At 40.3% G+C, this 461,373-nt stretch carries 388 protein-coding genes, 24 pseudogenes and 10 riboswitches (1 of these 422 running past the window's edge); of the genes and pseudogenes, 105 read left to right on the top strand and 307 right to left on the bottom strand.

What is annotated here, in order from left to right; genetic code table 11:
* Positions 1 to 21: 21 nt before the first annotated feature.
* From MUO14_RS16935 to fosM, 6 genes and pseudogenes are all read right to left on the bottom strand, one after another.
* A complete protein-coding gene (locus MUO14_RS16935; protein ID WP_244755636.1) occupies positions 22 to 405 on the bottom strand; it encodes a DUF4183 domain-containing protein in 384 nt (127 codons plus the stop codon).
* A gap of 151 nt (positions 406 to 556) precedes the next feature.
* Positions 557 to 1,704: pseudogene (locus MUO14_RS16930) on the bottom strand (IS3 family transposase).
* A 250-nt stretch (positions 1,705 to 1,954) separates the two neighbouring features.
* Positions 1,955 to 2,434: a DUF4183 domain-containing protein gene (locus tag MUO14_RS16920; protein WP_244751773.1), complete on the bottom strand. Its 480-nt coding sequence runs from the start codon at positions 2,432 to 2,434 to the stop codon at positions 1,955 to 1,957.
* A gap of 145 nt (positions 2,435 to 2,579) precedes the next feature.
* Positions 2,580 to 4,118: a BCCT family transporter gene (locus MUO14_RS16915; RefSeq protein WP_244751772.1), complete on the bottom strand. Its 1,539-nt coding sequence runs from the start codon at positions 4,116 to 4,118 to the stop codon at positions 2,580 to 2,582.
* A 177-nt stretch (positions 4,119 to 4,295) separates the two neighbouring features.
* The gene (locus MUO14_RS16910) at positions 4,296 to 4,445 is read right to left on the bottom strand and encodes an NUDIX hydrolase (RefSeq protein WP_244751771.1); all 150 of its coding nucleotides are present in this window, start codon (positions 4,443 to 4,445) and stop codon (positions 4,296 to 4,298) included.
* Between the two features lie 10 nt (positions 4,446 to 4,455).
* Positions 4,456 to 4,884, bottom strand: a complete 429-nt coding sequence (gene fosM / locus MUO14_RS16905; protein ID WP_244751770.1) for a FosM family fosfomycin resistance protein — start codon at positions 4,882 to 4,884, stop codon at positions 4,456 to 4,458.
* A gap of 373 nt (positions 4,885 to 5,257) precedes the next feature.
* Between fosM and MUO14_RS16900 the strand changes: the two genes are divergently transcribed.
* On the top strand, positions 5,258 to 6,061 hold the full coding sequence (locus MUO14_RS16900) for a C40 family peptidase (RefSeq protein ID WP_244751769.1): 804 nt from the start codon (positions 5,258 to 5,260) through the stop codon (positions 6,059 to 6,061).
* Positions 6,062 to 6,137: 76 nt separating this feature from the next.
* On the opposite strand, the gene MUO14_RS16895 is transcribed toward MUO14_RS16900, so the two are convergent.
* Positions 6,138 to 7,055 (bottom strand): aldo/keto reductase, encoded by a 918-nt coding sequence (locus MUO14_RS16895; protein WP_244751768.1) that lies wholly within the window; start codon positions 7,053 to 7,055, stop codon positions 6,138 to 6,140.
* Between the two features lie 233 nt (positions 7,056 to 7,288).
* The gene (locus MUO14_RS16890; RefSeq protein ID WP_244751767.1) at positions 7,289 to 7,969 is read right to left on the bottom strand and encodes an HAD hydrolase-like protein; all 681 of its coding nucleotides are present in this window, start codon (positions 7,967 to 7,969) and stop codon (positions 7,289 to 7,291) included.
* 321 nt (positions 7,970 to 8,290) lie between these two features.
* On the opposite strand from MUO14_RS16890, the gene MUO14_RS16885 reads away from it, so the two are divergent.
* Positions 8,291 to 9,061, top strand: a complete 771-nt coding sequence (locus tag MUO14_RS16885; RefSeq protein WP_244751766.1) for a TerC family protein — start codon at positions 8,291 to 8,293, stop codon at positions 9,059 to 9,061.
* A 194-nt stretch (positions 9,062 to 9,255) separates the two neighbouring features.
* On the opposite strand, the gene thrS is transcribed toward MUO14_RS16885, so the two are convergent.
* Both thrS and MUO14_RS16875 read right to left on the bottom strand, forming a co-directional pair.
* Complete coding sequence (gene thrS, locus MUO14_RS16880; RefSeq protein WP_244751765.1) at positions 9,256 to 11,178, bottom strand: threonine--tRNA ligase; 1,923 nt, start codon at positions 11,176 to 11,178, stop codon at positions 9,256 to 9,258.
* Positions 11,179 to 11,806: 628 nt separating this feature from the next.
* Positions 11,807 to 13,096 carry a WD40/YVTN/BNR-like repeat-containing protein gene (locus tag MUO14_RS16875; RefSeq protein ID WP_244751764.1) on the bottom strand — a complete coding sequence of 430 codons (1,290 nt, stop codon included), beginning with the start codon at positions 13,094 to 13,096 and terminating at the stop codon, positions 11,807 to 11,809.
* 343 nt (positions 13,097 to 13,439) lie between these two features.
* Here MUO14_RS16875 and MUO14_RS16870 point away from each other — a divergent pair, with 343 nt between their 5' ends.
* Positions 13,440 to 14,729 carry a glycosyltransferase family 2 protein gene (locus tag MUO14_RS16870; protein WP_244751763.1) on the top strand — a complete coding sequence of 430 codons (1,290 nt, stop codon included), beginning with the start codon at positions 13,440 to 13,442 and terminating at the stop codon, positions 14,727 to 14,729.
* A 252-nt stretch (positions 14,730 to 14,981) separates the two neighbouring features.
* Here the strand turns inward: MUO14_RS16870 and MUO14_RS16865 are convergent, their stop codons facing one another.
* From MUO14_RS16865 to MUO14_RS16815, 11 genes are all read right to left on the bottom strand, one after another.
* Positions 14,982 to 15,263, bottom strand: coding sequence for a hypothetical protein (locus MUO14_RS16865; RefSeq protein WP_244751762.1), 282 nt, complete (start codon positions 15,261 to 15,263; stop codon positions 14,982 to 14,984).
* Between the two features lie 220 nt (positions 15,264 to 15,483).
* Positions 15,484 to 16,065, bottom strand: coding sequence for a hypothetical protein (locus MUO14_RS16860; RefSeq protein WP_244751761.1), 582 nt, complete (start codon positions 16,063 to 16,065; stop codon positions 15,484 to 15,486).
* 265 nt (positions 16,066 to 16,330) lie between these two features.
* The gene (locus MUO14_RS16855; RefSeq protein WP_244751760.1) at positions 16,331 to 16,639 is read right to left on the bottom strand and encodes a hypothetical protein; all 309 of its coding nucleotides are present in this window, start codon (positions 16,637 to 16,639) and stop codon (positions 16,331 to 16,333) included.
* 259 nt (positions 16,640 to 16,898) lie between these two features.
* The gene (locus MUO14_RS16850; RefSeq protein ID WP_244751759.1) at positions 16,899 to 17,408 is read right to left on the bottom strand and encodes a YfiT family bacillithiol transferase; all 510 of its coding nucleotides are present in this window, start codon (positions 17,406 to 17,408) and stop codon (positions 16,899 to 16,901) included.
* A gap of 572 nt (positions 17,409 to 17,980) precedes the next feature.
* Positions 17,981 to 19,447, bottom strand: coding sequence for a protein adenylyltransferase SelO (locus tag MUO14_RS16845; protein WP_244755632.1), 1,467 nt, complete (start codon positions 19,445 to 19,447; stop codon positions 17,981 to 17,983).
* Positions 19,448 to 19,641: 194 nt separating this feature from the next.
* The gene (locus MUO14_RS16840; RefSeq protein WP_244751758.1) at positions 19,642 to 20,184 is read right to left on the bottom strand and encodes a hypothetical protein; all 543 of its coding nucleotides are present in this window, start codon (positions 20,182 to 20,184) and stop codon (positions 19,642 to 19,644) included.
* Between the two features lie 529 nt (positions 20,185 to 20,713).
* Positions 20,714 to 21,484 (bottom strand): DUF817 domain-containing protein, encoded by a 771-nt coding sequence (locus tag MUO14_RS16835; RefSeq protein ID WP_244755631.1) that lies wholly within the window; start codon positions 21,482 to 21,484, stop codon positions 20,714 to 20,716.
* Between the two features lie 133 nt (positions 21,485 to 21,617).
* Positions 21,618 to 21,839, bottom strand: a complete 222-nt coding sequence (locus MUO14_RS16830; RefSeq protein ID WP_244751757.1) for a helix-turn-helix domain-containing protein — start codon at positions 21,837 to 21,839, stop codon at positions 21,618 to 21,620.
* Between the two features lie 10 nt (positions 21,840 to 21,849).
* On the bottom strand, positions 21,850 to 22,332 hold the full coding sequence (locus MUO14_RS16825) for a DUF2975 domain-containing protein (protein ID WP_244751756.1): 483 nt from the start codon (positions 22,330 to 22,332) through the stop codon (positions 21,850 to 21,852).
* 315 nt (positions 22,333 to 22,647) lie between these two features.
* The gene (locus tag MUO14_RS16820; RefSeq protein WP_244751755.1) at positions 22,648 to 23,502 is read right to left on the bottom strand and encodes a phosphorothioated DNA-binding restriction endonuclease; all 855 of its coding nucleotides are present in this window, start codon (positions 23,500 to 23,502) and stop codon (positions 22,648 to 22,650) included.
* 18 nt (positions 23,503 to 23,520) lie between these two features.
* A complete protein-coding gene (locus MUO14_RS16815; RefSeq protein ID WP_244751754.1) occupies positions 23,521 to 23,844 on the bottom strand; it encodes a nucleoside triphosphate pyrophosphohydrolase in 324 nt (107 codons plus the stop codon).
* 170 nt (positions 23,845 to 24,014) lie between these two features.
* On the opposite strand from MUO14_RS16815, the gene MUO14_RS16810 reads away from it, so the two are divergent.
* Complete coding sequence (locus tag MUO14_RS16810) at positions 24,015 to 26,054, top strand: bifunctional metallophosphatase/5'-nucleotidase (protein ID WP_244751753.1); 2,040 nt, start codon at positions 24,015 to 24,017, stop codon at positions 26,052 to 26,054.
* 939 nt (positions 26,055 to 26,993) lie between these two features.
* Here MUO14_RS16810 and MUO14_RS16805 read toward each other — a convergent pair.
* The 8 genes from MUO14_RS16805 to MUO14_RS16770 all read right to left on the bottom strand — a co-directional run bounded on the left by MUO14_RS16805 (position 26,994) and on the right by MUO14_RS16770 (position 38,164).
* Entirely contained in the window at positions 26,994 to 27,755 is a 762-nt protein-coding gene (locus MUO14_RS16805) for a 3-oxoacyl-ACP reductase (RefSeq protein WP_244751752.1), read from the bottom strand.
* A complete protein-coding gene (locus MUO14_RS16800; protein WP_244751751.1) occupies positions 27,745 to 28,665 on the bottom strand; it encodes an ABC transporter substrate-binding protein in 921 nt (306 codons plus the stop codon). Before MUO14_RS16800 ends, MUO14_RS16805 begins: the two co-directional genes overlap by 11 nt.
* Before the next feature lie 129 nt (positions 28,666 to 28,794).
* Positions 28,795 to 28,900: riboswitch (TPP riboswitch) on the bottom strand.
* A gap of 490 nt (positions 28,901 to 29,390) precedes the next feature.
* The gene (locus MUO14_RS16795) at positions 29,391 to 30,845 is read right to left on the bottom strand and encodes a S8 family peptidase (RefSeq protein ID WP_244751750.1); all 1,455 of its coding nucleotides are present in this window, start codon (positions 30,843 to 30,845) and stop codon (positions 29,391 to 29,393) included.
* Between the two features lie 514 nt (positions 30,846 to 31,359).
* Entirely contained in the window at positions 31,360 to 32,493 is a 1,134-nt protein-coding gene (ald, locus tag MUO14_RS16790) for an alanine dehydrogenase (RefSeq protein WP_244751749.1), read from the bottom strand.
* Positions 32,494 to 32,516: 23 nt separating this feature from the next.
* Positions 32,517 to 33,944 (bottom strand): aldehyde dehydrogenase family protein, encoded by a 1,428-nt coding sequence (locus MUO14_RS16785; protein WP_244751748.1) that lies wholly within the window; start codon positions 33,942 to 33,944, stop codon positions 32,517 to 32,519.
* Between the two features lie 38 nt (positions 33,945 to 33,982).
* Positions 33,983 to 35,290: an aminotransferase family protein gene (locus tag MUO14_RS16780; RefSeq protein WP_244751747.1), complete on the bottom strand. Its 1,308-nt coding sequence runs from the start codon at positions 35,288 to 35,290 to the stop codon at positions 33,983 to 33,985.
* A gap of 196 nt (positions 35,291 to 35,486) precedes the next feature.
* Positions 35,487 to 36,584 (bottom strand): agmatine deiminase, encoded by a 1,098-nt coding sequence (gene aguA, locus MUO14_RS16775; RefSeq protein ID WP_244751746.1) that lies wholly within the window; start codon positions 36,582 to 36,584, stop codon positions 35,487 to 35,489.
* A gap of 191 nt (positions 36,585 to 36,775) precedes the next feature.
* Positions 36,776 to 38,164 (bottom strand): sigma-54 interaction domain-containing protein, encoded by a 1,389-nt coding sequence (locus MUO14_RS16770; protein ID WP_244751745.1) that lies wholly within the window; start codon positions 38,162 to 38,164, stop codon positions 36,776 to 36,778.
* Positions 38,165 to 38,351: 187 nt separating this feature from the next.
* Here MUO14_RS16770 and MUO14_RS24390 point away from each other — a divergent pair, with 187 nt between their 5' ends.
* The 5 genes from MUO14_RS24390 to MUO14_RS16750 all read left to right on the top strand — a co-directional run bounded on the left by MUO14_RS24390 (position 38,352) and on the right by MUO14_RS16750 (position 44,066).
* Positions 38,352 to 38,798 carry a M20/M25/M40 family metallo-hydrolase gene (locus MUO14_RS24390; RefSeq protein WP_255822129.1) on the top strand — a complete coding sequence of 149 codons (447 nt, stop codon included), beginning with the start codon at positions 38,352 to 38,354 and terminating at the stop codon, positions 38,796 to 38,798.
* 11 nt (positions 38,799 to 38,809) lie between these two features.
* Positions 38,810 to 39,589: a hydantoinase/carbamoylase family amidase gene (locus MUO14_RS16765; RefSeq protein WP_318036042.1), complete on the top strand. Its 780-nt coding sequence runs from the start codon at positions 38,810 to 38,812 to the stop codon at positions 39,587 to 39,589.
* Between the two features lie 22 nt (positions 39,590 to 39,611).
* Positions 39,612 to 41,006, top strand: coding sequence for an aminotransferase family protein (locus MUO14_RS16760; protein WP_244751744.1), 1,395 nt, complete (start codon positions 39,612 to 39,614; stop codon positions 41,004 to 41,006).
* Positions 41,007 to 41,060: 54 nt separating this feature from the next.
* Positions 41,061 to 42,542: an aldehyde dehydrogenase family protein gene (locus tag MUO14_RS16755; RefSeq protein WP_244751743.1), complete on the top strand. Its 1,482-nt coding sequence runs from the start codon at positions 41,061 to 41,063 to the stop codon at positions 42,540 to 42,542.
* Between the two features lie 195 nt (positions 42,543 to 42,737).
* Positions 42,738 to 44,066, top strand: a complete 1,329-nt coding sequence (locus tag MUO14_RS16750) for an APC family permease (RefSeq protein WP_244751742.1) — start codon at positions 42,738 to 42,740, stop codon at positions 44,064 to 44,066.
* A 136-nt stretch (positions 44,067 to 44,202) separates the two neighbouring features.
* Here MUO14_RS16750 and MUO14_RS16745 read toward each other — a convergent pair whose 3' ends face one another.
* The 6 genes from MUO14_RS16745 to MUO14_RS16720 form a co-directional block, all read right to left on the bottom strand.
* A complete protein-coding gene (locus tag MUO14_RS16745) occupies positions 44,203 to 44,754 on the bottom strand; it encodes a GNAT family N-acetyltransferase (RefSeq protein ID WP_244751741.1) in 552 nt (183 codons plus the stop codon).
* Positions 44,755 to 44,811: 57 nt separating this feature from the next.
* Positions 44,812 to 45,315, bottom strand: coding sequence for a hypothetical protein (locus MUO14_RS16740; protein ID WP_244751740.1), 504 nt, complete (start codon positions 45,313 to 45,315; stop codon positions 44,812 to 44,814).
* A 178-nt stretch (positions 45,316 to 45,493) separates the two neighbouring features.
* Complete coding sequence (locus MUO14_RS16735) at positions 45,494 to 45,958, bottom strand: helix-hairpin-helix domain-containing protein (protein ID WP_244751739.1); 465 nt, start codon at positions 45,956 to 45,958, stop codon at positions 45,494 to 45,496.
* A gap of 531 nt (positions 45,959 to 46,489) precedes the next feature.
* The gene (locus MUO14_RS16730) at positions 46,490 to 46,756 is read right to left on the bottom strand and encodes a hypothetical protein (RefSeq protein WP_244751738.1); all 267 of its coding nucleotides are present in this window, start codon (positions 46,754 to 46,756) and stop codon (positions 46,490 to 46,492) included.
* A gap of 387 nt (positions 46,757 to 47,143) precedes the next feature.
* On the bottom strand, positions 47,144 to 47,665 hold the full coding sequence (locus tag MUO14_RS16725) for a hypothetical protein (RefSeq protein WP_244751737.1): 522 nt from the start codon (positions 47,663 to 47,665) through the stop codon (positions 47,144 to 47,146).
* The gene (locus MUO14_RS16720) at positions 47,662 to 48,135 is read right to left on the bottom strand and encodes a hypothetical protein (RefSeq protein WP_244751736.1); all 474 of its coding nucleotides are present in this window, start codon (positions 48,133 to 48,135) and stop codon (positions 47,662 to 47,664) included. Before MUO14_RS16720 ends, MUO14_RS16725 begins: the two co-directional genes overlap by 4 nt.
* A gap of 185 nt (positions 48,136 to 48,320) precedes the next feature.
* Here MUO14_RS16720 and MUO14_RS16715 point away from each other — a divergent pair, with 185 nt between their 5' ends.
* On the top strand, positions 48,321 to 48,833 hold the full coding sequence (locus MUO14_RS16715) for a BsuPI-related putative proteinase inhibitor (protein WP_244751735.1): 513 nt from the start codon (positions 48,321 to 48,323) through the stop codon (positions 48,831 to 48,833).
* Between the two features lie 61 nt (positions 48,834 to 48,894).
* Here MUO14_RS16715 and MUO14_RS16710 read toward each other — a convergent pair whose 3' ends face one another.
* The 4 genes from MUO14_RS16710 to MUO14_RS16695 all read right to left on the bottom strand — a co-directional run bounded on the left by MUO14_RS16710 (position 48,895) and on the right by MUO14_RS16695 (position 52,902).
* Complete coding sequence (locus MUO14_RS16710; RefSeq protein ID WP_244751734.1) at positions 48,895 to 50,499, bottom strand: ABC transporter permease; 1,605 nt, start codon at positions 50,497 to 50,499, stop codon at positions 48,895 to 48,897.
* The gene (locus MUO14_RS16705; RefSeq protein ID WP_244751733.1) at positions 50,499 to 51,416 is read right to left on the bottom strand and encodes an ABC transporter ATP-binding protein; all 918 of its coding nucleotides are present in this window, start codon (positions 51,414 to 51,416) and stop codon (positions 50,499 to 50,501) included. Before MUO14_RS16705 ends, MUO14_RS16710 begins: the two co-directional genes overlap by 1 nt.
* A 13-nt stretch (positions 51,417 to 51,429) precedes the next feature.
* Complete coding sequence (locus tag MUO14_RS16700) at positions 51,430 to 52,053, bottom strand: TetR/AcrR family transcriptional regulator (RefSeq protein ID WP_244751732.1); 624 nt, start codon at positions 52,051 to 52,053, stop codon at positions 51,430 to 51,432.
* A 207-nt stretch (positions 52,054 to 52,260) separates the two neighbouring features.
* A complete protein-coding gene (locus MUO14_RS16695) occupies positions 52,261 to 52,902 on the bottom strand; it encodes an endonuclease III domain-containing protein (protein ID WP_244751731.1) in 642 nt (213 codons plus the stop codon).
* Between the two features lie 366 nt (positions 52,903 to 53,268).
* On the opposite strand from MUO14_RS16695, the gene MUO14_RS16690 reads away from it, so the two are divergent.
* The 7 genes and pseudogenes from MUO14_RS16690 to MUO14_RS16660 all read left to right on the top strand — a co-directional run bounded on the left by MUO14_RS16690 (position 53,269) and on the right by MUO14_RS16660 (position 59,830).
* Positions 53,269 to 53,424 carry a DUF1540 domain-containing protein gene (locus tag MUO14_RS16690; RefSeq protein WP_244751730.1) on the top strand — a complete coding sequence of 52 codons (156 nt, stop codon included), beginning with the start codon at positions 53,269 to 53,271 and terminating at the stop codon, positions 53,422 to 53,424.
* Positions 53,425 to 53,635: 211 nt separating this feature from the next.
* Positions 53,636 to 54,130, top strand: a complete 495-nt coding sequence (locus MUO14_RS16685; RefSeq protein ID WP_244751729.1) for a L,D-transpeptidase family protein — start codon at positions 53,636 to 53,638, stop codon at positions 54,128 to 54,130.
* A gap of 258 nt (positions 54,131 to 54,388) precedes the next feature.
* Positions 54,389 to 55,246 (top strand): VanW family protein, encoded by an 858-nt coding sequence (locus tag MUO14_RS16680; protein WP_244751728.1) that lies wholly within the window; start codon positions 54,389 to 54,391, stop codon positions 55,244 to 55,246.
* 616 nt (positions 55,247 to 55,862) lie between these two features.
* On the top strand, positions 55,863 to 56,207 hold the full coding sequence (locus tag MUO14_RS16675; protein WP_244751727.1) for a hypothetical protein: 345 nt from the start codon (positions 55,863 to 55,865) through the stop codon (positions 56,205 to 56,207).
* Between the two features lie 147 nt (positions 56,208 to 56,354).
* Positions 56,355 to 56,573, top strand: a complete 219-nt coding sequence (locus MUO14_RS16670) for a hypothetical protein (protein ID WP_244751726.1) — start codon at positions 56,355 to 56,357, stop codon at positions 56,571 to 56,573.
* A 1,141-nt stretch (positions 56,574 to 57,714) separates the two neighbouring features.
* Positions 57,715 to 57,816: riboswitch (purine riboswitch) on the top strand.
* Positions 57,817 to 57,954: 138 nt separating this feature from the next.
* Positions 57,955 to 58,542 (top strand): xanthine phosphoribosyltransferase, encoded by a 588-nt coding sequence (locus MUO14_RS16665; protein WP_244751725.1) that lies wholly within the window; start codon positions 57,955 to 57,957, stop codon positions 58,540 to 58,542.
* Positions 58,539 to 59,830, top strand: a pseudogene (locus tag MUO14_RS16660) (nucleobase:cation symporter-2 family protein). Before MUO14_RS16665 ends, MUO14_RS16660 begins: the two are co-directional and overlap by 4 nt.
* Before the next feature lie 76 nt (positions 59,831 to 59,906).
* Here the strand turns inward: MUO14_RS16660 and MUO14_RS16655 are convergent.
* The gene (locus tag MUO14_RS16655) at positions 59,907 to 60,788 is read right to left on the bottom strand and encodes a phosphotransferase family protein (protein WP_244751724.1); all 882 of its coding nucleotides are present in this window, start codon (positions 60,786 to 60,788) and stop codon (positions 59,907 to 59,909) included.
* A gap of 23 nt (positions 60,789 to 60,811) precedes the next feature.
* Positions 60,812 to 61,193 (bottom strand): annotated as a pseudogene (locus MUO14_RS16650) (enoyl-CoA hydratase).
* A gap of 266 nt (positions 61,194 to 61,459) precedes the next feature.
* On the opposite strand from MUO14_RS16650, the gene MUO14_RS16645 reads away from it, so the two are divergent.
* Positions 61,460 to 62,815: an FAD-dependent oxidoreductase gene (locus MUO14_RS16645; RefSeq protein ID WP_244751723.1), complete on the top strand. Its 1,356-nt coding sequence runs from the start codon at positions 61,460 to 61,462 to the stop codon at positions 62,813 to 62,815.
* 322 nt (positions 62,816 to 63,137) lie between these two features.
* Here the strand turns inward: MUO14_RS16645 and MUO14_RS16640 are convergent, their stop codons facing one another.
* Positions 63,138 to 64,115 carry a hypothetical protein gene (locus tag MUO14_RS16640; protein ID WP_244751722.1) on the bottom strand — a complete coding sequence of 326 codons (978 nt, stop codon included), beginning with the start codon at positions 64,113 to 64,115 and terminating at the stop codon, positions 63,138 to 63,140.
* A 412-nt stretch (positions 64,116 to 64,527) separates the two neighbouring features.
* On the opposite strand from MUO14_RS16640, the gene MUO14_RS16635 reads away from it, so the two are divergent.
* The 3 genes from MUO14_RS16635 to MUO14_RS16625 all read left to right on the top strand — a co-directional run bounded on the left by MUO14_RS16635 (position 64,528) and on the right by MUO14_RS16625 (position 68,128).
* Positions 64,528 to 66,273, top strand: a complete 1,746-nt coding sequence (locus MUO14_RS16635; RefSeq protein WP_244751721.1) for an alkaline phosphatase D family protein — start codon at positions 64,528 to 64,530, stop codon at positions 66,271 to 66,273.
* A 298-nt stretch (positions 66,274 to 66,571) separates the two neighbouring features.
* Positions 66,572 to 67,570: a signal peptide peptidase SppA gene (gene sppA / locus MUO14_RS16630; RefSeq protein WP_244751720.1), complete on the top strand. Its 999-nt coding sequence runs from the start codon at positions 66,572 to 66,574 to the stop codon at positions 67,568 to 67,570.
* A 15-nt stretch (positions 67,571 to 67,585) separates the two neighbouring features.
* The gene (locus tag MUO14_RS16625; protein WP_244751719.1) at positions 67,586 to 68,128 is read left to right on the top strand and encodes an RDD family protein; all 543 of its coding nucleotides are present in this window, start codon (positions 67,586 to 67,588) and stop codon (positions 68,126 to 68,128) included.
* A gap of 164 nt (positions 68,129 to 68,292) precedes the next feature.
* Here the strand turns inward: MUO14_RS16625 and MUO14_RS16620 are convergent, their stop codons facing one another.
* The 3 genes from MUO14_RS16620 to MUO14_RS16610 all read right to left on the bottom strand — a co-directional run bounded on the left by MUO14_RS16620 (position 68,293) and on the right by MUO14_RS16610 (position 72,047).
* Positions 68,293 to 68,637: an avidin-fold protein gene (locus tag MUO14_RS16620; protein ID WP_244751718.1), complete on the bottom strand. Its 345-nt coding sequence runs from the start codon at positions 68,635 to 68,637 to the stop codon at positions 68,293 to 68,295.
* A 147-nt stretch (positions 68,638 to 68,784) separates the two neighbouring features.
* Positions 68,785 to 71,097, bottom strand: coding sequence for a 5-methyltetrahydropteroyltriglutamate--homocysteine S-methyltransferase (gene metE, locus MUO14_RS16615; RefSeq protein ID WP_244751717.1), 2,313 nt, complete (start codon positions 71,095 to 71,097; stop codon positions 68,785 to 68,787).
* 142 nt (positions 71,098 to 71,239) lie between these two features.
* Positions 71,240 to 71,434: riboswitch (cobalamin riboswitch) on the bottom strand.
* A gap of 77 nt (positions 71,435 to 71,511) precedes the next feature.
* A riboswitch (SAM riboswitch) is annotated at positions 71,512 to 71,623 on the bottom strand.
* Between the two features lie 88 nt (positions 71,624 to 71,711).
* Entirely contained in the window at positions 71,712 to 72,047 is a 336-nt protein-coding gene (locus MUO14_RS16610; protein WP_244751716.1) for a hypothetical protein, read from the bottom strand.
* Positions 72,048 to 72,308: 261 nt separating this feature from the next.
* Here MUO14_RS16610 and MUO14_RS16605 point away from each other — a divergent pair, with 261 nt between their 5' ends.
* The gene (locus MUO14_RS16605) at positions 72,309 to 73,496 is read left to right on the top strand and encodes an MFS transporter (RefSeq protein ID WP_244751715.1); all 1,188 of its coding nucleotides are present in this window, start codon (positions 72,309 to 72,311) and stop codon (positions 73,494 to 73,496) included.
* A 194-nt stretch (positions 73,497 to 73,690) separates the two neighbouring features.
* Positions 73,691 to 74,266 (top strand): YdhK family protein, encoded by a 576-nt coding sequence (locus MUO14_RS16600; RefSeq protein ID WP_244751714.1) that lies wholly within the window; start codon positions 73,691 to 73,693, stop codon positions 74,264 to 74,266.
* 87 nt (positions 74,267 to 74,353) lie between these two features.
* On the opposite strand, the pseudogene MUO14_RS16595 reads toward MUO14_RS16600, so the two are convergent.
* Positions 74,354 to 74,835 (bottom strand): annotated as a pseudogene (locus MUO14_RS16595) (PaaI family thioesterase).
* A 209-nt stretch (positions 74,836 to 75,044) separates the two neighbouring features.
* On the opposite strand from MUO14_RS16595, the gene MUO14_RS16590 reads away from it, so the two are divergent.
* Both MUO14_RS16590 and MUO14_RS16585 read left to right on the top strand, forming a co-directional pair.
* A complete protein-coding gene (locus tag MUO14_RS16590) occupies positions 75,045 to 76,061 on the top strand; it encodes a DUF3231 family protein (RefSeq protein ID WP_244751713.1) in 1,017 nt (338 codons plus the stop codon).
* Positions 76,062 to 76,161: 100 nt separating this feature from the next.
* On the top strand, positions 76,162 to 76,323 hold the full coding sequence (locus tag MUO14_RS16585) for a hypothetical protein (RefSeq protein WP_244751712.1): 162 nt from the start codon (positions 76,162 to 76,164) through the stop codon (positions 76,321 to 76,323).
* A 209-nt stretch (positions 76,324 to 76,532) separates the two neighbouring features.
* Here the strand turns inward: MUO14_RS16585 and MUO14_RS16580 are convergent, their stop codons facing one another.
* From MUO14_RS16580 to MUO14_RS16565, 4 genes are all read right to left on the bottom strand, one after another.
* Complete coding sequence (locus MUO14_RS16580) at positions 76,533 to 76,958, bottom strand: DUF2935 domain-containing protein (protein ID WP_244751711.1); 426 nt, start codon at positions 76,956 to 76,958, stop codon at positions 76,533 to 76,535.
* A 295-nt stretch (positions 76,959 to 77,253) separates the two neighbouring features.
* The gene (gene ppc, locus MUO14_RS16575; RefSeq protein WP_244751710.1) at positions 77,254 to 80,013 is read right to left on the bottom strand and encodes a phosphoenolpyruvate carboxylase; all 2,760 of its coding nucleotides are present in this window, start codon (positions 80,011 to 80,013) and stop codon (positions 77,254 to 77,256) included.
* Between the two features lie 604 nt (positions 80,014 to 80,617).
* Positions 80,618 to 81,637, bottom strand: coding sequence for a serine hydrolase domain-containing protein (locus MUO14_RS16570; RefSeq protein WP_244751709.1), 1,020 nt, complete (start codon positions 81,635 to 81,637; stop codon positions 80,618 to 80,620).
* Positions 81,638 to 81,841: 204 nt separating this feature from the next.
* On the bottom strand, positions 81,842 to 83,236 hold the full coding sequence (locus MUO14_RS16565; RefSeq protein WP_244751708.1) for a hypothetical protein: 1,395 nt from the start codon (positions 83,234 to 83,236) through the stop codon (positions 81,842 to 81,844).
* A 1,180-nt stretch (positions 83,237 to 84,416) separates the two neighbouring features.
* Between MUO14_RS16565 and MUO14_RS16560 the strand changes: the two genes are divergently transcribed.
* Genes MUO14_RS16560 through MUO14_RS16550 form a run of 3 tightly spaced genes read left to right on the top strand, consistent with a single transcriptional unit; the run spans position 84,417 to position 85,322 of the window.
* Entirely contained in the window at positions 84,417 to 84,941 is a 525-nt protein-coding gene (locus MUO14_RS16560; RefSeq protein WP_244751707.1) for a sigma-70 family RNA polymerase sigma factor, read from the top strand.
* A 2-nt stretch (positions 84,942 to 84,943) separates the two neighbouring features.
* Positions 84,944 to 85,099: a YvrJ family protein gene (locus MUO14_RS16555; protein ID WP_244751706.1), complete on the top strand. Its 156-nt coding sequence runs from the start codon at positions 84,944 to 84,946 to the stop codon at positions 85,097 to 85,099.
* A complete protein-coding gene (locus tag MUO14_RS16550; protein ID WP_244751705.1) occupies positions 85,092 to 85,322 on the top strand; it encodes a helix-turn-helix domain-containing protein in 231 nt (76 codons plus the stop codon). The genes MUO14_RS16555 and MUO14_RS16550 overlap by 8 nt, the downstream gene beginning before the upstream one ends.
* 142 nt (positions 85,323 to 85,464) lie before the next feature.
* Here the strand turns inward: MUO14_RS16550 and MUO14_RS16545 are convergent, their stop codons facing one another.
* Positions 85,465 to 86,904 (bottom strand): carbon starvation CstA family protein, encoded by a 1,440-nt coding sequence (locus MUO14_RS16545; protein ID WP_244751704.1) that lies wholly within the window; start codon positions 86,902 to 86,904, stop codon positions 85,465 to 85,467.
* Between the two features lie 754 nt (positions 86,905 to 87,658).
* Between MUO14_RS16545 and MUO14_RS16540 the strand changes: the two genes are divergently transcribed.
* The gene (locus tag MUO14_RS16540) at positions 87,659 to 88,006 is read left to right on the top strand and encodes a DUF4064 domain-containing protein (RefSeq protein WP_244751703.1); all 348 of its coding nucleotides are present in this window, start codon (positions 87,659 to 87,661) and stop codon (positions 88,004 to 88,006) included.
* Between the two features lie 124 nt (positions 88,007 to 88,130).
* On the opposite strand, the gene MUO14_RS16535 is transcribed toward MUO14_RS16540, so the two are convergent.
* From MUO14_RS16535 to MUO14_RS16520, 4 genes are all read right to left on the bottom strand, one after another.
* Entirely contained in the window at positions 88,131 to 89,069 is a 939-nt protein-coding gene (locus MUO14_RS16535) for an aminoglycoside phosphotransferase family protein (RefSeq protein ID WP_244751702.1), read from the bottom strand.
* Between the two features lie 55 nt (positions 89,070 to 89,124).
* On the bottom strand, positions 89,125 to 90,186 hold the full coding sequence (locus MUO14_RS16530) for an AI-2E family transporter (protein ID WP_244751701.1): 1,062 nt from the start codon (positions 90,184 to 90,186) through the stop codon (positions 89,125 to 89,127).
* A gap of 180 nt (positions 90,187 to 90,366) precedes the next feature.
* Positions 90,367 to 91,863, bottom strand: a complete 1,497-nt coding sequence (locus tag MUO14_RS16525) for a Na+/H+ antiporter NhaC family protein (RefSeq protein WP_244751700.1) — start codon at positions 91,861 to 91,863, stop codon at positions 90,367 to 90,369.
* A 396-nt stretch (positions 91,864 to 92,259) separates the two neighbouring features.
* Complete coding sequence (locus MUO14_RS16520; RefSeq protein ID WP_244751699.1) at positions 92,260 to 92,751, bottom strand: NUDIX hydrolase; 492 nt, start codon at positions 92,749 to 92,751, stop codon at positions 92,260 to 92,262.
* A 206-nt stretch (positions 92,752 to 92,957) separates the two neighbouring features.
* Between MUO14_RS16520 and MUO14_RS16515 the strand changes: the two genes are divergently transcribed.
* Together MUO14_RS16515 and MUO14_RS16510 are read left to right on the top strand one after the other, a co-directional pair.
* Positions 92,958 to 93,338 carry a RidA family protein gene (locus MUO14_RS16515; RefSeq protein ID WP_244751698.1) on the top strand — a complete coding sequence of 127 codons (381 nt, stop codon included), beginning with the start codon at positions 92,958 to 92,960 and terminating at the stop codon, positions 93,336 to 93,338.
* 111 nt (positions 93,339 to 93,449) lie between these two features.
* Positions 93,450 to 95,054 carry an amidohydrolase gene (locus MUO14_RS16510; RefSeq protein ID WP_244751697.1) on the top strand — a complete coding sequence of 535 codons (1,605 nt, stop codon included), beginning with the start codon at positions 93,450 to 93,452 and terminating at the stop codon, positions 95,052 to 95,054.
* Positions 95,055 to 95,068: 14 nt separating this feature from the next.
* Here MUO14_RS16510 and MUO14_RS16505 read toward each other — a convergent pair whose 3' ends face one another.
* Positions 95,069 to 95,299: an excisionase family DNA-binding protein gene (locus MUO14_RS16505; protein WP_244751696.1), complete on the bottom strand. Its 231-nt coding sequence runs from the start codon at positions 95,297 to 95,299 to the stop codon at positions 95,069 to 95,071.
* Positions 95,300 to 95,439: 140 nt separating this feature from the next.
* On the opposite strand from MUO14_RS16505, the pseudogene MUO14_RS16500 reads away from it, so the two are divergent.
* The 3 genes and pseudogenes from MUO14_RS16500 to MUO14_RS16490 form a co-directional block, all read left to right on the top strand.
* A pseudogene (locus MUO14_RS16500) lies at positions 95,440 to 96,523 on the top strand (methyl-accepting chemotaxis protein); the annotation flags it as partial.
* A 79-nt stretch (positions 96,524 to 96,602) separates the two neighbouring features.
* A complete protein-coding gene (locus tag MUO14_RS16495) occupies positions 96,603 to 96,920 on the top strand; it encodes a hypothetical protein (protein WP_244751694.1) in 318 nt (105 codons plus the stop codon).
* 285 nt (positions 96,921 to 97,205) lie between these two features.
* Positions 97,206 to 97,661 (top strand): hypothetical protein, encoded by a 456-nt coding sequence (locus tag MUO14_RS16490; RefSeq protein ID WP_244751693.1) that lies wholly within the window; start codon positions 97,206 to 97,208, stop codon positions 97,659 to 97,661.
* A gap of 69 nt (positions 97,662 to 97,730) precedes the next feature.
* Here the strand turns inward: MUO14_RS16490 and MUO14_RS16485 are convergent, their stop codons facing one another.
* The 7 genes from MUO14_RS16485 to hpaE form a co-directional block, all read right to left on the bottom strand.
* Positions 97,731 to 98,810 (bottom strand): sensor histidine kinase, encoded by a 1,080-nt coding sequence (locus tag MUO14_RS16485; protein ID WP_244751692.1) that lies wholly within the window; start codon positions 98,808 to 98,810, stop codon positions 97,731 to 97,733.
* Positions 98,811 to 98,985: 175 nt separating this feature from the next.
* On the bottom strand, positions 98,986 to 99,906 hold the full coding sequence (hpaI, locus tag MUO14_RS16480; RefSeq protein WP_244751691.1) for a 2,4-dihydroxyhept-2-ene-1,7-dioic acid aldolase: 921 nt from the start codon (positions 99,904 to 99,906) through the stop codon (positions 98,986 to 98,988).
* 33 nt (positions 99,907 to 99,939) lie between these two features.
* Positions 99,940 to 100,818, bottom strand: coding sequence for an FAD synthetase family protein (locus MUO14_RS16475; RefSeq protein ID WP_244751690.1), 879 nt, complete (start codon positions 100,816 to 100,818; stop codon positions 99,940 to 99,942).
* Positions 100,819 to 100,839: 21 nt separating this feature from the next.
* Positions 100,840 to 101,298 (bottom strand): flavin reductase family protein, encoded by a 459-nt coding sequence (locus tag MUO14_RS16470; protein WP_244755629.1) that lies wholly within the window; start codon positions 101,296 to 101,298, stop codon positions 100,840 to 100,842.
* 206 nt (positions 101,299 to 101,504) lie between these two features.
* Positions 101,505 to 102,485 carry a 3,4-dihydroxyphenylacetate 2,3-dioxygenase gene (gene hpaD / locus MUO14_RS16465; RefSeq protein ID WP_244751689.1) on the bottom strand — a complete coding sequence of 327 codons (981 nt, stop codon included), beginning with the start codon at positions 102,483 to 102,485 and terminating at the stop codon, positions 101,505 to 101,507.
* A gap of 12 nt (positions 102,486 to 102,497) precedes the next feature.
* Positions 102,498 to 103,973: a 4-hydroxyphenylacetate 3-monooxygenase, oxygenase component gene (gene hpaB / locus MUO14_RS16460; RefSeq protein WP_244751688.1), complete on the bottom strand. Its 1,476-nt coding sequence runs from the start codon at positions 103,971 to 103,973 to the stop codon at positions 102,498 to 102,500.
* A gap of 30 nt (positions 103,974 to 104,003) precedes the next feature.
* A complete protein-coding gene (hpaE, locus tag MUO14_RS16455) occupies positions 104,004 to 105,524 on the bottom strand; it encodes a 5-carboxymethyl-2-hydroxymuconate semialdehyde dehydrogenase (RefSeq protein ID WP_244751687.1) in 1,521 nt (506 codons plus the stop codon).
* A gap of 211 nt (positions 105,525 to 105,735) precedes the next feature.
* On the opposite strand from hpaE, the gene MUO14_RS16450 reads away from it, so the two are divergent.
* Complete coding sequence (locus MUO14_RS16450) at positions 105,736 to 106,641, top strand: LysR family transcriptional regulator (protein WP_244751686.1); 906 nt, start codon at positions 105,736 to 105,738, stop codon at positions 106,639 to 106,641.
* A 217-nt stretch (positions 106,642 to 106,858) separates the two neighbouring features.
* On the opposite strand, the gene MUO14_RS16445 is transcribed toward MUO14_RS16450, so the two are convergent.
* From MUO14_RS16445 to MUO14_RS16425, 6 genes are all read right to left on the bottom strand, one after another.
* Positions 106,859 to 108,451, bottom strand: a complete 1,593-nt coding sequence (locus tag MUO14_RS16445) for a sodium:solute symporter family protein (RefSeq protein ID WP_244751685.1) — start codon at positions 108,449 to 108,451, stop codon at positions 106,859 to 106,861.
* The gene (locus tag MUO14_RS24815) at positions 108,448 to 108,564 is read right to left on the bottom strand and encodes a symporter small accessory protein (RefSeq protein ID WP_396265678.1); all 117 of its coding nucleotides are present in this window, start codon (positions 108,562 to 108,564) and stop codon (positions 108,448 to 108,450) included. The genes MUO14_RS16445 and MUO14_RS24815 overlap by 4 nt, the downstream gene beginning before the upstream one ends.
* A 15-nt stretch (positions 108,565 to 108,579) precedes the next feature.
* Positions 108,580 to 110,025: an aldehyde dehydrogenase family protein gene (locus MUO14_RS16440; protein WP_244751684.1), complete on the bottom strand. Its 1,446-nt coding sequence runs from the start codon at positions 110,023 to 110,025 to the stop codon at positions 108,580 to 108,582.
* A gap of 126 nt (positions 110,026 to 110,151) precedes the next feature.
* Positions 110,152 to 110,532: a 5-carboxymethyl-2-hydroxymuconate Delta-isomerase gene (locus MUO14_RS16435; RefSeq protein ID WP_244751683.1), complete on the bottom strand. Its 381-nt coding sequence runs from the start codon at positions 110,530 to 110,532 to the stop codon at positions 110,152 to 110,154.
* Between the two features lie 20 nt (positions 110,533 to 110,552).
* Entirely contained in the window at positions 110,553 to 111,299 is a 747-nt protein-coding gene (locus tag MUO14_RS16430; RefSeq protein ID WP_244751682.1) for a fumarylacetoacetate hydrolase family protein, read from the bottom strand.
* The gene (locus MUO14_RS16425; protein WP_244751681.1) at positions 111,296 to 112,084 is read right to left on the bottom strand and encodes a fumarylacetoacetate hydrolase family protein; all 789 of its coding nucleotides are present in this window, start codon (positions 112,082 to 112,084) and stop codon (positions 111,296 to 111,298) included. The genes MUO14_RS16430 and MUO14_RS16425 overlap by 4 nt, the downstream gene beginning before the upstream one ends.
* Before the next feature lie 239 nt (positions 112,085 to 112,323).
* Between MUO14_RS16425 and MUO14_RS16420 the strand changes: the two genes are divergently transcribed.
* Both MUO14_RS16420 and MUO14_RS16415 read left to right on the top strand, forming a co-directional pair.
* A complete protein-coding gene (locus MUO14_RS16420) occupies positions 112,324 to 112,593 on the top strand; it encodes a hypothetical protein (protein WP_244751680.1) in 270 nt (89 codons plus the stop codon).
* Positions 112,578 to 113,060, top strand: coding sequence for a hypothetical protein (locus MUO14_RS16415; RefSeq protein WP_244751679.1), 483 nt, complete (start codon positions 112,578 to 112,580; stop codon positions 113,058 to 113,060). The genes MUO14_RS16420 and MUO14_RS16415 overlap by 16 nt, the downstream gene beginning before the upstream one ends.
* A 46-nt stretch (positions 113,061 to 113,106) precedes the next feature.
* Here the strand turns inward: MUO14_RS16415 and MUO14_RS16410 are convergent, their stop codons facing one another.
* Complete coding sequence (locus MUO14_RS16410; RefSeq protein ID WP_244751678.1) at positions 113,107 to 114,408, bottom strand: Na+/H+ antiporter NhaC family protein; 1,302 nt, start codon at positions 114,406 to 114,408, stop codon at positions 113,107 to 113,109.
* A gap of 394 nt (positions 114,409 to 114,802) precedes the next feature.
* Between MUO14_RS16410 and MUO14_RS16405 the strand changes: the two genes are divergently transcribed.
* A complete protein-coding gene (locus tag MUO14_RS16405) occupies positions 114,803 to 115,183 on the top strand; it encodes a hypothetical protein (RefSeq protein ID WP_244751677.1) in 381 nt (126 codons plus the stop codon).
* Between the two features lie 98 nt (positions 115,184 to 115,281).
* On the opposite strand, the gene MUO14_RS16400 is transcribed toward MUO14_RS16405, so the two are convergent.
* The 7 genes from MUO14_RS16400 to MUO14_RS16370 form a co-directional block, all read right to left on the bottom strand.
* Positions 115,282 to 116,136, bottom strand: coding sequence for a CE1 family esterase (locus MUO14_RS16400; RefSeq protein ID WP_244751676.1), 855 nt, complete (start codon positions 116,134 to 116,136; stop codon positions 115,282 to 115,284).
* 87 nt (positions 116,137 to 116,223) lie between these two features.
* Entirely contained in the window at positions 116,224 to 117,657 is a 1,434-nt protein-coding gene (gene nhaC, locus MUO14_RS16395; protein ID WP_244751675.1) for a Na+/H+ antiporter NhaC, read from the bottom strand.
* Between the two features lie 178 nt (positions 117,658 to 117,835).
* Positions 117,836 to 119,095, bottom strand: a complete 1,260-nt coding sequence (locus MUO14_RS16390; RefSeq protein WP_244751674.1) for a dihydrolipoamide acetyltransferase family protein — start codon at positions 119,093 to 119,095, stop codon at positions 117,836 to 117,838.
* A gap of 27 nt (positions 119,096 to 119,122) precedes the next feature.
* On the bottom strand, positions 119,123 to 120,121 hold the full coding sequence (locus MUO14_RS16385) for an alpha-ketoacid dehydrogenase subunit beta (protein WP_304654192.1): 999 nt from the start codon (positions 120,119 to 120,121) through the stop codon (positions 119,123 to 119,125).
* Complete coding sequence (gene pdhA, locus MUO14_RS16380; protein ID WP_244755626.1) at positions 120,121 to 121,188, bottom strand: pyruvate dehydrogenase (acetyl-transferring) E1 component subunit alpha; 1,068 nt, start codon at positions 121,186 to 121,188, stop codon at positions 120,121 to 120,123. Before pdhA ends, MUO14_RS16385 begins: the two co-directional genes overlap by 1 nt.
* 25 nt (positions 121,189 to 121,213) lie before the next feature.
* Positions 121,214 to 122,326: a histidinol-phosphate transaminase gene (hisC, locus tag MUO14_RS16375; RefSeq protein WP_244751673.1), complete on the bottom strand. Its 1,113-nt coding sequence runs from the start codon at positions 122,324 to 122,326 to the stop codon at positions 121,214 to 121,216.
* A 391-nt stretch (positions 122,327 to 122,717) separates the two neighbouring features.
* Positions 122,718 to 124,322, bottom strand: a complete 1,605-nt coding sequence (locus tag MUO14_RS16370; RefSeq protein WP_244751672.1) for an FMN-binding glutamate synthase family protein — start codon at positions 124,320 to 124,322, stop codon at positions 122,718 to 122,720.
* 1,031 nt (positions 124,323 to 125,353) lie between these two features.
* Between MUO14_RS16370 and MUO14_RS16365 the strand changes: the two genes are divergently transcribed.
* The 4 genes from MUO14_RS16365 (at position 125,354) to MUO14_RS16350 (ending at position 128,586) form a co-directional block, all read left to right on the top strand.
* On the top strand, positions 125,354 to 125,698 hold the full coding sequence (locus tag MUO14_RS16365) for a YuzC family spore coat inner layer protein (RefSeq protein WP_244751671.1): 345 nt from the start codon (positions 125,354 to 125,356) through the stop codon (positions 125,696 to 125,698).
* 243 nt (positions 125,699 to 125,941) lie between these two features.
* Positions 125,942 to 126,487 (top strand): hypothetical protein, encoded by a 546-nt coding sequence (locus MUO14_RS16360; protein WP_244751670.1) that lies wholly within the window; start codon positions 125,942 to 125,944, stop codon positions 126,485 to 126,487.
* On the top strand, positions 126,481 to 126,933 hold the full coding sequence (locus tag MUO14_RS16355; protein ID WP_244751669.1) for an arginine deiminase family protein: 453 nt from the start codon (positions 126,481 to 126,483) through the stop codon (positions 126,931 to 126,933). The genes MUO14_RS16360 and MUO14_RS16355 overlap by 7 nt, the downstream gene beginning before the upstream one ends.
* Before the next feature lie 75 nt (positions 126,934 to 127,008).
* Positions 127,009 to 128,586, top strand: coding sequence for a Na+/H+ antiporter (locus MUO14_RS16350; RefSeq protein ID WP_244751668.1), 1,578 nt, complete (start codon positions 127,009 to 127,011; stop codon positions 128,584 to 128,586).
* Positions 128,587 to 128,656: 70 nt separating this feature from the next.
* On the opposite strand, the gene MUO14_RS24385 is transcribed toward MUO14_RS16350, so the two are convergent.
* The 3 genes from MUO14_RS24385 to MUO14_RS16340 all read right to left on the bottom strand — a co-directional run bounded on the left by MUO14_RS24385 (position 128,657) and on the right by MUO14_RS16340 (position 130,592).
* A complete protein-coding gene (locus tag MUO14_RS24385) occupies positions 128,657 to 128,782 on the bottom strand; it encodes a hypothetical protein (protein ID WP_255822128.1) in 126 nt (41 codons plus the stop codon).
* Positions 128,783 to 129,021: 239 nt separating this feature from the next.
* Complete coding sequence (locus tag MUO14_RS16345) at positions 129,022 to 129,972, bottom strand: copper resistance D family protein (protein ID WP_244751667.1); 951 nt, start codon at positions 129,970 to 129,972, stop codon at positions 129,022 to 129,024.
* 14 nt (positions 129,973 to 129,986) lie between these two features.
* On the bottom strand, positions 129,987 to 130,592 hold the full coding sequence (locus MUO14_RS16340) for a copper resistance CopC family protein (protein ID WP_244751666.1): 606 nt from the start codon (positions 130,590 to 130,592) through the stop codon (positions 129,987 to 129,989).
* Between the two features lie 197 nt (positions 130,593 to 130,789).
* On the opposite strand from MUO14_RS16340, the gene MUO14_RS16335 reads away from it, so the two are divergent.
* Entirely contained in the window at positions 130,790 to 131,386 is a 597-nt protein-coding gene (locus MUO14_RS16335; protein WP_244751665.1) for a DeoR family transcriptional regulator, read from the top strand.
* Between the two features lie 191 nt (positions 131,387 to 131,577).
* Here the strand turns inward: MUO14_RS16335 and MUO14_RS16330 are convergent, their stop codons facing one another.
* The gene (locus MUO14_RS16330; protein ID WP_244751664.1) at positions 131,578 to 132,981 is read right to left on the bottom strand and encodes a sigma-54 interaction domain-containing protein; all 1,404 of its coding nucleotides are present in this window, start codon (positions 132,979 to 132,981) and stop codon (positions 131,578 to 131,580) included.
* Positions 132,982 to 133,201: 220 nt separating this feature from the next.
* Between MUO14_RS16330 and MUO14_RS16325 the strand changes: the two are divergent.
* From MUO14_RS16325 to MUO14_RS16300, 6 genes and pseudogenes are all read left to right on the top strand, one after another.
* Positions 133,202 to 134,403, top strand: a pseudogene (locus MUO14_RS16325) (ornithine--oxo-acid transaminase).
* A gap of 36 nt (positions 134,404 to 134,439) precedes the next feature.
* Positions 134,440 to 135,732, top strand: a complete 1,293-nt coding sequence (locus MUO14_RS16320; RefSeq protein WP_244751663.1) for a Glu/Leu/Phe/Val family dehydrogenase — start codon at positions 134,440 to 134,442, stop codon at positions 135,730 to 135,732.
* Between the two features lie 59 nt (positions 135,733 to 135,791).
* Positions 135,792 to 136,046, top strand: a complete 255-nt coding sequence (locus MUO14_RS16315; RefSeq protein WP_244751662.1) for a biotin/lipoyl attachment domain-containing protein — start codon at positions 135,792 to 135,794, stop codon at positions 136,044 to 136,046.
* A 126-nt stretch (positions 136,047 to 136,172) separates the two neighbouring features.
* The gene (locus MUO14_RS16310; RefSeq protein ID WP_396265669.1) at positions 136,173 to 137,573 is read left to right on the top strand and encodes a YjiH family protein; all 1,401 of its coding nucleotides are present in this window, start codon (positions 136,173 to 136,175) and stop codon (positions 137,571 to 137,573) included.
* 201 nt (positions 137,574 to 137,774) lie between these two features.
* On the top strand, positions 137,775 to 138,578 hold the full coding sequence (locus tag MUO14_RS16305; protein WP_244751661.1) for an alpha/beta hydrolase family protein: 804 nt from the start codon (positions 137,775 to 137,777) through the stop codon (positions 138,576 to 138,578).
* Between the two features lie 13 nt (positions 138,579 to 138,591).
* Positions 138,592 to 138,822 carry a group-specific protein gene (locus MUO14_RS16300; protein WP_244751660.1) on the top strand — a complete coding sequence of 77 codons (231 nt, stop codon included), beginning with the start codon at positions 138,592 to 138,594 and terminating at the stop codon, positions 138,820 to 138,822.
* Between the two features lie 256 nt (positions 138,823 to 139,078).
* Here MUO14_RS16300 and MUO14_RS16295 read toward each other — a convergent pair whose 3' ends face one another.
* The 3 genes and pseudogenes from MUO14_RS16295 to MUO14_RS16285 all read right to left on the bottom strand — a co-directional run bounded on the left by MUO14_RS16295 (position 139,079) and on the right by MUO14_RS16285 (position 143,616).
* Positions 139,079 to 139,240, bottom strand: a complete 162-nt coding sequence (locus MUO14_RS16295) for a hypothetical protein (protein WP_244751659.1) — start codon at positions 139,238 to 139,240, stop codon at positions 139,079 to 139,081.
* 34 nt (positions 139,241 to 139,274) lie between these two features.
* Positions 139,275 to 140,440: pseudogene (locus MUO14_RS16290) on the bottom strand (TraB/GumN family protein).
* Positions 140,441 to 141,237: 797 nt separating this feature from the next.
* Positions 141,238 to 143,616, bottom strand: a complete 2,379-nt coding sequence (locus tag MUO14_RS16285; protein ID WP_244751658.1) for an AAA domain-containing protein — start codon at positions 143,614 to 143,616, stop codon at positions 141,238 to 141,240.
* Between the two features lie 673 nt (positions 143,617 to 144,289).
* Between MUO14_RS16285 and MUO14_RS16280 the strand changes: the two genes are divergently transcribed.
* The gene (locus MUO14_RS16280) at positions 144,290 to 145,456 is read left to right on the top strand and encodes a DUF4317 domain-containing protein (protein ID WP_244751657.1); all 1,167 of its coding nucleotides are present in this window, start codon (positions 144,290 to 144,292) and stop codon (positions 145,454 to 145,456) included.
* 234 nt (positions 145,457 to 145,690) lie between these two features.
* Here the strand turns inward: MUO14_RS16280 and MUO14_RS16275 are convergent, their stop codons facing one another.
* The 3 genes from MUO14_RS16275 to MUO14_RS16265 all read right to left on the bottom strand — a co-directional run bounded on the left by MUO14_RS16275 (position 145,691) and on the right by MUO14_RS16265 (position 146,860).
* Positions 145,691 to 145,891: a hypothetical protein gene (locus tag MUO14_RS16275; protein WP_244751656.1), complete on the bottom strand. Its 201-nt coding sequence runs from the start codon at positions 145,889 to 145,891 to the stop codon at positions 145,691 to 145,693.
* Between the two features lie 289 nt (positions 145,892 to 146,180).
* The gene (locus MUO14_RS16270) at positions 146,181 to 146,519 is read right to left on the bottom strand and encodes a DUF1048 domain-containing protein (RefSeq protein ID WP_244751655.1); all 339 of its coding nucleotides are present in this window, start codon (positions 146,517 to 146,519) and stop codon (positions 146,181 to 146,183) included.
* The gene (locus MUO14_RS16265) at positions 146,516 to 146,860 is read right to left on the bottom strand and encodes a PadR family transcriptional regulator (protein WP_244755623.1); all 345 of its coding nucleotides are present in this window, start codon (positions 146,858 to 146,860) and stop codon (positions 146,516 to 146,518) included. The genes MUO14_RS16270 and MUO14_RS16265 overlap by 4 nt, the downstream gene beginning before the upstream one ends.
* 765 nt (positions 146,861 to 147,625) lie before the next feature.
* Between MUO14_RS16265 and MUO14_RS24810 the strand changes: the two genes are divergently transcribed.
* The 9 genes from MUO14_RS24810 to MUO14_RS16225 are packed head-to-tail and all read left to right on the top strand — an operon-like array spanning position 147,626 to position 152,979.
* Positions 147,626 to 147,976: a Na+/H+ antiporter subunit E gene (locus MUO14_RS24810; protein WP_396265666.1), complete on the top strand. Its 351-nt coding sequence runs from the start codon at positions 147,626 to 147,628 to the stop codon at positions 147,974 to 147,976.
* Positions 147,977 to 148,027: 51 nt separating this feature from the next.
* The gene (locus MUO14_RS16260) at positions 148,028 to 148,270 is read left to right on the top strand and encodes a monovalent cation/H+ antiporter complex subunit F (RefSeq protein WP_244751654.1); all 243 of its coding nucleotides are present in this window, start codon (positions 148,028 to 148,030) and stop codon (positions 148,268 to 148,270) included.
* A 13-nt stretch (positions 148,271 to 148,283) separates the two neighbouring features.
* Positions 148,284 to 148,619: a monovalent cation/H(+) antiporter subunit G gene (gene mnhG, locus MUO14_RS16255; protein WP_244751653.1), complete on the top strand. Its 336-nt coding sequence runs from the start codon at positions 148,284 to 148,286 to the stop codon at positions 148,617 to 148,619.
* 14 nt (positions 148,620 to 148,633) lie between these two features.
* Entirely contained in the window at positions 148,634 to 148,867 is a 234-nt protein-coding gene (locus MUO14_RS16250; RefSeq protein ID WP_244751652.1) for a Na(+)/H(+) antiporter subunit B, read from the top strand.
* A 4-nt stretch (positions 148,868 to 148,871) separates the two neighbouring features.
* Entirely contained in the window at positions 148,872 to 149,594 is a 723-nt protein-coding gene (mbhE, locus tag MUO14_RS16245) for a hydrogen gas-evolving membrane-bound hydrogenase subunit E (protein WP_244751651.1), read from the top strand.
* 2 nt (positions 149,595 to 149,596) lie between these two features.
* Positions 149,597 to 149,932, top strand: coding sequence for a sodium:proton antiporter (locus MUO14_RS16240; RefSeq protein ID WP_244751650.1), 336 nt, complete (start codon positions 149,597 to 149,599; stop codon positions 149,930 to 149,932).
* A 22-nt stretch (positions 149,933 to 149,954) separates the two neighbouring features.
* Complete coding sequence (locus MUO14_RS16235) at positions 149,955 to 150,155, top strand: hypothetical protein (protein ID WP_244751649.1); 201 nt, start codon at positions 149,955 to 149,957, stop codon at positions 150,153 to 150,155.
* A 26-nt stretch (positions 150,156 to 150,181) separates the two neighbouring features.
* Positions 150,182 to 151,420 carry a complex I subunit 5 family protein gene (locus tag MUO14_RS16230; protein WP_244751648.1) on the top strand — a complete coding sequence of 413 codons (1,239 nt, stop codon included), beginning with the start codon at positions 150,182 to 150,184 and terminating at the stop codon, positions 151,418 to 151,420.
* A 2-nt stretch (positions 151,421 to 151,422) separates the two neighbouring features.
* Complete coding sequence (locus tag MUO14_RS16225; protein ID WP_244751647.1) at positions 151,423 to 152,979, top strand: proton-conducting transporter transmembrane domain-containing protein; 1,557 nt, start codon at positions 151,423 to 151,425, stop codon at positions 152,977 to 152,979.
* A 168-nt stretch (positions 152,980 to 153,147) separates the two neighbouring features.
* Here MUO14_RS16225 and MUO14_RS16220 read toward each other — a convergent pair whose 3' ends face one another.
* Positions 153,148 to 154,071 (bottom strand): AraC family transcriptional regulator, encoded by a 924-nt coding sequence (locus MUO14_RS16220; RefSeq protein WP_244751646.1) that lies wholly within the window; start codon positions 154,069 to 154,071, stop codon positions 153,148 to 153,150.
* Between the two features lie 107 nt (positions 154,072 to 154,178).
* Here MUO14_RS16220 and MUO14_RS16215 point away from each other — a divergent pair, with 107 nt between their 5' ends.
* Positions 154,179 to 155,093: a DMT family transporter gene (locus MUO14_RS16215; protein ID WP_244755621.1), complete on the top strand. Its 915-nt coding sequence runs from the start codon at positions 154,179 to 154,181 to the stop codon at positions 155,091 to 155,093.
* A gap of 412 nt (positions 155,094 to 155,505) precedes the next feature.
* On the opposite strand, the gene MUO14_RS16210 is transcribed toward MUO14_RS16215, so the two are convergent.
* The 4 genes from MUO14_RS16210 to rlmD all read right to left on the bottom strand — a co-directional run bounded on the left by MUO14_RS16210 (position 155,506) and on the right by rlmD (position 159,575).
* Positions 155,506 to 156,960, bottom strand: a complete 1,455-nt coding sequence (locus MUO14_RS16210; RefSeq protein WP_244751645.1) for a polysaccharide deacetylase family protein — start codon at positions 156,958 to 156,960, stop codon at positions 155,506 to 155,508.
* A gap of 341 nt (positions 156,961 to 157,301) precedes the next feature.
* Positions 157,302 to 157,655, bottom strand: coding sequence for a DUF2178 domain-containing protein (locus MUO14_RS16205; protein WP_244751644.1), 354 nt, complete (start codon positions 157,653 to 157,655; stop codon positions 157,302 to 157,304).
* Positions 157,648 to 157,884 (bottom strand): helix-turn-helix transcriptional regulator, encoded by a 237-nt coding sequence (locus tag MUO14_RS16200; RefSeq protein ID WP_244755619.1) that lies wholly within the window; start codon positions 157,882 to 157,884, stop codon positions 157,648 to 157,650. The genes MUO14_RS16205 and MUO14_RS16200 overlap by 8 nt, the downstream gene beginning before the upstream one ends.
* Before the next feature lie 311 nt (positions 157,885 to 158,195).
* Entirely contained in the window at positions 158,196 to 159,575 is a 1,380-nt protein-coding gene (rlmD, locus tag MUO14_RS16195) for a 23S rRNA (uracil(1939)-C(5))-methyltransferase RlmD (RefSeq protein WP_244751643.1), read from the bottom strand.
* Positions 159,576 to 159,899: 324 nt separating this feature from the next.
* Here rlmD and MUO14_RS16190 point away from each other — a divergent pair, with 324 nt between their 5' ends.
* Entirely contained in the window at positions 159,900 to 160,865 is a 966-nt protein-coding gene (locus MUO14_RS16190; RefSeq protein ID WP_244751642.1) for a nuclease-related domain-containing protein, read from the top strand.
* 183 nt (positions 160,866 to 161,048) lie between these two features.
* On the opposite strand, the gene MUO14_RS16185 is transcribed toward MUO14_RS16190, so the two are convergent.
* The 28 genes from MUO14_RS16185 to MUO14_RS16055 form a co-directional block, all read right to left on the bottom strand.
* Complete coding sequence (locus MUO14_RS16185; protein WP_244751641.1) at positions 161,049 to 161,984, bottom strand: diacylglycerol kinase; 936 nt, start codon at positions 161,982 to 161,984, stop codon at positions 161,049 to 161,051.
* A 247-nt stretch (positions 161,985 to 162,231) separates the two neighbouring features.
* On the bottom strand, positions 162,232 to 163,662 hold the full coding sequence (gene gatB / locus MUO14_RS16180; protein WP_244751640.1) for an Asp-tRNA(Asn)/Glu-tRNA(Gln) amidotransferase subunit GatB: 1,431 nt from the start codon (positions 163,660 to 163,662) through the stop codon (positions 162,232 to 162,234).
* Positions 163,659 to 165,131, bottom strand: a complete 1,473-nt coding sequence (gene gatA, locus MUO14_RS16175) for an Asp-tRNA(Asn)/Glu-tRNA(Gln) amidotransferase subunit GatA (protein ID WP_244751639.1) — start codon at positions 165,129 to 165,131, stop codon at positions 163,659 to 163,661. The genes gatB and gatA overlap by 4 nt, the downstream gene beginning before the upstream one ends.
* 15 nt (positions 165,132 to 165,146) lie before the next feature.
* Positions 165,147 to 165,437, bottom strand: coding sequence for an Asp-tRNA(Asn)/Glu-tRNA(Gln) amidotransferase subunit GatC (gene gatC / locus MUO14_RS16170; protein ID WP_244751638.1), 291 nt, complete (start codon positions 165,435 to 165,437; stop codon positions 165,147 to 165,149).
* Between the two features lie 227 nt (positions 165,438 to 165,664).
* A complete protein-coding gene (gene putP, locus MUO14_RS16165; protein ID WP_244751637.1) occupies positions 165,665 to 167,176 on the bottom strand; it encodes a sodium/proline symporter PutP in 1,512 nt (503 codons plus the stop codon).
* Between the two features lie 6 nt (positions 167,177 to 167,182).
* Positions 167,183 to 167,311 carry a hypothetical protein gene (locus MUO14_RS24380; RefSeq protein WP_255822127.1) on the bottom strand — a complete coding sequence of 43 codons (129 nt, stop codon included), beginning with the start codon at positions 167,309 to 167,311 and terminating at the stop codon, positions 167,183 to 167,185.
* A gap of 366 nt (positions 167,312 to 167,677) precedes the next feature.
* A complete protein-coding gene (gene pruA, locus MUO14_RS16160) occupies positions 167,678 to 169,228 on the bottom strand; it encodes an L-glutamate gamma-semialdehyde dehydrogenase (RefSeq protein ID WP_244751636.1) in 1,551 nt (516 codons plus the stop codon).
* Between the two features lie 353 nt (positions 169,229 to 169,581).
* Positions 169,582 to 170,751 (bottom strand): CamS family sex pheromone protein, encoded by a 1,170-nt coding sequence (locus MUO14_RS16155; protein WP_244751635.1) that lies wholly within the window; start codon positions 170,749 to 170,751, stop codon positions 169,582 to 169,584.
* 85 nt (positions 170,752 to 170,836) lie between these two features.
* A complete protein-coding gene (ligA, locus tag MUO14_RS16150) occupies positions 170,837 to 172,837 on the bottom strand; it encodes an NAD-dependent DNA ligase LigA (RefSeq protein WP_244751634.1) in 2,001 nt (666 codons plus the stop codon).
* A gap of 15 nt (positions 172,838 to 172,852) precedes the next feature.
* Entirely contained in the window at positions 172,853 to 175,087 is a 2,235-nt protein-coding gene (pcrA, locus tag MUO14_RS16145) for a DNA helicase PcrA (RefSeq protein WP_244751633.1), read from the bottom strand.
* A 78-nt stretch (positions 175,088 to 175,165) separates the two neighbouring features.
* Positions 175,166 to 175,852 carry a heptaprenylglyceryl phosphate synthase gene (locus MUO14_RS16140; protein ID WP_244751632.1) on the bottom strand — a complete coding sequence of 229 codons (687 nt, stop codon included), beginning with the start codon at positions 175,850 to 175,852 and terminating at the stop codon, positions 175,166 to 175,168.
* 314 nt (positions 175,853 to 176,166) lie between these two features.
* Positions 176,167 to 176,469: a YerC/YecD family TrpR-related protein gene (locus tag MUO14_RS16135; RefSeq protein WP_244751631.1), complete on the bottom strand. Its 303-nt coding sequence runs from the start codon at positions 176,467 to 176,469 to the stop codon at positions 176,167 to 176,169.
* Between the two features lie 16 nt (positions 176,470 to 176,485).
* Positions 176,486 to 177,520, bottom strand: a complete 1,035-nt coding sequence (locus MUO14_RS16130; RefSeq protein ID WP_318036041.1) for a DUF3048 domain-containing protein — start codon at positions 177,518 to 177,520, stop codon at positions 176,486 to 176,488.
* Positions 177,521 to 177,568: 48 nt separating this feature from the next.
* The gene (locus MUO14_RS16125; protein WP_244751629.1) at positions 177,569 to 179,314 is read right to left on the bottom strand and encodes an adenine deaminase C-terminal domain-containing protein; all 1,746 of its coding nucleotides are present in this window, start codon (positions 179,312 to 179,314) and stop codon (positions 177,569 to 177,571) included.
* 268 nt (positions 179,315 to 179,582) lie between these two features.
* The gene (gene purD, locus MUO14_RS16120; protein ID WP_244751628.1) at positions 179,583 to 180,839 is read right to left on the bottom strand and encodes a phosphoribosylamine--glycine ligase; all 1,257 of its coding nucleotides are present in this window, start codon (positions 180,837 to 180,839) and stop codon (positions 179,583 to 179,585) included.
* An 18-nt stretch (positions 180,840 to 180,857) separates the two neighbouring features.
* On the bottom strand, positions 180,858 to 182,393 hold the full coding sequence (gene purH, locus MUO14_RS16115) for a bifunctional phosphoribosylaminoimidazolecarboxamide formyltransferase/IMP cyclohydrolase (protein WP_244751627.1): 1,536 nt from the start codon (positions 182,391 to 182,393) through the stop codon (positions 180,858 to 180,860).
* Positions 182,390 to 182,968, bottom strand: a complete 579-nt coding sequence (gene purN / locus MUO14_RS16110; RefSeq protein WP_244755618.1) for a phosphoribosylglycinamide formyltransferase — start codon at positions 182,966 to 182,968, stop codon at positions 182,390 to 182,392. The genes purH and purN overlap by 4 nt, the downstream gene beginning before the upstream one ends.
* Positions 182,965 to 183,987 carry a phosphoribosylformylglycinamidine cyclo-ligase gene (purM, locus tag MUO14_RS16105; RefSeq protein WP_244751626.1) on the bottom strand — a complete coding sequence of 341 codons (1,023 nt, stop codon included), beginning with the start codon at positions 183,985 to 183,987 and terminating at the stop codon, positions 182,965 to 182,967. Before purM ends, purN begins: the two co-directional genes overlap by 4 nt.
* 18 nt (positions 183,988 to 184,005) lie before the next feature.
* Positions 184,006 to 185,418, bottom strand: a complete 1,413-nt coding sequence (gene purF, locus MUO14_RS16100; RefSeq protein WP_244751625.1) for an amidophosphoribosyltransferase — start codon at positions 185,416 to 185,418, stop codon at positions 184,006 to 184,008.
* On the bottom strand, positions 185,394 to 187,622 hold the full coding sequence (gene purL / locus MUO14_RS16095) for a phosphoribosylformylglycinamidine synthase subunit PurL (protein WP_244751624.1): 2,229 nt from the start codon (positions 187,620 to 187,622) through the stop codon (positions 185,394 to 185,396). The genes purF and purL overlap by 25 nt, the downstream gene beginning before the upstream one ends.
* Complete coding sequence (gene purQ, locus MUO14_RS16090) at positions 187,606 to 188,289, bottom strand: phosphoribosylformylglycinamidine synthase subunit PurQ (RefSeq protein WP_244751623.1); 684 nt, start codon at positions 188,287 to 188,289, stop codon at positions 187,606 to 187,608. The genes purL and purQ overlap by 17 nt, the downstream gene beginning before the upstream one ends.
* On the bottom strand, positions 188,290 to 188,535 hold the full coding sequence (gene purS, locus MUO14_RS16085) for a phosphoribosylformylglycinamidine synthase subunit PurS (RefSeq protein WP_244751622.1): 246 nt from the start codon (positions 188,533 to 188,535) through the stop codon (positions 188,290 to 188,292).
* Positions 188,523 to 189,245 (bottom strand): phosphoribosylaminoimidazolesuccinocarboxamide synthase, encoded by a 723-nt coding sequence (gene purC / locus MUO14_RS16080; protein ID WP_304654191.1) that lies wholly within the window; start codon positions 189,243 to 189,245, stop codon positions 188,523 to 188,525. Before purC ends, purS begins: the two co-directional genes overlap by 13 nt.
* A 56-nt stretch (positions 189,246 to 189,301) precedes the next feature.
* Positions 189,302 to 190,594 carry an adenylosuccinate lyase gene (gene purB, locus MUO14_RS16075; protein WP_244751620.1) on the bottom strand — a complete coding sequence of 431 codons (1,293 nt, stop codon included), beginning with the start codon at positions 190,592 to 190,594 and terminating at the stop codon, positions 189,302 to 189,304.
* A gap of 18 nt (positions 190,595 to 190,612) precedes the next feature.
* Positions 190,613 to 191,740, bottom strand: a complete 1,128-nt coding sequence (gene purK / locus MUO14_RS16070; protein ID WP_244751619.1) for a 5-(carboxyamino)imidazole ribonucleotide synthase — start codon at positions 191,738 to 191,740, stop codon at positions 190,613 to 190,615.
* The gene (gene purE / locus MUO14_RS16065) at positions 191,730 to 192,221 is read right to left on the bottom strand and encodes a 5-(carboxyamino)imidazole ribonucleotide mutase (protein WP_244751618.1); all 492 of its coding nucleotides are present in this window, start codon (positions 192,219 to 192,221) and stop codon (positions 191,730 to 191,732) included. Before purE ends, purK begins: the two co-directional genes overlap by 11 nt.
* Positions 192,222 to 192,367: 146 nt before the next feature.
* A riboswitch (purine riboswitch) is annotated at positions 192,368 to 192,468 on the bottom strand.
* 84 nt (positions 192,469 to 192,552) lie between these two features.
* Positions 192,553 to 192,753, bottom strand: coding sequence for an NETI motif-containing protein (locus MUO14_RS16060; RefSeq protein ID WP_244751617.1), 201 nt, complete (start codon positions 192,751 to 192,753; stop codon positions 192,553 to 192,555).
* Positions 192,722 to 193,291 carry a DUF2179 domain-containing protein gene (locus tag MUO14_RS16055; RefSeq protein ID WP_244751616.1) on the bottom strand — a complete coding sequence of 190 codons (570 nt, stop codon included), beginning with the start codon at positions 193,289 to 193,291 and terminating at the stop codon, positions 192,722 to 192,724. The genes MUO14_RS16060 and MUO14_RS16055 overlap by 32 nt, the downstream gene beginning before the upstream one ends.
* Positions 193,292 to 193,477: 186 nt before the next feature.
* On the opposite strand from MUO14_RS16055, the gene MUO14_RS16050 reads away from it, so the two are divergent.
* Positions 193,478 to 193,903 (top strand): Hsp20/alpha crystallin family protein, encoded by a 426-nt coding sequence (locus MUO14_RS16050; protein WP_244751615.1) that lies wholly within the window; start codon positions 193,478 to 193,480, stop codon positions 193,901 to 193,903.
* Positions 193,904 to 193,989: 86 nt separating this feature from the next.
* Here MUO14_RS16050 and MUO14_RS16045 read toward each other — a convergent pair whose 3' ends face one another.
* The 5 genes from MUO14_RS16045 to MUO14_RS16025 form a co-directional block, all read right to left on the bottom strand.
* On the bottom strand, positions 193,990 to 195,324 hold the full coding sequence (locus MUO14_RS16045) for an NCS2 family permease (protein ID WP_244751614.1): 1,335 nt from the start codon (positions 195,322 to 195,324) through the stop codon (positions 193,990 to 193,992).
* A gap of 209 nt (positions 195,325 to 195,533) precedes the next feature.
* Positions 195,534 to 195,635, bottom strand: a riboswitch (purine riboswitch).
* Between the two features lie 80 nt (positions 195,636 to 195,715).
* Positions 195,716 to 197,254, bottom strand: coding sequence for a glutamine-hydrolyzing GMP synthase (guaA, locus tag MUO14_RS16040; RefSeq protein WP_244751613.1), 1,539 nt, complete (start codon positions 197,252 to 197,254; stop codon positions 195,716 to 195,718).
* A 241-nt stretch (positions 197,255 to 197,495) separates the two neighbouring features.
* Positions 197,496 to 197,596: riboswitch (purine riboswitch) on the bottom strand.
* Positions 197,597 to 197,626: 30 nt separating this feature from the next.
* Positions 197,627 to 199,825, bottom strand: a complete 2,199-nt coding sequence (locus MUO14_RS16035) for a transglutaminase TgpA family protein (protein WP_244751612.1) — start codon at positions 199,823 to 199,825, stop codon at positions 197,627 to 197,629.
* Positions 199,825 to 201,090 carry a DUF58 domain-containing protein gene (locus tag MUO14_RS16030; protein WP_244751611.1) on the bottom strand — a complete coding sequence of 422 codons (1,266 nt, stop codon included), beginning with the start codon at positions 201,088 to 201,090 and terminating at the stop codon, positions 199,825 to 199,827. The genes MUO14_RS16035 and MUO14_RS16030 overlap by 1 nt, the downstream gene beginning before the upstream one ends.
* Positions 201,087 to 202,052: an AAA family ATPase gene (locus MUO14_RS16025; RefSeq protein WP_244751610.1), complete on the bottom strand. Its 966-nt coding sequence runs from the start codon at positions 202,050 to 202,052 to the stop codon at positions 201,087 to 201,089. The genes MUO14_RS16030 and MUO14_RS16025 overlap by 4 nt, the downstream gene beginning before the upstream one ends.
* A 708-nt stretch (positions 202,053 to 202,760) precedes the next feature.
* On the opposite strand from MUO14_RS16025, the gene MUO14_RS24485 reads away from it, so the two are divergent.
* Positions 202,761 to 202,955 (top strand): YjcZ family sporulation protein, encoded by a 195-nt coding sequence (locus MUO14_RS24485; protein ID WP_304654190.1) that lies wholly within the window; start codon positions 202,761 to 202,763, stop codon positions 202,953 to 202,955.
* A gap of 118 nt (positions 202,956 to 203,073) precedes the next feature.
* On the opposite strand, the gene MUO14_RS16015 is transcribed toward MUO14_RS24485, so the two are convergent.
* From MUO14_RS16015 to MUO14_RS15975, 9 genes and pseudogenes are all read right to left on the bottom strand, one after another.
* Positions 203,074 to 204,036: a hydroxymethylglutaryl-CoA lyase gene (locus MUO14_RS16015; protein WP_244751609.1), complete on the bottom strand. Its 963-nt coding sequence runs from the start codon at positions 204,034 to 204,036 to the stop codon at positions 203,074 to 203,076.
* Between the two features lie 2 nt (positions 204,037 to 204,038).
* The gene (locus MUO14_RS16010) at positions 204,039 to 205,247 is read right to left on the bottom strand and encodes a CaiB/BaiF CoA transferase family protein (protein WP_244751608.1); all 1,209 of its coding nucleotides are present in this window, start codon (positions 205,245 to 205,247) and stop codon (positions 204,039 to 204,041) included.
* Between the two features lie 58 nt (positions 205,248 to 205,305).
* Positions 205,306 to 206,007: a FadR/GntR family transcriptional regulator gene (locus tag MUO14_RS16005; RefSeq protein WP_244751607.1), complete on the bottom strand. Its 702-nt coding sequence runs from the start codon at positions 206,005 to 206,007 to the stop codon at positions 205,306 to 205,308.
* A gap of 130 nt (positions 206,008 to 206,137) precedes the next feature.
* Positions 206,138 to 206,911: a type I 3-dehydroquinate dehydratase gene (aroD, locus tag MUO14_RS16000; RefSeq protein ID WP_244751606.1), complete on the bottom strand. Its 774-nt coding sequence runs from the start codon at positions 206,909 to 206,911 to the stop codon at positions 206,138 to 206,140.
* A gap of 170 nt (positions 206,912 to 207,081) precedes the next feature.
* Complete coding sequence (locus MUO14_RS15995) at positions 207,082 to 207,327, bottom strand: hypothetical protein (protein WP_244751605.1); 246 nt, start codon at positions 207,325 to 207,327, stop codon at positions 207,082 to 207,084.
* A 29-nt stretch (positions 207,328 to 207,356) separates the two neighbouring features.
* The gene (locus tag MUO14_RS15990; protein ID WP_244751604.1) at positions 207,357 to 207,740 is read right to left on the bottom strand and encodes a cupin domain-containing protein; all 384 of its coding nucleotides are present in this window, start codon (positions 207,738 to 207,740) and stop codon (positions 207,357 to 207,359) included.
* A gap of 29 nt (positions 207,741 to 207,769) precedes the next feature.
* On the bottom strand, positions 207,770 to 209,530 hold the full coding sequence (locus MUO14_RS15985) for a thiamine pyrophosphate-binding protein (protein WP_244751603.1): 1,761 nt from the start codon (positions 209,528 to 209,530) through the stop codon (positions 207,770 to 207,772).
* A 3-nt stretch (positions 209,531 to 209,533) separates the two neighbouring features.
* On the bottom strand, positions 209,534 to 210,526 hold the full coding sequence (locus MUO14_RS15980; protein ID WP_244755616.1) for a zinc-dependent alcohol dehydrogenase: 993 nt from the start codon (positions 210,524 to 210,526) through the stop codon (positions 209,534 to 209,536).
* Between the two features lie 46 nt (positions 210,527 to 210,572).
* Positions 210,573 to 212,002: pseudogene (locus MUO14_RS15975) on the bottom strand (aldehyde dehydrogenase family protein).
* 201 nt (positions 212,003 to 212,203) lie between these two features.
* Here MUO14_RS15975 and MUO14_RS15970 point away from each other — a divergent pair.
* Both MUO14_RS15970 and MUO14_RS15965 read left to right on the top strand, forming a co-directional pair.
* Positions 212,204 to 213,562 carry a hypothetical protein gene (locus MUO14_RS15970; RefSeq protein WP_244751602.1) on the top strand — a complete coding sequence of 453 codons (1,359 nt, stop codon included), beginning with the start codon at positions 212,204 to 212,206 and terminating at the stop codon, positions 213,560 to 213,562.
* A gap of 69 nt (positions 213,563 to 213,631) precedes the next feature.
* Positions 213,632 to 214,195 (top strand): shikimate kinase, encoded by a 564-nt coding sequence (locus MUO14_RS15965; RefSeq protein WP_244751601.1) that lies wholly within the window; start codon positions 213,632 to 213,634, stop codon positions 214,193 to 214,195.
* Between the two features lie 76 nt (positions 214,196 to 214,271).
* Here the strand turns inward: MUO14_RS15965 and MUO14_RS15960 are convergent, their stop codons facing one another.
* The 5 genes and pseudogenes from MUO14_RS15960 to MUO14_RS15940 all read right to left on the bottom strand — a co-directional run bounded on the left by MUO14_RS15960 (position 214,272) and on the right by MUO14_RS15940 (position 218,506).
* The gene (locus MUO14_RS15960) at positions 214,272 to 215,285 is read right to left on the bottom strand and encodes a LacI family DNA-binding transcriptional regulator (RefSeq protein ID WP_244751600.1); all 1,014 of its coding nucleotides are present in this window, start codon (positions 215,283 to 215,285) and stop codon (positions 214,272 to 214,274) included.
* Between the two features lie 124 nt (positions 215,286 to 215,409).
* The gene (locus MUO14_RS15955) at positions 215,410 to 215,667 is read right to left on the bottom strand and encodes an HPr family phosphocarrier protein (RefSeq protein ID WP_244751599.1); all 258 of its coding nucleotides are present in this window, start codon (positions 215,665 to 215,667) and stop codon (positions 215,410 to 215,412) included.
* 31 nt (positions 215,668 to 215,698) lie between these two features.
* On the bottom strand, positions 215,699 to 216,970 hold the full coding sequence (locus MUO14_RS15950) for a TRAP transporter large permease (protein WP_244751598.1): 1,272 nt from the start codon (positions 216,968 to 216,970) through the stop codon (positions 215,699 to 215,701).
* A complete protein-coding gene (locus MUO14_RS15945) occupies positions 216,967 to 217,533 on the bottom strand; it encodes a TRAP transporter small permease (RefSeq protein WP_244751597.1) in 567 nt (188 codons plus the stop codon). Before MUO14_RS15945 ends, MUO14_RS15950 begins: the two co-directional genes overlap by 4 nt.
* A 68-nt stretch (positions 217,534 to 217,601) precedes the next feature.
* Positions 217,602 to 218,506, bottom strand: a pseudogene (locus tag MUO14_RS15940) (TRAP transporter substrate-binding protein).
* Between the two features lie 703 nt (positions 218,507 to 219,209).
* Between MUO14_RS15940 and MUO14_RS15935 the strand changes: the two are divergent.
* A complete protein-coding gene (locus MUO14_RS15935; RefSeq protein ID WP_244751596.1) occupies positions 219,210 to 220,019 on the top strand; it encodes a CAP domain-containing protein in 810 nt (269 codons plus the stop codon).
* Positions 220,020 to 220,106: 87 nt separating this feature from the next.
* Here MUO14_RS15935 and MUO14_RS15930 read toward each other — a convergent pair whose 3' ends face one another.
* Both MUO14_RS15930 and MUO14_RS15925 read right to left on the bottom strand, forming a co-directional pair.
* On the bottom strand, positions 220,107 to 220,625 hold the full coding sequence (locus MUO14_RS15930; protein ID WP_244751595.1) for a hypothetical protein: 519 nt from the start codon (positions 220,623 to 220,625) through the stop codon (positions 220,107 to 220,109).
* A 246-nt stretch (positions 220,626 to 220,871) separates the two neighbouring features.
* A pseudogene (locus tag MUO14_RS15925) lies at positions 220,872 to 222,393 on the bottom strand (BCCT family transporter).
* 459 nt (positions 222,394 to 222,852) lie between these two features.
* Between MUO14_RS15925 and MUO14_RS15920 the strand changes: the two are divergent.
* The 5 genes and pseudogenes from MUO14_RS15920 to MUO14_RS15900 all read left to right on the top strand — a co-directional run bounded on the left by MUO14_RS15920 (position 222,853) and on the right by MUO14_RS15900 (position 227,735).
* Entirely contained in the window at positions 222,853 to 223,920 is a 1,068-nt protein-coding gene (locus MUO14_RS15920; RefSeq protein ID WP_244751594.1) for an amidohydrolase family protein, read from the top strand.
* Between the two features lie 14 nt (positions 223,921 to 223,934).
* Positions 223,935 to 224,291: a Rieske (2Fe-2S) protein gene (locus MUO14_RS15915; RefSeq protein WP_244751593.1), complete on the top strand. Its 357-nt coding sequence runs from the start codon at positions 223,935 to 223,937 to the stop codon at positions 224,289 to 224,291.
* A gap of 13 nt (positions 224,292 to 224,304) precedes the next feature.
* Positions 224,305 to 225,297 (top strand): NAD(P)/FAD-dependent oxidoreductase, encoded by a 993-nt coding sequence (locus tag MUO14_RS15910; protein WP_244751592.1) that lies wholly within the window; start codon positions 224,305 to 224,307, stop codon positions 225,295 to 225,297.
* A 35-nt stretch (positions 225,298 to 225,332) separates the two neighbouring features.
* A pseudogene (gene betB, locus MUO14_RS15905) lies at positions 225,333 to 226,804 on the top strand (betaine-aldehyde dehydrogenase).
* Positions 226,805 to 226,943: 139 nt separating this feature from the next.
* Positions 226,944 to 227,735 carry a sulfite exporter TauE/SafE family protein gene (locus tag MUO14_RS15900; RefSeq protein ID WP_244751591.1) on the top strand — a complete coding sequence of 264 codons (792 nt, stop codon included), beginning with the start codon at positions 226,944 to 226,946 and terminating at the stop codon, positions 227,733 to 227,735.
* Between the two features lie 79 nt (positions 227,736 to 227,814).
* Here the strand turns inward: MUO14_RS15900 and MUO14_RS15895 are convergent, their stop codons facing one another.
* The 12 genes from MUO14_RS15895 to MUO14_RS15850 all read right to left on the bottom strand — a co-directional run bounded on the left by MUO14_RS15895 (position 227,815) and on the right by MUO14_RS15850 (position 238,534).
* A complete protein-coding gene (locus tag MUO14_RS15895; RefSeq protein WP_244751590.1) occupies positions 227,815 to 227,964 on the bottom strand; it encodes a hypothetical protein in 150 nt (49 codons plus the stop codon).
* A 110-nt stretch (positions 227,965 to 228,074) separates the two neighbouring features.
* A complete protein-coding gene (locus MUO14_RS24375; RefSeq protein WP_255822126.1) occupies positions 228,075 to 228,200 on the bottom strand; it encodes a hypothetical protein in 126 nt (41 codons plus the stop codon).
* A 214-nt stretch (positions 228,201 to 228,414) separates the two neighbouring features.
* Positions 228,415 to 230,025: a long-chain-fatty-acid--CoA ligase gene (locus MUO14_RS15890; protein WP_244751589.1), complete on the bottom strand. Its 1,611-nt coding sequence runs from the start codon at positions 230,023 to 230,025 to the stop codon at positions 228,415 to 228,417.
* Between the two features lie 693 nt (positions 230,026 to 230,718).
* On the bottom strand, positions 230,719 to 230,850 hold the full coding sequence (locus MUO14_RS24370; protein ID WP_255822125.1) for a hypothetical protein: 132 nt from the start codon (positions 230,848 to 230,850) through the stop codon (positions 230,719 to 230,721).
* Positions 230,840 to 231,082, bottom strand: a complete 243-nt coding sequence (locus MUO14_RS15885) for a hypothetical protein (RefSeq protein WP_244751588.1) — start codon at positions 231,080 to 231,082, stop codon at positions 230,840 to 230,842. The genes MUO14_RS24370 and MUO14_RS15885 overlap by 11 nt, the downstream gene beginning before the upstream one ends.
* Positions 231,083 to 231,289: 207 nt before the next feature.
* Positions 231,290 to 232,141, bottom strand: a complete 852-nt coding sequence (locus MUO14_RS15880; RefSeq protein ID WP_244751587.1) for a VOC family protein — start codon at positions 232,139 to 232,141, stop codon at positions 231,290 to 231,292.
* A 297-nt stretch (positions 232,142 to 232,438) separates the two neighbouring features.
* Positions 232,439 to 233,893 carry an SLC13 family permease gene (locus tag MUO14_RS15875; RefSeq protein WP_244751586.1) on the bottom strand — a complete coding sequence of 485 codons (1,455 nt, stop codon included), beginning with the start codon at positions 233,891 to 233,893 and terminating at the stop codon, positions 232,439 to 232,441.
* On the bottom strand, positions 233,856 to 235,025 hold the full coding sequence (locus MUO14_RS15870) for a glycerate kinase family protein (protein ID WP_318035975.1): 1,170 nt from the start codon (positions 235,023 to 235,025) through the stop codon (positions 233,856 to 233,858). The genes MUO14_RS15875 and MUO14_RS15870 overlap by 38 nt, the downstream gene beginning before the upstream one ends.
* A gap of 574 nt (positions 235,026 to 235,599) precedes the next feature.
* On the bottom strand, positions 235,600 to 235,890 hold the full coding sequence (locus MUO14_RS15865) for a hypothetical protein (RefSeq protein ID WP_244751585.1): 291 nt from the start codon (positions 235,888 to 235,890) through the stop codon (positions 235,600 to 235,602).
* 702 nt (positions 235,891 to 236,592) lie between these two features.
* Entirely contained in the window at positions 236,593 to 237,222 is a 630-nt protein-coding gene (locus MUO14_RS15860; protein ID WP_244751584.1) for a hypothetical protein, read from the bottom strand.
* Between the two features lie 45 nt (positions 237,223 to 237,267).
* Complete coding sequence (locus MUO14_RS15855) at positions 237,268 to 237,996, bottom strand: gamma-glutamyl-gamma-aminobutyrate hydrolase family protein (protein ID WP_244751583.1); 729 nt, start codon at positions 237,994 to 237,996, stop codon at positions 237,268 to 237,270.
* Between the two features lie 253 nt (positions 237,997 to 238,249).
* Positions 238,250 to 238,534, bottom strand: a complete 285-nt coding sequence (locus tag MUO14_RS15850; RefSeq protein WP_244751582.1) for a DUF1292 domain-containing protein — start codon at positions 238,532 to 238,534, stop codon at positions 238,250 to 238,252.
* 594 nt (positions 238,535 to 239,128) lie between these two features.
* Between MUO14_RS15850 and MUO14_RS15845 the strand changes: the two genes are divergently transcribed.
* A complete protein-coding gene (locus MUO14_RS15845) occupies positions 239,129 to 240,019 on the top strand; it encodes a fructose bisphosphate aldolase (RefSeq protein WP_244751581.1) in 891 nt (296 codons plus the stop codon).
* Positions 240,020 to 240,060: 41 nt separating this feature from the next.
* Here MUO14_RS15845 and blaI read toward each other — a convergent pair whose 3' ends face one another.
* Entirely contained in the window at positions 240,061 to 240,465 is a 405-nt protein-coding gene (gene blaI / locus MUO14_RS15840) for a penicillinase repressor BlaI (protein ID WP_244751580.1), read from the bottom strand.
* Between the two features lie 45 nt (positions 240,466 to 240,510).
* Positions 240,511 to 242,295: a BlaR1 family beta-lactam sensor/signal transducer gene (locus MUO14_RS15835; RefSeq protein WP_244751579.1), complete on the bottom strand. Its 1,785-nt coding sequence runs from the start codon at positions 242,293 to 242,295 to the stop codon at positions 240,511 to 240,513.
* A gap of 443 nt (positions 242,296 to 242,738) precedes the next feature.
* On the opposite strand from MUO14_RS15835, the gene bla reads away from it, so the two are divergent.
* Positions 242,739 to 243,638, top strand: a complete 900-nt coding sequence (gene bla / locus MUO14_RS15830) for a class A beta-lactamase (protein ID WP_396265847.1) — start codon at positions 242,739 to 242,741, stop codon at positions 243,636 to 243,638.
* A gap of 222 nt (positions 243,639 to 243,860) precedes the next feature.
* On the opposite strand, the gene MUO14_RS15825 is transcribed toward bla, so the two are convergent.
* From MUO14_RS15825 to MUO14_RS15765, 14 genes are all read right to left on the bottom strand, one after another.
* Positions 243,861 to 244,424, bottom strand: a complete 564-nt coding sequence (locus MUO14_RS15825) for a LysE family translocator (protein WP_244751578.1) — start codon at positions 244,422 to 244,424, stop codon at positions 243,861 to 243,863.
* Between the two features lie 95 nt (positions 244,425 to 244,519).
* Positions 244,520 to 246,100 carry a BCCT family transporter gene (locus tag MUO14_RS15820; RefSeq protein ID WP_244751577.1) on the bottom strand — a complete coding sequence of 527 codons (1,581 nt, stop codon included), beginning with the start codon at positions 246,098 to 246,100 and terminating at the stop codon, positions 244,520 to 244,522.
* Positions 246,101 to 246,990: 890 nt separating this feature from the next.
* The gene (locus tag MUO14_RS15815; protein ID WP_244751576.1) at positions 246,991 to 247,515 is read right to left on the bottom strand and encodes a YehS family protein; all 525 of its coding nucleotides are present in this window, start codon (positions 247,513 to 247,515) and stop codon (positions 246,991 to 246,993) included.
* A 246-nt stretch (positions 247,516 to 247,761) separates the two neighbouring features.
* Positions 247,762 to 248,946 (bottom strand): alanyl-tRNA editing protein, encoded by a 1,185-nt coding sequence (locus MUO14_RS15810; RefSeq protein ID WP_244751575.1) that lies wholly within the window; start codon positions 248,944 to 248,946, stop codon positions 247,762 to 247,764.
* A gap of 194 nt (positions 248,947 to 249,140) precedes the next feature.
* The gene (locus MUO14_RS15805) at positions 249,141 to 251,276 is read right to left on the bottom strand and encodes a type IA DNA topoisomerase (protein ID WP_244751574.1); all 2,136 of its coding nucleotides are present in this window, start codon (positions 251,274 to 251,276) and stop codon (positions 249,141 to 249,143) included.
* A 589-nt stretch (positions 251,277 to 251,865) separates the two neighbouring features.
* A complete protein-coding gene (locus MUO14_RS24365; protein WP_255822124.1) occupies positions 251,866 to 251,997 on the bottom strand; it encodes a hypothetical protein in 132 nt (43 codons plus the stop codon).
* 686 nt (positions 251,998 to 252,683) lie between these two features.
* The gene (locus MUO14_RS15800) at positions 252,684 to 253,382 is read right to left on the bottom strand and encodes a MurR/RpiR family transcriptional regulator (protein WP_244751573.1); all 699 of its coding nucleotides are present in this window, start codon (positions 253,380 to 253,382) and stop codon (positions 252,684 to 252,686) included.
* A 112-nt stretch (positions 253,383 to 253,494) separates the two neighbouring features.
* Positions 253,495 to 255,057, bottom strand: a complete 1,563-nt coding sequence (locus MUO14_RS15795; protein ID WP_244751572.1) for a BCCT family transporter — start codon at positions 255,055 to 255,057, stop codon at positions 253,495 to 253,497.
* Positions 255,058 to 255,081: 24 nt separating this feature from the next.
* A complete protein-coding gene (locus MUO14_RS15790; RefSeq protein ID WP_244751571.1) occupies positions 255,082 to 255,753 on the bottom strand; it encodes a CoA transferase subunit B in 672 nt (223 codons plus the stop codon).
* 21 nt (positions 255,754 to 255,774) lie between these two features.
* Positions 255,775 to 256,461, bottom strand: a complete 687-nt coding sequence (locus MUO14_RS15785) for a CoA transferase subunit A (RefSeq protein ID WP_244751570.1) — start codon at positions 256,459 to 256,461, stop codon at positions 255,775 to 255,777.
* Positions 256,462 to 256,502: 41 nt separating this feature from the next.
* A complete protein-coding gene (locus MUO14_RS15780) occupies positions 256,503 to 257,687 on the bottom strand; it encodes an acetyl-CoA C-acetyltransferase (protein WP_244751569.1) in 1,185 nt (394 codons plus the stop codon).
* A 59-nt stretch (positions 257,688 to 257,746) separates the two neighbouring features.
* Positions 257,747 to 258,715 carry an L-carnitine dehydrogenase gene (locus MUO14_RS15775; RefSeq protein ID WP_244751568.1) on the bottom strand — a complete coding sequence of 323 codons (969 nt, stop codon included), beginning with the start codon at positions 258,713 to 258,715 and terminating at the stop codon, positions 257,747 to 257,749.
* Positions 258,715 to 259,608 carry a beta-keto acid cleavage family enzyme gene (locus MUO14_RS15770; protein WP_244751567.1) on the bottom strand — a complete coding sequence of 298 codons (894 nt, stop codon included), beginning with the start codon at positions 259,606 to 259,608 and terminating at the stop codon, positions 258,715 to 258,717. Before MUO14_RS15770 ends, MUO14_RS15775 begins: the two co-directional genes overlap by 1 nt.
* A 606-nt stretch (positions 259,609 to 260,214) precedes the next feature.
* Positions 260,215 to 260,775, bottom strand: a complete 561-nt coding sequence (locus tag MUO14_RS15765) for a TetR/AcrR family transcriptional regulator (protein ID WP_244751566.1) — start codon at positions 260,773 to 260,775, stop codon at positions 260,215 to 260,217.
* A gap of 298 nt (positions 260,776 to 261,073) precedes the next feature.
* Between MUO14_RS15765 and MUO14_RS15760 the strand changes: the two genes are divergently transcribed.
* Complete coding sequence (locus MUO14_RS15760) at positions 261,074 to 261,529, top strand: Dps family protein (protein ID WP_244751565.1); 456 nt, start codon at positions 261,074 to 261,076, stop codon at positions 261,527 to 261,529.
* A 579-nt stretch (positions 261,530 to 262,108) separates the two neighbouring features.
* Here the strand turns inward: MUO14_RS15760 and MUO14_RS15755 are convergent.
* The 19 genes and pseudogenes from MUO14_RS15755 to MUO14_RS15670 form a co-directional block, all read right to left on the bottom strand.
* On the bottom strand, positions 262,109 to 263,095 hold the full coding sequence (locus MUO14_RS15755; RefSeq protein WP_244751564.1) for a tagatose 1,6-diphosphate aldolase: 987 nt from the start codon (positions 263,093 to 263,095) through the stop codon (positions 262,109 to 262,111).
* Positions 263,096 to 263,182: 87 nt separating this feature from the next.
* Positions 263,183 to 263,971, bottom strand: coding sequence for a hexose kinase (locus MUO14_RS15750; protein ID WP_396265845.1), 789 nt, complete (start codon positions 263,969 to 263,971; stop codon positions 263,183 to 263,185).
* A gap of 127 nt (positions 263,972 to 264,098) precedes the next feature.
* The gene (gene nagA, locus MUO14_RS15745; RefSeq protein WP_244751563.1) at positions 264,099 to 265,250 is read right to left on the bottom strand and encodes an N-acetylglucosamine-6-phosphate deacetylase; all 1,152 of its coding nucleotides are present in this window, start codon (positions 265,248 to 265,250) and stop codon (positions 264,099 to 264,101) included.
* A 29-nt stretch (positions 265,251 to 265,279) separates the two neighbouring features.
* A complete protein-coding gene (locus tag MUO14_RS15740; RefSeq protein WP_244751562.1) occupies positions 265,280 to 265,696 on the bottom strand; it encodes a PTS sugar transporter subunit IIA in 417 nt (138 codons plus the stop codon).
* A gap of 18 nt (positions 265,697 to 265,714) precedes the next feature.
* On the bottom strand, positions 265,715 to 266,533 hold the full coding sequence (locus MUO14_RS15735; protein ID WP_244751561.1) for a PTS system mannose/fructose/sorbose family transporter subunit IID: 819 nt from the start codon (positions 266,531 to 266,533) through the stop codon (positions 265,715 to 265,717).
* Positions 266,523 to 267,299: a PTS N-acetylgalactosamine transporter subunit IIC gene (gene agaW, locus MUO14_RS15730; protein WP_244751560.1), complete on the bottom strand. Its 777-nt coding sequence runs from the start codon at positions 267,297 to 267,299 to the stop codon at positions 266,523 to 266,525. The genes MUO14_RS15735 and agaW overlap by 11 nt, the downstream gene beginning before the upstream one ends.
* A gap of 31 nt (positions 267,300 to 267,330) precedes the next feature.
* Positions 267,331 to 267,810, bottom strand: a complete 480-nt coding sequence (gene agaV / locus MUO14_RS15725) for a PTS N-acetylgalactosamine transporter subunit IIB (RefSeq protein WP_244751559.1) — start codon at positions 267,808 to 267,810, stop codon at positions 267,331 to 267,333.
* A 199-nt stretch (positions 267,811 to 268,009) separates the two neighbouring features.
* Positions 268,010 to 269,188, bottom strand: a complete 1,179-nt coding sequence (locus MUO14_RS15720; RefSeq protein WP_244751558.1) for an SIS domain-containing protein — start codon at positions 269,186 to 269,188, stop codon at positions 268,010 to 268,012.
* Between the two features lie 212 nt (positions 269,189 to 269,400).
* Positions 269,401 to 270,660, bottom strand: a complete 1,260-nt coding sequence (locus MUO14_RS15715) for a Gfo/Idh/MocA family protein (RefSeq protein ID WP_244751557.1) — start codon at positions 270,658 to 270,660, stop codon at positions 269,401 to 269,403.
* A gap of 440 nt (positions 270,661 to 271,100) precedes the next feature.
* Positions 271,101 to 271,832 carry a GntR family transcriptional regulator gene (locus tag MUO14_RS15710; RefSeq protein ID WP_244751556.1) on the bottom strand — a complete coding sequence of 244 codons (732 nt, stop codon included), beginning with the start codon at positions 271,830 to 271,832 and terminating at the stop codon, positions 271,101 to 271,103.
* 199 nt (positions 271,833 to 272,031) lie between these two features.
* Positions 272,032 to 273,699 carry a peptide ABC transporter substrate-binding protein gene (locus MUO14_RS15705; protein WP_244751555.1) on the bottom strand — a complete coding sequence of 556 codons (1,668 nt, stop codon included), beginning with the start codon at positions 273,697 to 273,699 and terminating at the stop codon, positions 272,032 to 272,034.
* Between the two features lie 603 nt (positions 273,700 to 274,302).
* Positions 274,303 to 274,434 (bottom strand): hypothetical protein, encoded by a 132-nt coding sequence (locus MUO14_RS24805; RefSeq protein ID WP_396265844.1) that lies wholly within the window; start codon positions 274,432 to 274,434, stop codon positions 274,303 to 274,305.
* Between the two features lie 763 nt (positions 274,435 to 275,197).
* A pseudogene (locus MUO14_RS15700) lies at positions 275,198 to 276,675 on the bottom strand (UDP-glucose--hexose-1-phosphate uridylyltransferase).
* Positions 276,676 to 276,822: 147 nt separating this feature from the next.
* The gene (locus MUO14_RS15695; RefSeq protein WP_318035974.1) at positions 276,823 to 277,590 is read right to left on the bottom strand and encodes an ROK family protein; all 768 of its coding nucleotides are present in this window, start codon (positions 277,588 to 277,590) and stop codon (positions 276,823 to 276,825) included.
* A gap of 53 nt (positions 277,591 to 277,643) precedes the next feature.
* Positions 277,644 to 277,811 (bottom strand): DUF6903 family protein, encoded by a 168-nt coding sequence (locus MUO14_RS15690; RefSeq protein ID WP_244751554.1) that lies wholly within the window; start codon positions 277,809 to 277,811, stop codon positions 277,644 to 277,646.
* Positions 277,801 to 279,972: a 1,3-beta-galactosyl-N-acetylhexosamine phosphorylase gene (gene gnpA / locus MUO14_RS15685; RefSeq protein WP_244751553.1), complete on the bottom strand. Its 2,172-nt coding sequence runs from the start codon at positions 279,970 to 279,972 to the stop codon at positions 277,801 to 277,803. The genes MUO14_RS15690 and gnpA overlap by 11 nt, the downstream gene beginning before the upstream one ends.
* A 9-nt stretch (positions 279,973 to 279,981) precedes the next feature.
* Positions 279,982 to 280,863, bottom strand: a complete 882-nt coding sequence (locus MUO14_RS15680; RefSeq protein ID WP_244751552.1) for a carbohydrate ABC transporter permease — start codon at positions 280,861 to 280,863, stop codon at positions 279,982 to 279,984.
* A gap of 15 nt (positions 280,864 to 280,878) precedes the next feature.
* Positions 280,879 to 281,775: a carbohydrate ABC transporter permease gene (locus MUO14_RS15675; RefSeq protein ID WP_244751551.1), complete on the bottom strand. Its 897-nt coding sequence runs from the start codon at positions 281,773 to 281,775 to the stop codon at positions 280,879 to 280,881.
* Between the two features lie 122 nt (positions 281,776 to 281,897).
* The gene (locus MUO14_RS15670) at positions 281,898 to 283,235 is read right to left on the bottom strand and encodes a carbohydrate ABC transporter substrate-binding protein (RefSeq protein WP_244751550.1); all 1,338 of its coding nucleotides are present in this window, start codon (positions 283,233 to 283,235) and stop codon (positions 281,898 to 281,900) included.
* 155 nt (positions 283,236 to 283,390) lie between these two features.
* Between MUO14_RS15670 and MUO14_RS15665 the strand changes: the two genes are divergently transcribed.
* Complete coding sequence (locus MUO14_RS15665; protein ID WP_244751549.1) at positions 283,391 to 284,221, top strand: helix-turn-helix domain-containing protein; 831 nt, start codon at positions 283,391 to 283,393, stop codon at positions 284,219 to 284,221.
* 57 nt (positions 284,222 to 284,278) lie between these two features.
* On the opposite strand, the pseudogene galE reads toward MUO14_RS15665, so the two are convergent.
* The 3 genes and pseudogenes from galE to MUO14_RS15650 form a co-directional block, all read right to left on the bottom strand.
* A pseudogene (galE, locus tag MUO14_RS15660) lies at positions 284,279 to 285,246 on the bottom strand (UDP-glucose 4-epimerase GalE).
* Between the two features lie 233 nt (positions 285,247 to 285,479).
* Positions 285,480 to 289,144 (bottom strand): annotated as a pseudogene (locus tag MUO14_RS15655) (endo-alpha-N-acetylgalactosaminidase family protein); the annotation flags it as partial.
* Between the two features lie 851 nt (positions 289,145 to 289,995).
* Positions 289,996 to 290,445, bottom strand: coding sequence for an HIRAN domain-containing protein (locus MUO14_RS15650; RefSeq protein ID WP_244751548.1), 450 nt, complete (start codon positions 290,443 to 290,445; stop codon positions 289,996 to 289,998).
* An 851-nt stretch (positions 290,446 to 291,296) separates the two neighbouring features.
* Between MUO14_RS15650 and MUO14_RS24360 the strand changes: the two genes are divergently transcribed.
* Together MUO14_RS24360 and MUO14_RS15645 are read left to right on the top strand one after the other, a co-directional pair.
* Positions 291,297 to 291,428 carry a hypothetical protein gene (locus MUO14_RS24360; protein ID WP_255822123.1) on the top strand — a complete coding sequence of 44 codons (132 nt, stop codon included), beginning with the start codon at positions 291,297 to 291,299 and terminating at the stop codon, positions 291,426 to 291,428.
* Positions 291,429 to 291,456: 28 nt separating this feature from the next.
* Positions 291,457 to 291,675 carry a hypothetical protein gene (locus tag MUO14_RS15645; protein WP_244751547.1) on the top strand — a complete coding sequence of 73 codons (219 nt, stop codon included), beginning with the start codon at positions 291,457 to 291,459 and terminating at the stop codon, positions 291,673 to 291,675.
* Between the two features lie 176 nt (positions 291,676 to 291,851).
* Here the strand turns inward: MUO14_RS15645 and cudC are convergent, their stop codons facing one another.
* From cudC to betB (MUO14_RS15630), 3 genes are all read right to left on the bottom strand, one after another.
* Positions 291,852 to 292,412, bottom strand: coding sequence for a choline uptake/conversion transcriptional regulator CudC (cudC, locus tag MUO14_RS15640; protein WP_244751546.1), 561 nt, complete (start codon positions 292,410 to 292,412; stop codon positions 291,852 to 291,854).
* A 144-nt stretch (positions 292,413 to 292,556) separates the two neighbouring features.
* Positions 292,557 to 294,248, bottom strand: a complete 1,692-nt coding sequence (betA, locus tag MUO14_RS15635) for a choline dehydrogenase (protein WP_244751545.1) — start codon at positions 294,246 to 294,248, stop codon at positions 292,557 to 292,559.
* A gap of 35 nt (positions 294,249 to 294,283) precedes the next feature.
* A complete protein-coding gene (gene betB, locus MUO14_RS15630; protein WP_396265633.1) occupies positions 294,284 to 295,750 on the bottom strand; it encodes a betaine-aldehyde dehydrogenase in 1,467 nt (488 codons plus the stop codon).
* Between the two features lie 421 nt (positions 295,751 to 296,171).
* Here betB (MUO14_RS15630) and MUO14_RS15625 point away from each other — a divergent pair.
* A pseudogene (locus tag MUO14_RS15625) lies at positions 296,172 to 297,832 on the top strand (sodium:solute symporter family protein).
* A gap of 990 nt (positions 297,833 to 298,822) precedes the next feature.
* Here the strand turns inward: MUO14_RS15625 and nfsA are convergent.
* Together nfsA and MUO14_RS15615 are read right to left on the bottom strand one after the other, a co-directional pair.
* Complete coding sequence (gene nfsA, locus MUO14_RS15620) at positions 298,823 to 299,563, bottom strand: oxygen-insensitive NADPH nitroreductase (protein WP_244751544.1); 741 nt, start codon at positions 299,561 to 299,563, stop codon at positions 298,823 to 298,825.
* A gap of 173 nt (positions 299,564 to 299,736) precedes the next feature.
* Positions 299,737 to 300,840: a Gfo/Idh/MocA family protein gene (locus MUO14_RS15615; RefSeq protein WP_244751543.1), complete on the bottom strand. Its 1,104-nt coding sequence runs from the start codon at positions 300,838 to 300,840 to the stop codon at positions 299,737 to 299,739.
* A 258-nt stretch (positions 300,841 to 301,098) separates the two neighbouring features.
* On the opposite strand from MUO14_RS15615, the gene MUO14_RS15610 reads away from it, so the two are divergent.
* From MUO14_RS15610 to MUO14_RS15585, 6 genes and pseudogenes are all read left to right on the top strand, one after another.
* On the top strand, positions 301,099 to 301,458 hold the full coding sequence (locus MUO14_RS15610; RefSeq protein ID WP_244751542.1) for a winged helix-turn-helix transcriptional regulator: 360 nt from the start codon (positions 301,099 to 301,101) through the stop codon (positions 301,456 to 301,458).
* Positions 301,459 to 301,771: 313 nt separating this feature from the next.
* Positions 301,772 to 302,103: pseudogene (locus MUO14_RS15605) on the top strand (IS3 family transposase); the annotation flags it as partial.
* Between the two features lie 257 nt (positions 302,104 to 302,360).
* Positions 302,361 to 304,244, top strand: coding sequence for a sigma 54-interacting transcriptional regulator (locus MUO14_RS15600; protein WP_244751541.1), 1,884 nt, complete (start codon positions 302,361 to 302,363; stop codon positions 304,242 to 304,244).
* Positions 304,245 to 304,514: 270 nt separating this feature from the next.
* A complete protein-coding gene (locus tag MUO14_RS15595; RefSeq protein WP_244751540.1) occupies positions 304,515 to 305,705 on the top strand; it encodes a mandelate racemase/muconate lactonizing enzyme family protein in 1,191 nt (396 codons plus the stop codon).
* 143 nt (positions 305,706 to 305,848) lie between these two features.
* Positions 305,849 to 306,640, top strand: a complete 792-nt coding sequence (locus MUO14_RS15590; protein WP_244751539.1) for a fumarylacetoacetate hydrolase family protein — start codon at positions 305,849 to 305,851, stop codon at positions 306,638 to 306,640.
* Between the two features lie 217 nt (positions 306,641 to 306,857).
* Entirely contained in the window at positions 306,858 to 308,138 is a 1,281-nt protein-coding gene (locus MUO14_RS15585; RefSeq protein ID WP_244751538.1) for a dicarboxylate/amino acid:cation symporter, read from the top strand.
* Positions 308,139 to 308,982: 844 nt separating this feature from the next.
* On the opposite strand, the gene MUO14_RS15580 is transcribed toward MUO14_RS15585, so the two are convergent.
* The 12 genes from MUO14_RS15580 to MUO14_RS15525 all read right to left on the bottom strand — a co-directional run bounded on the left by MUO14_RS15580 (position 308,983) and on the right by MUO14_RS15525 (position 320,360).
* Complete coding sequence (locus MUO14_RS15580; RefSeq protein ID WP_244751537.1) at positions 308,983 to 309,159, bottom strand: hypothetical protein; 177 nt, start codon at positions 309,157 to 309,159, stop codon at positions 308,983 to 308,985.
* Between the two features lie 381 nt (positions 309,160 to 309,540).
* The gene (locus MUO14_RS15575; protein WP_244751536.1) at positions 309,541 to 309,870 is read right to left on the bottom strand and encodes a Zn-ribbon domain-containing OB-fold protein; all 330 of its coding nucleotides are present in this window, start codon (positions 309,868 to 309,870) and stop codon (positions 309,541 to 309,543) included.
* Positions 309,861 to 311,009 carry a thiolase C-terminal domain-containing protein gene (locus tag MUO14_RS15570; protein ID WP_318035972.1) on the bottom strand — a complete coding sequence of 383 codons (1,149 nt, stop codon included), beginning with the start codon at positions 311,007 to 311,009 and terminating at the stop codon, positions 309,861 to 309,863. The genes MUO14_RS15575 and MUO14_RS15570 overlap by 10 nt, the downstream gene beginning before the upstream one ends.
* A complete protein-coding gene (locus MUO14_RS15565) occupies positions 311,006 to 312,496 on the bottom strand; it encodes a class I adenylate-forming enzyme family protein (RefSeq protein WP_244751535.1) in 1,491 nt (496 codons plus the stop codon). The genes MUO14_RS15570 and MUO14_RS15565 overlap by 4 nt, the downstream gene beginning before the upstream one ends.
* A gap of 15 nt (positions 312,497 to 312,511) precedes the next feature.
* Positions 312,512 to 312,979 carry a PPC domain-containing DNA-binding protein gene (locus tag MUO14_RS15560; protein ID WP_244751534.1) on the bottom strand — a complete coding sequence of 156 codons (468 nt, stop codon included), beginning with the start codon at positions 312,977 to 312,979 and terminating at the stop codon, positions 312,512 to 312,514.
* Positions 312,980 to 313,001: 22 nt separating this feature from the next.
* Positions 313,002 to 313,760 (bottom strand): SDR family NAD(P)-dependent oxidoreductase, encoded by a 759-nt coding sequence (locus MUO14_RS15555; protein WP_244751533.1) that lies wholly within the window; start codon positions 313,758 to 313,760, stop codon positions 313,002 to 313,004.
* Positions 313,761 to 313,784: 24 nt separating this feature from the next.
* A complete protein-coding gene (locus MUO14_RS15550; RefSeq protein ID WP_244751532.1) occupies positions 313,785 to 315,128 on the bottom strand; it encodes a TRAP transporter large permease in 1,344 nt (447 codons plus the stop codon).
* Positions 315,125 to 315,610, bottom strand: a complete 486-nt coding sequence (locus tag MUO14_RS15545) for a TRAP transporter small permease (RefSeq protein ID WP_244751531.1) — start codon at positions 315,608 to 315,610, stop codon at positions 315,125 to 315,127. Before MUO14_RS15545 ends, MUO14_RS15550 begins: the two co-directional genes overlap by 4 nt.
* 70 nt (positions 315,611 to 315,680) lie before the next feature.
* Positions 315,681 to 316,694 (bottom strand): DctP family TRAP transporter solute-binding subunit, encoded by a 1,014-nt coding sequence (locus tag MUO14_RS15540; protein WP_244751530.1) that lies wholly within the window; start codon positions 316,692 to 316,694, stop codon positions 315,681 to 315,683.
* A 23-nt stretch (positions 316,695 to 316,717) separates the two neighbouring features.
* Positions 316,718 to 317,503, bottom strand: a complete 786-nt coding sequence (locus MUO14_RS15535; RefSeq protein ID WP_244751529.1) for an IclR family transcriptional regulator — start codon at positions 317,501 to 317,503, stop codon at positions 316,718 to 316,720.
* A gap of 132 nt (positions 317,504 to 317,635) precedes the next feature.
* The gene (locus MUO14_RS15530; RefSeq protein WP_244751528.1) at positions 317,636 to 318,562 is read right to left on the bottom strand and encodes a bile acid:sodium symporter family protein; all 927 of its coding nucleotides are present in this window, start codon (positions 318,560 to 318,562) and stop codon (positions 317,636 to 317,638) included.
* 1,264 nt (positions 318,563 to 319,826) lie between these two features.
* Positions 319,827 to 320,360, bottom strand: coding sequence for a GNAT family N-acetyltransferase (locus MUO14_RS15525; RefSeq protein WP_255822206.1), 534 nt, complete (start codon positions 320,358 to 320,360; stop codon positions 319,827 to 319,829).
* A 123-nt stretch (positions 320,361 to 320,483) separates the two neighbouring features.
* On the opposite strand from MUO14_RS15525, the gene MUO14_RS15520 reads away from it, so the two are divergent.
* Both MUO14_RS15520 and MUO14_RS15515 read left to right on the top strand, forming a co-directional pair.
* On the top strand, positions 320,484 to 321,584 hold the full coding sequence (locus MUO14_RS15520; RefSeq protein ID WP_244751526.1) for an IS4 family transposase: 1,101 nt from the start codon (positions 320,484 to 320,486) through the stop codon (positions 321,582 to 321,584).
* 524 nt (positions 321,585 to 322,108) lie between these two features.
* Positions 322,109 to 322,741, top strand: a complete 633-nt coding sequence (locus MUO14_RS15515; protein ID WP_244751525.1) for a LysE family translocator — start codon at positions 322,109 to 322,111, stop codon at positions 322,739 to 322,741.
* Positions 322,742 to 323,039: 298 nt separating this feature from the next.
* On the opposite strand, the gene MUO14_RS15510 is transcribed toward MUO14_RS15515, so the two are convergent.
* The 29 genes and pseudogenes from MUO14_RS15510 to MUO14_RS15370 form a co-directional block, all read right to left on the bottom strand.
* On the bottom strand, positions 323,040 to 324,485 hold the full coding sequence (locus tag MUO14_RS15510) for an NAD-dependent succinate-semialdehyde dehydrogenase (RefSeq protein WP_255822122.1): 1,446 nt from the start codon (positions 324,483 to 324,485) through the stop codon (positions 323,040 to 323,042).
* A gap of 37 nt (positions 324,486 to 324,522) precedes the next feature.
* Positions 324,523 to 325,686, bottom strand: coding sequence for an iron-containing alcohol dehydrogenase (locus MUO14_RS15505; RefSeq protein WP_244751524.1), 1,164 nt, complete (start codon positions 325,684 to 325,686; stop codon positions 324,523 to 324,525).
* Positions 325,687 to 325,709: 23 nt separating this feature from the next.
* Entirely contained in the window at positions 325,710 to 327,209 is a 1,500-nt protein-coding gene (locus MUO14_RS15500) for a sodium:solute symporter family protein (RefSeq protein WP_244751523.1), read from the bottom strand.
* A gap of 100 nt (positions 327,210 to 327,309) precedes the next feature.
* Positions 327,310 to 327,810 (bottom strand): hypothetical protein, encoded by a 501-nt coding sequence (locus MUO14_RS15495; RefSeq protein ID WP_244751522.1) that lies wholly within the window; start codon positions 327,808 to 327,810, stop codon positions 327,310 to 327,312.
* Between the two features lie 221 nt (positions 327,811 to 328,031).
* The gene (locus MUO14_RS15490) at positions 328,032 to 328,277 is read right to left on the bottom strand and encodes a substrate-binding domain-containing protein (RefSeq protein ID WP_244751521.1); all 246 of its coding nucleotides are present in this window, start codon (positions 328,275 to 328,277) and stop codon (positions 328,032 to 328,034) included.
* A 59-nt stretch (positions 328,278 to 328,336) separates the two neighbouring features.
* Positions 328,337 to 329,023 carry a LacI family DNA-binding transcriptional regulator gene (locus MUO14_RS15485; RefSeq protein WP_244751520.1) on the bottom strand — a complete coding sequence of 229 codons (687 nt, stop codon included), beginning with the start codon at positions 329,021 to 329,023 and terminating at the stop codon, positions 328,337 to 328,339.
* A gap of 848 nt (positions 329,024 to 329,871) precedes the next feature.
* Positions 329,872 to 330,390 carry a MurR/RpiR family transcriptional regulator gene (locus tag MUO14_RS15480; RefSeq protein WP_244751519.1) on the bottom strand — a complete coding sequence of 173 codons (519 nt, stop codon included), beginning with the start codon at positions 330,388 to 330,390 and terminating at the stop codon, positions 329,872 to 329,874.
* A 14-nt stretch (positions 330,391 to 330,404) separates the two neighbouring features.
* A complete protein-coding gene (locus MUO14_RS15475) occupies positions 330,405 to 330,722 on the bottom strand; it encodes a MurR/RpiR family transcriptional regulator (RefSeq protein WP_244751518.1) in 318 nt (105 codons plus the stop codon).
* A 108-nt stretch (positions 330,723 to 330,830) separates the two neighbouring features.
* Positions 330,831 to 331,976 carry an MFS transporter gene (locus MUO14_RS15470; protein ID WP_244751517.1) on the bottom strand — a complete coding sequence of 382 codons (1,146 nt, stop codon included), beginning with the start codon at positions 331,974 to 331,976 and terminating at the stop codon, positions 330,831 to 330,833.
* A 29-nt stretch (positions 331,977 to 332,005) separates the two neighbouring features.
* Entirely contained in the window at positions 332,006 to 332,446 is a 441-nt protein-coding gene (locus MUO14_RS15465; RefSeq protein ID WP_244751516.1) for a hypothetical protein, read from the bottom strand.
* A 91-nt stretch (positions 332,447 to 332,537) separates the two neighbouring features.
* Positions 332,538 to 334,031 carry a tripartite tricarboxylate transporter permease gene (locus MUO14_RS15460; protein WP_244751515.1) on the bottom strand — a complete coding sequence of 498 codons (1,494 nt, stop codon included), beginning with the start codon at positions 334,029 to 334,031 and terminating at the stop codon, positions 332,538 to 332,540.
* A gap of 12 nt (positions 334,032 to 334,043) precedes the next feature.
* Positions 334,044 to 334,499 (bottom strand): tripartite tricarboxylate transporter TctB family protein, encoded by a 456-nt coding sequence (locus MUO14_RS15455; protein ID WP_244751514.1) that lies wholly within the window; start codon positions 334,497 to 334,499, stop codon positions 334,044 to 334,046.
* Positions 334,500 to 334,570: 71 nt separating this feature from the next.
* Entirely contained in the window at positions 334,571 to 335,542 is a 972-nt protein-coding gene (locus MUO14_RS15450) for a tripartite tricarboxylate transporter substrate binding protein (protein WP_244751513.1), read from the bottom strand.
* Positions 335,526 to 336,455 (bottom strand): DUF1932 domain-containing protein, encoded by a 930-nt coding sequence (locus tag MUO14_RS15445; RefSeq protein WP_244751512.1) that lies wholly within the window; start codon positions 336,453 to 336,455, stop codon positions 335,526 to 335,528. Before MUO14_RS15445 ends, MUO14_RS15450 begins: the two co-directional genes overlap by 17 nt.
* An 88-nt stretch (positions 336,456 to 336,543) precedes the next feature.
* Complete coding sequence (locus tag MUO14_RS15440) at positions 336,544 to 337,212, bottom strand: RraA family protein (protein ID WP_244751511.1); 669 nt, start codon at positions 337,210 to 337,212, stop codon at positions 336,544 to 336,546.
* A gap of 1,131 nt (positions 337,213 to 338,343) precedes the next feature.
* A complete protein-coding gene (locus MUO14_RS15435) occupies positions 338,344 to 338,691 on the bottom strand; it encodes a hypothetical protein (RefSeq protein ID WP_244751510.1) in 348 nt (115 codons plus the stop codon).
* 240 nt (positions 338,692 to 338,931) lie between these two features.
* Positions 338,932 to 339,300, bottom strand: coding sequence for a hypothetical protein (locus tag MUO14_RS15430; protein ID WP_244751509.1), 369 nt, complete (start codon positions 339,298 to 339,300; stop codon positions 338,932 to 338,934).
* 478 nt (positions 339,301 to 339,778) lie between these two features.
* Positions 339,779 to 340,708: an ROK family protein gene (locus tag MUO14_RS15425; protein ID WP_244751508.1), complete on the bottom strand. Its 930-nt coding sequence runs from the start codon at positions 340,706 to 340,708 to the stop codon at positions 339,779 to 339,781.
* A gap of 304 nt (positions 340,709 to 341,012) precedes the next feature.
* Complete coding sequence (locus MUO14_RS15420) at positions 341,013 to 342,329, bottom strand: glycoside hydrolase family 125 protein (protein WP_244751507.1); 1,317 nt, start codon at positions 342,327 to 342,329, stop codon at positions 341,013 to 341,015.
* An 11-nt stretch (positions 342,330 to 342,340) separates the two neighbouring features.
* Entirely contained in the window at positions 342,341 to 345,070 is a 2,730-nt protein-coding gene (locus tag MUO14_RS15415; RefSeq protein WP_244751506.1) for an alpha-mannosidase, read from the bottom strand.
* A 23-nt stretch (positions 345,071 to 345,093) separates the two neighbouring features.
* Entirely contained in the window at positions 345,094 to 345,777 is a 684-nt protein-coding gene (locus MUO14_RS15410; protein ID WP_244751505.1) for a copper homeostasis protein CutC, read from the bottom strand.
* Positions 345,778 to 345,797: 20 nt separating this feature from the next.
* Entirely contained in the window at positions 345,798 to 347,018 is a 1,221-nt protein-coding gene (locus tag MUO14_RS15405; RefSeq protein WP_244751504.1) for a PKD domain-containing protein, read from the bottom strand.
* 122 nt (positions 347,019 to 347,140) lie between these two features.
* A complete protein-coding gene (locus MUO14_RS15400; protein WP_244751503.1) occupies positions 347,141 to 348,469 on the bottom strand; it encodes an endo-beta-N-acetylglucosaminidase in 1,329 nt (442 codons plus the stop codon).
* Between the two features lie 15 nt (positions 348,470 to 348,484).
* Positions 348,485 to 351,621: pseudogene (locus MUO14_RS15395) on the bottom strand (alpha-mannosidase).
* A 101-nt stretch (positions 351,622 to 351,722) separates the two neighbouring features.
* Positions 351,723 to 353,333 (bottom strand): extracellular solute-binding protein, encoded by a 1,611-nt coding sequence (locus MUO14_RS15390; RefSeq protein WP_244751502.1) that lies wholly within the window; start codon positions 353,331 to 353,333, stop codon positions 351,723 to 351,725.
* An 86-nt stretch (positions 353,334 to 353,419) separates the two neighbouring features.
* Positions 353,420 to 354,307: a carbohydrate ABC transporter permease gene (locus MUO14_RS15385; protein ID WP_244751501.1), complete on the bottom strand. Its 888-nt coding sequence runs from the start codon at positions 354,305 to 354,307 to the stop codon at positions 353,420 to 353,422.
* A 19-nt stretch (positions 354,308 to 354,326) separates the two neighbouring features.
* Entirely contained in the window at positions 354,327 to 355,340 is a 1,014-nt protein-coding gene (locus tag MUO14_RS15380; RefSeq protein ID WP_244751500.1) for an ABC transporter permease, read from the bottom strand.
* A 248-nt stretch (positions 355,341 to 355,588) separates the two neighbouring features.
* Entirely contained in the window at positions 355,589 to 357,853 is a 2,265-nt protein-coding gene (locus tag MUO14_RS15375) for a helix-turn-helix domain-containing protein (protein ID WP_244751499.1), read from the bottom strand.
* Positions 357,854 to 357,930: 77 nt separating this feature from the next.
* Complete coding sequence (locus MUO14_RS15370) at positions 357,931 to 358,572, bottom strand: YesL family protein (RefSeq protein ID WP_244751498.1); 642 nt, start codon at positions 358,570 to 358,572, stop codon at positions 357,931 to 357,933.
* Between the two features lie 252 nt (positions 358,573 to 358,824).
* Between MUO14_RS15370 and MUO14_RS24615 the strand changes: the two genes are divergently transcribed.
* Genes MUO14_RS24615 through MUO14_RS15360 form a run of 3 tightly spaced genes read left to right on the top strand, consistent with a single transcriptional unit; the run spans position 358,825 to position 363,021 of the window.
* Positions 358,825 to 359,925, top strand: a complete 1,101-nt coding sequence (locus MUO14_RS24615; protein ID WP_318035970.1) for a hypothetical protein — start codon at positions 358,825 to 358,827, stop codon at positions 359,923 to 359,925.
* Positions 359,907 to 361,916, top strand: a complete 2,010-nt coding sequence (locus tag MUO14_RS15365; RefSeq protein WP_318035969.1) for a beta-galactosidase — start codon at positions 359,907 to 359,909, stop codon at positions 361,914 to 361,916. The genes MUO14_RS24615 and MUO14_RS15365 overlap by 19 nt, the downstream gene beginning before the upstream one ends.
* A gap of 31 nt (positions 361,917 to 361,947) precedes the next feature.
* On the top strand, positions 361,948 to 363,021 hold the full coding sequence (locus tag MUO14_RS15360) for a LacI family DNA-binding transcriptional regulator (protein WP_244751497.1): 1,074 nt from the start codon (positions 361,948 to 361,950) through the stop codon (positions 363,019 to 363,021).
* Between the two features lie 103 nt (positions 363,022 to 363,124).
* On the opposite strand, the pseudogene MUO14_RS24800 reads toward MUO14_RS15360, so the two are convergent.
* The 12 genes and pseudogenes from MUO14_RS24800 to MUO14_RS15305 form a co-directional block, all read right to left on the bottom strand.
* Positions 363,125 to 363,436: pseudogene (locus MUO14_RS24800) on the bottom strand (Na+ dependent nucleoside transporter N-terminal domain-containing protein).
* A 98-nt stretch (positions 363,437 to 363,534) separates the two neighbouring features.
* Positions 363,535 to 364,473 (bottom strand): nucleoside hydrolase, encoded by a 939-nt coding sequence (locus MUO14_RS15355; RefSeq protein WP_244751496.1) that lies wholly within the window; start codon positions 364,471 to 364,473, stop codon positions 363,535 to 363,537.
* Between the two features lie 12 nt (positions 364,474 to 364,485).
* A complete protein-coding gene (locus MUO14_RS15350; protein ID WP_244751495.1) occupies positions 364,486 to 365,427 on the bottom strand; it encodes a nucleoside hydrolase in 942 nt (313 codons plus the stop codon).
* 169 nt (positions 365,428 to 365,596) lie between these two features.
* Positions 365,597 to 365,699, bottom strand: a riboswitch (purine riboswitch).
* A 561-nt stretch (positions 365,700 to 366,260) separates the two neighbouring features.
* Positions 366,261 to 366,458 (bottom strand): DUF3231 family protein, encoded by a 198-nt coding sequence (locus MUO14_RS15345; protein WP_244751494.1) that lies wholly within the window; start codon positions 366,456 to 366,458, stop codon positions 366,261 to 366,263.
* A 649-nt stretch (positions 366,459 to 367,107) separates the two neighbouring features.
* Complete coding sequence (locus tag MUO14_RS15340) at positions 367,108 to 367,824, bottom strand: fibronectin type III domain-containing protein (protein WP_244751493.1); 717 nt, start codon at positions 367,822 to 367,824, stop codon at positions 367,108 to 367,110.
* The gene (locus tag MUO14_RS15335; protein WP_244751492.1) at positions 367,821 to 368,687 is read right to left on the bottom strand and encodes a metallophosphoesterase family protein; all 867 of its coding nucleotides are present in this window, start codon (positions 368,685 to 368,687) and stop codon (positions 367,821 to 367,823) included. The genes MUO14_RS15340 and MUO14_RS15335 overlap by 4 nt, the downstream gene beginning before the upstream one ends.
* A 338-nt stretch (positions 368,688 to 369,025) precedes the next feature.
* Entirely contained in the window at positions 369,026 to 369,523 is a 498-nt protein-coding gene (locus MUO14_RS15330; protein WP_244751491.1) for a glycosyltransferase, read from the bottom strand.
* Positions 369,524 to 369,675: 152 nt separating this feature from the next.
* Positions 369,676 to 370,698, bottom strand: a pseudogene (gene ltrA, locus MUO14_RS15325) (group II intron reverse transcriptase/maturase); the annotation flags it as partial.
* 1,078 nt (positions 370,699 to 371,776) lie between these two features.
* The gene (locus tag MUO14_RS15320) at positions 371,777 to 372,730 is read right to left on the bottom strand and encodes a dimethylarginine dimethylaminohydrolase family protein (RefSeq protein WP_244751490.1); all 954 of its coding nucleotides are present in this window, start codon (positions 372,728 to 372,730) and stop codon (positions 371,777 to 371,779) included.
* Between the two features lie 41 nt (positions 372,731 to 372,771).
* Complete coding sequence (argH, locus tag MUO14_RS15315) at positions 372,772 to 374,091, bottom strand: argininosuccinate lyase (protein WP_244751489.1); 1,320 nt, start codon at positions 374,089 to 374,091, stop codon at positions 372,772 to 372,774.
* A 33-nt stretch (positions 374,092 to 374,124) separates the two neighbouring features.
* Entirely contained in the window at positions 374,125 to 375,660 is a 1,536-nt protein-coding gene (locus tag MUO14_RS15310; protein ID WP_244751488.1) for an SLC13 family permease, read from the bottom strand.
* A gap of 808 nt (positions 375,661 to 376,468) precedes the next feature.
* Complete coding sequence (locus MUO14_RS15305; RefSeq protein ID WP_244751487.1) at positions 376,469 to 377,764, bottom strand: helix-turn-helix domain-containing protein; 1,296 nt, start codon at positions 377,762 to 377,764, stop codon at positions 376,469 to 376,471.
* A 370-nt stretch (positions 377,765 to 378,134) separates the two neighbouring features.
* On the opposite strand from MUO14_RS15305, the pseudogene MUO14_RS15300 reads away from it, so the two are divergent.
* A pseudogene (locus MUO14_RS15300) lies at positions 378,135 to 378,236 on the top strand (recombinase family protein); the annotation flags it as partial.
* Between the two features lie 412 nt (positions 378,237 to 378,648).
* On the opposite strand, the gene MUO14_RS15295 reads toward MUO14_RS15300, so the two are convergent.
* Together MUO14_RS15295 and MUO14_RS24610 are read right to left on the bottom strand one after the other, a co-directional pair.
* Positions 378,649 to 379,719 carry a YVTN family beta-propeller repeat protein gene (locus tag MUO14_RS15295; RefSeq protein ID WP_244751486.1) on the bottom strand — a complete coding sequence of 357 codons (1,071 nt, stop codon included), beginning with the start codon at positions 379,717 to 379,719 and terminating at the stop codon, positions 378,649 to 378,651.
* Positions 379,720 to 379,797: 78 nt separating this feature from the next.
* Positions 379,798 to 380,598: a COG4315 family predicted lipoprotein gene (locus MUO14_RS24610; protein ID WP_318035967.1), complete on the bottom strand. Its 801-nt coding sequence runs from the start codon at positions 380,596 to 380,598 to the stop codon at positions 379,798 to 379,800.
* Positions 380,599 to 381,336: 738 nt separating this feature from the next.
* Between MUO14_RS24610 and MUO14_RS15285 the strand changes: the two genes are divergently transcribed.
* Entirely contained in the window at positions 381,337 to 382,824 is a 1,488-nt protein-coding gene (locus tag MUO14_RS15285) for an APC family permease (RefSeq protein WP_244751485.1), read from the top strand.
* Between the two features lie 473 nt (positions 382,825 to 383,297).
* Here the strand turns inward: MUO14_RS15285 and MUO14_RS15280 are convergent.
* The 26 genes and pseudogenes from MUO14_RS15280 to MUO14_RS15155 form a co-directional block, all read right to left on the bottom strand.
* Positions 383,298 to 383,477, bottom strand: a pseudogene (locus MUO14_RS15280) (response regulator transcription factor); the annotation flags it as partial.
* Between the two features lie 64 nt (positions 383,478 to 383,541).
* Positions 383,542 to 384,306, bottom strand: coding sequence for a thiazole synthase (locus MUO14_RS15275; RefSeq protein ID WP_244751484.1), 765 nt, complete (start codon positions 384,304 to 384,306; stop codon positions 383,542 to 383,544).
* Position 384,307: 1 nt separating this feature from the next.
* Positions 384,308 to 384,511, bottom strand: coding sequence for a sulfur carrier protein ThiS (gene thiS / locus MUO14_RS15270; protein WP_244751483.1), 204 nt, complete (start codon positions 384,509 to 384,511; stop codon positions 384,308 to 384,310).
* A complete protein-coding gene (gene thiO / locus MUO14_RS15265; protein WP_244751482.1) occupies positions 384,495 to 385,628 on the bottom strand; it encodes a glycine oxidase ThiO in 1,134 nt (377 codons plus the stop codon). Before thiO ends, thiS begins: the two co-directional genes overlap by 17 nt.
* Before the next feature lie 547 nt (positions 385,629 to 386,175).
* Positions 386,176 to 386,289: riboswitch (TPP riboswitch) on the bottom strand.
* A 179-nt stretch (positions 386,290 to 386,468) separates the two neighbouring features.
* On the bottom strand, positions 386,469 to 386,636 hold the full coding sequence (locus MUO14_RS15260) for a serine protease (RefSeq protein ID WP_244751481.1): 168 nt from the start codon (positions 386,634 to 386,636) through the stop codon (positions 386,469 to 386,471).
* A gap of 21 nt (positions 386,637 to 386,657) precedes the next feature.
* The gene (gene thiC, locus MUO14_RS15255; protein WP_244751480.1) at positions 386,658 to 388,439 is read right to left on the bottom strand and encodes a phosphomethylpyrimidine synthase ThiC; all 1,782 of its coding nucleotides are present in this window, start codon (positions 388,437 to 388,439) and stop codon (positions 386,658 to 386,660) included.
* A gap of 139 nt (positions 388,440 to 388,578) precedes the next feature.
* Positions 388,579 to 388,693: riboswitch (TPP riboswitch) on the bottom strand.
* A 333-nt stretch (positions 388,694 to 389,026) separates the two neighbouring features.
* Positions 389,027 to 390,805, bottom strand: a complete 1,779-nt coding sequence (xsc, locus tag MUO14_RS15250; RefSeq protein ID WP_244751479.1) for a sulfoacetaldehyde acetyltransferase — start codon at positions 390,803 to 390,805, stop codon at positions 389,027 to 389,029.
* A 126-nt stretch (positions 390,806 to 390,931) separates the two neighbouring features.
* Positions 390,932 to 391,309: a LysR family transcriptional regulator gene (locus MUO14_RS15245; RefSeq protein ID WP_244751478.1), complete on the bottom strand. Its 378-nt coding sequence runs from the start codon at positions 391,307 to 391,309 to the stop codon at positions 390,932 to 390,934.
* A gap of 58 nt (positions 391,310 to 391,367) precedes the next feature.
* Positions 391,368 to 392,759, bottom strand: a complete 1,392-nt coding sequence (locus tag MUO14_RS15240; RefSeq protein WP_244751477.1) for an aspartate aminotransferase family protein — start codon at positions 392,757 to 392,759, stop codon at positions 391,368 to 391,370.
* A 97-nt stretch (positions 392,760 to 392,856) separates the two neighbouring features.
* Positions 392,857 to 393,993, bottom strand: coding sequence for an alanine dehydrogenase (gene ald / locus MUO14_RS15235; protein WP_244751476.1), 1,137 nt, complete (start codon positions 393,991 to 393,993; stop codon positions 392,857 to 392,859).
* Between the two features lie 107 nt (positions 393,994 to 394,100).
* Positions 394,101 to 394,823: a GntR family transcriptional regulator gene (locus tag MUO14_RS15230; protein ID WP_244751475.1), complete on the bottom strand. Its 723-nt coding sequence runs from the start codon at positions 394,821 to 394,823 to the stop codon at positions 394,101 to 394,103.
* A 391-nt stretch (positions 394,824 to 395,214) separates the two neighbouring features.
* Positions 395,215 to 396,279 (bottom strand): YeiH family protein, encoded by a 1,065-nt coding sequence (locus MUO14_RS15225; RefSeq protein ID WP_244751474.1) that lies wholly within the window; start codon positions 396,277 to 396,279, stop codon positions 395,215 to 395,217.
* 277 nt (positions 396,280 to 396,556) lie between these two features.
* Complete coding sequence (locus tag MUO14_RS15220; RefSeq protein ID WP_244751473.1) at positions 396,557 to 398,002, bottom strand: aldehyde dehydrogenase family protein; 1,446 nt, start codon at positions 398,000 to 398,002, stop codon at positions 396,557 to 396,559.
* Between the two features lie 519 nt (positions 398,003 to 398,521).
* Positions 398,522 to 399,454 carry a glutarate dioxygenase GlaH gene (gene glaH, locus MUO14_RS15215; protein ID WP_396265631.1) on the bottom strand — a complete coding sequence of 311 codons (933 nt, stop codon included), beginning with the start codon at positions 399,452 to 399,454 and terminating at the stop codon, positions 398,522 to 398,524.
* A gap of 270 nt (positions 399,455 to 399,724) precedes the next feature.
* A pseudogene (gene lhgO, locus MUO14_RS15210) lies at positions 399,725 to 400,923 on the bottom strand (L-2-hydroxyglutarate oxidase).
* On the bottom strand, positions 400,923 to 401,264 hold the full coding sequence (locus tag MUO14_RS15205; RefSeq protein WP_244751471.1) for a DUF3870 domain-containing protein: 342 nt from the start codon (positions 401,262 to 401,264) through the stop codon (positions 400,923 to 400,925). Before MUO14_RS15205 ends, lhgO begins: the two are co-directional and overlap by 1 nt.
* Before the next feature lie 556 nt (positions 401,265 to 401,820).
* Positions 401,821 to 403,299 (bottom strand): aldehyde dehydrogenase family protein, encoded by a 1,479-nt coding sequence (locus MUO14_RS15200; protein WP_244751470.1) that lies wholly within the window; start codon positions 403,297 to 403,299, stop codon positions 401,821 to 401,823.
* A gap of 151 nt (positions 403,300 to 403,450) precedes the next feature.
* The gene (locus MUO14_RS15195) at positions 403,451 to 404,434 is read right to left on the bottom strand and encodes a thiamine pyrophosphate-dependent enzyme (protein WP_244751469.1); all 984 of its coding nucleotides are present in this window, start codon (positions 404,432 to 404,434) and stop codon (positions 403,451 to 403,453) included.
* The gene (locus tag MUO14_RS15190; protein WP_244751468.1) at positions 404,434 to 405,120 is read right to left on the bottom strand and encodes a thiamine pyrophosphate-binding protein; all 687 of its coding nucleotides are present in this window, start codon (positions 405,118 to 405,120) and stop codon (positions 404,434 to 404,436) included. Before MUO14_RS15190 ends, MUO14_RS15195 begins: the two co-directional genes overlap by 1 nt.
* A gap of 170 nt (positions 405,121 to 405,290) precedes the next feature.
* Positions 405,291 to 406,718: an amino acid permease gene (locus tag MUO14_RS15185; RefSeq protein WP_244751467.1), complete on the bottom strand. Its 1,428-nt coding sequence runs from the start codon at positions 406,716 to 406,718 to the stop codon at positions 405,291 to 405,293.
* A gap of 291 nt (positions 406,719 to 407,009) precedes the next feature.
* The gene (locus MUO14_RS15180; protein WP_244751466.1) at positions 407,010 to 407,966 is read right to left on the bottom strand and encodes a Glu/Leu/Phe/Val family dehydrogenase; all 957 of its coding nucleotides are present in this window, start codon (positions 407,964 to 407,966) and stop codon (positions 407,010 to 407,012) included.
* A gap of 168 nt (positions 407,967 to 408,134) precedes the next feature.
* Positions 408,135 to 409,633 (bottom strand): annotated as a pseudogene (locus MUO14_RS15175) (sodium:solute symporter family protein).
* A complete protein-coding gene (locus MUO14_RS15170) occupies positions 409,630 to 409,830 on the bottom strand; it encodes a DUF3311 domain-containing protein (protein WP_244751465.1) in 201 nt (66 codons plus the stop codon). Before MUO14_RS15170 ends, MUO14_RS15175 begins: the two are co-directional and overlap by 4 nt.
* Positions 409,831 to 410,075: 245 nt before the next feature.
* Complete coding sequence (locus tag MUO14_RS15165) at positions 410,076 to 411,134, bottom strand: aromatic ring-hydroxylating oxygenase subunit alpha (RefSeq protein ID WP_244751464.1); 1,059 nt, start codon at positions 411,132 to 411,134, stop codon at positions 410,076 to 410,078.
* A gap of 218 nt (positions 411,135 to 411,352) precedes the next feature.
* Complete coding sequence (locus MUO14_RS15160; RefSeq protein WP_244751463.1) at positions 411,353 to 411,607, bottom strand: ferredoxin; 255 nt, start codon at positions 411,605 to 411,607, stop codon at positions 411,353 to 411,355.
* A 336-nt stretch (positions 411,608 to 411,943) separates the two neighbouring features.
* The gene (locus MUO14_RS15155; protein WP_244751462.1) at positions 411,944 to 412,978 is read right to left on the bottom strand and encodes an NAD(P)/FAD-dependent oxidoreductase; all 1,035 of its coding nucleotides are present in this window, start codon (positions 412,976 to 412,978) and stop codon (positions 411,944 to 411,946) included.
* A 279-nt stretch (positions 412,979 to 413,257) separates the two neighbouring features.
* Here MUO14_RS15155 and MUO14_RS15150 point away from each other — a divergent pair, with 279 nt between their 5' ends.
* Entirely contained in the window at positions 413,258 to 414,616 is a 1,359-nt protein-coding gene (locus tag MUO14_RS15150; protein ID WP_244751461.1) for a sigma-54 interaction domain-containing protein, read from the top strand.
* Positions 414,617 to 415,047: 431 nt separating this feature from the next.
* Here MUO14_RS15150 and MUO14_RS24605 read toward each other — a convergent pair whose 3' ends face one another.
* The 5 genes from MUO14_RS24605 to MUO14_RS15125 all read right to left on the bottom strand — a co-directional run bounded on the left by MUO14_RS24605 (position 415,048) and on the right by MUO14_RS15125 (position 420,013).
* Entirely contained in the window at positions 415,048 to 415,590 is a 543-nt protein-coding gene (locus MUO14_RS24605; RefSeq protein WP_318035965.1) for an ArdC-like ssDNA-binding domain-containing protein, read from the bottom strand.
* Positions 415,591 to 415,791: 201 nt separating this feature from the next.
* Positions 415,792 to 416,244 (bottom strand): GNAT family N-acetyltransferase, encoded by a 453-nt coding sequence (locus MUO14_RS15140; protein WP_244751460.1) that lies wholly within the window; start codon positions 416,242 to 416,244, stop codon positions 415,792 to 415,794.
* Between the two features lie 148 nt (positions 416,245 to 416,392).
* Positions 416,393 to 416,773 carry a DUF6262 family protein gene (locus MUO14_RS15135; protein ID WP_244755610.1) on the bottom strand — a complete coding sequence of 127 codons (381 nt, stop codon included), beginning with the start codon at positions 416,771 to 416,773 and terminating at the stop codon, positions 416,393 to 416,395.
* Positions 416,770 to 418,881, bottom strand: coding sequence for a tyrosine-type recombinase/integrase (locus MUO14_RS15130; protein ID WP_244751459.1), 2,112 nt, complete (start codon positions 418,879 to 418,881; stop codon positions 416,770 to 416,772). Before MUO14_RS15130 ends, MUO14_RS15135 begins: the two co-directional genes overlap by 4 nt.
* A gap of 25 nt (positions 418,882 to 418,906) precedes the next feature.
* The gene (locus MUO14_RS15125) at positions 418,907 to 420,013 is read right to left on the bottom strand and encodes a tyrosine-type recombinase/integrase (protein ID WP_244751458.1); all 1,107 of its coding nucleotides are present in this window, start codon (positions 420,011 to 420,013) and stop codon (positions 418,907 to 418,909) included.
* A 742-nt stretch (positions 420,014 to 420,755) separates the two neighbouring features.
* On the opposite strand from MUO14_RS15125, the gene MUO14_RS15120 reads away from it, so the two are divergent.
* Positions 420,756 to 420,953: a YhjD family protein gene (locus tag MUO14_RS15120; protein ID WP_244751457.1), complete on the top strand. Its 198-nt coding sequence runs from the start codon at positions 420,756 to 420,758 to the stop codon at positions 420,951 to 420,953.
* Between the two features lie 397 nt (positions 420,954 to 421,350).
* On the opposite strand, the gene MUO14_RS15115 is transcribed toward MUO14_RS15120, so the two are convergent.
* Complete coding sequence (locus MUO14_RS15115) at positions 421,351 to 421,587, bottom strand: hypothetical protein (protein WP_244751456.1); 237 nt, start codon at positions 421,585 to 421,587, stop codon at positions 421,351 to 421,353.
* 238 nt (positions 421,588 to 421,825) lie between these two features.
* On the opposite strand from MUO14_RS15115, the gene MUO14_RS15110 reads away from it, so the two are divergent.
* Positions 421,826 to 421,987, top strand: a complete 162-nt coding sequence (locus MUO14_RS15110; protein WP_244751455.1) for a hypothetical protein — start codon at positions 421,826 to 421,828, stop codon at positions 421,985 to 421,987.
* 322 nt (positions 421,988 to 422,309) lie between these two features.
* Here MUO14_RS15110 and MUO14_RS15105 read toward each other — a convergent pair whose 3' ends face one another.
* Both MUO14_RS15105 and MUO14_RS15100 read right to left on the bottom strand, forming a co-directional pair.
* Entirely contained in the window at positions 422,310 to 422,516 is a 207-nt protein-coding gene (locus MUO14_RS15105; RefSeq protein WP_244751454.1) for a hypothetical protein, read from the bottom strand.
* A gap of 201 nt (positions 422,517 to 422,717) precedes the next feature.
* On the bottom strand, positions 422,718 to 423,218 hold the full coding sequence (locus MUO14_RS15100) for a hypothetical protein (protein WP_244751453.1): 501 nt from the start codon (positions 423,216 to 423,218) through the stop codon (positions 422,718 to 422,720).
* 262 nt (positions 423,219 to 423,480) lie between these two features.
* On the opposite strand from MUO14_RS15100, the gene MUO14_RS15095 reads away from it, so the two are divergent.
* The 3 genes from MUO14_RS15095 (at position 423,481) to MUO14_RS15085 (ending at position 425,231) form a co-directional block, all read left to right on the top strand.
* The gene (locus tag MUO14_RS15095) at positions 423,481 to 424,275 is read left to right on the top strand and encodes a hypothetical protein (protein WP_244751452.1); all 795 of its coding nucleotides are present in this window, start codon (positions 423,481 to 423,483) and stop codon (positions 424,273 to 424,275) included.
* A 296-nt stretch (positions 424,276 to 424,571) separates the two neighbouring features.
* On the top strand, positions 424,572 to 424,754 hold the full coding sequence (locus tag MUO14_RS24600) for a hypothetical protein (protein WP_318035964.1): 183 nt from the start codon (positions 424,572 to 424,574) through the stop codon (positions 424,752 to 424,754).
* 27 nt (positions 424,755 to 424,781) lie between these two features.
* Positions 424,782 to 425,231: a hypothetical protein gene (locus tag MUO14_RS15085; RefSeq protein ID WP_244751451.1), complete on the top strand. Its 450-nt coding sequence runs from the start codon at positions 424,782 to 424,784 to the stop codon at positions 425,229 to 425,231.
* 501 nt (positions 425,232 to 425,732) lie between these two features.
* On the opposite strand, the gene MUO14_RS15080 is transcribed toward MUO14_RS15085, so the two are convergent.
* The 5 genes from MUO14_RS15080 to MUO14_RS15060 form a co-directional block, all read right to left on the bottom strand.
* The gene (locus MUO14_RS15080) at positions 425,733 to 426,383 is read right to left on the bottom strand and encodes a class I SAM-dependent methyltransferase (RefSeq protein WP_244751450.1); all 651 of its coding nucleotides are present in this window, start codon (positions 426,381 to 426,383) and stop codon (positions 425,733 to 425,735) included.
* Positions 426,384 to 427,091: 708 nt separating this feature from the next.
* The gene (locus tag MUO14_RS15075) at positions 427,092 to 427,634 is read right to left on the bottom strand and encodes a TRAP transporter small permease (RefSeq protein WP_244751449.1); all 543 of its coding nucleotides are present in this window, start codon (positions 427,632 to 427,634) and stop codon (positions 427,092 to 427,094) included.
* A 30-nt stretch (positions 427,635 to 427,664) separates the two neighbouring features.
* Positions 427,665 to 428,948 carry a TRAP transporter large permease gene (locus MUO14_RS15070; protein ID WP_244751448.1) on the bottom strand — a complete coding sequence of 428 codons (1,284 nt, stop codon included), beginning with the start codon at positions 428,946 to 428,948 and terminating at the stop codon, positions 427,665 to 427,667.
* Between the two features lie 94 nt (positions 428,949 to 429,042).
* Entirely contained in the window at positions 429,043 to 430,086 is a 1,044-nt protein-coding gene (locus tag MUO14_RS15065; RefSeq protein WP_244751447.1) for a TRAP transporter substrate-binding protein, read from the bottom strand.
* A gap of 16 nt (positions 430,087 to 430,102) precedes the next feature.
* Positions 430,103 to 431,359 (bottom strand): metal-dependent hydrolase family protein, encoded by a 1,257-nt coding sequence (locus MUO14_RS15060; protein ID WP_244751446.1) that lies wholly within the window; start codon positions 431,357 to 431,359, stop codon positions 430,103 to 430,105.
* Positions 431,360 to 431,646: 287 nt separating this feature from the next.
* Here MUO14_RS15060 and MUO14_RS15055 point away from each other — a divergent pair, with 287 nt between their 5' ends.
* Both MUO14_RS15055 and MUO14_RS15050 read left to right on the top strand, forming a co-directional pair.
* Entirely contained in the window at positions 431,647 to 432,771 is a 1,125-nt protein-coding gene (locus MUO14_RS15055) for a Rossmann-fold NAD(P)-binding domain-containing protein (RefSeq protein WP_244751445.1), read from the top strand.
* Positions 432,772 to 432,990: 219 nt separating this feature from the next.
* Positions 432,991 to 433,755 (top strand): IclR family transcriptional regulator, encoded by a 765-nt coding sequence (locus MUO14_RS15050; protein WP_244751444.1) that lies wholly within the window; start codon positions 432,991 to 432,993, stop codon positions 433,753 to 433,755.
* A gap of 1,266 nt (positions 433,756 to 435,021) precedes the next feature.
* Here the strand turns inward: MUO14_RS15050 and xylB are convergent.
* The 6 genes from xylB to MUO14_RS15020 all read right to left on the bottom strand — a co-directional run bounded on the left by xylB (position 435,022) and on the right by MUO14_RS15020 (position 443,272).
* Complete coding sequence (gene xylB, locus MUO14_RS15045; RefSeq protein ID WP_244751443.1) at positions 435,022 to 436,521, bottom strand: xylulokinase; 1,500 nt, start codon at positions 436,519 to 436,521, stop codon at positions 435,022 to 435,024.
* A 1-nt stretch (position 436,522) separates the two neighbouring features.
* A complete protein-coding gene (xylA, locus tag MUO14_RS15040) occupies positions 436,523 to 437,851 on the bottom strand; it encodes a xylose isomerase (RefSeq protein ID WP_244751442.1) in 1,329 nt (442 codons plus the stop codon).
* Positions 437,852 to 437,874: 23 nt separating this feature from the next.
* Complete coding sequence (gene yicI, locus MUO14_RS15035) at positions 437,875 to 440,190, bottom strand: alpha-xylosidase (RefSeq protein WP_244751441.1); 2,316 nt, start codon at positions 440,188 to 440,190, stop codon at positions 437,875 to 437,877.
* Positions 440,191 to 440,241: 51 nt separating this feature from the next.
* Positions 440,242 to 441,060 carry a carbohydrate ABC transporter permease gene (locus MUO14_RS15030; RefSeq protein WP_244751440.1) on the bottom strand — a complete coding sequence of 273 codons (819 nt, stop codon included), beginning with the start codon at positions 441,058 to 441,060 and terminating at the stop codon, positions 440,242 to 440,244.
* A 2-nt stretch (positions 441,061 to 441,062) separates the two neighbouring features.
* On the bottom strand, positions 441,063 to 441,953 hold the full coding sequence (locus tag MUO14_RS15025; RefSeq protein WP_244751439.1) for a carbohydrate ABC transporter permease: 891 nt from the start codon (positions 441,951 to 441,953) through the stop codon (positions 441,063 to 441,065).
* A 65-nt stretch (positions 441,954 to 442,018) separates the two neighbouring features.
* Positions 442,019 to 443,272, bottom strand: a complete 1,254-nt coding sequence (locus MUO14_RS15020) for an ABC transporter substrate-binding protein (protein ID WP_244751438.1) — start codon at positions 443,270 to 443,272, stop codon at positions 442,019 to 442,021.
* Between the two features lie 246 nt (positions 443,273 to 443,518).
* On the opposite strand from MUO14_RS15020, the gene MUO14_RS15015 reads away from it, so the two are divergent.
* Positions 443,519 to 444,709 carry an ROK family protein gene (locus MUO14_RS15015; RefSeq protein ID WP_244751437.1) on the top strand — a complete coding sequence of 397 codons (1,191 nt, stop codon included), beginning with the start codon at positions 443,519 to 443,521 and terminating at the stop codon, positions 444,707 to 444,709.
* A gap of 75 nt (positions 444,710 to 444,784) precedes the next feature.
* On the opposite strand, the gene MUO14_RS15010 is transcribed toward MUO14_RS15015, so the two are convergent.
* Entirely contained in the window at positions 444,785 to 446,782 is a 1,998-nt protein-coding gene (locus MUO14_RS15010) for a glycoside hydrolase family 31 protein (RefSeq protein WP_244751436.1), read from the bottom strand.
* Between the two features lie 53 nt (positions 446,783 to 446,835).
* Positions 446,836 to 448,092 carry an ABC transporter substrate-binding protein gene (locus tag MUO14_RS15005; RefSeq protein WP_244751435.1) on the bottom strand — a complete coding sequence of 419 codons (1,257 nt, stop codon included), beginning with the start codon at positions 448,090 to 448,092 and terminating at the stop codon, positions 446,836 to 446,838.
* A 234-nt stretch (positions 448,093 to 448,326) separates the two neighbouring features.
* On the opposite strand from MUO14_RS15005, the gene MUO14_RS15000 reads away from it, so the two are divergent.
* Complete coding sequence (locus MUO14_RS15000) at positions 448,327 to 449,505, top strand: ROK family transcriptional regulator (RefSeq protein WP_244751434.1); 1,179 nt, start codon at positions 448,327 to 448,329, stop codon at positions 449,503 to 449,505.
* Between the two features lie 905 nt (positions 449,506 to 450,410).
* Here MUO14_RS15000 and groL read toward each other — a convergent pair.
* A pseudogene (gene groL / locus MUO14_RS14995) lies at positions 450,411 to 452,047 on the bottom strand (chaperonin GroEL).
* 65 nt (positions 452,048 to 452,112) lie between these two features.
* Positions 452,113 to 452,397, bottom strand: coding sequence for a co-chaperone GroES (groES, locus tag MUO14_RS14990; RefSeq protein ID WP_244751433.1), 285 nt, complete (start codon positions 452,395 to 452,397; stop codon positions 452,113 to 452,115).
* Positions 452,398 to 452,655: 258 nt separating this feature from the next.
* On the opposite strand from groES, the gene MUO14_RS14985 reads away from it, so the two are divergent.
* Positions 452,656 to 453,366, top strand: a complete 711-nt coding sequence (locus MUO14_RS14985) for a CPBP family intramembrane glutamic endopeptidase (protein WP_244751432.1) — start codon at positions 452,656 to 452,658, stop codon at positions 453,364 to 453,366.
* A 1-nt stretch (position 453,367) separates the two neighbouring features.
* Entirely contained in the window at positions 453,368 to 453,571 is a 204-nt protein-coding gene (locus MUO14_RS14980) for a DUF4305 domain-containing protein (protein ID WP_244751431.1), read from the top strand.
* 133 nt (positions 453,572 to 453,704) lie between these two features.
* Here the strand turns inward: MUO14_RS14980 and MUO14_RS14975 are convergent, their stop codons facing one another.
* The gene (locus MUO14_RS14975; protein ID WP_244751430.1) at positions 453,705 to 455,117 is read right to left on the bottom strand and encodes an MDR family MFS transporter; all 1,413 of its coding nucleotides are present in this window, start codon (positions 455,115 to 455,117) and stop codon (positions 453,705 to 453,707) included.
* Positions 455,118 to 455,285: 168 nt separating this feature from the next.
* Here MUO14_RS14975 and MUO14_RS14970 point away from each other — a divergent pair, with 168 nt between their 5' ends.
* Entirely contained in the window at positions 455,286 to 455,474 is a 189-nt protein-coding gene (locus MUO14_RS14970; RefSeq protein ID WP_244751429.1) for a hypothetical protein, read from the top strand.
* Between the two features lie 31 nt (positions 455,475 to 455,505).
* Here MUO14_RS14970 and MUO14_RS14965 read toward each other — a convergent pair whose 3' ends face one another.
* Complete coding sequence (locus MUO14_RS14965; RefSeq protein ID WP_244751428.1) at positions 455,506 to 456,150, bottom strand: redox-sensing transcriptional repressor Rex; 645 nt, start codon at positions 456,148 to 456,150, stop codon at positions 455,506 to 455,508.
* Positions 456,151 to 456,162: 12 nt separating this feature from the next.
* The gene (gene moaC, locus MUO14_RS14960) at positions 456,163 to 456,645 is read right to left on the bottom strand and encodes a cyclic pyranopterin monophosphate synthase MoaC (RefSeq protein WP_244751427.1); all 483 of its coding nucleotides are present in this window, start codon (positions 456,643 to 456,645) and stop codon (positions 456,163 to 456,165) included.
* A gap of 147 nt (positions 456,646 to 456,792) precedes the next feature.
* Here moaC and MUO14_RS14955 point away from each other — a divergent pair, with 147 nt between their 5' ends.
* A complete protein-coding gene (locus MUO14_RS14955; protein WP_304654188.1) occupies positions 456,793 to 458,727 on the top strand; it encodes an ABC-F family ATP-binding cassette domain-containing protein in 1,935 nt (644 codons plus the stop codon).
* A 336-nt stretch (positions 458,728 to 459,063) separates the two neighbouring features.
* On the opposite strand, the gene tsaD is transcribed toward MUO14_RS14955, so the two are convergent.
* The 4 genes in view from tsaD to tsaE are tightly spaced (at most 1 nt apart) and all read right to left on the bottom strand, a layout consistent with a single transcriptional unit that may run on beyond the window.
* Positions 459,064 to 460,095 carry a tRNA (adenosine(37)-N6)-threonylcarbamoyltransferase complex transferase subunit TsaD gene (gene tsaD, locus MUO14_RS14950; protein ID WP_244751426.1) on the bottom strand — a complete coding sequence of 344 codons (1,032 nt, stop codon included), beginning with the start codon at positions 460,093 to 460,095 and terminating at the stop codon, positions 459,064 to 459,066.
* Positions 460,092 to 460,538, bottom strand: coding sequence for a ribosomal protein S18-alanine N-acetyltransferase (rimI, locus tag MUO14_RS14945; RefSeq protein ID WP_244751425.1), 447 nt, complete (start codon positions 460,536 to 460,538; stop codon positions 460,092 to 460,094). Before rimI ends, tsaD begins: the two co-directional genes overlap by 4 nt.
* 1 nt (position 460,539) lies before the next feature.
* A complete protein-coding gene (gene tsaB, locus MUO14_RS14940) occupies positions 460,540 to 461,226 on the bottom strand; it encodes a tRNA (adenosine(37)-N6)-threonylcarbamoyltransferase complex dimerization subunit type 1 TsaB (protein ID WP_244751424.1) in 687 nt (228 codons plus the stop codon).
* Positions 461,223 to 461,373, bottom strand: the end of a protein-coding gene (gene tsaE, locus MUO14_RS14935; protein WP_244751423.1) for a tRNA (adenosine(37)-N6)-threonylcarbamoyltransferase complex ATPase subunit type 1 TsaE. The gene runs 305 nt beyond the window's last position; the window shows 151 of its 456 coding nt (coding positions 306-456); its start codon lies off the right edge, out of view; its stop codon occupies positions 461,223 to 461,225. Before tsaE ends, tsaB begins: the two co-directional genes overlap by 4 nt.

The following is a 461,373-nucleotide window of genomic DNA, read 5'->3' as shown; positions in this document are numbered from 1 at the left end:
CCTGAATACGATACAAAAACACTAGGTCGTAACCGTTGTAGAAGAGTCGGTAGCATAATTTAATACTTCCAGAACGACCGGGGAACCTGCTAAAATCGGTTCACCGCCTGCTGGTACTGCAATCGCCAATGATCCTATTCCAGTTGCTCCTGCCGTGTACGTAGATAGTCCTTCCATTTGTAAAACACCATTCACGTTTACATTGAAATAACTATTATTGGCAACAAGCTCAGGAAGCTCTGTCACAGCTGAACCATCATCTGCAAAAAAGTCAGCCGCATCAATAGTTAATGTAGAACCGGCAGCCGTTTCTCCTGTCGTTACATGAAAAAATCTCGTATCGGTTGGAACAACATCGGTTGTTGTACTAGCACTTATAAGTAGTTTCATTAGTTGTAGTGCCATCATTCTCCTGGATTTATGTCAAGAAAATGGACACTCAAAATGTTGATTTATCTAGACCCCTACCGCGCTCCGCTTGCTGGCCTCTCAAGTAAAGAAGGGCCCTTGCCCCTTCTTTACTTGAGAGGGTAACTAAAATGACTTATACCGGCCTTCACCTCTTGGATATACTTTTTTCGTAAGCTATAGGTGACATGTATTGAATGGCTGAATGAATACGCTTGTAGTTGTAAAAGGTCATGATATAGGCGAATAGGCTTCGTTTAGCTTCTTCACGTGTTTGATAGTTCTCATGGAATATGAGCTCCTTGTTGAGGACACTGTGAAAAGATTCGATACAAGCATTGTCATAACAGTTTCCTTTTCTACTCATACTCGTCGTTACATCATTGTTTCGTAGAATCGCTTGATACTCGTTTGCAGCGTACTGACTACCGCGATCAGAGTGATGAATAAGTCCTTCTTTTGGCGGCTGTTGATCCATAGCTCTCTGTAAAGCCCTGATCGTCAAGGCTTTGGTCATTCGATGGCTCATTTCCCAACCAATGATTCTCCTTGAAAATAAGTCCATCACCGCGGCCAAATACAACCAACCTTCCTTTGTCCACACGTATGTGATATCACTCACCCAAACGGCCCCAGGTCGATTCACTTGAAACTGTTGGTTCAATAGATTGGGATAAATAGGATAAGAGTGTTTGGAATTTGTCGTCGCTTTATACTTCTTTACGGTTTTGGAGCGCAGGCCATTCTCCCTCATGATCCGAGTCACGGTCTTTTGAGATACATTCCACCCTTGTTGTTTTAATTCTTTCGTAATTTTCGGACTCCCGTATCTTCTTTGAGACTCCACATACACCCGTTTTACTTGGGCAGTCCGTTTCTCTTTTCGCCTTTCCTGATTACTCTGGGATCGTTTACGCCACTCATAAAAACCGCCTTTAGAAACACCTAATACCTGGCACATCTTCGCTACACGGAACTCGTGTCGGTGCTTTTCGATGAAGTCGTAGATTACTTCTGATTTTTGGCGAAGATGCCCATCGCCTTTTTTAGAATGGCGACTTCTTCTTTCAGATCACGAATTTGCTTATCCTTTTCATACTCGGCAGCATCTCTCGGACTTAGGTTCCCACTCCCAACAAAGCTGTCTTCCTTATCTTCCTTGTATTTCGTTACCCATTTATTCAGCGTCTGATGGACTAAATCAAGTTCCCTTGCCACTTCCGCAATCTTTCTGCCATCTTCCACGACCATTTTTACCGCATATAATTTGAATTCTTTATCGTAACGTTTACTCATTTTGGACACTCCCATCTCTGTGTCCAATTTCTAGGCTAACATTATCCTCCTTCCTTCGATGTAGTATATGAATTTCAAGTAATAGTGCTTGGACGAAAAACAGTGATATAGCGTACAAATTTGTTATTAAAAAAACATATCGAGAAAGTGTACCCTTACAAACTCTTATTACAGAACAAACCCCCATTCTCTATTTTAGAAAAATGCGGATTTTATAGAAAAGATCTAGAAAAAGGGGGAAGAAATCTCTCTATTCTTTGATAACTACAAATAAGAGTATAATAGGAGCGCCACTTGGAGGTGAATCACTGGATTTTAACAATAGGCTGCCTTTTTTTACCTCGTAAACAATCTCTGGTTGAAGCACTCCATTTATAAAAAGATTCATGTAAGAAACGTCGTTAGGATCGGGTATTTCACTGCTCCCGTACTGTTTTAATGCTTCTTGGTTTGTATACACCTTTTTTCCCTCATCAGCAGTGGTAATGTATTGAAAAGTCTCGACTCCTATACGGGGGGATGGTGTGTTAAAGACGTTAATCATAATGGAAGGATTAAATGTTGGCTTAAACGAATTTGTATTAGAGGGACTGTCTTCAGCCTCGTCTTTAACTTTTTCTTCATGTTTTTCGTGACAATGATTACATTTACAACAACATTCACAGAAGTCTTCGTTCAATAATTTTCTAATACCTTCCCTTCCACCATAACAATTACCCCGTTTTCCCATAGTCCATCCCCCTTTTCTTGAATACCATAATTATGTATCCTACTTTAACTACACACGAATTGCTTGTGCGGGTGACAGGGTAGAGAGAATGGAGTCAAAATAAACCTCTCCTTAGCTAAAAACTAAGGAGAGGTTTTACATACAATTATTGTTTTCTTATATTATATTTCCAAGCCTTATCTTCATCGATCATTCGCTTCGCAGCATAGATGAGGATAAATTGAATGATGATAATGGGCAGACCCATTAGTCCTGAAATAACCTCTAATGGCGCTAACCCGCCAATACGCATCAGTACAAGAGACAGTGCCGTGATGACAGCGGCAATAATAATACGCAACGTTTTCGGTGGTTCAAATTTACTCATATCTCTCGTACTTGTATAGGCAGCTACGGTGTACGTTGTTGAATCAAGAGTAGTCGTTAAGAAAATAAGTGCGACTACTATAAAAATGATAATTGCAACTTCTCCAAATGGGAGCGTGGATAAGATCTCCGGAATCGCTGCCATCCTTGCTTCTTCTTGAACAAGATTCAAAACAGACAAATCCCCCATGAGGTACCTATGGACACCTAGGCCGCCCAGCACTCCTGTAGCTATCCAGGAAATCAAAGTAGGTGCTAAGAGATACGTAAGAATCATTTCTTTAATCGTTCTTCCCTTAGAAATTTTGGCAGCAAATACACTATGAAGCATAGCCCATGTTGCACTATACGCAAACCAAAAGACGGTATTACTTTGAATGTGCGACGGTTCTCCTTGATACACCGAGTCTGTATTTAATGAAATGTTGAGATAGTTAGTTAATAAAAAAGAAACACTATCTGAGAAATAATTTAATATAAACACGTCTGGTCCAGCCAACAGGATAAATACAGCAAAAAGTCCAGCTAAATACATATTAAGGGTGCTTAACCGTTTGATTCCTTTCTCAATTCCTAAGTAGGCACTGAGAGAAAATAAAAACACCCAGACAATAGTCACAATAATGGTCATTACAAATGTCACTTCTATATTTAAAAGAGCGGATAAATTATGTGTGATAATCGGCGCACCAAGTCCCAAAGTGACAGCAGCACCTGCCAGAATACTTATTAGAAATAGGACATCTAGGACTTTCCCGCCGAACCCATCTGTAAACTTGTCGCTAAAAATAACCCGACAAGCTTCAGAGATCCTCATCAACGGCCGCTTCTTGACATGGAGAATATACCCCATAGCCGGAGCAATCATGACAAAAATAGCGAAAACCTGGAAGCCCCATAAGAACATGCTGTAGGCGTTCCCCCACAATAGTGCTTCTGCTGATCCAGGCTCCACTCCCACTGGCGGATCGTTGGCTACGGAGGTCCACTGCAGCATGCCTGTCCGCATAATGGTCGAACCTATTCCCATAGCGATCAGAATGGACGAATATTCAAAGAGAGTAAAACGAGGCTTTTCTTTCGGATCACCCAGTACGACTTGTCCATACTTAGAAAAAGATAAGTATAACCCCGCTATGACAAGAATGATTCCGTACCATAAATAGCCCCAACTGAACACATCCACAATATAAGCAAAAATGGCATTGAGTAATTCCAATGATTCCGTCTCATATAAGGCAAATGGAATACTGATACCAATTATAATTAATAATGATGGCACGAAAATTTTGTAATCAATCAATTTCCTTCTACTCATAGAATCCCCCTTTTTTTTCTCTGCTTTACCAGTGCTTTTTCCTCATACCCGTAAAATGAGAAAGGATAACATAGAATGCCTAACTGATAAAAATAGCTGTCTGCCTCTGCTAAATTCAAATTCGATCAGTAACTGCTTCCGTGGATATAAAGGCGGTAGCAGAAGTCATACTTTCAGTTACAGCCGAATGGTTAGAAAATCATTGTCCACTCGATGCTGCAAAAGCACTCGATTTTTCCCATCAACGATAAGGCAGCCTGCTACACTTACTACTAAAGGGATGGTTCCTACCTTACTTCTAATTTCCTTTATATATTCATATGGCATTCACTCACCTCTATCTCTCATTATAAAATCTCATATGTGGTTTATCCTCTTTATAATAGTTTAATCTGTCCTGCAATGTACCTGTGTGAAACTCAAATTTGTGACCATCTTGATCTGTAAAGTAAATCGATTGTTGATCTTTTTGATCTCTTGGTCGACCAGATAGGATGGTCACATTCAAACCTTCAAGTTTTTCGTACATCTTCTCAAAATCTGTTTCCTCGATTGAAAAAGCAATGTGTGTGTAGGAGTAGGATATTTCGTTCCGGGGAATCCCCCTTTCTTCATTTAAGGCAAGCCAAACCCCATTTAAATCGAAATAAGCAGTGGTCCTCCCCTTAACTAATAGCTCTGCGTCGAAAACATTTTTATAAAATTCGATAGATTTCTCAAGGTTAGAAACAGAAAACAGAAAGTGGTTCACGCCTTTTACAGTCACTCTATCACCTCATGAATAAATTAGTTAATATTTCCATCATACAAGTGGTATCCGGTTAATTAAAGTGTTTCCAGATCGTAATCGACAATACCTTACGTTACAGGAGTTTTTTCAACTAGCTCCACCACCTGATCATGGTTGGGCGAAGGAGAATGTACTCCCCTATTGTAAAAAAACTATTATCGAACCTTAATCTCAATGCAATCTATTAGCTAGTTTTGTCTGTTAAACTAGATTCTAGTTTGAAATTTGACGAACCAAGTCGAATAACGCAGGAGTTTATCGCGCAATGCCGAACCCTGTCCTGTGTCATCACTTTTAACTCGTCACCTTTTTAGACTACTTAAAAGTTTTTCATGAGGAGGATTTTTTAATGTTGAAGTCAAGTCTAACTGTAAGAAAATATGTAATTTCTTCTGCATTGGTAACAACTCTGGCATTTACCCCAGTTTTAAGTGGAAGTGTTTTTGCTTATGCTAATTCAAATTCTGCCGGTCAAAATAGCTCCAGTAGTGGTGCCCAAAGCGAGCAGCAAGTATCACTTTCTGAGACATCTTTACTTAAAAAAGGAGATCGTGGGGACGAGGTAAAAACCGTACAATCAAAACTAAAAGATCAAGGTTATTACACCTATAATCTGGACGGTATTTTCGGACCCATCACAGAAGATGCGGTGCGAGATTTCCAGACTGATCACGGCCTTACAGTTGACGGGCTAGTAGGTTCGAAAACATCCGCAGCATTATCATCAACATCAGATGTCACTAAAGACAACGAATCACCGTCCAACGAGACAGCTTCTGATGCACCAGCCCAACAGTCCGATATTGTTTCAGTTGCAAAAAGCGTACTTGGAACGCCATATGTATGGGGCGGTACAACACCAAGCGGCTTTGACAGCAGCGGTTTCATCAATTATGTATTCGACCAAGTTGGCGTGGATTTATCAAGAACTGAAAGTGGCATGTGGCAAAATGATGGTGTAACCGTCGATTCTCCGAGTATTGGCGATGTTGTCTTCTTCGAGGGTACATATGATACATCTGGAGCTTCCCACAGCGGGATTTATATTGGTAACAACCAGATGATTCATGCAGGCAGTGAAGGTGTGGTCATAGCTGATCTAAGTATAGACTATTGGCAAAACCATTATCTAGGTGTCAAATCCTTTAAATAACTACGAAGATCTTAAGCCAGTGCATGATGCACTGGCTTTTAAGTTATTTTTATGGAAAATATCAATCGTTAACAACCTAAGGCAATTCGTTTCCTGCTGCAAGATAGAGTTCATACCATTCTTTTCTTGTTATCTCAATGTCAGAGGCTTTCGCAATGTCCCTTAAACGTTCCTGGTTCATCGTCCCAACAACCGGCTGGATCGTCGCAGGATGACGTAAAATCCATGCGATAGCAATCGCCGAATCTGTCACACCTTTTTTCTCAGCAAGTTCCTGCAGTTTCGCATTGACTTCAGGGAACGCCTTATTCCCAACAAATGGCCCTTCGATCATACCATGCTGAAACGGGGACCATGCTTGGACCGTTATATCATTCAAACGGCAGTACTCAAGAACATTACTATCCCTGACAAACGCCGGGTCATGCTGCATGTTCACATTGAATCCCGCATCCATCATCGGAGTATGTACGATACTCAATTGCAATTGGTTCACGATCATGTCCTCTTTCAGATACTTTTTTAACAATTCCATTTGCATCGGATTCTGGTTACTCACACCAAAATGACGTACTTTACCGCTTTCTTTTAATGTTGTAAAAGCTTCAGCAACCTCCTCCGGTTCAACTAATGCATCCGGGCGATGAAGCAGCAAACTGTCAATATAATCGGTTTTCAATCGTCGCAGACTGCCTTCAACAGACTCCAGAATATGGTCTTTGGAAAAATCAAAAAACCCCTTCCGAATCCCGCATTTTGTCTGCAGCTTCATTTTTCCCCGAACATCGTCATTCATGTCAATCGCCTTCGAAAAAACTTCCTCTGACTTCCCTTTGCCATAAATATCAGCATGGTCGAATAAATCAACCCCAACGTCCATTGCATTCTCAATCACGTAGCCTGCGTCTTTTTTTTCGAGTTCGTGCATCCGCATGCAACCCAATGAAATTTCTCCAACTTCTAATTCACTATTGCCTAAGTTGATTCTTTTCAAAAATAGCACTCCTTTTTATCAGCAGTTTATACTGCTATAAGGGATTGTTTAATGATGGTACGGAGTAGAAGATTCTGAGACTAGTAGAAATAAAGGTGGACATTTTCCTAGGAGAAGTACGTCCTGCCTATTTTAGACTCAGCCAATTCCATTATTAGCCTTTCTTAAATATACCCTAGAATATACTTTTTAATCTCCTTGAAAAGCAAACCAACGAAGAGATTCGCTTCTTATCATTTGCTGACTTTTTGAACAACCTCTCTTAACCGAGGCAATATATCTATCAATTCAGATAGGTTATCTATTGTTAAGTTAGCCTGTTGAAGCTCCTCTTCTTTCGCAAAATCAAATGTACACCCTATAGAAAGCATTCCGTTTGTTTTCGCTGCACGGAAATCGGAGAGTCGATCACCGACTACAGCAGCTTGATCAATATCATATTTCTTCACTATTTCCCCAACCAAGTCTGCTTTGTCCTGTGATGCTATGTTTTGAATACTAAAGGTTTCTACGATCCAGTTATTTAACTGATAATAATCTACTATAGTATTCAGATACTCTGTTAAGCCATTACTTGCTATGAATATAGGATAATTATTCTCCTTCAAGTAACGCAAAACTTTCTCTACATTCGGATAAAGTTCGCCACTCCCTCCTTTAATATTAGCGATTAAACACTTATGAAAGTGATCATTTGTTATTTCTCGAACTTTATTTGAGTGATCTGGCAACAATGTTTCCCATACCTCTGGAAGTGGTACCCCCATGATCTCACGGTATTGTTGAATAGGGGTTTCCTCTTTCCATAAATCCATAGACCTTAAACGGTCAAAGGCATCTTGAAGCGATAATTCTAGTATTTTATTCGTTTGAAAAAGAGTTCCATCCATATCGAAAATAAATGAAAATGACATTGTATCACCCCTACAAATAGTTGGATATAAGATTATCTCACTTTCATAGTTCAAGCAACTCTTTACAGGGTGAATAAAAGGCGATAGATTGACCTATGACTCGTAACATGGTTAACTAAACATAGAATTTCAAAGGGGAGTAGCTTTAACAGTAATTGTCGTCATTACAGAGTGAGTCTCACTCTCGGCATTAATGGCAACTTACAGCATTGTTAGCAAAACCTTTGCCATTGTTAATGGTAAAGGTTTTGCTTTTTTTATGGTCTATACCAGGAACTCTTACAAATTCTATTTTATTGGCATCATGAAGGGGGAATTTTAGTGGATTCAATCTGGCTTGAATATGGTTGGACATTATTAGTATTAATCGGTTTAGAGGGGATATTATCGGCTGATAACGCTCTTGTTCTTGCGGTAATAGCCAAGCACTTACCGGACGATCAAAAGAAACGCGCCATTGACTATGGTATCCTCATGGCATTTGTTTTTCGATTCGCTGCCATCTTTCTTATTTCATTTCTAGCAGGTGTTTGGCAGGTTCAGGCGATTGGCGCAGCCTACCTCATTTATTTGGGCGTAAAACATGTTTATGCAACGTTCTTTGTTTCGAAAAAAGAAAACGAAGAAGATGATGCAGATAAGGCTGGATCTGGTTTTTGGCCTACAGTAGCAAAAATTGGTGTAGCCGACGTTGCCTTTGCTATTGACTCAATCCTTGCGGCCGTAGCACTTGCTGTTACATTGCCATCAACACCACTACCTAAGTTCGGAGGAATGGATGGTGGGCAATATGTTGTTATCGTTACTGCAACTATAGCAGGGTTAGTATTAATTAAATTTGCAGCAAACTGGTTTGTGCAGCTTCTCGAGGAGCGTCCTGGTTTAGAAACGACTGCTTACATGATTGTTACATGGGTCGGCGTAAAGCTTGCTATTATTACACTTTCCCATCATAACGTCGGCATATTGCCCGAATCATTCTCCCACAGCACCCTCTGGACAATTACTTTCTGGACAGTTCTTCTTACAATCGCAATTGGAGGATGGTTTCTCTCAGATAAGAGGGCCTCACAGAGAGAGTACTCAAATTAGACTACAAAGAATCCTAACCTTGAAGAACTTAGGTTAGGATTCTTTTATGAATTTTTGCATAAAACCCCTATTTCGTTTTCGATACCACCTTTAGCCTAAAAAAAGGACGCCTTGTTCAATGAGTTCCTTTCAGGAATAGGCATATAGCTTATATTAGCTGGTATTCTTGAAGACCTTTACACACTATATACCTTCTATTCATTTAACCATCTATTTTCAATGGATTTTTTTAGATTAAAAATAAACTCATCTATTTGAATTTCTTTGGACCCCTCTTGCCCGTATTTTCTTACATTTACAGTATAATGATCACGTTCTTGGTCGCCTACTACAAGAATGTATGGAACTTTTTTCATTTGTGCTTCTCTCATTTTATAGCCGAGTTTCTCATCGCGTAAGTCAGGTTCAACTCGTATTCCCTCTTGTTTTAACCGTTGTGTAACTTCTTCCGCATACTCTTTATGAACCTCATTGGATACACCTATCACTTTTATTTGAACGGGGGCTAACCAAGTAGGAAATGCACCACCAAAATGCTCGATTAGGATACCTAGAAATCGATCAATGGATCCAAAGACGGCACGATGAATAACAACGGGACGGCATTTTTCACTTCTCTCGTCTACATAAGATAAATCAAATTTCTCCGGCATCTGAAAATCTAGTTGGACGGTAGCGCATTGATGACTTCTATTAAGCGCGTCTTTAATATGGATATCAATTTTCGGTCCATAAAATGCTCCATCCCCTTCGTTTACATGGTAGTTATAGTTAAGACTATTTAAGACATTCTTTAATGCGCCTTCTGCTTTATCCCATAACACTTCATCCCCCATGAAATGATCCGGCCTTGTTGAAAGTTCAATTTCATAACTAAACCCAAATGTGTTGTACACATAATTAATCAATGTTAAAGCCTCTGTAATTTCTTGTTCTATTTGGTCTGGTGTCACAAAGATATGGGCATCATCCTGGCAAAATGTACGAACTCGCAGCATCCCATTCAAGGCGCCGCTGAATTCATGACGATGAACTTGGCCAAACTCGGCCATCCTAATGGGAAGGTCTCGATAGGAGTGAAGCTGATTTTTAAAAATCAGCATATGCCCAGGACAATTCATTGGCTTTAAGGCAAACTTCTGATGATCGACCTCGGAAAAATACATATTTTCTTTGTAATGGTTCCAATGGCCTGATTGTTCCCATAGCCGTTGGTTCATCATGATCGGAGTACGTACTTCCTTATAATGATAGGAATGCTGCAGCTCCCTTAAGAAGGACTCCAATTCATTTCGAATGAGTTGGCCATTCGCTAAATAAAATGGCATTCCAGGTGCTTCTTCGGAAAACATAAATAACTCTAGTTCCTTCCCTAATTTCCGATGATTTCTTTTGTTCGCTTCTTCAACAAAAAGAAAGTATTCGCTCTGTTCTTCTTTTGAAGCAAAAGCCACACCGTATATACGTTGAAGTACTTTATTCCGGCTATCCCCTCGCCAGTATGCCCCAGAAACATGAGTTAGTTTAAACGCTTTGATAAACCTTGTAGTAGACAGATGAGGACCACGACATAAATCGACAAATTCACCCTGACTGTACACGGTAACAATATCTTCAGGCGAAATAGATTCTAACAGTTCCAGCTTCAAAGGATCATGGGCAAAGATCTCCATTGCCTCGCTACGTGAGACTTCTTTACGTTTCATCTCAAGATTTTCCGAGATGATCTTATTCATCTCTTTTTCGATGTTAACTAGCTCATCAATCGTAATACTATGCTCTATATCAAGATCATAGTAAAAACCATTTTCAATGACGGGGCCTATACCAAGATGAACATTTCCATACAGACGTTTAACAGCTTGGGCTAATACGTGCGCCGTTGTATGTCTCATCACCTCGATACCAGCCGAGGAACTTAGATCAAATAACTCTATTTCAGCGTCTTCATCGATACCTCGCTTAAGATCATACAATGTCCCGTTCACTTTACCAGCCACAGATTTCTTTCTTAAACTTTGACTAATAGACTCTGCGATTTGCTCTAAGCTAATCCCCCTAGGAAACGGCTTTTCATTTCCATCTGGAAACTTGATTACAACTTCTTCCTGTTTCATAGACCAACACTCCTTTTTTTGGATATAAAAAAACACGCCATCCCTCAAAAAAGGGACGAGCGTGTATCTAAACTCGTGGTTCCACCCAACTTCCCATCACACCCTAAACTATTATGATGGCTTCGTTTAAGCTATATCGCAGCCTCTACGGTACTGATTACTGTGATTTCACCAGTACTGCTCCAAAGGGGTAAGTTGTTCCGCAGCATTAGGAAGTTCTCAGCCCTGTCTTCCCTCTCTGTAAACCGTTAAGAATAACTCGTATCCTTGTCATTGCATCAACATTTATAAAAAATAAAAAACACACATTCATTCCCTCAACAAAAGGGACGAGTGTGTGTTGTCTCGTGGTTCCACCCAGATTTCCACCACTTCATTAAAAGATGATGGCTTCCTATTGCTGTATCGTAGCAGCTACGGTATCGATTACTATTACTGTAGTTCACCAATACTGCTCTAAGGGGGTAAGCTATTCCACAGCGTTAGGAAGTTTCCAGCCTTGCCTTCCCTCTCTGTAAACCGTTAAGAATGACTCATGTCCTTATCATCGCATTACTTTAATTTCAACTTAATATATAGGATAATCATTCACAAGTCAATAGATATTTACAAATATTTCTTTTTCAGCTTATTCCTCCAGGACATGGTCTGGATCAACGAGGTTGGCAAAGGACCATGTCGCACCCTCATCTATGGAGATAAACCTCGCCAATACGTTTCCACCTTGGTAATCCCCATTAGGTCCCTGATTCACTAGCAATGTACCTTGGGACCCATCGAAGGTAGGTACCTGTGCGACCGTGAAAATCCCTTGATATTCTGCAGGAATGGGTAACTCCACCTTATCCCAATGCTTCCCGCCATCATTCGTTCGATAAAGTGATGGATACTCCATTCCATTATTCCTCACAGAACCAAAAGACATAAATCCAAGCTTGTCATTTATAAAGCCTCCACCAGTCACCATCAGATTTGTCTCTTGAACGGAGCCGGTCTTCACCCAACTCTCCCCGCCATCATTGGTTTTATAAATAGCATGGGCTTCAAAGCTCATTGTACGATCTCCAGTCAAAATCACATAGCCGTGTTGTTCAGAGGTAAAGCCAAGCAATCGTAAACGTACCCTTGGAGGTGTACTTGGGATATGTACTTTGTCCCACGTTTCCCCTTTATCATCAGATAGAAGAACATTCACATTATCACCTTCACCAATCACAAAGCCTGTTTTCTTAGGGGAAATGAAATAACTCCCCTCAATTAAACGCTTTTTAGAGCCGCTGTAATCTCCTTGAAAAAGCTCCCCTAAAGCAACGGGTACCGCTTGCCATTGTCCACCATCATCATATGTCACCTCTAACTTGCCATTACGAATCTGGTAACGATTCGTTTCATCTGGTACGTCAATTCCAGCCTCTTTCTGATATTTGTCTTTAACAGGTGGCAATCCTGCAATTGTGGCTGTAGTTGGCTTAATTCGTTTAAGCGTATATTCATTTTCCCCAGTTCTCTTTATTCGTAATGTCCACTGTATATCTTTAACTGTCCCATCTTTCTGGACTTTACCCCAGCTATGATGAACGGACCAATTTTTCTTCTCCAATTTTGCCCAAAAGGTTACAGCAACGGCGAATTCTTCTTCATCCCCCGCTAATAGTTGAAACTCATTAAAACGAACATCAGAAAGTCGTTTCCATGAACTAACATTGTCACCTTTGTAATCTTGCATATATGTATACCAAAACTTATAAGCTATGTCTTCCGGATCTCTATCACCCTTAACAGTAACCACCATAGGCAAACGCTTATTCAAATTTTCTTCGTAAAAATGAAGATAGTAACCAGCCGATCCCCCAATCATCAATAAGATGAATGCTACAATGCCAAGCACTACCTTTGTTCTTTTATTTGATAACATCATTAAAACCCTTCTTAGTCATTTTCATTATACAACGCAAACATACCTCGAGATTGAGTCTTCCAGATTACTGCCTTTAACCTAATAAAAATGATTTCAAATTTCCTACTTGACTAGATTTGGAGAGGTACTTCCTTTTTTGCGTTTTGAATCCCTTGGGGCAGAAGGGGCTTAAATTATGAAATTGATTCATGTATATAACCGTTATTTTCAGGCGCTTTTAATGAAGATGAATTTATTAAGAATTTATTAAAAAGTTGTTAAGAAGTTATGTAAATGCTCCCTATTACTCATCATCTGTTGTAAAATACAGTATCGGTGACTTTATCACATCGGAGGTATCAATTTGGACTCAATTACAACTTTTATTTATAATTTTAACACGCTTATGTTTCTATTATTTGCCTTGATGTACGCCTACCAGATCGTGTACATGTTTGTTGCATTTAAAGCTAAAAAGGACTATAAATCCGAACCCGGTCTGCAAAATGACCATCTCAACAAATATGCAGTGATTATAGCTGCCCGAAATGAAGAACTCGTCATTGGACAACTTATAAAAAGTATAAAAAAACAGAATTACCCCGAAGAATTAATTGATATTTTCGTAGTAGCAGACAATTGTACAGATCATACGTTCCAGGCTGCAAAACAGGCAGGGGCTATTGTCAGGGAGCGCTTCAATAAGGATCAGGTTGGAAAAGGATACGCGCTCGACTATATGTTAAAAACTATTGAAAAAGAATATTCAGCCAAAAATTATGCAGGATATTTTGTGTTTGATGCCGACAATCTCATTGATGAGAATTATATAGCAGGGATGAACCAGACCTTTAATCAAGGATACAGAGTAGTCACCAGTTACAGAAACTCTAAAAACTTTGACCAGAATTGGATTTCTTCAGGCTATGCACTCTGGTTTTTGCATGAAGCTGAATATCTCAATCTTCCAAGAATGTTCCTTAACACCAGTTGCGCAATCTCTGGGACAGGATTTCTAGTACATGCAGATTTGATCAAAGCAAATGGAGGCTGGATTCATCATTTGCTCACAGAAGACATCGAATTTTCAGTTTCACAGATCATTAAAGGCGAAAAGATTGGATATTGCAGAAAAGCCATATTCTATGACGAGCAGCCAGTCACCTTTAAACAGTCCTGGAACCAGAGATTACGCTGGGCAAAAGGGTTTTATCAGGTATTTGGCAATTATGGTAAAAAATTGCTTATTGGCATTTTCAAAGGAAAGCGAAACAGTTTTTCCTGCTACGACATGGCCATGATAATCATGCCAGCTGTGCTCATTTCATTTCTTAGTATTATAGTTAACGGCTCCTTCCTTCTGGCTGGTTTTTTTGGAATATTAGAGGGAGTAGAGACTATTCAAGCATCCTCTATGGCATTATTACAGTGCGTTGGCCAGATTTACGTGATCCTGTTTATACTTGGTGTTATTACAACCTTGACGGAGTGGAGAGAAATCCATTGTACCAGGTGGAAAAAAATCGCTTATACAATCACTTTTCCGTTATTTATGCTAACCTATATACCGATCGCTATCACAGCCCTGTTTAAGGACGTTAAATGGAAGCCAATCGCTCACACAGTGGTGAAATCCGTTGATGATGTTCGATAATGGCGGCTGGCAGCTTGAAAAAGCATCTTCCCATAAAAAAGGAAGATGCTTTTTTACACTTGCTAAATAAAAGCGAAAGTGACTTGGCAGTGGCATATCCGGCAACTTGGTTTCTTTCACGCTATGTTCCTTGTAGGGCAATATCAGGATATCTACAGGATACGTAACTTTTACTTTAAACCTTAGCGGACATTAGTGCCTTTGTTATGCCTGACCTCTGGCGCGTTAACGCACCAGGGATCAGGCACTTTTTTAGTTTAGTGAAATATCTTTAAACTCCTTGAACGTTGTTAATTCCTTTGTTACAGTTTCTTTCATTTTCTTCCCACACTTTTCACTACACAAAGCAAATATACCATCAGTTCCTTGAGTCTTTGCTTCAGAGTCTCTAGCTGTCACAATCATAGGAACACTAGTATTACGAGTATTTAGCTCAATTTGAATAATTGTCCCTTCACTATCCGAGTAATCTACGCCTTCAGCAAATTTAACACTTAAACCAAATACTGGCTCATTATCTTTAATTTTTTTCATACACCATGAACATCTTAACATTTAATATTACCATCCTTGTATATCTATAAAATAGATTTTTTGTTACGCTAACAGAAAGTATATTAGAAAAAAGTCCGGGGAGTTTGTTATTCGCTAAAAATATTGCGGAAATAAAGTAAGGAGTATTATTTGCCTGAAGCATTAAATATATAGAGGGCTGTTCAAACAAACTTGACCTAATATAAAGTGTACCACTGGCCTATTCTTTTACGTAAGCCATATGAATATTTAATGCAGCATCAAAATTTCCTTGTGACATATGGTAATCAATCCATTGACGATCATCTTCACTATAAGCGACAGAGTCCCCGAAATAGTTATAAGTTAGAGGTTGTTCTTCCATTAATTCTACGCTTTCATCTAACAAATCGTTTTCTGATCTCACGGCGACATCAAACATCTTCTGCTCCTTTTCAGAAAGAGATTCTTCTTGATCACGACATATTTCTTCCCATAATTCTTCATGCAACTCTTTCATGCTTGGTAGTAAATATTGTTGACAATCTCTCAATTGATTTTGCATTTTCAGTTGAATTACTTCTAAAATCATAGGTATAGATAGGTCTTCACGTAATTGTTGTTGGTTATGTTCGAACTCTGCTATCTCAAAAACTTGTTCATTGTTAAGTGATGAGTGAATGAAAAGTTTTTTTCCAAATGTAAAGAACGTATAAGTGCTGTACAAACCTTCTGCTACAAATACATTCTTAATCTGCTTGTGATAGTTGTTCGTTTTATTTTTTTGATTTTTGCACTTACTTTTCTTACTCTTCTTTGCCATAACAGTTTTTTTCTCCTCTGAAGTTTAAATGTTTAAGAACTGACAAAGTATCAAAAATGACTAGACAGCCTTTTCCAGCCTAACTATAAACGCCCTTTATACACCCATTATATCAACTATCGTAGTAATAGTAATTCCTTAAAGAAAAAACGACTGCTTTCTTGTTCAAGAAATGCGCCTGTTTACGGAAGATCGAAAAGTTTTAAAAGGACTTCAAAAAATAACCTATAGTTATTATGCTAACGCAGCCGTTAGTTGAAGACTATTATTTTTTAAAACTGTCTAATAAGACGTACCCAAAAACAATCCCAGCTATTGTTGTAACTGTCGGACTTCCAATTAGAATTACCTCTGGTATAGAGATGGAGCCTTCACCCAAAGATGAGTATGGCAAAATTGACATTGTTATTATGTAGAGAGATGGTAATGCAATTGCTATGAACCTAACCCAGTCAAAAGTCCATTGCTTGTTCTCTTTAATTTCAATTATCAATTTAGGCAATCGTAAGAACAGTCCAATCACAACAGGGAATATGGCAGCAAATATTATAACAGGAAATAATTCAAACTCCATTTTTGCTACTTCTTCTAGCCGAGATTGATACTTCATTCCCCAGTAGATTATAAGACCAATTATAATTGTCCAAGTGAAATAGTATAAAAAACGCTTAACTGTAATCTCCCCCTTAAAATACATTATTCTTCTCGATAGCCGTATTAAAAAAAAACGGACTGTGTTTAGGCAGCCCTTTATTCAACTTTTGCGCCCTTGTATAGTTGAATAAAAAAATGGGCTTATCGAAGTTCGATAGGCCAATTCCATACATATTGTATTATTTTGATAATGCGATTTTTATATGGGCTAAGTGGTGCTCTTCGTGCCAAGCTAATTTTGCAACTTTTGTTGCAACTGTTATTTTACCGTTTTGCTGGTGAGTAAAAGCTCGATCTAATTGCTCTTCAGTTAAACTATATCCTAAAGATACGATGCGCTCATTTATACCTTCTAGCATTTTAATAGAACTTTCTATAGGAAGCTTTGTATCTGGTTGAATAGCCCATTTTTCTTGATCAAAAGCTGGTACTGTTGGGTTCTCATCTGTTAAAGCCAGCTTCAAACGTTGATACATGTTCAACTGAGAATCTGCAATGTGATGAACAAGTTGACGAACTGTCCAGCTACCATCACGATATGTTCTGCTTAATTCCTCATCACTTAATGAGTCAACAGTTTCTCTTAATCGAAGCGTGTAAGTTTCGGTTTCCTTTAGCCATTCTTGAATATTTGCTAATGTTACTTTTTTAGGAACTTGTAATTTCCCAATTGGATATCTTACATCCATTTTCAATCCCCCTTTTCCCTATTCGTTATTCTTTCACTTATTTATTATTACATAAATTATGTCTAATCCTCTTTATATTTTAACATAAAATATCTAATTCCCCTGGAACAGTCTTTTCTGCTATTAGCTGGTATAATACCTTTCTCTTATGCGTTAGTTCGCTTTACACATCATTTTAAAAACTGGATATTTTGAAAAAGTGAAATGGTCAAAATTAGTGTTGATAGGGTACCTGCAGACATTAAAATTATTATTTTTCGTCCGTTTTTCTCTTTATTATTTTCTTTTGAAGATCTTACAAGCTCTCGGGATACCGTACTCCATAAAACTATAGATACTAAAGCTACTAAATATCTGTAGACATATCAGCCATTCCCTCCAATTGCAAATTAACCTTATCCATAAAGGAATCTCACACGTTTTCTCCTGTTTCTTAAAAGAAGGAACCTCCCTAATATGGAGGCCCCTTCTATTCTACAGTAAAATATCTTTTTAATTGAAAAAGTAGAGCTTACTTTTTTAAAAGAGAATAATCACCTTTGCTTACATTCCGGAGACACGTGTGCATGAATTCAGGTTCCGCAAAAGGTTCGGTAAGGGCGGTTTGATGGTTCAGCCAATTTGGTGTATTCCTCCTGCTCAGATGAATACGCATAAGGGTTTGAAAGAACATCCATAAGCCGCTCCATCACACTGTAGTCTGCTTTTTCCACTGCAGCTTCAAGTGCCTCTTCTACCCGATGGTTGCGAGGAATAACCGCAGGGTTTGTGTTCTTCATCACTTGATAGGCAGAAGTTTTCGATTCCTCCTGTCTATCCAGTCTCGCCTGCCACTGCTCATACCAGTGAGTAAATTCTGTCGTCCCATTCATGACCGTATCCTCCGGTTCACCTAATGTTAAGGCGCGAAACGTATTGGTAAAGTCGGCACGATAGTTCTCCATGATGCCGAGAAGGTCTTCGATTAAAGGTTCGTCCTGCTCCTCTTCATTCTGAATCCCTAATTTCCTCCTCATTCCCTTAAGCCAGTAACTATGATACAGTTTCTCAAACTTGGCAAGCGCCTCCTCGGCTAGTTCGACCGCATGATCTTGGTCTTCATGAAACAGTGGCAAAAGGGCTTCCGCAAAGCGAGCGAGATTCCACTGGCCAATCGGCGGCTGATTCTGATAGGCATAGCGGCCTTGAACATCAATCGAACTGAATACCGTTGCCGGATTATATTCATCCATAAAGGCGCATGGGCCATAATCAATGGTTTCTCCGCTGATCGTCATATTATCTGTGTTCATCACACCATGAATAAATCCGACCAGTTGCCATTTAGCAATCAGTGCAGCCTGACGCTTAATCACTTCCTGAAAAAGAGAAAGGTATCGATCTTCATTATCTTCAATGTCTGGAAAATGACGCTCGATTGCATAGTCAGTAAGAGCCCGAAGATCCTCCACTGTGCCCCCATTTGCTGCGTATTCAAAAGTCCCAATACGCAAATGACTGGCAGCCACACGAGTCAGAATTGCCCCAGGAAGCTCGGTCTCACGAATCACGGACTCCCCAGTTGTCACAACAGAGAGACTACGGTTGGTAGGAATATTAAGCGCATGCATCGACTCACTGATGATATATTCGCGCAGCATCGGTCCAAGTGTCGCTCGGCCATCGCCCCTGCGGGAAAAAGGCGTTCGGCCTGAACCCTTGAGTTGAATGTCAAAACGCTCGCCTGAAGGGGTGATCTGCTCGCCTAACAGCACAGCTCGACCGTCCCCTAACATGGTAAAATTCCCGAACTGATGCCCCGCATACGCCTGGGCAATCGGCAAAGCTCCTTCGGGAATTTGGTTGCCAGTAACAACTTCTATACCTTCTTTACTTTGTAACTTTTTAACGTCCAACCCTAAAGAATTTGCCAAAGACTTATTGAGAATGACCAACTCCGCTGAACGTACAGGGGTTGGCTCAATGTTTTTAAAAAATAATTCCGGCAGACTAGCATAACTGTTATCAAAGTTCCATCCTATTTCTTTAATCTGTGCCATCATATCTCCTTTGTTGGTTTTGGCATAGTTCTATCCATGTATATTCTTCTACAAAAAGCAAAAAATCATATCAATAATTCATACTTTTATCAGGAAAAAGTGTCTGGATTGCACAATTACTAACTTCAAATAATCTTTCCATTTTCCATTATCTTAACATTTTCCAGCTACTTTTTATGTAAAAGATTACTTCATTAAACGATAATCATGATAAATACCGATAAGAGAAGGAGATTAACGGAAAGGAGCACCCACTTTTTCCACCCTCTTCCTAGGGCTGCACTGAAAAATCCGAGGATGGGGCAAACGAACATACCGCACAATATGACGGCACCGCTCCAGCCACTGATATATTGATTAAGAAAAAGCCCGCTTAAATAAAGACCTAGGAAGATAATAATACACGCGAGGGCTGTGCGATGCCTCTTTCTAGTTAAATCACTGACCCAATCTCTGGCGACTTTAACATAGAAGTTCTCTTCTTCTCGTTTATCGCGATTAGATTCAAACGCGGTTATCAACCGCCTTGAGTTTTTATTCCTCCCAGGAACCGGCCCTTCCGTTAGATCTACGGTTAACTGTTGATTAGTAATGAGATTCGTCTGGAACTTTTGCATAATGTCGTTGACTTCTTCAAAGCCGGTTTTCTTTGAATTGGAGTGTTTACGATTCAACAACAGATGCAATAAGAAGCGCGTGATTGATAATATAGAACGGTTATATATCTTTCGTAACATTCGGCACTACCTTTCTACTTATGTTGGAGCATTGATGATTTTTTCTATGTTTATTATTATTTCATAGTTAAACATCTTACTCCGATTTTAACAACGTTAAAGTTAATAAAGCTAACAATCCATTGAATAAAAAATACGTGCCAACTCAATCAGTTTAGCACGCTCATATCTTGTTCTTTCTCCACTATCCGGCTCTTTTATGCAGGACAGTCGCCCATTTTTTACTTAGGTAAAGCACCCAACTGAATTAAAATAATATGTATTACAATCTCGAAATGACCCATTATTAAAAATCCTGACAAATTTTCTAGGAATGCCAACACCAACAGATAACTCCTATTCCCTTACAAACGCGACACTTCTATAAAGTTTCGGATAATAAACAAAACTGCCCAATTACGAACGTTACTCTTTTCGATTTATCTTATTCGGAATATTCTACGCTAGGAGAACTTTAACCTAAAAAAGTCGAATTCCTTACAATACTAAGGATCCGACTTTCTTAACAGTTATAAAAACTGACTAGTACCTATCCTAGTGGAGCTTTTCCCTTAACCTGCTTTAAAGTCGCTACTATAAGAAAGCTAACAATCACTAATAAAAGCCATGAACTCACCTTTCCTAGATGAACGAGACTCCATGCATCGGTTTGGTATGGATACTCCCAAGCTCCGAAATACGTTGCGATATTCTCGGCGATCCATATAAAAATTCCGATGAGCACAAAAGAAAGAGCGAGTGGCATACGGTAGCGAGTTCCATCCACCTCGTATGTAACCCATGATTGCCAAAAGACGATAAGTACAAGTCCAGATAACCAAAAGCGGACATCAATCCAATAATGGTGGGTGAAAAAATTCAAATAAATCGCAGCCGAAAGAGGTACAACCACCAGAAACGGGGGCCACTTAACCAGTTCAACATGTAACCTCCTCCACGCCTGGCAAAGATAACTCGCTACACTTGCGTACATGAATCCGCTATACAAGGGCACTCCAAAAATTTTGAAATAGGCTTCCTCTGGATAAGACCAGGAGCCCATATGTACCTTAAAAAGTTCAAGAGCAAGTCCAATAAGGTGGAACACTGTAATAACCTTTAGTTCATCCCGTGTTTCAAGCCCAGAACGCACCATCCACCACTGCATCAGAAGACAGATGATGAGCAGCCAGTCATACCGTGGGAGGAAGGGAAGTGTCATGATTTCTGTAACAGCTAAAGAGACAAAAATAACGATAGGAAATAAACATGATAAGGCCTGCTCCCAACCAAAACGAATGAGTTGTTTTAGTGCCCTCATGATCTGTGCCTTCAATGGTTTCTTCTGAGAATCATTTTGAATGGTTAAATTCATGAGTAACTCCTCTTTTATGAATTTGAACATTTAAATAAAGAAATATCCCTTTCCTTTAAGTGTTACATGCTTCATTTTATTAACCTTGGGTGTCTTCATCACTTCGGTATTCTAAAATATCTCCAGGCTGACATTCTAAAGCTTTACAAATCGCTTCTAAAGTTGAAAATCGAATCGCTTTTGCCTTTCCATTTTTCAATATAGAAAGGTTAGCCATTGTTATTCCAACCCTCTCCGAAAGTTCTGTTACGCTCATTTTCCTTTTCGCCAACATCACATCAATATTAATTATGATCGCCATTGTTTTCACCTCAGACCGTTAAATCATTTTCTGATTTTATATCTATGGCATTTTTTAACAGATTTTGAAGAAGAGCAGCAAAGACTGCAATCACCAACGAAGCAAAAATAATGATCATTCCGAGCACTATGATACCTGGGGCGTCATCTCTCTCCGCGATGAGATAAAAGAGTGGCATGCCTATCACATACAAAATACTGATTGTGATTGCACAGTATTTTATATTCTTTAAAGTTCTAACAGATAATTCCGAGAAAGCTTTGTTCTTGTCAATATAGCTTAAAAGTTTAAAAGCTTGATACAGAGCAAAGTAAAAAGGTATCGCCGCTGCATACAAATTGACTAAAACAAGATCGTTTATATAAGCAATATCTGGATACAATTCTGCTGCGAAACTCGCTATCTCAGGCACTACAAATATGCACAAAGCAAGAATTGGGATTCCAATAAGAACAACAGCTATCTTTAAAAAGAGTGTTGATCCTCGTTTCATAAAAAAGCACCCCTCTTATTCATTGTAAATTTGATTTTAACACTCAATTTATCGCTTATCAATAAATAATTATCGATTATGATTATATTTTTGTTCTTATATAAACATCCTTTTATCTTTAGACAAAGAATAGAGCATTCCTCATTACACAGGAATGCTCTATAACTTTAAACTATTCAATTTATAACTTGTGTAACTAACCTGTACCGTTACTTTAGGTGCATTTATTCACAATCTCCATTTATCTTACTAAGCGTTATTAAACAATCTGGTCCATTTCTTTAACACCTCGTTCCATCTTGCTTATATTTGTAACTAGTATCCTTTAAAAACTTCCCTCACATGCCATTCTAAAAAATCCGAACTTGGCTCATAACAAAGCGAAAACGGCATCCTAATGTTTTGATTATGGAAATCCGTCATCATCTCTCTAAAGTTCTCTATCCCACTTGCATACTCAGACACCCACACCTTCTTACCATTAGTAACAGTAAAGATACCTTTATCAAACAGCTTATGATGCAAAGAACATAAGGCTAATCCGTTATCTTCCATATCCGGTCCTCCATACTGATGCCACTTAATATGGGCCGCTTCCACTCCAACAAGCGAGCCATGGATTTTCGCACTAAACCCACATACAGCACATCGTCCTTCGTAGGCATGGATAATTTTTCTCCTAAATGCAGCGTCCCGTTTTCGGTAGGTTCGAAAGCCAAAAATCAACACGAACTCCTGCAACAGCTCTTCATGGTAAGTTTCTGGAAAATGCTTAACTAGAATGTCGTTAGCAATTTCAAAAGGAAGGGATCGATCCTTTTCTAGCAGCTTTTGGACTTCTGGTGTGAACCCGCCTTGTATTTCCTTCACTAGTAATTCAGTTTTGGTAAATTTCTGATGATCTACTGAAGGAGTGAGTTGCCAGATACCATCATTCACGAGACGTACAAAAGGCTGCTCTGGGTGATAGGACTTCCTCGGTGGGCCATATTCCTTCAATAGATGTTCCATTTTTGTATAGGCTTGCTTAAAGGGAATCCACCTTTGTTGATGTGTTACGAGTCGACCTAACGCGTACAAGATCAATAAAGGTTTATGTGGGGCACGTTGGTCATGCTTTTTCCAAATGGTAAGATGTTCTACCTTTTCTCTCAACAGCTGTTTGTCCACTCTTATTCCCCCAACTTTTCAATCCTCCACCTCAACTAGATAAACCTGATTATGAAACGATCCACGCTGGTCACTCTTTTCACGCCGGATCTTTTCCACTTGTTCTATTGAAGAATCGTGGATTTTTGTAACAGCACGGATTAACTCCAATAAATCAGCCAATTCCTCCAAAGCTTCTTGATCATTATCTGCTGCAAGATATTCGTTTACTTCTTCTTGGAGCTTGTTTTTCAATGAATCTATGTATTCCTCTTCATTTAATATACGGGTACGAATCGACTTACCCTTTCCTTCGATTATCTCAGGAATTCGGTCACGGACGAGTTTGTTATATATGGGCATTTCTTATCTCACCTATTCTTTATGATTTCTTATATATACATAATTAGACATTTTTCCATCATAATCCTCCTACTCTCACAAAAAATAGATAGATTGCATGATTTTAAATTTTCATTCAATTTGGTACATTGTATACGGTTTCTAATACAATTCAAGGGGGAAAAAGACGGATGAAGAAAAGGCAGTTGTTGACCGTTTTAGCCGCTCCAGTAATGGCTTTCTCGTTGTTTCAGGCAGATGAGGTAAAAGCTGAGACGAACTTCGACATGGCGCAGTTAAGTGATACAGAGCTTTTGATTGATCAAGACATTATTAAGCAGAAGCAGCAGATTCAGATACATAAAAACCCTTATGTGACGCGCCTTGATGTAATGAAGATGTTGAAGCGCGCGGATGAGATGAAGGGGTTAAGTCCGAAAGATGTGTTTTTCTCTGATTCATCAAACAAGTCTAAAGGTGCTAGTCCTAAGGAACCAATTACCCGGATTGATATGGCGAAATTGTTTACGCTTGCGATGAATAATGGCGAGGTCCCTGAAGTGGATCTTGAGGTGTTGAATAATTTCACGGATGTCGAGTCTATTCCTGAGGAAGCGAAGCCGTATGTGGCCTATGCGACTCTAGCAGGTGGATTTGATATAACGTTTGAGGAAGCGTTTCAACCGAATGAGCCGATGACGCTGGAGGAAGTCGCCAAAACGTTTAAACCTCTCGTTTTTGATGTCATTGATATTCTTTCTACCAACGATATTCATGGGAACATTATCCAGAACCAGCAATACCAACAAGGCGGAATGGCGTTAATTGGCGGCATTGTTGAGGATTTCCGTTCAGTGAATGCGGATGGTACGGTCGTTGTCGATGGTGGAGACACGATGCAAGGAACTCTTATCTCTAATTCTTTTTACGGAAAATCTACCATTGAAACATTAAATGATATCAAGTACGATGCGGGCTCAATCGGTAACCATGAGTTTGACTGGGGTGTCGATGTCCTGAAACAGCGCCTGGATGATGCTGCTTATCCCATTCTTGGTGCGAACATTTTTGAAGAAGAAACTGGAGAGCGTCCTGAGTGGGCCAAGCCTTATACGATCATTGAAAAAGGCGGCTATAAAATTGGAATTATCGGATTTGCTACACCACAAACACCACAGACGACGTTATCTACTCATGTAAAGGGCTTGGAGTTCCCAACCCCTGCTCCAATTGCTGAGGAACTTGCAGCTGAACTTGAAGCAAAGGGTGCCGACATGGTAATGGTAACCTCTCACCTTCCTGGCTGGCATGAGGAAGAGACTGAAAAGATCATGGGCGAATTGGCACAGCTCGCAAACTCATCTGAAGGCGGACTGGATGCCCTCGTCGGCGGTCACTCCCACGAGCGAGTAGCTGGTCATGTGAATGGTATTCCAGTAGTTGAAGCTGATGAATATACAAAAGCCATTGGCCATATTCAGTTGTTTGTCGATCCTGAATCAGAAGAAATCTATGGTTCTGAAATCGATATGCTAGAAACCTATGATCACCTAGCAAGCGAAGATGAAAGTGTTCGCGAGATTGTAGATTACTATAAAGATCAAGTTGAAGAAATAAAAAGTGAAATTGTCTCTACAACTGAAGGGCCTTTAACTCGTGATCGCAAGTACGGCGACCTTGGTGTCAGCCAGCTTGGGAACATGATTACAGATGCAATGCGTGAGCGCGCGAATGCAGATATCGCCTTCCAAAACAGTGGGGGTATTCGTACAGATATTAATGCTGGGAAAATTACCTATGGTGAAGTATTCGAAGTGCTTCCTTTTGACAACTATAATGTGACGGCAGAAATGACTGGGCAGCAGCTTAAGGAAATCTTAGAAGGCCCGGCACAGGATGATTCCAACTTTATGAAGATTCAGTTCTCAGGCATGAATGTTGTCTATGATCCTTCACAGCCAGATGGAGAACGCGTGACTTCCATTGAGCTGACTGACGGCACACCTGTTTATACGAATGGTGAGTTTTCCGATCAGACGTTTACGGTTGTGACGAACAACTTCCTATCTACCGGCGAAGGTGATGGCTATACGACTTTTGGTGAAGTAGAATGGACGTCACATCCTGACTTTCAGCGGGAGTTGTTTGCTGATTACTTGCGTGAGAAGCAAGCGAATGGCGAGACAATTGTTCCGGCTGAAGCGTTTGACGGTCGTTTGATTCAAGAGTAATAGAGAATTGGCTACGCCAGCAGAATGTGGGGATTCTGCTGGCTTTTTCTATGTATTGGAGTAATGAGATTACAATTCCAGAAGTTTGTGTGTATGACAAAAAGTCGAAAATACACGTCCCGATTTTAATTCGGGAACAATCATGAGAGGAAGTTAACCTCTTTGTTTGAAAGTATGAGTATTACAGGGAAAGACCAGCAGATTCCATGATTCTGCTGGCTTTTTTGTGTGTGAGTAAATGGTCACCCTTGCCCATCAGAGATAACAGATACTGAGTATTTTGAGCGGCCCGATCACATTAATCTCTGGGTGACGCAGTGCATATAGCAGAGCGAACGTATCATCAACACCTGAATCAGATAAATATAAGAACGTTCATATTTTCCCCTCCGTCCTTAATAATCTCCTCATTTATTAACGGTTAAAAAGAAAACAAGGTCCTTTTAATTATAATCAGCTAATTTTTTCGTGGTGACTTGCATAAGAAGCACTGGAATACCGAAATAGAATAGTTTTTACTTATTAGCGAATACTCTAATTAAGATTTGAATCAAGGAGGTTTTCATATGAAGAATGACTACAAGTTAGCAACTCTCTCAGAGACTGAACGAGAAAAATCAGAAAATCTTGAAAAGGAATTCGGAAAAGTTCTTATCGTTTGGGAAGGGAAAAGATAAGCCTGTATGTGAGTCACCTTTCTACTGAGAGGTGCCTCTTTTCTTAAGAAAAATCAAATCATTGGAAGCTAATGACTGTAACAGATAGTTACATAATTACATGAAGATCGGGAGTTATATTTCTGAGATAGGTCGCTATATTTTTGAGACAGGACGTTATGTCACCTCGTGAGGCTGCTATTATAATAAAAACTAGCACTAGACCTGTCCACGATTCTTTATTGAGCTTGGCTGCAGACGCCATACCGTAGCTTTAAGATGATTAATCCATGACCAAGCCACCATCAACGACTAAGTTTTGCCCGGTAACGGCACGACTCCACGACGAAGCGAAAAATAATGTAGCATCAGCTAATTCTTCGGGGGTTGTCACCCGTTTTAGCGGTGTATTTTCACTAATCATATCGAACACTTCATCAGGAGTCGATGCACTTGCATCCGTTTTTTGCAATAACCCGCCCGAAACCATATTTACCGTAATACCGTGAGCTCCCATATCGCGAGCCATGTTTCTAGTAAAACCGAGTAATGCCGCCTTACTTGTATTATAATCATGATAAGGGACCACAGGGTTTTGAAATAGATTGGTACCGATGTTTATAATTCTTCCAAAGTTCAGCCCACGCATTCCTTCAGTAGCAGTTTGTGTTGTGTGTAACGCTGCTTTCACACTCCCCTCTAATTGGGTTTGATACTCTTCCCAGGTTACCGTTTCCGCGGTCTTCCTGTTCACGGCATCAAATTTAAAGTTAACAAGAGCATTATTAATCACAGTGGTAACGGCTTGGCCATAATGCCTTTCTGCTTGATCAAACATCGCTTGAACTTGATCTTTATCGAGGATATTTGCTTGAATAGCCCTAGCACGATCGCCAATACTTTCAACTACTTCCTGTGCTTTCCTTTCACTTTGATTGTAGTTAACGATAACTCTTGCTCCTTCTCGTCCGAAGGCTTTGGCTATTTCCGCTCCTAATCCTCGGCTTGCCCCAGTGACGAGTACAACTTGATCTTTAATTTCCATTGTCATTTCCTCCTTTATTATGCACGAATTCATTAGTCCAATATTCCTGAGGGTCTATTGAATAATCAGTCAGTTTTGTTTTATTCAGCCATTTTTGTAAATCGTCAAAATAAGCGACCGGCACTGAAAAATCTGTTGTGAAGTATGATAAAGTTGCGTCTAAAATAGCAGCTTCAATATGATCCTTCCGGTTTCCAGTAAATTGATAATAAACCACCTTTGCTTCCTCAGGTTTGTTTTCTATAAACTCAATGCTTCTCTTCAAAACTTCCAAGAACTTATCAATCCCTTGTCTGCGTTTGTCTAAAATTTCTCGTGAAGTAATTAAAATTAAATGCCCACCTGCAGGCAGTCCCCATTCTTTTAGTGAAAAGAATCTTGGTTCATATCCCCGTTCACTTGCTTCAATAACTTCATGATGCTGTTGTACAGAAAAAGCTATATCCGCTTCATCGTGAATTAAAGCATCTGTATGATAAAACCCCTTGTTAACTGGAGTTACGTCACTGACATTACAATGTGCTCCATCAGCCTCGATCAGTGCTTTCACAAAGGATAATCCTGTTGGTCCCGGAGCACTTGGATAGGTTAGTCTCTTCCCAAGCATATCTTTTGGTCTTGTGATTCCTTTATTTTCGAGTGACATGACTCCACTATCAGATTTTAAAAATCTTGAGAACCCAATGACGTCCTTTTGTTTTAGCCGATCCTGTACTAGGTGAAGAGGTTCTGTAACAGCCATGTCCATACGTCCTTTGTAAATTTCATCCATCGCATCAAAGTGTTCCACAGGTTCTATCATCTCCACATCCAGATCAGCTTCTTTAAACCACCCTTTTTCTACCCCAATCAAAAAGGGAAGGTGGTTCGGGTTTAGAAACCATTCCAGGCCAAATCTGAGTTTTTCCATATCATCATCCTCCCATTGAAAATATTTTCTAATGCTCCAGTCATTTCTGTTGTAAGAAACGTTTCCATAATAAAAAAACAGCACCACATGTAAGTGATCCTGTTATTCCCCATTAATCAACGATGATTAATGCTAACAACATCACTTCCCTTCGCTGGTATTAACCAGATCAGGTTCAGAGGGTCAAAGAAATATCATTTCTTTTCTCAGCCATATGGCTCCCCTAGTGAATAGCATTCTTATATTATTTTCTAGAGTTTAACACACAAAGTTAGCCTTGTCTTCTGACATTTAAAATTGGATATCCATTTGTCAGTTAGAGTTCAGAAATATACGTAAGTGGAATAATTTTTGCTTTTTAACGAATACTCTAAGTAAGAATTTAGATTGGAGGTTTTCATATGAAGAATGACTACAAGTTAGCAACTCTCTCAGAGACTGAACGACAAAAAATAGAAAACCTTGAAAAGGAATTTGGAAAAGTCCTAATCGCTTGGGAAGGAAAAAGATAAACCAACTTTCGTATCCCACAAGGCGGAACTTTGTCACCAGCTTCCTTTAGATTCAGGTCACCCTGACACCCTTGTTTTTGGCTAACGGCTACAACGACCCTCACCGCTCGGGACTTGAATCTTACACCCATGCCCGGCATACAAAATAAAACCGTCTCGGGCATATGCTCGAGACGGTTTTCATCCAAATAGACGATAAATATTTGTCGTCTATTATCTTAGAGACTTATGTTTCGGCCCCTTTTTAGTCTTACTGTCCGTCAATTCAAATGCACGATCTACGGCCGCATAAGCATTTACATAGCCGGTACCGACTTCCCATGCTTCATATCCTGGCATGTCCGTAGTAGTTTCTGTCAAGATTTCAAATACTTCGTCAGGGGACAGTGTCGGGTTGGCCTCAAGCATCAACATGACTATACCCGCAACGTGCGGGGTGGCCATGGAGGTTCCACTTAACGTAGTATAATACGGCAGAAAAGCTGTGGGTATATTTTCTGCATCGGTGGTCGTGTTAAGTACACCCACCGGTGACAGAGTTCTAGTTGACACGATATTTAAACCTGGTGCTGTTACGTCTGGCCGATTGAAATACGTATATGTTTCACCTTCGCTAGTAAACGTACCGCTTTCCCCTTTCACGCCACGAGAAGAAAAGTCAGCAAGTTCACTTTCAAAGGTGCCTGCTGCTACAGAAATCACCCATGGTGCAAGAGAATACGGGTTCATCGTATCTGCCTCAGGACCAGCATTACCGGCTGCAAACGTCACAACCATTCCCCGTTCATATGCCACTTTACTAGCAACATTGACGGGGCCATTCGGATCGAATTCACCTGATGAACCCCAAGAATTTGTAATGACGCGAATGTCAAATTCCGCCTGATGGGTTAAAGCGTAGTCAAATCCGCCAATAGCATCAAGAATAAAGAGAGCACCGCCGGAACCATAGCCGACTAAATCAGCACCTGGGGCAACACCTTCGTATTTTCCGTTAGACATTTGTCCTGTTCCACCCACAGTACCAGCAACATGAGTCCCATGACCGGAATTTGTATCCGTGTTGACAACGCCTTCTTGATACGTCACAGGGCCGATGTCGCTATAGGCGTGTAAGTTAATGGAGCTAAGTATATTTTCAACCAGATGGGAGCCATATTCTAAGTCTGCATGTGTGCCGTCGACCCCACTGTCATGTACAAGAACGGAGCCCCCTTCCCCGGTAACAGGAAGACCTTCGTTCCATTTTGTCATTTGGTCATCCATGCGAACCTGATCGACTCCTGTAAGTTCTGTAGCCTTCTCGTTGAAGTAAGTCAGCTTTCTGTTCAAGTAAAGAGAACGAACTTCTTCCGCTTGTGCTAGTTTATCAATCTGACTTTCTGTTGCTAAGACACCGGCAACCGGAAGGGCCTTCATGGTAACCCCTTCCGTCAATCCAATCTTTTCGAGGATAGCAACATCTTGAGTAGTTGGGGCTCCTTCACCTTCAAAAGTGACCACCACTTCAAACGGTCCTGCCTCCGTTTCTAATGCTTTATTTAGATGGGGGTCGATAGAAACGTTTATACCTGTTTCAGCATTCACACCTATTCCACCTGGAAAAAGCGAAACAAGTAAGGACAAGATTGCAGCCAATGATAAAACAATACTTGCTCTTTTCTTCATGTTTGTGTGTCTCCTCCTTTTTATTGATCTTCTAAAATCCTTTTCTGAACTAGAATAACACAAAATTTAAAATTTTCAGTATATAAAGTTTAAAAAACCCCTTAAGAACTAGCATTTGCTAGTTTATGGTTAAAGTAAAGGACCTAAATTTTATTTCAATTTAAAACGAACGGGTGTCGGATAGTGAACTATAAAAAACGGCTTGAGAACTCAAGCCGCTTTAAAAGAAATTCTATTGACAATTATTTGCTGCAAATCACCATTTGGCAAACCTCTAACTATCAAACATTTCCTGGACGTACAATTTCTTATCTAAAGTGAATGTGAGGTCTATACAACCTTTGGGGAAATGGAATGGACATCAGACCCTTGATTATCAGCGTGAACTGTTCGCTGAGTACTTGCGTGAGAAGCAAACGGGAACCGATTGTTCTAGGTGAAACGTTTGATGAGAAAGAAACACCCCCTTAATTCTATTGACAGAAATAAGGAAGTGCTTATCCATTTTATCATGTTAATTTAGAGCTTTAACCTTCGCCAACGCTTCCTTTGGTAGCACATATTCGTAGCCAAGATCATCAGCTACCGCTTTGTATGTAACCACCCCACTTGCTGTATTTAATCCTAATTCTAATGCTTGATTATCAGCAATGGCTCCGTTAACGCCTTTATTGGCAATTTGTAATGCGTAGGGCACTGTCACATTTGTAAGGCCACTCGTAGCTGTCCGTGGTACAGCACCTGGCATATTAGCTACGGCATAATGGACGACGTCATGCTTCGTATAAGTCGGGCTGTCATGTGTCGTTATTTGATCAGCTGTCTCAATAATACCACCCTGGTCAATGGCAACATCTACAACAACAGAACCTGGATTCATGGATGTGATCATTTCTTCCGTTACAAGCTTTGGCGCCTTGGAACCCGGTATGAGCACGGCTCCGATGACTAAATCGGATTCGGCCACGGCTTCAGCAATATTTAGTGGATTGGACATGAGTGTTTGGATCTGATCACCAAAGATATCATCAAGTTCGCGTAAACGTTCCGGACTTAAATCGATAATGGTTACTTCAGCACCTAGACCCATCGCGATCTTAGCCGCATTCGTTCCTACTACTCCACCGCCAATAACGGTTACCTTTCCACGTCTAACACCAGGTACACCCGATAGAAGAACGCCTCTTCCCCCTTTTGATTTCTCAAGGAACTGAGCTCCAATTTGTGCTGACATCCGTCCGGCTACTTCACTCATTGGTGTTAATAATGGTAGGGCTCTTCCCACTTGCACCGTTTCATAGGCAATGGCCGTTACCTCTTTTTCTACAAGTGCTTTTGTCAGTTCCGGTTCAGCAGCTAAATGTAAGTAAGTGAACAAGATCAATCCTTTTCGGAAAAAGTTATATTCACTAGGAAGCGGTTCTTTTACTTTCATAACCATCTCTGCATAAGCCCAAACTTTTGCTACATCTACCTCAATCATGACCCCTACTTCTCGATAGGAATCATCCTCAAATCCGCTTCCGAGTCCTGCTTCCGTCTCCATAATCACCTGGTGCCCTGCCTTTATAAGACTCATAGCCCCAGCCGGTGTTAGTGCCACGCGGTTTTCGTTATTTTTAATCTCTTTTGGAATTCCAATGATCATTTGAATGTCCTCCCTTATTTAAATTAATTGTTGTTAAAGATTACTAGTTTTAGTTCCGTCATTTCTTCCATTGCATATTTGATTCCTTCTCGTCCAACTCCACTTTCCTTTACGCCGCCATACGGCATATGATCAACACGGAATGTTGGAATGTCATTAACTAATACACCACCGACATGCAGCTTTTTCGTCGCACGCATGGCTGTATGAATATTTTCCGTATAGATCCCTGCCTGAAGTCCATAGCGGGAGTCATTGACTGCCTCAATCGCTTCCTCAACAGAGTCGACTTTGTTTATTAAAACGATTGGGGCAAAAACTTCCTGACAAGAAACCTTTGAGGAGGCATCTACCTCGAGAAGAACGGTTGGCTGTACTATATTCCCTTCGCTCGTTCCCCCTGTAGCTGCTTTCGCTCCGTTCCGTTTGGCCTCGTCGATCCACTCAAGTGTGCGTTCTACATCCTGTGGGCTGATTAACGCCGAAACATCTGTAGCTGGATCGAACGGATCGCCAACGTTTAGTTTATTCGTCGCTGCAACAAATTTATCTACGAAGCGATCATAGTTATCTTTATGAACATAAATCCGTTGCAGGGAAATACAGACTTGTCCTTGAAACCCAAATGCTCCCGTCACACAGCGAGGAACTATTTTTTCAACATCAACATTTTTATCCACGATTACAGCGGCATTGGATCCTAACTCAAGCGTAACGGGCTTGAGTCTTGCCTTATTACGAATACCAATGCCTACTTCCGGACTGCCGGTAAAAGAGATTTTCTTTACTCTCTCATCTGTGACAATCTTCTCTCCGACGACAGAGCCACTCCCAGTTACTACATTAAAAGCACCCGACGGCATCCCTGCTTCATGCAGGAGCTCGGCAAGAAAATAGGCAGAAAGCGGCGTTTGCCCCGCTGGCTTTAGAACGATAGCATTTCCGGAAGCGATCGCCGGGCCAACTTTATGGGCAACTAAGTTCATAGGGAAGTTAAAAGGCGTAATGGCTCCTACCACCCCAAGTGGTTCTCTTACGGTGTAAGCTACTCTCCCTTCCCCGCCAGGAGCTGCGTCCATTGGGATGGTTTCTCCGTTGAGCCTTTTGGCTTCCTCAGCGGAGAACTTATACGTCTGAATCGTTCTGGTTACTTCTCCTTCCGCCGTTTTGACCGGCTTGGCTGCTTCCTCAGCAATGATGTTGGCTGCTTCATCAAAGCGTTGTTCCAATAAGTCAGCAAGATTTTCGAGAATCTGTGCACGTTGGTGGCTTGGCATTTCAAGCATCGTTTGTCTAGTCTGATCAGCAGCCTCTATCGCCAAATCCACCTCTTCTGCTGTTGCTGAGGGGATCTCTGCAATCAACTCTCCACTATAAGGGGAAAAAAGTGATGTATAATGCTTTGCATCGTGCCATTCTCCATTAATAAACAATTGCTTTTTCGTCGTCATTTTCAAACCTCCCTATTATTCATCGTGTAACATTTTTCTTATAAATTATGTTCAATTGCATGAATTGCATCATGAAGAATCTCTATCATTTGTTCTACCTCTTGTTTGTTAATCGTTAGCGGTGGTGCAAATACGAGTGTATCTTGATTATCGAAGACGACAGACCTGCAAATAAGTCCCCGGCTTGCCGCTTCATTTACAATCGCAGGAGCTAGAGGTTCTTTTCCTTGTGATAGAATTTCAACAGCTCCCATCAAGCCTAATCCTCGAACTTCACCGACAAGGTCCCTTTCCCCTTGTATCCATTGAAAGCCTTTCAGCATTTCCTCGCCCATGTTTCGGGCATTCTCCACCAAGTTTTCATTTTCGATGATTTCAATATTACGCAAAGCCACGGCACAAGCCATTGGATGGCCGCTATAGGTATAGCCATGCAGGAGTGTCCCATTTGATCGTTCCATGAAGTCTTTATGAATAGACTCGGAAAGAACGACCCCGCCGAGCTGTGCATATCCACTTGTGATCCCCTTTGCCAAACACATCATATCTGGAGTAACACCATAATGCTCCATTCCAAATGCCTTTCCCGTTCTACCGAAACCTGTGATGACCTCATCTGTAATCAACAAAATATTGTAATGATTACATAACTCTCTTACTTCCTTAAAGTAATCCTCAGACACGATATGAACACCACCAGCCCCTTGAACCGGCTCGGCAATAAAGGCGGCAATGGTTTCCGGACCCTCAGCTTCAATCGTTTCACGTAAAGCTTGAGCAGATAAATGTTCCGTATAATAGAAATCCGGTGCTAACGAATTAGTAAAGTCTCTAAATGGTTTTAGCCCAGTGGCACTCGTCGCTCCCATCGCTACCCCATGATACGATTTTTCACACGAGATAATTTTCTTCTTTTGAGGCATGCCCTTTAATATCCAGTAATGGCGGGCAAGCTTATACGCCGTGTCATTGGACTCCGACCCTCCAGATGTGAAAAAGGTTGTGCTTAAATCCCCTGGAGTGATCTCAGCAAGCTTAGCCGCCAGCCTGATAGCTGGTTCATTGCTGAATGTCGCGAAGCAAGAGCTGAAGGCTAACTCATTCATTTGCTCCATGGCTGCTTGACCCAGTTCCTTTCTGCCATGTCCAATATTTACGTTCCACAAAGAGGACATTCCATCGATGACCCTATTGCCATTTACATCTTCAAGATATACACCATCCCCTTTTGTAAAAATAAACGCTGGACCGTGTTCTTGCTGTTGTTTAATCGGAGATGTCGGATGTAAAAAGTGTTTTTTATCTAATTCTGACAATTCCTGATTTACATTCGTTACGTTCCTCACCGTCAATCACCCCTCACATCATTGAATTCGAGTCTTCCTACGATTCCTAATGAAGCACCTTCCTTTCCAAATGGCCTGCACAAATATTAATGCAAGACCCATGCCAACTATTTACCGCCCTTCTCTAACCTTCTTTATCAAAAAATAAAAGCCCGAGTTTTATGATAAAACTCGAGCTCTTATGTTCTTATGCATATTAAGGTAAAGGCTGCTGTTGCGTGATACAGTGGATATTACCACCGCCGACTGATATTTCCCGGGTATTCACTGTAACAATTTTGCGATCTGGATACATTTTCTTAAACGTTTCAACAGCACGCTCGTCCTGTGGATCATTAAACGTTGGCAAAATCACTCCACCATTACATAAATAACAATTTATATACGTTGCTATAAACGTCTTTTCAGTGGACCGCTCAAAACTATGATTGGAAAAGTCGATTTCGAGACTTTCCGATTCACTCAATGTTACCTGTTCCGGTAAATATATTTTATGAATCTTTAATTTTCTACCCTTGGCATCAGTAGCTCCTTCAAGGACCCTAAAGGCTTCCTGAAGCACCGTATACTGTGGATGTTCGGGATCGTCTGTCCAACCAATAGCCACTTCTCCTGGTCGAACGAAAAATACCACTTCATCCACATGGCCATCTGTTTCATCCCCTACCAAACCACTTTTCAGCCAAATAACTTTCTCTATATCTAAGTACTGGGATAGCTTTTCTTCGGTTTCTTCTTTTGTCAAGAGCTGGTTTCGATTGGGGTTTAAGACACACTGCTCTGTTGTAATGAGTGTTCCTTCCCCATCTACGGTAATGGCTCCACCCTCTAATATGAAGTCCGTAGCATCATATCTATTGATCTGTTCAATTTCCAACACTTTTTGCGTGACAAGGAGATCCTTGTCCCAAGGATAATAGAGTCCTTCCTCTAACCCGCCCCAGGCATTAAATCCCCAGTCTACACCTCGAATATCACCATTCTCATTCTTAACAAAAGTTGGCCCAATATCGCGCATCCAAGCATCATTAGATGAAAGTTCAATGATCCGAATATCGTCTGGCAAAAGAGCACGAGCATTTTCGAATTGTTCTGCTGCTACACACATCGTGACCGGCTCAAACATTGAAATTGCCTTAGCCACCTCGATATAGACTCGTTGGACTGGTTTAGCCCCAGACCTCCATGTGTCGGTTCTTGTCGGCCAAAGCATCCATGTACCTTTATGTTGTTCAAACTCCCCAGGCATTCTAAACCCGTCAGGCTTCGGCGTACTGTTCAGATCTACTACCATGTTTATCCCCCTTAAAATAAGTGTCGTTTACATCTATGCAAATTTCATGCCACTTTCAATTTCCTCCTAATCAACCTGAATTTCATGGAATAAGAAACTTACTTTTTAAAGAAAAGCACCTTGTACTATGCTTAATTCACTAAAGTGAACTGATATCGATTCACCACGCCTTTAAAATTGCCCCAACTATTTTAGAGGTTGTATTTTTTCAATCTTCTCATGAAAGCAGATTGGGTTATTCCTAAGGATTGCGCTGCCTTCCTTGTAGATTGATGTTGCACTTTCGCTTCCTGTATCGCTCTTTTCTCGACATGCTCTAAATAGTTAGGAAGACTTTGTCCACTTGAACTAAAATAGGAATTTTCCTTATGCTGAATTTCCTCCAATACTTTATCTGAAAGATCGCTTTTCTCAATCGTATTCGACTTTGCGGTAACGACTAAACGTTCCACCATATTTTCCAACTCGCGAATATTTCCTGGCCAACTGTAATTTTGCAAGTAAGCAAGCAAGTCTTTGCTTAAGGTAGATGTCTTTCTGTATTTTGCTTTAAATGAATCAAAGTAATGGTAAATCAGTGGAAGGATATCATCTTTCCTTTCTCGTAATGCAGGGATTTGTATAGAGACAACGTTAAGCCGGTAATATAAGTCCTCCCGAAATTGCTTATCCTCTACCATTTGCACAAGGTTTTGATTGGTGGCCGTTATAATTCGCACATCCACCTTCTTTACATCTGTTGAACCAATGGGAATAAAGGATTTGTTTTGCAACAGTTGAAGCAGCTTTGGCTGTAGAGTCAACGGCAGTTCTGCAATTTCATCTAAAAATAGTGTGCCTCCATTTGCTTTTTCTACTAAACCAACCTTCCCCCCACTGCTTGCCCCAGTGAAGGCTCCCTTTTTATAGCCAAATAATTCAGATTCAAGCAGCGTTTCTGGTATGGCCCCACAATTGATCTGAACAAACGGCTTATCAGGCCGATTGCTTCGTTTATGAATTTCTTCAGCCACCATGCTTTTTCCCACACCCGTCTCCCCATTCAACAGTATGGTCGCATCCACTGTCGCCACCCTGCTGATTAAATCCAGCATTTCTTCATGCTTCTTGCTTTTGCCGATTACTAACCTCTTTTTACCGTCATCACTTTGTTTCTGCTTCATTTGTTGAAGTTCATCCCAATACTTTTGCAGGAGTGTTTCCGCTTTTTCTAGTTGAAAAGAAGCCCTGACCGTTTCTGTGATGTCCTTGACTTGTACCAGGATATATTCGGTATCATCTGCCTTTATGTCTACTAAATATCCCGTTGCCAGATATTGCCGGCCTTTAGAAGTTTGAACTTTTGTCACGGTCTCTTTCTTTTCTAATACAATCTTTGTTACAGACGGAGTAAACAAACCATTGTTTTCTAATTCCGTAACATTTCTTCCTATCACTTGAGATCGTGGTGCCCCCATCTGCTTTGTACTCGTATCATTAATCCACAAAGCAACCCCGTTATGATCAGCTATAAAAATCCCATCTTTTAAATGGTTGAATATGTGGTGAAAGTGACTATCCTCAAAAAACTTTTTGTTCATGTCATCGACCTCCCTCGACATCGTTCACGTTAATTGAACCGTAACCGATTCAATTCGCTTCGATATCAACTCTAAATTAAATATATATTATCAATTTTCAGATTAGAAATCTAATTTTCTCGCGATTTTTTGCAATTTTATTTTTTGGCATGGAACTTGCATTATATATTGAGTAAGGAGGGAGCATATGGAGTCACTGATGTTGACAGTTAACAGACAGCGTTTACTAGAAACGCTTAAAGTAAGCTCTTCCATTGGTTGTACTAAAAATGGAGGGCTAAACCGACTTGCCTTAACAGAAGAAGATCGAGTCATGAGAAATCAATTTATTACATGGCTGCATGACGAAGGTTTGGATGTCAGGATTGACGATTTCGGTAACATTTATGGAAGAAGAAAAGGAAAACTAAATGACAAACCCGTTATAGCTGTTGGTTCTCACTTAGATACCCAGCCCTGCGGGGGACGTTATGATGGCATTCTAGGTGTTTTAACAGCATTAGAGGTCATCAGGGTGTTAAATGAGAATCATATTGAAACCGATTACCCGATAGAAATTATAAACTTTACTAATGAAGAAGGCGCACGTTTTGAGCCTCCCATGCTTGGCTCTGGGGAGTATCTGAAAGCTTAACAAAAGAATTCATTTACAATATCAAAGACAGTGAGGGTGTATCCTTCGAGGATGCGCTGAAAGCAATCAATTGCTTAGGGAATGAAGAGAACCGATTAAGGAGCGTAAAAAATTTCATAGAGCTCCACGTTGAACAGGGACCGATCTTAGAAAGTGAAAGTAAGTCGATTGGAGTTGTTGAAGGTATTCAAGGCATGAGCTGGCTAAACGTTACAGTAACAGGTGAAACCAATCATGCCGGCCCCACACCTATGGAGAATCGAAGAGACGCGCTTGTCCCTTCCTCCAAAATGATTACAAAAATGAATGAGTTAACGAAAGAAATTGACGGTTTGAAAACAACGATTGGTAAGGTACATGTCAAGCCAAATGTTACCAATGTAATTCCAGGGGAAGTAGAATTTATGATTGATATCCGCCATGAGGATGATGAAACGAGATCCTACGCGATTGAAAGACTTAAAGAACAGCTAAGCACCATTGCCTTAATGAATCATGTCGAGGTAACGATCACGACAGATTGGAACTCGGACGCTGTTCAATTTTCCCCAACCGTGACAGATGCTATTTCTGAAGCGGCTCACAATTGGGAGTATTCCTCTTTAAGGCTATTCAGCGGTCCAGGGCATGACGCTAAATACATGAACAAACTAGCTGATACGGGTATGATTTTTCTGCCTAGTATTAACGGCATCAGCCATAACGAGCAGGAACTCACTTTAGATGATGACATCGAGAAAGGGGCAAACACGCTTCTTTATGTCATCCAAAAACTAGCTGCCAACGAGTAAAACTTAATTAGGAGTGATTATTATGAGTCAAAGCAAATTAGTTAAGAATTCATCTCAAGAATCATTAGCCAGCGAATTATCATCGTTAGACCGTAAACATCTTCTTCACCCATCTACGAATCCTAAATCACAGACCCAATTTGGTCCGAAGATTATTTTTTCAGGCGGGGAAGGAATCCATCTCCATGACATGAAAGGCAACACTTATATTGATGGGGTGTCCATGCTATGGAACGTGAACTTGGGACACGGACAAAAAGAATTGGCTGACGCTTCTTATCAGCAAATGTCCAACATTGCTTACGCTTCTACTTTTTATGGTTATGCCAATGAGCCAACCGTTCGTTTAGCTGAAAAGATAGCCTCTCTAACACCAGGCGATTTAAATACAATCTTTTTTACTTCTGGTGGTTCAGAATCAAATGATACAGCATTCAAGTTATCCAGATTTTACTGGCAACTACAGGGCTATACGGAAAAAAGAAAGATCATTTCCTTAAGGAGAGGGTACCACGGTGTAACGGTTGCCGCCCAACGAGCAACGGGAATCGATGCTTACCGCAATTTTTCAGGATCCACTGACCCTGATATAGATAATGCGAAAGCACACCTTACCGACTGTGAGCTTGGGGACAAAAGCCATCCTGAGTATGAAGGCAGTATTAGAAGCATTATTGAAAAGGAAGGAAAAGATAAGATTGCAGCTGTCATTGTAGAGCCTATTCAAGGCGCAGGCGGCGTACACATGCCGCCCGAAGGATATCTTAAAGCCGTTAGAAAACTCTGTGATGAATTCGATATTCACCTCATTGCTGATGAAGTAATCTGCGGCTTTGGCCGAACCGGAAAAATGTTTGGCGTTGATCACTGGGGCATTGTGCCTGATTTCATGTCGGTCGCAAAAGGGATCACAAGCGGATATGCTCAGCTTGGCGGCGTAATCATGAGAGAACACATTCGCGATACAATTGCGGAGTATGATGACATGTTAGCACACGGATTCACATACAGCGGACATCCAACGGCTTGTGCAGTCGGATTAAAAAATATTGAAATTGTCGAGCGAGATGGCCTTGTTGAAAATGCAAACCTAATGGGGCAAGCACTTGAGAAAGGGCTTCACCACCTGGAGGACAAGTATCCTTTCCTTACAAAGGGAAGAACCAAAGGATTACTAGCCGGGTTTGATTTAATGGAGGACCCTGAGGCCAATGCCCCTTTTGACAATTCTGTCAAAGCCGCCACTACCCTTGTAGAGGAATGTTACCAAAGAGGATTACTTATCAGGCCGTTTGATTTTGAACCGGGAATGAATATTGTGGCTATCGCTCCTCCTCTCATCATTAATAAAGATCAAATGGAAAAGATCATCCACATTTTAGACGATTCATTAGCCGCTTTTTCACAAAAGCTTTAGAAAAATACGTGTCAAACAGTGAGAACCTAATCTTTACTAACAGGAGGTCTACTTGTGATTGAACATGCATTGGAATTACACCCGAAAGTAACTGATTTTTTAAAGGAACCAAAAAGATTATTTATCAATGGCGAATGGCAGGAATCAATAGACGGCAACACGTTTAAAACAGTAAATCCAGCAACAGGAGAAGTACTAGCTGCCATTCATGCAGCTGGCAAAAAGGATGTTGATGTGGCTGTTGAAGCTGCGTCAAAGGCTTTTGAAGAGGGGACCTGGCCTACCATGAGTTCCTATGATCGATCTCGATTAATGCATAAATTAGCTGATTTAATGGAACGTGACTTTGAGGTTCTGGCACAACTAGATACCTTGGACAATGGTAAATCCATTAAAGAAATGACGACTAGCGATTTACCTAACGCCATCGAACAACTCAGGTATTATGCCGGTTGGACGACTAAGATGACGGGGCAAACGATCCCGATTTCACATTCTTATTTCAATTATACGGAGCATGAGCCAGTCGGGGTGGTCGGACAAATTATTCCATGGAACTTTCCTATTATGATGGCCTTATGGAAAATCGCCCCCGCCCTCGCAACAGGTTGTACGATTATTCTGAAGCCTGCCGAGCAAACCCCTCTGTCTGCTTTGTACTTGGCCAAGCTTATTGAAGAAGCAGGATTTCCGAAAGGCGTCATCAATATTATTAATGGTTTTGGCAAAACGGCTGGGGAAGCTCTCGTGAAACACCCTGAGGTGAACAAAATTGCTTTTACCGGTTCAACGCCTGTTGGTCAATCCATTATGAAAGAAGCGGCCAACACGATGAAACGAGTGACGTTAGAACTCGGTGGAAAATCGCCCAATATTATTTTACCTGATGCAGATTTAGACAAAGCCATTCCAGGTGTTTTCTCTGGAATCATGGTTAACCAGGGACAAGTGTGCTGTGCAGGATCTAGAGTATTTATTCCAGATCACCTTTACGAGGAGGTCGTCGCTAAACTAGTAGCGTATGCTAAAAAAGTGAAATTAGGTCATGGATTAGACGAAAGCACCACAATGGGACCACTCGTTTCTGAAAGACAGCAAGAAATTGTTACTTCCTATATAAACGAAGGCATTAAAGAAGGGGCAAACCTGTTAGTTGGAGGAGAAAAATCAGAAGAAGGCTACTTCGTTACACCAACTGTCTTCTCAGATGTAGAAGATCACATGACGATTGCTCAAGAAGAAATCTTCGGTCCTGTCGTCGTAGCCATGCCATACAGTACGATTGATGAAGCAGTCACACGGGCCAATTCCAGTCCTTATGGCTTGGCAGCTGGACTCTGGACGGAAGATTTAAAACGTGCACACAAGATATCCAGGAAGTTAAAGGCAGGAACAGTGTGGGTGAACTGCTATAACCTCACGAATGCTGCTGCTCCTTTTGGGGGGTATAAAGAATCCGGCTTCGGCCGAGAGATGGGATCCTATGCATTGGACAATTATACGGAAGTGAAGAGCGTGTGGATTAACCTAGATTAATACGCTGTGTAACTATTATCGATAGACTTAATTGTAAGTCTATCGATAATAGAAGCATAACCGATTGAAAGCGGATACATTAAATTCCATATTTCATAAGGCTGTACACTTATCATAATTATTTTTGCATATTGATCCCTTTGAAACGAATGACAAAAACCATAAATTTCCAAATAATTCAGAAAGGATGGTTTTATGAATGAGAAAAATCAACTGCAACGGAGGCTGAAGTTAATTCATGTCGTAGCGATAGGAATAGCTTACATGTCGCCCTTTGCTGTATTCGATACGTTTGGCATTGCCTCAGATGTATCTTCAGGACATGTCCCTCTAGCTTATATTGTAGTTTTTATTGCCATTCTTTTTACTGCTTTAAGTTATGGAAAATTAGTTAAAAAACACCCAACTGCCGGGTCTGTCTACACGTACACAAAAAATACTATTAATCCGTATGTCGGAATTATTGTTGGCTGGGTGACTTTTATTGCCTACTTAGCCCTCCCTATGATCAATGCTTTGCTGGCAAAAATTTACCTTTCATCAGGGTTTCCTCAAGTTCCAAGTTGGGTGTGGATTATTGGGCTCATTAGTATTATTAGTATTTTAAATATCTTTGGAGTGAAGATTGCAGCTTCAATCAATATCTTGCTTGTCGTCTTCCAATTTTTAGTTGGGACCATTTTCATATACCTTAATGTCCGTGCCATTACTGAAGGACCCAAACATTTCATTTCATTAAGTGAACTAATCCCTTCTGGTATGGAATTTTCAGGAGTATTTGCAGGAGCAGCTCTCCTTGCCTTATCCTTTATAGGGTTTGATGCGATCACCACACTTTCTGAAGAAACAATTAAACCTAAAAAGACGATTCCAAGGGCTATATTACTTGTTGCATCAATAGGTGGTATCTTTTTCTTTACCATTACCTACTTTATGCAATCCCTCTTTCCCGATGTTTCAGTATTCGAAAGTATCGAAGGCGCTTCTCCTGAAATAGCGTCAATAATAGGAGGAAATCTATTTCTCTCCTTTTTCCTAGCAGGCGCCTTATTCTCAGTATTTGCTTCAGGCCTAGCAGCACAGGTAAGTGCATCAAGATTACTATACGCAATGGGGAGAGACGAAGTCATACCAAAACGTTTCTTCGGATACCTGCATCCCAAATATAACTCACCAATACCAAATATTTTATTAGTTGGGCTGTTATCTCTATCCGCGCTCTTCCTAGATTTACGAACAGCAACATCTCTTATTAACGTTGGCGCCTTTACTGCTTTTTCTTTCGTAAATATATGTGTCATCACAAATTACTTTAGACACAAAGAATTCGGATCCACCTTAAGCAATTTGATAGGGCCTTTAATTGGGTTAGGATTTGTTCTATATCTATGGAGTAATCTTGATTTGTATTCGATCATTATCGGGCTAGTTTGGGCCTTACTTGGTGTATTGTATTTGACACTATCAACAGGCTTTTTTAAGAAAGAGCCACCAGAAATTGAATTTGATGAACTTGAGGGATAATTCAATCATTAGACTCGCCTGTATTGAATTCCACCCGGAAGTTTGGTCGATTAGTTAAGGAAGCATAGTAAAAGCCAGCAGAATGTGGGATTCTGCTGGCTTTTTATGTACTAGAAACATAAGTATAACTAAATGATCAATTGTTTAAAGTCTTCCATTCCCTAGAAAGGGCTCCGTACACCACACAATCATGGTAATGATCATATAAATATTCACCATCCCTAATAATTCCTTCTTGCTTCAAACCAAGTCTTTTAGGAATATTATTGCTTTTTTGATTATCGACACCGCATTGTATTTCAACACGATTCAGCTTATAGTTTTCAAAAGCGTAGTTTATTAGTACTCTCACAGCCCTAGTCATAATCCCATAACCCTGGTATTTTTCAGAGAGCCAGTAACCAATACTCGTTTTTTGGTTTGACCAGTCAATATTTTGAAATCCTGCCACACCTGCTAAGTTATTTTTGTAAAGAACACCGGCTTGAAAACCGTCGTGAGAGGCAAACTGCTTTAACCACATTTCGATTACGGTACCGTAGTCCTCTTCTTGTTTCATGCTATCTACCCATGGAAGCCACCTTCTTAGGGAATCTCTTGACTCATCCACTAGGGCAAACAAGTCTTTGGCATCTTCTTTTTCTAGTAATTTCAATGATAAATCTTTATCAACTTTTAATGTGAACATAACAATCCTCCCCTTAGTTTTAGCTTTGTACTTCATAAAAATGTCAGTTGCGGCAGCTCATTGATTAATAGGTATCGTATCTGCTGGAACAGTTTTTCTAAAATCGAAACCCAGGTAACGATATTTAATCACTACTTCGGTTATGGGTTCATCATTCACTATACTAAGTCCATAACTGATATCGTCTTCTGTAGCCGTTCCACTATTCACTTTTTCCATTTGTTTGATGGGTGAAGTGCCTGGTTCAAGACTGACTTCTTCAAGATCTTTTATTATATAATCCCCTGCGTATTGGTCAAAGTTATCTGTAACAACGTACCCCTCTAATGGATTACTGACCTGAATCTTTAATTCAGCAGGACGTATACCGTCATTAATCATGACTTCCTCTATATTTATTTCTTGAAAACCTTTGTTACCTGTGTCAATTACTAATATTTCACCATCTGTATCTGAAGCGGCAGTTTGAGTAACTAAAGGAGAATTCAATTTTATATAGATAAACACTACTGCTAATAAGAATAATCCAGTTGCCAGAGGAATAAATAATAACTTCTTCAAATCATTCACTCCCTCACGTTTTTGAATGACAGAATAGTTGTTCTCTAGTATTACTGGCCTTTAGCTAAAACATCGGGGAACAAGCACGGTACCCATCCACACTATTAGAAAGGCTCGAAACAGAATAAAAAGATAGACATGCCCATAGCTTTTTTAAAATCATTACATTTTTCCTAATTCACTCATACCAGGCCTTTTTCGGCCTTGATTCTGGATAACCATTTCTTTGGCGATATAGTTTTCTTTCTTCAGTAAAATCGAACCATTGCTTATTGCTTTTAGGGTGATTAGCATAATAGATGACACATCGAATCTGATCTTCTACACATGGATCAGTCCAGACACCCAGGTTGCTCTCTAACTTATCAAATAGTTCGGCACCATTTTCATCCCGAATTTCGTGTAAAGAATTGATTTCAAGATTATGTACAATTTTTTCAGCTAACTTCTCGCCAATGGAAGGAACTAGTTGAAAGCTTGCTAGGCCTTTTATTAGTCTAGCTCGGTTCATTGGCACGCAAAGAATCTTAGACAGTTCATCTACTTCCTTATTATGAATGTCGCTTATTTTCACTTTTGCCTTCCTTAATTTAGCTTTTTCATCTTTTTCAAAAGGCAGCTTAGGGTTCTTGTTCCCACTCATCGTTCGCCCTCCTAACACCTTCTATCACTTTGAAATAGCAGCCCTAAAGGTCCTGATATAGACCAATCCTGTTACCATATGGGTCTTCAAACGTACACCATGCTGCTGGCACACCTTCTCTTGTGTTAACCCCTTCAATCTTGAAATCCGATTCTTTCATTAGCCGCAGTCTCTCACTTTCAATATTTTCTACCCCTAACCGTAAAGGGCCATTCCCGACTGTCGGCTGCCCTTTTGCAACCTGAAGCCATGCATCTTGAGTGATTTCCCATTCGGCAAAGTCCTCATGAGGAATGAAATCGGGTTTTCTACTGAAAAGTTTCTCGTACCATTTTATACCCTCTTCATAATCAGATACTCTTATTTGAAATGTTACTCCTGTATTTTTCTCATGTAATAACTCCCTACGAAATAATTACCTACACTAATATCAGTTGACTTTATAACTTTCTATTTTCTTCATATAAAGTCCTTCCTCTATCCATCAATATCCATTAGAAAAAATAAGCGCAATTCTTGTTACGAATGCGCTCAATAGTTATAAGTAAGTAGACAGCCCCTAAACGGCCTTTTCCCCAAAATTATTCTCTTTTTTATACATGCCACTCCCGCAAACATAAGTACGCTGGATACGACCACCCTCGTGCTTTCTTGAAAATCCGTTAAATCCATCAGAAGTTCAGGTCCAAAGAGGAGAAGAGGCAAGATAATCGAAACCCACGTCCCGTTCCAAATCGCCGTCCCAATAGAAATCGCAATGGCTGCGGCTATTATATTACCAATTGCGTTAAACTGCATCGACGGTGTCCTTCATTATTCAAAGAAAGCGACCGGTTGAGAAAGACCAGCCATTATAACTTGTACCTAATCAATTACTCCCTACACAGTTTTTCAATATAACTTGTGGCAAAATTATAACTTTGGGGACAAACTCCGTAACCACAATCATGTTTTGCCTTAAAAACCTACCGAAGTTCAAGAGGCCACTGAAAAACTCCAACGTTTTTCAGTAGCAACAATCAATTATTCAAAAGATGAATATTCTAAAAATATATGCACGATTTAAAACCATATATGCGTATTTACAAAATTAACCTATCTATTTTTGCCCACTTTCTCGCATCAATCGGAGTCTTTTCTATTTAAATGTCCGACCGACTACATTTAGAAATATTTTTCAGTTTTTCAGTAGCCTCGAGGCTTTTTTAAACCACTTTTAAGCACTTTGAATCTTGAAAATACAAACTCATAGTATAGACCAGTTATCGTTTGCGTCATTAAAAAAATCGGAAAAGAAAAAGGGATCTTATATCCCTTCTGGAATTGAACGATCTCTACCAGGGTGAAAACCCATTGCATCCCCACACCAATCCCGGCCCAAGCCACAATGTACCATATGAAGGTTTTCTTATTAATTCTAAAAGATTCATAAAAGTAAATAAAAAGGTAACTGAAAGGCGCAAATAAAAGATAGTACAAAAAGTCAAATAATCGGTAACCGTTTGAATCGTTCAGCTTAAAAAAGTCAACGAGCCCGCCGCCGATTGTAAAGTCGAATAAAACCCCAATCGTAAATCCCCATAACAAAAATAATAACGTAATCTCGCGAGTGAACTTTTTAGGAAGCAAGAATAAGAAAGCATAACCTACGACAACGAAAAGCAATATGGATATTTCGTTTTTATCAAAACTCTCCCATAAGCTCATGAGTACTTCACCTCACTCTGGGCACTCTTTCTAAAGAATTTGAGGGAGTAATAAGCTATTACATGAAGGCTCAAATAATATATGGCATCATAACCTATGTTCCACTTAATATAATTCGCCATGTTAAAGAAAGTTGAAAGGAACGTCAATAAGAGCAATATCGCTAAAGATGTACTCAGAATTAATAAGGATTTGGTGAATTTGTTTGCTCGACAAAGCAGATTTAATTGCGTTACTAAAATCATAGGAATGATTACACTCCTAAACAGCAAAAATGCCGTGTACTCCATTGTCTCTTCTGTTGATTTAATGAGTTTTATTTCTTCATAAATAATCCATGTCCAATTAATACTAATCACTAGAATGATCAAAAACACAAACGTATTTTCGATTATTGACAACTTTTTTGGAATGACTAAAAATAGTGTTAATACTAGCCATGAAGCAAAGAAAAACACAGCAAACGCCATAAGTTAACCTCCCTTATCATTGCCGTTATTATGTGTTTTTCAAAGTGAAAGTATACGATTCAAAGAAAGGATATCTATTTGAAGGGCGGAAAGATTCTTGATCATTTTTAAATAGGGAGCTTTTCGAGTAAAATAGATATATGGTGGTTAAAGGAAGCAATTTTCCAGAAAGGAAGAAAAATCACATGAGAATGATCCTATTATCAGTATTCTTATTATTAGCCGTTGTTCTATCAGCTTGCGGGGACCCACAACAGCAAGAAGGCCAACCTGATAAAGACAATCAACAGGAGGATGTAGAAGAAAAGGAAGAGGATGGAACCCAAGAGAAGGGGAACGATGATCAAGGAGGTTCTGGTGGTATTGTAGCAGGAAAGTTAGAACCAACACTTGAAGTCAACGGTACGCAGGCATCCTTTCAAATAAAGAACCAGACAGAACGAGTCCAAGAACTAGTTCTTTCAGGAAAAGCATCCTATACATACTTCATTACCAATGAGGGAGGAAAAACGGTCTATGAGATATCAAAAAGGAAGCCTCAGTATGAGCAAAAGAAACCAATCACCCTGAAACAAGGAGAGGTAATCGAGTACAAGCTGGATATCCCAGGAGCTTTGCAGCCAGGAACGTATGATATCACTGCTGTTTTGCATACCATGCCTGAGATAAAGGCAAAAACCTCATTCACTATAGAATAAGAAAGCCCTCTTTCCAATAATACATTAGCATTTAGAGGGCTCGAACTTTTAAAGCATATGTTTAACCTTGAATATCCCGCTTATTATATCCCATAAAGGCCAAAATCGTTAGAATCACTGCAAAAATTGTTAATATAGTGGCCTTCATAAAATTCATATCTTCAATAGGAAGTCGCGGAATGTGACCAAACGGTGATAGTTTACTTACCCAGTCCGGAAATTGAAATAAGCTGCCCATGTAAACAACTATGAAGGAAAAGATTAAGTATAACCAGGTTAGGCCAGTTAATTTCGGTTCCATACCAACAAACAATCCTGCGAAGCCAATCATAATCCACATCGCGGGTAAATAAACCATTGCTGCACTATAGAAAGTACTAAAACCAATCGCATCATCCATAACGGATCCCCCGACTACCCCTAAACCAATAGCAGCAAGGGACAGCATCACAATTCCAACAAAAATAGATAGAATGAAGTAGCTCCCCATTAGACGCTTACGGGACACCGCTCGACCTAGCAAATGTTCCGTTCGATTCTTTTTCTCTTCGACTTTAAGCTTGAACATTACCATTAAGGCGGGAATGGTACTAATAATGGACAGGATTGACATTAACATCGGTATGAATTGTTCTGTTAGCGAAATTCCCTTCACAGGCGTTAAGAGGTCTTCCATCATATCTATATTTGCGAAAAAAGACTCCAGGTCACCTAATACTGAACCATAAGATGCTCCAATCATAAATATACCTATCCCCCAAGCAATTAAACCCGTGCGCTGAAGTCTTAGAGCAAGACCAAGCGGACTTCGTAAAAACGCTGTGGCATATTTCCTTCCAGGCCTTGATGGAAAAAAACCGGCTCCCAAATCACGGATAGCATTCAGGTAAAGTGCGAGTACAGCTAACGCCGCTGCCACACCTACGGTTAGTAAAATCGGCCACCAATAATTATTAACATAAACTTCCGCACCTAGCACCCAGCCAAGTGGGGAAAGCCATGAAAGGGTTTCGTTCCCCACGTCGCCAATTGCACGCATAAGATAGGCCAGCCCTAGAACAGCAAATGATAGACCAGTTGCCCCACGGGAACTTTTCGAAAGTTGGGCAGACAGTGCAGTAATGGTTGCGAAAAAGAATCCGGTCGCCCCTAAAGCTGCGCCATATAGAAGGGATCCCTCCAAACCCATGCTTTCAATTCCTAATCCATACAGCCCAAATCCAATTAATAACGCTAACAATGCATTCGTGCCAAACAAAATGAAAATTGTCGCATTTAAATTAGCTAATCGTCCAGCTGGAAGAGAGCGAATCATTTCAACACGCCCATCCTCTTCCTCTGCCCTTGTGTGACGTGTAACAAGTAAAATACTCATAATTCCAACGACTACCGCCGTCATAAGTAACATTTGATGGGCCATCATAGCTCCAAACGTATAGTTGTCTAACCCGTACCCTTGACCGACCATAGCTGTCATGGCAGGGTTAACCATTGTTTCAGCAATAGCCTCTCTATCATGCTTTGTCGCGTATAACTTAGTAAATGACAAGGCCACTGAAAATGTAAAAACAGATAACGCCACTAACCAAACAGGAATGCGCACACGATCCTGCCGTACGATGAAACGTGAGAGCGCCATCGATTTACTGTATAACCGCCTTGACATTACGACGCACCTCCAGCTTCCGATGTGTCCGTGTGATGCTCCCCCTCATAATGACGCATAAATAAATCTTCTAATTTCGGTGGTGCGCTTTCTAATTTTACTACTCCAAACTGACTTACATACTTGATCACATGCTCCATATCAGGGGTATCCACCTGAAATGAAAGTGCTTGATCTTTCTCTCTAATATCGTGCACACCTTTTAATTCATGTAAAGCAGTAATGGGTTGTTTCGTCTCGAGAAGAAAAGTTGTTCTTGTTAAGTGCCTCAGCTCATTTAAAGTACCGGTTTCGATCATTCGTCCTTGGCGAATAATCCCGACTCTGTCACATAATTTTTCAACTTCGGATAAAATGTGACTGGAAAGCAGAATACTTTTGCCCTCTCTTTTCGCTTCCAACACGCATTCTTGGAACACCCTTTCCATCAATGGATCAAGCCCCGATGTCGGCTCATCTAAAATATACAAATCTGCATCTGAGGAAAAGGCGGCGACAAGCGCGACCTTTTGCCTGTTACCTTTTGAATAAGTTCCACACTTTTTGGTCGGATCTAAATCGAATTTCTTGGTTAGCTCCTCTCGTCTGCTTTTATTTTCTGTTCCTCGTAATTTCATAAATAAATCGATAACTTCTCCACCTGTTAAATTCGGCCATAAATTCATATCTCCAGGAACATACGCAATACGCTTGTGAATTTCAACTGCTTCTTTCCAGGCATCCATATCAAAAATCTTTGCTTCCCCTGCTGTTGCCTTTATAATCCCCAGCAACAAACGAATAGTAGTAGACTTTCCAGCACCATTAGGACCAATGAAACCATAAACTTCTCCTTTATTCACTTCAATGTCAACACTATCTAAGGCAGTAAAGTTCCCAAACTTTTTCGTTAAGTTATTTGTTCTAAGTATGGCCACGTCTAATCCTCCTCTATTTATAAAAACATGATTTTAGCACTTCAATATATTCGTAAAATTCTTCCCAATACGGCTCAAAATCGATTGAGGCCATTTTTTGACCTTTAAGCCGGTTTGTTAGCTCGTTCTGATACCCTTCTATCGACCAGCGAATCAGTTGAAATGCCTTCTCTACATCGACATCATCTCGGAATAATCTCCTGTCAATATTTTCATACAACTTCGAATAACCTAGCTTTTGTAATTCCTCAATTCGAACTTTTAAAGCCGCAGGTATTTCTGATTCATCAGTTAATAGAAGGGTGCCCAGAAAATTAAAAAGAGCAGGATTCTCTGTGTATGCCTTCATTTTAATTCGGGAGGCTTGCAGAAGCCGTTCGATAAAATCGGGTTCTGCCGTATCAATAAGGTTTATATACTCATTAATCGTGAAGTCGAGACTGTAATCAATTAAATATTGATAAAGCTCCTTTTTATTTTTGAAATAGTAAAAGAGCATTCCCTTTCCTATGCCAGCACCCTTTACCATTCGATTTGTTGAAGCTTGCTCAAATCCGTTCTCACCAAATTCTTTAAGTGCTGCCGTTAAAACCCGCTTTTGTTTGTTATCATCGAGGTTCTTAAATGTCTCTGTCATATTCAAACAACCTTTTTTAAGATTATTTTTTCCTCCAACTAAATAGACCACTTCGGTCGATTTAAGTGTAGCGTTATTAGACCACATTGGTCAATGCTTTTTTTGCTACTAAAAAGTCATCTCATTTCTTTGTAAATCCTTTCTGATAATATCAATATCAGGAGCTATATGAGAGCCCTCTCGAACATTCTGCTTAACAAACTAGAGCTAGTCTAATCTTTTAGCACAACGATCCACTAACGGACATTGGTTACACATAGGTGTTGATCTACAATGCTCCTTCGCATGTTCAACTAGAAGGGCATGAAATTCATCAAACAGCCTCAATTCTTTTGGCAACTCTGCCTCCACTTGCTGTCTAAACGCATCATATGATTTTGGCATATCCAATCCGAACCGATAGAAAATCCTTCTAGCATAAGCATCCACTACAAATATTGGCTTTTCAAATGCATAAAGCAGCATAACATCAGCTGTTTCCCGACCAATACCACTTATAGCCAATAACTCTTTCCGCAGTGATCCCCTTTCCAGCTTTTTAATCTTATCGACATCATAATCATATATTTTAAACCACTCTAAGTAGGCTTTTATCCTCTTCGCCTTTATATTGAAAAAACCACTTGACCTGATAAGTTGAGCAAGTTCATCGAGAGGTAAATTCTCAATTGCTTCAGGTTCTAGATAAGTCTTAACTTTTAACAGGGCCTTTTCAACATTACGCCAGCTTGTATTCTGAACTAAGATCGATCCAATCATCATTTCAAATCTTGTCTCAGCTGGCCACCAGCCTTGAGGGCCATAATGCTCGAACAGCCTGTTATAAATGAATTGATATTCGTTCTTCATTGTTACCTCCACTTTCTTTCTGCAGCAGTTCCATTATATCAGGTTTAATTATGAAAACATTCCACTTGGATGGAAGAGCAAGAAAGCATAACAGATTGGCTTGTTATACCCTTCATTCAATACAAAAGATCTTCAAAAAATCACCGAATGATAAAACGGCGAATTTCTTCGTTGCTCGTTTTTTTTCGATCCTCACGTAGGAAAGTCATACGCTGTGGTTCCCAAAAATTTTGCGCCTCGACCTTCTGGCGACGCACAGGACGTGCTAGTGTCGACGTTCTTATTCGTCAACTTTTTGAACACACACAGCTTTTTTCATTATTTAGCTTTTTTTGCAAATGATAAAGGTGAAGGGTGGTGTTTAATATGGCTAAAGATGTGCTTTGCGAGGTAAATAATTGCACTTATTGGGGTGAGGGCAACGTTTGTAATGCCGACCGAATCTACGTGGTTACCCACAAAAAGGCAAAAGCCAAAACAACAGAGGAAACTGATTGCAAAACGTTTGAACCAAAAGGCTAAGTCTACTCCCTTTTACCGATTGAGATGATCATACGAACGAAAAGGCTCTTCTAAATTAGAAGAGCCTTTTTGCTTGAATAGACTTAACCTAATGTAAATTAAAAGAAGTTGCAAAAGTCCACCCTGCTACAAAAGATGATTAGTCGTTTGAAACACTTTCCATAATCTACATAGAATGTAGGGAGACCGAGAACCTACGGAGGTGTTTAGATTGATTCATACAGTTAAACCAGGTGAAATACTGACTCAAATATCTCAAGATTATCGTACACCAGTACCCGCGATTATTCAGGCTAACCCATCCATTAATCCAAATGCTATTTATCCTGGTCAATCTATTGTTATACCAGGCTTTCCACCCGTAAATACAATTCCTTACCATATTGATGTGTCACTCAACAATCGTCGGCTGACTTTACTGAAAAATGGGAGGCAGCAAAAACAATATCCGATCGCGGTTGGAAGAATGCTGCATGGAACGCCAGTAGGGAATTATATAGTTATTAACAAAGCGCCCAATCCTGGTGGGCCATTCGGGACAATGTGGATGAGTTTATCGAAAGAACACTATGGCATTCATGGAACAAATGATCCGAGTTCGATTGGTAAAGCTGTATCAAGAGGTTGTATCCGAATGTACAATAGTGATGTAGAGGAATTAGCAACTATGATTCCAATTGGGACCCCCGTTTCCATACATCCATAATTTTGCTTAGTGTGTAGGGAAACCTATACACTTTTTCTGCTTCTCTTATCAAAAACCCCATCGATTCAAAGAGGAACTCTAAGCCTAGAGCCTCGATCTAAACTGGATATTTTTTAAAAAGAATAAAGAGCAAACTCAGTCGCTATCCCGATCATATTGCTGTTTTTCCATCTTAAGTCTGCCTTTGCTAATATTACCCTTCCTAATAAGTGCATGAATTTATTGCATTTATTCATACTACTGTCAGAGGTGTTAGCAATGAAACTCATGGTCCTATCTTTTCTTTTATTCTTTATACTGCCACAAGAAAATATGACTGACTATTTTTCAGTTACGAAAGACGGAGAAACCGTCGCACGTGTCAACAGAACGGATTTTACTATTCCCTACCTTGATGAAAAGTTTGTCGATAAAGTTAGACTTGAGACATTTATGGATGACTTAGACAGCAAATTAGCTAAATCACCAGTAAATGCAACCATTGATGATGATGGGAACATTGTTCAAGGCAAAGCTGGAACTAAGGTAAATCATACAAAATTAGCTGAACGATATTACAATTATTTTTATTCCCATGATTCAGTGAAGACTACAGTACCTATGGTTCCCGACTATCCTCAAGTAGATGGTGAGTTACTTGCGGATATAAGAACACAGCAAATTGGAAAGTATCTAACTTTTTTCAAAAAGAGCAACAATGAACGGACGAACAATATTGACCTTGCGGCAAAAGCTATCAATAATCATGTTGTATTCCCTGGAGAGATGTTTTCCTTTAATCAAGTAGTCGGAAAACGAACAAAGGAAAAGGGGTATTTGCGCGCCCCGGTTATTGTAAAAGGGGAATTAGCTGAAGACATTGGCGGTGGAATTTGCCAAGTGTCCTCTACTTTGTTTAATGCAGCAGATGATGCTGGGCTTAAAATTATCGAGCGCTATTCCCACAGCAGGAAAGTCCCTTATGTCCCACCAGGACGGGATGCTACGGTTAGCTGGTACGGACCCGATTTCACGTTCAAAAATGAATATAATCAACCGATACTAATCCGAGCTAAATCAGTAAATGGCCAGATGATGGTCCAAATCCTTTCTTCGGACAGGCTCAGACAACATTAATTGAGTCCTCTTACCTTCACATGAAAGCAATGGGATTTCACAATTTGAAAAGGACCCCCCTCTTGTTCTTGAGACCACTGGAAAACATTGCAGTTTTTCAGTGGTCCTGATATTAAAGCAGGAAAGTAGGGGTATAGATTGGAAAATTTGTAATATGCATAAATGGTGCTAAATCGTGTATAAAACGAGTTAATACGCAAACACCTCACTAAATGGTGCATATATTTTTAGAATAATCATCTTTTGAATGATTGATTCTTGCCGCTGACAAAACATTGCAGTTTTTCAGTGCCTCCTCGTTCTTACCCATATTAACCGTCAACAGCCGCATGGAAATTTACTCCACTGCTTCCCTTGCCAGCAGCACTGAGATAGTGTTGTTGACGAGTTGATAAATCAATCCGACCTTCTTTCGAGAAAAATAAAATAAGTCTGTTATTTAGTCCATCCCTATATCAAAAATACCTCCAGATAGAAAGTTCTGCATGACGCAGCCTACCTAAACCTTTGTCACGGCTCTGACAAAACAGACTCTTTGCTCAGGACATACGCGGCTACGCTAACGGCAAACTTGAGTATATTAATAGTAAGTCAGAAGATCGAAGGAGGAAATGACATGGGAAGAAAATGGAGAGATCGAGATCAAAATGAAGACCGTTTTGATGAAAATGGAAATCAAAAATTTTCTGTTTCAAAGGCAAAAGCAAAAGTAGATTTCGATAGTGATATCGATAATGACAATGAGAGTGAAAGTGAGTCAAAGAGCAAAAACTTCAATTTTGCCAGCGTAGAAGACAGTGGAAACTCTTTTGTTGATGTAGAAGTTGACTCCGAGTCTAAAGCAAGGGTCCGTAAAGACTCCGATGAAGAGCAGGATGATGAAGTGGCAGGTGCAGAAGACGACGAAGACGATCGCCGTAGACGTAGACGTAGACGCAAGAAGAAGTACTATGGGTGTTAATAACTAGTTGAAGTGGGATAATTTATCCCACTTCCTATTAACTTAAAGTGAGGTGACGTTATGGGACGTTCAAATGATAATCTGTATTCATTCGAGACTAAGGGCGAGGTTTTACCTTATGATAAGTACTCGAACGATTCTTCTATTATGTCTAGTGGAAATTCCGATGTTGATGTAAGTGTTCTCGTTGATACAACACCGATGGCCTATGCAATGCTATGCTCACTATTAGCTTCGAATCAGATGACTGAAAAAGAATTTAAATCTGCAGTTAGAAAACTAGAGGATTTTACAAAAAGTAATTGTAAATCTAAGAACGATATTTCTAATGCTAGACTATTCAACGAAAGTAGACGAAGAAAGTAATGATTTGTTTTACTTTCTTCGTCTTTTAATACTCCAAACGTTTAAAATTTCTCCACCATCCCGAATGAAACAAAATAAAGTTACCCCCTTCTTAACCGTGTATCCATACTTTAGTTCGGGATGGTCCTATTCATCAAACCAAACGCCTGCCTACGATTCCTAACCCGTTAGTGTAATAGCATCTCCCTAATATGTAAGAAGTCTTTTATTTGAATCAATTTCATAATTGCTCTTTTTAAAACGCCAAAGACTGGAGGAATATAAGGCTCTTTTCCGAAAAGATTCAAAATGGATTCTTATCCAGAAGATTTTAGTTTCCGTTTTATAAAGAAGTTTGATCACTTTCTATCCATGTTGCTTCACATCGCCCCCTTATCCTGGAGACTCAGCTCCGAGACACTTAGGTCCGTTACGGTATGAGGGCTCAGGGTGGCTGGGAAAACGACTCGCTTTCCTGCGGGGGAACTGGCAAGCCTCCTCAGGCGAAGCCTTCCGGGCGAAGCCTTCCGGGGTCTCGCCTCGCTCCTTCTCCCGCGGGAGTCTCGCCGTTTCCCCAGCCACCCCACCTGTTTTGTGATGAACGAAGCCATTCGTAATCCGAATAAATCTCCCATGTTCAAAGGGCTTTATCCATCATGATGTGGCATAATAACCGCGTCACAGAGAGATTTTCAGCTCTCTGATAAGAAGTTCTTCTGTCGTTTTGGGTGACTTGTGAACCTGGAGTGTTTCCGTTCTTCTCACAAACACAAGGAGGTCAGGGAAATGGCGAGACTCCTGTGGGATAAACATGACAGGTGAGACCCCGGAGGACAGAGTCCGAGGAGGCTCAGCGCATGCCCACGGAAAGCGAGTGATTTCCCGGACCTCCTTCTCCATCCAAGGAAACGGAAACCTATCTCGAGATGGAGTCTTCCAGATCACTGCCCTTACCTAATAAAAATGATTTCAAATTTCCTACTTGACTAGATTTGGGGAGGTACTTCCTTTTTGCGTTTTGAATCCCCTGGGGCAGAAGGGACTTAAATTATGAAATTCATTCATTTATATAAATAATTACACATCTTCTCGGCAATAAATCTAAACCCTGTTTTATCTTTAAGGTATTGTTTTCGACAAAATTCGTGCTATACTGTTGGTAACATTTGAATATCGTATTTTTCATATAATCGCGGGGATATGGCCTGCAAGTTTCTACCGGTTTACCGTAAACAAACCGACTATGAAAAGCAGCAAAATGATGAGATGATGCCTGCTCATGCTCTCTTTTCATTTGTTTTTTTTCAAAGCTCGAAAAAACTTGCTTCCTCATAGTTTGTGTGGAAACAGGATTTTTTTCGGGCTTTTTTTATTTTCTCCTAAATACAGAAAGGTGAGAGCAATGGAACTATTAGAACAGAAGATCTTAAATGAAGGACGTGTATTATCCGAATCTGTTATCAAGGTCGACTCGTTTTTAAACCATCAGATTGACCCTGTGTTAATGCAGCAAATTGGAGAAGAATTTTCAGACCGTTTTGCCAATAAAGGGGTTACGAAAATTATAACGCTTGAGTCTTCCGGGATTGCGCCGGCACAAATGACAGGATTGAGCTTAGGTGTTCCAGCTATTTTTGCGAGAAAACGTAAATCACTCACCTTAATCGATCATTTGTATTCAGCAAGTGTCCACTCCTTTACGAAAAATGAAACCAATGAGATATCGGTTTCAAAGGATTATATTTCAAGTGATGATACGGTTCTCATCCTTGATGATTTCCTGGCAAATGGACAAGCTGTGCTAGGGCTAATGGACATTGTTGAACAGGCAGGTGCGTCTCTTGCTGGTGTTGGAATTGTGATCGAAAAAGGATTCCAAGATGGTGGAAAAATCCTAAGGGAACAAGGTATTCGTGTCGAATCACTGGCATCAATTGAATCACTAGTGGACGGTAAAGTTACATTTACTAAGGAGGAGGCATCCGTATGAAGACGGCAACATTAGGCATTCAACATCTTCTGGCCATGTACGCAGGTGCCATATTAGTCCCCTCATTGTTGGGGAAGCTTTAGGCTTAACTTCCGAACAGCTTACCTATCTGGTTGCGATCGACATTTTAATGTGTGGGGTCGCAACAATCCTACAAGTGATGAGTACTCGCTTTTTTGGAATTGGTCTCCCTGTTGTCCTTGGCTGTACGTTTACAGCCGTTGGCCCGATGATTGCCATTGGTGGACAATATGGGATTTCAGCCATTTATGGTGCCATTCTCGTTTCTGGTTTATTTGTTATTGTGATAAGTACTTTCTTTGGAAAATTAGTCCGCTTCTTCCCTCCGGTTGTGACAGGTACAGTTGTCACTATTATCGGGATCACCTTAATTCCCGTTGCAATCAACAATATGGGCGGCGGCCAAGGGGCAAGTGATTTCGGTTCGATTTCAAATATTTCCTTATCCTTTGGGACGCTATTATTTATTATCCTAATGTACCGATTCACAGAAGGGTTTATTAGATCAATTTCCATTTTACTTGGCATCATTGCAGGAACTGTGGCCGCAGCTTTTATCGGAAAAGTGAATGTCGCTTCTGTAACGGAAGCATCTGTATTCCACATGGTTGAGCCTTTTTACTTTGGGATGCCAACATTTGAATGGTCTGCGATTTTAACTATGATCCTAGTGGCAATGGTTTCCCTAGTGGAATCAACAGGTGTCTATTTCGCCCTTGGTGATATGACCGAGGAAAAATTACAAGAAGCGGATCTTTCAAAAGGTTACCGAGCAGAGGGACTTGCCATTGTACTTGGTGGGCTCTTCAATGCCTTCCCTTACACGGCGTTCTCTCAAAATGTCGGTTTGATGCACATGACAGGGGTTAAATCACGTAAAGTAATTCTAGTTACTGGTCTCATGTTAGTTACACTAGGCTTTATCCCTAAAATTGCAGCCTTAACGACGATTATTCCATCAGCCGTGTTAGGAGGAGCCATGATTGCCATGTTTGGAATGGTTATTGCACAAGGCATCAAAATGCTTAGCAGCGTCATCACAAACTCCCCCGAGAATTCAATGATTGTTGCCTGTTCGGTTGGGATGGGACTTGGCGTGACGGTTGTTCCTGAATTGTTTGCTCAATTACCACAGAGTATTCAAATTTTAACGAGTAACGGCATTGTTGCAGGCAGTGTGACAGCTATCTTCTTAAATATAATTTTCAATATGACCCCCTCTCCATCAAGAAAAACGGTCACCGTGTTACAAGAGAAAGAAGCCTAAACAAATTAAATAAAATAGAAACGTAATGAAGCCAGCAGAGTGTAAGATTTCTGCTGGCTTTTTTCATAAAAAAATCTTACCTATACGCTTTAATACCATTTTTAAAAGCCTCTACGTCATTGTTTTCAATCCCAAATAAGGCTTCCTGTAAGGCAAATGTACTTTTATAAAATTTCATTCGTTTTAAAATTTGATCTATCCCAGGATATTTATTTGTAAGCCTATGTAGAAATTCCTCTCCGTAACTTGATAAGATGCCAGCGAAATCATACGCTGGATCACCTACATATGAACCTCCAAAGTCGATAACACCCGTGATGTTGTTTTTATTAGAACTGTATAAAATATTTGAGGCTCCGAAATCTCCATGAATGAGACACGGTGTAAAGTTAAAATGTGACTCGTCACTTAAATAGGTCTCGAAATGCTCAGAAGTTTCCCATCTAGCTTCATCTCTCATATAAGGAAATAGCTCATTCCTAATTTTACCGTACAAGTTTGAAATGTCTTTATATGGGTCTACATTTGCTTTCTCTAGAGTTGGCACGGCTTCCCCCACTGGAATGCTGTGCAGCTCGTGTAAAAACTGGGCAAGCTGATTCGCTATGTTCTGCAACTGGTCAGCAGATTTACTGCTAGAGATGATAGTTCCCCACATTGGCTGACCATCAATCATTTCATATCCCATGAAAGATTGACCAGGTTCTTTACTTGTAAAGTTCTTATATATCGGTCGAGGAATTGGCAGAGAAACGTAATCATAAACACCACTTAAGATTTCCATTTCCAATTCAAGGTGATCGGTACCCTCTCTATATTTAGCAAATCGAAACACAAGCGAATCGTTAACAATAAGCACATCATTATTCTGTCCAATTTCATTCATTTTTGCTGAGTATATATGTAAGCCTGGATAACACTGTTTGATCCTGTCCAAATAGGGCGTTTCTTTGTTCATATTCCACCTCATAAAACTTGTTATTATTGATCCTTTATGACTTCCGAAAACTCACCTTTTACTACTTCTTTCTCCTCCTGATTTCGACATGAAAAAGAGGCTGTAATCAGGGTTCTCGCACCTTGATTCTCAAACTGGTCGATTTTGACATCACAAAGAATGGTAATCCATTGTGAATACTGGCCTGAGGAACTCAAAGGTCATCTTGCGTGCGAGTACATTGTAGTCGCCCCCTACCTTTGTAGGCAATGTTGCCGTAAGTAATCCCTGGGCGACCAATCTTCCCTGTTCATCAGGGGTCAGGTGATGGGAACCTTCATCACCTGAGATTCTTGTGAATAGTTCAACATCCTCTTCTGTAAAAGTGCGTTCAAATGTAATCACATCTCCAGCTTTTAAAGCCATCTTTACTCCCCCGCTTCTTAAAGTTCGCATCCCATTATCGTTTCTTTCATTACAATTTCGCTTTCTTTAATGAATATCCTGCCATTTCTTAAGATTGTACTTATTTAAGGACATGGCACGTTGTAAATTAGCGCTATTAAACAGGTTTTGTCTATATTGTGAAGTATTGAGCAAAACACTTGTATGAAACTCTAAAGCCGATTATAATAAGGTTACAATTAAATATGTGAAACATTTTACATTACAAACTTTAGGAGGATAAACTCATGAAAATCGCAGTCATCGGAAGCACACACGCTGGTACGGCAGCAGCTACCAATATCGCAAACTTGTATCCAGAGTCAACAATTACCGTATATGAGCGAAACGACAACGTATCTTTTTTATCTTGCGGTCTGGCTTTATATGTGGGTGGTGTCGTCAATGATCCTCAAGGGTTGTTCTACTCCTCCCCTGAAGAAATGAAAGCACTTGGCATCAAGATGAAGATGCAGCATGACGTTAAGGAAATAGACACGGACCACCAACTGATTCATGTTACAAATTTAGTCACAGGAATTTCGGTGACAGACCACTATGACAAGCTTGTTATGACAACAGGTTCGCAGCCGATTACTCCACCAATTAAAGGCATGGATCTCCACAACGTATTATTAGCGAAGAATTATAACCAGGCGAATACGATCATCGAACGTGCGGAACAGGCTGAACATGTGACAGTCGTCGGTGCCGGTTACATCGGTGTGGAACTCGTCGAAGCATTTGAAAAAGACGGCAAACGCGTGACGTTGATTGATGGTGCCGACCGAATTTTGAACAAATATCTGGATCCCGAGTTCACAAACGATGTGGAAGCCGATTTCCGGACACGCAATATCGAACTTGCTCTATCGCAAACGGTTGAGCGCATCGAAGGTCAGAACGGAGCGGTAAAAAAAGTCGTGACGAACAAAGACGAGTATGAAACCGACGTTGTCATCATGTGTGTCGGCTTCCGTCCGAATACAGAGTTGCTAAAAGGGAAAGTTGACAGACTGAACAACGGGGCCATCAAAGTCAATCAATATATGCAAACAAGTGATCCGACGATTTTTGCCGCTGGCGACTGTTGTGCCGTCAAGTATAACCCGACCGGTGAGTATGCTTATATTCCACTTGCCACGAATGCTGTCCGCATGGGAACACTCGTCGCTCACAATTTAATGGAGCCAACGGTGAAGCACGTTGGTACACAAGGCACCTCAGGATTACACATTTACGATTTGAATATGGCTTCTACTGGGTTAACCGAAACGTCTGCTTCTCTTATGGGCATTCATGTGAAAAGCGTCACAATTGAAGACACACACCGACCTGACTTTATGCCAACAGCGGAAAATGTAAAATTAAAAGTATCGTTCGACCCAGATACGAGACGCATTCTAGGTGCTCAGGTGTTATCGAAAGCGGATGTCACCCAATCTATCAACACGATGTCGGTTGGCATCCAGCACGGCATGACGATTGACGAGCTTGCCTTTGTCGACTTTTTCTTTCAACCACACTTCAACCAGCCATGGAACTTTTTGAATAAAGCTGGTTTGGAGGCGAGCCGTCCCGTGAAAAAACCTGAGTTGGTATGAAGAATACCTTACCTACTGAAGCAATGCTAAATTCAACAGGAATAGACTACTAGTGAAGCCAGCAGAATTTGGGATGTCTGCTGGCTTTGTCATGGATAGAAATAGAGTATTACTTGCTAGTTATCTCGTGTTAACTGGTCAGTACTACTAGAGGCTGTTCAAAAAGTCACCAAATGATAAGCGACGAATTTCTTCGTTGCTCAATTTTTCCGGTCCTCATGTATGAAAGGCATACGGCTTGCGGTCCTCAAAACTTTCGCGCCTCGAACTTCTTGTTTCTAATTTGGCAACTTTTTGAACACTAATTACTAAGTATTTAAATCTAATCTTTCGCAAATGTTCCCAACTGTTTAGATTCTTTACCTCTAACAATAATGGTATAAGGTATCTTTTCTATTGAAAGGTCCTCTCTTTTTATTTCAATAATTTGCTCCACATATTCTCCGATATCTTCCACACGTTTCTTTTCTCCCCATGAAAACCATTCCTGTGATAACGATGTTTTAATGATGATTTGCAGCGGTTCAGGGTGAAAGGAATAAGCAAATCCCTTTACATGATCAAACCTTTTATCTGTTTCCTCCATGATTGACCTGAAAATAGGAGACCATTCCATATCCCTTACTTCTGCTTCAGTTTGTCTATTGACTTTAACTGTATAATCTAAATCTTTTTTAGCTTGGATCGCGTCGTGCACAAGTTTTTCAATGTCATCCTTAACCTTTTTGTAATGTTGCTTCGTTCCCTTAATTTCAATAGTTAAAATAGGCTTTGACTCCAATGATTGAATGCCCATTCCATCCACTTGGTCATACCCCTCTTTTTCTAATACATGACTACTAATTTCGAATATCTCGTGGGTAAGATCTCTCCGTTTCTTATCTTCTTCACTTAATTCTTCCATATCCCAATGCCGTACTTTTACATGGATGGCAACATTGTCAAAATTGTACGATTCGATGAGATTATTGATTAACGATTTCATTTCCTCTTCATGTTTCTGTTTATATTGTTCGTCTTTGACTCTAACAGTAACGGATGGGGATTCATTAGAAAAAATATTATCTATTGAATTAGAGAAATTGCCTTCAAAGCCTTCTTCTCTGAATGATTCATGTAGATCCTTCCTAAAAACCTTTAGCTTCTCGTTTCTTTCTTCTGTTTCCTCCATACTTTTTCTAATATTTTCTTCTAATTCTTCCCCCTGTGCGATTTTACTTCCACCAAAATCATTAATCATAAAAGCAACCACCGCACAAGTGACAACTACCCCTATTATAATAGCTATCCCCTTCTTCATTCATTTCCCTCCATCTATAAAAAATATGGATAATGTCCCTTATGTAATAAATATATAGACAGGGCACCAAATTATGATCATAGCCGTTTATACGTCAAACCATTGCCCTATAAGTTTATCATCATGAAGAGAAAAAAATATTTTGTTTTCGTTTAGCAACTGTAAAGAAAACAAGGAAAGAAAGACCAAGATTAACGAACGAGTTTGTCGAATATATGTTTCTAATTTTAATTAATAGACACTTGAAATGGAATAATAAGTAATCTAAGTGATTCTATCATCCCTAAAGCAAAAAATTTCCTGAAATACCAATTAGGCCACTTCCTTAACAGTCCTTAACAGCTCATTAATATACGCATTTTATACTAAGAATCGACTCAAATATTAAGGATTCAGAAAGGAGCAAACTAATATGTCTAAGGAAAGATCAATGGATGAGCTGATTCAAAAACTAAATGAGGAAACTTTGCACAAAGACATCGATAGACGCGGATTCTTGCAAGGAGCAGGGAAAATTGCCGGCCTTTCTCTCGGTATGGTCATCGCTCAATCCATGGGTGGGATTCAAGTCGATGCAGAAGCTAAGTTTAACGATTATCCGTTTTCACTTGGAGTGGCTTCTGGTGACCCTCTGCCTGATGGTATCGTTCTATGGACTAGATTAGCTCCGGAACCTCTCAAAGGAGGAGGAGCCCCTTCACGAAACATCCCGGTACACTGGGAATTAGCAAAAGATGAGCACTTTCGTCATATTGTGCAGCGTGGAACAGAAGTCGCAAGGCCCGAATTAGCTCACTCGATCCATGTGGAAGTCGAGAGATTGCCGCCTGACACGGTCTATTTCTATCGTTTTAAAGCTGGAGGGGAATATAGTCAAGTTGGAAAAACGAAGACACTTCCTGCGAGAGGCTCCCATGTCTCAAGCCTTACCTTTGCTTTTGCCTCCTGCCAGCAGTACGAACACGGTTACTATACAGCCTACAAACATATGGCGAAAGAAGATCTTGATCTTGTTTTCCATCTTGGGGACTACATATATGAATATGGTCCGAATGAATACATTTCCGGTTCAGGTAATGTCAGAACCCACAGCGGTCCAGAAATTATGACGTTAGAAGACTATCGAAATCGTCACGCTCAATATCGGACGGATGAGAATCTACAATCTGCTCATGCCGCCTTTCCATGGGTAGTGACCTGGGATGATCACGAAGTGGAAAACAATTATGCTGATACCATTCCCGAAAAAGGCCAGCCCGTTGAAGAGTTTGTAAAACGCCGTGTCGCTGCTTATCAAGCGTATTACGAACATATGCCGCTCCGTAAATCATCGATGCCCCATGGTGCTGATATGCAGTTATATCGCAGCTTTTCATACGGCGACTTAGCGGATTTCTTTGTACTCGATACTCGACAATACCGCTCTGACCAGGCTAATGGAGATACAAGCTCTCCACAAACACCGGAGTCATTAGATCCATCCCGTACCCTACTAGGTGAAGAACAAGAAAAATGGTTGCTTGATAAGCTTAACAAATCCCAATCGAACTGGAATGTAATGGCACAGCAAATATTTTTTGCAGAAAGAAACTATGGACCAAGTCAGGACGAGCCTTTATTCAGTATGGATGGTTGGGACGGTTATACCCCTGCCCGTCAGCGGATCACAAACTATGTAGATAGTAAAAAATTAAATAACTTGATCGTCCTTACTGGTGATGTTCATGCAAACTGGGCGTCCAACTTGCTTGCTGACTTTAATGATTTGAATTCTCGTGTTCTAGGGGTCGAATTTGTTGGAACCTCCATTACGTCAGGTGGGAATGGAGCAGATAAGCGTGCTGATACCGACCGCATTTTAGCACAGAATGAACACATCAAATTCTTTAATAATTATCGCGGTTATGTTCGCTGCCAGGTGACCCCTACACAATGGAAAACAGACTATCGCGTCCTTCCTTTTGTGACCAATCCAGGGGCTGATATTTCTACGAGAGCATCGTTTGTATATGAGAAGGACCAAGCAGGACTGAAAGAAGTATCTGCAACCGTAGTTCCTCAAGGTAAACAATCGTCCAATGAAGTGGAGGATGATCGTCATCAAGCCCACGACCGTGCACACAAAAAACAGGTAAAGAAAGAAATACAACCGAAATAAAAAAACATTATTCAGGTGAAGGGCGAAATCATAAATAAGCTAAAAAAAGAGTAGACGGGGAAACTCGTCTACTCTTTTTTGAACAGAAGGAGAAGCTTTCCAGGGAAGACTCACAGCTTAACGGTCATTAGAAAACTTCGGCCTATTCAAGAAAGGCGGATGTTATGCCAAATTCCATTAAACTCATTTTTAACGAAACCTTTCGCTATTCCAATCGTATGAATAGAATGTTCGGGTCTAGATATCCTGATAAGGTACGACTTAGTCACTGTACACCATTGTCGAAAGGGGATTACATATGAACAAACGTATTGTTGCAAGTATCATCGCCGCGAGCATACTGCTGATAGCCATTGCCTTCCAGAGTATCGGCTTTTTCATGAATGAAAGTTTTTCCGAGAACAAGGCATCGATGCTCCCAGGCGGCCAACAGCCAGAAGAAAAAATCATCGAACGAGGATCGGCGACCAAGCGCATTGCTCAAATCAGCCTAGAAGGTACGATTATGAACAATCCGGGATCAAACCCTAATCCTTTAGGGGGCGGGGGCTATCAGCACGAGCAATTTATTGAAAAGCTTGAAACCATTAAAGAGGATAATTCCATTAAAGGTGTACTTCTCTACGTGAATTCACCTGGTGGTGGTGTCTATGAAAGCGCCGAAATCCATGATCAATTGCAGGAGATTAAAGAAGCCGGCAAAACGATTTACGTCTCAATGGGAGGAATGGCTGCTTCAGGAGGCTATTACATCTCAGCACCTGCGCATCGAATTTTCGCCTCAAATGAGACGTTCACGGGATCTCTTGGGGTGATTATGCAAAGTATCAATTACCAGGAATTAGCCAATAATTTTGGTGTGAAGTTCAATACATTCAAAAGCGGTGAATTCAAAGATATCATGAGCCCGACGAAACCAATGTCAGATCAAGAACGCCAAATCATCCAATCTCTTGTCGATGAATCCTATGAAGAATTCGTCGATGTCATTGCAGAAGGACGCAACATGCCGAAAGACAAGGTTTATGACCTTGCAGATGGTCGAATTTATTCGGGTAAGCAAGCCGTAGAGAACGGCCTCGTTGACGAAATCGGCTTCCAAGATGATGCGTTGAACGCTTTGCAGAAGGAAATCGGCGGAGACCCCCAGGTCATTGAATATAAGGATAATAGCATTGGGGCCTTTTTCGACCTGCCACTAGCGAAAAGTTTGCTGCCGAACAGTGAAATCCGCTTCATCGAACAGCTGATCAGCAATCGACAAGGTCCGACATTAATGTATATGTATAACGAGTAAAGGAGGGTGGAAAATATGGAGACTACCGAACAGCAAACAGCAGGCATGCCAGTCATGAATCTGCTTAAAAGCCAAAAAGATGATATCCAACGGGTGTTATATGCCGGATTCGGCTCTCGTTTCGCCGCCTACTTGATTGATCTGATTGTCATTTGGGGAGTCAATTCCATTCTGACAAGACCGCTCCTCCGTTTGTTCAACCTCGAGGGAGCTAAACTCTGGATCAACATGTTCAGCGCTTCGAACATCACAACATCTATCATCTTTTTCCTTTATTTTATCCTGATGACAAAGTTTTTTCAGGCGACACTCGGAAAGATGATCCTCGGCCTGTCCGTTGAATCGTTGACGAGTGAGCCGCTCACAAATGTGCAGATCATTTCCCGTGAGTGCATCGGCAGATACATTAGTATGGCTCTCCTCGGCCTGCCTTATTTGGTCGTCGCCTTTACAAAGCGCCACCAGGGGATCCACGACTTGTTCGCAGACACTTCCGTGATTAAAAATAAATTCAAGCGGCTTAACGATTCAATTGAAAAGAATCCTGAACAAAGCTAGATGACAAAGCCTGCTTCCTGATTAAGGAACAGGCTTTACCTTACCTTCCTTTAGGTATCTTACTTGGTTCTCCTATTTCATCCCCATTATTATCAGCCTAACTGTTCCTTTATTAACTTTTCATCATCCATCTATGTTAAGAACTGCGCAAAAGGTGTTTAGTTTTATAAAGCAACTTCCTCAATCGTTGAACTTCCCTCGGTTCCCTCTTCATCAAGCCATTTCCAATTCTCATACAACCTAATTCGACCGTCGGGTAAGATTTCTGAAGTTGAAACACATTTTCCGCCCCTTATCTCATTATAGATATTAACGTGATTATATCTAAACTCCAAACACCCATCTTCTCTCACCATTCCAACCAGTGTGCCTAATCTAATTTCTCCTCCATTATAGGTCGCTGAAATTATATTTCCATCTTGTTTATAATCGAAAAAAGTTTTTGAAGAAACTTCTCCATTCGCTGTATTTTCAACTGAAACAAACTTACGTCCGTTATAGTCTATCAAAAAATCGCCTCCTAAAACACTTAATTTTCAGATACTTTATCATAAGTTTATTTGTATAGCTATTCATTTGGCTTCTTCAACTACTTCTTTACAATACAATGAGGAACAGGCACCTTCCTGATTCAGAAAGATGCCCAATTGTTACCTTTACTTTTCAACAACTACTACTTCATTATTAATTTTTTCTCTAATCTGTCGGGCTGCTTCAACCATGTTTTTAAGGGCATCCGTTGTTTCGTTAATTCCTCTTGTCTTCAACCCACAGTCAGGGTTCACCCAGAATTGTCTCGGGTGAAGTACGTCTAATGCACGCAGGATGCTGCTTTCCATTTCATTCACTCCTGGCACTCTTGGACTATGGATGTCGTAAACGCCTAGGCCAATCCCTTTTTCATATGACTTTTTCTCAAAATCTGAAATTAATTCTCCGTGACTTCTGGCGGCTTCTATGGAAATGACGTCGGCATCCAATTGGTCAATGGTGTCCATGATTTCCCCGAACTCGGAATAACACATATGTGTATGGATTTGGGTCTCATCATGCACAGAAGACGTGGCAAGCCTAAAAGCGTAAACGGCTTCCTCCAAATATTCTTTTTGTTTTTCAACTTTTATCGGCAAGCCTTCTCGTAAAGCTGGTTCATCCACCTGAATCATATGGATGTTATTTTCTTCTAAAAACCTTATTTCTTTTTGTAGAGCCAAGGCAATTTGTTTAGTGACTTCAAATTTGCTGATATCTTCACGGACAAATGACCAATTTAAGATGGTTATCGGTCCAGTCAGCATACCTTTCACAGGTTTTTTTGTTAGAGATTGAGCGTAGGTAATTTCTTTTACTGTCATCGGTTTTGTGAGAGATACATCTCCATAAATGACGGGAGGTTTGACGCATCGGGAGCCGTATGATTGGACCCAACCATATCTCGTAAATGCAAACCCATCCAGTTTTTCTCCAAAGAATTCGACCATATCGTTGCGTTCAAACTCTCCATGTATGAGTACATCGAGCCCGATTTCCTCCTGGCGTTTTATCCATTCGTAAGTGTTCTCTTCAATAAACGATTGATAATATTCATCAGACCATTCCCCTCTTCGCCATTTCAGCCGTGCCTGACGAATTTCTTTTGTTTGTGGGAGACTACCAATCGTTGTTGTCGGCAATAGCGGAAGCTCGAAATAATCTTGATGTATTTTCTGGCGACTGGAATAGTGGGTTGAACGTTTTGGTTCAATATCTTTCCATAACTCTACTTCCTTTTGAACGTCTGCTTGATTTCTACTGGAAGACTTCCATAGTAATTCAATACACCGTGTACGTTCTTCTATATTTTTTTCAATCGTATGCCTACCATCATTTAGCCCTTCTGCTAACACTGTCACTTCTTCAAGCTTTTGGTCAGCGAATGACAGCGCATTTTTTATGACAGGGTCCAAGTCCTGTTCGGTGGTTACAGTTACTGGAACATGTAACAAACTGCAAGAAGGCTGTACGATAAGTCGATCTTTTTCAACTTCCGAAAGGAGATGTTCAAGTTGTGCGTATTTTGTGTCTAAATCTTCACTCCAAATGTTTCGGCCGTTAATCACCCCGGCAGCCAGATATTTATCTCTAGGGAAACCGTGCTTCTTCAATGAATCTAGATTGGCTCCCTCATCATGGACAAAATCAAGGCCTATCCCGGCAACTGGAAGGGAAACGACCTCCTTGTAATGATCAACGGATTCAAAATACGTTTGGAGAAGGATCTTTAAACTTGAAACACCATTTTGCATAGAGTCATATACTTCTCTAAATAACTGTATATCATCTTTGGTCATCGGCGTTGTTAGGATAGGTTCGTCCACCTGCACCCATTCGGCACCAGCTCTTTCTAGCTCATGAAGAACTTGTATGTATAGGGGGACAAGTTTTTTCAGCAGATTTTTAAATTCCTCTTTCTCATAACCCTTCGCCAATTTCAAAAATGAAACAGGACCCAGTATAACCGGCTTTCCTATGATTCCGAGTTTTTCTTTAGCTTCCAAAAAGTAATGTAACAGCCGATTCTCCGTTAGTGTTGGCTGGGCATCCGATTCAATCTCAGGCACAATGTAGTGATAATTTGTGTTAAACCACTTTGTCATTTCAGATGCCACCGCTTCATCATTACCTCGAGCGATATCAAAATACAATTCTATTGGCACTTCCCCACCCTTGTGTTGAAAACGGTCAGGTATAAAACCAAACATAACTGCTGTATCAAGCACATGATCATAAAGACTAAAGTCACCAACAGGAATGAGATCAATACCGATGTCCTGTTGCTTTTGTAGATCGTTTGTACGCAAATTCTCCATTTCAGACAAAAATTCACTTTTAGTTAAGTTTTCTTTCCAAAACTGTTCTAGGGTTTTTTTCCACTCTCTCTTTTCGCCTATTCTTGGATAACCAATCGTTGAACTTAATACTTTCGTCATCTTCATTCCTCCATTTTAAGTTTTGTAGACTAATAAAAAAATCTCCCTTTTTAAGAGAGATGGTCATGCAGCATTGGCAAATTCAAACTGTGGAAACAGCCTGAACACGTTACGCTCATAACACCTCCCTATACCTCGTAGGTTTAGTGCATTGTCTCAGGCAGGTCTCCTGACTCCATGATCTTCACTCCCCTGCGCCTTCCCACCCTTTTCTAACAAAAAGATAGTGACACTTCTGCAGGTAGCTACCATTTACAGTGGCGGGACCGTGCCGGATTTTCACCGAGCTTCCCTTTTAAGTTGAATAAGTTACAACACCTGAGTAATCAACGGTATTTAGTTTTCTATGCATGTATGTGTATTGAAATAAGAAAAAGCCTCTCTATATTTAGAGAGGCTTACACATACGCACCCCTCTTATTTCCCAAAGCATTTGCTTTGCTGGAATTAGCACATTATCAACGACTAAACGCTGACAGGTTGCCGGGCATCATAGGGCCAGTCCCTCCGCCTCTCTGAATAAGAGTTTTAATTTAGTTGGTTAAAGGCATACTAGCATGAGGTGAGATAACTGTCAATGTTTTCTGACAAAGATAAAATATAGTTCGCTTTCCTTAAATGATGTCATTATATAGTAAACCCTCATCAAACTGAATAATTTTCAGTCTCTCTGTATTTTTTATGAAAATACTTTTGTACATCTCTTCTCCCTGTTCATTTTCAAAAAGGGCCACGCGTTTATGCGAGTTATCCTCCATTATTTGAATCGAATGCGTTTCTAAATTAATATGTTTTTGCCAAATAGACTTTTCTTCAAATTCTTTTAGATTCTCATGATTAGCTGATCCTGTTTCTGTTTTTACTGTGTTTTCATTTGCCTTCACCCCATCGTTGCCTCCACAAGCTGCAAGGAATAGCATACTCAGCGCAATCAAGATTGTCTTTTTCATTTAAAACATTCCTCCTTCACATTTACCTTCTATGTTAAAAAATGATACTGATAGTTTCCTTAGAATAAACTAAGAATTCGATGAGAAACTTTAGGTCTAAGTGACGATTAGTGCTTTCACGGGGAGTCTCCTCTGCTTAAACAGAAAGCTATCCTGATAAAGAAAGGGACTTTTTTTCTGCTTCAACTATAGACATTTATCAGATAATGTTTTACTATATCCCCTTGTACTTTTAAAACATACAGCAAAGGGGTGTAACAAATGACCCGTTTACAAGTTTCAAGAAACATTGTTTTAGCTGTTTTTATGATTTCAACATTTGCAGTAGGAATGACAGAATATGTCGTAACCGGATTGCTCACTCAATTTGCTTCAGATCTTAATGTAAATGTTTCAACAACCGGCTTACTCTTAAGTGTCTATGCAATCAGTGTTGCTGTTTTTGGTCCTCTCCTACGAATGATTACGATTAAAGTTCCGCCTAAACCCTTGCTTATCAGTTTGATGGTTACCTTTATCATGAGTAATGCAATGGCTGCGATGGCTCCGAATTTCGAGATATTGTTGCTTTCAAGGCTATTCTCAGCAGCGATGCATGCCCCATTTTTTGGACTCTGTATGTCCATTGCCTTTACTATCTCCAAGCCAGAAAAACGCCCAAGTGCGATCGCAGCTGTCCAAGGCGGCCTTACGATTGCCATTATGCTCGGTGTTCCTTTTGGATCGTTTATTGGAGGTGTTTTGGACTGGCGTTATGTATTCTGGTTCATTGTTTTACTTGGTATAATTGCACTGATTGGTCTCGTATTGGTTACACCTAATCAGAAACCTGCAGTTGCACCAAAATTACGCGAAGAACTTCGTATTTTTAAAAATACAAATGTTTTACTTGTGCTTGCGATTATCGTCTTTGGATTCTCCGGCGTTTTTACGGCGTATACCTTTATAGAGCCAATGCTTCGTGAATTTGCTGGCTTTGGGGTTAGCGGTATCACCACGGGGTTCTTTTTCTTTGGGCTCGGTGCCGTTATTGGGAACTTTGTTTCTGGTAGAATACATCCTAACTTCTTAACAGAACGCCTAATTCTAGCTTTAGGCATTTTGGCAGCCGTTTTAGTACTATTCACATTCCTTCTTCCATTTTCAATTCTAGCCTTTGTTATGTGCTTTTTATTTGGAGCAGGAACGTTCGGCACAACGCCTATTCTTAATTCCAAGATTATCCTGGCAGGCACCGAAGCCCCTTCATTGTCAGGAACCATTGCAGCATCGATCTTTAATTTAGCCAATTCTATTGGTGCAACACTCGGCACAATCTTCCTGGACATAGGAACAGGTTTTACGTTAATCACGCTTATTGCAGCCGGGATGATCACATTTGGAATGATTCTAACTATCATTACCCATAAGGTAGAAGATAAATCCCTTTTCTCAACTGCAAAAGGCTAGGCCAATCAAGGTCTAGCTTTTTCTTAATGATCTAAAAAGTCCAATCCAACTTGTGCTTATACAGTAAAATTGAAACGAATCATACAAAACAGTTGACTAACATACTATACGGGGGTATTGTATAAGTATAAGAAAGTGCTTTACCATTTGCTAATGAAGACTCTGAATCTAAGTAATTTTAAAGGAGGATGAAGATGATGCGTAAAAAAATGATAATGGGAATGATTCTACTCATCTCTGCATCGCTGTTAGGCGCATGTACTAATGAAGAACAGGGCCAGCCGGAAAATGAGGAAAACAAAAACATGGAATCCAGTTCTGATGAACATAAAGACATGAACCATTCCAGCTCAGGTGAAGTCCCTAACGATTTAAAGGCAGCGGAGAATCCAACCTATGAAATTGGAAGTCAAGTGATGATCAAAACAGGTCACATGAAAGGAATGGAAGGTGCTGAAGCAACCATAACCGGCGCCTACGATACGATAGCCTATGTTATTTCTTACACACCGACTACTGGCGGGGAGCGAGTTGAAAACCATAAATGGGTGATTCATGAAGAAATTGAAGACGCTGGAGAAGAAAAGCTGGAACCTGGAACAGAGGTTACGTTGAATGCATCGCATATGAAAGGAATGAACGGGGCCACGGCTGAAATTGAATCTGGTCAGCAAACAACGGTATATATGATCTCCTATACTCCAACTACCGGCGGTGAGAAAGTAACGGACCATAAATGGGTAACAAAAAGTGAATTATCTGCTGAATAATGTTTAAAAAATGGAATATTTTTCACACATTAAAAGAGCTTATACCTTAACGGATAAGCTCTTTTAAATTTACAGGAGGAACTCTTTCTATTGCTGTATAAACGTTTCAGGCATGACAACAGCAACTACCGTACCTTTTGCACATAAGGAGCCATTTGCAAATATTTCTGTAGAGACCTCCCACTTTTTTGGATGAATCTCTTTTACTATACCCACGGCTTTTAAAGCAACCCCATTAGGTGTGGGCTTCATAAAGGAAATATTTAACGATGCCGTAACAAACCGCGGCGTTTCCTGTCCATCTCCTGGTTCATATCCATTTTGTCGATGTAATGCTAGTGAAGCCGACCCTGTGCCATGACAATCAATTAGTGACGCAAGCATCCCCCATATACAAAACCGGGCAGGGCCATATGTTCAGGGAGCGGTGTATATATGGTGACCGTTTGATCACCCTGCCACCCCGTTCTGAAATGATGGCCATCCTCATTCAGCCTCCCACACCCATAACACCAAGCAAAGTCTTCCGGGTATTCATCTTGTATTGCATGTACTACTTTCTCTTTCATCGATTTCCTCTCCTTTAGTGTCCAGTTAATTAAATTATTCCGTTGAATATGTAACCATTTCATCAAAAAGGGATCTTTTTTAAAGAAAAATGTTCTTTATACTTATTTCTACTCCACCGCTGGTTCTCCCTGCAAAAAGAATCCTCTCTGTATCAAATAGACAAATAATGTAAACAGTAAGTGTAATGATTTAGGATAAGGTGGTTTTTATGGGAAATTCAAAGGATGTACAATTAACAGCAACAGAAATCGGAATTATATGGTCGTTATATCAATTTAAAACGATGATGGTAAGAGTTCTTGAACACCTTTTGGAAAAGTCAGAGGACAAAGAGTCAAGAAAAATACTGACCAAACTCTATGATGGCGAAGTAAGAATCGTGAATGAATTGACAACGATATTTAACAATGAACAGGCAGCCGTTCCTGTGGGTTTTACTAAAAAAGATGTTATGAAAGGGGTGCCACGTTTATTTGATCACAATTTTGACCTCATGTATATACGCACGATGGCCAAGATCAGCATCGGCTATTACGCTCTATACAGCACCATGTCCTACCGCAAGGATATTAGGAATTTGAATAATAATCTAACTAAACATGCTCAGAAAGTATATGACGAAATAACGGAGCTCCTTTTAAATAGGGGGGTATTGGTACGGCCTCCCCATATTTCCATGCCGAAAGATTCTGAGTTTGTCAAAGATCAAAAATACATCAGCGGCTTCAATTTTTTACAGGAAAAGCGACCTTTAAATACGATTGAAATCGGACACTTATGCTATGCAATTGAAACGAATACTATGGGTATTCAGTTGATGACGGGTTACGCTCAAGCGGCTAAAAATAAAGATGTCCAAAACTATTTTGTCAAAGGGAAAGAATTAGCTCAAAAAATTGTAACAGAATTCAATGACATACTGATGCGAAGTGACATTCAGGCACCCGTTACGTGGACTGCGAAGGCGACTGATTCAACAACACCCCCTTTCTCGGACAAGCTTATGATGTATAACACCAATCTGTTGAGCACATTCGGTCTAGGCAGCAATGTGATCGGAGGGGCATTCAGCTTTCGTCCTGACTTACCTATAAAACTGGCGATGCTGGCTCAAGATATCTTCACGTTCGCGAAAGAAGGAGGCAAAATTATGATTGAAAACAATTGGATGGAAGAACCGCCCCACGCAGAGGATCGTAATAAGTTAACGAATAAAAATCAGTAATGAGATAGGAGATTCGTCTACTACTTTAGCATTAAGGCTCGATTGAAATACAGCTTTTTGGAAAAGATAAGTATGGATTGTAAAAATGGAGGTGTATCGAATGGATGAGAATTATCGTGAATATAGAACAGGTCAAGGTGTACCCAAAACAGGAGAATACTTATGTCAGTCAGGAGAAAGAGTCAAATTTAATGATAATGAAGATTTCCCCGTATGTCCTGTAAGTGGTGAAGAAACAACTTGGAAACATGACGATCAATAACAAATACATTTTTAAAAAAACGAGGGGAGCTCCCCTTGTTTTTTAAATCATATCTGCTCCACACAGGCTGAGTAAACCCCCCCCTTTATAGTAGCCCCTCCCTTAACTAGTTTATGGGATGCGGTATCGTAAATAACGTTAGAATTGTGCAAAGCTTCTATTATGAAAAAGGCACTTTATCCTCATTGAAAAGGAAAGTGCCTTTTTATTTACCGTTGATATAAAATAGTTTGAGCCACTCCAATAAAATACTCTGATTCAACAATAATATGATTCAAGACTACTTTAGCTGTCTGATTGGTGCTAATAGGCTCACTTTCTTCCATAAGCCGTTGGCAAAAGTTAATAAACTGTTGACTCTGTTGTAAGCAAAAGGTAACAAGTTGCATGAGATCCTGGTAGAGTGACACAGTAACTTGTCCATTGGAACGGTTAACTGTTTCAATATACCTTATGACCCGGTGATGCGCCTGGGCAAACTCTTTCTCCCATTCCTTTAATGACTCCACATATTCCTGTTCGAGATTTCTTACCAGCTCTCTGATAACAACCGTATGTTCCTCCTCTTGGTGTTTCCAAAACTCAGCCTCATCTAGCACTCGTAACGGCATCTGGTTCCCATAATAATACTGCATGAAGCAATCCCCCCCATTCTCTAGTTACTATATATATTCGAAAGGGGTGGAATAAGAACTGCCAATAGAGGGTTTTCTATACGGCGTTAACTGTAAATGTCTGTAACTCTACATTCCCTGTCTGGTTTCGGCTTGTTTCTACCATATCACAGCCGGGGACTGTCATTAAGCGAGAATTATTCAGCCCTAATTAAATAGGATTCTACCCATACATACGATGATTCTGACCAAAGCAGAAGGTATTCTTCCCTGATCAAAAAAACTGCCGGCCTTATGACCGACAGCTCCCTCCAGATCAACCCGTATTACGCAAACCTGCCGCAATACCACTAATCGTGAGTAACACTTCTGTGAGTGTATCTTCATTTTCATTTTCTTTTTGACGAAGATCCTTGATAAGTTCTACTTGTAAGAAGTTTAATGGATCAACGTAAGGGTTACGCAGCTTCACCGATTCTTGAATCGTCGGCTGCTGGTCGAGAAGTTCGTGATCACCTGTGATTTGTAAGAGAACCTGTTTCGTCGTATTGAACTCTTCAACGATCATTTGAAAAATGCGCTCACCAAGAACGTGATCATTCACTAGAGCCGTATATTCTTTAGCTGTTTGAATATCTGCTTTGGTTAAGGCCATTTGCAGATTGTAAATGGTGGAGCGGAAGAACGGCCAGTTCTCATACATTTGCTGCAATTGCTTTAGGTGATCATCACTTTGGGAAGCATAGTTTACCAATCCTGTCCCAGAAGCATACCACGCTGGAATTAACTGACGATTTTGGGTCCAGGCAAATACCCATGGGATCGCTCTTAAATTTTCAAACTTCATGCTGTCCTTCCGTTTCATAGGACGAGACCCAATATTCAATCCACTAATTTCTTGAAGCGGTGTCGCTTCATTGAAGTATGTTAAGAAATCTTTGTCCCCAAAGACAAGCGATTGGTATTTTTCAAGAGAGACGTTTGCGATCTCTTCCATGGCTTGTTCCCACTTTTCTTCACGGTTGTGTGCTTGTTCTGACTCTTTAGATACATGAGCTGCTCCTTCAACCAAAGTGGAAACTCCTTGCTCAAGGCTTCGATAGGCAATATCTGTCAAGAGATAACGTGACGATAACACTTCACCTTGCTCGGTAATCTTCACACCGTCACCTAGTGTTTCAGCAGGTTGTGATAGAATACTTCGATTTAACGGACCACCGCCTCTTCCAAGCGAGCCGCCGCGTCCATGGAAGAATTTCAAGCCAACATTATATTCTTTGGCCATATCATGAATTTCTTGCTGAGCTTTATAAAGTCTCCAGTTGGCTGTTAGAGTACCGCCGTCTTTACTCCCGTCAGAGTAGCCTAGCATAATTTCTTGATGGTTATTCATGTCGCTCAAGTGTTTGCTGTAAACACCCATTTCAAACAATGATTTTAAAATCTCGGGTCCTGCCACCAAATCATCTACGGTTTCAAGCAATGGCGCTACGTTCAAATTACTCTCTACTCGTCCATCAGCATGCAGACGGTAAATTCCTGCTTCTTTGGCAAGCACTAATACTTCCAGAAGATCACTAGCAGATTCTGTCATGCTGATCAAATAGACTTCAATTGAGCGTTTGCCAAACTCTTTGTGAGCCTCACGAATCAATTGGAAGACTTTCAACATTTCCTGCGTCTCTTCACTGTAGTCTTCATTCAGTAGAGTGATAGGACGGGGATCTTTCAATACACCCTCAAGCAGCTCAATCTTTTCCGATTCAGAAAGACTAGGATAATCATGATTAATATCTACTTTTTGTAAAATTTCCGTGATCGCAGCTTCATGTTCTCCGCTATGATTACGAATGTCGAGAGTAGCTAAGTGAAAGCCAAATAGTTTCACCTGGCGAACGAGTTTACCCAGCATTTTCAACTCTCGCTTCGACGGTTGATGGTTTTTCACACTGTTTTGAATAAGATCAAGATCTGCTAAAAGTTGGTCGTCTGATGCATAACCTGTTTCCGATTTACCCACCTGACGCAAACGTTCCAGAATAACAGCAAATTTACGGCGATACATTTCTTCCTTCACTCGCCACCTCTTCCCTTCTGGAATGAGAGACTCTTCTTTTTCTACAGAAGCAATCAGTTCTTCACTCACTTTTACACGAGTTGTCGAATGACTGAACCGCTTCATTAATTCAACAAGCACAGCATCATACTTTTTCAAAACAAGCTCCCTCTGCTTGCCCAATGTTTCCCACGTAATCTCTGGAGTAACATTCGGGTTACCATCACGATCTCCACCAATCCATGAACCGAAGCGAAGGAAATTGGGGACATTCCATTTCTCCTCAGGATAACTTTCCTCAAGACGATCCTCTAACTCCTGGTGGATATCAGGGAGTACATCAAATAGGGTTTGATCAAAATAATACAAGCCATTTCGCACTTCATCCATGACAGTCGGTTTCCGATGTCTCAATTCATCGGTTTGCCAAAGGACCGTAACCTCGTTAAACAAGCTTTCTTGGATACGTTCACGCTCATTATCCGTTAGCTGTGGATGATCGAGCTGCATTAATATTGTCGCAATACGCTTTTGAATTTCAAGTACCGTACGCTTCGTCGCTTCAGTAGGGTGTGCTGTAATGATCAGCTCCAATGATAATTGATCGAGCACATCCTGAATGACCTCCTTATCCATGCTATGGTCTTTCAACGATAGAATAGCACTCTCAATGGAATAAGGCTGAACACCTTGATCCTCAAAAAGCTGATATTCGCGACGCCTGCGAATACGATGGTTTTGCTCTGCAATATTTACGAGGTGGAAATAGATTGAGAATGCGCGGATGACTTGGGAACGCATTGGAGGTTGTAGGGTTTGGATTTCACTTTTAAGTTTTTCATACGTAGAGGTCTCGCGATTTCTTCTAAGTTCTTTCGTTAACTTGCGAATGGTTTCCACTTTGTTTAATAACTCTTCCCCGCCGTGATGAACGAGAATCTCACCAAGCATATTACCCAGTAGATTCACATCATGTCGTAAAGGGGTTGTATGGTCGTTTTTTTCTTTTTGAATTGTCACTCTTTCACCATCTCCTGTAATATTTTTTTCCTGAGCGATTCTGATAATAACCCGCCCATATTTTAATTATGTTATCAGAATCTTTTGGATAGTCAAATGGATAAGATCCCCTACCAATCCGTGTAAGCGCTTGATTTATAGGGTTTTTGCAAAATTTAAAGGGGGTTCGTGCATAGAGGGACAGGGGACAAGCTTTAAAAAACACACCTATTTTATAACTAGCATAAATTATTTTTGAATTTTTATCGGAGATGGGGCTAGGTTAGCTGCATTTTTTCCATCTGGTAAACAGAATTGTCTATGGGGTTGCACTAAAACTGCCACAAAATGGATGGAGATCACAAATTGAATACCATCCTTTTTACTTATAGAGGTTGTTCAAAAAGTCACCAAATGATAAGAGGCGAATCTCATCGTTGGCTTGCTGCTAATTTGGCAACTTTTTGAACACTCACTGTAATAAAATTATAAAACTACTAATTGTTTTCCACTTCCGAGCTGGTTTATTTCCATCCTCAACGATACAAGTCCTCTGAAAACGCACAATTTAATACGATTATTGTAGAATAAATCTACTAACACCTAATTATGCGTTAGCAATAAATCAAAAATAGCCTTCTATTGCTTGGATCACATCAAATGGACCGGAACTTTTATTCGAGGGTACAACAAGCTTAATACCTAAATCAGGATACACGGATGAATGAAAACTCACACCAGGATCATACCCCATGATGTGGTATTTAAAAATGTGATTGTTTCTTTTGTTAATCCATATTCCATAACCGTAAGATACGTTATCTTTAACACTTATATATGGAGTCAGCAGGGCATTCGTATATTTTTCACTTAACAGCCGATGGTTAAATAACCCTTCCCACAATTTGATCATATCCGGTGCCGTGATAAAAGCCCCGCCATCAGCCCCACCCTTAATAGGGATAGAATATACATTTGTTCTCAAGGTTTCATCATCTTCATTGCCAATATATCCATAGGCTGTATTTTTGGGGAGGCGGTCTAAAGAAAAATATCCCGAATCTCTCATCCCACACCGATGAAAGACCTCAGACTCAATGTAATCGGTAAAACTGTCCCCGGTTTGTTGTTCAATAATCAACCCCAAAACAATAAAACCAGCATTATTATAATGAAATTTTTCACCCGGATTAAACATCATCGGGTTATTTTGAAACATTGGTAAAAAGTCTGTTAAACTTCTCAAATTGTACACAGGATTTTCCTTCCAAAGCTCTTCAAAATCATCCATGACATCTTCATCAAAATAGTCGGGTATGCCGGAGCTGTGCGTCAAGAGGTGATGGATCGTAACCCTTTCATCGAAATTCGGAAACTCGATATCCAAACAGTCCTTCAGTCGTGTCTGAAAAGAGAGGGCCCCTTTTTCAACCAACTGACAAATGCCTATTGCTGTAAACAATTTGCATCCAGACGCGATGCCAAACCGTGTATTCACTGTGTTTAATAATTCCTCAGCACGATTTGCATAACTATAGGCTGATTCAATAACAACATTATTTTCGTTTTTCATGTACACGACTCCAGAGAACCCTGACTTGCCACTTGTATTTGCTACAATTTTATCAATCTCACTTTTCAGCATGTTGCCCCTCCACTCGTACCATCCTTTATTATCGAATAACAGCGCTTCTTTTTAAGAGCGGTCGTATTTACCATAGACGCTTGTCGTAGCTATTCTCCTTCACTTACCAAAAATCCTTTAATCTGATCTCTGCAATATATGAAATCAAATAAGGCAAAACACAGACATTCGACCATGTTTTGCAACTCTAAGATAACTATTTTTCTAAGCTCTTTTGACCATATCAATATAAAGCTGCTGGTAAGCCTTATATTCTTCATCCATCCCTAGCTCGTGGTAAAGCTTTGCGAGCCATTGCACTGGTTCAGGATCTTCTTCACGGAGCTCCATATCCCAGCTCATACATTCAATAGCCTGCTCAGGGTTATGGAAATAGTGGTACAGTTCGCCAAGGCGTCGTTGTTCACTTGGATCTTCGATAAGACGATTCATTTCATCGACCTTTTGTAAAATCGGGTTCGCAAGGGATATATCCCTCAGCGGTTGGGCCCATTCTTGTATGTAAGGAAGACCTCGTTCGTTCAGTAAGGAAGTGATCGCCTGATGTAGAAAATCAGCGGCTTGATCATCCTTTGATTCAAATAAAGCCACGATCAGTTTTCGTAATCCTTCAGGTGGGGTAGCATTGGCTGTAATTTCTTGCTGTTTTACAATTTTGATCAATCGTTGAGATTGGGATGGCTGCAGCGTAAGTTCATGCTTGCCTATAAAAGTCAATACTTCTTCAAGCTTTTCTTCCTCCATATACAAGTTCAATAAATCTTGTCTTAACGGCTCAACTTCAAGGCCACGTGTGTATAAATCTTCCAGTAATCTCAACCTGTTCATACTAATAAAATGTTCATCAATCAGTGAGTGGAGTATATAATAATCATTCGATGTTTGCGTATGAACCACACGCGTTATGTACATAGCAATCATATCTATCCAACGAGACTGCTCTTTATATAAAGACATTAACTTTTGAAAAGATAGCTCATGATGTTTATTGGAATACAACTTTCTCTCTACATAAATGGGGTCTTTAGCAAGGAATGTCTCATCACCGTGTTTGTAGCGCTCATCGTATTTGGTGAATTGTAAATCGCCTGAGAATGCAGACACCAAGCTATGGTTGGGTGCAAAGTCTTTGAGGATGTGGAGAATGCGATAACACGATAATAACTTTCCATCTCGCCGATCCTTATAGAAAAGAGTTTTGATAAAATCAGCTAGTTTATCTTTTTTAATAAAGGATTCAAAGTAGCTGGCGATCAGGGCCGTTTCTTGAAAAGAGTATTGTTGCTGAAGTTTTTTAAAAAGTTCGTTGAAATTCTGCTTCTTAAAATGAGGATAGGAGGAGACCACTATTTCAATTAGTGGATGGGGCGGTGGTAATGTAACACCTTTTTCAAACGCATCCTTAACATAGGAACGCTTCGTAATTTTCTTTGATGTTACGTAATTTAAATATTGATCTTCGTGAAAAAAGATATAGTAGATCTGGCCCTGTTCATCTGCTGCTTCGATGATTTTGCTTTGTTTATAGATCGTCATACGCCTAATTTCTAATTGGCGTGATTGCTGTTTATCTTTTATATTTATTGCTTGAATCGACATAATCAACCTCCTTATCGTTACCTTGACCATACCATGAAACGGTATATAAAGATACTAATAGTGTGTGTTCAAAAAGTTGATCAATGAGAAACAAGAAGTTCGAGGCCCGAAAGTGTTGAGGACTACAGCGTATGCCTTTCATACGTGAGGACCGGAAAAACCGAGCAACGAAGAAATTCGCCGTTTATCATTTGGTGACTTTTTTTGAACATCCTCTAATACTTCAAGGAGTGATTTAATTCCATCCTCCACTCTCCTAGACAAATTCCGATGATGGGTTCTTCCTTTTATTAGACCGACTGAGCTGTATTCATTCTATAAATGTAGCTTTAAAATAAAGTTTGATCAAAACGGATTCTTTTCTTATGAATTAGTACACATTTTTCATAAAAAAGTTTGATTATTTTCTACCTCTGATCTCCCATAGTCACACCCGTTTCCCGAATAAGCAAAAACCTTCTATAAACCGGGGCGAGCAAGGGTGCGCTCTTTTAGTGGGAAATTCTTAAATAACATGAGAGGATTCTTAAATAACTAGCTAGGATTCTCAAATATCAGGTCTTAGCTTTGAGAAGAACCATATTTTCGTCATTTCTCACAATGTATTACTCAAGAATCTGGCCCTATTCATGAAAAAAAGGCGCAAATCCTTTATTCCGGAAATGCGCCCATTTAAGTAAGATCAGCTGTTAGTGTCAAGAGTAGTCACGATCTTGGAATCGCTTAGAATTACTACGAGAAGGTGGAATACCAAGCAAGACACGTACAACCCCTATAAGAATAAAGGTGATCACTATTCCTAAAGCAATTCCCATAAAATTATGCCCTCCCACTTATGCCTTTTAGTGTACTATCTTGAAACTTTTGTTCACAAAATTTTCCTTTAAATTAATAACAATTATTTCAAATATCTATAACTTTCACAATAAGTTACTCCATTATATGGCCCAATTCAAAAGGACGCACTATTCGATTAGCGCGCCCTTAATAAGAAAATCCACAAATATCAAAATCCATGTATAAACGGTTCAACTTTGTTTTAAACGGTACGACTTTATTTTAAATCCACAATAAAAACGTATAAAGTTTATTTTTTTGTGCAAAATACGAACATTAGTTCGATTTAAGGTTGTGAAATGTTACCCAGAACCCTTATTCTTTAGAAAGGAGGGGTGATAGCATGATTAAAAAACCGCTCGAGTTATTTTTACAGGATAAGAACCATTATGAGGCTGTTGTAGTAGCCACAAAGAAGCCGACATCTGAAAATCGCAGCTATGTGAATCAGTTGTTCTATCATTATCAGATTGAGGCGCGTTTTGTGACCTATATCAATACAGTGTTATGGCGTTATGCGAAAGATTATCAGAAAAAACGTAAGACTTGGCGTGATTGGCATGTGCTCAAGCTTGACCAGTCGGTTGGTGAAGATTTGACTGTGTTAGATGTGATGGCAGATAAGAGTATAGATTTGAATCGTTGGGGCGAAGAACGAGATCCATTTGAATCGGTCGCCAATCGTCATTTACACAGAGCAATTGGCAGACTGCCTAGCCGCCAGCGTCGGATCTTAAAAGATCATATTGCCGAGCAAATGACATTAAGTGAGATTGCAAGCAAACTCGGAGTCTCTCAGCAGTCTGTGTCCAAATCGTTTCACAGGATGATGAGAAAGCTTCTCATTGCTTATCAGAAAGGAGAATAACGATGATGACAATCGAATCCTGGATTACACTTGCTGGAAATGTAGGCTTCCCGGTTGTTGTGAGTTTCTTTCTTTTATTTCGATTAGATCAATGTCTGCACAATCTGGACAAGTCGATTGATGAATTAACGAAGGAGGTGAGAAAGAAAGATGAGTGATTTGTACGCATTGTTATTGCGGGCTAAGGAGGAAGATCAAGTAGCGATCTCTGAGCTGATTGAAAAATTTGATCCGAAAATGAAAAAGTTGAGTTCCTCACTTCCTGCGTCTGAGCGGGAGGATTTGGAGCAAGAACTAAGGATCCAAATCCTCCGATCGATTCAAAAATTTGACATTGAGGAGCTGATGCCGTTTTGGAGTTGCTATGAGGAAGAAAAGTAAGCTGCCTATTGTGAGATAGGCAGCTTACTTTTTGTTGTTTACGTCTATTTTGTTGCTTGGCCCCAGCCTGAGGAGACGCTCGGTATTAGCACGTCCCCTCCGAGCGTTCGAAAGCTAGATCTGGACAGAGGGGGCTTCAGCATTAGCTTGCTTTTTTAGCGATGACTTGACGGCGATGCAAGGCCTTAGATTTAAATAGCCTGATGATGAACCACACAAGAACAGCAGTCCAAATAACACTTCCGATCACCATGGATGTCGTGTAGGGTAGATTAAACCCTTCAGGCGCATAGAAAATATAAGAACTTACCACAGCTGTCATGAATAAAGCCGGAACACTGCAAATCCAGTGGAATTTTTGATGTTGAAGCAAGTACATGGCACCTGTCCATAGCATAACAGTTGCAACAACCTGATTCGACCAGCCTACATAACGCCAAAGAAAGGTGTAATCCATTTGTGTTAACAGAAAAGTTGGTATCGCCACCGGTATGACTAACAGTCCATTGACCCATTTTCCATCCCTTTTAATTATTGGCTTGACTACTTCTCCTAGCATCATGCGGGAGGACCTTAATGCTGTATCCCCTGTCGTGATTGGCAAAATGATCACACCGAGCACGGCAAGAATACCACCAAATGTTCCAAGTGTTGTTGTACTAATTTCATTAACAACGCCGGCAGGGCCTCCTGCCCCAAGAGCTTCTTGCAAGCCACCTGTATTTCCGAAGAAAGCCATTCCGGCTGCTGCCCAGATTAGAGCGATAATACCTTCACTAATCATTGCCCCATAAAAAACTTTCCGCCCCTCACTTTCCTTTTTAAGCGTCCGTGAAAGGATTGGGCTTTGGGTACTATGGAAACCTGAAATAGCTCCACAAGATACAGTCACCATTAGGAGCGGCCACATTGGCAGCTCTTCGGGGTGAAGGTTGCTCAGCGTTAGGTTCGGTACTGGATTATCGAAAAAGAACAACCCCACTCCTATAGAAAGCGCCATGAAAATGAGGATGCCCCCAAAGATCGGATAAACTCGTCCAATAATTTTATTAACAGGTAATAATGTAGCTACCAAAAAGTAGGCAAAAATAATGAGTAATGATGCCATAAAGCTGAGAGAAGTGACCTCAGTCATCAGCTGAGCAGGTCCTGCAGTAAAGGCTGCTGCCACAAGGATCATCAGTCCAATAGAGAGCAGATTAATCACCGATTGCACCGGTTTGCCCAGGTATTTACCGACAATAGTCGGAAATTGAGCACCGTTGTGTCTAAGTGACAGCATCCCTGAGAAATAGTCGTGCACAGCACCAGCGAAGATGCTGCCGATAACGATCCAGATGAAGGCAACAGGACCGTAGAGCGCGCCAAGGATTGCGCCAAATATCGGGCCGAGACCTGCGATGTTAAGCAACTGGATAAGGCTCGCCCTCCACCAGCTCATCGGTGTGTAGTCAAAGCCGTCATTTTTTGTGTAAGCAGGTGTTTGGTTCTGGTCGTTGATGCCAAAAATTCGCTCAACCACCCTTGCATAGAAAAAGTATCCTAGTAGTAATAAGATGATGGATGAAATGAAAGTAACCATCGCCAAGCCTCCCTTCAATTTGAATGATAGAGAGTATTTTATACCGATCTTTGTCGAATTACAACCTTTTATCTGAAAATTATATTTCTTCTCATTTTTTTCTCAGTTATGAAACGCTTTCTTTGATTAAAAGCGTAAGTGAAGCAGTGGGACGATCTTTCCTCAGAGAGATGAATCTCTTATGTCTCAACTATCTGAGCGCTGCAGCGAGATGTTGTCAATTTTCATGTAAACACAGTCCCCTGGTTATCAAAAAACAGGACTTGCCTTTAAGACAAGTCCTGGCTCCGATATGTAACCTGCCACCCCAAGAGAATGGTTAAGTTTCCCGCAGTCGCGTTTAGCGTTCGGGATGGCATTGTTATGAATTTACCATAGTTTGGGTTGTTCAGGCAAATAAGAAGCAGGGATTTTGTTTGATTCTTTTTCTGGTTCCTGTATCAGCGCCACCATAGCCTTATCTGACTGTTGGAAATCTCGCATTAATTTCCAGGGTGATAACCTGTCTTATTTGATTTAAAAAAAGACATATCATGACAAATTATTTCCCGGGTAATATTTTTTGACTCTACATGTCGATTCCCCTTTTGAACTATTGAGCATGTTTACACTTAACTTGTACACTTCCTTTTCACAGCTTATTAAATAAATCTACTTACCAAACCGCATGAGGAGTCGTTTTATGGCTACGAATAAAGTAATGCCTCCTGAATATGAATGAAATGACAGGTTCTATATGATGAGGAGGAACATCATGAAGCGGAACGGTGAATTCATATTAGGGTTAATCGGCGGCATCATTGGTCTTTTTAGTGCTTGTTTTGCCCTACTTATCGGCGCATTCGATTTATCAATAAATGAAGTCAGGACAAGTGTAATCAGTGGACTTGGCTGGGCAGCGTTCTTATTTTCTATCTCAGGGATTGTAGGTTCCGTGCTAGTAAAAAGCAAAACGAAAGTCGGGACTATCATAATGATTTCCGCTGCGCTAGGTGGACTAGTTAGCATCGCATGGTTCTACGTAATCCCTGCTGTTCTACTCCTTATTGCTGGTATTATGGGGATCGTTCGTAAGGAGAAAGCAGTTGCTAAAGCTTCATAGTTTTAGAAAAAACCTCTAAAAAGTGACGTTTGTCGATTTTAATAATAGACAATTTAAAGAAGCTGATCACCTATATAAACAGCAGGTAATCAGCTTCTATTTCACTATGTTCAATACTCTCCTGCTAGGAAGCTTTTTCTAAGAAATCATCAATGGTTTGTTGAAATCTCTTGTGATAAAGTTCTTTAAAAATATCCGGACACTGGGAGAAAAGTTTATCATAGTTCCCTGTTTTTTCATCAACCGTCCATGCGCTTGATAATACAGAGTGGGCATATCCCCACAACAACAGGCGCTGGAGATTTAAATTTAACTCTTGAGTTAATTGCTCCACTCTATTTTCAATTACCCCAAAAGCACCATTCTCGGGAAGACAGTTCATAAAAAATTGGATCAAGTCGTATTCTACTTCACCAATTAAGCCTTTAGGATCAATCGCGACCCATGAATCAGGTCCATTTGAGAGGACATTGTAATGATGAAAGTCGCCATGAACAAGCATCGGCTCTTTCATTGTTTTATTTAAATAGGCAAAGACCTTTGCACTTCGCTTCAGGGTGGCATTCGAAAAAGGCCCCAGTTGATCAAGGCTTTGCTTACAAATATGTTTCATATCTGTTTCACGGTCTAATGTAGAGGGTAGATGGGTCTGCGGCGGGGTAGAAACAATCATTTTTTTCACTACTTTAGCCGCGATCTGACATATCTCGCTCTCATTGGTAAGCTCTGAAAGCGTATTTCCTGGTTCAATCTTTTCTAAAATAAGCACACCTTTGTCAAGATCAGCATCGATCAAAGGAACGATTCCGTTAAGATGTTTTAATGCTTCATACTCGTTAGAAATTCCCTTGCCGGGCACCCCAAGCTTGATTACAACTTCGCCCCCGCCTTTTCTTAGGGCTGGCGCCACGTAATTAAAAGACAAGCAATAAGGTTCCTTTATCTGCAGCTTCCATTTTTCCTCACAGTATTGAATAAGCTCAGGGAGTTGTTCAAGCCAAGCTCTACCCTCTTCTTTAAAGGAAGACTGGATATTGCGTGCGAAATTCTCTTGTACGCGCATGAATTTTCTCTCTCCTTTAAGTTGGATAAGTGGGAAGATACTTGTGATGCACTTCTCAGGTGAAACGCAACCTGTAGAACTGGTATAAATTCTTCAGTGTAACTTTTAATGACGAATATAATGGAATTGCGATAACCATGCCTATAAATCCATAAAGGGCCGCAGCGACAATTAAAAGCAAAATAATTGTTAACGGGTGAACCTTTAGCCGGTTGCCAAGTACGACAGGTGCAACTAGATTTCCTTCAAGCTGTTGGACAACAACAAGGATGATTAATACGTAAAGTGCCATCATTGGATCTTGTGTCATTGCGACAACAATGGCAGGGATCGCCCCAATAATAGGGCCAAAAAATGGAACCACCGCGGTGAGGGCTACAAATATTCCGAGGACTAAGGCGTAATCAAGACCAATAATAAGATACCCGATGTACATAAGAATACCATCCACAACAGCTACCGTAATTTGACCGATTATATAGGCAGCCAACGTCTCATCAATATTCCTTAATACCTTCCTCCCCTCCCCTTCATTTTCCGCTGGGATAAACCTTAGTAGGAAAGGTACAAAGCGGTCTCCATCTTTTAAAAAGTAAAAGAGTACAAATGGGACGATAACTAACACAGTTGTAGCCCCTGCGAGAGTTGTTACAATTTCAGTGATATGGTCGCTCATTAATTGAGTGATGTCCCCTAGGAAACTAGTAGCTTTCTGTCGAATTTGACCGGTTGATAGCATTCCTATATCATTCTTTTCGATCGCTTTTTGGGTTTCCTGGGCTGTACCCTTTAATTCTTGTGGCAGATTAGTAATGTTTGTTAGCTGCTTTTGAATGGTATCCGCTAAGAACCTGATTGAGACAAATAATAAACCAGCTATTACTGCAAAGACGATGAGGATCGCTCCAACATCGGGTACAAACTTAACTTTGGATACCATTCGGACGAAAGGCTTTAGTAAATAATATAGAAATCCAGCAATCAGAATGGGGTAGAATAATGTCCCCATCAAAGTTGTAACGGGAACGAAAAAGTTGAGTTTTTCTAAAAAATAAATACAAATTAAGATAAGGATTGTACCTGTTATGTATTTAAAAAAAGGATGGTTAATCCACATAGGCTCTCTCCTTATTATCTGAGTAATGAACAGTAACTCTTTTTCTAAAATACCACACATTGAGCCTTTTTAATCTTTTTTAACTTAAAAAAAGTCGACAGTTATCAATATAGCAATATTTCCCCATTTAACTAGAAGGCACCCTCCGCATAATAAGCAAAGGGTGCCTGTTTATAGAAATTATGAATTTTCATTTCCATGATAATCTTTCGGCTTCACTTCTTCACCATTTTTCCCCCTATAGCGTAGCCCCCATCCTGTCCAAGCCGCAATCAGCATGACGATGAGCAGTCCCCAGCCCTGGAAGACAAATGGAAACACCTCTGCTGGACTTACAACTGGTAAAGACTCGTAGTTTTGAGCCGCTCCTTTGATCGTTGCCCAAGCCAGCAAGACACCGGCACTCCAAGGGAAAATATACCCTAGAGAAGAGGTTACAGTATCTAAAAAATTTGCCCGACGGTAAGGGTGGATATTCATCTCTTCCCCCAACTTACGAACAAATGGTGCTGCAGCAATTTCTGCAGCTGTATTGATTGTAATAAACACATTCAAGAATGCGACGATTCCATACATAGAAAGCTCTGCGCGTTTCACAACATTATTGATAATCTTCAAGAAGAAATCCTTGATCGCTTCCATTGTACCGGCAACTTCCATTAGGTGCGCAGCTGCTAATATAAACAGGATTAAAATGGCCATATTAAAATAACCTCCGATCCCACTCATAAGAGCCCCATCTACAACAGCATTTCCCGCATCGTCTTTATAAATATGAATAATCTCCGTAAGCGGAGTCCCGGATAAAATAATAAAAACAATCGAGGCGACGATTCCCCATGTTAAAGAGGTTAATAAATGATGACCAGACAATGCCAAATACAAAACGAGTGCGAATGGGATCAGAAGGAATAACCCTTGTGGGGACACTTGCTCCTGAAGCCGAGCCAATGCCTCAGCATTACCGGCATTTCCACCTCCACCAAAGATAACAAATAAAATAAAGGCAGGGATGGCTGCTGTAATAGAATATTTAAAGCGGGAACGAACGACCCCTGGCACATCCGCATCTTGTGTAGTAGCTGAAACAATCGTTGTATCAGATACAGGTGCGAGGTTATCCCCAAATACAGCACCACTCAAAATGGCTGCTAATAGTATGACAGGATCGGCTCCTAAAATAACCCCAGCCGGATACATAAGAATACCAAACGCTGCAACTGTACCATAGCCTGTACCAACTGCAGTCGCAAACAAAGCTGCAAGCAAGAAGGTCACACCAACAAAGGCTCCACTTTCCAAGCCAGTTTGGAGCCCAAACCAAATTAATCCATCAACAAGACCGCCGGCCGATAATAACTTGGCAAACATTCCTGCCCAAAACCATGCGATCACTGCCACAACCCCGACAGGCTGAGCCATCCCTGAAATTAAACTTTGAGCATAATCCGCCCATTTCGATTTACATAAAAATAAACCAATTGCTACACCGATAACGATTCCTAAAACTAAAGCTTCCTCTGAAATAAGCTTGGTTACACTCAATGTAATCGCCCATATAATGAAAAAGATTAGTGGAACTGTAGCGGCAAAGACGCCTCCTCGGAATTCTAATTTCTTAATTGACTTTTTTCCAATTGCTTCATCAATGACTTCGTTGTTTTCTGAATCTGCCACAATTTTCACTCCTCATTAATAAAAATCCTTCAATAGTGTATCATTAAATACACTCAATTGTAATCGCTTACACCAAACTAGGCTATCTTATCCCCGATAGTAAATGAATGACAGATTTGCTGGTATTCTTCCCTATACATAGGAGCAACTTCGGCTTTGGAGATGTAATTCTAATCAAAATCAAGCGGATTCGTACCATAGTTTATTAATTGTGGCACAAATTGGATAAGGTTCTTTCCTATATAGAAAAGATTCTGACTAAATAAATCAGAAATACCTGTCAATGAAGGATGCTTCTTATTTAATGATAAAATCCACCGTTTGTAAAGTTTAAATTGTAAGAAAGTCTACAAAACTCACAACCTTCTTAACTAATGAAATTATTGCTCATTCTAGTTATTCATGCAATAAGGCCTGCTGCAAAATTGCATCATACACTTCTTGCCAGGCTTCACAATACGCTGGTACTTTTTCAGGATTAATTAATTTTCGATTCCTTGATTCAAACGCTGCTTCAAAAGGCAGCAGTTTCTCAATTTCCATACGGTAAAAAACTTGATAGCCTTGCTTCGGGTAAGGACTCTCTTCATTCCAATGAGGATTTTCTGAGTGGTCAACTAAAATATAACCTAAGAGCTCAAACTTTCCTGCCACATACCCTTCTTCCATGACTTCACGCTGAAGACATTGTTCTGGAGTCTCATCTTCCTCTATGTGCCCGCCGGGGAAATCCCACCCTCTTTCCTCTAGATCAACTAGAAGAAGGTTCCTTTCATAAAAACAAAATCCATGAACACTAGTAATTAAGTTTCTTGTGGGAAGAGTCCTGCTTGCTTTCCAAGTTAGATTCACGAGATGGCCTCCCCATTCCACTTGTGTTGTTGTCAAAATTAGACACCTCTCTCCATCATTTCCCGGGAAATGATACATTTCTCGTTTTTTTACATTTTTCGAGAACAAATAGCATTCAAAATCATCCCTTCTAGTTTACACCATCACAAGATTAATTGAGACGATGTTCAACGTTTAGTATTTCCTAACCGATCCTGACCGTGATAAGATATGTACAACTTACATAGAAGGAGTGACGTGTCATGTTTAAACCTATAGCTACAGATCAAGCACCGGCAGCGATTGGCCCATATTCACAAGCAGTTGATGTGGGGGATCTCATTTTCATTTCCGGTCAAATTCCACTTGACCCCGCCACGCAATCATTTGTTTCTGATAATGTCAAAGAACAGGCTGAACAAGTGATGAAGAATATAGGTGCGATTCTAGAAGAAGCTGGACTTACTTACAAACACCTTGCCAAGGCTAATATTTATCTTGATAATATCGACGATTTCACTGTGGTCAACGAGGTGTATGCAAGCTTTTTAAGTGAACCTTTTCCAGCTCGCGCTGCGGTTGAGGTTGGAAAACTCCCTAAAGGGGCGAAGGTTGAAATTGAAGCAATAGCTGTTAAAGGATAACTGATTGTAAGCAGAGCTGACTACATGGAACGATTTCTTTCAAAAGGTTTATATCCACTAGATATATGGGTAACGTCTAATTAGATGCAAACCTTGAGAGGAGAATCCTTCTTGATTTTAGATAATGTTCGAATCTATCAACCCTTTGACCAAAGAAATTCCGATCACATATATGCGGTTGAATGGGAGGACGGTGTATTTCAAACCATTCATTCAAGCCCCTACTACGGTGACAAGGAAACAGTGGATGGAAAAGGAAAAGTGATTGCACCCGGATTTAATGATAGTCATATGCACCTGCTTAGATATGGACTATTAAAAAAGGAACTTGATTTAACGAAAACGGAAAGCTTTAGAGAAATGAAGGAGATGATCGAGAATCATTATGAAGGCCTTGAAGAAAATCATTGGTTTTTCGGGAAAGGCTTCAATGATGCCCAATTTGATGATCTGGATCATTTGCTTACAGCCAAAGACCTGCATAAAATCCAGGCAGATGCTTACATTTTCCTCCTTCATGAAGATGGACACGAATGTGTAATCAGTGAAAAAGCATTAGAGCTGTTAAAACAGGAACAGGATTTCAAAAAAGAGACCGACGTATTTAAAGAAAAAGATGAGCAGGGACGGTGGACAGGAAGGTTCAAGGATACAGCTGTCCATTATATTAAGCGGCATTTCTGGGGGCGGTCCGTCGAAGATGCGAAACAGGCGCTCCAAGCTGCTTTTCCTCATATTAGCCAACATGGGCTGACATCTGTCCATACAGATGATCTAAATTTCATTAAAAGTTATGATAAACTATGGCAGGCTTACACGGAGCTTGAGAATGAAGAAAATCTCCCAATTGATGTACATCTACATCATTATATATTTGATATTGAGGATTTAAGAAGATATTTGAAAAATCATAAACGGAGAACGGGAGACGGAACAAAACAAGTGAAGGTCGGCGCGGTTAAGATTTTTTTAGATGGGACCCAGCGTCTTCATACAGCTGCAATGAGAAACCCTTATCCTGAAAACCCAGAATCCAGTGGCACGCTGGTTTATTCTCAAGAACAAGTGAACGAAATGGTAGCAGAAGCTGGCTCTAACGGGATGCAAGTGGCCATGCATGCGATTGGAGATCATGCGGTAGAACAAGCCATTCAAGCTTTGGAGCAGACAGAAGCATACACAAATGAGCGTCGCCATCGAATCATCCACGCCCAGACATTAGCTCCAGATCTAATTGACCGTCTTAGAAAAATAAAGCCATACATTGAAACACAGCCCTCTTTTTTGTTGGGCGAATGGGATAAAAAGGGTAAATGGACACCGAAAGAATTACTGCCATTTTGTGATGCGTTTAACAGTCTCGTCCGTGACCACATTCCTGTGACCTTAAGTTCGGATTTACCGATCGGCTCGATCAATCCACTTGTATCAATCAATACGGCTGTTAATCGAACAGATCTTGACGGAAACCCTGAAGGTGGATGGATGCCTCAGGAAAAACTTACGGTGGATGACAGTTTTGGCGGATTCACTAGTGTGCCAGCGGAGATCGAATACCAAGAAGGGAAGAAAGGGAAGATTGACCGTGGATATCAAGCAGACTTTGTGATGCTTGATCAACATCCCAACGAGGTCCGAGAAGAAGAATTGTACAAGATCAACGTAGTGCAAACATGGTATCGTGGTGAAAAAGTATATGATAAAAAGCAGAGCTAACGTGCTCTGCTTTTTTAGTCTTCATCCTTAATATCAGGGTCATCAGGCAGTGGTTCATTGAAATAATCCTGGATCATTGCACGGTATTTCTCAATTTGCTCGAAATGAGTATTAAATTGGCTTTTGTTAATAAGGTATTGTTTTCCATCATGAATCGTACGGATTCGGTTGTCACGGATAAGATTTTGGATAAATGCCTGAGGGACATCCAAGTAATCCGCTATTTGTTCAATGGTTAAATACAATTCATCTCACCTTCTTTATCACAAATCGTGATTATACTATATCACATTTCACAACCATACATTTTTTTGAAATTTATTGCTTCATTTATGGTGCTTTTTTCCGATATAAAAGATAAGTATTTCGGGGGAGGACACTTATAATGGAAGCAATTCATCAGTTACGAACATCAGATATTAGAAACAAGAACACGCTCATGCTCATCAGCTTTTCTATCGCTTTACTATCAACTGCGGTATATACTTTTTTAAATCAAGATCCTTTTCTAAAAACGACGATTTACTTAAGTCAACTCATCTTTTTCGTTTTGTTCTATTTGCTGTTTCAGATCGCTTTGAAAAAAGAGAACCTCTTTCCTTACTTCTCTATCATCATGATATTTATTCATACCTTTATTAACTTCGCAGTCTACGGCGGGTCAGGTACGCTATTATTAGTCGTATTATTTTTGTCAGTATTTTCAGCGATACACTTTGACTATGTCCTCTACCTTCTTGGCTATTCTTTAGGATTTATTGGTTTATTCTTGAATGCCTTTACTGCTTCAGAAATGGAAATCCAACTAATGGAGATGCTCCCTGCCTCCATTCTCGTCTACATATTGATTGGAGCGGTCCTTTTCGTCTTGATTCGTTTAAATGGGAAACAATTTAGTACCTTAGAAGAGTTTCTGGCACAATCTGAAACGGAGAAGCAGGAAAAAGAAACACAAAGTCAGTTTCTACATCGTGAGATTACTACAATGACCAACAGTCTTACTAAAATAAATCAACAAATTCAAGTGCATTTGATCGCTCACAATGAGATGAAAACAGCTGTATCCGAAATATCCTCAGGCAGTCAGCTACAAAGCAATCAAATCACCCATATCGCAGAAAGTACAATATCGACAAAGGAAAAAATGGATGAAATGGATTCGATGTCCATGACACTATCCAAGGAAACATTACACGCAAAGCATGCTTCAATGAACGGAAATGAAAAAATAAACACTTTGCAAACAGATATGAAAGGTTTTGCAACCTCAATAAAAGATTTAGAAAGTACGTTTTCTCAACTTTCAAATAAGATAGCGGAAACAAATGGATTTATTGCGACGATCCAAAAAATAGCTGAACAAACAAATCTACTAGCTTTGAATGCTTCTATTGAAGCAGCACGAGCAGGTGAGGCTGGAAAGGGTTTCTCCGTTGTAGCTGAAGAAATACGCAAGCTTGCTGAAATTACGAAAGATACCGCAACACAAATTACCGATAACTTAAATGATGTCACATCAACGTGTTCCGCTCCGCTGCTCATACAAAAATGAATAACAACCATAAGAGCTTTGAAGAAAGCTTAGAAAGCGTTTCACAGGTTTCAGGATTTTTTCAACATGTTCATACTACCCTCGAGAATCTACATGCACAATTTGATCGTTTTAGAGAGTCTGTGCATGAGGTTAATGACGAAACGTACCAGGTTCAAACCGCAACTAAGGAGTTGGCAGCTGTTATTGAAGAAGCGACAGCGGGATTAGAAGAAATCGATGCCACAATAGAAACAATGAATGAAGAAACATACAAAATTGCAAGCTATGTAGATGAAACCGCAGCTTCTGCTGAAAAAATTAAACAAAGGTAAACTGTCCTAGGAGGGCAAGCAGAGAGGTCCTCAAGTCCCCTGCTTTTTCAAACAAAAAAAGCCTTCCCGTGTCTCAGGGAAAGCTTTCGATATTTTGTCGCGAACGTACCGACGACCACATTCATCGTTTAGCCATGCATAAAGGCATATACGTCGTCTTACACAAATTAGCTCATCGCAAAGTCTACTATACCATGAACAACCATTTTTAACAATTCTTTTTTCCTTCATGTATGCCCCTGTGCTATAATCAACGAATGGAATGGAACGCTTGAGGAGGCGCTTATGTTAACTTTTGAAGAAAAAATAGCAATTATCGAGGAATTTAAGCAGCTTGAGAAAAAAGAAGTGTCGCTTGGACGTGTCAATTTTCACTTTGAAAATAGTTTGTATGACAAGAAAAATGTCGTCTATCACCTCCACCCAAACGGAAATGGCTTTGTTTATGCCGGCGAGCTAGAAGACTACCCGGTGGACGATAAAGGGATGGTAAACATCCGCGACTTTGAAGCGGAGGAATTGCATGCCCTTGTAGAAGCTGCAATTGAATCGCTCGCGGCCACACCGGCTGAAAAGAATCCGGTACTTGAAGAATGGCTGAACGATGATGATCAATCCCTAGTCTTAATGCGTGAGGACGACGGGTATAACGTTTATGCTGATGAGGACTTAGAAGGAACATTTAATTCGTATAAAGAGGCAGCTAATTTCCTTGAACAGGAAGGGTTTAGCCGTATATAAAAAGGGGCCATGATCAGGGTCCCTTTTTAGTTTTCCCCTGATCACAGGCGTTGAAATTTATCATCAACTTTAATCACGATAATCTGGCAAGGTGAATTTGATCGTTGTACCATGTCCTTTTCTGCTGGCAGCCGTTATTTCCCCTTCATGCTCCTCAATGATTCGCTTAGAAACTGCTAATCCAAGGCCGCTTCCCCCTTCTTGTGTCCTTGCTAAATCAGAACGATAGAACATCTCAAAAATGTGAGGAAGATCCTGGTCGAGGATGCCCGGACCGTTATCCTTTATTTCTACAGTGATTTCTCCAAGCCGTTTCTTGAGCTGGATGTCAATCTTTTTATCTGCTTTATCCATATGTTTTAAGCTGTTATTCATAATATTGACGACAACTCTTCTTAACTGGTCAAGATCAGCATGTGCTCGAAATCTCTTTCCCTCTTCAGACTGGAAAGAAAACGATACTTCTTCCCATTCAAGCTGAAACTCCTCCATCGTATCGATAAGGAGTGGACGCAGGTCGACCTCTTTGAATCGAAAGGCCAATTTTCCCATATCCAATCTCGATTGCTCGAAAAGTTCATCGATTAAGCGATCCATGACGATCGTTTTTGTATGAATCGTTTCCATATAGTCATCCTTTTTCTCTTCTGTATCTGCTACGCCCTCACGGATGCCCTCGACATGGCCTTTGATTGATGTGATCGGTGTTTTCAAGTCATGTGATAGATTCTTAATCAGCTTGTTGCGGTTTTCTTCATATTTTTGCTGAAGCTCCTGTGATTGCAGCAGTTCCTTTCTCGTCATTTCAAACGTATCGGAAAGTTTGCCAATCTCGTCCTTTCTCATCCGTTCGATAGTGAAATTCAGGTTCCCCTTACCAATTTCCTCCGCAGCATGTGACAGCCTATTAATGGGGCGTAGGATACTTTTAAAAACAAAATATGTAATGATACCGTTCGTTAAGATTAATATTAGAAATAACCCGACAAATTGTACGGAGATAAATATTTTTTGCAGTTCTTCCCTGTCTCCGATTTCAAATACATTCATTAAGAGATACCCTGCTGCTACTTCAACAATAAGTAGTAAGAGGATTGGTACAACGACCATAGCTATATTAGATAAAATTAAACGTTTGCGTATCGACAATTTCCCCGCTCCTTTCCTATATATTTTAAGCATATACTATTTGAAATCAAATCGTCTACATGGTTCTATGAATTAGACAAGGCATTTCCCCTGTAAAAATAATTAACTTTCGAAAACTTAACTCCAATTAAAAAAGGTCTACTTCAAACTTTCATTTGAAGTAGACCCTTTTTTATTAGACTAGTTGCAGAGTGATACCATATTTATTCAAGGTTTCACGAATCTCATTTTGGAGCGCTTCGGATGGGAGGTCCATTGGAAGCCTTAGATGTGGCTCAATTTTGCCCATCATGCCGAGTGCCGCTTTTACAGGGGCAGGGTTCGTATCTTTAAAGAGAACATCGTTAAGCTCCATCAGCTCATAGTGAAGTTTTTGAGCGGTCTCGACATCCCCATCAAACCAGGCATCATGCATTTGGGCCACTTTTCCTGGGAGCACATTGGCTGTTGCACTGACGGAGCCAACTCCGCCAATCGTCAGCATTGGATAGCAAAGCAGTTCAATTCCGGAAAATAGCAGGAAGTCTCTACCGCATTTCTGCAGCACTCGATTGACGTGTTCGAAGTCCTTGTTCGATTCTTTAACGCCAATAACATTCGGACAATCCCTGCTTAACTGTGCAAGTGTATCGACATGCAGATTCTGCGCTGTACGACCAGGGATATTGTAGATGATAATCGGGATATCAACAGAGTCGGCAACTGTTTTAAAATGCTTATACAAGGCTTGTTGATTCGGCTTATTATAATAAGGAACAATAACTAAGGCCGCGTCAGCGCCCATTTCTTCGGCTTTTTTTGTTAGACGCATTGTTTCGTCGTGGTTGGTTGACCCTGTGCCGGGTACGAATGGAACTCTACCATTAATGGTCGTATAAGCTGTTTTCATAACTTGTACTCTTTCTTCTTCTGTCAATGAACTTGGTTCCCCTGAAGTTCCCGTTACCGAAATCGCGTGTGTTCCATTTTCCAATTGGAACTCAATCAATTGCGACAATGTATCATAATCTACGTCTGAATTTGCTTTAAATGGTGTGATAACCGGAGTAACCGAACCTCTTAATCTTGACTTTACCTCATTATAATCTTGTACCATGTCTATTCCTCCTCTACTATTCTATAAAAAACATCAGATACTCATTTCCAACTCACGAAAGTCACTTTGAGCATGGAAAGCATCCATTTCAAAGTCAGCTATGAAGTTATTCCATTGCAGCTGCACTTTAGCATGATCATTAAACAGCTGATCATTAAACAGCGTGACCTGTAGCTGGCCTGGATGTTGGACGGATTTCACTTCACAGATTCCTTTTGATTGCAACATATTTTTCCTAATAATGGTTACTTCATAGTGTCCAGGACAAGGAAGGTAGTAGTCAGGGTCAAAATAAATCGTGCACGTTCTTCCCCGCCCCTTCATTTCAGCGGATATTTCGTAACTTCTCCCCAAGTACTCCTGGATCTGCTCCACCCTTCCAGATGAAATTAACTCCCGCAGTAACGTGGAACTCACCTTCTGCTCGTGTTTTTCAAGTTTCGCTGCCGTTGTGACTCCAAATCGTCCCGCACTATCTATCGGTAACTGTTCCATGTCACCTTTACCTTTGAAGCCATATTTATAATCAAAGCCGGCCACAACATGTTCGCAGTTCAAACCACATAGGTAATCGTCAACAAATTGATCATGAGGGATTTTAGCAACCTCTTTAGTAAAATCAATGACATATAATAGATCGACACCGAGCTGTTCAAACACTTCTGTTTTCTCCGATAGTGGAGTGATATAATTAGTGATCACTTTACCTTTTTTAATCACAGAGGAGGGGTGCTGCGAAAAGGTCATAACAGCAAGCATGAGATTCTTTTCATCTGCAAGCTTTTTAGCTGTTTTAATTATTTTCTGATGTCCCAAATGTACGCCGTCAAAAAATCCTAAAGCCATCACACATCGTTCGCTGTCCGTTTGTATGGATTTTGAAATTGGGTAATCAATCTGAATCGTCCGCATCTTGCCCCACCTCCTCAAGTATTAGGTCATTTGCTTATACTTTCCTTCATAAAAAGCGAGTGGTTCACCGTCTTTTACATTCAGGTTCAACACTTCTCCAATAAATAAAGTATGATCGCCGGCATCCTGAACTTGATATACATCACAAGCTAGACTGACAAGGGAGTTTTCAATGACTGGAAGCCCTTCAAAGGTTTCGAATTCAACATCTTTGTCTTCTTTAATCTGCCCTGCAAAAATCATCGACATTTCCTTTTGATCTCCTGACAAAATATTGACCGTGAATTTTCCTGACTGCTTGATGACCTCATTCATTCTTGCCTTTCCGTCTACTGAAATAAGGATGAGCTTTGGGTCAAGGGAGACGGACATAAACGCATTTGCCGTCATCCCGTGAACATCACCATTTACTTCTGACGCAATAACGGTCACCCCTGTTGCAAATTTTCCCATTGCTGTTCTGAACATACGATCGTCCACCATAATCACCTCATTCATTTATTATCTTTCCATCTTTTTGAGGATGTTCAAAAAGTCATCAAATGATAAACGGCGAATTTCTTCGTTGCTCGGTTTTTCCGGTCCTCACGTATGAAAGGCATACGCTGTGGTCCTCAAAACGTTCGCGCCTCGAACTTCTTGTTTCTCATTCGCCAACTTTTTGAACACACACTTTTACACATCAATTAAGTTACAAACGTTGGTTTGCGTTTTTTCAACTTAGGTTCCATGCCTTCAACTTTCTCGTTTGTATGAACATCCAGTACCTCTGATGCTTCTTCAAACCAGCTGTCAGGAGCTTCATGTCCCCAGAACGTTTGGCGCATCGGATCATCTAAGTCCCAACGGATAGGTTTAAAGTCTGGATCACTTGTTAAATAGTCCCCGTTATACAGTTCGATACGGTGGCCATCTGGATCTCTCAAATAAAGGAACAGGGCATTCGATAACCCATGGCGTCCAGGCCCCCGCTCAATGGCAGCTCCATAGCCCATCGATGCCAGCACATCACAGCCGTCAATTAAATTCATCGGATCCTTCAGCCAAAAGCCTACATGGTGCAATCGCGGACCAAAACCGTTCATATAAGCAACGTCATGGACACTTGGTTTACGGTGAAGCCAGGCTGCCCAGATTTTGTCTTCCTCGCCGGCCGTATATTCTGAACAAGCGAAGCCCAACTGATCAATGTAATAATCATAAGCTTTCTCGACATCCGGAACCATGCAGTTAAAGTGATCAATTCTTTGGACTTTTGCACCCTTATGATAGTGGTATTGTTGAATCATGCGTTCGGCTGGCTCCATTTCCGCATAATACTCAACCGGCAAGCCAGATACATCTTGAATTCTTAATGATCTTCCTATGGCCTCTTGAGTACCCTTTTCCATCCATTTCACATCAGTCCCTTGTTTTTCAAAAAAGGCAGCTAGTCGGTCCAAGTCCTCTTCTGATTTCACTTTGTAACTGATCGCTTCAACTACAGGTGTTTCTTTTTTCTTCAATAACAGACTGTGGTGGTTGTGTTCCTCAAGTCCTCTAAGGAAAATTTGTTCACTATCTGACGCTGTTTCTATAAAGCCAAGAGCCTCGTAGAAAGCTCTTGATCTCTCTAAATCAGTTACATGTAAAACGGCCCTTCCGGCACGGATAATATCAAAGTTCATCCCTCTCACTCCTTATACGTTTGTATAATTAGGCTTTGGAGCCTTTACTTTTTTCAAAAAGTCCTGGATATAATCCTTATATGGCTCTTTATTGAATTGTTCAAAATACGTCATGCCCATTTTGACAGGATCGCCGAAGAAGTAATATTCATAATGCATTTGTCTGCTGCCAAAAGCACTCATTGTTAAGTCCCAGGCTAAGCGGAATAGTTTCACACGTTCATAACCTTCTAGATTCTTAGATTGCAGCGCGCGGTTTACTAGCGGCCCGATTTCTTCATGATGGAAATCTGCTTCTGTAGGAATCCCCATTAACCCTGAAGCTCCGAGGATGCGCAAGATTTCTACTAAGCGAGGGTATATTCTTGGATACCAGTTTCTTGCTGCATTCAATGCTTCAAAATCCGGTGTCATCGTCCCCCACTTGTCGAGTTTGGCATTGTGTTCTGCTTTAAATAAGTGTGACTTCATCGTTTCTAACGTAAGCATGATTTCTGTACCTTTATCTTGAACATGCTGGAATTTATCAATCCCGATGGAATCCATTAGGCTTAGCACCACGCCCAGTAAGAATTCCGTTTTCACAATGTTTTTGGCTACAACTTGGTGGGACATATGCACGACGGCATTGGTTTCAAGGAACGTCCGGTTACAGATGGAAGAGTTTCCACAAACAAATACTTTTTCCCAAGGGACAAATACGTTGTCAAAATAAACAATGGCATCTCCTTCTTCAAAGCGGCTGCTTAGCGGATGGTCCCAATTGTTTTTGCCATAATCAAACGATTCACGGCTAATGTATTTGAGTCCAGGCGTGTTATTTGGAACGACGAAGGCTAAGGAATACGGATCATCTTGTTCTCCAGCTTTTTTCACCGTAGATGGGAAAACAAGGATTTCATCTGTAATCCCACCCTGTGTCGCAAGTAAACGTGCACCATCAACAATGATGCCATCTGATCGTTTCTCAACGAGGTGAAGGGCAACATTGGCATCATCTTGTTCATGTTGAGCCTTTTGTCTGTTGACTTGCGGGTGAATCAGCGTGTGTGTCAAGCTGATATCATTCTCACGCGCATAGTCATAATAGTTCCTGGCATTTTCTGCAAACATTGGATCATCTTCACCAAATAGATCGTTAGCCACACCCATTGCCATCACTTCAGCATTCAAATAGTCAGGCGAACGCCCCAACAATCCACCGGAAAGCCGCGCCCATTCCTGAATCGCTTCTCTTCGTTTGACGAGATCATCAATCGTCTCTGGACGAAAAAAGGTCATTCCTACTTGGTCGCCTGTCTGGGGTGAAGTGTAGAGCATCTTATCAGGCTTTTCATACTGAAGGTCGTACAAGTCTGCCATTGATTGGATGACATTTTTAAAAGCGGGATGTGTCGTAGGATCCTCAACACGCTCGCCATGAATGTAAATATTATTTTTTGCATTTTTTAACTTCTCTTTATACTGCGCTCCTGTCTTTGCAGGCATAATCGATTCCTCCTTGGTTGTTACAATGATTTATTTTCCAAATTGAGGGATGCGGTGATCTCCCAACGCCACATGAATGATCTGGACTTCTGTGTAAAATTCAAATGCGTAATGACCGCCTTCACGACCGATTCCGCTATGCTTAGACCCTCCAAATGGTGTGCGTAAATCACGGACATTTTGTGAGTTGATCCATAACATTCCTGAATCAACAGCTTGCGCTACTCGGTGCCCACGCTGAAGGTCTTTCGTCCACACATAACCGGCTAATCCATAACGGACATCATTGGCCTTTTCGATAACCTCTTCTTCATCTTTAAATGTCATTACAGCAATGACTGGGCCGAATATTTCCTCCTGAATGACTTGCATCGAGTTGGTCGCGTTTAACAATAATGTCGGTGCAATAAAATTGCCGCGGCTAAATTCGTCAGGAACTGTTCCACTAATTACCTGGCATCCTTCTTGTTCCGCTATGTCTAAGTAATTTTTCACATTTTCATAGTGATCGGTGTGAATAAGTGGGCCGACCTGCGTGTCTTCTTTCATTGGATCACCCACCACAATGTTCTGAACCCGATCTTTTAGCTTCAAAATGAAGTCCTCTGCCACATCTTCATGGATATATAACCTTGAGTTTGCTGTGCAGCGTTCCCCGTTGAATGAGAAGATCCCCCACGTACAAGCGTCTAGTGCGCGTTCCATATCAGCATCTTCAAAGACAATAATCGGTGACTTGCCGCCTAACTCCATGGAAAATTGTTTTAATGAGTCGGCACCATTTTTCATGATTTCTGACCCTGTGGTCGTTTCACCTGTGAATGAAATCAACTCAACATCTTCATGAGCAACTAAGGAAGCCCCCGCCTTTTCTCCATAGCCATGAACGACATTGAATACCCCATCAGGGAGACCAGCTTTATCAATGATTTCGGCTAAACGATTTGCTGTCAGCGGCGACCACTCTGCTGGCTTCAACACCACCGTATTTCCTGTTGCTAAAGCCGGGGCAATCTTCCATGTTTCCAGCATAAACGGCGCGTTCCACGGTGTAATTAACCCGGCAATTCCAACTGGCTTATGGATCGTGTAATTTAGAAATTGATCATCAACCTGGTAGGCATCCCCTACTAGTCGACTTGATACCATTTCAGCATAGAATCTGAAGTTCTGAGCTGCTCGTGCCACCATTTTTTTGGTTTGGCTCACCGGCAGGCCCGTGTCAAAGGATTCTAACGGGGCTATTTCTTCAATATGTTCATCAATCAAATCCGCAATCTTATAAATGTAGCTCAAGCGTTCCTTCAGCGGGAGATTTCCCCATTCGCCTTTAAAGGCTTTCCTTGCCGCTTTTACCGCTTTTTCAATATCCGCCCGGTCTCCCGAGGCCACCTGATTGATCTTTTCATTCGTAAATGGATTTACATTTTCAAATTGTTCTTTACTCTCGGCATCCACGAACGATCCATCAATATACAATTGAATATCGTGAATCTCGGATATAACTCTTTTTCCTGCCTCATTAATGTCTGCTAAACTTACATCGCTCATGATAATCCTCCTTTTTTGATAACGCTTACTTTACTAGTGAAAAAATAACCCTTCATTTCAGAAAGCGTTTGCAAATAGTTAATTAGCTCTGTATATTTAAATTATCACAGCCCTCAGTATATTAAAAATATTCAAATAATTTATTTTGTATATGTTTTTCATATACATGTAATCCTGCGTCCTTTACTACTCAACAGAATGGAGTGAAATCATGGATGTAAGACAGTTGCGTTATTTTCGAACAGTAGCTGAAGAAGGTCAAGTAACGAAGGCGGCGAAAAAGCTTCATATGGCCCAACCACCGCTCAGTCAGCAAATCAAACTTATGGAAGATGAACTGGAACTGAAGTTATTCGACCGACAAGGCCGCAAGTTAGAACTTACAAATGCTGGTGAAGTTTTATATGAGAAAGCTGGTAAGATCCTTAATGATATAGAAGAAACATTAGCAGAAGTTAAGGAAACGAACGAAGGAATCAGCGGTACGCTTCATTTAGGTTCGAATAAATCCTGCTTCTCCTTTCTAACAGAACCGTTACAGCAAATGCGCACAGACTTTCCAAATCTCTCCTATCAGCTTCGTGAAGGCGATACGTATTTCCTAGCTGAATGTATCCGAAACCGGGAAATCGAAATGGCCGTCGTCCGGCTTCCTATAGAGCTTGAGGAATTCGATATGATTCCGCTTCCTTCTGAACCTTATGTTCTTGTTACCCCTGCATCCTGGGAGCTGTTTCCCCCAGACGTCAAGGAAGTGGAAATGGAAAGCTTACAAGACATTCCGCTCATGCTTCTTCATCGGATTAGCGGTACCGGACAATTTGAATTAATCGTAGATGAGTGTCGAAATCATGGCTTTGATCCTATTGTTATTTGTGAGTGTCCAGATCCCACGATGCTGTTGTCATTGACAGCAAGCGGTGTTGGAGCCACCATTATTCCAAAATCCACTCTGTCCGCCTTTTCTTTTTCAAACATTCGAAGCTATGAATTAAAAAATGCTAGCATTGAAGCTGAGTCAGTCATCATTTGGCATAAAAACCGTTACTTGACAAAGGCATCAAGAAGACTGATCCAATCGTTCGAAACAGTTGAAGCCAATTTGGAACTCATTTAGCTATAGACATTGAAAAGGCGTCGTGTGATTGATTCACACGACGCCTTTTATTTCACCTTGGAGCGCTCTGGTCATATTCAAAATAGATTCTGCCCAAATCCGTAATTATTCTGACTTAATTCCAAAAGATTCTTTCCAAACCTTTGTAGAATTCTTCCCTAACGGTTTTTCCCATGGAGCCGCAGCGATTTCCCGAGTGCTAATCTGCCCTAATTACCTAACGAACGGCATCCACCTGATTCGTATCGATTTCATGTCGGATCTGTCCTTTTGAACCAAACAGACTTACGGAAATGAATACGATCGTTGATAAAGGTAAGGCATAAAACAGTGGATCCACATGGGTCCATGGATAGGCCAGTAAGTATCCTTTTCCGAATAATGCCTCAGACAATCCAAAAGCGACAGATTGCTTTTCATGTAAAAATAGAAAGCCGAATATACTCACAGCAAAACCAACAATGATACTTGACACGGCCCCTGCTCTTGATGCTTTTTTCCAATAAAATGCTCCAATAAGGGCAGGGAGGAACCCTGCTGCACAAATGCCAAACCAGAAAGAAGTGGCTTGGGCGATGACACCTCCTGGAAGAAGATAGGCCAAGATAACGGCGAGGAGGACCCCTACGATTACGCCGAGCCTTGCCGGGCTTATTTTATTTCCTAGGACTGTATGAATGCCTAATGTTTTTAAAATATCTTCACCGAAGGCTGCGGCTTGCACATGAATCAATGAACTTACTGTCGAGATCGTCGCTGACAACAAAGTCAAGGTAAATACATAGATAAACCAATCAGGCATGAGTGCATTAATGAACATCGGAATCACGAGGTCAGCATTTCCACCTGCCATATTTATCGAAAGCTCACCTGCTGTTTCCATAAAGTAAACATTACTGAGCGGTCCGATCATATAAGCAGCACCTGTCATGAAAAAGATGAAAATCCCGCCAACAAGGACAGACCGATATAACGCCTTATCGTCTTTCACGGTCATACAACGCATCGCTAATTGAGGTTGTGCCAATACGCCAATTCCAACCCCCATGATAATGGTACTCACGAGCGTCCACCATATCGGTGAGCCAAATACCGGCATGCTCGTCCACCCCTGATGTCCTTGAGAAGCAAGAGATTTTGGCACCATGTTTTTCAAAGAAGCTAGCATCTGATGTCCATCAACGACGCCCCCTACTGCTTGATAGCTGACAAATAGGAAGATGCACATGCCGATCAACATGATTACAGCACCAAATGCATCTGTGTACATAACCGCCTTAATCCCCCCGCCAATCACGTACAAAGCAATCACAACAGCAAGAACCAGTAAAGCAACGTTGAAGTTTATCGATAAGGTTTCCTGCAAAAAACGCCCCCCACCAATTAATACAATACTTGTGTAGGCAGGCATGAAGATAAAAATAACGGCTCCTGAAAATACAGTAATAAACTTAGAATCATAGTGCCTCCCGAGTAAAGCGGGAAACGTTGTTGCGTCCAATTTGATCGAAAGCCTTCTGATCTTTTTCCCAAAGACAGCGAACGCAACAAATACTCCAAGTACAATATTTAAGAAAGCCAGCCATAACAGACCGAACCCATAGATAGATGCGACCCCGCCAAAACCGACCATAGCAGAGGAACTGATAAAGGTCGCACCGTAGGATAAGGCCATGACAATCGGGTTTATATTTCGTCCCCCTACAAGGTAATCTGCTTGGGAGGTCGTCTTTTTATAACCGTAATAAGCAAGCCATGACATTATTGCTATATAAACAATACATAACGGGATTAAAACCGAAAAATTCATTCGCCTTCACCTCCGCGGTTCCACATCAGTGCGCCGAAGATCACACACCCGATACCAGACAGAACCGTGGCAATCCAAACAAAAGCAATCGAAGCATCCTCTAGTCCTAGCATGTTCTACCTCCTCCATCATGAATATCGGTTAAAAACGACCAATTTCATTTGCGACATTTCCTCAAAGGAATACTTTACGCCTTCTTTACCAGTGCCGCTCTCCTTCACTCCGCCATATGGCATGTTATCTACGCGAAAAGTTGGAAAATCATTGATGATCACACCGCCAACTTCAAGACGATCGGCAGCATCAAGTGCTGTAGACACCTGTTCTGTGTAAATACCTGCCTGCAGCCCAAACCTAGAATCATTCACTTTCTCGATCCCTTCCTCAACAGAAGTGATTTTATCAATCAAAACAATCGGAGCAAACACCTCTTGACAGGAGACTTTCATAGCAGGCTGAACATCAAGCAGGACGGTTGGTAAAAGTGCATTTCCTTCCGACTTACCCCCCGTGGCTATCTTAGCTCCTCCCTGTATGGCTTCCTCGATCCACTCAAGGGAACGCGTTACATCTCCTTGCGTAATCAATGCGGAAACATCAGTATCCTCATTTAACGGATCTCCAAGCTTTAACTGGTTTGTTTCTTCAATAAAACGGTCAACAAATTCCTCATACTGGTCTTCATGAACGTAAATTCTCTGCAGCGAGATACATACTTGGCCTTGAAAGCTAAAGGCACCTGTTACACATCGTGAAATAATTCCATCAATGGCAACATCCTTGTCGACAATTAGCGCAGCATTAGATCCTAATTCTAAGGTCACTTTCTTCAGGCCTGCCTTACTGCGAATCTCTTTCCCTACCTCTGGGCTGCCGGTAAATGTGATCATGCTGATCCGATCGTCTTCAACGATCTGGTTGCCAACGATTCTGCCTTTCCCTGTCACAACATTTAATGCTCCAGCAGGAAGACCGGCTTCTTCAAGCAATTCAGCCAGAAAATAGGCAGATAGAGGGGTTTGCGATGCAGGCTTCAAAACAATTGTGTTTCCTGCAGTTATGGCTGGTCCGACTTTATGTGCCACTAGATTCATTGGGAAGTTGAATGGGGTAATCGCGCCAATTACTCCGAGAGGTTCATATTTCGTGTATCCAACACGTCCCTGTCCCCCTGGTGTTGCATCAAGCGGGATCATTTCACCGTGATTTCGCTTCGCCTCTTCGGCAGCAAACTTATAGGTTTGAATCGTCCGTTCCACTTCTCCTCTTGCAGTTGCTATTGGTTTTGATGCCTCTAATGCAATGAGTTGAGCCGCTTCCTCCTTACGAGATTTTAGTAGATACGAAAGTTCTTCAAGAATGTCTGCACGTTGATAGGCTGCTAATTTCTTCATATCACCTCGAGCTTGAGTGGCAGCAACTATTGCTTGCTCTACTTCTGCTTCCGTTGCTGATGGGATCTCACATAATACCTCACCATTATAGGGTGATGTAAGTTCTATATAGTGCTCCGCCTCTTGCCACCTTCCACCAATAAACAAATTTTTTCGTTTTAATGAGCCAGCAACAGTCATAAGTAATGCTCCTTTTGTTAAATAATTTTGATTATATACAGAAAACGCTTTCAAAGATCCGTGTAAAAATCTACCTCCCAAGAATGTCTAGCCTTTATGCAACAAACCATCTTTTAACAGGGAAGGTCATTTAAAACGACTGTGGATATTGTTATATTTATACGTTTTATGTTGGAATTCTACGAGTTCTAACGATAAAGCCAAGTAACTTTCATCAGATATCGAAGCAAAGTGATTTTTCATCACTGCAAAAATCTCTTCACATGTAGATTGTTTTACCTCTTCACTTCGCCCTTTGCCAATTTTGAAAATAGCATGGACGAACGCATCATCTTCTTTCCCGTCAGCAATTCGGTAATTTTTCACCTCATATGCTCTGACGCGGACGCCGCCAACTGGATATGTCTCATTTCGCGCAATCAAAACATCGCTTATTTTTTTCAACAAGTCGGAGATGTCTGTATGGGGCGTAAGGTTATCTGTATATTCCACTATGACATGCGGCATTTTACTTTCCTCCTCCCCATTTATGCATCCTCATCTGTGATCGTATTAACGAGACGGCCCAGCCCTTCGATTTCCGTAACTACTTCATCTCCAACTTTGGTGTCCACTGTCCCTTTAGGCGTTCCTGTTAAAATTAAATCCCCTGGACTTAAGGTCATAAAACTGCTGAGGTACTCAACCAATACAGGAACATCAAAAATCATGTCTTTCGTCGAACCTTCCTGTACGATCTCGCCGTTTACATACGTGCGTAATGCAAGATTCATAGGGTTGCCAACGTCATCAGCATCAACCAACCATGGACCAATCGGTGTACAATGATCCCGGTTTTTCACCCTCAAGTTCGGTCGGTAATAATTTTCTAAGTAATCACGAATAGCATAATCATTGGCAATCGTATAACCAGAAATATAGTTGTACGCTTCTTCACGTTTTACATTTTTCGCTTGCCGGCCGATTACTACAGCTAATTCACACTCATAATGCATGTTAGTGACATCTGATGGTCGATACGTTTTTCCCCGATGACCGACAAACGTATTCGGGCCTTTCAGAAAAACCAGTGGTTCTTCCGGTGCTTTGAAGGAAAGTTCACTCGCATGGTCAAAATAGTTCAGACCGAGTGCAAAACTTGTCCGTGGCTCAACCGGCGGCAGCCATACCACGTCTTCCTCTGAAATGAGTTTTCCGTTTTCCAGTTGGATTCCCTCAGCGGATTCTGTCACATGATGAATATCGCCTTCAAAAGCAACACGTGCTGTCTTCATGATTCATTCCTCCCAAAAGCTTTATTTTTACTCACGACATTTTCAAGCACACCTACTTGATCAATCTCAATACGAATGTGATCTCCGTCTTTGGCAAGCGGCGGATCTTCCGGAACACCGACAAGTAAGGTGTCTCCTTTTTCTAATGTCATAAATTCCGTTACGTCGGCAAGCAATCGTGAAACGGAGCGGACGAGATTCTCCGTATTATTACTTTGCTTCCATTCCCCATTAATATAGACTTGTATGCCTAGTTGGTCTGGATTTGGCACAGCATTTTTTTCGATGATCCATGGACCAATGGGGCAAAATCCGTCACGAGCTTTATGTTTTACTGCAGGCCTAAATACACTTTCATGAGGGACACTAATATCATTAACTACCGTGTATCCTTCAATATAATCAAAAGCTTGCTCTGCCTTTACTCGGGCAGCTTTTTTGCCCATCACTATACCCAGACATGCGCCTACCTCAAGTTCCTCCATGTCATCAGGTAAAGGAATAGAGGCTTGATGCCCAATTACCGTGTTTTGCGGCTTAATATACATAATGGGGGCTTTTGGAGGTGCTTTATATGGATCGTTATGTAAAGCTTCCCCCATTTTTTTAAGAGCCCCTTTATAGTTCAATAATGTACCGTAAATCGTCCCCGAGACAGGGGCATTCCATGTGTTTTCTCCCCCATCCATATCCTCCTCGTTCAATTGAACAGAAGAACCTTTTAAACTTACACCCAGTTCCTCCATCTGCCATCTGTCACCAAGTTTAGCCTTGACTTTATGCATTTCACCCACTCCTTTTCTCTAAATGGATTCTATTCAATTTTCAGAACTATCTCATAATTATAAAGTAACACTCCGTTTTGCATACATAAAATATTGATAACGTTCGTTTTGCATACGAAAAAGATATAACAACGCTTAAGCCAGGTAAGGCCCGAATTCTAAGTGATGATGGACTGTGAACACTTTTTAAAATTGGGCGTATGATAGCACAGGTATATAAAACGATAATGGAGGAAAATATGTATTCTAATCCTTATTACATGAGACAGCCGCCATCCATCCTAACGTCCAAACAAGGGGATGTGAATGGTGATGGTATCCCTGATCATGTCTATTTAATTGGACAAAAGCCTGACGGTAGCACAAGTCCATTCACCACAGAGATTACACTCGTTATTCAAGACGGAAGAACGAACGCTGCCTACAGTATCCCTTTAGAATCAAATGCAGGCTATCAACCCTCAATTTTCCTAGGGATTTTAACGGAGATCGAGTGGATGATATTTTAATCAGTATTAACTCCGGGGGAAGCGGCGGATTTGGTTATTATTATGTTTACTCCTTCCTTAACAACCAGGCGAAGGAATTGTTTGATTACAAGAAGTTCGATGACTCCTTTGTGTACGATGTAATCTATAGGGATCATTACAAGGTTGATGTGGTGAATCGAACTCTCAATCTCACCTACACGATCGATATCCAGAACAAAGGAAGAGACTATTTGTCGGAGATCTACCAACCTGATGGAACATTAAAAGAACCGATTGAGGGATGGGTTTCTGGATTAAATGTGCTTTATCCTATCGATTTTCAAGGGGATGGCGTGTACGAATTGTTTGTTTTTCAAGAAATTGCTGGAAGATACCATGCAGATGGACTTGGGGTGGTTCAAACTCCTTTGAGCTGGGATGGTTCGAAGTTTTCGGTTATGAATGATATTCAGTATGTAGCTGTACTTGGGACAGATATACAGTAAGAAATCAAAAAAGGAGCCTTCAATGGGCTCCTTTTTCATGTAGGCATTAGTCTTTTTTTGTAATTGTAAAACGAGGAAATCGAAAGGCAATTGCGAGCAATCCTGAGATCCCGATCAGCATCGGGTAAAAACAATAAGGGACAACAGCGATGGGAGAAATACTGGCGACTCCTGCTACTGCTAGCATTTGGGCCCCATAAGGGATCAGACCTTGAACCGTACTGCCAAATATATCGAGCATGCTGGCCGAGCGGCGAGGTGCGATGTCAAAGCGATCAGAAATCTGCTTCGCAAGCGGACCGGCTGTTATGATCGCAATCGTGTTGTTAGCTGTTGAGAAGTTTACCGTACTGACAAGACCCGCGATTCCAAGCTCCCCACCTCTGTCATTATTTATTCTTTTACTGATGCTTTGCAGCAAAAATTCAATGCCGCCATTTTGCTTAATTAGCTCCACAAGTCCACCCAGGAGAATCGCGATCATTGCAAGATTTTGCATACTGACAAACCCATCACCGATCAAGGTGATATAGTCCATCATGGAAATTTCTCCAAGGATCAGCCCGACAATGCCGGCAAATAATATGCCGCCGAGCAATACATAAATGACGTTCACTCCGGCTATAGCAAATAGGAGCACAGCTAAATAGGGTAACACTTTTATCAGATTATAAGGATGCTCATTCTGCATCGCTGAGGAAGCATCTGCTGTCAGGATAAAAAAGATAATCGCTGTAATGATGGCCGCCGGCAGAACGATGAAGAAATTTGCTCTAAATTTCTCCTTCATTTCCGTCCCTTGAGTACGGACAGCAGCGATCGTCGTATCAGAAATGACCGATAAATTATCACCAAACATTGCTCCGCTGATAACCGCGCCCATTGTTAAAGCAACGTTAACATCGGTTTGTTCAGCAATTCCTAACCCAACCGGAGCGAGGGCTACGATTGTTCCCACTGATGTACCCATGGAAACCGAAATGAAGCAGGCTATTACAAATAAGCCGACGATCAATAGGCTCCCAGGCAAGAAAGACAGCCCTAAATTCACGGTGGAGTCAACTGCTCCAACCCCTTCAGCTACTTTAGCAAAAGCCCCGGCTAACAGGAAGATCACTACCATTAGAATGATATTGGGGTGGCCTCCTCCTTCTGTTAGCTGTGTAATCTTAGTTTGAAAATCTGTTTTCCGGTTCATCATTAGTGCGACTGCAATCGCTATAAATAAAGCCACAAGTACAGGCATCTTGTAAAAGTCACCTGTTAAGATACCTGAGCCAATAAATAATAGGATGAATATCGCGAAAGGAAGTAACGCCCAGGCATTTCCTTTTATTTGTTGTTCCATTTTCCTATCCCTCTTTTCGCTATTTATGACCAAATTAAAAAGCCTTCTTAACCGAGAAGGCTTGAATGTCCAATTCTATTCCTTCTTATCTATCAAGCAAACAACTTACTGATTGCAAAAGCTTCTTCGGACCAGTTCTTGATAAAAATATCATTATTAAAAAAAGTCCATTTTACACATTACATCAAAATAAAAAGATAAACAAGGAATCCGCCCCAATATCAAAACCCATATATCCCCACCTCAGGTCATCCATTAAATGTAAGTGATAGGGCACTGCAAATGTCACGCCCATTTTAACTTGCTATATACACATGTGCCCTGGAAATGAATATCTTGATAGGGAATGTTTTTATAAGATTAGTACACAGAATTTAGGAAGGGGTTGAACACAATGCATCATGGTATGAACGCAAATATGAATGCAGGTATGAATGCAAATATGAATCCAAATTCTATGGGGAATATGAACGTTGATCCAAAACATATGGAGCATATGTTCCATCTTTGCAAACAGCATATGAATAAAAAGGTGAACATACAAACCGTTTTTGGAGATTCTTTCAATGTTTTCATCGATCATGTGGATGGAGAAAATGTCCATTTAACGTTAGCTAACCAGCACCCGGCAAACAATTCAAGGCAATGGGGATTTGGCTATCCTGGCTATGGCTATGGATACGGCGGGTATGGCTTCCCAGGTTATGGATATGGTGGCGGCATTGGAAGGTTTATTCTACCTCTGACAGCCATCGCTGCATTATCAGTACTGTAGTGTCATTTGGTCATTTTTTTGAAAGCAGCATTCCTTCGAAAGAAGGAATGCTGCTTTTGCTATTATAAAATGATTCATCTTCCAACGCTAGGTTTCCTTCATTCTTTCCGAAAGTTTTTCAAATGGTCCCAGATCAATTGGGACGCATCCAGTTGTGTGTTCACCTCCCCAGTCAGAGAGGAAGCCTGTGTGTCAGGGCCTCCAGGCCATGTGTGTCCACCACCATTAATTGAGTAAAAGACAACTGACTCGTGCTGATGATAGGTATATTTGAATATCGAAGGCTCGTTTAATGCAGTGATTTCTTCCTTCAATTCTAATGATGATTCAGGCCAGGATTTTGCAAAAAACCTTGCTGTTTCCTGTGCCGATAAAAGCTGATCAATCATGTACTCAGAGTTGTACTCCCCGTCATAAGGAACCATGCTATCATCCGTTCCCATAATGAAGAGCATTGGCATCGATTTACGCCACTCACCATCTTCTGCCATATCGCGCACTATAGGCCCCGCAACACCGCCAACACCTGTGATGACATCTTGACATTCTAAAGCAATTCTCATGCTAAAAGCAGACCCATTAGAAAATCCCGTTGCATAAACGCGATCTTCGTCAATTGAAAACTCATGTTTCAACCAATCGATCAGCTTTACTATAAAACCTACATCATCTACATCATTTTGATATGCAGCGTTTTTCCTTCTGCCTTCATTCCATTGTTTTGACATACGGTCAGACCTGTCGAGTTGGACAGCTTCAGGAAATACTGCCATCATCTGATAATCCTCCGCTTTTTCATGAAACCTCGTAATCTTCATGTGATGACGGGCACTGCTTCCGGCCCCATGAAAACCAAATACAATGGGCAATGGTTTGTTTATTTTTTGGGGACAGGCATAATGGAATGTACGATCTCTCCCCTTAAACTCGATTGTTTTTTTATATGTATGCACTGTTATTCCTCCTCTTGAAAAATTTTATCACATAATAAAAGCATGGAAGGCACAATCACCCCCCATGCAAACAAATTTACCCGCTACTTACCCATTCTTTGCTGATCCGGAAGCGGCTTGTTTTTCATCAATGTGAACCAGTTTCTCTTTTCCCATCGGTGTTAACGTAAAACCCGAGTATCCATATATAATTGCAATAATTGGTGAGATAAAACAAATAAAAGAGAACGGAATGTAGCCGACACCTACATTTAATGTTGTCATGATGAATGCACCTGTTACTCCCCAAGGTATCAGTGGATGAATTAGGGTCCCCGCATCTTCAAGCGTACGTGACATATTTTTAGGATGGAGATTTGCCTCTTCGTAGCTTTCTTCAAGCATTTGACCGGGTAAAATAATGGACAAGTACTGTTCTCCCACAACGACATTGATCCCTAAGCAAGAAAGCACCGTTGACGAAATAACATTTCCTCGACTTCTTAAAAAACTCCTCATTCCATCAATGATGGCATGGGCCAAGCCAATTTCCCGAATGATCCCACCAAAAGAAAGCGCCATCAAAATTAACGATACACCGAATAACATACTGTCTAATCCCCCTAGGGACAACAGACTGTCTATGGCTTCGTCACCTGTTTCTGCCGTGTAACCAAAGTGGGCGGTATTCATAATCGTACCAAAGGATACGCCTGATACGGTATAAAACGATGTTAAAACAGCTGCGACTAAACCGATAATCAATGATGGAATCGGGCTCACTTTTCTAAAGGCCAAAAAGATGATTAACAGTGGTGAGATGAGAGCGATGGGTGTCAGCATGAATTCATTATTCAATGTCGTCATCATGGCATCCACTTTACCTGTATCAGCGGCACTGCGATCTGAAGTAAAACCGATAAACGCGAAAATCGCCAGGGTTATGAGTAAACTGGGGACTGTCGTCCAAAGCATGTGCTTAATATGCTGAAAAATATCCACCTTCGCCGTTGCGGCGGCTAGGTTGGTTGTATCTGAAAGAGGAGAGAGTTTGTCACCAAACATCGCCCCACACACGATCGCACCAGCGGTAATGTTCGGAGAAATAGACATACCGTAAGCAACACCCATTAACGCAATACCAATCGTACTAATGGCACTCCAAGAGCTTCCTGTCATGATAGCGACCACTGCGGTGATGATAACCGCAGTTACTAAAAAGATCGATGGAGACAACACTTGAAGTCCATAATACGTGATCGTTTGAACGGTGCCATTGAGCACCCAGACGCCGACAAGGATCCCGATTAAACTTAATATTAAAATGGCTGGGATTCCATAGGATACACCTTTAGTCATGGCTTGCTCCAATTCTTTCCACTTGTAACCAAGCTTTAAGCCATAGAGCGCCACAATGATGGCCGCGAGTACAATAGGAATATGAGGAGCTGCTCCATAAACCAAAATACTTACACCAAGAATAGCGATAATAAAAAGAATGATGAGACTTGACACGAGAAATGAAGGCTTCCTTTTTTTCATGAAATTCCCCTCTCTAGTATGATTAAAAACCAACCGTTATATCTTCTTTTTCCAATAACAAACAGTTGATGCTATCACCGTTTATGGACGCCCGTTTCTATGTCTTTTCCCGGGTTTAACTAGGCTTCAGTGAATTTTCCCCATCACTGAAATGATGGGGAAAATTCAAACGGCCCCTCTAAGTCAACTCCACTAACATCAAATGAGGTTTTTCAATGTAGTCAATAAACTTATTCGTGAACGCGATCGATTGCGATCCATCTGCGACACGATGGTCAAAGGTCAAAGTGACGTTCATCATTTCCCTTATGACAATTTCATCATTGATAACGACTGGCATCTTCTTCGTTTTATGAAATGCCATTAAGCCTGTTTCCGGATAGTTCAAAATCGGGGTGGCCCCTGTACTGCCCATTGGCCCTACGTTGCTAATGGTAAACGTTCCTCCTCTTAAATCCTGACCGGAAAGCTTGTTCTCTGTGGCCTTTTTCGTCAATGTCTTCATCTGTTCGTGGATTTCTACCAGTGATAGATTTTCTACATTTTTTAAAACCGGAACAATCAAGCCTTTATCTGTTCCTGTAGCCAGCCCAATGTTATAAGAGGATTCTAAATAAATTTCTTCCTTCTCTTCATCTAATTTCGAGTTAAATATCGGGAATTCCTCTAAAGAAAGCTGCAATGCTTTGATAAAAAAAGCTGCTACGGAGATTGAGATCCCTGGTTGACGAGTTGTCCCTTCCTTTAGCTGCTTTTTCAAATGTAACAATTCCGTCATGTCCACTTCGTCAAAGTGGGTAACATGTGGAGCTGTATAAAGAGATTGCGTCATTTTTTTGGCTATCTGCTTACGACGGCCTTTGAACGGAATCGTTTGGACAGTTTCATCCACTTCCTTAGAATTTTGAATGACTACCTCATCTTGATGGCTTTTTTCCTCAGCAACCGGAGCAGCCTGTGTCTGCGCTTCGATATAGGCAAAAATATCCTCATCCAATACGCGTCCAGCCCGACCTGTTCCTGTTACGTTTTTAATATTCACGTCATTTTCCCTGGCCACTCTCCTTGTATGAGGCGAAGCCATAACCCGATTCATAGGTAGCCATCTATCTAACGTCCTAGTGGCAGGCTGTGTCGCTACTCCCCCGCTTGCTTCCGATGGTGAAGCCTTCACCGTTGGTTCGAGATTAGGTGATGGTTCCTTTTGATCGGTTGTAATAGTTAAAATAGTCGTTCCTACTTCAACGACTTCCCCTAGTTCAAACTTGATGTCCCCTATTATTCCGTCAGATGGAGCCGTCAATTCCGCTGTCATTTTGTCTGTTTGAATTTCAACCAATGGAGCATCATTTTTGACGGGCTCTCCTTTCTTCACAAAATAATGAAGGATTTCAGCTTCGTGCATCCCCTCACCAATGTCATGTAATTTTACGTCCATATTCATGTCCTCCTTCCTGTATTTCGACTAGTACGAAAGTGTTGTGTTAAGGGCACTGATAATCTTCTCGCTGCTTGGTAAATATTCCTGCTCAAGCGAATACACAGGGACTGGTGTATCGAATCCTGTCACCTTTTGGATTGGTGCCTTCAAGTAGAAAAAGGATGTGTCATTAATGACTGAAATAATATCTCCATTCACCCCTCCAGCTGATGGTGCTTCATGGATAATGACGACCCGTCCCGTTTTTTTCACAGACTCTGCGATTGTATCTTTGTCTAATGGATACAATGTTCTCAGATCAATGACATCACATGTGGCATTATGTTCTTTCTCAAACTTTTCTACGGCTTTTACCGTATCAGGGACCATTGCACCCCATGTCATCACAGTTACGTCACTGCCTTCTTTGACATAAGACGCTTTCCCGAGTTCAATCGAATATTTCTCATCGGGCACCTCTGTGCGAGAGGAGCGGTAACATCTCATCGGCTCTAAAAAAAGTACGGGGTCCGGATCTTCAATACTTGCGATCAGCAAGCCTTTCGCATCATAAGCATTCGAAGGAATAACTACCTTCAAGCCAGGGATATGTGTAAATAATGCTTCAACACTATCTGAATGAATCTCCGGAGCTTTGACTCCTGCACCATACGGCGCTCTGATCACCATCGGTACGGTGTATCTCCCCATTGAACGCTGACGCATCCTTGTGGCATGGGTCATCAGTTGGTTAAATGCTGGATAAATGAATCCTAAGAATTGCATCTCAGCAATCGGACGGAAGCCATTGACCGCAAGCCCAATCGATGTCCCGACAATGCCGGATTCCGCAAGCGGGGTATCAATCACCCGCTCCTCACCAAATTGCTCAAACAAACCATCTGTCGCACGGAATACACCACCGTTCTGTCCTACGTCCTCCCCAAGAACCAAAACGGATTCATCTTCTTCAAGCATTGTTCTCATTGCATCCGTAACCGCCTGCACCATCGTCAGTTTTTTCACCTGAACTGCTGTCGTCATTATACCTTCCCCCTCTTGATAGACATGTGATGTTCACGTTGTTGCTCAATCGTCCATGTTGGCTTTTCGAATACATGGCTAAACACTTGGTCAATGTCCGCTTTCGGGTAATCTTTCATCTCAGATATAGCCGTGTTGATTTCATTCGTGATTTTCTGCTCCATACTAGCCAGCCATTCTTCGTCCCAGCTGTTTTCGTTCTTCATATATTTTTCGAGTCGCAGCAACGGGTCCGTTGTCGTACGTCTCCGATCACTTTCCGATTGATCACGATATTTGGACGGATCATCGGCTGTCGTGTGGGCACCGTACCGCCATGTGACCGCTTCAATTAAGGTCGGTCCTTCCCCCCGTCGAGCACGATCCACTGCTTTTTTCGTTTCTATAAAAACAGCTAGAATATCGTTACCATCAATGCGAATGCTTGGGATGTCATACCCCAACCCTTTTTGAGCAATCGTCTTTGAGTTCATCTGTTTTTCAGTAGGAACACTGATGGCGTACCCATTATTTTGATTTAAAAATACGACCGGCGCTTTGAAAACGCTTGCAAAATTAAGCCCTTCATGAAAATCTCCTTCAGAAGTTGCTCCGTCCCCAAAATACACCAGCGATACTCGGTCGGTATTCTTCTTCTTTTCCGCCCATGCTACCCCAGTCGCGTGCAGCAATTGAGAGGCAATCGGGACGGCTGGTGGAAAAATGTTTTTGCCTTCAGGGGGGATTCCGCCTTCGATCCGCCCTACCCAATATAAGAGCAGGTTGCGCAGTGAATGACCAAACGTCATCGTTGCCGCGTGGTCTCGATAGGAAGGAAACATCCAGTCCCCTTCCTCGATCGCAAGCGCACTGCCCACCTGTGCTGCCTCCTGTCCTTCATATTGAACATAGGTACCAATTTTCCCTTGTCGCTGCAGGTTGACGCATTTTTTATCCATCATGCGTGCCCGCAGCATTTTTTCATAAAACATTTTGACAAGGTCTAGGGATAACTCCTCCTGTACTTCTTGTTTAATCAGTTCACCATCTTCATTGATATATTGCGTCACTGGAAATCGCTCGAGCATATCCACACTACAACATCCTTTCCTGTTAAGACTGATTGACATTTGCGTTCTTTTTCTCTAAATAGGCTTGCAAGCATTCAATAAACCGTTGATTATCTTCTTTTTTTCCAATCGTGACACGAATCATCGTCGGATAACCCATCAAATGGCCTGGACGAATGATAATCCCCTCATCGAGAAGATATTCATACACTTCTTCAGCCGGAGCCCCTACATCGACCATGATAAAGTTGGTTTGTGTCGGGAAATAGCCTAAGTTCATGTGATCAAAACTATTATTCAAGTATTCGCGGCCTTCCCGATTGAGATTGATACTTTCATGCATGAACTCATCATCGTCAAGAGAAGCAGAGGCAGCCGCCTCGGCCAGTCTATTCACATTAAAAGGTTCCTTCACTTTACGTAAATGGCTAACCATTTCAGAAGACATAAGCCCATAACCAATCCGCAATGCGGCAAGTCCATAGACCTTAGAAAAAGTCCTTAAAATCACCATATTTTCGTATTGATTCAATAGCGGCAATGTTTCCAAGTATTGAGAGGAGTCGGCGTATTCATAGTAAGCCTCGTCCATAACCAGCATGACATGGGAGGGTACCTTTTCAATAAACCTTCTAAGCGCTTCTTTTTCCACAATCGTTCCTGTCGGGTTATTTGGATTACACACAAATACCATCTTCGTTTTCTCATTTATGGCCTGATACATGGCGTCCAAATCATGTGTTCCATTTTGCATATCGATTTCGACCGGCACCCCTCCTTCTATCACCACATTGGTTTTGTACCGTGGAAACGTGACTCCGGCCATGACGACCTCATCGCCTTCATTTATATATGTTCTTGATAACAAGCGGATCACCTCATCTGATCCACTGCCAAATATGATTTGATCAGGGGAAACCTCAAGCCTGTTTGCTAATTTTTCAGCGAGTATTGGTGACGTCACTTCGGGATAAAACGGGAGCTCCTTCATTTCACTTTGTATAGCTTCTGCAGCAAGCGGAGAGTAGCCGAATGGATTTTCATTCGAAGCCATCTTGATAATTTTCGAGAGCCCTTTCTCTCGTTTCAATTCTTCAACCGGCTTTCCCGGAGAATACATAGCAATTTGGTTAATTTGCGAACGTGGCTGAATCATGTAAGTTCCTCCTTTTTTTGGAATAATTACTACAGCATATCTATTTTAGAATTATCTAAATTTTTCCTCAAGAATGTCATTTAAAGCCTAAATACTTTCAAGCACTAAAATTCATTTAATAGATTTATGTATAAACATGGCTATATCAAGGTTTTAGTTCTACTCCTTCTCATAGAGTTCTGTCAAAATAAGTCGACAACTTTTTTGCACCAAAAAGCGCCCTTGCAAAGGAACGCTCTAATCTCTCAATAATTTTCTTTATGTTCGCTCCTATTCACATGTTAACTATTCATCCAGGTCGTGTCCGGTTCAGAACCAGCTTAGGTGCTACGGTGTTTAATAAAAATAAGGCCCTATCGATCATTCGATAAGACCTCAAGAACAGTCCGTACTACTCAACCTTCTCTTCTTGTTCAACAATGGATTGATACATATCATCCAGTGACCACACTCTACCTTTTTCATCATTATAAACAATGTGTTTACGCTTAAAATGAATAGGGGAATCTAACCCTGCCGCAGCAGCAATCCGAAATAATCCCTTTCGCATCGTAATAACATAATTCGCTGTTCGCCATTTCTTTTCGTCAATGACGAGCCCTTTTTGTAATTCAGGATCTGTTGTGGCTACCCCAACTGGACAAGCATTCGATGCGCATTGGAGGGCCTGGATACAGCCAACTGTAATCATAAATCCTCGTGCTATATTAACCAGATCAGCTCCCATGGCCAGTGCAATCGCGATTCGATCTGGTGAGACTAGCTTTCCAGAGGCAATGATTTTCACTTGATTACGTACCCCATATTTTTTTAGGGCATGATCCACTAAAGGCAGTGCAGACCTAATGGGTAAACCGACACTGTCAGCCAACTCCTGGTAGGAGGCGCCTGTCCCGCCTTCCCCGCCATCGACGGTAATAAAATCAGGGCTTTTTCCAGTATCCTTAATATGTTTTGCCAATTCTTCAGCTTCATGACTACTGCCTATAACGACTTTCATACCCACTGGCTTTCCTGAATGCTCCCGAACCTGGTCAATAAAATCAAATAATGAAGGGAAATCACTGAATTCTCGAAAACGGTTCGGACTATCGATCGATTTAAACGGTTCTACCATTCGAATTCTTGCAATTTCTTCTGTTACTTTCTCGGCATCAATGTGACCGCCGCGGGTTTTCGCACCTTGACCCAATTTAACTTCAAATGCTTTCACTTCAGGAATTTCACTTTTTTCCTTTAAGGCATCCCAGCTAAAATTACCCTCTTTGTCCCTGACCCCAAATAAACCGGGACCGATTTGCATGATAATATCAACGCCGCCCTTTAAATGATAATCAGAAAGCCCGCCTTCTCCAGTATTCATCCATGTTCCTTTAGCAATCCCGAGCCCCTCTGATAAGGTTGTAATCGCACGGTCGCCCAGGGACCCGTAACTCATTGCCGACATACCAATTTGACCTCTGACGAAAAAGGGGTTTTTCGCCTTTTCTCCAATCACTATGGCATCTTCCTCATCGAGCAAATAAACTGGGGATTCATCCTGCTCTAACTCTTCCTTTTTCTGGGTAAATAAAGGTTCCTTGATCAACAGATAGCGGTCTGTGGTTACCTTCGTTTCCCGGTCCATCTTTAATTCTTCGGTCAGCTTGGGAAACATTGAATTCCTAACATAATAGCCTTCTTTTTCAAAATCTCTCTGTGATCCATAACCAAAGACATCACGTTTATACTTTGCCTTATTCTTAATATGTTCATAATCATTTCGGGAAAAAGGTGTCCCTTCTCGGTCATTGTTAAATAGGTACGAACGCATTTCCGGGCCAATTTGCTGGAAAAAGTACCTGGCCCGTCCGATTATTGGATAATTACGAAGAATGGGATGCATTTTTTGAGTGCGATCAACTGAGTATAAATAGATTCCAATTGCAATGAGTATTAGCAAAATGAGTGCACACGTAGCAAAGCCGATGATTGTCGTGATGTTAGCTACATTCACGGTCAATTCCTCCTTATGTAATCACCATTAGGTTTTACAAAAAGGTAGGAAACATTCGTGGATATCCTCTCTTTTAACTTAAAGAGTTTTATTCCATGAATCAATTCATAATTGCTCTTTTTAAAACGCCAAAGACTGGCAGAATATATGGCTCTTTTCCGAAAAGATTCAAAGTGAATTCTTATCCAGCAGATTTTAGTTTTATAAAGAAGTTTGATCACCTTCTATCAATGTTGCTTCACATCGCCCCCTTATCCTGAAGACTCAGCTCCGAGACACTTAGGTCCGTTATGGTATGAGGGATCGGAGTGGCTGGGAAACGACTCGCTTTCCTGCGGCCCCACAGGACGTGGGGTCACGTTGGCACAGGATGTGCCGAACTTAGTCGAACATCCTCTAAACAGCAAGCCTCCTCAGGCGAAACCTTCCGGGGTCTCGCCGTTTTCCCAGCCCCCCACTTGTTTTGTGATGAACGGAGCCATTCGTATTCCGAATGAGTCTCCAATGTTCAGAGGGCTTTATCCATCATGATGTGGCATAATAACCACGTCACAGAGAGATTTACAGCTCTCTGATAAGAAGTTCTTCTGTTGTTTTGGGTAGGTACTGTGAACCTGGAGTGTTTCCGTTCTTCTCACAAACACAAGGAGGTCCGGGAAATTGTGAGACTCCTTTGGGATAAACATGACAGGTGAGACCCCGGAGGACGGAGTCCGAGGAGACTCAGCGGATGCCCACGGAAAGCGAGTGATTTCCCGGACCTCCTTCTCCATCCAAGGAAACGGAAACCTATCTCGAGATGGAGTCTTCCAGTTTACTGCCCTTAACCTAATAAAAATGATTTCAAATACTTGGCTAGATTTGTGGAGGTAGTTCCTTGTGTGTGTTTTGAATCCCTTGGGGCAGAAGGGGCTTAAATTATGAAATTGATTCCCATATATATTCCACTAAAAATCAGCACTGCTTTACGTTTAGTAACATATGTTGTAAGAAGTTTTTCAAACCTTTATTTATTGGAGGTAGAATAATCAGTGTACAGATACTATTGTCACCCTTACCTCAGGAATAATCCATATCCCGAAGTAAACACAGACACCTTCCAGCAATCTTTACAGGCTTACCAAACATTGTTCGAGCACGGTAAAATAGTGATTAATCAGCTTATGGCGTCACCAGGAATGAGACAGCGGCTTATGCAAGCTGCCCAGAGAGATGACCACGAAGAAGTCGACCGTGTCATTAAATCAACCGGGGTACCTTCAGTTGTTGAAACGTCTTACACACCAAGTTCAGTGACTTTTACCCTTCATGCAGATGCTGACAGCTTTCAAAATTGTTGTACATTAACTATGAATCTAGTTTGGGGATTTTTTTAATAAGCAGTCCGTCGAACGCGAACTGCTTTTTTACATAGATATCAGAGAGATAATTACAACGGGTAACTGCAATTAGCTTGAGTACAAGCTTAAGGGAGAGCAACAATGGCTCTCAGGCTTCGCATTCAATATTGGAACCCATTAACATTACCAATTTAGAATATTATTCATCATGAAGGTTAAAATCTTCACTTTTCGGGGAGCCTTTTACTATCAAAAGCAATAAGATAGGAGGTACTTTAAATGAGTACTGTCAACCGATACCTTTCGAGGAGTTTGGTCACAGAGTCATTTCACGACAAGACTGTACTACAAGAAATATGGGGAGAAAGCTGGGGAGCGCCAACGGATATAGGGCGCATAAAAAAAGTAATGATGCATCGCCCCGGTAAGGAAATTCTAAAGCTACATAATAATGCTCAACAAATAGAATCCGGAACTGTTTTAGACAGGAATATTAAGGGAGCGACTCCGGAGGATTATCAAAATACAAGGCTGCCCAACTTAGATTTACTTCAAACTCAGCATGATCAATTAGCACAGGTATTAAGTAATGAAGGGATAGATATTGTCTACCTGGAAGGACAATCAGAGGACTGGCCGGAGAGAATTTTTACAAGGGACTTGGGTATGGTGATTCCTGGTGGTGTAATCCTTTCCCGTCTCGCCCTATATATCCGCCACGGGGAAATACCATTTGCTTCCCAGACGTTCAGTCAAGCAGGTATACCAATGTTAGGCTGCATCCAAGGTGACGGGTTTGCAGAGGGGGCAGCTTCTCCATGTTAAATGAATCAACAGCTATTATCGGGCGATCAGAACGTGTTAACCCAAGTGGCATTGAACAGATCAGGCACATTTTATCCATTCAAAATATCGATCTCATTACCGTCGATTTACCGTCGACCATCATTCATCTTGATGAAGCTTTTCTTCTGCTGGATCGTCACAAAGCTCTTGTAAATAAGGCTCTCTTACCATTTTGGTTTCTGGATGAGCTATATAAAAGAAACATTGAGCTATTACATGTTGGCCCTGAGGATCCACCTCTATCCATCAACGTTTTGCCGGTAGCTCCTGGAAAAGTTGTATGTCCAAGTTCGGGATTACAAACAAGGAGACTGCTTGAATCTAACGGAATAATAGTCATACCTGTTGATATCTCTGAGTTTTACAAGTTAGGTGGTGGGATTCATTGTTTAACGTTGCCATTGGTACGAGAGTCATTGTTGTAAATCACCACTTATTAAGCTCCCCGTACCATTTTTTTAACTTAAAATTAGGAATCGAATCTACTAGGAGGGAAATCAGTGCATGAGTTAGATTTACACCATATTTTTTCACTTGCCCTCATCTTAGTTATGATTGCAGCTGGAATTACTGCTATTGCTAAATTATTTAAACAACCTTACCCTATTGCGCTTGTTATTATTGGTGCAATCATCGGTCTGATAGACATTCCTTTACTTGCGCCTTTAAAGGATTTTATTACAGAAGGTGAAGTATTTAACTTTGCTATCATCACATTGTTCTTGCCAGCCTTATTAGGGGAAGCCGCATTAAAGCTTCCCTTCTCCCACTTAAACGAAAATAAAAAACCGATTATTGCGCTCGCCTTTGGTGGTACCTTTTTATCCTTTATAGTGATCGGCTTTTCTTCCATGTGGCTTTTACAGTTTTCACTTCCAGCGGCCTTTGTTTTTGCGGCCATCATGAGCGCCACAGATCCAGTGAGTGTTTTATCGATTTTTAAAAATGTCGGCGTGAACAACAGGCTGGCGACTGTTATTGAAGGTGAAAGTTTATTTAACGATGGATTAGCTGTCGTCCTTTTTAATATATCGGCCTTTTCCTTACTCGCCTATACAGAACTCGGGTTCATTGGTGTTGGAAATGGTGTATGGGAATTTGTAAAAGTTGTAGCATTAGGTCTAATCATTGGTGGAGCCCTCGGGTACGTGGTGTCACGGGTAACCCAATATTTTGATGATTACCCTTTAGAGATTATTTTTAGCATCATTCTCTTCTATGGTTCCTTTTTACTCGCTGAAACCGTACATGCTTCAGGGGTCATAGCTGTTGTGGTTGCAGCGCTTATTTTAGGGAATTATGGTGCGAGAATTGGGATGACGCCTGCGACCAAGTTAAATATCAGCAACTTTTGGGATGTCGTTACATTACTAGCCAATTCACTTGTTTTCTTAATGGTAGGACTAGAGATTACCCGAATTGATGTCACGGACAAATGGGGATTTATTTTTTTAGCCATTTTGATTGTTCTCATCGCGAGAAGTGTTGCGGTGTACTCAAGTTTATTATTCATCAAGGATTTTCCTGCTTCATGGAAACATATTTTAAATTGGGGTGGATTAAAAGGATCCTTATCGATTGCCCTTGTGCTCAGTTTACCCCGAGATTTTACAGGCCGTGAAGATATTTTAATTTTGGCTTTCAGCGTAGTCTTGTTTTCCTTAGTCGGACAAGGTCTTTCCATCAAACCGCTTATCACTTGGTTGGGGGTCAATAAAAAAGAAAAGGGCTTTGTAGAGTATGAAGAACTTATAGCCCGTGTCTATCGATTTAAAAATGCCATTTCGGAGATAACCAAAGTAAGAAAGAACCTATTTATAACCGAATCAATCTCTAAAGAAATTGTAAATCAATACGAACAAGAACTTAGTCAATTACACAACGAAATTGATCAGCTTTTTGAAAAGCATCCTGACCTTAAAGAAAAACAGCAAATCACGTTACGAAAGCATGCTTTATATGCACAGCATGAGGCGATTGAAAGGTTATTAAAAGAAGATATCATATCTAATGAGGTGGCGGAAAAAGAACAAAATGAGATTACAAACAAACTGGTGGAATTAGAGAATGATGATTAATTGGGAAATGCGGATTCCGTAATTTTATACTTAAAGGAGGCTACGATCAGAGTATGGATGTTACTCACCATTAAAAAGCAATCCCCTTTCTCCATCTGGAAAAAGGGGGTACAGCATATGAATTTGGAATGGCTACGATTTTTAACTGTTGAATCTGTTGACAGGACGCATTACTTTGTCTCTCTTGACTAGACATAAAATAAGCATCCCCCACCTCAATTTCTAAATTCTCCCGAAGATATACAACCTGTTACACGCCAAATCATAGTTTTAGTCAAGTTATACTTAACATGAGCCCGAGATAGCTTGATAGCACTAAGAGCAACGCCATTAAAAATGACAGAGCCGGTGGCATTTTATTTAAGACTGAGCGAATCATAAGTATTAAAAACACACCCGATAATAAAAATAATGTCATGCTGGGTAATCCCACATCTATGTTGACAACCATTTCGGGGGTAACCTTTTTTCCGTACATAGCCTGAAACAGCCTGGAAGCACCTTCCTCTTCAAGTATGTTTGACCTCTGGTATGGGGTGTTTGTTGTCCCATGAACGCTGTGACTGCAAAAACGAGAAGAGCGAGGACAGATTCAGTTTTAATCCATGGCTGCAAACGGTGGCTGGGATCTTTTGATAAATGATACCTGTAAATGAAACCGTTCATTAGTGCATAAAGGAGCAAAGGCACTGTTAATAAGTGTTTAATCAATAAGGCTTGTCCATAGTCGGTTAACCAACTGTTTCCATATTGGGTGAAAATAGTTGTCGTTTCCTGATCATTTTTTATAACAATATCCATTGTAAAATAACCTGCAGCAATTAGAACAATAACGCATATCACGGCAATCGGAGTAAACCATTTCAGAATACTTTGCCAGTCTGCATTCTCGTTAGTAAACCATCCGAAAATAAATAGAAGTCCGATCCACACAATCACGCCGAGAAAATGTAAGGTATGTACGGTAAGTCCCCAATAACCCTGTAAGCCGAAAGCATGGCTGACTGCCCCTTGTCCAACCACCAATAACAACACAAGAACTAATCCTAGAAAGGCTTGAAGCCGGTCTTTTGCTAGATCATAAAAATAAATTATGCAAAATAGTAAACTAGACACGAGGAAGATCAACAGTCCTACCTGACCGACCTGAAATTTAAGTAAGACCAACTGTCCGGCAGACCAGATGCTCATCTCCTCGGTAAAATTGATGATGATCGCAAGAGCCGGACCAAGCGACAATAAACCGACACCGACGGTTGACAGCAACAGCCATCTTTTGGGCACATGAAAGCTTGGCATACGCTCGGCTAAAATCGAATAGCCGAGCATCGTCCCCATTAATAAAGAAAAACTTAAGTATACTAATGTTTCAGTTATGAAAACCATGTGTTAAATCCTCCCTAAGTCCGTTTTCTCCCTAGGAAAACAAACATGGCCACGGCAATCACGGCCAAAGCAATAACAATAACGATGATGGGAGTCGAAACGCCATTGTCTTCGGAAGCTGCGGCATTAGCGGTCTCTTGATCATCTGCGCTCTGACTCATCCCTCCACCGTCCGATGAGTTTTCCACACCATTGTTATCGCTTTCAACGGACGCCTCTACCTCTTCGGAATCCTTATCAGTAGCTCCCTCATCACTATCCACGTCAACGGAAAATTGAAATTCTCCGTTTACAGGATGGCCATCCCCACCGTATACTTCCCAATATACTGTGTAATCACCTGATGATAGCGATTCTCCAAAAAAGACCTCGACAGTGTTTCCATTAATACTTAGGTCATCGGGGACGATTTTCTGTCCATCTGAGTTCTTTAAATAGACTGCTTTCTCTTTTTCAATGTTTGTATTAAACGTCATCGATATTGATGAAATGTCTTTGTTTACGGTTGAATTAGCTGCCGGGTCAGACGACTCCATCACTGAATGGCCCTGAACTCCCACGCTCAAAAAAACACACATAAAGGTCAGCAAACCTACCGTGAAGGCTAAAATATGTTTCAATTCATCCACACTCCCTTAAATTTTGATCAATCATGGACCTTTCCTACGTTTGAATAGTACCATAAACAAACGGTATAATGTTGGTGTTCAACATTTTTTCACATATTCTATCATAATTGTTTTCTTTGCTTGTAAACTAATTTATTGTATTCAAAATAGCTTTAACTACTATTCACTAAATAATCAGGGGGTAAATTATGTTACCTATTGAACGTCAACAACAAATTTTAACATGGCTAGAACTAGAGGAGACCTTACGTGTTACTGAATTAAGCAAAAGATTAGGTGTATCCGAAATGACGGTCTACCGTGACTTAAGACCATTAATTGAGCAGCAACAAGTCGTAAAAACATCAAATGGCATTACTCTTATTCCTCAAACCTTTGGCACTTCCAACCTGTGCTCCTATTGCCATAAGGATTCAAACTCTAGATTGTCTGTTCAACTCATCAAATTAAATCAACAAGTGGAAAACACTTGTTGTGCTCATTGCGGACTGCTTCGATACAAGGATATAGAAGCAGAGGTCTCTCAAATCATTTCCCGGGACTTTTTAAAAGATACAACGATCAGTGCCAAGGCAGCTACTTTTCTATTAAATACCGATATTCAGCTTAATTGTTGCCAACCACAAGTGATTGTATTTGACTCTATGAAACAAGCTAAACAATTTCAAACGGGATTTGGTGGTAACATCTATAATTTTGCAGAAGCAATCAAGGCTATTAAAGAAGAGATGGACGGCAAAATTGATTGCCACTCAAAAAATAACGGGACCAGTACAAGTAAATGAGGGCTTTAAATTAGATAGATCCTGATGAAACTATGGACATGTACTGATTAACGTAGTGATCAATGTACTAGCAATTTCCATGTCTTAGATGCGATTTGATAGATCAATTGGACCAAATCAAATTTGATTTGGTCCAATTGATTTTTTCCATGCCATTTAGATAAACCTGTAACATTAAAACACTTAAGAACTCATAAGCTAAACTTCTTTAATCTGTACTGTAAGCTTTGTCTGCTGATGCCAAGAATTTTTGCAGCTCTTGAAATATTATTGTCGTTATTTGCAAGAACTTGTTGGACATAGAATTTTTCCACCTCTGTCATCTTTTCACGCAGCGTTTTTGGGCTTTCGGGTATATCTTCCTTCTCTCTCTGTGTAAATGGCTCTTCATCCACTTGATACCTATTACGGAACCTTCCTGGGAGGTTTTGGATTGTTATAACCTCTTCCCCCATGATTAAATTCATCGTGCCTTCTATCGTATGTTCCAGCTCCCTTACATTTCCCGGCCAATCATGTTTTTGAAGCAATGGTTTGACTTCCTCACTTATCCCTCTAACATCCATATTAAACAAAGCATTATATTTATCTATAAAGCTCTGAGTCAGCAGCAAAATGTCCTCCTTTCTGTCACGAAGAGGTGGAATGAACAAGGTGACTACACTAAGCCGATAATATAAGTCTTTTCTTAATCGGTTGTTGGCAACAGCGTCAACAGGGTCCTCATTAATGGTAGCGATAATACGGACATCTACCTCTTTATCTTTCATATCCCCGACTCTTCTAATCGATTTGTCCTGAATGACTCTTAATAGTTTTGCCTGAAGTGAAGGTTCCAAAGAGTTGATTTCGTCTAACAGCAGTGTGCCGCCATCAGCTTGTTCAAACAGGCCAGGCCTGTCAATGGCACCAGTAAACGCCCCCTTTTTTGTACCAAACAATAGACTTTCCATTAAGCTATCTGGAATGGCTGCACAGTTTTGCGAGATAAAAGGTGCCCCTGAGCGATTACTGCCATTATGAATACTCTGAGCAAATAATTCTTTTCCTGTACCTGTTTCCCCGACAACCAGAACAGATGAGGGTGTCCGCGTCGCTCTTTTTGATTCATCAACAACGGTCTGCATTAACTCGCTTTGTCCAATAATCTGATCAAAGGTGAATTTCGTATTCTGTTTATTTAGCACGTTTTCCTTAATTACTCTTTCCAGGTGTGTCACGTCTTTTGCGATTTCAATAGCCCCAGTAATATTCCCCGCCTCGGTAATGGGGAAGGAATGATTAATTGTGGTAATCTCTTTTCCTTTATTATTAAAATACGTTTGTTTAACATTTTTGGCCGTTTTCCCCGTCTTTAACGCTTTAACAAGTGTACTATTTTGACTTTCTCCGAACCTAAAAACGTCCAATAGATTTTTATCGAGCACATCCTCGCTCGTCATTGATTCAATTTCCATCATTTTTTCGTTGTAAATGATCGTCTTTCCCTTTTCGTTTATCACGTGAATACCGACATCCACTTCATTGAGTAGTCTTTCATATAATTGATTCATTCTAGTCAGTGATTGGATATGTTTTGTATCATGTTGCCCCATTTTTCACCACACCTTTACAGACTCGATATGTTTATATTACTAGAATACTAGCCGAACCGCAAAATAATTTAGCGGTAACTTTAACCATATTTATGCATTCGCAAAATTATTTTGCGCCGTTGTTCCACTTTCTTATAAAGAAAGGCGCCAGTATACGGTTTTATAAGTTGGCATGGATTTTGCATATTAACTATTACGAAAGCAAAAAGGAGGAATATAAATGAACACAACAGTAAAATCAAACGAAATTATAAGTCAGACGACACAATATGGAGCAAATAATTATCATCCCCTTCCTATCGTTATTTCAGAAGCGGAGGGTGTCTGGGTTAAAGACCCTGAAGGTAACACCTATATGGATATGTTAAGCGCTTATTCGGCTGTAAACCAAGGTCATAGACACCCGAAGATTATTGAGGCGTTAAAAGCACAGGCAGACCGCGTTACTTTAACTTCACGGGCCTTCCATAATGACCAGCTTGCCCCATTTTACAAAAAAGTGTCCGAATTGACCGAGAAAGACATGGTTCTTCCTATGAATACAGGTGCCGAAGCTGTCGAAACGGCTGTGAAAACAGTCCGTCGCTGGGCTTATGACAAAAAAGGTGTTTCCGAAAACACAGCTGAGATCATTGCTTGTGAAGGCAACTTCCATGGCAGAACAATGACAGCCGTATCCCTATCCTCTGAAGCCGACGGTAAAAGCAGTTACGGCCCAGTACTGCCGGGCATTAAGCTGATTCCTTATGGGGACATCGATGCCTTAAGAGAGGCCATCACACCAAATACAGCCGGCTTTTTACTCGAACCGATTCAGGGGAAGCAGGAATAGTCATGCCACCAGAAGGATTCCTGAAAGAGGCTTACGAAGTGTGCAGGAACGAGAATGTTCTATTTGTTGCAGATGAAATTCAAGCAGGTTTAGCTCGTTCTGGTAAAATGTTTGCCTGCGACTGGGAAGATGTGAAGCCTGACATGTATATCCTTGGAAAGGCGCTTGGCGGCGGTGTCATGCCAATTTCCTGCGTTGCTGCAAATGAAGATATTTTAGGTGTGTTCACCCCGGGGTCACACGGTTCTACTTTCGGCGGAAATCCTCTCGCAAGTGCTGTAGCGGTAGCCTCATTAGACGTGATTGAAGAGGAAAAGCTAGCCGATCGTTCTTTTCGACTCGGACAGTATTTCCAAGAAAAATTGAAAGAAATTGATAATCCAGCCATTAAAGAAGTACGCGGCAGAGGTTTGTTTGTAGGTGTCGAGTTGCATGAACACGCGCGTCCATACTGTGAAAAACTTAAAGAAGAAGGGTTGCTTTGTAAAGAAACTCACGAAAATGTTATCAGGTTTGCACCTCCGCTTGTGATTAAGGAAAAAGATCTTGAATGGGCTGTTGAAAAGATTACTAGGGTTCTATCAAAATAACGAGGATTAACTTTTAATCCCATGGAGGTATAAAAAATGGCAGCGATAGATCTATTAAATGACCAACAGCAAAAACACCTTCAGGAAGAGGAGTCGCTTGACCTCTTCAAATCTACACAGGTTGTCATCAAGGAGGCTCTTAGTAACTTAGGTTATCCAGGAGAAACCTTTGAGCTATTGAAAGAGCCGATGAGAATGTTGACCGTACGCATCCCTGTTCGAATGGACGATGGAAAAATAAAAATTTTCACAGGCTATCGTTCCCAACATAACGATGCCGTCGGTCCCACAAAGGGAGGTGTACGTTTTCATCCAGAGGTCAATGAGAAAGAGGTAAAGGCCCTATCCATGTGGATGAGCTTAAAATGCGGAATCGCTGACTTACCTTATGGCGGTGGAAAAGGCGGGATTATCTGTGACCCGAGAGAGATGTCTTTTCGGGAGCTTGAAGGTGTTAGCCGTGGATATGTCCGTGCGATTAGCCAGGTGGTCGGCCCGACCAAAGATATTCCGGCTCCCGATGTGTTTACCAATTCGCAAATCATGGCTTGGATGATGGACGAATACAGCCGAATCCGTGAATTTGATTCTCCGGGATTTATTACAGGGAAACCAGTAGTCCTTGGCGGTTCCCATGGCCGGGAGACCGCCACGGCAAGCGGGGTAACCATTTGTGTAGAAGAAGCCGCAAAGAAAAAGGGAATTCAGTTAGAAGGAGCCCATGTCGTCATCCAAGGATTTGGAAACGCCGGAAGCTTTTTAGCTAAATTTATGCATGATGCTGGTGCAAAGGTTGTTGGCATTTCTGATGCTCATGGTGCCATTTATAACTCAAACGGTCTCGACATTGACTATTTGCTCGACCGTCGAGATAGTTTCGGCACGGTGACCAACCTGTTTGAACGTACGATTACAAATAAAGAACTTCTCGAAAAGGATTGCGATATTCTTGTGCCTGCAGCGGTTTCCAATCAAATCACTCTGGAAAATGCCAAAAATATAAAGGCATCCATCGTTGTAGAAGCTGCGAATGGACCGACAACCCTTGAGGCAACTAAAATATTAAGTAAACGCGGAATCCTGCTCGTTCCAGACGTCCTGGCAAGTTCTGGGGGTGTGACCGTCTCTTATTTCGAATGGGTGCAGAATAATCAAGGATACTACTGGACTGAAGAAGAAGTTTCGACAAAACTGCGCCAAGTTATCGTGGATTCGTTCGAGAAGGTATATTCGGCAGCTGACAAACACCAAGTCGACATGCGCCTAGCTGCCTATATCATCGGTGTCCGAAAGATGGCGGAAGCTTCTCGTTTTCGTGGATGGGTATAAGACTGTGAACGGAAAAAATTAGATTGTGTTCGAAATCATCTTACAAAGGGGTGGAGACCATGAAGGAAGTGCTTCAAAATGTTTATAGTCCTTGTGATGGAACCATTAAAGAAGTTTTTGTGAACCGTTCATCTTATGTATATGAATGGGAACCATTGTTTTCAATTGAAACAAAGGAACAAAAAGAAGTAGAAGTATCTATAGGGATTAGTGGTAATATTACATCTTTGGAAATTTCCCAGGGTCAGAGCGTTACACCAAATACGGTTTTAACCATACTGAGAGATGATCTAGAAATCACCGGAAGCGATTAAAGTATCGATCATTATGGGGGAATTATACTAAACTCCCCCTTCACATTTTTCAAAAGTTATTGTAAGTTAGAATGTGGCTTAATCAACACAGAAATGAATGCGCTTTCAACAGAAAGGGAGTTATATATGAGCGATTCTGCCCAAAGTAATGAACAAAATCATTCACAAAGTCATGATACCGAATCAGTAGGCAGTAAAAACAGCATGGATGTTTTAAAGTTTATAATTCCTTCAATAGTTGGAATCCTCTTATTCATGGTACCTTTAAGTATCCAAGGGGAAATTACAATTCCAGTCGCTTTACTTGCGAGCTGGGTTCAAAGTACATTTGCCGAAGTGTTACCAGAATTTATTACGGTCATCATTATGTTAACGGCTGTAATAACGGTGGTTACAAAGGCGTTTGAACCGGCGTGGATTCTTGAGAGACCTTTTTTAAAAGAACTTTTTGGTGTATCGACGGTCTGGTTTTGGGCAAGAATAGCAGCCGCCGTTTTTGTCGTAATGACCTTTTTTGGAATCGGTCCCGAATTTATCTGGTCAGATGCAACGGGCGGCCTACTTTTTAACGATCTTATCCCAGCTTTATTTGCCGTGTTCCTATTTGCCGGTTTGCTCTTGCCGCTGTTGTTGGATTTTGGTCTGCTCGAATTGTGTGGAGCTTTATTGACAAAAATCATGAAACCAATTTTCACGTTACCAGGTCGGTCTTCTATCGATTGTCTGGCTTCTTGGTTAGGAGACGGTACGATCGGTATACTTCTAACCAACAAGCAGTACGAGGGTGGTTTTTATACAAAAAGGGAAGCGGCAGTTATCGGGACAACCTTTTCCGTTGTCTCTATCACATTCACAATTGTTGTGTTAACGTTAGTGGATCTACAACATATGTTTTTCCAATACTATCTAACCATTATCATAGCAGGACTTGCCGCCGCCTTGATTTGTCCGCGCATTCCACCATTATCAAGAAAGACCAATCAATACTATGAACATGCTGACAATCAATATAATGAGAAAATTCCGGGGGATATCTCTTCATTCAAGTGGGGAATCAGCCAGGCAGTGGGAAAGGCAAAGAATACAAGTTGGAGTAATGTTATAAAAGGTGGGGGGCAAAACGTTCTCGATATGTGGATGGGAGTTATTCCAATTGTTATGGCGATTGGAACGATAGCGTTAATTGTCGCCGAATATACACCAGTATTTGAGTTTATAGGCGCGCCGTTTATCCCTCTCCTTCAATTGATGCAGGTTCCTGAGGCTGCCGCTGCGGCTCCAACGATGGTCGTTGGATTCGCGGATATGTTTTTGCCAGCAGTGTTAGGGAGTGGCATTGAGAGTCCATTAACAAGGTTTGTCATCGCCTGCGTATCGGTTACTCAATTGATCTATATGTCTGAGGTAGGAGGACTTTTACTTGGTTCGAAGCTCCCCGTTAAGTTTATGGATCTAGTCATCATCTTCCTTGAGCGCACACTGATTACACTGCCAATTGTTGTTCTTATGGCACATTTATTCTTTTAACTTGAAAACTGGATAAGCTTTGAAGAGGGCGCTTTAAAGTGCCCTCTTTGACTTTTACTGAAATATTACCCCGCTAGATCATAAAACAGTGTCATTTTACAATGCAGTTAGTATAGCAGAGACGTTTGTTTGTTCCTTTTAGCTAAATGACAACCAAGTATGAGATAATCATAACTTAAGAAGTGATAATGAGGTGAACACATGGAAAAGGTTTTTTATGGTAAAAATGAAAATCATTTCGGCGAGCTGCGTCTTCCTGAAGGTAAGGGGCCTCATCCAGTTGCTATTGTTATTCACGGAGGTTTTTGGAGAGAATCGTTCGGACTTGATCTTATGACAAATGTCGCTGAAGATTTGACGTCAAATGGGTTTGCCACCTGGAACATTGAGTATCGTCGGGTTGGACAAGAGGGCGGTGCGTGGCCCGTAACGCTGACAGATGTTGCTCAAGCCTGTGATCACCTGTTATCTCTGGCTGATACATACCCCTTAGATTTAAAACGAGTAATTACCATCGGCCACTCTGCTGGAGGTCACTTGGCACTATGGCTAGCAGCTCGTCACCGCATGCCTAAGGATAGTGAACTGCATCTAATCGACCACCCTTTTTCTATTTCAGGTGCGGTTAGTTTAGCAGGCGTTAATGATTTAGAGATGATGTATGGCGTCCATCATTTCAGAGACCAAACCTTATCAACAGAGCCCAATAATCCAACGGCAGACTTGCTCCAAAGTACTCCTGAAGAGCATCCAGAACGTTATCAAGAGGCATCCCCTATAGAACTGCTTCCTTTAGGTGTACCGCAAGTGTTGGTTCATGGGGCACTCGATGTAAATGTTCCTATTGGTATTAGTGATCACTATCATCGGAAAGCACAAGAAGCTGGCGATTTTGTAAAACTAGTAGAATTACCGGAAGCCGAGCATTTTATGTTAACAGATACCTCTACACAGGCATGGGCGGAGATTCGTGAAGAAGTCAAAACACTTCTACTAAATCTATAGGAAGGTGATCGAAATGAGGAAATGTAATATCGATCATTCACAAGAAGATGTGGTGAACAAGCTTGAAAGTCAGAAAGAATTTTTACCGAATCATTTAGCTGACGGGACACGTGATTTTTTACAAAAGGAACATTCCCAAGAAACACTAAATGACTTATTCCATCTTTTAAAAAAGTATGACCTTTCGTCTGAAAGTGAACAAAAGGAAAGAAATGAAGCGATCGAGAAAATGATAGCTAGTTAACTAGGGTGAGGGGCCTTCTACCTCTGCTGTACGCAAAGGGAGAGCCCCCTCTTTTTACTGCGGCCTCCACATAAGCACCCGTCCCAAATAGTTCTCTTCCATTGAACCAATCGCGGACGTCAAAACCTCCCTCTATAAATCAGTAATTACACATAATCTTGGATAATTGCACGTAATCTCGATTAATTGCACGAAATAGCCTTTTATTGCACATTTGGCCATTTGAACCTCAATCTTACGTTATTATGACGGAGGCTTAGATACCAGACTCCTGATCATAAATGATTTGGTAACATTTGTTTATTCCTTCTCCATACTCATCATTCAAATGCTTTTCACAGAACCCACTGATAACCTCGGTAATTTCATTATATTTACTCTGCATTTTCTTTGGGACTGATAATGATTTACTTGCCAAATATAATCTCCTCTTCCTATAAATTGTGCAGGTTTCATATATTCTCAATAAACAGCCGAATAACGTCTGCTCCACCAATCACTGTACCTAATGTACTTCCTAGGTTTGCTAAAACAACCACTAGCAGAATCCGAGTTACTTTATTACTCCAAAACCCTTTAACACTATAAACATCTTCCGTGATTTTTTCAAAATCCTCTACTTTTGGTCGTACAAGATAGGCCTGGACAAAACCTGCAAACCAACCCGCAGCAGTGATCGGATCTAGGGATGTTAACGGCGCCGCTACAAAGGCCGTAAGAATCGTAAGCGGATGCCCGAGGGCGATAGCCGTGCCAATAGCTGATAGGGTCCCATTCCATAAAACCCAACTGATGGTTTGTTGAAACCCAGCAGACGGGTCTGCATTAAAGGTGTAAGCAATAATCGCTATTAACAGGATCGGTATCGTCCAAGCGATTATTTTAGGTGCCCTGGACTTAGGCGGAAGCTTAGTCAACTGCACTAAATCATGGTCTTTTTTTATTTCCTCCTTAATACCTGGAACGTGTGCAGCCCCAGCACAGCCACAACCTTTTTTCCAGGCGCCTGTTTGATTTTTTGAGCTAAATATTGATCACGCTCATCAATAAGAGGTCTCTTAAGTTTAGGAAACGACTCCGTGAATTCATTCAAAACTGAATTGATCGTATCCTGCTTCTTCATTTTTTCTAGTTCCTCTTCGGAAATACTCTCTTTGCTGAAGATGCTAGCGATCACCTGTGTTAGAAGCACGGCCTTGCCCTTTAACCCAAGCCCGCGCCAAATACGAGAAAAAGTGATTTGAATATTCCGATCAGCTAAAACAAGTTCAGCTTCCGTTTCCTTAGCCGATTCAATCCCCTGAATCATTTCTTGGCCTGGTTTAATACCAAACTGCTTGGCCATCCGATTTTGAAAGGAGGAAATGGCAAGGTTCATTAACAGTAAGGTCGATTTCTTTTCTTTAATCACCTTAAATATGTCCATATCTCTCCAGCTATTTCCATCCACGATCGATTGATATCGCTGTTCGTCGAGCTCTACGCAAACAGAATCTGGCTGTTCTGCCTCGATGACTTCCTTCACCTGCTCCGCACTGTGTTTCGAGACGTGGGCAGTACCGATAAGAATCAGTTCTTTATCATCTAGCTGTATTCTCGTAATATTACCTTCTGACATGAAATAATCTTCCTTTATAATTCTGTCGTTTATGTAAAACATATTTACGATAATCTCTACTATTATACAATATCAAATACGTATTATAAAATATGGGTGAGTTGACAACTTATATTATGGTGAGACAGTTAACCTCCCTTTTTCCGATTTTTCGTTTTGACGAACTTGTTTGTCACTAGTAAATGTGATTAATCTAATCCATCTGATTATGTATGCAACCAATTGATGATTGCTAAGCAGAAAGAACACCTTATCATATTTACCCTGGCAATTTTTCAATTAAAAAAATAAGGTCAGTCTGCCTATTTGGACGACTGACTAGAATCAAGATTTTTATTTTTGGCAGAATCCTCGAGACAATATACGACCCTAACTTGATTGTAGACCTAGGGATAATTTAACTCAATGAAAATAAGAAAGTGCCTGCACCGTGAATGAATGAAAAAACGATGCGGACATCATAGCCTAACCACAAAAACCTGGTGGAGAAGATTCTAGTGATGTTCCCCTCTAACATTAATTGGCAACTCCAACTTTTGTATTAGGACGTTATCTTACTCAGATAGGGTGCTATCGCTACCAGTTAAGGTGTTATATCTATATCTCTTCCCGTTAGGGCACTATTCCACCGAGCTAGGGCGTTATCTCTCTGTGTTAAATCGTTATCCCAGTTCTCACACGTCACTGCTTCAACATTCAATGTCTGTGGAAACAAATAGCCCGCACGAACTTCTTTCCCCTGCCTGTTACTCTAGCACATCATCAGACCCCACCTATGCTAAAGCATGAATCAAGTGTCATCCTGTACTCAACCGTAAAAGCTCTTTAAGCTTATTACGAAGAATAGTTTCTTCTTCACTTTCTGTTGTTTTCATACGTACAATCGGAATGCTGTACTTCTTTAGAATAGTATCCTTCATTTCATCTCTTCTTAACTGAGTCGGATTGTTTTCATGATAGGCATGTCCGTCCACCTCAACGACTAACACCGGCATTTTATCCATTTTATTAAAAATAACAAAATCCGCATGTGTCAATATATTCATGGCATAAGTCCGTTCGTTTTCATTGAGCTTGCCGGGATCCTTGATCAACATTCTTAATGGCTGATGGAGGACATGGTCAAGCCCAATGAACTCATTTTCACCCAAGACATCTTCAATCACTGCGTTCATCAAATTCTCGGATTGATATTTGGATACCTTCTTAATGTTGGCCATGACCTTCAGTAACTTATCTGAATAACTGCTATAGAGAAGGTCGAATACAGAACGAATTTCACTTTGTATGATTTCAAAATTATTGTATTTGATATACTTGACCAAATCACCGATGTTCGTACCATGCCAGGATTCACTTCCATCAGCCACAACGACGACTAATTTTTCTTTGGCACGCGATACAGCTACATTAATAAGATCTGGCTTATCTACGAAATCATTAACTTTCACTTTATTTGAGACAGTCGACAAGATCATCATGTCCTTTTCTCTTCCCTGATATTTATGAACGGTATCTGCCTGGATCTCAGGCATTACATTATGTTCTTGAAGTTTATTCGCTTGTGGGCGATAAGGGGTGGTGATACCGACCGACTGCTCCGCATTGTTTTGTTGTGGAAGCACCTCATTGAAGACTACATCGACCTGCCGTTGATTGACTCTCTCCCTCGCGTGATCTCCCTTCACTGTTTGGTACAACTTAATCGGACTTTCCGTTTTTTCATCTTCAGTTAGTACAATCAATTCATTGTTGTAAAATTTTTGATTACAAAAACCGATAATCTTCGGATGACAGCGATAATGCTCTTTTAATAAAGTTCGTGGAATATCAGCATATAAGTTAATCATCGAAGACAATAAGCTTTGTTCTGCAAAATGGTAGGAAGATGATAGGCGATAGGAAGCAAAGACCCTGTCCGTTACGTTTCTCACTTCGTCTGTCACTACATTGGGAAGTTGCTTCAGATCTCCAACAATGACGGCATTTTTCGCGGAAGATAAAGCCAAAGTACCTGTAACGATATCCACCTGCGACGCCTCATCCACAAGAACATAGTCGAACAAATAGTTCTTTGGTGCGCAGTTCCGTAAAGAATGAGTTGTACTTAAAATGAGGGGATAATCTTTGATAAATCGTTCAAAGTCATTACAAAGGGCCTTTTTTCCAAATTGAGTCCTCTCCCTCTTTGAGCCATACCTCTTAGCTAAAGAAGCTTTAAACAGTTTCATCGACGCTTCCCTATACTCTTCCATCGCACTGTCAAAATGATAACTCTCGAGTTCCTGCGCTATCTTATCCATTTCAGTCGTTAACTCTTGCATTTTCAACTCATAATACTTCATTTGCAAAAAGGTAACGACTTCCTCTGCCGGATAGGAGTAGATCTTGAAACTATAGATACCATGAACGATAAACTGCCAAATTTTACTGCTGCCTTTTATCTTTTCTTTCTCAGCCATCTTTTTATAGCTAACCAGGATACTCAATACTTTATCAGCACTCAAACGAAAAAGAGTCTTCAATTTTAATCCTTCTACATCTGTAGTTGATAAATAGTCCAAAAAATATTGATGCTCTAGTTTCAAGTTTGATAACTCCTGTTTCAATGAAGCAAGCCTATTCTTTCTTTCAAGCATATGCGTCAAACGTTGCTGTTCACCCCTCAACTTTGCGTCAATCGATTGATACTCCTCTTCATCCAGCTTCCAATCATTTATAGCTGGATAGGTATCATCCTGCTCATTAAAAAAATTATCCCTATTCTTTTTATTACCAAGCGATGCAGCTATAAACTCTAATCCATGTTTCTGCAATTTTTCGAACACATTAGCAGTAGCATCGTTGTTATTAGAAACTACAGCAACCGTCTTATCATTCATGATTGCATTAGCAATGATATTTAAAATCGTCTGAGTCTTCCCTGTTCCCGGAGGTCCCTCAATGATACTCACCTGATCCTTCATCGCTTTTTCAGCCGCTGACTTCTGACTGCTGTTAAACCCAAAAGGAAATAAGATCGTCGGAGGTTTTTCCTCTTTTTTCAGAGGCTTCATTTCCAAATAAGAAGAAAGAACACTACGAGGACTTACTAAAGAAAGACCTTGGAAGTGACCGGCTAATAAAGTCTGCCCGTCCTCCTTTTTTAAACCCACATGGTTAGCAAGTGCTTTCAAATAATTAAACACCTTTCTTGACTTACTGTTAGCCAAGGAAGACTGTTCGAACGTAATGGTAGAACTATCGTACTTTTCCTTTTTTCCATTCTTGAAAATGATCTTAATATAGGGACCGAAATCTAGGATGTTATGTATATCAGAAATTGGCTGGTCATTTTCGTACACGATTTTATTGCCTGGGTCCACCTTTTTTAGACAATTATATACCTCGACATTCTGATCGTTATAGGGATATAATTAATTGTTATGATTGAACTTGACTAGACACTTATCTCGTTGATATTCCCAATTATCGATCTGTTCGGTTTTATCTTTTCCTTTTAAAAGAATGAGATAGTTTTCTATATTCATGGGTTTAATCTTCCCTCTTTTCTTCCGTTGCAATAAGCACGTTAGTCACTCGCTTAAGAACTTCCTTTGCGACATATTCTACCATATTTAACCTGACTGTTGTTTCTTTATGTGAACCATTCATCTTAAACTATTCCACCAATCTCAGGTCGCGGGGGATTGTGATTCTCCTCCATCTATCAAATCACTCAATCCAAGAGACCATATACGTATATCCCCTTAACATGAACGGCTCCCGTAATGATGTGAAGCATATGTTAAAATAAAAGAATGATAGAATGAAGGGGTTATACCCAACCAGCTTAGGAGTGAACGATCGATGGACAAAAAAGACATAGCCGGCATCCGCAAACAACTAAAAGTGGACAACGACTTATTAAAGATCTCTGACATTTTTAACGTATATATCATGAAAGAAACGACGGACATTTACCATCACCAGAGCCAGCCATTCGAAATGCTTGATCGAGATCAGCAGGAGCTTTTTATGAATCATTTTAAAAAAGTACTGACGGGGCAGCTGGATGAAAAATTATTTGAGTTAAAATTTAAGCGCGACGCTGAAAATCACAGTCAGCTCATTTTACATAAAGGCTTGCTAAATAGCGAAGTCGAGGACTGGAAGGAACAAATGCTGCAGATGACAGAAAAAATGATCCAGGACCATCCGTATGAAAAGGATGTCGTCATCACCTTCATTCGCGCCGAATATATGAAACCCATGAAACGCCGTAATGAAGAAACTGAGGAAAGTGAACGGGACGCCGTTTATTCGAATCCCTTTATTCTTTGCAGCATCAACCAGACACAAGAGCCTAAAAAAGAAATAATGTTCGACTATGTTGAGAAAGAGTTCAAGTACAAGATCGAAGTCGACCCAGTCATTGATCTCAAGAACCCGATGACAGGATTTCTATTTCCCTGCATCACCGATGGTGCCTCGGATGTGAACCACATTCTCTACGCTGCCGGCAAAGCTAATGAGCCTGACTATCGCTTTATTGAAGACGTATTAAACGGAGAAGAGTTTATGACTGCGAAGGAAGACAAAGCCGTGTTTGAAGAAGTAATCAAGGATGTCGTAGGAGATCAGCTCAATCCCTCCACCCTCGCGACTGTCTATGGAGAAATCAACCGTACCATCGAAGAAAACGAAGAAGATACAGCACCAAAGCTCGACTATAAGGACGTGGAGCGTGTGTTAAATCAGAGCGGTGAACAAGTCGATAGCGAAAAAGTAAAAACGGCTTTCCAGAGAGTCGCCGACGACGAATCATACGAGCTGAAAGCCAGCAGTATCGTCCCCAAATACAAATCAAAATCGATCAAAATCAACACGAAAATAGCCAACATCGCAATCAGCCCCCAGGACCTGCAATACGTGAGACAGGTCAACTATAAGGGCAAACGCTGTATTATGATTGAAGTGGAAGAGGATGCGGAGATTGATGGGTTTAAGATGCTTCCGGAGGCTTTTGGCGAGTGAAAAAATGATTTCTAAGGGGCTAATTCGCGTTAGCCCCTCCATACAAAAAAGTGTCCACTTTTTCGTGGTTACCATAAGAGTCGGAAATTCGATATGCTTGCAAATGGGTTCTACAAAACGCTTGATCAGTTCCGTCCCCAGGCCCTATCTAATTGAGATAGGACGCTATCATGAGGAGCTAGTAATTCCTATTATTGAAAGAGCAGGAGCCCTTTTTCGAACTCCTGCTTTGTTTCATTCTTCCGCTTCCACAACTCTCGCTACTTCATTTCCACAGTTTTTGCATTTTCCTTTCAAAAGAACACCTGACGGATGGTCGACGATAATAAAGTCCGTAATGGTGACAGCATCCAAACAATTTGAACAAAAAACGTTACCAATGAGTTGGCTTCTAATATCTTTAGGCAAAGAAAGCCATTTTTTATTTGCTTCCATTTTTCATTCTCCTCCCAACTACCATTTTTCTTTTTCTCTAACCAAGTGACTAATTTAATAATTTATGACACCTGATTATCTTCCACTTTAATATAGTAGGGAGATTTTTAGCAACTGGCGCAAAAAAGCGTTAGGATTTAAGACATGATAATAACGTTTTGTGACCATTTATGGGGAAACTTACATCATGCCGACCCTTCTTTAGATGGATTTCCTGAGCTTTTTCCAAGCTTTATTTCAACTTGAAACGGAATAGTTATTTTTCTTTTTCTGTATTTCCTCACCGCCGTTAGCCACGACCAATCGTATCGTTCAACTTCGTGCGATACTTGTCATTCCAAGTGTTCGCGTCCTTCACTAGTTCGTCACAGAAAGCGGCCACGTCCTCACCCGTGAGATCAGTGACTTTCTTGCCTTCCGCTGCACCTTCCTCGAAGAGGTCGAGAATGCCGCCAAAGATACGGCTGATTTCCTTCCAGTCGGAGGGACCACCAGCGGTCCACATATATTTTTTGATAGCGTTGTAAGCGTTGCGATACTCACTTGGAAGTGCCTTCGCACGCGCCTCCATCGCCTTCCATTCCCGCTTGTCATCCAGGCTTCCAATAATTTTTTCAAAAATTCTCATATTACTTCTCCTTTTGATTTTATTTTAGTTTTGAGTTCGTTAATTTTGCTTGAGACGAATTCCCATTTTTCCCAAAAAATTTCAAGATGCTCTTGACCTGCTGCGGTGAGTGTGTAAGATTTTCTCGGCGGTCCCTTAGTGGATGGCTTTTTCTTGATGTCCACCAGATTTTTTTTCTCAAGCCGCATAGTAATCGTATAAACTGTGCCTTCAACCACATCAGTGAAGCCAAGTTCTCGCAGCTGTTGCGTGATTTCATAGCCGTAAGTTTCACCACGGCTGATGATCTCAAGCACACAACCCTCAAGCACCCCTTTCAGCATTTCCGTGGTACCTTCCAAATTTATCCCCCCCATTTTGTATTTCACTATTTTTTCAGTACTCTGTATCACAGGTATTTTATGACACATATATTTAGTATTACTGATTACCGGTATATAGTAACGCAGAATAGCATCACTTGTCAATAAAAAATATCTCCTCCAGAAAGCCCGTTATCACGGTCCCCATAGTTTTTTTATCAAATTTGGTGGCGCATAATTTAGTCTGTTTTTACAAAAAACGGTGGCTTATTTGGATAGCAAATAGGAATGGTCAAAAACACCCTTAATCCCTTCCAAATTAATTTTTTACAGCTTTTCTATTCCACAATACGACCTGGTCCTTTCATGCAAAAAAGACGCAAATCCTTTATTCCGGAAATGCGCCCTTACCATGAAGGCTCGGTTTCAAGATAATCTTTCTCAAAGCAATTACCAAACTTCTATTAGCTGGTATTATTGAAGATGAATTTTTTACTACATAGTATCCTTGTACTGTCAACAATCACTTTTTTCTTTATTGTTTCATAATAACTCATCAAAAGGTAATAATAAGAACTACTAAATTTGTTTTCCATTGATTACAACTATGGTAGCCAATTTACTAAGATTAAAAGGAGGTACATAATTTGAAGAAAAAATTATTAACATTTACTCTAACTCTGGCATTATGGTTTGTTTTTGCTGGCCGCGTTAATATCCAGATATTTTTGTTGGGTACTATTATTTGTTCGATTATATCGCTTATGTTGGCAGATAGTCTGTTTAGATTCGTACATGTGAAATTTGGAACGAAAGATTTTTTTTTTTAAAATATATTACCTATTTTTGGTCATCCTTACTTTTATATATGATGTCTTTCTATCTGCAGTCAGAGTATCCAGACAAGCATTTGAGGTGAAACCGTCATTTTCTCCCCGAATAGTTAGAATGAAAACCTCTCTTGAAAATTCAAACAGTAGTGCTATTTTAGCCAATTTTATTACGTTAACTCAGGGTACCTTGGCGATGGATTTCGATATTTCAAACAAAAATTATCTTATTCACTGGATAAATGTTCAAAGTGACGATGAAGCAGAAGGAAAGAAAGCACTAATAAGTAAACATGAGAATTTGATAGCGAAAATATTTGATTAATTCAGTTTAAACACCTGATTATTTTATGTTTTTTAGTGGAGTGTGATAGTAGTGCTCTATGTAATACTGGCAATTGTCTTATCTGCTATTTTAACTTTTTACAGGATAGTTAAAGGCCCTTGTTTACCTGATCGAATAGTTGCCATGAATTCTATAGGTGTAATGTTTTTATTAGTCTTAGTTTTATTGAGTTATTATTTTGAAAGAAAAATTTTTATTGATGTGGCTTTAGTTTATGGAGTTTTATTATTTATAAATGTTTTAGTTATGGCTAAATATTTAAGTAGAGCGTAAAAAGGAGGAGCTGGTGATTGATTTAATTCATACTTTAAGACAAATAGTTGCTTATGTATTTTTCATAACAGGTATTTATTTTTTGTTAAGTACAGCAGTGGGAATGATTCGTTTTCCTGATTTGTATACCCGGTTACATGCTGGCTCTAAATGTCTAATGGCCGGAGGTATCTCAGTTTTAATGGGATGTATAGTTCTGGAAGGAAGTGGGTTTGTTTCTTTAAAACTTATTGTCATTTTAATTTTTTTATTAATCACTAATCCAATAGCCATTCACGTCATAGCCAGTCTTTCTTATCAGTTTAATTTAATACCCAAAACAAATGCAAAAAAGAATATTGATGAGTAATTGGAGGTCAAGACGTGATAGATATAATCTTTAATCTGTTAATGATCTTTTTAATAATTACCGCATTTTTTATAGTATTTAGTAAAAATATATCTCACTCAGTCATTACTCTTCCCATATTCGGTGCCATTCTAGTAGTTATTTTTGTCATACTCCAGGCTCCGGGTGTCGCTCTGGCTGAAGCGGTAATGACTGCTGGCTTAACGACTGTGTTTTTTGTCATTACGATAAATAAAACGAAGGATTGACGAAATGAATAGAACAAATGAAATATTAAAAAATCTCTATAAAATAGGACTTGTTGTAATGTTGGCTATTTTCTTATTATCCATATTTTATGAAATGCATAATCTTGATAGCGATCGTAAAAGATATTTATCTGAACACTATATTTCTGAAGGGGTACAGGAAACGGGGGCTATAAATTTAGTTGCTTCAGTCCTATATGATTACCGAGGTTTTGATACTTTGGGTGAAGTAACTGTGATTTTAACTGCTGCTGCTATTTTATCTTTTCTGGTTCCCATAAGAAAAGCAGCCATACTCAGTAATACATTTACAATTATTGTTGATCAAACGATTAAATGGATGATCCCATTTTTAGCCGTTTTAGGAGGGTATTTAATATTATTTGGTCATTTAAGTCCTGGCGGAAGTTTTGTTGGAGGAGTGGTTCTGGCTATCATTCCCATTCTGCTGACCATAGCCTATGGAGTTGAAATCTCTGAATATAAATTCAAACCTTCCAAAAAAAAGTTAATAGAAGATATAGGAGCTGTAGGTTTTATTTTATTGGGATTCCTAGGAGTTTTGACTGGAAGCAATTTTCTCGCTAGTGGGCAAGCCAATTTTGGAATAGGAAATGCGGGAGAATTAATTAGTGCCAGGTTAATACCTTACTTAAATGTCATGATCGGGATAAAAGTAGGAGCTGGTCTGGCCATCATATTCAATAGTTTGATTAAGGAGAAATAATAGTGGAAATACCATTTGTTGTAGTCATCATTTTGTTCTGTCTAGGAATGTATACGATCATTACTAAAAAAAATTTAATGAAAATTGTTATTGGATTTACAATTGTAGAATCTTCTTTGATTTTATTATTAATACTCGTGAGTTATAAACCGGGTGGAACTGCTCCTATTTTAGACAAGGGATATGAAATAGTAGTTGATCCTATCCCTCACGCACTGGCCTTAACAACAATTGTCATTGGGGGAAGTGTTACAGCTGTAATGCTAGCGTTGGTGATGAAGATATATAAAAGATATGGAACTTTAAACATAGATGAGGTTCGAAAATTGAGAGGATAATTTTATTTTCGGGAGGTTAATAATGGAAGAGGCTGTCTGGGTTATCATTTTACCTTTATTAACCGCATTTTTTCTTGGAATTTCTAAGTTATATTTTAAGAAGACTCTTTTTCCTCTAGTAACCGGTAGTGCGATCATTTATCTTTATATATTAATTTTAGTGATTAATAATAGTTCCCCCCCAAGGTTTATAGTGTTGGTGGTTGGGGACTCTTTGGAATAAATTTAGTGGTGGATCCTTTTTCCGCGATGTTTTTGTTAATCATCGCTATATTATTCTTACCTGTTATTATTTTTTCCCTGAAATATATCAAAATTCATAAACATAAATATTTTATTCTTACCTATTTAATGACAGCCGGTATTGGAGGAATGATTCTTACTGCTGATTTATTCAATCTTTATGTATTTTTGGAAGTCAGTTCTCTGAGTTCTATCGCTTTGACGGCGCTGAAAAATACGGATAAAGGAATAGAAGGTACTTTTAAGTATTTGATCATGTCTACATTAGGGAGCTTTTTTATTTTGCTCGCTACAATCTTAACTTATTATTTAACTGGGACTCTAAATATGGCAGAAATTTCGCTAGAATTAAATGACATACCTTTTAAAATCAAAAGTACACTTATGGCCTTCTTTGTTTTTGGCTATGTAATTAAGATCGGGTTAATTCCTTTCCATGCCTGGATACCAGATGCTTATGAAGATTCCCCTATCCCTTATAATGTCTTATCTTCGGGATTGGTAATGAAATCTGCTGTATATGCATTAATCAAAGTACTATATATTATGTTTGGAATTGATTTTCTGGATGAAAGTGGAATGTTACATATCGGTGTCCTCTGGGGAGTCATGACTTTTATTATGGCTCATTTTTTAGCCTATCAGCAATCAAATTTAATCCGGCTTCTTGCGTATTCCAGTATTGCCCAGATAGCGTATATCACGATCGGATTATTTGTGGGCAGTGAAGGCGGATTAATCGGTGGGAATTTCCACATTCTAAATCATGCCATAATGAAAGGGACTTTATTTTTAGTTGTAGCCATTTTTAATTCTAGTTTAAGCGCTGTTGATATAGAAGATATTAAAGGGCTGGGTTATAAATTCCCCCTACTTTCATTTATTTTTGTGGTTGCTTCCCTTGCAATAGTGGGCCTTCCTCCCTTCAATGGATTTGTAAGTAAATGGATTATTGTTGAAGCAGCTCTAGAATCTGGTTTTGTTTATGCTGCCTTTTTTATTCTGGTGGGAACGTTTTTATCTTTAACGTATTATTTAAAAGTAATCGTTAGCTTATATACAAAAAACGAAGAAGAACAATTAATAGAAGAACCGGGTTTATCTTTACGATTACCGCCTATATTTCTGGGCATTTTATGTATTGTATTTGGTATAGTACCTTCCTTACCTTTAAGTCTCATTAATAAAATCCCAAAATTTTTGCTGGATAATGGGGAATACATAAGAATATTACTAGGAGGTTGAAGATGATTACTCCAGGTTTCTTATATATCACAGGTGCTTTACTATTATTTTTGCCCTTTAATGATAAAATCAGATACTTAATATCTTTCCTAATTACTGCAGGAGCCCTTATCGTTACTTTTTATTTAATACCTGGTGATCGTTTACAACTGGACTTTCTCGATTATACTTTAATTCTTTTTAGAGTAGATCCTATCAGTAAATTAACAGGATTAATTTTTGCTGTCGGTGGCTTTGCTGCTGTAACTTATTCAATTCATATATGTTCCTTAAGTAGTTTAAGGTTAATATTTATGTTTATTGGTAGTGCGTTGACCGTGGTTTTTTCCGGCGATCTGTTTACTCTATATGTTTTCTGGGAGTTAATGACCATCAGTTCATCTTTTCTTATTATCATGGCAAGTGATGTAACTAAAAAAACGGGGTATTATTATTTTCTCATGCACGTGGCAGGAAGTTTATGTTTATTATGGGGGATATTTTTACAGTATTCGGCTACAGGTAGTTTATCTTTGAATGCGATAGAGGCTGGAATCCCTTTTTTTATCATTGCAATAGCCGTTAAGCTGGCGTTTGTCGGTTTCCATACTTGGATGCCATTGGTTTACAGCAAAGCTCCTTTTTATGTGGCAGTCGTTTTGTCCATCTATACCACAAAAGTGGGAGTATATGTAATGAGCGTCCTGCTGTCTGGGATCAATATTTTGGCATATGCTGGTCTTATTTCGGCTTTGTTTGGAATGGTAATGGCCTTAGGGCAAAACCAGGTTCGTAAATTATTAAGCTATTCCATCATCATCCAGGTTGGTTATATGATTATGGGTATTAGTATTGGTACTGCAGAGGGAATAACAGGGGGTATTTTTCACCTTGTTAATCACATTTTATATAAAACTGTATTATTTATGGCAGTGGGAGTGGTTATTTATACAACAGGGAAGGATCATCTTGAAAATTTAGGAGTCATGGGCAGAAAACTTCCAGTCACTTCAATCGCAACATGGGTAGCTTTTATGGGGATAGCTGGAGTTCCTTTTTTTAATGGATATATGAGTAAAACCATTATTAAAGAGGCAATACATGAACCATTATTAACCTGGGGTTTGAACGTGATGAGTTTTGGGACTTCCCTGATATTTTTAAAATTTATCTATTATGGATTTTTCAAAAATAGCAACGTTCACTTAGATAAAAAACCAACCGTCAGCATGCAGGTAGGTTTGGGATTTTTAACGGTTATGATGATAGTGATTGGTATTCATCCCTTTATGTTAGAAAACGTAACGAATATTGATTTAGATATTCATTATTTCGATACAAAACATATGGTAAGTGGCGTTCAACCCTTTCTTTGGTCCATTCCTATCTTTATTTTATTTAAGAAATATTTAGTGAAGGACTTTGAGAGGTACCTATATTTTGATATTTATCGCAAAATGGCTAACCTATTTGTATATTCAGGCTATAAGTTAAGTAACTATCATGACGGAAAATTAAATAAATATTTGTTATGGGCAACTACCACTTTAATCATTCTGTTGTTATTGTTAATGTTTTAATATCCTGTCTTTTTTAACTACTCTTGGTCGGTTAGTTTACGTATTATTTTTCACAGAGCCCTCTAAAAAAGAAGAACTTTGCTGCGCAGTGAGAGTCTACTACGAAATATAAGAGTACTCCACAATATGGCCCAATTCAAAAGGACGCCTTGTTCGACACGCGCGCTCCTATTGTGAAATACCTCTTATTAAATAATTTGTTTGACGTATATCCATTTTATATTTTTTATATGCCAATGGAGTCATATTCATAGCCCTACGGAATTTATCAATGAAATAGCTTGTACTATTAAAACCTACTTGATAGGCAATTTCCGTAACATTGGCATCTACGTTTTTAAGTAGGACTAAGCTTTTTTGAATTCGATAATCAGTTACATAACGTAATGGTGTTGTTTTTAATATTCGTTTGAAATATCGACAACATTCGGAACGGCTCAATTGCCCAGCACTCGCAATATCATCTAGCATAATTTTCTCGCCATAATGGAAGTGTATCCAATTTAACATTTGCTTCATCCGATAATGCTTTAACGCCTCTGTTTGATCGTATTCTAACGGAAAACCATTAATAATGAGGTTTTGCCAAATGAGTGTGATTTGTGCGGCGATGTCGATTTCATAGTAGGGTGGTTTCTGTTGAATCCATTGCTTGATTTTCATCATAGCCTCTAAAATATTTTTCCCCCAAGTATCATTTGCATCGACGTATAAGTAAGGTAAATTAGTTGCTTGAATATAGGGGTACACATAGGCTATGTAGAGTTCTTGTGCTAAAACGAAATGAGGAGAAGAATTTAAACAAATATAGACACAGCCCGACTGATTCTTTTCTTCTGCCATATGCAGGCAGCCACTATTTATAAACACTCCGTCTCCTTCTCGAACCACTATTTTTTCTTCATTTATTTGAAAGGTTGCTTCCCCTTTTACAACCAAAACAAATTGTATTTCATCATGCCAGTGAAGGGGTATATAACCTTGTATATATTGACGAATCGTTGTTTCATAACAGGCAATCGGTAAAGCGACTGTACGATGGTTGGTGAGTTCTTTTAAGCTTTGATCCACCTCGATGTTTTTTATTTGCAAGTCATCACCTCAATATATTTATATTTTTTTATTCGAACCATATATTTTTGAAGCAAATTTTTATTTATTATAACATTATCATTATATTTTGAGGTGAAAAATCAATGATGGATAGGCCTACTAAAAACACAGGGTTATTGCTTGTTATAACAGGAGCCATCTTTTGGGGTGTCGGTGGTACGGTTTCACAAAAACTCTTTCAACAATATGCCATAGATGTCAATTGGCTCGTCACCATTCGCCTGCTCATAGCTGGTTTTTTGCTTTTAGCTGTCCAGGGTTTTAGAAAGGACCATTCTCAGATCCTTGGTGTTTGGAAAAATAAAAAGACAGCTGTACAGCTGATTATTTTCGGATTACTCGGCATGCTTGGGGTTCAATACACATATATGGCATCGATTAATCATAGTAATGCTGCTGTTGCAACGCTATTACAATATCTAGCCCCTGTAATGATTATTATTTATTTACTTGTACGCAAACAAACGGTTTTAACACGCCAAGATTTGTTGACGGTTTCGCTTGCTTTAGTTGGTTGCTTTTTCTTATTAACAAATGGATCCATATCACAACTATCTGTGCCTATACTTGCCATCGTTTGGGGTGTTTTATCTGGCGCTGCGTTAGCCTTTTACACGTTATATGCCGTTCCTCTCCTTGCGCAATACGATTCCCTTGTTATCGTTGGCTGGGCTATGGTTATTGGCGGTTTTGCATTAAGTTTTATCCATTCACCTTGGCGAATGGACTTTACAAGCTTAACTGCGGAAATCTATTTTTACCTCGTTTTTATAATCATTTTCGGTACGATGATTGCATTTTGGTTCTATATTGAAAGCTTACAAAGTCTTTCACCTAAAGAAACAAGCCTGTTAGGTAGCTTAGAGCCCCTGTCAGCTGTGTTAACAACGGTCATTTGGTTAAACGAGCCTTTTGGATTTTTTCAATGGGTTGGTACAGCTTGTATTATTGGGATGACTTTATTATTGGCATTGAATAAAGACCCTTCTTCAAAAAGATAATCACATAAACGGGGAAAGTCCTCAAAGTTTAAGGAAGTTATCCAACTCTGAGGGACTTTCTATACTGACCTATCCTATTAAGTGAAGAAGCCTTTTATTCCGGAAAGGCGCCCGATAGCTGAAGAACTTCAGTTTGAATTTTTCACTTTTTAGGTTCAGGGATGCTATTATATAACCTTATCAATTCATCTACACAGTTATCACTTGTAAAACTTCCATTTCCACTATTTACTCTATAAATATTTGTAGCTGTAAGCATTAAAAGACTTTTTGCATCCGACTCGTTAAGTGTCATCTTTTGTCAAATTCCCTAAGTTGCGGTTTGAGAAAGACAACTCCCATACAGATTATAAACATTACAGAACTAAGCATGAAACAGTACTTTGCCCCTATTACTGCTTAGCGCTCCTTCCTAACCTATTTTACCGTAATATGGACCAACGCCTTTTTTCTCCCTTAATTCAAGAAGCTGTGAAACAGTGACCATCTGATAGCCCTGCTTCTCCAGGGAGGTCAATAGTTGCGGCAATGCATCAGCGGTTGAAGGATGAATATCATGTAGTAACACAATCGATCCAGGTGCAACATTCGACATCACTTCCTCATTTACCGCTGTTGCATTACGACTTTTCCAGTCAAGCGAATCAACAGACCACATCGCCATTGGTGTTTCCATATGTTTTGCAACCTGTTTTACATTACCGTTTGATGCACCATACGGCGGACGTAATAATGTTGAAGTTTGGCCGGTTGCATTCTCAATAATACGATTGGATTTCTGGACCTCTTCCCTAATTTTACTTGGCTGCAGAAGGGTTAAGTCCTGATGATTCATCGTATGGTTTCCAATTTCATGGCCTGCCTCCTCCACCTTATTGGCAAGGGATGGGTAATATTCCACCTGACTTCCAAGCATGAAAAATGTTGCTTTGGCATCATGCTTTTTTAGTGTATCCAGAATTCGCGGCGTCACTTCCGGATGAGGACCATCATCAAAGGTCAACGCGACATATTTTCCATCCGTGTCAAGTTTCACCTTGTCCTCTGAATGCTCTTCTTCTTCCTTGCTGTTTTCTTTTTCAGGGATCTTCACATCTATTTTTTTGGCAAATTTTTCATTCAGATACGGTTTGACTTTCTTCATTGGAATTTCCACTTTTATCGCACCCGCCGCACCTGCTGCTATTTCATATTCATCAAAATAAAATGTCACGTTCTTAGGGCTGACAGACCACTTCCATTTTTCAGGGGTGTTTAAGGCTTTCTTTACCAAGTCATCAGAGATATAGCTGCTGATTTTTTGATTGCTGTGTAACTCTGCCGTAATAAGGTTTTGGATGTCCTTTATCGCCTTTTCATCCAACTGAAAAACATCATCAAGATGTAACAGTTTCTTTTGATTCAGATCAATGACAAATGACTTCATTTTTGTCATTCCGTTTGCTCCGCCTGTTATCTGATATGCCTGTAATTCGAGCGTATAGATTTTATCGGCTAGTTTTTCCGTTTCTGCTTGTATATTTAAGTGCGCACGAATACCATTCTTCTCAAGCATATTTTGCGATTTTTTTATGCCTAATGTAAATTCTTTTTTCTGTTTATCTACCCATTCATCAATAGGTTTATTAACTTTATTAAATTCTGTATATGGCTGACTGACTGATAATGTATAGAGGTCCGTTTCTTTCGTCTTCGTTTTTATGTTCAAACCGGGATAAACACTCGAACTAACAACTTTCTCTTTCGGTACATTTGATTCAGACGATTCCTCCAAAACTTTGGCAACCACTTGATTTATTCCAAAAGTAATTCCAGCAAGCAACAAAACAATAACAAACCACGCAGGCAATTTTATACGTTTGATCATGATAGCTCAATTCCTTTTAATTATTAGTTTAATAGAATCCTATTTTATCATAAAATCAAATCTGTAAAACCCGAGGAACAAGACATCACAAAAGGGCGGTATATAATTAGTCATGACTAATATATACCGCCCTTTATTTTTTATGACTTTTTACAATTTAGGTCTTGATAATCAGAAAAGGTGGAATAAGGGGACTTTCGAAGATCCTTATCAATGTAGAATATAGACCCTTTCTTATTCCACAAAATGGCCCTTTCCACAAAGAAGGAGCACAAGTCTTATTCAAGATTTGCGCCCGTTTTGCGGAACTATCAAACTTTCATGTTTAGCCAGTTCTTTAGTTAAGAAAAATCCTTTTTATATCGAACAGCTAGATATATTCCTGAAGCAATGAATGCAAAAGCATATTTAAATAAGAAGAAAATTTGCCACATATAGTCTTTCGGGAAAATAACGTCACACAAAACTATTACAACTAACATAATGAGGGTACTATTTAATTGTATTTTATTTGTTCTTTCGTCAGTTTTACCCATTTTTACGAAATATACAAAGAACAGAATCAATCCGACTATAAGCAGTACAAAACCACTAACAATAAGCATATTCCAATTACCAGTTGACGCTTCCACCCAGGTTCTCAAAGGATCAAAGAGTGTATGTGTTATTTTTCCTGAGATAGACTCATTATTCATTTTGATCACTTCCTTTCACATAAGTAAAAATATCGTTAACATCTACGTCAAAGAAATCAGCTATTCGAAAAGCTAAAACAAGAGAAGGTGAGTAATTATTCTTCTCCATAACAAATATAGTTTGCTTAGATACACCGACAGCGTCCGCTAAATCTTTTTGTGTCATTCTTTTTAAAACCCTGTGTTCATACACTTTATTTTCAATATAATCCTCAAATTTATCTTTCAAGCTCAACACCTTCCTCTTTAACTATACTTACATAGTAAACTATCGTTGTATAAAAGTAAAGTAAAGTTATACAAAATAAAGATTAAATTAGGTTAGACCCCAAATGATTGGAATCTAACCTTTATTAACTCGTTATTTGTACAACAATACGATCTGGCCCGATTGCTTAATAAGAAAAATCCTCAAATATCAATAATCCATATCTAACGGTAAAACTTTGTTTTAAACGGTACGACTTTAATTTGAATCTACAGAAAAAACACGTAAGTGGTCAAAATGTGATCACTCACGTGTTTTTCTTTTATAAAAACCTATAATTTAGGGGTTAAATAGGTAACGCACTCAACATGTTCCGTCTGAGGAAACATATCAACAGGCTGAACCTCTTTCGTCTCGTAACCCCCATCCTCAAGCACACGCAAATCACGCGCAAGCGTCGATGGATTACAGGACACATAGACAATCCGCTCCGGCTCCATATCCAGCATGGCTTTCAACAACTCCTCATCACAGCCTTTCCTTGGCGGATCAACAACAATCACGTCTGGACGTAATCCTTGGTTACGCCACCACGGCATGATTTCTTCGGCTTGTCCTACATAAAATTCAGCGTTATCCATCTTATTCAAACGGGCATTTTTCTTAGCGTCAGTGACCGCTTCAGGAACAATTTCAACCCCATAAACTTTCTTCGCCTTTTGTGCTAAGAACAGAGAGATGGTGCCGATACCACAGTAGGCGTCGATCACAGTTTCCCCGCCGCGCAAGTCAGCATACTGTAATGCTTGATCATAGAGCTTCTTCGTTTGTGTCGGGTTGACTTGGTAAAAGGATTTTGGCGAGATCATGAATTTCACGTCACCAATCGTGTCGTAAATGTATTCATCGCCCCATAGAACGGTCGTTTCTTTTCCCAAAATGATATTTGTCTTATTGGGGTTCACATTATGAACAACCGACTTCACGTTTGGAAAAGTTTCACGTAATTGATCGATCAGTTCATCTTTATGGGGCAGCTTTTTCGTACGGGTTACGAGGATGATCATGATATCCTTCGTCGTTTGTCCCGTGCGTACCATAATGTGACGCAACACACCCCGATGGGATTCTTCGTCATACGCATCAATTCCCAGGCGGCTGGCAATACGTCGTACGGATTCCACCATGCGGTCATTCATTTCATCCTGGATGACACAGGTGTCCATGTCGATAATGTTATGGCTGCGCTTTTGGTAAAAGCCTGTCATCAGTTGGCCGTCTTCCTTCTGTCCAACTGGAATTTGTATTTTATTACGATAGCGCCATGGGTCGTCCATTCCGATTGTTTCGTGAACGGGGACGTGCTCAAGATGTCCAATTTTCTTCATAGCGTTTTTCACTTGATTGCGTTTCATGTCAAGCTGCATGCTGTAGCTCATGTGCTGCAACTGACAGCCGCCGCATTGGTAGAAGACGTCACAAGGGGGCTCCACTCGATCTTCACTTGTTTTGTCGACCTCTAGCAATTTGCCGAAGCCGAAATTTTTCTTCACTTTTATCACTTTGACTTGAGCGGTTTCTCCGGGAAGGCCGTAGGGGACGAACAGGGGATAGCTGTCGACTTTTCCAACCCCACTGCCTTCGTGGGTGAGGTCCTCGAACGTAAGTTTAATGGTTTCATTTTTCTGTACGGGTGGCTTTGGTTTGGCCATGGTTTGATCCGTCCTTTTCTCATCATTGCTGTTTAAAGTTTACCATATCAAGGGATAAAATCATAAGCGACTAGTTTTCCTTTATCTAAATGTTTTGTATCGGGGATTTATATTTCTACAGAAAGGGGGAATGTTTATTCTAGCGCTACCTTCATAAGTGTCGTATTACCTTCTTGGTAAAGAACCACCATAAGAAGTTCAAACGGAATATGATTGACTATCATACTCCTGTGTCCCTTGAGGTCACAGGAGTTTTCAGGCGCTAAAATAGAGGAAATTCTTATAACATAACGAATACTATTAAGGATTGGAGCGTGATATATTTTGGAAAAAAGAATGGAGACCACACAACACAAGCAACTGGCATCATTACTTGGGCGCCTGCCCCTTGTTCACTCGAAACGCAGCGACGTCCAAGAACAGTATGCCATAAGGTCGGCCGGCCACTTTGGAGAAACTACCACCGACCATTTCCTTCAATACCTTCACTCAGAAGAATACCATGTTATCCAGGACATCCGCCTCTTCGACGGTATCCAACACTTTCAAATTGACTGCCTCGTCCTCACTCCTTTCTTCCTTCTCATTATTGAAGTAAAAAATTTTCGGGGAAAACTTATTTTCGACTTCGAACACCACCAACTTTTCCGTATTTTTGAGGGCAAAAAAGAAACATTTCCAGATCCTTTTTTACAAGTAGAACACCAAAGTTATCAACTTAAAATGTGGCTAGACCAATTCAATTTCCCTGAGATTCCGACTCACTCATTTGTGGTGGTTACCAATCCCAAGACAGTCATCAAGACATATGGACCTGACCCAGAAGGACGAAGAAAGCGTATCATCCGTCCGAAACAAATTCTCTCATCCGTGACAAGTCTAACATCTATATTTAACAGGGAGTATTGGGATTTCCCCCAAATAAAGACGGCAGCGAGTCGCTTTGAAAAAGAAAACACGCCTTATCGCGGCCGTATTCTTGAAAAGTTTAATTTAACAATAGAGGATTTAGTAAAAGGTGTTCAATGTCAAAAATGCAAAAGGTTCCCTATGGAGCGTAGGCGAGACCACCGGGTTTGCGGGTGGTGTGGGTTTAAATCGAAGAATGCTCACTTAGCGGCGTTGCGCGATTTTCAACTTCTTGTGGGAAATGAGATCTCTAATGTGGAATTCCGGGAGTTCGCGGAAATCAAAACGGAATACACAGCGAGAAGGATTTTATTAGAAAATAGTCAAAGCTTTTCCGGACGCACGAAAGACCGAAAATATAAGCTAAAACCTGATATTTGAGAATCCAAGCTATTTATTTAAGAATCCTTCACATTATTTCAGAATCACCTCAACTTATTTCGGAATCATAGAACGTTATTTCAGAATCCTCAACCCATAAAGCCAGAAAACTATCCCCTCCTCTCAGAGAGACGTTAAAAAGCCACCCCCACATTTATACAAATGCAGAAATGGCTTTTTAGATTATTCAACTGATGACCGCTTTTCATGAATAATGCGCTCATCTGAGAATTTATCTTCTGGTACAAAAAAGTCGATGTGTTTATAGAGATTGACGAATTCACCTGGGAGAAGTCCGCCAAATTCTCCATCAATGTTAAGCTGCATCTTCTCCTCTGTCTTCACTTTCACTCGGCTTGCGGTTGTGTGAATGAATTTAGGGTGGTTTAAATGTGTTCCTTGTATGGCAAGTGTAGCTAGCCTTACAAATTCAGCGATGTTCATCTTCTCAATGATCATTAAATCAAATAAACCATCGTCCATCTTCGCTTTTGGTGCAAGCTTTTCAAGGCCACCTACAGAGTTGGTGTTCGACACGAGAAACAGCATAATATCGCCTTTATACAGCTTACCATCGTATTCCATTTCAACATAAGTAGGTCTAACAGATGGCAGCATTTCGATCCCTTTTAAATAATAGGCAAGTTGTCCAAGCATAGTCTTGAGTTTACTAGGGACTTCGTAGGAAAGCTCGGTGATCTTCCCTCCGCCTGCGATGTTCATGAAATATTGATCGTTGACGCGGCCGATATCAAGTGGTGTTGAATAGTCTTGTAAAATCACATCGACTGCTTTATGAATATTGCGCGGAACGTAAAGTGCGCGCGCGAAATCGTTTGTTGTTCCGACTGGAATAATGCCAAGTTTCGGTCTGAATGGCTGTTCAGCTACGCCATTAATGACTTCGTTGATCGTTCCGTCCCCACCTGCTGCAACCACGACATCAAACTTTCTGTCAACAGCGATTTGCGCTGCTTTTGTTGCATCTCCGGCACATGTTGTTGCGTGTGTAGAGGTTTCATAGCCAGTTTGCTCGAAACGTTGCAGGATGTCAGGAAGGACTTTCCTGATCACTTCTCTTCCTGATGTCGGATTGTATATTATTCGGGCACGTTGCATAGTAAGCCCTCCTTCATCCAGGTATGCTCCAAATTACATCATAGCTTTTTTTCAAGAATTTGCAAGCACTTTTTCTTAGGAATAGCGCGAGCCCCGTAGACACGATTAGAGGAAGTTCGACTAAAATGAAAACGTCCTGTTAAAACACCGAGCAACCCTGAAGGACGCCATCCCGAGTGTCTGGGGCTGAACCTCATCATCACCATACAAAAGCACGCAGGTTAGTGCGTGCTTTTGCCAGGGGCTCCTAGCGTTTTTCCATTTCTTCAAGGATAATTTTATTAACCATCGGCGGGTTAGCCTGCCCTTTCGTTTCCTTCATCACCTGTCCGACAAGGAAACCAAGTGCTTTGTCTTTCCCATTTTTATAATCTTCGATCGATTGTTGGTTGCCATCGAGAATCTTAGTGATAATTTCTCGCAGCTGGCCTTCGTCAGAAATTTGGACGAGTCCTTTATCTTTGACGATTTTCTCTGGGTCTCCGCCCTTTTCAACAAGCTCGCTGAAGACCTTCTTAGCAATTTTAGAGGAAATCGTTCCATCTTCAATCAGTTTCGTCAGCTTAGCGAGTGATTGTGGTGTAAGAGCCAAATCACTGAATTCTTTTTGCTGCTTATTCATGTGAGCTGAAACTTCACCCATCAGCCAGTTGGACGCTTGTTTAATGTCTCCGTCACTTGCAATCGTTTCTTCGAAGAAATCCGACATTTCCTTGTTATTCGTCAGAACCATCGCATCATACGCAGGAAGCTCTAGTTCTTCAATGTAACGCTTCTTCCGTGCATCAGGCAATTCAGGAATTTGCTCAAAGATTCGCTTCTTCCAGGCTTCATCAATATGCAATGGCACAAGGTCCGGTTCAGGGAAATAGCGATAATCGTCGGACCCTTCTTTCACGCGCATGAGAATCGTTTCTTTCGTTTGTTCATCATAACGTCGTGTTTCTTGTAAAATCTCTCCGCCGGTAAGTAGAACTTTTTCCTGACGCTTCTCTTCGAACTCGAGGCCTTTTTGTACAAAGGAGAATGAATTCAAGTTCTTAAGTTCCGTCTTCGTACCAAACTCTTCTTGCCCAATCGGACGTAAGGAAAGGTTGGCGTCACAACGCAGTGAACCCTCTTCCATCTTACAGTCTGACACGCCTGTATATTGAATGATATTCTTCAACGCTTCAAGGTACGCATACGCTTCTTTCGGGGAGCGAATATCTGGCTCGGAGACGATCTCAACGAGCGGTGTTCCTTGACGGTTATAGTCAACAAGAGAATAGCCGTCCTCGCTGTGTGTCAATTTACCGGCATCTTCTTCCATGTGCAGACGTGTAATTCCAATCCGCTTCTTGACGCCATCGACTTCAATATCGATGTAGCCATTTTCACCAATTGGCTGGTCAAATTGAGAAATCTGATAAGCTTTCGGGTTATCTGGGTAAAAGTAGTTCTTACGGTCAAACTTCGTATCTGTTGCAATCTCACAATTAAGTGCCATCGCTGCTTTCATCGCAAAATTCACGGCTTCTTCATTTAACACAGGAAGAACACCAGGATAGCCTAGGTCAATCGGATTGACGTTCGAGTTTGGCTCATCTCCAAACATGTTGGAGGATGGACTGAAAATTTTGGAGTCTGTTTTTAGTTCAACATGGACCTCTAGTCCAATGATCGTTTCGAAATTCATGAGTGTGCACCTCCAAGGGACGGGCGTTGTTTATGGAAGTCTGTCGCCTGTTCGAAGGCATGTGCCGTACGATAAACTGTGCTTTCGTCAAAATGCTGGCCAATGATTTGCAGACCGATCGGCAATCCATCTGGAGATAAGCCGCATGGCACAGAAATACCAGGTACTCCAGCAAGGTTGACTGGAATCGTTAGAATATCGTTGGCATACATCGTTAATGGATCATCGATTTTTTCGCCAACTTTAAAAGCTGGTGTTGGTGTTGTCGGTCCAATAATGACGTCATATTTCTCAAGCACTTTGTCAAAATCGTTTTTAATCAGTGTACGAACTTGCTGCGCCTTCTTGTAGTAAGCATCATAATAGCCAGAGCTTAGGGCAAAGGTTCCAAGCATAATCCGGCGCTTTACTTCATTGCCAAATCCTTCTGAGCGTGAATTTTTAAACATATCCAGCATCGTCTCGGCATTGTCGCTTCTTACACCATAACGTACACCGTCAAAACGAGCTAAATTAGCAGAAGCCTCAGATGAAGAAATAAGATAGTACGTCGACACCGCATACTTCGAGTGTGGCAAGGAGACTTCTTCCCATGTCGCACCTAATTCTTCATACTTCTTAAGCGCAGCTTGTACCGCTTCTTTGACTTCGGGAGTAACCCCTTCACCAAGGTACTCTTTAGGAACAGCAATTTTCAAGCCTTTGACATCACCAGTCAGAGCTTCCGTATAGCTAGGAACCTCTACATTAGCAGAAGTAGAGTCCATCTTGTCATGTCCAGCGATGGTTTCCAGCAAAAAGGCATTGTCTTCAACTGTACGGGTAATCGGCCCGATCTGGTCGAGTGAAGAAGCAAAAGCGATTAAACCGAAACGGGATACACGGCCATACGTAGGCTTCAATCCGACAACGCCGCAGAAAGCTGCCGGCTGGCGAATTGAACCGCCTGTATCTGAACCTAATGAGAAAGGCACTTCCCCTGCTGCAACGGCTGCGGCTGATCCGCCACTCGAACCACCTGGTACGTAATCGATATTCCAAGGGTTGCGTGTTGCTGTGAAGCTTGAGTTCTCATTAGAAGAGCCCATAGCAAACTCGTCCATGTTTAACTTTCCAATTGTAACGGACTTCGCTTCATTTATCTTTTGGACAACTGTTGCATCATAGAGTGGATCCTCAAGATTACGGAGCAGTTGACTCGCTGCTGTGGTACGCAAGCCTTTAGTAACGATATTATCTTTCACACCAATTGGCAGGCCAAATAGCTTCGCCGTATCATTACCGCGTTTAGCATCAAGCTCTGCTGCCTGATGAAGTGCCTCTTCTTTATTCAAGGTAAGGAAAGCCTTCACTTGCTCATCGACTTCCTCAATTCGCTGGTAGGATTCATCTACAAGATCGGTTACGGTAATTTCTTTGTTATGTAGCTTCTCTTGAAGCTCACGTAAGGTATAGTCAAATAAAGCCATAATTATGCTTCCCTCCTATTCCAAAATCGATGGTACTTTAAATTGACCATCCTGCTGATCCGGTGCATTTTTTAGTGCGTCTTCTTTTTTGATCCATTCCAGTGGTTCGTCTTTACGCATCACGTTTTGCAGATTAAGGACGTGCGTCGTTGGTTCCACTCCTTCTGTATCGAGCTCATTTAACTGCTCAGCATATGCAATAATATCGTCGAGCTGTTTCGTAAATGTATTGGCCTCTTCCTCATTAATCGAAAGACGTGCCAAGTGTGCCACGTGCTTGACTTCTTCTTTACTAATACGGGACATCTCGTTACCTCCATTCGAACTTACATAATATATGATCATACCAAAAGACTTGATGGATAAGCAAACAGTTCAGTTTTCACCTTCCCTATCTTAACACAAAAATAGGCGGGGTGTCTTTGGAATTAGGTGGGTGTATACGTTCCTATTCACACCAATGAAAAATATCCTTTTTCAGACATAAAAAAAGGAACTCCTAACAAAGTCAGGAGTTCTATCTTAATGATTGTTTAACGTTGTTTCGCTGCTTCAAATTCTTCTACCACTTCTTTAGGTGGTGTACCCATCATACTAACAACAATCGCTACAATAAAGTTCAATAAGAAACCTGGAACCATTTCGTAAAGGTCAAAAATACCACCACTTAAGAAATCCCCCCATACAATAACTGTTACGGCACCAACGATCATACCAGCTAGGGCACCGTTTCTCGTAAAGTTTTTCCAGAATAGGGATAAAAGGATAGTCGGACCAAATGCGGCACCGAATCCAGCCCATGCATAGGAGACCAGCGTTAATACAGAACTGTCCGGATTCCCGGCAATTAAAACGGCTATAAGGGCAATTGCTGCTACGGCTACACGACCAATCCATACAAGTTCACGCTCCGAAGCATTTTTACGGAAAATCGCTTTGTAGAAGTCCTCTGCAAGTGCAGAAGATGACACAAGCAACTGTGAATCAATTGTACTCATGATAGCAGAAAGAATCGCTGCTAGTAGAATACCTGCAATAACCGGGTGGAAAAGAAGTTGAGAGAATGTAATGAAAATCTTCTCAGAGTCAGCCAGCATTTGAACGCCGCCCTCATTCATTAATTCAACACCAAAGCTCTCAAGCCCGCTTACATCTTGTGTAGCTACAAAAGCTAGTCCAAATAGACCTGTTAAGATAGCGCCATACATGCCGATAACCATCCAACCTGTACCAATCAAACGGGCCTTCGGAACATCTTTCGGAGAACGCAGGGCCATAAAACGAACAAGGATATGTGGTTGACCAAAATAACCTAATCCCCACGCTAAAGAGGAGATAATGGCCATGGCACCCACCCCTTGAACCATGTTCAAGTGAGCTGGATCAATTTGTCCAACAGCATCGATTGCAGCATTCCATCCGCCTAGTTCAGATACCGCTACGATTGGGACAGCAATCAAGGCTAAAAACATAAGAATACCTTGAACAAAGTCCGTCCAACTTACGGCAAGGAAACCGCCCAAGAAAGTATAAGAAATCGTTACGATTGCACCAATCCATAAAGCCTGCGTATAACTTAACTCAAATGCAGCCTCAAACAGCTTCGCCCCAGCGACCATTCCAGATGAGGTATAGAATGTGAAGAATACAAGGATTACAAATGCAGAAATAACACGTAAGATATGGGAGTTATCGTGGAAACGATTCTCAAGGAAATCGGGAACCGTAATGGAATCTTTCGCTACCTCCGTATAAACACGTAGAGGACGTGCCACAAACTGCCAGTTTAAGTATGCACCAATGGAAAGGCCTACACCGATCCAAGCTTCACCTAGCCCAGATGCATAAATAGCACCAGGTAAACCTAATATAAGCCAACCACTCATATCGGAAGCTCCGGCACTTAATGCGGCCACCCCAGGTCCTAAACGACGACCACCTAATACATAATCAGATAAATTGCTTGTTAGTCGATATGCGGCAAATCCAATTAGAAGCATACCAATCAAATAAACGATAAAGGTAATTAACGTTGCTATACCCATGTTTTGTTATTCGCTCCTTCCGGTAAATAGTGTAATAATGGATAGTACGATTAATAGCGGCATTGGTACAAACAACCAAAACCATGTTGCCCCTGAAAGTGAAAATTGCCCTGCTGCAGTAGCTAGTTCAAACATGAATGTCACCTCCAATTTTTATTATACACTTCTATGCAATTTTTATATAATTCAGAATGCCTGTGTTAATAGCATAGAAGTGGAAAAAGCCAAACACAGGTACCACTATATCATAGTATATTTGTTCGAACATTTCAAAAATTGTTATAAAAACTTTAAAATGTATAAATATACAACCTGAGTACATATATACAAAAAAATTTACTATATAGATGATATCTATTCATAAAATTTCATAAAAAAAAGTTATGCTCTTTGTATTTTCCAATGTACTTCAAATCGTTTGACCTACTTATTATGTCCTATTCATATTTAAAAAATCTCTTTCTGTTCATTAGACAGAAAGAGATTTTTTTGTGTACATGTTTAAAGCATCTCTGAAGTCGTTTTTCCTTGCATGTGGTGAATCAAATAGTCTGGCCCGCCAGCTTTAGAGTCTGTACCTGACATATTGAACCCGCCGAATGGATGGTAGCCAACGATCGCAGCTGTACATCCCCGGTTAAAGTACAGGTTACCAACCTGAAAATCTTCTCGTGCTTTTTCAATATGAGCGCGGTTGTTTGTAATCACTGCACCTGTTAATCCATAATCGGTGTTATTGGCAATTTCGATCGCCTCGTCAAAGGATTTTGCTTTTGTAAAACCAACAACAGGGCCGAAGATCTCCTCTTGCATGAGGCGGGCATCTGGTTCCAAGTCAGCAAATACAGTCGGCTCGATAAACCATCCTTTACTGTCATTGCCTTTTCCTCCTGCCATCAGCTTCCCTTCGTCTTTTCCAATTTTAATATAGCTTAAGATTTTATCATAGGCAGCCTGGTCGATTACCGGTCCCATATACGTGTCGTGTTGGCCTGGATCACCATATGATACGGATTCTTTTGTTTTCGTCACTACTTTATCAAGCAACTCATCATATATTTCTTCGTGAGCGACAACACGGGAACATGCCGAACATTTCTGTCCCGAGAATCCAAAGGCGGAATAGGTAATCGCATCCGCTGCCAATTCAAGATCAGAGTCTTTATCTACGACGATGGTATCTTTTCCACCCATTTCGATAATTGTGCGCTTCAGCCATTTTTGACCTGGCTGTACTTTAGCTGCTCGTTCAAAAATGCGTGTCCCAACGTCGCGTGAGCCTGTGAAGCTGACAAAACGAGTGCGCGGATGATCAACAAGATAATCCCCAACCTCTTTCCCGCTTCCAGGAATATAGTTAATAACACCAGCTGGAAGCCCTGCTTCTTCAAGCACTTCCATCATTTTATAAGCAATGACTGGGGTTGAGCTTGCTGGTTTAAGTAATACCGTGTTCCCAGAAACCATAGAAGCAACGGTTGTTCCTGCCATAATAGCGAACAGGAAGTTCCATGGGGAAATTACAACCCCGACACCGAGAGGGATATAGTGGAAACGGTTGTTCTCAATAGGACGGGAGTTCACTTCAGCCCCTTTATCAATTTCAAGCATTTGGCGTCCATAATACTCCATAAAGTCGATCGCTTCTGCTGTGTCAGCATCAGCTTCTTTCCATGGCTTTCCGCCCTCTTTTACAAGATGTGCAGTAAACTCATGCTTACGCCGACGAATTATAGCTGCTGCACGAAACAAAATATCGGCACGGAACTGTGCTTTCGTCTTGCGCCACCAATCAAACGTTTCATCGGCAACTTTATGAGCCTTTTCAGCGAGTTCTTGATTCGCCTTTGCAACATAACCAATAACCTCTTTCTTATTAGCCGGATTGACAACTTCAATCTTGTTGTCCGTCATAATCCGCTCTCCGCCAATAATTAATGGATACTCCTTACCTAGATCAGCCTCGATATTCTTAATCTCGGCTTCTAGTGCTTTACGATTAGCTTCTACGCTAAAGTCAGTAAATGGTTCATGTTTGTAAGGTACGACCATGCTAAACAACCTCCTGAATGTAATGGGGTAGACGCTGTAAAATCATGAGAAAATTACCACATTAAAGCGTTTCCACAAGTTATTCTATCGTAACTTCCCATTTACATCAAACCCTTTCACTTGGGAAACAACCATTTTTAGGTCAACACGCTTGCTCATGACTTAGGGTTTGATAAATGGAATAAAATAATTCTGCAAAAACAAGGCATAATTGCACGAAGTAAAGCTTCATTGCACATAAAACCGTTTTATTTCACATTTTAAAGAATAATTGCACGAAAGAACCACTTTATTGCATATTTCCATTTTACGAAACAAAAACCGCGATGTTTGTCATAACATCGCGGCACGGTTTAATCATAAATATAGACAAAAGGCTCTTTCTCACCTGGCTCTTTAACAATCAAACTTTCTTGCTGGTCCATACTGTTAATTCTCACTTGTATAGCGTAATGGTCCTCGAACATTTCCATCACCAGACTATATACATACTGAGTGAATCCTACAACCTCAGATTGTGATCGGAATTGGATCGGAATATCAATCTTAACCCTTTTCAGTTCTTCATCAATATAAAATCCGTTTGCAATCATCCCTACAAAATCCGGGAAATAATCCGAGACCTGCACTCGAAAATCAGAGAACAACTTCGAATCATCGAAGTGCTCCTCTTCTGCTTCTTCTGAAGGAAAGAGAACGTAATCTTCATTAATTCCTTTCCAATCACTCACCTTATTCTCAGAGGCTTCTACGTAGGTTTTGCTTAAGAAGTTCCCCGGTGATTTCGCGTTATTTCGTTCCTCTTCAAATATAGCAAAAACAATCGGGACTCCTTGCAGTTCTTTTTTGTCACGGAGCCGCTCTAAAATGGTGTTAGCATATTCCTTTCCTTTTGCTACTAATTGATCAGTCGATAAGTTTTCTGAGTATTCCCGACCGTCTACAGTAAAGTTATAGACCGTTCTCATAGAAATTCCGATCGTGACACCCGCGACTTCGACGACGTTGTCTTTTTTTCGAACGAGATAATCTTGTTCAATAATGTTTGAGATATAGCGCGGATTATTACGGAAATCCTTTTCTGAAGCCCCGTCTTCATTTAATTCGGGGTTCAGGCCATTAGGGTTGCCTGGATCCTCTTTCTCTTTATTTGGCGCTTCATAACGAGAAAGCCAGCTTAACAGATCAGCATCTGTCAATGTCTGTCCAGGCTGGAAATAATAATCATCTGGATTATAGTATTCCTTGGAATGACGGCGTAAGCCTTTTTCAAATGCTGCTATGTCTAAACGATTATCCATTTGGTTTGTTGTTACACCAGGTGCTGCAGAAACCTTTGCACTATCTTCCGTCAAAATCATCCGATACGTATCATCAGATAAACTATAGTTCGGTATAATGGCTGACTGATTATTGCTTTCATCTTTTGTTTCTCTAACGACTTCATCCGTATTATCATAAACCGGTGTACACGCGCTTACAAGAAGCAAGCTACTAAGTAATAGTGCATGCAGCTTCCTCATTTACTCCACTCCCTATTAGAGGTTGTTCAAAAAGTCACCAAATGAAGAACCCTCCTCTAATCAGCGCATTTTTGAACGTGCATTATTATGTTAAAGATTTCGTAAATTCGTCTTCAGTCCAGGTCTCAACACCGAGCTTCTCAGCTTTTTCATATTTTGAGCCCGCATCCTCACCGGCGATTAATAGATCTGTGTTTTTACTGATGCTGTTGGTCACGTTACCGCCAAGGTTTTGAACAATATTCTTTGCTTCAGAACGGGTATAGTTCTCCATCTTCCCCGTGAGCACAACCGTTTTCCCCTTAAACGGTGAATCCTCTGGTCCATCATTCTTTCTTGGTCCCTTATACTCCATATTTAACCCCAGCCGGTTCAGTTCTTCCATTAACTGGATGACCTGAGGTTTGGCAAAATAACGTGCTACAGAGTCAGCCATTTTTTCGCCGATTTCTGGAACTTGCACGAGGGCTTCTTCACTAGCATTCATGAGCTGCTCCATCGTTTCGAATTCTTGGGCAAGGGTATTAGCTGCTTTCGTTCCGACATAACGTATCCCTAAACCAAATAACAGCCGTTCTAATGAATTTTCTTTTGAATCTTCAATGGCTTTCAACAGGTTTTGCACCGATTTTTCGCCCATTCGTTCGAGTTTAAGCAGCTCTTCTTTTTCTAACTTATAGAGATCGGCGATGGTTTCGATCAGCCGCTCCTCAAAAAGTTGGGCAATTACTTTTTCCCCTAATCCTTCGATGTCCATCGCATTTCTTGATACAAAATGAATCAAACCCTCTCGAAGTTGCGCATTACAATTAGGGTTGATACATCTTAACGCCACCTCTTCATCAAGCCGGACCAGCTTACTCTCACATGCCGGGCAATGTTCCGGCATATGATACGGTTCTTCCTCACCCGAACGCTGATCTGTCAAGACGCGGACGACTTCCGGAATAATATCGCCAGCTTTTTTAATCACCACGGTATCACCAATCCGAATATCTTTCTCACGAATGAGGTCCTCATTGTGTAAAGAAGCTCGCTGCACAGTTGTTCCGGCAACTTTGACGGGGTCAAGGATAGCCGTTGGTGTGACTACTCCCGTTCGCCCTACACTTAATTCAATTTTATTAAGTTTTGTAACCGCCTCTTCTGCCGGGAATTTATAGGCTGTTGCCCAGCGTGGACTTTTCGCTGTAAAGCCAAGTGCCTGTTGCTGATCCAAGCGATCCACTTTAATAACGATTCCATCGATTTCATAATCTAAATCCGGTCTTCTTTCAACCCAGCTATGAACATAGTCGATTACTTCATCAATATGGTTACACTTTTTCCACTCTGGGTTTGTTTTTAAGCCAAGATTCTTTAATTCATGTAAACGTTCACTATGGGCACGCGTTGGTTCGTCCCGCCATTCTCCCACTCCATACAGAAAAATGTCTAAATTGCGTTTAGCGGCAATTTTAGGGTCAAGCTGTCTTAGTGAGCCTGCTGCGGCATTTCTCGGATTGGCAAATGGTTCATCCCCATTACTTTCGCGCGCCTCATTCAAAGCAAGAAAAGATTTCTTTGGCATAAAAGCTTCTCCACGGACTTCAATGGTTTCAGGCTTTCGTAAACGAAGCGGGATGCTGCGTATCGTACGCAAATTCTTGGTAATATCTTCACCTGTTGTCCCGTCACCACGTGTTGCCCCCTGCACCAGAACTCCATCTTCATAACGTAGGGAAACTGCAAGACCGTCAATTTTCAATTCGCAAACATAAGTGACCTCTTCCCCTGTTCCCTCACGGACACGACGATCAAAGTCACGAAGCTCTTGCTCGTCAAAAGCATTGCCCAGGCTGAGCATAGCCACATTGTGCTGGACCTTTTGAAAAGCATCGAGAGGCTCGTCCCCTACTCGTTGCGTCGGGGAATCCGCTGTGACAAGCTCCGGAAACTGTGACTCCAAGTCAAGCAGCTCCCTCATTTTTTGGTCATATTCATAATCTGAAACAGTCGGCTTATCTAGAGTGTGATATTCATAATTATATTGATCAAGCTTTTGGCGAAGATCTTCAATGACTTCTTGTGCATCGTTTGGACTCATTGTCACTACACATCCTTACGCTTTCGTTATCGGTGCGAATCGGGCAAGCAAGCGTTTAATTCCTGTTGGAGCAGGGAAAGCAATATCAAGCTCCATACCGTCACCTTCCCCTTGAACTTTAACAACTGTACCCTCGCCCCATTTTTTATGCTTAGCTTTGTCCCCTGGCTGCCAGGAAATTTTCTCCCCACCTGAAGAGCCCTTGTCGATCTTTTTCGGGGCACGTTTCGTCGGTTGTTTCTGGGCTTGAGATGGAATAGGTGTTGTTTCGCGTTTCTTATTAAAAAATGGCAGTTCCTCTTGCTCGTCTTTCCCTTCGACGAATTCTTCGGGAATTTCGTTGATAAAACGGCTGATCGGATTCATATTGGTCCGTCCATATAGTGTGCGCATTTTCGCATGGCTCATAAACAACTGACGTTCAGCCCGGGTAATTCCTACGTAGGCAAGACGGCGTTCTTCTTCCATTTCCTCATCATCCATGAGCGAGCGGCTATGCGGAAAGACGTTCTCCTCCATCCCGATTAGAAATACGACAGGGAATTCAAGCCCTTTTGCAGAGTGAAGGGTCATTAAGGTTACGGTATCATCACTCGTCGGATCTTCATTCATTTGGTCGATATCAGCAATCAAAGCAAGGTCTGTCAGAAAAGCGACAAGCGTTTTATCTTCACTATTTTCCTCAAAATTCTTCGTTACTGATTTGAATTCTTCGATATTCTCTAAACGACTTTGCGCTTCGAGACTTTTTTCATTGCGAAGCATCTCTTCATAGCCTGTTCTTTCAATCACTTCCGCCACCATATCTGTCGCTGATAGAAACTCTTGCTGCTGAGCCCAGTTTTTAATCATGGTATAGAAGTTCATGATCGATTTCGCCGCTTTCGCACTTACACCTACAAAATCAATTTCTGCCGATGCTTCAAAAAGAGAAATATCATGATCAGTTGCATAAGCCTGCAGTTTATCAAGACTCGTCTTCCCGACACCACGCTTCGGTTCATTGACGACACGCTGGTAGCTTAGATCATCATTCGGATTGGCAATCAAACGCAAATAAGCAAGCAAGTCCTTGATTTCCTTACGATCATAGAACTTTGTTCCACCGATCATTTGATAAGGAACCCCTGCTTTTACAAACGTTTCCTCAATCGTACGGGACTGGGCATTTGTACGATACAGAATTGCGACATCTTTGTATTGAAAACGTCCACTGCGAATCATGTCCTCAATATGATCTGTTACAAATAACCCTTCTTCCCTCTCTGTCCCGGCTTCATGGTATTGAATTTTATTCCCGCCGGTATTGTCTGTCCAAAGATTCTTCGCTTTACGACCGCTGTTGTTGCCGATCACTTTGTTTGCCGCATTTAAAATCAATTCGGTTGAACGATAGTTTTGTTCAAGCATAATTGTTCGTGCGGTAGGGTAATCTTTTTCGAAGGAAAGAATGTTTTTAATATCGGCTCCACGCCAGCCATAAATCGATTGATCCGAGTCGCCAACCACACATAGATTCTGATAACGGCTCGCCAAATAACTGACCAGCTGGTACTGAGCATGGTTTGTATCCTGATACTCATCGACATGAATGTACTGAAAACGGCGCTGGTAATATTCGAGTACTTCAGGAAGACGTTCAAACAGTGTCAATGTCTGCATAATTAAATCATCAAAATCGAGTGATTGATTCTTCCTTAGCTTCTTCTGATATCCCTTGTACACTTCTGCAATCTGTTCCTCATGTATACTCGCTGCATCACGGACATAATCTTCTGGTGTGAGCAGCTCATTTTTAGCATTGCTAATCGCTCCAAGCATCGCACGCGGATCCCATTTCTTAGGATCAAGATTCAACGCTTTTAAAACTTGCTTGATCACAGAAAGCTGGTCACTGGAATCGAGTATAGAAAAATTACGATCATATCCAATTCTGTCAATATCTCTACGCAAAATTCGTACACACATCGAGTGGAAGGTCGACATCCAAATTTTCTCGCCTTCAGGTCCAACGAGGGCTTCGACACGCTCCTTCATCTCCCGTGCGGCTTTATTCGTAAAGGTGATCGCCAATACATTACGAGGGGCGACATCCTTTTCATTAAGTAAGTAGGCGATTCGGTGGGTGAGTACTCGAGTTTTTCCGCTTCCGGCCCCTGCCATTATTAAGAGCGGTCCATCGGTATGGGTCACCGCATTTCGTTGTTGTTCGTTTAATCCCTTAAGTAAAGGGTTTATTGCTTGCGTCATGTGGACACCATCCTTTTTCAAAAAATGAGGGCTGCCCCCTCGAAGCTAAATCTCATTTGCGCAAAAAGCACATCTCTCTTATTCTTTACAAGCCTGTACCGTTTCAAGTGCGGCCTGGATATTTTCATATAGGATATCACCGACGACAATAACGTCCGCATGTTCCTTCATTTGCCTTGCCTCCGCAGCAGAACGGATTCCCCCGCCATAAAATAACAAAGTATCGTGCAGCTGTTCTGCCGTCTCACGTACTAGATTCGCATCGCCGTAACGTCCACTGTATTCGATATAAAAAATCGGGAGATGAAACATATGCTCGGCCATTCGGGCATAGGCAATCACGTCTTCCTGATCAGGCATTGTACAGTTGGTTGCTTGAAAAACTTTGGCCTGTTCATTCATGACACAATAGCCTTCGACAAGCATGTCATTCCAGTCGATAAAATCCCCAAATTGTTTTACCGCTTCGTGCTGGACATCGAGCATGAAACGTTTCTCCTTACTATTAAACACCATCGGAATGAAGTACCCATCAAACTCAGGTGAAATGGCATCAATCGCTGAAACCTCAAGCACACAAGGTATCTCATATGTTTGCACTCTCATCAACAGTGTAAACACGTTTTCATACGTGATGCCATCTGTTCCGCCAATAATAACCGCATCCGTTCCAGATTCACATATTATCTTAAGGTCGCTGTCAGACAACGGTTTATTCGGGTCTAGTTTAAAAACATGATTCCATTCTTTCACATTATAGTCCACCGCACATATTCCTCCAAAAACCTTTTATCCATTCATACATTATAGCAAAGATTCCCTGCTAGAACGAAACCATATTGGGGCATAACTGTGAAAAAGTAGAGAGCATTTTCGTGGAACATTCGGACAACGCTCGTAAGAAGGCTACAAGTGAGCGTTCAAAAAGCTGCCAAATGAGAAGGTCGACTAAGATCGCCACGACACGCGAGCAACGTCGACACTAGCACGTTCCTTGCGCGTCGCAAGAAGGTATAGTTATCACTGCCTAAAAAAAGACCGCCTCTTTAATAGAAGCAGTCCTTTTCAACTTATACTTATTATTTCGTTTTATTCGCCTGCACGCGATCGAGCGCCTGGGTGTAAGCATCATTTCCATAATTCAAGCAGCGCTTCACACGTGAGATCGTAGCAGTTGAAGCCCCTGTTTCTGTTTCAATTTTGTGGTACGTAAACCCTTCCCTTAACATACGTGCGACTTCAAGGCGCTGGGCTAACGATTGAACCTCATTCATTGTTGCTAAGTCATCAAAGAATTCATAGCACTCTTCTACATTTTCTAATGATAGTATTGCTTCAAAAAGCTGGTCTAGCGTTTTCCCGCGTAGTTTATCAATTTGCACGATGACATCCCTCCTTTTACTCAGCCATAATGATGTCTGGTCGCTCTGGAACGATGTTCACCCATGTCTTCCCAGGAACGAAACTGACAACTTCTCCGTCTTTAAAAGGTAAAATTCTACCATTCTTATTCTTCCATTCTACCTCAATCATTTGCCCTTTTTGTACTAAAAACCCATCGCCGCCTGATGTTAAGTCAATTTCACGGCGCCCTGCATCGTCGACAACCTGATGTTCTGTTTTTACAATAAAGACATTATCTACGGCAATGCGCTCGTTCGTCTCTTTCTCTATTGTCGGCTCTCCATCACTTGTGCGTTTATACTGCCCCGTCTCCGGATCATAGGTATAGCTTACCGTTTCACGCTCACCATAAACAACCTTTACTTGTTGTGCTGATTGTCCATCAAAAGCAGGCTCGTCCGCAAATGACAATGGTTCAATTTTTTTCGAGCTGTCATACCCTTTTTTCCCAAGCAGAGAGTCGACTCCAGAGGTTAATAGATAGGAATTGTGGGGAGCCTTACGATCTGTTGCACGCTTAAACAGCTCTCCATCATTATCGTATAATGCTCCATCAGCAAAATCAATCCCGCTTTCATGAACCATTTCGTTTATAAAATTCGCTGCCCCGTGATAGACATATAGTGCATCATAAGCACTTGCTAACTTTACATAATACGGTCGTGCACTTCTTACTGGTCCAATGACCTCTGGAATTTCACTATGAAACAAGGCTAGAAAACGAGTAATCGGCCCTTCGGCTAACACTTCATAGACAATATCCGCTTTACTTAACCCAGTCTGGGGACGTGCATCACTATGATTATTCACCATCACAGAAAGGATACGATGATCAACCGGCCCGTTGGCAGGCTCACCTGTTAACGGATAAATCGTTTCATTATCTGTCTCTGTTGTTTCACCTTTGTCCCCTTTTTCGACCTTTGTCTCTTTATTATCCTGATGCTCCTGCTTGCTATCATCCTCTGCTTGATTCGCACAGGCTGCAAGGGCGAGCATGAAAACGACCGCCACAATCAACCAGACCATCTTTCTCACTAGAGCACTTCCTCTTGCACCTGTATATTCTTCTTTATTTTAACGCATCATCGCAGGATAAAGTACCTCTTTCTTTTTCACATCCATAATTCCCTTTGGTGTAATTCTAATATAAGGGAGATGCATCGATGATAGAAACAGTAAGGTGTACACGGGGTCCCCGAAGGCGTATCCATAAGAGTTTAGGTGCTCTCTTAGTCTATGCTCTTCCTCTACTAAAGATGACATCTGCATATCCGCCATAATTCCACCAAGCCGTAATGGCAGTTCATAGACAATTTCACCCTGATCAGCGAGGACGATACCACCGCCAAGCTCTTTCATCCGCTCAAAGGCAAGCTTCGTATCCTCTCGTGAATTTCCTATTAAAATAAAGTCTCCGGTATTAGAATAAGAGCTTACAAGACCACCGAGTGAATCGGTAAATCCCTTTAATAATGTATTGACCTGCCATTTTCCATCTCTGTCTAGCAAAGTAAGAAAAGCTTCTCTCGTTTCAGGGGGCAAACGATCTACCGATACGTCATTATCTATCGCGTATGGCTTCATAATAACTTCATTCACCATCTCCATCCCAATCGGCATAGAAAATTGCAGATCATCATCGGTCAATCCCCAGTTTATATCAAGCGGAGCGACCCCGTTTTCTACCCAGTGAACCTCTGTATGACTTGCCACATTGTTATGATCACGTTTCATCCATTCTCCTTTTGCGATCACAGAGTGGGGAGTAGGATCAGTTGGATCTGACAAAAAGTTCAGGTGAGCCACTCGACCGGCCCCAAGGCTTCCAATCCGGTCTTCGAGACCAAAATGACGGGCTGGCTGATAAGAGCCCATTAAATAGGCGTCAATCGCAGGAATACCTGCTTCGATAGCAATTTTTATACAAACATTGATCAATCCTTCACTCAAAAAGCCAGGCGTAGATCCATCCGTTGTGTACATCAACTTATCAAAATGGGTAAGATTCTTTTCCTTCAGCCCTTTTAAAATATCAGGTAAATCCGGGCGTATCGATGAATAACGAAGGCCCGTCTGATATCCATGCATCAATCGGTCCATCACTTCATCCGCCGTCATTGATTCATGTTCTGAATCAAGTCCAAGTAACTTCATCTTCACTAACGTCTTCCACGATGCGCCAGGCAAATGACCTTCAAGCGGTTTTCGGGAACGCTTCGCCTCTTGCATCCAATGCAGCATCTGATCGTCGCCACCATACAGCACATTAGGCCACGCTGTCAGTTCTCCCCCTTGAATGACTGCATCATGATTGAGCCACGATAACACTTGATCATCGAAGTCATACTGGTCCTCTTCCTGCAGGGCAGACTGTGAATCAAATCGAGCCCACCAAAACACAGAAGCAGATAACTTCGCGCAGTCTTCAAGTAAAGAAAACGCTTTCTTTTTGTCTGTTAAAAAAACCCACATTAAGTTATCATTAATCAGTGTTGTTGTTCCCGTTTGGACAGCATGCTGTGCTAAGCTGAGTGGGTTATATAACTGATAAGGATGTACATGTGGCTCGACATAGCCGGGGACGATATAACTTCCTTGTCCATCAATGATTTCTGTCCCTTCCGTGAGAGGAGGAAGCTCTGGGCCAGAGTAAATGATGCGATCCTCATAGATCCATATATGGCCAGTCATCCATTGTTTCAAGTAGACATTTAAGTAGGTTGTATTTTTTACTAGTTTGGTTGGCGCAAGTTTACCTTCCACGACGGCTACGTGTTCACGCAACTGTCTATTACGCCAACGGAAGCGTTGTTCATTCACTCGAGAGCCTCCTTCATTCATTTTTTCTATCTTAACACACGAGAAGCAACTTCGCGAAGCAAAAAAGACTGGGTAAATGAGCGTTTACACTCAAATCTTGAGCAGTTAGGTTGGAATTTGTTACGTTTACGTGCAAAAGTGAGCGATTTGAACAAAATCTGGTTCACTCCGCCAAAAAATTGAGCGTTTTCCACCTTTTATAAAATGCGAGAAAAATCCGCCCTGATGGACGGATTTTTTATAAAGGAAAGGCTGGTTTGCCCCTAAGTCATTCAGTTTGAAACGAATTGCCGATATCTTTCCTATAAAAAAACCCTTCATGCTCGTCAAAAGCAGTCAATGAACTATACACAGCGTTAAGGGCCTTGTCGAGTGTTGTCGCCACCGCTCCCACAAGCAGTACGCGTCCGCCGCTTGTAACATACCCACCATCTGCATCCTCTGTCCCTGCATGGATAGCGAAAGCATCTTCCTTCCGCCATTCCGGCAGCCGTACACCTTTTTTATAACTTCCAGGATAACCTGCAGAAGCTACGACGACACCTGCACATGCTTTCTCAAACCATTTGAGTTGCGGATTTCTTCCATCAAGGACATCTGTCAGTACTTGGGTAAGGTCATTAGTTAAAAGCGGCAAAATGACCTGGGTTTCAGGATCACCAAAACGTGCGTTAAACTCAATTACCTTAGGACCTGCATCTGTTTGAATCAATCCCGCATATAAAATACCCGTAAACGACCGACCTTCAGTCACTAAAGCTGAAGCTGTCTTCTTCAAGATTGACTCAACGGCATAATCATAATCCTCCCAAGGTAAGTGGCTAGCAGGAGCAAAGGCACCCATTCCACCAGTGTTTGGACCTTTATCCCCGTCATAGGCACGCTTATGATCTTGGGCAGTTACCATCGGATAGACATTTTCTCCATTGACAAAAGCCATCAAGGAAAATTCCGCACCTTGCAGAAATTCTTCGACGACGATTTCCCTGCTTGCATCACCGAATTGACCTTCAAGCAGCATATCCTCAACAGCTTCACATGCTTCTTCCACCGTTTCTGCAACAACAACACCTTTTCCTGCTGCTAATCCATCTGCTTTTACAACAATGGGCGCACCTTGTTCACGGATATAGGCTTTTGCCTTTTCAGCATCCTTGAAAGCTTGATAATCAGCCGTTGGAATATCGTATTTCTGCATTAGCTGTTTAGCGAAATGCTTACTTCCCTCGATCAAGGCAGCTGCTTGAGTTGGCCCGAACACTTTGAGACCAGCCTCCATAAAGCGATCGGCCAGCCCGTCTAATAACGGGTTTTCCGGGCCAATAATCGTCAGGTCAACTCCATTTTCTTTAGCAAAAGCGACAAGCTGTTCCTGATCGGTTTCCTCCACCTGGACACGGACAGCCTGCTCCCCCATACCCGCATTCCCAGGTGCCGCAAAAAGGGATTCAACTTGTGTACTTGAAGCGAGCTTTTGGATGAGGCTGTGCTCACGTCCTCCACGTCCGATAACTAGAACCTTCATGATTCGCCGCCTCCTTGATTAATGTTTGAAATGACGCATTTTCGTAAATACCATCGCAATGCCATGCTTATTACAGGCATCAATCGAATCTTGGTCGCGTTTTGAGCCACCCGGCTGAATAATCGCTTTCACACCGGCATGTGCTGCCGTTTCAACTGTATCCGGCATCGGGAAAAAGGCATCGGAAGCCATTATCGCACCTTCTGCCTGAGCACCCGCTTGTTCAAGAGCTATTTTGGCAGCTCCAACACGATTCATTTGACCTGCACCGACACCAAGTGTTTGATCTGATTTCGCAATCACAATGGCATTGGATTTTACGTGTTTGACCACTTGCCAGCCTAATGCTAGATCCTTAAGCTCTTGTTCTGTTGGTTGACGGTCTGTTGCCACTTCAAGCTCAACGTCTTCAAGTGAGCCTTCATCCGTGTCCTGAACGAGTAAGCCGCCACTTACAGAAGTAAGCTTATGGGTTTGAACACCAGGCTTCTTCATTTCAATTTCAAGCAAACGCAAATTCTTTTTCTGTGTGAGAAGATCCAGCGCTTCTTGACTAAAGGAGGGGGCGATCACGATCTCAAGGAAAATCTCCTTAAGCTTTGCTGCCGTCTGTTCGTCCACTTCACGATTCAAGGCAACAATACCGCCAAAAATAGAAACCGGATCACCGGCATATGCTTTACCATAGGCTTCAAAAAGCGATTTCCCTGTTCCTACACCACACGGGTTCATATGTTTGACAGCAACAGCTGCTGGCTCTTGAAACTCAAGAACAACATCCAAAGCTGCATTGGCATCTTGTATGTTGTTATAAGAAAGCTCTTTGCCATTTAATTGTCTAGCATCGGCTAACGAAGCACCGTCATAATTTGCTTTTTTATAAAAAGCCGCGGTTTGGTGCGGGTTTTCACCATAACGTAATGACTGCACCTTTTCATATGTAGCCGTGTACGTTTCTGGATACGATTCCTCCGTTACGTCCGCAAAATAGCCAGCAATCATTGCATCATAATTGGCGGTGTGACGGAACACTTTAGCGGCGAGCTGTTTACGTGCATCAAAAGAAAGCTCACCTGTTTGCAAACTTGCAATCACTTCGTCGTAATCGGCTGGATCCACAACAACAGCGACATCTTCAAAGCTTTTAGCTGCTGCACGAAGCATCGTCGGGCCGCCGATATCGATATTCTCAATCGCATCTGCCTCTGTAACATCTTCTTTAGCGATCGTTTCCTTAAACGGATAGAGGTTTACAGCGACAAGATCGATCGTTGCGATGCCAAGCTCAGCCAATTGTTTCATGTGGTCTTCATTGCCGCGTTTTGCAAGCAATCCACCATGAACCGACGGGTGCAGTGTTTTCACACGTCCACCCATAATTTCCGGGAAATCAGTAATTTCTGAAATTGATTTCACAGCTAAGCCGGCTTCTTCAATCGCCCGCTTCGTTCCACCTGTAGAGACGAGTTCGTAACCTAGTTCGATTAAACTCTTTGCAAAAGCAGTTAAGCCTTGTTTATTAGATACACTTAGAAGTGCGCGCTTCTTGTTCATTTGGATTCCTCCTTGGCCTTTAATGACTGAATGACACGCGGATACAGCACATGCTCTACCGCTTGAATCTTTCGCTCGACATCTTCCTTTCTATCCTGTGCTTCGATACGAACAGCTTCCTGATCGATAATTGGTCCTGTATCCATGCCATCGTCGACAAAATGAACCGTTACCCCTGTAATTTTAACCTTCTTCTCAAAAGCCTGTCCGATTGCATCTTTTCCCGGAAAGGCCGGTAGCAGAGATGGGTGAATATTTACGATTCGATCCTCATATGCCGTAAGTAATGTTGGGCCAATAAGCCGCATGTATCCAGCAAGGATAATCCATTCAACTCCTCTATCCTTACAATCAGCAAGCAAGGCTCGCTCAAAAGCCTCTTTATTCACAAATGATTTCGGATTAAACACGACGGTGTCGACATGTCTTTTTTGTGCTTTTTCAATCACGCCTGCATCGATTCGATCAGAAACGAGCAAGGAAACCCTTGCATCAAGATTTCCGTTTTCTATTGCATTCATCACCGCATCGAAATTCGAACCGGTTCCCGATGCAAAAACAGCTAGGTTCATCATGACCAATGAATTCCCTTCTGTTCCGTGACGTAACCAATTACTTGCGCCTCTTCTCCTGCCGCTCGTAAAGCGTCAAGTGAAGACGCAACCTCCTCTTCAGAAACAACCGCAACCATACCGATGCCCATGTTAAACACTCCGAACATATCATCAATAGTCAAGTCTCCATGCTTACGAAGAAAATCAAACACTGGCGGTATGTTCCAGCTATTTTGATCTAGCTTGACTCCTAATCCCTCAGGAAGCGTGCGTGGAATATTTTCATAGAACCCACCACCTGTTACATGAGCCATCCCTTTTACAAGCACAGCCTCTTTTAGTGTTTTAATGGCACTTGCGTAAATCCTTGTCGGTGTTAAAAGGATTTCCCCGAATGGTTTGTCAAAAGGGGTATAGGTCATCTGAAGATCAAGGTTGTACTGATCGATGATTTTTCTAACGAGTGAAAAACCGTTCGAATGGACACCACTTGACGGCAGGCCGACCAAAACATCCCCTGGTTGCACCTGCTCTCCTGTAATCAGCTTTTCTTTATCGGCCATTCCGACAACAAAGCCAGCTAGGTCATATTCATCATCCTGGTACATGCCAGGCATCTCAGCAGTTTCACCGCCAACAAGGGCACTGCCTGCTTGTTCACAGCCGTCCGAAATACCTTTAACGATCTGTTCTATTTTGGCCGGGTCATTTTTGCCACAGGCAATATAATCTAAAAATAATAGTGGATCCGCGCCTTGAGCAACGATGTCGTTCACACACATCGCTACGACATCGATGCCAATTGTGTCATGTTGATCCATTTCAAACGCGAGCTTAAGTTTAGTTCCAACTCCATCTGTTCCTGTCACGAGCACAGGGTGCTTATAGCTCATCTGGCTAATGTCAAATAAGCCAGCAAATGCACCCAGACCGCCCATCACTTCTGGGCGCATCGTTCGTGCCACGTGCTTCTTCATACGATCAACAGCTTCATAACCTGCCTCTACATCCACACCTGCTTGTTTATAAGATTGGCTCAATCTGTCCCCCTCCTCTCCTTATGCTTTTTCATACGGTAATACCGTGTTTGGATAAATCTCAGTTGGATAGTTACCAGTGAAACAAGCTGTACAGCCGCCGTGTTCCATCGACTCTTCACCTTGGTAAATAGCTTCATTTAACCCATCAACCGACAAATAGGCAAGACTATCGGCCCCAATTTCCGTTTCAATATCCTTAACAGAATGGTTAGCTGCAATCAATTCTCCGCTAGTCGATGTATCTATGCCGTAGTAACACGGATTCTCGATGGGCGGTGAAGCAATACGGACGTGTACCTCTAAAGCCCCTGCCTCTTTAAGCATCTTTACAATCCGCCTGCACGTTGTCCCGCGTACAATCGAATCATCGACCATTACGACACGCTTGCCTTCAACGATACCTCGGACGGCCGATAGCTTCATCTTCACGCCTTGCTCGCGAAGCTCTTGTGATGGCTGGATGAATGTCCGGCCTACATAGCGATTTTTGATTAAGCCGAGTTCATAAGGAAGTCCAGCCGCTTCCGCATAACCAATAGCTGCCGATATACTTGAATCCGGCACTCCTGTCACCACGTCTGCTTCAATCGGTGCTTCACCAGCAAGCGCCTTCCCCATCCTTTTTCTTGACGCGTGCACATTTTTCCCGTCAAGGTTACTGTCAGGTCGGGAAAAATACACATGTTCCATCGAGCAAAGCGTACGCTGAATTGGCGCTGCAAACCGTTTTGACTCCAAACCATTCTTATCAATAACAATTAATTCTCCTGGCTTCACTTCACGCTCATACGTTGCGCCAACGATATCAAACGCACATGTCTCAGAAGAAACGACCCAGGAATCACCAAGATAGCCAATCGATAACGGCCGCAGACCACGCGGGTCATTCGCAACAAACAGCTGATCCTCCGTCATGATTAAGAAAGCATAGGCCCCTTTAATCATCGATAGTGCCTGACAGATCGCTTCATCAATCGGAACATTTCCTGCCCGCTTAATTAAATGAGCGACGACCTCGGTATCTGATGTCGTTTGCAAAATGGAACCTTGAGCTTCAAGCTGGCCTTTCAATGCCTGGGCGTTCACGAGGTTGCCATTATGGGCGAGAGCAAGACCGCTGGTTTGTGAACGGAACATCAGTGGTTGAATATTCTCATAGCTTCCATCTCCAGCTGTTGCGTACCGAACATGGCCGATTGATGCATGTCCCTCAAGCTCTTTCAAGCTGTCTTGTGAAAATACATCGTTGATCAAGCCGTGTCCTTTAGCTACCTTCATATGATCTCCATCTGACGTGACGATGCCTGCACCTTCCTGCCCGCGATGCTGTAGGGCATGAAGACCGTAATAAGTCAGTTGTGTAGATTCCGGATGACCCCAGACGCCGAAAATGCCACATTCTTCGTTTAAGCCTTTGATTTCACCAAGCATGGAATAGCTCCTTTCCAAATTTGTTTCAACTTCCCTGTTTGCTCTTCAACAACGACTTCACCATTTGATTTGAGACGGTACACCCCATCTCCCGTTACTTTTCCTAACAAACTAGCATCGTCCATAAGCGATTCGAATGTCTGTTGATTTTCTTTAGTCACTGAAACTAGAAAGCGAGATTGTGTTTCGGAGAATAGAGCAGTTGTTTCGTCACCGGTAACTGTAACATCACAGCCAAACTCTTTATTAAATAGACTTTCCGCAAGGGCAACAGCAAGACCGCCTTCAGAAACGTCATGAGCTGATTGAACGACTCCTTTCTGAATGGCTTGTAGCAAGCTTTCTTGGCGGGCTACCTCTACTTGCAGATCGATCTCAGGTGCTCTGCCAAAATGACGGCCTTCCATCATGCCCTGAAGTTCACTGCCGCCAAACTCCGGCTTCGTTTCGCCAATAATATAGATTAAATCACCTGGCTGCTTCATACTAGAGCGAGTAATGTGTTCCGTTTGTTCAATTAACCCGACCATCCCTACGACTGGTGTAGGGTAGATCGCTTGCCCTCCAAACGATTCATTATAAAGGGATACGTTACCACTGATCACGGGTGTACCAAGTACGGTACAAGCCCTACTCATCCCCTCCACGCTTTTTTCCATTTGCCAGAAGATCTCTGGGTTTTCTGGTGAGCCAAAATTGAGGCCATCCGTCAATCCAAGCGGTCGTCCTCCGGAACATACGATATTACGTGCCGCTTCAGCGACAGCAATTTTTCCGCCCACCTCTGGATCAAGATAAATATAGCGAGAGTTGCAATCGGTTGTCATAGCAAGCGCCTTATCTGTTCCACGTACGCGGACAACTGCTGCATCCGAACCTGGGCTGACTACTGTATTCGTCTGAACCATGTAATCATATTGGTCGTACACCCATTCTTTACTTGCTATCGTCGGCTGCTGAAGGAGATCCGCTAGCGTTTCGCCGTAATTCGTAACTGTCGGCAGGTAGCTGTCCATTTCCTGGTACTCTTTATAATAAGCTGGAACTGCTGAGGGCTGATGATAGACAGGAGCATCCTCTGCTAACGAATCAACAGGTACATCTGCAACAGTCTCCCCGTAGTGTTCAAGGCGGAAGCGCTTATCGTCGGTCACTTCACCAACAGATACAGCCTCTAAATCATACTTACGGAACACGTCAGCAATTTCATCCTCGCGTCCTTTTTCTACGACCAAAAGCATTCGTTCTTGTGATTCAGACAGCATCATTTCATAGGCTGTCATGTTCTCTTCGCGCTGTGGAATTAAGTCCATATTCATCAGCATTCCGGTTCCTGCTTTACTAGCCATCTCACTTGCAGATGACGTAAGGCCGGCTGCCCCCATGTCCTGAATACCGACGAGGGCGTCATGATGAATCACTTCTAAACAAGCTTCGATTAACAGTTTTTCCATAAAAGGATCGCCGACTTGAACGGATGGACGTTTCTCCTCAGAGGCTTCAGACAGCTCCTCAGAAGCAAAAGTGGCACCATGAATCCCGTCACGCCCTGTTTTGGCTCCCACGTACATAACCGTATTTCCGATACCAGCCGCTATTCCCTTTTGAATATCCTTATGATCAATCAAGCCGACACACATCGCATTAACCAGTGGATTACCATTATAGGCATTATCAAATTGTACCTCTCCACCCACTGTTGGAACTCCGACACAATTTCCATAACCAGCTATGCCACGAACGACTTCCTCAAACAAATATTTCACGCGTGGCTGTTTCAAAGAACCAAACCTTAGTGAGTTTAATAAGGCAATCGGTCGTGCTCCCATCGAAAAGACGTCACGCAGAATACCGCCGACACCCGTTGCTGCCCCTTGATAAGGCTCAACGGCTGAAGGGTGGTTATGGCTTTCCACTTTAAACACGACAGCCTGGTCGTCGCCAATATCAATGATTCCTGCCCCTTCTCCTGGTCCTTGGAGAACATGCCGTCCCTTTGTTGGGAACTTTTTCAGTAAAGGTTTAGAATTCTTGTAGCTGCAATGTTCTGACCACATGACAGAGAATAGACCTGTTTCTGTGTAGTTTGGACGACGTCCTAAGATACTTGTAATCGCTCGAAACTCCTGATCACTTAATCCCATTTCACGGTATAATTGCTGCTGTTCAATTTGTTCTGGGCTAATCTCAAGCATTGATGGCATGGTTATTCCTCCAGTGTGTCAAGATCGATTGAAATAGACGCAATCCGTCCTTGCTTCCAAGTAAAGCATCGACGGCACGTTCAGGGTGTGGCATCATCCCCAGAACATTTCCTTGTTCGTTTATAATTCCGGCAATATCTGCAATAGAGCCATTCGGGTTCGTTTGGTAGGTAAAAGCGATTTGCTTGTTTGCCTTTAACGTTTGATAGGTTGATTCATCACAGTAGTAATTTCCATCACCATGGGCTATTGGTATCTGGATTTCTTCTTTTTCCTTATAAAAATCAGTAAAGAGTGTTTGATTATTTTCAACTCGAAGTGTTTCATGGTGACACATGAATTTAAGGTTTTGGTTAGGCAGCATCGCACCTGGAAGCAAGCCCATTTCGAGCAGCACTTGAAACCCATTACATACACCAAGTATAGGTTTACCCTTTTCAGCTGCTTGACGAATTTGTTCAATCACACCTGAAGTTGAGGCGATCGCTCCAGAACGCAAGTAGTCTCCATAAGAGAACCCACCTGGTAAGAGAATCCCGTCGTAGCTTGAAAGGTCTGCTTCCTGATACCAAACTAAGTCTGCTTCTTCCCCTAAGGCTTCCGTAATAGCAAAGGCCATGTCCCGATCACAATTCGATCCTGGAAAAACAACGACAGCAAACTTCACTTAGACAACCTCCTCGATCGTGTACGAGTAATTCTCAATGACAGGATTTGCGAGCAGCTGATCACACATTTTCTCAACTTGCTGCTCAATATCGCCGTGGTCTTCGATCATGACTTCCATGTATTTTCCGATTCTTACATCCCCGACATTTGTGTATTCGAGTGAATGAAGAGAATGCTGAACAGCCTTTCCTTGGGGGTCAAGGACACCTTCTTTAAGAGTGATGTAAATCTTTACTTTGCGCATGTGTGCTCCTCCAGTCGTTGTAAAATAATCTTATAAACCGAAATTAAGTCTCCAAGATTTTCGCGGAATACATCTTTGTCCATCTTCTCACCCGTTTTATCGTCCCACAGACGGCACGTATCTGGTGAAATCTCATCGGCTAAGACGATCGTTCCATCAGCAAGCCGGCCAAATTCTAATTTAAAATCAACTAAGTCAAGACCCGTTTGCTTAAATAGATTCGCTAGAAGTGCATTTACTTCCAGTGCTTTATCTTTTATAGAATCAAGCTCTGCCTTGTTTACATCCGTTAAATGATAGGCATGCTGATCATTAATGATCGGGTCATCTAATTCGTCTTTTTTATAAAAAAGTTCTATAAGCGGCGGATTGAATCGCTCTTTTTCTTGGATGCCAAGTCTACGTGTAATGCTTCCGGCAGCAATGTTACGGACGACAACTTCAAGAGGAATAATCGTCGTTTTAGCTACCAGCTGCTCTGTATCATTAAGTTCTTCAATAAAATGGGAAGGGATGTTGCGTTGCTTCAAATAGTCAAAGATTTTCGAGGTAATCAAATTATTAAGGCGTCCTTTGCCTTCAAATTGATCTTTCTTCTTACCATTAAATGCGGTTGCATCGTTCTTATAAGATAAAATTAGCTGCTCAGGCTGACCCTCAACATGGTAAACTCGCTTCGCCTTGCCTTCATACAAAAGAGAACCCTTCATCACGAACACCTCACTTGGGATTTTATGGATGACCTGGTCATCCATATTATGGTACGTTACAAGCCGATACGGTCGAAGATGCGATCGACATTTTTCAGGTGGTGCTTGTAGTCAAAGCATGCATTGATTTGTTGTTCGGACAGAGTGGATGTAACCTTGTCATCTGCTTCAATTAAGTCGCGGAATGGAACCCCACGTTCCCATGCTTCCATCGCTTTTGGCTGCACGAGATCGTACGCTTCTTCGCGAACCATGCCTTCATCAATCAGCGTTAGCAATACACGCTGGGAGAAAATTAAGCCGTACGTTTTTTCCATATTCTCTTGCATTCGGTCAGGAAAAACGGTTAAATTTTTCACAATGTTTCCGAAGCGATTGAGCATATAATTGATCGCAATTGTAGCATCAGGTAAAATCACACGCTCCGCTGAAGAGTGGGAAATATCGCGTTCATGCCATAACGGAACATTTTCAAAAGCAGTCAGCATTTCACCGCGCAGCACGCGAGCCATCCCTGTCATATTCTCAGAGCCAATCGGGTTTCGCTTATGCGGCATCGCTGAAGACCCTTTTTGACCTTTTGCAAAAAATTCCTCAACTTCACGTGTTTCCGTCTTTTGCAGTCCGCGAATCTCGACAGCGATTTTTTCAATAGAAGCGGCAATTAACGCGAGTGTTGATACATAATGCGCATGACGATCACGCTGCAATGTCTGTGTCGATACAGGAGCTGCTGCAAGACCAAGTTTGTCGCAAACATACTCTTCCACAAACGGATCGATATTGGCGTATGTTCCAACTGCTCCTGATAGTTTGCCAACCTCAATATGTTTGATAGCTAAATCCAAGCGTTCGAGATTCCGTTTCATTTCTTCATGATAGAGTGCTAGTTTTAACCCAAAAGTCGTTGGCTCAGCGTGTACACCATGGGTGCGCCCCATCATTACTGTGTGTTTATGTTCTACAGCCTTATCGGCCAAAATATCGATAAACGCAACCAGGTCCTTACGAATAATTTCATTGGCTTGCTTGAGTTGATAAGAAAGTGCTGTATCCACCACGTCTGTTGACGTTAAGCCGTAATGCACCCACTTGCGCTCTTCCCCAACTGTTTCAGATACAGCTCGCGTGAAGGCAACAACATCATGACGTGTCTCTGCCTCAATATCGTGAATGCGTTCAATATCGAAGGATGCCTTTTCACGTAATTTAGCCACATCTTCTTTAGGAATCACTCCAAGCTCACTCCAAGCTTCACAAGCTAGCAGTTCCACTTCAAGCCAAGCTTGGTATCTATTTTCTTCGGTCCAAATCGAACCCATTTCAGGTCTTGTATAACGTTCTATCATCGTCTTCCTCCTCGTCACTTACCACATATGAATTTGGTTGTACTTTATTTGCTTATCAATTTCTTTTAAACTATTTCCGATAAACGTGATATGTCCCATCTTTCGGTTCGTTCTTGCCTCACTTTTGCCATAGTCATGGAGGTGAAATCCTGAGTAATTCTCCAGTCTGCTATGCAAAATATCCTGGTGTTTACCGAGTACATTAATCATCACTGCAGCTGGAAACGAATGAATCGGCAACAGCGGCAAGCCGCAAATCGCTCGTACATGCTGTTCAAATTGAGAAACACTGCAAGCTTCGATCGTATAATGTCCTGAGTTATGGGGCCTTGGCGCCATTTCATTAATGTATACATCCTTACCTTGGACGAACATTTCTACAGCAAACGTGCCGACAATGTTGACTTTTTCCGCCAAGGCTTTTACAGCGTCCTGCGCTTTTTTAGTGACCTTATCCGAAACCGCCGCCGGGACTCTCGTCTCGTGTAAAATATGATTCTTATGAAGATTCTCCGCTACAGGGAAATAGACAATATCTCCGTCCTGACTTCTCGTGAAAATTTGTGAGATTTCCAGATCAAATGTGATCCACTGTTCAACGATATAGGTTCCGCCATCTTTGATAAACGTTTCTACCTCATCAAAATCCTCTTCTTTTCCGACGGGAAGCTGGCCTTTGCCGTCATAACCGCCACTGACTGTCTTAATCACAGCCGGAAATCCGATCGTTTCCATCGCTTTTTTAAATTGATCAAACGTTTGAACAATTTCATATTTCGCCACAGGCAGCCCTGCCTCGACAGCAATCTGCTTTTCTTCAGCACGGTTTTGTGTCACCTCTAAGGAATAAGCACCTTGAGGAAGCTTTTCGGCTTGTTCAAAAAGACGAGCAACTTCAAGATCCACATTTTCAAACTCATACGTAATCACATCGCTAAGTTCACTTAATCTCTCAGCCGCTTTTGGATCATCATAGTCTGCAACGATGTGATTATCAGCCACCTGTGCACATGGGCAGTCCTCTGTCGGATCAAGTACAGCAATGCGATACCCCATATGCTTGGCGGCTACGGCCATCATTCTTCCCAGTTGACCACCACCAAGAATTCCGATCGTTCCACCTGGTCGTACTACGTTATTGCTCACGTAACTCCCTCCTCATATCAGTCACCTTTTCTTTCATTTGCCCACGGTATTCAGTAAGTCGTACGGCTATTTCATCATTAAAAGCTCCGACCATTTCTGCTGCTAGAATCCCAGCGTTTTTCGCTCCCGCTGAACCAATGGCAACGGTGGCGACAGGAACACCGCCAGGCATCTGTACAATCGAAAGTAAAGAATCAAGCCCATCTAATGCCTTAGATTGAACAGGGACCCCGATGACAGGCAGCGTAGTTTTAGCTGCTACCATCCCCGGCAGGTGCGCCGCGCCCCCCGCGCCCGCTATAATCACCTTGATTCCCTTTCCTCTTGCTTCCTCCGCGTAAGTGAACATATCCTCAGGTGTTCGATGCGCAGAAATGATCTCCGTTTCATAATCCAACCTCAGGTCATCCAGTATTTTACAAGCTTCTTGCATTGTCGACCAGTCAGAGATACTCCCCATGATGACTCCTACTTTAACCATGTAATCCCTCTTTTCAATAAAAAGATTGCTTAGTCGAACTTTTTTGAACGCCTCTACTAGGGGATCTTCCTCTTTACGTAGTAAAAAAGCCTGCTTATCTCCCTCTAATGAGGAGAGATAAACAGGCATACGTATGTTCAGAAGGTGAATGCTTGATCTCCCCTCATAGTCCGGAAATTTACGGTATCCGGGTAGAAACGTACGGGCCATATTCCCGTCTTATATGAGGTTCTTCTATGCAGTTTCTGACTCAATCATAGCAATATTCAATTGTATCTGTCAATGCAGATAACGAACATTTTAAATTGATATAGATAAAAATGTTCGGTTTTCACTGCTTGACTCCATGAAAAACAACCACTTTCCCTACAGGTTCCACAGTTTTTTCACCATTTTGAACAACCTCCCGAAAGACAGGTTCTTCTGCACGGCGTATCGGGGTGTATCCTTCACTTTCCATTCGCTCTAAACACTGATCAATCGTTTCATTTTCACGCACTTCAAAGCGCTTCTTGCTGTTTTTCTTGGCCATTACGTAACCTTCCCTTCTTCACCTGCTTCACCCAGAACCCGCCATGAATCTGCTTTGGTTCATAGGCAATAATGAAGGCTTTAGGGTCAATGGTTTTAATCGTTTCATATAACTTTAACTCATACTTTCTTGGAGTCAAAATTTGCATCGCCAGCCTGTCGCCTTCCATTCCATAAGCATACCAGCTTGTTACCCCATACCCCTTATCACGAAGCATCTTCGTAAATTCGATATCAGGGTCAGAAGAAATAACATTCACCGTCGTATAACCAAGCGCCAACTTCTCTTCAATCTTCATACCAACGACAACACCCATTCCATAACCAACAGCGTAAGCAATGACATTTTCTATTTGATCAAGATTATCAAGCACCAGCCCTAAACCTACAATGTAGACAACGATTTCAAACATACTGATAAATGCTGCGAAATAACGCTGGCCCTTCAATGTAAAAATCATCCGAAGCGTGAAAAACGAAACGTAAACGATGTTAACGACTAAAATGATGGTGACCATCACCAAAGTATTATCCAGCATGCATGTATTCCTCCTGTACTGGGGAACTGACCAGCTGCAACACCTACAGAAACCTACATCTGAACATAGCGTTTTCGCCTTCCACTTCACCCAAAAGATCAATCATGCATAAACTATATACCATCTGCTATTCGTGGCACAATAAGATTTTTTAAAAACATTTGTCGAAAGTGAGATGATGTAAGAATGAACCAATTCAATGATTGGAAAAATAACATCGACCAGTTCTTCGGAAAAGATTTCTTCGGAGATTTCGAAGGGTTTATGAAACCCTCCATTCCTCAAATCAATCTCTATCAATATGACAATGAATTACTTTGTATGGTTAACGTTCCCGGCATGAGTCACCCAAGAAACGTTGATGTAGTCGTTGAACACGCCACCCTGATATTAACGGGAAAAATCGAAATTAATCATCGCGGCGGTCATCAGCTCAAATCCGAAATTGCGACGGGAACCTTTGAGCGCAGCATTGAACTCCCTTTCCCTGTGAGAAGTGACAAAATTGATGCCACCTATAAACATGGCTTATTAATCATTCAGCTTCACCGCTTCATTTCGGACTCAACAAAACATAAGCCGATTCGAATTCGGCACCTCGAGGACGAGTGAATTTGAAATATGCAATTACCCCAATTTGGTGCAATCATGAAAGCCGGCGGCCCTCATCACAGTTGTTGCTCTGCTTAGAATAGCGTTTAGGCTAGGAACATAAAGTACAAGATAAAAATCACGAAAAGCAGATACATGATTGGATGAACGTCTTTTTTACGCCCTTTTAACAACATAGTAATAGGATAAAAGATAAAGCCAATCGCAATTCCCGTCGCGATGCTGTACGTAAGCGGCATAGCTGCAATTGTGAAGAAGGCAGGAACAGCGATTTCAAACTCATCCCAATCGATATTTTTCAAAGTGGATGCCATGAGTACGCCTACGATGATCAAGGCAGGTGCTGTGACTTCCTGTGTGAAAACAGTTAGTAAGGGTGAAAAGAACAGAGCTAATAGGAAAAAACCTGCTGTAACTACAGATGCAAAGCCTGTTCGTCCACCCGCCCCTACGCCGGCAGTTGATTCGATGTAAGAGGTCGTCGTCGATGTTCCGACAACGGATCCTACGACTGTAGCCGCTGAATCAGAGAATAAGGCTCTTCCCGCACGTGGGAGTTTATTGTCTTTCATTAACCCTCCCTGGGTCGCCACAGCTACAAGCGTTCCGGCTGTGTCGAAGAAATCCACAAATAGGAACGTTAAGATGACGACAAGCATTTGCACAGTGAAAATATCACCAAAGTGTGTGAAAGCTGCGCCAAAGGTCGGGGCTAAACTAGGCGCAGGGCCGACAACTTCGCCGAGGGAGGAAGGCGGTGTGATGAGGCCTGTCACCATTCCAGCAATTACGGTCAGGATCATTCCGTAAAAAATCCCCCCCTTTACATCAAGCGATAAGAAGATAATAGATACAATAATTCCGAAAATAGCAAGCAGGGTTGTGGGCTCTGTTAGATCGCCAAGTGTCACTAATGTCGCGTCACTGTTTTCGACGATGCCGGCATTTTGAAAACCAATAAAAGCAATAAACAAGCCTATTCCAGCACCAACTGCCAGTTTTAAGTTGGCTGGAATGGCATTGATAATCATTTCGCGTAAGCCTGTGACTGTTAATACGATAAAAATAAGGCCAGATGCTAGTACACCAGCTAAGGCTGTTTCCCAAGGAATGCCGTAAGTCAGGACCACTGTATAGGCAAAGAAAGCGCTCAAGCCAATTCCCGGGGCTAGGGCGATCGGATATTTAGCCAACACCCCCATTATCAATGTTCCAACAGCACCAGCGATGGCTGTCGCCGTAAATACAGCCCCCTGGTCCATGCGCGTCACGCCTTCTGGTAGTTCCTCGACACCAACAAGCGCTAATGTTGACGGGTTGACGAATAAGATGTAGGCCATTGCCAGGAATGTTGTCATCCCAGCTAAAAATTCCGTCCGGTAGTTTGTTCCTGCTTCCTTAAATTTAAAATATTTCTTCATTGCTGTGTTCCTCCCCTTGTCCACTCATGTTTGTTTTTCTAAGTTGTTTGAATGCAATACGCATATCTTGGCTAAAGTCGTGCATATAATTGAAATCCCGAGCATATATCGAGGCTACTTTCGCTTTTCTACCAAAAAACACTCCTGGCCATAAAGCCAAGAGTGTTTCTACGAATCTACTAGGGAATGGACCAGCGCGTAAAATAAACGTGTGGCAGCATCCTTGACGTAGTCAGACCATTTACGGTAGTCCGGTAGAAACTTATGGGCCTTATCCCCAAAATTATACGACAGCTCTATTCACTTATTGTTTTCTTATCATACAGGGGTTGAGGTCTTCCGCCAACCAAAAATCGGAATATTACCGAACTTTAAAAAGAGTAATATTCGATTATTCCCATTCAATCGTTGCCGGCGGCTTACTTGTCACATCATAAACGACGCGATTAATATGATCGACTTCGTTGACAATCCGTGTAGAAATCTTCTCTAATACGTCCCACGGGATACGCGCCCAATCTGATGTCATCCCATCAATCGATGTGACAGCACGAATGCCAATGGTATGATCGTAAGTCCGTTCATCCCCCATCACCCCAACCGACTTGATGTTCGGGAGTACGGTAAAGTATTGCCAAATATCTCTATCTAACCCGGCATTTTTTACTTCATCACGCAAAACTGCATCCGATTCGCGGACGATTTCAAGTTTATCTTCCGTTACATCGCCAAGGATTCGAATCGCAAGGCCTGGACCAGGGAACGGTTGTCTCCACACAATATGGTCAGGAACTCCAAGCTCTGTTCCAAGGGCACGCACTTCATCTTTAAATAGCGTGTTCAAAGGTTCGATTAACTTGAACTGCATATCCTCAGGCAACCCGCCCACATTATGGTGGGATTTGATGGTCTGGGCCGTTTCAGTACCACTCTCGATAATATCTGTATAAAGGGTCCCTTGAGCGAGAAAATCAATATCCTTTAGCTTGTCCGCTTCATCATCAAATACATAGATGAATTCATTGCCGATGATTTTCCGCTTCTGTTCTGGGTCTGATACCCCAGCTAATTTTCCGAGAAACCGGTCTCTAGCATCGACTTTTATGATATTCATTTGAAAGCCGTCCCCTAAGGTCCTCATGACATCGTCAGCCTCATTTTTGCGAAGCAGCCCATGATCAACAAATATACATGTCAATTGATCCCCAATCGCCTTATGAATAAGTGCTGCAACAACAGAAGAGTCAACGCCTCCACTAAGGGCACACAAAACTTTACGGTCTCCTACCTCTGCACGGATCTTTTCGACTTCCATATCGACCACATGTTCCATTGTCCAATCATCTGTCGCTTCGCAAGCTTCAAATACAAAGCTGCGCAGAAGATCATTGCCGTATTCTGAATGACGAACCTCCGGATGGAACTGAACTCCATACATTTTCGTATCATCATTACTCATAGCAGCTACCGGACAAGACGCACTCGTAGCATCTACTTGGAATCCTGATGGAGCAGCGATCACTTTGTCGCTATGACTCATCCACACGGTTTGCTGTTTCGGAGTTTTGCGGAACAATAAAGGATCTTCATTAATTGAGATTTCTGCCTTACCATATTCACGATCTTTCGCCCGTTCTACTTTCCCGTCAAAATGATGTGTCATAAGCTGCATTCCGTAACAAATCCCAAGGACAGGAATACCTAATTCAAATAGCTCTTCATCACAGCGAAAGCTATCCTCTCCATACACACTATTTGGACCACCTGACAATATAATTCCACTAGGGTTGATTTCTCTAATTTGTTCAGCTGTCAGTTTGTGAGAATGAAGCTCACTATACACACCAAATTCACGAATTCGACGAGTAATCAGTTGGTTATACTGACTTCCAAAGTCAAGTACGAGAATCATGCCTTTCACTTGTTCCATAAAACTCAACTCCTTAATACGGGAACTTACCCCCGAAAAATAAATACTTACCGCCATTCCAAAAATAACAGCTAAATGTTATTCAGCCGTGATAACTTAAATTTCAGACGCTTTTATAAGAAATAGCTGCGGATACTAATAAAAGGTTATTTACAACCGCAAGAAGGTTTCAAGCCAATAAAAAATAGACTTCTACCCCCGGATTTTTACGGTGAAGGCAGAAGTCCATGCACAATACACACTACACGATTCCTGCCTTCATAGTCAGAACGTTACGGCGTTCCGGTAGAGACTCTCGGACCAAATTACCGAGGATATATGAAGGATTGATACCATTGATTTCATTCATTCTATCAACAGCATAGCCCGGAATCAAGACAATGCTTTTTTAATTAAATTTTCCCATAATTCTGTTACCTCGCGCCATTGTTCTTTATGGCCTTCATTTCTGTACAAGACACGTTCATAGTTATTCGTTAACTTGCGCATGTCATTGGATTGGAAATGTGTGTCGACCTTCCTCGCGTAGTCCCGAAGCGTCTGGTCAGGGGAACGTTTCAGGCCTCTATGTTCGAGAACCTTCAACAAGTATTGGTAAGCGCGTTCGTACGTATCTTCGCTGTCCCTTTTTCTAAATCGCCTGATTAAAATGGCTGTCATCCACCGGAACCTTGTATAGTATAAAGCGGCGGCGATGATTAATGCTGCGAGCAGACTGATCCATAGTGACAGGGTGGTTTGCTGTCCTGAGTCTGTGTCCGATTGGCTTGCGCTCGCCTGTTGTTCTTGGGTTTGTTCCGGCCTGCCAGTTGGGCCTTCTTCAGGTTCCTCTGCGTTGGCTGCTGCAGACTCGGCTTCCTCCTCTGTTTCGTCGATTTCAAGGTGAAAGTCTGTGTTGTTCGTAAAGCCCTGTGTTGGTTCAAAAGGAACCCAGCCTATCTCTGGGAAGTACACCTCAACCCAGGAGTGCGCGTTGCCGCTGGTTACCTCATAAACATTCAAGGTTTGGTTGTTTACTGTGGCTGTTTCGTTTTGGCGTTCACCACCGGTAAAGCCTTTCACCCAGCGGGCTGGAATGCCTTCAGCACGAAGTAGCACGACCATGGATGTTGAGTAGTTATCACAATAACCGACTTGGGATTCGAATAGAAATTGATCCACATAGTCTTGATTTTCACTAGGGACGGGAACGTCGGTCGTAGAATATTTAAATCCATTTTGAGAGAAATAAGATTCGACAGCTTTTGCTCGATCGTATCGGTTATCTTCCTCACTAACGATATCACTAGCCAATTCACGAACGCGATCCGGTAAACTATCAGGTAATTGTAGATAGTTTTCGGTAATTTCTTCTGGATCCTCGCCATTGGTTTCTCTTAATTGATTGTATTCAAAAGAAGGGGCATTGTAATGGGTGATGTATTGCTGAACCTGGTTCGGATCCCCTTCTATCAACGTATCCATCTCTCCAGTGTTCTCGTGCAAGGTGATATCCACTCTTTCAGGGAAGCGTTCCAGTTCTTGGACTCCATAAGGGTAAACAAGCTTTCTGAAATCAGCCTCATCGGTAAAATTCAGCAATGCCGTCTGTTCTTCCACCTCTACATTTTCTGTAAATGTTTGAAATTTAATGTTATCGGGGGAGATGTTGGTAACAGGGTCTGCTAACGTGTCTTCCCATCCTTTCCCTGTGTACGTATCCTTAGATTCAATTCTCCAGTATTGCTCATTGTCAGCCACTGCTTGAAAGACTGTCGTATCGTCCTGAATAAACGAACCACCAAGCCTTGAATCGTTCTCCCCATACCCTACTTTTTGAACACGTCCACCTGGTCCCGCACCTGCGTCACTATTTGAGCTAGTCAAGTAAGGGACAGGGTCCGGCCATTGCGGATCCAATTTAGGTGAAGCATATCCCACCAAGGTAGAGAACATAATCACTCCAATTAAGGGCAGTGCCCATAAGTAAGCTTTTTTTACACCTTTTAATAAAATCTCTTCTTTGTCCATTTCTTTGAAAAAATGAGCTAAGCCGAGTGAGACCATTGCCAGTATAAACGTGCGGATGATAGCCCATTGCCCATCATACATCGTAAATGTATCGACAACAGTGACATAAACAAAGGTAAGAAGAACAAAAACGAGCATCCGTTTGGAAATGATAAACCAATAGTACAGCAGATAGCTCATGAGCCATAACAAAATCAGGAATAATAGACTTCTAAATAGCGGTGTCATTTCCCACCATTGTTGTGATTGAATGACTTGAATATTGTAAATGACTTGATCATAAACAACAGAAAACCATTGTCCACTGAAAATCCGTTCAGCTACATATAACCCATCAATAATAAATAATAGACCTAGCAACTTTAATGGAACCGAGATCATCCAAGTGATTTGCAGAAATGAAATAAAAAAACAAAAACCGGCATAGATGAGGAAGACTTTAACATTTTGCGTATTTGAGATCATTTCTAGCGGCCTCAACCATTCACAAAACAGTAAAAACCCACAAACATAGATGACAATCTGATAGACTAGCCCTTGCTTATCCTGTGAGATGTCCATTATGTGTTCACCTCAAATTCTTGTTGAGTTAATTCGTCTTCTGAGATCATGTTTACGACAATTCCGTTACTTACTAACTGCTTGACCAACTTATGATCTTGAAACTCCATTTGACTGCGAGGTTTGACATAAAAGAGGACGACACGCTTGCTTTTTTGGGCTAAACGAATGAGGCTAGTAAATAAGTGCATGTCAAGTTGATGACTCACTATAAGCAACAGCATTCCCGTTAGATTCTGTGAAAGTTCACGCTCCAGCTGTTTAGCAAAAGGTGTTTGTCCTCGTGGGCGTATTTGGGCTAGATGCTGTTGAATCATGTCTTTATAGGCATGGTCCTGTTGAAAAGGAAAATATCTTTTCCCATCACCAAGTGTCATAAAGGCAAGCTGTGATGACCTGTTATAAATTTCTTCTAGTAAAGACGCACTAAATTCTACTGATCCCTCAAAACTCAAAGGATTCATATCTTCTTCATAGACGGCATTTAAGATGATCAACATATCTACGCTTTTCTCCTGCTCAAATTCCTTTGTCATCATCTGGTTGCTTTTAGCTGTTGTCTTCCAGTCAATCCATGAAAACCGGTCTCCCGGAACATACTCTCTCACACCTGAAACAACATTCGTATTTTTTTCATTCAGCTTGAAGGATGGACTGGCTCCCTGCTCAAAACTATAAGCCCTTTCTGTTAGTCTAACAGGGCGTTTATAAGGAAAGGCAATAATTTTATTATTAAGTTGATAAATCACTTCTTTCGTAATAAATCCGAAGAAATCCCCTGTTTTCACGCGAAGAGCTCGCAATTGATGCTCCCCCCTTGGAATCTCCTCTATTACGTACTGATAGCGTATGGTTCGCTTAAACCAGGGAAAAACTGCTTTCTTCACCTGTCTTCGCTTATTCAGATCATCTGGTTTACCCATGTTCCGGTACTTCTCAAAATGCGTGTCCCGCTTCATTAAAGACTCAGGAATATATTCTTCAATTACGCAATAATACATAGGAAATAGAAACGATCTAGTAATGTGAACATCGACATGAATAGTCTCCCCTGCTGTCGTTACCTTTTTAGACAAGCGGCGCTCAACCTTCCAATTATCCATTCGATAAAAAGTAAGTCCTACCATATAAAGGAGAAAGGGCAGAAAGCTGTAAAATAAGAACCAGCTGACAAAACCGCCTTGAAACATAGCATAGGAAAAAAGCACAGCAAATATAAGAAAAATAACTACTAATCTAGCTGTGAATCGAACCGATTGTTTCATTCATTTACGTTCCTCTGCACTGGAATTGAAGTCATCGTTAGCAGTTCGGCTACAATATCTTCCGCGGTTATCCTTTCAAATTTTGATTCCGTAGTTAGAATCATACGATGGGATAAAACATAGGGAGCCAAAAACTTGATATCATCAGGGACAACGTAATCTCTATCTTGGATGAAAGCATAGGCTTTAGCCGCCTTCATGAGGGCGATTGAACCTCGTGGGCTAACCCCGAGGTATACCCCTTCGTGAGTTCTTGTCCCCGTCACTAGCTCAACGATATAACGATTAACCGTTTGATCCACATACACTTCTTCTGTCTGCTTCTGCAGATCAATCAGCTCCTTACGCGATATCACGGAATCCACTGCATGAATCGGATGACTTCCAGATGTTCGTTCGAGCATCTCCATTTCCTGTTTAGCTTTCGGATAACCCATTTTCAACTTTAATAGAAAACGATCCAGCTGCGCTTCGGGCAATGGATAGGTTCCCTCATATTCGATAGGATTTTGTGTGGCCATGACGAAAAACGGCTGTTTTAAAGGTACCGCCTCCCCATCTACCGTTATACTCGTTTCTTCCATTCCTTCAAGTAACGCGGATTGTGTTTTAGGCGAAGTACGGTTAATTTCATCCGCTAATACAATATTGCCTAAAATCGGACCTGGACGAAATTCGAATTCAAGTTCTTTCGGATTATATATGGAAACTCCCGTCACATCAGACGGCAATAAGTCGGGGGTAAATTGGATACGTTTAAAATCACAATCGAGCGATTTAGCTAACGTTCGGACTAGCATCGTCTTCCCTACTCCTGGTACATCTTCCAGCAAAACGTGTCCTTTAGCAAGCAATGCAATCACACTCAATAATGCAGCTTCTTCCTTGCCAATCATTACTTTATTTATGTTCTTTAACACTTCCGTAATCTTGGGCTGGTATAAAAAAGTTTGCTGAGTCATCAGGTGTACCCCTCTCTACTTTGACAATATATTCTGAAAAGTCTCGCTCATCATAACTATACTACAACTATAGGCATACGACAAAATATCTGACAGGTTTCCGTCAAAATTTTTACATTTGGGGATGCATTATATAAAAAGCTCCTTGTAACGACGTTTTCTCCTTTCATTTACATCTTTATACTCCTTCCAAATGGAAAATAGTAACAATTGTATATGGGTTTAGTCTTTCAATTTATGCTTAAAGACTAGTAAACACGTGTTTAGAAGATACATTTCGGGGTATTTTATAATAGAGTTAATAAAAAGGGAGAGGGCCAACTTGAGATTAGATCAATCTCTGATTACTCGAATCTTACATAAAGATAAGCAAGCACTCGATCAGCTTTACGATAGATATTCCCGCATATTATATTCAGTCATCATTTCGGAGGTAAACGACTCCATGAAAACAGAACAAATCATAACATGCCTGTTTAAGGAGATATGGAACAAACCTCACCAATTCAATGGTAGATTTTTTTCCTCAAGTCTTATGAAAAAGTGCAATGTTCTTCTGCGCGCCTTTAATCTTTCTTAAGCGCCCCCGCTTAACACTCGTTGTTAACAGATATTTGCCCTGATTTCTTCCTTGGCACTAGTCATACGCCCTTCCATCATCAAACAGATTTCATAAAGTAATTGTATAGACTAAAAGGTGGTGAGATTATGGGCTACGGATACGGAAATAACGTAGGCGGCTTTGGCGGTTACGGAAATAACGTAGGCGGTTTTGGCGGTTACGGCAATAATGTTGGCGGTTTTGGCGGCTATGGCTGTGGTCATAAAGGCGGAAACAACTTCGCCCTAATTGTTGTTTTGTTTATTCTTCTCATTATTGTGGGAGCTTCATTTTACAAGTAATCTGTAATTATAAAAAAGAGCCAGGACTTAGTCACACTTAGTCCCTGGTTCTTTTCTTTTCCTTAACAAAAAAGTGCTCCTCAATTATTTACGGAAGAGTTGAGGAGCATGTTCATGATTACTTATTTATTTGAATTTTTTGCTGTGCTGTTGGCTTCCTATGAAGAGTAGAACAAGGCCCCGCCTGCAACAAGTAGCTACCTCCGTCATGTCCTATCATGTTTCTTACATTTTCAGCCGTCTGGGTAAGTGATTCCAGATTAACACCTGTCTCCATTCCCGATTCATGGAGAAAATGCACGAGATCTTCTGTTGCTACATTCCCCGATGCTCCTGGAGCGTAGGGACAGCCTCCCAGTCCAGCAATTGAACTGTCAAAATGAATCACATCCTGTTGCAACGCACTAACAGTGTTCGCTACAGCCATACCCCTTGTGTTATGAAAGTGCATCGAGAAAGTGATGGTCGGGAACTCCTCTTTTAATTCTCCTAATGTATCATACACTTGCTTTGGATTAGCCATCCCTGTCGTATCCGCCAGTGAGATTTCGCTTACACCCATCTTTTGATACCGTTTTATAATCGGGATCAATTGATTGACATGAACTTTTCCCTCATAAGGACAGCCGAAGGCCACGGATATGGATCCCCCCACAATGATGTTTTGCTTATGCGCTAAATCAATAATAGGTTCCAGTCTATTTTGGGCATCTTCTACTGTTGCATTTGCATTTGACAGACTGTGAGAATCTGTTGCTGAGAGCATTAATTTTAATTTCTTAATACCTGAATCAATTGCCCTTTGAGCCCCTTTAACATTTGGAACCAGGGCTCGAAAGTGGAGATCCTCCAAATCTTGTACCTGACGGACGACTTCCTCTGCATCTTTTAGTTGCGGAATGGCTTCTGGATGGACGAAAGAAGTTACCTCCATAGATTCTAGACCGGTTTTCGCCAGCTCTCTAATAATTTTCACCTTGTTCTCTGTAGGTATCCACTTTGCTTCGGCCTGAAAGCCGTCACGCGGCGCCACTTCACAAACAATAACTTTAGATGGCAATTCCAGATTTCGTGAGCGCATGATTAAATAATCCCCTTTGCTTTTAGTTGATTAACTTCTTCTGCTGAAAGCCCCAAACTTCCACTGTATATTTCCTCGTTATGCTCTCCAAGATCGGGCGCACGATGACGTATAGCACCAGGCGTTTTAGAAAACTTAGGCACAACACCAGGTACCTTAACTTTCCCTAAGCGAGGATGCTCCACTTCAACAATATTTTCCCGTGCTTTGAAATGTGGATCCTGAAAGATATCTTCAATGGTATAGATAGGGCTTATCGGAACACCAAAGGAATCCAATTTCTCCGTTAATTCTTTCTGTGTATATTTTTTGATCCAGTTTGAGACCATTTCCTGCACTTGTTCATCATTTTTCAGTCGTTCTGAGTTTGTATAATATCGTTCATCCTCTAACATATCCGTACGATCCATCGCTTCGGCCAGGCGATTAAATGTAGAGTCTGTACTTGTAACGAGTACAACAAATTTCCCATCGCTAGTTGCATAAGTACCCGCAGGGCTTGAGTGTCCAGAAAGTCCTGGACTTCTTTCACGCACTTTCCCATTTTGGTCATATTCGGCAACTAAAAATTCGAGCATTCGGAATATCGATTCATAAAGACCCATCTCTACAATTTGCCCTTCACCATCTTCATTAACATCACGATTGTATAACGCGCTTACTGTCGCAAGAGCCATGTACACACCAGTAATATAATCTAATAAAGAATAAGACGGGCTAACTGGCGGACGGTCAGGGTAACCTTGAATGGCTGTGTGCCCGCTGAATGCTGTACCAGGTGTGCCAAACCCAGCCTTTTCACTGTAAGGACCTGTTTGGCCATATCCAGATACCCGGGACATAATTAATTCAGGATTCACCTTTTTCAATTCTTCATATCCTAATCCCCATTTTTCCATTGTACCGGGACGGAAGTTTTCTACTAACACATCTGATTGTGAGATTAACTTCTTGAATAAGCTTTTCCCTTCCTCAGTGCGTATATCTAACGTGATCGATTTTTTGTTCCGCGCTAGCCCTGGCCATCTTAGTCCTTCTTCTCCTTTCCAAGGTCCTACTGTCCTTAAGGTGTCTCCTTTACCAGGAAGTTCGATTTTAGTTACATCTGCCCCAAAGTCCGCTAATAGGGTTGCTCCAAAAGGGGCGGCGATCATAGTTGAGATATCTAAGATTTTAATCCCAGTTAATGGTCCGAAATTTACTTTACTCATTTATATTCTCCTCTCATAATTAGATCGATCTAATTTTGGGGTAAAAAAATTTATACCTTCATGGGCTGTTGCTTATAACTCTTTCTTTCAAATGCTTTAAATGCAGGGTGATCGCTTCTACAGACTTCGCTGACTCCTTTGCTTTAACCGCTTCCAATATAGCACGGTGTTCAGACAATGCTTGTTTTGATCGGCCTTTTGCACCTAAGGTCTGCTTCCTTACCTTTTGTATCATTTGCAAATTGGATTCCATCATCGAAACAAATACAAAATTTTGGGTGGATTCTGCTAATGCAATGTGAAAGCTGCTATCTATTCCGATTTGTTCATCAGGATTTTTCAACTCCTCTTCCATTTTGGTCAATAGCCCAGCCATCTTTTTGATATTCTCTTCAGTTGCTCTAGAACTAGCGATTTCAGCTATTTTGGGTTCAAGTGTTTCTCTTGCTTCAATAAAATGGAGAATTGCTGACTTTTCCAATGTATCAATTGGATTAAAGTTGTATTTCACACGCTGGTCGATCCTTTGTACAAACCTGCCGCCGCCTACTTTGGATACAATCAATCCTTCCGATTCTAATACACGGAACGCTTCTCTTAACGATGTTCTACTGCAACCTAACTTTTCGGATAAACTTCTTTCTGCCGGGAGTCGATCCCCAGGTTCCAACTTTCCATTATCGATAAGCTGTAAAATTTGCTGCACAATTTTCTCGTATTTCCGCTCGCTCTTCATTTCTTCATAGGTTTGTTCACTCATTTATTTACACCCCCTAAATTGGTTAGTCCAATTTAGTTAAATTATAATAAATATAGTCCCGAACGTCAAGCTTGAGACAAGAAAAGACTCCGTTACAGTAACGATTTACTGTCGAAGTCTTTATGGGCGCTTAAGTCGTTTTTTCAATAATATTAATGACAGACCTTAAGTCTTCCACCGGAATCTGCCCTGGCGCAGAGCTTTGTTCCCCTATGCCGAATGTGATGGCAGATCCAAATTTCCATCCAAACATTCTGCTGATCGAGCCATACTCTCCCATGGATATAGAAACAACCGGAATATTGATATGTTTATTAATAGCTTGAGTAGCCTCAAGTAATACCAATACATCATCCATGTTGTTTGGCATAACTGAAATTTTAACCATATCGGCTTGATAATCTTCCGCTTGTCTCCCTTTTTCAAAAATGGTCTCTACAGGCGGTGTTTCTCTAAAGTTATGGTAAGAAGTGATCAGCTTTATGCCATAATTGTCAGTGATATTCCGCAGATACTTAATATCATCTTCATCATTATCCAATTCATAATCAACGAAGTCGATTGTTCCTGTCCCCATCAGCTGCGTTAGCAAGTTTAGTTTAGCCTTTTCGTTTAAGGTAATCTGCTGCCCACCCTCCGCTTCTGACCGAATCGTAAACAGGAGGGGAACTTCCTCAGCTATATCACTGACCTTTCTAAGGGCGTCTACCACCTTCGATTCATCATCTAAGTCCTTGAAATAATCCGCGCGCCATTCAATGATATCAGGTTGCTTATCTTTAATGACGTGTAATTCTTTTATCAACTCTTCTTTATCCTTACCGACAAGTGGAATGCATATCATTGGACGCTGACCGCCAACCATTTTACCTTTCACTTTAAATGCTTTTTTACTCCGCTCCATTAAAAAAATCCCCTTGACACGTCAATATTTTGGTTCCTGCAATACACGAAATGTTCTGAACCTTTATTTCATATTAGTGTCATTCTATAGGAGTTTTTTTTAACTTACAATCCTTTTTCACGTAAAAGCGCAAAAATGTTCAAAGCGAGCCGCTTTGAACATCTTTACAGTTAACTACTTTCATTCTTATCCGTATCCAAATCCAAAAGCAATTTTACCTTCTCTTGTTTATCTACTTCTTTATTTAAGATACGAAGCACTCGTTCTCTCATCTGCTCTTCTGATTCTTGTTTCATCGCTAATTCAACTAATTTCCGTTTTTCAACTTCCGATAAACTTTCTTGTTTAATATCAAAGATTTGGTTAAGTGCTTCATAGCCTAATGTACTAAGCATCTTGTTCAGGGTAGGTTGCATATACTCTCCTACTTTCTTGAAATAGCAGTTTAGTCCTTAGGCAATTGGCCCTGAGGAGAGTAACACCACAATAACCATAATGGTTCATCCCCATTGTTCACGTGCTGATGGAATTCTCCTTCAGGTATAAACATATAATCATTTTCTTTAAATGAGCGTTTGTTTCCTCTATCATCCACGACTTCACCAGAACCTTTAATGACAACATTAAGTTCCTCGGAATTGTCATGATTATGGAGGGAACTTGCTTCGCCTGGTTCAAAAACAGTTAAACCTGCCATCATATGCTTGGATCCTACATTATCAGGAGTAATTAACTGAAATACTTTTCGAACCATATTTTTATCAGGGTCTTCTAGACCTAGCCATGAAGGGTTTGAATCTTTGAATGGATCTAATACTTTAATTTCCATAACTGAACTCCTCCTTTTTTAATCGCAAATTATTTAATGCTTGCATGATGTACTTTCTTACCAGGAGAGTAAATATCCATGATGTTCCAGTGTCCATCTGTAGGGACTGGGTTATTGATCATAGGCGTATCTATAACAAAAGGTTTGTTTGATTCAATCGCTTGCTGTAATGCAGGTTTAAATTCTTCTGCTGACTCAACCTTAACCCCGTCGACCCCGTACGCTTTTGCAATGCTTGCATAATCAGGGGTGTACGATTCGCCATCTTTTGTAAACACTGTTCCATGTGTCGTATCAAAATGAGCTTTTTCAAGTCCGGCAATTGTTCCATAAGCAGAGTTGTTCATAACAATCCAAATAACTGGTATGCCTTCTTCAGCCGCCGTAGCTAATAGGGCCGGATTTTGGCCAAACCCGCCGTCGCCAACTAGGGAGACAACTACCTTATCAGGAGAAGCAATTTTAGCTCCCATAGCCGCTGGAGCTCCGAAGCCCATCGTCGCAAAGCCGCCTGGCGTAAGAATTGACCCAGCTTCATAGATAGGGAATTGTTGTCCTACCCCATTTTTATTCCAGCCTACATCCGTCGTAAGATAGGCATCTTTTGGAAGTACATCACGTACATCTGCTAAAATTCGCTGTGGCATCATAGGAAAACTGTCATCTTCCTCAAGCTCTTTATTGCTTTCGGTGAATTCTTTTCGATTATTGACAATTTCTCGTTTGATGTGATTATTTGTCAAACCCTCTGGCACTACTTCCTTAGCCACACGATTTAATACAGTCAACGCTTGTTTTAAATCAGCAACGGCTCCGATTTCAACAGGATAATTCCTGCCAATCTCATTTGGATCAATATCAATCTGAATCAGCTTTGTAGATGGAATATTAAAGGTATATTCTGACTCCCAGGAACTACTATCCGCTTCAGCAAAACGAGTTCCAAGTGCAAAAATGTAGTCTGCCTCTTTACATTTATCATTGATGAATTTCGTCCCCCAAAATCCAGTCATACCAAGAGTTAGATCATTATCATCAGATACGGCGCCTTTCCCCATTAGAGAGTGCGCTACCGGGATATCCAAATAATTGACAAGTTCTCTTAATTCTTGGGCCGCGTCTGCCAGCATGATTCCTCCACCAACATAGAACAGCGGATTTTTCGCATTGACAAGCGTTTGAATTATTTCTTTCGCCTTTTCATCATCGATCGATGGTTTCGACAGCGACTTTGTGTGATAGTTATTTTTTTCAAATAACGATTCATCAATCTTCTTAGAAAAGATATCCATGGGAACGGACACTAGGACGGGTCCGGGATTTCCGCTTTCAGCTAGTTGAAAAGCCTTTTCCATGATTTCCGGAAATAAATCCGGGCGATCGACACGCCAAGCACGCTTAACGAACGGACGATAAATTTCGTTTTGAGAAGCATCTGCATGTAAGTTAACTTCCTGGTGTGGATGCTTCCCGTAATAATGACTCGGTACATCACCTGCAATCACCACCATTGGAATGGAATCTAATGCCGCGTTAGCCACACCTGTTGCTGCATTTGTCAATCCTGGTCCTAAATGACTTAACACAACGGAAGCTTGTTTTGTCGCTCTCGCGTAGCCGTCTGCCATATGTGCTGCAATTTGTTCATGCCGAACGTTTACAAAACCAATGGAGCTCTTCTCAAGCTCAGAAAGGACCGCAATGTTTGTATGGCCGCACAAACCGAATATATGTTCAACACCTCTGTTTTCGAGGTATTGAACTAGCAAGTTCGAAACTAACTTTTCCATTTATTATGCCTCCTGAAAGTTTAGTATGATTTTTCCGTATTGACCTGACGTAGCATATTCGTACGCCTTTTTATACTCATTTAAAGGAAGAATTTCAGAGATAATCGGTTGGACGTTAAAGTCTTCCTCTTGCAAATACTCAATACTTACCAAAAAATCATCCGGGAAGTTGTAGATGATCGATCCATATAACGTTAATTCTTTTCGTACCATCTGTGTTACTGGTAATTCCGCTTTTGGTGCCATACCCACAACCACCATGGCACCACCTGGTTTGAGAATATCGACTCCTTGTTCAAACGATTGTTTAGCTCCTGCTGCCTCAATCACTACATCAAACTTTCCTGCTTCTACTTCTTCCGGCAGACACGTATTGATACCACTATAATGGCTCTGGATTTTGTTCAATTTTTCTTGATTAATATCCACGGCCGTTATATTGGCACCTAAATGATTGGCAAGAGCTACGGCCAACATCCCTTCCGCCCCACATCCGATAATAGCTACGGAAGTTCCTTGTGTGATGGAAACCTTTTTGAAAGCGTGAACAATGACAGCAAACGGTTCGATTAATACTGCCTTTTCATTTGCCAGCTCTTTAGGAACGGGTAAAACGTATTTTGAGGAAATCACAAACTCTTGGACAAACCCTCCATTAACATTGACACCTAACGACTTCTTATCAGGACAAATATTCGTTTGGCCCGACTTACAATAGTTACATTCACCACAAAAAGAGTTCGGTTGAATGACTACTCGCTGGCCAATGTTTTCTTTTACATTAGCACCGGTTTGCACGATTTCACCTACTAATTCATGCCCGGGTGAAACTGGATAACTAGCATGCTCAATCTTCCCTTTGTATACATTTACGTCTGAACCACAAATTCCTCCGTAAATTAACTTAAGTTTCACTTCATCATCTTGAAGTGTAGGTATGGATGCAAATTCTTTTAATTCTAGATCACTAGGGTTCTTTAAAAATAATCCATACATCTTTGTCACCGCCAATCCTTCCTGTTCAAAACTGTGCAATAGATTATTATTTAGGTAGTTTTAATACAATCATTTTACTTTCTGTCATGTCTTGAATCGCATAGCGTGGACCTTCACGTCCGATTCCACTATCTTTAACTCCACCGTAAGGCCAATGATCTAAACGGAAGTTTGATGTTCCGTTAATAACGACTCCTCCGACCTCAAGTTCATGTGCCACCTTATAGGCTAGGTCAATTTGGTTTGTGAAAATCCCTGTTTGCAGTCCAAAAGAAGAGTCATTTGCTTCTTCTACTGCTTCCTCCAAGTCTTCATAAGGAATCACACTAACTACAGGTCCGAAAACCTCTTGGCAAACCACTTTGCTTTGCTTGGGAGGATTCACAATGACAGTGGGCTCAACGGACGCTCCTTTTTTCTCTCCCCCGATTAGTACTTCAGCACCTGAGCTGACAGCTTCGCCAATCCAACCGATCACACGGTCCGCCGCTTTTTCATCCACTAAAGTACCAACATCTGTGTCGGGAAGCAGTGGGTCTCCTACCTTTAGTTTGGACACTTCTTGTTTTAATTGGGGTACAAAATCATCCAATACAGATTTGTGAACATAGACCCTTTGAACGGAAATACAGCTTTGTCCCGAGTTACTGTACCCTGTTTTCGCACATTGTTGGGCGGCATCTGATATATTGGCATCTTCATGAACGATCGTAGCTGCATTACCACCTAGCTCTAATAGTACTTTTTTTATCCCGGCTATTTCACAAATGTTTCTACTTGCAACTGTACCTCCAGTAAATGAAATGACATTTACTCGATCATCTCTTACTATTTGTTGACCTGTGTCCACCCCGCCAAGCACCATGTTCACCGCATTTTTAGGAACGCCGGCTTCAAGCAACAACTTCAACAACTCCGTAGCAATAAGTGTCGTTTGTGGGGCAGGTTTTAAAATGGTTGTATTCCCACCAGCAAAGGCAGGCCCTAATTTGTGGCAAACTAGATTCAACGGTGCATTAAAAGGAGTGATCGCTGCAACTACACCAACGGGAACGCGATGAGTTGAGGCAATAGTGTGTACCCCTCTTTCTGATGCGTCCCCGGCAATGTTTCCCCGTGAAGACGTTTTGCTTCTTCAGCGGACAACTCTAATGTTTCAATGGATCGATCTACCTCGCCTAACGTATTTTTTAATGGCTTTCCTAATTCACTAGAAATGATCTTTGCCAATTTCTCTTTATTTTGTTCCATCAATTCCGATGCTTTTTTCAATATCTTCGCACGTTTTACAGATGGAATATCCCTAATCTCTTTTTTACTTGAATAAGCGGCATTAAGAGCTCGCTCTACATCTTCTTCTGTAGCTAAGTATTGTTCTCCAATCATTTCTTGAGTAAATGGACTTTTTATTTCTAATCTCTCCCGATCGTCTGAAATCCACTCTCCTGAGATAAAAGGTTGTGCTTTAAGATTCATTTTACTCACCCTCTTTTCATAATTGGATCGATCTACTAAATGAAGTTTATTTGATTTTTCACCTTTTCTTACGTAAGATGGTTATTAGATCGATCTAATGAAACCGTTATCAATATAATACGATAGAAAATTGAAAATTTCAATACCCATCTATATTCTTTTACTGCAAATCTTAATCATGCTCTCAAAAGGAGGGGAAATATGCGTGTTTATATCTACCCTGTTTTAATTTTCCTTTATCTTCTATCACAAATTTGGGAAGGAGATACCACCCTCTATATTGTTGGAATCTTTGCAAATCTTGCAATCCTCATTTCATTGTTTTTTGCAAAAGGATTGTATTTATATTCCGGTATTACTTTTTACGTGATAGGATTTCTCTTGTTCTTAAACAATGATTCGTCATGGCATACAGTATTTCTCCACTTTGACTCGATGCTAGGCATTTTGTCATTATTTTTATTGCTTCCTTTTCTAAATTCTTTAATTCAAGTTGGGCGGTATGATACCAACCTTAATCTATTCTTAAAATATAAAGTAGATGGTGTCAGCGATTTATATAAACGAAGTTCTTTTGTGTCTCACGTCCTAGGTTTATTCCTGAACATTGCCACTATTCCACTGTTACTGCGGTCATTAAAGAATACACTCAAACATCTCCCATTAAACATAAGCAATAAATTCTATTCGGAAAATTTATTACGTGCTTATGCAATGTGTCTGACCTGGAGTCCGCTTGAAATTATGGTGATTAAGTCGCTTGAAATCACCCAAGAAAGCTACATATTTATATTTCCTTTCATCTTTTTTATTGCCGTCTTGACTTTATTTCTAGATTGGTATATAGCTAAAAGAAAATATAAACATCTTCCATTAGAAACAACGTCTAGTAAAATGGATATTTCCTATCAATATATATTTAAAAAGATTCGGGAATTATTTTTATTGTTGCTAATTCTTGTTGTGACGGTCACTTTTTTTAATCAATTGTTTAATCAAAGCTATCTTTTCTCTTTAGTCCTGCTCATTCTACCAATTTCATTACTTTGGGCCCTGTATATTCGTAAAGTCAAAAGGTATGTATCTCTTGCTATCCCTTATTGGAAATTAAAAACAAAAGGATTGTCGAACTATTTTTTCATGTTCTTAAGTGCAGGTTTTTTTGTGGAAATGTTAGCCACTACTGAACTTATCGGAATCTTGCAAACTATTTTCGTTTCTACAGCAGACCTAACATTCATTTTCTATCTAATGATTGGTGGATATTTCTTACTTTCGTCTTATATAGGGTTTCATCCCTTAGTATCCATTGTACTGCTAGCTGAACTATTGGTTCCTATCTTACCTCAAGTAGCAAACATTTCATTAACTTTAGTATTAATCGCCTGCAGCCTAAGCACAGTTATGTACAGCCCATTTAATATTTCTGTATCTATACTAGCCAATCAACTAAAAATGAACCCTTACCGTTTAGGATTATGGAACGTCGGTTTTTCCATAGGCTATATGCTCTTAACAATGACGATTGCGTATACGCTGAATCTTTTTTTAGCCATATAAATTTTTGCACATTTACTGCTAAATGTATTATAATCAATCCAACTTTTATAAACTAAAGGATGCTTTCATATGGTAAACAAAGACATTTCATTAAGAGAAATTCCGCTAAGAGAAAAAAGTATCGTGTTTGTCGGCTTTATGGGTGTTGGTAAAACAACAATAGGCAGGTTGGTTGCCAAAAAACTTCACCGAAGCTTTATTGATGTTGACCAGGAAATTGAAAATAAATATCAAATGCCCACTTCTGAAATCTTTAAAACAATTGGTGAAAAAGCCTTTCGTAAAGAAGAAAAAAACACTATTACTACATGTTGCCAACAGAGGCTGAAGATTATATCACTTGGTGGAGGAGCATTCTTGCAAGAGGAGATTCGTAATGTTTGCTTGACTAACTGTATTGTTTTCTATTTGGACATTTCATGGGATTCCTGGAAGGAAAGACTGAGTATGCTAGTAGACAGCCGCCCGGTGCTGCAAGGGAGAACGATTGAAGAAATAGAAACGTTATTTCACGAAAGAAAAGATAGCTACTCTGACCACAATTCTAAGTTAATGACGGACCAGCTAGATGAAGAAGAAGTCGCTGATTATATTACAGAATCGTTAAAAATGGCCTGGAATTTATATGATTAATCCGAGTCTTATCAGAAAAGCAGATGACTCTCACTTGGAGGGTCATCTGCTTTTTGGTATCTATTAATCATATAAATTAGGAGGATTCTCTTATAACCAAATCCGGGTGTAGGATAATGCGCTGCTGCTCTACCTCGTTATTATTTATTCGCTGATGCAGTAAATCAGCCGCTTTACTGCCGATAACTTTTGCATGAGAGGAAATGGTCGTTAATGACGGATAGGATAGTGTTGCTGATTCTTCTACATTATCAAATCCTACTACTGCCACATCCTTACCAGGCTGATAACCAGCCCTGCGTAATCCCTCTATTACACCGAAAGCAACTAAGTCATTGAAGCAGAAAACTGCACTAGGCGGATCTGATTCTTCCAATACACGCTCGATCGATTCCACCCCGCCTGATCTTTCAGCAGAACTCTCTACAATCAGTGACTCATCTACCTCTATTTCCGCTTTCTTATGTGCAAGCATATAACCTTTCTTCCGATTTTGCCATGCAGAGGACTCTGAATTTCCACCGACAAACGCAATTCTTTGGTGACCCTTATTAATGAGGTGCTCTACTGCCATTTGGGCACCTTCTGCATAATTAATACCTACATAATCACAAGCGAGCCCCTCTATTTCTCTAACAGCGGTAACGATAGGGAGGTTCCATCTTTGCAGCTCTTCCACATTTATCGATGAACTATCAGATACTGGGCAAAGAATGATTCCGCCTACCCTATGTTCCATCATAGTAGAAATAAGTTTCTGTTGTTTATTTTCCATATCAAACGTAGTTCCTAGGATAACTGTATAGCCATCTTCTTCCAATCTATTATGGACGCCTACTAACAATTCATTAAAAAAAGGGTTAGCGATATCAGTAATAATCAATCCTACTGTGGTTGAACTCTGCCCTCTCAAATTCGCCGCGACACGGTCATAAACATATCCTAATTCCTCCATAGAGGCCAATACTTTTTCCCGGGTAGGCTCTGAAATGCTTGGACTGTTACGTACGATAAGAGAAGCGGTCGCTCGAGATACTCCAGCATGTTCCGCCACCTGTTTTAAAGTAACGCGAGCTTTTTTCTGACTCAAATTCTTCACCTCAAAAAACAAATTAGTAAAAATATCTATTTATTTGATTATATGGTCATTGATTTATACTGTCAATTTGCGGCCTCTTTCATATTGGGGTGAAGTTCCTCTGATAAGTATTCGGTTATGTTAAATATTCAACTACTGATTGCAATGCCTCTTTACAGTCTGTACCTGCTGCACGAACCCAAATTTTGTCTCCATTCTTTATTTTAAGTGTAATCAAACCTAGGAAACTTTTTAAATTAATCTCATAAATACTTCCTTGATATATTTTTTTAAGAAATATTTCGGACTTATAGGGTTGGAGTCTATCACTCAGTTCAATAATGGTTTGCTCTTCACTTATGTTGACAATAATCTCTTGATTGCTCTCTTTCATATTAAGTCCTCCATTAAATTATAGTTAATATCTATTTTAAAAACATTAAGGAAATCTGAGGAATAAATATAATTAGCAAAAGCGTAACGATCATTGCTACAAAGAAAGGAACGATTGCTTTAGAAAGAGACTCTATCGATAATCCAGAGATCCCAGAACCAACAAATAAATTCACACCTAGAGGAGGTGTTATAAACCCAATAGCCAGGTTGGCAACCATAATAATTCCAAAATGAACAGGATCATATCCTATTTCTGTAGCTATTGGCAAAAGAATCGGAGTTAAAATGATGATGGCTGCCAATGTATCCATAAAACAACCGACAATGAGTAGAAGCAAACTAATTAGCATAATAATGATGATTGGGCTTTCTGAAATGGAAAGCATAGCATTGGCTACCTTAGTAGGGATTTGCTCAACTGTTAATAGTCTGCCAAATACTGTGGCAGCCCCAACTATAATCAAAACTGTAGCTGTCGTTAAGGCAGAGTCGGCAAAAACTTTCGGTAAATCTTTTATATTAAGTTCCCTGTATAAAAGCAAACCTGCAATTAACCCATATACTACGGCAACCGCTGCTGCTTCGGTAGGTGTAAATATACCTCCATATATTCCCCCGATAATAATAATAGGAATTAACAGCGCCCATTTAGCATCCCAAGCGGCATCATAAAACCGCTTAAACGTAAACTTCTCACCTGTTCCACGATAACCCATCTTCTTAGAATAATAATAGGAATAAACCATTAATCCTGCGGCAACTAAACAGCCTGGTATAATGCCTGCAACGAATAAATCGCCTACAGAAGCTCCTCCAACAACTCCATATATAACCATAGGGATACTTGGTGGGATGATAACTCCTAAAGAACCAGCAGCTGCAACTAATGCAGTAGCAAACTTTTTATCATACCCCATTTTAACCATCGAAGGGATCATAATTCCTCCTATCGCTGCAACTGTAGCCGGACCCGACCCTGAGATAGCAGCAAAAAACATGCACGTAACAATGGTTGCCATGGCAAAGCCGCCCGTTTTATTACCAACCAATGTGTTGGCTAAGGTAAAAAGACGGTTGGATATCCCACCCTTCCCCATAATTTCAGCAGCTAAGATAAAGAAAGGAACAGCCATAATTGGAAAGGAATCGACTGAAGTGATTAAGGTTTGTGCGATATATTCAACCGGAAGCGTATTAGTATAAATAAGGGTGAGTAATGAAGCAACCCCTAATGCAATACCTATTGGGACACTAATTAGTAACAAAACTGTAAAGCCACCAAATAACAATGCAGCTGTCATGTTCTACCTCCCCCTGTCATGTCCTGTTCATGTGTAAGAACGTTAGCTCTACTGCTTCCGTTAGCCAATGGTTCCTCTTCCTTGCCATCCTTACCTGTAAGAAAGGCATATTGCTTGGCTAACTGTTGAATGATTCTAATGGCAGTCAGTCCCATTCCTACAGGTGTTGCTAAGTAAACAATCCCCATGGGAAGATTTAATCCGGGTGATGTCTGTCCCCAATCCAATATTTTATAAGCAATTTCAAACCCATAAATAACGACGAAAATAGCAAAGGTCAAAAATATAACATTTGCGATCATTGTCAGGACAACTTTACCTTTGTCTTTAAGTAATAAAAGCATGACATCGACCTTTATATGCCGTTGTTTTTTCACTCCATAGCTAATCCCTATGTAAACAAGCCATATGAAGCAGTACCTTCCTAATTCCTCTGACCACCCTAACGACTCCCCAAATAACCTCATAAAGATTTGCAAGGATATAGCCGTAACCATGATCACGGAAAAGAAAACGAGGAAAAATTCTTCAAAATGTCTATCTAACCATTTAATTACTTTCATAAGATTGCCCTTCCTTTCAACTTGAGACTTTCAAAATCTGAACATGGATCTTTTATAATTTGGAAGCGCTATTGAACCTTATTTAATACTTTATTTAGTAGATCCTCTCCAACTACCGGTTTATATTTTTCATAAACTGGCTGGACTGCCTCAATCATTTCCTGTCTTTGCTCTTCAGTTAATTCTGTAATCGTCATTCCTTTTTCTCTTAAGAAATCATAAGCTTCTTCACTTTCTTTCTGATTAAGTTCTCGTTGATAATCCCGAGCTTGAATAGCAGCCTCTGCCATAATCTCTCTTTGTTTTTCAGTCAGGGATTCCCAAAATGGCTTGCTGACCATAAATACACTCGCATTATATACATGGTTCGTTTTAGTTAAGTATTGTTGAACCTCATAGAAGTTAGCGGTTACAACATTTCCAACTGGATTCTCCTGTCCATCTACAGTTCCTTGCTCCAGAGCCAGATACAGTTCTGTGTAACTAATAGGTGTAGGATTTGCACCTAACTCTGACCATATATCCATATGAAGCTCATTTTGAAGCGTCCTTATATCTAAACCTTCAATATCTTTTACACTGTCAATTTCCTCCACATTATTAGTAAGTTGTCTAAATCCATTCTCCATGTAGGATAAGCCTATTAAATTTTGTTTGGGTAAATCTTTTAACAACTCATCCCCAACAGGCCCATCAAGAACATCGTAAGCGCTTTCTTTATCAGGAAATAAAAAAGGCAAATCAAATATTTGAAAGCGTGGTGCAAATTGGGCTATTGGGCCTGTTGAAATTGTAGTTCCTTGGATCGTATTAAGTTGGAGACCTTCCAATACTTCTCTGTCCCCCCTAAAACCCCATTCGCATAGACTTCAACATTGATTTTCCCACTCGTTTTTTCTTCAACAATTTCTTGAAATTTATATAATCCTTGCGTTAAAGATCGATCTTCGGAAGTGACTACAGCTAGTCTCATAGTTTTAACATCTTCACCTGAGGCTCCCAAAGCACCTATGGAACACGCAGAACAAATTACTGCCATGGCCGCCAACAATAGACCAAGCGTTACTCTTTTCATGAAATCCCCTCCCTATATTCGTTAGATCGATCTACCTTTTAGATCGATCTAACTACACGTAATTGTTTCTTATTGTACATGAACCTTTTCCAACATTCAACGATAAATTTCTGAAAGTTATGTAAACGAATGTTCATTCAGAATTAACCATAACCAGCTTTAAATTTCCTTCGAACAATTGATGGAATATCCTCCAAAGTGGATCATCTCCTTTTATATTATCTGTTAAAGAGAAAACAACGCTATTTATATATGACCCTAAAAATTCTCACGTCATAAATAGTCATATTTGTAACATAGACGTAACATTAGTAAAGAAGCAATGTGAATTAAACACCTGTCAAGACTTATGCATTGTTAATATTTTTCTCCGAGTTTATTTATCTTCCAATCCATCAATACACTAACTGTATAGGAATAAAAAGGTAAACGGCTTATCACCAATGGTTAACTGATACTTTCTCGCTTAGACTGATGCGCCTGAAGCTTTTCAACAATAATCTAGCAGGAAAACCCATATTTATCCTCTTATATTACAAAAATAGAATGGTAGTATGAAGGAGTCGAAAAAGACAAAACATTACAAGGAGGAATTAGAAAAATGAAGGGTATGTCATTTATACTGTCTGGAGCCGTAGCCGCATCGCTGTTATTTGCTCCAACTAATACTGAGGCATCAACAGCAGATCAGAAGGACGTTAATATAGATTGCGTGACTGGTTGGCACGTAGAAAATGGAGAGGTACAAAAAGGAAATGTTCAATCCATTTTAAAACAAATTGGAATGCAACAACCAGCTCAGGGTGAGCAATCTTCAGATCAAGAAGCACCTCAAAAGGCTGAAGCACAGCCAGAAAAATCAAATGAATCTGCTAAAGCTGACCAACAGCCGGAAAAGTCAGATGCACCGGCAAAAGCTGAGCAACAGCCAACTGAATCTGTAGAACAGCCAGCACAAGCTGAGGCACCACCGAAAACGGAACAACCAGCACAAGCTCAGGAAAACAAGCAACAATCAGCTGAAAACTCTAGTGTATCAGCTTTTGCCAAAAAGGTAGTAGAGTTAACAAATGCTGAACGTGCTCAAGAAGGATTAGCACCACTAGAATTGGACGTTGAATTAAGCAAAGTAGCAAAAGACAAGTCACTTGATATGCAGCAAAATGATTACTTCTCACACACAAGCCCGACTTACGGATCTCCGTTTGATATGATGAAACAATACGGAATCGACTATAAGACTGCTGGCGAAAATATCGCTATGGGACAAACTACTCCCGAGCAAGTTGTCCAGGGGTGGATGAACAGTCAAGGACACCGTGAAAATATCATGAATCCTTCTTTCACTCACATTGGCGTAGGATATGCTGAACAAGGAAACTATTGGACTCAAATGTTCATTGGTAAATAATTCAATTGCGGCTACGCTACCAAACCCACCGAGTACTTCACTTCTCGGTGGGTTTATTTTATTTATGAGTTTAGTTTGGGAGAGAAACTAGCTTTCTTTCATAGTCCGATTCTTTAATTGTGTCAACGTATCGCTCAGCTCATTGCGAATGATATTTACTACTTCTACATTTGGAGGGCTTTCATGCGACAAATAGATTAACTCATATGAAATATACCTATGTCCTTCTAATAATTTATGAATGAGCTTATAATCAGCAGGATTCATGCTTCTAATATCCACTGCAGCATCGATATTTTTCACCTTTTCTGATATAGAAATTCCGACCTCTTTCGTACTTTTCTCTTCAAACCCTGTTTCAATTACCATTTGAATCATAGAATCTACTAACTCAAACTGATCAATGAATTGCTGGGCAATAATTCTAAAATAGTCATCTTTATCTCTTTTTCTGAGTTTCTCCTGTCCACTAATCATCTTTTTATTAGCAGTTAATGTAATCATTCCCGCTATAAATGCACCTAAAAATGCACCTACCAACGTTCCACCGCTTGTGACCCAAGCATCAGGTGAAATACAACTCCAAAAGCCTTCACAGCTATTCAAAAAAATTCTCCTCCTTTATTAAAGTGTGATTCCTTCTTCTTACACACATAAATATGATGATAAAAGCTAATTTAGGCATGGCAACATTGCTGGAACAAGTTAGGATGAATTTATGATACATATGTAACTAAGGAAAAGGACGCCCCCTTAAACGGGAGCGTCCTGCCTGTTTGAATTATTTTTTTTATGGTGAATGGAGTAGTGTAAAACCTCTTTAACGGTTAAAAGATCATCCTCTTGAATCTTTTACGCTTCCTTTCGCAAAGTTGGCTTTTTTCTTTTCTCACGCTTTGGTTTCATTTCTTTTCTTGCAACTTTATAGAAGGAGAGTCCCATTAATAGAATGACAACAGAGAAAGGCAACGCTGCGACGATCAGAACATTTTGCAGCCCTTGGGTTCCCCAAAGTACACAATAATAGCCGCCATGGCCGATTGTGATACACCCCAAACCATTTTAACAGAATTAGATGGATTCAAAGACCCCGAGGTACTCAACATTCCCAAAACAAAGGTTGCTGAATCAGCTGATGTTATGAAAAATATCGCTATGACCAGAATGGTTATAAATGACATGAGCTCACCGATTGGATAATTCTGAAGCATTCCAAAGGTTGCTGTTGCTAAAGGAAATTCAGAAATGGCCGCAATACCGTTCTGCTCGAGATAAAGCCCAGAGACACCAAACACGGCAAAAAAGACAAAGCATAATAGCGATGGAACAATCAATACGCCAAGCATGAATTCTTTCACTGTACGCCCTTTGGAGATTCTTGCAATAAAGATTCCCACAAAAGGTGCCCAGGAAACCCACCATGCCCAATAAAAGATGGTCCAGTTATTAATCCACGTTCGACCTTCTTGATTTAACGGGGCTAGGTGAAAGCTCATCTCAAAGAAGTTAGTAATATATCCGCCTAGCGTGCTCGTAAACATATTTAATATGTATAACGTCGGCCCTACTATTAAAAGGAGAAGCAATAAGATAAAGGCTAGACCCATATTAATGTTACTTAAATACTTGATTCCTTTGCCTATACCTGTCCAGGCTGAACCAATAAATAGAACGGTAGAAAGGACAAGTATTAACAATTGAACACCAAAGTTAACGGGGATATTGAATAAAAATGATAGTCCGCCATTAATCTGAGCTGATCCAAAACCTAGCGTGGAAGCCACACCTACTACTGTAGCAAAAACAGCCAGGGTATCAATTACTTTTCCTGGTGCACCACGCATGCTTTTTTCCCCAAACAAAGGCTCAAGTGTTGCACTTACTAATCCCGGCGCCCCCTATGAAACTTGAAGTACGCCAGCACTAGAGCCACAATTCCATAAACGGCCCATGCATGGACACCCCAGTGAAAAAAGGAGTACTGAAGTGCTTCTTTTATGGCTTGATCAGATCCAGCTTCTGCCCCAGGGGTGTTTTTGAATGCATGGGAAATCGGTTCAGCAGTCGTCCAAAAAACTAATCCTATCCCCATCCCAGCACTGAAGAGCATGGCAAACCAGGAAAGCAAACTAAAGGCTGGCTGATCGTCTTCTTTTCCTAATTTAATATTGCCAAACCGAGAAAAAATCAAATAAATACAAAAGGCAAGCATTAACATGATAATCAACAAATAATACCAGCCGAATGTTGTGGAAATATATGAAGTTACCTTTGCCGTTACAGACTCTAGTTGATCTGGTGCAATGACACCCCAGATAACCACCGCCGTACAAATGGCGAGGGCATTCCAAAATACTATTGTTACATTCTTCACCGAATCACCTCTCATATATCGTGTTTTTTGTCGAATGTTTAATATACTAGCACACATTAATAGACGTGCCAAACGGACCAAGTGTTCTTTAATCTCACTTTTCACACTTTTGCCAACCGGGTAAGTAATAGGAACTTTCGCTTGATCATTGATTATGATCAAGCGAAAGTTATGCTCAATCGGAGGTCTTTCTGCTAATTATACCTATGCTTCGACAGTTGTTCTACTTTTGGACTAGTCGCCACAACATCCTTTGCAGGAAATACAGGGTAATCCAGGTTACAGACACGGTATTGGGATCTTGATAAAAATGAAAATGCATTACTGAGCGTTACTGACGTTCACTGAGCGTTACTGAGCTCACTGAGTGTTACTCACAGCCTTTTTTGGGGTTTGGGCTTAAATAAAGATATTGCTATAGTGCTAGATACGATAAAAAAACAAACGGGAGGTTTTAGTGTGAACAACAACAATCCATCATCTAAAAAGAGAATTATTGACGTTGATATCCACGAAAGTGTAACTTACAAAGATTTATTCAAGTATTTAGAAAATCCATATAGAAGATATATCGAGGATGCGAATTGGATACAGGAAAAACATATGCCCTATACACAGCCGTCTGTAGCAGGGGTTAACCGCGCTGATGCTGTCGTACCAGATGGCAGACCGGCCGGATCCGATCTACCTTTCATGCAGGAACAACTGCTTGATGACATTGGTCATGAATACGGCATTCTAACCGGGGCTCTTGATCCATCACCTTCATCCATGCACGGATGGTATGAGATGGCAACGGCACTAGCTTCAGCCTACAATGACTGGCAAATAGAGAACTGGTTGGAAAAAGACGAGCGGCTTTACGGTTCTGTCCATATTAATGCGGAGGACCGTGATGGAGCTATTCGTGAAATAGAAAGGGTTGGATCACATCCAAAGATGGTTCAAATCCTATTGCCTATCGATGATAAGATGTGGGGCGATCCTTACTATCACCCTATCTATGAGGCTGCCCAAAAACACGATTTGATGATCGGCATGCACCATAATGAGCCTCCCGTTTACTTTGGTAAATGGCCAAGATACTTTATAGAGTGGCACAGCCTCCTGCCTACTTCACACATGATGCAGGTGACGAACATGATTTTTAACGGTGTATTTGAGAAGTTCCCAAATCTTAAACTAATGATGATTGAAGGCGGATTTACCTTTGTTCCTCACTTGATGTGGAAACTCGATCAACAGTACAACGACCTTCGCCATGAAGTGCCCTGGATCAAGAGAAAACCTAGCGAAATTATGAAAGAACACGTTCGTTTTTGCACCCAACCATCAGAAGAATTAAATAAAAAGGATTTCCTATCCGTTATTGATCAGATGGGATCAGATGAAATGATTTGCTTTGCCACGGACTACCCCCATTGGGATTTTGATTCGCCGCATCGTTCACTACCGAGCCTGGATCCCGATCTCAAGAAAAAGATATTTTCTGAGAATGCAAGAGCATTCTATCCAAAATTAAAGTAGCAGGAGGAACAAAAATGAAGCAACAAACGGTTTGTCACGTAAATGATATGCAGCCAGGAGAATTGCGAGAAACTGAACTTGGTCGCATTTCTGTCGTCGTTTGTAAGACTCCAGATGGGGAATTTTACGCATTTACAAATAAATGTATCCACCAGGGAGGGCCCTTGTCCAAAGGAAAACTTTGCGGCGCTCCGCAATCGGATAACCCAGGAGAATACACCTTTTGTCAAGATGGAGAAATTCTCCGCTGCCCTTGGCATGGACGTGAGTTTAATGTCAAAGACGACGGCCGAATGCTAGCCAATCCAAAACACAAACTACCAAGCTTTCCAGTCAAAATAGAAGATGATTATGTCATCGTTTATAAATAAATGAGGTGATTTTGTGCAACAAGAACAACACATCCATGACACGATTATTATCGGAGGAGGCCCAGCCGGCTTGTTTTCGGCTTTCTATGGCGGGATGCGTGGCATGGATATTCACTTAATTGAAAGTCTGCCGGAACTGGGTGGTCAGCTCACAGCATTGTATCCGGAAAAATATATTTATGACGTTGCCGGATTCCCCAAAGTAAAAGCCAAGACACTCGTTCAACAACTTGAGGAACAAGCACTAGCTTTTGACCCGCACGTATCCTTGGATACATCTGTGTCACATGTGGAAAAGTTGGACGAACAATTATTCCAGGTAACAACAACGAGTGGTGTTTATTTTTCCAAGACAGTGATCATTACTGGCGGAGTCGGAGCGTTTCAACCACAGCGACTGCCTATTGACAATGCTGTAGATTACGAAGGTTCCCACCTGTATTACAGTGTTAGTGATATCGAAGCCTTTCGGAATAAAAAGGTCTTGATTTCGGGTGGAGGAGATTCTGCTGTTGACTGGGCATTAACCCTGGAATCTGTGGCCGAAGAAGTTACATTGGTTCATCGCCGTGACAAGTTCCGTGCCCACGAACAAAGTGTAGAACAATTACAAGCTTCCTCTATTAACTTGCTTACTCCTTATGTTATTCATTCTCTCTCAGGCAAGGATGGGGAGTTGAAACAAGTAACAATTTCGGACAAGAAAAATACAGAAGAAAAAACGTTGGATATTGATTCACTTATTGTCAGTCACGGGTTTAAGTCAAACCTCGGACCGATTCAGGATTGGGGAATAGAACTGCAAAAGAAATCTATCGTAGTGAATCCTAAAATGGAAACAAATATAAAAGGGATTTATGCCGCCGGGGATATCACCACCCACGAAGGGAAGGTAAACCTTATTGCCTCAGGATTCGGAGAGGGTCCGATAGCTATTAATTATGCCAAATCCTATATCGATCCTAAATCTCGTGTCCAACCCATGCATAGTACCAGCCTTTTTTAAGAGAACGGAGATCTATTATAGTAGGAGGATGTCTCATGAATAGACAAAAGATGTTTATAAACGGGGAATGGATCCAACCACAGTCGGAACAAACCCGTGATATTATTAACCCTTTTAACCAAGAAGTTATCACTAAAGCAACTGAAGGTGATCAAAGCATCGTCCGAGAAGCGATCCAGGCCGCCCGAGTTGCTTTTGACAACGGAGATTGGCGACACACTCCTGCCTCGGAGCGTGGAAAGCTACTATCGAAAGTCGCTTTTCTAATTGAACGCGATAAAGAGGAACTAGCAGAACTAGAGACACTGGATACTGGAAAAACAATAGTAGAAAGTCGTGCAGATATGGATGATATCGCTGAAGTCTTTCGTTATTATGCAGGTCTTGCTGACAAGGATGGCGGAGAAATCATTGACTCCCCTATCACTGATTCTGCGAGCAAGGTTGTTCGTGAACCCGTAGGCGTATGCGCCCAAATCACCCCATGGAATTATCCGTTGTTGCAAGCTTCCTGGAAGATTGCCCCTGCCCTGGCAGCTGGTAATACCGTAGTAATCAAGCCTAGTGAAATCACTCCACTTACTACTGTAAAAGTAACCGAGTTAATAGAAGAAGCCGGGGTACCAAATGGTGTGTTTAATCTAGTGTTAGGCGCTGGAGAAACGGTTGGACAGGAATTAGCCGATAACGATCAGGTAGATCTTATCTCCTTTACGGGCGGTATTCACACTGGTAAAAAAATCATGAAATCTGCGGCCGACACCATGAAAAACATCGCCTTAGAGCTGGGTGGCAAAAATCCGAATATTGTTTTTGCCGATGCTGATATGGAAACAGCACTGGATCAAGCACTTAATGCCGCTTATTTCCATGCAGGTCAAGTATGCTCCGCTGGGGCTCGACTGATTTTGGAAGATAAAATCCATGATCAATTCGTCTCCCAGTTGGTTGAACGTGTGAACAACATCAAGCTCGGCAATGGATTTGACGAGACAACACAATCTGGCCCATGATTTCAGCCGAACATCGCGGCAAAGTGGAAGGCTATGTAGAGCTAGGGAAGCAGGAAGGTGCTACATTACGTGCTGGCGGAAAACGCCCTGATTCGTCTGAATTACAAAACGGTTTCTTTTATGAGCCGACTCTATTCACAGACTGTACAACAGATATGAGAATTGTCCAGGAAGAGGTATTCGGCCCCGTGTTAACGGTCGAGCGTTTTACTACGAAAGAAGAAGCGATCAAGTTAGCCAATGATTCCATCTATGGTTTAGCTGGCGGTATATGGACGGAAGATACGCTTAAAGCTAATCAAGTGGCTGCTGAACTTCGGATGGGCACTGTATGGATTAACGACTTCCACCCTTACTTCGCTCAAGCACCCTGGGGCGGCTACAAACAATCAGGAATCGGTCGTGAATTAGGTAAATCGGGACTTGAGGAGTATACAGAAGTAAAACACATTTTCCAAAACACAAAACCAGAGCCGATTAACTGGTTTAACTAATCCCTATTTTAAGACTGCTGCAGAAAGGCATACAGAATACCTCTGTTCTTGCGGCAGTCTTTTTTATTTGCAACTTACTTCTATAACTTATCAAGTCATTCATCTTTGTACTATAAATTAGGAAGTTGAGGAGAAAAAATTGATTATCCTAGCACTGATTTTTTTAGGATTCGTAGCAAGTACGTATGGAACCATCATAGGTGCGGGCGGCGGGTTCTTGTTTGTACCAGTATTAGTAACATTCTATAATATCTCACCAGAATCTGCTGCTGCCACAGGTCTGGCCATTGTATTTATAAATGCAGTAGCCGGTTTGCCTATATTTTTCAAACAACGAAGAGTTTTACTTCGAACAGGACTACTGCTGGCAGTTGGAGCTTTTCCGGGAACGTTTATCGGCGGGGAATTGGTAAAGTATAGTCCAGATGCAGTATTTTATAGTTTATTCGCCGTTCTCCTTATAGGGCTAGGCTTATTCCTGAGTTTGAAAAAGCCTTCCCAAGTAAATAATCAACCAACAAACTCAGAAGAAAACCGATCGTTACCACAAGATAAGCAAAACAGTGATCATATTTTAAACTTATGGAAGCTACTTGGAATCGGAAGTGGTCTTGGTATTGTTTCTTCTTTTTTCGGAATTGGAGGCGGATGGCTCTTGGTACCAATCTTAACTTATGGGTTAGGTTTTTCTATAAAAACTGCCACGGCTACCTCTATCTTTTCACTTGCTTTGTATTCACTAGTAGGTCTACTTCCTTCCATTGCGACTGGAGCAGTGCATTGGTCTATCGTTGCCTGGAGCGGTATAGGGGTACTTGCAGGTGCCCAGACCGGAGCTATACTGTCGAAAAAGGTGAAAGGCGTCACCATTACTCGATTGCTTTCTGCTTTGGTCATTATCATGGGGGTTAATATGATTTTTCAAATCTAAAAAACTGAGAGTGAGCCTATTTAAAACTCTAGACCATCCCGGATTAAAAGGAGCCCCTTCACGGGACTCCTTCTTAAGGTCATGAGGAAAAAAGTGCAGCTCGATTTTGTTCGAACATTTGCAGAACTTGGGCGTCCGTTACCCCGCGCTTCTTTATATCAAGAACGATACGCTGGAAAATATGATCAGGCTTCCAATTTTGAAGAAGATGTTGGACAGCTTCTGGCATAACTGGGTCTCTCTCCCCCACCAAACATTTACCGTGTCATGGGGAAAGGAAGATTCGTTTGTCATAACCTTGTCCCAGAAGCCCCATCAATACTGTCATTCTCGCTTCGTTCATGGTGCGCCTACACTGCCTTGTAAACCAAATCGATCCAATGCAATGTAGACACCTTGATTTAACGTCAGGAGATGTTGATTGATGTCCGTGGCTCCACACATATTCCCAATTACGATTTTCAATGGATCAGCGCCTTCTTCAATCAAAAAGAATCTTGTTCTGGTCCCATGGTTCCTTCCTGAGTATGGGTTAGAAGGGGACAATACCTGTTCCTTTTTTCGCTCTTACTGCCGTTCGGAAAAACATTTTTTCATATTCAGTAATTTTCCCTTTGCTAGAAGCCAACTTAATGATACCGGGCTTGATGTCTGTTCCTTCATCAACTAAATGCATCTCTTAAGCTTTTTTAGTTACTTCCTCCCTGATTGATCTTCTTAAAATTTTACCGACATTTGTTTTTGGCAGTTCATTTCGAAATTCGAGTTCTCGCGGCACCTTATAGGCAGCCATGTTTTGACGACAGTACGCAATAAGTTCTTCCTCAGTTGCTGACTTTCCTTCTTTTAACACGATGACAGCACGAACTGTTTCCCCTCGATATACATCTGGTACACCAACAACCACAGCCTCTTGGACAGCTTCGTGCTCATAGATTACCTCTTCAACATCTCGTGGATAGATGTTAAAACCACCCGCAATGATCAGATCTTTTTTTCGATCAATGATGTACAAATAACCTTCATCATCGACTCGAGCAATGTCCCCTGTGTAGAGCCAGCCGTCGCGAAGTGTATTTTCAGTTTCTTCAGGCATATTCCAGTAGCCTTTCATAACCTGAGGACCTCGGATTATGACTTCACCCTTTTCTCCTACTGGCACTTCTTCGATCCCACTTTCGACATCAACAATCTTATATTCCGTTGACGGAACACCAATGCCAACACTTCCCGGCTTTCGCTCAGCAAACAAAGGATTGCAATGTGTGACAGGAGAACTCTCCGATAACCCATAGCCTTCAAAGACCCTGGCTCCCGTTTTTGCTTCAAAGTTACGCATCAACTCCTGTGGCATCGGAGCACTCCCACTGTTGCAAACTCGTATGCTATCAATTCCATACTCCTTTGCTCGTGGATGGTTCGTTATCGCGACATACATCGTCGGCACTCCCGGGAAAAAGGTTGGCTGCTCCTTTTTGATCGTTTCAAGGACTTCCTCCAATTCGAAGCGGGGAAGCATAATATTCTTTGAGCCTGTGTATATCGAAAGGTTCATGCAAGAGGTCATACCAAATACATGGAAAAGAGGGATTACCGTTAAATAACGCTCTTTTCCCATATCAACTTCATCTTTGAAATATTCATTCGTCTGGACAACATTTGCCACAACATTCCGATGTGTGAGCATCGCTCCTTTTGATCGTCCAGTTGTACCCCCGGTATATTGCAATACTGCAAGATCTTCACTTGGATCGATCGACACGGATGACGGAGGTCCTGGAGACCTTTTCAAAAAGTCTGTGAACTCGGTTTCACCTTTTGTTTGTTCATATTCTCCATTAAACTGTACAACAACCACATTATTGACTGAAGTAGTACTTTTTACCTTCTCAAGTACAGGTAAAAGCGGAGCATAAATAACGATCGTTTCCGCCCCAGAGTCTGATAAAATATGTTCAAGCTCACGATCGACAAGCATCGGATTCACTTGAGTAACGACAGCCCCTGCCTTCAACACACCATAATAACTGACCACATAATGTGGACAGTTTGGCAGCATAATCGCTACACGATCGCCTTTCATGACCCCTTCGTTTTGTAAGGAGGAAGCAAAAGCAGCTGCCTGCAGGGTTAACTCTTCATAACTGGTCTCATTTCCATAAAAGGATAAGGCCGGGTTCTTTGGAAACTGCTTGGCCGACTGCTCCAGAATGTCGATAAGTGGCACATTAGGAATTTCTACTTCTGTCTGAATATTTTCCGGATAGTGACTCTTCCATACTTGTTCCATCTAAATCTCCTCCTTGAAATAAAATGTTAGTTCTTTACTGCCAACTGGAAACGTCTCCTTCTATAATAAATACGAAGCTTGTCTTGAGGTTAGAAGTAACACTGCCTTAGTAACACAACTCACCTAGTGAAAATGCCTATTAGGTTAAGTTTGTCTCAACTAGCTATCAGCACTGTCACATCCAATAAATTTTAAGAGGGAATTTCTAAATTTGAGTAACCGTTTAAAGAAAGTTCACTTATCCCAATCGTTATTGACAACGCTTACATTTTTAAATGAAGTTTACCGCCCTTCTATCCCTTAATGGTGACTACTGAATAGCATTCTTTTCCATCCAATCTACTCTTTCCGCGTTATGTACTGACCAGTTGGTATTTTTACTCAAAAAACTATTTTACTTAGGTCATCCTAACTAGTTTTAACTATATATCAACTATTTAGAAAATTCAATCATTAGCCTATTAATTTATCAGGGCGAAATAATTTGCAATATACTTAACGCCTCTGGAAAGCTAAAAATAAAAAGACGCTACCGATAAGATTTTAACTTGAACGGAAACGCCTTATGAAACTACATAAATGTTATATTTGTTTAATGGTGTTTAGTTTCCATATCTTTCTTTAGTAACTAACGCATTCTGCTAAAAGGCCCAAATAAAGCTAAGTACATAATGCAATCAACTAACTTTTTAATTATGAAAGAATCATATCAACCCACTTTTTTGCCTCTATCAATTCTTCTTTTCTACGGTCACCTGTACGTTGAATAGCAAAATACAATACAATTCCAGTGATTAAAGCTGGAGTTGCACCATTATACAGCAAGTACGATCGCCATTACACCCGCCACACCCATTTCCGCTTCCATTTCATATGAGATTCCTATAATAACACCGGTCATAATGGCAATCATGCTTAATCCGGCTGTAAATAATACCATCCCCTGAATTAATTCAGGAGTTTCCAACTTATAATGAAGAAAGGGAAGCCTTAATTTATACGACACGACAGGCCAAAAAGGCTGCTCTTCCCTTGTTTTTCTTTTAATAATAGACAAAATTATTATTCAACTTTGAATTCTAACTCACCTAAGTGAGTAAAAGATGCTTTAATTCGATCACCTTTACCAATCTCGATAGCGGAAGATAAAGCTCCTGAAAGAATGACTTCCCAGGCTTTCAACGTGACGTTATAGCTACTAAGCTTGTTAGCCAGACACAAGCAGCTGGATTTCCAACGCTTAAATTTCAGAAGCCCCCCTTTATTAAACTGATAACTTAATGGAATTTTCGGAGGGGTCTTTCGTAATAAAAGTACCATCCTCTTTTAGAACTTCATATCCTAAACCCTGTACTTGTTCGACTGCTCTTCCTCTAGCCTTTTCACTTGGAAATACAAGGGAAAACGAAGTCAAACCAACACTTTTCTTTGACGGCGCGGGAGCACCAACCCCGGCCCATGTATTTAACCCTATATGATGATGGTAATTGCCAGTAGACATGAAGAGAGCCTGCTGACCGAGTCGACTTATTACATCAAAGCCTAACTTGTTATAAAATTCTTCTGTTTTTTGTAATTCTGATACATGTAAATGAATGTGCCCCATCACTGTTCCAACTGGAAGGCCTCCCCAACTCTCGCCCTCAAGCTCGCCAAGAATATCTTGGGCATCTAAGGGATCTACTATCATGACTACTTCATTGTTTTGCCAATTCCATGTGGAGGATGGTCGATCTGAATAAACCTCAATTCCATTTCCATCGGGATCGTTCAAATAAAGGGCTTCACTGACTAGATGGTCTGATGCTCCTAATTGTTGGTTGTGATTAGCAAAGTGTTTTAGCACCTTCGCCAACTCCAAACGATTAGGCAATAAAATCGCAAAATGATATAGACCTGATGTATTTGCTTCTATTGGTTTCACATCCTCAGGTTGTTCAATGATTAACAAAGACGTTTTTCCATCTGCCGACAGTACTGCCCGTCTTTCTGATTGTTCCAAGATTTGAAAACCGATGGTATCTTTATAAAATTGAACAGATCGTTCTAATTGTTGAACTTTCAATTCAACATGACCTACAAATGTATTTGGTTCTTCAAAAAATTGCTGTTCCATGAGCTTTTACCTCCCTTGGTGATGAAAATTAACCTTGTTTCGTGGAAATCTTTTTATCTAATGCAAAAATATTTTTGTCTGACAGAGCGAGGAAAACGGAAATCACTAATAGGTACGCGTTGAAGTTATCTCCAGCTTTTTCGGGTAGGTCAGGGACATTACTATCCCCTCCCCCCCCCGTCTACATCACAAATAAATCAAGAATCACTTCGCATTTCAAATTGTTATTCAATCATCATCGTCTTCCCAATCATTAATATCTCTCAGCCGCTTGTCTTTGACAAAGACATGTACAATTTATATGTTCATCCCAGTCCACTGCCAATAAGTAAAATAGAATAGTAGCATAACTAGTATATATAGCGGCATTAGAATTGCACTAATTTTAAATAGCTTTCTGGGATCAAATGAAAGTTCACCTTCTTCATAAAAAATGAGCAATGCTTTCGAACTAACAGGAAATGTAACACAATAATTCATTCCAATTAAACTTAAGAATACAACAGTTGAAGAATCAAGCCCTATTGATTCACTAAATAGGATTAAGCTTGGAACAAAAATAATGGCACGTGTTGTATGAGAGTGAATGTATAAATGACTTGTAACTGCAACCAACAAGATCATACATACAATAATCCATTCTGGGGCGCTTATGAACAAGTGAAGTACATTTAACATTTCTCCTTCAATCCACCCCACTACCCCCGTATCAACTAAAACTTTTCCGAGAGCTGTAGCTGCAGCGACAAATAGAACCAATGGCCAAGAGACTGCTTTCATTCCTTGTTTCCAACTGATCACTCCATATTTCGGAATCATAAAAAGCAATCCGCCCACCATGGTGATGAACCCTATATCGTAACCATGAATCCCATGGGACATCCATGCAAGCATCATCAGGGAAATTAAGATGAACGTCCTTTTTTCACCTACATTCATCGGTTGTTTTCTTGAGCTTGTAACTTCCGTTGGTATGCTTTTGACTTCTTTGACTGTATTTCTTGGCCACAGTATCCATTTCGTTATAAAGTATGTCATCAGAGTTATCATAATGGTAAAAGGCAGTCCCCATATCAACCACTGAATATAAGAAATAGATTGATCGGTAGCACTTTCAAGTAAACTTATTCCAATTAAATGCGACCCTGCACCTATTAATGTTGCTGATGTGCTCATTAATATGATTACAGGTGCGACCAATGCCAAAACACCTCGCTCTTCGCTAGAATGAAGTCTTTCGCTTAATTGTTTAATAATCGGCATCGATAAGGCTGCCCTTCCCGAAGTAGATGGGATAAAAAATGCAGATACGAATAAAGCGTTCGTTAGTAGAAAAAGCATGTTGCTTTTTTGGTCAGATTTATTCAATAAGTAACGGCTGAATCGTTCTGCCAACCCTGATTGTCTAACTGCTTCCCCCATGACAAAAGCACCGATCATTAACCACACTACCTCTTGAGCCAAAGATTGATATAATAATTCAGCATCCGCTGCCCCCAGTAAGACAATAACTACAATGACTGTCACTGCCACAAATCCAGCGGGTATTTTAGTTGTAATCCAAAACATCATTGCTGATAAGAAGGCTACTAAAGAAACTTTGGCCTGATAGTCTAGATCGTCAATAACCATAACAAACAGGAAAAATAGAATGTGTACACTTATCATTAGGGACGACTTTCTAGAAAATATATCTATCAATTTATGGATCCATTTATTGTTTCTGGTATAGCCGACCAATCCTTCTCTCATCGGAAGCCTCTTCTCTTTTCGCAACTTGTAAGCCGATGGCAATTTTTCTTAATACAGCTTCGGTGCTTTCTTCAATCCAATATGGGGCTTTCTCCAGTGCCTCTTTTAATGATATGGGCCTTTGGGTGATGCTTGAATAAGCATCAATACCTGCACGGTAATTCAAGTTTGCTCCATCACCAATTGCCCCCGCAATAATGATGACAGGCACGTCATATTTTAGAGCAATTCTGGCGACCTCCGCGGGAATTTTCCCGTTTGGGGTTTGGGAATCCAAGCTCCCTTCCGCAGTAATAACAACATCTGAAGATGCGATGGCTTGTTCAATGTTAATAAAATTCCTAATAATATCAAACCTAGAATGTAAGGTTGCCCCTGCAAAGGCGAGTAAACCTGCACCTAATCCGCCCGAGGCACCACTTCCTGGTAGGGATCTAACGTCTATCCCCACTGCCCCTTGAATTAACAAAGCATAATGCTCTAAAGCAGATGACAATTGTTCGACTTGTTCCGAGGTAGCTCCTTTTTGAGGACCAAATACACGAGCAACACCTTTTTCTCCGCATAAAACATTCTTCCAATTACATGCTACATCAACCGGAATATGGCTTAAACGCTTATCAAGATTGCTCGTATCAATATAATCAATCTCTAACAGATCCTCTCCTCCTTTAACGGTCAACATTTGACGGTCCTTATCAAGAAATTGAATCCCTAATGCTTGTGCCATTCCTGCACCCCCGTCAGATATCCCAGAATCACCGCAGCCAATAAGAATTTTATCAACTTCTAAGTCGAGCGCACAGGAAATCAGCTCTCCTACACCGTAGGAAGTGGTCTTTAGCGGATTCCTTTGATCAAGGGGGACTAATTTTAATCCAGCAACAGCTGCCATTTCAATCACAGCTGTCCGTTCACCCTTCTCATCAAAAACCCCAAAATAACTTATGGTTTTATTTCCCACAGGCCCTGTCACTTCTTTGTGAATCAAATCTCCACCTTTAATGTCAAGGATGGCATTTACAAATCCTTCCCCACCATCAATCATGGGTAAAACCTCTACATCAATGGACTCATCAAAGCGTCGTGCCCCTTTCCCATTGCTGTAGCCACTTCTCTCGCATCTAAACATTCTTTAAACCCCGACGGTACCATAACGACTCTCATCTTAATCCTCTCCTTGGAATAATTTTCTTGACTTGAATATACCAACTAAAAATTAGAAGAACGTTAGAAGCAAATGAGAAGTTAATGAGAAGCAGTAGTCTTTTGGAAGATCGGCTTGTAGGTACATATTGAAGTAAACAGCTTGCAAAGGTTTGTGAGCCATTAAATAAGCAATAACAAACAGCACTGTCCCAAAAGTCTATTTTAAGACTTTTGGGACAGCCCCGTTTTTCGGTTATATAACAATAAACTTTTCGGGTAGTAACTTATTACGACAATTAGCTCTGAAATAAATATGCCTTTTACCACTGAAATTCTCAGCTTGATATTACAGAATTTTGTTTTTTTGCAAGGTCTATTCTAATTGAACACCTTGAATAAAAAGGAAGAGAAGGACGAAATCTATTTAACCATTTAACCATTAGAGTATAGGGATTACTAATTGAAACGATTCCTCAAAATGATCTACAATAATAAATGTAGTTCAATGAAAAAAGGATGGTTTTTCGTTCAAGAACCATCCTTTTTCATTCAAATCATTAATTATTACCATTCTGTTCTTCTTCTAACTCGTTTTCCCCTTGATCTTGTTGTTCAGAAGGCTCTTCGGTCATATCTGGCTCTTGTTCATCATTTGCATCTTGCTGTTCAGAAGGCTCCTCGGTTGGATCTGGCTCTTGTTCATCATTGTTTCCACCTTGATAGTTTTGTTCAGTAGGTTCTTCAGTTGGGTTAGGCTTCTCTTCATCATTAGCATTGCCACAACCGACTAATAATCCAGTGGAAAGGATTGCTATAAACGAACCTAACATTAATTTCTTTAAATTCATCTTACTCACCTCACTTGAAATTTTATTCTTCCTTTATTATTTCCAATATCTTCTTTACCTATTCTGCACAATAAAAATTCTTAAAGAGTTGGTGTTTTTCATAAGTTAGACGAATTGATTATACTGAATTCAAGTCCTTAATTTCTATAAGCAACTTTTTGAAGCGTGTTTATTAATAAGGGAACCGGAAGTATTAGGTGAATCAACAGAGACGACATTAGTTCCCGATACCACAGAACAGATAGAGGAAAAGAGAGAGATAACCCATAACAGATTTATTCTCTAACAGGAGGGAAACATGGCTATCATTTTCAGTTGTTTCAATTCCCATATAACAGGAGTTACATCCCTTTCGGAAACTGGTGTAAAGTTCCATAAGAATGGTTATGACCACGTCACACCTTAAAGATCGAATAAGAAAAGGACGTCCCGTACGTGAAGGCGTTCTCAACCAAGAATTAAGATGATATAGCATGTTGGTATGGCTCGTTTCTTGCGTTTTATGTACAGAGAAAACTTTTTAAGAGAACCATTTTGGTTAGAAAGAGTCCTCTTCACTCTATGAGGTCATAATTGTTTAACACTGCTTTTATTGGAAACCGCCATTGTTCCTTCCAAAATAGAAATGTTTTTGATAAAAGTACATTTGCATCTGCGGGTCGCCCCTTCAGACCCAGCCATCCTGAACCGTGTGTCTGCTTTTTATTGAATTAACTGTTCAATATCGTTCTTTCCATAATAACCAGCTATTCCTGGTTTTGAATCGAGATAATCGATAATTTCCTTATTTTCCAGCCCTAATGTCGATTTTAAACCGTGAATAATCATACCTAGATACTCTTTCGACGGTTGATTAAATGGGACGTCTAAATCCCAATCAGCTGTAAAAGTTAGGACGGGATACCCACCCTCATCACCTAAGTATAAAATCGTTCCATACCATGAATCTTTTATTGTCTTATACCCCTGATCCATAATTTCATGTAAGTCGATATCCAATGCAGCACCGTTATTTTCTTGTTTAATGACATCCATAAATTGCTCTACGGTTATTAAATACTTTCTACTATAAGTAAGGTGCTTATTATCCCGTTTTAACCCTATAAATCCTACACCTTGTTGTTGCCAACGGTCAGATTCCATTGCAAAATATAAAGGATAATGCATAATATAGGTTGCTTCTTCAATAGGAAGGGTTGGGTCTTCACAGCCTATTTCCACTTTTTCAGAGCCCTCAGGTTTACCTCCTTTTATGTAACATAAAAATCGGTCTCTATTTAAATTAGAACCATAACTTGCATACCACACATAGGTAACCTTTTCTAATTCCATCATCATCACATCCTCAAAAACTTAAGTATTTCCGTTAGCAATAAACTACTTATTTGTACACTCAGTTACAAACTCTTTAAATAGTTGCACCATACTTGGATCTTCACTAGCCATTTCTTCAGGATGCCATTGAATTCCCCACAACAGTGAGGTTCCGTTAACTCCCTCGACGGCTTCAATTATACCATCTGGAGCGAAAGCTACTGGTTTAAGATTAGGGGCAAGTTGGTCAATGGCCTGGTGATGCATACTGTTAACTCGAATATTTGAACGATTGAAAATTTGATATAACCGACTCTGATTATCAATCTGAATTTCATGCGTAGGTTCAGGTCTCGCCGCCTGTTGATAATGATTGATTGCATTAGAATTATTCGTTTCAATGTCTTGTAGAACCGTTCCTCCTAAGGCAGCATTTAACATGGTAATGCCTCTGCAAAGAGCCAAGATCGGTTTGGTCTGTTTCTGTGCATTCTTCACTAGTTCAATTTCTAACTTATCACGCTTTCCATTGGTTTTTTGTATCTTTGGATAGGGTTCTGCTTGGTAAGAATTCGGATCAACATCTTCCCCACTGCTTAAAATAATTCCACTACAGATGGAACACCACACTTCTGCCATCCCTTCTTCTGTACCTGTTGGAATGACAGCAGGGATCCCCCCTGCTTGGATCACCGAGCGAATATACCTCTCGTGTAGGTTAATGCTCGGAATGTTATTGTGGTTAACCGTCGAACTGGTAATCCCGATTACAGGTCTAGTTAATTGTTTCATTTGCTCATCTCCTTCCTTCGTTTATACGTACTAAGATCTCCATTCCTACTATCGACTTTTAAGCATAAAAAAATGTCACCCAACCTTAGTAAGGCTGCTTTTTATTTTGGTAAAACCATATGGAAAATATACTTAGGTTTTTAATAAGGAAGGAATTAGTATGAAAAACATAATTTCAGGAGAGGAGTTAGTACTTATATCATGAGATTATTATTGAAAAAAGCTTACGGCTAAGAAACCGTAAGCATCATTCTTAAATGGATTCCTCTTTTGTTAGAGTGTTCAGCTTTTCATCGACCAATTCCCATTCTTCATCGGATTCGATATGGTATATGGCAAGATCATCCTCATCATTCGCTTTTTCCTCATAACGGAAAGTGAATACTTCTACGTCCTCGCCTTCTTTTTGTTCGGCAGGGACTACTGAAACATAAGATGCTTCCGTTTGACCTACATCAAATGCGAACAATACTTCAAATGAGTGTTCTTCTCCGTTCTCGTCAGGGATAATAATTCGTTCTTCCTTTTCTAATGTCATCCTGTTTCCTCCTTTTTAGTCGGTAATATCATGGTTCGAAGCAGTTTTTTGGCTGTCGTATAGTTACGCCATATTTGAGAGCATGAGCAGTCCAACCCCAGGCATAAGAAATAGCTATGCTTATCGTTTTCTCCTCGACATCCAAACCTATTTTTTCATTAATCGTCCTTTTTATCCATGCCGGAACACAGTAAAAAAAAGTGTTAAAAGTAATTTAGATTAAGTAGGACAACGTATATTCACTTTAAAACCGCAAAAAATAAGCCTGCTATCTGATTTAATTTTTATGGACTTTCAATACCATAATTGGAAATAATTTAAATAAAGATAAATCCATACATCCTCATTTCATCCAATTCTTCTACAATTGAAATGCGGTATTCTGCATTATTTAACAATTCATTAATAGATTTTTTCCTTTTTCTAATTTAAATAAAAGCATAAATAAAGCGGAGATTTCCCGTTTAAATGGAGAGGATCTGCCATTAAGTCATATGCTCACCCCTTTTTGATCCATTTGTGTTAAATACGAAGAAATTAGGGAAAGAGTATAAATGGACTTTATTTTGAATACTAGAAAAGGGGCGTAAAATGATGAACAACAAACAATTCGATAAAATCAAAAACGGAAAAGGATTTATCGCTGCACTCGACCAAAGTGGTGGAAGTACGCCGAAAGCATTGGCAGCGTATGGTGTGCCGGAAGATTCTTATTCTGGTGAGGATGAAATGTTTGATTTGGTCCACCAAATGCGGACAAGAATCATCACGTCTCCTGCATTTGATTGTGACCATATCCTTGGCGCCATCCTATTCGAGCAGACGATGGACCGCGAAATCGAAGGCAAATATACAGCGGATTACCTTGCTGATAAAGGGGTTGTCCCTTTCCTCAAAGTGGATAAAGGACTAGCCAAAAAAGAACACGGTGTACAGCTCATGAAACCGATTAATGATTTGGATGAGACACTACGACGTGCTAACGAACGAAACATTTTCGGTACCAAAATGCGTTCTGTCATCCATGAACCAAATCCAAGCGCGATTAAGGCTGTTGTGGATCAGCAATTCGAAGTAGGAAAACGCATCGTCGCTTCTGACCTCATACCGATTATTGAGCCGGAAGTCAATATTCACAGTGAAGATAAAGAAAAATCTGAGGAAATCCTGCGTGATGAAATTATTAAACACTTAAATACCTTATCAGAAGACGAAAACGTAATGCTGAAGCTCACGATTCCAACGAAAGCCAATGCCTATAAAGAATTAATCGAGCACCCGCGCGTTGTTCGGGTCGTTGCTCTTTCAGGCGGCTATTCTCGTGAGGAAGCAAATGAGAAGTTAAAAGAAAATGATGAGCTCATAGCGAGCTTCTCCCGGGCGCTGTCTGCTGACTTAAATGCCAATCAATCTGAAGAAGATTTTAACACCGCATTGAAGAATGCTGTCGATTCAATTTACGATGCTTCTGTGAATAAAAAATAGTGTAAAAAGAGTGCTAGTACGGCGATGTACTAGCACTCTTTTCATTTTTCATCATCATTTGATTCCCTTTTTTTAGGCTTTTCATCCAAAATCGAACGTAATTCTTTAATATCCTCTTCTGACAAAGAGTCCTCCTCGATGAACTGAACCAGCATCGACTTTAACGTTCCGCCATAAATTCGCTGAATAAATGACTGTGCCTCAGCGTGCTGACACTCATCTTGTGAATAGAGCGGAAAAAAAGTATAAACCCTCCGATCTTTATTGACACCGATCACATTTTTACGAGACAGACGATCCAAAAGAGTTCGTACGGTTTTCGGCTTCCAATCCGTCTGCTCCTGCAAGGAGGATATAACTTCATTGGCCGTTTGTGGAACCTTTTTCCACAGCACATGCATAACTTCCCATTCTGATTCGGAAATATTCGGGATTTTCTTTGTCATCCTTATCCTCCCCTCTTCTTTTGGACCCATGTAAAATCAAACCACTCATTCTCTTTCCTTAATGATTCCCTTATCCTCCAAAATAGATAACGTGATTTTTGCCGCCTTGCTTCCATAACTATTATCCTCATTGTGTATATTGGTTGCAAAGAAATAAGTATTGTCCTCCCTCTCTACATACCCAATAAACCAGCCGTTTATATTCTTACCATTAACATTGCCAGTTCCGGTTTTTCCGAAGAGTCTTGCACCATCGTATTCCTCTAATAAAAGGGAGTCTTTAACGGTTTGGATATCCTTTTCTTCGAACCCGAACTGGTTTGTATAAAATGCCGATAATAGTTGTACCTGTTCGACCGGAGAAATCTTTAATGAAGATTCCAGCCAATAGTCTTCTCCGCCGGAAAGATCGTAGTTTCCATAGTCTATTTGTTTCAGATAAGCTTGGACGGTACCTCGCGGAATTTTTTGGTCCAATTTCTTAAAATACCAGGTTACTGAATTTTTCATAGCTGTCGATAAGTTTTGATCCGTATTCCAAGATTCATAAGGATATTGCGTTCCGTTCCATTTCATCGTGGAATGATTACTTGTTATTACCCCTAACTCTAATCCAATTAATGCGGTATAAATTTTGTAGGTAGAATTTGGGGAAACTCTCAATGTGCTTCTATCTTTATTATAGATGGTATATTGATCAGCACTCATGTTATATAATACGAAGCTTCCATCATAACCACCAAAGTACTCGCTAAAATCTTTATAAATCGTGTGTTCATAATTAAAATCATAACGGTTATTCCCAGAGGCCATTGCAGAAATAAATGGGAGCTGACTGGCTACAAATATCCCTGCAAGGGTAAAGATTGATATACTCTTCAGCTTCAGCCACTTTGATTCAATCGTAAAGGATGCGATTTTTTCAATCCTTTTTTTAATTTGCCCCTTGGGACCATTCAACTGATTGGACCCAGTAAAATTTTTCGAATATGAGGGTACATCCACGAAATTAATAATCGTATTCCCATAATCTGCATAACAATGTTCATCCAACGATTCTAAAACAGCCCTGTCACAGGCAATTTCACGGTCTACCCTCATTTCTTTAAAAGCAACCCAAACAAGTGGATTAAACCAGTATAAAATTTGAAAAATGATGACAAGGTAATTCGTTGCGATATCTTTGTATTTAAAGTGATGTAGTTCATGCATAAAAATGTATTTGATATTTTCTGTCGACATCCGTTCGTCAAGGTGCGTCGGCAGCACAACGTAAGTCTTAAACAGTCCAAACGTCATTGGAGATTTGACGAGTGGTGATTCTCCTACGAATAAAGGTTTAGATATATTTAATCGATGCTTGCACCGTTCAAATAAGTGTAAAACGTCTTCATTGTTCAGGGCAGTTGTTGTATTTTTAACCTTCTTTAATTTGAACCATGCATGCAGGGAAAGAGCAGCTATAACCAGCATGCCTGCAATCCAAATACTGGCTAATGCGATATTCAGGAAATCTAGATTGAGTCGATTGACAGATACCGTAAAATCCTGCATCCAGTTTTCGTTACTAAGCCCTGAACCCTCACTAGTGTTGACAGAAGGATTACTAGTTCTATTGCTATAAATTCCATCGAACGGTATAAAAAAATTTTCAAAATGAATCCATTGCTTCGGCAGAAATGGAAGCGTCAATGCAATTAACAATAAAAACCATAGATTGTACTGCCATTTTGCTGAAAGGTGTTTGGAACATATTTTCTTAATCAACATAATCATCACTATAGTAATAGAGGACACTATAAAACTTGTAACGAGATAAGTGAAGAACATTCCTTCAACCTCCATTCCAGTAAAGTTCAACAACCTTTATCGTGATTTACTTTAAAAAGACCATCTATCCGTTTCATTTGTGCAGGCATTAAAGTTTAACAATTCGTTATTAGTTTATCATTTTTAAATGTTGAAACCTAAGAGATTATGAGCTCAGCAGCCTTTATCTGAACAAAAGTAGATATTCCTATTTCATTTTAAAAGGATTGACATTTCTTTGATTACAATTGTAGTATAAGATTACAGTTGTAATCAACGACAAATCGCAAATTAAGGGAGGATAGATTTCTTAGGAAAAACATAAAAAAACGCTCAACAGTTGAAGTTTTCTTAAAGCATTTAAGTGAAGAAACTTCATTCTCAACTTAAACAAGTAGTTTTTATATTCGACAGATCAAAAAGAGAAAGAGGTTATCAACTTGAAAAAAACATATAAATTTAGCATGCATACGTTCACACTGTTTATGTCGTTGCTCGCACTAGTTACCCTCAGCGCTTGCATGAATGCAGACGGTTCGACCAATGCCTCATCTAAAGAGGAGAACGAAGCGGAACAAACGGCGAATACAGATGAAAAGTTTGCCCAACTCGAGAATGAGTTTGACGCTCAGCTCGGCGTCTATACGCTCGATACGAGCACAAATCAGACCATCGAATATCGACCAGAGAAGCGTTTTGCCTTTGCATCGACTTACAAGGCTTTGGCCGCAGCCATCGTGCTGCAGCAGAAATCTAAGGATGATCTTAAGGAAGTCATTACCTACACAGAGGATGATTTAGTATCCTATTCTCCGGTTACAAAAGAACACGTGGATACTGGGATGACACTTTTGGAACTAAGTGAGGCAGCTGTTCGAACCAGTGACAACACCGCGGGGAACCTCTTGTTTAAGGCCCTGGGAGGTCCTGGTGAATTTGAACAAGCCCTAAGACAAATCGGCGATAGTGTTACCCAGGCGGATCGATATGAACCGGACTTAAATGAATTCACCCCGGGAGATACTCGTGACACCAGTACACCAAAAGCTCTTGCCACCAGTCTAAAAGCATTCGCAGTCGGGGACTTGCTTTCGAATGATAAACGTGAATTATTCACGGATTGGCTGCAAGGCAATGCTACAGGAGATGGGCTGATTCGTGCAGGCGCACCTGAAGGTTGGGTGGTTGGTGATAAGAGCGGTGCCGCAAGTTACGGAACGAGGAATGACATTGCAGTTGTTTGGCCGCCAAACAGAGAACCAATTGTCATTGCGATCATGTCCCACCTTGATAAGGAGGATGCCCAATATAACGATGCGCTGATTGCTCAAGCTGCCGAGGTTGCTCTTAACGCCCTTAAATGATTCAACTAGTTAAATAGGTTGGGATAATTGGTTACTATTTAGTTGGATTAATCTAAGGCATTTTGCGTCAGAAAAGGTAAAGGATCACACATGTTTACCAACATGTGTGATCCTTTTATTTGCTCGTTCTTTGTTGATTAAACAGTTTACCCATTCTGTCCATCTATCTCTTTTAAATAGTCGCAAATCTTTTCCATGACCAACCCCCATTCAATAGGAAGCTTAACTTTTTATAAAACCTTCAAAAGCTGCTAAATAAAAATAGCTGCAGCAGATCAACAAACCACCCATGATTATTCGAAACGCCTTATCATGTTTGGCAAGAAAGTTTTTTAACATAGAGCCGAAAGTTGACCATAAAAGTAACGCTAACCAACCAAGGAAAATGGTTAGCGTCAAATACATTACGATGGATTTAATAGAATCACTAAACGGTAGAATAAATGCACTCATAACTGTTAAAAAGAACAAAATGCTTTTGACATTAATAACCTGAAAGATAAAACCTGATAAAAAGGAAGACTGCAATCCTACGTAATCCTTCCTTGAACCTTTAGGCAGACTAACCTGCCAAGCTAAGTAAAGAAGGTACACTGCCCCAGCCACTTTAAAATATGGTTCCACCACAGGAATCCAGTCGTATAGACCCGCTGTAAATATTCCACTTATTATTCCAAGTACGGCAAATCCCGACAGGGCGGTAGAGACTTTTGCTGAACTTGTTTTAAATACGATGAATGAATCTAACAAAGGAGTGTCATAATGAAAAACATTATGGTAGTTCAAGGAGGGGTGGCAACGCCAATTATGTCAAGGGAGAAGAACACTCAAATATGAAAAAGTGAGCGACCTTCTCATAATGAAGGTCGCTCACTTATTGATTAATCTGAGTTGTAATCTTCAATTTGTTTCTGAATTCTGTGGTGACGTTTTTTCTCTTCTTCACGCCTGGTTTCTTTGTAGTCTTCACGTATCGATTTGAGCAACGATACACAAGAAATAAACAGGACGATCGAGAACGGCAATGCACCGATGAGCGAGGCGGTCTGAAGTCCATCTAATCCAGCACTTAAGATTAAGATAATGGCTAGGGCAGCAATTAATGTACCCCAAACGACTTTAACTACACCGGAAGGGTTCGTGTCCCCTTTTGAACTCATCATTCCAAGTACGAATGTTGCGGAGTCCGCAGAAGTGACTAAAAAAGTGAACAATAAACAAATGGAAAGAACTGAGAAGATCGTACCGAACGGTAAATTCTCCAGCATGCTGAATAAAGCAGTTGCTTCATTCTCCGCAACAGCACCAGCGATGTCGGTCCCGTGGAAGAGGTCTAAGTTGATGGCTGTTCCTCCAAAGATCCCGATCCAAATAATTCCTATAGCAGGCGGAGCTACCATAACGCCGAGAACGAATTCCCGAACAGTACGTCCTTTGGATATTCGTGCAACGAACATTCCGACAAACGGTGCCCAGGCAATGGTCCAGGCCCAGTAATAAATTGGCCAATCTTGTACCCATGTACTCCCCGTGTACTGATCAAGTCGCAAACTTGCCTGGAAGAAGTTCTGCAGGTAGTCACCGACTCCCATCGTAATGGTATCGAGTATGAAGCCTGTGGGTCCGATAAGTAATACGGCAATCATAAGAAATAGAGCGATGCCTAAGTTGGCATTACTTAAGTATTTAATTCCTCGATCAAGACCTGAGAGGGTGGATAACATAAAGAAAATAAACATAACGAGAACAATGGTAATCTGTGTGACACCACCAGTTGGCGCATTAAATACACTGCCAAGTCCACTGTTAATTTGCAGAACACTTAAACCAAGCGTTGTTGCAACACCCATTACGGTTGCGACGATCGCGATAATATCCACCGTATTCCGAAACGGCTTTTTGCCTGTGCTTCCTATGACTGAATTCATCGTATCACTAATCAAGCTTCTTTCATCCTGACGGTAGATAAAATATGAAAGGGCAAGACCTACAAACGTAAATGAAGCCCATTGGTGGATCCCGTTATTAAAGAAAGCATTCCACATAGCTACGCGGGCTGCCTCTGCGGATTCAGCTTCTATGCTGGCATCAAAGGGAGGGGGGGTGCCAAAGTGGGTCATTGGTTCCGCTACTCCCCAGAATACGATACTGACCCCAAATCCACAGCTGAAAAGCATCGCGATCCAGGTAAAAAGAGGGTATTTCGGTTTAATATCATCTCCGCCTAAACGGATTTTACCATATTTACTAAAAGCTAAGTAGAAATTGAAAAGAACTAAAAATAGCACAAAGACTAAGTAAAACCATCCAAAAGTGTTCGCAATAAAACCATAAATATTTTCTGCCTGGGAGGCAAGGGCTTCAGGAGCTAAGGCCCCCCATAATGCGAACAGGAAAATAATGGTGAAAGAAATCCAAAAAACTCTATTCATGAATTTCCATTTCTTCTGTTTTTTATCCATTACAAATCTCCTTTAGTAAAAATTTAAGGTTATTATGTTGTCGATCTTTATCACTTCTTCCTCTTATTTAGAGACATCAACTCCATTTGTTAAAGTATTATGTAGTATCTATACCCTGTTTTCAGAATTTTCATGTTAGTAATTTTGAACCACTATTCTGACGCTCCTTAACAAGAGTTCTATAGTCCTAATTACATACAGGGAACTCAATTTTCTTAAGAAGATTAATATCTTAATTGAACTTACTGGCGGAAAGATTGCAGCCACAGTCATTCAAAATTGAGGAGAACGAACAATTTACTCACCCACAGAAGTATAATGAACAACCAACCATATACATTTTCCCCATAAACTTCAAGTTACTTTGAAGCTTAAGTTTTATTGTAACATGATTTTTTTATCTTTTTTAGTCCTATCTTTTGGCCTTATCACCTTCTATAGTTGGTATTGTGGAACGATATGTATTTCAAGATTTATTTCCTTATTGTGTAACTAACTCATTTAGAAAACGCCCCCGTTGGTTAGAGGCGTCTATTGAAAAAATTTAAGGCAAAAGCTTTTTTTCCCATCAAGGGACGGGCTGCGAGAATGCTCACCGGCGCTGAGTACCGCCTGTCATATGATCGAATTTTTCATATCTTGTCGAAAAATCAGTCACTTCGTCTTCCAAAGACGTGTCTATTTCCCGGGAAATAGACACCAATGCATCATATTTTGTAAGTTCGCCCCTCTTGATACCAATAAGACGATACTCTTCGACATTCCTATGTTAGGATTCTAATGCCTGGTCGTTAGGGTTGTTAATATACTGAACAGCTGCTTTCTTTGTTTGGCGTGACGGTAAGCGTCAAAAGCGAGGTGCTGACGGTATTGGAGGATTATAATCCTTCTTATCCTCTATATTTTATCGTTAACCCTTTTAGGAAATTCCGGGCGTACTTATCCCCGCACTCTTTGTAATTCTTGTGTCCTTCTTTTCTTAGTAACGCGCTTAATTCCCCTTTTGTTATCTTGACGCCCGCTTCATCTAAAATATTGATAACATCCTCACTCGTTAATTTCAGAGCGATCTTCACTTTTTTCAGCATGACATTATTCACACTGGAGTAATTCTTTATAGACCGGTCTGATTTATTCGGTTGTCCAGGTTTGGACTCCTGTGGTCCTCGTTTAAAAGTAATGAGACCATTTAAAAATGAATCCAACATGCTATTTGTACATTTGATGTGATCCTCCTTTTCATCCGCACCATCATCGTCCTTTTCCTCATCGTAACTGTCATCTGACTTTGTAAGGACCTTTTTTACTTCTTCTTTTGTCAGATCAACGCCGCCAAGGTTAAATATTTCGACCATATCTTGATCTTTTATACCCAAGGCATATCTTAATCTAATCAATATATCATTATTATCCATTTATAAACCTCCAATAATAGTTCCACTTAACACCAAAGCCATTTCAGAACAAACACCAAGGCTCTTATCATAACACGTTTAGTCTATCCTAATAGGAAAAGTTCTAAGGATAAATGTGGTCCGTCAAGTGCCCAGGGATTAAAAAGTATCCTGTTAGAATTACCACTAAAAACAAATCAGATACACTTTCATATTTACATATAAGAGTTGCCTGCCCCCTCTTACACTTTCAGGGGCCAGACAACGCTATAAAAGGGCTTTAATTCGATCAGCAAAAACATCCCCGTCTATGACCTTTTTGCCGCCTCCTTGGACGAAATTTGGTTTGCCCCCTCCCTTTCCTTCAATAAGGGACATGATTTGTTTGGCGATATCATTCATATTACGATCGATATCTGCTCCATGAGCGAGCACGAACTGCAGCTGATTTTCCTGTTCACTGATTAGAATAAGATAAGCATCAGAGGCTTCTTCAATGATGGCTTTTCCTAGTGATTGGAGTGTTTTGATCGGTCGGCCTTTGAAAACACATTGAATTACTCGATCCCCCTGTGACTCCGAAATAATATCACGTGCCTCATGCTGAAGCAGTTGTTCTTCAAGCTCATCGATTTTCTTGTCTTTCTCCTTGCTTGACTTGATCAGCTCATCGACTTCCTCTACAAGCTTTTGTTCTGGTCTTGGAATAAGCCGCTTCATTTCTGTTAATATCTGGTGTTTTTGCTTGAGCTTATACAGAACTCGATAACCACAGACGAACTCCAAGCGCACCTGCTTCTTGTTTTTTGTCCATCCTAGAAACTTGACAGCCATAACTTCGCAAGTGGAGTGTGGATGAGTTCCTCCACATCCGTTATAATCAATCTCTGGAATGATGATAAGGCGAACATCCTCCTTAACTGATAGCGGTTTGCGCAGCGGATACTCCGCCGCCTCTTCCGCGGACATCCATTTCGATTTAACCGGGTAGTTGTCTCGGATAACCTCGTTCACCTGCCTCTCAACCTTGTCCAAAAGATCTGAGGAAAGATGTTCTGTATCCAAATCGATCGTCACTGTATCAGTTCCTAAATGGAAGCTCGTTGTCGGAATCCCAAACTGATCATCGAAAATGGCTGAAATAATGTGCTGTCCACTGTGCTGCTGCATATGGTCGATACGTCGCTCATGATCAATACTTCCTTGTACATTTTCTGTCTCAGCGGGAAGCTTTTCTCTTGTGTAATGACGCACTTCACCTTTTACTTCTTCTACATCAATCACTTCAAATCCATTCAATGTTCCTTTGTCGTGCGGTTGACCGCCACCAGTCGGATAAAACGCCGTCTCTTCCAGCACCACATAAAAACCACGCTCATCTTGATCTATTTTAATAACCTTGGATTCGAATTCCATTTTATAAGGATCTTCGTAGAAAAGTTTTCTCGCCATTGTAAGTACCTCCTCTATTTTCCTATAGGTATCGTAACATGTTTCTGCTAAGGGAGGGATGACCCTGCCTTTTTTCAAAAATGTGCACGATAAATAAAAGTGCCTGACCCCCGCTGCGTTAAAGGTTCACGTAATGGGATCAGGCACTTTTAAAAAATCTATGTTATTTGTGTGAGAGCAGCAAACTGCTTGCCTTAAGCTTTCTTCTTAAAATCAAATTTAACCTTATAATCTTGATCCAGTGTTAAAGCTGTACTAAACGTTTTCTTTCCCTTAAATCCTTTTAGAACCTTCGTTCGCTTCTTCTCGCACAACGTTTTAATCATATTGCTCGTTAGCGTTTTTCCTGCTAATTTTTTAGGAAAGGTCACTTTACATCCTTCTTTGTAAGCGGAACACGCATAAAACTTGTATCGATCCACGATGGAGCCCGTTGAACAGGCGGGGCATTTGGCGATCGGGGCATTCCACTTTTTCTTCTCTCCGGTGCTTCGAATGTGAACCTGTTGAATAGAATCGGGGGTCTCTTGGATTAACTTTTCAACAAACTGACTGGTCTGTTTGAGAAATACTTGTTTAGATCCCTCACCGCTTCCGATTTTCTTTAAATACGATTCCCATTTCGCGGTCATGGAAGGGCTCGATAGCAGCGTTCCTTCAATCGCTTCACACAGCATAATCCCTTTATCTGTGACATACACATTGTTTCTTTTCACTTCAATATACTTCTGTGCCTTAATCGTTTCAATGATACTTGAGCGGGTAGCTTCTGTTCCCAGGCCTTCCACTTCCTTCAGAATCTCTACATCTTCATCATTATCCATGAGCTTCCCGCAAGTTTTCATCATATTGATTAGCTGACCTTCGGTATACGGCTTAGGTGGCTGTGTCATGCTTTCTTTTATATGAAGTTGCGCGCCTACCTGCTCACCTTTTTGAACACCTGGAAGAAGAGCTTCTTTTTCCTGTTTCGATTTAGACGGCTTTGGAAACAGCTCTTTCCAGCCGCTTTTCACTTCTCTTCGACCCGAAGATTTAAAAGGTAAGTCATGAACATGTGTTAGTATCGTGGTCTCTTCATACACGAAGTCCGAGTGGAACATAGCAAGGGTCGTGGCCAGAACTTCATTATAAATATTGCGTTCCTCACGGCTTAGTCCACTTAGCTTCTTTTGAGAAGGAATGGACTTTGTCGGAATGATTGCATAGTGCTCCTGGACTTTACGGCTGTTGACATACCGTTTATTTGGTTTTAGGGAAACCGGTGTGAAAGAAACGTTCAATGCTTCCTGGTAGGAATTGAAGTTGTCCACTAAATAAGCAAACTCATTTTCAGTGATAAAGTTACAGTCCGTTCTCGGATAGGAAACGAGACGCTTCTCATAGAGTTTTTGCATCGTCTTGAGTACTTGCGACGGTGTGTATTTCCAACGTCTGTTCGCAACACTTTGCAGGGTGGACAGGGAATGCAGTTTCGGTGACTTTTGGTGTTTTGTCTTTTTGTCTACACGTTGGACAATCCCTGTTAAGTCTTCGTTTTCTTTAAGCCCATGTTTGTACATAAGCTCCTGCACCTTCGTCTTGTCCTTTTCCTTAATCTCAGCAAGGCCTTTATAGGGACCTGTTTGAGATTGGAAAAGCCCCTCGATTTGATAAAAAGGCTCTGATACAAAGTTTTCAATTTCTTTGTGTCTTTGATAAATCAAATAAACTGTCGGAGATTGTACACGCCCAATTGAAAGGTAGCTTGCGAACCCTTTCTTCTGCAAAAGCAATGTAAACAGGCGGCTGGCATTGATTCCAACCATCCAATCACTAATTTGACGGGCTTTCGCTTCATCAAATAAACGCAAGTCCTTGTCGTTATTTTGTAAATTCTCAAATCCTTTTCGAACTTCATCTTTCTCGAGAGAATTGATCCACAAGCGTTGAATTGGCTTTCCCTTCACGCCTGTTAAGCGGAGAATGCTGTAAAAAATATTCGAGCCTTCCCGGTCGACATCAGCCGCATTCACTAGCACGTCCGCTTGCTGGAACAACCGCTTGACCGCTTGAAACTGCTCCCATTTCCCTTTAGAGACTTTCTCAAGGAAACGCTCAGGAACGATCGGCAGTTGATCAAGCTTCCATCTCTTCCACTCCGGTTTATAGTCATGAGGTTCTTTTAATTCAACCAGGTGACCGACTCCCCAGGTGATTGTCGCCCCATCCAAGAATATCTCATCCGGCTTTAATAGAATATAAGTCTTCGTCTTTTCTTGAATCGTAAAGGCCTCTGCATAAGCTTTTGCCTGAGAGGGTTTTTCGGCTAAGATGACCACTCGCGTCATGGTCTCTCCACTCCCTTCAATGAATCTCAAGATTACTATGCGCTGAAAAGGAAAGCAAGGGGGAACCCTGTCACGATACTAGGGTTAAGATTGGAAGAATCCTGCCTTTTCAAGATTATAAACTTTTTTATCCATAAGAAAAACACCTCCAAGTGTCATCAGTATGACAACATGGATGGTATTTCATATAGTCACAATCGAATTCGCCATCATAAATTCCCCTGGTTCTTTCTATATAATTACCTTCGCTATCACTGATTCCTATGGATATTACATGAATGTATGCAGCTAGTTTAGGATTCACTTGTTTTAACAATTTGGCAGCTTGTTCCGGGGTTAATATTTCTTATAGGGGAAATTAGCATTTCCTTTACCTAAGACTGCTCTTGGATGCCTTTAACCACCGGGTCCCCTTTCCTTTCACATAGCCCTGGAAGACGTTTTGTATTATATATATTGTTGGTCAAAAGACCCACCAATGGTCTCGAGTTAAAAATAGAATAAAAAGTTTAAATACTTCTACTACGTTTATCTGTCTGAGATATCCAGCATATTTTACATTCAGTTAATAGAGTCTCAGTAATAAACCCTAAGCCATTAAATTTTTGTATATTGTAGCCCCTTTTGTGTGATACTTCATCAAAAATTCTTCACAAAAACCTTTTCCCTGCCCACGATTCGCACCAGTAATAAGAATTACTTGTTTGTTTAAGTCAGCCATACTCTCTCCCTTAGTTATTATGTTCTTCTAACATAGAATGAGCAAATACAAAATTATTATGACTCACCTGTCTAGAAATCATCAGCTCCGGGTATTAGATTGTTCAGTGTAAATCATATGGGTTGTTCCGTGATCATCCCCCTTTGGTCCCTTAAGATGATTTCCTTTTCCAATAAGTTAAAAGATTCATCAATTTTTTCAATACATTTATCCATATTAAGTACTTCAACATCGATCATTTTATCTATGTTTAAATAAAGAAAATCTATTGTTTTAGCCTCCGATATTTCTATGGTGATCAAAGTTCAAATACTTAGTTGTTACCTACTACCAGTAACCCGAGCTAAAATGATTATTCCTATACCAATGCCTAATGTGCCAAGTACATAAAGCCAAAAATATCCATTAACTATCAAGAGGAGAAATAAGCTTACAATAGCTATTTCTACAGCAATCATTCCCTGGCCAAGCCTATGAAAAACGCTTGAACCTTAATTAGGTTCAAGCGTTTTTTAGGCATGACGCCCTGAATTAAATCAATACGAGATAAAAATAGTTACCAATCATGGCTGCAATTGTAAATAACTTCCAATTTTTAATTTGCACCAATACCCAAATGATTTTCAAAAGAGAATCCAACCCACAATTGTAAGATTGATTCCTGACTTAACGTAATACAGAATCTTTTAATATGAATAAGTTATATTATTTTCAAGAAGTGTTCTCTCTAGTTTTTTCAACTTTTTAATTGATTCTTCAGAGGAACGTTTCCCAATTTCAATAACTAATGCCTCTATTAAGGTAATAATTGGTACCACAGAAAATTGTTTTTCACTTACCTCTACTTTTAATGTTACTGAAGCGTATCGAATAATAGGGCAAGAAATATGGTCAGTTATCAATATAATCTTGATACCCAGTTGATTGGCCAGCATAGCTGCTTGTATAATTCGATTAGTGTATGGTTCAAAAGCAAAAACCAGTAAAACTTCATCCTTTTCAAATTGTAATATTTTATCAAAGAGTACTTCGGTATCATGGCTTAATTGTCTTATCTTAGAATAAAATTCTCCAAGCAACTGTGCAAGATATAAAGCCATGGCCTTATAGGGTCTAGTACCTAAAACATTAAGCTGACTTGAATGACTAATAACGTCAATTACAGTTTCGAAATTTTCTATTAAATCTGAGTCTAATGATTTATCCAGCATGTTCATAGATTCATTCCAAACTTGTAATATAGTTGCAGTACTCTCTTCTTTATTAGGGATTTCTGAAAGAGATTTCTTTAATGTCCATTTTGATTCAGCAGGCAATGATTCATTAAAGATATCTTTTCGAAAATCATTAAAGTTGTCATACCCTATTGCATTTATCGCACGCATAACGGTTGAAACTCCAACGTTAGCATTATCTGCAAGGTACGTGCGAAATAGGAGAGATTCTTGCAAAATATCTTGGCATGGCCTAGAATCCATTTGTCCCTAATTTAAGGAATTATTGATCTCTGCTATCCGCTTCAGATTGTTTTGTTTTAAATGAAGAGTGACCCTTAGTTACACCCTCCGGATAATCCTCTCTCAGCCATTTCATAAAAGAAATGATCATAATGATAAAGATAAAGATAAGCGGAAAACTTGTAATTACCGATAGAGTTTGGAGAGCTCCAAGTCCTCCACTATATAGCAGCACGAGGGATACAGCTGCTAGTATAAAGGCCCAAAAAATCCGGTGCCACCGTGGAGGGTCTTCCTCGGATTTGATTTCTTTTGTGGCAACAAAAGCCAAAGTAAAAGCTGATGAATCAAGCGTTGTCGCCAGGAATATCATCATTAGAATTAAAAATCCAACGAGTACGATATTACCTAATGGCATAGCTTGAACAATGGAAATGATCGCCGTATAGGCATCTTGCTTTGCTAAGATTTCAGTGACGGGCACAATGTCGTTCAGTTCAAAATAAAGTCCCGTATTCCCGAAAATTGAAAAGACTATCCAACACCCAAGACTTCCAGCAATAACCATACCGGCGATCACGCCTCTTATTGTTCTTCCTCTGGAAATTCGGGCTGTAAATAAACCTACAAATGCAGCATAAGCAATCCACCATGCCCAGTAAAAGATTGTCCAAGTTTGAGTAAACTCCCATCCCTTAGTAAAGTCCATGTGAAAGCTCATTTTCACAAAGTTTTGCAGTAACAATCCAACACTATTCGTAAAGGTTGTTAATATAAATACCGTTGCACCAAAAATAAACACAAACGCCCCAAGTATCAATGCCAGGTACATATTTACATCCGCTAATAATTTGATCCCTTTTTTAAGTCCTAGAAAAGCACTCACTCCAAACAAACCTGTCCAAATAACGATGATGATCGCGTCCAGTGTAACGGACCTCGGGATGCCCAATAATTCAGAAACTCCCTGAGATATCATCGGCACCTCTAATCCTAATGAGGTGCCGGCTCCGCCAATTAAACCAAATATGAAAAAGATGTCGATCACTTTACCAATCCATCCATTAGCATATTTACCGATAACACCTTTACATGCTCCGCTTAAACTTAATGTCGGCTGCTTCCTGACATGATACGCATAGGCAATAGGCAGAACCGGCAAACAAAAGATCGCCCATGCCGTGAATCCCCAGTGGAAAAGTCCATATGTGGCGGCCCAATGAGCTGCCTCCGCCGTTTTAGGTTCCAAACCGAAAGGAGGGGCTGTATAGTAAAAAGCCCACTCGATGGCCCCCCAATACATAATGCCGCCTCCGATGCCGCCAGTAAACATCATCGCGATCCAACTAGGTGTTGAAAATTCAGGGTCCCCTTCACCCAACTTCACATGGGCATACTTACCGGTGGCTAACCAGATTAAAAAGCCAAAAATAGCAACCGTAAACAGCATGTAAAGCCAGCCGAATTCTTCAGTTAGAAACCCTCGTACACCGTTTAATATAGCTAACCCTTGCTCAGGACCTAAAGCTAAAGGAGCAACTAACAAACAAATGACAAAAATCGCGCCCCAAAAAATTCTTTTATCAAGTTGTGGTTTATCCATACATACCACCTCCAATCTATTCGTTTAATAAGCCTCCAACTTCACATTATCTCTGACGATTAACTCTGGTTCAGTCAGCTTCTTTATCTCTTCCACGGTAAATCCTTCTGCCACTTCAACAAGCACAAGGCCTTCGGGTGTGACATCAATAACAGCACGATCGGTAATCATCCGATCAACCACTCCAGCTCCAGTCAACGGTAAGCTGCACTCGTTAACAATTTTCGGATCTCCGTTTTTATTGACATGGTCCATGATTACGATTACATGTTTAGCGCCATGGACAAGATCCATGGCTCCACCCATGCCTTTAATCATTTTTCCTGGGATCATCCAATTGGCAAGATCACCGCTATTAGATACTTCCATCCCGCCTAAAATCGCAACATCGATATGACCCCCGCGAATCATTCCGAATGAATCCGCGCTATTGAAATAAGAGGTGCCTTTTGCCTCTGTAACGGTTTCTTTTCCGGCATTGATCAAATCTGGATCCACCTGATCTTTTGTCGGATAGGGACCGATCCCAAGCAAACCATTTTCTGATTGCAACATCACCCACTTGTCATCCGGTATGTAATTCGCCACAAGGGTCGGCATACCAATGCCAAGATTGACGTAAAATCCGTCCTGAAGTTCTTTTTCAGCTCTTTTAGCGATCTTTTCTCTTACAATTGCTTTATCCTGTTTCGACATCATGATTCCTCCCTTCGATGATTATCTTGTTGTGAGACGTTCTATGCGTTTTTCTTGTTGTCCGACAATTAATTGCTGAATATAGATGCTCGGTGTGTGGATTTGACCTGGGTCTAACTCACCCGGTTCAACGAGCTCTTCCACTTCAGCGATCGTTACCTCTCCAGCTGCCGCAACCATCGGGCTAAAGTTGCGTGCTGTTTTGTTATAAATTAAATTTCCAGTGGTGTCTGCTTTTGCTGCTCGCACAAGACCAAAGTCAGCCGTTAACGCTTTTTCAAGCAAATATTCTTTGCCATCAAACGATCTGACCTCACGTCCTTCTGCTATCGGTGTTCCGACTCCTGCAGGTGTATAAAACGCTGGAATACCTGCACCGCCCGCACGCATTCTCTCAGCAAGGGTTCCTTGAGGGACAAGCTCAATCTCGATTTCACCAGACATAACCTGGCGTTCAAATTCTTTATTTTCACCTACATAAGACCCGATCATTTTTTTAATTTGTTTGTTTTTTAAAAGCAGACCAAGCCCCCAATCATCGACACCACAATTATTTGAGATAATCGTTAAATCTTTCACACCTGAATCTTTCAGGGCAAGAATTAAATTTTCCGGAATTCCAACAAGTCCAAATCCACCCACAAGAATGGTCGACCCGTCATGAATGTCTTTTACTGCTTCTTCAAATGAAGACACTATCGGTTTCAAATTCACTCACTCCTCGAAAACAAATTAACAAGCTCCACCGGTTATCTTTCAATGATCGTTGCCACCCCTTGACCTCCTCCGATACAGAGAGTGGCCAGACCGTATCGTCCATCCCGGCGTTTTAGTTCATGTAAAAGGGTAACAAGAATACGTGCTCCACTTGCGCCGATGGGGTGACCAAGTGCGATTGCCCCGCCGTTTACGTTTAAAATCCCGTCGTCAAAGTTTAGCTCCTTACCGACGGCAAGTGACTGTGCTGCAAAAGCTTCATTAGCCTCAATCAGGTTAATATCTTCCATAGAAAGCCCGGCTTTTTCAAGTGCCTGTTTCGTTGCTGGAATAGGACCCAGTCCCATTAGGCTTGGATCAACCCCGCCACTAGCATTAGAACGAATAGTTGCGAGCGGTTCAATCCCTAATTCCAGCGCTTTTTCTTTGCTTACTACCACAAGCGCAGCAGCTCCATCGTTAATGCCCGATGCATTTCCCGCCGTAACCATTCCATCTTTTTTAAAAACAGGGCGGAGTTTGCCTAACTTTTCTTTCGTACTATTCGGCTTTACACCTTCGTCTTGATCAAACAAGATCGGCTCCCCTTTTCGCTGTGGAACGGAAACAGAGACAACTTCATCTTTAAATCTACCAGCTTCTATGGCTTCAGCTGCTTTCTTTTGGCTTTCAGCAGCGAAGTCGTCAAGCTCTTCTCGGGAAAGCTGGTGGGATTGGCAGACATTTTCGTCCGTAACCCCCATGTGGTAATCATTGAACGCACACCAGAGGCCATCGTTAACCATACTGTCAATAACCGTTTGATGACCCATCCGGTAGCCTTCTCTTGCCCCTTTCAATACGTAAGGCGCCTGACTCATGTTTTCCATCCCACCACAGACAACAACGTCTTGTTCACCAAGCATGATTGATTGTGCTGCGAGATGGACAGCCTTCAGACCTGAACCACACACTTTATTGATGGTCATGGACGATGTTGTTTCTGGGATATCTGCCTTCATTGCGGATTGGCGTGCAGGGTTTTGTCCAAGCCCCGCTTGAAGTACATTGCCCATAATCACTTCGTCAACTTGTTTATGATCAATTCCTGCCCTCTTTAATGCTTCTTTGATAACAATCGAACCTAGATCGGGAGCAGAAATGTCTTTAAGACTCCCAGAAAACGATCCGGTCGGTGTTCGAACAGCACTAGCAATAACAACTTCCTGTAATGACAACGTAGCTTCCCTCCATCACTGTTTTTTTTAATTCACCTTCAGAAACTCTTCTATCGACTTTATAATCTTCCGTTTAAATTAGCTGCAGGCCAGTATTTTTCCAGTAATTCTAAAAGTTCAATAAGAAACTCATCTCGTCGCTTGTTTAGTTCGGCTACGGATTGGCCTTCTGTTTGATGCTCACAGCCCTCGATGACTCGGTTAGAAAGTTCATCGGTAAGTTCAGGCGCCTCAAGCTTCGTCCATGGAAGTTTTAAAGCAGGTCCAAACTGTTCAAGCATATGGCGCATCCCTTGATCACCACCAGCAAGATGGAGAGTCAAAAACGGTCCCATTAATGCCCAACGCAACCCAGGACCATAGACAATGGAGGCATCGATCTCCTCGGTTGTAGCTACACCGTCGTTCACAAGGTGTAACGCTTCACGCCAAATCGCTTCCATCAGCCTGTCCCCTACATGTCCTTCGATTTCAGTTGAAATGACTAACGGCTTCATTTGAATGGAATCATAAAACTTTCTTGCTTGTTCGATAACAGCGGAATCCGTTTTCTGCCCACCAACAAGTTCTACTAGTGGAATGAGGTAAACCGGATTGAATGGGTGAGCAACAATCACTCGTTCAGGATGCTGACAATCTGCCTGTAATGTGCTTGGAACGATCCCAGACGTACTGGATGCAATCACTGCCCCTTGTTTGGCATGGCGATCAATATCAGCTAAGACCTTTCTTTTTAGATCTTCACGCTCAGGTACACATTCTTGAATAAAATCAACATCGGCAACGGCTTGTTTAAGTTCAGATTCGAAATGAAGCCGATCCTGTGAGGCACCTTCTGCCAGTCCCATTTTTTCGAGTGCCGGCCATGCGTGCTCAACGGCAGCGCACATTCGACCTTCAGCCCCTTCAGCCGGATCTGTTGCCACGACGTCATATCCTTGAGCTAGAAAACGAGCAATCCAGCCGTTTCCGATTACACCCGTTCCTACTACAGCTATCTTTTTAATCTCATTAGTCAGTTCAGCCATTAGTTCGATCCTCCATAAGGGTTTCTTAAGTTCAGCAACTCTCTTGCTTCCTGTGGTGTCATTGGTTCTTTTCCTTGTGCCTGTAAAATTTCTACCGCTTTATCTACAAGCTGTTCATTGCGGGCAACGACCCCTTTTTTCAAATAAATATTATCTTCCAGCCCAACACGAACATTTCCGCCGAGTAATGATGTTTGGCCCACAATCGGAAATTGCATACGACCGATGCCAAATGCGGACCAGTGGGCATTATCTGGAAGGCGGTTTTTCATATAAAGCATCGTTTCCGCATCGGCATCCGCTCCCCAAGGAATCCCTAAACAAAATTGAAACATTGGGTCACCGTCAATAAGCCCTTCCTCGATTAATTGCTTGGCAAAACGAATATGCCCCGTGTCAAAACATTCAAGTTCCGGCTTCACACCGCTTTCTTGAACCAATTTTGCTTGTTTGCGAAGCCAATCGGTCGGACTCATGTAAATCATGTTTCCAAAGTTGACACTCCCGCAATCAAGCGTACACAGCTCCGGAAGCAGCTCTCCAACTGGTTCATGGCGCTCTTCAGGTGTCTGAATATCTGTCCCATCCCCGCCAGCAGCAGGCGTATTCAAGCTCGGGATAAAATCACCGCCGCCACCGGAGGTGATATTGATAATGACATCTGTTTCAGACTCTCGTATCCGATCAACGATTTCACGATAGTGCTCCACGTTATGGCTGATCCCTCCTGTTTCAGGGTCCCGAGCATGCACATGGGCCACCGTTGCACCAGCTTTCGCAGATTCAATTGCTGACTCCGCAATTTCCTTCGGTGTCACCGGAACGTTTGGATTTTTCTTAATGGTTTCCCCTGCCCCTGTAACAGCTGCCGTTACTAACGTTTTGTTATTCATTTAAATTCCTCCTTACTTAATTACAAAATGAATAGTCTTATTTTCTTTGAATTTGCTATTTATTTTTGCTCTCTTGAAAACACAAATTTTACTATACCATCCAGACGGTTTACTTTTCAAAGGGATTTTCAGTGATGTGGGAACTTATGTTGATAAGTCAATAGAAAAACCCTATGATAACTAGGTTTTCAAGCAAGAAAAAATTTTTAAAAAAGAACAGTTTATAAAAATAATTTACTTAGTTTTCTATATTTATGAAAAGAATATACAAGCAAAAATTGTATCAACTCCTTGTATGTCCATGTGAAGAAACAACTGACCTATTTAAACAAGACATAAAAAAACACCCTATACGTCGTATTTCATTAGCGACATTTAGAGGTGTTGTACTCTTAGAATATTTTCGGGCATTTTTTAAATTGAGCTCTGATGGATCAAGAAGGTAAGTGTCTTCTTAGATGAACAATCAGGCAGCGTATATTTTAATTAAAATAATCTGCCATACTCCTGTAGAATTCAGGGTTACGGCAGAATAGATATGTTTCCTTATCTCATTTTACTGAATTAGCTTACAATGGGGGCCTTGTTACATTTCCCATGGGGTAATTATTCGCTTGTATCGTTTAATTGACTACTTTTAGCCCACTCTTCAAGTGTCCTTAATACTTGATCTTTTTTATTATCTTCAATTTGATAAATATCGAGTAGTTCAGATAGCCACATCCCATCTGTAGCAAGGCGTATAATGGTAGACATTACCGGATCCAGGCCATCGTACTCTATCCTATGCTGCCATTCGGCATAAGCTTCCTTGATCGGGTTTAACAATTCTGGGTTAACCGCTTTGGCAGCTAGTAATCCTGCGTTCATATCTTTATTAGGATAGGTTTGGTTAAACGTGACATTGAGAAAAGCCCTCGTCCATTTACCGATCTCTTCCGGATCATTTTCTGCATTACTTTCAATTTTACCTGTGTAGCTATCTGCCAGATGTTCTACCATCCCCTGCACAAGCGCCTCTTTTGAGGGATAGTGGTATAGTAAACCACCTTTACTCATACCAGCCTCCTTCGCAACAGCCTCCAACGTAAAATTAAAAATACCTTCTCGGCTGACAATGCTCGCTGCAGCATGCAGAATTTCCACTTTTCTTGAATTCTTATTCATTGCAATCTCCTTTATATGTAGCCTTTTTGCTTACAAGGATCACTTTTATTAAATCATACAACATGTATGTATTTCTATTAGAAACACACTAACACATAAAAAGGTTCTATGATATTCTCACTGGTTTAACTGTAAAGATTATAGTGGGTACGGGTTATTCCATATTATTTCATTTCTTTCACGAAATAAAAACATCACACTCGGGTAAAATAACAATGTGATTGAATATACACTTTCGTTTATAAATATCACTGCTTAAATTTTATGATCAGATGCAAAAATCACAGGGGTGTTAGAAATGCAAGGTACAACTACAAAGACTGTTATTGACGTTTTAAATAAGCAACTCAGTAATTTCAGTGTGATGTATGTTAAACTTCATAATTATCACTGGCTTGTGACTGGCGGAGACTTTTATGACTTACACGAGAAATTTGAAGAGTTCTACACGGAAACAGCACAATATATGGACGATTTAGCTGAACGTATTTTAGCGCTGAATGGAAAACCTGTTGGGACAATGAGGGACTTTTTACAAACTGCTTCTATCACCGAAGCTTCAAGAAATGAAACACCTGAACAAATGGTGCAAAACATTTCGAATGATTTTAATACAATGATTAGTGAAATAACACAGGGAACAGAAGTTGCTGACAGAGAAAATGACGGACCTACAACGGATATGCTCAACCATATTCGGGCAACTCTTGAAAAACAAAATTGGATGCTTAAATCATTTTTATCTAAATCATAGTCCGCTCCCAAAAATGAAAACCTACTCTTTGGAGTTTCACCCAAGGAGTAGGTTTTTCATTTAAATGGACAATCAGCTATCTATTTTAAAAATAAAATCGAACATCTCTTTATATGTTGATGTAAAAAACCAAGATGGATTTTCTGAGCCTTATTAAAGCTTGATTTAAGCTTGAAACGGAATAGTTTTTTTCTTTTTCTGGTTTTCCTAGCCTATTAATAAATAGTGATATTTTATAGTTGGATGTGATTTTTTCTGTTTCTTTTATTAAAAAAACGATATTTATATACTGGCAATAAGGATTGATCCCATAGATATCGACAATTGCACTAGCCAACTACCCCTGTCCGCACTGCTACTGAAAGTCGGCGCCGTAATGTCATAGGTTCCTTCAAATGCTTTAACCGTAAACGTTGCTGTTACTTTTTGTCCTTTTTTACCTTATTAAGAAAGCTCATTCGAAATTAAGACCTTAAAAGTTACATCCTAATCTTCGAAAAATGTCCACTATTCAATCCAACACGCTGGGTTGTTGGTTAATATCTAGGGCGATTTCTTGTGTCAATTAACTATTTTGACTTAAAACTTACTCCAAGGCACTGCTGTTTCTACAACAGCTGCCTTAACTTTGTTCAAATTTTGCGTTCCAACTGATTCAAGCCATTTATAATAGGCTTCCTTACCATTTTCAGCAAAGACTTCAACGCCATCTTTCCATATCGCTCTCCCACAAAGGACACCACTAAATTTTGATCCGGCTGCTTTTGCAAAATGAAGTGTCTGGACAAACTGTTCATTTGTTACGCCACCACTTAAGTAAATGAAAGGAACATTACTTTTTTCAGAACAATTAAGATAGAACTCGGCTGCTTCTTTCTTACTATAGACAGGTTCATAATTATCATATTGCTCATAACCCTCGATATGGAAGATGGAAACCGGAACCTCTACCTTCAATAAATCAACACCATAATCCCCTTTGGAGAATTCCTCCATAAAAAATTCAATAATCTCTGGTTTCTTTTTGGCAAACCCTTCACTCTTTGTAGAAAGGCCTTCAGCGCTGTAGGAAACCGGCTCCAATATAAACAGAAGATCATTTTGCCTACATTCATCGCCGACCCGTTTAATCACTGCATTTTTGATTTTATTATATTGCACATCCTCTTTGTGGTCGTAATAAACAAGCAGTTTAAGAGCACTCGCCCCCTCTTTCACGAGATCCTGCACTGCATAATCATCCACTAAATTAGGGAGCCGTCCCTGTCCCGTTGCATCATATCCAGTTTTTTCATATGCCATGATCAAACCGATGTCCTCATTCAATTTCTTGGCAGCATCCCATCCATATTCCGGATCGAGCAACAAGGATGACGATTGATTCCCAAGGGCCTCACTAACGCCTTCCTTAAATTTACGCAACCCAACCTCATATGTAATCGTGTCATCTAACGATTGGATCATCTTACCCAATGATCCTCTTTGATCCATTGCTGTAGCAAAAATGATATGATTCTCATCTGAAATTGCCTCTAATCCACGTTGTTTTCCTGATGATAGTTTCATAATCTTATTAGCCTCCTGTATTTATTTTTAAATTTGTTAGCTACTAGTAGGTTCTGTCTCGAGTTTGATGCTCTGCAGCCCCGAATTCTAAACCCTCATCACATTAATTCCCTCCATACAACAATCGACTTTTTCCGGCGCAATATGGCCGGTTCTTTCCTCCAGAGCATTTAACACACCCATGGATAAGCCGAATTTAATAAGTTCCACATCCGCCAATCCGCGTGATAAACCTGCTGCAAAACCGGCAATCACCGAATCACCGGAGCCAACCGGGTTTACCGCTTCTACTTTAGGTATAGTAACCTGGTACAAATCCTTGCCATGCTTCACTAGCGCACCTTTTTCTCCATTTGTAACAACAATCCATGGGATATCAGCAACTACTTCCGAAGCGAGTGCCTCGATGATATCTTCCACGCTCTCAATTTTTTCACTAAGTAAATCCCTCAGTTCATCAAAATTGGGTTTTATTAAATATGGTTTGCTTCCCAGGGTTTTTTTCAATAACTCCCCTTTTGTATCTAGCAATACAGGAGTATCACCGGCAACCTTGATCATTTTTTCATAAAATTCATCCGGTAAGCCTTGTGGCAGGCTTCCGGAGATCGTGACAATATCTACTTTTTTTACGTATTCAGAAAACTTTCCCAAGAATGTATTGCCCTCGATATCTGAGATGACCGGCCCATTCTCCAGAATTTCCGTCTGTTTGCCTTCGTGGATCACCGCGATGCAGTTTCTCGTCTCCCCTTGGATAGTCATAAAGTAATCCTCGATACCGGAAAGATCCGCTCGAATGAAATCACCCAAACTTCCACCTAGGAATCCGGTTGCAGCAACCTCTTCATCCAATTGCTTCAGGACTCTTGTCACATTCAACCCTTTCCCCCGGCAGTTTTAGAAATATCATGTACTCGATTCAAATTATCAAGGGTGAATTTTTCAAGCTTATAACTAATATCAACAGCAGGATTTAATGTAACCGTTAAAATCATCTATCTCACCTCTTCACTTGATAGGTAATTTTTCCTTCAATGGCTGTAGCCTGAATGTTCAACCCGTCATCTATAACAACATAATCCGCTAGTTTACCAGTTTGAATGCTTCCTAATTCGCTATCCCGCCCAATACTTTTTGCTGGGGAAAGGGACGCTAGATGCCAAATTACATGTAAAGATCGGCCGCACCACTCATGTAATTTTTTCACACCATCGATCAACTGCAATGTACTACCAGCTAGGGAACCAGTCTCCGTCCGTGCCACCCCATCTTTCAAAACAACAGAAAATTCTCCCAAATGATAGTTTCCATCCGGTAGAAGTCCTGCACGCATGCAATCGGTGATCAGAACGGTCTTATCTCCCTTCATTCCGACCACCATCGCAGCAATATCCGGATGTACATGATGCCCATCGCAAATCATTTCCGCAAAAGCACCTTTGTTCATTAACGCTGCCCCGACAACACCTGGTTCCCGGTGATGTAGCCCAGACATCCCGTTAAATAAATGCACAAAACTACTCGCACCAGCATCCAATGCATTCTTGCAACAATCATAGCTTGCGTCCGTATGTGCAATACTTACAAAAACCCCTCCACTACTGACTTTTCGAATAAAATCTATTGCCCCATCCCTCTCGGGTGCAAGTGCAATTTTGACAATCGTATTCTCCGCTAAATCTTGCCACTGATTAAATTCATCGTAATCAGGATCACGAAAATAACTTTGGTTTTGCGCACCCTTATGTTTTTCTGTGAAATAAGGACCTTCTAAGAAAATCCCTTCTGATTTCGCCCCCGATAAGCCACTATTTACTGCTGCAACAACCGCTCGAATCGATCGGTTTAAATCCGCTTCGGACGATGTCAACGTAGTTGGCAAAAACCTTGTGACACCAAGTGCTGGTAAAGCAGCTGAGACCCTTTGGGCCGCTTCTACTGTTCCATCCATGATGTCATGACCATTGATTCCATGGATATGTGTATCAAGTAGACCTGGCGCAATTGTGTACCCGCTCCAGTCAATGATTTCTTCATTATCTGGTACAGTGTTTACAAATTCTCCAAATCTACCATTTTGAACTGTTAAAAAAGTCTCATATTTCTCTGTGTTCTCTAGTAAAAATCGATCTGCTTTTATATAATACCTCATTGCCTAAGCATCCCTTTAATCAGAATAATTTATATTCCATCCATTTCCTTTGACACCTGTGTTTCTTTTATCTCAAACTGTTTAATATTTTCTTTTCCTTCAAGTAGGACTTCTTCCACAAATTCATTAATTGAAAGTTCACGTTGAAATAACCCACTTAATAGCATTGGCGAGTTCATCCCGCCGATAACCCGCACATTTTTTATACTTATAGCTAACCGAGAACATACATTAAATGGTGTGCCTCCGGCTAAATCAGTGAAACATACAACACCATCTCCAGTATCCACATTCTTGATTGATTGTGTAAGCGCTTCTTGAAGTTTATCCTGGTCTTCTTCAAATGGAATTACTTCAACTTGCTTTACCTCTCCGGCAATCAGCTTTACAGATTCAAACATTCCATTCGGAAAAGACCCATGTCCTGTTATCACAATTCCGATCATCTTTTTCATCCTTTCCATTTAGGCTAAAATGTTAAAGTACGATCCAATTAATCCTACAACCACAGTAAGACCAATCAACAGTAAAGGTGAGCGACCTTTTTTTAAGAGCCAGTACATCAACAATGTATAAGCTAATGGAAGCATTGCTGGCATTATTTGATCTAAAACATCTGTTTGAATGTCTAATTTTGCTTCACCGGATGTCCATACATAATCAGTCTTTAATGCTACATACGTTGCAATTAGACCACCGACTACTGTTAGTCCTACAATAGAAGCTGCACGAGATACTTGCTGTGTACCTTCTTTCAACTTAGAAATTGCGTTGACACCCGTTCTATAACCATATGTCATTAAGCCAAAACGAACACCAAAGTGAATAACATTAAATATGATTAAGAAGATAAATGGCCCTACTACATTTCCTTCTACCGCTAAAGAAGCGCCGATACTCGCTGAAATCGGGAGTAACGTTAGATAGAACATGGCGTCCCCAATACCACCAAGCGGCCCCATCATTACGACTCTAATTCCGCGTATGGACTCTTTGTCTTCTTTGTTTTGCTCCATAGCAAGAATAACTCCCATAATGGGTGTTACTAGGAATGGATGAGTATTAAAGAAATCCATATGACTTTTCATCGAATTACTTAAATCCTGTTTATTTTTATGAATATGCCGTAGTCCAGGCAAAATGGAATATAACCAACCTGCAGCCTGCATCCTTTCATAGTTGAAGGATGCTTGTAATAGCAAAGATCTCCAAACTAAGAGTCGAAGCAATTTGGGACTAAGCTTTTCAGCCATTGTATTATCCTCATACACATTAGATTCCATCCGTTATCTCCTCCTCGCCAGGTGTTGGATTATTCGGACCTTGGTTGTTCTTGTTTTGGTAAAAATCATATAGCGCAATTGCCAGTCCTATTAGAGCTATTGCTAATATTGGCATTTCCAAATAGGCGGCAAGAACAAATCCGAGAATAAAGAACATGACATATTCAACCTTCATCATAATTTTTAATAGCATTGCAAAACCGACTGCTGGCATGATCCCTCCAGCAATTGACAACCCATCAATTATCCATTGCGGTACAGTTTCAACAAATGCTGCTGCTTCTTCGGAACCAAAATAAATTGGTAGGAATGCAATCAAGGCATTGAAGATAAATAGTAAAGCTACACCTAAATAATTTATAAGTTCAATTCCTTTATAATTGGCGTTTAGTGCAAATTTGTCAGCCTTATGCATCATTGGAGAGAAGGCTGTAAAGAATAAAGTAATCAAACCTTGCACAGCGACAGCAAAAGGAATGGCTACCCCAACCGCCGCGGTCGGTTCAAGATCTGCAATGATACCAAAAGCAGTACCAATCACTCCCCCAATAACCACATTAGGAGGTTGTGCACCTGCAAGTGGTACCATTCCCATCCAAATTAATTCTAATGTCCCACCAATAATCAAACCGGTAGTAACATCACCTAAAATAAGTCCGACAACAAGCCCTGAAACTACAGGGCGGTGAATATGTGTTAAACCAACATATAGATCAATACCAATAATTCCTGCCCAGAGTGCTACTAAAATAGCTTCTAGTAACATAGATAAAACCCCCATTTAGGATAAAAAGCACTTATATCAAATCTAAAATATTTTGTCCTTTTTCATTTGGCACCCTTCTCAAATCTAGTTTTACCTTCAATTCACCTAAACGTTTAAATGATTCAATATCTTTTTCATTAACGGATACGGTTGAAGATATTTGACTCTTCCCTTCTTCATAATGCATGTTTCCGATGTTTAAGTGATCAATCGGAACACCGCCCTCTTTCAATGTCAATGCATCATGAACATCTTTTACAACCAAAAATATTTTCTGCCGTGGTGATGCTTTATGTATAATGTCTGCTGTTTTTTGTAATGAAAAATAACGAGATTGAATTGTGTCAGGCAACACCATATCCATGAGGTTTTGCTGTACTTCATCCTCTGAAACTTTGTCGTTTGCAACAACAACTAAGTTTGCACCCAAATGGTTTACCCATGTAACACCCACTTGCCCATGAATTAAGCGGTTATCGATTCTAGTCAATAAAATGCTTGATTGAGACATTATCATCTTCCTCCTGATTTTTAATTTCGAAACAAACCCGTTAATTGATAGCGCTATCATAATTGATTTAGAAAGTTGAATTCTTACTAATTTTCTATAGATAGACAGTCGGTCTGAGGTTGCACCATTTTATGCTGTTAGGGTATCTTCCATCTATTAATAGAAAGACTTTAACCTCATTCCGACTCTAGTCACGCAACTACCTTACTTTCCTATAATCATAAATCGTTACCCCTTGCACTACACGGTTTACACGGCCTTCTGGACTAGGGTTGTCCGGCGTAATACCAATCTGAAGAGATTTTTTCAATGCTAAAGTTTGAGCAAAAATCACATACAGTAGTGCTAAATAAAAATCACTAGGAAGATCCTCCTTTTCAAAGTTTACTTGTATCGTCCAGTGGGCTAGTCCCTCTACCTCTTGGTCTTTTTTCTCCGTTAAAGCTATCACTTTAATACCAGATTCTGCTCTTAGCTCTCTTAAAATATCCAAGTCATATTTTCTTGTGTACGGATCTTGTGACATAAACAGTACAACTAGGGATCTTTTATTCAAAATCGATTTTGGCCCATGACGAAACCCCAACGACGATTCGTGAGTCGCAATGACTTTTCCAGCGGATAACTCGAGCATTTTTAATGCTGCTTCATGCGATAGTTGACCAAGTAGACCCGACCCTAAATATACAATTCGTTCAAAATCAAATTTTAAAATTTCATCAATAGTATCCACTATCGAATCAACTAATCGTTCTGCATTGGCAATAATCTGTTTGGATTCATTACCGATAAAATTTTTCAAAGTAAATATTGAATATGCAGCAATCATCATGCTTGTAAAACTACTTGTCATTGCAAACCCTTGGTCATGTGCCTTCTCTGGAGTCAGTACAGTAATACTGTTATCATCATTCCTTATATTTTGGGCTAGCTGTCCCTCTTTATTACACGTAATGACTACTTGATAAAAATGGTCAATAAACTGATGTCCTAGAGAAACTGCCCCAACGCTTTCTGGGCTATTTCCAGACCTCGCAAAAGACACCATGATAGTCGGAATATCTTTGAATAGATGTTCAGTTGGATTCGATACAATATCAGTAGAAGCAATAGCCTCAAACTGTACATTCTGTTGGTTTTGCTTACGTAGCTCCGGAACAAGAGTATCGCCTGCGAATGCTGATGTTCCAGCACCGGTAAAGATTACGCGTACTTGATCATGTTTTCTGTAAATAGAATCAATAAACCCTCTAAATGATTCTGTTTGTTGGTGTAGATCTGAAATTAATTCCTGCCATACAGTTGGCTGTTGATGAATCTCTTTTGCAGTATGCACAGCCTTATTTTTTTCTAGCTCTTCAGCTGTTAAATTGAACATTCGTCATCCTCCGTTAGGTTATAGTTTTGTTAAACACCAATTGGTTATGTTGACAGATGTTTAAAGCGACTCTATTAAAAATTTCATAGAAAAAAGGGGACACTTATTGTCATCCAAACTACGTCCCAATAAAGTTGTCATATATTTATATTGCATTGTTAACTGACCCTTCATGTCTTCAGGGATCCATTTTTGTTTTGAAGATGTCGCCACTAGTTCAATTGACTTTTCTTAAGTGAACTCATAAAGTCATTTAAACGAATAGTCTGACCTGTGTCCCTTGACTTCTCAGCTGCAAAGGCGATTAAATGACTTTTGGCCGACTCTTTTCCAGAGGTCTTCCTACCTTTCCTTTTATAGGTACTTTGTTGAATAAAGTCCCTCATTATCATATTGTCAGCTCCACCATGACCACCTTCAATCCTTTCAGGAGTAATAATTTCTTTTCTACCGGTAAAGTAGTTAACCTTAAGCTCATTTGCTGCAGTTGAGCCGTGAATTTCCCCCTTTGTCCCCATGATTTTAAAAGTCCGGCTCGTTTCATCGGTGAAAGCAGACATGGTGAAGGCAACAGTTACTTCATTATCAAATTCTAGGTTAACCACTTGGTGATCCACCACATTATTATCAGACCGATAAACGCATTTCCCATACGGGCCTTCCTTAATCGCTTTCATACGTTCATCTAAGTTAGGATTAAGCGTTACCACGTTTTGCGGCCAGTTGTCTTTTTCATTGTGATACAATTTGATTGCAGAAAATGGACATTCATGTTCAACCACACACCCATCTGTACACCGATCAGTTGATCCCTCAGGCGCATGTTTTTCATTAAAAAACGTTAAGCTGCCAAACGATGAAACAGTCGTACATTCTCCGTCTATTAACCATAGCAATAGGTCAATATCATGACATGATTTCTGTAACAACATAGGACTTGAAGTACCCGAATTGCTCCAATTCCCCCTTACAAAACTGTGAGCATGGTGCTGCACGCCCACATTTTCGTTCCACTGAACAGACATAATATCGCCGATTCTTCCTTCATCAACCAGTCGTTTTAGCTCACTAAAAAAAGTAGAGTATCGCAGTACGTGACAAACGGTCAAACTACGATTAAGCTTTTCAGCCTTTTCAGCCATTTCCAATGTTTCAAGGGGATCAGGTGACATCGGTTTTTCTAATAAAATATCATAGCCTACCTCCAAAGCTCTCATGGTAGGTTCATAGTGTTGCTTATCTTGTGTACTGATAACTAGTGCTTCACAGAGCTGTTTTTGATCTAGTAGTTCCTCCCAGCTAGCAAACTGATTTTCTTTGGGGATATTGTGGTCGTTAGCAAATCTTAAGCGTCTTTCTTCATTTGGTTCTGCCACAGCAATAAAAGATACCTCATGATCATGTTTTAAGGCATAGGAAGCATATGCAAACATGCCGCGATTCCCCGCCCCTATTAAGACTGCTTCAATCATGTAGCCTCTCCTTCCTAATCTCGTTATTAGTCATTGCCTATCTAGTCACTCACATTAGTTACTCGTCTTGTTCTTCCTAAATTCAGTTCTTGAGGGGGTTCGTCTATCCACAAACTGTAATTTTTCACGGCGACTTTAGCTAAATCAATGAATATTCGTTGGCTAACGGTGGTTCTCGGAAATAATGTGATTTCTCCGCAGTGAAAAATTTAACTTGTACTATCCATAAAATACTTATGTTTTGACAAAATACAGTGACTCTGCCCCCATTTAATACTGCAAATCGCGTTGTGTACAGGAAATGCTCCAATTGAGTGATTATGTAGGTATCCTACATAATGTTTTTATGAGCCATCCCCCCTATAATGTAATATTTTAATTATTTAAAATAATACCATTGTTAGGTTGATGGGTCAACTAAATCAAAAAAACACAGAGCTTTATATAAGCTCTGTATAAAATCGACAACGATCTCCTCTAACAATCGATCTGCAAAATTCTACTGGACGGCCTGCCTTATTAAAGGCTATTCGATCCAATAATAAAGCTGGGTACCCCTCATTTACTTCAAGGTACTTACTTTCATAATCCCGAATTAAAACGGGCTCAAAAACCTCGCGCGCTTTTGAAACAGTCACCCCATACTTTTTTTCCATAAAATCATATAGAGAATATTGTTCAAGATCTTCTCTGGATAGTCCAGGAATAAGCGATGTAGGTATATAAGAGGTTTCTAAAATGATTGGTTCATTATTCGCTTTTCTGAGACGACGTAATGCAACAACATCCTCCTTTATATTTATCTGTAAGGTCTTGGCAATACTTGACTTCACGCGCTTTATTTCAATATCAATAATGACGTCTGTCGGGTTCATCCCCTTAGCAGCCATGACTTTACTGAAAGTATAGAAACCAGTCAGCGATTGTTCCAGTTTAGGTTTAGAAACAAACGTTCCTCTTCCTTGCTTCCGATCCAATAATCCCTCCTGAACAAGGTCTTCTATAGCTTTTTTTGCTGTATTACGACTTATTTCAAAATCATTCCTCATTTCATTTTCTGAAGGTATTTTTTCACCGGGGGCCCATTCCCCAGATTCAATTTTTTCCTTAATAATATCCTTTAACTGGTGATATAAAGGTATAAAACTTCCATGATCTAGTTTATGTGACATTTTGCGGACCTCCTGAATACTCTTATAACTATTCTACTTAATTATGACGGATTTTAAAAGAAAGATAACTAAATCTATAATTAAGTCACTTACATAAAATGCAATAAGTTTAGTTTTATAATTCAAAAACCCCTGTGCAGGAAAGCACAGGGGTTTTTGAAAACTCATATATTAAGGGGGGTTAGGATCCATATCGAAACTATTCTTTAATTGTAGCATCTTGATAGGTATAATGAGGTCCCATTACGTTAGTTCGGAATCCTTTAATATGAGATTTCACGAGATATGACTTCCCACGTTGATAGATTGGCATAATGACTGCATCTTCTTGAACAAGAATTCGTTCCGCCTTTAAGAATAAATCGTAACGCTTTTCAGGATCGTGGACGTATGTGGTAGCAGCATCCTTAAGCAGTTGATCATATTCTTTGTTGGAGAAGCCCGTTTTGTTATGTGGACCATCAGTTACAAACAAATCCATAAATGTATTAGGGTCACGATAGTCCGGTCCCCATGCCGACATAGCTAGTTCGTAATTCATATTGTTCATCCGCTCGGTCCTTATTTTACCTGGTACAGAAACGACTTTAATATTTAAACCTTCCAATTCTTCAAGCTGTGCTTTTATATATGCACTAATATTCCGAGATTGTTCCGTATCTCCAGACAAGTATTCTAATTCAAGTTTTTCTATTCCTAAATCATCTTTCGCTTCATTCCATAGCTGCTTAGCTTTCTTTTTGTTGGTTTCAATTAGAGGGCCATTCATTTCTCTTAGATCTTGACCAGTCTCTGGATGGATAGCAAATCCTTTAGGCAAAAAGCCAGTGGCTGGAATTGAACCATTATTTAAAATAACGTCAACGAGACTTTGACGATCAACTATCATTTGAAGCGCTTTTCTGACTTTGATATTAGCAAGTGCTTTATTCGCTTCCATATTCGTCTTCATAAAATACACTGCGGGGTCTAATCCAGTATTATATTCCTCTGACGTTTTATATTCAGACACAAATTCTGAATTTAATTCAACATGATCAACCTCACCAGACTCATAAAGATTAACGGCTGTAGATGTTTCCTTAATAACACTGGCAGTTATTTTCTCAATATCTACATTCTCGGCATCCCAATATTCAGGGTTTTTTTCAACAACCCACCCTTCTCCATGATTCCATTCTTTCATTGTATATGGACCATTAGAATCTGTGGATTTTGCCTCCATGGCATATTCTTCTCCATATTTTTCTGCTTTATCTTTATTAATTGGGAAAAATGTACCGAAAGATGTCATTGATTTAAAATAAGGAATTGGTTTCTCTAGTTGAACTTCCAGGGTGAAATCATCTACTGCTTTTACACCTAATTCCTCTGGTTTCATTTCTCCGTCAATGACAGCCTGAGAGTTTTTAATAATACCTCCCATCACATAAGGGCCGTATTCAGAGCCCGTAGAAGGGTCCAAAGCACGTCTCCATGAATAAACAAAATCTTCTGCAGTAACAGTATCACCGTTTAGCCATTTGGCATTTTCTCTTAAATGAAATACCCATGTAAGGCCATCTTCACTGACTTCATGATTTTTTGCTACTCCAGGTATATGTTCCCCTTTCAGCCCATAACGATAAAGTCCTTCTTTAGTGACGTTTAGCCATTGAAAAGAGAGTGCATCTGCAGCTAAAGATGTATCCATTGTTTGCAATGAACTAGATACAGATAAATTCATAACTTCTTCCTCGTCACTTGTCCCTGAATTGTCTTGGCTGTCATTCTCTGCTTCATTTGTAGTCTTTCCAGTACAAGCAGCCAAAAAAACCGCCATTACCAGTCCAACACCAATAAGCATAAAAAGATTAAATCTTCTCATAGCGAACCTCCTACTTAGACTTGAAAACTAATCCCAATTACTCATAAACTTAGCCAAAATACCGAAACGAAACTGCTTACTCCAGGTGAATATAAACTGCACAAAATAGATAATTTTCGAACACTGTTCGTTTAGTTGTTGGAAATCTCAGCAGAAAAACCTGTCACAGCTCCGACTGTTTTGGTATTCTGATCGGTTTCTGCATCCATAGGAGAGGAGAACAAACCATCCGGAAGTAGAAACCCCACAATAGCAACGAGTCCCAAACCACAGGGAAAACTTTTAAATAAGACTTCAAAGCTTCAACCTCCTTTTTTTGATACTAATTACAGACACAATAAACCTTCTACATTTTGTCTAAGTATGAATGAGTTGTTTACCACCTCCCCAGAGAAAAATAATTTAAATACCGTCATCGGGTTGTTGGGTTGTGTTTGTTGAAAAAAATTCAAATTTCACCTATCACGTTCTAAGTTCATACTAGTCGAGGTAGACAGATTTTTTTGGATTATTGTTATCCATCACCGAAAGTATTGGGAGCTTCGACTGTTCCATTCGAATAGCGAGCAAATTCCAAGACTTTTTGAACTATTGTATATCTCCTTAAAATGGAAGTTGAATCTGTCTAACTTCTGATGTATAACCTGCCTGCAAACACTGGATAACAATCTCAAGACTATATGCATGTTCAAGATGAATCACAACAGGTACTTTCGCTTGCTCTGCCCCCGTTATGTATGAGTGAAATTATTAATTGGTTCTCAAATAGAAACAGATCCCTGGATAATCACCGGTGCATCAAGAGATTCTGCTCCGCGAACACTGCCTATAGAATGTACTGCGAATGAATTGATGCATAATTATTTTTATAGACATCCTTCCAACATTGCTTTTATTGTACTAACGGCATAGCGCCCTCTTATTCTCTTGAATAAACACAGTAAGGTTTTATTCGACCCTATCATATCATTGTATGGTTGATGGTACAACTGAATTTTCAAAAAACTAATGCAAAAATTTATTACTCCTTTATAAAAGCGCATCGATCCAATTAAGCGAAAATGTTTAATAGGATGCCCTTCCTGGGGTAGAGTCAGGAAAACCGCTTATTTACAACGATAAGCAATCACCTATTACAGAGAAATCCGTATCCTTTTATTGAGAATACGGATTTTTATCTAATATGATGATTTTAGCTCCTAAGTTATAAGGACTCACACTTAATCCAAAACTAAATACTGAGTAGATTACATCATCCATTGGATTCGTATATTCAAATGATCATCGATCCGGATACAGCAACAGTAGCAAGAAATACCTCTACCTTTTAAAGATATTCTCAGTTAACTTCTGCCACCCCCTTAGTTGTCGGTAAATTTCTTTGACAGTATGTACTGCCTTTATCGTTTTCAACTCTTCAATTGTTAGATTAAACATCTGATGTCGATTGACTTTATCTGTTATTAGTAGTCATGTTGGCATTTAACCAATGACATTTTTATAAATTCTTATTCAGGGCCTCTATAAATCGTTTAAATGCTGCACGTTCCTTGAATACACCTGCATCTTCGAGTACTTTCACAAATTTTCCCCCAAGTTCTTTTTTTATCACATCATTCGCTTGTTCAGGATTTGGAGGCTTTCCATATTTGTGCCATAACTGGTTTGCCCAGTCTCGATGATAGGGTTTTACATTGCTAGATTCGCCAAGTAAAAATTTCTTCATGTCTTCTAATTCATTTTTTAACCTCGGTGGTAAAACAGCGAGTCCCATCACTTCTATGAGCCCTATATTTTCCTTTTTAATATGATGCACATCTTCATGAGGATGAAAAATTCCGTGTGGATGCTCTTCAGACGTACGATTATTTCTAAATACGATATCAAGTTCAAACTGTCCGTTGCGTTGCCTTGCAATAGGTGTGATCGTATTGTGCCTTTCCCCATCAGATTCAGCAACGATCTCTCCGTCTGAATATGACTGCCATGTATCAAGTATATATTCGGCTGCATTAACCAGAGATTGCTGTGTACCAGATTTTAGACGAATGACTGACAATGGCCATTTCAGAACAGAAGCTTCCACCAGTGGATACCGTTCGAGTATAAACGTAAAATCGTCTTTTGCCCTCGTCATCGCAAACTCATAACGGCCTGCTTGATAATGGTCGTGACTAAGAATTGACCCCCGACAACTGGCAAATCTGCGTTCGATCCGATAAAATAGTGTGGGTATTTTTCAGTGAACCGGAAAAGTCTAGCAAAAGTGTAACGGTCGATCTTCATCGGTCTGTGCATTTCGGCAAGTAGAATGCTGTGCTCCTGGTAATAGACGTAGGGAGAATATTGAAAATACCAATTTTCATCCAGCAATGGAATTGGAATGATACGGTGGTTTGCTCTAGCTGGATGCCCGGGTCTTCCTTTATAGCCTCCGTTTTCCATGCATAACAAGCATGATGGATATTTTTCCACAGACTTTGTCTGGCGCTCACGTTCAATATCTATAGGATCCTTTTCAGGTTTCGACAAGTTGATTGTGATGTCCATACTTCCATAAGTGGTATCCGCTTCATAATTGATGTTTTTTTCAATTTCCTTTGTCCGAATATAGTTGCTGTTTTGACTCAATTGATAAAAAAAATCGGTCGCCTGTTTTGGAGATTGTTTATATTTTTGATTAAAAACAGCTTGGATCATCGATGGTCTTGCAACGAATACATTCATGATGTCACTTGAGAAAATTTCCTTTTCACTTTGAACATCTTCAATGATTCCCTCGTTAACGGCATAAGCTGTCATTTTGTCAAGTAATTCTGGAATCGTTTCTTTTCCATTGTAGTGAACACCCTCTGGAAAAGTATCCAGTTGAATATAAGCCATTAACTGATTGCGGACATACACCCGGTCTGCGGGTTCTATGAGGTTAGCTGCTACCGCTCGATCGATCAAACCGCAAATATAGCGGTAAATCATATCTTCACCCTTTCTTCTCCATATAAAAGGCGCGCATACCCGCTCCTACTACGCCTTGGCTGTTGTCAAGGTGACTAATTTCAATTTCATTAAGAATGTGAGTTTGTTCAGGAATCAAAAGTTTCCTGAGTTCCTCTTTCAGCAATTTCAACAGAATAGGGTTATAGACGGCAACACTCCCCCCAGTACAATTTTGTGAGGATCAAGAAGACTGTTGATCATATACAGTGCTTGGGCAGTAGATGAGATCATGCCATGCACCAGGTGCTCAGCCTTTGTTTCTCCACGATTGTATTTCTTAAACAAATCCTTCGTCATCAGATGTTCGTCTGCATATATTTGACATGCCTGAGTTTGCAAGGCTGGTCCCGATGCTGTCTGCTCCAGTCTCACCATTTGCCGTTGATCTGTACCTAGCACAGGTATAAGACCGACTTCTCCCGCAAATCCTGCACCTCTGATGAACTCGCCGCCTTTGATTATGGAACAAGAGATCCCCGTACTTATCGTCATATAGACAAAAAGTTCCTCATCTCGTGCACCAGCTTCCCTCCATTCGGCAAATGCGGCCATATAAACATCGTTATCAATCGTAATATGTTCGAAGCTAAGAACCTGTCGCAATCGGTCAACCAACGGGAAATCCTTCCACGGCAGGTTATTCTGAAAAATAGCGGTCCCCTCTTCACGATCAACCTTTCCCGGGATACCGACACCGACCCCTGAGATTTCCGTTTGCGGAATACTACAGTGATTCATCAATTGTTCAATGCATCTGATGACTTGACTGAACATCTTTTCTTCATCAGATGGATCGCTTTTCACTTTTTCCTTTTGTATCAAGAAACCTTCCTCACTTACAATACCAGCTTCTACTTTTGTCCCTCCGATATCAATTCCTATCGCATATTTCATTGTTCAGCACCTCTTTCTAAATCCTTCTCCCTTATAGGTTCTGCTTTTAGTTATCACGTAAACTTTCTATTATAATTCCAAAGCAGGAATAATAGGCCGCTCAGTCCGATCAATTGGGTAAGAAGCTCCCATCTTCCTACCGTCCTTTGTCCATTGATAATCAACAATAAACAGAAGATAAAGAAGACCACCTTTAAGATTGGAATGAGTTTATCCTTCATTTGCGTAATCCTCCCATTTCATTTCACAAGGCTCTAACGCTACCTCATAGCTGATACCGGTCCCGAGATAAACATGGGTCACCTGCTTTTCTGCAGAGTTGTTGACAACTGTATATTTCTTGATGTCCGGGTATGCATGAACCTCACAGTATGGATTGGAAGCATGCCACACGTTAAATTGTTTTTCTTTATTCGCGGCATAGTAAAGGGACCTCATCAGAAGGTCAGTGTTCTCATGACTGTATGGAAGACCCGCCATGTAGACGCCGCGCCCTTTCCCGTAAGAAGAACTCGATAAATGGATCGATCCGTTTGAATATTCGATGACTTCAGCATCTTCTCTCAATGCATAAACATTGTCCGTACTTTCACCAAAATCGTACGAAGTTATATTCTCACTGATGAAATGCGCATCAACCGTTTCAGTAAAGTGTTTATTAGTTGACAGACTGAAGCCTAGTTCTTTATCAACACCAAGAACATCAGCCAGTTGGAAGAAGCGACCCTGATGATGAAACGCTGTCGGTTCACCTATTCCAATGAAGCCCCCACCGTTATACACCCACTCGCGGATGGTCGATGTCAATGTTTCGTCCAGCCAGCATTCTCCTCCAGAAAAAGCCGTGCTAGCATCACCTGCATTGATAAGAACATCGACATCATCTGGAATCCCACTCTTTATGACATCATCGAAGCTTAAAAAGGTAACGTCTGTAGCTGAACCGCTCAATGCTTCAAGCACACCTTGATAAGAATACGTCTGTTTATAATATTTCCCGTGAGCAACCATATGCGTCTGCCATGTTCTCAACCGGCCCCATGCATTCAAAACAGCGACCTTTAAGCCAGAATAAGGCTTAACCTCATGGATCAATTCGTAAATGCTACGGAATTCATTGGTGATTTTACCCACATAATCAACAAATGAAGGGAATTTGTAAGCAAGACTCAAGTATCCTCCATAACCTATTCGATCCAGCGGCTTACGCATCAGTGCACGTCTGGCAGTCAACCAATTCTCTTTCGCCTCTAAGACAGGATCATTCCCATCATAGAAAGTATCGGGGAAAAAATATGGTAGGAATCTGCCCTCGGTATATTTCACATGCGGAATGTCTGCAATCATCCGTAACGTCGTTCCATCCCCGACACTTCCGACAACGGCATCGATCCCCGTATCCTTAAAATATTTCCCGTAAGGCTCTGCACCGATCCAATTGTCTCCGAGGAACATCATCGCTTCCTTATCGTGACCATGGACCTCTTCGACCAATGACTTGATTTCTGACACGGTGAATTTTTGAATAAAGTCCATATAATCTAAATAAGCTTTAGTAGGCGTTCGAAATGTTGAATTGTAATAGCCCTGGTCGACAATATCTTCTGGACGGAGACGGTATCCCTTTTCTTCAGCGAATGCCTCAAGTGCAGCAACTGATACACTTGCACCGTACCCAAACCAATCCACGAATTTCTCTTCTCCCAAGTTGTTGAAAATCAATGTAAAATGGTAGAAGAAGGTCGTGAAACGAACAACATCCGTATCAGGATTTCCTTTTAACCATTTTTGTAAGTAATTCTTAACAAATTGGTTTGAATGAGGCTGCCTCACATCGAACGGAATTTCGTGTGGCTTGTCTCCCCAGTCATTTGTAATATGGTTGTACATTTGAGTCGGATCCCATTTCATATACGCTAAAAAGGAAACGGTGTACTCGTGCCATGGTATTGCATCTGTGATAATGAGAACATTCTGCACCTTGTCGACTTGCCACTTTACAGGATCAACGACCTCTCCAGTTGTACGGTCGATGACTTCCCACCACTTTTTCACATCGTGGATGTAATCAGCTTCTACTTGTTCTTCAAAATAGCCATCCAGAAAAGCAATGGTTAATTCATTGCCTGTAGCTGTATTAAATTTTGACATCAAGTAAAGCTGTTGCATTTCCTCTAGATGCTTCTCGGCAAATTCATTGTGGCTGCGGGCTACGAAATAAGTCGTATAAACCTTGGCATTGAGCTGCTTAATTTCTTCATCGAGTTTCGTACCGTCGCTGTCCCTTAGCGCATCGGCTCCCCAACGCTCCATTAATTCTTTCGTTTCTTCTAAAAAGTTCTGCTGACTTGGCAGCGTCACTCTTCCCTTGTTTTGTTGCATCTTTAACACCTATCCTTTCAGTCCACCAACTGTCATCCCCTGAGTTAAACGCTTTTGAACAATGATATATAAAATTAAAGTAGGAAGCATGACGATAACCATGCCTGCATACATCGGTCCATAATTGGCGGCGGCTCGTTCGGCTGCCATCAAATTCAATAATCCTACCGGTAATGTCTTGTTTTCTCCTGGCATCAACGTTAGCGCCAGGATATATTCATTCCAGAACAACAAAAAGTTGAAAAGAATAACAATGATGATACTCGGCTTAGCCATCGGGAGCATCACTGAGAACATTGTCTTAAAGTAACCTGCCCCATCAATACTTGCTGCTTCTTCAAAATCAGACGGCAAGGTTTCAAAATAGCTGGATAAAAGAAATATGGTAAACGGCAATGCGGTCGATGCATAGATGAGCGCAAGCATCACCCGATTATTTAAAAAAGAGCCGCCATCAAACATTGTCTGCATAAGTGAATCCCAGTCGAGAAGCATCAAAAAAATAGGAACTGCAATGTAACTCACATTAATGAACAGTCCTGCCTTCACAAATGAATTTAGAAATTTACTGCCAAAGAACCTGAAGCGAGACAGAACGTAGGAAGCAGGCAGTGCAATCACTAACAAAAACACTATGGCAAGCCCTGTGACGATAATAGAATTAAACAAGTAATCGCCCATTCTCGCCTCTACGAAAGCTTCGACGAAGTTTTGATAATGAAATCCATCCGGGATCGCCCATGGATTCCCGTAAAACTCTGAATTTTCCTTGATCGATGCAAACAAAATCCAGACCACCGGGATTATGATGGAAGTAGCAAGGGCAATTAGTGCTACATAAATAAATATCTTATAAAAAGATTCCGTCTTCAGACCTTTTGATTTTTTCATGTAGTAGAAGCCTCCTTAATATTCCAACACATCACGTTTGGTAATATGACTGATAATCGCTGCGAGAGCGAACGAAAATAAAAACACAACTACTCCGATCGCCATCCCATAGCCATACGTGGAATTACCGTAAGCCTGTTCATACATATAGGACAGAAAGACTTCTGTTGATCCGTCCGGTCCTCCTCCAGTCATCGCCGTGACGAGCAAAAAGCTCAAATTAACCGTACTGATTATATAGAATGTTAATGTGGTACGGATATTGTTCCATATCAATGGAAGTGTAATATCAAAAAACTGTCGAAACGGACTGGCTCCTTCCAGTGATGCAGCCTCATAATAACTAGCCGGGATACTGGCCATGCTCGACATGTACATAACCATGTAATAACCGATTGCTTGCCAAACAAGAGCACCTGCCACGCTGTAGATAACGATCTGTTGATTCCCCAGCCACTTTTGCTGCCAAAAATCTAAGTTTAACACAGCGAAAACACTGTTCAGCAGACCGTTTGACGGCGCGTACACAGCAGAGAAAATACCTGCAATGACAACAATAGATAGAATATTCGGAATATAGAAGATAACTCGAAAGAAGTTTCCTCCTATTATTCTTTCTTTTGTCAAAATCGCTGCGAAAAACACAGCGACAACCAACGTGACAAGGGCTACAATCACAATCAATAAAATAGAATTCTGGAAAGATTGGATAAAGTCCATGTCATTCCATAAAAATTTAAAATTATCAAATCCAACGAACTGTTTCTGGTTGGAAAAGCCTCCCCAGCTGTATAAGGACATTCGGAAAACATCAATAGTAGGAATGACCATAAAAATCACAAATAAAAGAATTGCAGGTGTGATACATACACCGATGAATATGTTTCTTGCCTTGGTTTTACTCAAATACATTCACCCCAATTTACCGCAGTCTGCGTCAAAAATTCGTAATGAGATTTACTTAAAAGTTTGAAGACGAAGCCAAAGGCTCTCTCCGTCTCCTTTCTTTTTTACACTCTTTTTATACGAACAGCTTATTTCATTGCTGATCTAAGCCTGTCACTAACTTCCTCAATACTTGCCTGCCAATCCTTATAAGTCAGTTCACCACTCATCACACTGTCGATCTGACCATATAGAACATCGCTTATGTTTGCTCCAGGCACTGGTTTTGTAGAAGCGAATGTTCCCATAGCCGGGAGGACAGATTCATCTTCATAAATGCTATAGAAGGTTTGTTTTTGGCCTTCCAGCTTATCCGTCAATCCTTTAATTGGCTGGACGGCACCAGAATCCAAGAATATTTGTGCTGCCTCATCAGAATACATGTAAGCAATAAAATCTTTTGCCGTCTCTTTATTCTCCGCTTTAGCCGGGATCCACATTTGCTCAAAAAACGTAAATGCATAGCGGTCTCCGCCCTCTTCGAAAGCCGGAATCGCTGTGATGCCCCACTCAAAGTTGTCCGCCCTCGGTGCTTCTTTCATTTCACCGACGACCCATGTTCCGTTTGGCATGAACAACGCCTCGTTATTCAAGATCAATTGTTGGTTTTTCGTGAAATCTTTCGGATTCGCATTCGCTACCGTATTCGGATGTGTATATTCAGCCAGTTTTTCAATTGTCTTCAATACTTTTTCCGCTTCTTTTGTTTCCCAGATTCCGTCTTCATATTGCATGGCAGCATTAAAGAAATCTGAACCTCCTACTGCATACATCAAAGAGCCGACAAATGTATCGAAATAGCCGGTCGTTGGATAAGTGAAAAGGGCAATACCTTCTTCTTTGGCTTTTTCACCAAGCTTCCACATTTCATCCCATGTAGTTGGTACTTCCCATCCTTTTCCTTTGAAGAGACCAGCGTTATTGAACAACCCTGTCGGACTATAGAACATCGGTGCCAAGTAAGTATCTCCATCTGCATATGGGTTTGTTGCCAACGTATCTGTAAAGCCTTCGAGCAATTTTTCATTGACTGTCTGGTCTTCTCCAGGGATAGTCATTTCAAAAACATCATTTATTTTTTCTAACCCGTTTGCTTTGATCATAGTTTCTGTCATTGCCTCTGGTCGGTTTGTTGCAAGCAAGAGTACATCTGGAAATTCGCCCGCCTGCATTTTCGGCCGGATAACTTGCTCTAAATTCTTTTCAATTGTCAATTCAACTTTAACTCCATCGTTTAAAGCTTCATAACTTTCGGCTATTTGATGCCACATCTCTTTTCCATAAGCCGATTCCAATGCTGCTACCTTAAGAACTTTTTCCCCGTCATCTGCCTCTGAAGTGTTAGCATCTTCAGTGTCCGAACATGCCCCTAAAGCAATGACGATGGACAACATTGCCAAAACGAATAAAAGCTTTTTTATATTCATAACTGGCTCCCCCTTTATTAGTCATTTACAATTTAATCGTAACGTTGCTAAAACGCTTTCACAATAAACATCTTGTTCCCTTTTTTAGGAATATTGCTATTTTTCCGAATCACCTATAAAATAGTTCCAATAAGTGTGAACGAGGAGGATGAAACATGTCCTATGAAATCTATCGTGTTAACGAAAAAAAAAGCAAGAAAAATCCCTTCACCCTATTGTATATCACCCATTCTGAGTACGATAAAGGCTGGCACAGCACAAAGCACTCCCACCATTTCACAGAACTCTTCTATATCGTAAAGGGAAAGGGCTCTTTCCTTTTACCCAGTAATGAAATCCTGGTCAAAGAAAATGATCTTGTCGTCATCAATCCCAACGTCGAACATACAGAAAAGTCCAATCCAAGAGATTCACTTGAATATATGGCTCTCGGCATTGAAGGACTAGCCTTTTCTCTTGCTGATGAAACGGAGTCTCAAATGGGGTTGTTTACGTATCAAGTTGATCGAAATGATATTCTGTTTTATTTGAATAAACTGCTCGAGGAGGTCAAATACACCGAAGAAGAATATGAAGTCATTTGTCAGAGCATTATTTCAATTCTGCTCGTAAAACTTCGAAGAGGGAAAGACTTTGTTATTGAAAAGACCGAACCTAAAAATATCAATAAATCGGTCGCTTTCATCAAATATTACATTCATCAAAATTACCGTGAACCGTTGACCCTGGATGACCTTGCTGAAGCCGGCCACATCAATAAATATTACCTGTCCCACACGTTTAAGGAGGACATTGGAATCTCACCGATCGAATACTTGAATCAAGTCCGTATTCGAGAGTCCAAAATCCTGCTAGAGACAACCGATTATCCAATTGTACACATCGCAAATATTATTGGATTCTCATCTCAATCTTTTTTTACACAGGTATTCAAGCGATCAACCCAGAAGACTCCTTCAGCCTACCGTAAAGCAAATTCATCTTAGCAGAATAAAGACGGATCTCTTTGGATTATGCAGAGAGTTCCGTCTCCTCTTCTTTACTTACCCTTTGTGCCACTCCCAGGCCGTAGCGATCATATCTTTCATTGATGTATAGGCAGGTTCCCAACCGAGCTCGGACTTTGCTTTTTCGTAAGAGGCGACTAAACGTGCAGGGTCCCTTGCCGCCGTGGGGCAACGACAGCAGGAATCTCATGACCAGTCACCTGTCGTGCAGCTTCGATCAATTCTTTAACGGAAAAACCTGATCCATTTCCAAGATTATAAACGGTTGAATTCATTCCTTCATGCAAGGACTCCATTGAAAGAATATGGGCCTGAATCAAATCGACAACATGTACATAATCCCTGATACATGTCCCATCTTCTGTTGGGTAATCATCACCAAAAATAGAAATGCTCTCTTTTTCCTCTTTGGCTACTTGTAAGATGATCGGTACGAGGTGAGTCTCAGGATTGTGGTCTTCTCCGATATCAAATTCAGGATGTGCACCGACAACATTAAAATAACGCAGAACTACATGTCTGATTCCATGTGCTTTATCTGCTTATTTGAGCATTTTTTCAACCGCCAATTTTGTCTCTCCGTACGGACTTGTTGGTTTTGTACCATCTGTTTCAAAAATAGGGATCTTCTCAGGTTCCCCATAAGTTGCTGCGGTCGATGAAAAAATAATGTTATCTACTTCGTACTCTTTCATGACTTGCAGAAGATTTAGTGTTCCGTACACGTTGTTCTCATAGTATTCCAAAGGAACAGATACACTCTCACCAACAAGGGAACTTGCTGAGAAATGCATAACTGCACCAATTCTGTGATCATCAAACACAGAACGAATATCCCCTTTATTTCTCAAGTCTCCTTTTATAAAAGCTGCCCTTGGATCAACCGTATGCTGATGCCCTGTTTCTAAGTTATCTAACACAACAACTCCATATCCAGCTTGCAATAGTTCGACAACCGCGTGACTGCCAATGTAACCGGCACCACCACATACTAATACCTTCATAACAAGCCCCCTCTCCTATAGTGATTCCTTCCGAGTATTTACGACATGTCTTTGTTTGTCTAGATGGTTAATAAGAATTACTTCTAAAATAAAAACATTCCCCGAGAAAAAACAAAACTAGATGTTTGGTCTCAGGGAAAAAGCTTGTTACTTAAATTTCTCCAGACTATTGACTATTGGGAGAAAAATTTAATAACTTATCCAATCAAAATTGGTGCCTATCACCTTGCCTATTATTTTTCTGATTTCTCAATACGAAGATTATCTAACATAAACGTACCTTCACCTGTATGCATATTTACACGGGTTCCATCACTGAAGATACCGATGTAAGTTTGCTGATTTTCAGATCCTGTAACAGTAAACGATGCCCTCTTAGTTTCAACAGACGCGGGAAGGGATTCATTCACCTCTAAACCCTTTGCATCACTGATATCTTTTACATCGATGGCTTGGTTTCCTGATATAAAACGATAAGAATCTGTTGTTGTCTGATAATCGAAAGATACTTTATAAGTTACACCCGGTTCAAAATGGAAATGCTGTGGAATTGTACGATACACTAAACCCTTGTTCCCCGTATTCACTTTTAATGACCAATTTCCACCTAAGACATCATCCACTACTTTTTTGCCTGCCCATCCTTTTTGTGTATAAGGTGCATGCAACTCAGACAAATGAATTCTATTATCTTGGACCCCTTCCGTATTACCAATAACAAATGGGTAAATCCCCTGAACAACTGACTCAAAGCCTTGTTGGTATACGTTTGAAGATACGTGATTTTTCAAGGTCTTTTGAACGACACGAATATCATCCATCTTCGTACTTCCTTCTCCAGCTTCACGTTTGAGCGTCAGTTCAGCTGTTTCAGATTCAGCTGTAAAGCTTACTTGCATTCTTTGCATTTTACTATTGTATCCATCATTGGTAGCATGGGAATCAGCTTTGACATAGTTTTTCTGCAGACTCCGGGGTGCGTAATTGCTCACATCTGTTACTCCACCAATTACTTCGACTTCAGTTCTCACATCACTATTATTTTCTACATATACCTCTGCTACATAATCTTTGCCCGGTTCCAAATTAACTAATGCACGGGTGACTGTTGTATCTTTTGATGGACTATCAAAATTCAAATAATAGTCTCCACTGCTTAATTGACGAGCACTTTCTGTTTGATCTGTTCTCTTGACACTAACCGCTTTTTTATCTCCGACAACAGTTGTTTGTTTATCTTTTACCGTTCCAATATTAAAACCGGTGTCATAAACATGAGCACCTGTGCTCCATTCATTAATCTGTACCCCTTCGCCTTTGTCTTCTACTACCACATATGGGGTAGCAGGCTCAGCATTCAAAGTTATTTGATTGTCTACGACTCTAACTATTTGTTTTTTCCCTCTTCCTTGATCTGTCAACTTGTACACGTAAACCTTTTTCGCACCAGAATATTCATCTGGGAGTGTCCAAGTGGATTCTCCACCTTTCAAATTCCAGTGGTATAGTTTTTCAGAGTCAGAGGTCGGTGTTTCGAAGTCCTGCTCTACCCATGGAAGCAAATACTTGTGTCCATCAAGGACTACTTGATCATTAAGTGTAATGATACGTTCTCTAGAATTGTCTTTTCTCGTTACTACCACTTCGTCCCCATTATTTGGATCCTCTAATTTGATCTCTTTTTCTAAATTCGTTTTTGTAGGATCTCCCTCCACTTTTGCCCAATTAGTTACATAATACTTCTGTAAAAATTTAGTGGGGACATTTGTGTCGAACGTCATCTGGATAAAGTTATCAAAGTTCTTATCCGATTGCCATCCTTCAAAACCAGCTAATTCATACCCACCAAGCAATGGATGATCAGCGGTTCCGCCTTCCTCAGGCCAATTCAACACCCAAGAGTCTTTCTGGTGGTTACTGATAAAACGAAGCACTTCTGAGTTGATACCCTTGTTAGCTGGTCCACCATAGTTCTTATCGGTAGCCCAATGCTGCCAGGTCGAATGGTTGGCAATTGATGTACCAAACTCAGTGGTTACTCTCCAGCCTCGATCAATAAACTGCTCCGCTACTCTATTTGATTCCCACTGATCTTGATACCATACATCTAAATAGATAAAATCGAGATCGGGGACTGCTTCCTTTAACTCATCCAATCTTTGAGCGCGTGTACCTGAATACAAATCTTTCAATTTATTAATCGTATAAGATTGGTCTAGCCAACCCCATCCTCTCGAGTTTGAACTATTGATCAAGTTCTCACTGAAGGCATCTGCTTCAGGGTACGTTTCTTGAGCGTTAATATGGACACCAAATTCGGAATTGTACTTGTGGCCTTCTTTAATGAGAGTATTTAAATCCTCTGCGCCACCCATACGTTCTCCTACATCCCCATAATCAGGATGCGCACTGTCATGTCCTTCGTTTCCATATCCTTTTAATAACACAGCTTGTCCTAAGCCATCTGTCGCAACGGCTACTTTTTTTACATTATCCAGTGTTTTTAGAAATGGTTGCTGTACTTGTGATCCAAAGTTCATAGCAATACGTGTAGCAACAATATTATTCACATCTTCTGAACCTTCAATCTCTTGCATAATATCGCGGTATGCAATCGCACCATCCTGCCAGTCAACTTTTTCATCGCCATTCGACTCTTCTGCAATAACGATTTTGATCGTTGGTTTGTTGGATGATGGATCTGGCATAAATCCCCGATGATAGTAAAGCTTACTAGACCCGATCCCCATTGCTTTAGCACCATCTTCACTTTCGTAACGGTTGGCAACCAAGTTCAGGTACCCATCTACTTCTGAACTGGACCATACTCCAGCACTTAATTCGTCAGTAGATAAAAAGGCCGTGTAATAACGAGCCGATGTTCCGATGTTTTCCATAGAACCATCTACCCTTACCTTTTCATCCCCCGGTTTATTCACATCACTACTGAGATTCGTTAATTTAGCTTTAGCGTTCGTTTGTTTGGAATCTACTGAGATAAAATTCATATCAGCAAATTCTACAGTTTCAATAGGCGTATCTCCCTCATTTTCTATTTGATCAAATGAATAAATCACCTTATTATCTTTTACTTTCAATGATAGTTTGAACATAGCATTCAAATCCTCATCCATATCCTTAACGGTTAAAGTGTAAAGGGCTTCATCATCACTAACCTTTTCAAAGCCGACTTCTGGATAATATAGCATGTTGTTTACTCTTAATCCGTAAACCGGAGATTTTTGCCCATTCATAACTTTGTCGCCCACCGTATAGTTAATAATACGAGGGAAAACTTCATCAATCGTTACATCCATATAATCCGAGCTCAATGTCTGTTCTACGGGTTCCGTATTGGGGGCTCTGGTGGAATGTATTCTTTGATTTTTACATTAGAGATGTTGATGTTCGCTGCACCTCTGCTCTTTTCCAGCCCAACTAAACCTGCTTTATCCGTTCCCTCTGGTTGTGTCCAGGAAGCGATTTTTTCCCCATCAATAAATAAAGATGCGGAATCGTTCACAAATTTCAATTTTAAACGATACGTTTGATCCGCTTCTAATGGCACGCCTTCTGTCATAGATGTCCATTTGTTTACAGGGCCGAATACTTCTCCAAAGTATAGATCGTTCTGATCACCTGTTCCTGTATAAGTGTATGTGGAAGGGTCTTGGACACGATAAATAAACCCAAAACGACTCAAATCCGTATCTGGAGTGATATCAGCTTCAAAAATACCATTCTTTAATTCTTCCATTTCATCATAAACAATCTTATTTTTTCCATTGGAGGTAACACCAAACGTTACAGAACCATCGTCCCTATAGTCTAGTGTCCCGTCTCCTTGGACGATTTTAAAATCTCCCTCTTCAAGTGTGTTATCCGTAATATCTACCAAATCGTTATCTACATCCTCTGCATGAAGAGGCTTACCGAAATTCGCAAGCAGTAAAGGAAGCGCCATCATAGATACAAGAAATACTGTAATTGTTTTTTTAAAATAAATTTTTTCCACTTTCTTAACCTCCTTTGAAATTTAATATACTCTCATCACTTGGTAAACAACGTAACTTTTCAGATTGCAGGAAATCATTGTTCAATATAAAAAATCAAATGGTATTCACCTCCCTTTAGGTTATGGATCCCAAAGTAACTTTTAGCACTTCCTCATTTAAAAGGAGTATGGTTTGTATATCATCTTCCATCCACTCTCTTGTACATCGGAGGTTATCGCGGAGCATAACGGGCAGGTTTTTTAATGCATTAATCTATTCTCAAGGCTACATATTATAAAACGCTTTCACAACAAAAATATTGTTTTATTTTTTAGAAAAATTGTTTATTTTAAATTTTTCGACAAATCGTCTGATATGATATGGCTAAAAAGGAGGGGAGGGGGCAAGCTTTCGTGGACACTGAAAAAAGTCTATTTACGTAAAAAAGAAGATGACTACCTGCTATATATAGGTAGTCATCTTCTCTTAATTGTTTATATGTCGGTTAAATTTCGATTCCATATAGGTCTCCAGTCTACAGCGAACCAAGCAGCCCAAACCCTTCAGCAGGATCGGGCTCATCAAAAAAGAGAAATCACACAAAAAGCTGTAACCGTCTAGGGCTTTAAGGGAAGCAAGCATAAGCGCGGTAGCTTTTGAAAGAAAATCAAAGAAATCAGCAGCTAACTGGAAATACCCCATTGTATTGTCCATTTTATGCGGTTGATCCTGGAATTGATTAGGAAATGATTTATTATGTGTATTCAAGTTTATTTTGTGTAGGATAAAGTAAATTAGGATACTTTTCTCTTAAATGAAGTGGTAATAAACCGGTAACATGTACCAAAACTTTTATTTGTGGAATTCCATATTTATTAATTGCTTTAATGGTCATGCTCACAAATTGATCTTCTTTTAAAAGCGTGGAAAAGAACTTCGCATACACCGCAGGAATGTAACCTAGTTGTGTATCATCTGTCAATAAAATTTTCACTGTATACTTATCATGCTGATGATTAGACTCTCTAACTAATTTTAATTCCTGACCCATTTCTAAAGTCTCTAATGACTTTTCACCATCATAATATCTCCAGCCTTCAATATAAAAGTCTACCCTAAGCATATTTTCATCCATTAGCAAAGGAAAAACCAACTCAAAAGAATCAGTGGTTGTCTTCCCTTTTGTGACACGTAAAATTTCCATTTCATGTGATAAACTTTTTAACCCAAATGAGTGTGAAGTAGTGACTTATAATCTGGGCGTTCTTTATTAGGAAACCTTCTACTATAAAAGGGGAGTAATAACTTCTAGAAAGGTCTGGAAAGGAAAAAATGTTACAAGCCCATTTTGTTTTGCTTCTTGACGTCCTCTTGGTTTATTAGTTTTATCATATTCAAAATAGTAACCATCATCTGCTACATATAACAGGTTTCCAACGTTTGATACCTTAGGTACTTTGAACAAATATCGATTCTTATTACCTGTATCTGACTTAAGCCAATACTTCTCTCTAGTTCCTGATACCTGAAGGGAAATAATCATTAGTCCAATTTGAAATAGCAGTTATATTGTACATTATATTTCTCTCCCCAGTATGTATGTTCCTTTAATTGTTATGATTATACCCCGTTGTTTACCGTCTTACTTCATACTATCCATCGATAATATATCAAAGGCTCCTTTTTTTAAAATTAAAGCAGATATAAACCTTTCCTTTAATAATAGACTGAATCCGAGAAAAGAAAAACCTATCAAAAGTCCTTTGAACTAATGAGAGGCTCGAATTTCGAACAGAACTTTAAGAAATCCAGTCAAAGGATTGGACACTAAAGCCTCCTCTATTTTTGGTTAATAATAGAAAAATCAATCGAAACGGTTATGTATTTTGATTATTTCATTTTAAAAATTTGTCTTTATTATTTACTACATGATTAAGCGATTTACCTGCTTGAAATGTAAGAGAGCAAGAGAAATCTTCATATATAAATGTGCCTGAACATTTATGTACGCGAGTATAAGGTATAATAAGGGGTGTGTTTAATGGAGGTGCTGATATGTCTATTCCAGATAAGATTATGAAGGAAATTGGCATGTTGAGTGAGACAGATCGACAAAAGGTACTTGATAAAATTAAAGAAAAATATATGTCCAAAGATGTTATTACACTAAATGAAAATTATGCCTAGTGGGATAATGAGGAGGACGACATCTACAATGAATAGTAAGGTGAAACAGGGCGATGTTTGGTTGGCAGATGTTCTTTTTAAAGGAACCCGTCAGACTAAGCAGCGCCCTGTTATTATGGTCGGAAATGAATTGGCATTGGATGGGGATGTTCATCTATTTCAGCATATATATATGAACGGAAAGAACATCGATACGGAGAACCCGGCGTTTTTGAAATTCTTCATATCACTTACAGGAAAATCTTAAAAAAAGCTGCCTAATTTCTTTATTTTAAAAAAATATGACATCTGGCTTATTTATGTACAGCCATGACTGGGAAATAATTGAATTTATTCTTTTGATTCCACGTTTATTTATAAATCAACCATTTACCACTGTTTTATTTTCTCTTAAATTGACGTCTATGGGGGCAGACACGAACACTAATTCTTTTTCTCCGAAGTCGCTTCTTCCACCGGCAAAAAGTCGAAAATCTTCCCGGAATCGATGGAATCGGCCAGTCGTTCGAGCCACTTGCAATATTTCCGGTAGTCTTCAAGCTGTTCATAATCAACCTTCGCTCTTTCAATCGTCTCTTCGTCTGCTTCCTCATCGTCAATCACCTGCTGAAGCATCCCTTCTGCATAATCAATCGCAGAGAGGTTCAGCTTGGCTTCCCGCTCCCACTTGTTTCCAAAAAAGTGAGAGAAATATTTAAAAAAGTTCTTCTCCGCCATGAAGGAATCCTTGCGCGAGCCCTTCTGCCACACTTTCTGGACAATGCTGATCTCCTGCAGGTTCCGGACAGCAATACTCATGCTCGGTTTGCTCATTCCGAGATCATCCTTCATGTCATCGAGCGTCATCGGCTTATGCTTGAAGTACATCCTTGCGAATAATCGCCCGGTTGACGGAGTGATTCCATACAAGTCCATCGTTTCGGCAATAGAATTGACGACGGCTCCTTCCGCCTCTTCAATCAGTTCTTCTGACTTTTTTTTCAAAGAATCACCTACTCTCCTTTTGTTTTAAACATTTATTTTATTCAATATGATTTTACCACTTTACGCTCTCACTATAACATAAATCGAAATCAGGAGCCTGCACAACGCCCCTGATTCCGTATTATTTCTTAATTCAGTTGCAAATTAACCTTTTACAGTACCCGCATCAGCTGGATGAACTCCGTGCTGGTAATATTCAAGGTGCTCAGGTTCAAGCGGTTTTTTACCCTGAATGATGTCCGCAGCTTTTTCTGCAAGCATCAGTACCGGCGCGTGGATGTTTCCGTTTGTCACGTAAGGCATAGCCGATGCATCAACGACGCGCAGGTTATCAAGACCATGAACTTTCATCGTCTTCGGATCAACGACTGCCATCGGATCGGATGCCGGTCCCATTTTTGCTGTACAGCTTGGGTGAAGGGCTGTTTCCGCATCTTCTGCAACCCAGTCGAGGATCTCCTGTTCTGTCTGAACGGATGATCCCGGAGAAATTTCTCCACCATTATAAGGCTTCATCGCCGGCTGGGACATGATTTCACGAGTCACTCGTACAGCTTCGACCCATTCGCGTCTGTCCTGTTCCGTAGAAAGGTAATTGTACACCATGCTAGGATGTGCTTTTGGATCATTCGATTGAATTTTCAACGAGCCGCGAGCGTCGGAGTACATTGGTCCGATGTGAACCTGGAACCCGTGCTCGACTGGTGCTTTTCTTCCGTCATAGCGCACCGCTACCGGCAGGAAGTGATACATCAGGTTCGGATAGTCGGCATCTTCGTTTGAACGGGCGAAACCGCCACCTTCAAAGTGGTTTGTCGCAGCTGGACCTTTGCGTCCTAGTAACCACTGCAATCCAATCCAAGGCATCTTCGTTTTTTTCAGGTTCGGCTGTTCAGATACTGGCAGTGGGCAGGCGTGCTGAATGTAAACTTCAAGGTGGTCCTGAAGGTTTTCCCCTACACCAGGAAGGTTTACTTTCGGCTGAACGCCTACAGAACGAAGGTGTTTCGGATCACCGACACCGGAAAGCTGAAGTAGCTGCGGCGTGTTGATCGCACCACCGGAAAGGATGACTTCTCCTGCTTTTACGTAATGCTCTTTTCCGTTTCGTTTATAAGTCAAACCCAAACCACGAGCCTTCTCACCGTCGATATCGATGTGCTGTACGAATGCACGTGTTTTTACCGTAAGATTCTTGCGCTTCATTGCAGGGTGCAAGTACGCACGTGATGCGGACATGCGACGGCCTTTGTATACGTGCTTATCGAACGGGCCAAAACCTTCCTGACGAAATCCGTTCACGTCAGGCGTGCGGTAATGGCCGGCTTCGACAGCTGCGTTGAAAAAGGCTTTGAAGAGCGGATTCGTCGCCGGACCCTTCTCCAATTTAATCGGACCGTCATGGCCACGATATTTATCATCTTTATCCGTGCCGAGCGCGTTCTCCAGACGTTTGAAGTATGGTAGGCAGTGAGCGAACCCCCACGTTCCCATTCCTTCGTCGGCACCCCAGCGCTCATAGTCTTTCGGGTTCCCGCGCTGATAGATCATGCCGTTGATTGAACTTGAACCACCAAGGACTTTTCCGCGGGCATGCTTGATGCGACGGCCGTTCATGTAAGGCTCAGGGTCGGACTCATATTTCCAGTCATATAGCGATTTACCTGCAGGGAACGGCAGCGCAGCCGGCATCTGAATCAGCAAGTCCCACGCATAGTCACTGCGTCCCGCTTCAAGTACAAGTACACTTTTCGTTCCGTCTTCACTAAGCCGGTCGCCGAGGATCGATCCCGCACTTCCGGCACCAATTACAACAATATCGTATGATTCATTCATATTAAGAACCTCCTCAGAAATTTTATCGTCAGCGATTACTTGAACCAGTGGATCGGTTCAGGCTTCACGTTACGGAAAATATGTTTCGTTTCTGTATATTCTTCAAGACCAGGTTTGCCGAGTTCACGGCCGATTCCGGACTGTTTATATCCGCCCCACGGTGCCTGTGCGAAGTACGGATGGAAATCATTGATCCAAACGGTGCCCATGCGCATTTGACCAGCCGCACGTTCCGCTTTATCGATGTCTGTCGTGAACACCGCACCGGCAAGTCCGTAAATCGAATCATTCGCTAGGTTCACTGCTTCTTCTTCTGTCTGGAAACGCTCGACTGTAAGAACCGGGCCGAACACTTCCTCCTGCACAATTCTCATATCAGACGTGCACTCTGTGAAAATCGTCGGCAGGTAGAAAAAGCCGTCCTGAAGCTCTGGATCTTCCGGACGTGCTCCTCCGACAAGCAGATTCGCACCTTCCTGCTTCCCGATCTCTACATAACTTTCGACTTTGCCGCGATGATCAGCGGAGATGAGCGGCCCAGATTGTGTATCTTCTTTGAAACCGTCTCCTAACTTAATTCGTTTCGCGCGCTTCTTGAGTTCCTCCACAAAACGGTCGTGAACGGAATCTTCAATGATCAGTCTTGCTCCTGCAGAACAAACCTGCCCGGCATGGAAAAAGACTGCGTTCAGTGCCTGGTCGACAGCTGTTTCGAAATCAGCATCAGCGAATACAACGTTCGGGTTCTTCCCGCCAAGTTCAAGCGCAATTTTCTTCACGTTTCCGCTCGCTGTCTGCATAATTTTCTTTCCTGTTTCAATACCTCCAGTGAAAGAGATCAGATCGACATCTTCATTTTCTGCCAGTTCGTTACCTACAGTTGCACCAGCGCCGAGTATGAGGTTGACAACCCCTTTAGGGAACCCTGTTTCTTCCATCAGTTCCGTAACTTTCACAGTCGTAAGTGGAGTGATTTCACTAGGCTTTATAACGATCGTGTTTCCTGCTGCCAATGCCGGCGCGATTTTCCATGCTGCTTGAAGTAGCGGATAGTTCCAAGGTGTAATTTGACCGCACACACCGACCGGTTCGCGGACGACTTTACTCTGACTGTCCGGGATCGGGGATTCAATCACTTCGCCGCCATCTTTATCCGCAAGACCTGCGAAGTAACGGAACACTCCTGCGATATCTTCCATGTCCGCACGGCTCTCTTCCACTGTCTTTCCGGTATCAAGCGTTTCGAGTTCGGCAAGTTCTTCTTTATCCCGTTCAATTAGCTCTGCAATGCGGAGAACTTTCTGTCCGCGCTCCGCTCCTGGCGTGTCTTTCCACTCGCCGTTGTCAAAAGCTTCTCTTGCTGCAGCGATTGCGAGCTTCGCATCTTCTGCATCCCCTTCAGCCACTGTCGCAACGACTTTCTGGTTGTACGGGTTGATGATGTCTCTTGTGTTTCCGGATTGGGCGTCTACCCATGCTCCGTTAATGTACATTTGTTTCATAATCGTACCTCCTTTTTTGTACTGTTTATTTTATTTAATTTTTTTTAAACGTTTTTAACAATTTTGATAATATCACAGGGATTTTATGTTGTAAACAACTACTCCTCATTCTTTTTAAGATAAGAGGGTTCGAAAATCAATAAACAAGTCGAAACCGCAACTCCCCGCTCCCTCTCCTACTTTTAAAAAATCTGTCCATCCCTTGCCGCTATAAGTCTGAGCCGCAATATCCTCCAAAAAGTGAGTTGACAAACGTTTATTCTACGTTAATGTAAGAGATGTTAATTGTTTAATAATTATTAAACGTTTTAAATTAATTAACAAGAACCGGTTCTGTTGCAAGCTTTACATTTAAAAAAAACGATCTGTTTACCTTTCAAACAGATCCATAACAAAACATATAAATAAAAGGAGTGATTGCGTGCAACCACAACCATCTGCAAAGCCAGACAGGAAGCAGGTCAAAAAAAAGCAGGATACTAACGTTCAAAAAGCAGGATTATTAGGATTTTTAGGGTTACTTCTCATCGTCGCACTGTACGTAGGATTTACAGGTAACGATGTGAATTGGGGAGCATTGGCATTTATGTTCATCTCCTATGCTGTCATCTTCTACATCGGATCCATCACCGCCGGGAAGAAATCGGACAGCGCAAAAGATATGATGGTCGCCGGCCGATCCATGCCGCTGTGGATCGCAATGTTCACAATGACCGCGACATGGGTGGGTGGCGGATATATTGCAGGGACAGCCGAGACGACGTTCGCCTCAGGTATTGTCTGGGCTCAGGCACCTTGGGGATACGGACTCAGCCTTATTATTGGTGGTATTTTCTACGCCCGTAAAATGAGAAGGTACGAGTTCACGACGATGCTCGATCCACTGGAAGTACGTTTCGGAAAAAAAGTTGCAGGGGTTCTTTACCTGCCTGCACTCTTAGGAGAACTATTCTGGAGTGCTGCGATTCTCGTTGCGCTCGGAACAACGTTCGGCCTGATTCTCGGACTGAACTTCACCACATCCATCATTATTTCCGCCATTATTGCCATCGCATACACATTTGTCGGTGGTATGTGGTCAGTTGCTCTCACCGACGTAGCTCAAATCATCATGATTATCATCGGCCTATTCCTCGTCGTTCCGTTTGCACTCTCTGAAGTCGGTGGACTCGGTCAAGCATGGGGAGCTTACAAAGAAGGCATGGCCGGATTTACGAATCTCTTCCCGCCGCTCGATGGCTGGAATCATCCGGACTGGGGAAATTATTACTGGAACTGGTGGGACTATGCATTGCTGCTCATCTTCGGGGTATTCCTTGGCAGGTTTATTTCCAAAGGGTTCTTTCCTCGAAAAATGAAAATACAGCGATGTGGCTCTCGATTGCAGCCGGTATCCTATGTATTGTTCTTGCCGTACCGGCCGTTATGATCGGTGTCGCAGGTTTCTCTGCTGACTGGGCGAGCTACGGAATCGAAGGCCCTGGTGCCGCTTCCGAGATTCTCGCTTACGTCATCAACTATATGTCACCTTATGTCTTTTCTATCGTCGCGCTCGGTGCAGTAGCAGCAGCGGTCATGTCATCGATGGATTCTTCCATCCTTTCCGCATCTTCCATGGCAGCATGGAACATTTACCGTCCGCTTGTGAAACCGAAAGCGACTGGAAAGGACATTAAGCGTACGATTCGTGTTTCTATTATCATTATTGGACTCACAGCAACCATCGTCGCACTGAACATCGACAGCGTGTACACGCTCTGGTATCTGTGTGCCGACCTCGTCTACTGTATGTTATTCCCTCAGCTGACGACAGCATTGTTTGATAAAAAAGCAAACACATACGGAGCGATTGCAGGACTTTCCGTTTCCTTCTTCCTTCGTTTAGGAGGAGGCGAACCAGCTCTCGGATTATCGGCATTTCTTCCGTATCCGATGATCGAAGACGGCGTCGTACTCTTCCCATTCCGTACGCTCGCAATGGTATGCGGACTGCTCACCATCATCATCGTTTCACGTCTTACACAAAAGGCTTGCCCACCACAGCCTCTCAGTAAGCTGAAAACCGAAATGAAAGAAGACTAAATTTTAAATCGGGCAGCTCTTTATAAACAAGAGCTGCTCGTTTTTTGTTTGATCTGAGGGGCTGGAGTTTTTACTGGTGGAGCACTTTTAGACCACCTTCTATCTAATCTCTCCCTTACTTAGAGAAAATTACTTTGGTTACTATGTTTTCGATAAAAAAATGAATACATACCTTTTTTAACCATCTTAGTTAAAGAAACTAAAATAGTGAATTTCACTTTTACTTATCCTCATTCACCTAAGAAAAGAGCAAAGGTTTGGTTTAGTTAACAATTCTTAGATAGTTTAGAAATCTAAGAATCTCCTGCAGATGAAAATAAGCTCTTCAAAAGTTCTCTGAACTTTTGAAGAGCTTATTAATTCTATATTTAATATTAAATCCCAGTCATTTTAGGCTTTCAAGGCTTCAAAATCCTTGTCATGAAAGGATTTTGGGCGTTATCACATCATGCCGCCCATGGTTTCGTCTAAATAAATGGGAGACAATAGAATACATAAAATAAGTCACAGAAGATTCTATAATACACAAACCAGATATTATTATTAATGAAACCTAAGTAATTATGAGATGCAGTATGTCAAAAAGTATGTCATTCCATCGCATGTAAGAACCTGGCATTTTCAATAAGAAAGCTCGCTTTGCATTTCTCACTCAGAAAGCATTTCTGTTCTTCTTTCACACCTTCCTTAGATGTATATCTCCCTTACCTGGTTCTCAACAGAAACGCCTAATACAGATATGAAATTTTTTCAAATTAAGGGGACGACCTACTGCTTAGAAGGTTGCATGTTAAGGACCGCCCTTTATTAAATCATTTAGGCGAATGACCTCCTCCTCCCACACTCAAAAAATCGATTCTGATGAGAACAGTGAATGGATTTGAATAGAAAGTTGCAATTATTGTGAATAAGCATCAATACTAAGAAGGTACCCGTATTTTATTTCTTCAGATCTGTATCTCCTATTAAATCAATTCAATTAATGAAATTCTATTTTTTAGCAAATCCTTGCTTGTTTAAATACTCGAGCATGAAGGTCAGCCTGCTTCTTTCAAGATGATCCTCAATATGATCTTTCCATCCCTTTACTTTCTTTACTGTAAAAGGCGCTTTAACTGGTCGATCCTGGTAATATTCACGCATCTGTTGGTCATAATTTGCTAATTTTTCTTCATCTAGTGGCTGATACTGATTATCAAACATGACCATCGATTGAGGCAAACGTGGTTTTATTCCAGGTTTCTCTCCAGCAGGATAGCCAATGCATAGCCCTACTAAAGGAATCACATACTTGGGTAACTTTAATACCTCGGTTAATTCTGAAATATTAGCTCTTATTCCACCGATATAGACACCACCAAGTCCCATTGACTCTGCTGCAGTCAAAGCATTTTGAGCCATTAGCCCAGCATCGAATGAGCCTATTAAAAGGTATTCGATATACTCAAGGTCAACATTGGGAGCAATTTGGTGATTTCGGTTAAAATCTGCACAAAAAATCCAAAACTCTCCTGCTTCTTCAATATAAGGTTGATTTACAGAGAGTTGCATCACTTTTTTTCGTAGTTCTGGATCTGTAATTCTTATGATAGAAACCACTTGTAGTAGACTGAATGATGACGTTTGATTAGCTGCCTGAAAGATTGCTTCCCGTTGTTCCTCTGTCAATGGTTGATTTGTAAAAGAGCGAATAGATGTATGATTATGAAGATATTCAAGGGTATTATTCATTTGAAATCTCTCCTATAGTTCTAATTCATATTTAGCCTTAAGAATGCTTAAGAATGGATGTGCTGATATATCTAATAGAATCAAAGGATTAACAAACCAGTATCTATTGGAACGATAGCTAAACCATCCTATCGTATTGTTAAACCCTGTCTAGTCATAAACTTTAAGAGGTTTTATAAATACTGACGTTCTCCAGTTTGTGCTGCTCTTTCCACTGCATCAAGAAGCAGATGAAGTTTTACTGCATCTGCAAAACTTGGTGTTTCGGACGTTCCTTCTCGTATATCCTTAACAAATTTTCTGTGGGCCTGAGCGACATTCAGAACAAGTCCTGCATCGTTCTTAAGGGAATCTGGTCCCCAGTAATACGAATCTGGAATAGTTAAATCCTGAAGTCCTTCATCATCAGAACCTGCTCCCCGTAACTGGTATGATCCAAATTGAATGGAGGCAGGCGCATTAAGGACGATCGTGCCCTTGTCTCCGAAAATTTCAAGAGTAAGTCCTGTTTGGTGCTTTACTCCCCCTTGTATATGAACGCTAGCAGCTGCACCGTTGGTCAATTTTCCTGTAATCAGTAACTGATCGTCTGTCGTTTTTTCAATGATTTCTCCGGTATCCACCAATTCAACTTTAGGGAATTGTTGCGCTGTGACGGCTGACAGCTCTTTAAACTCTCCAAGCATGTAGGTAAATGCATCAAGATTATGACCACCTACAATCGTGAGCAAGTTCCCTCCTATCTTCCGATCAAATAAGTACGCCGTGGCCTTGTCCCCCACGCCTCCCATTGCATCAATAGAGATCTTTAAATTGCCTGACAGAACACTTCCAACATAGCCTTCCGCCAATAGATCTTTCACATAATTGATTGCTGGAGCCTGTCTCGCCTGCAGCCCAATCGCATTTGGCACTTTACCAGCTTCCACCATTTCCTGCATGGCGACCGCTTCAGTCGTATTCGAGCCAAGAGGCCATTCACAATAAATCGGTTTTCCGGCAGGAACAATTGCTTTTACTGCATCATAATGGTCCTTTACGTTGATGCTAACGACACTCATATCTACATCGGAATGGTGAGCCAAATCCTCAAATTTATCAAAAGCGTGAGTTGCGTTAAATGCTTCTGCACTTTTCTTGGCACTCTCCATATTGCTCGTCCCAACTGCTTTAAGTTCAAGCTCATTTAGTTGCTCTATAGCTGGTATATGTGTCCCTTTAGCCCATCCGTTATTGATCGAACCACCTATAATACCTGCACGTACTTTCTTGTCCATGTAAAACAACTCCTTTTTATAATTAACCTGTAAAATATCGAATCCATGTTTCCATTCTGTTATTAAACGATCCGAATCTGATGTTTCACACTTAAATGTTCTGTTTTATTCCATAAACTTGTTTCTTAACTAGTAACTTGTGTAAAGAGTATCTGTTACATATACTAGAATAAAATCATTTCTCATCTTTTTGAAGAAGGCAATAAAAATTGACGTAGTACATTTTTTTGTACTTAGCAGTAGAAAGCAGGTGGAATGGTGTCTAGAATATGTAAAGATGGATTTGATGAAGAGTGTATAAAGGAACAAAGAGAAGTATATGGTATAGCCTATACCCAAAATATACTTTCCGGTCGTTGGAAATATCTGATCCTTTGGTTTTTAAAGTCCACAGAACGTCGTTATAGTGAAATCAAAGCTTTTTTAGGCGATATTTCCCAAGGTTCTCTTACAAAGCAACTTCGAGAACTAGAGACAGATGGTTTAATTAACCGTAAAGTTTTCCCGGAAGTACCTCCTCGTGTTGAATATTCACTAACCTCAAAAGGGGAAGAATTCATTCCAATCATTGATTTAATGGAAGAATTCGGGAAGAAGTTTGGAGAACAAGTAGACTAACAAGTAAGTCTAAATTAATCTAAGGTGTGGGCTCACAAGTCCAATGAACTTATAAGAGGCTTCTGAAATAATATCTATCCTCGACTCTGAATTAGGCTAACCTTTATCCTAGCTTCTATTGCAAATGACACATAAAGATAACTTTAAACACCCATTATAACTGAAGCAGAATCCGGGAATTGTTTAGTCGCTACGGTAAAAAAAGCTATCATCTTCTAAAAAGTACCCTATAGAGTAGACACTCAAAAAAAGTCTACCTATAGGGTACTTTTATGTATAAATAAGAAAAAATAGTGAAATGGAGAAACAAAAAATGAGTAAGAGGTTATTCACTGAGAAAGAAATCAAAGCATTATCTGAAAAAAAGCTGTTAGTGATAAAGGAATTACGTATACAGATGAATTCAAGCGAATTTTTATCACTGAAAATGAAAAGGGTAAATTTCCAAGACAAATATTTGAAGAACATGGATATGATATAGATAGTATTGGGATAAAGCGTGTAGAATCTTCCGGTAAAAGGTGGCGTGCAGCACACAGAAATAGTGGAATAGCTGGGTTGCAAGATACACGAAAAGGTAATTCTGGTCGACCAAATGAGAAGGATCTATCTATAGAGGAAAAATACGAACGTTTGATGTTAAAAAGGTCGATATGGCAGAAAGGAGACTGGAGAAGAAAAGGAAATAAATATTAACGTTGTTCTTCCTAAGCTTCACATATCCTCCGACACGTTCGCGAATGTGTACTTTTACATACGCATCACACGTTAATGGAATACCCTATTGTACAAATGATAGTAATTTGAAATAATTTTTTTAAGGAAAAGGGCCAGATTACGGAGTACCGACTGCTGAATCAGGTACTGTTTTCTTTTAAGAGTAATTAATTGGAGGGATAATGATGGATAATATTTATGTTATTGCTCCTTTCGATTTGACAAAAGAGCAAATACATCTAATGGAAGAACAGATGATTGATCGACCTTATAAAGTGACTTTCATAGAAACTTTGTTCCCATATGAGAAAACATTACAAAAGATCCCTGCGTCCGCAAGTGTTATTGTCTCTAGAGGTGGACTCGGTGAATATTTACATACTGAAGCCCAAATTCCCTACGTACATATACCAGTTACTCCGTATGATTTATTACGTGCAGTTGCTCAGGTATATGTGAAAGGGTACCGGAAAATAGTTGTTTTAATGTTCCACCAAATAATAAATGATACAGAAGCATTCTCTTTAGATTTTAAGGATGCAACAGTACAAGTCCTAAGTTATAACCACTCAAAAGATTTAAATCAAGTGCTTCAGGATCTAATTAAAACGGAACAGGTTGATGTGATTATTGGAGACCGACGTGCAGTGTTATCTGCTGATCAATACAGTCTTGATACACGTCTTATAAAGTCTGGTCAAGAGGCTTTACAACTAGCATTGGAACAAGCGATTCGGACAATTGAATTGAAATATCAAGAACAAAGTAAAATCAAAGAACTTGAGTTGATTTTACACTCCATGCAACAAGCAGTTATTGTTGTTGATGATAAGAACAAGATTAAAACGTATAATGAGAAGGCAAAAACGATTTTTCCGCGCTTGATTCAATCTAATGCATATCGCAAAGTGGTTTCGAACGAAACCCTCATTCATCATATCGACAATCAAGAAGATCATCGGAATATTCTAGTTGAAGTTGAAAGTCAAAAAGTACTGGCCACAACCTTAATAACGAGAACAAGTGGACTGAATGCTGGTGCCATTCAAATGTTTGAAAAACTTGATGATATTCAGCAATTAGAATTAAAAATTCGAAAAGAAGTGTTTAAAAAGGGTTTGATCGCTAAACATACGTTTTCAGACGTTATAACCGTAAATGAAGAAATGAAAAGTTTAATACAAACGGCTGCGGTCTATGCACGTTCAGAAGGCACGGTTCTTATTTATGGTGAAACGGGCACGGGTAAGGAATTGTTTGCACAAAGCATCCATAATGCTAGCCACCGACAAAAGAATCCTTTTGTATCATTAAATTGTGGTTCATTAAGTGAATCCTTATTGGAAAGCGAATTGTTTGGTTATGAAGAAGGCTCATTCACTGGTGCAAAGCGTGGGGGACAAGCTGGACTTTTAGAGCTGGCACATGAGGGGACGCTGTTTCTGGATGAGATTAATGAGATGTCACGTGCCTTCCAAACAAAAATGCTTCGGGTTCTGCAAGAGCAAGAAGTTAGACGAGTCGGTGGCAAACGTAATATTCCAGTTGACGTAAGAATTATATGTGCTTCCAATGTACCAATCGAAAATCTCATTGAACAAGGGGAGTTTAAAGAAGATTTCTTTTATCGTATCTCCACTCTACCTCTTGATATATTGCCTTTACGAAATCGAAAAGACGATATTATACCTTTAGCCCTCCATTTTTTAAAGACCGAAATGGATAGAGAAAACCGGTATTTAACGTGGCAGGACACGTCACCCTTTTCACCGCTAATATTTTATCCATGGTTGGGGAATGCACGAGAACTTCAGAATATCATTCGACGTATAGTCATTACATACCCGCACAACGAAATTACAAAAGATGGGGTAGAACAATTTTTTAAAACATCCTTGAGAAAAAGAAAAAAGGAAATCCTCATTCCAGTGCTGGACTCCTATAAAGATATGGAGAAAGAATTGTGGAAGAAACTCTTTCACCAATTCACCGGTACCAAAGAAGAATTTTGTCAGAAATACAACATTAGTTCGACAACATTGTGGCGAAAAATTTCAAACGGGAAATAAACCATTTCATATTTGAAATGGTTTTTTATTTTCTTTAAAATGGCTTACCTTTTTCATGATCCATAATTTAACTTTTGTAATTAAATGTTGAAAAGGACTTGGGATTTATTTTGCTTTTATGTTTCCTATTAGCACGCCAATAGGAGCCACTCTTTGGGACAGGAAGAATAGTGATGTTACAACATTAGATTAATTTCAAAAGAGTCTTTGCGATAGTTGGCACAGAATTTGCAATATAATAAGTGAAAATAAATAAGGAGTGTTTAATCTATGAAAATTGTTAGTATCAAAGAAAAAGCTGTACCAATTAGTAGTAATATCAGCAATGCATTCATCGATTTTAGTAAAATGAATGTTTCTATTGTTGGAGTAGAAACAGATGTGGTTCGTAATGGTAAGCCTGTAGTGGGATATGGGTTCAATTCCAATGGTCGATATGCACCAAGTGGTTTATTGAAGGAACGATTCATCCCCCGTTTACTAGAGACGCATCCGGAAGAAATTGTAAATGATACAGGCACTAACTTATCCCCAGAGAAGATACATCAAGTGTTGATGAATAACGAGAAACCCGGGGGTCACGGTGAAAGAACTGTCGCAGTGGGTACCTTAGATATGGCTGTATGGGATGCGGTTGCGAAAATAGAGGATGTACCTCTTTACAAATTTCTTGCGGATCAGTATGGCGATGGAACTATTGATGAAAAAGTATTTGTATATGCGGCAGGTGGGTACTACCACCCAAACAAGGGGCTTCCTGAATTACAAGATGAGATGAAATCCTATTTGGATATGGGTTATTCAAAAGTGAAAATGAAAGTTGGAGGCGTCCCTCTCGAAGAAGACCTTAAACGAATTGAAGCTGTTATTGATGTTGTCGGATCCGGACAAAATTTAATGATCGATGTGAATGGGCGATTTAATTTGGAAGAAGCTATTCAGTTTGGTGAGGCCATTAAAGATTATAATTTATTCTGGTATGAAGAAGTTGGTGATCCACTGGATTATCACTTACAAGCAGAATTATCAAAAGTCTATCCGAATGCTATCGCAACAGGGGAAAATCTCTTCTCTGTTCAGGATGCCACCAATTTAATTCGATATGCGGGCATGAACCCAAAAACAGACTTTTTACAATTCGACTGTGCGTTAAGTTACGGACTTGTAGAATACATGAAGATTTTAAAGATGCTTGAAGAGAACGGTTGGTCTTCTAGAAATTGCATTCCGCACGGAGGTCATCAAATGTCACTAAATATTGCAGCGGGATTGAAATTATATGGAAATGAGTCCTACCCCGGTGTCTTTCAACCCTTTGGCGGCTTTGCGGATGGTTGCGCTATAGATAATGGTTATGTTGGTCTCCCGGATGTTCCAGGTATTGGATTTGAAGCAAAAGAGGACTTATATCAACTATTAAAAACATTGAATTTGGAGCAAAAGAAGACTTATATCAACTAAAAACACTATAATTTAAATGAATAAGATGAATTTTATTGAAATCTAAGTGGGGTATATCTTCCAGGTGTGCCTCTCTTCACCTTCTTATAAAAATTTAATGAAATTTTCAGGTTCATGGATAGGTCAAAAAAGGAGATGGTAATTTGTTAAAAGTAAAGACACAAATGATTGTTCGTTATTTAGCCGATGATCAATCACATTACGGATTACGTGAGGGTAACAATATCATACAATTATCAAGTGGTTTTTCTGAAATTGCTAATGGAGATTTTAAGAAAGATGGTGTCGTACATCAATACAGCAATGTGAAAATATTAGAACCTGTTCAGCCAACCAAAATTGTGAACTTTGGTTGGACATATGCTGAACACGCCATTGAAACAGGTGGTAAAGCACATCTTAAAGAACCTTTTCTATTCTTAAAACCATTATCTGCGCTAATTGCAGATAAAGAAGAAATTGTCCTTCCAGATAATAACATGACATCACAAGTTGAGCTGGAAGGGGAATTGGCGCTAATCATTGGCAAACGAGGGAAAAACATATCAGAAGGAGAAGCGATGAATTACGTTTTTGGGTTTACCATCTTTAATGATATTACCGCAAGAGACCTTACAAGGGATGACCCGCAATATACAAGGGGTAAAGGGTTCGATACATTCGGCCCTCTCGGCCCACATGTAGTAACTGGTCTTGATCCATCTAATTTGCAAATTACATCAAGGCTAAATAATAAAATTGTACAGGACGGCAATACAAGTGAAATGACGTTAAAAATTCCATATTTAATTAGTTGGTTATCACAAATTATGACATTAGAACCTGGGGATGTTATAGCAACGGGATCCCCTTCTGGCAGCTGTACAATGCAATCTGGTGATACTGTCGAAATAGAGGTAAGCGGTATTGGAAAACTACAAAATTATGTACGATGATCGTTTCTTATGATGTGTTTAGGGATCAGAACAATTTTAAATAGTTGTCTATGAATAAAAGGTTTACTGCTGTTGTATTGCGGCCTCCTCACTTTTACGTGAAACCGCTTACTTTTGTATCTATTATAGTTAACGTATATATTATGGGGACAAACTTGTAAAAAAACACCAATGTGAACGCTTTCATTAACTCGTTATATGAAAGGAGAAAATCATTATGGGCGAAAAGAAGGCTGAGGAAAAAAAGAGTTTATTTAAAAAGTTTATGGAAATGAATTTATTTACTAAAATTATGATTGGTTTCGCCGTGGGTATTATAGCAGGCCTCATACTCCGAGAAGAAGCGGCAATGTTTGCTTTCTTAGGTACTATTTTAGTGAATTTACTACAGATGATCGTTGCCCCTTTAATTTTCTGTGTGATTGTAGGTGCTATCGCAAATGTAGGTAAGGGGAATAATAAGAAGCTTGGTCGAATTGGCTTAAAAACCGTCATGTGGTTTTTAGGCACAACGGCTTTTGCAATACTTATAGGTTTATTCTTTGCTAATCTGCTGAATGTGGGAACCGGGGTAACTATTCCAACACCGGGTGATGCAACGGAAGTAACTGAAGCTGCTGAAGGATTTTCTGTAATGGATACAATCGTAAATATTGTTCCAGTTAGTATTTTTGAAGCTTTAGCAGAAAATAGTTTACTTTCAATTATCTTTTTTGCACTTCTACTTGGTTTTTCAACCCTCGCATTGGGCGAAAGCGGGGAAAAAGTACGAGATTTTTTCAATACAGGGCAAAAATTGATGACGAGATTAACAGAAATCGTTTTAGAATTTACTCCGATTGGAGTATTTGGTTTAATGGCAGATGTTGTGGGAAATGTTGGTTTAGATATACTTTTCCCTTATGCTAAAGCAATTATCGCACTTTTCCTGGCTTGTATTTTATTTATAGTAATTGTACAAGCAGGAGTTTTAGTAGGCGGAGTTGTAAAAATATCCCCAATAAGATTTTTACGAGAAATGAAAGATGCAATGGCTTTCGCTTTTGCAACCTGTTCTAGTGTTGCAACTCTACCTTTAACTTTAAAAGCTACTTTAAGATTAGGAGCAGATGAAGATACTACAAACTTTGCTGTGCCTTTAGGATCAGTTATAAATATGAACGGTACAGCCATTTATCAGGCGGTTTCTGTTATTTTTGTCGCTCAAATTTATGGTGTAGAACTTTCTATCGAAACTCAATTAATGGTAATGCTTACCGCGACATTAGCATCTATAGGTACTGCTGGTGTTCCTGGATCTGGATTGATTATGTCTGTAATTGTACTCCAGGCTGCAGGTTTACCATTAGAAGGTGTAGCATTATTAGCTGGTATCGATCGTATTATGAATATGGGTAGAATTGTACCGAATATTGTTGGAGACGCTGCAACTGCTTTACTAGTTTCTAAATCTGAAGGTACTTTAGATGTTAATTTAAAAGAAAAAAAAGTAGGGTAACCTTTCTCAAGGGTACCCCCTCATCAAAGTGCACATGCCCTAATAAGGCATACGGCTTACCAGTGTGTTACATTTGTTTATCAATCGTTACTAGTCGTTGGCTGGCATTTATTTTTCGCAAACGGTCAGGAGTAAATTATTCCTGACCTTTTTCTTTTGCTCTGGATTTGGCTCTTTTCTGTTTGGCTAGTTGAGTCTGGTTCATTCGTTGAATATCTTGAGAGGCCGTTAGATTTAGTAAACGATTTTAATAATCAGTCAAAATCCAGTCTTTTAAATGGTTGCTTTTAAAACGTTAAAAATCTCAGATTAATATCTTTTAAGACAAAATCATTCTAGTGAAAATTATAAATGAAAAAGCCTCTCAAAAGTTAATTAAACTAATGAGAGGCTAACAAAAATATAATATTTTGCTTTTTTGAATGACAAGAAGTATGTCAATCAGTGTTAAAAACAAGCAACAAACCCCTTCATATCAGGGTTTCGGGCGTTATTACATCATGCCGCCCATGAATTCACCAAAGAATATAATAAACTAATAGGTGAGCTTAAGCTTTATTCAGTCTTAGACCATATAATAAGACTAAAGGGGATGACAAATAATGAGAAAAAGTATGTCATTGATTATGTCATTTGATTATTGGTTGGATTTAAAACTATTTCCCGACACTACCGTGCAATTACAACACATCTTGTACAAATCAGCTACTCTATATTTAATCGTTGAATTAACTCTTTAATAAAAGATTCGCCAAAAGTTAAAACCATTTTTCATGTAAATGACTAATACTATATATTTGTATCCAGCACTAATTTTTTTACGATGCATTTTTTCCTTGAGATCCTAGAACCTTACTCCTCTATTATTTCCTTCGCCTTTATCCTTTTCATTCTCTATCTCCTCAAAATCAACATCAATGATCTCAGGAAATTCTTTCTCCAATTCATTAAATTCATTTTCAATATCACCTTCTGTAAGAACAAAAGATTCAGATAAGGTAGATGCTAGTCTTTTACCCATTGGTCTCATTGTATAATAAGTTACCGACCCAGATACTAAACCGCCTACAACTGGGATTGTTTTAGAAACCCCTTTGGCAAAAGAATCCTAAGTAATTTTCACACCAATATAACTAGATATTTTTTATAATTGGATAATAGAGTGTTTTGGTTAGTGCTTTCTGGGGTAGCTTTTTCAGTATCAAGATAATCTTCCAACCAAAGATCTTGATGACCATATAAATAAATTAATTACTGAGACAACCTTAGAGCAATACCAAAGAACTGGATAATATCTGCTGGGATTGTTCCCGCCATTGCAAAACCTCCAGGTAAGCCTGCTCCAAAAGATAAACTAGTACTATTTAAAGTTCTTTTAAATATAATCGAACTAGCAATATTATCAATCTCTCTCCCGTGCTCCTATTGGTCTGAAGTAATAGGCTCTTCTGTCAATTGACTCTAACTCTACCTTCTTACCTATTTCCACGTGATCTCCATTATATCTAGCAGTAACCCTTAGGCCTTCTTCTAAATCGACAAGAACAATATAATAGGGAGCTTGATCCGCCAACGGTTTAGGAACGGCATAAATATTAGTAAATGAGTAGATCTCTCCTCTACCGCTTAGACGTTTCTCCTCTAATCTATCTGAAAAACACACAGGACAATAATATTTATCTGTGCTTAAGGTATGATCACAGTTGATGCAATACTTAGCCGTTAATCCCATCTCTTACGCCCCTTCCTTTCGAAAAATGTGAACCGTTGAATAGGCACCGGTACCCCCAGGTTTTGCGCTAATCCTATACGCGCATCTTCCACCTGGTTACATGCTTTATCATTCAGTTGGTCTACAATCTGAATGATTTGAGCAATTCCTGTAGCACCAATAGGATGGCCTTTCGATAGCAGTCCCCCGCTCGTATTTACCGGAATGGTTCCTCCATGTTTGGTTAGTCCCTCTTCAACAGCATGCCACCCTTTACCTTTCTCAAAGAAACCCAATTCTTCGATAGCCACAATTTCTGTCATGGAAAAACAATCATGGAGCTCAACCACATCGATATCCTTAGGCTCTAATCCAGCCGCTTCATAAGCACTTTTAGCAGATTCATAAGTTGCACTCATATGCATTAAGTCTTTCACCTCTTGCATAAGAGGAGGGCCTGATGCTTGACCAGAGGATAAAATTCCCACACCATTTGTACCCTTTTGAATAACAACTGCAGCAGCTCCATCCGTAATGGGAGAGCAATCAAAGAGTCCAAGTGGATCTGTAATCGGTCGTGCATTCATAATTTCCTCAATACTCGTTTCTTTCTTAAACTGAGCGATTGGGTTAGAAACAGCGTATTCTCTATTTTTTAATGCAACCATAGCAAGGTGTTTCTTACTAGCTCCAAATTCATACATATACCGATTAGCCAATACACCGAAAAATCCTGGAAACGTAAGCCCTGATGCACCTTCATTAGAATCGTTATCCATTGCAAGGTTTATGGCTTTGGTTACGGTCTCTGTATCAAGCCCTGTCATTTTTTCTCCACCAGCCACTAAAACCGTATCATATTCTCCTGCTTTAACTAACTGATAGGCCTGCCTAAAGGCTATGCCGCCTGAGGCACAAGCTCCTTCAACTTTAACTGACGGTGCCTCTCCCAACCCTAGTTCGTTAGTTAGCACGGATCCCAAAATCTCCTGATTTCCCAGAGGGCCACCCGCAAAATTCCCCACAAACACAGCATCTACTTTTGGCCTTCCTGCTTCAATGAGAGCCTCCCTGCAAGCACTTAACATCATTGATTTAATGGATTCATTTTTTTTACCGAAGGTCGTTATCCCTCTTCCAGTAACAGATACTGCAGTCATATTCCCCACCCCTGTGGTTGATAGTTTTCCCTCAACGTTTTCCTCATAATTTTTCCATAGCTATTTTTCGGAAGAGTATCTACGATGTGAACAAATCGCGGTTTCTTGAAACTTGCCAGGTTATCCTTACATAATGAGATAAGTTCTTCTTCACTTACTTTCTCAGAAGGAGTACTTAAAACAACATGGGCACAGATCGACTCTCCCCATTTGTCATCTGCGACACCAAAGACGCAAGTTTCTTTCACTGCTGGATGTTGGTTTAATACCTCTTCCACTTCTCGCGGATAAACATTAAGTCCCCCGGTGATAATCATATCTTTGGCTCTATCGATTAATCGTAAATAACCCAAATCATCTTTCCACCCTAAATCTCCCGTATAGAACCAACCATCCTTGATTGATTCTTTTGTTGCTTCCTCATTATTCCAGTAGCCTTGCATCACAAGCGACCCCTTGCACGTGACTTCCCCGACCTGCCCATTCTTAACTTCTATATCATTATCGTCTACAATCCTCATCTCTATAAATGGGCCAGTAGCACCACATGAATCAGGGTATTTCTTAAGCTCCTGCTTTGGCATCATTGTAATCGTCATAGGCGCTTCGACTAGACCGTATGTTTCAGCAAATTTCGGCCCTACTAAATCTAGAGCTTTGTTTAACTTCTCAACAGCTATTGGCGAACCCGCCATGTTTATAGATTTGATGTATCTTAGCTTATGTGGATCAAAATTGTCTTCGTGAATCATAAGGTTAACTAGGGTAGGGACGAGGAATATAACGGATATCTCTTCTTTTTCTAAGTCATCAATAAAATCTTTGGGGTCAAATTTATTGAAAATAACCTGTTTCAAGCCAAAAAACAGGGCGCATTGGGAAAGAAAATTGCTACCGTGGGTTAGAGGAGCGACATGCCCGATTGTGTCTTCCTGTGTAATTTCACATATCATGTTGAGGGATAGGGCGGAAGATAACATATTACGATGTGAGAGCATCCCGCCCTTTGGATGACCAGTCGTACCTGATGTGTACATAAGAGCAAATAAATCATCTTCATTGACCTGAACATCAGGGAATTCTTCCTTACCATTACTAATATAAAACTCATACTCTGTGTCAACGTCAACCTTTTTAATGGGTAGTTGAACAGATTCTATTAATTCCGCTTCGCCAAATAGTATGGAGGCTTGCGAGTTATCTACAATATACTCAAGTTCTTTTGGGTGAAGGCGATAATTAACAGGGACCTTAATTAATCCTGTCATTGCGATAGCAATGTCAAATTCGACATGCTCTCGCCTGTTTGACATTAAAACGGCAACACGATCACCCTTTTTTAAACCATTTTCTAATAAAGCATGGGCTAATCGACAAGCGTTTTTTCTTAACTGGTTGTAAGTGATGGTTCCTTTCGAATCTTTAACAGCCGGTTTATCCTTATGCTGAATCAGAGTTTTTTTTGCTAGAGCTCCAAGTGTTTCCACACATTCTCCTCCTTTTTAACTCGAAAAGTTAATGACTTTAAATCCAAGGTCTTTATCAAATGTCCGAGAAGCTTTCAACTCTTCTGATTGAATAATCGTAAACTCCACTGTAATCAATGTGGGGTTTTTTCCACGTACAAAGTGTCCTGCACTTACCTTCCCATTTTCTTCTGTTACGAGACCATGAAGGTGGAGATCCAATTCATGGTTTTCATCCTCACAAATAAAACCAGTGGCATTAACTAATTCGACTGGCTGATTAATTTCAATTTCGTTGCCGTAACCTGAAGGTAAACCATCCACAGCTTTAAAAAGCACATAGCCTACTTCTTTCAATGACCCAATACAAGTAACTAATCCTGAGCGAATATGATGTTTTTCGCACTCTGCCAGGATCCCGTCCATGAGGTCAGCACCTTCAGAAAGCGATCCAAAGATACTGGAACTGTCATTTAGTCGAAGTGAATGACTTTGCCTCTTCATGCTATTTACACCTCCCTGTAAATCACCCAATGGCAGAACCTCCGCAAACCTTCAAGACTTCCCCTGTCACATAATCAGCACGAGCCAAATAAACTACAGCTTCTGCAATATCTTCCGGAGTACCCATTCTCTTAATCGCCTGATTTAATTCATAGTTCATACCCTTCGTAATATCGGTTTCTACAGGACCAGGTGCAATGCTGTTACAATTTATTCCTAAACCTCCCACCTCTTTTGCAATCCATTTCGTCATGGCAATGACTCCACCTTTCGAAGCGGCATACGCAGGACCAGAACGACCGTTTTCTCCGTCTCCCTTTGAAAAAGGGCCCCCCATGATACCGGAAATTGAACTAACGTTGATGATCTTTCCCGAATTCTGTTTTTTCATATGTGGGTAAATAGCTGCTTGAGAAAAAAGAAAGGTTCCTCTAAGGTTCGTGTTGATGTCTCTGAACCACATTTCATCCGTCATATTTTCTAGATCTAACCGTGAACATGTTCCGGCATTGTTGACGACAACATCGAGCTGTCCAAAGTGTTGGACGGTTTCATTGACAACTTTTTCAACTTGATCTCTCTCTTTAATGTCGATCGCGTAAGATATAGCCTCCACTGTTGGATTAACATCCTTTATACGCTGAATCGTTTCCTCACAATCTAGAATATCTACTAGGACTATATGGGAACCCTCCTTAGCCAACGCAATGGCAGAAGCAGCTCCTATTCCTCTTGCTCCACCAGTTACAATCGATACTTTCTTTTCAAGATTAATAGTCATAAACCATCCTCCTAGAATTTCTTTTTACATACCGAGTAGATTTGGCAACCAATTAGATAACGCTGGAATAAATGTAAGTAACAAAAGAACGGCAATCGAGGCAATGAGAAAAGGGACAATTCCACTAGTAACTTGTTTTAGGGACAAGTTCGATATTCCGCCAGCTACGAACAAGTTGAGACCAACCGGTGGGGTAAATAATCCAATAGCCAAGTTAACCGTAATAATCACGCCAAACGTTGTCGGGTTCATACCAATTTCCATTGCAATAGGAAGTAGGATCGGAACAAATAAATAGAGCGCAGAGATCGCATCTATAAATGCTCCAACAATTAGTAAAATAAGGGTAATCAACAACAGAATAATAATCGTGTTGTCCGTTATTCCTAGAAGAGCGTTGGATATGTTTTCAGCCATACGTTGAGTGGTAACAATATAGGAAAGAAATGAGGCAGTCCCTACAATAATCATAATAACTGCTGTTTGAACTCCCGCATCAATTAGAATTTTCGGTAAATCCTTTAGCTTTAGTTCTCTATAGATGACCAATCCAACAAACAGTGCATAAAACACGGCAACTACTGCAGCTTCTGTCGGTGTGAAGATTCCTCCATAAATCCCTCCAAGAATGATTACAGGAATTAAGAGACCCCAAATGGCTTGAGAAGACGCTTTAACTACTTTTTTAAAGGAAGGTTTCTCCGGTTTAATCATTCCCCCTTCAGAATGTTCGAGCCCTGCAGCTACTTGGGAATATCCTGCTTGTTTCTTTCTGATGACTATGTAGCTTGTAGCTAATAGTGCCCCCCCAAGTAACAGACCAGGAATAATGCCCGCAATAAACATCCTGCTAATGGTTATGGGCGCTATATCACTTGCGATAACAGCATAAACGATGAACGCGATACTTGGCGGTATAATAATTCCTATCGAACCTGAACTTGCGATTAATGCTGCAGCTGTAGGTTTCGGATATCCATTTTTCACCAAGGCGGGAATTAAAATACCTCCGATAGCAGCTACTGTAGCGGGACCAGACCCAGATATAGCCGCAAAAAACAAGGCAGTCATTATTGTCACTATCGCAATTCCATTCTTACGATGAGCTACACATACATTTGCAAAATCGATTAACCTTTTAGAAATTCCCGCATATTCCATGATAACCCCGGCCAGGATAAAAAACGGGATAGCTAATAGAGCAAAAGATGATATACCGGCATACATAATACTCGGAATTAACTCTAAGGCTGCAAACCCTCTGTCAAGAAACAGTATAAGTAAACCAGCCAAGCCTAAAGAAATTGCGATGGGCATATTAAGCAGAATCAGAAGGAAAAATGTACCGAACATAATCAGTTCTGTCATAAGCTGTTCACACCCTCATCTTTACTTCTACGTACACTTTTGAGCGTGGATTCGATTGTTCTAATAATGCACAAGGCACATCCAATCGGAAGGCCTAGCGTAAATACCCATTGCGGCCATCCAAGTGCAGGAGTGATTTGTTGTCTATCCATTTGTGACATAACAATTCCTAATCCGTGGTAGGCGAGCACCCCAAAAAAGAACACAATCAAAACTCCTATAGCAATACTTACAATTGTCCTACTAACTTTATTTAACCTGTCATAAATCAAATCAAATCCGAGATGCGCGCTTTTATAGATTCCTATAGAAGCACCTACAAAGGTAAGGATTACAAATAGATTCACGGTTACTTCTTGGGTAAACGCAAAGGAAAAATTAAATATAAATCTGGAAAGTACATTTGCAAATGTAATGATCGCCATGACCGCTAAACATAGCGCTAATATAGTGTACTCGACATATAGCAGTCCTTTACTCATTGCAAACTCCCCCTTCATACATTATTAATAGGTCGGTCAGCAGTCTTGATTGACTACTGACCGTTTTGGTTTATTCGGTTTGGAAGGCTTTCAGTAATTCCTCTCCCCAAACATCTTTATATTTGTCATAGATCGGTTGCGCTATCTTCTTGAATGCTTCTTTTTCTTCCTTACTTAGCTCGTAAATTTCCATTCCACTCGCTTCTAACTCTTTTAATTGCTGTGCCTCTAGCTTTTGGGCTTGCTCAATTTGCCATGCATTTGCATCTGCAGCTTCTTCTTTTAGAATTTTTTGATCTTCTTCACTCATTGAATCAAACAATTCCTTATTCATTCCTAAAATCAGTGGGTCAAAGGAATAATCCCAAATGGTCATATATTTTTGAACTTCATTCAGTTGTGAAGAATGAATAACGTCAACTGGGTTTTCTTGACCGTCAATAGTTCCTTGTTGCAGAGCGGTAAATACTTCTGAAAAAGTCATGGTTGTCGGATCTGCACCGAATTCCCGCCATAAATCTGTGTACATATTTATCCCAGGAACCCTAATCTTAAGACCCTCTAAGTCTTCAGGAGTTTTAATGGGGTTAACCTTGTTTGTAACCTGGCGAAATCCGTTCTGAGCAAACCCAAGAGGTTCAATTCCACTTTCTCTTATAATGTCATTGATCATCTCCCCGCCTTTTCCATCTAGCAATGAATAAGCGGTGTCAAGATCGGGGAACAGGAATGGTGCACTTAATACACCTAAACGTTGATCCATAATGGAGTAAATAATTGTTGAATTATAGGATAAATCTTGAGTTCCATTAGACACTTGTGCTACAGCCGTACCTGAGTCACCACCAGATAGTTGTTCATTTGGGTAAACTGAAATCGTAATACGTCCGTCAGATTTCTCCTTCACATCCTCTGCAAATCTCTGAGCAGCTTTGTACCATGTCGAAGCCTCTCCGACAGTTACTGACATGTCCAGCTCATACGTCTTACCTTTGGCGTCACCGCTCGCCTCTTCTCCTCCTCCACACGCAGCAAGAACCACTGTAAGCGCTGTCAATAATAAGCCTAGCAAAATCTTCTTCACTCAAATTCCTCCCTTAAGTATTTTTACTTTGGCACAAAACGGCTCTCTGGTTCTGAACTTTGATAACCCATTCGAGCTGATATTTCTTTTGCAGTGACAAGGGTTGATGAGATAATATGTTGAATCCTTTTTTCATCAGTTATCCTTGGGGCTATCCCTGCTATACAAATGGCTGCGATTATTTTCCCCTTGTGATCCTTAATGGGACACGCAAATCCACGTAAGCCAATTTCAAACTCCTCGTGATCAACTGCATAACCCGCCTTTTTAACGTGAGCTATTTCTTTCTCTAGCTCATCTCTATTGATGATCGTGTTTTTGGTATGCGGGATCAATTCCAGACCATCTAAATATTGCTTAAGCTCTTTCTCTTTTAATGAAGATAAAAATACCTTCCCTGAAGCAACTGCATAGGCAGGAGCTTTCTTTCCTGGTTCAAAAACAATTCTAACCGCATGTGAGCTCTCAACCTTATCGACATATTCACTTTCTTTACCGTTAAACACAGCTAATAATGCACTTTCTTTAAACTCTTCTGCTAAGGCAAGTAAATATGGCTTTGATAAATTAACGACTTCATATTGACTTTGAGCATTGACCCCTAGATTAATGAAAGACTGTGATAGCCGTATGGAGTGATCAGGCAATTTCTCAATGTATCCTAATTCTAATAAGGTGGAAATAAAACGGTGGACCGTACTCTTGTTCATGTTTAGATTGGTGGCTAATTCTGCAGGTGCCTGAGGTTTACTTGATAACGCTTTAACAATTTCAAATACTCTTTCTACACTTTTAATGTTATAATCCAATCCCCTCTCACCTCCTCCAGTTTCATTGTGTGAAACAAAAGTTTTATTTTTGTTAGCTCAATACTATTCTGTTTTTTCTGTGAAGTCAATAATTTCTGAAAATTAAAAATGTATGATTTTGTCGACTGACCTTTAAAGACCTTTAGCAAAACGGTTTGAAAAATAAGCTCCTAGAGACAGATTAAAAATCATATTTATAACTGCTGGAACTGCAGCTGTTTCTCCGAAAAATTCTAGGGCTAAAATGGCGGCAAGTGCAGAATTACACAAACCTACCTCAAACAAAATAGCAATTGCATTCTCCTTCTTATTTCCTAACCAAAGGGCAACTCTGTACCCTCCAACCATAGGAATGAACACCTGAAAAAAGACTGTAATCACAATTAAAGCTAACAAGTCGTTCTGTATCGCAACTTGTTGGCTTACCCCAGCAACCACACTTAAAACGATAAAAATTATAGTCACAGAAGAGGCGAACTTAGTGTAAGGTTTAATTTTATGGATGGATTGGTTTGTGAAATAACGGACAACCATACCTGAAACAATTGGAAGAACGACAATAAAGAACATTTTTTCAGCTAATTCAAAGAAAGATACAGCAACTGTATTATTTGCTGATATATTCATAATAGCTGGTGTTACTACTGGGCTGATAAAGACATCAACGATCCCCATAGCTACTACAAGGGAGGTATTTCCTCCAGCTAAAAAAGTATACATGGTTGCAGCTGTTCCACTTGGCACACTTCCTGTGAGGATGAATCCGGCCACGAGGTTAGGATAGTCTGAAAAAAATAGTTTGGCTAAAAAAACGGATACCAGAACAGTTAATGTCCATTTCAGGATAAGTCCTGTACTCATCACAAGCGTTGATTTTCTAAGTACATATAAGTCTTTAAAAGCCATGGAAAGCCCTGTCAGAAATAAAACAAAGCCAAGCAATACACTAGTACTAGTGTAAAAGTAAGAAAAAAGGCTAGGAAACACAAAAGAAATGATAGCAGCAATCGTAATATAACCCGGTAAAAATTTGGACACGTGTGAATTAAGCCTAATCACTTCTCCAACTCCTTGCACAATTTCTAAAGCCCTAGTTCAACCTTAAAATGACTATTTTATTTTATACAACCTTACCACAGTCCTTCTTCAAAAAACTTTGTTTAAAAATACAGGAATGACAGTAGATGGTATTCTGAATTTTGTATGATCAACTATTTCTTTTGACTTTGTGCTCCCCTAAACTGAAGGTAACCTTAGCACTTTAAAAGGAGAATCAAATGTAACCGAATAAATGTTTAATTTCAGTAAAAAGGCCTTCATCTTGAAGGTCTTTTTTTAAAGATAGATCCATTTGTCTCGAAGCTGAGTCCTCCACAATCCTTTCTATACTTGAAGACTCATTTTCGAGATAATCGTCTCGTTGTACTTAATAACAATTATTTCAAAAAGTTATTAGAAGAGATTAGAAAGTGGGCTTTTTTATTCCTTCATGTACAACAAAGCACACCTACGTAAACCGATTGCCATTACCATGTAAACGCTAAACTTTATTTAACAACATTTTTAGAATGCTATAAACAGGAATCATACTTTTTGACAATATGAAATACACAAGACAAAAGCCTCGCAAAAGTTCTATGAACTAATGAGAGGCTAGCAAAAATATAATATTTTGCATTTTGAATGACAAAAAGTATGTCAATCAGGGATTACTTCAGGTCATAAATCCCTTCATAGCGGTATTATGGGCGTTATCACATCATGCCGCCCATACATCATTAGGTTTTTCGAGACTTTTTCACCCTCCATTTAAATACGAATCTTTAAAACTGAAACCATTAAAATGGAAGATACGTTCGTACACCTTCGTAAGATTGTTTTTCTCGTTACTTTTCTTGTTACCTTTTAAAAAGTCACATCTTTTTGACACCAACCCCCCTTTAGATGGAGAAGAAAATTTGATGTAGCAACTGGAGATCCGGGAGCTTAAAAACGGAGGATTTATTTTATGGGAATACATATCGCGATGTATAGCTCTTATGGAGAAACGGAAGGTTTTACGAGCGGGCAGGTTGGGTGGTACTTGTTTGAGAGGTTGTCAGCCAAGTAATTATTTCTAAAAATGACATGAAAGAGCGTATTTCTTACGCTCTTAGGATGCGTATGATCGGTTAGTTCTCTTCGCTCTAGAGCAAAAAGGAGACAATAATAAATAATAGATAATGAACAAAATGTGGTTTTAATGTGAACAATCGTCATTTTGAGCTAAGGGTTCAATTGGAAACAGTTGTCTAGATAAAAACCACCTATTATGGTGAAGATCCTAAAACTTTAATATAGAGTACACCTTTAAGCCTTTATGTACCCCTTTAACATACATTACTTTTCTACTTATACCTTCTAAAGACATACCTAACTTTTCCATAACACGCTCTGAACCCTCATTTTCTAAGAAGCATCTCGCCTGAATACGAACTAAGTTCATACTTTCGAACCCAAAAGAGATGATTGCCTTTGCTGCTTCGGTAATTAACCCTTTGCCCCAGTATTCTTTAGATAGAACATATCCAATTTCAGCACTATTGTATTTTGGCTGCCACCAAACAAAGTGAACTGTTCCAATAAATTTACCATTTTCTTTTAGCTCAATCCCCCATGGAGCATCATATTGAGGTAAAAATGAATTTATAAATTCATTTTTATCTGATAATGAAGAATGAGTATCCCACGTTACATATCTCGTTACTTCTTCATTCGAGGCATATAAATACATATCTTCTGCATCATCTAATGCGATTTTTCTAAGGACGAGACGTTCCGTTTCTATTTTAGTTACATCACCAAATTTTTTTATAATATTCCACTAGTGTTGCATAAATAGTTTCCGAATTTTCCGAATGTATTCTAAGAGATAAAAAAAATCCTTTATAATGGTTGGTGCAGGAGGTTCCTGTCCAAATCCAAAATAAAGGACTAACACATGGACAAGAATACCTCAAAATCATCATTTGGTAAATGGATAAATCCTATAAACCTAGAAAATTTAGCTGAACCGATTCAAAAAGCGGACCGATATGTGAAAAAGTGTTCGTTTGAATCCTATCTCAAGCTTATGGTCTACGCGCATTTAGAAGAGGTTAAAAGTTTACATGCCTTAAAGGAAGAGTTATTGGATGACCAACTTCAAAAAGAATTAGGCTTCGAATCACTCAGCATTTCACAAGTATCTAGGAAACATCGAGCGATTGATACAGACCTTTTAGCGGCTATTTTCGCCGATCTTGCTTTAAAAATGAAAAGCACTGTCCCTATGATGTATTCTAAACCGCTCTATATCTTAGATTCGTCAACCATATCCTTAAATCTAGAACAGCACGGATGGGCGCACTTTCGAAAGACCAAGGCAGGTGTCAAATTGCATTTACGGCTCGTCTTTATGAACGATAAACATAGCTATCCAGACGAAGCTGTGATCACTCCTGCCAAAGAACACGATAGAAACCAACTTGACGTACTCATCGATGAAAAAGAGGCCATATATGTTTTTGATCGAGGATATTTGGACTTTGAACGGTTTGATCAGCTGTGTGAAGATGGTTATACCTTTCTTACAAGGATTAAGAAAAACACAGTGATTACTCCTATCGAATACCGAAAAGTAGCTGTTGATTCACCGACCCTATCCGATACAGTAGTTCTCTTGGGTGCCTCTCAAAAACAAATGGCTCATCCCATGCGAGTGATTGAGGTGGAGGATACGAAAGGAAATTTCCTACGACTCACGACAAATGACCTCGAAACTTCAGCAGAAACAATAGCGGAAATGTACCGAAAACGTTGGCAAATCGAACTTTTCTTTCGTTGGGTCAAGCAACACGTGCGCATCGAACATTTTTATGGAAGAAGCGAAACAGCAATCCAAAATCAAGTTTATTTAGCATTGATTGTGTACTGTCTATTGGTTTTGACACAAGAGAAAACGAAATCAGAAAAAAGTACACTAACTATCGCAAGGCGCTTAAAGAAGTTGATGTGGAAATCATGGAAACAGTGGGAAAAAACGCTTGGTAACATACCCTAAATGTAATAGTGTCCGTTTCCGATATTTAATTGTATAAAAATACCAAATGGATGAAACCGCCTGTTTAGGTGGGGGTTGTCTTTTTTCACTATTTGCCGAAATTAAATAGACGAAATAATCAGATTAAATTAATGCAACGCTAATGACTAATAATAATTCTATAATTTATTAAATTAACCTGCAACGTTACTTTAAGTGCATTTCTTCACAATATTTTCCTGATTTTAGCATGACACAATGACTGTGTTGCTCTACAATCTGGCTCTATAATGAAAAATAAGTGCTGATCTTTATTTAAGAAAAACGCTCCGTTAGCGAAACAATCATTCTTAACTCATGTTATTGCAATAATTTATTCTGTTTGGCAAATCCACCCCGCAAAAAGTCCAGTAGAATAATCGTTATATTCGTAAATCCAGCATCAAGAAAAAAGCTTTTCCATACGTTTATTCTGTTATTTATATATAATACAATGTAAGAATCACATATTCAGACCTCATCTTAATCAAAAAGGAGATAATAAAATGGAAAACTTTTATCTGTTTGTCCTTATGTGTATTTTTCTAATTATTTTACCTGGTCCCGATATTGCCATTGTTACCAAAAACACTCTCACCGTTGGGAGAATCGGGGGTCTTAAAACAGCTTTAGGTATTTGTTGTGCCATTCTTATCCATACTTCTGCTGCTGTATTAGGACTATCAGCAATCATTATGAAATCAGCGTTATTATTTTCTGTCTTCAAATACGTTGGTGCTGTTTACTTAATTTATCTGGGTGTTAAGACTTTATGGTATTTAAGGAAAAAGGAAGAAGCAGCAAGTGTTGAGATGAACACAAAAAGCCAGTTTAAAAATACATCTTGTTTTAAACAAGGATTCCTTACCAATATCCTAAACCCCAAAGTTGCTGTCTTTTTCTTAACTTTTTTTCCTCAATTCGTGGACTCTGGAAGCAATACCTTTCTACCGTTTCTTATAATGGGTATCACCTTTACTGTATTGACTGCCATATGGTTTTTACTTTACGTCTATTTAATTAATCAGATTAGTGCTTTTATGAAAGAGCCTAAAGCACAATATATTATTGAAGGAATCACAGGTACTATACTGATAGGTTTTGGTATAAAACTAGCCCTAGAAAAGAGTCATAATTAGATTATTTTTATTTATAAGGTAAGACCCTTGATTTTCCAAAATCGAGGGGTCTTATTTTTTGCCGGAATAACTTATCTTTATCAATCATATTAAACTAACCTCCCCGATTGCTTAATACTATTTTAGATCGGCTACACTCGGTTGGACAAGTGGTTCAGCCAGTGGCACACTCTGATCCGAGGCCTTCTCCCGATAGATAGCCTTCATCCTCCGTAACAATGTACGTAGGCGAATCCTCATACACCCCCAAATAAAAAGAATGCCTTCTGGTCATACAACCAAAAGGCATTCTTATTAATCATTTTATACCAACGGAGAGATACTTCGTTTCCAGAAAGGCTTCTATACCTTCCGCTCCCCCTTCTCTTCCTAATCCACTTTGCTTCATTCCTCCAAAAGGAGCTTGAGCAGCAGATGGGGCACCATGGTTCCAGCCAATAATGCCATAGTCTAAGGCTTCCGCTATTCTTGTACCACGGCTAATACTTTCTGTGAAATAATAGGCAGCTAACCCAAAAGGTGTCTCATTGGCAAGGCTAATAGCTTCCTCATCCGATTCTACCTTTTTTACGGGGACTACTGGACCAAAGGTCTCTTCGGTCATACAAAGCATATTTTCCTTTGCTTCTAGAATGAGTGTAGGTTCGTAAAATGGTGCATCATTTTGATTGACTTGGCCACCGACGACTACTTCAGCTCCTTTCTCTACCGCATCCTCTACATGGCGTACGACTTTATCACACCCCTTTTGATTAATGAGAGGCCCAATATCCACGTCTTCTTCCAATCCATTTCCTACTTTAAGTTCTTTAATTTTTCCTTTTAATTTGCTGACGAATTCATCATATATTCCGGATTGAACATAAAGTCGGTTCGCACATATGCAAGTTTGGCCGGCATTTCTGAATTTTGATGCAATCGTGCCTTCGACCGCTGTTTCTACATCAGCATCATCTAATACAATCAACGGAGCCTGACCGCCAAGTTCCAGTGAGATGTTTTTTACTAAACCCGCGCTTTGCTTCATGAGCAATTTCCCTACTTCTGTGGAACCAGTAAAGGTAAGTTTACGAACTTCATTACTATTTTGGACCGTTTCACTGAACGCTTCGTTTGGTGTTACCACCATATTAACTACCCCGCTCGGGATACCTGCCTCTTCCGCACACTCCATTAACTTGGCGGCCGTTAATGGCGTTTCCTTTGGTGGTTTTACAATAAAAGTACAACCTGCCGCAAGGGCTGGAGCCAGCTTTCTAGTGATCATAGCAGCAGGAAAATTCCATGGAGTAATAGCTGCAACTACACCGACTGGCTGTTTGATGACTTGGATTCGCTGACCTGCCCCTTTCGATGGGATGGTCCTACCATACACTCGTTTCCCTTCTTCTGCGTACCATTTGATAAAAGAAGCCGCATATAAGACTTCTCCTCTTGCTTCATTAAGGGGCTTGCCATTTTCCAAGGTAATAATGCGAGCGATCTCTTCTTTTCGTTCAACCACCTGCTGATAGAATTTTTCTAGAAAAATAGACCTTTTCTCAGCAGATAATCCTTTCCATTCTTCCAATGCTAATTGTGCCCCGTCAATGGCTGCAAGCACATCTTCTTCCGTTCCGTTTGGCATTGTACCTACCACTTCATTGGTGGCTGGATTCATGACGTCAAACTTTTCTAGGTTTTGCCCCTGCCATTCTCCAGCTATATAGTTTAATAAATTTAGTTGATCACCATTATTATCCATTGTTATCATCCTCTAATATATTTTGTTAAATTGCAACTTATTCCCATCCACGAAGTGCATGCTCATAAACATTTCGTATACTATTTTCATCAAAAGGCATCGGGCTTCTTGCAAGCAAGCGTGTCTGCTTATTACCGTTACTGGTTAGTTGGTCTATATCATCCGTTGTAATGTTGTATTCAGAAATGGTGGTCGGTAAACCTACATCTTTTACTAGTTCATGAAGAGCTTGTATGACCTCCAGGGCAACTTGACGTTTGTCCTTGCCTTCATAGGATACAGAGAAAACTTCACCTAGCGCATACATTTTTTCTAAACAAGATGGCCAAATACGGTGGTACACAAAAGGTAGAAGCACGGCGTTAGCTTCACCGTGTGGAATCTTAAATAAGCCCCCGAGCGGATAAGCTAATCCATGCACCCCTGCAACCCCTGCATTATAAAAGCTGAGTCCTGCTATTAAACTGCCAAGCGACATTTCTTTTCTAGCATAATAGGCTTTTGGATTCCAAACAGCACTACGTAAATTATTCACAATTCGCTTCATGGCATCTAAAGCGAGCGTATCTGTTAAAGGAGTTGCATTCACAGAAGTAAAAGCTTCAATGGCATGAGTGAGTGCATCTACTCCACTCGCTGCGGTCACCTTAGGTGGCAGCGTATAGGTTAGCTGCGGATCCACGATAGCATAGTTAGCTAACAAATATTTGTGGGTAATAACATCTTTTGTACCTTCTAAGGAGAAGACTGAAATATCTGTTACTTCGGCCCCTGTTCCTGCTGTGGTAGGAATAAGCACTGTCGGAATGCCTGGAGATTCAAGCTTCTTGGTACCCGTTAAATTCAAGTAGTCTCCCACAGAACCCTCATGGTCCGCCAGTACAGCCGAAGCTTTGGAAAGATCCATCGCACTTCCTCCCCCAATCCCTAACACAAGATCAGGTTGATTTTCCCGGATTTCTTGGAGCACTTCATTTCCTATCTCTAAAGGTGGCTCAGGTACGACGTTAGTCGATAAGTCATACCTGATACCCTCCTCTTTTAAAATCTTCTCAATAGGCTGAATAACTTCAAGTTCTTTTAACATAGGATCGGTTAGTACAAAAGCACGTCTTACCTTCAAATCCTGAACGATCGTTCTAAGCTGCTTAATTGAATTTTCCCCGTGATAAATGTTCTGTGGCGTAATAAAAGAATTCATCTATTATTCTCCTTTTCTAAGAATTAATGGATACCTTTTCTGAAGTTTCCGCATTCATTTGATTCTTGTTTCCCCACAATTAAAGTAAATACAACCATCGTTATCATGCTTAACAGTACTCCTGTACCGGCAGCAGCAAACGGATTTCTGACTCCTAGTCCTATTGGCAGGAAGATGTACCAGTAAGAGAGCGTACCCACCACTAATGATGTGATGGCCCCTGCTTTGGTTGCTCTACTCCACAAAGCACCGACAACTAATGGTCCCGCCGTAGCGGATACGATACCTCCTATTCCGATCCACATGAAGATCGATAGAAATTGAGGTGGATTCCACGCCATTATAGCCGCAATGAGAATGACCACAAAAGTGGAATAACGACTTATGCCAAGCTCGATTTTTTCTGCTTTTTCTTTGGAGACATTAAACCTGGGAACAATTGATTTACGATAAAGGTCGTTCGCAAGTAGCTGCGTTAACGATACAATCAATCCGTCTGATGTGGACATAATAGCAGAGAGAACCGTTACTGCTAAAAATGCTGCTAGGAATGGAGGAAAAATTTCCTGAAATAATACAGGTATGACCTGATCAGGACGAATTTCCACCCCTGGATCAATCACAGCAATACCGAGCATACCGCCAAGACCCATTAAAGATAAGATGGTTGCAAAAATCGTACAGTACATGATCAATTTCTTCATATCCTTGTTCGACTTTACAGCCAAGAATTTATTCCCTAAATGTGGTAAAATACCAAATGGAAGGTGGGCGATAAAAAGTAAGGCCACTAGCCAAAATGAGCCATACGTGTTGTTACCAGGAAGGAACAGTTGATCAAAACCACCAGTAGGGTTCCTTTCCTTTATCGTGGAGATCATATCTCCAAAACCACCTTCCACCCCAACACTTGCCACAAAAACAACGACTACAACCAGAGATGTAATTAACATCAGAAAACCCTGAATAGAGTCCGTCAAGATGTCAGAATGGGAGCCACCCATAAATACATAAATCGCCAGCACTACCCCTGTAATAATGATTCCCCAATGATAATCAACCCCCATCATAATTTGGAACATCGTGGAAGCTGCAACCAGCTGGGATACCACATAGAAGATTAATAGAATAGATATGACCGTTAATACAATTCTTAAAAACTCACTATTAAAACGGTCCCCTATAAATTCAGGAATCGTTCGTGTTCCAAACTCATCCCCGTACTTTTTAATAGTCTTCGCTACAAATAGCATCCCGATAAGTGTTGCTACCGGATACAGCAGCGGATACCATAAACTCGGAGTTCCTAAGTCATAGGCTAACCCAGGCATCCCCATAAACGTTGATCCACTTGATATCCCTGCACTGATAACCAGGGCAATGGTCATTGGTCCATAACTAGACCGAGCCGTAGCAAAATCATCTGCGCTCTTCGTCTTTTTCATTCCTATAAAACCCATAGCAAGCATAATACCAATAAAAATCCCCATGAATATCCAAGAATAAACAACTACACTGTCCAATGTAATCCCCCTTACTTATTTAAAAAGTTCGTTTTAAAAAGCACGAAAGCCATCCCTATCCATGTCCCTAAAATAATAGCCATCATGATATACAAAAACGTCATTCAATCACCTCCCTAGTTTGCAGATAGTGATAGATATCTTTGTGTTTCTTCAGATCCGCCCTGTGACCTGAAGAAATCTCCAGTATTTGATACCCCCTTTGTTTCTTACTGTACTCAGGAAAAATCGCATAGGGCACATACAATGAATACGTATTCAAACAATCCAATAATGGATTAGACCATACCTTCCTTTTGTGGAGGTACAGATTACGTAAAAAATCAACTGTAGTATGGTGCCGATCCTTATCCTCATACTGTTCAGGTAAAAATATCGCTTGATCATTATTTGGTAGCGCTTTTAATTTCTCCATAGACCATGCAAACAGTCCCGTATCTTTATAGAACATATTTGAAATGACCCTCATCTTTTCGTTTCTATTCTTCATGAATGGTAAGGGTTTATACTCTACCGACCATTCGGATAAAACATATGGATAATATAAAATCGTGTGTTGATCAGGTAATTGAATTTTGTCTGCCTCTTGAAGCATGTACATAGTATATTCATCTCCTAAAAGAGAATAATAAAGTGAAATCTGTTTTAAAGTTGAAGATCCTTTTCACTAGCTTGGTATCACACTCAGGGATGATGAAGAGTTGTAATTATTGGTTACGTATTCATCCTGATCATATTCAAATTAAAGGATTACCCCTAATGGAACCCCATGTCATAAAATCTCATTATATTTCGGCTATGAATACGTATTCAAAATAAAGTTTAAATTTTCTTTGTTGTTGATCGTATAAACAACTGATTCGGGTACGTCTCCTGAATACTATCTATTTCAGGGTTCTCAATCTGTTCAATTAGATTCTCAATAGCCAACTGACCTAGATTCGCTTCCTTTATCATCCCAACTGTTGTCAGCTGAAAAGAATGATGGCTCGTTAAGGCGATATTATCGACCCCAATCAAACTGATATCTGACGGTACGCTATATCCTTTTTGTATTAAATAATCCAAAATGAAAATGGCAATCGAATCTGTGGCTGCAAAAATAGCTGTTGGACGATCCTTTTCAGCTAATATCCCCCCATAACCTCACGAATAGCCTCTTCACTGGTATTCGTCATTCGTGCATTATGATCCGTAACTTCGAAATCGTTTTCTTCCATAACCTGTCTGAAGCCTTCATAGCGACCCTGAAAAGTGGTCATAGTGGATGGACCACCGATATAAACAATATTTTGGTGATTCAAACCCAACAAATGTTCCGTTGCAATCCTTCCAGCCTGTACATTGTCCATTTCCACATAATTCATTGGTTCACGATGTTTACGATTAAACATGATGAACGGAATATTTTGCTTTTTAAGCTCAGGAAATATCGGATCATCATACAGAATGGAAGATAGGATAATTCCGTCTACCTCACGCTCAAGAACATCTTTATAAATGGACATGTTATCTCCAAAATTCTCAAAATGGACGTTTACGTTATACCCCCTCTGCTTGGAATAATTGACGATCGAAGTCGTCGTTTCCACAAAAAACGGGTTGTGTAAAGGACCTGAGATAAGGGCAATCGACTTCGTCTGTTTTTTTACCAGTGATCTTGCAATAGAATTGGGGCGATAATTAAGTTCTTTCATGGTTTGTACTACTTTTTCATATTTATTTCTGTCGACTTTTTCAGGGGTGTTCAACACCCTTGAAACCGTGGACTGAGATACTCCTGCGTGTTTTGCTACATCTTTAGATGAGGTCATTGTGTTATATCTCCTTGTTAATTAGAGCGCTTACATGTAGGCTAAAATAAATTCAGAAATTTGTCAACATTTGTGATGCCAAGTGCTTCCTTAAGGCCATAAAAACTTCTTTAACGTTTTTCAAAGTGGGGTCAGGATGGATAATGAGGTTGCTGACTCTTTAATAAATATCAAATAGTTCCCGCTGTAAACTATGAGGTTTCAGACGATCAATCGATATTAGCCCTAGTACAAGCAAATATCCCTATAAGGGGTAGCGTCAGGAAAATGCGATTATCTATACTATGAAAATAAGAAGTATTTAAAGTATTCTAAGAAGAAAAATTGAGCCAAAAGTAACTTTGAATACCTGATATCTTCACTCAGCAAACAACGTATCCAAAGTATTCAACGTATTTGATGTCTAGCCACTGATAACGCCTAAAATAACCTCGCTAGGAAAGGGATGGTGTCATTCTAAGCATTGTTTCAGTGATTTCGGGAAGCACAAGGGCATTTTCTACTTCTGAGAACGCCTTAAGGCGTTTTTAGTTACCTTGAAGGCAACGAACGGTTGCAGAATTCGGTGCTGCGGGGGTAGTTGTCAAATGAAGCAAAACCACAATCACTCCACCATACACATCGAGTGATTATGTTCCCTCGTTACTTTTCTTGTGACTTTTTAAAAGTCACATTCTCCTTGACGAATTGGTTTAGAATGCCGTCAAAAAAAAGACCAACAGCTTAGAAGGCTGTTGGAGTGCATATGATTAAACTTTATAAGGAAGGTTGTAATGCCAGCAAATTAATCTCTTTGGGGATTAAATTTGATGGGTTGGCATATCATAACGCCTTATTGCTAATCAAAATTATTTACCGTGGTGATATTCAATTTTTGTTAATATGTTGTTTATTTCATCTAGCCTTCCCCGAGTTTCATCTGAATTTCTAATAGCTGCCGCACTAATAATATAGTCAGCTACGACCATTGCTGTAATAGGTGAATTGTGAAAGGCTATACTACTTGAATCACAAGTAAGAATATGATCAGCATGCTCCACAATAGGAGCTGAATAGTTATCTGTAATAGCAATAACTTTGATATTACGCTCTCTTGCTACCTTTACGAATTCAATGATACGTTGAGCATACCTTGGAAAACTAGTAGCAATGATTAAATCAGTGGATTTCATATTAATCATATCATCAATCCAATCACTCATATCAGCCATTACTAAATGACAATTTCCCAATGAGCGATTCAAGCCGTGGGTCAAATACTGACCTACAGGAAGGCCACTACGGACACTTGTGCAATAAATTTGATCAGCTGCCAGAATTTCATCGATAATGGTATCCAGATATTCGGCTGAGATTTGGTCAAACATATTTTCAATCTGGTTCAGATGCTTGCTAACTGTACGTCCCCACAGGTCCTCGTCCCCATATCTTTCAAATTCGTTTCTAAACGGGTATGGGGGGCTGTTCTATTACGCAGTATAGCCTGCAGTCCTTTCTGAAATTGAGAGTACCCTGTATATCCCAGGGTAAAAGTTAATCTCATAATAGTTGTAGTACTGGTGCCTACTTTGCGTGCTAATTGATCCACGGTAAGAAAAGCAACCTCCGAAGGATTTTGTAAAATATAATCAGCAACTTTACGTTGGGTGATTGTTAGTTCAGAAATCCTCTCTTTTAAATTAACCAAAAGATTATCCATAGTTCTCTCTCCATAAGTTATAGTAAAATTACTTCACCCAGCAATTCGAGGTGTAAAAAATATTCACGTATATATTACTTTAACACTATCTACCTTGCCAAACAAAAACTAACCCTTATCCTTTCTTATATTTATTGTACCTGTGAACATAAGAAAACCTACCATATAGAATACCCCCGTTATTCCGACAACACTTGCTGCCATCCCCAAAAACACAGGGATGGTAACTTGCGTAAACTTATTAATAGTTAACCTTAACCCTAATCCTTTTCCTACCTGATCAGATGGGAGATTACTCATTGTAGCTGATATTGATAAAGGTTGACCTATCCCCAAACAAATACCAAGAATAAACGAAATAACGAGGAATAGAGCGACATGTTCTAATATTGGGTGAGTTGTGTAAAGTAAAGCAATTGCCAGGATAGAAAATGAAATAACTTTCCGACGGTTCCATTTTTGTGCAATAACCGGGAGGAAAATTCTAATTAACACACCTGCTCCAGCGTTTATTGATATAATTAGCCCTATTAAGGCATTTGAAATGCCCTTTTCATAAGCAAGTAAAGGAAAATACGCAATATACATATCCTTTGCTATTAAAACTAAAGCACTTACTAGGAAAGCATTCCTTAATCCCGGTTGTTTCAATAAATCAAACACAGTGTTATCTATATCCGTCCTTTTGCTTTTCTTATCACTCTTATCTATAATTTGTAAGAGAAGAACTAGAAAAACAGAAATTACGGACAAAATCGCCAAAACAAAAAACGTAAAAGCATACCCTTTCTGTTGAGAGAGTATGCCACTGAACAGGGGGCCGGCAAAATTTCCAGCTGCCGCCCCAATACTAAATATAAATATATTAAATTCTCGTGTTTCTTCTTTTTTAAAAAGCCCTGTAAAAGTCTGCATTGCTATAACAAAGGCCATTTGTGAAACACCCGTTAATACTTGGGAAATATATATTCCTGATAAATTCGGCGATAAATAAGGCCATAGAAGCCCCGCCGCCCCTAAACCTACACTGTACAAAAGAGGCCTTTTGGGGCCGATTTCATCAAGTATTTTCCCCATGGGAAATGAAAGAAACAAAGGTAAAAGGGAAAACATTGCAACGATTACACCAATGTCGGTGTTTGTAGCCCCAAGATTTTTAGCAAACAGCGGAATTAGAGGACGACTCCCAGCAATACCGAACATAAAACAGGCAGTACATAGTAAGATTAAATACACATTTTTATCCTTTTTCATGAATATCGCCACCATGTCTATTTGTGCATTCAGATCTTAAAAGGCTTCAAAAAAGAGCGTTTTTTTAGTCCCAGGCCTTTTCGAAATTGTTTGTCTTTATAACCAACAAAAACATAGTTTAACGTTAGAAGGAGAAACATCCTGGGCACCTTTTCACTATTTAAACCTTCGTAGGAGTCCCCTTCATAGTTCTTTTTAAATTGATCAAATACTTTTTCAGCAGGACTAACCCACAATGCCAATTCACTGGCGTTACGATTGAAGTATTCAATTTGGTTTTGCACAAAATCCTCTTCCTCTTGAAGCAGAGACTCGCGAATATTTTTGACGAGTAAGCCATTTTCTCCCTTATTATTTTCTTCTAAGAAAAATTGTATGAAATCTTTGTAACTCTTCCCATGGAGAAACGAAGATAAATGGTCTAGTGTTAAATCCTGAAAATTATCAGGTTTTATAGATAGATTTTCCACGATATATCCTTCCTTTATATACTTCACACAGCATTTTTTGGACAGTGTTTTGAATTCGGTATAAGTTTTCTTTATTTTCCTTCATGATAGGTTAGACTTTTTTTAGTTTCTTTGATTGTATAAAGTCTCTCACAAATGGAGTGAAAAACGAAATGACAGCCAAAATTAAAAATACTACAGTAATTGGACGAGTAACAAAAATACTCATCTCTCCGCCACCTTGCAGTAGTGCTTGTCGAAAACTCTCTTCGGCAATAGGTCCTAGGATCAAGGCCAGAACGATTGGAGTTGTCGGAACATTGATCTGCCTGAACAAATACCCAATAAAACCAAATATCAGCATAATCCATATATCAAAATAACTATTGTGAATAGCATAAGCACCTATGATACTTAACATTAAAATGATAGGTCCTAAAATTATGGAAGGAACCTTTAAGACCGCTGCAAAATACTTCGTAAACGCTAAACCAAACACCATAAATAAAATATTTGTAACTAGTAAACTTATAAACAATGCATATACTACATCGCCATTTTCTTCAAAAAGCATAGGCCCTGGGCGCAATCCATGGATTAATAGGCCACCGATCAAAATGGCTGTTACTGTATTTCCAGGTATACCTAATGTAAGTAATGGAATCAGGGCTCCTCCTGTTACTGCGTTATTTGCAGCTTCCGGGGCAGCTACCCCACCTATTTCCCCTTTTCCAAAATTCTTCGGGTTTTTCGACCAGCGCATTGCTTCGTTATAAGCTACAAAAGCTGCCGGATCTCCACCTATACCCGGGATAATACCTATAAACGTTCCTATTAAAGAAGAACGAGATATATTTGGTAATAGTTTGATAGTTTCTCTGAAAGTCAGACGTGAATTAGTCGAAACATCACTTACGGTCGCATCTTTGTCTTTCCCTGCATTCTTTATCAATACAAACGATTGTGAAGCAGAAAACACCCCTATTAGGACAGGTATCAGCGAAAATCCAGCATTTAGATCTGGTTCCCCTAACGTATACCTTGGGTAACCGACAATTGGATCTAATCCTACGGTAGCTATTAAAATGCCAAAAACGCCAGCGATCAATCCTTTTATTGGATTTTTCCCGCCTAAACTTGATACAACTGATATTCCAAAAATGGCGACAGCAAAATATTCAGCTGCACCAAAACGTAAAGCTTGATCCGCCAAAAATGGAGCAGTAGTGGAAAGTATTATTGCACTAATGATACCCCCCAGTCCGGAAGCTACAGCTGAGACACCTAACACTCTTCCGCTCTCGCCTTTCTGGGATAAAGGGTAACCATCCAGTACTGTGGCTGCTCCGGCCGGTGTACCTGGAGTATTCAAAAGGATAGCTGAAATAGAACCTCCATAAACCGAGGCACAATAAATCGCAGAAAGGAGTATGATTCCAGACGCTGGATCCATTGTAAAAGTAAAAGGAATGATGATTGCTATAGACATAGTAGAGCTCATTCCTGGCAAACATCCCATAATTATTCCGAACACTGTACCGAATAGAATGACGGAAAGGTTAGTTAATGTAAACACATCAGAAACTGCATTCATCCACAGATCCATAAAGACTCTCCTTTAGAACAGATTTGCCAAAACGCCTTGCGGTATAGGAACACCTAATAGAAATTGAAATATAATGGTGAGCGCTATTGTAGTCCCTAGAGAAATTGTTACTAATTTAGTAATAAACCTATAATTGATTGCCCATAGTAGAGCAGCCAGGAAAATCGGTGTGGTCAATAAAAAACCCAATTTATCCATTATCAACAAATATACAATTAATAAAAGTGCTGAATAAAAGACTTTCTTTTCATATATTTGCGGTTTTGCCACTTCATCCTCATCTTCATCTTTTTCGCGGTTAGGTTTCAAAAATGTGTCGACAACCAATAGTATAGAAAGTAACAGTAAAGTAATAGCAAAAAATTGTGGCCACTGGCTAGCCTCCTCTGAAAACGCATTTCCCCAAAAATAAAAGAGAAGCGCAAGAATTGCCATGATGATCGCAAATATATAATTAGATTTCTGCATAATAGCTCCCCCTGATATATTCATCTGAAAATATGACCCCTACCTCTATTAGGTAGAGGTCATGGCCCTAATTATTCACCATTGTACTGCTCATACTGTTTATTCATAAGTTCTGTGAGTTCTTCACCATTTCGAAAACGAGTGACCATTCCCTGGTTCTCCATAGCTTTTTGAAAGTCCTCTTCATTAAATGCCTTCTCTAATGCATCCGTTAAATAGTTTAAAATTTCTTCGTCTGTACCCTCAGGTGCAACCAGGCCTCTCCATGATTCGTCCGTGATCTCTTCATATCCTATATCAGCCGTAGTAGGTATATCTGGGTATTCCTCTGAACTATCTTCACTGAATATTAGTACAGGCTTCAAATTCCCTTCTTGCACTTGACCTTCAGTTTCGGAAAAACTACTCATTGCTGCATCATCATGACCACCTGCAGCAGAACTAACGGCTCGTGCCGCACCATCATACGGAACAGTCTGAGCGTCCAACCCCTCGGCTTCTATCAGGTCTTTTGCCGCAAAGGTGTCAGATGCCTGCGCTCCAGAAGTTCCAATCGTTACTTCACCTGGGTTTTCTTTAGCGTAAGACACGAAAGATTCATAGTCGTCATATGGAGCATCTTCAGGGATGTATAGATAGGAAGCATCACTGACTACCTGTCCTATCGGCGCAAAGTCCTCGTGCGTATACCCAGTCTTACTGAATATAGGGTTTGTAATCACAGAGTTTGTCGCTAACAACAAGGTATAACCGTTTGGTTCTGCTGAAGCAACTGCTTGTTGTCCTGCAGTACCGCCTCCGCCTTCTCGGTTTTCTACAACAATCTCCTGACCGACGTGTTCTTCCATGTTCTGTGCTATAAGCCTTGCGGTAGTTGTAGCAGCTCCACCAGCGGCAAAGGGAACAACTATTTTAATCTCTTTTTCTGGATAATTACTGCCATCTCCCTCTCCCCCTGCTGAAGAGCTATTTCCACAAGCACTTAAAGTAATAAGCAAAGCTACCATCATCCCAAGAAACCCTGTTTTATTTAACAATCTCATTATTTTTTTCCCCTCTTTCCATAGATAATAGTTTGTTTACAACTAATTTCCAGTTCTCAGGCGTCTCATTATTGAATTTTTCTTTTAGTCCATATGCAGTAAGTTGTGCCAATTTATCTTTGGTTGCTTTTGCCATAATCGGCAGTTCACCATTTTCTTCAATAAATGAAATTACGTTTTCCATCTCCACTTGACGCCTTTCAGAATGAATAGCGCTCCCCGTGATTAGGCGGTTCATGATTTCCACGAAAGGTTTTTCATCCATAGTCCGTGCCAATGAATTAATAATAGTATCTTCCAAATCCAATTTATTTGATAATTGAATAACTTCCAGTAGAAGCATAGATAGACCTTTAGTGTAAATGCTTCGTATGAATTTGATATTTGTCGCGTCCCCTGCTCTAGTGCTTATTTTTTCGATATCCATTTGATAGGGCTTCATGATCTTTATAAACTTGTCTGTACCATCCCCACTAGCAATAATAGGAACTCTATGCTGGTGCACAGGGAGGGGACCCATTAACGCTGCGTCTACTAGGCAGTAATTTTCCTTCATTAATTTCTGGTGAATGTCGTTTTTAACGGAGGCTCCGGCTGTCGAGACATCAACATAAACTGTTTCTTTCTTAAAATGGTCAACGATTTGTTCCCACGCTGAATATGCATACTGGGCAGGAACAGCGACAATCAAAACATCTAATTCTCGTGCTGCAACTTCCTCAGGATCTGCGAATAATGAAACGTTTGATCGACTTGCTCTTTCTTGCACACTACTTTCTTCATAAAGTGGATCAAAAGCACATATGTCTTTTACTCCGGCTTCCTTAAAACCTTTCGACATTTCATAACTTACTTCTCCAAACCCAATAAACCCTATTTTCATTTCAATAACTCCTATCCAAACTTTAGCCATTATTTTATACTCATCAGTGAATGCGCTTACAATCAATATTCAATAATTAGCAAAAAATAATCCCAAATCGTTATTCACTCCAACTCAATTAATCTTTGTATTTTGCCATTTCACCTTCAAGCCAACTTGGAGCGATGTCTAAAATATCATGTTTTCCTAGTTGAAAAGCATCTATCTTTTCAATACGATTTTGTTCATATACTAATTTTTTCTCACCCCTATCAAGCACATCGTTTATTTTCTCCCTAGGAACTACAACCACTCCATTCGCATCCCCCACGATCAAATCACCAGGATGAACGGTTGTATTTCCACAAGAAATAACTACATTTATTTTTCCGGGGCCATCTTTATAAGGGCCATTTGAGATATACCCTCTCGAAAAAATAGGAAAATTCATTTTTTTCAACTCATTTTTATCCCTTACCAAACCATTAACCACAATACCTTCAATACCCATAGCTTTTGCTGCGCTGGCCATTAAATCTCCTAAGTAAGCATTCTCCGTGTGACCTTTGCCATCTACCACTAATACATATCCTTTCGAACCCATGTAAATGGCCTGATGTAAAAACAGATTATCTCCCGGTCGGAGATCTACAGTCAACGCCGTACCAGCGACCATTATATCATCGGATACTGGTTTAATATTAAAGTTCATCGATCCATTACCCTCCATCGCATCAGCGAGAAGCGTCGTATTCAATTTTTTCACTCGTTCCATTACTGCATCAGACAAAAGTGGAGCATTTTCCATTACCTAACCCCCTTAAAAGTAATAAATATTATTACATATCTGAATAGTGTAATAATTATTACATTTATACTAGCACGGTAAATTGCGTTTTGTAAACACTTTTTTAAAACGCTTTCATAGATGTGTTCTGTACAATGATAAGTTTTCCGATTTTAAATTATCGACGCTTCAGGGAAAATGACTAAACTCATACCTTCTCCATTCCTTCTTAAAATAAATAGCACTGAGATCCAATGCTCTGGCTGAATCGTAATAACTTCAAAATGATTAAACATTGTAAGTTTTTATATAATATAAAAAAGGTGCTTCTTCTAGCTGAGAAGCACCTTAAAAAATTCTTCATTTTAGAGTTCAGGTAGTGAGTCGGTGCCTGCCCTCGCCAATCTACTACACTAAAGTTCTAAATATTTTTATTGTAACAAACACGGAAAAAAAGCTTACTCCCTTATTCAGGAAGTAAGCTCTTTCGTTTGGTATTTTTATTACATTATGGGGGATAAGGAAGACCTTACATCATGCCGCCCATTCTTTAGAAGAATTTTCTGAGCTTTATGACGCTTTATTTCAGCTTAAAACGGGATAGGTATTTTTCTTTTTAATGGACTTTCTTTTTCTGTATTTCCTCAACTATTAATAATTGGTGATATTCATGTGATATTTTATAGATGGGTGTGATTCTTTCTGTCTCTCTATTTTAGAGAAAACAATACTTATTGTGACCTGTGTATATTGAAACGTACTTTTTAGAATAAGAATTGCTTATATTAGCTGGTATAACAGAAGACTTGATTTCAAGATAATCTTAAAAGAAAGATTATAATACTGCTTGTTTACTCAAGTGTTAATTCGATAGTTCATTCATAATAATACTTATCCTTTGATTAATATTTCCTCAATTAAGTCACTTAAGCTAACAGCTATAAATATTGAAATACCTGTTAATATAACTAAAGATAACATTACAAACCATTTAAATAGTTGGTCAAAGCTCATAGGAATGCTCCATATATGCAAAAAGTTTTTAGGGGGCTTATCAGTTAAAAACTCCCCGAGATGTGTCTATGTTAACGACCCTCAGGGGAGATAGAGATAAATTGTCTTATTCTACTATTCTTTAGTTAATTTGAAACTTTACTCTTTATTATTCCAGGAGATTGTAACAGGTATGGTAGAACCTTCATCGAATGTAGCACAACCAGAGCATTGAGTAGTAGTTTCAATGGCCTTCTTAGTAGATGCTTGGTCTTGTTTCAATATAGTTTGGCCATCATTAATGTTTATAGTCAAGTTATCTACTTCATCTATTTTACAATTAGTCAGTCTAAAAGAGTATTTACCTGTTACATCGGTTTCATCATTAACTAGTTGAAGTTTACCTTCCCAATTATTACTTTCTCCTTCAAATATAATATAATTTTCACTACTACATCCTGAAAGAAATAAAATATGTAAAAGAAAAAATAAAATTAGATTTTTCAAAATAACCCATCCTTACTCACGATGTATATATTATATATTAATTGATATAATCAATGAACGATAGGGCTTATAATAAGCTACCATTTTATTACTAATATCTGGAGCACAAAGAAAGAATGCAAGTCTTATTCCAGATTTGCGTCCTTATGTGTAAGACTCGATGCCAAGATAAATTATCTAAAAATGAGTGCCAAGCTTTATTAGCTGTTATTCTTTAATAAAGACTCAGCATATATAAGTTTACTCATTTGTCTGTATAATTTTTAACCGGTCATAATCCATATTAATATCAAAAAACATTCTGTCCCAAGAAATAAAAATGAGAGCTTTATGTTCTTTTTCCATCTTCCCGTCCTTACCTTGAGTTTTAATATGGATCAGTAATTTACTATTCCATCCCCCAAGTATCGACTCTTTATATGCATTGAGTTGCTTTATAGTATAGCTATAATTTTTATCCTGTAGATGAATTCCAGAAACCAATAGATCCGTTACTGCCCCGGATATGTTTTCACCGTTAAAATTTGCACCCCCACTGCTCACTGCTAAAACCTTATCTACAAATTCATCGCCTTTCTTTAACATAGTTTCGTATGATATACCGACCATCGAGTATAGTCCCAATTATGCTGACTACTACAAGAATAAAAATCACGCTATCTGACCTATTTTAATAAAAAAAGTCTGTACTAAGTAATACGACTTAGTACAGACTAATTAATATCATGCCACCCATTCTTTTAGTGGAATAAATAAGTTATATTTGGGATTAAAACGCTTATATAATCGCTATCTTAAAAATCTGAGGGTACATATTAATTATATAATTTGCCAATATATATAAATATTATCCAGTTAAGCTCCAGTCATAATGTAGCCTTGCACACCACCTAAGATTCAGAATATTATTGGCTTAGTCCCCTGGTTGGTTACGTAACCATTCGACCTAAATGTAGCATACTAAAAGTTTAGGAGGGATTTTTTTGAAAAGTTATATTTACATCGATGGAGTGTACGTATAAGGAATTTAGTCTATTACTCTTGCTCGCTTTTGTAATTGGTAACGATTTTCATCCATACAATACCATCAATTCTCAACAGTCATCCATTTTTGGAAAAACAAAGCCGCAGCTCCGATCACTCCGGAATTTTGTTTTAAACCTGACGGGACAATTTCAGTTTTTCTTCCTTCAGGATTAAGAGCATAATTACTAACATAGTCTTGCACTTCCTCAAAGAGGCAGTTTCCAACTTTTGAAACACCACCTCCAATGATAATTTTTTCCGGATCAAAGGTATTAATAAGTGTAACGCAACCTGACCCAATTTTTGTGAAAACATCATTTATAAATAATGTGATTGACTCATTTCCTTGATAATAAAGGTCAAAAATTTGCTTTGTTGTTAAACTTTCGCCAATTAAAGTGGATCCAAGCCTAGCAATTGCAGTACCTGAAGCAATCGATTCGAAGCAACCATCTTGGCCACAAGTACAGGGACCGTAAGAGGGATCAATCACCATATGACCGATGTCCCCGGCATTTCCGCGTGAACCGGAAACAAGATTACCATCGACATAAAGACCTGAACCGATTCCGGTACTAATTGTCATATAGACAAAGTGATTATTTTCCTGCGCAGCACCAATCCATTTTTCTGCTAAAGTAGCAGCGTTTGCGTCATTTTCAAGCACTACAGGAACTTGAAATTCCTCTTGTAATAAATCAACAATATAAGTATTTTCCCAGTTGGGTAAGTTAGGTGGACATGTAATCACCCCGTTTTTTGCATTTAACGGGCCTGGAGCCCCTACGCCTATACCCAGTAACCGGTCTCTGGAAAACATCGTTTGATTAATTAATCCGTGGACCATCGAATACAGATGCTCCAACTTTGTTTCCACCGGAGATTGCGCATCATTTGAAAAAATTTTGTTATCGTACAGGTTACCTTCTTCATCTACAATTCCTACAGCTATTTTCGTTCCACCGATGTCAATACCTACGACATAATTCACTTTTATCACCTTCTTCTGTGTGCTTTTTATCTGTAACCAAGAACCCGACCAATTCTTCTATGTTAGCCTTTTATTATTTCTGAAACAGTTCCACAGTTACGAGCACTTTTGATAGGTTAATTGACCTTTCAATCACCACAGATCCCTAGAAGAAAAAATTCTAAATTTATTTATTAGTGGTATATTTCTATTTACTTTTCATAAAATAGAACTGCATTTGCCTAACTAAAGGAAAGTCATATTTTCCCCTCTATTGATAACGATTCAATCGAAATAAACATAACTTCAAGTCTCTTCCCGATTTCTATTTCCCCGACTCCGCAAACCCTGGGCTCCCCGGAACATAATAACCGCATGTACTTAACAGAAATTCACTGAACATGGAATTAGCCCAGGAAAACCATGGCCTTGTAAAATTGCTAGGGTCGTCAACGTCAAAGCCTTCATGCATTAAATAAGTATTTGCATCCGTCGATTTTAACAATTCCAGGATCTCTTTGCTTTCAACTTGGTCATTGGTTGTTAACCCTTGAATCGCAAGTGCGATATGCCAGATGAACCTTTCTGGTGTATGCGGACTCCCAATCCCTCTTGCGACTTTCCCTTCGTAGTAATAAGGATTTTCCCTACTCAAAATAAATCGGCGTGTATTTTGATAAACAAGGTCGTCTGTCTTACAATATCCTAAGTAAGGAACTGATAATAAACTAGGAACATTGGCATCATCTATCAAATTGTGGTTTCCAAATCCATCTGTTTCGTAAGCATAGATCGTTCCGAATTCAGGATGTTCGACCTTTCCATGGGCTTCGATCCCTGCATTTATTTCCGTGGCCAATAGATCGGACTTATCTTTCATTTCACGGTCGTCCAGAACACTTTCCGCGATTTCAGACAAATATCTTAACACAACAACAGCAAACATATTTGAAGGAATTAAATAACCATACTTACAAGCATCATCACTCGGTCGAAACCCGGACCATGTCATACCTGTTTTAGCTGTTAAGCTTCCTTTACCATTTCGTGTCAATGTGTCAGAAGCATTAGGAGCGTTTTCCCTATGAAATCGGTAAGAAGAACGTTTTTCATGCTCCTGCTCAATTTTCCATGTTTGTATGATTTTTTTTGCTGCATTTATAAATGTTTGATTGAAGTGGGAGACCCGACCTGTTGCTTTCCAAAATAAGTATGCTAATTGGATCGGATAGCATAGAGAGTCGACTTCATATTTACGCTCCCAAATAAGCGGGGTCATTTCTGTATTATCAGCATGATGTCCGTTTCCGTTCTCCTCTTTATTAAATGCATTTGCATACGGGTCATGAACAATATATTGAAATTGTCTTTTTACTACACCTTCAACTATATCTGCCACTTCCTTATCATGAACTGCCAATATCAAATACGGGCGAACTTGTGCAGCTGAATCCCTTAACCACATCGCCGGGATATCACCCGTGATGACAAAAGTTGTACCGTCATCCTTGCGTTCGACTGTTGTCTTTAGCGTATTCATAAAACCTTTTTCAAACATTTCACCGAGTTTTTCATCATTTGCAAATCTATCCTTTACTTCATTGATCAATCGAATCATTGATTCCGGAATTGTTTTTTCCAACTATTTCACCCCTAGATCTTTTTATCTGGATTTGATAGACCCAATGTGACGATTTCACACTTCCTTACGGGTATGTAGGTCTTATCCAGGTGCACATCGTCAACTTCCTCTTCCATCACATTACTCATGTAAATTCTTTCAAAGCTCGTCTTCGGCTTTAGAATAAGTTGTTGATCCTCCTTCGATAAATTGAACCACCTTAACATTAGATCCCCTGTATCTTCGGCCACTTTCATCGAGGAAAATGCAAGGTTGGATCCTTCCCATTCAATAGGTGAATCAATGGCAGGTAAATCACCTTCATGAACTCCTATTTGTTGGACACTCCACGGAACTTGGTATTGATAAGCTTCAATATAAGAGTCCGAATTTTCCTCGTGATAAAGGCATGGAATGATCTTAAACCGGACTGTGTGTTCTCCGAGACACTGGGCTTCAGGGGTCGGGAAAACACCCCAGTCTCCGAGTTCACCAACCGACCGAAGTAGAGTCAATGCAATCGTACTCCTACCATCTTGGAGAATTTCGTATTCATTCAAACCGTGATTTGTAACCGTTAAACCCACTTTTTCATTATTTACACTTACAAACGCCTGTTGATGCTGACAATTGCTTGGGTTATCCCATTCCGGAGCCGGAACATTATCGCGTTCCGCAGCTTCAAAAATCGAATCTGCCACATGAGTATCCGCTTCAATATCTGTAGGGAATAATGCCCGAACCCGGTGATCTTTCGCCTCATTGTTAAATGAGGTTTGCACCTCAAGTCCTTTCCCATTCTTTTCAAGGCTGACTAATGTCCTAATTGTTAAAGGAACTGTCTTTTCTACCCTTTTGGCTTTTCGTTCTGTAAACCATACATACTCCTTTTGTTCTTGGTCCAACAGCTCGTTTGCTTTACCAGGGATTTGCCATTCATGGGTGATTTCAAAAGTGCCTCGGAAGGGTTGGTCTTCAATCAATCGAACTTTTGCTTGCACATCTTTTGTTGTAAGCGCCTTTTCACCGTCAGGCTGTCTAAACATATACTCGTTCCCAATATCGCCACTGTCTTCATAGATACATAGATTTTCAAATGTATGGCCCCCACCTTTTTCTGTCACTGTCAGAGACCCGTTATTTTCAATTTTTAATTTGAGATAGTCGTTCTCCATTTCGCAGTCATTTATGATTAAAGAAGATGATGACTCTGATACATTCATTTCTATTGGGTCTACCCATGCAAAAGTCTGAAAACCTAACGCGGGAACTTTTTCCGCTTCAAAGGTTATACATATCCTGCGGGCCATGTACGGCTGGCGGAACTTGTCTTCCGGCAAATCATAGCCAAAAACAATTCCTAAGTCTTCAACACCGCAATCCAATTCACGACCCTTATCATCGACTAAAACTTTTTCTTCAAGATTCAATTCTTTTAACTGTTGTTTGGATACACCCTCTGAATAGTAATGGCGTTCCAAATCAATTTGTACCGAAACAACCCCGCTTCGATCCCACCCTGTTGAATTGAACACAGTAAATGGACGTGCACTTCTCCCCCACCTCGAAAAACGGCTTGTATCGATTTTTTCCGTAATAGACTGAAGGCTGTGGTCCACGATCATCTCGGTTATATGCTTACTTTTCTCAAAACGAGTTTTCATTTCACGATGGACCTCATCCACACTACACCCGCAAATGCTGTCGTGTGGATGGTTCTGCATTAATGTTTTCCAAGCATAGTTGAAAAGATGATATGGGTAATCCGTGCCAAGTAAGTGAGCATAAGAAGCTAGCGGCTCCGCAACCTTTTCAAGAAGTGTCTGGCACTGGTGATTCATTTGCTTAAGATATATTCTTGAAGACGCCGTGTTAACCAGCGTTCCCCAACCGTCCGTACGCTGACTCCTTAATTCTCCATGAATCTCTTTCAAATCCTCGGGTAACGTTTCCTGTACTGATTTTATATAATCGTTAAAATTAGAATGAATAAATTCAACCTCCGGAAACAATTGTCGTGCTGTCTGGATGGCTTGAGACAAATTCGTCTGGACAGGCTGATGATCACACCCGTTCATCATTAAAAGCTGCGGCGTGGAAGCGTATTTGACTGCCTCCTTAATTGCCTTCTGCCAATACATTGCCGCCTCTTCTTTTTCCACAGGAACTTCATTTCCGTTGCTATACCAATTGGCAAATAAAATTCCGAGTACAGAGGATTCATCGGGGCCTTTCCAGATCATTTCTGAATAAGGAGACTCATAGTTTTCAACTTCCGCCACTGTATTGTTAAAGCCGGTGGGTTTTACCCCTCTACCGAAAACCGCCGTTTCAATACCTGCTTGCTTTAGGATTTGCGGTGCCTGTCCCATATTGCCGAATGAGTCTGGAAAATAACCGACCTTCGCTTCCTCCCCATACTGTGACGCATCTTTGCGACCAATAAGAAGATTGCGTATATTCGCTTCACTGCTTGTTAGAAACTCGTCCTGCAAAATGTACCATGGCCCAATGTGAATGCGCCCTTCACGAATATATTTTTCCAGCTTTTCCTTCATCTCAGGACGGACCTGTAGATAGTCTTCAAGAATAATTGTTTGTCCATCAAGATGAAAGCTTTTATATTCTGAATCCTTATCCAGTGTCTTAAGCAAAGTGTCCATCAGCTTAATTAACAAAACATGATGTTTTTCATAGGGTAAATACCATTCGCGGTCCCAATGGGTATGAGAAATAATGTGTACAATTTTCTTATCCGACATAGATTGAGAAACCTCCACGTAAATTAAATTATCATTGTTGAAATTTCAGAGATTTTTTTGGGATCCATACGTTCCGTAGACTTTCCGCCGCAACGGACACCTGAACCCAAGTGGACCTCCTGAACCTCTGTGTGCTGCACAAATGCTTCTAAAGAATTTACAGTTAACCCATTTCCAGCAATAATTGAAAGATGCGTATCCCTTGCAAGACTCACTAGCTTTGTGATTTGCGGTACTGCTTCCAACGCACTTTTTTTACCGCCTGAGGTTAATATACGATTAACTTCTGGATACTTGAGCAATGTCTGTAAGGCCTCCTCCTGATCTGAAACTTCATCAAAAGCCCTATGAAAAGTGATATCCAAATCTCCTGCTAAGCAGATGAAGGTTTTCAGCCTTTCCTCATCAATCTTCCGTTCACCTGTTAATACACCGATGACAATTCCAGATGCACCAAGACGGCGAATGATTTCAATATCCTCGCATATAATTTGAATCTCTTCATCGTCATAGCAAAAGGAATAATGATGAGGGCGGACCATAACATGTACTGGTATGTCAACTGCCTGAACAACTTCTTTGATTAGGCTGTAACTAGGAGTCAATCCGCCTTCTGTTATTCCGGTAATCAGTTCAATGCGGTCGGCGCCGTGCTCGAAGGCTATTTTAGCCTCATTTACATTTGTCGCAATGACTTCTAGAAGCATAGCCACCATCCTAACGAAAATCAGTTTTTAATTCCATAAACCTCAAACTCATAAATACGAGTTGTGGAACCACTTCCCTGGCCTGCTTTTGTAATCTTCAACCTTGCATATTTCGCGTTTGTTAGAGGAACAGGATGGTGACTTACAGCATATTTGTTTCCCTTTACCTCCTTAACCTCAGTCCAATGTTCTCCGTCCTGGCTGATTTGAAGCTTAAAACCACTTGTGTTAAAAGAAGCCGATTCGCCACCTGCTTCAGCATGCTTGACAACAAATTTGCTGACAAGATATTCTCCCCCCAAATCAATAGTTAGCCAGTGTGGTTCCTCACCGAGTGCACACCATTTGCTGCTGGGATCTCCGTCAACAGCGTATTTCGGCTGTTCTGTTTTGATACATGCACCGTCGGCCGAAGCCGGTTTACCCTGTGCAATATTCGTTGCTTCATCGGCCTTCTCACTGACTGTAATTAATGCCTCTTTTGTGATAACATCCTCACCTTCGCTATTTTTGGCTGACAACGTTACACTGTACGTACCCGGTTGTTCATAGGTTACGACAGGTTGATCTTTTGTGCTTGTCGAAGGGGTGCCCTCCGGAAACTCCCAAGAAAGTGTTTCGGTCACTTCTGAGGACTGATTAAAAAATGTAACTTTTTCTCCAGGGGTAACAAAGGTTTTATCTACACTGAAATCAGCGGTTGGCTCAGGGTACGGAGGCCATTTGAAATTGACACGTGCCGTTTCTCCGTGCCTATATTGTTGGTCAATAGCGACAACCTCAAACACGGTTTCATCTTCTTTTGCAATTCTTCTAAACTGCTGAACGTAGTAAACATGATTAGGGGTTGCACCAAGGAACTCTTTTGTTCCGTCAGGCTTGATGCGATAAACTTCATACCTTTTTACATCCGTGTCGCTAAGTCGATCCCACTTGATTCTTGTATCAGCATAAATACCGTCCTCAAAATCGACATCAGTAACCTTCAGACCAGAGACTGTAGGAAGAGAAGCGGAATTCTTCCCTATCTGTGCTTTTCTAACCGATAGCTGTCCGATATTGATCGTATAGTCTTCAATCTTTTTATTGCTGTCAAAGTACAATGAAATCGCCGCAATTTGTTTGCCTCGAAATCTTTCTAGCGGAATAGTTTCCGTATACCAACCGTTTGGATTCGTCTTTTTCGTTTTGAGAAAGACAAATTCTTCGGGGTTTTCTTCGAAAGACAAGCCCACTTTCATGTGAGAATGCTTTGAAGATGTTTTGTAAGTGATAGAAAGTTCTGTATGTTTTTCTACTTTTAAATCCGTTTTGTATAACTTAAGATGCGTTGCATTCTGTTCACTTAAATCACCCGAGACCCTTAGTGAACTCCCCCATAATAGGCAGTCTTCCAATCCAAGCTTGGTTCAAGGGCTTTCCCATCACTATCCGCAATCCAGCGCCATGTTGGGAGAATGTCTTGAAGGCTTCGATTATTCCATTCCGCCTCTTTTAGGATTTCCCCTTTGACTGCGAACATTTCACCATTGCCGGTATTAAAGTTTGTCGTGAAAGGAAGCTCGTTGATTGATGATTTTGCAACGATATAATTTGCGATTCCCTTCCAATCTGAAACGGTTTCCGTATTCGTCGGATCTCCGTTTGGCCCCACCCAGAAGTGATTTGCTTTTGTGTAAAATTGCTTCTGATTATCAGAGCTAGTGAACGTCCAATCAGGTCGATACATCCCAAGTGAAACATTCGGATTTTCCCCATCTGGGAAAAGACCATCCCAGGCAACATCGGTATGATATCCATCCGCTCCTACATTGATTCCGGCAAATAAATCATATGGACTTCTGCCAAGACTCAATGCCTTTTCACTAGAAACTTGCATATCTTCCCACCAGAAATTAAGAAACATACTGTCAGATACTTTTTCCGTCTTGTCTTGAAAAAACATATCATTGGCATTTGTAAGTGCATTTTGCCAGTTAACCTTACCGCTTTCCGTCATCGCGTCGTACCACATGACATGCATACCTTCTGGTTTGTTTTTTTGAAGATACTTCAAAAATTTCTGCATCCTATTTGCAGTTTCTTCATCACCTCCTGCCGTTTCCTGGTTAATAAACCAACCATCAAAACCATAATACTCAGCAACTTCAATTAATTTATCAGCAACAGGGAATGAGCCGTCAGATCGCTGTTGAAGAGTTTCCTTTACCCATTCAAATTTCCCTCCGTAATATTCTGGCGGAAAAAAGATTGTTCCCAATACCGGAACACCGTTTTTATGAGCAGCATCAATGACGTCTGCACTTGGCGGGACAATAATCCCCTCACCCGCTGATCCTCCCCAATAAACTAGTAAATCTGTGTACTGCCAGTAGTTGAAAGCATAGACTTCAGAATCACCGGAACCTTGTGAAGGCACGCCGCTGGTTGTTGGATTCATTGCCGAGAGTGCCACAACTTGTGGGGCGTTCATTGCATGTTCGTTCACCTTGTATCCTTCAAATCTATCTTTTAGCGGAATAGTCCCTCTGTTGAAAGGCGCATCTATATTTTCTTCTGGGTTCCATTTCAGCAACTGTTCAGGATACCAATACGGTGTATAGGGTTGTTGAGCATAAGAGTGCGATATAAATCCGATGAGTGTGATAATAAAGACCACTGAAACCAACAAGAATTGGTTGATAGATTTCATATTTTTTCCTCCAATTTAATGTTCAACTTCGAGAATAAAAGTTTTAATCTCATAGGGCTTAAACTTAGTGGAAATAGGGCCGTCAATATTTTTTTCACCAATCGGCCGTTCCCTTAAGTCACACTCTTGCCATGATAAAACCTTCATATCACTACCGATCTCAAGCTCCCCTCTGCGCCCCTCAAATTCATGGAGGCGAAGTACAATCTTATCTGTTTGCTCCGCTTTCTTAACGGCATCGACCATCACATTGCCAGCAGAACAATCGAAAAGCGAAAATTCTCCATAGTCACCACTGCCTTGTACATAGGTTAACGGACAGTTCAAATCCCACGCTTCACGGACTGTATGTCCCTCTTTCCAATCACCAGAATGAGGAAGGAGTGAATACGTAAAGTAATGTTCACCCCGGTCCGCCTGAGGATCCGGATGGACAGCAGATTTTATTAATGACAACCTTAGAACATTATCCTTAATGTCATATCCATACTTACAATCATTTAAAAGACTTACACCATACCCCTCTTCCGACAAGTCTGCCCACTGGTGGCCGACCGTTTCAAAACGAGCATAATCCCAACTCGTATTCCAATGCGTTGGCCGTTTGACATTTCCGTACTGAATATCGTAAGTCGCTTCGGTAGTACGAATATCAACTGGGAAAGCCGCTTTTAGCAAGCGTTGCCGTTCCTGCCAATCAACATATGTCTTAAAATCAACCCGCTTATGATTCGCGTAAAGAACCATGTCCTGTTTTACAATGGAGTCCATGTATCTCCATTCAAACCGAACGATAGCTTGCAGTTCGCCTGTCTCAATAAGATCAGCAGAAACAAGATTAGTAATTTCATCCTCCGATTTTTGGAGATAAAATAAATCAATGTCCCAGGCATCATGGGCTAAAGGCTTGTCTTCAAACACTTGCAATATATTCCCGCGCGCTCCAGGAGATAATACTTCTCTTTTGTTGACAAGGTCATACAGCTTAATAATCTGACCATCTTTGTTCCATTCAATTTCATAAAACGGTGTGATGATTCCAAACTCCTTAGCTGTAAACGGGGAGTTCTGCCGCTTTTGCTTTTCTTCCTGTTCAAAGACCAAAGTAGAATATCCCATCGGCGGCAAATCTATAGCTTCGACTATCCATTCTTGACTCAGACGTTGGGCTTTTAACTCCCTGCCCTGAACGTCTTTCCACTTCCCGTCTACTAAATCATCAACATTTGAGATACGCACAAGGCCGTCTCTGTTCCACGATGAGGAATTAAATACTGTGAATGATGTTTTGTTTTTTTCAGCTAATTTCTTAGCCTCACTCCTCCATACATCTATTCCGATTTTTTCAGCCTCTTCATACTCTACCGATGAATCCTCATAAACTTCTTTAATAGAGGATCCGGGAATAATATCGTGAAATTGATTGCGCAAGATGATTTTCCATCCGTTATTTAATTCCTTTTGCTGGTATGAAGACATTCCCTTCCCGAAAAGGCAGCTTAATACATTTATCCATTCTGTTTCACGATATAAAAGTTCCAGTTTTCTGTTCATTTTCTTGTTATAGCCCTGACTAGTATAAGTGCCGCGGTGATACTCAAGATACAGTTCACCATCCCATGTATGGACATAGCTCTCAGTATTGTCCACTGTATCCTGCAACTTTTCAAAGAAGTCACCAGCGTTACTTGTTTTTACATTTGGCAAACCAGGCATTTGATCGACACGACGCCTCATTTCCAACATCTCACGATTGACACCGCCCCCACCATCTCCATAACCGTATGATAAAAGAAGATCCTGATTAATATGCTTATCTCTGTACGCTTCCCACGTTTCCTTGACAATTTTAGGTGTAATTTTTCCGTTATAGGTATAAAACCATGATCCCGGCTCTGACCATGGTTCTGTCGTCGTAATAAAGTGAGTCAGGATTTCGGTTCCATCAATACCGCGCCATTTAAAGGTATCATGAGGCATACGGTTATACTGGTTCCAACTGATTTTCGTTGTCATAAACGTATCAATACCAGTCTTTTTCAAGATTTGCGGCATTGCCCAACTGTAACCAAATACATCAGGTAACCACAAATAACTGCATTCCTTTCCAAATTCGTCACGAATAAAATTTGTTCCCATTACGATCTGTCTTACAAGCGATTCTCCCGAAGGAAGGTTGCAGTCAGCTTCCAGCCACATCCCCCGTCAACTTCCCATCTCCCCTCGTCAACCCGCTTTTTGATTTGTTTGTACACTTCTGGGTAGTCATTTTTAAAATATTCATATAATTGTGGTTGTGTTTGGAGAAATGTATACTCCGGAAACATGTCCATTAAACGTAAAACAGTTGAAAAGGAACGTGCCGATTTTTCACGGGTATGCCTTAATCTCCATAACCATGCCACATCAATATGCGTATGACCGACACAATGAATTGTAACCCCATGACACTTTTCCAAAGCGTCTAGCCCGCTTTTCAAACAATCCCGTGCTCCATAAATAGATTGATAGAACTCCGTTGATCCGGGTCTGGACCAGTCGATTTCATTAAAAGCTTTATCCAGCACGGCGACAAGCTTACTTCGTTCGGGTTGATGTTGATCAAGTACGTTTACCGTCTCGAGTGCAACTTTTGCGTCATAGTAAAAGTCATCTGTTTCCTCGTCGAGCCAAGCAATTTCAGCCCTATCGAATGAATATTCCTGCTCAACGGGCATTCCACCACCTTCCAACCCCGACCACAACCGAAAATCAAGTAACAAGCTTTTTCCATAAACATCTCGTGGGAAAAATACTTCCTTATGGTTAGAATCAACACCCTGGTAAGGCTCACCGTTTAGAAACAACAAAGATTCAAAACCTGAATTATTCCCTCCCCCAGTTCTTCCGAAATCAAACAATCCCAACACTTTTCTTCCGGACCATGATTCAGGGACTATTGCCTTGGCTGAAAGCCATGCATATACATCCCTACCTTTCCATGTATCGCCTACCTTCACTGTCAACGATTCGACCTGCTCTGGGGGATAACTTCCAACTTCCTTGTCTTCATCAATCGTGAACTGAAGTTCTGTTAATTGAATCGGTTCTCTATATCGATATTTCGCTAACTCATGAATACGGTTCTCTATTTTTCTTTCTGTAAAAAACATAACAACCCACCCTATCGCTTAAAATTATTCATACAATTGATCAAAGCTGTCTCCCAAGCGGAAAAAAGCAGAACCCCCCTGAACCAGGGGTTCACATAGCATTACTTATTCTGGTAACGTTTATATGCCTCTGAGTAAATATCGACGAGTTGATCAACATTCATATCCTTAATTGTTTTGACATAGCTGCCCCAGTCGGACAATGGCTTTTGTCCCGTAATAAATTTTGCTTCCATCTGTACTACATAGGTTTCCAAATCGGAAAGGATGCGGCTGACCGTCTCAGATTCTTCTTTAGTTAAGAAAACAGGTGGAATTGGGACCTGGCCATACGGACGAATTTTCTCCTCTGTTTCTGAATAAGTAAACTGGGTGAATTTATCATTCCACCCCTTTTCATCTTCTTTCCGGAACCACGTTGGCGCGGCGATACCATAGGCCGGGGTCAAGGTCCCGCGGTATTCCTCACCACTCTCGAAACCTTTCGGCGGCTCAAGATGGGTCCGGATATTTCCCTCTTTATTTTCCCACTCCCAGAATCCACCTTCTTCTCCATAATGGAGGAAATTAGATCCCCTTTTGTCGTATGAATAATCGACCCAGCGAATGGATGCAGCCGGGTGTTCATTTTTATTTGTAATTGAAAATTGACCTTCGTCAATTCCAGTGCTTATTGGAATAACCGGTTCATCTACATTCGGTCCTTTTACCGGATACATCATTGGGTTATCCGTACTATCACTAGGACCACCGAGTGTAAAGTGCGGGAACCAGTTGGAAAACAACCCAACCTGGTTATTTTTCCCTTTAGCATTCTTTTGTTCATCAGTTTGGGAGAATGTTTCATGGTCGAGAAGATTTTCTTCCCAGAGCTTATTCATATACGTTAAGTACTTTTTATAACCTGGCTGAATCGGAGCATACATGACTTCCCCACCTATGACTTCGATACCAGGATAACGTTTGTCCGAAAGATGGCCGAAAGCACCTAAAAACCACTGGCGAATATCTTCAATTCCAAAGCCCGTCAATGGGATTTCATCTTGTTTTCCATTTTGATTCGGATCTTCGGTTTTGAACCGTTTTAAAAGATGATAAAGTTCTTCTGTAGTTTTCGGTAATTTTTTTACATTAAGGTTTTCCAGCCACTCTCCATTGAACCACATCGGCCCGCGATCCCACGGTAAAGACTGGTTTACGTACGGAAGAGAATAAATGTGTCCATCCTGTGTCGTAATCGCTTTTCTTACGTCAGGTTTCTCTTCGAGCATTTTTTGAATGTTGGGGGCAAATTTTTTGATTAAATCTTCAAGAGGAACTAATAAACCTTGACTGCCGTATTTCACTTGTTCTTCTTGAGTAAGCGAAGATCCGTAAAAGATGTCCGGTAGATCACCACTTGCAAAAGTCAGATTTTTCTTTGTTTCTATACTATCCGAAGGCGGTGTTTTAAAATTAAAAGTAACGTTGGTCTTTTCCTTCATCTCTTTGAAAAATTGCATATCTTTCCATTCGGTTATTCCGATATTCGGTCCAAACAGGGTCAATTTGATTTGTTCATCAACAATTGGGTACCCGGTTTCATTAAATAACTTTGAAGGCTCCTTTACCTTCGTTTGTTCTTCATCAGAAGAGGATTGCTTATAGAAACACCCTGACAACATCGATAACACAAGAACAATTGACAACATTCCGAAAAAAGTTTTTTTCATTAATATCCTCCTGGTATAAATATTTATTTCCCCATGATCATTAACAACTTACAACATCCCCGGTCTCATCACCCCAACTCAATATTTTAACCTTTGAGAGAGCCGATCATGACACCTTTGACAAAGAACCGTTGCAGGAACGGGTACACAATAATGATGGGGAGCGTTGAAACGATCATTACCGCATATTTGATAATTGCAGCGAGTTCAGCTTTATTTGCCATTGCTGTTGCGCCAGCAGTGCCGGAGGACATTTCCTGTAAGACAAGAATTTGCCTTAACACGAGTTGCAAAGGGTATAAATTTTGATCTGACAAATAAATCAAAGCATTGAAGTAGTTGTTCCAGTGACCGACCCCATAAAATAACGCCATAACAGCAATGATTGGGGTAGATAAAGGAATAATGATTTTGAAAAACATTTTTGTTGTTGAACACCCATCCATAATCGCCGCTTCCTCTAATTCCTTTGGTATGGAAACCTGGAAAAACACGCGGCAAATGATAATGTTCCATATAGCTGCTGCATTCGGCAGAACCATTGCCCAAATCGTATTGACCAATCCCAGCCCTTTCACGAGCAGGTAGGTTGGAATTAACCCCCCACTGAAAAACATCGTAAATACAAACATCGCCATAATCACATTTCTTCCAGCAAAATCCTTTCTTGCCAGTGCGTAGGCCGCAGGTAGTGTAACAGCCAGGTTAATCGCCGTCCCGAGAACGGTATACAGAATTGTATTGCGGTAACCAATCCAGATTTGCTCATTTCCAAAAACCCTCTTATAACCTTCAAAAGTAATACCCTTGGGAAACAACCACATCTTTCCCTGACTAACCAAATTCGGATCACTTATCGAGGCGCTTACAATATAGATAACTGGATATAAAACAATAAGCAAAGCCACAGTTAGGAAAGCATAATTGAATGTTTTAAAAATCCGGTCTTGCTTAGTATCTTTTATCGCCGACATACCAACTCTCCTTTCTGGATTACCATAGACTTGTCTCGCTTCTTTTTTTCGCAATTTGATTCACTGCGATGAGCAGAATCGCATTGATCACAGCATTAAACAGACCGACAGCAGAAGCAAAACTGTATTGTGCATCAAGAATACCACTCCTGTACACAAACGTTGCAATAACATCAGAGGATTCCATATTCAACGGATTTTGAAGCAATAATATCTTTTCGAAACCGACAGCCAATAAATTTCCTGTATTTAAGATCAGTAATATAATCATTGTCGGAATCAGCGCCGGAATGTTGATGTACCAAATACGCTGCCAGCGTGAGGCACCATCGACAATTGCAGCTTCATGTTGCTGAGGGTCGACGCCTGCTAAAGCAGCAAGGTAAATAATTGTCCCCCAGCCGGTGTTTTGCCATACATCTGAGAAAACGTAAACGGTTTTAAACCAATCGGGATCAGACATAAACGAAATCGGATCAAAACCGAATAAGACAATAATATGATTGATGATCCCTGTTGCGGGTGACAGAAAAGCTATGATCATCCCTGACATAACAACCACAGAAATGAAGTGAGGAGCATAGGTAATTGTTTGAACACTGCGTTTAAATAGGTTGTCCTTTACTTCATTGAGTGCCAAAGCAAGAATAATCGGTAAAGGAAATCCTACAGCCAGTGAATAAAGACTGATACCCAGCGTGTTTTTAATCAGGTCCCAGAAATAATAAGATTCAAAAAAGCGAGTAAAATTTTCAAATCCTACCCAAGGGCTCCCCCAAATGCCCTCTGACGGAATAAAGTCCTTAAATGCAATTTGCGCACCATACAACGGAATATAATGAAAAATGGCAAAATAAAGGACTGCAGGAAGGACAAAAAGGTACAGTTCCCAATTCTGTAAAATCTTTTTCTTTTTTTTCTTTTTCGGACGCGGTTTCGGCCTAATTCTGTGAACTTTCTTTTCGTGCTCCACACCCTCGGCAACCGGATCTAGATTCGCCTGCTGTGTCGTAGCTTGACTGTTGTTGTTCATTTGGAACTTAATCCCTCCTTTGATTTTTGTAAATTTCCCATGTGACTTTCGTGAATTTTCTTGAAATTAATTTTATTGTAGCTACGTCTAGTGAAAATTGTAAATATGTCGTTTTTGCAACGATGTGTAAAACTTTACAATCCCCGTTATCATAGGAGTCGTCAGAATAAAAAACACCGTATCGTTGACTTAACGATACGGTGTTTTACTTTGTGGTATTTATAAAGTTATCTCTTTTATTATTACTCTTAAGCATATAACTTTCTGAATTCTCCCGGTGTAACTCCTTCGGCTTTTTTAAATTTCCTAGTAAAATTCGGAACGTCCATATACCCGACTCCCATTGCAATTTCCTTGATGGACTCATCCGTTTCTTTTAACCGGCGCTTAACTTCTTGACTTCTTAATTGCCAAACGTATTGAGTAAAAGTAGCTCCAGTTTGTTCTTTCATAAATCTACTGAGGTATGAAACAGAAAGTTTAAATGATTCAGCCGTACTTTCAAGACTGAAATTGTGGGTTTTATAAGATTTCCGAATATATTCTAAGATTTCGCTTCGTAACTCATGATTATGACTGTCTTTTTTCTTTTCGACTTCATTACAAACAGCAATCACAAGAGAATGTATTTTTTCATGGAGGTCTTCAAGCGAGTCATATTCAACAAGTTCAGAAGCCCGACTCATGTATTGATGCATCCCCATTTCAGCAGTCGCCCTTAAGACGGTATTGATGATATCAAACAACAAGCACTTCAGTATATGAATCGGCAATTCTCTTTCCGTTAAACTTCCTATCATGTTCTTTACAGCTTCACAGGCAACTTTTTGGTCACCTTTCTTCAGACCTTGCACAAACTTAATTTGTTGGTCCTTCGGATACCAAACATCTGGTTCCTCCTGGCGAACTAAATCCCCGAAGAAAATAACACTACTCTTTCCGTTCACTAGCTTGTACTCTACAGCTGCGGATGCTTCAATGAAAGAACGGTTAATCTGATCGATTCCACCGCAAATGCTACCTACGCCAATCGTTGGAGAAACCCCACAGTCATTTTGCAACAAGCTTTTGACCTGAAATGCAAACTCCCTGCTGCGTTCATTTAAATTCCCCACTTTGCTTTCCATGTTTACAATTAAAGCAACAGTATTATCATAAAAGATCTCGATACCATAACCGACAGCCCCTTTAAAGGAAATTTCCGTAAATAATCGGGAGATACTTTCCCTGATTTTCACCGAACCTTCCCCGTTCGCTTTTTCATTATAAGAAATAACTAAAACAAAAAAATGCCTGTCTTCTACTGAGATATCCAAAGTTTCAAGCCAAGAATGGAAATCTCGATTATTCTTCACATCGCCCTTTAACATCCTCATTAAGCACTGCTCTCTAACAAACGGCTCCTGTGAATCGACTTTTTCACACAAATCCTTTTGGTCCTTAAACATTCCGACAATCGTTTCCCTGAGACTGTCCAGCTCATTCCTTTTTTTCTTTCCCTGCACATCAGAGTTTTTCTTACTTACGTATTCAAAAAGACTTTGGATCGGCCGATAGTGTTTTATGGAGAGAACCGTAGCAGCCACTAGACCGGCAACCACAATCAAAAGCAAAGTCATTATAATTAACGTTTGCGCTTGTGCAAATTTACTGAGGAATTGTGATGTCGGCATAGCTGATACGAAGGTCCATCCGCTGACTTTCGAGTTTACCGTGACAAAAGAATACTCCTTATCATCAATTTCAGCTGTATGAATCCCTGATTCACTGGATGCCAGCGGGTCAAAATTATTCTCGTTAATCAAATTACCATTACTCTCAGAAGTAAGAATCCTATTTTTTTCATCAAAAATATAAACGTTCTCTTGAAATTCCCCCAAAATATTCTCTATTAATCCTGTTATAACGGATTCTTTAATTAGAAACATAACCGTGCCATGTGATACTGGATCATTGGGAGGAATTGGATACAAATATGTGATAAACCGATTATGGTCGTTATTATTAATCGTTACATTATCTGCTGGCAGCACTACAGGCTTTTGAATAGAATTAAGGTCATTAATCAGCTCCTCCTTCTTCCAGTGATCAAAATGATAAATACTTTGCGCAAAGGTCTCAAGGGAATTTAATCCTTTGGAAGAGTAAATAACATCGTCACCTTGATAATAAAGAAAAAGCTCTTCGATGATTGAACTGTTTGCTTTATATTTTTCCAATTCCTGAATCGCTTCACTTCCGTAATAACCGTGACTTACCATATAGGGAGTCAGCTGGGGGTCAAATGAAATTCGAGCAGCTATTTTCCGTAGCTCTTTCATTCTTGTATCGGTCATGTCCTTGACTTGTTTTAACTTATTAATGTTGGACTGCTCTATTTCTTCTTTCAAACTAACAACTGAATTGTGATAGACCATCACACTCATTGCAATAAAAGGAATCAAAAAAATAATTAAGTAAGAAACAAAATATTTATAAAATAGGCGGGACTTTATTTTTTTAAATTTCCCCATTACAGGCCTCCCCCTTGAATATGTAAAATTGGATGAACACCTTGAAAACGCTTACTTTTTCCAATGAAAATATTTCATTAAGACCGTTCTTTATAAGGTATATTGATCCGCGCCTTCTGCTCAATCTTTTCAAAAGCATGAATGCCGATCCACATTAACAGATAGCTTACAATTGTACTGCCAACAAAAAATAAAAACACGGGGATAAAACGAAAAATGTAAAATAGCACCAGTAAACTGACTACCATCGCTAAAGCTTCCAAAGGTCTCGCAAGTGCAATCAGAAATGCTTGTTTTAAGTATGAGAATTTTCTGAGCCGATAGTGTACATATACAGGGATGGAGAACAAAACCGTAATGATGTAGATACAGCAAAGGAGTATCAAAAACAAGTGAAGGAAGAACGATTCGATCTGGGTTAACGAAATATGCAAATCAAAATAAAGAAACACTCCTATAAAAAGATACACACCCCCTAATAGGTTGGTCTCCAGAAAGGTTGATTTAAAGGTGTTTACAAACGTCTTGAAGATTGGCATATCCGTCTCATGCATAATCCACTTTCTGACAACAGAAAATAAGGCAGCTGTTGCAGGTGCTAGTCCAAATACAACGAGACCTGCTAGGACAAACAGCACCCATAATAAGTGAAGATACATTGCCCACGCTACCCACTGACTAATGCTATAAAGCCAATTCCCTAGGCTTCCTTGGCGCATAAAAATCCACTTCCCCACTTTAAGAATAAATTTTGTTAGGTGATTTTAACAAAATGTTATTACGACTTTTATCTTAATATAACAATATAAAATAGACATAAGTTTTGTCAATATGTCAATTAATTACTACCTCCCAAATTTACCAAGAGCACGTCTTAAAAATAATCTTGAAGATTCTCAACAAAACCTATAAAGTTGTAACTAACAAATGTATTTTTTAACCTAACAAAATTATTAAAGGTGGTAGTACTAATGGGGAGAAATATTGTTATTTTTTATGATCAGACTTTTCCATTCAGTGGTGAACGGCCTGACCAAACATTTATGTACCGTACAGAAAAGCTGGCTAAGGTTGTCACAGCAGATGAGTTAAAAGACACTGTTGCAAATGATGAAATTGACTGCCTGGTCAACATGCACGGACCTTATTTCCCAAAAAACGCCTGGATTGAATTATTAACCTACTTAAAAACCGGTAAAGGGTTCGTTCACCTAGGCGGTATTCCATTTCGCATTCCTTGTCATTTAGAAAACGGGAAATGGGTAACGGAGAGAGAACAAACTGCTCATCACCAGCTATTAAACATTCATGAAGCACTTGAGGTAAGCCCCGCCCCCATTGAACAACTGAAACATAACCCTGATATTCCTGTATTCAAGAATCAAGAATACCTTTTTACTGTAGAGAAAACATATAACTTTATTCTCCATGTTTCTAAATCAAGTGCTATTGACAAAGAAATGGGTTCCTCCGGGCCAATGGATGCACGCATTTTCCCACTATTGAAAGGAATTTCAAAAGACGAACGTGAAGTTGCAGCTCCTGCCGTATTAATTGAAAATATGAAAGGCGACTTCACTGGTGGGCGCTGGCTTTTTGTCAACCAGCCACTGCGTAATATTTTTTGGTGTGAGAAGGGCACAGAGTCACTTATTTCGTGGGCACACTTCACTACAAAAGGCGTCACCGAAATGTGGCTAAAAACAAATTATGCAAGTTATGAGGAAAATGAGCGTCCAACGATAACGTTTCAACTTCAATCATTTGCTTCAGGAAGAAAGTCATGGACACTTCATTTTAATATTAAGAAGAATAATGAAAGCTGTTTTAAGAAAGTCCTCAAGACCTCCGCATCGCCACAGTTAAATGTTCAATCATTTACCCCCCGCTTGATGTTGAACCAGGACTCTATCAAATTTCTTGCCGAGCTATATCGGAAGACGGAGACACCCACACTTTTCGTAACGGGTTCTGGGGTATGGACCGCGGTGTATTGCAAAGCGGAAAATCTCTTACCTGCGACCGGGATTATTTTTGGAAGGACGGGAGACCATTGCCAATTGTTGGCATGACCTACATGACCTCCGATGTCGCCAGGTACTATCTTTTTCTACCGAACCCTCATTTATGGGATCGGGATTTGGCACAAATGAAGCGTGCAGGAATTAATTACATCCGTACTGGGATATGGACTGCTTGGAGAAACATGATGTTTATTGACGGTCATGTTGATGAAGGAGTACTTCGGGCCATTGATGCGTTTATTTTATGTGCAAGAAAATACGACCTTGAAGTAACGTTTACATTCTTTTCATTTTTACCGGAGATGTGGGAAGGAGAGAATCCGTATTTGGATACACGGAGTCTCGAAGCTCAAAAACGCTTTATAACCACAATCGTTTCCAGACATCGCGATACTACCAATGTTCAATGGGATTTAATTAACGAACCTTCGCTGTTTGATCCTGAACGATCATTTACAGGACCACGTCCACTTCACGACCGTTACGACCAGAAATCATATTCCAACTGGTTAAAGGAGAGGCACCCTTCGATTCGCGTATTACAGGAACGCTGGAACATGACCGAAGAGGAATTACCTCTATTTGATAGAATACATCCGCCTGAACCAGAAGAAATTAACTCGGATATTCAGGATATGATAACTGGAAAAAAGGGGCTCAAATGGCTAGACTACACGCTGTATACAATGGATATGCACAACAATTGGGCAAAGGAACTTACTCAGACAATCAAAAATGAAGCACCGGATCAACTGGTTACCGTCGGTCAAGACGAAGCACTTGCTGCTCAGCGGCCCGCACCTTTCTACTATGCTGAGGTAGTCGATTATACGACAAATCACTCATGGTGGTTATTGGATCAATTACTATGGGACAGTATTTTTGCAAAGTCACCTGAAAAACCGAACCTTATTCAAGAAACAGGAATTATGTACGTTGAGCAATCGAATAACCAGGCCAAACGTACCGAAGAAGAATTGCGAAATATTTTAGAAAGGAAATACGCCTACGCGTTTGCCGGATCAGCTGCTGGAGCTGTACAATGGCTTTGGAATACAAATTACTACATGAACAATGTTAACGAATCGAACATTGGTGCGATCCGCGCGGACGGTACGGAGAAGCCAGAAGCCAACGTATCATACGATTTTGGGGCATTTATGAACGATATCCGTGATTTATTCGTGGGACGGACACTTGAGGAAGTCGTAGTCATTTTCCCCTACTCAAATGACTTCTCCAATCGGAATATGGCTTGTGACGCAACCTCGAAACTAACCAGAACATTGGCGTATAATATGAATATGCCTTTCAGGGCACTAGGAGAATATCACCTTGATTCGCTAACAGATCAGCCACCAAAATTAATCATCGTCCCAAGTGCCCATCAGTTTAATAGTGCTGCACTTAAGAAAATTCTTTGCTCCGTACAAAAAAACGGAGCAAGCCTGTTGTTTACTGGCCCGATTAATCTCGATGAATACTGGCACCAAACAGACCGGATGGCTGATTTAATAGGAGAAACAAAACTGGAGAACGTCTTACGAGAAGAAATGATTACTCTTAATGAAAAGCATATCCCCGTTTCCTTTGGCAGCAGACGTATTGCTGAGGCGTCGAAGGAAGTACAGGTTGGAACCGAAGATTCTACGGCACTACAGGAATTTGAGTACGGAAACGGGAAGATTTTCTGGTCTCCTTTGCCAGTTGAATTAAACGAACGCAATGAACCCTTGACTGCATTGTACGATTATACATTGAAGCAAGCGGGCGTAACTGAGAATCTGCATTGGTTGAAAGGAAATCTCCCAGGAGTTTACGGCAGAAAAGTAACTTTCCAGAGCGGAGCATTGTTTGTATTTGTTTCTGAATACGGAAAAGACACCCCGATCCAAGTAGTCGATCCGACCAATGATACAACGTATACGTTTGAACTTCCATCCGAACGATCTATACTTTTTGCAACGAATACAGACGGATCCATTCAATCAGTATACCGAAAACTCGAAGTGAATGTACATGCGACTAAGAATGTCTAAAAGCTTCTTGTAGGATAAGGAGATACGAACGATGAGAAAAAAAGTCACAATGCAGAAAATCGCAAACTTTGTAGGGGTCTCAAAATTCGCAGTATCTAAGGCACTATCGGGCCAAACAGGTGTCAGTGAAACTACCCGTGCTAAAATTATTGATGCGGCTATAATGTTAGGCTATCAGGTCAACCCGATAGATTATACAAACTTGAAAAAACGAAGTAATCCAAATGTCCTAGCCCCAGCCTTTTCAAAAGGTTATGTAAATGTAATTATTCCTGGTCTTCAAGACAAAGAAGATGGAGCATTCTTTTGGAGTCAGGTTCTTGAAGGCATCTCTCAAGCATTACAACAAAATGGATTAGGTATTATTATCATTTCAGAATATGACCCTGACAAATTTCCAGAAATTATGAGTACTGACAATTTGATCGGATTTATCGGGGTTGGAAACATATCAACTCGGATTCTTTTAAACATTACTAAGACAGGTCTACCTCTGGTTCTAATTGATCACGAGGACCCGATTATTAGCTGTGACACAGTTTTTATGAATAACTTCGATTGTGTGTACCGCCTAACAAATCACCTTATTCAGTTAGGACATCAAAATTTCCAGTTCATCGGTAACATCAACTTTTCAAAAAGCTTCCGCAGTCGTTGGCTCGGATATAATACAAGCATTGAAGAGCATCTTAAAGAATATAGGCAAGGGAAAATGTTGATTACACTACAAGAAGATGATTTTGAGAAGAGGACAGCAGAAATTTCAAAAACGATCAACAAACTCCAATCGAATAACGATATGCCGACAGCCATCGTCTGTGCAAACGACGCAATTGCTTTGAGCACGCTTCAAGCCCTTCAGGACCTTAATATCAAAGTGCCCGAGGAATGCTCTGTGACAGGCTTTGACAATAATGAAGAAATCATAAAAGCATCGCCTTGCTTAACAACTGTACAGGTAAGTAAAAAACTTTTAGGCATCAGAGCTATCGATGTTTTGATTAGAAAACTAAATGTCCCCTACTCTCCGGCAGAAAAACTTTTAATATCAGGAGATCTCGTCCTCAGGGGCTCTATATCATATCCACCGCAGTATAATAAATAACGGAACAATTCAACGCCCAGACGATTTTATTGGTTCTGGGTGTCAACAACTGTTTGAAATTCCCTGATTTCAACTGAAACAAATTCCCTACTATCACCGAATATTAGCTGGCTGTATGCCAGCTTTCTTCTTTTCTCTTTAACGAACAAATCCCCTTTAATATTAAACGTGGTGGAACCACCGAATAAAAATGAACACCTTCATTAGAGGTATCAATAATACTTTGCACGGAATTCTTGATCCCTTTAAATATTTCCTTTCTTGTTTCCCATTTCAGTATGATGAACCCAAAGATGAATTATAATGAAAGCGCACCAATTATTGTGCGCAAGTTTATTAACTTTTTATTGGTAGAAAGTAAATACGTGATCCCCAATATTACTAGTATTCCAAATACTCTCCACAAGATTTGCACATATGCCAACCTTTCAGAGATGTTTTAACTAAGATGTTATGGGGTAAAACACGCTTTATTGTTTAGTTAGATGGTCTTCAGTCAATTATTGATGAAATTTACATTAGCACCTGCAATAATTGATCTTTAAACATGCTCCGATTCACTTCTTCACATACGCAAACATTCGGTTCTTTACCACTCCGATTGTTGATATCAATCATACTATATCCCCTAGTCAGCTCTCCTTTTGTTTCTACATCAACAAAGTAATTAGCTGATCTGGTCATAAGGTCTTTGTTTGCAGCAACGGCTACTAACAATGTATCTGGGTGAGTCGTCCCGTTGAGTCGATGAACTTCTTTATTGAATTTTCTTACTACTCGGTTGATTTTGATGAAAAATTCGGACCCTGTAGTTGATAATTGTTCTATTTCCCTATGGTCGTTATCATCCATAATCGAGTACTTGGTACACATATCCCACCCTACCAGTGTAATAGGGACCCTTGAATGTAATACTAATCTGGCCGCTTCAGGATCGACCCAAAAATTATATTCAGCTGCCGCGGTAATATTACCATGTGAATTGTTGGTTCCACCCATTATATAAATACGTGGTATATCTTTTATAATGGATGGATCTTTTTTGATGGCCATTGCAATATTTGTTAATGGTGCAATGGCCAATACATTTATTTCACCAGGGTTCGCTTTGACTTTTTCAATGATAAAATCAACAGCGTGCCCTTGTTCATGCCGCTGTTTGGCTTTTTCGAAAAAGGAATCCCCCATACCATCTTTTCCATGAACATCTTCAACTGTTTGATGACGCTCCGTTACACTAGTGAGGAGGGGACCTTCAAAACCTTTGTAAACGGGCACGTATTCTTTAGGGTTTGCCACTTGGATCGTGTAAAGTGCATTTTCGACCTCTTGGTCAAAGTCCACATTACCTCCAGTAATGGTTACTCCCTCTACTTTAAAATAATGCAAGGCTGTTAGCAGGGCTATCGTATCGTCTCCTGCCGTGTCTGTATCAATAATGACTTTTCGCATAGACAGCTCTCCTCATTTATTTTGTTTAGCAAGCTCTGTAATGTAATCAAAGAAAGCGTTCCGATCCACTTCATACACTAATTCTACTTCTCTTCCATTTTCAGAGAGTTCAGTTCTCCCTTGACTTCCCCCTGATTCATGTACGATGCATTTTACCTTTTTCTTCTTGACTAAGTCTTTCTTCCCTATGATTGCCGTAGTTAGAACATCCCACAAAAAGTAAGTCGAATTCGTTTGAAAATGAACTAACGGTGGAACCATAGCGTAACATTGGCCTATAAAATCAACACCTATATCTCTTCTCTGTGATGCCCACTTTTTTCTAACATCCAATGTAAGAGGAACCATATTGGTACTTTCTAAGGCGACTAAGTCAATAAGAATCGAGCTATCCCAAACTACTCTTGCTGCTTCAGGATCCCAAAAAGCATTCCATTCAGCGGTACCATCATGTTCTGGTTCTTCTACGTTACCATTTTCCAAAAAGGTACCACCCATCCAAACTAATCTTTCAATCTTTTGCTCGATGTCCGGTGCAGCTTTAAGTGCCCGAGCTAAATCGGTTAATGGGCCTATAAAAACCAAAGTAGTCGGCGAATCACTATCACGGAGAACTTTTATCATATGCTCATGAGATGGTAATGTAGAAATTCTTGCTTGTGTAGATTCAAATTCATTTAAAAGCGGCAATGCATCAACATAAAAAGCGTGCATACGCCAGTCTTTTGGGAAAGGGTTTTTCCCACGAGAAGTAGAGGCAGCAATTTCTACTTTTTTACCCCTTCCAAACCGATCAACTATCTTTTGGCTTGCATACATAGCAGGTTCTAAATAACAATCTGCCGGGGTAACCCCTACACCTAATAAGTTAATGTTTTTCATTTGCAATAACAGGAATAGAGACACCAGATCATCTACCCCTCCATCATGATTTAAATATACATTTTCACTCATTTTCCTTACCTCCTTGTTGTTTAATATACTCTTAGTTTTGGTCAAAAGAAAAAGGTCTAGAATGTAGAAACCTTTCTACATTCTAGACCTACGAAGTCAAAGTAATATAATTAAGCAAAAAATGAAGCTAGTGCTAAATCATAAAATCGTATCGGCAAAAAAGGCCGAACAACCAAATACTTTAACTCGTAGTCTAGTTCTTTCATGGGAACCAGGTAGAGACACTCAGACTATATTACCGAGGATATACGAGTAATGATACTTTAAGATGATTACAGTGATAATATAGCAAATTCACAATAGACAATCAAAAAAACATATTAATGTTCGTTTTTTTGATTGAGCGAGAAAAAATAGGTTAATCCATAATATGGTTGTTTTGGAATATACCCATTTAAAGTATAACCCCCCCCCGTTATTAATAACATTCCCTTTTGGTACCCCTAATGCCACGCGATTCTTTACCTTTGTCTTTGGCGTCTTCCACTCTTTTCATCGAATCATACCCTTCCACATCCCTGTCTCATTTACTGCCCGCCCCTTTGGTCGTTGGGACTTTGTTTTGTTTGGCAAACTCATCCCAGACAGCCTTCTATGAGATTCGTATTCCTCAGGGCGGAAGTTTGTCTCCAGCTTCCTTCAGATTCCAAGTCGCCCTGGACACCCTTGCTTTTGACTAACGGCTACAACGACCTTCACCGTTCGGGACTTGAACCCTATAGCTTATGCCCATGCCGGGCACACCAAAGAGGCGCGTTATTCGATAAACGCGCCCCCTATCATGAAGACTCGGTTTCAAGATAATCTTACTCAAAGCAATTATCAAACTTCTATTAGCTGGTATTCAGGAAGGATAAATCCATTTTTGGTGGTTCTTCAAGCCATCCTTTAGACATCATGAGCTTAACCCCGTTCCGTTGATATTGAAATATTTCCTTACCGAATATTGCGTTTTGGGCCTGCAAATCATTACGTAAACTAAAACCAGCTCCAAACCCCCCTCCTCCACCAGCGAAGCGTATAGAGGTCATGAATGTGTTCTTTCCCTATATCCGTGGCTGGTATATTGGTGATGAACATATTGACGGCACACAAACATTTCGTTTTTGCCTTGTATGTAATTCCTTTCTTTTTTTCCTTTTGTCTACGATCTATCAATCGTTGATCCGTCTGTTCTTCTGTCAGCTTATAGATGAGAAAGCGAGGTTGGTGTTTTTTATTTTTCCCCAAGTAAAGATCATGGAGCTATTCGACCTCCCCAGGCTACGAATTATGATCAGTGCCTGGAAGATTATGCGAGAAGAAGGTTAACAGATGAGGAAGCAAGACCATTAATTAAAGCGTTGTTTGGTTCAATCGAAATAGCACAAGTTAAGAGTTTACCCATACTTCAAAGAAATGAGATTTTACGAAGAGTTAAAGGAATCGATGGCTTATCCCAGCGCCAGGCCGCAAGAATATTAGGAGTATCTCCAAATCTAGTTTTTAAAGCATAGGGAAGCGAGAGGAGACGAAGAGGCGTTTCTATTGCTTTACTTGGTACTCCGTTCATTTTGCACAGGATGCACAAGAACCGTCCCCATGCTTCACAGGTAAAGAATTTTAAAGTTATGATAAAACTCAGCCATGAAAAAGAGACGAATCCCTCTCTTTTTCATGGCTATATTTGACTTTATTAAACTATTTCCATTTGTTGATTAAATCGTCCGCATTCATCATGAGATAGTTGTACGCATTATCCGATATTTGGTTGTTCGCTTTCCTATGTTCTAATAAATACTTAACTTTGGTCATGTGTTTAATAGCTTTTTCTGAAGCATTTTTTTGTATAAATCTGTTTACTGTATTCAATTGAGCCTTCAATGATTGAGCAACGCCATGGTTTATGAACTCCCCGTCATCCTCAAACCGTTTGACTACTTCCTGCATTTCAAGAACGCTTTCTGCTAAAGTTGTTGCATTTGTAGTCAGATCATTACTTACATTTCCGAAGGCATCAATAGCTTGTACATTAATTTGATATGCTGTAGCTGGTTGAAGATTGTTTATAGGAAATTCTAATGAGCTTGGCACCTCTCCATTATAATATTCCGAAAAGGCCTTGTACTGATTTGCGATTTCCCCGGTTTTTTGATTCATGGCAGTCACTTGATAAGAATGTGTCAATAAATTATCAAATGCCTGTGGGAAAGATATGTTTAAGCTGTTCGTCGTTATTTGACTAACAGAAAGATTCGAATCATTATCAAAATAAGGGCTTTCCTGATCACGATCGTCTGTGTATTTAAAGTCTTCTTTACTTTTTACTGGAGTTTTAATAACCCAGGGATCCTGTACCCATCGTTCGCCGGTAAAGTTACGGCGCTTGATGACAACCTCATCATCATAGACTTTCACAAGAAGTCCGTTACTAACCTCTGCCTCGGGACTTCACCTTGAAGGTATCCCTTTTCCGTCCATATATAAGATATAGAACCAGAATTGACAGCAGTGTAGTCTTTTTGATAGATAGATTTTGGATCACTAACAGGATAATGTGTATGGCCGGCAACTAAAACTACTTGCGGATATTTTTTAAGCGTTTCTCGAAGCAATCTCTGGTTATCATTTTCAATATACCAATCTTCCGTGCCGTATGTTGTATTTTTAATACCATGGTGCAAGAAAACGAAAATTGGTTTATTCGGATCCCTCTGTTCTGATTGCTTTAACTGATCTCCTAACCATTGAACCTGCTCTTTTGAATAGAAGTAACCACGCTCTTCACCCATCATTATAAAGTCATAGCCTTTGATGTTCTTTTGATAGTAAAGAGATTCCATGCCTGTTTTATCAAAAAATCGTTGTTGTGATTTTTTAGGTGTAAGGCCGTTATAATTATACTCATGATTTCCAATACCAATGAGTTGCTCCGCCTGAGGCTGAACATGTTTATTAAAGATGGATGACCATGTGTCATATTCCTCTTCATAGCCATGACTGGTTAAGTCGCCAATAAAAACGAATGCATCTTGATTTGGTGCTAGTTGATTCAGTTGATTCATAGCATTGTCAAATCTCTCCGGATCTCCCTCAGCTCGACCGAGTTGTGTGTCGCTGATTACAGGAAAAACTAAATTTGGTTCTTCCGAAGTGGTATTCGAATCTCCCGAATTATCTTCTGCCTGTGTGTTCCAAGTAGATGCAGTCATTCCTAGTGAGAAAACCAGAATTGTTGCAACAAGCAATTTCATAAGTTTCTTCTGAAAAATATTTGACATGTAAGTACCTCCTGAATTTTATGATTCGAAACAATGTGATTTATAGAGGGTTTCTTTACCCTCAAAAATAGATTTGTGCACCTCCTTTTCCATTCAATCTGTTATATTTCAATTGAAAGTTTTACTACATTGTACATTTCTTAAACTAATTCAGTTTAAAATAATATGTTTAAGCTTTGGGAGACTAGGCCCTATGAGAAGGAGGGCGTTCCCGTTCTTCCTTGCTAACTAATTAGTTGGGGATCCGGAAACCGTGTAATGGTCAGAATAGTCATCATATGTGTAGGTTTGGCCCCAGGATTGTACTGACCATGTTGGTGATTTTACTTTTTTTGAGTCTATATACCAGTTATCCGGTGTTGCGTGGTTTTTTCCACAAAAATATAATCAAGATATTGACTGTTTAAATCCGGGTAATTGTATTGTGCGATTGAATTCGTTGTCGGATCCCAAGTAGATGAATGCCCTGTATATTTTGTCGGTTGGCTAACATTTAGCAAGTCAGTCATGGTTGAATATTCGTTTGAATTCTTCATGACATTAAGGTCTCCGCCGATATAATTAATTTCATCTTTAGGGATTTGCTTTTCTTCGATAAATGCTGTAGCTCTTTCATTTCCAAAATTTCTAGACAAATTAACGTAAGATACACATTTATCATGTTCCCTAAAACTTTTAATGATTTCCCTAGTGTTATCTTTGCTTCCGTCATTTACAAATAGAATCTCATAAGTATAGCCTACTAAATTAGTTAGAACTCCCGTGACTCTTTCATAAAAAAAACGTAAAGTCTCATCTTCATTAAAAGCAGGAACTAAAATAGTGATTTTATTCAAAATTAACAACCCTTTCGATTAAATAAAATTACCTATTGCACCCCCTTCAACCTTAAGTGATCAATCACTGTGTTAATCATCACTTAAGTAACGGGAGTGTACCAGCTTCCCAAAGGCTTAGAACATTTTACCATCTATTAGGTAATTTCAATGATGCCTGTATGTGCCACCCGTTTCTTACCCTTTTTATTCGCACGAATAGTGAAACCTAAGAACTCAGATTCTCGTTTTCTCAAGTTTACAATTTGAGATTTCTCAGGAGAGATGTCTAGCTTTAAGCGCTCTTTTAAGTAAAGTCGTACCGCATGGTACCACCGTTGAGCAGTCTTTCCATCTCGACATAGGATTTTGAAATCATCGGCGTACCTAACCAAGTATCCCTCTTTCAAATTTGTTCGTTTTCTAGCCTGCCTTTTAGCATCATCAGAACTGTATGATTTGGTAAGAGGAAATACCTCCCATTGGTCCAGGTCATTTAAAACCACGTTTGATAGTAGAGGAGATAAAATTCCACCTTGCGGGGATCCTTTCTCTGGTACGCCTTCTCCATCAATTTCTGACTTTATCATTTTCGAGATACAAGTAAGAAGCTTGCGGTCTTGAATACCCATATTCCAAAGCTGTTTATTTAACAATGAGTGATTTACATTATCAAAGAAGCTTTTAATATCTATATCAACCACAAAATGAAATTGCGCTTGATTAATCAAGTATTGTATCCTAGCCATAGCATGATGAGCAGACCGGAGAGGTCTGAACCCGTAGCTATGCTTGAAAAACTGAGATTCTACAATAGGTTCGAGAACTTGTTTGAAACATTGTTGGATGATTCTATCCAAGATACATGGAATCCCAAGAGGTCTCCATTTACCATTTTCTTTTTCAATCCATTCTCTGCGAACTTTCTTCGGGTGATAATTTCTTAGTTTGGTCCGTACTTCTGTAACGAGTTCATTTTCTGATAGTTCTTTCATATCGTCGATGGTTTTCCCATCGGTACCTGGTGTTTTAGAACCTTTATTGGTTTTTATCATGCGAAAAGCGAGCAGGATGTTTTCTCTTGATATGATGGTGTCATAGAGATGAGAAAATACTTGTCCTCGGCTCGCTTTTTCGTATAGTTCTGTAAATGTCTCCGTCATATTGTAATAATCCCAGTTTCGTAACGTTGGCACTGTGGCATCCCTCCTTATGGAGTGATGTTCCCACGTTCCTACCCGATCGGTGCCGTTCACATTAGGAAAATAATCGTTTCATTCATTAGACTTGGGGTTGTTCCTCCCCGTTAAAGGAGGTTCATCAGTCATTCCCCTACCCTCACAAGGATAAATGCTTTTCAGCATAACTTTATAGCAAACGTTTCGGGTGACAGCCCTTGATTCAACGTTCCTTGCTTTCCAAGTCCCTTACAGCGTAGCTATCCTTACTGAACATAGGTGCTTCCTTTAAGCCTGTGAGCTGGATACCGCCATGGTTCGGTATAGCGTCTTTCAGAGGGCGCAATTTTACTCCACACCACTCACCCCATCGTGAGATGGGACATAAGTTTCCTTATGTTCGAATCTTTAGACCCTTACATTCGGAAGTTCGTCAGTTCCTATTTCAAAGAACTATTCTCACCTTATCCAGTTTTTCAGCCGTGCGGCATATCCGTTAGCATACCTTTTCATAAGAATGGCTTCAGCCTTCGTTCTGCCGAATCCACCTGTGCTTCATACCCTAAGACCTGTCAGCCTTAACGCATGCAGGAGTATTGACGGGATGGTTTCAAGAAACATGGTTCCGTCATTCCCATCCTCCGTTGTAAAGTTGAAATTTTAAATGCTTAAAACTTCCTGTATTTTCACGCTGAAAAGCGTTTATAACAGAACTTGTCGCGCGCACCCTATTGCTTAATACCAATTATTTCAAAACAATTAATCCAGTTCAATAATTTTCACAAAAATTAAGACACCTACCTTGTTCAAGATAGGCGCCCGTTTTTTCAGCCAGCAATTGCTCGATCTCCTGATTGTTCTGCGACTCTTGATGATATAATGAACTCATATTAATCAGTCGGGGGCAATACGCAATGTGATCTCTCAACACCCATGCTAGCCCCGCCGTTTACACACTGCCGTAGAAAACCATAGTCGGTAAGACAACCTTTAACATATAGCAGTTTCATTTTCGATTAATAAAGGCTAGACACGTTTCTGCCTTATTAAATAGACTAAGTATTACATCAAATCCACGTCCTACTTGTTTACATGATTAAAGTGCGCCAATTGGATCCCGTTTTAAAAATGCAGTCATACAGTGAATAGCACCCCACCCTTTTAGAATTTCATTCATATCTGCTTCAATTACCTTAACACCAGCATTCACAATTTTTTCTTTTGTCTCTGGATTACCGCTGGGCATAACAATTTTTCCAGGCTCCAAAGCAACAAAATTGATGCAGGACCCCTTTTTAAGCTCTTCGAAATTTGTTACTTCAACAATGTTAAAACCAAGGTTGAGCAATTGTTTTACGACATCGTAAGGTATTTGCCATGGAAATAATACGGCAGTTTTTTTATCGGCGATATTTATAAGCCCATCAAGATGCGCATGCCCGTATGGAATTTGGAAATGGATGATATCCGTAACCCCCATATTCCTAAGTTCAGATTCCACCTGCGCAACGCCTTCTTTATTGGCACGAGCGCCCGTACCCAAAATCACTGTATTTCGATCAATCCACATGCCACATGCACCGTCAAACCAGCCATCTCCATTAATCGTTTTTACAATTGGCACACCTAGTTTGGCTAACGCTTCTGCAGTGTACCGCTCTTCCCCGCGACGAGCAGAAATCCCATTCCGACAAACAATTGCGCCTTCAGGTGTCATGAACACTTGGTCTCTCATAAATAGCGCATTCGGCCGATCTTCACGTTGCTGTTCTACATAATGCACATTCACACCATGGTTACGGTATATGTCGGTTAATTCATTATGTTGTTGTTTTGCTTTCGTAAAGTCCATAGGCGCCTTCCAACGAAAATCCCCGAAATTATTCTCTGTAATGAATTTAATTTCTTTTCCAGGTTTTCGCATAATAACATCCCTTAACTTGCCAATCTCCGAATCACAATACCAATCTCCCCATAGTTCCTTCATTTCCTCAGAAAATGGTGTCGTTGAGGGAAACCATCTTTCTCCCTGTACTTTTACTTCCTTCATTTTTTTCCTCCTCACATCAATTTTTTAATAGTGACAGTACTCTATTTTAATAATGTTTTTTTAATGCCCTTGTTCATGCTTTTTTGATAGTCGAGATATTCATAAATATCTTCTTTGATCACCGAGCTAAAAGACTTTAATTCTTCCAGTGATAATTCTTCTATACTTTTTTCGTTGTCTTCGCAAAAAATGACTATTGAACCCACTATGCTATGTGCATCTCTAAAATATACTCCTTTTTTAACAAGATAATCTGCTAAATCAGTCGCATTTAGAAACCCGTTTTTTACTGACTTGCCCATTACTTCTTTATTTACTTCCAAGGTGTCTATGATTGACGCCATAACTTCAAGGCAAGACAGTGTTGTATCTATGGAATCAAAAAAGGGTTCTTTATCTTCTTGCATATCTTTATTATAAGCCAGAGGTAAACCTTTCATCGTCGTTAATAATGAAAATAAATCACCATATACCCGACCGGTTTTTCCTCTTATTAATTCTGCAGAATCCGGATTTCTCTTTTGGGGCATAATACTACTTCCAGTAGAATAGGCGTCATCTATTTCAATAAAGTTAAACTCTTGAGTACTCCATAAAATGAGCTCTTCACTCAGTCTGCTGAGATGCATCATTAATATTGAAAAGCACGACATTAATTCTAATAAATAATCGCGATCGCTGACCCCATCTAAGAAATTATTGACAGGTTTCTTAAATCCTAATGCTTTGGCAGTGAAATCTCGATTAATATTATGGGTTGTACCAGCTAAAGCTCCGCATCCGAGTGGACTTTCATCCATAAGAGCAACAGCATTTTCAAGTCGTTTTTTATCCCTATCAACCATTTGAAAATAGGCCATCAAATGATGTTTAAATGTTACAACTTGAGCTCTTTGTAAATGTGTGTACCCCGGCATAATCGCCGCATTTTCATCTGCTTTCTTTTTTAAATTGTTTTGAAGTAATTCAACAGCTTCGATCACTTCAGTAGATTTTTTTTTCGCATATAAACGGATGTCTACTGCAATTTGATCATTTCTGCTTCTTGCGGTATGAAGTTTCTTTCCTGTTTCACCAATTCTTTCTATCAGATTAGTCTCAATAAAACTATGAATATCTTCATAATCTCCTTTTATTAACAGATCATTATTTTCAATATCAGATAAAATTGAATTTAACCCTTCAATAATTTTATTTCCTTCTAATTCAGTAAGAATTTCGCTCGCGATAAGCATTTTTATATGCGAAAGACTGCCAGTAATATCTTCGTAGACAAGTCTTTTATCTATAGCAAGAGAGCTGTTAAAGCTCTCCATTAATTTATTTTCTCCCTTTCGAAAACGACCGCCCCAAAGTTTCATAAAAAAACCTCCTCGTAAAGAAATAAAAATATTTTATGCTGAATAACTTTCATCAGACGAAGGTGTCCTTTGATTATAGAATTTAAAAAGGACAAGAACACCGATTACCATTAATGTCACAGCTATATAAATTGCTGTTTCGTAGCCTATTAATCCTCCAACTATAAATGCAATGACTGTTATAGCCCCATTAAACAATGCAATGGGAACCTGAGTTTTATTATGATCTTTGTGATCAGAGCCTGCCCCGGTTGAAGATAAAATTGTTGTATCTGAGATTGGTGAACAATGATCTCCAAAAATTCCGCCTGATATGACCGCACCTATGCATGCGTACATAGATATATCAAGGTGAAAAGCTAAAGGAATAGCTAAAGGTAGCATAATGGCAAAAGTTCCCCAGGAAGTTCCATTGGCAAATGACATACAAGCACCAACAACAAAAATAATAGCTGGTACCAGGAAAAGAGGTATATTTCCATCTATTAATTGGACAATATATTTTGCCGTTCCCATCTTGTCAAGAACTGAACCAAGAGACCATGCAAGCACCAATATAATTAAAATATCCATCATTCTTTTCATGCCGGAAATATAAATTTCAAAGGCCTCGGCTATTTTTCTTACTTTGTATAGAGCCATTAAAACTATAATGGATAGCCCCGCAAATAAATAGGCCGTGGTTAAAGCAACTCTAAAATCATTTCCTTCAATCTTTTCAAATGGAAATCCAAGTGGAATTAACAACCCAACAAGTGTTGCTAAAAGCATTAGAATCGGAAACCACACTAGAATAGGCTTACTGCTCGTTTCCTTCATTTCAGTAAACCCTTCTGATTTACGCAATGGTTTAGAATCAGACCAGTATACTTGTCCCGTTTCCTTTATACGCCTTTCTGCTTTAGCCATTGGTCCAAAGTCTAGCTTAGTTATCACGATTAAAGGGACGATAAGTACTGCCAACATTGGATAAATATAATAAGGGATAGAATGAATAAAAGTACTCCACCCTGATTCAGTTATATTTAAACGGCCGTACTCTGTATTGATAAGACCTATTATGTACACCCCCCAACCAATAAAAGGGATCATAACAGAGACAGGTGAAGCAGTTGAATCAATGATCCAAGCCAATTTTTCTCTTGATACCTTAGCTTTGTCAAAGAGGGGTTCGAATACTGGCCCGATAATTAAAGGTGTACCGAGCTCAGAGAAAAAAATTGCAATACCAGCTATCCAGGCAGCAAGTTGAGTCTTTACCCGGCTTTTGATTAATCCTGCTAACTTAGATGCAAAAGCTACAGCCCCACCTGACTTTTCCAAAAGCGCTACAAAACCACCGATAAATACTAACAGCACTAAAATACCAGCATTATAACTGTCAGTGATCTGTACAAAGAAATAATCCCCAATTACCGTTGTTACTGAGTTTAATGGATTATAATGTGACAAGATCAGTATTCCAGAAAACAACCCTAAAAATAATGAGATAATCACATTCCTGGTACAAAGTGCCATAACAATAGCAATGATAGGAGGAATTAAAGACAATAACCCCATATGGTCCATACATTACACCCCTTTTTAAATTTTTTAGAATTATATATACCTAAACTTCACCCTTTTACATGATACGTTGGGATTAAGGTCAACGGATCATAGAGAGTTTTTACTTTACATTCGGGTGATTTAAGGTTATTTACCCTTAATTATATTCTAATAATTCATTTTTTTCAAACATCTTTTGAAATATTTTAATAAACACTAGATTCATATTGGAGAGGCTCAATTAAATGAGACAGAAAAAAACACCACCAGTGTCGTATATTTAACGACATTTGGAGGTGTTTTTCATGGGGAGAAAAAAGACAGTGTATCCTGTGAGAAATAAGAAGGGAAGTTGTCCGATTAAACTTATCGAGGAACATACCAATCGAGAGTTTCGTATAGGGTATCGAATGGTCCGAGATCTTCTCCGTGAATAGATATCTAGTCATCTTGGATGCATTAGAAGATGTGTGTAAGGGACGGGAAGCATACGAAGTGATTCCTCATCGTGACTAGGGAGCACAGTATACGTCCTGTACGTTTCAACAAGCATCTAAAGAAAAAGGCATTTTCACAAGCATGTGCTGGAAAGAGGACTGCTTTGATAATGCCCTCATCGAGTTCTTCCACTCCTCACTAAAGTCGGAAGACTTCACCCATAATCAAGAAGGTACTAGAAAAAGTAGAATCGTATATGTAGTATCACAACTATATACGACACCTTCTAAATTAAATTGCTATACCCCCCTTAGAAATTAGGGTCATAAAAGCCTGTGTATTTTCTTTATCCTATTTTTCAGAGTTTGTAAGCTAAATTTCTAAGTACTGGTTAACCTAATCGATATAATTTACTCGGCCGGCCACGTGTTGATAAGGACTTTTCACCGATATACTGCAGCAGCCTAACATCACTCAATGAGGACACAATTCTACGGGCATTCCTTTCATCCAACCCGAGATGGGTAGCCAGATCACTAGTAGTAAAGTGATCCCATCCCTTTGTTTTAACTAAGGCAACAATTTTATTATACATTTTAAAGCTAACATTTGCTTTTTTGATACTATTAAGAATTTTTTCGTCATTCATTAGACTAGAGTAAACCAATTCATCTTCTTTTCCTGCTGATTCAATCACAGTTCCATCCTCTTGAACAATGATAATTTCCGAATTTGCTTTTTCTTTAGATTGTTGGATTGCTCGAAGTCCATTTACTTCTGCAGAAAACACAGTCTCTCCGAATCCGATACCTACTGCTACTGATGTTCCCGAATTAAGTGCTAATTGCTCAACATCTTTTTTCAACAGTCTGATTCCTCGTTCGATAGCACCTCGTGTACTGAAAATCACATATCGTCCGTTACCTTTTTCCAACAGAGAACCCTCTAAACTATCACATAGCCCAATCAAAGTCTTTTTCAATTCCAATTCTAAATACTGCAAATCATAGGGTCTTCTAGCCTTTTGTTTAATTTTATCAAAGTGTTCGATATCGATAATCTTTACACCAATTTGTGTATCCTTAAAATAAAAAGTTCTTACTTTTTCTGCAAGGACTCGTAGTGTCTGACGAATTTCCAATTGGCTGGGAGTATACCAGTAAACTGGAACCCCTGCCGTTTTTAATCTTTGATAGACTCCCTCAAAGCATGTAATGGAAGCGTTTGTCTGGCCCTTTTTCCATAAATCAAGATGGAAATTAAATAAGTCATTAGGCTTCGTATCGATATCATATGTTTTTACAAATACTTTTCCTAATGTTAAATCCAACTGTTTCAACGCCTCATCTAGTTCATTTCGAGTTAATTCATCAACACTTACATCATCCACAAAAGTTCCCTGGAAAAAGGCCTTGTGTAGAAAGCACCTATAGAGACTCGACTCAGTATGTTGTGTGTAAATTAAATGTTCATCTGAGTCTAATGCACTTTTTGCAATCATGTAGGAAAGTTTACCAGAAAAAAGCCAGAAGTTAACTTGATGGTCATTTTGCGACACAATTTGACGAGTCTCTTGAAATTCAACGTAGGGATAAGGAATAAACTGCATGTCTTCTCCAAATCCTTCAGCCATAGAAATCATCCGATCTACGGAGCTTCCAGGGCCAACAACTCCGATTTTATACATATGATCATCTTTCCAATCTTTGTTTTAATTTCTAAACTGATAGAATTGTTTGATAATAACAATTATAGCATATTATCGCTTAACTAAAGAAAAACTACAAAATCGGAATCTGAATGTACAATTTCCTTGAAGAAGTAATACATTGGTGGAAATTACATTTCAGAGAGATCGCAGATTCCATCATTCTCTTTGTATACTTAAATTGTTCATAAACAAATCGTCTGTAAAAGTTAACTTTTACGAACGGTGGCATTTTGTTTAATATTATCAGTTTCTACGTTCGTAATTGACCAAAAAGTAATTACGAACGAAATCGCGTATACTTAAGGGAGAAAGTAAAGCACAATGTGAAAGAGAGTTATTCCTAAAAATGGAAAACAGGAACTATGGGTACATACGAGTGAGCAGTAAGGGGCAAGTGGCTGCGATGAAAGAACAAGGAATTAACAAACGCGATATTTTTATTGATAAGTTTTTTTGTAAACGGGGTATGGAAACGATTCGAAGATTGAGGGGCCACATATGTAACTATCCAACCGGTAACGTAAAAACATTTTTAGAAAACAGCCTTAAGTACAGAGATTATACCTATTATCTGTCTTCTTACAATGGAGATACTTACACCCCAAAAACTTGGCGTATTAAACTGCCCAACATATGAGTGTCCATTTAACAATTCCTACTTTCATTGCTTTAAAGAGGCCCGCTTTCTTTCGTGGACGGTGCTTTTGTTCATTGGATCAATTCCATGTCCGACTTTTCTTTTATTGTACTGCCCCCCATTATCTTTGTTAAAAATTATCATACGGTATAATGTATGTAGACGGATTCAGTTCAAAACAGAAAAAGGAACTGTCTCTATTCGACAGTTCCGCCTGTTTTGATCAATTTTTTACTGGGTAACTTTCAATTGTACTCACAAAGAATGGAAATTGTTTTGTCTCAATCCTGTCCACGACCTCATTTTTTGATATATCAATAACGGCAACTTTATTTTCCCTGCTAACCGCGACATGAACTTTTTCTCCGTTTGCCGTAACAGTAACTCCATGAGGACCCTTTCCTACCTTAATCTCCTTGATTTTCTTTCTTTTCGAAAGATCAATTACTGAAACAAAATCGGTTCCAATGTTTGCCACGTAGGCATATTTTCCGTCTGGAGTAATATCTATCACGTGATGACCTATACCTGTAGAAATATTTGCAACCATTTCCCCTTTGTCAAGGTCAATCACTCCTACAGCATTTTTTCCAGTTAATGTAACAAGCAATATTCTACCGTTAGGTGTAATATTTATATTATGTGGTGCTCCGTTTACGCCTTCAATCTTGTTGATTACTTTTTGTGTGGAAGTGTCAATCACAGATACTGAGTTTGAACCTGTATTTGTGACATAAAATTTGCTGCTATCCGGACTGGCCACCCCATTATGAGGGGATTTTCCGACTTCAACCTTCCCCGTTGGTTCCATGGTTTGCCTATCAATGACTGTCACCGTACCTTCTCCTTCGTTGATCACGTACGCCCATTTGCCATTAGGTGTGAAATTGATTCCTTTCGGGGACGTCCCAACCGATATAGTTTTAACAACTTGATAAGTTTGGGTGTTAATAATCGAGACACTTTCTGAGCCACTGTTCACCACGTAATCATATTTTCCATCTGGGGACACTTCATTGTAGGTCGGTTTTTTTCCAACCTGAATTGTTTCCATAACTTTGTTATTTGTCAGGTTAATGACTTCGACAGCACCGGAGTCACGATCGTTTACGTACAACATATGTCCATGAGCCATTTTCTCGGAATAAGTGACCTGTTGATCTTCTTTTTCTTTATCCGAGCTTGAACTAGTCGATTCGCTACGATCACCACTACCGCACCCTGAAAGGAGCAACACAAGAAAAAATATCAGAAGGGATCCCTTCATCATTTTGTTGTGGCCACTAGATATCACAAAATCTCTCCTTTATTGGAAATCCTTTTTTAAAAATAAACCAAACATTGATGAGTTCGATGATTGTTCTCCGTTTGATTAAGAAGATGAGGCTATCTGTTGTTTGAGCTCTTTGAGTTTGTCCGTAGTTTCTTCAACCAGCCGTTTCACTTTGTCTGCATCTGGCTGTTCACTTTTTGCTTCAGCAATTAGGGGATACAAACTTTTTTCGATATGTTCATAAGCCTCAGCACTTCGTCTTTCAACCACTTTTTCAATAGGCTCCCAGCTTTCCGACAGAGCTTTTCCTTTATTGTTTATCTTCTTGGCATCATTAGGTGAGGACTGAACTGTGCCTTTTAAATCTTGAAGAGAGGTTAATGCCTTATCGATTCCTTCTGTTAACGAAACATCTTGATCAACGTGTTTCTTAAGGGTCTGGCTATTGACAACATACCAGACATTTTTAACACCTTGACCTTTCACGTTGCCTTTTTCTTTGTCTTTAACAAAGTAATAAAGGGGATAACCTTTGTACGTTGTTTGCTTTTCACCTGTATCTTTTCTGGTAATTGTTCCAAATTCACTTTTGTCGTAACCTTTGGGTACCTTGAAATCCTTGGTGTAGAAAGCGGGCCAATTGCTGAGGCACTTTCCTGTGCAATTGCTCACGCCTTTTTCATCATTCTTGAATATGTAAAGGGTCATGCCTTCCGAATCCGCTAAATATCTCCCGACTTTTTCGTTTTCCATTACCTTAAGGCCTGTTTCTGCAACTTCATCCTTTTTTTCACTTTGGTCTGCGTTGTTTGCAGCACCTTCGCTGTCACTCGAACATGCCGCAAGAACTACTATCGCCATCAAGACTGTTGTTAAGAACCATGATTTTGGATTTCCCATCTAAAAAACCTCCAAGAATATTTCTGGTTGGTAGGGCACTTTCTACATGCTCCTCTCCCACTTTTTTCTACCATACCATAGAAAATGGCGCCTAAATTATACGAATCATTAATGGCTGTTATATAAAAAGATGATAAGACAAAACTGAATCCATTATTTAGATTTATGATCACAGAATCTGATACGATACATCTTCGGAGGATTGATAAAAACCTCCGACCTGCAAGCGTCTACAGTTTTTTACACTTACAATCTCGGATGATAGCTTCGGTTGCTGCATAATTAAATCCATTAGGACAAAAAATAAATGTACAAAGTAATAGAACCCAACTCCATGACATAAAAGAATAGCAAAATGTCAACTGTACATCTTACGTTTATAATATATGAGGCTGAATTTGGGGGGCAATGAATTCTAACGACTTCTCCAAGAGGCTAATATTTCTAGGATGATGGATATACCACACAATAAAAATAGAACAGTTCCTTAATACTTCTTCATAAGCAAAACAAATGATCTTCCTAATATCACGTAATCCCCATGGGTACTACTCCTTTCCCCTTATCAAAAATCAAAATAAACGTTATCCGCATTTTGAATAATCTAAACTTACCGATAATATTGAATCACTTTAAAGACTCTGGTTTAATTAAGTCAACTCAAAATTTTAAGGCTTAGTAATTTGTTCGAACTTGTATGATAACGCTTACAAAAGGTTTACTGAAGGGAGAAAAAATATGGAAGAAAGAAGTGAATTGAAAAAGACATTGAAGCCACACTGGGTCTGGGCAATTGCGTTTGGTTCAGCTGTGGGATGGGGAGCTTTTGTTTTACCTATGGATTGGATGTCAGCAGCCGGCCCCCTTGGAGTTATTATCGGTTTTAGTATCGGTGCAATTTTGATGATTTTAATCGGGGTTAGTTACGGATATCTCATTAAAAAACTCCCCGTTTCTGGTGGAGAATTTGCTTATGCTTATTATGGGTTTGGCCGCTATCATGCTTTTTTTTGTGGGTGGTTTTTAACCTTAGGTTATATGTGTATTGTAGCATTAAACGCATCAGCACTTGCCTTGCTCGTGAAATTTGTGCTTCCTAGTGTGGCGATGCAAGGACTGATGTACAATATTGCTGGCTGGAATGTATATGCTGGTGAAGTTTTGATCGCTTGCATTGCGCTCATTGCTTTTGCCTACTTAAATATCCGAGGTAGTAGCTTATCCGGACTTATGCAATTTATCTTCTGCATTACGCTTGTGGCGGGCATTATTTTATTATTTTTATCAATGATCCTTCATCCCTCTAGTTCATTTACAAATATCCAACCTCTTTTTAAACCAGGGGTAAGTGCTGTCGCTGCCGTTATTGCGATCGTCGCCATTTCTCCTTGGGCTTTTGTCGGGTTTGACAACATTCCACAAGCAGCCGAAGAATTCAACTTCTCTCCACAAAAAGCATTTAAGCTTATCGTTCTAGCACTAATTTGTGCCGCTTTTACTTACTCATTGACCATTATAGCTACTGCTGTTGCAATGCCATGGCAAACGCTGATTAACCAAGGAACGATATGGGGAACCGGTGATGTCGTTAATAACGCGTACGGTACAATTGGCGTACTGTTGCTCTCTTTTTCGTTGTGTATGGGGATTTTCACAGGATTAAACGGCTTTTACGTGTCAACAAGCAGACTACTTTTTGCGATGGGAAGAGCAAGCATTCTCCCGCGCGCTTTTGCTAAACTACACCCGAAATACGAAACTCCTTATGTGGGGATTGCCTTTACATGTATCGTCACTTTATTTGCACCATTCTTTGGTAGACAGGCACTGTTGTGGGTAGTCGATATGTCAGCAATTGGCGTTACCATAGCTTATTTCTATTGTTGTGTGGTGGCATACCGACTGTTTAGATGGTCTGAATCTGAAAACAACAAAACATTAGCTGTCTCACCTTTTAAAAAATTTATGACGTTATTGGGTGTAATTAGTAGTTTAGGTTTCCTATTATTACTTATTGTACCCGGGTCACCAGGATTTTTAGGTACACCATCTTGGGTCGCCCTCTTTATATGGGTTATATTGGGTCTGATTTTCTACTCAGTAAAACGTAAGGACCTTGCTAGTATTCCCAAGGAAACACTTGACTACAATGTATTCGGCAACACACTTGATCACGAGGCTGCATCAGCAGGGAGTGAATCCTATCTTAAAAAAAAGGACGCTTAGTTACCTGATCTAATTCATCCAAAAAGAAGGTACCCTCCTTCCATAGGGGAGGATCTCAGTGGTGTAAACAAGAATTGGGCGGCAAGTAAATCTATTATTGCTGAAGGGACGGAGTCTGTCGTCATGATTGATTGGTTCATTATCTGCTGAACATGAATAATCACCATAAAAAAAGAAAATTAAGAAAGATAAAAAGCTCTATTAAAGAATACTTTGGGAGAAATGATACGAGATCTTCAATCTTTTATTTCTTATGCAGGAGGGAAGAAATCTTTAATGTAGACTATGTCGTCGGAAGAATTCAACTTTAGCAATGATATAGATATTAAAGGGTATTAAAAGAATGTAGAATCCAAGAAATACTCGATGTTATATTTAACAGCCAGATGAGCGAGATACTTTAGTACTCGCTCATCTTTTTAGTTTGCCGCCGTACTATTTTAAATCTTCCTCCATTGCTAGTTATTTATCTATTAGATAACTTCAACCCAGCCATTTTTAATGGATATAACGAGGGCTTGTGTACGGTCGTTGACTTTCATTTTTTGCAAGATATTGCTCACATGGTCTTAACCGTTTTGTCACTGATATAAAGCGATTCAGCCACTACGGTTACTATTACCGTTCGCCAGCAGTTGCAGTATTTCACATTTCTAATAAAATTTGCTCCTCTGGCCCTATCGGGCAAAACGTTCCTGGCGAGAATAGCGTCAGACATTATCTGATCATTCCGCTTTCCGGACTGCTTTTTGAAGCATACATTTTTCTTGGAATTCTCCCAGCCTCATAACCTAACCTGCCCGATTGGATGGCTAACTTCATCGCCTCTGCCATTTTCACAGGATCTTCTGCACCCGATATAGCCGTATTTAATAGAACGCCATCTGCACCAAGCTCCATCGCAAATGTGGCATCCTTCGGTGATCCTATCCCTGCATCAACAATGACCGGAATATTTGATTGTCGAATAATGAATTGCAGATTCATCGAGTTGACAATTCCTTGACCAGAACCGATAGGAGAAGCCCCTGGCATGATCGCATGGATACCTTCGTCCTCTAAACGCTTCGCCAGTACCACATCATCCGAGATATAGGTAAGTACAGTGAATCCTTCATTCAGTAGTTGAACTGAGGCTTTCATAGTTTCAAACGGGTCTGGCAGTAATGTCTTGTCACATCCTATTACCTCCACTTTAATCATGTCACACAAACCGGATCCACTAGCAAGGCGCGCGATTCTTACGGCTTCTTCAGCTGTCTTTGCACCAGCAGTATTAGGGAGCAATGAATATTTTTGCAAGTTAATTTCCTCAAGTAAATTTGGTTCATTTGAATCAAAAATGTTCATTCTTCTAACAGCAAAGGTTAAGACTTCGGTTTCTGAAGCTTTCACAGCTTCTTTTTGTATTTCAAAGCTAGGGTATTTTCCGGTTCCTAACATCAATCGAGAACCAAATGTCTTATTTCCAATTTCAAACATTTCATCCACCTCCCACAAAATGTACAATTTCCAGCGTATCTCCATTTGCTACCTTTGTATTTTTATAATCATTTCTACTCACAATTTCTTTATTGTGCTCTACTACAGAAGTTCTTTTTTGAATATTATAACTATCAAACAACTCAGAAATCGTTATTTCGGTGTCTGGTAAATCAATGTTTCTGCCGTTAACGTAAATATTCATAAAGTGTCCCTCCTTGAATTTGAAAGCGATTGGGCGAAAACATGTCTTGAAAGGATTGATAATGCACTCCTCTATTTACAATGAGATCCTTGATCATTTTTCCAGTAGCGGGTGCTAGTAAAATGCCATTTCGATAGTGGCCAGTGGCAAAAAAGAACCCAGAAAGTGTCGGATGTTCTCCTATAATTGGAAAACCATCCGTTGAACCTGGTCTAATTCCTGACCAATAGTCTTGAAAGGATTCCTCTTTAAGGTCAGGAAATATAGAAAACACTTGATTCATCAGGCTTGATAAGCCACCTGCGGTAGTGGTAACGCTTTGGTCATTTGGCTTTGAGGTGGCCCCAACAATATAGCGACCATCCGGTTTTGGCACGATGTAAAAATTGTTAAGGAATAATGCTTCCTTAAAATAATTTTTTCTTGGTTTAATGGAAAAGCATTCTCCTTTTGTAGGTACCATGGGATTCTTAAGTCCCGTAGATTCAAACCACCATCCACTGTCAGCTCCTGAGGCCACAACTACTTTTTCTGCTGTAAGTAAACCGTTTTCTGACTTTATGGTAAAAACTCCATCTTTTTTTTCTATCCCTAATACAGTATTGTTTTCTACTAATTCCCCTCCATATGATAAAGCAGCTTTTTTAAATGCTTCACATACGTTAGTTGGTTCCACATGGCCATCTTCTTTCATATATAGTGCTCCTAAGGCATATTTAAGGTGAGGAATTCTATCCCTTAACTGTTGTCCCTCAAGCCACTCCAGGTTCGGAAATGAGGTTTTCTTAGAAAGTAATTCGTTCTTCTGCCCATGGTCTACTGCAATTTCTATCATTCCAACTAGGGAAAGACCTATATCTATAGCCGTCAATTCACTCAATTCCTTACTTAAGTCTTGGTATAAATCTCTACTCGTCATACAGAATTGGTGATAAATACCCGATGTTTTATTTTCAGTGTGCACCCCAAGCATGCCAGCTGCTGCTCTAGTGGATTTTCTAGCACTGGTATGTTTTTCAACCACTATTGCAGGAACCCCGCTTTTATTTAAATAGTAGGAAATAGAATGACCTATAATGCCTCCTCCAATGACCAGAACTTCATAGTGTTCATTCATAAAACAAAGTCCCCTTTTTATAATTTTTTACAGCTTTAAGTGGATCTTCTTCACTAAATATTCCTGACATTACAGCAGCACCCTCTGCTTTCTTTTTATATAAAAAATCTCTATTTTGTCAGCAGTAACCCAGCCAATAGCGATAACGAGCGAGGTAGTGATCTTTCTAGCTTCTCTACACCCCTTAGCTCTACCCCTCTTTTACTGGTAATCTCTTTTCCGATAGATGAAGATTATATATCCCAAACAAACAGGTATGTCTACTCGATCGTGAATGCAAAGCTTCTGCTTATTTTACCCCACTTTCTACTAAGGCCTTTACAAAAGAAGAGATATTCATAAGAAGACTTTTGGTGTTCCCTTAAAATCTACCAAAGGAGCAATTTTTTAATTATCACCAACAACCAGACTTATTCCATTTGTAACTACCATAGGTTCATACCAGCACTTCCTTGAATATAAAGCATTAAAAATGCCACTTTCCCGAAAGGAAAAGTGGCATGTCCCATTTAACAAAAACATGAATTATAAATTTCACATTTATATTTAAAAAGTTCTGTCACTTTCCTCCGCTGGTTTTCACAAACCAGTTCAGGTTCAAAGAGTCTCTAAGTTATACTTTGATCTCAGCCATTAAGTAAAGGCACCCCTAGTGAATTAATTATAAAATTTTGTAAATGATTTTGTTTGTACTTTACATTATTTTTACCCGTGGTCTATAGAATTTTCTGAATTTATTTCATTAATCCGACAATTACCTGCTTTTTATTGACGTAAAGACATTTCCAACAGCCTGCTCCCCTCATCAGGCTTGCCATGTACCACGTTTGAGCTTTTCAGTTAGTAATATAATGCTTCTGTCTTATTACATTTCACACATTTTTCATAATTATTATTCCCTTTAAACTGATGATCACAATTTTGTTGAATCTCTTTTAAACAATTCTTCAAAGAAGCAAGGTGATTTTTCGTTTGATTAATTTCTTCTTCGATGTTTTGAACCATCATCCGTACGCCCTCCTAAGAAAGTTACTGATAAATATTACCCCCAGATTTCTTAAATTCTTCAGCTTTCTCCTGCATCCCTTTTTCAATAGCCTCTTTCGTAAAAAGTTCATTATCTTTTGCATAATTACGAATATCTTGAGAAATTCTCATACTACAGAATTTTGGTCCGCACATGGAACAAAAGTGAGCCGTTTTTGCACCTTCAGCAGGTAGTGTTTCATCATGATACTCAATAGCACGCTCTGGATCCAAAGATAAGTTAAATTGATCTCTCCAACGAAATTCAAAACGTGCTTTTGACAAGGCGTCATCCCGTTCTTGGGCCCCTGGATGTCCTTTTGCTAAATCAGCTGCATGGGCCGCGATTTTATAAGTAATAACCCCTTCACGAACATCATCCCTATTGGGTAAACCTAAATGTTCTTTTGGCGTTACATAACAAAGCATTGCGGTTCCATACCAACCAATCATAGCTGCGCCAATCGCAGAAGTAATGTGATCATAACCAGGAGCTACATCCGTTGTAAGTGGTCCAAGTGTATAAAAGGGGGCTTCCTGACACACTTCTAATTGTTTGTCCATGTTTTCTTTAATAAGATGCATGGGCACATGGCCTGGTCCTTCAACCATCACCTGTACATCGTACTCCCATGCGATTTTTGTCAGCTCTCCCAGAGTTTCTAGTTCAGCAAACTGGGCTTCATCATTTGCATCCGCAATGGACCCAGGACGTAACCCATCCCCCAGGGAGAAGGAGATATCGTAGGCTTTCATAATTTCACAAATCTCTTCAAAATGAGTATACAAAAAGCTTTCTTGGTGGTGATACAAGCACCACTGTGCCATGATCGATCCACCACGAGAAACAATACCCGTTAAACGTTCTGCTGTTAGTGGCACATATCGCAAAAGAACACCTGCATGGATCGTGAAGTAGTCCACACCTTGCTCTGCTTGTTCGATCAACGTATCACGATAAATCTCCCACGTCAGGTCCTCAGCAACACCATTGACTTTTTCTAATGCTTGATAAATGGGGACAGTACCAACCGGAACGGATGAGTTTCGAATGATCCATTCTCGAGTTGTGTGAATGTCTTTCCCCGTTGATAGGTCCATGATATTATCTGCGCCCCAACGTGTGGCCCAAGTCATTTTTTCAACTTCCTGTTCAATAGAGGATGAAACAGCTGAATTTCCAATATTCGCGTTAATTTTGACGTGGAAATTACGACCTATAATCATAGGTTCGATCTCTGGGTGATTAATATTAGATGGGATTATTGCACGGCCTTTTGCCACTTCATCTCGGACAAACTCCGGATCCATACTTTCCCTTATTGCGATAAACTCTATTTCAGGAGTAATCGTTCCCTGTTTAGCATAATGAAGTTGCGAGACATTTTTCCCCTTTTTGGCACGTAATGGTTTACGATTTAATCCAGGGAATACTTTATCGTTTGCACGAGGATCATTTTCCTTATACCCATTATCTTCAGGTTGGATTTCGCGGTTTTCATATTGTTCCACATCGCCTCGTTCTTGAATCCATACACTTCGAAGGGCTGGAAGGCCTTTGGTAATATTAACGGAATAATTCGGGTCTGTATAAGGACCACTTGTATCATACACACGCAATGGAGGATTTTCCTCTTCCCCAAAAGTACCTGTTGTTGGACTTAACTCGATTTCACGCATGGGGACTTTTATGTCGGTTCTTGAACCTGGCACATATACTTTTTGACTTCCTGAAAAACTAGACATGATGGAAATGTTTTTTTTGTTTAATGAAGATGGTGACATAATAAATCTCTCCTTTTTTTGGTATAAAGGACGAGACAGACTACACCAAGTGGAAAAGCTTATTGAAGCACATAAAAAAGCCGGGTCCATAATAAATGGTTGGACCCGGCTAATATGTATACAGAAGTTGTGTTAGCAATGATGATTGTTCTAACTTCCCTACGCTGGCATAATCCAGATCAGGTCCAAAGAGTCAAGAAACTTCAACGCGTTTCCTTCTCAGCCCAGCTTATTGGGCTCCCCTAGTTATTTCTATTCAATTTGACTACAGTATATATGAATCTTGAAAAAAATCCAATACCTAACTTGAGAATAATCTTTTCAACTCAACAAAATACAGTATTCATTTTTAGATTCCTCACCGATACTCATGCGTAAACTATCATGCTTGTTCCCGAACTCGTAATTTACCTATTATCCCTCCATGAACTTTAACATAGGGCTAGCTATGAAGTACCTGCAAAATAGACGAGAACGGTCAGATGAGCACAAACTTAGTACTTATGCAATGGGTTGCCCCCCCTGTTTAAACAGGGAGCAACTTGTTCAATGTCAGTTGAATACGTTATGCTCTTTAGCCTATAATACTATTCTTTTCCCCAACTTTCAAAATCTAGATGCTTATATTTAGCAAGGTAACGCGTTGGCATTTTCAGTGCATCTTTTCTAAACGGTGGTGCCAGTTGTGTTCCGTCTACTTGAATGTCAATAACGGTTGGCTTTTTGGATTTTATAGCCTCGGCTATTACTGGTCCGACATCTTCTGGCTTATCTACTCTGTACCCTTGCGCACCCATTGACCTAGCCACTTCGGCAAAATCAGGGGAATCAATATCTGCACCGACAAAGCGATTATCATAGTAATCTACTTGGTTCTTCTTCTCCGCACACCATGCGTTGTTATTAAACACACAGGCAACGACCGGAATATTCTGCTCTACTGCTGTACTAACTTCGTGGAGACTCATGCCCCATGCACCATCACCGACAATGGCCACCGCGGGACTATTCGGATCACCTAATTGCGCCCCCAATGCCGCCGGATAAGCAAATCCTGTATTACCAAATGTAAGTGCCGCAATATGTTTTCTTCCTTGGTTGAATTTCAAATAGGCATTGGCTGTGGATGAAACGTTTCCGATATCTGATGAGATCATCGTTCCTTCAGGTACTGCTCTCGTTAACTCTAGCAAGGCGCGGCGAGGGTTGATAGGATTTCCGTCTTCCATTGCGAGGGATACGAGTTCTTCTTCCCATTTTTCTCTTTCATGTGTGACTTCTTGTAACCGATCTTGGTTTTGTACCGGATTAGGGGCTTCCTCCTGCAATCGTTTGACGAGCTCGTCACATGCTGATTTAGCATCTGCAATTAAACCGACCTCAATCGGATGTGTACGTGCTATATTTCGAGGGTTAATATCAACCTGAATAATCTTGGCGTCTTCAGGAAAATAATCAATGTCATAACAAGGTAATGTTCCAAACACCGATAACCTTGTGCCGATGGCGAGTACGACGTCTGCTTTTTTCAACGTATTCATGGCAGCTTTTGACCCCATATATCCAATTGGCCCAACAGCTAATGGGTGGTTATCCGGGAAGGCATCGTTATGCATGTAGGAAACCGCCACAGGGGCTGTTAAATGTTCGGCAATTTCTTTGACTGTATCAATCCCATCAGAATCTACAGTTCCTCGACCGGAGATAATGACCGGATACTCTGCGTTTTTAAGCAGTTCAACCGCGTTATCCAACTGGGCCGGATCACCGCTTCCACGAGAATCCACACGATATTGATAAGGTTCCAAAATTTGATCTTCTAATTCACCGTAAAAATAATCACGGGGGATATCGAATAGTACTGGCCCTCGTTCGGCATATGCAATTCTAAATGCTGTACGCAGGCAATCAGCTACGCGGCTGACGTGGGTTACCTGAACCGTTTCCTTCGTAATGTCCTCAAACACAGAGACCTGATTGCATTCTTGGAAACCATCCCATCCAACTGTCGGCGTACCTGCAGATGGTGAAATTACGACCATAGGGGTGTGTGCCTGATTCGCTGCTGCCACAGAAGTTACCATATTTGTAATCCCCGGTCCATTCTGACCAACTACTACACCTGCTACTCCTGTTACACGAGTATAGGCATCAGCCATATGTGCGGTTGTTTGTTCATGACGTACCGGCAGGAACCGAATATCGGCAGTAGGTAATAGATCAAGCATATCCATAAACGCCGACCCCAAAATTCCATAAACCTCTTTTACTCCTTCAGCCACTAGGGTTTCTACAATCGCTTCACTTGGCGTCATTTTAACCTTTTTCCCTCTCAGTTGCTTCACTTCGGACTCTACTTTTGCCATACGAAATTCCTCCTAAATTAATTATATATATTTATTCCCCTGTCTAGCATACTGGGGATTCTAACGTTAATTTTTTATCTAAAGGTTTAATAGAATGAAGAAATAATTCTGCTGTAGACTTCAACACTACATCCCGATGATAGACGTCAAAGGATATTCTTTTCTAAACTCCCCTAAAATTTGCGGAAGAATATTCTCACCAATGGTTAGGCTGCAGGCGATTTTTAGGTCACCATAAACTTGATCAGACATGCTCATAATTTCCTTTTCAGCTGTTTCGCTTATCTTGATGATTTCTTTAGCATAACGATAAGGAACATTGGCAGCCTGTGTTAGTTGAACCTGTTTCGTCGTTCGTTCGAACAATGTCGTATTCAAGTCTTTTTCTAGTAATTTTATCTGGGATGTAATCGTTGGTTGGGATAAATAGAGTAATTTAGCTGCTTCAGAAAAGCTTTTCTTACCAGCCACTGTGATGAAAGTTTGTAGCTTCTCATAGTTCATAATCGCTCACCTTTCTATGAGAGGGTGTTCAAAGAACACCTAGCAATAAGCTGCTAATTCAATTTTTACTTGTTTTTTCGATTTTAACGTAGGCTTTTAAATCATAAAACGCTGACTTCACTGTATTCACTACAAACTCTAAATCATCTTCTGTTGAGGAGAGGGGTGGCGCTATAATTAGTACGTTATTGTAACCAGGTACGGTGTCACCGTTGCGTCCGATAATTAATCCATTTTCTTTACATTTCCCAATAATGGAACCAATCAATTGGTCGGAGGCCGGTTTTTTGGTCTGCTTATCCTCGACCATTTCGATGCCATAAAGGAAACCAACGCTCCTGACTTCGCCGACATTCTCGTGTTCGATCAACTCTTTTAGTTGCCCTAAAATGGTTTCCCCTAGCTCATCGACTCGATTCACAAGATTTTCTCTCTCAATAATTTCAATATTTTTTAAGGCAACCGCACACGATGCTGGGTGTCCCCCGTATGTGGAAACGTGTCTAAAGTGGTTATGGTCACCGGCTTCTTTAAATTTTTCGTAGATGTCAGATTTAACGGCCGTTGCCCCTAATGGCAAGTAACCACTTGTCAATCCTTTTGCCATCGTAACGATATCTGGTTCAACACCCTCTGTGTGCATGAATCCAAACATCTTTCCGGTACGTCCGAAGCCTGAAACCACTTCATCCATTATTAGGAGCACATCATGTTTTTTACAAATCTCGGAAACTCGTTTTAAATAGGCTTTAGATGGTATGATGACTCCCCCGCCAGAAATAAACGGCTCCATAATGACACCGGCTACGGATTCTGCCCCCTCCCACGTAATCATTTGATCAATCATTTCTGCGGCGATTAAATCGCTTTTTTCCGCATCTTCATCAAAAAGGCTACGGTAACTATATGGAGGCGGGGTATGGAGAAAGCCCGGTACACCTGGATCATATTTCATACGACGATTCGCTTGCGCTGTTGCACTTAATGCCCCTAAGGTCGTTCCATGGTACGCACGGTATCTTGAAATAAATTTGTACTTTCCAGGATTTCCGTTTTGATCGTGATATTGACGAGCAATCTTAAAGGCAGCTTCGTTGGCTTCAGATCCGCTATTTGAGAAAAATGTTTTATAGGATCCCCCTAAAAGTTGACTGATTTTCGCCGATAAGTTAATAGCCGGCATATGGCTCAACGTCAATGGAAAATATGATAATTGCTTCATTTGCTCACTTGCAGCATCAATGATTTCTTGTCGGCCATGACCTAAATTTAAACACCATAACCCTGATACCCCATCTAAATATCTATTCCCATTCACATCTGTAAACCATGAACCCTCACCAGATTCCGCGACCATCGTTGGTTGGTTTTCAACATGACGATGCATGGCATGCCATAGATGATCCGTATCCTTTTTCACCAAACTATCCATTTCTTCTTTTACCTTCATCACATTCATCCCCTTTAATAGATGATTAAGATACAAGCTTTAGAAATCGGCAACAGAAACATCAAGCTACATCTAATGTCTTTCCTTTACGAATAAATCATGATGAAGTGGTGGCTAAATCCTCTAGCAATAATTCGGCCGGTTGATAAGGTAAACCTAAGGCTTTCGCTACCGCTGGATGTGTAACGTATCCCTTTAACGTGTTAATCCCTTGGGCTAATGCTTTATTTCCGCTGATCGCTTGCTTATATCCTTTACTTGCAAGTAACACACCGTACTGAGTTGTCACGTTTGTCAAAGCATAAGTCGATGTACTTGATACGGCCCCAGGGATATTGGCGACTGCATAATGGACGACCCCATGCTTCACATACGTTGGCTGATCATGAGTCGAAATTCGATTGGCTGTCTCAATGGATCCCCCCTGATCAATGGCCACGTCAACAATAACTGAACCATCCCTCATCGTTTTGACCATGTCCTCTACAACTAGTTGAGGAGCCTTTGCACCGGGGATTAATACCGCGCCAACCAATAAATCCGCTCTTTCCACTGCAGCTGCAATATTGAATTCATTTGACATAACCGTGTTGATTTGACCGCTAAATTCATTATCCAATTCTCTTAGTCTGTTAGGGTTAATGTCCAGCAAAGTCACATTGGCACCTAAACCCAATGCCATCTTAGCTGCATTCGTCCCAACTATACCTCCGCCGAGAATGACAACATCCCCTGCTTGAACCCCGGGTACTCCACCTAAAAGGGTGCCTTTTCCGCCATTTAACTTTTCTAAAAAATGAGCCCCAATTTGTATAGACATTCTTCCAGCTACCTCGCTCATAGGCGTTAGTAATGGAAGGGCACCGTTGTCTAGTTGGATGGTTTCATAGGCGATGGCAGTAACTCTGCATTCTAGAAGTGCTGCGGTAAGGCCCGGTTCCGCAGCAAGATGAAGATAAGTGAACAAGATTAATCCCTCACGGAAGTATTGATATTCCTCTGGCTGCGGTTCTTTCACTTTGAGCACCATTTCAGCTTCCCAAACATCTTGCGGTGAAGGCATGATTATGGCTCCAGCTGCCTTATACTCTTGATCAGAAATCCCACTGCCTACCCCGGCACCACTTTCCACCCAAACTTCATGGCCTGCCTTTCTATAAGCCGTTATTCCAGCAGGTGTAATAGCCACACGGTTTTCGTTATTCTTTATCTCCCTAGGTATCCCTATAATCATTTGCTTTCCTCCTCTTTGTAATGAATCATTCTTCCATCTGCCTTGTTCCTACAAGGTCATCAGGACATCGCATTGTCCGGACCAGTTTAAAGATGAAATAATCCTAGTTAGCTATTTTTTCTTGATAAATTGATAGAAAACGAATACATGTCTGAACGGTAGAAGCCTTCTTGATATTCAACGAGATCCCCTTCGTTATCATAAATCATTCGATTGATGATCAAAGTACATGAAGCTGGAGATACACCTAAAAGTTTTGCATCGCTTTCATGAAATGGACCACTCGTGATCATTTGCTCTGCATCTGCAAAATGTATTTCCAATTTCTTCTCAAGTAAATCGTAAAGGGTTGCGTTATCTAAGTCATATTGCGCAAGCTTTCTCCCGATCTCGACGGGGTAGTATTGATTTTCTATGGCGATTGGAACGTCGTCTGCATAGCGAACCCTTTTAATAAAGTATGCAACATCAAGTCCGGTTAATGTACTAACTGATTGATCTGGTTTAATAATCCCGTGGTCAATTAGTTTTGCTCCCGGCTTCATCCCCATTCCGCGAATCGTTTCTGTCGTACTGCCTAAGTACCCTAACCATTCTTGAATAGGCTTAAATGAAATAAATGTCCCTTTACCCTTCTTTTTTTCTAGAGCGCCATCCCGGACTAGAAGATTAATGGCCTCTCTGACTGTGCTACGGCTAATCGAGAAATCCTCCATAAATTCCCTTTCACTCGGAATTTTTGTTTTATATTTCCCGTCAAAAATTTCTTTTTCTAAGATCTCCTTCAGTTGAATATGAAGTGGAACAGGGTTTGTATGATCTAAAGACATTGGTGAGACCTCCACTTTTTTCAAAATAAAACATCTACCAATTTGCAAGCGGTTTCAATGCCAAGTAAAGTTTAATCTCTCTATCCATCACATCCCCCTTTCACTGATCCTACTCGATTGCAGATCTATTCGTAATCCTTTCAAGTAGGTTATGAATTTATTTAGTTCATCTATATCTAAATTATAAACTTGCCGGTTCGAAATTTTCAATAAATTCTGATATCAGAATCCTTAATAACTGAAATAGGAAAATATTATAAAGTGGGAAGGAAGCTTTTATATGGTATATAATCTTTACGCTGTTCACGAGGACCCCTGTTATAAGCGTGATCCCGAAACAAGTCAACATAGGATATTCGTCTGTTTGAAACTAAAAACTTTTTAAAAACAACTATAAGGTGAAAAAGGTAAGGACAGATAACAGTAAAGATGTAATGAGCATCGCAATAAACGGACGGGACGCTTTTGTTCGCAAAGCTTGGAAACTGACGTTTAATCCGAGTCCAACCATCGCCATGGTTAGAATAAACGTGGATAGATAAGCTATTCCATCCATGATTGTTACCGGTATTTCAATATATTCCCCAATGACATAGCTTCCAAAGAGACTCATGACGATAAAGCCAATTAAAAACCACGGGAAATCCACCTTTGTTTTACCAGCATCATTAACGTTTCGCTTCTTCATCCAATACATTAGAATAAAACATAAAGGAACCAATAAAAAGACTCGACCTAATTTAGCTAATAGAGCAATAGCTAATGCATCTTCTCCTCCAGGTGCAGCAGCTAAGGCAACATGAGCAATTTCATGTAAACTTATCCCAGACCAAACCCCATAGTCGGAACCGGATATAGGCAAGAAAGGTCGAATCACAGTATAAAGTAGAGCGAAAACGGTTCCGGCTAAAGCAATAATACCTACCCCGATCGCCGTATCCTCCTCTTCAGATTTCACAATTGGTGATACAGCTGCAATAGCTGCTGCACCGCAAACGGCTGTTCCGACTGCAAGGAGAAGGGATAATACAAAATCGGCCTTTAACCATTTCGCTATCAACAGCATAATTGCCATGGCAAAAACAATGGTTCCGATATCACGAACTAGTAAGGGCATACCCTGATTAAAGATAACCGCAATATTTAATTTTAATCCGTATAACACAATGGCATACCTAAGTAATTTTTTAGCGGAAAATTCGATTCCCGGACGGATTTTCTCGGGATATTCCCAAATTTGACGGCAAATGATGGCGATGATGATTGCACAAGCAAGAGGGCCTACGCGGTCAAACCCAGGTATTTTTGCTAACCCAAGCCCCAATAATGCAATGAAAAAAGTGAATGCAATTCCGCCGATCCACGGTAACGCCCGATTCGGTCTCTTTCCTGATTTTTTCTGTTGCCCTGAAGAAGGTACCTCATCTAATTTCTCCGTAATTTCTTGTTGTGCCATTTTCAACATACTCCTTTCCATCTTTTTTTAAACCATAGCACAGAAAATGGTCTTGAAATTATACGGATAATTAATGGCTGTTATATAGAAAGATGATAAGACTAACTGATAGATGGAAATGCCGTGAAAATGTATTGACGGTTTTTAATCTTCTAACCTTCCAATGGGGAAAGGAATGCGGTACCTGCCCCATTGGAAGGTTAGAAGATTTGTGCTTTTTTACGATTCGAAGGGCAAAAGGGAAAATAACCGTAATAAAAAGCAGGCGCAAGGCCTGCTATCTGTGCTGGTCATAATATACGGTCTTGACCTGGGTGTAAAAATCAATGGCTGTTTTACCTTGTTCTCGAGGGCCATCACTGGAATTTTTCATTCCTCCAAACGGTATTTGTGGTTCCGCGCCTGCAGTTTCAGAATTCACATGTACCATGCCTACCTCGATTTGATCGATGAATTGCTGAGCCCGGCTTAGGTTATTGGTGCATATGGATGCACTCAGTCCAAATTCTGTGTCATTGGCCATCTGAACGGCTTCTTGGTAATCAGCAGCTTTTAATAAAGCGATAACTGGGCCGAAGATCTCTTCTGTCGCTATACGTGCATTTTGAGACGAGAGTTCAAAAATGGTTGGTTGGATATAATAACCGTTTTCGAGTTCAGATGTTTTTATCGATTCCCCACCGCAAAGAAGGTTACCTTCATTTTTTCCTTGATCAATCATACGGAGCACTGTTTCGTACTGGGATTGGGATACACATGGTCCCATAAAAGAATCATCTACTAATGGATTTCCTACCTTTAGACTTTGAGTACGTTCTATCAGTCGATCACGGAAACTTTCATAGATTTCTTCTTCTACGATCACACGGCTGGTTGCTGTGCATTTTTGCCCGGTGGATTGATAAGCTCCTTTGATGGCCAGCTCAACTGCATTATCGATTCCGGCATCAGCTAATATGACCAATGGATTTTTACCACCCATTTCAAGTTGTACCTTTTTACCGTTAGCCATTGCTTTACTTTGAATAGCTCTGCCAACTGAGTTAGACCCGGTAAATGAGATACCTTTAATCCCCCGGTTTTCTACAAGTTCGTTTCCAACCACAGAACCGCGTCCAAATACACAGTTAACAACACCTGCTGGCAAACCAGCTTCATGAAAGGCATTCATAAGGTGATATACACACTTAGGTGTTAAGTCTGCTGGTTTTATAACAACAGTGTTGCCGTAAATTAAGGCTGGAGCCATCTTCCATGCTGGAATAGCGATAGGAAAATTCCACGGGGTAATTAATCCCACAGGGCCTAATGGTGTGCGTTTGGTATAAACCGTGGTTTCCGAGTTAGCTGAAGGGATAACACTGCCAATTGGCTGCATTGCTTCTCCTGCATAGTATTTAAGGATATTAATCGCACGGCGTGTTTCGCCAATGCCTTCCGTTAAAGTTTTCCCTTCCTCGAGCGTAAGATCTCGTCCAATTTCTTCTGTGTTCTCTTCTAAAATTTCTGCTGCTTTTAGTAAGTAAGTACCTCTCTGTTGATAGGAGAGCTTTTTCCAAGAGGGAAAAGCTTTATTTGCTGAACTGATGGCTTTTTGTACATCTGCTTCTGTACTGACAGGGAATTCTTCAATTTCTTGACTGTCGTGAGGGCTGACGTTATTTTTATAATCGCCAGAAATAGGTTCCTGCCATTGGCCGTTAATGTAGTTTGAATGACTCATCTTTTATCCTCCCCATTACCTCTATTAATCCAGAACCTGATCCAAATGTTGTCTGATCCCTTATTGTAGGACAATTTCTTTATTAGATTTGAAATCTAGAATATGTTCTGTTTCTTCTTGCACCATAACAGGATATTTCCTTCTAAATAATCTAGCTGCTATATAATAAAAAATAGCAGCTAGTATCGTTGAGACATTAAAGCTTAAATCTGAAAAGAACATGAAACCAATGAAGGTTGCCATTATATAAACTGTTATAGCTACAATGTTAATCCCTCTAAAATATTGATACTTCCTTTTTGCAGAGAAAAGCCAATTATAGTAGGGGAATCCTTAAGGGAAACCCCACACATATAACTGGCTCTGATCTATGAACTGCCCTATCTTTTCGATAGGTCAATTAGGCTTAACAGTTAGTAAAACCTATTATTTAAGGTTTCTTTCCTAAATCAAAATAAACTAAACAGCTTATTAAGAATTGGTATTTAAAAGAAGTTTCTTAGTTGAAAAGGAAACTACTTACTGTTTAAACCTTCCCCGTTGTCGAAGGAGTTCACGGTCAAGCTCCTCATTTTTTTCAAACGCTGCTCTGCCGTGCAACCAAAATAAGTTATTTACCATTACAAGGTGACCTACAGGAAGATCTAATTCTACTACATGTTTATCTTCTTCCATCGAGTTAGATAAATCACGCAAATACTTAGCTTCCTCAATCGAAGCTGGATTGGCAAATTGATCGATGAAACAAATACATGGTTCGTTATTGTGATGAAAGAAGGTTTTCCTTTTAACATCCTGATTCACGTTTTTACTTGCCGGTGCTTTATACGTAATCTCTTTGCTGGCAAAAGGGTGATTATAAAACTTGTCTAATTCCTCCCAATCATCTAAATGCAACAATCGGGATTCTCCACCCACGGCGTTTCTTTCTTGCATTTTCATCATTAAGAGCCAGTCAGTTGATTCGTCAACGAATGTTCCGTCCGTGTGAAAAGTAAACAATCGGTATGCCTGACGAAGGTATGAATCACTTTCATCAGTATGTTTTACCTTGAACCGGGCGTAGTATTTCCCTGACATTGCATCAAAGTTGCATTCTCCAATCAAATGCGTTAATGCAGTGGAGAACAGAACATATTGATCCGTGTCTGTTATGTCTTCATCGAGTCCAATGGTAAAACCACCCGTTTGACGATCTTGTAAAATACTTTGCACTGTTTTTGTGAAGGCTTCGCCGAGTGTTTCCTGCAATGCATTTGATACAATAAATCGCGTATATGGAATATATTCGAGCTCTTGTACCCCGATATTTTTTATTTTTTCAAAAAAGGCTTCAAATGCCGTCTTTTCAATCGTAATATGATACATTCGATCACTTTGGGGATGAATAGCGATTTTGTAATGCTTCGTTTTTTGAGTAAAGTCGAGTACTTCTTTTTCCGTAATACTCATGTTCATTCCTCCTAAATTAATGGTTTTTCAAATTTCATACAAAAAGCCAGCCTTAACCTACCAATTTTAATGGTAAGAAAGGCTGGCTCTAACAGACGGTACGGCTTCCTTTGATCAAGAAAGGCCACGTCCTATTAAACAGCATTATAGTTGTAGAATTATATGATCATGATAATTCGTGCGCTTACGAAATGAAAAGGATAAACTCCCTAACGAGGTAAGCGTTATCTTTACTATACAAAATAAATATATAATTGTCAAAATATTTTCTTAAATTGCATAGGAGTTTTTTTCTTCCATTTTGCGAAACACTTCTTCTCCAATTTGCAAAGCACTAGTTGCTGCTGGAGAAGGAGCATTGCACACATGAAAACTGCGTTTCCCTGCAATGATATAAAAGTCATCGACCAAGGTACCATCTGAACGCATGGCCTGAGCTCGCACTCCTGCAGGTGCTGGTTCAACATCGTCCTCGGTAAGAGATGGGATCAATTCTTGTAATCCCCTGACAAATGCTTTTTTACTAAAGGAACGTTTCATCTCCCCCATTCCCTCCTTCATATAAGAAGAAGCCAATCGCCAAAACCCTGAGGAGCCAAGTACCTGGGATAAGTCTTTTATGCTCCAATCCTTTTTTGTGTAACCTTCTCGCTTAAATCCGAGAACAGCGTTTGGTCCAGCCTCTACACTGCCATCAATCATACGAGTGAAATGAACACCTAAAAACGGAAAATCCGGATTTGGAACAGGATATATGAGGTCTTGTACAAGATGTTTAGAAGCTTCTTTTAGCTGATAGTATTCTCCTCGGAAAGGTACAATTTGCATATCCAAATGATAACCAGTCAGCTCAGCAATCCGATCACTATGCAATCCTGCACAGTTGATCATCTTTTTCCCGCGTATCGTTTGCTGACTGGTCTCGATCGTTACCACATCTTGTTCATCAATACGCTTGACCTCTGCATTTAAATAAAGATCGGCTCCTTTTTCTTTGATCAGAAGTGCAAGTGTTTCACTCACTCCTTTGTAATCCACAATACCTGTAGACGGTACTTCTATAGCTGCAGCCCCTTCACGTACGGTTCCCGTTGTAAAAGAGCCTCCTGCTCTAACCAATGAACCGTTAATCCGTTATCCTGTCCACGTTCATATAATTTTTGTAAAGCAGGCAGTTGTTCTTCCCTGGTTGCTACGATTACCTTGCCACACTGATCATAGGCGATGCCGTGCTCTTCGCAAAACGTAATCATTGACTCATTACCGGCTTTGGCAAATCGGGCTTTGTAACTCCCGGGCTTATAGTAAATACCAGAATGAATCACCCCGCTATTATGTCCTGTTTGATGGGTGGCTACCTGTTTTTCTTTATCTAAAATTGCGATGGATGCTTCCGGACGGTGTTTTTGAATCGAATAAGCGACGGCTAGACCTACGATTCCTGCCCCGACGATCACGTAATCATACATTAGACCTTCACTCCATGTGTGCGTTCTTTTCTTACAACCTCATATTGGGTGTATAAATCTTTTAAGGCTACAATAATTGCTTTTTTAGCTTTACCAAAATAATTTTGCTCAATCGCGTTGACCGGATCCTGAACACCGTTAAGTAAACTGTAGCCTTGTAAGAGGTGATGAATAAAATCTCGCCCATGCTCGGTGACCAGTGTGCATGAACATTGTAAAATCACTCCGTATTGACGGTCTAATTCTGCTGTAACTGTTAATGTGTGAAACATACTCTGTGCAGCCATCCCCTCCGGGAGTCGAGCATGGCCGGCAATAAAGATAATATTTCCATTATGCATAATTAGTCTCCTTATCGATTTAGTATAAAAACCTCTTTTAAAACTCCACATTAACTCTGATTAGGTAACTCTTCCATGATGTCTACATCTTGTTAAAGAGTACTTATAAATTTGTGTTCTCATGAAAACCCTCCTTAATTGCTTTTGTTATTTCTTTATTTGCAAAAATAAAATGCCAGTTAAGCACACATGGGTTTATGTCCATGTGTGCTTAACTGGCTTTTTATCTAGGATATCGCTCTATTGTCTCTCAATAGAGTCTACTAGATTTGACAGTTTTATTTTGAAATAATGCCTTTCTTCACTGATCTGGAAAGGGGATGCCTAACCAGAAGTAAGATAGGTAATTTTTAGAATATTACGCAAATTTATTATATCAATCGTGTATGATAAAAGTCAATACAATTTTTTTATCCCTTTATTGAGGGATATAGGAGGGGCTTGAATTCTTGCTATCTTAGTTATTATAGTCTTTCTCCCTGAAGGTGGGCTTTCCAAATTTTTAAAACCTTAAAAAAACCGGCCAACCAGTGGCCGGATGTTCATCTGCACTTGTTTACCCTTCTTCAAACCAATGAAGGGGTTTTGGTGCCAAATTCATATTTATTTGTTTCGTTTCTTGATATTCGTCCAAGCCGTATGTGCCCAAGCTTCTGCCGATACCGCTTTGTTTGTAACCACCCCACGGCGCTTGCACGTTTGTCAGGTGATAGGCATTCACCCATGTGATGCCGGCACGCACTCTTTTAATAACGCGCAAGGCTTTATTTTGATCATTGGAAAATACAGCACCAGCCAAGCCAAAGTCAGTATCATTGGCGTCCTTGATCGCGTCATCTTCGTCTTTGAACTTTTGTACAGTTACTACTGGGCCGAATATTTCCTCTCGTACGATTCGCATGCAGTTGGTAACGTCTATGAAAATGGTGGGTTCTAGGAAGAAGCCTTTTTCCAGCTCGCCCCATTTAATTTGGCTGCCGCCAAGTGCAAGATTTGCCCCTTCCTCTATTCCGATTTTCACGTATTCTAGTATGCTTTCAAGATGCTTTCGGCTGACGATCGCCCCCATTTCTGCTTTTTCGTCGTTCCCGGGACCAACTTTGATTGCCTTTGCCCTTTCAACATATCTTTCCACAAACTTATCGTAGATTCCTTCTTGAACAAGGATTCTGCTTCCTGAAGAACAAACTTGCCCCGCGCCTAAAAAAATGCCATATAAAGCATAATCAACCGCTGTTTCTAGATCGGCATCGTCAAAGATGATGTTCGGAGATTTCCCTCCCAGCTCTAGTGAGACTTTTTTCATGTTGCCTGTTGCAGCTGTCATAATATGGCGCCCAACCCCTGTACTGCCGGTGAAAGAAACGATATCCACGTCTTCACTCTCTGCTATTGTTTGGCCAACGACCGAGCCTGAGCCCAGCAACAGGTTGGCTGCTCCTTTCGGCAAATCGGTTTCATCTATAAGCTCAAATAGTTTTACCGCTGTTATAGGAGTGATTTCAGCCGGCTTCAAGATAATTGAATTTCCTGCGGCGAGTGCAGGTGCAATCTTCCATACACTCATTAATAACGGAAAGTTCCAGGGTACGATCAACCCGGCTGTTCCTATAGGTTCCTTAACGATCAGTGTTTGCATATCATCAGAATATTCATATGTTTGGCCGTCCGGCATGTTCAGCAGTCCCGCATAATAACGGAAACTATTGATTGCTTCTTGAGCATCAGACTCGGCTTCTCGTTTAGTTTTTCCGTTATTTTGCACTTCCAGTTCAGCAAGCTCGTTTAAATGCTCTTCCATTTTTTCCGCAATTTGCAGGAGAACTCTTGCTCTCTCTTGCGGCGGTAAATAGGACCATACGCCGCTTTCAAAAGTACGCTTTGCTGCTTTTATTGCTTCTTCTGTTTCTTCTTTGGTAGCTTTTGGTGCTATGGCAATGACTTCCTGTGTGGCAGGGTTAATAATATCGAATGTCTCGTTGCTGCTTGATTCTACCCAATCGCCGTTCATATACATGTTCAATTTTTTTGACATAATATTGGTTCCTCCCCAGTTTCACAGCTAGGTATTGCGAGTTTTCGAAGCCAGCTTCCCTATTCATTACAATCCAATTAATTTACTATTTCCAGCTGACTTCGATGTTCATGTAATCATCTTTTTAAAAAATCGAGCGTGTTCCGCGTAATTAGGACTTCTTAGGGCGGAATGAATCAATATATTCGTCGGATTCCTCATAATTCATCGGTTCTAAAGCATCCACATCAACTACAACCATAGATGGCTTTCGGCTTGCTAGAGCCGTTTCCAAACATTGTTTGAACTCATCCACAGAGCTTGCCCTTTCAGTTTCAAACCCCATAGACTTTGCCATCATAACGAAATCGGGATTTTTCAAATCAACGGACGTGCGTCTGCCATAAGCGGCTTCTTGTAAGTATCTTAAAATGCCGTAGCCGCCATCATCGAATAAAACAACCGTGATAGGTGCATCCTCCTGGATAGCGGTAATCATCTCACCGGCGTTCACCATGAATCCCCCGTCACCAGCGATCAGAACTACAGGGTTCTCTTCCTGGCCGATCTGCGCCCCGATAGCCATCGGCAAGCCTTGACCGATTCCTCCCCCGGTCGCATAAATGGAGGTATTGGGTTCGTAAATATCGATCAGTTTATTTCCCCACGTGTAGCTCGGTATCGTCACATCCCTTACCAGAATGGTATCCGCCGGCATGAGCTCACGCATAGCATCAGCGATTTCACAATATGGACCGATGTTGCTGCGAAGGTCATCCCGGACTTTTTTACGTACGGACTCCACTTCATCCACATATGCCGGATCTGGAGAAATATTCTTATCAGACAAGAAGTTGTTCAGCTTTTGTAAAATTGCCCTAGCATCCCCAACCAACCCGTATAGCGTATCAAAATTACGGTTAAATGCATGCGGATCCGCATCTATATTGATATGATTTTCAGGCGTCGGCAGCGTCCAATCGTATGTTTCCTCGCCTCGAAAGCGGACCCCGATGCTAATGAGTAAATCTGACTTCCTCAATAGATCCTCGACTTGAGGGGTAGCTGCAAAATTACCGATACATAATGGATGATTTTCAGGAATGGAGCCTTTGCCTGATTCACTGGTGATGACGGCCGGCTGAATCAAGTCCACTAACTGTTTGAGCTCCTCGGAAGCCCCGAAGCGATGACTCCTTTTCCTGCCCAGATGACAGGCCTTTTCGCTTCCTGGATTTTTTTCACCACATCATCTGGAATCTCTACACTACTTTCTGCTTCGCCTGTTCTTGCTTCCACCAATTGGTTATACGGGATCACTTCAGTTTGGAAATTAGTAGGAATGGAAACCGTTACAGGTCCTGTCGGAGTAGTGCGTGCTTCTTTAATCGCTTTGCGGAGAAACGGTGTGATTTGTTTCGGCCGCTTTAACAAATAGGCATGTTTATTTGCACCGTCCATCATTTTCAATTGATCTTTGCACTCATGAATATAACGCTGATCCGTCCCTATATAATGAGAATCGGCTTCTCCGGTAATATGGAGAAGCGGAGTACCGGAATTCCAGGTTTCTGTTAGGGAACCTGCTGCATTTCCGGCTCCGGCACCCGTACTTGTCATGACGACTCCCAGCTTACCAGTAGCGCGTGCATATGCATCTGCCATATTGACCGCACCGCTTTCTCCACGGGCTGTAACTAAGCGGATATTCCCATCCCGCAAGATCGCATCATATATCGGCATGTTATGGATACTGACAATGCCATAAACTACTTCGACCCCCGACTGTAAAAGTTCTTTCACTAGCGCATCTGACACAGTAAACTCTATTTGACTAGTCATTGTAATCCTCCCAAGATTTCAAGTTTTCTTTCATTTTCTTTTTAAATCAAAATTATCCGGGTTCAAGTAGAAAAAGATACTTTGTAGTAGTTGCCGTACCATGTGTTTCTGTTGTTAAAAGTTTGTTATCATCGTGAAGGCAAATTGGCTCTTTCATAATTCATTTCTATCTAACTAGTTTGTTTATCGGACTGTTCTTTTGTTAAGATAGGTGCGTTTGCCTTCCTTCTGGTATATCTAAAATAGTAGAAAAGATAACAAGCAGCAACGAAGCTGAACCCCCAATATAGTGACGTACGCTGTGTCGGGTCAAAAGCGGTAAATACGAAAATACCTACACACATTACGAGGCAGAGAATTGGCACAAAAGGGAAGAAAGGCACTCTAAACTTTAGATCCTCCACCTTTCCGCCTCCTCTGATATACTGCTTGCGAAATCTGTATTGTGCGAAGGCAATCGACATCCAAGTCAGCACTCCTCCAACTCCGCTAATAGCAAGTAACACTACAAATAATGTTTCCTCTGCTACCACACTAGTAAGTAAAGAAAGCAACGCAAAGGCAAGAGTAACAAGTAATGCGTTCATAGGTACACCGCGCCGATTGATTTTTCCAAATACAGCTGGGGCCATTCCGCTTTGCGAAAGAGAAAAAAGAATTCTTGTACAGGCATACAGCCCCGTGTTCCCTACTGAAAGAACTGCAGTCAAGATAACGAAATTCATAATATCAGCTGCATAAGGAATACCTATCATTTCAAATACGGTCACAAATGGGCTTTCGAGCACTCCTGCTTCTTGCCACGGGACGATAGCGGATAAGACAAAAGTTGCCAGAACATAGAAAAGCAAAATACGGATAACGATGGTCCGAATCGCTCTTGGAATACTTTTTTCAGGATTTTCTGTCTCACCTGCCGCGACCCCCATAATTTCGGAACCCTGGAATGCATACACCACCGTCATCATTGATATAAACACACCCGTGAATCCTGTAGGAAATAATCCGTCACTGACAAAGTTGGTCAGAAAAGGAGCGGAATGCCCTTCCATAGAAATTAACCCAAATACTGCTGCCCCACCAATAACAACAAACAGGATCACGGTAAGCACTTTAATTACTGAGAACCAATATTCCGTCTCGGCAAAGCTTCTCGTTGCCAGAGCATTTATGGTGAACAGGAGCAAAGCGAAAAATGTACACCACACCCATACCGGTGTATCCGGAAACCATCTAGCCATGAGTAAACCAGCCGCTATAAACTCTAATCCCACGTAAAGAGCCCAGCTCATCCAGTAAACCCAACCGATTGTAAATCCAGTTGCAGGACCAATATACTTCTCTGCATGGGCCTGAAATGAACCAGATACTGGCATCACTACCGATAATTCTCCTAGACAAACCATTACCAGGTACATTAGTAAACCACCGACCAAATAGGCAGCAATCGCCCCCACTGGTCCTGCTTCACTGATCGCATATCCTGATCCCATGAATAGTCCCGTTCCAATTACTCCACCTATGGACAGCATAAATAAATGTCTGCTTTTCATCGCACGCTGCAATTTTTTCGGTTGGCCCTCTGGTTCTGTTTGCATGAAATCTCCCCCCAGCTCTAAATTTTAGAACGCGCCTTTAGTAAGCGGTTTCAGAAATTGATATTATTCACGGTTAATGGGAAGCCGCTTCCTGGGATGGTTCTGCATATTCTAATAAATCACTAATGGTCGGTTCGAATATTTCATAAGCTACATCCCTTTGATATTTGTTTTGCTTTTTAGATTCCATAAACAAATGATGCGTATTTTTTCGGCATAGTTTTTCAATATCATCAATTACAGCTTGAGGATTGGGGGCTACCAGTCCAAAAATAACAGCATCATAAAACCTTATCGCCCCAGGTTAGTAACAAAATCATTGACAATATCAATTCCCCTTTGTCTAATCATTTCGTCTCCTTCAGTGGAGATCGGGATATTCGCTGCTTCCACAATTAAATTTGCTTTTACGATATCAGCATTAGACTTGTTAATGACATCCTCTAACGCAGATGGAATTAAAATGTCGCAGTCCACATCGAGCCATTCTGTGTTGGGCCTTACCGTATAGTGCGATTCAAAATAGGCTTGATCCATCTCTCCGTACATATTTTTATGATCAATCATTTTCTGAACATCCAATCCTTCTTCACACGTTACTAAAAGATTTGCATCCGAAATTCCAACGACTTTATAGCCTAAATGAGACATTTTCAATGCGCAGCTCGCTCCTACACAACCGAATCCCTGGATCACAACTTTTGCTCCTTCTTGTCCTTTTTTAAACTTCCAGGCCTCATCTGCCGAAAATGCCGCACCATACCCTGTTACTACATCATTTAAAAGCAACCCGTCCATTCTAGTCGCCAATAGTTCATCAAAATGCTTTATCCCTTGCAGGACTTCGGAATCTTGTTTCATGGATTTTGTCATAGGGATATCAATACCAAACTCATTAAATATTTTGAGTACATCTTCATATTTAGTACCTAAATCACTACCTAAAGATACTCCGATATCGATATAGGGCATCATAGCGATTAGAAATCTTCTTAATACGGAGTATGCATCTGGCGCTTTGTAATCATAAGCAATCCCCGCTTTGCACCCTCCGGTCGTTCCGCACTCGCAGGCTACATATTTATAAGCCATCGCCTCGGCTAGCCTTTCGACCTCTTCTTTTGTTACGGACGGATGCATTCTCGTACCGCCGCCCGTATAGCCTTTCACGAAATTATGAACAACCAGCCAGCCTTTTGCATCTGTTTCTGTATCATTCCACTCTACAACTAAATAGGGTTTTAACATAACGAAACCTCCTAAAGATCTTTTTATTAAAACAGTTATTACTGCTCAATGGGAATTAATGTCTAACGATCCTTGAGACTAAACCTCTCAAGATGTCTGTTTTTAATTTTGTTATTAAAAGAAATAGAAAATCATCAGGGTCAAACTTTCAGCTATTACCTTACTTTATTATGCTTTCTTTTGGTGGGGTGTCGTTGTCTGACTTTCCAAGGTTTGTTGATGATTGCTGTTCTTTTTCACACTCTTATTAATAAATAGGCTTACCACATACGTAAGCACAAAGTTAATGCCCAAAATGATTAATCCCATATCAATATCCTTAATATAGGAAGGCAGCTCAGGAAATAATGTAGCCAAGGTTGTTTCAGTAACAGTTGTATAGGCGACAATGATCACACCAATAGCCATTCCTGTTAAGGCTCCTATGCTGTTTACCGGATTCTTCTTCATTAAACTGAAAAATAAAGCAGGGAATAGCTGCACGATAATACTGTATGCTGCGATGTAGATGAGCCCAATCAATTTGGATTCATTTAAAGCAAAAAATATAGCTACGATTACGAGCACAGGAACCATCAAACGGCTCAACCTGCGAATCTGGGCATCAGTTGTCTGTGGCTTCCAAACTTTATAGATATTTTTAGTTAAAAGTGTGGCTGATGATACAAGCACGATTGAACTAGGGATAAGCGCCGCCAATGCACCTGCACCGCCTATTACACCAATAAACCAGGGGTCGAATGAAGCTTGGGAAAGCTTGAATAAAGACATATCTGCGTCCTCTAAACCTGGTACTTGTAAAATAGCAGAAAAGCCTATAATGATGGAAAATACGATGATTAGCTGATATAAAGGCATGATTGCTGCATTCCACCGTAATGCCTTGGCACTCCTTGATGAAAATATACCGCTCTGCATATGAGGAAACAAGTAAAAGGCTAAAGCCAGCATGATAGTTGTGGATATAAACCAAGTAATGCTCAGCCCTTCATCCGGGAAAAGCAGCATCTCCGGTTTCGCGCTTTCGATAGCTTGGAACATTGACTGAAACCCGCCGTAGTAATGGTAAGGGAAATAAAAACCCATAAAGATTATAACGCCCAGGGTTAAAATATCTTTAAAAACTGCGGTCCATGCCGATCCATGCATACCTGAAACCATTACATACACAGTGACTATAATCCCGCTAATGACTACAGCAAGTCCTGGAGAAATGCCCCATAAGAAGATGCAGAAACAATGATCCCAAGACCGACAAATTGCATAACTAGGTAGGCGATTGAGGCGATTACTCCAATAACTGCCACTACAACGCCTAGAGTGGTACTGTTGTATTTCTTCTCATAAAAATCTGACTGTGATAATACATTGTTCTTCTTCGCGTATTTCCAAATCGGAGGAAGAAGCCAGTATGCTATGACGAAGTAGAAGCAATTAAACGCATAAACCGCCGGCATTCCCACTCCATACGCCATACCGCTTGCCCCTAAGAAGGTAAAAGTAGTAAACATTTCTCCCGCCAGCAGGAAAAAAACGATGACCGAACCAAAACTTCTACCACCCACAGCCCATTCTTCCATATTCATATCTCTACCTCTACGGGCCTGGACACCCAAATAACAGGCTAATGCTAAAATTCCGAATGTTATCCCTAAAGAGATATTCAAATTTCTTCTTCCTCCTTATTAGCGGGATCCAGGATATTCACCAAATATAAGAACACGGAAGTCAATACAACCCACGCCATCAGCCAGAACAATACAAAAGGCATCCCAAAGACGTAAGGCTCTGTTTTATTAATAACTACCAGGCTTCCTATAGCTGGTACCATACTGAACATATACAACCATACCTTCTTGCTCATTTAATACCCCCTCCTATGATAATTTTCTTTGAAACCATAGATAGATCCTCTTTAATTTTTTACATTTTGATTAGTGACTCCATTTTTTTCTAGATGTAACCTGTTCATAAACGATTGAATTCTGTCCTCTTGCTTTTTTTCATTCACACTATTATTCTTTTCACTTTCTATCGCTATCGGAAGCCATCGACAGATTTATTCAACGTTGGACTCCCTCAATAAAGAAGAGAGTCCAACCATTTTTATTACCTTCCAGCCGATAAATCATTATTGTCCATTTCTTCTTCATAACGTTGATGAAAATATTTTAAGGCATATTCCTGTGGAGAATAAATCCCTTGTTTGAATGCCTGTGTATCAAAACCTGTCTGCAATAATTCCACCAGCTCAAAATCTTCTTCCCTGACCTGATCAACAAATCGAATCAGTTCTTTCTGTTCTTCAGTCATTTCGTCTTTTTGGAAATAATAACTGTAAATAGCCAGGGATCGGTTTGGAGAAAGAGGGAGAATTTGACTTGTTGTCATATTCCCATCTTTCCCCGGGTAAATGCTGATCATCAAATTAGGCCATACCCAATAAAATTTAGCATGTTCTTCACTTGTTTCATTCGTCAGCTTGGAATACTGACATGTATAGCCGTCATGCAGATCAATATGATAGTTCTTCATATCAAAAGTCTTTGAAAACTCCGGATGGGCAAGCTTACAATGATCACACTCTAAGTAGTTGTCGATCACTGCTTTCCAGTTTGCTTCAATGACTCTTTCCGTTACGCGGATTTTTTTTAATGAATCCAGGAAAGTGTATTTCTCTAAGTCTTTCACCAGTTCTTCACGGATTTCCGTCATCGGTTTTGCCTCAGGGTTTAAGTTTACAAAAATCATAGACTTATATACTTCCAGCTGCACAGGTGTCATACAGCTGTGATTACCTAAATCGTTTGTGTTGAAATTTGGCGCCTTGTTTAATTTGCCATCCAGTTTAAACGTCCAGCCATGATAGGAACACATAAAGATTTTCTTATTTCCCTGTTCATTTCTTTCTACTTTCGTTCCCCGGTGAGGACAAATGTTGTAAAAAGCATTCAGCTCATTATTTTTATCCCTGCTGATCATTAAGGGCTGTCCGGCAATCTCAAAAGTAAAGAAGTCCCCAACTTTCTCTACCTGACTCGTATGTCCGGATAAAACCCAGCTATTCAAAAAGATCTTTTCCTTTTCTTCCGCAAATGTTTGAGGATCTATATACGTTTTGTATGGAAGCGTGTAGTCGAAGGCCTCCATTGTTTCCGTTTTATTCATCTCGGCTTCTCCCCTCTGTTTTTAAAAGTTTTCAATTGGAGTCATCTTCTTTCAGCCATACATTGCAATTCGCAACAAGATGTATGGCTGAATATTTATAACATTCCAGTGCACCAAACAGGGTTTATATAAGTTGATGGCGGTTTCATTTGAACTCAGTGAGTTTATATAAACTCACCCATTCTTTTTTTTACTAACAAGACTTGGATCACCAATACCTAAACAGTCTGTCCCTTCTTAGCGTGCTTTGCAAAAGGCTGTTCTGCCAACATGATCGAATCTGTCGGACATTCTTCACACGCATCTTCTAAGTTATCAGCAAGATCTTCGGGAACTTCAACTGCTCCTTCGTTTCTATCCAATAGGCTGAAAGAAATCCCCTCTTCGTCATAAGCGAAGATATCCGGAGCAATTTCACCGCAAGCTCCGCAGCTTATGCAAGTTTCCTGATCCACTTTTGTATAGAAAGCCATGAACATCACCTCTTAAATTAGTTAATCAAAGCTCTTTCTTTTCTTTGAACCTCTTCGACATTCATTTTAACTGTTTTTTCACCTTTGTTTCGTTCAACGCGTTTTCTCCCCTCTGTCTTAAAAGCTTTTAATTTGAATAATCTTCTTTCCCCTATACACTGCAATTTTAATGCCAACATGTATGGATGCGTATTTACAACATTCCAGCTAATAAAACGGCGTCATACACAGATCCAAAACGAGTTCATTTAAACTCATAGAGTGTATTGAAACTCATTTTTGGATTTCTATTTCCGACCAATCCTTGGAACTCACGGAAATCCCTTTTTTAATTCATTAGTTAATCAAAGCTCTTTGTTTTTTCTTATTAGTTTCTTTACCTCCCATGACGCTCGTGCTGTGAAGCGGCTGAACTCTTGCCGTTGGATCAATATAAACTTTTGCATTGCCGACAGCGATAGGGGCTTCACCGAACCCGGTAGCAATCAATTTCACCTTTCCTTCATACGTGCAAATGTCCCCGACCGCATAAATGCCTTCTATGTTCGTTTCCATTTTCGAATTGACAAGGATGGAGTTTTTATAGATATCGAGTTCCCAGTCTTTGATTGGTCCAAGAGAAGCTATAAATCCGTAATTTACAAGAACATCATCGACCTCTAGCTCCACTGTCTTTTCACCTTTTGCCTCGCGGATAACTACCTTCTCCACTCTCTCACTTCCGATCAATTCTACAGGTACGTACGGTGTCAGCTTTTCCACCGTAGATTGATTCAGCATCTCAACACTGTGCTCATGAGCGCGAAACTTATCTCGTCTGTGAACAATGATGACTTTTTTTGCGATAGGTTCAAGCATCATCGCCCAATCAACTGCTGAATCCCCGCCGCCAAAAACAACCACTCTCTTACCTGTAAACTGGTTCAGGTTTTGTACGGAATAATGCAGATTCGTCTTTTCGAACATCTTTTCTTTTTCCATTTTGAGCTTGCGCGGCTGAAATGCTCCGTTGCCAGCCGTAATGATAATTGTTTTAGAATAATGGGTCTTCTGATTCGTCATGAGCTTAAATATTCCGTCCTCCTCTTTTTCCACACTTTCAACCATCTCTTCAAGACATGTCTGCACTTCAAATTGGTTCATTTGCTCTATTAAATTGCTGACAAGTTCCTGGGCCTTCACTTTTGGAAGCCCGGCGATATCATATATATTTTTTTCCGGATAAAGTGCTGATAACTGTCCTCCTAATTGCGGAAGGCTTTCAATGACCTTCACGGATGCCTGGCGCATGCCCGCATAAAAGGCAGTAAACAAGCCAGCGGGGCCTCCACCAATGATTGTAATATCCACTATATCTCTATTTTCTTTCATACTACTCTCCTCCTTTGATCCCGAAACGAAACAGAAAAAATTGTTTTACAATTCTAAAAATTTCCTCTAATATAAACTGCAATAAACTTTATTTTTTAAAACAACTATCCGCTTCTTTCTCAATTTCAGGTGAACTTCTACTATCATTACTTGCAATAACCGTGCCAAAAAAAAAGCGCGAAAAATACCGCACTGATTTTGCAGGAACCGATTTATGAGCACGCATACACTCAATTCGAGTTTTTGGCAACTCTATTTTAAAGACGAGGAGGTCTTCCGGTGTTCTCTAATTATGTGGATAATCTCGACGTGGAAACATTAATTAAAATTTTGGACTACTCTTCCGATGAAATTTTTGTTCTTGATGGGGATATGAAAATCATTTATGTAAACGATGCGTGTAAAAAACACTATGGGTTGAATAAGGAAGACGTCATTGGAAAACTGAGTAAAGAGTTAGTGGAAGAGGGGTATTGGACTCCCTCCATTTTTCCGGAAGTGTTTGAGAAGAAAGTGCCTATCTCTGTCAAGCAAACTACTGTTTTGGGGGCGGAGCTGCTGACTTCAGCTATTCCCATTTCAAATGAACAAAATGAAGTCGAGCTGGTTGTTACGACAGCCAGGGAAATACAAAGCTACAAAATGCTGAATGCAAAAGATAACTTCCCTATACAGTCAGAACGGAAAGAAGATCAATCAGCCAACATCATTACAAATAACGAAAAAATGAAAAATATATTAAAAATGTCGCAAAAAGTGGCAGTGACAAATTCTAACATATTAATACTAGGGGAATCAGGGACCGGGAAAGGCATGATTGCTCAACATATCCATAAAAACAGCCGAAGAAGCAACGGACCCTTCCTTACAATCAACTGTGCAGCAATTCCTGCAGATTTAATTGAATCCGAACTTTTCGGCTACACTCCCGGCGCCTTTACAGGTGCCAACCGTTCAGGAAAGACCGGACTGCTGGAAGCCGTGGATGGAGGAACACTCTTTCTTGATGAAGTCGGAGAAATGCCTTTATCCCTTCAAGCAAAAATGCTCCAGGTCATCCAGGATAAGAAGTTCATTCCACTCGGCGGACATAAAGAAAAAAAGGTGAATGTCCGGATTTTAGCAGCTACCAACCGCAACCTGGCCGACATGGTAAAAAAACAGACTTTTCGAGAAGATTTATTTTACAGACTCAATGTAGTTGATATAAAAATGCCTTCTCTCAGGGAAAGAAGAGAAGACATTATTCCGATAACATACCACTTTTTATATAAATTTAACCGGATCTATGAAGTGAATAAATTAATTTCCGAAGACTGCCTCGAGCTATTATCACATTACTCATGGCCCGGAAATGTCCGCCAATTGGAGAATCTTGTTGAAAAACTTATCATAATAAGCGGCGATGTGGTTGGTGTTCAAGATATACCCGAGGGGATTTATACAGAGGGAAAGAAAGTAGGTGAACCTCCCCCTTCCTCTCTAAATGAAGCAGTGGAGCTGGCAAAAAAAGAAATGGTGGAAAGGTCGTACAAACAGCACAAGAGCTCACGGAAAGTAGCCAAAGAATTACAAATCAGCCAAACGCAGGCTTCCAAATTAATCAGGCAGTATTGCAGGGATTTACAAGGGAATTAAACGTTGATAACAGGCAAGCTCTTTCCCTTGATCAACGGTAGCGGTTTACGCGAAGAAGATTCACTCTTTTTCAGGAAAACTCCTTATGGTAATGATTAGCAAGCAGTTCCCAATCCTCTATAAATAATGACCATAAATTAGGACGGGGTTTCACAGCTAAGGGATGGTAAGCCACTGCTGTCGGATACCCTTTTACTTTCATGGACTTTGCCACGCAATGATTTTACATCAGCTTTCTGCGAAGCACCTACAATTAATGTTTTATCGTTCTTTAATTTATCTATCGTCGTGTTTTCTATACCGGTTACACCGCATAGCATAGAAGCTCTGCTATAAGTTCTTATTTTACTGTAGTTTTCACTACCAAACTTAATCGTCCCTGTCACACCTTCTCTGTCTAATCGCTCTTTATGTCCTGTAGAGTGAATGATTTAATGAAATAAGGTGCTGTAATACTTGTTTACATCCTTAAAATCTTCTTTAGGCGGCACGTTCACCCGATCTTCAAACGGCACATAGTAAGCCGAACCACTTACAAAACTGAATGAAGGAGCGTTAAAATATTCTTCCTTGATCTTTTCAGCTTCTTCGATCGGGTCATGATCAAAGGTTTCTTCTTTTCGTTTTGGCTCGATACCTTCCACTTGTGAACCTACGTCAAATACTCGGAAGTAGCGAAGCAAGGGGACTTTCTTTTCTTCTTCTGTCTCTTGATCTTCCACCTCAATCATTTTCCAAAAGACAACGATATGCGACTTTTCCCCTTTCTTCACTTTTCCACCGGCTTCTTTGATTTGCTTAAATGTCGCATATTCCCCACCGTCCAATAGCATGGTATTGATGCCACGATACGGTTTTTGTGTCTTCCAATTCACGGCAATGCCGTTTCTAAAAGGCTTTTTCCAAGGAACAACCCCTTGTTCCAGCTTCTCGATAATTTGGTTTGTAATCATGTCATAGATTTTTTTGCTCATTGGTTTTCTCTCCTTTTATTTTGCCTTTGGAACTCCGAAGCGACGTGTGTTCCCCAAAGGGGGAAAATCATTATCAAGACCTAAATTGTAAAAAGTCATAAAAAATAGAGGTTAATACATATTAGTCATGACTAATATGTATTAACCTCTTACTTCTTGTTCAACTAACGCGCTCCATTAGTTTAACAAGCAAAAATTTGATTATAAGATGGTCGTATTCATTAAAATTCTAGACTCATTAGTATAAAAGCCGTTCTTTGTGAAAAATGATTCTGGCATGCCTAATCCTCTCTCTGTCGTTAAATATGCAGACGAAACCCCTTTCCCTGATAAGACTTTTCTTAAGTATTCTAATAGCCCTGTTCCAATTCCCTTTTGCTGTGTATCACTTAGAACACATATCTCATTAATATAAAAATTTCTGTTTTTAGCCCATTGTTCTTCATTTCCTACTAAAAACCCAATCATTTGACCGGATGCGTTGAAGTAACCAATTCCTATGTAGCCAGGTGTATCTCTAATATCTTTAAACCGTTTATAAGCTGTTTCATAACACCAAGGTTCGTCCCACGGTTCCGAACTAAAAACTTCTGTAAATACTTTTGATGCAGCTGTTAAATCATTTTCCGTTAATAATCGAACATCAAATTCCACAAAATTCACCCTTTCTTTAATAAATTACTGTAACAGTTTTTATGTTAAACTCATATTTTTGTACACTTTTGAGTAGATTACCATATTTCTTATTAGGCAATATGGCGTTATTGAACAAGCATGGAGGGAAAGGATTATTCCTGAAAAACTAAAATTTTTTATATACCTCTGCGTAAGCTACTTTTAATTGGTCCCTAAGTTGTTTATTATCGTCTTCTAATCTCTTAATCTTCCGTTTCAGTGATTCAATCATCGCGTCCTTGTTGCTCTCATTGATTTCTCGCTTCACTTGTTTCGACGTAGGAGCTTGTGCTTGTTGTTCCCGCAGCGTTTCAATCCGATCACGCAATTCCTGATTGTTGTATAGTGTGGCTTTCGCCACACCAGCTTCACTGGCAACGTTATTGAAATTGATACTCTCATCGGTCCGTTTGAGCCGTTGAATGGCTTCATCAACCTTGCGATAGGTGAATTCTTTCCGTGATGCATGAATCGCTTTTAACTGTTCTCTACGATCATAATGAGTTATTTTTTTACACCTCGTTTTCTCTCCATGCGGTCTTGTCTTCCAAAGATGACATGTCCGTCCTGGATATTGTCTAAAATGCCCTGGTAACGCTGTAAGTTTCTTTCATGTTTTTCAGCCATATCTTCACGACCACGCTGCTTTGAGACTTCTATGGCTCTGGACGTTGTTTTTACATGCATTTCGTATTTCTCTACGTCCAATTCAGAAAAGCCAATTGCCAAATCTTTGCACGGGCTTCCTCCGTTGCACGTGAGGCAGGGAGGGGCTTCCATGTGGGGGCAATCGCCTTTCAATCGCGTGTGACACGTCCCGTACGGGTTGTCCATCGCATTCAGTTTATGGTCCTGCCAGAGAGCTTGGAGAATGTCCTGCGGTATGTCCTTACCTGCTTCGATTTCTTGAACCTCTCCGTTTAAGTCAAAGCTAAATACACCTTGACTGATGACTGATTCAAACGCCTTACGCTTCGTATCATCCAATAATTTGGCATACCGTAAGGTCATTTCGGGGGAAGCATGGGCTAATAGTTCTTGTACTGTTATAATGTCGGCTCCACCGTTCAACAATTTGACTGCATAGGTGTGTCGGAACTGGTGAGTTTTAAAATGAAACAGGTTTCCGTTCTCATCTACAATATTTTTTTGCTGCGCCAAGGTATTCAGTTGCAGTTGAACCCAAGCTTGAGAAAAGGGCTTTCCTTTTCGCGAACCACGATAGCGAATAAAAATGAACCCTTCGGGGTTATTGTCCTGATTGCTGTTCTCTTTGGACTGTTGAATGAGGGTCGCTAGGATATTTGCCAATTCATCATCGATTGGCATTCGGTGTCCTTGTACGTAGGTCTTCTCAATATCCGTCACAATGGAGTATTTACCGTTTAGACGCTCCAAGCAATCAGAGGTTAAACCTAATACATCCGAAATGCGAAGCCCTGTTTTAAAGGCAACCCATACAACTGGAACAACCTGTTTGTGTAACTCATTGATATGAGCGAATAATTGCTCTAGTACATAGTCAGGAATGTAGTCAATCTGATCAACGGACTTCTTTCTCAACTTTGGCTTATCATCAGGAAATAGTAACAATTGTACGTGAGTTTCAGGTGCGATTTCGTATCCATATCGTTGAATATCTTCCAGAAACTTTCCTACATAACTTAACGCTCTTCCTACATAATTTTCAGGATGTGCATTTCTTTGTGTTAGATTGTTCTTGGAGTATTCATGAAGCCATTGAATGTATAGTTCCATATGAGAGCGTTTCAATCCCTTTAGGTCCTTCCATTCTGGTTCGTGTGAATCCACAAAAGACAGAAATTTAGGCAAGTGCTTGAGGAATGCTCTCGCACTACTCCAAGAGAAATTGTTCTTACTTAATAACCGTTGCTTAATATACCTTTTAATCTGCTTACGTATATTCAATTTTTCAATTTTGGTGAAATCAAGGTAATATTGGGAATTACTCTTAACATAATCAATCCCGTATTTATCATGTAGTTCCCGCACATCCCATCGATCTTTGTCCCATTCTTCTCGAAAATCTGTTAGCGCAAATAGGATCGAATGGATTGCTCGTAAAAAAGCTGCTATGGATGATTTACGAGTGTATTCGCCATATGTCACGTGTTTGCTAGTTTGTTGTGTTGAAATTCCTTGCTCATGTAGCCAAAACAACCATTCTCGCTCTGCACTTTCGATGTCTAAATCAAGAAGAGAGTGAAGGGTTGGGTATTTTTCGCTCAGGAACTGGGCTAATCTGCGTAACTGTGTTGTTTGTCTGTTAAAGATACCGTTTAAAGACCATTCATCATTAAACAACTTGTGATAAAAGATATATTTCATTTCTAAATTAACCAAAGGGCTGCTGAACCCGAAATGGACATTTTGTGTGCTGTATTTAAAATTCTTCATCATATCCACGAATTGTATGATGTTGCCTACAAAGCCGACATTCCAACTGTCATTGACCAAGAAGTATGGGTCCCTCACTTGCTGAATGGTAACGGAACCATCTTCGTGTATGATCTTCACAGGATAACACGAGAGTTCTTGCTGAAATCGTTCATGAAACCCTAACTCTTTTGTATTGGCTTGTTGTTTTTGTTCCATTCTCTCCCGCCTTTAAGTACTATTTTTATATCTTAAATGCACCCTGCGCTTTTTCCCAATCTTTACGGATGTCTTCGTCCGAAGGATAAAGATACAGGTTCATCGTCGTTTGGATTTGGGAGTGTCCTAAACGTTCCTGCACCTGTTTAATATCCTTCGTCTCCTGGTAGTACATGGTTGCATGGGTGTGGCGGAATAGATGAGGGTGGACATCAATTCCTGTTTTCTTCCTTAGTCGCTTGAACAGGGCTTCTACTTCGCTGTACGTCATCGGCTTGCCCACATTCTTACCACGGAGCTTAACGAACACGAAGTTGGTATCCATGTCCAGTTCGTCTATCACTTCGTACAGGTAGTCATCGTATAGATCCATGAGAGATTGCGATATAAAGATCTCCCGTTCACCTGTTTTCAGTCTCGCACCGTTTTCCAATTCCCCTCGGTCCGTCAAACGAATCCGATGCCCTTTGCCGTGGTCAAATTTGAAATCCTCCATGAACAGAGAAAGAGCTTCTCCAATCCGTAATCCTGTCTCAAATAGGAGTTGAACCAGGAAGGTGTCTCGTATATTGGTGGTTGCCGTCAATAGTTGCTGGACCTGTTCCTTTGTGAGTGTTTGAATCCTCTTGCGAGGTTCTTTTACCTTCAGCACATTCCGTATGGACGGCTTGTCTTTGTTGACGTGATGCAAAAAACTCTTGTATTGCTTTCCACCTCCATTAAAAACCTGTCGCATTAACTTCTCGCCCATGTCATGCGGCAACTCTTCATTGCGGTATAGGTAGTCATAGAAGTTTGTAACAGTGGAGACCGTTAGGTTTACCGTCCTTTCTGTTTTCTTTGCTTGTACAGGTTTAAGTGATGTTACCTTAGTGCTCTTATACGGATTTCGTAACCAGCCCACAAACCCCACCAAATCTTCTAATCTAATATGTTTGTAATCTTTCCCTATCCCCTGTAAATAAAGGAAATACTGCTTTAGCGCATAACAGTATGTCTTCTGGGTATTACTGCTTTTCCCTGTTACATCTAAATACTTGAGATACTTCACGGCAGGAATTACAGGAATGCCTTCTCCATCTACTAATATGTATCTTTTCCCTTCCTCTAGGGTCACTTCTTGTACACGCATTGATCCTCACCCCTAAATCTTTTTTACGCTCTGATTTACAACCTCACTACGCCTCCCGCTGTGGGCTACGCCCTCCATCTTAATAAACACATATTCCTGAACATTATATACATATCAGACCACACTTTAAATATCTGATTATGTATTCCATTATGTATGAAAAAAGAGGATATATGCTCTCATTTTAAACATAGTATCCTCTTATTATTTTAGTCTATTTAATGATTTTTCCCTTTTGCTATGAAGAATCTCAAAACGCACATAAAAAAACGTCCATACATCATGGAATACCGCAGCGAAAGCGAAGGATATGCCGTGAAAGTGTATGGACGTTTTTTTAATCTTCTTAGCTTGCAGCAGGAAAGGTTCGGGTGTCCTACCTGCTGGAAGGTTAGAAGATTTGTGCTGTTTTACGATTCGGAGAGCAAAAGGAAAAATAACCATAATAAAAAGCAGGCTGAGCCTGCTATCCGGTTTATGTATTAGAATTTGACGTTCGACTCGTTCGGTATGGCCGGAAGGTAAACAGAACAGGAACCTATGGAATGTAGGCGCCAGCCGTACAGTCCGTGGTTATCGGTCTGTTTAGTACCGAAGCGACACGTAGGGAATGAAGAAAAGCGTCCTTTGCTTTTCAATCAATCCCTAGTGCCGTCGCCCGAACCATTTTTATGTCATCCTCGTTTTCTTTTTCCATAAATTTAATTCACTGTGCCATAATAAAACGAGAAAGGAGTTTGCTATGAACCGTGAAACGAAAGATATTGTCATTCAATTTATTACGTTACCCCTTCTTTTAAAAGTACTTAGGCAAGATAAAAAGCTCTTTGATGATTTTAAAACAAGAAATGTCTATTTAGATACATTAGATTCGGTTATGGAATCCGTCCAAGCTGACCTCAACCACGTAAAGCAACAAATGATTCAAAACATCATATAGACGTTAACCCATTACCCCCAAAAGGCGAAGTCATCCCTTATAAATGGAAAACACCTGACCAGGAAGGTGTCATAGAATTTTCCTCTAGCGAACTTCGGGAACTCACAAGTGACATGATGAAGGAATACCTTTATGGCTCTTTAGCAAAACCCCACAAACAGACGAATCGATCTTGGTACGAATGAAACGTCTTTATAAATGACTTCCAGCTTTAAAGCTGGAAGGCTTTGTTTTAAAAACAAAGAGAACGTTTTAACATAGGTGATAACTTGAATGGAACTTAAAATCACCCCACTAATGTTTGATAAAATCCTTATTTATCAAGCTTCTCATAGGTTTTTCATTCGGTAGGGTTCGATGCCCTACCGAATGAACACAAAAAAAGGGAAACCTCCTATTAGAGGTACCCTATCTCTTCTAAGCTGGTATAACCTTTATAATCTTCATATTGGATCGTTCTGCCTATGTTAATGCTTTCCTTAAGTTCCTCAACATACTCTTCTCTGGATAAAAAGTATAAACTTTCTACGATCCCTCCTTTAACTTCTCCTACATAATCGATTCTTCCTACAAAGCTTTTCCTGATTTCTTCCTCACTACAATTTTGCACGTCAAAGTCAGTTAAAAATCTCATTATTATCATTCCTTTCTTTGTTTGACTACCCTCCAATTTTTTCGAATATGGCAGTCAAGGGGGACCGGAGGGAATACGACGTATCAAAAAAGAGCTAGGGAATGTTAGGAAACCCAATGACTTAGTAGGAGTTGAAAAGCGTTCTTTGCTTTTTTACTCCTAGTTAGCCGACTTGGTTTGCTTACATGATCTTGCTCTTTTGCAGACCCTTTACTGGCATCGTGAGAAAACAATTACAATGAGGAGAACAAAGAAGGATGAACACCAGGAGAGAGAAAAGCAAAAAGAAGGACCAGCTGTGAAACAGCTATTCCTCCTTGAAGCATTAGGCATGATGGCGAAAGCTTTCATGCCTTCGGTTTGGGAGGGTTCGATGCCCGACCCAAAGCGCATAAATTAAATCACAGGAGCACAGCAATAGCGAGCGACAACGCTTCCTGACATAAGGAGGGAAGTTACCATGCCTTTAAGTTCATCTTCTGTTATAGCATGAACTGATAGTGCAACTGTTCTTTGATAAGCGATCTTCTTTCCAGTGATCAACCGTATAATTTCTTGGGATTTTCATTGTCCATTCTTGTCACCCTCGCTTTTTTGTTTATAAACCTCATAGATTGAATACGATTATACTGGTTTCGATCTGAGAAGGCTGCGGCACTCTTTGAATCATTCGCACAAAATCATACAAAAAAGAAAAAGGGCAATTCCTTAATGGAGTAACCCTAAAGTGATCTGCTTTTAGATATTTTTCTGTAAAGAGCTATAATTGCTCTGTTTTTCTCTTCATATTCAGCTTTTCGGAGGGATGGAATATCATAATGCCCTTCCATGTCACTCATAAGCTCAGCTAGCCTTCTATCCTTCTCATAGGCTAGTGAGTCTGAGTAAATGATGGCTTCATATGCTTGATGGAATTTTATTAGTGTCATGTTGTTAGCTCCTAACTATAGCTTATCGGACTGTTTTGCTTCAATAGGCTTCTTCGCCTACAGTCCGTTGTTATCGACGATTTTAGGGAGAAGCGACACGTACAGAATGACGAAAAGCGTTGTTTGGCTTTTCGATCAGACTGTAGCGCAGTCGCCCAGGTCATTTATTTTTTACCCTATCCAAACATTTGCATGAAACCTTTAGTGTGAACTACTTTGCTTATCAAGCGTTCCTAAATACTGTTCACACGTTTGCTGATGCCAATATTTTGCACCTGCAACAACCATATCAGGATTTGGAAAAACACCTCGACTCAAATAAGTGTTCAGCTTATGACGGGTAAACGGGACATCGTGTTCCGTTAAAAAGTCCGCGAACTGTGATTGGTTTAAATATATATCTTTTTCAGTCACAAAGGAGGTTGTTGGATGCTTGATTAAATACGTATCTTTCTTAAAGAAAGTATTTACCACTTCAAGTGCAACTTCCAACCATTCATTCTCTAAATGCTTATACAGACATTCTAAATTGAAATTTTCCTTTTCAGGATTTTCAAAAAACCAAGCTAACTTTAAAAATGTCTGTTCCACTACATCTAAGGAAGATAACGCATCATCAGCTAAAAGCGTGCTTTCGTAATTTAGTAAATACTGCTCTAAGTGTGGAATGTAAGAAACCACTTGTTTTGTAGCTGTTTTCATTAAAATCCACCCTTTCATTAAATCTTGTTGTGTACAACGTTAACATATATTGTATACATTGTACACAAAAACATGATTTTTTGTTTTCTCATTTTTGGGGGCAAGTCAGGAAAATGCGTATTTACAACGATAAGATTTAAAGTAAACAAGGTTTTACCTTTGATCTTCAAATAATCTCATCGGCTATATCGAAGCAAAAATAGTATAATACTAGATTTCTAGAGCATAATGGATATTAACTCTATTGAATGAGGGGATATCCTTGCAAAATTATCAAAACACAGAAAGAGCGAGACGATATAAAGCTTATGTAAGTCCACTGGGAACCACGCAACTCCATTTGAGAAATCCATTGATCATTGCTTGGTGGTCAGCCGCCTTTCCCGGGTTTGGGCATCTTCTTTTATCCAAATATCTTCGAGGCTATGTACTGGTCATATGGGAAATTATCATTAACGTCAATGCCCATATCAATGTGGCAATGATTCATTCGTTTAACGGTCAATTTGAACTAGCAAAAATGGTTCTGGAACCAAGATGGATGCTGCTGTACATTCCGACCTACATCTACGCGATATGGGATAGTCACCGCACCTCGGTCGATATGAACAAGGTATTTATTCTGGCTGATCGGGAAAATGCTCGTTTTATTAATTTTCAAATCACAGGCTTAGAGATTAACTACCTAGATAAACGAACACCTTGGGTTGCGGTGATGTGGTCGATTTTTACGCCCGGGGCCGGGCAGCTTTATATTCATAGGATCGCTACAGCCTTTTTTATTATGGTCTGGGTGATTATTATCGTTTATTTTTCCCATTTTCTTGAGGGGGTTCACTTTCTTTTTTTAGGAGATTTCAATCAAGCGAAATCCGTACTTAATGGTCAATGGTTATTATTTATTCCTTCGGTTTATTTTTTTGCGATGTATGATGCCTATGTTAATACCGTTGAAAATAATAAACTGTTTGATAGTGAGCAGAGGAATTTTTTAAAGGAAAGGTACCAGGACCCTACCTTTGATTTACCCCTTAATCTCACAAAAAGGGACGGGTGAAAGTATGTATGTGATGGCTACCTTTGAACATTCAACTTATTTGGAATTAGCGCTGTCTGCTTTAGAAATGGAAAAGATTCCAAAGGAAAACATCCTAGCTGTCCCCTGAATAACCGAACAGAAAAAAGGAAACTATTTGATACGATCCATCGTTCAGACGGCGTCAGTTTATTTGATCTTGGAGCTGCCTCGCAACCGCCTTTTCAGTCATTGGCGCAAGTGTTGGCTTTCAACTAGCATGGGGACCGATCGTTTGGGGCATTATAGGAGCACTTGTTGGCTTAACCTTAGGATTTTTGATCGATCTATGGGTCCATACAAAAAAACGCAAGAAACAGAGGAAACTTAGAGGAAAGACATCCGAACTCATTCTTATTGTCTATTGTGATAACGATCAGGTTCAAACGGTGGAGGAAGTTCTTTGGGATAATCTTGCTCTTGGTGTTGCCAAGATGGACAATACGTTCACTCAGTATTAATTCAAAATCGTTAAATGGGGTTTTGTTATGATCGTCATATGGGCCATCCTTATTTTACAATTTATCATTGCTGTCATTATGCCCAAGCATCAGCCCGCCGTCGTCTTATATGGCACATCCTGTTTTGCCATTAATTTGGGTCTTGTGGTCGATAACATCTTTGATATCTGGCTTGACTTATACGGCTATTTCAACAAAGGGATTGATTTAGAAGGTTTTATCGCCGTGACAATCACCTATTTCTCTGTCAATATGCTATATATTAATTGGTTTCCCGTCCATCGCTCCCTGATTATCAAAGGTCTTTATATCCTCGGCTGGTCACTCTTTTCCATTGTGTTTGAATGGGGAATACTACAGACTGGATTTTTTTACTACAATGGTTGGCATCATACTTATTCCATGATTCTATACCCCATCATTTTTCTCATTCTCTATGGCAACTATCGCATCGTTTTTAGCTTATCAAAAAAGTAATCATTATTTTTCTTCGAAGTCCCTAGCGTTGTAAATTCGCATTTTCCTGATGCCACCCCGTTTAGTCAATTTATTATTACAATATTAGGAAAACTAAGGGTTAGGACCATTTATGATAGTCCTGATAATTTACCCAAGACCAGGTAAGCAAGCGGAGCACGGTAGGGGTCTAGATAAATCAACATTTTGAGTGTCCATTTTCTTGACACAAATCCAATGCCTAAAATGATACTTTGTGTTTCCAAATGTACCTCATTCCACTCTTCAAATTGGGGGTATTGGAAAAATACAACGCTCCAAAATATGGAGATTAGAATTAGAAGTGTTCTCCTTCTTCACTCCCAATACGCATACAAAAGAAAGGGATTTATTGTTCAGCTGTTCTTTCTGCTGCCCCTTTTATAAAAGGCTGATTCTCAAGCCGATTGAAAAAACGGGTTAAACTCCACTAGTATCAAAAGAAAACCGTCTTTGACATTTTGCGTGTTGTCTATGATGCTGCTAGAGTACTTTGAATTTGGCGAAGTATCCCCAAAAGTTTCCTGTTTTCCCCTCCAAGATAAATCCCTTATCTTGCACCAACTTTCGTAAGCGCTGATAACCCACCATATGAGGATCTGGCTGTCCTTCACCTATTACGAGATGTGCGTCGGGCTTTAGGACACGGTGCAACTCTTTGAGGACGCGCTCTTGATCTGTAATCTCTCCAAGAGTAGCAACCAGAAATGCCGCATCAAAGGAGTTAGCCGGGTAAGGAAGCTCCTGTGCATCTCCTTGTGTCGAGAACACATTATCCAATCCAAATTCGTGAACCTTACGAATGGTATGATCTAGCATTCGTTGTTCGACATCAAGAATATCTAGAGTTCCACCCGGCGATATCCATGCGGTAGCATCTAAAGAATAGTATCCAGTACCTGGGCCTATCTCTAGTAATCTCTGGCCAGCTACCGGTTGGAGCATCATATGCAATCGGGTTCGAGACATAAATGGTCGGGGGAACTCGGTAAACATTCGTTGACTATATGGGAGAGGAGACGGCTCATTTCGCATTCGATTTATCCGATAGGTGAGGATTGCTGCAGTAATTAGTGTTGTAGTAATTGGAATTACTAAATTCTTATTTTTCGTCCATGGATTTTTACGTTTCATCACTTCATCCCTCCAATATAAGCATAAAACGCATCAAAATTATCTTAACATTAATATGCCAATTGTGAATTTTCTTGTTCCACAATCTGGCCCGATTGCGGAACAACTTTATTTCCACTCAACAACAGTGTTTCACTTTTATACTAAAACTAATGTGATGTACACATTCCCCAATTAGACATTAATCTATAATTCTTATTAACACCTTTGAAATCCAGATGCCAATAATTCCAGTAACCCCAATTAAGGATGGAACGATTATCCATATACCTCCTAAAAAAAGTGACACAATACAACCGATCGCCCCAACCAACGGTCAAGGTAAACCAACCAAAAATAAGGACTATACTTGAAATTAATTCTACAATACTATCCATAAAATCACCCGTTCATTTATTATTAAGGTCACCTTTTATCAATCCAATCATAAAATCTATCCCGGATCAACATAAGTTATCAGTAACGTTCATTTTTGATAACAACTACATAACCACCCAATTTTAATCTGTCGATTTTATATTTATTTCGCATGACTGTGGAACTAAAATGTCAATATAAAAGCCCAATTTCTCAACACTGAGAAATTGGGCTTTTTTGTTCCACAAAAGCAAAGTCCTTTTGCTGAATAAAGGTAAACAAAAACTGTAAATTGTACATGTACCATTATCTAAAACTATATATATTTTTCCAAACCATTTTTGATAATTTTCACTCTAATTCTTCGTTAGAATAAATTTCATCCTGCATTTCAAATATATCTGATCTTATACCTATAGAAAAAATGTTTCTTACACCTATTACAAGTTCTAAAAACATTCTTAACACAATCATTAAACACCCCAGTGGTACCCACACTGTTGATAAAAATAGGGGCCACGGAATTACCCCACTTGATACCTCGTTATTTAGCCATTTCTCTACTGTCGTTGCATAACCTTCATAACCAATTAAAGAGAAAAAACATACCCCTAAAATAATTATCCCAAAGTAAATCAAGTTTTTAATTAGTAATGGAAATTTATTAAACAAAACCGTTATGCTAATAAACCCCTTCAATTTCCAAGTATAACTCAAACTTAAAAATACGAGTATGACCATTAAGAATAGCTCTATAAATTCATAAGTCCCTGTCAAAGGCTTATTGAATAAATATCTCATTGCAGCATTTATGGTTATTAAAAACATACATATAAAAATAGAAACTTTAGCCATGCAAAACATTAAAGAGTCAATTTTATTTAAAATATTCAATGGCATCACTCCCTGAATAACCTAATTAACCTACATTTGATTTGGTAAATACATGCTAATGGCTGGAAGAAAGATTAGTAAGAGCAATATGACTACATCCACCAAAACAAAAGGTATTATTCCTTTAAACGCAATACCTATATCCTCTTTTGCAGCACCGGAAGAAACAAATATGTTTAAACCAAGTGGCGGTGTAACTAGCCCAATCTCAGCAGTTTTTGCAACAACGATCCCGAACCATATTGGATTAAACCCCAGTGACATTGCAACAGGAAAAGTTAATGGTAAGGTCAAAAGCAATATAGCTATTTGATCCATAAAAAATCCCAATATTAAGTAAAGTAAAACGATAAATAACATAATGGTCCATTTGGAAACATCTAAAACAGCCACAAAATTTACGAGTTTCTGCGTTATTTGCGTTATTGTTAAATAGTAGCCGTAAATATGGCCTGCGATAATGATGGTGAATATCATTGTCGTTGTCTTTAAAGAATTATTTAAAGCTTGATTAAATGAAGAAAAGGTGAATTTCCCCATTACAAGTGGAATTATAAAAGATCCTACGGCAGCTAGTCCAGCTGCTTCAGTAATAGTTACAATGCCCATATAAATTCCTATCAGCACAAGTGATAAAAGAAGTAGTATAGGCCACAAAAGGCGCAGTGAACGAATTCTTTCAATAAACGGAACAGGCGAAATACGGGGAGCATCTTCTGATTTAATGAAAGCCCATAACAAAATCACAACACAAAAGCCCAAGGCAGTTATAATTCCCGGAAGAATTCCCGCAATGAACAGCTTATCTATTGATGACTCTGTAATAATTCCATAAATAATCAATATAGTACTTGGTGGTATTAATATAGATAATGTCCCCCCTATACTAACTACACCCATTGCCAGTTTAGGATTATAACCAAATTTCTTCATTTGGGGAACTGCTGATGAAGATATTGTAGCAGCCGATGCAGTACTGGAACCTGATAAAGCACCCATAAGCCCACTAGCGAATATAGTGGCAACAGCTAGTCCCCCTGGAATATGACCTAACCATTTATGAGCAGATTTAAATAAATCGTTAATTATTTTGCTCGCTGATAAAAATTCGGCCATCAATATAAACATTGGGGCCACCACCCAACCATAAGAAGCCACCGAACTGTAAGGAGCAGTTTGAAAAATGCCCAGAAGACTATCAACTCCCCCAGCCATATATAAACCTACTGCACCAGCTACACCCATCGCGATGGCAACAGGTACTCCAAACGCTAAAAACAAAAAAAGTAAAAGAACAGGAATGATGACATCCATAATGTTTTCCACCCCTTTTCATCTTGCAATCCCATGATTTGTTATATGAGTAAGCATATTACCAATGTGCTAAATGGTAATATGCTTACTAGCTTTATTCTTTATATTTTTCCACGGATTTTTTAAATTCGTCGTAAACTTTCTGAGCAGGTAAACCTTTTTTCTCCATTTCGGAAATCCATTCATTTACAAGTGGATCCAGCTCTTTTTCCCATTTTTGCACTTGTTCATCCTCAAGAGGATAAATTTCTATCCCTTCTTCTTTTAAAGAGGTTTTGACCTTTTCTTCTGAGTCATTAATTTTTTCTGCAAGATTTATAACGGTTTCTTCACTAGCTTTTTTCATAGCTTCTTTGACATCTTGTGGTAATGATTGGTATTTTTCTTCATTTATTGCATAAAAAGCAGCCCAGCCGTTTAATGGAGCATTTGAAATAATGTAATTTAGCGGTTTCTCTAACTGATACGGTTTAATAGATAACCATGAAGTCATAATCCCTTCTATAGTTCCTCTTTCTAGAGCCTGTCGCGCATCAGTCACTGGCATCGATATAGGTGTACCTTGCAATTCATTTAATGTTAAATCAAGTAAACCACCAGAGGTTCGTAGTTTCATTCCTTCAATATCCTCTAGATTTTCAATTTTTTCGTTTACTGTTCCAAATGTAAAGGGAGATACAGCAAAGTTAAATATCGGTCTTATTCCATTTGGCAAAAACGCTTTTTCTAGCATGATTCCTCCATCAGATGAAACATCCCAATATGCCCGAGTACCTTCATAAGCAGAACCGTAAATATTAGGGAGCATTGGCAAATCTGTCAAAGGCATTTTATCTTGTGCATATACTATAAAAGAAATGTCAGCAACCTTATTTTTTACTAAGTTATAACTGTCTTTTGCTTTTCCTAACTGCTCATTAGTATATACTTCGAATTCAACTTTTCCATCAGTTAATTCAGTAACTTTATCCATCCAGGGTTCTATCCCTATTTTGTATGAATAGTGTTCTTGATTCGTATGGGTTGCTACTTTGAGTGTTATCTTTTCACTATCTCCTGAAGAACTATTAGATTGGTTCGCGCACCCAGCCATTGCCACTATCAAAACTAAAAGCAACGCTAGTAAAGCTTTTTTCATGTAAAGCACCTCCAATTTAGTTTAGAATTCTATCTGTTTTAAGAACTCGTAAATGTTCTAAGTTGTTCTCCCGTTCAAGACCCATGGCGTTGCTTTTTTCAGCTTTGCCTTCTTTTATGACCGTGTCGACTTCACGTAACGCACTGATATCTTTCAACGGATCATTTTTCAGACCAATAAAATCTGCCTTTTTACCAGGCTCTATTGTGCCTAATTCCTTCTCAACCCCACATGCTTTTGCCGCATTAGAGGTTGCTGACATTAATGCTTCAAATGGTGTTAAACCACAGTGTACATACAATTCCAGTTCATAGAATAAAGCACCGTGCGGCATACACGTAGCCCCATCATCAGTACCCGCCGCAATAGGAATATTGTATTCCTTCACATAACGAAGTACATTATAGCTTCCCTCAATGATTTGTTTCACTTTCTTCATTACGTAATCAGGAACTCCCGAAAGTTGATCATTAAATGTAGCCTTATAATAGAAAGTAGATATTGTAGGCACAATAAATACATTTTTTTCAGCCATGATTTTGGCTTCTTCCTCAGTCATCAGGTTCCCATGTTCGATAGTGTCAACCCCTGCTTCTAAAGCGTTAATAATTCCTTGCCTTCCCTCAGCATGTGCCGCAACTTTTCGTCCCGCTTGATGCGCTTCCTCTACAATTACCGACATTTCTTCTACCGTAAATTGAGGATGCCCTGGTGACTCAGACTTTCCATATATTCCACCTGACGCCATAATTTTAATTAAATCAACATCTCGTTTGATCATTTCACGAACACCTTTTCGTGCTTCATGGGGACCATCTACCTCATAACCAAACTCATGAACATGTCCCCCTGTCATAATCACCGGGTTACCTGAGGCAATTATCCTTGAACCACGAATAATTCTCTGTTCAATGGCATCCCGAACACCTAGAACACATTTGTAATCGCCCCCTACATCTCTTACTGTGGTTATTCCATGCAGGAGAGCTAATCTAGCATGCTCCGCGGTCCGAACTGCAGTCATTTCACTAGTTTCACCTGTCATCACAGCTTTTGGGTGTGAACTGCCATTCCATACTAAATGAACATGGCAATCAAATAACCCAGGTATAACAAATAAATCCCCTAAATCGTGTATGTTGTATTCGAACGGCACATCATCAACATCTACTATATCTTGGATAATTTCGTTATCGACAAGAATGGCTACATCATTTTTGTATTCTTCATTTAGCCCATCAAATAACTTTTTTACCAAATAAGCAGTTTTCATAATCAAACCTCCAGTTAACTAATTTTTCATTCAGGTGCTAGTCTAAATAGTGAACATAATAAACTGAGAGTGGCACTCTAAAATCATACGACCAGGCGTCCTTTAAAAGCGCTTTCATATTATGGGACGTCGTCCCTTTAATAAAAGGTAACACATCATTAAATGAAATACTAGAGGTATTTTTGTAATTTTCCCAAAAAAACAACAATTTAAATGTTGCTTTTTTAAAAGGAAACTCTTATAATCATCAACAAAAGGGACGTTGTCCCGAAATGGAGGTTATACAGATGAATAAAGTACTTCTTGTCGGTCCTGGTGAAGTAGGCGGTCATATTTTAGAGTTCCTAGCCAGAGATCCGAGATGCCCTGAACTGATTGTATGTGATATTAATGAGGAAGTAGGACGAAAAAAGGTAAATAATGCGATTAATGGGGCCGCCATTAATCGCCTCTACCCAAAGATCACATTTAAAAAAATGGATTTATTGGACGTAGAAACAACTGCCCGTCTCATTGAAAATGAAAAACCGGATGTTATCATTAACTGTGCTGTTTTACAAACTTGGCATGTTATTCGAAAACTACCAAAAGAAGAGTACGCAAAGCTAAGTGCTGCAAGTTTAGGTGCTTGGCTTCCGTGCCAATTAGCACTCCCTTATCATCTGATGCTGGCAGTTAAAAAGTCCAGATTGAACCCCCATGTTATTAATACGGCGTTGTCGGACTTGGTAAATCCAGTTTTAGCTAATGTTGGGCTTACTCCGACAATAGGTATTGGTAATGTTGATGTAATTGAACCTGCTGTTAGAACTTTTGTTTCTAATTACTTTCAGGTCCCAACAGATTTAGTAAAAATCTACCTTGTAGCACATCATGAATGGTGGGTTTATCCTAGGGAAGAGGGGTACAAAAAGGCACCGTATTTTATTAAAGTTGTGGTCAATGATAAAGATGTAACAAATCAGTTTGATACCGATCAATTGTTATGGGATGCTATAAAGTCGTATCCCCCTGGAACTGAATTTACAACTGTCTCTGCCAGTTCAACGATAAAAAATATGTTTGCATTAATGAGTCCATCAGGAATATTTACGCATTCGCCTACGCCAAAAGGTTTGCCCGGTGGGTATCCAATTATTCTTAGTAGCAAAGGAGCAGAAACAGCACTCCCTGAGGAAATTTCACTTGAAGAAGCTATTCAAATAAATGAAGAATCGGCAAAATTAGATGGAATTGACCATATTAAGGATGATGGTACTGTAGTGTATTCTGATTATACTCATAAAATATTAAAAGAGATGCTAGGTTTTGATCATGCATCGTTTAAACCGGAAGAGAGCCTAGAACTGGCAAAGGAACTGATGAGTAAATATAAAGAATTTGCCTCCCAGTGTGAAACCGTAATATCTTAATGTAATACGAGCTGACTCATTTTGAGTCAGCTCGTATTGTGGTTGTCTTAAATTTTATCAATCTCGCAATGTATTGTGTGTCCATTATCTATCATAGTTTAACTCTCACCTTCCTCCATTTATGAGAGATATTTGTTCGGAAGAAATTATTGTGCTTAAATTTAAATAGGTATAGTTGTTTTTTAGCTAGTCGAAAGCGAAAATATGGGAGGAATCTTAGTGACTGGAACGAATCATTCTTTTTCACGTATCTCTGCTGTTGATAATGCAATTGATCTTTTGCTGCTATTAAGTAATAAAAGTGATAGAAGTATCCGTGAACTCGGAGAAGAACTTAATGTTACTAAAAGTACATTACATCGTACATTACAGACCCTTGAAGACCGAGGTTTTGTGAAACAAGACCGTATTTCTCAGAAGTATTCATTGGGTTATAAAATTCTTGAACTTAGCGTCAAACTCAAAAGCCAAAGCGAAATAAGGAATTTAGCTCTTGAGAATATGGAGGAGTTACGAGACCTTATTGGAGATACCGTCCAATTAGCCATTTTGGAGGGAGAACAAATCCTAATTATAGAAACTATTGAAGGAACAAAAGAACTTCGGATTTTCTCTAAAGCAGGTCAAACCTTACCCCTTACCTATGGGAATTTTGGGAGGGTTTTTTTATCCCATATGGATTTTTCTAAAGTACAAACACTCATTGAAAAATATCCATTAAAGCAATATGGATCAGAATCGATTGTAGACAAAGAAACATATTTGAACAAATTAAAAGACGTTAAAGCAAACGGCATCTCTGTTAGTATTGATGATCCAATAGATGGAGCTGTGAGTATGGCAGTGCCTATTTTTGATAAAGCAGGGAATGTTATTGCCTCTCTTTCCATTGTCGGAGCTAAAACATCACAACTGGTCGAAAACATAACATCAGTTCAACAGCTTGTTAAAAATATAGGACTAAAAATTACAGAGAAAGTATAAAAACCTTAACCCCTGTACACCTATAATAATGTTCCCAGATTGATATAGTCTGCTCTATATTCGATTTCGAAAGTATTTGTAAACTCGCTAAGACAAGCAAAAGACATTACAAAATATAAGACAATTGATAATAACGTGGTTATATTATTTTGACACTAATCACCTGCTCTCTTAACCCCTTTTTTCCGGAATAGGGGTTTTTAGCGTTTATAAAAGTACACCTTTACGAACGCTTCGCAAATTCCTTAAATCTAAGAAATTAAACGTACGTAAAACACCAAAAAATTCATTATGAACGTTCGTAGTTTTCTGTGTACATTTACGAACGAATGAAGGCATACTTAAGGGAGGAAAGCCAATTGAAAGAGAGGTCATACTTTAAATGGAGAATCGGAAGTACAGATACATACGAGTAAGCTGCAAAGACCAAAGCGCCAGGTTGCTACTGCAAAAGTAAGGAATAAAAATCTATAAATCATTTTGTATTCATTATTCTATCTTTACCTTCATCAACAAATGCCTCCCAAAAGTTCAACGAACTCCTGAGAGGCTATTAGATTTAGACTTAGTTTCCGAGAAATCTTATCAATATTCATTTATAAGGCTTCATTTCCTTGTGTAGAAAAATGTTTGAAGACAGCTTAACATCATGCCGCCCATTCCCTGAGTACATGAAATACCTAAGTATAAGAGTTAAAAACCCTAGTTTCTCAGTGTTTCAAACTCTGCATATAAGAAAAAGGTTAAATAAGATATCAATATTCATGAACAATATCCAGTCAATACCCAGTCGGAAGTACCACCTCAAACAGGCCACGAAGCGGCCAACAACTTAGAAGGCTTTTGGAGATACATACATATGATTAAACAAGATAAAGGTGGTTAAACACCGTCAAATTAACATTCTTAGTTTTTAATACTGATCGGTACAAATAATAATGGGTCAATAATAATGAAATTCTGCCCCATAGAGGCTATTATTTTAAAAATTCGAGTTTCTTCATTATATTTAGTACCACTTAAAAGAGTGTCAGATAGTAATGTATGTATTTCAAGCATATCAATTAGAAGCCCCCGTTATCTCGGAATCAAGTCTTCAAGATAAGCCCACAACCTCCTCAAGAAAAGAAGGTTGTGGGCCCCATCGTGAAAAATTTACGATATTTTCATTACAAAAAGAGGGCGCCCCCAAAGTAAACTTTCGGGACACCCCAGCTTGTAGAGCTGAAAGGCTCACATAGTAAACTATGAGACCTTTAGTCGAGGTCATTTGCGATAAGGGACAAGTCTTTCATTCAATCTTTTCGTTTGTCCATAAACATCCAGATATATAGCAAAAATTTCGTTATATTTTTTCACCTTCTCTGGGTCAGGAGTGTAGGTCTGATCCACTTTCAGGAATGTGTCTGCACAATCCTTCAATGAATCAAACCAACCACACCCGTAGGCAGCAAGCATCGCCGCCCCCATACCAGGCCCCTGTTCACTGGCCAGCTTGATGACATTCACATCAAAAATGTCCGCTTGCATCTGGAGCCAATGGTCATTCTTTGTTCCACCACCTGTCGATACTACCGTAACGATTTTCTTGCCATTTTTACGGAAAAGGTCGATGGACCCGTTCAAGGAGAAGGTAATCCCTTCCATGACGGCTCGAACAAAGTCATTCCTTGTATGAGAGCTATCCATTCCGATAAAGCTTGCACGTATGGACGCATCTGCGTGCGGGGTACGTTCACCAAATACATAAGGGGTGAAAAGTAAACCATTGGAACCAGGCGGGACCGTGTCAACCTTATCTACAAGATCTTCAAAGGATTCATTGTTTGCAAACACTTCTTTGAACCAGCTCAGACTATACCCGGCGGCTAACGTGACGCCCATCGTGTAGTAAGCCTCTGATGCCCCATGGTTGAAGTAATGGACTTTACCTCCGAATTCTTTATCATTGCTAGATTCATAAGAAAGGATTACACCGGAGGTCCCGATACTGCAAAGGGTTTTCCCTTCTTCCAATATGCCCGAACCGATTGCAGCACAAGCATTGTCGGCTCCTCCTGCGAATACACGGGTAGAGGTGGAAAGACCCGTCAACTCTGATATATACGATGTGATCGACCCTGTTTGTTCATGGGAGTCGACTAAGGGTGGACACAAATCTGGGCTCAGTTCTAAAGCTTCACATAGCTCATTACTCCAGCTGTTCGAGCGGATGTCTAACAATAACGTACCCGCAGCATCCGAATAATCCATATGAAGCAAACCCGTTAACTTATACCGCAAATAATCTTTCGGCAAAACAAACTTAGCTGCTTTTGAGAAGATTTCAGGCTCCTGCTCCTTCACCCATAGTAGCTTCGGTAATGTGAAGCCTTCCAACGCCGGGTTTTTTGTAATTTCAAGTAGCCTGTCATTTCCTACGACCTCATAGATTTCCTTGCATTGCTTCGTCGTTCGCGTGTCATTCCATAGGATGGCATTACGCAAGACTTGGTTTTCTCCATTCAGCAAAACAAGTCCATGCATTTGCCCAGAAAAACTGATACCTTCAATGTCGTCAGCAGAACCCCCGAACTTTTCTAAAAGCTCGGAAAGACCACTGACTGATTCTTTGACCCAAACGCGAGGATCCTGCTCACTATATCCATTTCTCTCCTGGATCAATGACAAAGACTTTGAAACTTCCTGGACGATTTCACCTTGTTGATTTATAAGCAAGAGCTTCACCGCACTGGTACCTAGGTCGACGCCAATGACATACTTCATATTATTTCTCTCCAGCATAAGCTTTCAGTAAGTATTGATTCATGATAGATTTGATATTTTCTAGACGGCCAGACTCTTGGTTGATTTCAGTCAATCCTAGCGCATGCTTCTCAAGTGAATGGAAGTTAGACTTCTCTTCTACAATTTCTTTGCCAATCCCGCTCGAAAAACTGCCATAGCGATTATTGATAAGATCTTCGAAAATCCTATCATCATAGAGTTTCTTGGCAACCTTAAATCCAACTGCAAAGCTATCCATTCCAGCAATATGAGCGAGGAACAGGTCTTCCGGTGTGAAGGAACCACGTCGTACCTTGGCATCAAAATTTAATCCACCTCTACCTAATCCGCCGTTTTTAATGATTTCATACATGGCGAGTGTCGTAGAATACAAATCAGTCGGAAATTCATCGGTATCCCACCCGAGTAATGGATGTCCCTGATTAGCATCCACCGACCCAAGAACGTTGTTGACTCTTGCATAATGAAGCTCATGCTCGAACGTATGGCCCGCTAAAGTAGCATGGTTGGCCTCGATATTGAATTTAAAATGATCGTGAAGTTCGTATTTTTGTAAGAAAGCATAACCGGAAGCTACATCGAAATCATATTGGTGGGTCGTCGGCTCTTTCGGCTTCGGTTCGATTAAAAACTGTGCATTGAATCCGATCTCTTTAGCGTAGTCAATAGCCATTTGGAAAAAACGCCCAAGGTTATCAAGTTCTAACTTCATATCTGTATTCAATAATGTTTCGTAGCCTTCGCGTCCACCCCAGAATACATAGTTTTCAGAACCTAATTCCTTACCGATTTCCAGTCCTTTTTTCACTTTTGCCGCTGCATAAGCGAACACATCGGCATTATTGGAAGACGCCGCCCCATGCACAAAGCGTGGATGAGTGAAATTATTGACCGTATTCCAAAGTAGTTTCGTATTGCTATCCTTCATGTATTCTTTGATCATATCTACAATGGTATCGAGATTTTGGTTAGACTCTCTTAAATTACTTCCTTCTGGGGCAATATCAACATCATGAAAACAAAAATAAGGGACATTTAACTTTTCGAAGAATTCAAAAGCAGCCTCTACACGGGCCTTTGCAAGATCCATCCCCTCAAACTTCTCCCAAGGACGAAGTGCCGTACCGGTTCCGAACGGGTCAGATAAGTCTTCTGTGAATGTATGCCAATAGGCAACCCCGAAACGGAGGTGTTCCTCCATCGTTTGACCGCCTACCATTTCTTCGGGGTTGTAGAATTTAAAAGCGAAAGGGTTCATAGATTGAGAACCTTCGTAATTGATTTTGCCGACATTTGTAAAGTAGGACATATCATCACACCTTCATTATAAGTTTATAATACTATTTGGAACTCGTTATCTGACGGATTCGGTTCTATTTCCACCCCTTCTTCTGTTATTCTCCAGTTCCCTGAAGATACAGAAGAAACCGAACCAATGTTATATAAGACTAACGAGTAATCGTTCCCGTTCATGTCTGATTTTACTCTGATTTTATTATCAGTTTTTTGAAATGAGAGACTTCCAGCTACTTCCCCGTTCTTATTGGATACTGTAGCTTTAGACTTTTTGCCATTCATAAATTCATAAGCATAAAATCTAATATTTTTTTCATATTCATAATCAGGAAAATCACTTATAGAACCTAGAGCTAGAATTGAACCTTCCCTAACATACAAAGGAAGACTCATGTAATCATACTGTTCTTCCTTCCACTTTCCGCCACTGACTACTTTTCCGGATAATAAGTGAGTCCATCGACCTTTTGGTAAATAGTAAGAAGCTAGCCCTTGCTCATTGAATATCGGTGCGACTAAAATTGAATCACCTAACATATACTGTCGATCCAGAACATGACATGAATAATCTTCAGGAAACTCTAAAATCATTGGACGCATAACGGGTACCCCTGAACTATGATTTTCTATTGAAGCATTATATAGATAAGGCATCAATCTATTTTTCAGACGAGCAAAATGCCTAGTTACTTCCACAGATTCCTCGTCATAATGCCAGGGAACCCTATAAGATGCCCTACCGTGGAGTCTGCTATGGCTAGACATTAACCCAAATGCTGTCCACCTCTTGAATAAGTCAGCGGTAGCAGTATTTTCAAAACCACCAATATCGTGACTCCAGTAACCAAACCCCGACATTGTCAATGATAATCCTCCACGTAAACTTTCTGCCATAGAGTCATAAGTGGCATCACAGTCGCCGCCCCAATGAACAGGGAACTTTTGTCCTCCTGCAGTAGAAGATCTAGCAAATAGGACCGCTTCGTTCGTTCCTCTTTGTTCTTTAAGTAAATTAAAAACGACTTGATTGTATGTGTAGGCATAGTAATTATGCATACGTTCAGGATCGGATTCATCAAAATAGACCACATCAGTCGGGATACGTTCCCCAAAATCAGTTTTAAAAGAATCTACCCCCATGTCTAATAAAGATTTCAACTTACCAGAGAACCAAGAGCAAGCATCCGGATTCGTAAAGTCTACAATCCCCATCCCTGCCTGCCACATGTCCCATTGCCATACATCCCCATTAGATCTTTTAATTAAATAGCCATGTTTCACAGCCTCATCAAACAACTTTGATTTTTGAGAAATATAAGGGTTGATCCATACGCATATTTTAAGACCTTTTTCTTTGAGTCTTCGAAGCATCCCTTCTGGGTCTGGGAATGAGTCCCTATCCCATTCGAAGTTGCTCCATTCAAATTCCTTCATCCAAAAACAATCAAAGTGAAAGACGCTTAATGGGATATCTCTTTCCGCCATGCCATCAACAAAATGAGTGACTGTTTCTTCATCGTAATCAGTTGTAAAAGAGGTGGTCAGCCACAGTCCGAAAGACCATGCTGGCGGCAATTCAGGTTTCCCGGTTAAATTCGTGTAATTACTTAATACTTGTTTCGGTGATGATCCGTTGACGATATAATAATCAAGCTCTTCCCCCCTGACACTAAACTGACTCTTCGAAACAGCCTCAGAGCCTATTTCAAAACTCACATTTTCTGGGTGGTTCACAAACACCCCGTATCCCTTATTACTCATATAGAAAGGTACATTTTTATATGACTGCTCTGAACTTGTCCCTCCATCTTTATTCCATGTATCTACCACTTGTCCATTTTTAATAAAAGGAGTAAATCTTTCTCCTAATCCGTACAAGTTTTCACCTACTCCGAGGTTCAATTGGCTACGCATATAAGATTCATTTTGTGGTCCTTTAATCCAGGCTAAACCCTTCTGATTACTGTGAGTGAGCTCTTTATCACCATCATAAAATCTCATTTCGAATTGTTCCTTTAAAATTTTCACACGAAGTTGACCGCTTTTCATGACCACTTCTTTATCATTGTTTAATATTTCAACATCAGGGGAAAGATCTTCTACTTGAAAATCAGGTTTCCTACCTGATGTACCTTTATGGTGATAGGCCTGAACCCTGATTGTATCCTTTTCAGGTGAAGACAGCCGAATAGTGATTAAAGGTATATTTAGTGTGTCTCCTCTGTGTTCTATTTCTTTACAAGGAGCATAAAGGGTGACATCATTATCTGAGACCTTTACATCACGCACACTTTTAGGGTGATGGATATCATAACCTTCCCTATTCAACCAAAAACCGTTTGTAAATTTCATTTCCTCACAACCTTACATAATTGATTTAAACTACCCATTAAATTTTAAAGCTTATTTAACTGAACCACTTACTAGCCCTTTCACTAGGTGCTTTTGAAGGAGTATGAAGATAATGATCACTGGTAAAACAGAAATTGTCGCAAAAGCCATCAAGGTATTCCACTCAATTCCATAACGACCGATCGCATTGTAGATTCCAGCTGTAAGTGGCCATAAATCTTGATTTCTATTAAAAGTCATACTAAATATTAAATCTCCCCATGAGAAGAAAAATGATATCGCCCCGCAAACCACAATACTAGGTAGGGATACAGGTATGATCACCTGAATGAATGCTTTAAAACGTCCACACCCATCAATCTTAGCCGCCTCCTCCAACTCTCTAGGTATTCCGATAAAAAAAGTACGTAAAATCAGCACAGAAAACGGTACACCCAACGTTGCACAAGACAGGACAGGCCCCCAATAGCTATTCAATAGACTGAATTGGTCAAAAACGATGAATAGCGGAGTCAACACAACAGTCGCAGGAAGCATTTGTGTAACTAAAAACAACAGGATCATCATTTTCTTGCCTCTTACATTGAATCGAGCCAATCCATAAGCCGAGGGAACCGCTAAAATCAATACAAGTATAGTAGCTAAACCAGAAATCGCTAAACTATTAAGGAAATATTGCCAAACGTTATCTTGGAATATCTGTATGAAACTCTGAATTCGGAAATCTTTCGGCCACAAAGTAGGTGGTGATTGAAAAATTTCAGACTGGGTTTTAAATGCGGTGATGATCATCCAGTAAACCGGAAATAGAAATAGTAGAACAATGAAGGTCCCAATAATATTTAATGTCCATTCTCTTTTTTTACTCACAATCAATTCACCTCGTCTTTCCTAATCATGCTTAGATAGATTAAGCTCACTACAAATAGTATCAAGAACAACACATTTGCGGCAGCAGCTCCAAGACTGAATTGAAATTCATTGAATGAGTAACGATAAGCTAATGTCGATAAAACCTCAGTAGAGTTTATAGGCCCTCCACCTGTCATTACAAATACCAGGTCAAATACTTTGAATGTATATATAAACCCGAGCATCATAACGACTAATAGAACAGGTTTTAAGAGAGGAATCGTAATATGAATCAACTTATGGAACCAGTTTGCTCCATCCAAGCTAGCACTCTCGTAGACATCCTCTGGTAAACTACTTAATCCAGTAGACAGTAATAACATATTGAAGGGGATACCCACCCAAATATTAGCGATAATGATGCTCCATAATGCTATCTTTGGACTGGATAACCATGCAATAGGATCCTCAATAATCCCCCACGTCATAAGAAATTGATTAAAAATCCCTTCATTAGCTCCCATCATGAATTTAAACAACAGAGCAGTGATAGTAAGTGGAATTAACCAACTGATCATCATAATCCCCCTTAAAAAAGGGGCAAAACGGAACTTCATACTGAAAAACACAGCTAAGAAAAAACCAATCGCTATTTGAAATACGACACTACCGACAGTATATACGATTGTATTGATAACAGATGTTCCAAACACACCTTGGCTTAATAATTCCTTATAATTTTCCAATCCGACAAAGCTTTTATTACCTGAAGCTAAATTAGCAAGATCTACATTTTGAAAACTTAATATAATGTTATAAATTAAGGGGTAACCTATAAGAGCTAACATGAAAATTACGGCCGGTAGGACAAATAGGTACCCTTCCCATCTATTTGTGAGCTTTTTTAGCATAATGGAGTCTCCTGTCCTTTCATATTCTAGAAATTAAAGCCTCTTATCATCCGGGGACTTTAGTTTTAGTTATTCTGAATATCTTCCACTTTTTTTGCAGCATCATCCAATGCTTCACCCACAGGTTTTGCACCCGTCAGAGACTCTTGAATTGCAACTTGGATGGCTTCAGAAATTGAAGGCCATTCAGGTGATGGTCCTCTTGGAACAGCTCCATTCATGATAGGTACAAAACCACTCAGATATTTGTCCTCTTTCCACTTATCTGAATTTTCCAGAACATCTTTTCTGGAAGGAAAGGCTCCTGTTTCAGCAGTAAAGGTTTCGTGCCTTTCTGGTTCCAAGAACCAAGTCAGGAAGTCAAAAGCACCCTCTTCATTTTTGCCTTTAATAATCGCGATATTCTCTCCACCGAGTACAGACGCAAACTCCTCATCCTTTGGAATTTGTGAGATAGAGAAATTTAAATCTGGATTATCCTGTTTTAATCTCTCGATATTCCATGGACCATTAACCATCATTGCTATTTTCCCTGACGCAAATTGTCTTGCTATATCATCCTGAGTTGCATTCACTACATAGCTACCCATATACCCCTCATCGATCAAACTTTTCAGAAACTCCATAGAACCTTTAGCCGCCTCAGAACCCAGGTCAGTGAAGTCAGCCCCTGAAGAACGAAGGAAAGGATAATATTGGAATGTCCCTTCTTCTGATTTTACTGCTGAAATCGCAAATGGTGTGACGTTATCTGTTTTGAGTTTCTTAGCATCTTCTTTAAGTTCATCCCATGTACTCGGTGGTTCTACAATACCTGCCTCTGCCAATAAATCTTCATTATAAAATAACCCTAATGCATTACTACCTACAGGGAGTCCATAATACTTCCCTTTATACATGGCTGCTTGAAGGGGCCCGTCATAAAAATTGCTTGCTTCTCCCCATTCTTCGACTCTAGAAGTAATATCCGCCAATACACCTTTTGCGGCAAAAGATGCATTATCAACAACATCCATCGTTGTCATGTCTGGTAATGTCCCTCCAGCTAAACCTATGGATAATTGTTTCTTAACATCAGGGAATGGAACATATTCCGCTTTCAAATGATATTTGTCTTGTGACTGGTTATACTCATCTACAATCTCTAAAAAAGATTCTTGTTTTTTACCAGTGAAATGGAACCAAATACTCAACTCATTTCCTTTAGACCCACTTCCATTTCCATCCCCACTTGAAGATTCATCTGTGACTGATTCACCGTTACAAGCAACTAAAGCCATCATAAGGATAATAAATGTCAAACCCGTTAGTTTTTTCATTCTATGTACACTCCTTTTTTATTTTTAAGCCGTAAACACGAAACTTCACCCTATACCTCCCATCTACACTCTAAGTGCTTAAAGATTAGTAATTTTCAATTAGTTTAATATTTAAACTAAGTATATCCTTTCATGTAAGCGATGTCAAACCCTTATTTATATGAATAAAAAACCACCTATATCATTACGTATGTATGTTATAATTATAACTATATTTAACCAATAAACAATTTAAGGGGATTTTAAATGAAAACATTTCAGACTGGGGATCAAAATTTAGTAAAAAAGATCAATAAGTCAGTTGTTTTGAATGCCATTGAACATAAAGGGCCTATATCACGGGCCCAAATTTCAAAGGAAGAAGGTCTTAACAAAGCAACTGTATCAACAATGGTGAATGAATTACTGGAAAACAAACTAGTTTATGAAATAGGTCCTGGACAATCGAGTGGAGGAAGAAAACCCGTGATGCTTTACTTCAATAATCATGCTGGTCATTCAATCGGAATTGACCTTGGAGTCAACTATATTAGGGGTGTTCTTACGGATTTAAGAGGGAATCATATTAATGAAGTAACTCAACCGATCGATAACATTGAAGTAAGTTCAGTCATCCATCAGTTGAATCATGTGATCACTTCTTTAATAAATTTAACACCGCCTAGTCCTTATGGGATTATCGGGATAGGAATCGGAATACCTGGAATCGTGGATAGCAATGGAAAAATCCTTTTTGCCCCTAACTTAAAATGGAATCAGGTAGATCTTCGAAAAGTAGTCGAAGACACATTCAAAATTCCAGTAACTATCGAGAATGAAGCAAATGCTGGCGCCCACGGCGAAAGACTTTACGGTGTCGGTAAAGATGTTGAGAACTTGGTTTACATAAGTGTAGGCATCGGGATAGGTACCGGAATCATTATCAACAATAAATTGTTCAAAGGATCCTCTGGGATTTCAGGGGAGTGGGGACATGTAACAATAGATGGACACGGGAATAAATGCCCATGCGGGAATAGGGGCTGCTGGGAGCTATATGCTTCTGAAAGTGTACTTCTAGAAGAAGCCAATAAACTGATAAAAAGCGAAAGTAATCACGAGATAAACATTGAACATATTATTAATGAAGCTCGAAACGGTAATCAAGAAATCCTCGACTTATTGTATAGGATCGGCGATAATTTAGGAATTGGAATTACAAATATCATCAACACATTCAATCCGGAAATGGTAATCATCGGCAATCGTTTTTCGGAACTCGAAAATTGGATTATAAACCCAATTAATAGAGTTCTCGAAGATAGATTATCTGTCTTCCATAGACAAGACTCAAGCATTAAATTTTCCGGATTGAAAAATTATTCATGCGCACTTGGTTCATCTTCTTTTGCTATTTCAAAATTTTTGTCTGCACAACGAGTATCTGTAGAATACTAATAGATCATCGTGTAACGTATAACGAAAAAATCGCTCCCTTATGCGGGGCGATTTTTTACATTGCCTATCATAACATTAAAGAGGTATAGCAGCTCCATCTTTTATGAATAGTGGAATGGAATCCAAGGGGGCCTCACATTCTATATTTACTCCTCCCTGATAAATTCGGCCAGTTAGTGTATTTTTCCATGTTGCACCTTTAGGAAGGTATAAAGTTCTTGTTCTTTGCCCTTCATATAATACTGGCGCCACTAAAATATCTGGACCGAACATATAAGCATCATCAGTTTCCCAGGCTAACTGATCTTCAGGAAAGTCATAAAACAAAGGACGCATTGGTGGTGTTCCTTTCTCATGTGCTTCCTTCATTAAATTTGCTATATATGGTTTGAGTCGTTCCCGCATCTGCATATATTTCTTAAAGATTGCGTAGGCTTCTTCACCATAACTCCAAACTTCATTATTAGCTCCACTAGGACACAGACCACCACCGCTATCGCCCAAGGGTTCTGAGTGCGGCTCACGGTCACCGTGCAAACGGAAAACCGGACAAAATGCTCCATATTGGAACCAGCGGATGATACACTCCCTGAAATCCAGGTCCTCTGGATTACCTCCATGGAATCCGCCAATATCAGTCGTCCACCACGGAATACCTGATAGTCCCATATTCAATCCGATAGCAAATTGGTCTCTCATAGCAGCAAAGCTAGAATCAATATCACCAGACCAGATAAGAGAACCATACCGTTGACTGCCAGCCCACCCGCACCTTACCAAATTAACCACATCTTCTTGGCCTTCTTCTTTCATACCATCATAAAATGCTTTCGCGAACATAGTTGGATAAATATTGCCCACTTGTAAATTCGGTCCTTTATGATATCTGAAGTTATCGAAATCATATACATTATACTCAGGTTCGGCTTCATCTAACCAGAAAGTTTTGATGCCCTTATCATAATAGTTTTTCTTGGCTTTTTGCCATACATAATCTCTAGCAGATGGATTCGTTGCATCAAAATAAAGGGTTTGACCTAAAAAATCATGGGTAGTTCTAATACCTCTATCAGTGCGTGTAAGATATCCTTTTTGCAACATTTCCTGAAAATTTTCACTTTGTTTATCAACAGTCGGCCATATTGAAACCATCAGTTCTATGCCCATGTCGTTCAGTTCATTGGCCATAGCTTCTGGATCCGGCCAGTATTCTGGATCAAAACGCCAGTCCCCCTGTGTAGGCCAGTGAAAATAATCAATAACTATGACGGATATCGGTAGTTCTCTCTGCTTATATTCCCGCGCTACTTCCAATAGTTCTTCCTGTGTCTGATAGCGTAATTTACATTGCCAAAACCCTAATCCATAATCAGGCATATTCGGTACTTTTCCAGTTGCTGTTGCATAGGCTTCTTCGATTTCTGCCGGTGTATCGCCTGCAGTAATCCAATAATCCAATTGCTGCGTGGAATAAACCGACCACTCTGTCATATTCTTTCCGAAGGTTACTTTTCCAATAGCAGGATTATTCCACAAGAACCCGTATCCTAAACTCGAGAGCGCAAAGGGTATACTAGCTTGTGAGTTCCTTTGAGCTAACTCTAAGGTGCAATTTTTAACATCCATATAGGGCTGTTGATATTGACCCATACCAAAAATCTTCTCTTTAGGATCAGACTCGAATCTCTGGCTTAATTGATAATCCCCACCGAGGTGCGGCTTGAACTCCCGAGCATCAATTTTCAAAGCACTACAAAATTCGTCGATATTCTTTCTGTTTCTAACATATTCCTCTAATAAAACATCGTTTTTTTGGTTTAAAAAAGTTATTTTCCCTGCTGCTGTTATCTCTGCTCGAATCTTACCGTTTTGGATGGATGCTTTATTATCCTTAATAACAATATCTGGTGAAGTTCTATCTGGTCCAAGCAATGCCCAGTCCTCATTCAACATAACTTCCTTAAAGGTAGAGCGAACCCTTAAACTGTTGATACCCCATGGTTCCAACCATATTGTTTCACTATCATATTCACGTATTAACCGATTTTGATCTACCCTAAAAACACTATCCATAATTATCCTCCTACTTCGTGTTGTCAAACCTCTTAGAATACCTAATTTCACATTTATTCTTGAGTTATTTCTTGTACCTTAGTTGATGCATCCTCAAGTGCTTCCTTTGGAGTCTTCGTATCTGTAAGTGCTTCCTGGATAGCATTTTGGATCGCTTCAGAAATTTCAGGCCATTCTGGGGAAGGTCCTCGAGCTTCAGCCGTTTCCATGATTGGGATGAATTCGCTTAAGTGTTCATCATTTTTCCAATAATCAGATTGATTCAATACATCCTTACGAGGTGGGAAGTAACCAGTGCCAACTGCAAATTCTTCCAATTGCTCAGGTTCGAGTAACCAAGTCATGAATTTCCAGGCTGCGTCAACGTTTCCATCCTTAATCAATGCCATATTATCCCCACCAAGGACAGAAGAGAATCGCTCATTTTTAGGAATAGGAGTGATTCCGAAATCCAAATCTGGACTTTCCTCTTTCAATCGGTCAATGATCCAAGGACCATTCACCATCATACCGATTTCTCCAGCACTGAATTTTCGAGTTAAATCGTCTTGAGTGGAGTTTAATACATCTTGGCTCATGAAACCTTTCTCCATCAAATCATCTATTAAACGTAAAGCATCGATAGCTTTTTCATCACCTAATTCCTTATAATTACCACCAGCAGAGTACAAAAATGGGTAAAATTGGAAAGTTGATTCTTCCGATTTCACTGCTGAAATACCAATACCTTTTTGACTTTCTGTAGTCAGTTTATTTGCTGATTCCTTTAATTCATTCCAATTAGAAGGAGGTTCGGAAATACCCGCTTCTTCAAGCTTTGCTTTATTATAAAATAAACCTAAAGCATTACTTGTAATTGGCAGACCATAATTTCTACCCTTAAAGACCGTTGAATCCATTGGGCCTTTAAGAAATTTATCGGTTTGGCCCCACTCGTCGATTCTATCTGTAATATCTTCCAACACTCCCATCGAAGCCAGGGAAGCATTGTCAACCGTATCAGAGATGATCAAGTCTGGTAACGTATCTCCAGCCGATCCTATGGCTAGTTGCTTTTTCATATCACTGAAAGGTATATATTCCAAATTTAATTCTATGTCATCTTGGGATTCATTAAACTTTTCCTGTAAATCAACCAATATTTCTTCAGACCCAGTGTAATAGTGCCATAAAAGAATTTCTTCTTTACCTTCACTATTTTCCTTCCCTCCTCCACTATCCTTAGAAGACATCGAATCACCACTGCACCCTACTATGAAAAGAGTTACTAACAGACTAATAAATAGTAGAAGTATTTTCCTTTCTTTCAAATTCCACACCCCTTTTAAGACTTGAATTTAAACAAGTAACCCTAACTGACATCACACCAAATTATAAACGCTCTCTCTGTCATCATCCCTCCCTAAATTTCAGATAGTTATGAATATTCTTTGATTTCTATTCACTAAATCAAATGTTATCAAAGCTTACTTAGTTTGTCTACAGGATAAACTAAGTAATCCGTGATATGATGTAAAAAAACCCTATGAATAGGATGGATAACTATGAATAAATTAAAAACGTGGAATCAGAACACGATTAGAAATGGAAATAAATCACTAGTGTTAAAGTCAATCATGACACATGCTCCTATCTCTAGAGCCGAAATCGCAAAAAAAACAGGATTAAATAAAGGTACAGTATCCTCTCAAGTTACTGAACTTTTAAAGGAAGATTTAATTTATGAAAAAGGACCTGGGGAATCAAGTGGAGGAAGGAGACCTGTCATGCTGCTGTTTAATCGACATGCAGGGTACTGTATAGGTATTGATATTGGGGTCAATTATATTTTGGGAATACTTACAGACTTAGAAGGAAATGTGTGCGAAGAAACATCAACTACCTTCCATCAGCTTTCTTATGAAAATATTAATGAAAAGTTATTTGAAATTGTTGATTTTCTTATTACTGCCTCTCCACAAAGTCCTTATGAAATAGTAGGAATCGGTATCGGTGTTCCTGGAGCAGTCAATAACGATGGGAAAATTCTACTTTCCCCTAATCTCGGCTGGCAAAATGTAAACCTTAAACAATTAATTAATGAGAAATACAATTGTCCTGTCATTATTGAAAACGAAGCCAATGCAGGTGCTTATGGAGAGAAAAAGTTCGGTGTAGGCAAGGAGGGAAAAGATATCGTCTACGTTAGTGTAGGCGTCGGAATCGGTGTTGGTTTAGTACTGAATGGTAAGTTGTACCGAGGTAGTAATGGTTTTTCTGGTGAGTTGGGGCATATGACTATCGAAGTAAATGGTGCAAAGTGTCAATGTGGGAATAAAGGTTGCTGGGAATTGTATGCCTCTGAAAAAGCGTTGATTAATTATGCCCACAAGATGGGATATACAAGAGAACAAGACACCCTCGAAAAGATGATTCGTTTAACAAATGGAGGAAACGTAGACATGATAAAATCTTTTCAGACAATCGGAGCCTATTTAGGAATCGGGATCACGAACATTATCAATACATTCAACCCTGAAAAAGTAATTATAGGAAATCGGCTGGTTGCCGCCAAACAATGGATTAAAGAACCATTGCTTGAAAAGACTCAAAATAACGCCTTATGGTTTCAAAAAGATGACGTGAATGTCTGCTTTTCAGAATTACACAAGCATGCCACAGCTCTGGGAGTCTCCGCGTTCACAGTCGAAAATTTTCTTAAGGTGGATATACTTCAAGACTGATTTTAGATTCTTAGTAATACCTATCGATTAAGTAACATTGGGGAAGTTTCAAAATAAATTTATAATTTCACACACAAGTGTTGCATAAATAATATTTGAATGTTTAGAATTTATCCTTTTCCATAAAAAATCCTTTATAATGGTTGGCGCAGGGGGTTCCTGTCCAAATCCAAAATAAAGGACAACCGTATGGACAAGAATACCGCAAAAACGTCATTTGGTAAATACGTAAACGCCATAAATATAAATATTTAGCTGCTCCCATTCAAGAAATGGATCGATATATGAAAAAATGTTCGTTTGAATCCTATCTTCTTTGATGATTTACGCTCATTTGAATGAAGTGAACAGCTTACGGGCGTTGGAAGATGCCTTATAATAACTTCCCTGTATTTAGGTGGTAGAAAAAGGGCTTTTTGCAGGACATCCTCTTTCTCCTCACGTTTAATGACCTCACTTTCCGAGCTATTACTCTTCAATAATTTCTCAAAGATATCTCTAGAATATTTTATAACGTTAAAGCTTTTTCCCTTGAGAAAATCTTTTGAGGTATTTATTGTGATTCTTATATTTAAAAGATAAAAAAGTCATCAATCGTGTAGCATAGGAAGGCGGAGCAGGGTTTTGAATAAGGAATTAAAAAGAGCATTCGATTACGATGCTTTTTTTGTAGTGCTATAATATCATCAGGGTTCACCCATATTGATCCACGGGTAATAGGTTGGATTATCAACAAAGAGTAAGTATAAGGCGGATCTTCAATCGCTACTGTTCGTTATAAAAATCTAAGAATCTCCTGCAGATGAAAAGAAGCCCTTCAAAAGTCAGAAAAATTTTGAAGGGCTTCTTAATTTTAAAACCCTGTCATTTTATTCTATGCTACAAAACCCTTGTCATGAGCGCTATCACATCATGCCGCCCATTCCACCCATTCCGCCCATGTCAGGCATACCGCCGCCACCGCCGTTGTCTTCCTCAGGGTGGTCAGCAACGACTGCTTCAGTAGTCAAGAACATAGCCGCAACAGATGCTGCGTTTTGCAAGGCAGAACGAGTTACTTTTGTTGGGTCAACAATTCCGCTATCGATCATGTCTACCCATTCACCAGTAGCTGCATTAAAGCCAGTACCTACTGCTTCACCTTTCAGACGCTCAACAATAATGGAGCCTTCAAGCCCTGCATTGTGAACGATTTGACGAACTGGTTCTTCTAATGCACGTAGAACAATGCTTGCACCTGTTCCTTCGTCATCAACTAGACCTAGTCCTTCAACAGATTTGATAATGTTTATTAGGGCTGTACCGCCACCTGCAACGATGCCTTCTTCTACTGCTGCGCGAGTAGAGTTCAATGCATCTTCAATGCGTAGTTTACGCTCTTTCAATTCTGTTTCTGTGGCTGCACCAACTTTGATGACAGCTACTCCGCCAGCAAGTTTAGCAAGGCGTTCTTGCAATTTCTCCTTATCGAATTCTGAAGTGGATTCTTCAGCTTGGGCACGGACTTGAGCAACGCGGGAAGCGATTTGCTCTGGGTTACCGTTCCCTTCAACGATTGTTGTATTTTCTTTTGTGATCACTGCTTTGGATGCACGTCCAAGCTGATCGATTGTAGTGTTTTTCAGATCTAATCCAAGATCTTCGGTGATCACTTGGCCGCCAGTTAGTGTTGCGATGTCTTCAAGCATGGCTTTACGACGATCGCCAAAGCCTGGTGCTTTAACGGCTACTGCGTTAAATGTGCCGCGAAGTTTGTTAACAACAAGTGTTGCAAGTGCTTCGCCTTCTACGTCTTCAGAGATTAGTAGAAGCGGCTTGGATTGTTGAACAACCTGCTCAAGTACAGGAAGGACTTCCTGAATGTTATTAATCTTCTTGTCTGTAATTAGAATGTAAGGATCTTCAAGAACGGCTTCCATCTTATCTTGGTCTGTAACCATATATGGAGAAGCGTATCCGCGATCAAATTGCATCCCTTCTACTACTTCTAGCTCTGTATTGAATCCTTTTGATTCTTCGATCGTGATAACACCGTCGTTTCCAACACGCTCCATAGCTTCAGCTATTAGCTGCCCCACTTCATTATCTGAAGAGGAAATGGAAGCTACCTGTGCAATAGACTCACGGCCTTCGATTGGTTTAGTAATTTTACGAAGCTCTTCAGTGGCAACTTCTACCGCTTGTTCGATTCCGCGACGGATACCAACAGGGTTCGCGCCAGACGTTACGTTTTTCAAACCTTCACGAATCATAGCTTGAGCAAGTACTGTCGCAGTTGTTGTACCGTCACCTGCTACGTCATTTGTTTTAGAAGCAACTTCAGATACAAGCTGTGCCCCATATTTTCGAAGTGATCTTCTAATTCGATTTCTTTTGCAATGGTTACCCCATCATTTGTAATCAGTGGAGATCCGAATTTTTTATCAAGTACGACGTTACGTCCTTTTGGTCCTAATGTTACTTTAACGGCATCTGCCAATGTATCTACACCACGAAGCATTGCGCGACGTGCGTCTTCACTAAATTTAATCTCTTTAGCCATAATAAAATGCCCTCCTTATCAAATTTCGTATCGATATCCTCTATGGTCATAACCCATTGTAGATATTACTGAACGACTGCTAAAATATCACTTTCGCGAATGATTAAGTATTCATTGCCTTCATATTTTACTTCAGTACCTGCAAACTTAGAATAGATGACATGATCACCTTGTGAAACTTCAAGTGCAATCTTCTCACCGTTTTCAGTTACTCGTCCTGCACCAACTGCTACGATTTTACCTTCTTGAGGCTTTTCTTTCGCAGAGTCGGGAAGTACGATTCCGCTTGCAGTAGTTTGTTCTTCTTCTACTAATTCAATTACAATACGATCACCTAGTGGCTTTAACAATTAGGACACCCTCCTTAATAAGGTTCATTTCTCGATTTGTGTCGGTTATTAGCACTCTGAAGTGTCGAGTGCTAACACAATTCTTATCATAATCAATTCATTATCGTTTTTCAAGTAGAATGATTAGATTTTTCATATCTTTTTTTCTGCAAACTTCGGAGCGTCTCAATCCTTATCCTTACTTGTGGTTTTTAAACTATGATAAAATACATAAGGTATGTAATGTTACTTTTTTTAGAAAAAAGGAGTCGTGTTTAGATGCCTAAACGATATTGGTTTATTATTCTTACGTATGTGGCTGCACAGCTGTCCACGCTAGTTGGACTGCCACTTATGTTAGCCCTTGGCTTAAATGAATCTGATGCAATTGCTGTATGGTCAGTTATCAGCTTTACCATCGCTACCATTATCATTCTAAGATTGTTAAGAAAAGATATGAAACAAGCCAAAATGCGGGACGACAGGTCAGGACCCGGAAAGATCGTTCTTTGGTCAATTTTAGGTGTATTTCTTGCCCTATTCGCTCAAGGGCTAGCCGCTCTTATTGAAACAGAGGTGTTCGGTGTACCAGCTGGCTCTGAGAATACGATGAGCTTGATGGAAATTGCAAGACAATCCCCATTATTCATCTTATTGCCTGTCGTATTTGCACCAATCACCGAGGAAATCATTTTCCGTAAAATTATTTTTGGTTCGATTTACAAGAGATCCAACTTTTTCGTCGCTGTCCTTCTGTCTGCATTCATATTTGGTGCGTTTCATTTCGACTTTAAACATATGCTCGTCTACTTCGCTATGGGAGTTGTTTTCGCCTTCCTTTATGTGAAGACAAAGAGTATTATTACGCCGATCATTGCCCATATGGCGATGAATTCATTTGTCGTTATCACACAGTTTTTCGTTTCAGAAGAAGAAATTCGCCGAATGCAGGAACAATTGCAGACCATTTTTATTGGAGGCCTTATGTAGTATGAAGATTTCTCCTTTGTTTATGGCCTTTCTTTACTTCGCAATGGGGGCAGCATTTACTTTAATTGCTGCCTACTCTGCGGAGGAAACCGTATGGAATATAAGGACTTTGCTTCCTGTACTCATTGCCACTTTTAACTTCGCTGTAACCGTCCGCCTAGTTATTGCTTATATTAAAATAAAACATGCTAACAACAAAAAATAACTTATCAGAAGATCTCAAGCGGGAATTTATTTTACGAGACCGGAATGGCGAAAAAAAGATAAATTAGATATACAGAAGTAACGCTGTGGGCACTTTCTTATGCTCACAGCGTTACTTCTTGCTTTGCTGTCTTTCATGCACGTTTAAACTGCTTATCTTCCTGAACTCCTTTTAAGATAAATGAAAACGGAATCGCAAGAATCAGCACACCTGCCGATACTAGGAACGCTTCATTCAATGTTTGTAATGTAGCAGCTTGCATATCTATATCAGGGGCCGTTGCAATTTGCGCCCGCCTCACTTCATAATAAATCGAAAAAAACACAATACCAAGAGAAGATGAAATTTGTCTAATAATGTTATTCATGGCGGACCCTTGGGCGACGAGTGATTCAGGAATTGCATTCATCCCTGAAGTCGTGGCAGGCATATTCCCCATCCCCATACCTAAGCCGCGAATGGTATTAAGCGCTAGAATCAACCAATATGGTGTAGATAACTGCAGCATGCCGAGGCCAATGGTGGCCGCTGCCATGATGGCAAGTCCAGGCGGCACAACATACTTCGGCCCCTTTTTATCAAGAAGACGTCCCCCGATCGACATAAATACCCCACTAGCCACTGCTGCTGGAAGGAACAGCAATCCTGTCATCACTTCAGACAATCCGTACACATTCTGGATAAGTAAGGGAAGTAAGAAGATCCCTGAAAACAATCCAATGGAAGCAGACGAAGTGACTAAGATTGACACTGTGTATGTTGGCACCTTAAAGACAGTTAGATTAAGTAAAGGATCCTCTTGCCGGTTCTCATAGAATACAAATAGAACAAGGGCTGCCAATCCACCTGTTACTAGAACAATATTCAACGGGTCAACTAACGTATCGACACTGCGCCCTCTGCCTAGTGCATATAAAATAGACCCTATTCCCAGTGTAATGATCAAAAACCCGATATAATCAAACCGCTTCGTTGGATCTGTTTCCGTACGTTCAAGAAATTTGGAAGATAAAATAAGTCCAATTAAACCAAAAGGAATATTAAAAGCGAACAACCAGGGCCAGTCTAAAAACTGGATAATGAAGCCTCCCACTGTTGGTCCGATAGCTGGTGCGACCATCGCGGCTACTCCATACACCCCTACAGCTAGTCCTCGCTCATTACGCGGAAAGGAATTGAAGATGAGCGCCATAGCAATGGGCATCATTAAACCGCCGGCCATTCCCTGAATCGCCCGAGAAAAAATAATCATTCCAAGCGTTTGTGAGAATACTCCGCATAAAGAGCCTATGATAAAGATACATAACCCTACCATGTACACTTTCTTTTTACCAAAACGATCTCCAAAATAGCCGGTTAGCGGCATAGTCATTCCCATGGAAACCATAAAAATGGTCAATATCCAACCTACAGCCACGGCATTAGAACTGAAAATATCAATAAACCTTGGCAACGTAGGATTAAGCATACTGTTATTTAAAATGACAGTAAAGGTTCCAAATAGTACGGATACTACAACTAACCACTTGTGCGGCAGCTTCCTCATCATACCCCTCCCTACTATTTCGACATCCGAACTATTTATCACTATACCCCTACAGCACTCCGCTTAACCAATAAAGTGGAAGACAAAGTGGGTAATGCTTCTCATCTTTAGATAAGCAATCACTTAAAATAAATATCTTCATACAGTATCAATGAAGGAGGGGCAATTATGTATCACTTAGCTACACTTTATTTAGCTTGTATTCTCGCTGGTTTTGCCTTAGCCAATATTCCAACTTCAGCCGTTATTACCGCAGAGGTCGCTAGCTTTTTTTCTATAATAGGTGGAATAGCGATCATTGTTTTCGCTTTAGCATTGCTTTATATAGGAGTTAAAGCCCTAATAAATAAGTCATAAAGCAAAAAGAGACCGTGCCCAAACGGTCTCTTTAGTCTTCTTCATTTAAAGGGTAATGCTTTAAAAAATAGACAAGTGCTTGTAACTCAATGGCTAGATCAATGTGGTGCACCCGGACATTGGAAGGCACAGTAATTCTGGCAGGTGTGAAGTTTAATACACCAGATATCCCTGCCGCTACCAGCCTATCTGCAATTCCTTGAGCCGCTGTAGCAGGAACGGTTAAAATCGCTACCCCAATTCCGTCCATACGCTTCTCTAAATCATCGATGTGCTGAACCGGCACACCTCCTACTTCTTCCCCTATCCTATCGCTACTGGCATCAAATGCTACTTCTATTTTTGTATTATTATTTTTTGTGAAATTATAGTTTAAAAAGGCCGTACCAAGATTTCCAACACCAATCAACGCAACCTTGGTTGTTTCATCCTGATCCAGCGTCTTTCTAAAGAAGGAAAGTAAGTATTCTACATTATAGCCATAGCCTTTTTTCCCAAGGGCTCCGAAATAGGAAAAATCGCGGCGGATCGTAGCTGAATCTACTTTCACAGCTTCACTCAGTTCCCTTGAAGAAACTCGGAGCTTCCCCTGGCTATGTAAATTATTCAAAAAGCGATAGTATAGCGGCAATCGCTTGGCTGTTGCTTGTGGAATCTTCGTATGTTCTGCATCCATTTCTCCACCTCCTCAATCTTCTCTGTGGTAATCTCCACTCTTTCCGCCTGTTTTCTCGTCAAGATAGGTCGGACCGATGACCATACCCTTGTCTACTGCTTTACACATGTCATACACGGTTAGCGCAGTTGCAGAAGCGGCGGTTAACGCTTCCATTTCTACCCCCGTGCTTCCCTTTGTTTTCACTTGAACTTCGATAAGCAGCTGATACGTATCTTCTACGTGCCAATCAAAGTTCACATCGATCCCTTTTAATGAAAGCGGATGACACATAGGAATCCATTCAGACGTTTTTTTAGCTGCCATAATTCCAGCTACTTGTGCGACAGCTAACACATCACCCTTAGCTATCGTTTGATTCGTTATTTTATGATAAATCGACTCATTCACTTCAACACTTGTTTTAGCAACAGCCGTACGTACGGTATCGCCTTTTTCAGATATATCGACCATCTTCGCGCGTCCTTGGTCATTATAATGAGTAAACTCAGACATGTAACATGCTCCTTTTGCCCAGTCAGTTAATGAAACAGTACTCCTATTCTATCAAAAAATCAACTGGAAGTCGTTACAAGTAGGGGACTCTCGCCTTGCTACTGTTAACCTATATAAGATACACTTATGGCATTGAGGTGAAACGAAATGATTCTCATGCAACTGAATCAATTAACAAAGCGTTTTGGGGCTGAGTTAATTTTATCGAATATTAAACTAGAAGTACAAATGCACGATCGAATTGCCATCGTTGGGCGAAATGGAGCGGGCAAAAGTACCCTCCTGAAAATGATGGCTGGTGAAATGAGCCATGATTCTGGTGATATTTTTAAACCCAAAGATGTCACTATGGAATATTTAGCACAGAATACCGGACTAGATTCCGAGAAATCTATATGGAACGAGATGGAAGGTGTGTTTGCTGAGCTGAAACGCTTGGAGAGTGAATTGCGTAAAATGGAAGCAGACATGGCCGATCCGGCACGTATGGAAGACCAGACAGCTTATCAGAGGCTGCTATCAAGTTATGATGAAAAACAGGACTACTTCAAGCGATCTGGCGGCTATCAATATGAAGCGGAGATTAAAGCTGTGCTCAATGGCCTGAACTTCCACGACTTCGATTGGAGTACACCCATTACTTCATTAAGTGGTGGACAAAAAACGCGGCTTGCCCTCGGTAAACTGCTTTTGACAAAGCCTGATATTCTCATTCTTGACGAACCGACCAACCACCTGGATATCGAGACACTTTCTTGGTTAGAAGGTTATCTGCAAGGCTATGAAGGGGCCGTCGTCATCGTTTCCCACGACCGCTATTTCTTAGATGAAATTGTTAAAACTGTTTACGAAATTGCTCACCAGGGATCGAAGAAATTTAACGGCAACTATAGTGATTATTTAAAGAAGAAAGAAGCCGATTACGAACTTGAATTAAAGCATTTTGAAAAACAACAATCTGAAATTAAACGAATGGAAGAGTTTGTTCAAAAAAATATTGTTCGTGCCACAACCAGTAAACGTGCACAAAGCCGTAGAAAGCAGCTTGAGAAAATGGACAAGCTCGACAAACCGAAAGCGGACCAACAATCCGCTAAATTCAGTTTCCAGGTTGAGAAGAAGAGCGGAAATGATGTACTGAAACTGAGCGACCTTGCATTTCAGTATGAACCTGGCTCCCCGCTATTATTTAATCATTTATCTGTAAATTTACAGCGAGGCGATTCCGTTGCCTTAGTCGGTCCAAATGGTGTGGGAAAGACAACACTGCTAAAAACAATCATTGGTGAGTTACAGACGACTGGTGGAACGATCATGCTAGGAACGAACGTCCAAATCGGCTACTACGATCAAGAACAAACAAAGCTGCATTCAAAAAAGACAGTGTTGTATGAACTTTGGGATGAGTATCCACTTAAGAACGAGAAAGATATAAGGACGATCCTCGGTAATTTCCTTTTCTCAGGAGAGGATGTGCTGAAGCCCGTCTCTGCTCTTAGCGGTGGAGAAAAGGCGCGTCTGTCGCTTGCCAAATTGATGATGCAGGAAGCCAATTTTCTTATCCTTGATGAACCAACGAACCATTTGGATCTTGATAGCAAGGAAGTACTTGAATCTGCACTCATTGACTATCCGGGAACAATCCTGTTCGTTTCCCATGACCGTTATTTTATTAACAAAATTGCTACTCAAGTCGTGGAAATGCATCCAGAAGAAACGCGTACATTCCTTGGGGACTATGATTACTATGTTCAAAAGAAACAAGACGAAATAGAGCTCCAGCAGCTTGAAGAAGCCGAAGCAGTAGGGCAAAAGATCAATATCGAAGAACCACAGGTAAAGAATAGCTTTGAACAAGATAAAGCGGATAAACGGGAAGAGCGAAAACGTCAGCGACGAATCACGGAAATCGAACAAGAAATCGAGACCATCGAAAGTAAGATTGAAGAAATCGAAGCATTACTCTGTGACCCTGAGATCTTTCAAGACCATGAAAAGTCACTTGAGCTAACCGAAAGCAACCAAACCCATCAACAACAAATCGAAACCCTCATGGAAGAATGGGAAACCCTGCATGAATAAGTCTCCCCTCCATTTACTTCCACCTCAGGTCATCCATAAATTGGATGACCTGAGGTGGATTTTATTTCCATTATTGAATGTATAAGAGCGTATGACTTCTATTATAGTATCCACATGTTATCCAGTTAAATTCTGTTGATATATCAGTTCTCAACAGGTTTATGCACATAATCCACAACAAAACGGTAAGTTATCCACATTTTTGTTACCGATTTCATATAAAGTATCGTCCCTTGAACCTATACTTATCCACTGTATAAATATACGCTTGTGTATAACTAACCGAAAAAAATAAACTTCCCTTCGAGTAATCTGAGGAAAGTTTATCATACCTATTTATTGCCTTCGCCGCCCATATCTCTCTAAGCTCAAGGCTGGATTTGCATTTAAATCATACCCTGATCGGTGACCTTGATTAAAAGCTACAGCGCCTGCTGCAGCAATCATTGCTGCATTATCTGTACATAAATGGAGGGGTGGAATCAACAGATCAATATCCTCTTCATCAAACTTTTGGTGAAGGGCAGATCTTAAGCCCTGATTCGCAGCTACACCGCCAGCCACAATGATTTGTTTCACTTCGTATTCCTTCGCTGCATGATATGCTTTTGTGGATAACACGTCAACAACGCTCTCTTGAAAACTAGCCGCCACATCTTCAGAATTTACTATTTCACCCTTTTGCTTCGCATTGTGCAGCTTGTTGATAACTGCCGATTTCAATCCACTAAAACTGAAGTCATAAGAGCCATCCTCAAGCCAGGCACGGGGGAATTCTATATTGACCTCACCTTCCTCAGCTAATTTATCGATATGAGGTCCGCCGGGATAAGGAAGCTTTAACGTCCGTGCTACTTTATCATACGCTTCCCCTGCCGCATCATCTCTTGTTTCACCAATCACCTCAAAGGATCCATGCTCCTTCATTAAAATGAGCTCTGTGTGCCCCCCTGAGACCACCAACGACAACAACGGGAACTCAAACTCTTCTTCCAATCGATTCGCATAAATATGTCCGGCGATATGATGCACACCGACAAGCGGTTTTTGCTTGGCAAAGGCTAATGCTTTAGCCGCATTCACCCCAACGAGGAGTGCTCCCACCAGACCTGGTCCTTCTGTTACCGCAATCGCATCGATCCGGTCCAATTCAATGTCTGATTCCGTCAATGCTTCTTCAAGCGTCAATGTAATTTGTTCAATATGGTGCCTTGAAGCAATTTCAGGTACAACGCCTCCAAATCGTTTATGACTTTCAATTTGCGATGCAACAACATTCGCCACTAACTCACGCTCATTTTTTATAATCGCTACAGCCGTTTCATCACAACTCGTTTCAATCGCCAGTACATATTGATCTTGACTCATTTTAATCCCACCCACATCACTAATGCATCCTCACCATTATCTGTATAATATTTTTTGCGAATACCTCCAGGAACCAGTCCAAACTTACGGTACAAATGCTGGGCTGCCGTATTCGACACACGGACTTCTAGGCTCAACTGAATGGCTCCCATCTCAATCGCCTCTTCAAATGACCGTCGAAATAGCTTCTCTCCATACCTCTGTCCTCGATAATCTGGATGTATCGCGATATTTGTCACATGTGCTTCATCAATGATTAACCATAATCCACAGTAACCAAAAATCGCCCCATTTTTTTCAATTATAAGATAGTGAGCATAAGGGTTCTCACCATTTACCTCATTTAGAAAAGTTTCCTCCGTCCAAGGAACAGCAAATGTTGCCTGTTCCACCGCCATCACTTCATCGATATCATCCGGCAGCATCTTTCGTATCGTTACCATTTTACTTCTTCTCCTGCTGCGCAAGCCACTTTGCTTCTGCTTCTGGTATCCGTAAATAGTTAGGAACAAGCTCATGAGTTCCTACCGGTTGTTTTGCTGCACCGGCTAAGGCAACTAAAGATGGTCGTGCATAATGGTAAGCCGCACTTGGGATAACCGCCTTCTCTCCAAGTCCATCCTTTATAGATTCTTCAAAAGCTCCTATATCCTGACTTAAAAATAAAATTGGCTCATCCATTCCTTTTAACTGGTCCAGCCAAGATTCCATTAAGATGTTTGTCTCAGCCTTTAAAATTTCCATATTTGAATCATACAATCCAGTGTACACAAGCCCTCTCCTTGCATCAAAAAAAGGGCATACGTAACCGCTGAACAACTCACCTTGCCTAGCCACAGCTTCAAGACTTGATACCCCCACGACAGGGATCTGGAGTGACCACGCCATCGTTTTAGCTGTCGTTAACCCAATTCGTACACCAGTATAGGATCCTGGGCCGTGAGCAACCGCGATCCGATCAAGATCTTCAGGCTTTGTAGCCGTTTCACTCATCAGCTGATCAATCGCAGGCATTAATCGTATCGAATGATTTTTCTTTATATTCGTTACAAGCTCTCCCGTAACTATGCCCTCTTTTACTACCGCTACACCCATCACATAATTAGATGTATCTATCGCTAATACATTCATCTGACTATCTCCTCACAAATTTTTTGAAAATGTGGCGAATGGGCTTGGAGCTTCAATGTTCGTTCCGTTTCACTACAGTATTCGATGGTAATTTCCAGTCTCTCCTTTGGCAAATACTCACTAATGAATTGAGACCATTCAACGACC

It is taken from the genome of Halobacillus shinanisalinarum (assembly GCF_022919835.1).
In the GTDB taxonomy this organism is placed as follows: Bacteria; Bacillota; Bacilli; order Bacillales; family Halobacillaceae; genus Halobacillus_A; species Halobacillus_A shinanisalinarum.
This window is presented reverse-complemented; position numbering and strand designations above follow the sequence as displayed.

Bases quoted from the DNA above. Each gene is read 5' to 3' on its own strand.
- MUO14_RS16935 (WP_244755636.1), bottom strand. From the start codon at position 405: ATGGCACTACAACTAATGAAACTACTTATAAGTGCTAGTACAACAACC.
- MUO14_RS16920 (WP_244751773.1), bottom strand. From the start codon at position 2,434: ATGGGAAAACGGGGTAATTGTTATGGTGGAAGGGAAGGTATTAGAAAA.
- MUO14_RS16915 (WP_244751772.1), bottom strand. From the start codon at position 4,118: ATGAGTAGAAGGAAATTGATTGATTACAAAATTTTCGTGCCATCATTA.
- MUO14_RS16910 (WP_244751771.1), bottom strand. From the start codon at position 4,445: ATGCCATATGAATATATAAAGGAAATTAGAAGTAAGGTAGGAACCATC.
- MUO14_RS16900 (WP_244751769.1), top strand. From the start codon at position 5,258: ATGTTGAAGTCAAGTCTAACTGTAAGAAAATATGTAATTTCTTCTGCA.
- MUO14_RS16890 (WP_244751767.1), bottom strand. From the start codon at position 7,969: ATGTCATTTTCATTTATTTTCGATATGGATGGAACTCTTTTTCAAACG.
- thrS (WP_244751765.1), bottom strand. From the start codon at position 11,178: ATGAAACAGGAAGAAGTTGTAATCAAGTTTCCAGATGGAAATGAAAAG.
- MUO14_RS16875 (WP_244751764.1), bottom strand. From the start codon at position 13,096: ATGATGTTATCAAATAAAAGAACAAAGGTAGTGCTTGGCATTGTAGCA.
- MUO14_RS16865 (WP_244751762.1), bottom strand. From the start codon at position 15,263: ATGAAAAAAATTAAAGATAATGAGCCAGTATTTGGTTTAAGTGTTAAA.
- MUO14_RS16860 (WP_244751761.1), bottom strand. From the start codon at position 16,065: ATGGCAAAGAAGAGTAAGAAAAGTAAGTGCAAAAATCAAAAAAATAAA.
- MUO14_RS16855 (WP_244751760.1), bottom strand. From the start codon at position 16,639: ATGGAGTTTGAATTATTTCCTGTTATAATATTTGCTGCCATATTCCCT.
- MUO14_RS16850 (WP_244751759.1), bottom strand. From the start codon at position 17,408: ATGGATGTAAGATATCCAATTGGGAAATTACAAGTTCCTAAAAAAGTA.
- MUO14_RS16845 (WP_244755632.1), bottom strand. From the start codon at position 19,447: ATGGCACAGATTAAAGAAATAGGATGGAACTTTGATAACAGTTATGCT.
- MUO14_RS16840 (WP_244751758.1), bottom strand. From the start codon at position 20,184: ATGTTACGAAAGATATATAACCGTTCTATATTATCAATCACGCGCTTC.
- MUO14_RS16835 (WP_244755631.1), bottom strand. From the start codon at position 21,484: ATGAGGGCACTAAAACAACTCATTCGTTTTGGTTGGGAGCAGGCCTTA.
- MUO14_RS16830 (WP_244751757.1), bottom strand. From the start codon at position 21,839: ATGGCGATCATAATTAATATTGATGTGATGTTGGCGAAAAGGAAAATG.
- MUO14_RS16825 (WP_244751756.1), bottom strand. From the start codon at position 22,332: ATGAAACGAGGATCAACACTCTTTTTAAAGATAGCTGTTGTTCTTATT.
- MUO14_RS16815 (WP_244751754.1), bottom strand. From the start codon at position 23,844: ATGCCCATATATAACAAACTCGTCCGTGACCGAATTCCTGAGATAATC.
- MUO14_RS16810 (WP_244751753.1), top strand. From the start codon at position 24,015: ATGAAGAAAAGGCAGTTGTTGACCGTTTTAGCCGCTCCAGTAATGGCT.
- MUO14_RS16805 (WP_244751752.1), bottom strand. From the start codon at position 27,755: ATGGAAATTAAAGATCAAGTTGTACTCGTCACTGGGGCAAGCCGAGGA.
- MUO14_RS16800 (WP_244751751.1), bottom strand. From the start codon at position 28,665: ATGGAAAAACTCAGATTTGGCCTGGAATGGTTTCTAAACCCGAACCAC.
- MUO14_RS16795 (WP_244751750.1), bottom strand. From the start codon at position 30,845: ATGAAGAAAAGAGCAAGTATTGTTTTATCATTGGCTGCAATCTTGTCC.
- ald (WP_244751749.1), bottom strand. From the start codon at position 32,493: ATGATCATTGGAATTCCAAAAGAGATTAAAAATAACGAAAACCGCGTG.
- MUO14_RS16785 (WP_244751748.1), bottom strand. From the start codon at position 33,944: ATGACGACGAAAAAGCAATTGTTTATTAATGGAGAATGGCACGATGCA.
- aguA (WP_244751746.1), bottom strand. From the start codon at position 36,584: ATGGTAGTAGATCTGAACAGTACGCCGAAGCCTGACGGGTTTAGAATG.
- MUO14_RS16770 (WP_244751745.1), bottom strand. From the start codon at position 38,164: ATGAACAAAAAGTTTTTTGAGGATAGTCACTTTCACCACATATTCAAC.
- MUO14_RS24390 (WP_255822129.1), top strand. From the start codon at position 38,352: ATGGAGTCACTGATGTTGACAGTTAACAGACAGCGTTTACTAGAAACG.
- MUO14_RS16760 (WP_244751744.1), top strand. From the start codon at position 39,612: ATGAGTCAAAGCAAATTAGTTAAGAATTCATCTCAAGAATCATTAGCC.
- MUO14_RS16750 (WP_244751742.1), top strand. From the start codon at position 42,738: ATGAATGAGAAAAATCAACTGCAACGGAGGCTGAAGTTAATTCATGTC.
- MUO14_RS16745 (WP_244751741.1), bottom strand. From the start codon at position 44,754: ATGTTCACATTAAAAGTTGATAAAGATTTATCATTGAAATTACTAGAA.
- MUO14_RS16735 (WP_244751739.1), bottom strand. From the start codon at position 45,958: ATGAGTGGGAACAAGAACCCTAAGCTGCCTTTTGAAAAAGATGAAAAA.
- MUO14_RS16730 (WP_244751738.1), bottom strand. From the start codon at position 46,756: ATGCAGTTTAACGCAATTGGTAATATAATAGCCGCAGCCATTGCGATT.
- MUO14_RS16725 (WP_244751737.1), bottom strand. From the start codon at position 47,665: ATGAGCTTATGGGAGAGTTTTGATAAAAACGAAATATCCATATTGCTT.
- MUO14_RS16720 (WP_244751736.1), bottom strand. From the start codon at position 48,135: ATGGCGTTTGCTGTGTTTTTCTTTGCTTCATGGCTAGTATTAACACTA.
- MUO14_RS16715 (WP_244751735.1), top strand. From the start codon at position 48,321: ATGAGAATGATCCTATTATCAGTATTCTTATTATTAGCCGTTGTTCTA.
- MUO14_RS16710 (WP_244751734.1), bottom strand. From the start codon at position 50,499: ATGTCAAGGCGGTTATACAGTAAATCGATGGCGCTCTCACGTTTCATC.
- MUO14_RS16700 (WP_244751732.1), bottom strand. From the start codon at position 52,053: ATGACAGAGACATTTAAGAACCTCGATGATAACAAACAAAAGCGGGTT.
- MUO14_RS16695 (WP_244751731.1), bottom strand. From the start codon at position 52,902: ATGAAGAACGAATATCAATTCATTTATAACAGGCTGTTCGAGCATTAT.
- MUO14_RS16690 (WP_244751730.1), top strand. From the start codon at position 53,269: ATGGCTAAAGATGTGCTTTGCGAGGTAAATAATTGCACTTATTGGGGT.
- MUO14_RS16680 (WP_244751728.1), top strand. From the start codon at position 54,389: ATGAAACTCATGGTCCTATCTTTTCTTTTATTCTTTATACTGCCACAA.
- MUO14_RS16675 (WP_244751727.1), top strand. From the start codon at position 55,863: ATGGGAAGAAAATGGAGAGATCGAGATCAAAATGAAGACCGTTTTGAT.
- MUO14_RS16670 (WP_244751726.1), top strand. From the start codon at position 56,355: ATGTCTAGTGGAAATTCCGATGTTGATGTAAGTGTTCTCGTTGATACA.
- MUO14_RS16665 (WP_244751725.1), top strand. From the start codon at position 57,955: ATGGAACTATTAGAACAGAAGATCTTAAATGAAGGACGTGTATTATCC.
- MUO14_RS16655 (WP_244751724.1), bottom strand. From the start codon at position 60,788: ATGAACAAAGAAACGCCCTATTTGGACAGGATCAAACAGTGTTATCCA.
- MUO14_RS16645 (WP_244751723.1), top strand. From the start codon at position 61,460: ATGAAAATCGCAGTCATCGGAAGCACACACGCTGGTACGGCAGCAGCT.
- MUO14_RS16640 (WP_244751722.1), bottom strand. From the start codon at position 64,115: ATGAAGAAGGGGATAGCTATTATAATAGGGGTAGTTGTCACTTGTGCG.
- MUO14_RS16635 (WP_244751721.1), top strand. From the start codon at position 64,528: ATGTCTAAGGAAAGATCAATGGATGAGCTGATTCAAAAACTAAATGAG.
- sppA (WP_244751720.1), top strand. From the start codon at position 66,572: ATGAACAAACGTATTGTTGCAAGTATCATCGCCGCGAGCATACTGCTG.
- MUO14_RS16625 (WP_244751719.1), top strand. From the start codon at position 67,586: ATGGAGACTACCGAACAGCAAACAGCAGGCATGCCAGTCATGAATCTG.
- metE (WP_244751717.1), bottom strand. From the start codon at position 71,097: ATGACGAAAGTATTAAGTTCAACGATTGGTTATCCAAGAATAGGCGAA.
- MUO14_RS16610 (WP_244751716.1), bottom strand. From the start codon at position 72,047: ATGAAAAAGACAATCTTGATTGCGCTGAGTATGCTATTCCTTGCAGCT.
- MUO14_RS16605 (WP_244751715.1), top strand. From the start codon at position 72,309: ATGACCCGTTTACAAGTTTCAAGAAACATTGTTTTAGCTGTTTTTATG.
- MUO14_RS16600 (WP_244751714.1), top strand. From the start codon at position 73,691: ATGATGCGTAAAAAAATGATAATGGGAATGATTCTACTCATCTCTGCA.
- MUO14_RS16590 (WP_244751713.1), top strand. From the start codon at position 75,045: ATGGGAAATTCAAAGGATGTACAATTAACAGCAACAGAAATCGGAATT.
- MUO14_RS16585 (WP_244751712.1), top strand. From the start codon at position 76,162: ATGGATGAGAATTATCGTGAATATAGAACAGGTCAAGGTGTACCCAAA.
- MUO14_RS16580 (WP_244751711.1), bottom strand. From the start codon at position 76,958: ATGCAGTATTATTATGGGAACCAGATGCCGTTACGAGTGCTAGATGAG.
- MUO14_RS16570 (WP_244751709.1), bottom strand. From the start codon at position 81,637: ATGCTGAAAAGTGAGATTGATAAAATTGTAGCAAATACAAGTGGCAAG.
- MUO14_RS16565 (WP_244751708.1), bottom strand. From the start codon at position 83,236: ATGTCGATTCAAGCAATAAATATAAAAGATAAACAGCAATCACGCCAA.
- MUO14_RS16560 (WP_244751707.1), top strand. From the start codon at position 84,417: ATGATTAAAAAACCGCTCGAGTTATTTTTACAGGATAAGAACCATTAT.
- MUO14_RS16555 (WP_244751706.1), top strand. From the start codon at position 84,944: ATGATGACAATCGAATCCTGGATTACACTTGCTGGAAATGTAGGCTTC.
- MUO14_RS16550 (WP_244751705.1), top strand. From the start codon at position 85,092: ATGAGTGATTTGTACGCATTGTTATTGCGGGCTAAGGAGGAAGATCAA.
- MUO14_RS16545 (WP_244751704.1), bottom strand. From the start codon at position 86,904: ATGGTTACTTTCATTTCATCCATCATCTTATTACTACTAGGATACTTT.
- MUO14_RS16540 (WP_244751703.1), top strand. From the start codon at position 87,659: ATGAAGCGGAACGGTGAATTCATATTAGGGTTAATCGGCGGCATCATT.
- MUO14_RS16535 (WP_244751702.1), bottom strand. From the start codon at position 89,069: ATGCGCGTACAAGAGAATTTCGCACGCAATATCCAGTCTTCCTTTAAA.
- MUO14_RS16530 (WP_244751701.1), bottom strand. From the start codon at position 90,186: ATGTGGATTAACCATCCTTTTTTTAAATACATAACAGGTACAATCCTT.
- MUO14_RS16515 (WP_244751698.1), top strand. From the start codon at position 92,958: ATGTTTAAACCTATAGCTACAGATCAAGCACCGGCAGCGATTGGCCCA.
- MUO14_RS16495 (WP_244751694.1), top strand. From the start codon at position 96,603: ATGAATAACAACCATAAGAGCTTTGAAGAAAGCTTAGAAAGCGTTTCA.
- MUO14_RS16490 (WP_244751693.1), top strand. From the start codon at position 97,206: ATGTTAACTTTTGAAGAAAAAATAGCAATTATCGAGGAATTTAAGCAG.
- hpaI (WP_244751691.1), bottom strand. From the start codon at position 99,906: ATGGTACAAGATTATAATGAGGTAAAGTCAAGATTAAGAGGTTCGGTT.
- MUO14_RS16475 (WP_244751690.1), bottom strand. From the start codon at position 100,818: ATGCGGACGATTCAGATTGATTACCCAATTTCAAAATCCATACAAACG.
- hpaD (WP_244751689.1), bottom strand. From the start codon at position 102,485: ATGAACTTTGATATTATCCGTGCCGGAAGGGCCGTTTTACATGTAACT.
- hpaB (WP_244751688.1), bottom strand. From the start codon at position 103,973: ATGCCTGCAAAGACAGGAGCGCAGTATAAAGAGAAGTTAAAAAATGCA.
- hpaE (WP_244751687.1), bottom strand. From the start codon at position 105,524: ATGAGCGATGTAAGTTTAGCAGACATTAATGAGGCAGGAAAAAGAGTT.
- MUO14_RS16450 (WP_244751686.1), top strand. From the start codon at position 105,736: ATGGATGTAAGACAGTTGCGTTATTTTCGAACAGTAGCTGAAGAAGGT.
- MUO14_RS16445 (WP_244751685.1), bottom strand. From the start codon at position 108,451: ATGAATTTTTCGGTTTTAATCCCGTTATGTATTGTTTATATAGCAATA.
- MUO14_RS24815 (WP_396265678.1), bottom strand. From the start codon at position 108,564: ATGCTAGGACTAGAGGATGCTTCGATTGCTTTTGTTTGGATTGCCACG.
- MUO14_RS16440 (WP_244751684.1), bottom strand. From the start codon at position 110,025: ATGACTGTTGCTGGCTCATTAAAACGAAAAAATTTGTTTATTGGTGGA.
- MUO14_RS16435 (WP_244751683.1), bottom strand. From the start codon at position 110,532: ATGCCGCATGTCATAGTGGAATATACAGATAACCTTACGCCCCATACA.
- MUO14_RS16430 (WP_244751682.1), bottom strand. From the start codon at position 111,299: ATGAAGACAGCACGTGTTGCTTTTGAAGGCGATATTCATCATGTGACA.
- MUO14_RS16425 (WP_244751681.1), bottom strand. From the start codon at position 112,084: ATGCATAAAGTCAAGGCTAAACTTGGTGACAGATGGCAGATGGAGGAA.
- MUO14_RS16420 (WP_244751680.1), top strand. From the start codon at position 112,324: ATGTATTCTAATCCTTATTACATGAGACAGCCGCCATCCATCCTAACG.
- MUO14_RS16410 (WP_244751678.1), bottom strand. From the start codon at position 114,408: ATGGAACAACAAATAAAAGGAAATGCCTGGGCGTTACTTCCTTTCGCG.
- MUO14_RS16405 (WP_244751677.1), top strand. From the start codon at position 114,803: ATGCATCATGGTATGAACGCAAATATGAATGCAGGTATGAATGCAAAT.
- nhaC (WP_244751675.1), bottom strand. From the start codon at position 117,657: ATGAAAAAAAGGAAGCCTTCATTTCTCGTGTCAAGTCTCATCATTCTT.
- MUO14_RS16390 (WP_244751674.1), bottom strand. From the start codon at position 119,095: ATGGACGTAAAATTACATGACATTGGTGAGGGGATGCACGAAGCTGAA.
- MUO14_RS16385 (WP_304654192.1), bottom strand. From the start codon at position 120,121: ATGACGACAGCAGTTCAGGTGAAAAAACTGACGATGGTGCAGGCGGTT.
- pdhA (WP_244755626.1), bottom strand. From the start codon at position 121,188: ATGCTCGAGCGATTTCCAGTGACGCAATATATCAATGAAGATGGTGAA.
- hisC (WP_244751673.1), bottom strand. From the start codon at position 122,326: ATGATTCAGCCACGTTCGCAAATTAACCAAATTGCTATGTATTCTCCG.
- MUO14_RS16360 (WP_244751670.1), top strand. From the start codon at position 125,942: ATGAGTACTGTCAACCGATACCTTTCGAGGAGTTTGGTCACAGAGTCA.
- MUO14_RS16355 (WP_244751669.1), top strand. From the start codon at position 126,481: ATGTTAAATGAATCAACAGCTATTATCGGGCGATCAGAACGTGTTAAC.
- MUO14_RS24385 (WP_255822128.1), bottom strand. From the start codon at position 128,782: ATGTCTAGTCAAGAGAGACAAAGTAATGCGTCCTGTCAACAGATTCAA.
- MUO14_RS16345 (WP_244751667.1), bottom strand. From the start codon at position 129,972: ATGGTTTTCATAACTGAAACATTAGTATACTTAAGTTTTTCTTTATTA.
- MUO14_RS16335 (WP_244751665.1), top strand. From the start codon at position 130,790: ATGTTACCTATTGAACGTCAACAACAAATTTTAACATGGCTAGAACTA.
- MUO14_RS16330 (WP_244751664.1), bottom strand. From the start codon at position 132,981: ATGGGGCAACATGATACAAAACATATCCAATCACTGACTAGAATGAAT.
- MUO14_RS16320 (WP_244751663.1), top strand. From the start codon at position 134,440: ATGGCAGCGATAGATCTATTAAATGACCAACAGCAAAAACACCTTCAG.
- MUO14_RS16315 (WP_244751662.1), top strand. From the start codon at position 135,792: ATGAAGGAAGTGCTTCAAAATGTTTATAGTCCTTGTGATGGAACCATT.
- MUO14_RS16310 (WP_396265669.1), top strand. From the start codon at position 136,173: ATGAGCGATTCTGCCCAAAGTAATGAACAAAATCATTCACAAAGTCAT.
- MUO14_RS16305 (WP_244751661.1), top strand. From the start codon at position 137,775: ATGGAAAAGGTTTTTTATGGTAAAAATGAAAATCATTTCGGCGAGCTG.
- MUO14_RS16300 (WP_244751660.1), top strand. From the start codon at position 138,592: ATGAGGAAATGTAATATCGATCATTCACAAGAAGATGTGGTGAACAAG.
- MUO14_RS16280 (WP_244751657.1), top strand. From the start codon at position 144,290: ATGGACAAAAAAGACATAGCCGGCATCCGCAAACAACTAAAAGTGGAC.
- MUO14_RS16275 (WP_244751656.1), bottom strand. From the start codon at position 145,891: ATGGAAGCAAATAAAAAATGGCTTTCTTTGCCTAAAGATATTAGAAGC.
- MUO14_RS16270 (WP_244751655.1), bottom strand. From the start codon at position 146,519: ATGAGAATTTTTGAAAAAATTATTGGAAGCCTGGATGACAAGCGGGAA.
- mbhE (WP_244751651.1), top strand. From the start codon at position 148,872: ATGAATAGAACAAATGAAATATTAAAAAATCTCTATAAAATAGGACTT.
- MUO14_RS16235 (WP_244751649.1), top strand. From the start codon at position 149,955: ATGGAAGAGGCTGTCTGGGTTATCATTTTACCTTTATTAACCGCATTT.
- MUO14_RS16230 (WP_244751648.1), top strand. From the start codon at position 150,182: ATGTTTTTGTTAATCATCGCTATATTATTCTTACCTGTTATTATTTTT.
- MUO14_RS16225 (WP_244751647.1), top strand. From the start codon at position 151,423: ATGATTACTCCAGGTTTCTTATATATCACAGGTGCTTTACTATTATTT.
- MUO14_RS16215 (WP_244755621.1), top strand. From the start codon at position 154,179: ATGGATAGGCCTACTAAAAACACAGGGTTATTGCTTGTTATAACAGGA.
- MUO14_RS16210 (WP_244751645.1), bottom strand. From the start codon at position 156,960: ATGATCAAACGTATAAAATTGCCTGCGTGGTTTGTTATTGTTTTGTTG.
- MUO14_RS16205 (WP_244751644.1), bottom strand. From the start codon at position 157,655: ATGAATAATGAGTCTATCTCAGGAAAAATAACACATACACTCTTTGAT.
- rlmD (WP_244751643.1), bottom strand. From the start codon at position 159,575: ATGGCCAAACCAAAGCCACCCGTACAGAAAAATGAAACCATTAAACTT.
- MUO14_RS16185 (WP_244751641.1), bottom strand. From the start codon at position 161,984: ATGCAACGTGCCCGAATAATATACAATCCGACATCAGGAAGAGAAGTG.
- gatB (WP_244751640.1), bottom strand. From the start codon at position 163,662: ATGAATTTCGAAACGATCATTGGACTAGAGGTCCATGTTGAACTAAAA.
- gatA (WP_244751639.1), bottom strand. From the start codon at position 165,131: ATGGCTTTATTTGACTATACCTTACGTGAGCTTCAAGAGAAGCTACAT.
- gatC (WP_244751638.1), bottom strand. From the start codon at position 165,437: ATGTCCCGTATTAGTAAAGAAGAAGTCAAGCACGTGGCACACTTGGCA.
- putP (WP_244751637.1), bottom strand. From the start codon at position 167,176: ATGGGTATAGCAACGTTAATTACCTTTATCGTTTATTTGATTGGTATG.
- MUO14_RS24380 (WP_255822127.1), bottom strand. From the start codon at position 167,311: ATGTTTGAACTAGCTACTGCAGCAGGGCAATTTTCACTTTCAGGGGCA.
- pruA (WP_244751636.1), bottom strand. From the start codon at position 169,228: ATGGTCGTACCTTACAAACATGAACCATTTACTGACTTTAGCGTAGAA.
- MUO14_RS16155 (WP_244751635.1), bottom strand. From the start codon at position 170,751: ATGAGGAAGCTGCATGCACTATTACTTAGTAGCTTGCTTCTTGTAAGC.
- ligA (WP_244751634.1), bottom strand. From the start codon at position 172,837: ATGAGTCCAAACGATGCACAAGAAGTCATTGAAGATCTTCGCCAAAAG.
- pcrA (WP_244751633.1), bottom strand. From the start codon at position 175,087: ATGACGCAAGCAATAAACCCTTTACTTAAGGGATTAAACGAACAACAA.
- MUO14_RS16130 (WP_318036041.1), bottom strand. From the start codon at position 177,520: ATGGTCTGGTTGATTGTGGCGGTCGTTTTCATGCTCGCCCTTGCAGCC.
- purD (WP_244751628.1), bottom strand. From the start codon at position 180,839: ATGAAGGTTCTAGTTATCGGACGTGGAGGACGTGAGCACAGCCTCATC.
- purH (WP_244751627.1), bottom strand. From the start codon at position 182,393: ATGAACAAGAAGCGCGCACTTCTAAGTGTATCTAATAAACAAGGCTTA.
- purN (WP_244755618.1), bottom strand. From the start codon at position 182,968: ATGATGAACCTAGCTGTTTTTGCATCGGGAACCGGTTCGAATTTCGAT.
- purF (WP_244751625.1), bottom strand. From the start codon at position 185,418: ATGCTTGGTGAAATCAAAGGCTTAAACGAAGAATGTGGCATTTTCGGC.
- purL (WP_244751624.1), bottom strand. From the start codon at position 187,622: ATGCCATCAATGCTTGAGATTAGCCCAGAACAAATTGAACAGCAGCAA.
- purS (WP_244751622.1), bottom strand. From the start codon at position 188,535: ATGCGCAAAGTAAAGATTTACATCACTCTTAAAGAAGGTGTCCTTGAC.
- purC (WP_304654191.1), bottom strand. From the start codon at position 189,245: ATGAAGGGTTCTCTTTTGTATGAAGGCAAGGCGAAGCGAGTTTACCAT.
- purB (WP_244751620.1), bottom strand. From the start codon at position 190,594: ATGATAGAACGTTATACAAGACCTGAAATGGGTTCGATTTGGACCGAA.
- purE (WP_244751618.1), bottom strand. From the start codon at position 192,221: ATGGTTAAAGTAGGAGTCATCATGGGGAGTATCTCTGACTGGTCGACA.
- MUO14_RS16060 (WP_244751617.1), bottom strand. From the start codon at position 192,753: ATGGCCAAGAAAAACAGCAAGAAGCGCTTTGAAGTGCGTGAAAATGAA.
- MUO14_RS16055 (WP_244751616.1), bottom strand. From the start codon at position 193,291: ATGCTGGATAATACTTTGGTGATGGTCACCATCATTTTAGTCGTTAAC.
- MUO14_RS16050 (WP_244751615.1), top strand. From the start codon at position 193,478: ATGAACCAATTCAATGATTGGAAAAATAACATCGACCAGTTCTTCGGA.
- MUO14_RS16045 (WP_244751614.1), bottom strand. From the start codon at position 195,324: ATGAAGAAATATTTTAAATTTAAGGAAGCAGGAACAAACTACCGGACG.
- guaA (WP_244751613.1), bottom strand. From the start codon at position 197,254: ATGGAACAAGTGAAAGGCATGATTCTCGTACTTGACTTTGGAAGTCAG.
- MUO14_RS16035 (WP_244751612.1), bottom strand. From the start codon at position 199,825: ATGGACATCTCACAGGATAAGCAAGGGCTAGTCTATCAGATTGTCATC.
- MUO14_RS16030 (WP_244751611.1), bottom strand. From the start codon at position 201,090: ATGAAACAATCGGTTCGATTCACAGCTAGATTAGTAGTTATTTTTCTT.
- MUO14_RS16025 (WP_244751610.1), bottom strand. From the start codon at position 202,052: ATGACTCAGCAAACTTTTTTATACCAGCCCAAGATTACGGAAGTGTTA.
- MUO14_RS24485 (WP_304654190.1), top strand. From the start codon at position 202,761: ATGGGCTACGGATACGGAAATAACGTAGGCGGCTTTGGCGGTTACGGA.
- MUO14_RS16015 (WP_244751609.1), bottom strand. From the start codon at position 204,036: ATGCGCTCACGAAATCTGGAATTGCCATCTAAAGTTATTGTTTGTGAA.
- MUO14_RS16010 (WP_244751608.1), bottom strand. From the start codon at position 205,247: ATGAGTAAAGTAAATTTCGGACCATTAACTGGGATTAAAATCTTAGAT.
- MUO14_RS16005 (WP_244751607.1), bottom strand. From the start codon at position 206,007: ATGAGTGAACAAACCTATGAAGAAATGAAGAGCGAGCGGAAATACGAG.
- aroD (WP_244751606.1), bottom strand. From the start codon at position 206,911: ATGGAGCGGAGTAAAAAAGCATTTAAAGTGAAAGGTAAAATGGTTGGC.
- MUO14_RS15995 (WP_244751605.1), bottom strand. From the start codon at position 207,327: ATGCAACCTACCCTGAACAAGATGCTTAGTACATTAGGCTATGAAGCA.
- MUO14_RS15990 (WP_244751604.1), bottom strand. From the start codon at position 207,740: ATGGAAATTAAAGTATTAGATCCATTCAAAGATTCAAACCCTTCATGG.
- MUO14_RS15985 (WP_244751603.1), bottom strand. From the start codon at position 209,530: ATGGAAAAGTTAGTTTCGAACTTGCTAGTTCAATACCTCGAAAACAGA.
- MUO14_RS15980 (WP_244755616.1), bottom strand. From the start codon at position 210,526: ATGTATGGATTATTTTTAAAGAACCCTAGTGATCTAGAATTAAAAGAA.
- MUO14_RS15970 (WP_244751602.1), top strand. From the start codon at position 212,204: ATGCGTGTTTATATCTACCCTGTTTTAATTTTCCTTTATCTTCTATCA.
- MUO14_RS15965 (WP_244751601.1), top strand. From the start codon at position 213,632: ATGGTAAACAAAGACATTTCATTAAGAGAAATTCCGCTAAGAGAAAAA.
- MUO14_RS15955 (WP_244751599.1), bottom strand. From the start codon at position 215,667: ATGAAAGAGAGCAATCAAGAGATTATTGTCAACATAAGTGAAGAGCAA.
- MUO14_RS15950 (WP_244751598.1), bottom strand. From the start codon at position 216,970: ATGACAGCTGCATTGTTATTTGGTGGCTTTACAGTTTTGTTACTAATT.
- MUO14_RS15945 (WP_244751597.1), bottom strand. From the start codon at position 217,533: ATGAAAGTAATTAAATGGTTAGATAGACATTTTGAAGAATTTTTCCTC.
- MUO14_RS15935 (WP_244751596.1), top strand. From the start codon at position 219,210: ATGAAGGGTATGTCATTTATACTGTCTGGAGCCGTAGCCGCATCGCTG.
- MUO14_RS15915 (WP_244751593.1), top strand. From the start codon at position 223,935: ATGAAGCAACAAACGGTTTGTCACGTAAATGATATGCAGCCAGGAGAA.
- MUO14_RS15895 (WP_244751590.1), bottom strand. From the start codon at position 227,964: ATGCCAGAAGCTGTCCAACATCTTCTTCAAAATTGGAAGCCTGATCAT.
- MUO14_RS15890 (WP_244751589.1), bottom strand. From the start codon at position 230,025: ATGGAACAAGTATGGAAGAGTCACTATCCGGAAAATATTCAGACAGAA.
- MUO14_RS15880 (WP_244751587.1), bottom strand. From the start codon at position 232,141: ATGGAACAGCAATTTTTTGAAGAACCAAATACATTTGTAGGTCATGTT.
- MUO14_RS15875 (WP_244751586.1), bottom strand. From the start codon at position 233,893: ATGAGAGAAGGATTGGTCGGCTATACCAGAAACAATAAATGGATCCAT.
- MUO14_RS15870 (WP_318035975.1), bottom strand. From the start codon at position 235,025: ATGTTTAGATGCGAGAGAAGTGGCTACAGCAATGGGAAAGGGGCACGA.
- MUO14_RS15865 (WP_244751585.1), bottom strand. From the start codon at position 235,890: ATGAATTTAAAGAAATTAATGTTAGGTTCGTTTATAGCAATCCTTTCC.
- MUO14_RS15860 (WP_244751584.1), bottom strand. From the start codon at position 237,222: ATGGAATTAGAAAAGGTTACCTATGTGTGGTATGCAAGTTATGGTTCT.
- MUO14_RS15855 (WP_244751583.1), bottom strand. From the start codon at position 237,996: ATGAAACAATTAACTAGACCTGTAATCGGGATTACCAGTTCGACGGTT.
- MUO14_RS15850 (WP_244751582.1), bottom strand. From the start codon at position 238,534: ATGACATTAGAAAAGGAAGAACGAATTATTATCCCTGACGAGAACGGA.
- MUO14_RS15845 (WP_244751581.1), top strand. From the start codon at position 239,129: ATGAACAACAAACAATTCGATAAAATCAAAAACGGAAAAGGATTTATC.
- blaI (WP_244751580.1), bottom strand. From the start codon at position 240,465: ATGACAAAGAAAATCCCGAATATTTCCGAATCAGAATGGGAAGTTATG.
- MUO14_RS15835 (WP_244751579.1), bottom strand. From the start codon at position 242,295: ATGTTCTTCACTTATCTCGTTACAAGTTTTATAGTGTCCTCTATTACT.
- bla (WP_396265847.1), top strand. From the start codon at position 242,739: ATGCATACGTTCACACTGTTTATGTCGTTGCTCGCACTAGTTACCCTC.
- MUO14_RS15820 (WP_244751577.1), bottom strand. From the start codon at position 246,100: ATGGATAAAAAACAGAAGAAATGGAAATTCATGAATAGAGTTTTTTGG.
- MUO14_RS15815 (WP_244751576.1), bottom strand. From the start codon at position 247,515: ATGGATAATAATGATATATTGATTAGATTAAGATATGCCTTGGGTATA.
- MUO14_RS15810 (WP_244751575.1), bottom strand. From the start codon at position 248,946: ATGGCGAGAAAACTTTTCTACGAAGATCCTTATAAAATGGAATTCGAA.
- MUO14_RS15805 (WP_244751574.1), bottom strand. From the start codon at position 251,276: ATGACGCGAGTGGTCATCTTAGCCGAAAAACCCTCTCAGGCAAAAGCT.
- MUO14_RS24365 (WP_255822124.1), bottom strand. From the start codon at position 251,997: ATGGCTGACTTAAACAAACAAGTAATTCTTATTACTGGTGCGAATCGT.
- MUO14_RS15800 (WP_244751573.1), bottom strand. From the start codon at position 253,382: ATGCGTGCGATAAATGCAATAGGGTATGACAACTTTAATGATTTTCGA.
- MUO14_RS15795 (WP_244751572.1), bottom strand. From the start codon at position 255,057: ATGGATAAACCACAACTTGATAAAAGAATTTTTTGGGGCGCGATTTTT.
- MUO14_RS15790 (WP_244751571.1), bottom strand. From the start codon at position 255,753: ATGTCGAAACAGGATAAAGCAATTGTAAGAGAAAAGATCGCTAAAAGA.
- MUO14_RS15775 (WP_244751568.1), bottom strand. From the start codon at position 258,715: ATGGCTGAACTGACTAATGAGATTAAAAAGATAGCTGTAGTAGGAACG.
- MUO14_RS15770 (WP_244751567.1), bottom strand. From the start codon at position 259,608: ATGAATAACAAAACGTTAGTAACGGCAGCTGTTACAGGGGCAGGGGAA.
- MUO14_RS15765 (WP_244751566.1), bottom strand. From the start codon at position 260,775: ATGAATAAGAATTCAAGAAAAGTGGAAATTCTGCATGCTGCAGCGAGC.
- MUO14_RS15760 (WP_244751565.1), top strand. From the start codon at position 261,074: ATGCAAGGTACAACTACAAAGACTGTTATTGACGTTTTAAATAAGCAA.
- MUO14_RS15755 (WP_244751564.1), bottom strand. From the start codon at position 263,095: ATGAAACTATCATCAGGAAAACAACGTGGATTAGAGGCAATTTCAGAT.
- nagA (WP_244751563.1), bottom strand. From the start codon at position 265,250: ATGAGGTATTATATAAAAGCAGATCGATTTTTACTAGAGAACACAGAG.
- MUO14_RS15740 (WP_244751562.1), bottom strand. From the start codon at position 265,696: ATGATCGGAATTGTGATAACAGGACATGGGTCTTTTCCGAATGGAATG.
- MUO14_RS15735 (WP_244751561.1), bottom strand. From the start codon at position 266,533: ATGGAATCTAATGTGTATGAGGATAATACAATGGCTGAAAAGCTTAGT.
- agaW (WP_244751560.1), bottom strand. From the start codon at position 267,299: ATGTTACTAGAAGCTATTTTAGTAGCACTCTGGGCAGGAATTATTGGT.
- agaV (WP_244751559.1), bottom strand. From the start codon at position 267,810: ATGTCTCAATCAAGCATTTTATTGACTAGAATCGATAACCGCTTAATT.
- MUO14_RS15720 (WP_244751558.1), bottom strand. From the start codon at position 269,188: ATGTTCAATTTAACAGCTGAAGAGCTAGAAAAAAATAAGGCTGTGCAT.
- MUO14_RS15715 (WP_244751557.1), bottom strand. From the start codon at position 270,660: ATGATTGAAGCAGTCTTAATAGGGGCGGGGAATCGCGGCATGTTTGCA.
- MUO14_RS15710 (WP_244751556.1), bottom strand. From the start codon at position 271,832: ATGTCACATAAACTAGATCATGGAAGTTTTATACCTTTATATCACCAG.
- MUO14_RS15705 (WP_244751555.1), bottom strand. From the start codon at position 273,699: ATGAGAAGATTTAATCTTTTTATGCTTATTGGTGTTGGACTGGTAATG.
- MUO14_RS15695 (WP_318035974.1), bottom strand. From the start codon at position 277,590: ATGAAATATGCGATAGGAATTGATATCGGAGGGACAAAAGTAGAAGCT.
- MUO14_RS15690 (WP_244751554.1), bottom strand. From the start codon at position 277,811: ATGAAGGATAAACTCATTCCAATCTTAAAGGTGGTCTTCTTTATCTTC.
- gnpA (WP_244751553.1), bottom strand. From the start codon at position 279,972: ATGCAACAAAACAAGGGAAGAGTGACGCTGCCAAGTCAGCAGAACTTT.
- MUO14_RS15680 (WP_244751552.1), bottom strand. From the start codon at position 280,863: ATGAAAAAATCAAAAGGTCTGAAGACGGAATCTTTTTATAAGATATTT.
- MUO14_RS15675 (WP_244751551.1), bottom strand. From the start codon at position 281,775: ATGTATTTGAGTAAAACCAAGGCAAGAAACATATTCATCGGTGTATGT.
- MUO14_RS15670 (WP_244751550.1), bottom strand. From the start codon at position 283,235: ATGAATATAAAAAAGCTTTTATTCGTTTTGGCAATGTTGTCCATCGTC.
- MUO14_RS15665 (WP_244751549.1), top strand. From the start codon at position 283,391: ATGTCCTATGAAATCTATCGTGTTAACGAAAAAAAAAGCAAGAAAAAT.
- MUO14_RS15650 (WP_244751548.1), bottom strand. From the start codon at position 290,445: ATGGAAATTTTACGTGTCACAAAAGGGAAGACAACCACTGATTCTTTT.
- MUO14_RS24360 (WP_255822123.1), top strand. From the start codon at position 291,297: ATGTCTATTCCAGATAAGATTATGAAGGAAATTGGCATGTTGAGTGAG.
- MUO14_RS15645 (WP_244751547.1), top strand. From the start codon at position 291,457: ATGAATAGTAAGGTGAAACAGGGCGATGTTTGGTTGGCAGATGTTCTT.
- betA (WP_244751545.1), bottom strand. From the start codon at position 294,248: ATGAATGAATCATACGATATTGTTGTAATTGGTGCCGGAAGTGCGGGA.
- betB (WP_396265633.1), bottom strand. From the start codon at position 295,750: ATGAAACAAATGTACATTAACGGAGCATGGGTAGACGCCCAATCCGGA.
- nfsA (WP_244751544.1), bottom strand. From the start codon at position 299,563: ATGAATAATACCCTTGAATATCTTCATAATCATACATCTATTCGCTCT.
- MUO14_RS15615 (WP_244751543.1), bottom strand. From the start codon at position 300,840: ATGGACAAGAAAGTACGTGCAGGTATTATAGGTGGTTCGATCAATAAC.
- MUO14_RS15600 (WP_244751541.1), top strand. From the start codon at position 302,361: ATGGATAATATTTATGTTATTGCTCCTTTCGATTTGACAAAAGAGCAA.
- MUO14_RS15595 (WP_244751540.1), top strand. From the start codon at position 304,515: ATGAAAATTGTTAGTATCAAAGAAAAAGCTGTACCAATTAGTAGTAAT.
- MUO14_RS15585 (WP_244751538.1), top strand. From the start codon at position 306,858: ATGGGCGAAAAGAAGGCTGAGGAAAAAAAGAGTTTATTTAAAAAGTTT.
- MUO14_RS15580 (WP_244751537.1), bottom strand. From the start codon at position 309,159: ATGGGTAAAAGACTAGCATCTACCTTATCTGAATCTTTTGTTCTTACA.
- MUO14_RS15575 (WP_244751536.1), bottom strand. From the start codon at position 309,870: ATGGGATTAACGGCTAAGTATTGCATCAACTGTGATCATACCTTAAGC.
- MUO14_RS15570 (WP_318035972.1), bottom strand. From the start codon at position 311,009: ATGACTGCAGTATCTGTTACTGGAAGAGGGATAACGACCTTCGGTAAA.
- MUO14_RS15560 (WP_244751534.1), bottom strand. From the start codon at position 312,979: ATGAAGAGGCAAAGTCATTCACTTCGACTAAATGACAGTTCCAGTATC.
- MUO14_RS15555 (WP_244751533.1), bottom strand. From the start codon at position 313,760: ATGACTATTAATCTTGAAAAGAAAGTATCGATTGTAACTGGTGGAGCA.
- MUO14_RS15550 (WP_244751532.1), bottom strand. From the start codon at position 315,128: ATGACAGAACTGATTATGTTCGGTACATTTTTCCTTCTGATTCTGCTT.
- MUO14_RS15545 (WP_244751531.1), bottom strand. From the start codon at position 315,610: ATGAGTAAAGGACTGCTATATGTCGAGTACACTATATTAGCGCTATGT.
- MUO14_RS15520 (WP_244751526.1), top strand. From the start codon at position 320,484: ATGGACAAGAATACCTCAAAATCATCATTTGGTAAATGGATAAATCCT.
- MUO14_RS15515 (WP_244751525.1), top strand. From the start codon at position 322,109: ATGGAAAACTTTTATCTGTTTGTCCTTATGTGTATTTTTCTAATTATT.
- MUO14_RS15510 (WP_255822122.1), bottom strand. From the start codon at position 324,485: ATGGATAATAATGGTGATCAACTAAATTTATTAAACTATATAGCTGGA.
- MUO14_RS15505 (WP_244751524.1), bottom strand. From the start codon at position 325,686: ATGAATTCTTTTATTACGCCACAGAACATTTATCACGGGGAAAATTCA.
- MUO14_RS15495 (WP_244751522.1), bottom strand. From the start codon at position 327,810: ATGTACATGCTTCAAGAGGCAGACAAAATTCAATTACCTGATCAACAC.
- MUO14_RS15485 (WP_244751520.1), bottom strand. From the start codon at position 329,023: ATGACCTCATCTAAAGATGTAGCAAAACACGCAGGAGTATCTCAGTCC.
- MUO14_RS15480 (WP_244751519.1), bottom strand. From the start codon at position 330,390: ATGTTTGACCAAATCTCAGCCGAATATCTGGATACCATTATCGATGAA.
- MUO14_RS15475 (WP_244751518.1), bottom strand. From the start codon at position 330,722: ATGGATAATCTTTTGGTTAATTTAAAAGAGAGGATTTCTGAACTAACA.
- MUO14_RS15470 (WP_244751517.1), bottom strand. From the start codon at position 331,976: ATGAAAAAGGATAAAAATGTGTATTTAATCTTACTATGTACTGCCTGT.
- MUO14_RS15460 (WP_244751515.1), bottom strand. From the start codon at position 334,031: ATGGATCTGTGGATGAATGCAGTTTCTGATGTGTTTACATTAACTAAC.
- MUO14_RS15455 (WP_244751514.1), bottom strand. From the start codon at position 334,499: ATGCAGAAATCTAATTATATATTTGCGATCATCATGGCAATTCTTGCG.
- MUO14_RS15450 (WP_244751513.1), bottom strand. From the start codon at position 335,542: ATGAGATTGTTAAATAAAACAGGGTTTCTTGGGATGATGGTAGCTTTG.
- MUO14_RS15445 (WP_244751512.1), bottom strand. From the start codon at position 336,455: ATGGCTAAAGTTTGGATAGGAGTTATTGAAATGAAAATAGGGTTTATT.
- MUO14_RS15440 (WP_244751511.1), bottom strand. From the start codon at position 337,212: ATGGAAAATGCTCCACTTTTGTCTGATGCAGTAATGGAACGAGTGAAA.
- MUO14_RS15430 (WP_244751509.1), bottom strand. From the start codon at position 339,300: ATGGTCGGTATATCATACGAAACTATGTTAAAGAAAGGCGATGAATTT.
- MUO14_RS15415 (WP_244751506.1), bottom strand. From the start codon at position 345,070: ATGTCGGATAAGAAAATTGTACACATTATTTCTCATACCCATTGGGAC.
- MUO14_RS15410 (WP_244751505.1), bottom strand. From the start codon at position 345,777: ATGCTTCTAGAAGTCATTGCGACAAATGTAAATGAGGCTAAAATAGCC.
- MUO14_RS15405 (WP_244751504.1), bottom strand. From the start codon at position 347,018: ATGAAAGTGGGCTTGTCTTTCGAAGAAAACCCCGAAGAATTTGTCTTT.
- MUO14_RS15400 (WP_244751503.1), bottom strand. From the start codon at position 348,469: ATGAAATCTATCAACCAATTCTTGTTGGTTTCAGTGGTCTTTATTATC.
- MUO14_RS15390 (WP_244751502.1), bottom strand. From the start codon at position 353,333: ATGAAAAAAACTTTTTTCGGAATGTTGTCAATTGTTCTTGTGTTATCG.
- MUO14_RS15385 (WP_244751501.1), bottom strand. From the start codon at position 354,307: ATGTCGGCGATAAAAGATACTAAGCAAGACCGGATTTTTAAAACATTC.
- MUO14_RS15380 (WP_244751500.1), bottom strand. From the start codon at position 355,340: ATGAACAACAACAGTCAAGCTACGACACAGCAGGCGAATCTAGATCCG.
- MUO14_RS15375 (WP_244751499.1), bottom strand. From the start codon at position 357,853: ATGGGGAAATTTAAAAAAATAAAGTCCCGCCTATTTTATAAATATTTT.
- MUO14_RS15370 (WP_244751498.1), bottom strand. From the start codon at position 358,572: ATGCGCCAAGGAAGCCTAGGGAATTGGCTTTATAGCATTAGTCAGTGG.
- MUO14_RS24615 (WP_318035970.1), top strand. From the start codon at position 358,825: ATGGGGAGAAATATTGTTATTTTTTATGATCAGACTTTTCCATTCAGT.
- MUO14_RS15360 (WP_244751497.1), top strand. From the start codon at position 361,948: ATGAGAAAAAAAGTCACAATGCAGAAAATCGCAAACTTTGTAGGGGTC.
- MUO14_RS15355 (WP_244751496.1), bottom strand. From the start codon at position 364,473: ATGCGAAAAGTCATTATTGATACAGACACGGCAGGAGACGATACGATA.
- MUO14_RS15350 (WP_244751495.1), bottom strand. From the start codon at position 365,427: ATGAGTGAAAATGTATATTTAAATCATGATGGAGGGGTAGATGATCTG.
- MUO14_RS15345 (WP_244751494.1), bottom strand. From the start codon at position 366,458: ATGACCTCTATACGCTTCGCTGGTGGAGGAGGGGGGTTTGGAGCTGGT.
- MUO14_RS15335 (WP_244751492.1), bottom strand. From the start codon at position 368,687: ATGTCAAATATTTTTCAGAAGAAACTTATGAAATTGCTTGTTGCAACA.
- MUO14_RS15320 (WP_244751490.1), bottom strand. From the start codon at position 372,730: ATGAAGGAAGTAAAAGTACAGGGAGAAAGATGGTTTCCCTCAACGACA.
- argH (WP_244751489.1), bottom strand. From the start codon at position 374,091: ATGAAACTTTGGGGCGGTCGTTTTCGAAAGGGAGAAAATAAATTAATG.
- MUO14_RS15310 (WP_244751488.1), bottom strand. From the start codon at position 375,660: ATGGACCATATGGGGTTATTGTCTTTAATTCCTCCTATCATTGCTATT.
- MUO14_RS15305 (WP_244751487.1), bottom strand. From the start codon at position 377,764: ATGTATAAAATCGGAGTTGTTGGCCCTGGAAGCTCCGTAGATCGGATG.
- MUO14_RS24610 (WP_318035967.1), bottom strand. From the start codon at position 380,598: ATGGGAAATCCAAAATCATGGTTCTTAACAACAGTCTTGATGGCGATA.
- MUO14_RS15285 (WP_244751485.1), top strand. From the start codon at position 381,337: ATGGAAGAAAGAAGTGAATTGAAAAAGACATTGAAGCCACACTGGGTC.
- MUO14_RS15275 (WP_244751484.1), bottom strand. From the start codon at position 384,306: ATGTTTGAAATTGGAAATAAGACATTTGGTTCTCGATTGATGTTAGGA.
- thiS (WP_244751483.1), bottom strand. From the start codon at position 384,511: ATGAATATTTACGTTAACGGCAGAAACATTGATTTACCAGACACCGAA.
- thiO (WP_244751482.1), bottom strand. From the start codon at position 385,628: ATGAATGAACACTATGAAGTTCTGGTCATTGGAGGAGGCATTATAGGT.
- MUO14_RS15260 (WP_244751481.1), bottom strand. From the start codon at position 386,636: ATGATGGTTCAAAACATCGAAGAAGAAATTAATCAAACGAAAAATCAC.
- thiC (WP_244751480.1), bottom strand. From the start codon at position 388,439: ATGTCACCATCTTCATTAAACAAAAAAAACATTTCCATCATGTCTAGT.
- xsc (WP_244751479.1), bottom strand. From the start codon at position 390,805: ATGGCAAAAGTAGAGTCCGAAGTGAAGCAACTGAGAGGGAAAAAGGTT.
- MUO14_RS15245 (WP_244751478.1), bottom strand. From the start codon at position 391,309: ATGAACTATGAGAAGCTACAAACTTTCATCACAGTGGCTGGTAAGAAA.
- MUO14_RS15240 (WP_244751477.1), bottom strand. From the start codon at position 392,759: ATGAAGGTAAAAGAAGAAATGGATAGTTTGGTGAAAAAGGATACGGAT.
- ald (WP_244751476.1), bottom strand. From the start codon at position 393,993: ATGATTATAGGGATACCTAGGGAGATAAAGAATAACGAAAACCGTGTG.
- MUO14_RS15230 (WP_244751475.1), bottom strand. From the start codon at position 394,823: ATGTCTTTAGATCATACAAACCCTGTTCCACTTCATATTCAACTGAAG.
- MUO14_RS15225 (WP_244751474.1), bottom strand. From the start codon at position 396,279: ATGGCACAACAAGAAATTACGGAGAAATTAGATGAGGTACCTTCTTCA.
- MUO14_RS15220 (WP_244751473.1), bottom strand. From the start codon at position 398,002: ATGAGTCATTCAAACTACATTAACGGCCAATGGCAGGAACCTATTTCT.
- glaH (WP_396265631.1), bottom strand. From the start codon at position 399,454: ATGAGTATTACGGAAAAAGAAGTACTCGACTTTACTCAAAAAACGAAG.
- MUO14_RS15205 (WP_244751471.1), bottom strand. From the start codon at position 401,264: ATGCATAATGGAAATATTATCTTTATTGCCGGCCATGCTCGACTCCCG.
- MUO14_RS15200 (WP_244751470.1), bottom strand. From the start codon at position 403,299: ATGTCAAAAAAATTGAACATGTATATGAACGGCGATTGGGTAGAATCA.
- MUO14_RS15190 (WP_244751468.1), bottom strand. From the start codon at position 405,120: ATGACTAGTCAAATAGAGTTTACTGTGTCAGATGCGCTAGTGAAAGAA.
- MUO14_RS15185 (WP_244751467.1), bottom strand. From the start codon at position 406,718: ATGCAAACAGAACCAGAGGGCCAACCGAAAAAATTGCAGCGTGCGATG.
- MUO14_RS15180 (WP_244751466.1), bottom strand. From the start codon at position 407,966: ATGTTAAAACCCTATTTAGTTGTAGAGTGGAATGATACAGAAACAGAT.
- MUO14_RS15170 (WP_244751465.1), bottom strand. From the start codon at position 409,830: ATGAGCAAGAAGGTATGGTTGTATATGTTCAGTATGGTACCAGCTATA.
- MUO14_RS15165 (WP_244751464.1), bottom strand. From the start codon at position 411,134: ATGAATAAAACGGAAACAATGGAGGCCTTCGACTACACGCTTCCATAC.
- MUO14_RS15160 (WP_244751463.1), bottom strand. From the start codon at position 411,607: ATGGCTTTCTATACAAAAGTGGATCAGGAAACTTGCATAAGCTGCGGA.
- MUO14_RS15155 (WP_244751462.1), bottom strand. From the start codon at position 412,978: ATGAAAGAAAATAGAGATATAGTGGATATTACAATCATTGGTGGAGGC.
- MUO14_RS24605 (WP_318035965.1), bottom strand. From the start codon at position 415,590: ATGAGCAAAAAAATCTATGACATGATTACAAACCAAATTATCGAGAAG.
- MUO14_RS15130 (WP_244751459.1), bottom strand. From the start codon at position 418,881: ATGGAACAAAAACAACAAGCCAATACAAAAGAGTTAGGGTTTCATGAA.
- MUO14_RS15125 (WP_244751458.1), bottom strand. From the start codon at position 420,013: ATGCGTGTACAAGAAGTGACCCTAGAGGAAGGGAAAAGATACATATTA.
- MUO14_RS15120 (WP_244751457.1), top strand. From the start codon at position 420,756: ATGAACCGTGAAACGAAAGATATTGTCATTCAATTTATTACGTTACCC.
- MUO14_RS15115 (WP_244751456.1), bottom strand. From the start codon at position 421,587: ATGAGATTTTTAACTGACTTTGACGTGCAAAATTGTAGTGAGGAAGAA.
- MUO14_RS15110 (WP_244751455.1), top strand. From the start codon at position 421,826: ATGAGGAGAACAAAGAAGGATGAACACCAGGAGAGAGAAAAGCAAAAA.
- MUO14_RS15105 (WP_244751454.1), bottom strand. From the start codon at position 422,516: ATGACACTAATAAAATTCCATCAAGCATATGAAGCCATCATTTACTCA.
- MUO14_RS15100 (WP_244751453.1), bottom strand. From the start codon at position 423,218: ATGAAAACAGCTACAAAACAAGTGGTTTCTTACATTCCACACTTAGAG.
- MUO14_RS15085 (WP_244751451.1), top strand. From the start codon at position 424,782: ATGATCGTCATATGGGCCATCCTTATTTTACAATTTATCATTGCTGTC.
- MUO14_RS15080 (WP_244751450.1), bottom strand. From the start codon at position 426,383: ATGAAACGTAAAAATCCATGGACGAAAAATAAGAATTTAGTAATTCCA.
- MUO14_RS15070 (WP_244751448.1), bottom strand. From the start codon at position 428,948: ATGGATGTCATCATTCCTGTTCTTTTACTTTTTTTGTTTTTAGCGTTT.
- MUO14_RS15065 (WP_244751447.1), bottom strand. From the start codon at position 430,086: ATGAAAAAAGCTTTACTAGCGTTGCTTTTAGTTTTGATAGTGGCAATG.
- MUO14_RS15060 (WP_244751446.1), bottom strand. From the start codon at position 431,359: ATGAAAACTGCTTATTTGGTAAAAAAGTTATTTGATGGGCTAAATGAA.
- MUO14_RS15055 (WP_244751445.1), top strand. From the start codon at position 431,647: ATGAATAAAGTACTTCTTGTCGGTCCTGGTGAAGTAGGCGGTCATATT.
- xylB (WP_244751443.1), bottom strand. From the start codon at position 436,521: ATGAAGTATGTCATTGGCGTCGACCTAGGTACCAGTGCGGTGAAGCTC.
- xylA (WP_244751442.1), bottom strand. From the start codon at position 437,851: ATGTCCTACTTTACAAATGTCGGCAAAATCAATTACGAAGGTTCTCAA.
- yicI (WP_244751441.1), bottom strand. From the start codon at position 440,190: ATGAAATTTACAAACGGTTTTTGGTTGAATAGGGAAGGTTATGATATC.
- MUO14_RS15025 (WP_244751439.1), bottom strand. From the start codon at position 441,953: ATGCTAAAAAAGCTCACAAATAGATGGGAAGGGTACCTATTTGTCCTA.
- MUO14_RS15020 (WP_244751438.1), bottom strand. From the start codon at position 443,272: ATGAAAAAACTAACGGGTTTGACATTTATTATCCTTATGATGGCTTTA.
- MUO14_RS15015 (WP_244751437.1), top strand. From the start codon at position 443,519: ATGAAAACATTTCAGACTGGGGATCAAAATTTAGTAAAAAAGATCAAT.
- MUO14_RS15010 (WP_244751436.1), bottom strand. From the start codon at position 446,782: ATGGATAGTGTTTTTAGGGTAGATCAAAATCGGTTAATACGTGAATAT.
- MUO14_RS15000 (WP_244751434.1), top strand. From the start codon at position 448,327: ATGAATAAATTAAAAACGTGGAATCAGAACACGATTAGAAATGGAAAT.
- MUO14_RS14985 (WP_244751432.1), top strand. From the start codon at position 452,656: ATGCCTAAACGATATTGGTTTATTATTCTTACGTATGTGGCTGCACAG.
- MUO14_RS14980 (WP_244751431.1), top strand. From the start codon at position 453,368: ATGAAGATTTCTCCTTTGTTTATGGCCTTTCTTTACTTCGCAATGGGG.
- MUO14_RS14975 (WP_244751430.1), bottom strand. From the start codon at position 455,117: ATGAGGAAGCTGCCGCACAAGTGGTTAGTTGTAGTATCCGTACTATTT.
- MUO14_RS14970 (WP_244751429.1), top strand. From the start codon at position 455,286: ATGTATCACTTAGCTACACTTTATTTAGCTTGTATTCTCGCTGGTTTT.
- MUO14_RS14965 (WP_244751428.1), bottom strand. From the start codon at position 456,150: ATGGATGCAGAACATACGAAGATTCCACAAGCAACAGCCAAGCGATTG.
- moaC (WP_244751427.1), bottom strand. From the start codon at position 456,645: ATGTCTGAGTTTACTCATTATAATGACCAAGGACGCGCGAAGATGGTC.
- MUO14_RS14955 (WP_304654188.1), top strand. From the start codon at position 456,793: ATGATTCTCATGCAACTGAATCAATTAACAAAGCGTTTTGGGGCTGAG.
- tsaD (WP_244751426.1), bottom strand. From the start codon at position 460,095: ATGAGTCAAGATCAATATGTACTGGCGATTGAAACGAGTTGTGATGAA.
- rimI (WP_244751425.1), bottom strand. From the start codon at position 460,538: ATGGTAACGATACGAAAGATGCTGCCGGATGATATCGATGAAGTGATG.
- tsaB (WP_244751424.1), bottom strand. From the start codon at position 461,226: ATGAATGTATTAGCGATAGATACATCTAATTATGTGATGGGTGTAGCG.